Source organism: Ruegeria denitrificans (genome assembly GCF_001458295.1).
GTDB lineage: Bacteria > Pseudomonadota > Alphaproteobacteria > Rhodobacterales > Rhodobacteraceae > Ruegeria > Ruegeria denitrificans.
Map to the genome: position 1 here is coordinate 1 of NZ_CYUD01000005.1, position 354,816 is coordinate 354,816.

Sequence of the window (354,816 nt, forward strand, 5' to 3'; positions counted from 1 at the left end):
GGGGCGACCAGTAGTACCGGCGCTCGTTTTGTCTTGTCGGCGCGGGGCATCCTGTGGCATCAACTGAACTTGCTAGGGTGGCAGTTGATGTCACTGGAAAAGCCCCATCTCCGCGCTTGGAGTTGGGGTTTTTCATTAAATGACCTCCGGGCGGTTCTCTAACCATCCACGGATCAAGCTTTCGGGCCAGCCTACAGCTTTGGTGGTCAATCTGACCGGGCGAGGGAACTCTCCTCGATTCATCATGTCGTAGATTGTACTGCGGCTCAGGTCGGAGATTGCTTCAACTTCGGTGCGGCGGTAATGCTTTTCCAACATCTCGGTTGCCTCATGCATGAAATGGAACATGCCGGAAGGATGAACAAACCAGGAAAACTAAAAAAGACTGCATGAAATCTATAACTTAAGATGATATCGCGTAGGCGATATGAAGCCAAAAACTTACGAACGTCTATTTCAATAGTGATACTGCTTTATGGTGCAGGGGATATAGCAGGCTTTCATGTCACTAATTATCCGAACTCGCTTTTCTACCCGGCGCTGACAGACTTGGGTTGATTTGACTTGCGGCCCACCAATGCTTGTCAAATTCTCTTCCGCTCATGTCTGGAAACAACCGAAGTTTTATTTCGCTCTTGTTCGCGGGACTGTCTTCGAACGCCATTAAAATCTGGTCACTAGGCTGTAATTCGTCAACTTGGGATTCATGCCGAGCTTCAATCCCGAGCCATTCTAGCGCGCTTTGACAAGTTTCCTCGCGCAGCAATAAAGGGAAACCATTGTAAGGGGCTAACATCTTCAGCAAACTATTGGACTCTAAGTCAGACCAATGGTGGGGCATAGAATGGCTGTCTTCTTTGTCTGTAGCGACACCCGCAAAACCTGCCATGCGGTCAAGAACATCATCCCGAGATGAACGCAGTTCTCTGTTCAGAGACTTGTGGCGGCAGTCCGCCTCAAGGACGCTGGTATCAATACAGCCCGTTACGTAGTTGACTACCATTCTTTTTGCCAACGAAGCATGGACTAGCGAAATAGCGAGGGAGCCATTCTCACACAAAAATTCTGCCAACTGACCCTGTTTGAAAGTCTTAATGAAATCCAGCCGGGGTATTTGCTTAGAGGCGGACTCATCGGTGTAAACCAGCTTAACTGACGGCCTCAGAAACTCCGAAGGAATCTTAATGAACGGTGTCCGCTCGTTGACAACAAACTCAATATTTAGGTGAGAGTTGCTCGCGACCTTGGAGACAATTTCGTTAGACGCCACAGTAACTATGGCGGAGCCGGGGTATGCGCTATCGTTATTAGATACAGATATGGTCTTTTGGGTTCCTCACTCCGCAGGAGCGGGAAGGTATGCCAAAATTTGATTAAGGATAGCCGACCGCACAGCATTTCTGAAAAATAAAAGGGTGCTGAATCCTTCTGGAGCAATCATCAGCCAATCCTCACAATATCTGCTTGCTTTGTCGTCACGAAATCCGCCCAACGCTGCATGAGTATCCGGCGCTGGTCCAGATGATCCGTCCGTCGGTACGCGCGCTCAACGGTGCCACCAACAACATGCCCCAGACAGGTTTCAGCAACCTCATGCGGTGTGTTTGTTGTTTCTGCGACCCAATCCCGGAAACTGGACCTGAACCCATGGGGGCGAGCCTCCAACTCCCTGCGCTCCATCAAGCGGGACATAGTCGCGTCGGAGATTACGCCCTTGCGGACACTTGGAAATAGGAACCCGTCACGCGACTGCTTCTTTGCTGCTTCAATCACGTCCAGCGCAGCATCCGACAACGGAATTCGAAAATCTTCTGTCGCATCCCTGCGACCCTTTATGATTTCTGCGGGGATCGTCCACACGCCACCTTCAAACTGATCCTCGTGCGCTTTACGAACTGGCCCAGAGCGAACCGCCGTCAAAATCAACAGACGCAGCGCAAGGTGACTCGTGGTGCCTTCGTTCAGGCTGGCATAGAAGCTTGGAACATCTGGCCAAGGTAGTGCCGGGATGTTTTTGGGTTTATGGCGTTGCTTCCCGAGTAGTGCCCGAGCTTTCATTGTGGCTTGCAGGTCCACATCCAATCCCAACGCAGCTGCATGCTTCAGACAGATGCCAAGGCGATCCATTGCCTTGCTGGCGGTTTCGGCTTTCTCGTGCCAAATCGGGGCTAGGGTGTCTCTTATATCGATCTGGTCAATGTCGGCGACAGGAACCTTGCCCAGCTTTGGCAGTACGTGCAGCTCCAAGGGAGAATACCAGCGCCCTGCCTTACCATCGCCCTTTAGCTCTGCCTTACGGGATTCAAACGCATCAAGGGAAATGTCTTTGAGCAGGTTCAAATTCCGCTCTGCCTGTCTACGCTCCCGCTCTCGCTCTTTTATCGGGTCCAGGTTCCTGCGAACGACTGCGCGCCATTTCTCAGCTTCTTCGCGCGCCTCTTTCAGCGATACGCCCGGATAGGCTCCGAGGCCCATTTCTCTACGGCGCCCGTGCACGGTGACCAATAGTACCCATTTGCCTTGCCTGGCATCACGCTTGTGCAGCCAGAGCCCGCCACCATCGCCGAATTTGCCGGCATCGGCAGTTCTGACCTTGGCTCCACTTAGCTTGTTGGATTGGCGCATTGCTCGATTGATCTTCAAATTGGTCCAACTTTCAGTCCCACTTCGATATCTTGTATAAAATGGAGCGCCTCGGAACAACCCGGAATGTAAAATGTCTATATTTACAATGATTTGCCATTTTTGTTGAACACACCGGAACAGAAAAGAACGTATAGGAAAGCGTATTCAATGCCCTCCACCCGCACCACTTAGAAAACAAGTGTTTTCCCTATTTCTCAGGCAGCTTTTGCGAAGAGTTTTGTATGCGCTGACACACGTTGCGCTGCCAACAATGTCGCTTCGAAGGATTTCAGGATTGGGCGGGCAGAATGATGCCCCTGTCCCGAAGTCACATCAATCTCTGGGAACAAGGTCTGGATTTCCATGACGCTTTCTTCGTCCAGTGTGGCAATTCCTGCTTTGCCTAACAGCAGGCTTTCGGATGCGACGCCGTTGGCCCAGATAATCTGATGATCATCAAACAGCAGGTGGAAATACTCGACTTCCCCGCCTGTCCGTACTGATATCCCATGACCATCGACTAAATGCTTGGCCGCGGCAAAAACTTGCGGGCTGGCAAACTGTAACTCGACCTCGGCCCCTTGCAGCAAAAGGCGGTGTTGCGGGCTAACCTCGAATGTTTCTACTGCACCCAAAACACCCGCCTGAATTCTGATAGGTGCAAATTTTCCGATTGCGGCCATGGTACGTCGACCAATCCATCGAATCGGTTGTGCGCCGCTATCCATAGTCAGCACTTGATCCCCTACCTGCAGGGATTCAATGGGACGGGGCCCGTCCGGACAGGCAATCATCGCCCCCTGCGCAAAGCACAGAGGGTCAGAATCAGCTCTTTCCCCAAACAGAGAATATCCGGTATTGAAGCCGTTCGCGTAGATTGGCGAGACCAGCTGGAGTGATTGAATCGCACTGGCGTCAATCGCATCCTGATCCGCGTTTCCTTCGAACTCTGGCGCCCAATATGTGTTGCCGTTGCTATCCTGAAAAACAACAGCCGTGATATTGACGGTGCTACCATCGGTATAGGTAATGACGGCATTGAACTGCATTGCTGCATCAAAGGATTGTGCCGGCCCTCCGTCGATGCTGAACTGATCGTTCGAGGCATTGTTGTCCAGATCATAGGCCGTGGAATCCCCGCCACTGAACCCAGTGCCCCCCGGCCCGAATGTCTGCCTGCTGTCGAACAACGGGCTGGTTGCGGACCCATAAGTGCCAAGGCTCGAATTTACTGCGCCGGTTGAGAGGGTTTGGTTCCCTTCGACCGTGTCCCAGATTTGTTGGTTGCCGAGGGTAAAGACAGTAAACGTTGTCGCCATGGGGTGCTCGTAATAACAAAAACAATCGTACAGATGCCAAATAGCCTTTGATTTCTTAAGAATTCAAGAATTTTTTACAATCTGCACTCTGTGCGGCGCCCAGGTTTCCAGATGCAAACAACCGTCTGAACCTATCCAGGTGAATCGTTGCGCCAAGTAGTTCATGCATCAGCAAAAAAGGCATTTACCGTGGAATTGTCAGCAAACGAACTGTGACTGTGTTTCATGGTCGGATATTTGCGACGCATTTTCTTGATAGGGCGTTTTCTCATGTTAGGATCGCCGTTACGCTTAGACAGATGCGAAGCAAGTTTGCATTCGAAAGAGTAAAATAGACTGTTGATGGAAAACAGCCCGCAGGATCAAAACCCTGCAACCGTGCTGTTTTTCGATACGGTAGAAAAAAAGGCCAAAACAGCCAGTTCACCAACGGAGGTCACACAATGACATTTTCAAAGACTCTGAAGCCCGCCTTGCTGGCTTCAGCTACAATACTGTTAGGTCAAGGCACCGCCTTGGCCGATCCCATCAAGATTGCGGTCAACGAATGGACAGGCCAACATATCTCGGCCCATTTTGCGGGGGCCTTATTCGAACAATTGGGTCACGAGGTCGAATACGTGACTGCGGGAGCCGTGCCGCAGCTAGCTGCCATTGCCGAGGGAAGCCTGCACTATCAACCCGAACTGTGGACCAATAATGTCGGCGACATCTATCCCAAAGCCGTCGAGGCCGGTGATATTATCGTTGTCGGAGGTTTGGGACTTGAGCCGCAGGAAGGCTGGATTTACCCGCCCTACATGGCCGAACTATGCCCAGGCCTGCCCGCCTATGAGGCGCTGTATGATTGCGCGCAGGCTTTTGCCGCCGCTGATACATTCCCGGACGGTCGTCTGATCACCTATCCTGCGGATTGGGGTACCCGGTCGGCCGATCTGGTGGACTTGATCGACTTGCCCTTCAAACCGGTTCCGGGTGGTTCTGAGGGCGCAATGCTGGCCGAACTGAAAAGCGCCGTAGCCGCCGAACAGCCGATCCTGATGATGATGTGGCAGCCGCATTGGGTTTTCGCCGAAACCGATGTGAATTGGGTCGAATGGGACACGCCGCACGGCACCTGCGACGAAGCCAGCCAGAAACGCGGTGAGGCCTGTGGGTTCCAGCAAGCGACAGTTGACAAGATCGTCGCGAAGGATTTTGCCACAAGCTATCCTGATGCAATGAAGATGGTCGAGCTGATGAATCTGACCAACGACGTGCAGAACGTACTGATCCTTGAAGTGGACCAGAACGGGCGTGAGGTCAAAGAAGTTGTGGCCGAATGGATGGGTGCGAACGAAGACGTCTGGCAGCCCTGGGTTGCAGCGGCAAAACAGTAACTCTATCTGACGTTGGTGGAGCACCTCAGGCGTGCTCCACCCTTTTTCAAGGTTGCCGAAATGACTGCATCTTCTCCGACCAGCACCCCGAAACTGTCCTGCAAACATGTTTGGAAACTTTACGGAAAGGGGGCTGATCAACATTTGCGCAACATCGACGTCGCAGGGCAGGGCGCGGCCGAGGCCAGGGACCTAGCGCAGAGCATTCGCGATGAAGGTGGCATTGTTGCCTCGACCGATGTCAGCTTTGACGTCCTGCCCGGCGAGATCTTTGTGATCATGGGGCTTTCGGGTTCGGGCAAATCCACCATCGTGCGTTGCCTGTCCCGTCTGGTCGAACCCACGGCCGGCGAAATCCTGCTGGATGGCGAGGACCTGCTGAAGGTTTCCTCGAAGGAGCTGATCGACATTCGCCGTCACAAGATGGGAATGGTATTCCAGAGCTTTGGCCTGATGCCGCATCTGAACGTTCTGGAAAACGTGGCGTTTCCGCTGAAACTGCAGGGTCTGGGTGACAAAGAACGCCTGGAACGCGCCAAGCGTGTGATCTCATTGGTTGGTCTGGAGGGGCGCGAAAGCAGTTTCCCCAGCCAATTGTCTGGCGGTCAGCAACAGCGTGTCGGGATCGCGCGGTCTTTGGCCGTGGAGCCCGAGGTCTGGTTTCTGGACGAACCTTTCAGTGCACTGGACCCCTTGATCCGCCGCCAGATGCAGGACGAATTCCTGCGGCTGCAGCAAGAGCTGCACAAGTCCATCGTATTCATTACCCATGATTTTCTAGAGGCGCTGCGCATCGCAGACCGGATGGCAATCATGAAAGACGGCGCGGTGGTCCAGATCGGGCGACCGGTCGACTTGATCCTGAACCCGGTCGACGATTATGTGCGCGAATTCACCAAAGACGTCCCGTGGGAGCTAATCCTGACCGCAGGCGATGTAGCCTCGGGCAATGCTCCGCCGGCAGGGATCAAAGAGGTTCCAGCCTCGACCAATGTTGCGGATCTGCTGCCCTATCTGGCCTCGCATGACAGCGGAGTGGCCGTGCGAAAGGACGACACGTTGGTACATATGACCAGCCAGAACGTGATTGCCGCTTTGGCCAGCGGTGTATCCGACGCCTCTGCGGTCAAGGACTGACTTCATGGATTCATCTTCCGATAGATCGCTGGTGGTCTGGCTTGCGGTGACGGTGCTTGTGGCCATCTGCGTCGTGTTTGCCAAAAACCTTGGACCACTGGTCATCTATCCTGATGCACTGGTGTTACCGGTGACCGATCCGATGAACACCGCGATGCGGTGGTTTGTCGTGACTTTTGGGTGGTTCTTCAAAGCCATTTCCTGGCTGTTGGATTGGCCCATCCTACTGGCAAAGTCGCTTTTGCATGCAGTGCCATGGGCCGCATGGTTTGTGCTGTGGATCTATCTGGCCTTGCGTGCCGGGGGCAGAGGGTTAGCGATTTTCACCGCCATCAGTCTTATGTACATGGTCACGTTTGGGTTCTGGTCCCAGTCGATGAACTCCTTCGCCTTGGTTGTTGTGTCGATCCCGATGGCGGTTGCGCTGGGTTTCGCGTTAGGAACGTGGGGGTTTCTGTCCGACCGGGCCTATCGGATCATCATGCCGATCCTTGATCTGATGCAGACGGTGCCCGCTTTTGCCTATTTACTGCCAATCCTGTTGTTGTTTGGCTTCGGCACGACTGTCGGTTTGGTCGCCTCGATCTTGTTCGCCTTTCCGCCGATGGTGCGCAACACCATTGTGGGTTTGCGCGGAGTTCCGGACGAGGTCATCGAATCCGGCCTTATGAGTGGTGCCACCCCGTCCCAACTGTTCTGGCGCGTGCGGGTTCCCACAGCACAGCGGCAGATACTGTTGGGGGTAAACCAGACGACGATGGCGTCATTGTCTATGGTGATCATCGCTTCGATCATCGGCGGCACCAACGATATCGGTTGGGAGGTCCTTTCGACCATGCGCAAAGCGCAGTTCGGCGAAAGCCTGCTGGCCGGGATCGTGATCGCGCTGATGGCCATGGTGCTCGACCGGATCACGTGGGGGTTTGCAGTGCAATCCAGCCCAACCAAGCGCGGTGCTGCAGGCTGGATCATCTGCGCCGTACTGTTTGGCGCGGCCTGGCTGCTGGCTTTGCTCTTCCCGCCCTTCAAGGACTGGCCCGAGGCTTGGGTCCTGAACCCGGCCCCCGCAATGAACGCGGGGCTTGAGTGGATTTTTGTCGAATTCCGCACTGTGCTTGAGGCGATCAAACGGGCCGCGCTTTTCTATTTGATGCTGCCGATCAAGATCGGGCTGTCTCAGGCCGTCAGCCCATTTACCTGGGGTTTCGCCATGACTCCGGCGGTAACCACGGGCTATTCCCTGATCGTCGCAGCGGTGGCTGCGTATTTCTCCTTCAAAGGAAAGCTGCTTCCGGCCCTTTGGGTGATCCTGTTCGCGCTGGTTCTGTATTCCGGTTTGACCGGTTTGGCCTGGGTGGCGCTTAGTGCTGTCATCGTGGCTCTTGCCTGGCAGGCCGGGGGCAAAAACCTTGCCCTCTGGGCGTTGGCGGGGGTCGCCTTCTTACTGCTGACCGGGATTTGGGAGCCGTCGGTCATTTCCTTGTACCTCTGCGGCGTTGGCGTACTTCTGTCCTTTATTTTCGGTAGCGCGATCGGCACCTGGGCGTCCGAGAATGACACCGTATCGCGCATGGTTCGGCCCGTGATTGACACGCTGCAGACCATGCCCTTGTTCGTGATCCTCATCCCATTTGTGATGGTGTTCAAAATCGGCGAATTCACGGCCCTTCTGGCCATCATCGTTTACGCGATCGTTCCGGCGATCCGTTACACTGAACACGGGCTGCGCAATCTTCCGCATGACGTGATTGAGGCCGCAACGGCCATCGGCACGACGCCCCGTCAATTGCTGTGGCAGGTGAAACTGCCGCTGGCGGTGCCCTCAATCATGCTGGGTTTGAACCAGACGATTATGTTCGGTATCTCGATGCTGGTGATCACGGCACTGGTTGGAACCGACGATCTGGGTCAGCAGATTTACATCGGTCTTGGAGACGGTGATTTCGGAGTCGGTATGACGGCAGGAATTGGTATGGCCATCATTGCCATGATCGCCGACCGCATCACCCAAGGGTTCAGTCAGCAAATTCAGGCACGACTGGGGGTGAAGCTGAACGAGTCCTTGTGATCCCGTGATTATTCGCATGCAGATGACGGGGGCTAAAGCATCCGCAGATGCTTGATCTTTTCTGATGAATTTCCCCTATATAGTTGCAGAAACTAGAAACTATACCCTGCAAAATCTCAATTTTAATCAAATATAATTAGAATTAAGCTTGCGTTGAACTGGGGGAGGGCGTCACGACGACAGCGTGGTCGACAACGGGCCAAGTACTCCTCACCGGTAAGGGTGAACGACTGGCAAATCATACTTGCATACGTGATTTCTATCGGTTGCTGTAAGCTGGAGAGTTCGACAGGGTTGGGAGGAGAAAAGAATGAACGCGTTCCATACAATCAAAAACTCGGTTATTGGCGCCTTATTGGCCACAGGCATTTCGTCGTCGGCGTTGGCTGCTGAGTTCGACTTTAAGTTGCACCATTTTCTAAGCCCAAAAGCACCGGCGCATGCAAAGATGCTCGAGCCCTGGGCCGAACGGATCATGGAGGCCTCGGACGGGCGCATCATGATCGAAATCTTTCCGTCCATGACGCTGGGTGGAAAACCACCGCAATTGCCGCGTCAGGCGCGTGACGGCGTTGTCGATATGGTCTGGATGGTAAACGCCTATGCTTCGGGCGCTTTTCCCCGGACGGAGGTATTCGAACTGCCCGGAGTCCATCAAGGCGAAAGTGCCGCGGTGAACAAGGCAATGCTGGAAATGTACCCCGACGAACTGTCGAAAGATTTCAAAGGCCTCGTGGCCTTGTTCCAGCATGTTCACGGCGGCAATGCTATTCACATGGCCAGCGAACCGGTACGGTCACCGGAAGAATTCGCGGGTAAAAAAATCCGCATACCGTCACGGACTGGCGCATGGGTGTTGGAAGCGTTAGGGGCCAGCCCCGTACAAACCTCGGTCGGTGAAATTCCCGTCGCTCTTTCAAAGAAAGTCATCGACGGAGCGTTGATCCCGTTCGAGATTATTCCCCCGCTGAAAATACAGGAGCAAACAGAATACCAGATCGAAGGTCCAGGCGGGAAAAGGTTGGGAACCACGACATTTTCGCTTGTGATGAACGAGGATCGTTGGGACAGTTTGCCTGCGGATATTCAGCAGATTTTCATCGAAAATTCAGGTCCAGAATGGCACGCTGAAGTGGGTGAAATCTGGGACGGATCCGAAGCGTTCGGCATAGGCATCGCCACTAAGGCCGGGAACGAGCATATCCAGCTTAGCAGTGAAGAATGGAATGCGTTTGAAGCGGCGCTTGAACCGGTGGCGGCACGCTGGATCGCTGAGATGAATGAAAAAGGCATTGATGGGCAAGCCATATACGACCGTGCCGTCAGCCTTGTTTCTCAGAACATGAGTTCGCAGTGATCTGATGCGGCAGCAGAATGGAGGCGGCGTGACAAAGTTGGAATTTATTGCCCGCTACCTGATCACAAGCTGGGCGCTTATCGGCGGCTTTGTCCTGATTGGCGTCGTTCTGGTGAATGCCTGGTCGATCCTGGCCGGAGCCATTATCAACAAGCCTTTTCCAGGGGATTTCGAACTGACCGAGATGGGCGCGGCGATTGCCGCGTTCTGTTTCCTGCCATACTGCCAACTAGTGGGGGCCAACGTGTCGGCCGATATTTTCACCATGAAGGCCGGGCCGACTTCGGTGGCGTTGATGTCAATTCTGGCAGCGATTGTCGCTTTGTTGTTTGCTGCTTTGCTGATCTGGCGGATGAGCGTCGGCCTGCAGGATTATCGGGAATATGAAGAGTTTACGGGAATTTTGGGAATTCCAATCTGGTGGGCATTTGTTCCGGTCCTGATATCTCTTGTTCTTCTTTTCTCTGCTTCGCTGATAACGCTCACCGAGGCCGTCGGAACATTTCGGAAAAGCAGGGCCTGATCCATGGACAGCATTACGATCGGATTTCTGGGCCTCGGGGCGCTTGTTTTTCTGATCGCGATCCGAATGCCCATTGCTTACGCAATGATTACAGTAGGCGGCGTAGGTATTGCCTTGTTGAACGGTCCAATGATTGTTCTAAGCCAGCTTAAGGATTTGGCTTACGGTCAGTTTTCGATCTACGACCTGTCCGTTGTTCCGCTGTTCGTTCTGATGGGGGCGATTGCATCGCGGACGGGATTGAGCGCGGATCTGTTCCGCGCTGCCAATGCCTGGCTTGGATGGATGCGCGGTGGCGTAGCAATGTCTGCCATTGCAGCGTGCGCCGGATTCGGTGCCGTTTGCGGATCATCATTGGCCACAGCGTCGACGATGGGTCGGGTCGCGTTGCCCGAACTCAAGCGTTACAACTATTCTTCCACGCTGGGGACAGGAACCATTGCGGCAGGCGGCGTTCTGGGCATCCTTATTCCCCCCTCGGTGGTTCTGATCATCTATGCCATCATTGTTGAGGCCAATGTTGTGACCATGTTCATGGCAGCCTTGTTTCCTGGTCTGATTGCGGTCGCCTTCTTTATCTTGACTATTCTGATCTACGTACTGGTCAAACCGGATGCCGGACCTCGCGGCGAGTCCGCCTCCAGGCAAGAACTGATCAGCGCCACGTTGAATGTGCTGCCTGTTGGAGTGGTCTTTGGAGTTGTGATCGGGGGGATTTATTTTGGTCTGTTCAACCCGACGCCGGCAGCGGCAGTTGGGGTCGTTATGGTGGCCTTGTTTGGCCTGTTTCGAGGGCAAGTCACCCTGAGTGCTGGTCGCGAGGCTCTGCTGGAAACGGCACGGACAACCGGGATGATCTACTTGATTCTTTTGGGCGCCGAATTGCTAAAGATTTTCATGTCGCGGGGCGGCGTGCCGCAAGCGATGGCGGAAATGATGGCCAATTCCAGCCTGACACCCATGACCACCCTGATGGTCTTGTTGTTTGCCCTGATCCTGCTGGGCTGTCTCATGGATAGCCTTTCGATGATCTTGTTGGCGATTCCGTTCTTTTGGCCGGTGCTGGTTGAAATCAATGGCGGCGACTACGCGACCGCGGATATGTCGCCGTTCGGTATGGATACCGAAGACCTCAAGATCTGGTTTGGTATTTTGGCGCTTATTGTCGTCGAACTTGGATTGATCACGCCACCCGTCGGGATGAATGTCTTCATTATTTCGGCTCAGGCACCTGATGTTCCGATGCGGGATACGTTTCTGGGGGTTCTACCGTTTTTCGCTGCCGAAATTGTACGTGTGGGCGTTCTGATTGCTTTCCCCGCGCTTACCCTTTGGCTGCCGCGAATATTGGCCGGGTAGGGGGTATTCTTGGGGCCACTTTGTCCAATACAGAAGCTGTCTAATTTGGCAGGGGATGTAATCCTGAATTGCCAACTTTTGAGTTACTTTCCCAATCGCTCGATCTGATCCGCAAGTTCCAGCGCGACCCCGAGGGCTCTGCCGGTGGTCTGGATCATCTGCGGCAGCACCATCCATTCCAAAGACCAGGCGCTGCCGGAACGCTCTTGCTCATGAACAAGCGCGTGATTCATCGCTGAAAGCAGGGTGGCGTTATAGCGTGCCAATGTGATCAGCAATTCCGCCTTCACGGGGTTTTGTTTGTGAGGCATGGCCGATGAGCCGCCTCCGCCGGAAAGGCCGATTTCATCAATCCCCTGCTGAGCCATCAGTGCAACGTCCTGACCGACCTTGCCCAGCGAACCGGAAACCAACGATAGCCATCCCGCGAATTCAGTGATGCTGTCGCGGCGATTGTGCCAACTTCTGGGCGCAACATTCAAGCCAAGTGTCTTGGCCATTTCTGCGCCAATCTGCCCTGCATCCTTTCCCAAAGCGGCACCATTTCCGACGGCACCACCTAATTGAAGATTCAATAGACGTGGCTTGATCTGATCCAGTCGGACAAGATGGTCGTCAATCGGCAAAATCCAACTGTTCATTCGATCCGCGACTTTCATTGGCAGCGCGGCCTGCATCCGGGTGCGACCCATCAACTCGTTTTCACCAAGAGCGTCGCGATGGGCACTCAGCCGCTCTTTCAAATCAGACAGGCGTTCCGAGAACAGACAGCAAAATGTCTTCAATGAAAGGATCAATGCGGTGTCGATTATGTCCTGTGACGTCAGCCCGCTGTGGACGGCGGAGCGGTAATTGTCTGGCAAAGCCGCCTTTATGGATCGCACGAGCGCGGGCACGACGACACCGTCGATGGCGACGCCCTCACGAAGCTCGTCTACATCAATCGCGACGTCCCTGATGGCACTGGCTGCATTTTGGGCAGTCTGAGGGTCAATCCGCCCCACAGCACCTAAAGCGACAGTATACGCAGCCTCGACAGCCAGTATATGTTGCAGTTGAACATCTGTGGAAAGCGTTTGACCGACCTCATCGTCGCCAAACAATCCACCGAGCCATGGGTGATCGAAAACGTCACTCATACATCACTCGATACATACAAACCGGCTTTAATGACGACCATCTACTACTCCTCAGGCAGCGGCTAACCCAAGGATTTTACGGGCTTCACCGGGATTGGCACAAGCCTTACATTGTCTTCCAGACAGGTGCGGGTATGCCCCCCCCAGTCGCGATAGTCCATTCATGGACGACAATCAGGTTTGGCCCGATGCCGGCCGCGCACCACTCGCCACAAACGCTTCTTGCGTGCTTTTGATCTGCTCTTCAACGCTGATTGGAACCGCAGGGTTGTTCGCTTTGGTTGGTAATGAGCCGGTGATGGCGACGCAGATGTTGCATGGTTTATTCATGGCGAATATCTTTCGGAATAGCTGACCTGCCCCTAAGCAACGAAAGGGAAGGGGCAGGCCGAAAGCTCAGATATCAAAAAACACAGTCTCGTTCTCGCCCTGAAGGCGTATGTCGAACCGATAGACAGCTTGCCCATCTCGTTCGGAGCGCTGAGCAATCAAAGTTTGGCGGCGGCTTTCCCATTCAACCAGATTAATAACCGGATCAGCGGCGTTCGCCCTTTCCTCGTCGCTGAAATAGAGGCGGGTATTAAGGCCGACATTGATGCCCCGTGCCACGATCCACAGGTTGATATGAGGGGCCATCGTCATGCCTGAACGACCGGGAACTAAGCCAGGCTTTACCGTATCAAATCCCCATTCGCCGGTTTCAAAATCGGTTATCACGCGGCCCCAACCACGAAACCCAGCTTCGACCTCACCCGCATGCTCGGGGTGGGCGTATATTCCATCGGCATTGGCTTGCCATGCCTCGATCAGCACATCTTTGAGCGGGTTGCCTGTCCCGTCGATGACCAGACCTTCGATCCGGATGCGATCGCCCTTGGCATTGGGTCCGGCAATATCCCAACCCAGCTCAGTTCTATAGATATCGAATCCGGCCGCACCGGGCGCAAGGCCAATATGAACAAATGGGCCAGCGGTCTGAGACGGAGTTTCCTTAAGATAGTTCAGCTCTTGAGGCATCGGATCAGTTCCCTTCCAGCCGGTTCTCGAACAGGGTGGACCGGCGACCCCGCAAGACGATGTCGAATTTGTAAGCGATCGTATCAAGAGGGATCGTCGCGTTCATATCCAGCGTTGCAACCAACTGTTCTATTGCTTCCGGGTCAGGAATCGCCTGCACAATGGGGCATAGCCGGATCAGCGGATCCCCCTGAAAATAACATTGCGTGATCAGACGTTGCGCAAAGGCCGTCCCAAAGATGGAAAAGTGAACATGCGCGGGGCGCCAGGTGTTGACCCAGTTGCGCCAAGGGTAGGCACCGGGTTTCACGGTTCGAAAATAGTAATACCCGTTTTCATCTGTAATTGAGCGCCCGCACCCGCCAAAATTCGGATCGATTGGGGCAAGATAGGTGTCTTTCTTATGGCGATATCGCCCCCCGGCGTTGGCTTGCCAGATTTCCACAAGTGTGTTGGGCACGGGGCGACCGTTTTCATCCAGAACCCGCCCATGCAGAATGATCCGTTCGCCAATCGGGCCTTCACCGGGTTTGGCAAAGTTAGACAGCAAATCCCTATCTATCGGATCAACATCATCATGCCCAAAGACCGGACCAGTGATTTCGCTCATGGAATTCTGCAGACTTATCAGCGGATGTTTCGGCGACCGCGATGTCGACGTCTTATAGTTCTGAGCATATGCGGGGGGATGCCACTTACGATCACGCTGGTAGAATTCGCCCGGTTTCACCATGTCGACATATTCCTTTTCAATACGGAAACGTTCGCGCGTTTCTCGTGTCAATCTTGTTCCATTTCATCATAGGTTTGTTTGGCCAGCTTCAGCGCATGGTTGGCGCGCGGAACGCCCGCGTAGATAGCCACATGTTGAAAGGCCTCTAAAACATCTTGTTTGCTTGCTCCGGTATTGGCCGTGGCGCGTATATGCATCGGGATTTCCTCAAAATTCCCAAGTGCAGCCAGCAGCGCCAGTGTCAACATCGAGCGTTCCCGATCCGAAATACCGTCAGACGCCCAAACCGTGCCCCAGGCCCCTTCGGTAATCAAAGTCTGAAACGGCTCATCAAAAGAAGTTTTGCAGCCTTCGGTGTGATCGACATGGGTATCACCCAGAATCGACCGCCGCACATCCATGCCTTGTTGATAACGGTTAGCCATTCAATGTCTCCTCAATGAAATCGCCGATCAAAGTGGCAAATTTCTCCGGCGCTTCGACACATGGCAAGTGCCCCACGCCCTTTATTTCTTTGTATGTTGCGCCCGGGATCAGCGAAGCCGTGCTTCTGACCAACTCAGGGGGGCTGGCCAGATCTTCCGACCCGCCAATAGCCAGAACCGGAAGATGTAGTTCCGCGCTTGTGGCCCTCAGGTCTGTACCCGCGATGGCGGCACAACAACCAATGTATCCTTCAGATGGAGTTCGGGTCAGCATGTTGCGCCAGGCCGCCACCTCTGTGTTTTGTCGAAATGCCGCACTGAACCAGCGGTCCAGAATAGGCTCGGCCAAAGACGCAATTCCATCGGCGCGCACCGCATTGATCCGGTCCTGCCATGTCTCGGCCTCGCCCAGTTTCGCGGCTGTGTTTGACAAAACGAGCGCCCGGACAAGATCGGGGCGGTGTGTAGCCAGTGATTGTCCGATCATACCACCGATTGAAAGACCGACGAAAACACAGTTGGAAACACCAAGTTGGTCCAGCAGGTTCTCGGTGTCGCGTGCCAAATCCGCCATCGAGTATGGAGCGGGCGGGCAGGAGGACAGACCGTGCCCGCGTTTATCAAACCTGAACAGACGTAAATTTTTGGGCAAATGCGGAACGATTTTGTCCCACACCCTCAGGTCGGTGCCCAACGAGTTAGCGAAGACCACTGGATACCCGTCCGGGTCGCCATCTTCGCGCCAATGCAGGCTCGTGTTATCCAGCCGGGCTATCCGCATCAGTAGGGCAGGCCGACATAGTTTTGCGCAAAAACCGACTGAGCCTCGCGGTTATCCCGCAAGAAGTTCACGTCGGCTTGCTGCATTTTCAGATCAAACTCATTCTGTTTCGGAAAGCGATGCAACAGATTGGTCGTCGCCCAGCTGAAGCGTTCGGCTTTCCAGATCCGGGCCAGCGCTTTTTCCGAATATCGGTCGATGCCTTCGCTGTCGCCGTCCTCGAAATATTGTTCCAATCCATTGTAAAGATAGTGAATATCGCTGGCGGCTGTATTCAGACCTTTGGCTCCGGTCGGCGGTACGATGTGGGCAGCGTCTCCGCACAGGAATAATCGTCCCCAGCGCATCGGCTCGGTCACGAACGACCGCAGTGGTGCAATTGATTTCTCAATCGAAGGCCCTGTCACCAGCTTATCGGCAAATTCCCTGGGAATGCGGCGTTTCAATTCCCGCCAAAACGCGTCGTCGGTCCAATCGTCGGGCGAGTCCGACAGTGAGCATTGGATATAATAACGGCTTAAACTTTCATTGCGCATCGAACACAAAGCGAACCCTCGGTCCGAGCCTGAATAGATAAGCTCGTCATGGACCGGAGGTGTTTCCGACAGAATACCTAGCCAACCAAATGGGTAGAGTTTTTCGTATTCCTTGCGGATTGTTAGCGGAATGGTTTGGCGGCTAACCCCATGGAAACCATCACATCCGGCAACAAATTCACAGTCGATCCGGTGCGTCGTACCGTCCGTCGAATAGGTCACATAAGGCGCGTCGCTGTCGGCATCGTGAATGGTGACATCTTCTGTGTTGAAGATGATATTACCGCCCATCGCCTCGCGTGCTTCGTATAGATCACGTGTAACTTCGGTCTGGCCGTAGACGACCACATGGCTGCCCGTATGTTCTTTGAAGTTTATCTCAAACTGGGTGTCGCCGTACGAGATGACTGTGCCGTCATGCACAAAACATTCTTTATCCATACGTGCGGCAACCCCAGCTTCACGCATCAGATTGACAAAGCCCGTTTCCAGAATGCCAGCCCTTATGCGACCAAGGACATATTCCTTAGTCTTTCGTTCCAGCACCACACTATTGATTCCTTTTCGGTGCAACAGCTGGCTAAGCAGCAAACCCGATGGGCCACCGCCAATAATAAGAACTTGTGATTTCATACTGGGGTCTCCTGACCGTAGATTGATGTATTGAAACTGAAATGTAAAATGAGTTATCGGCTAAATTAGTTGCCCAAAGAGATAAGAAAATGATCGACCGACGCATCAAGTTCCGCCATATTCAGTCTTTTGTGGAAATTGCGCGGGAAAAGAGCCTGAAACGCGCAGCTGAAAAGCTGTTTCTGACCCAGCCGGCGATTTCAAAGACCTTGAAAGAGCTCGAAGAAATCGTCGAGGCCCCTTTGATGACACGTAGTCGTTCAGGTGTGGCGTTGACCGAAGAAGGGCAGGTTTTTCTGCACTTTGCGCAGATGTCTCTGGCAAGTCTTCAGCAAGGCCTGGACGGAGTGGAACGCGCCGGGCGAAAGGAAAAAGAAAAGCTGACAATTGGTGCGCTTCCAAGCGTCGCCGCCTGGATAATGCCCAAGGTTGTCAGAGAGTTCGATGCGCTTGCCCCTGACGCAGCCCTCCAGATCGTCGACGGTCCACATGGGTATCTGGTGGATCGCCTGCGACATGGCCAACTGGATTTGGTCATAGGACGTCTGGGCCGCCCGGAAACGATGCAGGGAATTTCATTTACGCAACTCTACAACGAACAGGTTGAATTTGTGGTCCGTCCAGGTCACCCGTTGCTCAAAGATCCCAATCTGCACAAGATAGCTGACTGGCAGGTCATTTTCCCTCCGGAAGGATCTGCAATCCGCCCGCTGGTTGAGCGTTTTCTAATTGCATGTGGTATCGGCGAGATTCCAAATCGGGTGGAAACAGTGTCAGGCGCATTTGGGCGTGTCTATACCCGCCAAACCGATGCAATCTGGATTATTTCAGGTGGGGTGGTCGCAAACGAAATCGCGGATGGTCGATTGGTCAAGTTGCCGATCAATACTGAACTGACCCAGGGTCCAGTCGGGTTGATGACCCGCCCAGATGTTGCGCCGACACCCATTCAGCAGGTCTTTCGGTTAGCTGTTCAAAATGTGGTTTCGGGCGCATAGGAAGAGTTATGTTAAATTAAATATCTTAAGTCTTGAAGCGAAGCGCAATTCCCTTGACCTACGAAACCGACCAGTTTTCGCAAGCTATTCTAGGTTGACTGGAATTTCTCCTGCACGCTCAAAACCCAGTCGAAAGATTTTCGAAGGGACTTTTTTTGTACGATACCGTGCGGCAAACAAGAACATTGTTGAACTCTGGATCCACTTTTGGAAAGGGAAGTTTTCTTAACGCTCCAGCGGACAGAAATTCAGCATCGTAAGAGCTGCGCGTCAATGCGATTCCCATTCCCGAGATTGCAGCGCGAAGCGTAGGATCTGCATTGCTGAACACTGGTCCGTGCCGCAATGCGCTGGATGGATAGCTGATCTTTTTCAGATAACGATCCCAGGTATCCGCGGTCTCGGCATGCGGCATAACGGGATTCTAAATCTGAGAGAAGTTGCAGGTCTGCTCCAGTTCATTTTGTTCGACAGAGAATAAGGAAGGGCTGCAAACTGCAATTTGGCGATCCGAAAACATCGGGATGACCTTGAGGCCAGGCCCTGGTTGGGCGTTGGCATGGCTGTCGGGGCGCACCGCAAGATCGGAAAGTCCAGGTTGAATTTTGCGGTAGAACCGATGTCCTGCGTCGGTGATGTTGATCCCTCGCCTTGTGCGGGTGAATAGCTGACCGCTAAGCAGCGCTTCAAGTTTACCGACGCGATAGCTGACTGTTGGTTGGGTCAATCCAAGCTCTGTCGCTGCTTTGGAGAATGAACGCAGCCGGCAAACTCCTTGGAAAAATCGCATCAGTATCAATCCTGTCTGCGAGGCTTGCTGCTGCGGCAATTGCCGGTGAAACCCTGGATCGGATCGAAGGCACAATAGTGCTCAAGGTTGCCACCAACTCGGACTGGGCAGTGCAGGCCTTCCTGAACGATCAAAACGAAATGGATGGGTTCGACGTTGATGTGGCGTTCGAGTAGCCAAACGCCTTGGGGCCGAGACCGAGTTCGTGACGCCCGGTTGGGAAGCGATGACCGCTGGGCGCTGGAATATTGTCGTTGGATCGATGACGCCCACGGCAAAACGCGCCGAAGCCCTGGAATTTCCGGCAGTCTACTACTACACGCCGGCCGCATTTGCCGTTCACGAAGATTTCGATGGTGCAATTATTTCTGACCTGAAAGAAAAGGTAATCGGTGTGACTCCTTCGTCGACCTATCACTTGTAATTGCAACATGACCTCAAGATCGACGCCGCGGGCGTGCCGGAATTCGACTATCAGGTCCAACCGGCTGAGATCAAAACTATGGCACTGGTATGAGTGAGTTTGATGACCTTCGCCTGGGTAACGGCGTGCGCCTTGATGCGGTGCTGCAATCGTTGCCCACAATCCTGTCTGCAGTTGAAAACGGTCTGCCAGTCCGCCAGCTGGGCGAGCCGGTCTTTTTCGAACTGCTGTCGGTTGCAGTCGGCAAGGGGGGTACTGACTTTGTCGGAAAGGTCGCTGACATCGTGACAAAATGCGCAAAGACGGAACCCTGCGCGAGCTGTCGATGAAGTGGCATGGCGTCGACTAAACGTCGGCAAACTGATCTTCATACCCTGAAAGGACAAACCGGAAATCCTCTCGAGCTTGACCGCCTACCCCACAGTTAAACGCTCACGCCGGTTCAATGCCGAATGTTCGCTGATTGCTGGCAAGGTGGTTTTCCTGATCGGATATTGGGCGGGCTTTTCCGGGGAAACATTCCTGCGCTTTTTCTATGCACCCGAGGCAGGTGAACTGGCCTCGGGGGTATCGGAAAGGGTATCGGCGACGCTGGTTCTAGCGCTGATCGTGACCTTAAACCTGTTCCTGCTTTTGGCTGCCGACCGTAGGTTCAGCGCATCCTCGTATGGGCCGAACTTTTGCGCCTGTTCCTGTTCACCACAGGTATCGTGACAACCTTGTACGTGTCGTTGGCATCTATTGTGATCGCGTTCGGGCTTGCTCTGCTTGGGTCAGTTTCCAAACTTTCCGGTAATGGGATCGCAATGGGCGCGGTCGATTTTTTCACCTCATTTTTCGGGGTGTGCCGCTGTTGGCGCAGCTTTTTCTGATCATCTGGGCTTGCCGCAGATAGGCCTGATCGTCGACCCGATCCCAGCGGGGCTTGCTGCGCTCAGCCTGCGTTATGGCGGTTACATGACTGAAATCTACCGGGCCGGCATCCGAAGCATCGATCCCGGTCAATGGGAAGCATCGGCAGCCTTGGGTTTGAAAAAAGGCGTAGCGTTTCGCAAAGTGATCATGCCGCAGGCGTTCAAGATCATTATCCCTCCGACGGGCAACAGCTTTATTGCGATGTTGAAAGACAGCTCACTGGTTTCGGTCGTTGGCGTCTGGGACCTGATGTATGTCGCCCGCTCCGCTGTCCGCAGCAAATTCCGAATTCTCGAAATGCTGATCACCGCAGCACTGATCTATTGGGCTTTGTCTTTCCTGCTGGAACTGGGGCAGGCCCCGCTAGAAGAACGCTTTCGCCGCTCTGCCGCCAACTAGAACCGAATGCTGAATTGCCAAAACATCTCTGACAAAGGACCAAGCCGCATGTGCACAATCGGTGCGATAAATTTGGACGATGGCAACTATTATCTGTTCAAGAACAAAGATTTCGGGTTGTTAAACTTTGATGAACATCTGATTTCCGATCCATCAATGTTCGGGGTATCCGGTGTGGAAAACTTTGCCGCAACCGATGACAGCGAAGCGGTGTTCTCGGGGCTGTCAATCGGCGCCAACGAACATGGGCTGTTATGTTGTAACGCGCATGTCAGCTTCACACCTGCGAACGGTCGCAACTATGACATTCTGGTCGAGATCGCCTAGCGGCAGGGCCACGACGTCCAGTCGGCCATTTCTGCGATCAGGATGCATCTGGCAGACAACCCGACCTGGGTTGGCAGCCTGATTATGGTAGACGGTAAGACAGTTGCCTGTATCGAAGCGCGCGGACATGAAATCCGGGTTCAGGAGGCATCTTATTTTCTGGTCAAAAGCAACCATCAGGTGATGTTTGAATCCGATAACGACCCGGCTTCGTCAAACAGTCAAAGCTGCCTTACATCGGCGCGCAACAGGATGGCCAGCGTTGGTGAGCTTGACGATATTTTGACTGTCCTGTGCTCTCATGATGATGGTGATACCGGCGTGTGCAACCATTTGAAGGGGCGCAGAACTGTTTATTCATATGTTCTGAACTTTCTCGGGGACAAAATCTCGTTGCATGTATCCAAGGAACTGCCGTGCAGGGCCGAGCATTTTCGGAAATTGGACCTGCCGCTTGCGGAGATGTGGAACGCGGAAGATTTAAGCAACTCGACGCGTCGTATCCGAGATAGCGGGATAAAAGCTCGGGAACTGTCAATCACAAACAGGATCTTGCCTGTTCAAACAATTTGCGAGGTTAGTCGCTTCTGCACTGAAACCTCCTGCCCAGTTTCCCCCGGCATGGGAGTAATGCGATCAAACACATGGATGACCTGAAAACGGTCTGAGAACCGCGACGGTTGACCGACGGGGTCTGATCCATCATCCTGCGGCCTAACAGATTGGCCCGGCGCAGATATTTTGACGTTGTGGTCGACTATTTTAGCAAGGCCCGAAACATGCCCGATGGATCGCAGAAGCAATATGTGCTGGACACGCATCGGCTACGCGACCCCGAGCAAACCCTACAAATCGTCAAACCGTTTCTAAAGGGCATGGGCATCACCCGGGTTGCAAACCTGACCGGCCTTGACCGGATCGGTCTGCCCACGGTGATGGTGGCGCGACCCAACTCCCGGTCAGTCGCGGTGTCATTGGGCAAAGGGTTGTCGCTGCGTGCGGCCGAGGCCTCGGGCGTGATGGAGGCAATTGAATCCTGGCACGCTGAACGGGTGCAATTACCGCAGCGGTTGGCCAGATATGCTGAACTGACGCAAGAAGCGACGGTGGTCGACGTGACCGGATTACCTCGCGTGACGGGTGGGCGGTTTGATCCTCATTCTAACATGCTGTGGGTTCTGGGGCGTGATCTGGGCGCCAATCGCGCGTGCTGGGTTCCGCTTGAGATGGTCGATACAGACTATACCAGCGCTCCGGTCGGGGGTCAGGCCGCCTTTCCGCGCACCACCAACGGATTGGCGTCGGGTAACAACGTGGTTGAGGCCAGCTGTCACGCCATTTGCGAATTGATCGAACGGGATGCCACAACGCTGTGGCACCATCGCGCGGGCACCCCCCGCCTTGATCCGAATAGTGTGGATGACCCACGCTGCCGACAGGCCATCGAGATGATAACCGCAGCCGGGTTAGAGATAGGGCTGTGGAACACAACGTCGGACATTGGCATCGCCAGTTTCCGCTGTGTGGTTTGCGAAGGCGGCGGCCAACCCGGCCATATTGGTATCGGCGATGGCTGTCATCCGGACCGCGCGATTGCCCTGCTGCGGTCTTTGACCGAAGCAGCGCAGACACGGCTGACTTATATCTCAGGTGCTCGGGATGACCTGGATCCCGAAGAATTCACCGATCAGGCGAAAATGGATCGGGGCCGCTATGTGCGTGATCTGATCGACGATGCGGCGGCGGATCAAAGTTTTGGCGACTGCCCGTCATTTGTAACCGCATCCTTTGAAGAAGATCTGGAATTATTGTTGCAACGGCTTGCCGCCGTGGGCATCCCGCAAGTGGTTACCGTTGACCTGTCGCGCCCTGAATTGGACATCGCCGTGATCCGGGCCGTGATCCCCGGGCTGGAGGCACCGCATGACGAACCGGATTACATACCCGGTCCGCGCGCTCGACGCATAGTGGAAGGGCTGGCATGACGGCAGTTGTATTTGTGGGCCCGACCCTGACGCTCGAGACAGTTACCAAACATCTGGATGCAACCATCCTGCCGCCAGTCCGACAAGGAGATGTCTATCGTGTCGCCCGTACAAACACGTCAGCAATCGGCATCATAGACGGATTTTTCGAAGGGGTGCCCTCGGTCTGGCACAAGGAAATCCTCTGGGCGATGGAGCAAGGGATTCCGGTCTTTGGCAGTGCCAGCATGGGCGCTTTGCGCGCGGCTGAATTGGCTGATTTCGGAATGATTGGGGTTGGCCAGATCTTTCAGGATTACTACAACGATGTCCTGCAGGATGACGATGAAGTTGCTGTATTGCACAGCCCCGCCGAGCTTGGGTTCAAGCCTCTCAGCGAGCCGATGGTGTCGATCCGCGCGACCGTGGCGCAAGCGCAGACCGCAGGCGTACTGCCGGCGGACACCGCGTCCAAAATACTGCAAATCACCAAGGCCATGCATTACCGCAAGCGTATCTGGGCAGACATAATTTCTGCGATGCGGGATTTGCCTGGTATCTCTGAGTTTTCCGACTGGTTACCGACAGGCCGCATCGACGCCAAGGCAGATGATGCCCGCGCCATGCTGACCCGCATGTCCGAGCATCTGGCCGGAGCCGTTCAGCCAAAGTCCGAAGCCACGCGCACCGAACCAACCCTGATGTGGAAAGCTCTGTGTGCCCGGGTCGATGCCGGAGAGCTAACCACCGACCGCGCAGTCGTCGACGAGCTGCGGCTGGACCCTGCGCTCTACGCGCAATTGAAACATCGCGCCGCTCTTGCGTTGCTGGCGCGCGAGGATGCCTCAAGACGGGATCGTAAACCTGAGCGTGCGGACTTGATCCGGCAGATGGACGATCACAGGGCAACAACAGGTCTTTCGCGACGATCCGAATTGATGGATTGGATCGAGGCAAACGATTTGAACGCGGATAGCTATGAAACAATGTTGGCCGACGCTGCCCGGATTGATGCTGCCATTGCATCGCGCGCCGGTTCTTTGGAAGCGCAACTGTTGTCAGAGCTGCGCCGTGCGGACCAATATACCGAGCTGCGGGACAGGGCAGACAGAAAAGCACATCGTGCCATTCCGGCGGGTTCCTCCGGGGTGGATCGGTTGCGCGTGCTGATGTGGTATTTTGAATCTCGTCTTGACCAAGAGGTGCCTGATGATCTTGACTCTTACGCAGTTGCGCTTGGTCTGGACGGGCGCGACGCGTTTTATGAACTGATAGAAGCTGAATTTTTATATTGCCATAGAGGTGCCGACGCCGGAGCCGCAGAATAACAGGCCGACGGATTTGACCGGGCACGACACGGGAGGGCGTATTATGAACTACCCCGAACAGATCAAAGACGAAGAACCCGGCACCCGGTTCTTGCTGTACCCGCAGTCGCCCTTTCTGGAACCTGATGCCCCGCTGGAACTGGTCGAAATCTCTGCCCCGCAAGGCAGCGTCGGCCCGGGTCCGTCGGGGCCGCGCATGTACACAGTGAACCCGGTCGGGAAAACCACCCCATACGGCGCGATTGTGCCTGGGCCGAACGGGCCGGGCATGTATCTGCCCCCGTGGAATGGTTATATCCAACCCCCTGCCATGCCTGATGCGCTTGGCAATTTCATCCATATCGACCCAACCGACCCGGCCTTTGAAGCCGCGCATCTGTATGGCTCGGCCCATTTCACCATGGATGTCTGGCAGGGATATTTCGATCGTCCGATCCCGTGGCATTTCTCCCGCGATTTCGACCGGCTGGAGCTATCGTTGCTGCCCAGCCTGGACAACGCTCATATCGGTTGGGGATTTCTGGAAACCGGCGGTACGCATGAACATGGGGATGAATACCGTCCTTACAGTTTGAATTTCGACGTCGTCGCGCATGAGATTGGCCATGCCATCATCTATAGCGTGATCGGCATGCCCTCTGATGGGGATGCCTCGGGCGAATATTACGGGTTTCATGAATCCGCCGCCGACCTTGTGGCCTTGCTGGCGTCACTGCATTTCGGTTCGGTGGTGGACACGTTGCTCGAAAACACGCGGGGTAATCTCTATACGTTCAACCGCCTCAGCCGCTTTGCCGAACTGTCGGAAAACGCACAAATCCGGATTGCTGCCAACGACCGGTCCTTGTCGGAATTCGCCGCTGGCTGGTCCAGCGAACACGCCCTGTCTGAACCTCTGACCGGTGCGATGTTCGACGTTTTCGTCGATATCTATCACGAACGGTTGCTGCTACATGGCCTGATCTCTGCCGAAGAGGAAGAGCTTTCGGACCAGCTGGAAGGCACCCCCGAATACAGCCAAGTGATGCAGGATATCTTTGACAAGCGATATGCCGAAAACCCTGAAGGTTTCCGCATCGCGCTGCTTGAAGCACGCGACTATCTGGGCACCTATCTGGCCGACGCGTGGGAGAGGCTGGACGCGGATATGCTCAGCTATTTTGGGGTGGAAAAGGCTCTGCTGGCCGTCGATCAAGAGATTACCGGTGGTGCCTTCCGCCGTATTATCGAGGGCAATTTCCGTATGCGCGATATTGGCCTGACAACCGCCGGCCCCCGTCTGCCAGACCCGGAAGAAGACAGCCATTCACATTCAGTTCGAACGCAAGTGCCGGATTAGCGCCTAAAATCCTTTATTTTTACAAGGTTTTATGGCATGCAATCATGGGGTGATTTTTGGAACGTATTTGCTCGAATTATTTATTCGAGTTCTTTTAAGGGGGGAGATGAGGGTCCTGACTCCGTCGATCCCATAGTTGGGAGGAAATGAGATGTCTGAATCCTTGCTCAGTTTTTCAGAAGTGTTGTTGTTTGGTCGTGCAGTTGATGATCTTAAACTTAAGAAGGACACGCGTGTTCGTGTGGCAATCATCGACGAAAGCTTGACGGCAAAACCAGATATCACCAGTGGAATAATTGATGACGTGACCGTTGAAGTCGGGGACAAAGTGCTTGTTCAGATTGGCGACGACGATATTTCAGGAGTTTACAAGGTCAAGAAAACAGGCGCCAATCTTGTATTGGAAGACCGCAAAGACGAAGCAAAAGGTGACTTCGTTTTTGTAAAGAAAGGGTCAAAGCACAAACGTACGTTTTGGAAGCAAACACTTAAACCGGAAGGCACTCCGCCGAAACAGAAATTCGAATACAAAGGCAAACGTCGTCGTGGAAAAGGTGTAAACAATTTCCTTGGCGACCAGTTTCTGGATGGAGGCAAGCTGGCCAGAATCTATGGGTTCGCCTATGAGGGCGTGTATTACGAATTGCCGGAGCCGGTTATCTTCCTTGTGCACGGGGATGGCGAGTTCGTTAACAAATCGGATGGCAAAGATAATGCTCCGGGTGGGCTTGCATCCCGCGCGCCGAACAATCCCGACCTCACAGGTATTGCTTCAGCTGACTTCCAGTTCGCGGATGACATCCGGGTGTGGGATTACAACAAAGCCGATTTCACCATCCGCATGGACGTTATGACCGGTCAGTTTGAACAGGTTCTGCTGGACCTTTATTTCGGCTTTGACAGCCCGGCTGTCAGCGGCGCCCGCGTCAGCGGAGCCCGAGTGAGTGGTGCGCGGGTCAGTGGTGCCAGAGTTAGCGGAGCACGTGTTAGCGGAGCCAGAGTCAGTGGAGCAAGGGCACGGGGCTCGGACGACTGACGCAGATTAAAACCACAACTGACAATGAATTCAGGCCCTGCTCAGCAGGGCCTTTCTTTTTCAGAAACCTGCCTTTTTCAGGCCCTCAACAAAGTGTTGTGTGTCTTCTTCCAGCTTGTCCGGCTGAACGGTTTCCCACCGAGCTAGTGAAAAGTTCGGATGTGCTGCGCGATGCTTGTCTGCAATCTGACGGGCAATGTCGGTTTGGCCAAGCTGTGCATAGCTTGCCGCCAACAGACGCTGCCCTTCCGTGGGATTGTTCATCTTGTTGACGGCACCGATGGCGTCTTGATAGCGGTGGAGGTTGAAATACGCCCCACCCAAATGCCACAGATACTGGTCCGGAAAATAAGGATTCAACCGCATCGCCTGTTGAAGATGTGTGATTGCCATTTCGTTGTCGCCGTAATGAGCCAGCGCATCCGCGTAGTCTGAATGCATATCTGCATCATTCGGGTTCAACGCCAAAGCTCGTTTGTAGGACTGCAACGCAGCATCATGTTCTTTGCGGTACAGGTGTACATAACCCAACTCACCAAATCCACGCGCATCGGTCGGGTCCAGTTCAATCGCGCGTCGCGCGAAGGTCAGCGCCTGATCCAGCGCTTTTGTGGGATCTTCGGACCAGGAATAGCGCCAGTTGATATTCAGCGTCCGCGACAGGGCGGCGGCAGCGCGGGCATAGCCTCCATCCCGATCAAGCGCGTTCTGATAATAGTTTTGCGCCTTCTGGTTGTCGTTCCTGGTATATTTGAAGATGTGATGCTGGCCTTGCAGTACGGATCCATAGGCCTCTAGGTCGGACGGGGCCGATTGTATCATCCGACGCTTTTCATGCGACTCGATCATCACTGCGGTTGCCGCCACGATGCACTCTGTCACCTCATCGAGAATATCGAAAATATCGTCGATCTTGCGATCGAAACGCTCACCCCAGATGGTGCGCTCGGTGGTGGCATCAACCAGTTCCGCTGTTATCCGGATACGGCTGGCTGAACGACGTACACTGCCGCGCGCGATATAGCGCACATTCAGTTTTTGCGCCGCTTCCTTCGGAGGCATACCCTGTGCCTTGAAGAAAAAGGACGAGTTCCGCGCGATCACGAACAGATTGCGGAACTTGGACAGGTTCATGATGATGTCATCGGTCAGCCCTTCGGCAATCCAGCTGTCGGATTCATCCCCGCTCTGGCTGCTGAAAGGCAGAATGGCCACTGAAGGCGAGTCGGGACGCTCGAGGATATTACCCGGCATGTCCGGCCGCATCGTTCCGGCCATGGTAGCACCTGCAACCTCACTGCGGACGCAATAGGTCGCGATGGGTGAAAGGATGTTCTTCAGCTGCTTTGGCCCGAGAAATTCATAGCCATAACGCAGCCGATTACAGACCTGATCGTAAACGGCGGAACTGACGTAAACCCTTTCAGGTTCAGCAATTTCCTGAAGCCGCGCCGCTATATTGACATTGTCGCCGTGTATACCGCGATCGTCGATTAGAATTTCGCCCAGATGGACACCCGCGCGAAAATTGATTCGTTGATTTTCTGCGCGATCCTGGTTGTGTTGGCTGGCGATGCGATGCAGTTCAACCCCGAACTCCACTGCGCTGGTGGCGGTTTCGAACAGGGCCAGAATACCATCGCCGCGCACCTCGACCACCCGGCCCTGAAAGCGCGCGCAGGTTTCCTCAAGTTGGTAAATCAATGATTTCAACGCGTTGTAGGTGTCCAGCTCATTCTCGCTCATCAGACGAGAATATCCGACAACGTCGGCAAACAAGACGACACCCAGCTTCTGCGTTATGGAAGAGTTTGGACTTGTGGTGTTCACATTCATAACTCGTCTAAGGGGCTGCGTTCGAACCCTATTGTCACTTTATAGCAAAATGGGCTTTTGCGCTTGGACAGTGTTAGCACACCCCGTTAGTCACACTTATCAACCTGTGGTGGCCAAGACCAGCTTGGGCAGCCTTTTGACCCAAAAGTTACAATAGTTTCAGGGCTTACCTCTTTCGCAAGGATCAGCCTTCTATTCACCCAATCCTGGCTTAGAAGGCCCACCACGATCATATCGCGAAAGGTCCCGTCAGCGAACCAGGCTTGCCGCATGGTTCCTTCGACCTGACAGCCCAGTCGTTCCACAAGATCGCGACTGATATGATTGTCCTGTCTGTAATACGAAGTGAGCCGGTTCAGACCAAGCTGACGGAAGGCGAAATCCGCAAGCAGCGCTGTTGCCCTGATCGCAAGACCCAAACGGCGCGCTGATTTTTCAACAAACATGGCGATGACCGCATCCCGGTTGACCAGAGAAATTGCTTCGAGCCCGACAATTCCCATAGCCTGTCCACTGTCGGATTCAACGACGAACCAGCAGCTCCCATTTTTGCCCGAAGGACTAAAATTTTCGCGCCAAATTTCTTCGGTCTGAATAAGGTTGAGCGGAATTCGCGACGTCCGATCAAATCGGCTAAGGTCCTCGATATCCTGAAACCAGGGTGTGATGACCTCCAGATCTGCTTTTTCCAGTGGACGTAACGTGAATACGCTGTTGGATTTGTCTGGCAATGGATCAACTACCTTTAACTAATATCAGAAAATATACGACCCAAAGACTAACACACATATGCATGAAACATGAAATGAGAAAACAGGTGGTCCGGCAGAAATGCACCGATGCTCTACCTGTAGGAAATCCGGCCCGCCATTTGCGGACGGGCCGGGTATTGCTTTTAGTCGTAGAGGACGGCAGAGATTTTCGGATCGTCGATGTTTGAGGCGTCATAGTAGTAGAAACCAGTGTCGATCAGCGCCGGCACATCCTCGCCATTCATGGCGGCGACGGCGGCTTTGACAGTTTCATAACCGATGCCAACCGGGTTTTGCGTGATGGCGCCTGCCATCAACCCGCTTTTGATCGCATCTTTCTGTGCCTTCCCGCTGTCGTAGCCAATGATCACCAGCCCTTCGGTTCCCAGTTCCTGCACCCCGTTCACCACGCCGATGGCAGACCCTTCATTGGTTCCGAAAATGCCATTCAAGTCAGGATTTGCAGTCAGGATGGCCTTGGTCACTTCTGTGGATTTCAGATGATCCCCCTGACCATATTGAACCGTGACAACCTCGATATCGGGGTATTGCTCGGCGATACGGTTCACGAACCCGTCGCGGCGGTCGATACCTGTACGGCTAGTCTGGTCATGAGCAACCACTGCAACCTTGCCCTTGCCACCGATTTTTTCAGCCATCTTATCCGCAGCCAGAGCCGCCGCCGCCAAGTTGTCGGTGGTCGCGGTCGAGACCGGGATATCGCTGTCGACGCCGCTATCAAAGGCGATGATCGGGATGCCTTTCTCATTGGCCTGTTTCAGCAGCGGAATGGCGGCCTGGCTGTCCAGCGCGGCAAAACCGATGGCCTTGGGATTGTTGGCCAGTGCCGCGGCCAGCATGTCGATCTGGCGATCCACCATGGTCTCATTGTCGGGGCCTTCAAAGGTGATGGTCACGCCATATTCATCGGCTGCCTGTTCCGCACCGGATTTCACGGCCTGCCAGAACTGATGTTGGAAGCCTTTCGAGACCAACGGGATATAGATATCCTCAGCCATAGCCATTGAGGCCGGGACCGTAAGGGTGGCGGCACTGATCGCCCCCAGAATAAACCGACGTGTAAACATGATTTCCTCCTCCATTTGATTGTATTGTCTTTGGTTTGAAGTTTCAGTCATCCCGACTTTTTGCGGCGCGCCATGTCGGCATAAACGGCCAGTATAATAATCGCGCCGGTCACGACGGTCTGCCATTCCTGCGCCACTGACAGCACCCGCAGCCCGTTGGTCAGCACTGCCATGATCAGTGCGCCGATCAGCGTGCCTAAGATCGTACCGCGCCCACCGGACAGGGACGTGCCGCCAATCACAACTGCGGCGATAGCTTCCAGCTCGTATCCCAGACCCAGCGCGGGCTGTGCCGAATTCAGACGCGAGGCGATCAGGATTCCGGCAATGCCGCAAATTGCACCGGCCAGCGCGTAAATACGCATTTTCCAAAGATCGGTGTTCACGCCCGACAAGCGCACAGCCTCTTCGTTCGATCCCAGCGCAAAAGTGTACCGCCCCAGCACCGTGCGCCCTAGAATGTAAGATGCCGCTATCGCCACCAAGAACAGGATCAGCACCCCGTTGGGGATGGGCAGGGCCGGAAACACCTCTCCGATCAGCGATCCGCGCGAGATTTGATCGAACCCCGGCGTGTCGTTGAAATAAATCGGGCGGGTACCGGAGATCACCAGTGACAGGCCCTTGAGGATCAGCATCATGCCCAGCGTGGCAATAAAAGGCGGGATTTTCATCTTGGCCACGAACGTGCCTGAACACAGGCCGCAAAGAGCGCCAGCCCCGATGGCAGCCGCCACACCCAGCAACAAGGGCATCCCCAGATAGGTCAGCACGACGCCCGCGATCACCGCGCAGAAGGTCATCATCGTGCCCAGCGACAGGTCGATCCCGCCAGTGATTATGATCAGGGTTGCCGCCACCGCGAGGACTCCATTCACCGAAGTCGCCTGCAAAATCGCGATCATGTTCGAGGTCTGCATGAAGTTCGGCGAGGCGATGGAAAACCCGATCAGCAGGGCGATCAAACTGGCGAAGGCCAACAGTTTTTGATACGCGCCGCTTTCCGACAGGCCCGCAAGGGGCTTTTTCTTGTCGATATCCGTTGCTGTGGTCATTGCGCTGTCCCTGTTACCTGCATGGCCGCCGTACGTTGGGTGGCCAGATGCATGATGTCTTCCTGAGTGGTGTCTTTTCCGCCGGGCAGAATGCCGGTCAGCCGGCCCTCGCACATCACGGCGATGCGATGGCTCAGGCGCATGATCTCGGGCAGTTCGGATGAGATCACGATGATTGTCTTGCCCTGCCCGGCCAGTTCTTCGAGCAGTTTGTAAATCTCGGATTTTGCGCCCACGTCGATGCCGCGGGTGGGTTCGTCAAAAATCAGGATGTCGCAATCACGCAGCAGCCATTTGGCGATGACTACCTTTTGCTGGTTGCCCCCCGACAGCAGCCGAACCTCTTGTACGTCCGAGGGCGTACGGATTCCAAGTTGATGTATAAAGCTCTTGGCTGCAGTGCCGATTTCACCGTCGTTCAGTATTCCACCCGATCCGGTGAACAGGTCCATCGAGGCCAAGGCAATGTTGTCCCGCACGTTCATACCCGTCGCCAGGCCGAAATGCTTGCGATCCTCGGAGAGGTAACCGATCCCCGCCCGCACCGCGTCCTTCGGGGATTTGATCGAGGTCGGTTTGCCATGCACGCGAATGTCGCCGCTGTCCTTTGGATCGGCACCGAATATGGCGCGCGCCACTTCAGTCCGCCCTGCCCCCATCAGACCGGCAAAGCCCAGAATTTCACCCTTCTGGACCGAGAAGCTGACATCGTGAATATCTTTGCTGCGGCTCAGGCCGCTGACCTGCAAGGATATCTCGGCATCCCCCAAATCCGGCACTTCCAGAGGCTCCTCGTTCACTTCCCGTCCGACCATCATAGCAATGATCTGACTGATCGGGGTATCCGCCGCATCCACGGTCCCTACATATTCACCATCCCGCATGACGGTGACGCGGTCGGCGATCTGCTTCAGCTCATCCATTTTGTGGCTGATATAAACGATGCCCACGCCCTCGTCCTTAAGGCGACGGATGATCACGAAAAGCTCGGCAATCTCGACGTCATTTAGGGCGGCCGTCGGCTCGTCCATGATCAGAACCTTGGACCGGTAAGACAACGCCTTGGCAATCTCGACCATCTGCTGCTTGGCGATAGTCAGGCTGCCGACCAGCGCCTTGGGGTCGAGGGTCAGGTTCATCGACTCGAAAATCTCGGCCGTGCGTGCATTCAGCGCCACGTCATCCAAACGGCCAAAACGCTTGCGCGGTTCGCGCCCGATAAAGATGTTTTGCGCAACCGTCAGATCATTCATCAAGCTCAATTCCTGATGGATGATGCCAATGCCTAGATCCTGCGCCTCGCGCGGGGTTTGGGGACTGGCCGTGCGTCCTTCGATCTTCAGACTGCCCCCATCACGCTGATAAATGCCCGATAGGACTTTCATCAGCGTGCTTTTCCCGGCGCCGTTCTCGCCCATTAGCGCGTGAACCTCACCCGAATACAGATCGAACTGCACGGATTTCAGCGCGTGCACACCGGGGAAATGCTTATCAATCCCCGTCATGTCGACCAGTTTTGCCATCTCTTCTCCCATAGGCCCCTCTCTCCTTGGGCCGTGCGTGGATTACATCACCGCACCGATTTGCCAGGGCACGAATTCAACGCCCCCAAAGCCAAGCTCTTCGCTTTTGGTTTTCTCGCCGGATGCGACTCGGATCAGAATTTCGAACAGTTCTTCGCCTTTGGCCTCGATACTGACCCCGTCGGTGACGATGTCGCCGCAATTCAGGTCCATGTCCTCGGCCATGCGCGTGTACATTTCCGAATTGGTGGCCAGCTTGACGCATGGTGTCGGCTGATAGCCCGAGACCGAGCCCCGCCCGGTGGTGAACACGATCAGGTTCGCACCCGCGGCCACCTGCCCAGTGACCGAGCACGGATCAAAACCCGGGCTATCCATAAAAACAAAGCCCTTTTTGTCGATCATCTCAGCAAATTTGTAGATATCGCGCAGCGGTGCGGTACCACCTTTGGCCACAGCCCCCAGTGATTTCTCCAGAATGGTAGTCAATCCGCCGCGCTTGTTGCCGGGGCTGGGATTGTTGTCCATTTCACCGCCATTGCGGGCGGTGTAATCTTCCCACCAATGAATGCGGCCGATCAGTTTCTGGCCCACTTCGGGGGTTTCCGCGCGGCGGGTCAGCAAATGCTCGGCACCGTAGATTTCCGAGGTTTCCGACAGGATCGTCGTACCACCATGGCGGACCAAAAGGTCCGATGCATATCCCAGCGCCGGGTTTGCGGTGATCCCGGAATAGCCGTCCGAGCCACCGCATTGCATCCCGACCGTAATCGCACTGACGGGCGCAGGTTGCCGGGTGGCTTGGTTGGCCAGTTCGGCAATCCCACGCAGCTCTTCCAGCCCGCGTTCAATTGTGCGGCGTGTGCCGCCCTCGTTCTGGATGGTCATATAGCGCAGTACGCCATCCTGCCGGATGGGGCGTCCGCCAACCAAATCTGCGACTTGCATGACCTCGCACCCCAACCCGATCAGCAAGATACCTGCAAAGTTCGGATGTTGTGCGTACCCGGCCAACGTTCGGAACAGGGTGGCATATCCCTCATCCTTGCCAGACATGCCGCAGCCGGTCCCGTGCACGATTGGAACCACGCCGTCGACATTTGGGAATTCGTCCAAAAGACCGGATTTCTCGGCAGCTTCAGCAATGAAACGCGCAACAGAACCCGAGCAGTTCACGGTGGTCAGAATACCAACGTAGTTGCGCGTTCCGATTTTACCGTCTGCACGGTGAAAGCCTTGAAATGTGCGGCCCTCATTAATCATCGCCAAGGGCGTGTTCGCGCTGGCATGGGCATAATCCTGTTGATGTGCACCCATCCCAAGGTTGTGAACGTGGACATGCTCACCAGGTCGGATATCCGCTTTAGCCTGCCCGATGATCTGGCCGTAGCGAATGACATTCTCACCCTCAGCAATAGCAGCAGCCGCGATCTTGTGCCCGCGAGACACCGAATTGGTCAGCGGCACTGGCACGCCAAATGGCTGCTCGTCGGCCTGCAAATCCCGCAGGGCGATCACGACATTGTCACAGGGGTTCAGTTTGACCGTGTCGCGAGTCGCCGTCCGGGGGGCCTTATTTTCATGGGTTGCTTGCATCCTCTCCCCGCTTGCTTGCCCAGATTGCTAAGGCGTGATCACGTACTTGTCAACTAACATGTTAGTATGATAGATCGAGATCATGACTAAACCACAAGACATCGACGCGCAGCTTTTGCGCGATATTTCATCTGATGACGGCTCATTGGCGCAGCGGGTCTATCAGGCCATCAAACAGGCCATCCTGTCGCTGGACTTCCCGCCTGGAGCAATCCTCAGAAAGGCCCCGATCTGCGAAAGGTTGGGCGTGTCCCGCGCCCCTGTGACCGAGGCGATTGCCAGATTGGCGGGTGAAGGGCTTGTGGATGTGGTGCCGCAATCGGGCACCCGTGTTTCCTATTTTTCGATGCCGGAAATCCGCGAGGGGATGTTTCTGCGTGAAGCGCTTGAGCTGGCAACCGTCGCCAAAGTCGCGCGCGACCTAACCGAGGATCAGCGCAAGCGGCTCAGTCGCAACATGCGCCTGCAGGAACTGCTGATCGAGGACGAAGATATTCCGGGCTTCTATCAGGCAGACGAAGAATTCCACGCTCTGTTGATGGAATTTACCGGCTTCAAGCGCTTGGGGGATGTGGCGCAGACCGTTTCCCTGCAAGTCAGCCGCGCCCGAATGCTTTTGTTACCGACGCCGGGGCGCGTCGCCGAAACACTGGCCGAACACCGTGCCATTCACACCGCCATTCTGGACCAAAACGAACTGGTAGCCCAGGCAGCCATGCGGCGCCATCTGGGACAATTGATGCCGCGGATTAAAGTTCTGATGGACGAGAGGCCGTATCTTTTCAACATCACCACACAACCGGCACGAGAGGCAGGATGACCGTTTCGCAAACCGAACTTCTGAACCATCGAACCACACGCCCCGTGCCTCTGACGCGCATGGGGTTTGGCGGTGCACCTTTGGGCAACCTTTATCGTAAAGTTTCTGATGAGGATGCGCATGCAGCTTTGCAGGCGGCTTACGATGCGGGTATCCGGTTCTTTGACACTGCCCCGCAATACGGGTTGGGCCGGTCCGAGCACCGCTTTGGCAAGGCAATCGCGCGGTTTGGGCGCGAGAATATTCAACTATCGACCAAGATCGGGCGTCTACTACTGGATTGCGAACCGCATGAGGTAACGCCCGAAGCTTTTGTAGACGTCCCGCAAAAACGCATCGTGTTCGATTACACCTATGACGGGGTGATGCGGTCCTATGAAGCCAGTCGCAACCGGATCGGTGTGGCGAATTCCGATATCCTGCTGGTGCATGACGTGTGTGTCTTCAGCCAGGGCAGTCAGGAAATGTCGGATGCCAAAGTGCGAGAGCTTTTCGACGGCGGCGGGTACAAGGCCCTGGTCGAATTACGCGATGCCGAAGAGATCGCCGCAATCGGTGCCGGTGTGAACGAATGGCAGGTCTGCGAGAGGCTGCTTGGGCTAGGTGATTTCGACGGTTTTCTGCTAGCCGGTCGGTATACGTTGCTGGAACAAGAAGCTTTGGACAGTTTTCTGCCGCTTTGCGAACGGCGCGATGTAGGGATCATTCTGGGCGGGCCCTATAACTCGGGCATCCTGGCCACTGGCGCGGTGCCAAGCGCGAAATACAACTACGCCGACGCGCCTGACGAAATTCTGGATCGCGTGCGTAAGATCGAAGCTGTCTGCGCTGCACATAACACTCCGCTGATCGCAGCTGCCTTGCAGTTTGTTCTGGGGCACCCTGCCGTCAAAACTGTTGTGCCCGGAGCTGTCAACGTGGCAGAAGTTCAGGCCAATGTGGCCTTGATGGATCGGAACATTCCAGTTGGCCTGTGGTCTGATTTGCGTAGTGAGGGATTGATCCGCCCTGACGCGCCCTTACCGACCGAGGCCGCCAATGCTGCGTGACATCGACCCGCTTCTGTCACCTGAATTGCTATATGCCCTTCGAGCAATGGGGCATGGAGATGAGATCGTGATAGCGGATGCAAATTTCCCGGGCTCCAGCCTTGGTCCCGACTGTATTCGCGCCGATGGTTCCTCGGCCAGTGAGATGCTGCAGGCAGTTCTATCTGTAACGCCGCTGGACACGTTCGTGCCCGATCCGGTGGTAACAATGCAGGTTGTCGGCGACGCTGAGGCCGTGCCCGAAGCCGTCGCCGACTTTCAGCGTATTATAGATGCGACAGCCGATAACCCAGCCCAAATTCAGGGGATTGAGCGGTTTGCCTTTTACGACCGCGCGGCCCATGCCTTTGCGGTCGTTCAGACCGGAGAACGCAGGCTCTACGGCAATATCATCCTCAAAAAAGGCGTGATTGGATGAAGATCGACGCGCATCAGCATTTCTGGTTACTGGCCCGGGGTGATTACGGTTGGCTTACACCTGATCTGCCCGCGGTCTACCGGGATTTCATGCCCGAGGATCTGGCACCCCTGCTCGCAACAGCAGGGATCGAAGGCACTATTCTGGTACAGGCCGCACCGACAGCGGCCGAAACTGAATACCTGCTATCTCTCGCCGAACAAACTTCGTTTATCAAAGGCGTAGTCGGCTGGGTGGATTTCGCAGCCACCGATGCTCCTGCGCAGATTGAGGCCTTGTCCACGCACCCGGCTTTCGTCGGATTGCGGCCCATGATTCAAGACATTTCTAACCCGCTCTGGATGACGGAGACCGCGCTCACCCCGGCATTCGAGGCGGTGCGACGGCATGACCTGACCTTTGACGCGCTGACCCTGCCAGTGCATCTTGGTCCGCTGCGCCAGCTTTTGGAACGTCATTCGCAGATGCGGGTGGTCATCGACCACGCCTCTAAACCCTTGATCCGTGATGGGGTGATCGCCGGATGGGCCGAGGACATGGCTGCACTCGCCAGTGATACCAGCGCCTGGTGCAAATTGTCCGGGCTGGTCACCGAGGCCGAAACGGATTGGACCGTCGACGATCTGCGCCCCTATGTCGATCATTTGCTGGACAAATTCGGCCCGTCGCGTCTGATCTGGGGCAGCGACTGGCCGGTCTGCACTTTGGCCAGCAGCTATCAGCGCTGGCTTGACGCCACAGACGAACTGCTGATCGCACTGTCCGAAACCGAACGCAATGCGGTGTTGGGGGGCAATGCCGCCCTAGCCTATAACCTCAGAGGTTAGGATGAAATTTCCGGAACTTGACACCAGCGGATTGTGGCTGGGGCGTGTGGAACGACCGGGCATTGGTCCGTCTGTTGTGACCCTGCGTGACGATCAGCTTTTTGATATTACGTCCAAAACAGCGCCCACCGTGCGTGATGTTCTGGAACGGGACGACGCGCTATCTTACACGCGGACTGCATCGGGTGAAGTGCTGGGACATTTGAGCGACGGACACCAGTGGCTCGCACCCTGCGATCTTCAGGCGATCAAGGCCTGCGGCGTGACCTTTGCAGGGTCCATGGTGGAACGCGTGATCGAGGAACAAGCCGCGGGCGACCCCGGCAGGGCTGACGCGATCCGAGCGCGTATCGGCGCCCGCATCGGGGACAGCCTGACTGATATCGTGCCGGGCTCTGACGCGGCCATGCATGTCAAAGAGGCTCTGATCTCTGAAGGATTATGGAGCCAGTATCTTGAGGTTGGGATCGGCCCCGATGCCGAAGTATTCTCCAAAGCGCAGGTACTGTCGTCGGTGGGTTTTGGCGCAGATGTGGGTCTGCACCCGATTTCGACCTGGAACAATCCCGAACCTGAAGTGGTTCTGGCCGTCACCTCGCAAGGTCAGATCAAGGGCGCAACGCTAGGCAATGACGTCAATCTGCGCGATGTCGAGGGACGCTCAGCCCTGTTGCTAAGCAAGGCCAAGGACAACAACGCGTCTTGTGCCATCGGGCCAATGATCCGCCTGTTCGACGAGCAGTTCACTCTGGACACTGTTCGCAGCGCCGATCTGTCCCTGACCGTGACCGGCCCGGACGGGTTTGAGCTTACGGGCCACTCCTCGATGGCGCAAATTAGCCGTGACCCACTTGACCTTGTGGCGCAAACGATCGGGCGGCATCACCAGTATCCGGATGGATTGATGTTGTTCCTGGGAACCCTCTTTGCGCCAACGCAGGATCGCGATACGCCTGGGGGTGGGTTCACCCACAAGCTGGGCGATATCGTTACGATTTCTAATGAAAAACTGGGCGCGCTGACCAACAGGGTGCGCCTGTCGACGGATTGCCCCGAATGGACGTTCGGCGCATCCCACCTGATGCGAAACCTTGCCGCGCGCGGCCTGATTTAAGTGAGACTAGAACATGTTGACCGGAAAACACCTGATTGCGGGCGAATGGGTTGGGTCCGAGGCGACCTTTGCCTCGGACCCCGCGCATGGGCCCAGCCACGAGTTTGCCGTGGGAACGCCCGCGCATGTGGATGCAGCAGCACAGGCCGCGGAAGAGGCGTTTGCCACCTTCGGCTGGTCCACCCGCGGCAAGCGCGCAGCGCTGTTGTACCGGATCGCGGATGAGATCGACGCACGGGGCGACGCCATCACTCAGATCGGCTGTCAGGAAACCGGGCTGCCCGAGGCTCGATTGCAGGGTGAGCGTGGACGTACCGTTGGCCAGCTGCGCCTGTTCGCTGATCACATCGAGGCCCGGGAATATCTGGATAAACGCCACGACCCTGCCTTACCGGATCGCGCCCCCCTGCCGCGACCGGACTTACGTATGATCCAACGCCCTCTGGGCCCCGTCGCAGTGTTTGGGGCGTCGAACTTCCCACTGGCGTTTTCAGTTGCCGGCGGGGACACGGCGGCGGCCTTGGCTGCAGGGTGTCCGGTTATTGTTAAAGGTCACCCGGCCCATCCCGGCACGGGCGAGATCGTCGCGCAGGCGATTGATGCCGCCGTGAAAGCGACCGGCAACCCAGCGGGTACGTTTTCGTTGATTCAAAGCGACGGGATTGGGGTTGGAACGGCACTGGCCCAGCACTCGCTGATCCGGGCCGTTGGATTCACAGGATCACTGCGCGCCGGGCGAGCGCTGTTCGATCTGTGCGCCCAACGCCCCGAGCCTATTCCGTTTTTTGGCGAGCTGGGCTCGGTCAATCCGATGTTCGTTCTGCCCAGAGCCGCCGCCACGCGCGGAGCAGAGATTGGAACCGGCTGGGCTGGTTCTCTGACCATGGGGGCCGGACAATTTTGCACCAACCCCGGCATCGCCATCGTGGTCGACGGGCCGGATGCTGAGGCTCTGCAATTTGCTGCACAGACAGCCCTGAATGAGACGGCAGAACAGACCATGCTCACCAACGGCATCTCGGACGCGTACCGCAAAGGCGTGGCAGACTTTGCGGCCGGGACCGGTGTTTCGCACATTGTCAGAAATGAAAGCGCTCCGCGGCAGGCAGCGCCGAACCTGTTTTCCGTCTCGGGCGAAGATTGGGTGGCCGATGACAGTCTGCATCATGAGGTTTTTGGCCCCGCCGGTATCATCGTGCGCGTGCGCGACGAAGATCAAATGCTGGACATCGCCGGCGCGATCGAAGGGCAGTTGACCTGCACCCTTCACATGGATGCGGACGATGCTGAGACCGCGCGCAAACTGGTGCCTGTTCTGGAACGCAAGGCCGGTCGATTGCTGGCAAATGGCTTTCCCACAGGAGTCGAGGTCTGTGACAGCATGGTTCATGGCGGCCCCTACCCCGCCTCGACCAATTTCGGTGCAACCTCGGTTGGCACCCTGTCGATCCGGCGCTTTCTGCGTCCGGTCTGTTACCAAAACATCCCCGCTAATCTGCTGCCGGACAAATTGTGAGGACCGAAATGACAACAATCCCCCAAACGAACCGACTATCTGGCAAAACTGCCCTGATCACTGCAGCGGGCCAGGGAATAGGCCGGGCCTCAGCCGAGTTATTTGCCGCCGAAGGCGCTCAGGTCATTGCCTGCGATATTAACGAAGCCGCTTTGGCCGAAATGGCCAAGGTTCCCGGTATCCGGACGCTGAAGCTGGACGTCACCGAGGCGAATACGGTTCAGGCGGCCGTCACCGAATTGCCGCCGCTGGACATTTTGTTCAATTGCGCAGGCTTTGTGGCCGGGGGAACGATCCTGGACTGTGAAGAGGCAGAATGGGATTTTAGTTTCGACCTCAACGTTAAGGCAATGTACCGGTTGATCCGACTGACTCTGCCCGCGATGCTGCAAAATGGTGGCGGGTCGATCATCAACATGTCCTCTGTCGCGTCGTCAATAAAAGGCGTCCCGAACCGGTTCGTCTACTGCACGTCCAAGGCGGCGGTAATCGGGTTGACCAAGTCAATTGCCGCCGACTTCGTCACCCAGGGCATCCGATGCAATGCGATTTGCCCCGGCACGGTCGACAGCCCCAGTCTGCACGACCGATTACGGGCCACCGGCGACTATGATCAGGCCATGACCGACTTCATCGCGCGCCAGCCGATGGGCCGGATCGGAACGGCCGAGGAAGTTGCAGAGCTTGCGCTTTATCTTGCCAGTGACGCCAGCAAATACACCACGGGACAGCCCCTTGCCATCGACGGCGGCTGGACCATCTGAGTTGAAAAGGAACGGAAGATGAAGCTGTTACGTTATGGACCGGTTGGTGCGGAAAAGCCCGGTATTTTGGATGAAGTCGGTAAAATCCGCGATCTGTCGGGGGTCGTCGACGATATCTCGGGCGTGGTACTTGGTGATGAGGGTCTGGCTCGGCTGCGCGATCTCGATCTAGGTGCCTTGCCTGTTGTCGATGGTGACCCGCGCATCGGGGCTTGCGTCGGAAATGTTGGTAAATTCGTCTGTATCGGCTTGAACTATGCCGATCACGCCGCCGAAAGCGGTCTGGACCTGCCCGCTGAACCGGTGGTCTTTTTCAAAGCAACCTCGGCGATCATGGGGCCGAACGACACGGTCGAAATCCCGCGCGGATCGGTCAAAACCGATTGGGAGGTTGAACTGGGCGTCGTTATTGGCAAACACACCAAATACGTCTCCGAAGCCAAGGCGCTGGACCATGTGGCTGGGTATTGTGTGGTCAACGATCTGTCCGAACGGGATTTTCAACTCCACCGCTCGGGTCAGTGGGTCAAAGGCAAGTCAGCCGACACGTTCGGCCCCATCGGGCCTTGGTTGGTGACCCGGGATGAGATCGCCGACCCACAAAACCTGCCGATGTATCTTGAGGTCAATGGGCACCGTTTCCAGAATGGCTCGACGAGCACGATGCATTTCAGTGTGGCGACGGTCATCTCACATCTGTCACAGTTCATGTCACTGCAGCCAGGGGATGTAATTTCAACCGGGACGCCGCCAGGTGTGGGTATGGGACAGAACCCGCAGGTTTATCTGAAACCCGGTGACAGGATGGAGCTGGGAATCGACGGGCTTGGGGCGCAACGTCAAAACGTTGTGCAAGGTTGAGCCCCGTTCAGGTAGCTATTCTGGCCAGGGCAAGGAATAGGTTTTGACGTTGGTGAAAAACTTCATCGCTTCGATGACCCCTTCCTTGACCCCGTTGCCGCTATCCTTGATGCCTCCAAAGGGCGACATTTCGATCCTGTATCCGGGTTGTTCCCAGATGTTGCAGGAACCGACATTCAGGCCATTGATATAGGCAATCGCGCGGTTTAGATCGTTGGTGCACACGCCCGAGGACAGACCAAACGCTGTACCGTTCGAGATTTCCATGACCTTCGCGTCATCATCTGGCACGCGGACGATGGGTATAATGGGGCCGAAGGTTTCTTCCATCACCAGCTCGCAGGTATGTGGAACCTTGTCCACAACAATCGGCGGCAAAAGCGCGCCCTGCCGACCGGGGTGATAGGGGATTTCCGCGCCCTTACCCTCGGCCATATAGACACGCTGTTCGAACAGTTCCGCAGCCTCGGCATGGATCACGCAGCCCAGTTGCGTTTCAGGGTCTTGCGGATCGCCAAAGCGAATGGCCTTGGCCTTTTCCAGAACCAGCGGCACAAATTTGTCTGCCACGCTGTCTTGCACGAGAATACGTTTGATCGCGGTGCAACGCTGTCCGGAATTGCCGGTGGCCCCGGCCACGGCGATGGCGGCGGCCTTATCCAGATCGGTGTCGCTCAGGTCGTTCAGAACGATCAGAGGATCGTTGCCTCCAAGCTCAAGCGCCTGACGTTTGAAGCCCGCTTTCTCCGCGATCATCTTGCCCACCGGAACACCGCCGGTGAAAGTGATGATGTCGATATTTTCATTGGTGATCATCTCATCGCCAATATCCTGCGGCCAGCCGGTGACAATTTGGAACATCTCGGGCGGCAATCCCGCCTCGTACAGGATGTCGGCCAGCGTCAATGCCGTCAGAGGAGTCAGTTCGGTCGGCTTGCAGACCATACAGTTGTTGGTGGCAATCGATGGGGCAATCTTGTGACTGACCATGTTCAGCGGGTGGTTGAAGGGCGTGATGGCACTGATGGCTTTGACTGGCTCGCGTTTGGTGAAAATCTTCCGCGCCTTGCCATTATGTGTCAGATCGCACGAAAAAACCTCGCCATCATCTTTCAGCGCCTCAGCAGCGGCGAACTGAAAAACATCCTGCGCCCGCTTGGTTTCATAAATCGCGTGCTGGTGGCAAATGCCCAGCTCCAGCGTTAGCCATTTCGCCAGATAGTCGCGTTTGTCACCGATCAACACGCTGGTGCGCTGTAAAATCTGGTTGCGCTCGTACCTGGTAAGGCTGGGGGTGTAATTTGCAGCGATTTCAAAAGCCTGACGCGCGTGTTTGGCCTTGCCTGCAGGAACCGTGCCAACGACTTCATTCGTATAAGGATAACGTACAGGCACCGTGGCTTCGGTGAAAACAACCTGTCCTCCGATGCGCATGCCTTCGTTGCGAATGTCGGATGTATTCATGGTCCTGTCCATCTTTCTTAAGCCGCTGTTGTTGTTTCATGGATAAATTCGTCAAAAAACCTGCATATCGTCTAGTGCTGTCAGAAAGCCATTTTCGTACCAAAGAATTCCCTGCTTAGGGTCCGTCAGAATCTGTGCGACACCTAATTGTTATCCTTATTGCAAGGGGCTTGGAAATCGGTCAGTGATTTTGTATTTTGGATACAAGTTTCCAATACCCGAGACGAAGTGAATGCCCAAAACGCGCGCGATCCCCCGACAAAGCCTGCCCGACGTTATCACCAACGACCTGCGTGAGCGGATTCTGAGCGGTGAAATGGCCGAAGGCGAAACCATTCGGCAAGAGGCTCTGGCCGAGGATTATGACGTCTCTCGCATGCCAATCCGCGAGGCATTGAAACGGTTGGATGCTGAGGGCCTCGTGCAACTAACCAACAACCGAGGCGCGTCAGTCACATCGCATTCCCTGTCTGAGATCGGAGAGATTTTCGACCTGCGCGTCCTGCTTGAGGTGGACCTGTTCAAGCGTGCCATTCAACAGATGACTGCCGTCAATTTTGACGAATGCGAGCGAATTCTGGACGAGATGGAAAAGTCGTATGACGCCTATGATGTGGGCCGGTGGGGCAGTCTGAACAATGAATATCACATGGCACTTTACGCCGCCGCCGGTCGAGGGCTGAGCAACGAAATCCTACAGCGGGTCAACGTGCAGTCCGACCGTTACGTCCGCATGCATCTAAGCGTTATGGAGCAGCGCGAACCGGCCAAAAAAGACCACCGCGAGCTGTTATCGCTGGCTCGCACGGGCCGGGTCGATGATGCCTGTTACCTACTGATCCGGCACATTCAGCGCACCAAGGAACAATTGCTGGCCATGATCACTGCGACGCGCAAAGGCGACTAGGCGCGATCAGTCCAGCGGGTGCAAGCACGCAACCTGATGGGTGTCCCCACTCAAGTCAGGTGGTGCGGTGCGGCATTCTTCGGTGGCCAGCCAGCATCGCTGCGCAAAAGCACAGCCCTTGGGGATATTCATCGGTGACGGCAATTCGCCTTCCAGCTTGATCCGATCTTTTTTCGCTTCGGGATCGGCGCGCGGGGTCGTGGACAGCAGCGCCTTGGAATAGGGATGCCGAGGAGCGGCAAACAACATCTCTTTCGGGGCTTTTTCAACGGCGCGGCCCAGATACATGACGATCACATCATCGGCGAAGTGCTTTACCACCGACAAATCGTGCGAGATGAACAGGTAGGCAAGGTTCAATCGTTCCTGCAATTCAACCAGCAGGTTCAGAATCTGCGATTGAATCGACACGTCCAGCGCCGAGACCGGCTCATCCAACACCAACACCTTAGGGTTCAACATCAGAGCTCGGGCAATGGCGATACGCTGGCGTTGACCGCCTGAGAACATGTGCGGATAGCGGTCGTAATGCTCGGGCCGTAGGCCTACTAGGTCGATCATCTCACGTGCGCGGGCCTCGCGATCGGCGGCGGACATGTCGGGGCGATTGATGATCAGTGGTTCCTGCAGAATCTGCCCAATGCGCTGGCGCGGATTGAGCGAGCCATAGGGGTCCTGAAACACGATCTGCACCGTCTCGCGCATTTGGGCCCATTTCGACGGGGTGATATCGACCCCATCAATGGTCAGGCTGCCCGAGGTCGGTTCCTCAATCATCGTTACCACCCGCGCCAGCGTGGATTTTCCGCAACCCGATTCACCGACAATGGCCAGCGTCTTGCCGGGTTGCAGGTCAAAATCCACACCGGACAGGGCCTTGACCGTTGCCGGTTTCGACAGCAATCCGCCTTTGACAGTATAGAATCTGGCCAACGCGCTGGCCTGAACGATGGGGGCGGTCATGCCAGTTCTCCGGCGATTATCTTTTCAACGTAATGGCAACGGGCCTTGCCGAATTCCGCACTGTGTGGCGTTGGTGGCAGAGATCGGCAGAGATCGTCAGCATATTGGCATCTGGGGCTAAACAGGCAGCCTTTTGGCCGGTCGAATTGCCCGGGCACCACACCCGGAATTGTCGGTAGCAGTTTCGAGGTTGCCCGTTCCGGCAAAGCGTTCAGCAAAGCCACTGTGTAAGGATGACGCGGAGTACGGAACAGGTCTTTGACCGGCTGTTCCTCGACTTTTTGGCCGGCATATTGCACCTGCACCCGTTCGGCTGTTTCTGCGACCACGCCCATGTCGTGCGTGATCAGAACCAAACCCATGCCTTGTTCATCACGCAGACGGAGCAACAGGTCCAGAATCTGCGCCTGAATGGTCACGTCCAGCGCTGTTGTCGGCTCATCCGCGATCAGAAGTTTGGGTTTGCAGGCAATGGCCATGGCAATCATGACGCGCTGGTTCATCCCCCCCGACATTTGGTGCGGAAAGGTGTTCAGGCGGCTTTCGGGGGCCGGAATGCCGACCTGATCGAATAGCTCAATGGCACGCTCGTGGCGTTCCTTGCGGTTCAAGCCCAGATGAATACGCAAGGCTTCCTTGATCTGGAAACCAACCGTGAAACAGGGATTCAGCGACGACATCGGTTCCTGAAAGATCATGGCAATGTCCTTGCCGATGATCTTGCGCCGGTCACGGGCCGAGATTTTGGTGAGGTCGATACCCTCAAAACTCAATTGATCGGCGGTGATCGTGGCGGTCCAGGGCAGCAGGCCCATCAGCGCCAGCATCGACACGGATTTGCCCGAGCCGCTTTCACCGACGATGGCCATAAGCTCACCCTTGTCGACAGACAGGTCAACACCATCCACGGCGCGGAACTTGCCCGAAGCGGTGGCGAATTCAACAGTGAGGTTTCGGATATCCAACAGGCTCATGTCGTCAGCTCCGCTTCAGTTTCGGATCCAGCGCGTCGCGCAGACCGTCACCCATCAGGTTGATCGCCAGCACGGTGACCAGAATGGCAAGGCCGGGGAAGGTCACCACCCACCAGGCGCGCAGAATGAACTCGCGCGCTTCGGCCAGCATGGTGCCCCATTCAGGAGTGGGAGGCTGCGCGCCCATGCCCAGAAAGCCAAGCGCGGCGGCGTCCAGAATGGCCGTCGAGAATGACAGCGCGGCCTGCACGATGATTGGGGCCAGACAGTTCGGCAGCACGGTCTTGAACATCAGTCGCGCTTTGCTTGCACCTGCCACGCGGGCCGAGGTGACATAGTCCTTCTGCCGTTCCGACAGCACCGAGGCACGGGTCAGCCGCACGTAATGCGGTTGAAACACGATGGCGATGGCGATCATCGCGTTTGTCAACGACGGGCCAAGGATGGCGACCAGAACCAATGCCAGCAATAACGACGGGAAGGACAGGATGATGTCCATCACCCGCATGATCATTGTATCTATCCATTTGGGTGCAAAACCGGACAACAGGCCGATGATCACACCACCGGTCACGGCCACACAGACCACGACGATACCGACAAAGAAAGAATAGCGTGACCCCATGATCAGCCGCGACAGCATATCTCGGCCCAACGGATCGGTGCCAAGCGGGAAGGCCCAGCTGCCGCCCTCTTGCCACGCGGGCGGCTGCAGGATGTGTTCGCGAAATTGTTCAGTCGGATCATACGGCGCCAACAGGGGCGCGAAGGCGGCGCAAAAGACAAAAGCGGCAAAGACCCAAAGACCCATAACCGCCCCGCGGTTTTCGCTGAAGTAATACCAAAATTCGCGCAATGCACTGGGGCGGTCTTCGGTTTTGGGTGGGATTGCGGATAGTTCAGCCATCACCGCCTCCGGATTTTGGGGTTGATGATGCCGTAAAGAACATCGACCAGCAGGTTCACCAGCATGACAATCACTGCGATCATCAGCAGACCGCCCTGAACCACCGGGTAGTCGCGGCGGAAAATGCTGTCGACCATCCACTTGCCGATGCCGGGCCAGCTAAAGATCGTCTCGGTCAGGATCGCACCGGCCAGCAGAGTGCCGACTGACAGGCCGATCACCGTTATCACCGGTATCAGTGCGTTGCGCAGCGCGTGCAGCCCGTTGATCCGTGAAGGCGAAAGGCCTTTGGCGCGGGCAGTGCGGATATAATCCTCGCCCAAAACCTCAAGCATCGCCGAGCGTGTCTGACGTGCAATGACCGCCAGCGGAATGGTACCCAGAACGATGGTTGGCAGGATCAAGTGCCGTACAGCCGACCCGAACGCCCCCGCCTGCCCTGACAACAGGCTGTCAATCAGCATGAAACCAGTGACACTGGGAAAGTAATACAACAGGTCGATCCGGCCCGAGACGGGCGTCCAGCCCAGATTGCCCGAAAACACGATGATCAGCAGCAGCGCCCACCAGAAGATTGGCATCGAATACCCGACCAGCGCCGAAGACATCAACGCCCTGTCAAAGAACTTACCACGGTTCACAGCCGCAATCACGCCAGCAGGCAGCCCCAGCGCCACAGCAAAGATCATCGCACATATGGACAATTCCAACGTGGCCGGAAACAGCGCAAAAAATTCATCCCAGACCGGCTTTTTGGTGACAAAGCTTTCACCCAGATCGCCGTGCAGCACACCCACAAGATAGTCCCAATATTGTTGCAGTACAGGTTTGTCGAAGCCCAATTTTTCGACCATCTCCTGATAGCGTTCTTCGGTCATGCCGCGTTCACCGGCCATGACGATGATGGGATCGCCCGGTAAGACCCGGATGAACATGAAGGAAATCAGCGTCACGCCCAGAAAGGTCGGGATGAACATCCCCAAACGGGTAAGAAAGTAGCCAAACATCAGCGACCTATGATTGTGAGATCTTTGGGAAAGCGGGTCAACGACCGGCAACCATTTTCGGTCACCAATACATCATCTTCGATGCGAACGCCGAAATTGTCCAGATCATAAAGGCCCGGCTCGTTGGTCCAGACCATGCCTGCGTGGATTGTCTGGTCATTTCCGCGCATGATATACGGCGCCTCGTGCACGTCCCGGCCCAACCCGTGTCCGGTCTTGGTGCGGATTCGGTCAGCATAAGGCGACGCCTCAAGCATGCTTGTCACCGCATCGTCGATATCGTGCGCCGTCACGCCCGGACGGCAGGCTTCAAATCCGGCGAGATTGGCGCGCAGAACTGTGTCATAGACCGACCTGCCCTCATCCGAGACCTCTTTGACGAAAAAGGTCCGGGTGATATCGGCGGCAAACCCGTGTTTGCGGGCACCAAAATCAAACAGCAACGCATCGCCAGCTTTGATCCGGTAATCCGCGCGCGCCTTGCCATGCGGTCGGGCGGAGTTGTCCCCTGCCGCAATAATCGGCGCAAAAGCAAGCGAAGCCGCCCCTTCGGCAAACAACGCTTGAATAAGGGCCTGTTCGATCTGAACCTCGGTCTGACCGACACGCACATCTTCGATGACACGCGCCAGCGCACGTTCCGAGATATCAATCGCAGCCTGCAACGCTGCGATGTCTTCATCGGTCTTGATGATACGCAGGCCGGAAATCTCTCGTTCGCCGTCTACAATGCGCAGGTCCGGCATCGCGCGGGTCAGGGCCTTGGACACGAAGACCCGCATTACCTGACCTTCCACTGCCAGCGACGACAAAGGCATGTGCGCGGCCAACGCTGCAAAGGCGTCGTCATAACCCGTCTGATCGCGCCAATCAAAGACAGCGCCGTCAAACCCAACCAGAGCCCATGACCCCAGTTCCAGGTTTGGTACAATCGCCGCCGGAGCGCCCTCGGCCGGGATCACGACCACAAAGGGCCGCTCGTGGCTCATGAAGGGTTTTCCCAAAGCGCGGGTGAAATTCGGGCCGGGCACCAGCGCCACGGCATCTACTGACATGTCCTTTGCCAGTTGACGGTACTCGGACAAATCCGGCATTCAGGCCGACCTCCCAAAAAAGAAAACCGGAGCCACCTTTCGGCGGCTCCGGTCAGTGAGTGGTGGTTTATTCGACGCTCACACCATAGAAGATGTGGCCGCCCAGCGGGTGCACTTTGTAGCCCTGCACCTTGTTGCTCATCGGCATGTAGACAACCGAGTGTGCGATGGTGGCCCATGGTGCCTGTTCTTTGAAGACGACTTGCGCGTCTTCATACAGCTTGGTGCGTTCGGCCTGATCAGTGGATTGCTTGGCCTGCAGGATCAGGTCTTCGAACGGCTGGTGGCACCATTGTGCGCGGTTCGACGCTTCGCGACCGTCACAGCCCAGCAGCACGGCCAGGAAGTTATCCGGATCGCCATTGTCGCCGGTCCAACCCAGCAGAACCGCGCCATCCCGGTTCAGTTCTTTCGAGCGCGACAGGTACTCACCCCATTCATAGGAGACGATTTCAACATCCACACCAACCTTAGCGAAATCCGCCTGGATCAGTTCGGCCATCCGGCGCGCGTTCGGGTTGTACGGGCGCTGTACAGGCATCGCCCAGACCTTCATCGACAGGTCGGAAACACCTTCGGCTTCCAGCATCGCCTTGGCCGCTTCGGGATCATAGGCGTCGTCGGTGATGGCGTCGTTATAGCCCCACATGGTTGGTGGGATCGGGTTCTTGGCCACCTGGCCCGAGCCCTGGAACACCACGTCGATGATGGCATTCTTGTCGATCGCCATGTTCAGCGCCTTGCGGACATTCGGATTGTCGAACGGTTCCATGGTGGTGTTGTAGGCCAGATAACCGACGTTCAGGCCTTCCTGCTCCATCATATTGATGTCGCCATCATCTTGCATCGCCTGAATATCAGCCGGGTTCGGATAGGGCATGATGTGGCATTCGCCAGCCTTCAGCTTCTGATAACGTACCGAAGCATCCGGGGTGATCGCGAAGATCAGGTTTTCGACATCTGCCGGGTCTTTCCAGTAGTCGGCATTCTGAGCATAGCGGATCACGGCGTCTTTCTGATAGGCCACGAACGAAAACGGACCAGTGCCGATAGGCGCAGTGTTCAGCTTTTCAGGTGTGCCCGCTTCCATCATCGCATCGGCGTATTCGGCCGACAGGATTGAGGCAAAATCCATCGCCATATTGGCGACAAACGGCGCTTCGGGCTTGGTCAGAGTAAACTTGACCGTATAGTCGTCGACTTTCTCGATGGACTCGACCAGATCCGGCATGCCCATACCCTGGAAATATTCCCAAGTGCCGCCAGATACCTGATTGAAGGGGTGGCCTTCATCCTTTTGACGCATGAACGAAAAGATCACGTCATCGGCGTTAAAGTCGCGGCTCGGGGTGAATTCGTCATTGGAATGGAACTTGACGCCCTGACGCAGTTTGAACGTGTATTCAAGACCGTCATCGCTGGCCTCGACGCTTTCGGCCAGACCGGGAATGACGTTGGTCGTGCCTGTCTCAAATTCCAGCAAGCGGTTGTAGATCGGGTGCGAAGACGCATCAAATGTCGTCCCGGCGGTGAACAGGGCCGGATCAAACCCTTCGGGTGATCCTTCAGAGCAATACACCAAGGTGTTTGCCTGTGCCGCGGCAGCCGACAAGGCCATCGCAGCAGTTGCGGCCATCAATTTCAGTTTCATGTGGGTCTCCCAGAAATGAATTTATTCAGACATTCGCGTTGCTCTTTGTGGTCAGAGCATTCCTAGACGACTCGTGTCATCGCGATATCTCTGCCCAATGTATCCAAAATACAAAATCCATTGTCAACTGACTTACCAGAACTAAGTCGGGTCGTGCTGACGATGCATTGAATACAGTCTCAGGGTGAGAGTTTTTGAACGTGTCGGCAAGGGTTAATATCCACGACGGATCAACCCGGCATCCTAAAATAGGACCTGCAGAAACGGTCAATCTACACTTGGCAAATCAGAACTTACTGATGAAACGTCGGGACAACGCCGATCGGTGGACTTTCCTGAATATAAGCACCGATGCGATCCAGAAGGGGCCGCCGCGGACAGCCGGGGCGCGTTGCCGCACCCAAGTTTCGAAGGTTTCCCGGACCTTCGAACGGAACAAAGCACAAGGGCCACTTATCCCGTTTGAACTGTTCTGCCGCCAACGCCGAAACGATGGTGCAATCGTCCGAATGACAGATATGGCGGCAGATCGTTTCGAACCGCAATGCGCTCAGGTCGAACCGCTTGCTGGCCCGGTTCAATGGATCAGAGTCCGGCAATCGGTATTCAAGCTCATACCCGAAACTGTGAGGAAGCCGGATAAAATCGTGCACTGGCACGTCTTCCGGCGCGATGGACGGCAACATGCACAGCGGGTGGCCTTCGCGGACAGCCAGAAACAGGGGCTCGGACCAGATTGACGTGAAATCTAGCGCTTCGCTATTGTTGACCTTTGCCACCAAGGCGACGTCCAGCGTGTGATCTTCGACCATCTGCAGCATATTATGTGGTAGGTCTTCAACCATGGTGACGCGCATGTTGGGAAACAGCGCACTGAAGAGTTCCGAAAAATACTGCGTCAGATAAGGGGCCAGTGTGGGTGTCATGCCGATGTTAAAAGGCACAGCCTCGGGATCGCGAAACTGGGTCGCGGTGTCGCGGATTTTCTGGGCATCTTTCAGGATGCGTTCGGCTATGCCGATAACCCGGTCGCCACAGGCAGTGGGGCGCACTTCGTTATTGAGGCGCAGGAACAGGTCTGTACCCAATTCCTGTTCCAGCTTTTTCACCTGATTGGACAACGCAGGCTGCGAGACATTGCAGGCCACGGCTGCCTGACTGAACTGGCCGTGTCTGGCAATGGCGAGCACATATTCCAGGTCTCTGAAGTTCATGGTCGTGGGCCCGTGATGCGTTTCCCAACCCCGCTGGGGATGCTCATTACATACGCGAACCGAGGCTTGGTTGCAGGAAATCAGCTTCACAACTACTGACAAAACCGTCAATCGGCGCCATTGAATAGGTTCGCTTGGTAGCGCAAAAATCCGTAACCATTTGAAATTAAATGCGACAGTGACTCCGGATATCACGCCATCTGTGACTATTTGCGTTGGTTATACCCCCAATTCGCAGGATGAATTTTAGCTGCCCGGCGGTGGTGACTACCCCTTTGCTACGTGGAACGCCCAGACCAACGGGCAGGCCGCATAACGCAAACCCATGATGGAGTCCCCCATGCTGTCCCAACTGATGGAAAGCTTACGCGCACGTCTTTTGACCTCGTCCACTTTGGCGCAAGAGACCAGCCGCGATGGCCAAACCCTTTTGAACAACTTTTTCCAAAGCACGGTTGTCGACGATACCCCGGCCTTTGTGCTAGCCAATGATTTCTCGCGCCTGCTGAACTTTGGCGAGATTGTCACCAACAACGCCGTCGCCGCCGTGCAGGCGCAGGGCGAAGATGTTGATATATTCAACTTTGCTTCAGGTCGGATCGAGGCAAACAATGGCCCCGAAGTTCTGGCCACTGGTGTGCAGGTCGCCGGCAGCGCCGCGGTCCGCAACTTTGGTGAGATTGCCGGAGAATTTAACGGAGTGCAGTTTGCAGGACCTGACAGCTCGGGTAGCCTGGATAACTTCAGCGGCGGTGTGATTAGCTCGGACAGTCGCGCGGTTGATATTCAGGGTCAGGGCATCGATGTGCGCAACTTTGGCGACATCATTGGCACTGGCGATCAGCGTAACGGCACGATCTATACCAACAGCACGGCCGAGGATGTTTCGATCTCGAATTTCTCAGGTGCCACAATTGATGCCGGTGACGGCAATCAGGGTGCAGGTATCTCGTTGCAAGTCGGTGATGAGGTAGGAGACCGCGTGGAAACCGACGTGTTCAACGGCTTTGGCGCTACCATTCAGGGCCGCGGTCAGGCGGCAGCAAACACAGGTCTGGCCGGAGACGGCATCCGCATCGACGACGGTGCCGAAGGTGCTATTCTTGAAACCGAGATCATTAACAGCGGCCTGATCTCGACCGAAAGCAATCAGGGCACCGCCGCCGGTATCCGCATTGCCAATGGTGCGAATGCTGAAGGAGAAATCCTGAACACCTCGACCGGTGTGATCGAAGGCCCACGCAATGGTCTGTACATCGGTGAAGGCGAGCATGATCTGGACGTGCTGAACTTTGGCACCATTCAGTCTGGCAGCCGCGCAGTGAATATCGACGGCTCGGGTGTTGATCTGGTCAATGGCGGTGACATTCTGGGCACCGGCGATCAGCGCAACGGTACAATCTACGCCGACGACACCGCGTCTGATTTCTCGATCAACAACCTGGCAACTGGCTCGATCGATGCAGGCGAAGGCAACCAAGGCGCTGGCGTTTCTCTTTCCCTGTCCGCCGAAGGCAATGGCGAGGTTGAGGTGACCAACGCTGGCTCCATTGCAGGTCGCGGCAACGCAGGTGCAGGTCTGGGCACAGCAGGGGATGGCATTCGTCTGGAAGGTGTCCGTCAAGAGGGTGGCGGCTTTGGTCCGGCCCAGTTCACCGGCACAATCAGCAACACCGGCTCGGTTACGTCCGAGGGCGCAAATGGCACGGTTGGCGCGTTCCGCGCGGTGAACAACGTCCATTTCCAGGGCCAGTTGGTCAACGAAGAAACCGGCGTCTTTGCGGGTGGTCAGAACGGCGTCTACTTCGGAACAGGCGACCATTCGGGCGGTTCTTTCGTCAACCGCGGCACTGTCACCTCGGACAGCCGAGCGCTGAATATCGACGGTGAAGGGCTCGAGGTCATCAACGAAGGCGACATTCTGGGCACCGGTAACCAGCGCAACGGTACGGTCTATGCCGATGGCACCGCCGACAACTATACCTTTACCAACACCGGTCTGGTTGACGCGGGCGAAGGCAATAACGGCTCGGCCGTGTCGCTGCAAACTGGTGATGTGTCTGGGGATGTGGTCTCGGCCGCTGTCGTGAACGAAGGCACGCTGCAAGGTCGTGGAGACGCCGCAGAGGGCAACCAGGTGGGCGACGGCTTGCGCCTGTTCACCAGCCAAGATGACGCATCCTTTGCCGGAGTTGTCGTCAACGAAGGTCTGATCGCGGGATCCGAGGACTCGGACGCTGCGGCGGGCTTGCGCGTTGATGGCGGTCTGAACCTTGTCGGTGCCGTCCTGAACGAGGGCGAAATCCGCGGCACAGTCAACGCAATCGACGCTTCGGATGCTGGTACCGTCACCATCGTCAACGACGACGAAGGCGTGATCAACGGTGATGTTCTGCTGAGCAATGGTGACGACATCTTTGTCGATCTGGGCACCACCAATGGTAACATTTTTGGCGGGGCCGGCAACGACACGTTAATTGCAGGCGACGCCGACAACATCCTGACCGGCGGGCTGGGGGATGACTTCATTGACGGTGGCGCCGGAATCAACACGGCTGACTTCTCGGATCTGGACGTCGCTGTCGAGGTCCGTCTGGACGCCAATGGTAACGGAACCGCAACCCGTGATACCGGGTTTAACATCTCGGTTACGGACGCGGTTGTGGCGGCACCGGATCAGTTCGGCTCTAACATCGCCGATGGCGCTGGGTTTGTAGATCAGGCGGTTCAGGGCAATCTGTACTACAATATCCACACCAACCAGTTTCCGGCCGGTGAAATTCGCGGTCAGCTATTGGTTGACAGCGACGTGACAGAGAATGGTGTTCGCACCGTCACCCTCAGCGGTGGTCTGGACGCGGCGCAAGAGCCGGGTCCGTTGTCAAGCAGTGAAGCCACTGGTGAGGCCACCGTTGTCATCACCCAGAACCTGAATACCGGCGAGGTCACCTATTCCAGTGAGCTGAGTGTTGTCGGCATCAGCGAGGCAGAGCTGGGCACCCCTATCCCGGGCACTGTTTCAGCGATCCATCTGCACAATGCCCCAGCGGGCGTAAATGGCCCGGTGGTACAGGACACGCTGGTCGATGCGGGTGCCACGCTGGATGTGAATGCAACCGGCGGCACCGGTGTCATCGGCCAGGACGTCATCGAAAACCAGTTCGAAACTGACGTTCTGCAATCCATCGAAAACGTCATCGGCTCGGATGACGGCGATCTGATCATCGGCAGTGACCAGTCCAACGTGATCAATGGTGGCGCAGGCGGCGATGTGATCTTGGGCGAAGGCGGCGATGACATCCTTATTGGTGGACGGGGGCGCGATACGTTCTCGTTCGGGGAAGACTTCGGCAATGACGTGATCCAGGACTTTGAGATCGGTCGTGATCAGCTGCAGTTCGGTGACCTCGGCCCAGATTTCGGAGACGCGGTGAATGTCGCGCAGGATGGCAATGACACCCTGATCACCTTTGGCAACGAAGGCTCGGTCCGTTTGGCTGGCATCAACAGCGCGGACCTGACCGAAGACGACTTTGTCGCATAAGCGATCCACAGCGGGGCGGACTTGTGCCGCCCCGTTTGCCAAACCGGAAAGGGCTAACTGATGTTCCAGAACTCCAACCCCGTCAAAACCGCCTGGGGGTCGCTGCGCAAAGGCTTTGTTGCGGTCGCGGTCTTCAGCCTGTTCCTGAACCTTCTGATGCTGGCCGGACCGCTGTACATGCTGCAGGTCTATGACCGGGTCCTGACCAGTCAGAACATAGACACACTGGTCGCCTTGTCCGTCCTGCTGGCCGGGGTATTCATAGTCATCGCCTGCCTCGACTTGATGCGGATGCGCATTCTTGGCCGCCTGGCCGCCCGGTTTGAGCTTAGCGTCGGTGCGCCTGTCCTTGGCGCCGCCATGCGCCGTCGGGTACAGGGCGAAGCTGAGGCCGGCGAAAATCTGGTCGAAGACGTGAATGGTTTCCGCGAATTCATTTCAGGCACCACCCTAACCGCCTTTTTTGACGCACCGTGGATACCAATCTATCTGTTGGTTCTTTACGTTCTGCACCCGTTTCTGGGCCTGCTGGGTCTGGCCGGAGCCCTGACCCTGACGCTGATGGCGCTGATCAACAACGCTCGGGCGCGCACTCCGATGCAGCAAGCCGCGCAGGCGCGGGGACGCACAGATGCACTGTTCAGGATCAGCGACAAGAATGCCGAACTGGTCCATGCGCTGGGTATGAAATCCGATCTGGTACGTCGCTGGACTGCTCTGCAGACGGATGCTCACCAGCATAAAACCCGTGCTGCTGATCGGGTCGCCAGCTTTTCTGTATTGTCCAAGACCATACGCATGGGCCTGCAATCAGCTGTTTTGGGGATGGGCGCGGCGCTGGCCGTGATTGGTGAGTCCACCGCGGGTGTCATGATCGCGGCCACAATTGTCCTGGCCCGCGCGCTGGCTCCGATTGATCAGTTGATCGGGCAGTGGCGCACGTTTTTGGCCGCACGTGGATCATACCGCAAGATCAAGAAGTTGACAGAAGATTTCGCCGAAGCACCGCCAAATCTGAACCTGCCGCGTGCGTTCAAATCTATGGATGTCCGTATCGCACAGGCAGGTCCTCCGCTTGCGATCAATGCCACCATCAGGGCGATTGATTTCAGCCTCAAGGCCGGGGACATTCTGGCTGTGATCGGTCAAAGCGGTTCGGGCAAGACCACGCTGGGCAAAATGCTGGCAGGTATCTGGCATCCGCAACGCGGTGAGGTCCTGCTGGACGGCAGCCCGATGTCGAAATGGAACCCCGAAGATCTGGGCAAACAGATCGGATACCTGCCGCAGGATGTCGAGCTGTTCGATGGCACGATCCGCGAAAACATTGCCCGGTTCTCAACCGCGATCGACGATGCCGAGGTCCTGCGTGTCGCGCGCGAAGCAGGGGTTCACAAACTGGTCAGTGGCCTGCCCGACGGGTACGAAACCCGCATTGGGCGCGGCTTTTTCCTGTCTGGCGGTCAGCGTCAGAGGCTCGCTTTGGCCCGTGCGCTTTATGGCGATCCGTTTGTTCTGGTTCTGGATGAACCGAACTCGGATCTGGATGCCGAGGGTGAACAGGCCCTGCGCGATGCATTGCTAGCCGTGCAGGAACGCGGCGGGATCGCCATTGTCATGACCCACCGCCCCGCCACGCTGCAGGCGGCAAACAAAGTGATGGTTCTGCGCAATGGTAACCAGACCCAATTCGGCGACAAACAGGACGTTTTGAAAGTCAATCGGCGCAACGTTCTGGACAAGCCAACGCAACCGGCCCCGCGCCAGTCAGATGAAACTCAGATCATAGGAGCGGCCCTATGACGGACCTGGTCAAATATTCAGCCTCTCGTACTGCCGTGGGATTTCACGAGGCGCAACTAAAAGAAATTTCGAATAGCTCCTCTGGCATCGCCCGCTATGTTCTGTCCGGCCTTTTCACGCTGGCAGTTTTCGTTGGCGGCAGCGCCTACTGGGCCTTCGCTTCCAAACTGGACGGGGCCGTCGTTGCGCCCGCGTCCTTCGTCGTCGAAGGCCAACGTAAAACAGTTGAACATCTAGACGGCGGCATAATCCATTCCATTCTGGTCACAGATGGCCAGTTCGTGCAGGCGGGGCAACCTCTGGTGCAGCTCGACAGCACCGAGATCGACGTGGATCTCAGCGTGCTGGGCAACCAATTGGGCGAACTTTCCGTCCGCCGCGCACGCCTGTTGGCGCAGATGAGCGGACAGGCGCAATTCGAGGAAACCACCGCATTGGCCAGTTTTCAGGAAGGGATGGACCGCCTGCAGTGGGTATCGTCCTACCTGACCCAGAAACAGCTGTTCGACGCCGAAGCACGCGCCCGCCGGACCGAAGCGCAAATCAACGTGCAACGCATCGCGGGCCTGCGCAATCAGGTCACAGGTCTGAACGAGCAGCGCCACGCGACCCGGAACCAAATTGAAATTACCCAGGTCGAGCTGTCCAACCTGGAAAAGTTGCTGGACAAGGGTCTGGTTGCGGCGACGCGCGTCAACGCGCGGCAGATCGAGTTGGAACGGTTGGGTGGCGTCGATGCCTCGTTACGCACTCAGATCGCGCAGGCTAAGGATCAGATGCAAGAACTGGAGTTGTCCTTACTCAGTCAGCAAAAACTGCGCGATGAGGTCATCGCCGGAGAACTGGCCGTTGTTGAGGCGCAGCTTGATCTGGTCCGGCCGCAATTCGCGGGCACGCTGGCGCGGCTGAAGCGAACGCAGGTTCTGGCCCCAACCAGCGGACGTGTGGTGAATCTGGAGGTGTCGACCAATGGCGGAGTGATCCGTCCAGGTGCGCCGATCATGGACATCGTCCCGGCCGATCAGGCGCTGATCGTCGAAGCTCGGGTCAAGACCGGTGATATTGACAAGTTGCGGATCGGTCAGACCACGCGCATTCGCCTGTCAGCCTTCGCGCAGGCGGACGTACCTGAGGCGCAAGGTCAGATATTCGACATTTCCGCCGACGCGCTTGAGGACGAGCGCACCGGCGAAGCCTATTACAAAGCGCGGGTCAAACTGGATACTGAACAACCGCAAGACGTGGCTGCGCTGGACCTGGTGCCCGGCATGCCTGCGGACCTGTTCGTCAATACCGGTGAACGCGCCGTCATAAGTTATTTGTCCCAACCGATCAGCGACCGGTTGGCCAAGACCTTTGTCGAGTGAGTGCAAACGCCTGCGCCTGAATATTGGGCGCAGGTAATTCACATGACCGCCTTACATCGTTGCGCAGTCTGGTCCGTCATACACCGTAGCGTGCCATGAACATATCGACCGCCTGCAGCGCGATCTCATCAATCTCGGATTGCCGGAAAACGGTCTGAATGCCCAACGCAGCCTTGGTCCACACGCGGACCTTGCACAGCTCCGAAAATTGTTCGGCCGCGATCTGAACATCCTCAATGGCAAGCTCACCTCTTTGTACGGCCTTCTCCAGATATTCGACCATGTGGCGCTTACCGTTCTGAGGTCCGGATTTGTAAAATGCCATGCCCAATTCGGGGAACCTGTCCCGCTCGGCTACACAAATCCGAAACACCTGCTGTGCAAAGTCGGATACCAGAAAAGCGGTCAGCTGCGTCGCAGTGATCGTTAGAACCTCGCGCGCAGGTTTGGAGTCATCGATCATCGAAATGACTTTTTCAGCCATAAGCTTGCATTCGGTCTGGGCGACTTCCATGAACAGCAATCGCTTGTCAGGGAAATAGCTGTAGAGCGTCGCCTTGGACACACCCGCCGCGCGCGCGATGTCATCAACGCTCGCACCTTCGAACCCATCCGCCATGAAAACTTCTCGGGCGCCACGCAATACCTGATCGAATTTGCGGCCCGTGCGAAGGATGGCGGCGGTCTGAGGCATGAACTCTCCTTGGGTAGGTGTTTCCCTCAAACTATAAACCGATCAGTTCAGATACAACGATTCGCGTAAGACCACAGACAATCGGGCATGAATTCGGATCCGTTTTTCGTCAGATAACTATGCCTGATGGTCGTGGTCGTTCGGGGCTTGCTGCGCAGCTAAACGATGCTAACACTCTGGGCATGGCCGAGATATTTCTGCGTACACTTCCATTTTTTGCGATCATCGGCCTGGGATACTGGGCCGGGCGTAGCCGCTTTTTTACCGAGGATGCGACCGCCTACCTGACAAAGTTTGTGTTCTATTTCGCACTGTCGGCGATGCTGTTCCGTTTTGCCGCCACCCTGCCCTTTGCCGAGATTTTCAACGGCCGCTTGATGGTGGGGTATCTATTGGGCACCCTTGTCGTCTATGTTCTGGCAACCGTAGTTGCCTGGATACGTGGTCTTGATATTCCCACAGCCGCGGTCGAGGCCCAATGCGCCGCCATCGGCAATGTCGGCTTTCTGGGACTTCCTATGTTGGCACTATTGTTGTCCGAGGCCGCGATCGGGCCGGTCATGCTGGTTCTGACAGTTGATCTAGTGGTGTTCTCGTCCCTGATCGTTGTTTTGATGAATGCGGGGCGAGATGGGCGGTTGACCCCGGCAACCCTGCGCCTGATCGGGTTGGGTTTGTTAAAAAATCCTATGATTATATCGATTTCCGCCGGGTTATTGTGGTCGGCATTGCAGGTGCCTGTTCCGGCGGTTCTGAATGACTTTCTTACCATTTTGGGTGGGGCCGCTACGCCGGGGGCATTGTTTGCGATCGGGGCTTCTTTGGCGTCCAAATCTGCTGAGCGCATTCAGGTGGCGGCGTGGCTGAGTTTTTGCAAGTTGATCATTCACCCGGCTTGTGTGGCTGTGGCCTTGCTATGGCTGATACCTGTCGATGTCTTCTCCGCCTCGGTCGCCATTGCGGCGGCCGCACTGCCGGTGGCGGGAAATGTCTATATGCTGGCGGCCCATTACCGCGTGGCGCCACACCGGGCGTCAGCAGCGATCCTGTTGTCCACGGTAGCCAGTATCCTGACTGTTCCGGTTGTCATCGCCTGGGTTGGAACACTCTGATCTAGAGCGTTCAAAAAGACGCGTGCCGAAGTCGCATGGCCTTTACGCCGCGCCCTTGGATCGTTAGCCATAACGCGACCTAAAATTAAGGACACTGCCAGATGGAAACCCTTTCGGAAAACGCCTGTTTTGGTGGCGTGCAGGGCGTCTACCGCCATACCTCGACCGCTTGCCAATGCGATATGACCTTCGGTCTGTTTCTACCCGCCGAGGCCAAGGACGGCCCGGTTCCAGTTCTGTGGTATCTGTCCGGCCTGACCTGCACCCATGAAAACGCCATGACCAAGGCTGGCGCGCAGGCCTGGGCGGCTGAACAAGGCATTGCCGTCGTGTTCCCCGATACCTCGCCCCGAGGGGAAGGCGTGGCCGATCACGAAGATTATGATCTGGGTCAGGGCGCCGGGTTCTATGTGAACGCGACGCAAACCCCCTGGGCACCTCATTTCAACATGTGGGACTATGTGGCCGAGGAATTACCCGCCTTCCTGGCGGAGAACTTTGCCATCGACATGGAGCGTCAGGCTATCACCGGGCATTCGATGGGTGGCCATGGGGCGCTGACGCTGGCGATGAACCTGCCGGGGCGCTACCGCTCGGTTTCGGCCTTTGCGCCGATTTCGAACCCGACCGGCGCGGATTGGGGCCGCAAACAACTGAGAGCCTATCTGGGCGATGACGAAGCCGCGTGGACCAAGCACGACGCGTCCTTGATGATGAAAGAGGTTGGCTTCGACGGTCCGATCCTGATCGACACCGGTGCCAGTGATCAGTTCATCGACCTGCTGCGCCCTGAAGCATTGGCGGCGGCCATCGCGGAACGCCGCCAGCAGGCGACCTATCGTTTGCAGCCGGGTTATGACCACTCATATTTCTTCGTTTCGACCTTCATGGAAGACCACATCACCTTCCACGCTGAAGCGCTGTATGGGGACTGACGGATGAGCAAATTTGATTATGACCTGATCATCATCGGGTCAGGCCCCTCCGGGCGTTCTGCGGCTATTCAGGCAGGCAAACTCAAACGGCGCGTTCTGGTGATTGACCGCAAAGACCGGTTCGGCGGTGTGTCGGTTCATACCGGCACCATCCCCTCGAAAACTCTGCGTGAAACAGTGCTGAACCTGTCGGGCTGGCGCGAGCGCAGCTTTTATGGCCGCTCATACAGGGTCAAGGATCAGATCCGCGCCGAGGACCTCAAGGCGCGTCTGCATATGACTCTGGACCACGAGGTCGACGTACTGGAGCATCAGTTCAACCGCAACCACGTGGAAACCCTGAACGGTCTGGCCAAGTTCGTTGGCCCGCATGAGGTCGAGGTCGCCACCGATGCCGGGGAAACCACACGCCTGACCGCGGCTAAATTCCTGATAGCCACCGGGACCAAGACCTACCGACCGGATTACGTGCCCTTCAACGGCAAGACTGTTGTCGACGGCGACGATTTTCTGGAAATGGCAGAGATTCCGCGCTCGCTTGTCGTGATCGGTGCCGGAGTGATCGGGGTGGAATACGCCACGATGTTCTCAGCGCTGGATGTGCGGGTGACCCTGATCGAGCCGCGCGAGACGTTCCTTGATTTCGTCGACAAGCGGTTGATCCATGATTTCACGCATCAGATCCGCGAAAACGGCGTCGATCTGCGGCTGGGCTCTGCCGTGGAAAAGATCGAGGACGCGGGTGATCACGTCGAGGTCACGCTAGACAATGGCCGTCATGTCCGTGGCGAGATGTTGTTGTTTGCGGCCGGGCGCATGGGCGCAACGTCAGCGTTGAATTTGGATTCCGTTGGTTTGGAGACGGATCACCGCAACCGCATCAAGGTGGATCGCAAGACCTATCAGACCTCAGTGCCGCATATCTATGCCACCGGCGATGTGATCGGGCATCCTTCGTTGGCTTCAACCTCGCTGCAACAGGGGCGCGTCGCGGCCTGTCATGCGCTGGACACCCCCACCCTGCCGGAAAGCCCTTGGTATCCCTATGGCATCTATTCGGTGCCCGAGATTTCGACCTGCGGCATGTCCGAGGAAGAGTTGCAGGAACGCGAAATTCCTTATGAGGTCGGCGTGGCGCGGTTCCGCGAAACTTCGCGTGGGCATATCATGGGGTTGGAACATGGCATGCTGAAAATGCTGTTCTCGCTTAAAACACGCCGGGTGCTGGGTGTGCAGATCGTGGGCGAAGGCGCGACCGAACTTATCCATATCGCCCAGGCCGTTCTGAACCTGAAAGGCACGGTGGATTACTTCGTACAGAACACGTTCAACTACCCGACGCTGGCCGAGGCCTACAAGATCGCCGGTTTGGACGCGTTCAACCGAATGCCGATCCCGGAAGAGTTCAAGGTGAAGAAAAAGTCTGCGGCGGCGAAGGAGGCGAAGAAAGCGTGACAACGCTCTATGTCGATGGCGACGCCTGCCCCGTGAAAGCCGAGGCCGAGCGAGTGGTCACACGCCACAAGGTGCCGATGGCGTTGGTCTCGAATGGGGGGCTGCGGCCATCGGCCAATCCTTTGGTAGAGGTCGTCATCGTGTCCGAGGGCGCTGACGAGGCGGACAAATGGATCGCCGAACGGTGCGGCTCAGGGGATGTGGTGGTGACCTCGGATATCCCTCTGGCGGCCAAATGCGTCGAGGCCGGCGCGCGGGTGTTACGCCCCAATGGCGAGGCTTTCACGGCTGCCAATATCGGCCAGCAACTGGCGATGCGCGATCTGATGGCGGATCTGCGGGCGGCCAATCCGCTGGGGGCTGGTGGCGGAGGTAAACCTTTTGGCAAAGCGGATCGATCCCGATTTTTGGATTCGTTGGAACGTGAACTGCGCGCGGCTCTGCGCAAGTAGCTCTCCCGCCCGTCAGCGACGCATTGAAAATGCGCCTTCTCCAGTTGGGTCGGGCAGCGCTGCGCGCTGCAGTTGTGTCTTGTAAAACCCGCCTGGGATTGGTTCAGTCGGGCTCACAATAGGTTTTCTTTCGAAGGGACGTCGCATGCCGATTGAAGCCGTAGTTTTCGACATTGGAAATGTTCTGATCGAATGGCAGCCTGAACGCTATTACGACAGAGTTCTCGGAGAAGAACGCCGCCGCGCCATGTTCACCGAGGTCGATCTGCACGGGATGAATGATCTGGTTGATCAGGGCCACCACTTTACCGATACGATCTATGATTGGGCCGAGAAATACCCCGAATGGCGCGATGAGATCCGCATGTGGCATGACAAGTGGATCGAATTGGCCACGCCGGCAATTTCGCATTCCGTGCGCCTGCAACGAGCTTTGCGTGCAAAGAAAATCCCAGTTTTTGCGTTGACCAATTTTGGAGTGCAGAATTTCGACTATGCCACCACGATCTATCCGTTCTTGAACGAATTTGACCGGCAATACGTGTCCGGTCGGATGAAAACGGTCAAGCCGCACGCTCCGATTTATGAGATGGTCGAGGCCGATTGCGGCCTACCGCCCAGCAGTTTGCTGTTTGCCGACGATCGGATCGAAAATATCGAAACAGCGCGCGCTCGGGGCTGGCAAACGCATCACTTTACCGACCCTCAGGGCTGGGCGGATCGGTTGGTGGAAGAAGGCTTGCTGACCCCGGATGAAGCCAAGTAGATCAGGCGGGAACTGGCCTCGTGCTGCGATTTTCGTGGATGGGCAGGTGGACAATGGCGCTGAAGGCGCCAACGGCCACGCCGATCCACCAAACCATCGTATAATCACCATAGACGTCATACATTCGCCCACCCAGCCAAACACCGAGGAAACCGCCGATCTGATGGCTTAGGAAAATAAAGCCGTACAAAGTGCCCATGTACCGCAAACCGTACAGATGCGCGACCAGTCCCGACGTCAGCGGCACCGTGGCCAGCCAGAGCGAACCCATGACAATCGAAAATACGATCACCGACATTGGTGTGATCGGCATGAGGATAAAGATTGCCGCCGCCAATGTGCGGGCGGTATAGATCGCCGCCAGCAGATATTTCTTGGGGAAGTGATTGCCGGCCCATCCGGCCAGCAACGTGCCGCCTATATTCGCCAGCCCAACCAGCGAGATCGCCACGGCCCCCAAAGCTGAGGTGGTGGTGATCCCTAGCGAATGCAACACACCTCCGGGTTGGATCGGCCCGCACATCTCGGTCACGAAGGCGGGAAAATGGGCTGTGATGAACGCCAGTTGATAGCCGCAGCTGAAAAACCCCAAAAAGATCATAGCATAAGAAGGATCGCGGAAGGCACGGCCTAATATCTGGCTCATGCTTTCTTCCAGCTCAGCTTTGCTAACCAGTTGTGGCGCGCGCATGAAAGGCAGGGTCAGCACAAGGCCCAGGATCGCGGCAGCAAAAACAAGGAAAACCTGTTGCCAAGGCAGGAAGCTCAGCAGCCATTCTGCCGTTGGTGCGCCGATTACCTGACCAAAACTGCCTGCCGCCGTGACAATAGCCAAAGACATCGAGCGGTTCTTGTCGGATGACGCACGCCCGACCACCGCCAGCACGACACCAAAGCCGGTCCCTGCGATGCCAAACCCAACCAACCACGCATACATCTGATGGCCGAACGGCGTGATGGACCAGGCCGACAGCACCATGCCCACTGCATAGGTAATTGCACCCAGGATGATGGCTTTTCTGTCACCGATCTTCTCGGCCATCGCAGCAAAGATTGGTTGCCCGATCCCCCAGGCCAGATTCTGGATCGCTATGGCCAAGGAAAAATCGGTGCGCAGCCAGCCGAATTCGCTGGCGATCGGAATCTGGAACACCCCGAACGAGGCACGCACAGCGAAGCTGACCGTGATGATGACACATCCCACGATCAGGATTGGATTCAGCAGGCGAGCAGGGTGCGGCATGGGGACCTCGAGGGTATTAGTTCGGCGGACGGTAGCGGATTTGAACAGCCGGTCAAATCAGCAGATTTGCGGTCACGGATAAGGAAATTTGATGGTTCGTGGGAAATGGCCGCTTTTCAAGGCGCAACACGGGCGCTATGGCTCGATCCCATGACGGATCTGATTTCGATTTACGACGCCCGCATTGCCGACGGCAGCCTGACCCGGGACGATGCGCAAGAGGCCGTTCTACCCCATTTCGAACGTATCCGCGCAGCGTTGTCAGCCCCGGTAAAACGAGGGTTGTTCCGCAAACCCCCTCCTCCGCCAAAGGGGTTGTACCTGTGGGGTGGCGTGGGGCGCGGCAAATCTATGTTGATGGATATGTTTGTCGACGCTCTTGAGGACATCCCTGCACGACGTGTTCACTTCCATGCCTTTATGCAGGAAATTCATGCCGGTATGCACAAGGCCCGTCAGGACGGGGTCGAGGATGCGCTGGCCCCTGTCGCACAGGAGGTTGTGAAATCGGTCAAGCTGCTGGCTTTTGACGAAATGCAGATCATCGACATCACCGATGCGATGATCGTCGGGCGGCTGTTCGATATGTTGTATGAGGGCGGTGTTGTGGTCGTGACCACCTCGAACCGGCACCCTGATGAATTGTACAAGGACGGGCTGAACAGGCAGTTGTTTCTGCCTTTTATCGCCCGCATCAAGGAGCAACTTCAGGTTTGGGAGCTGGTGTCCCCCACCGATTACCGCCAGAACCGGTTGGAGGGTGCGCCGGTTTACTTCACCCCAATAGGACCCGAAGCGCGGCAGAGCATTCGGGACGTCTGGACCGATCTGTCAGGTGGCACTGCGGAGCCGCTGATCTTGCAGGTCAAGGGCCGGTCAGTCGAGCTGCCAGCATTCCGGAACGGCGTAGCACGGGCCACATTCTACGATCTGTGCGGGCGCATGCTGGGCCCTGCAGATTACCTAGCGATTGCAGAGGAATTGAAGGTTCTGGTGCTTGAGGACATCCCGCGGCTATCGCGCAACAACTTCAACGAGGCAAAACGGTTCGTCACGCTGATCGATGCTTTGTACGAGGCCAAGGTCCGCTTGATATGCTCCGCCGCAGCCGAACCCGAGATGCTTTATGTGGAGGGCGAAGGGACGTTCGAGTTTGAACGCACCGCCTCGCGCCTGCGGGAAATGCAAGCTCAGGATTGGGGGAAATAGGGGGCTCTGCCCCCGCCCGCGCTTTGCCCGTCTCGGCCGAGGTATTATTGGCCAGATGAAGCCCTTGCGGGCGAAATTTTCAGCCGTTTTCGCGCAAAATGTTGCCAGCCAAGTACAACGAGCCACAGATCAGAATGCGCGCTTGTGGATTTTCCCCAACAATTGCTTGCAATGCGTCGGCAACGCTGTCGGCGGTTGTTGCGGGCAGGTTGACTTTGGTGGCGGCGGCAGCGGTGTCTTTGGCGCTCAACGTCGCGGCTTCGCCGGGGATCGACACGGCGGTCAGGCTTTGGGCCTGTGTCGCAAGCGGTGCAAGATAACCCGCCACGTCCTTGGTGTTGAGCATACCGCAGATCATATGCGTCGGACGGGCCGGTAATCTGGTCAGAACATCCGCCAGCGCAATTCCAGCGGCCGCATTATGACCGCCATCCAGCCATAGCTCGGCTTGCGGAGCGGCCTCGACCAAGGGGCCTGTTTTCAGACGCTGCATACGAGCGGGCCATTCGGCGCGGGTGACAGAGGCCTCATAGGCGTCGTCGCCCATATCTAGGTGCCGTAGTACAGCCAGCGCGGCGCCTGCATTCTGCAGTTGATGTGCGCCCAGCAGGTTGGGCAACGGCAAGTCGCGCAAACCGGTTTCGTCCTGATAGATCAGACGCCCGTTTTCCTCATGCACATGCCAGTGTTGACCGTGAACCAAGAGCGGCGCACCAAGACGTGCGGCGGTGTATTCGATAACCTCAAGCGCCTCGTCCTGCTGCGGGCCAACGATACAGGGCACACCGGGCTTGATGATGCCCGCCTTTTCGGCGGCAATCTTCCCCAGCGTGTCCCCAAGAAACTGTTCGTGGTCGATCGAAACTGGTGTGATCACCGTCACCGCCGGTTCATGTACGACATTGGTGGCGTCCAGACGACCGCCCAACCCGACCTCAAGCAGCGTATAGTCCGCCTGCGTACGCGCAAAGGCCAGCAGGGCCGCGCAGGTTGTAATCTCAAAATAGGTGATGTTCTCACCATCGTTGGCTGCGTAGCATTCATCCAGAACCGCCGTCAGCGCGGGTTCCGAGATCAGCTCTCCGGCCAGTCGGATACGTTCATGAAACCGAGCGAGGTGGGGCGATGTATAGGCGTGGACAGACAACCCTGCGCCCTCCAGCCCGGCGCGGATCATCGCCTGGGTCGAGCCCTTACCATTGGTTCCGGCGAGATGGATCACCGGCGGCATCTTGGTCTGTGGGTTGTCCAAAGCCGCCAACAAACGCCAGACACGATCCAAGGTCAGGTCAATGATCTTGGGGTGCAGCGCCATCATCCGGTCAAGGATGACGTCAGACGTTGGGCTGGTCATTCTTCGACCGTTTCCTCGGCCGGGGTTTCGGCCATGGCGTCGTCGGGCTCGGGCGCGGGCAAATCGCCTTTGACCGCCGGCGGCTGGTTCATCAGCATCCGCGTAATGGTGATTAGCTCATCGCGCATCTCGGTCCGCTTGGTCACACGATCCAACATGCCGTGATCCAGCAGATATTCGGCGCGCTGGAACCCTTCGGGCAGTTTTTCACGAATGGTTTGTTCGATCACGCGCGGCCCTGCAAAGCAGATCAGCGCATTGGGTTCCGAGATATGAACGTCACCCAGCATCGCATAAGACGCGGTGACACCACCGGTGGTCGGGTGTGTCAGCACGACGATATACGGCAGGTTTGCCTCTTTCAGCATTTCGACGGCCACGGTTGTACGCGGCATTTGCATCAAGCTGAGGATACCTTCTTGCATCCGTGCGCCCCCCGCAGCCGAGAACAGGATCAACGGACGCTTTAACTTCACCGCTTCTTGCGCAGCAGCGATGATGGCGTTTCCGACATACATGCCCATCGAACCACCCATGAACGAGAAGTCCTGCGCTGCAGCCACAATCGGCGTGCGTCCGATTTCGCCCTGAGCGACCAGCATCGCCTCAGACTCGCCGGTCTTTTTCTGGGCCGCTTTCATGCGGTCCGGGTATTTCTTCTGATCCCGAAACTGCAGCGGATCGGCGGTTGGCGCGGGCACTTCAACTTCGGTGAAAATCCCACCGTCAAACAGGTGCGAAAAACGCTCACGCGGGGTGATCGCCATGTGGTGATCACATTGCGTGCAGACATTCTGATTTTCCGCCAGTTCACGGTGAAACAGCATCGTGCCGCATTCATCGCACTTGTGCCAAAGGTTTTCGGGCACTTCCCGGCGCGAGAAGATCGAATTGATCCGGGGGCGGACGTAGTTTGTGATCCAGTTCATGTCGGAACCTTGTTATGCGGCGTTGACGTCAAATAAGACGCTACGGAAGGAAATGCAATCAACGCCTGAGCGCAAGGCGTGCAGTTAACCAGCTGATTATCATCACTGCGAAATCCACAATCAGCCATTGCCGCAACGCACCAGTCTCGGCCATATCAACAGGCAGTAGATATAACGCCAGTCCGCTGAGTGTTTCTGGAAGCGAAACAAAAAGAAGCGCAACCGCATTATTCAGGAAATGCAATGCGATAGCTGGACCCAATGTGCCCGACCTTGCAGTCAGATCCGCCGCCAGCAGGCCAAAAATACACGCCCATAGGGCCACCAACAATGCGTTTTCACCGGTTACACCGGGCGCATAGTGCCCCGCAGCAAACAGAACCGAAGGCAAACCCATCCAGATCACCGGTGACCGAAATCTGGCCGCCAAAGATTGCTGAATATATCCGCGAAACAGTATTTCCTCGGCGCTGGTCTGAATCAGGACGGCGATCACCGAAACCGGCAGCAAGAGGAGCCAAGTGGACAAGGCCAGGTTAGGAGTCAGATCCTCTCCAAAGCCGTAGGGCGGCAGAGCTGCCATCACCACGCCCAGAATCACCAATGCCCGCAAAACTTGCCAGAACTGGTGCAAAAACAAGTTCCGCGGACCCATAATTGCAGCCAGTGACCGGTGCTGCATCTGGCGGACGGCGATGGCGACGCCCAGCGTCAGGAACCCAAAACTCAGCAGCAATATCAGTGTCGCCATGGGTGAGGTGCCGTACAAAAGGCCCTGCGCCTGTTCCGGCTGAACCAAGTGCCCGACAATTGCAAACAAAACTGTATTCAGCGCCACATACAGGACAAGTACAATAATCAGACCCATCATAAGGCGCCACAGTTCAGGCCGGGCGCGGGCGGCACCCACAAGTTGCTCGTGGGCGGAGTATGCGTCAGGATCAAGCACTGTTGCCGGGGCTTTCGCCCGCGATGGGTTGTGTGGCGTCGGGGAAAACCTCTGACGTCTTCTGGACGGTGCTAATCCTGGTGGACAGCGTCGTCAGATACCCGGCAACCGTTTGCAGCAGCCGAACCGCAACCGACGCATCGCTTTCGATCACGGCGCGCAGTTCTTCGGCTCCGATGCGTAGGAACGTACAATCTGTGGCCGCCGTTAGATCAAGTTGGCGTGTTTCTCCGGTGATGATTGACAGATCGCCGATCAAACGGCCCGGTTCGATGATTGATATGGTGCGCGTGCCGCCGCCGTCTTCGGTCCAGTCCAGATTGGCTTGCCCCGTAATACACAGATAAGCCGCATCAGGTGCTTGCCCGCGGGAAAAGATTACTTGCCCAGCCGCTGCCTCGTACCACTGTGCTGAAAAGGCCAGCAGCCGTTGATTGCGTGCATCGAGCCCCGAGAACAGCTCGGTTGAAGATATGATTTGCAGCTTACGGCTCAGATCAGCCGAGGCACCGTCTTCGTGGTGGGCTTGCGTCCGCGAGACACCGTCAATCCGGCCATCTTTTATCTCGATGAACAGGTCATAGGCCTCGGGGTGGGCAAAATGATCCTCCATGAAGATCATGATAGAATCGGGGAGCAATTCACGTAGCCGCAGACGCGTACGCAGGCGACTTTGAGAATCATGACTGGCCAGCGCTTTGTCGAGGATCAGAATATCCGGGCGTTTGATACCGGCGCGGGAAAACGCTGCGCGCTCCTGAAACACAGTCGGCAGGTTGTTTCCGCCCAGCCCTGTCGGCAGATCGTACATGGTTGATGCGGCCCGACGGCGCAGACCGGCCTCGTTCACGGCCTGGGCGACGACATCCTCGATCTCATCGGCATGGGCACCAGCCATCAGCGACACCCGCCCATAAATTGCATTCTCCATCACGGTCAGGCGTGGGATGTAGCTGTCAGGAGACAGCGGCAAGAACATACCGTCCAGCGCCCCCCGCAGCCGTTCGGCCTGATCTTTGCGGATGGATAGAATCTTGTCTTTGTATTCCTCAGGGAAATCCGGGCCGATCTGTTCGGCAGTTAGCAGGAACGGCAGGGTCAGCAACAAGGCGCGCTCATCCTCGGTGATCCCGTTTTCGCCTTTCGACTTACGTCGATCCTTAATGTCGAGCAGACGGTGATACATGTCCTTGGCTATACCAAGTCGCAGGAATAGGGGGTGGTCGGTGCCGTCGCGCCCAAAGGCTTGATCCAGCGTATCCATCACAGCGCTGGCCAGGGACATGGCATCATCGGCAAGATCGTGTTTCCCAAGTATGTTTTTGAACCGCCGATCATCGGCCAGTGAATCGGGGGTAATATCCCGGGACGGGGTTGCAAATAGCAGGTTGCCACCCAAGGGCACGGCGGGGTTAAAGCGGTCCGGATCGAACCGATAGACATGCCGGTCCAGCCCTTTTTCCCGGAGCTTTTCAGCAATCGTACCCCGCAGTTTGACCACATCCTGCGCCAGATCGGGATGCAGATTGGGATCAAACTGCGTGCGCAAAGTTCGGCGCAGCATAAGTTCATCAGTGCCCATGGCTTCGACGAGCTGGAACCACCAGGCCCGAATATCATCGACATTGTCCAACCCGGCTAGTCCGGGGTCAATCCATTCATCCGTCAGCGAGTCTGTCGGGTTCCCTGACCGTGCGGCTTCGATCTGCCAGCGGCTTGGGGAAATGGCGACGTCCGCCTCATGCTGAGGATGCGGGCGCAGGGGCATCAGCAGGTTGTCGCCCAACGTGCCATCAAACAGATAAGGCCGCGAATAGGCATAGCCGATCCGGGCTGCGATCACGACCTGATGCAGGTCTTTCAGATTGTGACCCGCCATGATCACATCGCCCTGCACCGGCAGAACTTCGCGGGTAAGCACCTGCGCCAGCGCGTTGCGTTCTGCGGCGTGGGTCGACTGGATTGCGACCCGTGCGCCTTTGGGAATAGTCAGGTCGATATCTTCCAGGATGGTTTTGCCGTCGTTGTCGCGCACGGTGACATTACGCAATTCGATATCACCCGTAAGATGCGGAATTGTCTCGGGCTCACCCACGAACAGATTTTCAGGGATCATGTTTGAGGGCGCAAAGCGTTCAGTCACAACTTCCCACCGCAGGGACATGTCCTGCACCTGATTGTAATAGGTCAGCAGGTCCTTCCACGGACCGCTGAGATCCTTGTACGCCCCCAGCGCCGCAACCAACGCGCCAACCGTCACCTCACCCGTGATCGCCAGATAGCCGCCAACAGAATAGAACAAGAACGGCGTCATCTGCGTGATCAGGTTGTTGAGGAACTTCATAAAGAACTTTTTGTTGTAGATCTTGAACCGAATCTCGAACAAACGCCCCAACCGATGGCTGAATTGCGCCTGCCTGTACCGCCAGCCGCCATTGGTGCGCAGATCGCTGATGCCAGCCGCGCTTTCTCCAATTTCCGAGCTGAGGTTGCGCACTTCCTGAATGCGTTCCTTGTTCAGCAGGTTGATCTGGCGCTGCAGCTTTGGGATCAGCCAGGCCTGCAACGGGATCAGCGCGACGCTGGCAAGGCCAAACCAGACGCTCTGCATGAACAGAAAGGTGACGATAGTCATCATCTGGCCGAACTGAAATACCGGCTGCGCAATCGCGTCACCCATCAGCCCGCCCATCGGTTCAGCCTCGGAGGTGATCATCGACACCAGTTCGCCCTGGCTGGTCGTGGCAAAATAGGATTTCGGAAAGCGCATGGTACGGTGGATCAGGGTAAACCGCAGCCGCCGAAGCATCCGCTCTGCCAACACACCTTTCATCGTGTTGATGCGCATTTTCATCAACCCGCTGGCAATCACCGTAGCCAAAAAGGCAAAACACAGGATCAACAGGTACTGCACCTGCGTTACAGAGTAGCCCAGTACCGTCACCGTTTCACTTGGCGCGCCAATGGCCCCGTTGATGATCTGCTTGGGCAACTCAAGAGAGGCATAGAGGAACGGAAACGACAAAACCGTCAGAAACAGCAGGACAAGCTGTTGTTTCTTCGAGTGTTTCCATATGAAAGCGAACAGAGTGGGTTCCATACCCCGGCCTTGCCTCAAATCTTTTGGATGCGTTTTTCGGATGATCCACTGCAATCGGTAACAGACGGTACGCACTGACCCGTTCGATTGCAAGAAAGGTCGAGCTAGCAGGATTCGGTTGGATTGCCCATCCGCCCTGTCAGTCACAAATTCGCGAGATTTGACCCCCAGTATCGTTTATTCTCCTTTAAACCCTGCGTTGTCTTTGACTAAACAGGATCACACTCTGAATGATGGGGCCATGGGCAGACTTCTGGATCGCTATATTCACCGCCGCGCCGTCGAACGCTGGCGTCAGGTTCTGCGAGGTGCGTCGGTCACGCCTGAACCGCTTTTGCGGCAGCAGCGCGACGATGCGCGCAAGCTGCGCACGCATCTGCAAAGGCTCATTCATGAAGCTGACAGCCGCCTCGCCCGGCCCCGAATCGGATCCACCCAGTTTCCCAAACCCCTTGGCACCGATTGGTGCTGGCGTCCGGATTTGTGGCGCGGGCCGTTGGCGCGCCCGGGTGTGGCCTCGGCCCCGCGTCGGGCGCAGATGGATCAGCAGGTGACTTTGTTCCACGACTGCTCTCTGGCCGAAATAGGGATGCGGCAAACCCGAAATTCTCGCGACAAGGATCTGGCCGCATTTGGGTTGATGGTCGAGATCTTCGGGTTTTCAGGCTCTTTCCTATCCCTGTCCGTGGAGTTACCGCGCGATGCCGTTCAGGGCCTGACTAAACAGCATCTGATGCGTGTGGATACGCTGATCGAGACCGAGCATCCTCTTAAGGTTTTCGCCCGCCTCAACATCCAGCATGGACCCAATGCGGAACAGGTTCTGCGCAAGCTGGACCTGCCTGCGTCTTCAGCTTCGGTTGACTTCGATCTAGCCCATCTGCCCCTGAACGAGTCGCGGATCGAGAAAATCTGGCTGGACCTGATCTTTGAAAACCCGCGGATGAATCGCGTATCCCTGCGCGATCTGACCTTCTGTCGCCACCATCGCGCCGATTTGTAAAAAGGTCCGGCTATGACGCATCCGACATTGACACCCATCCGGTTCGAAAACGGTCTCTGGCAGGGATACCTGCAGGCCGAGACGCAAGTCGAGGTGCTGTATCTCGGCGAACCCTTGAAGGATGTGCAGGTAAAACCTTCGGATAACGGTTGGACGCTGACCGTTCCCGTGCCGGTGGTGGCTTTATCTGATGGCGTGCATAGCTTTGTCATCGTGGACACTGTCACGTCCGAAAAACTCGGGGATTTCACAATCATCGCAGGCGTTCCGGCGGCAGATGATTTGCGCGCCGAGGTCGAGCTGTTGCGAGCGGAACTGGACATGCTGAAACGCGCGTTCCGACGGGCGCAGAGCACAGACGAATAATCTGCCACGGGGCAAGTCCCTATCTTTTCACAAGAATCCCGTGCATCCTTGAGCGAACCGCAGCAACCTGGGCAAGCTCATGGACCGCAGCAGTGTCGTCAAAGTCATTGCGTTGATGGTGACGGGGTTCGGGATCGGAATCGACTTTACCGGTGCGTTGATCCTGGTTCCGGCCATCGAAAACAGTTTCGACGCCGATATCACCAGCACCCAATGGGTTCTGAACATCTATGCTCTGTTTTTTGCCATGACCATGGTTGCAGGGGGTCGGCTAGGCGACATGTATGGACATCGCAAGATGATGCTGATCGGCCTGTCGATATTTTTGTTTTCCTCGGTCATGTGCTTTGTCTCGCCCAGTCTGGATTTCCTGATCGTCTCTCGGGCATTGCAAGGGATCGGCGCAGGGTGTGTCTGGCCTTGCACACTGGCTTTTGGCGCCACCAAAGTCTCGCGTCCAGAACATCGCGCCATGATCATGGGGCTGGTCCTGGCGGGCGTCACCTGCGGTAACGTCATCGGGCCGCTGATCAGCGGCACAGTGGTCAACCTGGGAGATTGGAGACTATTCTTCCTTGCGAATGTGTTGTTTGCGACCATTTCGATGGTTACCGCCCTGTTGTTGATGGAGCGCGAAACCCATCACAAACAGGGTGAGCATATCGACTTTGCAGGTATGGCTGTCCTGTCCTTCGCGGTCCTGTTGCTGCTCTACGGATTGGATGTAGGCGCAGATTGGGGCTGGACTTCGTCACCTTTGCTTATGTTGTTCTTCGTCTGCGCTGTGCTGTTCGTTCTGTTCCCGCAGGTGGAAAAAAGGGTAAAAGAACCGCTGCTGCTGCCGCAAATGATGGTGAACAGGGAATTCCGCATCACTTTGGGGCTGAATATGTTCAACGTCTCAGCCGCGTTTGTTGGACTGATGTATTTCCCGCAATATATGCAAAAGGTTCTGGGCTGGTCGACCTTGCAGTCTGCCTTCGGGCTGGCTCCGCTGACTGTGCTACTGGCCGTGGGCTCTATCCTGTCGGGCAAGCTATACAACGATTTCGGCCCCAAACGGCTTTTGTTCTGGGGCTACCTCTGCGCCACTGTCGGGGCGGCCAGTGTCGTCGTGATGCCCGCAGGACTGGGCTATATCCAAATCCTGCCCGGCATGGCGATGATCGGGCTCGGGGCCACACTGACGGTTGGTCCATCAGGCACCGCAGCTGTCTGTGCGGTAAAACCGGAACGGGCTGGATTGGTTGGCGGACTTAGCTTCATGACCCACCTCGTCTATGGCGCCATCTCGGTGGCCTGTGCGACTGCGATCATGTATCTGGCAAGCCTGCAAAGCCTGGGTGAACGCCTGACGGCTGCCGGAATTACCATGTCGGAAGCCGATCAGCGGGCCATCAACAGCGGCACCTTGATCACCTCGTCCGCGCGAGCCGTCATGGAAAAACTGAGCACGGCCGAGGCCGAAAAGGTCAAATCCGCCATTGCGGCAGCCTTTGACACCGGCATGAACATGGCGTTCATTTTTGCCACTGTGTCAGTATCCATCGGCATCGTTTTGGCGATCCTTCTGGATGAAGAAAAGCTGCACAAAGTGGAAAGCTAACCCACCAAAGAAAAAGGGCCGCCTGTCTGGCGGCCCTTTCCGTTTACTGTGACGGCCCGTTCGGGTTGAAGGCCGACAATCCTTTAAGGATGTCGATGGCGTAGGCCATTTGATAATCCTCTTCCCGCAACTCAGCGGTTGCTTCGGCGCGGGCGCGGTCTTCTTCGATCTGACGAATCTCATCTTCACTGAGGCTGTCATTGTTCAGACTGCCACGCAGATCGGCCTCGGACCGGGTGGGACGGTTCGCATCCTCTTCCTCGGCATCCGGCACTGGTCGCGGCTGTTCGACGATGATGTCAGGGCTGACACCAAGCGCCTGGATCGAGCGACCCGACGGCGTGTAATAGCGCGATGTGGTCAAGCGCATGGCACCGTCACCGCGCAATGGCATAACTGTCTGCACCGAACCCTTACCAAAGCTCTTGGTGCCGACCACGATGGCGCGACGGTGATCCTGCAGCGCACCGGCAACAATCTCGGAGGCCGAAGCCGAACCGCCATTGATCAGAACCACGATTGGTTTACCTTCGGCCAGATCGCCGGGCGAAGCGTTGAAACGCTCACCCTCACCCGGATCGCGACCGCGGGTCGAGACGATCTCGCCTTCGTTCAGGAAGGCGTCGGAAACCTTGATGGCCTGCGTCAGCAGTCCGCCGGGATTATTGCGCAGATCCAGAACAAAGCCGTTTACTTTTTCGATGCCCCCGGCCTCTTCGATCTGTTCGCTCAGCCCTTCTTGTAGGTTGGGGAACGTCTGATCATTAAAGGTGGTTACACGCAGTACGACGCTGGTGCCTTCGGTGCGCGCCCGTACGGCGGTCAGTTTGATCGTGTCTCGGATGATGGTGACATCGAAAGGCTCGGGTTCACCTTCGCGGACCACAGTAATGATGATCTCGGACCCGACCGGACCGCGCATCAGATCAACTGCCTTGTCCAGCGTCAGGCCCAAAATGCTTTCACCATCGACATGGGTGATGAAATCTCCGGCTTCGATCCCCGCCGCATCCGCCGGGGTGTCGTCGATCGGAGAAACAACTTTCACAAAACCCTCTTCCTGCGTGACTTCAATCCCCAACCCGCCAAATTCACCACGGGTCTGTACACGCATCTGTTCGGCATCGTCAGGCGACAGATAGCTGGAATGCGGGTCCAGCGAGGTTAACATGCCGTCAATGGCTGCTTCGATCAGTTCCTCGGGCTCGACCTCTTCGACATATTGCGCGCGGATGCGTTCGAAAATGTCGCCAAACAGATCAAGTTGCTGATAAACGCTGGAGTTGTTTTCAGCCTCCTGCGCCAACAGCGGGCCAGCGATCTGAGTGGTTGCTACGACACCTGCCACGGTTCCGGCCAAAGCGGCCATCACAAATTTCTTCATACTCGTTTATCCATCCTTGCTGGTCCGAAACCACGACTCCGGGTCCACGGGGCTGTTATCTTGTCTTACCTCTATATAGAGCGTTTCTGACCGGTCAGTTCCAGTGCCATCACTGCTTGTTGACAAAATAGCGCCGATTTCCGGCGTTTCACCGGGCATCAGACCCACCGGAGTACCCTCAGGGATTACTTGACCAGGGTTGCCGTAAACCTCTTGCAGGCCGGAAAATACGAATAAAAGCCCCGGTTGCGGCTCAAGTATCACCAGATTCCCCAAATCCAGCAGCGGTCCACGATAGCGTATCGTCGCCGCCGTCGGTGAAGTCACAATTGCGCGGGGTCGCGTGCCCAGCACCACACCAGGACGCTTGACGCCTGCTGCATCGGTCTCGCCAGCACGAAGCAGCACAACACCCTGCGCAGGCAAGGCAACCTCGCCCTTGCGCTGGGAAATATCCGCATTGGTATCAGCAATCCCTCCTTCGGAGATTTCCGACAGGCCGCTGGCAAACCCTTCCAATGTCTCGGTAGACGAGATCAGAATTGCCGTTCGAATCGGGTCTTCAACAAAGCGCACCGGCAAGTCGGTCCGGTCTGCAATGGCAGTGCTCAATTGTGTGCGGGCAGTCTGAACACCAGTCAAACCCTCAGTCAGGGTATCGGCGGCGCTTTGCTGTAGCTGCCGCAAAGTCTGAACCTCTTGCAGGTCATGGGCCAGTTCCCGCGCACGAGCGTTCAGGCCCGGCGTGACTTCGGACAGCATCATACCTGCCCGGGCCGATCCCAAAGGACCCGAAGGGTGCAGCATTAGCACAGGTGGCGCTGTCGTTTCGATGGTTTGCAACACGCCCAGCAACTGCGCGATTTCGTCCTCGCGGCTGCGTAGTTCTGCGCCCAACTGGGCTTCGCGCGTGGCCGCCCGACGCAGACCCTCGCGCATGGCGGTTAAACCAGCCTCATAGGCCTGAATGGTTTCGGTCAGGGCGCGCACGCGGTCGCGGGCACTGTCCGCCTCGGTCAGGGCGACGGACGCCTCTTCCAGCATTTGCGCCGCATTCAGCGCGGATGTGGACGGGTCGGTCTGAGCATGGACCGGCGCCGCAAACAGCAGTGCCAAAAGAAACGCGCGCAACGTCATGACAACAGGCTCTTGCCGGTCATTTCAGGCGGCTGCTCAAGGCCCATCAACTGCAACAGGGTCGGGGCCAGATCGGACAGACGCCCATTGCGCAGCGTTGCACCTTTCGGCCCGCCGACCAGCGCCACGGGCACCGGGTTGAGCGTATGAGCGGTGTGTGGCCCGCCGGTTTCAGGGTCCACCATCATCTCACAATTGCCGTGGTCGGCCGTGACGATCATCGCACCGCCTGCCAATTTCAGCGCGGCCACAACTTGCGCCAGCCCCTGATCCACCGCCTCACAGGCTTTGATCGCGGCTTTCAGATCGCCCGTATGGCCAACCATGTCAGGGTTGGCGTAGTTGGTGACGATCAGGTCATACCCGGCCTCAATCGCCTCGACGAACTTGGCTGTCACTTCGGCCGAGGACATCTCGGGCTGCAAGTCATATGTCGCCACTTTCGGCGATTTTGGCATGTAACGGTCCTCGCCCACCTCGGGCGTTTCCTTACCGCCGTTGAGGAAGAACGTGACGTGCGGATATTTCTCGGTCTCGGCCAGACGGAATTGACGCCGCCCTTGTTTGGCAACCCATTCGCCCAGCGTATTTACGATATCGCGCTTGGGGAACACAGTGGTCATATAGGCACTGTGACCATCTGAATATTCCACCATTCCCAGCAGCGCAGACAGATGTGGGCGTGGACCGGTGTCGAAATCGGTGAATTCGGGCTCACCAATCGCACGCAAAATCTCACGCGCTCGATCCGCGCGGAAGTTGAGGCAAAAGACCCCGTCGCCATCTTTGACACCGTCATAGCCAGCCAAAACGGTCGGCACGACAAACTCATCGGTTTCCGACTGGTTATAGGCATGGTCAATCGCGCCATGGGCCGTGGCCGCAATCCGCCCCTGCCCCTTGATCATCGCCTCATAGGCCTCGCCGACGCGCTCCCAACGATTGTCGCGATCCATCGCAAAATAACGCCCACTGACCGTGACAACGCGTGCGGCTTCGGGCAAGCGATCTTCAAGCTCGGCGACATAGGTAAAGGCCGATTTCGGAGCCACGTCGCGCCCATCGGTGATCGCGTGCAGCGCCACAGGAACACCGGCATCAGTAATCGCCTTTGCGGCCGCAATGATGTGGTTCAGATGCCCATGCACCCCGCCATCCGACACCAGACCCATCAAATGCGCGGTCCCGCCTGATGCTTTCACCTTCGCAATGAAATCCTGCAAGGCGTCATTGTCGAAGAATGAGCCGTCTTCGATCGCCAGATCAATCTGCCCCAGATCCATAGCCACGATGCGACCAGCGCCAATATTGGTATGACCGACCTCGGAATTTCCCATCTGACCACTGGGCAGGCCAACATCGGGCCCATGCGTGACCAGAGTGGCATGTGGCCCATTGGCCATGATGGTGTCGAACGTAGGCGTATCGGCCAGATACGGCGCGTTGGCTTTGGTATCCTCGGACAGGCCCCACCCATCAAGAATGCACAGGACGACGGGTTTGGGGGCGGTCATTTTTTGGCTCTCCGGGTTTCTGCTCTTGCTCGGTCTTTTACTGCCTGAATTTCAGCGGGTGAACCGCCTTTTGGCCTGCGGTTGCAGAATTAACGCGGAGGCAGCTTTTCTTTACCTAAATACTCGGCGAATGGCCGGGCCTTGCGGCCCCGATATTTGACTGTCAATTCCAGCTGAGTGTCATTTTCGTCGTATACCCCTAAGACAACGCCCTTGCCCCTGCTTTTAGTCCGCATCTCAATCAGTTGCTGTTCCGACCGGGTGGTGCACTGCGACGGGCGGCGCGTCCAGGCAAACAGATGATCATACATCTCAGCTATAATCTCGGCGTGCTCCGGGCTGTTGCCCAGATCCGTCAACTCGTCCGGATCGTTTTCCAGATCGAACAGGATCGGCCGGTGGCCGCCTTCGCAATGGATCAACTACCACTTTTTGTCGGCAACCATGAACATTACCGCATCCCGGACCAAGGTTTTCAACACCTCGGCAATCGGCGAAGCGGAATAGTCATATTCGCAGACCACAACACCGCGTGGCGTCTCAGTCTGTTGGCCATGTAGGATCGGCAACAGCGAATGCCCTTCAAGGATTTGCGATGGCACTTCAGCCCCCACAATGTCCACAAAAGTCGGAGCCAGGTCGATGGATTCGACCAGTGCGTCACTGACCGTACCGCGCGTGGCGTCTGCTTCGGGTGATGGGTTGCAAATGATCATGGGTACCCTGGTCGAGGCATCGTGGAAGAAAGTCTTTTCCCCCATCCAGTGATCGCCCAGAAAATCACCATGATCCGAGGTCAGAACGATCATCGTATCTTCAATCCGGCCGGTTATCTCCATCCAGTCGAAAAGCCGCCCCATCTGGTCATCGGCTTGTTTGATCAAGCCCATATAGGCCGGGATCACCGCATCGCGCACCTCCTGACGTGAGAAGGTCTGGCCGATCTTCGTGTTCATGAAGGCACGCAACACCGGATGAGCGTTCTGACGTTCAGCCGCGGATCGCACCACCGGAAACACATGCTCGGGGCCATACATCGAGGCATAAGGTTCGGGCACGATATAGGGCAAGTGTGGCTTGATGAAACTCAGATGGCAGCACACGGGCCGTCATGGCTCTCCATGAAGTCTATGCCGCGCTCAGTCAGATACGGCGTTTCGTTGTCTTCTTCGGCGATATTTGCGGGCTCGGTTCAATTTTTCAGGAACCAGCCGGACAACACGTTGCCGTCCGCATCCAACCCCGAGTTGGCAAAGTCATGCCAGGGGTTGTCGCTCTCATAGCCTTTGTCGGTCAGATATTTGTTGTACTCTCTGGCACCGCCCGGATCGTAGAACCCGTCCAGACCTTCCGGGCGCATACCGTCGTCGCGCTCGAACACGTCAAAGCCGCATTCTGCCACGCGGGCACCGATCAGGCTGTCGGGTTCCAGACCCAGCCGTGCCATGCCTTCGGCATCCGCGCGCATATGGGTTTTGCCGACCAGCCAGCATTCCATCCCTGCCTTACGCAAATGGTCACCCATAGTCATCTCGCCGACCTTCAACGGAATGCCGTTCCACGATGCGCCATGCGAATGCACATAGCGCCCCGTATAGGTCGACATGCGGGAATTGCCGCAAATAGGGGATTGGATATAGGCCCGATTGAACCGCACACCGCGCGCGGCCAAACGATCAATGTTCGGAGTGTGCAGATGCGGGTGGCCGTAGCAACTCAGATAATCCCAGCGCAGCTGGTCGAACATGATGAACAGGATGTTTTTGGCTTTGGCCAACGCGGTGCCTCCCCGATAGTCAGGGACCTAGCTAGCCAATTCCCAGCCCGCAGCGAAGCGCAATTTACGCTTCGGCCTGCCGCTCCATCTGTTCCAGCATCTTCTTGGCGCGTTTGCACTGCAACTTGTCGCGCAGCGGGCTGTCGGGGTCGACGTCCTTCTGGCAAACCACACATTTATCCGCCCCCGAGATCGCATTCAGACCGCCGCAGCTGCCTTTGATAGTTTTACCCATCAGCATAACACCCAGCGACATGCCCACCATCACCAGGGCAAGCAGAATAAAGGCCAGAATAAAGGTGCTCATCGTGGTTCCCGCCAGTTAGTTGGTTCCAAGCGCGTCTTTGAACGCGGTGCTGTGCACCGTGATATAGGCTTCTTCGCCGCCTGTCACATCCCGCGAGATGAAATACACGGCAAGTTTATATTCCTCGGCCAGGTCCAGTCCCTTTTCCTGACCCAGCGCCAGCATCGCAGTTGCCCACGCATCCGCCATCATCGCGTTTTCGGCCAGAACAGTCACCGAAGTGGTCCGATGCGTGATCGGTCGCCCAGTTGTCGGGTCGATGATATGTGAATACCGCACACCGTCGTGTTCGAAAAAGTTCTTGTAGTCGCCTGAGCTGGCCATGCCCAGATCGCTGACCGACACGATCAGCTGTGGCGTCTGCGCCCCAGCCTGCGGCTTTTCGATACCGATCCGCCAATCCTCACCCTTATCGTTCTGCCCTTTGGTGACCAGATCGCCGCCAATCTCGACAAGATAATTCTCAATCCCGGCATCGTGCAGGGTCTCGGCCACTGCGTCGATGCCATACCCTTTGGCAATAGCGGACAGGTTGATCCCAACATTAGGTTGGGATTTGGCCAGCGTCCCGGCCTCTGCATCCAGTGTCAGCAATCGGCTCTGTCCGACACCATTCAATGCTTCCAGAACCTCGACATCCGAAGGCACCGGATCCTCTGGCTTGCGCGGGCCAAAGCCCCACAGTTCGATCAAGGGTCCAAGAGTAACGTCGAACGTGCCGCCAGTTTTCTCATGCACGTCATTTGCAGCCGCCATCACCAATGCGAATTCTGCTGATACCGGCATCGGATCGGTGCTGGTAGCGGCTGAAAAGGTCGAAACCTCGGAATTCGGATCCCAATTGGACATCTTGGCGTTGACCTGGGCCAGTGTCTCTTCGATCGCCGCAGCCAGTGCGTTCTCGTCCAAATCCTCTCCGATTGCGGTGATGTTGAACGTTGTTCCCATCGTTTCGCCCGACAGGCGAACCACTTCGGGCTCCTTATCGAACAGGCAGCCGGACAACAAAGTGGCAAAGGCCAGTACAGGCACAAGACGCATGGGCGATCTCCTGGAAAATCAGTGCCCGGCATATGCCAGCCACCCTTGTCAGAGTCAAATCGCCATCACAGCTTCAGCGGTAAAAAGCCTAGCACCAAAAGGCCGATTCCCGCAGGCAGACCAAACAACCAGGCCCGTTTTTGCCATCCCGGCGGCTGTTGTTTCCACGTCATGCGGAAATTATGGCCGCACACAACCACCACAAAGAAAATCAAAGCGGCCACTGGCGGAGTAAGATACAGGTCGGTCAAAGGCTTAAGCGTCCTTTTTTGACGGGGGTTTCTGCCGATCAGCGCAATTGCACCCTATACAGGTCGTTTAGCTGCGCTAAGGTAAAAGGGAAAGACTTTGCAGTACCACGAAGGAGATTGCCCATGGCCCCAACCTCTTACCAGGCCCCCAAACGCGGCGACAAAGCTGACAAGACCACATACAGCCAATCGACGGAATCGAACTTGTCGCATGCGCAGACCACCGTGGCCAAGCTGATGGATGGTAAAGGGGATGCGGTGTTTTCGGTGCGCCCGAACGATACGATCCATTCGGTGGTCAATACGCTCAAGGAAAAGCGGATTGGGGCGGTGCTGGTGACCGATCAGAACGGCGCGTTGCAGGGCATCCTGTCCGAGCGCGATATCGTGCGGCGCATGGCGGATACGCCCGGCCAGACCCTGCCTCAAGCGGTCGCGGATCTGATGACGCGCGAAGTTAAGACGTGTTCACCTGATGATCTGCTGGATGATGTTCTGAAAACTATGACCGATGGCCGTTTCCGCCACATGCCTGTCCTACGCGATGGCAACCTGTGCGGTGTGATCACCATCGGCGACGTCGTGCATTTCCGCCTGAAAGAACTGGAATATGAAGCACTTCGCATGAAGCAGATGATCGTCGGCTAACCGGTTACGATCCGGAGGGTTCGCAACCCCGCAGCTTAAAAAAAACCGGCGCTGATTGCGCCGGTTTCTTCGTCTATTATCCGCCGAAATCGTCGAGCATGATATCTTCGCGGTCCACACCCAGATCCAGCAGCATGTTGATGACCGACTGGTTCATGATTGGCGGGCCACACATGTAGAACTCGCAATCCTCAGGCGCTGGATGGTTCTTGAGGTATTCCTCGAACAGAACATTGTGGATGAAGCCGGTATAGCCTTTCCAGTCATCCTCGGGCTGCGCGTCGGATAGGGCCACGTGCCATTCGAAGTTGTCGAACTCTGCAGCCAGCGTGTCGAAATCCTCGACAAAGAACATCTCTTTCTTGGACCGCGCACCGTACCAGAAGCTGATCTTGCGGTCGCGGTTTTCAAGACGTTTGAGCTGATCAAAGATATGGCTGCGCATCGGTGCCATACCGGCACCACCGCCGATGAAGACCATCTCTTTTTGCGTGTCGCGGGCGAAGAATTCACCGAACGGACCTGAAATAGTGACTTTGTCGCCCGGTTTCAGATTGAAGATGTACGACGACATCTGACCTGCCGGGATGCCTTCGGAACCCGGAGGCGGCGACGCAACCCGGACGTTCAGCATGATCATGCCTTTCTCATCCGGATAGTTCGCCATCGAATAGGCGCGCTCGATCGGTTCGCTTACCACGGATTCGTACTGCCACAGATTGAAGCGATCCCAATCCTCGCGGTATTCCTCTTCAACGTCGAAATCGGTATATTTCAGTGCATGCGCAGGGGCTTCGATCTGGATGTAACCACCGGCACGGAAGTTCACATCCTCACCCTCAGGCAGGTTCAGCGTCAACGCCTTGATGAAAGTGGCCACGTTCTCGTTCGAACGAACGGTGCATTCCCATTTCTTGACGCCGAAGACTTCTTCGGGGACTTCGATATCCATGTCCTGCTTGACCGCAACCTGACAGGACAGACGGTCACCGCAGGCCGCCTCACGCTTGGTGATATGGCTTTCCTCGGTCGGCAGGATCGACCCGCCGCCTGCATGCACCTTAACCCGACATTGCGCGCATGTGCCGCCACCGCCGCAGGCAGACGGGACAAAGAGCTTCTCAGCCGCCAGCGTTTGCAGCAATTTGCCGCCCGCAGGCACCGAGATGGTTTTTTCGCCGTTGATGGTGATGTTCACATCACCGGTGGATACCAGTCTGGAACGTGCCGCCAGAATGATCGTCACCAGTGCGATAACAATCAGGGTGAAGAGGACGACGCCTAGGCCAAAAGTTTCCATTCGTCCCTCCTTACAGTTTCACGCCCGAGAAGGACATGAAGGCCATCGCCATCAGCCCCGCGGTGATGAAGGTGATCCCCAGACCCTGAAGGCCGTCGGGAATGTCCGAATATTTCAGCTTTTCGCGCACGCCTGCCATTGCGGTGATCGCCAGCGCCCAACCAAAGCCCGAGGACAGACCATAGGTCGTGGCCTCAGCAAAGTTATAGTCGCGTTCCACCATGAACAGCGAACCACCCAGAATGGCGCAGTTCACCGTGATCAGCGGCAGGAAGATCCCCAGCGCGTTGTAGAGCGGCGGGAAATACTTATCCAGGATCATCTCGAGGATCTGAACCATCGCCGCGATCACACCGATATACGAGATCAGGCCAAGGAAAGTCAGATCCACATCCGGGAACCCGGCCCAGGCCAGCGCGCCCGGTTTCAGCAGATAAGTCAGCAGCAGGTTGTTGGTGGGAACGGTGATCGCTTGCACCAACATCACCGAAATACCCAGACCCAGCGCGGTCGAAATCTTCTTGGATACGGCGATGAAAGTACACATCCCCAGGAAGAAGCTCAGCGCAAGGTTTTCGACAAAGATGGCCTTTACGGCCAGTGAAATCAGACCTTCCATTAGTGGGCCTCTACCTGCTGAATTTTGTATTCACGTTCTTCCACCTGGCTCGGTTTCCATGTGCGGAAGGCCCAGATGATCAGACCGATGATGAAGAACGCCGATGGCGGCAGCAGCAGCATGCCGTTGGGCACGTACCAGCCGCCATTGTTGACGGTTTGCAGGATGGTCACGCCAAACAGCGACCCCGCCCCGAACAGTTCGCGGAAGAAACCGACCAGCAGCAGAATCAGGCCATAGCCCATCCCGTTACCCATCCCATCGATGAAGGACGCGACCGGCGGGTTCTTCATCGCAAACGCTTCGGCGCGGCCCATCACGATACAGTTGGTGATGATCAGACCGACGAAAACCGACAGGGTTTTTGAGATCTGAAAGGCATAGGCCTTGAGGATCTGGTCCACCAAGATCACCAACGAGGCGATAATCACCATCTGCACGATGATCCGGATCGAGCTGGGGATCTGGTTGCGCAGGCACGAAATGAAGAAGGACGAGAACGAGGTCACGAAGATCACCGCCATCGCCATCACGATCGACACCTGTAGCGACGATGTCACCGCCAGCGCCGAACAGATACCCAAAACCTGAAGGGTAATCGGGTTGTTGTCGACAAGCGGATCGACCAGCATTTCTTTCTTGGTCTGGGACATCAAATCTCTCCTGCTTGCAGTTTGGCCAGGAACGGAGCGAAGCCCGCATCACCCATCCAGAATTTCACCAGGTTATCAACACCAACCGAAGTCAGCGTGGCACCAGCCAACGCGTCGACATAAAAGTCAGGTCCAGCAGCCGGCTGCGACTTGGCGACCGTGATTTGCAGATCACCCGCGTCATCGCGCAGTTTCTTACCACTCCACAACGCTTTCCAGCGGGGGTTGTCCACCTCGGCACCCAGACCGGGGGTTTCACCATGCTGATAGAACTGCAGACCGAAGATATCGTTGCCGTTGTTTTCCAACGCGATAAAGCCATAGAGCGTGGACCACAGACCATAGCCGTGCAGCGGCAGGATCACCTTGTCCAGATCACCCGCATCATCACGCAGCAAGTAGATCACACGATACTTGGCTTTGCGGCCGATCCCGGCCGGGTCATCGTCCAGCGCGACGCTCAATTCAGGATCGCTTGCAGCCGCAATGTCGTCAAAGGTGGCCGGATCGAACTGATCATCGACGAATTCGCCGGTGGATAGTTCCACAACATGTGGCTCGAACGCGGCGAAGGCTTCGGTCACGTTGACACCGGGTTCGTAGACACCCGCCACCTGCAGGACGTTGACCTGTTTGTCTTTCAGCTTGTTCGCCTCTTGCACGGGGCGCAAGCTGACAGCAGCCGATGACACGACCATCGAGGCGACAAGACAGACGGCGACGGCGATGAAAATCGTCTTACCAACCGAATCCGGCGAGGCCGCCAGAAACTTAGCAATCGCGCCCTTGGGAGCCTCGTTGTTGTCTGGGGATTGCGTATCAGACATGGCGACGCGCCCTCCGTTTAATGTTGGCCTGAACGACGAAATAGTCGATCAGCGGTGCAAATACGTTGCCGAACAGAATGGCCAGCATCATGCCTTCGGGGAAAGCCGGATTGACCACACGGATCATCACAACCATGACACCGATAAGCGCGCCATAGATGTAGCGACCCAGATTGGTGTGGCTGGCTGAAACCGGTTCGGTCACCATGAAGACCAGGCCAAAGGCGTAGCCACCAACGACAAGGTGCCAATACCACGGCATTGAGAACATCGGGTTGGTGTCGGAACCAATCAGGTTCAGCAGCAGGGAAAAGACAATCATGCCGCCCAGACAACCGACGATCAAACGATAGTTGGCAATTCGCGTCACCAGCAGGAAGCCCAGCCCGATCAGGCAGGCCAGTGTCGAGGTTTCGCCAAAGCTGCCCTGCATGAAGCCCATGAAGGCATTCCACCAGGTCAGACCTTCGGCTGCCAGCGCCTGATAGCCTTCGGATGCTGAAACCGACAGCGCCGTAGCACCTGAAAAACCGTCAACCGGGGTCCAGACCGTGTCACCCGACATATTCGCCGGATAGGCGAAATACAGGAAGGCACGCCCGACCAGCGCAGGGTTGAGGAAGTTCTTACCGGTGCCGCCAAATACCTCTTTACCGATGACCACGCCGAAGATGATGCCCAGAGCCACCTGCCACAACGGGGCAGACGCGGGCATAATCAGAGTGTAAAGCATTGAGGTAACAAGGAAACCTTCATTGACTTCATGCCCTCGTACGGTGGCGAAAATCACCTCGAAGATACCGCCCGCGACCAATGTGACGATGTAAATCGGTAGGAAATACATCAATCCGTGCATCACATTGGCAAAGACGCTGGACGGGTCCAGCGAGATCCCGAACGCTTGCAGGATGGCGATTCGCCATCCGGTGGCCGCATCCGGCCCAAGATCGGCGATCGCGCTGTTGGCCTGATAGCCGGTGTTCCACATTCCCCACAGGATGCAGGGGATCGTCGCGATCACGACATACGTCATGATCCGCTTCATATCTATGTAAGACCGTGCATGCGGGGCAACGGATGTAACGGTTTTCGGAGTGTAGATAAAGCTTTCCACCATCTCGTAGATGGGGAAATATTTCTCGTACTTGCCGCCCTTGGTAAAGTTCGGCTCGATCCGATCGAAGAAGCTGCGCAAACCCATTTGGATCAGCCCTCCTTTTCAATCTTGGTCAGGCAGTCGCGCAGCGCCAGCCCGTATTCATATTTCGCCGGACAGGCAAAGCCGACAAGGCCCAGATCCTCTTCGTCCAACTCCATCGCTCCCAGCGCCTGAGCGCTGTCGGTGTCCATCACCAGCAGTGCGCGCAGCAGCTGTGTCGGCAGATAATCCTGCGGCATCAAACGCTCGAACACACCTGTGGGTACCATCGCGCGGCGACCACCGTTCAGGTTACTGGTCAGCTTATACAGCTTGTGCGAGAACGCAGACCCCAAAACCGGCTGCACCGAATATTTCGACGGCATCGGACGAATCCAGCCCATCGGGATCTGGTCATGATCTTCGCGGATGATGCTGATCTGTCGCGCGAAACGCCCCAGATAAGCGGTCGGTCCTTCGGCGTGCGTTCCCGACAGGATCGAACCCGAGATGATGCGCGGAGTGCCGTCCACGTCGATCTCGTCACTGGTCAGATCATCAGTCGAAGCACCCATGACAGTACGGATCAAACGCGGCTGACGCGCACCCGGACCGCTGAGGGCAATTACTATGTTAGGGTCCAGATGACCGGACTGCACCAGGCGACCAATGGCGATCACGTCCTGATAGCCGATGGTCCAAACCTGTTTGTCCCCTGCTAGTGGCTCGAGGAAGTGAATATGCGTCCCGGCCAAACCGGCTGGGTGTGGGCCCGAGAAGGCTGCCGCTTCGACCCCCGGCACATCCGCGCCCGGAATGACATCACCTTCCTTATGGCACAGATAGGTCTTGCCTTCGGTCAGCTTAGCAATCGCGCCCAGACCAGCGGCAAAGGCCTCACCGGCATCGGCGATGATCACGGCCGCGTCTGCCGCCAGCGGCTCACTGTCCATAGCTGTGACGAAAATCGCAGCAGGCGAGGTGCCGGGCGCCGGCATTTTCGAATAGGGCCGCGTGCGGAAGGCGGTCCAAAGACCAGCGATGCACAGTTTTTCAGTCACACCTTCGGCGCTGTCCGTATTGCCCACGCCCGAGAAATCAATCCCAGTATCATTTGGGTCCGAGACCTCGATCACGACGCTTTGCAAGACACGGCGCGCGCCGCGATTGACTGCCACGATCTTGCCGCTGAGGGGGGCGACCATCATCGCCTCAGGCGCATCCTTGTGGCAGAACAGCGGTGTGCCACGCTGTACTGTGTCACCTTCCTGCACCAGCATGCGCGGTTTCAGACCCAGGTAATCCCCGCCCAATACCCCAACGGTTTTGAATTCAGGTCCCGGCTGGATTGTTTGATCCGGCGCGCCTTGCACCGGCAACTCCAACCCTTTTTTCAGTTTGAAAGTTTGCATGTTGCTACTGTCTTCCAAGCCTCTTTATCTGCGCCGGTCAGACCAACACCTTAACAGTGTCGGACAATAACGCAGGATTTTTTAACAGTCGTCGCAAAAGCGTCGAAATGCGTCCAAATTCCGCGGGCGTAATTCCGATTTCGGCTCCTTTACGCGGGGATGAGGCTAAAAGCAAACCCGTTGCCACCAAAATCACACATTGATTTTCACTTTCCCTTGAAATGTTTCCTTTTTAGCTCGCAGAAATTGCCGGTCGCACCAGATGACCTTCCAGTGTAAGCACGCCCAATGGAACAGACACGTGATCTTGAGATTTTTCTGGTGGCCACCCCGGGGCTTGAAGTGCCATTGCAGGCCGAAGCCGTCGAAAAGGGATTCGCTGGCGCGAAAATCATACCCGGCGGAGTAAGCTGCCATGGCGGCTGGTCAGAAGTTTGGCGCGCCAATCTGAGTCTGCGCGGGGCCAACAAGGTGCTGGTTCGAATGGGCAACTTTCCGGCCGTGCATCTGGCGCAGCTCGACAAACGGGCGCGCAAATTCCCCTGGTCCGACTTTCTGCGTTCGGAAATACCGGTCAAAGTGGAAGCAACAAGCCGAAAATCTCGTATCTATCACGCCGGAGCCGCCCGTCAGCGGGTCGAGCGAGCGATCACCGAAACGCTGGGGGCGCCAATCTCGTCCGACGCTGGTCTGCGTGTTCTGCTGCGCATCGAAAAGGATATCTGCACCTTCTCGGTCGATACTTCTGGCGAACCCCTGCATAAGCGTGGCCATAAACCGGCGGTGGCCAAGGCCCCGATGCGCGAGACCATGGCCGCGATGTTTCTGCGTGAATGTGGGTTTGACGGGTCTGAACCCGTTCTGGACCCGATGTGCGGTTCGGGCACATTTGTTATCGAAGCGGCCGAGATTGCAATGGGGCTGAACCCGGGCAGATCCCGAAACTTTGCCTTCGAAGACCTGCATGGTTTCGATTCTCAAGCTTGGGCCGGGATGCGTAATGACAGATCACAGGGGGGACTGAGCGCAATCTTTTACGGTTCGGACCGAAATGCTGGAGCGGTCGAGGCTGCCAGCACCAATGCAGACCGCGCAGGCGTAGCCGCATACACCCGGTTTCACAACCGATCCGTCAGTGACATCAAACCACCTTTGGGCCCAACCGGTCTTGTCATCGTCAACCCGCCCTATGGCGCAAGGATCGGGGACGAGAAACGCCTGCGCTCTCTTTATGGCAGTCTGGGCAAAGTCCTGATGTCTCGGTTCAGCGGCTGGCGGGTGGGTATCGTGACCAGCAATCAATCACTTGCCCGCGCAACGCGATTGCCACTGCTGCAAGCAGGGCCGGTGGTCGATCATGGCGGTACGAAAATCCGGCTTTACCGCACCGATCCCCTGCCCTGATCATATTGGCAGAACTGACGGAATCGTCAGATTCTGCGGTGCGATAATTCCCGCCTTCGTTTTTAGAATCCCCCTTGCACATCCAAATCCCCGGGTATAGATCACCCGCCACGGTCGGAGTGTAGCTCAGCCTGGTAGAGCACTGTCTTCGGGAGGCAGGGGTCGGAGGTTCGAATCCTCTCACTCCGACCAATAAAATCAATCAGTTAAATACGAATGAACTGCGCCGCCGCCGCAGCATACCCGGATTTTGTCCGGATTATTCTGTTTTCAGGGTCTGGTTTCCGAAGAAAAGTGAAAGAAAAACCGCTGAGGGGGCGGCCACCCACCTCAACGGTAATGCAAATTTATCTGCACGAACAGAATACCAAATTCGCAGCCGGTCCGCAATCGCGGGAGGCGCATATGTCTAGGCTCAATCGCTTTGAATGGCTCAAGGCCGTTCTGCAATGCGCTGACCTCAACTCGTCAACTAAGGTAGTTGCCTCAGCGCTTTCGGTACAGTTCGCCAACGACAGGACCGGCCAACTCAATCCCTCACTAAAAACGCTTGATGAGTTCCTGGTCGGAATGTCGCTAGCAACCATCAAACGCTGCCTCAAACAGCTTGTCGAGTTCGGTTGGCTGTTTCGAACTGAAGGGCGTGGCGCAGGCAATCACACAGAATACGACCTTCGCTCCCCAACAAAAATCATCCCGTTTCGCCGGAGGAAAAAGGATGCACCGATGAGCCTTTCAGAAGGGCGAAAGGGTTCGCCCGTGAGAGACAAAGGGCGCATGGGTGATCTTTCCTATATAAAGAAAGAACAATCCATAGAACAAAACCTCGCGCTTGAGCCGGATCTGCCGAATGGTGGGCCATCCGACTCGGCGCGCGTGGGCAGTGCGCAACCCGAATTCGTCTCGCGCCAATCTTTCGGCTGCCGCCAATGGGAGCAGTTCACCGAACGAATGTTTGGTGCTTGGATCGACCGGGTACTTCCTGAAGCCATCGAAAACAACGAGCGCGGCTACTGGCTCCCCGGCAGGTTCCCTCCAACGAACAAGAACGAGTGGCCCGTGTTGCGCAGCTGGCTCATCACCGAAGGCTGGACCCTGTTTGCACCATCGAAGCAGGAACTGTGCCATGCGGTCTGAGCAAAGAGCAAGGCGACCCATGTCATACGCTGGCGCTGCTGACACGGGACCTTGCGAGGGGTGGCAAGCCTCCCCTTCGAACCCCACCGGCGGAGGCACGCCGCCCGCCAAAGCGCCGCTCACCGAGACCTTCGTCTTTCGATGTAGCGTTGCTGAGAAGGCTGAGCTTCGCGCCAAAGCCGAAGCTGCCGGAGTGTCTGCCGCGACCCTCTTGCGCGAAGCCTTGGGTCTGACGGAAGCACGTCGTCGCAAGCCTGCGCCTCGCGTCGACCCCGCTCTGGTCCTGGCACTAGGGCGCATTGGCGGTAACCTCAACCAGGTTGCGCGGGTTGTGAATCGGGCGCTTCTGATTGGTCGGGTTGACATGGATACGCTGGCCGTCGCCCGACAACTGGTTGTGATTGAACGCCAGCTTACCAAGATCCTTGATGAGGCACGACAATGCTGATCAAGTTCTTTCCCAATGGCAAAGGCGCGGGTGCTGGTCCAGTTGGCTATCTCGTCACGCGTAAGGTCTTGGCCTATGACTCCAATCGCGATCTAATCCGCGATGCTGATGGCCAGCCCATGACGGTCATACGCGATCCTTTGCCTGAAGTGCTGCGCGGCGATTCCACCCGCACCGAGGCCCTGATCGACGCCAGTCGCAATCAGTGGACCTACCGCGCGGGCGTCATCAGCTTTGCCAGCGAGGACGCACCCACCGAAGCCCAGCAGGTCGAAGTCATGAACGCCTTCGAGGCACTGGCATTCGCTGGTATGGACAGTGAGCAATTCGACTTGCTCTGGGTCCGGCACAGCCACGAAGACCGAGTTGAGCTGCATTTCTGTACACCGCGTTTGGAGCTGACAACCGGTAAAAGCCTCAACATCGCGCCACCTGGCTATCGGACAGCCTATGACAGTCTGCGCGACTTAATGAACAAGACGCACGACTGGGCCGATCCGATGGATCTGGAACGCGCACAGGAGGTTCAAGCCACCGTTGAGGCCCCAACTAGGGCACAGGGCCGCGAAGAACTCCACGAATGGATCTTAGACCAGATCAGCATCGGCACCATCACCGACCGCGCAAGCATGGTCGATGCCCTGACCGACGCAGGTTTCGATATCCCCCGCGTAAGCAAAAATTACATCACGGCCAAAGACCCCGACACAGGCGAACGCTGGCGATTGAAAGGAGAGATTTTCCATGACGACTGGCAAGCCGACCCGGCTGAGCGAGAAATTGAACGCGGACCTGGACGAGATCCGCAAGGAACACGCCGCCTTGATGGAATCTCAATTGCAGAACTTCAGGAACGATATTCAGGAGTGTGTGACACACGTGCGGAATACAATCGAAGCAGATACCCGCATGTTTCTGGATTGGAGCGGGACGACCTGGCAGAGTCACATCGACAAGATCAAATTCCTGATTCAGATCTCACCTTGGGCGGTGATAACGGCCTGTATGGTGTTGATCGCAGCAACCTTAGGACTGACTTTTCTGTGGAGCTGGAAACTCTCAACGATAGCCGCCTCGACGCAGCTAGAGAGGTTGGGCATCCAGGCGGTACTTCACGAGGGAGCGACTTATTTGATCCTGCCGCCAGAAACATCAAGCATGCGCACCTGTTCGGTGGCGAGCCGATTGGTTTCTTGCATCATAGTGGAGCCAAACTAGATGGACCAACCCCTGACAGCCTTGGAGCGAGATTTGCTCGCGTGCGTCGAGCAGTTGGTGACGGCTTGCGAGACCTCCGCCTCGGAATTGCGCAATTTGGAAGAACGCTCGACGACCGGGATCGAGGCCAGGCTAAATGGCTTAACGCAGTGCATCGAGCTGCTGATGAAATCACATCTCAAGTCCGTAGCTACATTGGCCGACTTGCTGACCGAAGAACAGAACTACACCACGCTGGAAGAGAACTTGCAGACCAGTTTGAAGCTAGCGAGAGCCGCCGAAACTCTGCTGCAAGAGAGCTGAATCATGGGCTGCTTGAACGAGACCAAGACTACGGCTTCCATCTTTGATCTGAAGGAATGACGATGCCCACTCATCACGAACGCTTCACCATGAGCTTCCGCCAATCCTGCGCCTGCGGGATTGACTACAGAGAATTTGAAAGAGTCGACTCGCTACCGATAGGCATTCCACTAGTTGCAATTGCAGGGGTTTGGGGCGATTGCTACAACTTACGGTGTCTGTTTATGGACACTGACGGAAATCAGTATTTGCGGAATGTGTTCAGGACCAAAAACGGCTACTTGATACCAGAACTTGGGGTCGATGCGAAAATGATCAAAATAGGCCAAGTTGTTCTAGCCTAGCGCTCAACTGCGTATTCTCAGTGAATTGACGCCTGAATCCCAATAAAACTGCCGCCCAATCCCGTTAAGAACGTGCATCCAGACCGATGACCCTCGATCGCCGTGCCACAGGCTACTTGGCAGGAAGGCCACTGAGCTGCCGTTCGCCGCGTTTGCAGCACCGAGCACCACGAGCGGCAGCCATGCGCTGAAAGCGACATAGCCGTCTTTTGATCGATGGATCATGACATAGGTCATGCTGCTGGGGCTCTTCACTCAGTTTCGGTCGCCAGTAGGTGAGTTTTGATCCGTTGATAACCGTATCCGATATGGGTTCGCTGGATAAAGCCGATGGCAGTGACATCGCCTAAGTCAAGCGCAGTGTTGATCTCATTAAGTTCCGCGACCAGAGCCAGTGCCATTTCCGAGTCTCTTTGGTTGCTGACCAGGTACCACGTGCTGGCTGCCTGACAATAAGTCTGCCACCAAAATGACCTTAACGTATCATTGCCGATCAGGCCCGTGATCAGCTCATGCAGGCGATGATTGATCTCAATGTATTTCCTGGAATCGAAAGCTTTGCACAACGCTTTCGCCTCCTGCAGCAATTCCTGCCCGATCTCGCAATCTGACTTGGTGATGCTGCGGGGGGACATGGTGCCGATCAGCGGCGCAAGCTCCAGCCGCATGTCGTAGACATGACGGATTTGCGCGGCCGACAGTGCGACGACGACCGTGCCCACGCCATTCCGGGTTTCCACCAGGCCCAGATGACTGATCCGGCTGATCACATCGCGTATCGGAGTTCTACTGACGCCAAATTCAGCAGCCAATTCCGCCTCTTTCAGCTGTTCGCCTGGGGGGTAATCCAGGAAACAAATCCGCTGCAAAATTTTGGTTTGGATCGCTTCGGCCGAACTTTTGATTTCTGATGCGGTGGCTTTCTGAGGGAGGGGCATATAGATCTCCTTTACTTAAGGTGCATACATCAAGGTCAATTTCGTGACAATATTCGGTAAAAAATGAGATTTGACTCAGTACCTGTGTACAGCTTAAGCGTTTGAGATGCCTATCCAGCCCCCAATCGAGGAAATACACATGCTCGAAGAAGCCAAAACCCGAACATTCACCCTTCAGGCCCGGATGAAGGACCTGGGTATCCAGCGCGCGGTTTTTACAGATGAAAGCTCAATCGCTTATCTCTCAGGATTCTGGGGTTACTTGGGCATCGAATTTGGCCGCCCAACCATGTTGGTCGTAAATGCCGATGAGGCGCCCATCGTGATCACGCCTCTGATGGAAAGCGAATTGGTCGCTGCGATGACCTGGGTCGAAGATGTACGCACATGGGAAGACATGGGGCAGCGCACTTGGGGACGAGCCCTTGCGGGTGCCTTGGGCGACAAGCCCGGAGAGATCTGGGTGGAGCGAAGCAGCATTCCGGCAATTGTGCGCAACCACCTGGATGAAACCTATCCCGGTGTGTCGGTCAAGGACATCTCGCCGGTCCTGGGCGCTATGCGGATGATCAAAACGCCGTTTGAAATTCAAGTGATGAAAGAGGCAGGCCAAATTGCAGGCGCAATGATGAAAGCCGCGCATTCCAGCCTGCAAGAGGGGGCACAGGAATATGAAAGCGCACTTGCTGTGATCGAGGCCGGGTCGCGCAAAGCGGCGACATTTCTGACGGACAAGGGCTGGGACAGGTTCGTATCGCCAATGATTCACAACCTGCAAATTCTGCAAAGCGGCAAAGACACATCCATGGTGCACCGCCGTGCCTCGGTCCGCCAGTATCAGCGCGCTGATCCGGTTTATTTCTGCTTTTGCAACATGGCGCAATTCAAGCAATACAAACTAGGCTTTGACCGGATGTTCCATATTGGCGAAGTGCGCGACGATGCCGCCCGCGTGCAACAAGCCGCCATTGATGCCCAACAGGCAGCAATCGCCGCCATCCGACCTGGTGTCGAAGCACAGGACGTGGCCGCTGCAGCAAACGAGGTTTATGCCGAACGTGGGTATGAAACCGGCTATCGAACCGGGCGGTCGATTGGCGTGGCCTATCTTGAGGCGCCAGAGTTGAAAACCGGCGACACCACCATCCTGAAGCCTGGCATGACCTTTGCGGTTGATGGGGGTATTTCAATTGACGGGGTGACCGCAGGGCGCATCGGCGATTCTATTGTGGTGACCGAGTCAGGGTTTGACTACATTACCGAATATTCCCGAACATTACTGGTAACGGACAACTAAAGATGAGCCGCTCGTTTCGACTTGCTGTCGGGCAATCGCCAGCAGAATTGGCTACGGTGAAGGATCGTCTGGATTGGTTGTCGGGCGTGATGCCTGCGGTCGCTGCCGAAGATGCCGACCTTTTGGTCCTGCCCGAGCTATTTGCCAGTGGCTACAACATCGGTGAGCAAGTAGTCACGCGCGCCGAACCTGCTGACGGTTCCATTGCCCAAGCTGTTGCAGCACTTGCCAAAACCCACGGCGTCGCAATCCACTATGGGTTCCCCGAAATTGAAGGAGAGGTGATCTTCAATGCGGCGCAATGCATCGGGCCGGACGGCGCGCGTTTGGGCGGTCACCGCAAACTAGCAATTCCGCCGGGGTTCGAAGGGGATCATTTCACACCCGGTAGAGGGTGCGCGCTTTTCACTTATCGCGGTGTGCGAATAGCAACACTGATTTGCTATGACGCCGAATTCCCGGAAACCGCGCGGCATGTGGCCTCAATGGGGGCTGAGCTTGTCCTGGTGCCTACCGCCCTTGGCGCTCAGTGGGAATGGGTAGCACAACGCATGATCCCGACGCGCGCTTATGAAAACGGAGTCTTTCTTGCGTATGCGAACAGCGCTGGCAGCGAAACTGGCATGACCTTTCTGGGTCAAAGCTTTATCGCAACCCCCGACGGCCGGGAACTGGCGCGCGCAAATACACAGGCCCAGATAATCTACGGTACGTTGCAACTAGACAAAGTATCAGTTGCCCAAGCGCGGCTTCCCTATTTAATTGATCGTGAAGCGCTGAAAGTGGACATCCGATAGGCTGCACCAAATAGCTGCTTTGTCCGCGTCCTGCGAGTTTGCCAAGCATGCCGCGAAAGTCAGCAATGCAACCAAACCTGACTAATGCGAATGCAGCGGCCTCACAGATCGGGAAAGGCCGGTGAGGGCTCTGACCGCCAGTTGGTGCAAGCCGCAGAGAACGACCACTTCGAGCCCAGAGCCGACAATTACCAAACTGCATGAGCGAGTTCATTTAGGAAACTAATCCTTCCACGCTAGCTGCCCTTATAAGAACCGCACCAATTTACCCAAGCGGAGGAGTACTTTCGGATATTGAAGAACTAGAGTGGAGCTAAGGCGCTTAATGAACGCTGCTGTTTTGCCCCTTAGTATCTTCTTGTGCCTCGAGCGCCGCCATAAATTTTTGAAACCGTGGATGATCACGTAGGTTATCAAGATCCCCATCATTGCGTATCCAATCGAGCATCTGCAATTGATGGCCCGGCATATTTTCAAGCGTATCAAGGGCTTGATCGACTCTGCCTATTGTCGCAAACATACATGCCGCGTTGTAGACTACAATCCGGTCCCCTGGGTCCAAGTCGATGGCTCTACGTATCATCTCTTCAGCATCGTTAGACCGCCCAATGTGTGCCAAGGCATGAGCGCACTGGAAACAGGCTCTACTATTGCCGGGTTCTACCTCCAGTTTACACCTTGCGGTTTCCAAAGTTGCCCGGGCCGCCTTTAGAACATCTTCTTCGCGTCCCAACTTTCCGTAAACTGCCATCAGTAAGAATGGAGCCTGTGGGTCTCTGGGAGAAATCTTCCAAGCCTGTTCAAAATGCCGAGCCGCTTTCTCGAAGTCCGAATTTTCCCAACAGTGGCGAGCCCAGTAGTATTGGGCTTGATAAAGGTTGGAATCGAGCTCCGAAGCCTTGCGGAAAGCTGTGTTTGCCCCATTTTGATCTTTCGACTGAGCTAGAGCCAAACCTTTGGAAGCATAGGCCTCGGCCAAATTTGGGGCGAGTTCTAGCGCCCGATCAGCAGCGACCGTTGCAGAGATCAGGTGTTCCTCTTCTCCGTCGTATTGGCAATAGATCATCAAATTGCAATCGGCCAAACCGCAATAAGCTTGAGCAAATTGGGGATCGCACTCAATCGCTCTTTCAAACAAGCTGCGCGCTTCAACGAACTTACGCCGTACGTGGGAATGGAAGGCTAGTCGTCCCTGTAGGTAAAGGTCATAGGCCTGCAGGTTGGATGTGCGCGATCCGTTCGACCTTCCCATTGCATCTTCGGCCAATGCCAGTTGAAGAGCTTTGACAATTTTTTCGGTGATTTCGTCTTGGACGGCAAAGATATCAGTTAACTCGCGGTCGTATCGCTCGGCCCAGACATGGCCGCCGGACTGAGCATCGATCAACTGCGCAGTGACCCTTGCCCGGTTGCCTGCCTTTCTAACACTGCCTTCTACAATGAATTGCACGTCGAGTTCTCGGGCGATCTGTCGGACGTCCACGGACCTTCCTTTGTAAGAAAAGCTCGAATTTCTAGCAATGACGAATAACTCCCTTATCTTCGATAAATCCGTTATTATGTCCTCAGAGATGCCGTCTGAAAAATAAATCTGATCCGGATCATCCGACATGTTGTCAAAAGGAAGAACGGCGATCGAGTTTTTATTGGTTTGAGGAGCATTTCTAGGCAGATCGACGTAATCAAGATCACTGGCAAGTTCGTACACGCGCACAGGTCGCGGGAGGTTCTTGAGTTGTTGTTTCCCAAGGTCCCTAAAAGTGAGATCGAGACGGCCTGAAATTTCGTCTCGCACCCGGCCTGAAATTGCGACGCATCCCGGGCCAGCCAACTTTTCAAGCCGTGCCGCAGTATTCACCCCATCGCCAAGAATGTCTTCTCCATCGAAAACCACATCGCCCATGTGGATACCCATGCGGAAAACCAGATTTGGTTCATTTTGTGTCTCGCGATTTCTGTCAGCGCAATATTTTTGCAATTCATCAGCACAAGATACCGAGTTCACAACTGATTGGAATTCCGCGAGAAACCCGTCTCCCATAGTTTTTACGATCCGGCCGTTGTGTTTCTCTAAACGCGATCTGAGGGCTTCCAGCGTGTCTTTCAACGCGTGGAGTGTAGCCGTTTCATTTTGGCTTACCAGACCGCTATAGCCGACAACATCAGCAGCGAGAATGGCCGCCAGCCTGCGTTCCATTTGCGACTCCCTATGGGGAACACTACCATTCGTGACCTTTTTTATCCATCTTCCAGCAAACACAGTACCATCAAGTCGATGGTGCGTTTTTAGCCAAGTCTAATACAATGCCCTGCCTTGGAAGTATTCGTGAATTGCTCAGGTTGATTTGGCGTTGAATAATCAATTTTCTGCAAAGGTGATGTTCAGCGACTGCTGGAGTTCGGCTCTGCAGCGAACGGAAATTATGTCCGCAGCCCCGCCATCTGTGAAGCGCCTGGGAATGTCCGGTTTGCGCGGTTTATAACCTTCTGCACGAGCAAAACCTCAAATAGCGATCAAGGTCAGGTAAGCGGCTCTATGCGATGGTTTACGTGATGGCCACAGAGTTGCCGTTCGCCGCACCTGCAGTTTAGGCATCAATCTGCGTCCGCTTTTGTGCATCAGCGGGCTTTGTGACAAAGGGAACCTACTTGACTCTATGCTGGGTAAGAACCACAAGAGTGCATTGGTGAAATTCACTCGTCGTCGCAGTGCTGCCGACTTCGACGATCCAATGGCCTTCATAAAAACTGTAGCATGTGCCTCAGCTTAGGAACGGGTTCCGCTGGGGTGTTCGAAACGAACTCGTCACTCGCAAACGTTCGCAATTGTCTCGAGATTTTTTCAGGCGACGAACGACACATGAAAGAAGGCGATACATGAACAATATGTGGTTCATAAACTGCGTGTCTGATGCCCGGTAGGCCCGACCCCAGACACCGCTTAAACCTGACTTCAATCAAACGTACGCGCGATGTTTCGTGTTTGATCCTGACATTTTTCGTGTTGATTTCAGGAACACAGCTTTCAGCTCAGGTCGCGCCAGCAACCTCTCAATTGGCAGGAAATGCAGGCGGATCGGTTTGTGACAAAGATTACGAAAGCAGGGGCGGATCGTGCCTAAAAGAAAACACACCTGAAAACGCATATTCGACAGGCAGCTCCTATGGACAAGGCTGGAAGTGCAACCATGGTTTCCGGGATATCGGGGACATTTGTGAGGAAATAAAAGTTCCAAAAAATGCCCACCTCGTTTCTACGGGGGACCGCTGGAAGTGCAATCGGTTGTTCCGGCGTGTCGGAGAGGAATGTGAAGAAGTGAATGCGCCGGAAAACGGGTTCGTTGAAACCCGATTTGGCGTGCTGGAAACACATTGCAACTGGGGATTCCGCAAAGAGGGTCTGGATTGTGTTGCAATAGATGTCCCCCGAAACGGCCACCTGACCGATAAGAACAGCAAAGATGGCTGGGTGTGCCTCAGAGGGTTTAGATCAGTAGAGGGTCGTTGCGAGCCTGTAGCTATTCCTGATCACGCATATCTTACGTCTGACACCTATTCTGGGTGGAAATGCGAGCGTGGCTTCCGCGCAAGTCGAAACACGTGCATCGCGATCATTGTCCCATCAAATGCTCATTTGAATCGAAGAGGTGATGGGTGGGAATGCAATCAACCCTTTAAACGTCAGAACGATACATGTGCTGAAAACTATCCGCGACAATAGGCTGTTTTAATTCACCGTCGCCCTGACAGGGCAGGAAGGATCAAACTGTGACTCTAGACTCGATTGACGAAAATCTGGGCAAAAGACTCAAAGCTGAAAGGGTTCGCCGCCTAACTTACGGCATCAAATTTTTTATCGCGTCAGTAGTCTTTGTAACGGCGGTTGTATTTGTGGTGTTTTTCTGATGCGCAATCGAACCCCTCAAATCAGTCTTCAGAGCGCAAAGACATCTATTCTTGGTATAGAGCAGCGAGAATTTCAGGACCGTAGTGTTCGAAAGTCGCGGAATGCTGACGTATCCGGAGTTATTGAAGAAGAATTTGGAAAATACCTGATAAAAGCCGGCATTCTGAGCGGTAACAGCGTTGCCCGTGCATTCCCCAAGCCACCGGCCAAAACACAAACCATGATTGCCGATGCAGTTGGTGAAACACCGGCAATGGCTATCGAGGCGTTAAAGGAAATTCTTGGAGAACGTGACCGGAGACGCAGCGGCCAACGCCGTTTGGATGGAAACTCCGGTACCCATGTTCCCAGCGAAAGAGAATACACAGAAGCATTACGCCAAGTCAGGTTTACACCGGCGCAGATTACGATGCTCAGAGCGCTTTCAATCGCAGGAAAGGAAGGTCTGACTGTTGGTCAGCTCTCTCAGGCAGCAGGCCACAAATCGCGCGGGGCATCCCTCAAGGCCTTCAAAAAAGTGGGGCTGTTAATCGCTGAATACCTTGATCTCGATCTTCCTGAGACCGGATCGGAACAGAATGACGGCGCTGCTCAAATACTGGCGTTTTCTCATATAGAAAGTGACGATGAACCAGCAACTTGGATCATGCATCAGGAGCTACGCGGCGCTGTTCTTTCGGTACTTTGATGTACGTACCAGCACCCGCTGTCGAATGGGAATCCGAACCTGGCCAAACGCACGAAAGGTTGCACAGGAAGTTTATGCTAGAGAAAAGACCATACCCGCTCGAATTGATCTACGTACCTGTAAAACGTGCAAAAACACTTGATCAGAATAAAGTTCTGACGCTTGCGGAAGATATTTTGAAGAACGGCCAGACAACCCCGATCCAATTGCGCGCCGACAGTAAGAGGTTCGTGTTGATCGAAGGTCTGCACCGATTGGAGGCCATTCGCGCCCTCGGTGGTGACACAATTGAAGCCTACCTGGTGCGTGCCAGACTGCACTGACAATTCCCTTTTACTGGTAGCTTCCCGACCAAACCAGACGAGTGCGGCTGCGGCAATCAAATGGTCAGGAGCGGCGGCTAAGGGCTCATTCGACCAATTCGGGCCCGTCGCAGAGAAAGTCCGGTGCGAGCCCAAAATACGGAACGCTGCACCTTGCGCCAATGTCGGCATTGCGGTGCCCAAAGCTGACAACCGACGATGAAAAGGAGGAGCATCGAAACTTTGACACAATCGTTACATGGCCTCTCAGGCGGGATCAGCCTTGGAGATCTCCAAAAGAGATTTTTCCACCACAAATTGTCAGCGCAATGCGCGCATGGGCCAACTGGTTTTCATCAATTGAAAACAGATCCTGTTCGAGAATGGTGATGTCCGCCAGATATCCTGGCTTCAAGCGGCCCTTTCGGTCCTCGTTAAACTCCAGCCAGGCATTGTCATGCGTATAGGCAGACAGCGTGGCCAGAAGGCTTTGACGATTGTCCAGCCAAGGAGACGGCAGCTCAGTACAGTTAACGGCCCCGGCGATCGTCATCATTGTGTCGACAGGAACGACTGGCCAATCCGTCGAGAAACAAATCTTCGCGCCGCTGTCACGGATATTGTTCCATGCAAAAGCAAAGGGGATTTGCTCTGCTGTCAGAATATCTCCGGCAGAATAAGGGGAAAACAATCCTCCTGCGGGTGAGTGTAGGGGTTGAAGAGAGGCTACGACGTGAAGGGCAGCCAGCCGGGGCAAATCCGCGGGGTCGATCACCTCGATATGCTCGATGCGGTGTCGGGAATCCCGGGCGCCGTTGGTGTCGCGCGCTGCTTCGTAACCGTCCAACGTGCGCCGAACGGCACCGTCGCCAATCGCATGCGTGCTTAGTTGCAACCCCATTGCATCAGCGCGAATACAGGCTTCGTTGAAGTGTTCGGCAGTGAAAACGGCATCACCGAGGCTCTCCGGTTTTCCCGGATAGGGCGCAAGCATCAATGCTGTGTAGCTGTCCAGCACGCCGTCCATGAACATCTTAACCCGCCCTGACCAAACCATATCGGACGCAAAGCGGCGGCGCATTTCATCGGCCTCTTCCAACCGATCCAGAGGGTCGGTGTTCTTCAAATGCATGGGCACCTGAACACGGATCGGAAGGCGCCCGTCGGCCTCAAGTTCGCTGAGCAGTTCAAGTTGATAGAAGTTGCCATCCATGTTGTGCAGCCCCGTAATCCCGTGGGATGCACAGTGGTTCAGGCCACGCAGGATGACCTCTTTGTCAAAGGCGCGTTCTTTGGGCGTTGCGGGTGGCTCGGGATCCGCTCCTGTGACGTAGCCCAGCAGATCACGTCCTCCCAGTTGCGACAGGCGCAGAACCGGGCCAAAAGCACCGGTTTCATTCAGCTGACCTTGTGCGGTGCCATCCCCAGCCATCACGATTTCCGAACCGGGGGGGACGACTGCGCCGTGAAGAATGCCCGCCTTTTCCAAGGCGATTGTGTTCGCCCAAACCGTGTGGTGGTCGGCTGACATCAGCGCAACCGGACGCTCAGACAGAATGTGATCCAAATTTTGCCGAGTGGTTTTGACGCCTGGTCCAAGAATTTCGTAATCGGCCGCAACGCCCATCAGCAAAGGTTCTTCCGGGTGCTCCGCAGCAAAAGTTCGCAACGCTTTGGTCAGAGCATCAGCACCCATCGTTTCGCGCAGGTCCAGCATGCCCAACTCGGCCGCCCCGCCAAAAAGGTGCACGTGGCTGTCAATAAAGCCGGGCATGACTGTGCCACCAGCGGCATCAATGGTTTTGGTTCCAGCCCCAGCCAGTACGCGAATGTCGTCGGTGTCTCCAACAGCCACAATTGTGTCGCCCCGAATGGCCAATGCCGAAGCCTTTGGTGTGGCGTCGTCAAAAGTCAGGAGAGAGCCGTTGAGGATGATCAGATCAGGTGTTGGCGACATGCAGCCTCGTGTGTCTGGAGCGGGTTTCGAACTAACCAAGCGCGCGAATGATGGCCTCGCAAGCGCGCACGGCATCGTGGCTAAAGGACTGGATCAGATAGTCGGGCCAGCTAGACAGCTTGACGATAACGACGTCGGCAGTCAGGTCAATGAAGATCAGTTGACCAAAAACCCCGCGCGCCATGAACACGCCCCGACCGGGGTCGTGAACCCACCAGAACCTTCTGTACGCCCCTTGGGGAGACAGCACGTCATAGGGATCACCATGTTTAGAGGGGTCCGCACCCGAACAAATTCCCGAAACCCAGCTTTCCGGCAACACTTGTTGATCACCAACTTTGCCACCATCGGCCATCATCCGGCCAAACCGAGCATAATCGCGCAGAGTTGCGTTGAAACCACCGTCAGCCAGCGCAGTCTTGGCGTCGTCCACTGTGAAAAAGCCGGAATGCACGCAGCCTATTTTCTGCCAGATGCGGTTCGACAAGAGCGAAGCAAGGTCTTCTCCACTGACGCGTTCCAAAGCCCAGGCTATGACATCCGTCTCGATCGAGCGGTAAGAAAACGCCTGCCCATGGGGTCTAACTTGAGGCAATGTTAGAATGACGTCCCGAATGGTTGGCTTAATTTCACCCTTGCGAACGGGGCGCCAGCCCGACGCCACATCGACGCGAGTCATGTCGCTGTTCGGAAGGCCGTAATCCTCGGTGAAGCGCACCCCTGATTGCATATCAAGCGCCTGATCCACGGTGCATCCGGCATAGCCTGTCACGGCCAGTTCCGGCACGACGTTGTCAAGCGGTTCCGAGAGGTCGAGCTTGCCCTCTCCATGGAGCACACCCGCCAAAGAGCCAATCAGGGATTTGGAGACGGATTGCCCCAAATGCGTAGCGTCTGGAGTGAAATCGTTGGCGTAAATCTCGGTTAATATCTGGTCACCCTTCAGCACCAGGAATCCATCTGTGTAGCTTTCAGTGAGCCAGGCCGCCACGGAAAGGGGGCGGTCGTCAAAGGTTTGAAACTCGATTTCCAACAGGTTGCGGTGGGCCTGTTTCAATTCTCGGGTATCCGGTCCTGGACGCACATCTACCGTAGGAAACAGACTCCGCATGTTCTGGAAGGTCCAGCGATTGAACGGGGCAAGGTCCCAGTTCTCGAGCGAAGGACGCTTCTCAGGCGGGGGCGGGAAACCCTGCATGATGCCGATCTCACGCGCCGTCTTGGGCCTGGTGCCGGATTTGCTGTTGTTCATTTTCCACGCTCCCGCAAGGCGACCTAATAGGGGTCGCAATCAGGTTTAAGAAACTTCGGAAGATGACGGCCCGGCCAAGGACAGGCCGTCATTCAGGAGGCTTCGAGCCTTACTGCTTCAGGCGGGTCCAAACCTTGTTGTAAAGGTCAACGACATCCTGATCGCAGGGTTTCACAAAGTCCGGAACCGGCGCATCGGCGGGCATTACGATCTCAGGCGCGCTGAGCATCTCCGGGTCCATAAAGGCCTCCGACCCTTTGATACCGTTGGCATAGCGCGCAAAGTTCGAGGTCATCGCCGCGTTCTCCGGGTCCATCATGAAGTTCACAAAGAGCTTTGCGTTTTCCACGTTGGGTGCGTCGGCAAGAACGGCAACGTTGTCCATCCAGCCGGTGAAACCCTCTTTTGGATAGGCGTATTGCAACGAGGGGCGATCCGCCCGAGCGCGCATGGCGGCGCCGTTCCAGCTTTGCGACAGGTCCACGTCTTTCGAGGTCAGTTTCTCGATCACGGCATAGTCCATGGTGCGCCAGTCGCCCTTGGCCTTGGCGAGAAGCGCCATCAGCTCTTTCATCTGATCGGGGTTCGAGTTGCAGCGCGGGTATCCGAGGTAACGCAGGCCGGCGTTGATCACATCGTTCATGTCATTGAGCATGTTGATGCGACCTTTGAGTTCTTCGGGCGTATCAAAGATCAGACCAAGCGTGTTAATGTCGCCGCTGTAGACTGCGCTGTCGACTGTAAAGCTGGTAGTGCCCCACTGGTAGGGAACCGAATACTTGCGGCCCGGATCCCAATAGACATCGACCCAGTTCGGATCCATGTTCTTGAAGTTGTCCATTTCGGAAGCATTGATCTCGGCCAGCAGGCCTTCGCCAACCATGATAGCAATCATGTAGTCGCCTGGCACAACGACGTCATAGCCAGTGTTACCTTCCTTGACCTTGGCCAACATGGTTTCATTGCTGTCATAGCCATCCAGCGTGACTTCGACGCCATACTGGGCTTCGAATTTTTCGATCATCTCGGGGTTGGTGTAGTTACCCCAGTTGTAGATGTTCAGTTTACCTTCTGCGTGGGCCGAAACTGCGCTGAGCGCGAGGGCTGAGACAGCGGCGGCTTTGAGTAGTGAGTATTTCATTTTAGTCCTCCGTTGAGTGGTTAGCGTCCCGCACCGACGCGGGCTTCTTGTTATTTTCGTTTGCGTTGCAGAAAGAAGGTGAGCGTGACCATGGTCACGGTCAGCCCGATCAGGATTGTCGAGACGGCGTTCACCTCTGGCGTCACGCCGCGCCGAATCTGTCCAAGGATGTAGATGGGCAAAGTTGTTTCGCCCGGGCCGGCCACCAGAAGCGTAATGATCACGTCATCTAGCGATACGACAAAGGCCAGCATGGCTCCGGCCATGACTCCGGGCATCAAGAGCGGCAGCGTCACATGGCGGAATGTTTGCCAAGGTGTTGCGTACAAATCCGCAGCTGCGGCTTCATAGGTCACTGACATATCTGACAAACGTGCGCGGATCGGCATGTACGCGAAGGGCACACAGAAAACCGTGTGGGCGAGGATCAGCCAGCCGATCCCGGTGACGCCAGTGAGTTGGCGCAGGATCGAAAAGAAGGCCAACGTGGCAATCGCCGTAACAATCTCGGGGATCATCAGAGGTTGGTTAATGAGCGCGATAGCCGCAGAGCGGCCGCGGTAAACGCCGCCGCGCGTTGTTGCCAGTGCTGCCATGGTGGCAATGATGGTGGAAAACACGGTTGCCGAGAGCGCAACCTGAATAGAGATCATCGCCGAACGTCGGATGTCATCGTTTTCCAAGGCTGCCGCGTACCAACGCAAGCTGAACTCGGTCCACCGCACAACAGAGCGGTTGTCGTTGAACGAGAACACGACCAGTACGGCAATTGGTGCGTAGAGGAACAACAGAACCAGCCAGGACATACCGGTAAACAGGGGTTGCCTGCGTAACTCGCGAGACCCGGTCGACGGGCGGAAGATCGACAGCAGTTTATCCATGTCCACCCTCCTTCGAAGCGCCTGCCCGCAAGCTGACAAGGAGCGCGATCAAAACAACTGCCATCAGGATCAGCGCTGCAGCGGCCCCAAAGGGCCAATTGCGCCCCGACCCGAATTGCAAGGCAATCAAGTTGCCAATCATCAGTTTCTTGCCTCCGCCCAACAGTTCCGGCGTGATGTAGGCCCCAAGCGCCGGGATCAGCACCAGCACGCAGCCAGCGACGATGCCCGGGCGGGTTATCGGGATGATGATGTGGCGGAACACCTGCGTACGCGTGGCATAGAGGTCATGTCCGGCCTCAAGCAGCGAAAAATCGAACTTCTCGAGCGAGGCATAGATCGGGAGGATCATGAATGGCAGGTAGCTGTAGACCAGCCCGGCCAGTACCGCGCCGTCGGTGTACAACATCTCAAGCGGTTCGCTGATCAGGCCGAGCTTCATCAGCATCAGGTTCACAAAGCCCTCGTCCCGTACGATCAGAAGCATCGAGTAGGTACGGATCAAGAGGTTGGTCCAGAACGGCAGCGTGATGGCGAACAGCCAGAAATTGCGTTGCTCCGGAGGGCGGGCCGCAATGAAGTACGCCACGGGAAACCCAAGGATCAGGGTGCCAATCATGGTCGTGATGGCGAGACCAAAGGAGCGCCCGAAGATTTGCAGATAGGCGCTGTTGAAGCTCAGCGTATCATCAAAAATGTCTCGCTCGAACAGGAACTGCACATAGGCGTCGTAGGAGAACACCCATTCAACGCCGCCGTATGTTCCTGGCTCAAGAAACGAGTAGACCAGAGCAATCGACAGCGGGAACAGACCAAAGATGCCAATGATCCCGAGCGCCGGGGCCAGCAGGAAGAGCCGCGTTCTGCGTCTTTGGCGCGCGCGTACCTCCTGGGCCGCACGCAATCTCGTTGCGGCGTCCGGGCGCGCGATATGTGCAGCGGCACCCATCAATCTTCCAGCACGTGCAGCATGGAGGTGTCACATTCGAGACCAACCCGCGATCCGACTGGGCGCGGGGTGGAAACCTGGACGTGAACGCTGACGCCATCTTCCAGCCGCACGAGCATCTGTGACCCGGCCCCGAAGTAGGTGCTGTCCACGACCTCACCTCGCAAGAGCGCCGTCTCTGCTCTTTCATCAACCACGTGGATGGTTTCAGGGCGCAGAGCCACATGCACGGGGCCGGGTGAGAGCGAGGTGCTGGCTGCATGAACCGTGAGTGGTGTGCCCTCGCCAAATTTGATTTTTGCGGCATCCCCGTCAAAGCCAAGCAAAGTCGCATTTACGATGTTTGTGTCGCCAATAAAGTCCGCGACGAACCTGCTTTGTGGAGCTGTGTATATCTCTTCCGGTGTGCCTACCTGGCGTATCGCGCCTGCTGACATCACTGCGATCTGGTCCGACATCGCCAGCGCTTCACCTTGGTCATGGGTGACAAAGACAAAGGTAATGCCAGTCTCATGCTGCAGCCGCTTCAACTCGCTCTGCATCCCTTTGCGAAGCTTCAGGTCCAGTGCCGACAGTGGCTCATCCAAAAGAAGAACTTTAGGGCGTGGCGCCAGCGCGCGCGCCAAGGCAACGCGTTGCTGCTGCCCGCCTGACAACTGATCTACACGACGCGTTGCAAACTCTCCGAGCTGTACCAGATCCAGCATCTCGTTGATGGTGCTGTCGATTTCGGCCTTGGGCCTCTTCAGCATCTCAAGGCCAAACCCAACGTTGCGGGCCACACTCATGTGGGGAAACAGCGCATAGTTCTGGAACACTGTATTTACGGGGCGATTGTTTGGAGCCAAATGGCCGATCGACTCGCCATCCAGTGCAATCTCGCCTTCGGTTGGAAGCTCGAACCCGGCGATCAATCGCAAAAGCGTCGTCTTGCCACAACCCGACGGGCCCAAAAGCGTGAAAAAGCTTCCTTCGGGAATGGTCAGCGACACGTCTCCCAGAGCCGTTACGGCCGCTTGGCCTTCGCCAAAACGTTTTGTCACATTTTTTACGTCGATCATGGTTTGATCCAGGCACCTGCACTTGTTGGTATGCAGAATCAGCTTAGAGCCAGGAGGCCGAACCTGTGAATACCTCCAAAGGGCGGGGTGATTTGTACCCCCAAAGGGGTAGGCCTAGTCGTTGGCTGAATGCAGGAACATCGAAAACAGGGCAGATTGAGAAGATATGCCCAGCTTTCGGTAGATGTTTTTGCGATGCACTTTGATCGTCGAAGGGGAAACGTCCAGCAAAAGCGCTATCGACCGCGTCGAGTGCCCGCGCAAAAGGGATTGCACTACTTCGATCTCCCGCTGTGTCAAACCCTTGCAAACTTTGTCGATCACCCCATCGAAATCGACCTCGCTATCTTCGAACTGGCCTGATGAGGGAGTGCGATGGAAGTGCTGCTCGCAAAGCGCCGATATTATTGGATGTAGTTCCGTTAGCCTTTCGACATCCCGCCGGGTGAACCGGGTTCTTCCCTCCGAGGGACCGAGGGAAAGAAACAAGGTGCCGTTGGCTATTGTCACGAAAACCCCCATCTCATCTCTTAGAAACAGGGTCTTGTAGTAGATGCGAAAGTAGTCGGAGTTGGCAAACCTGTCTGGCGCCACGTCTCTCAGTACCATCACGGGTTCGTGGCGTTCACCGATGAAGCGAACCACAAATGGGTCCAGTAACCAGGCGCGATCAAGCCATCGGTCAACAACGACCGAGCGGCGTTCTGCACGTACATTGTCATAGACATGTTCGGGCGCTTTTCCTAGGTTCAGAAGGCTGACAAACGCGCCCTTGAACGAAGCTGCTCCGCGCATGAGGTTCAACAACTCTGGCATAAAGTTGGACGTCCCTACGGCCCGAATAGCCCCAGCTACGTCTTCCGAGTACGTTGGTTGTGCGGACTTACCCAAGTATCCCACCTAGCGATAGGGCGTTTCCAAGCTAATGTGGACAGTCGGAATTAACTTGGCAACCTTTTCACACTGAAATCTGCCTCGAAAAGCTTTTCCGCATCGGCTCGCTGGATCAATTCCGCAATCTGCTCCAACACAAGTCTTCTAAGATCAAAGAGGCCAGATAACTTTGAGTTGCCACTTGTATCGGTGCAGCACTTGAACCTCATGATTTGCCAAATCTGGGTAGCTGAGTGTTTCGACTGAAAGCGGACATTGCATCAATGGCGATGGATGGCAGCTTTGTCCGCAGCCTTGCCATCCGACACTGGAATTTGAACGTCCGGAATGTGCGGTTTTTGACCTACCGCATATGCGAAAGACCGACTCTCGCTAAACGGCAGGAACGGGCTCAACGAGCCTGTCGAGGCGCTGAATAATAGCCTGAAAAAATCTCTTATTTTCAATGATCCTAACAGGGCAAACACGCGCTGCAACCAAATGTTGAAGTACAAGTTCCAGGGAATGCAAATCCTAAGCCCGAGCGAAAGGCCGCAGCAGTCTGCAAATAAATCGATAGAACTAAAACTCATGCTTCCATCATACTTTTGAGGGAACCAGTCTATCCAGAAGCATCCGGACTTGAGTTCAAGATTAGATTTCTGTGTTCCAGATAGACTTGGAGAGAGGAGTTTTGCAGAAATTCAGTAGCATCATTGGTTGGGCGCGCAAGTCTTGCTTCTATAAACGCAAGAATACACACAACAACAAGCCCGGCTAGTATCCAAAGGTACGCGAAAAGCCCTAGTAGATCTGGGCTGGTAACTTGAACGGCTATCGGAGGGGTGAGAAGAAGAATTGTAAGCATCAAACCTTTTTTCAACTTCTTCTGCTTCTGCAAATAATCCGTAGATATTTCCTCAACCTCATGCTCCAGCCTACGCACCCATGACAAGTACTCGTCTTCTAGTTGGCCACGTAAATAATGGCCGCAACGACAAAACTCTCTAGAAAGATACTCAATCCCTCCGCAGGCCTCACATTCCGTGGCATTCGGGCAACCTCTAGTCGGCCTAACTCCGTTGGAGCTTCCAGGTTGGTACGGTGCATCAAGTTGGGTCTCTTCTAGGATGCTATCTACCTTGCCCAACACGCCCACTTTGCGCGGCCTCAATTGCTCGGCTTTTCGCAAAACTTCGTTCTCTAACATCAAGCGACTAACCTTAAGATGGTGTCAATTCTGGCTATATCGGGCACTTGGTTAAGGCCCTCAATCGTTTCGGGGCTCAGAGCTTCTTTGAAAAGAAAATCTATAGCGTCCCATTTCTTTTCGGGTGCTACAACAAGGCCGCGATTAATTATTCTGTGCTCAACTGCGATTCCAAGTTTACGATAGGCATGCGCCATTTCCGAATGTCGGCGGCTTTTGCCTTCAGCAGTGTCCCCTTCGAGCATCCAGAGCGGATCGACATCGAATTCTTCATAAACCTTCAGAAGTAGGGTGGCGGTTAGGTCGCGTTGGCCACGTTCATAGTACTGATATGCACTTCGACTGATGCTAAGTCGTTGCGCCATTTCTTCTTGTGACAGACGCGCCTCGGTTCGGACAGCCGCAAGGCGCACCCCTAGGTCAGGAACAGTCATGATGTACCTTTTTGTGGTTGCATTGACCACGATTATGGTTATCTCTATTCAATGTAACCGCCCATAGAGGCATTTAGTTCGTTTTAGGTAGCATTATCGTAGTTTTGTTTCGATCTGAACGCAAAACGAAAATTTTGCCTCGATATGTGTGCAGTCATTGAGGAGTTGAAATTGCAAAAAATTCTCGAGACACCAAGGGAATTAGCTGAACGAGTGGGCATCCCCGTTTCAAACGTTCGCTATCTAATCCGCGAAGACATGCTGGATCATATTTATACAGCCCCAGGCCGACGAAACCCCAAGATTCCCAAAGGTGCGTGGGAACGATACCTCGATCAATTTACGGTGAAAGCATGCCCCGCAAACCGACCCCGCCCCGCCTTGCACGCGACCGAAAACGCCTCGCCGATGGCAATTGGTACATCTACTGGACCGAAGGGGGACGCAGCCGTGAGCACTCGACTGGCACTGGGGATCGCGACCAGGCTGAACTCTACTTCGCAGAATGGAAGCTAAGGCGCTTCAGGCCGGATCGCGCGGTCGAGCCACACGAATTCTATGTGACTGACGCAGTTTCGCACTATCTGGCGAAGCGATTTGACGACGTTACTGACCCGGAGCGTTTGGCCAATGCAGCAAAGCCAATCATCAGGTTTTTTGATGGCTATGCCGTGGGCGATATCAACGATGTGCTCATTAAAGAATACTGCCAGAAACGCCGGAAGAGCCGTCGAGACAAGGGGCTGAAGGACGGCACCTTGCGAAGGGAGCTCAGTTTGCTCTCCACTGCTATCCGGCGTGCCGAGGAAGATCAGCTAATCACGCGCAAAATAACGGTCCGACTACCTCCGAAACCCGAGGGTCGTATCCGATTCCTGACATGTGATGAAGCGCTAAGGCTAATCCGGGTATCGCGGAGCTTCGATACGCCTCTGGAGGATGGCGTGCCGACCGAGTCAAAGACTGAGCACCTGACTCTGTTTCTTAGGATCGGATTGCTGACCGGCCAGCGAAAGGAGGCGATCCTATCCTTGCGCTGGTCTGATATCGATTTTCATAGCAACATCATCTACTGGAACCCCGTTGGACGGCGCCGCACGAAAAAGGAACGCCCGAGTTCTAGGCTGCCTGCGCGTCTGAAGAAGCACCTGCTATGCCGACGAAGGCGGTTTCCGGTAGACGAATTCGTAGTCACCCATCGCGGCAAGTCACTGCAGAACGTCAAACGCGCATTTAGGACTGCCGTTGTTGCGGCAGGCTTGGAGACCGAGGGGGACCGAAAAGTCGTTCCACACACTCTGCGGCACACCTGTGCGACCTGGCTAATGCAAAAGGGGGCGCCCAAGTGGGACGCCTGCGGCTTCCTGGGTATGACCCACGAAACGCTTGAGAAGAACTATGGGCATCATCACCCTGATCACCAGAGAGGAGCGGCGGATGCAATCTGATATCCAGATCATTTCCGGATATAGATCGGTACAAACGTGAACAAAGGAACAGTGAAATGATAGTACATTACAATAATTACAATGGGTTAAAGTCAGGCCCGTTCCTTCGGGAGGCAGGGGTCGGAGGTTCGAATCCTCTCACTCCGACCAATTAATTAAGGCGCCCAAGGGCGCCTTTGTTGTTTTCAGCTGATGAACCGCAACGATATCCGCAACGTTTCGTTCGATAGATGTGCTCTGTTCGTTCACTACGGGCATCCACCAACTGCCGAATTAGCACTTCATATCTTCCAGTCCATAATTCCCGCTGCGTTCTTAAGCGCATCTGGGCTGTAGGACCGATAGACGTTTTCCAGGGTTTCGCGCGAGGTTGCAAAATAGGCCGTGGCGTCCTCCAGTGTCATGCCGTGCATGAACGCCCAGGTAACCGCTGTGTGCTTTAGGGTGTGCGGCGTCACATCCTTTAGACCGGCCCGCTGGACGGCCGCTCGAAAGGCCTTGTCGATCCGATCTATCGGCGCCCCGTTAAACGACACTACGTGGCTCCCCTCCTGGGCCCAAGTCTTCATCTCCGCGTGGAGCGTGGCGGGCATCTTGATCATTCCCTTGCGCTTCTTGGTCTCGGCCTCGGCCTTGCCAAGGAAATGGATCACCCCGCTGTCAAGATCGACACTAATCATACGTTGGGAAACCTAGGACTTCGACATTATAGCGCTCTAGCGAACGGGCTTAAGCGAGACGCTGAGCCATTCCTCGCCCGCTTGTGTGGTTGGGCCAATTGTTTGCGAGTCAACGCCCATCAGACAGATCCAGCTGTTGCTGGTCTCCATTTTTTCAAACCCGAATTGTCCCTTCGACTCACGCTCTGGCCGACCACAACAGAGCCGATAACTATGGCTGCTCCGATAGACTGAGTGAGGCTAAGCGTTTGTCCCAAGTATACCCAGCCGAGCACGACAGCTGTAACAGGACTCATCATGCCGAGCATCGAGACTGCACTGGGCTCCAGGCGCGCTATGCCACGAAACCAAAGAACATAGGTTGCTGCAGCGCCAATCAACCCTAGCCAAATAAGGCCGGCGACATTTGTCGCGCTGAGCGCAGGTAGAGGCGGCTCAAGGAACAGTGCGACTGGCAGCAGTATCAAACCACCGGCTGTTAATTGCCATGCTGTGAAACTCAGCGCCGAGACCGGAGGCTGCCATTTCCGGCTGAGAACAGTGCCAGCAGCCATCGACGCGGCTCCCCCCAAACCCGCTGCTATACCGATCCAATCAAGTTGTGCTTCTGGTCCGATCAGCAGCAGAGACACACCTATCACGCCAGTCGCGGCGGCACCGAGTGCACCAAGTCGCATTGGGGTTCCCAGCCATCCCCACGCCATCAAAATCACGATCATTGCTTGCAACGATCCTAGGGTGGCGGCCACACCACCGGGTAACCTATACGCAGCAACGAAGAGGAGCACCCAGAACAGAGCGAAATTGAGGCTGCCTAAGACGAAAGTTCGACCGAGCCATTCGCGTGGTGGAACGCAGCGCGTCACTGCAAGCAACAACAAGCCAGCTGGCAGAGCTCGTAACGCAGCCAGGGTAATCGGGTAGCCAGCCGGGAGCGCTTCTGTAGTTACCAGATAAGTGCTTCCCCATACCGCTGGGGCGAGTGACGTGAGAAGAATATCGGTTGAGCGTGACATGGTATGTCTCCCGGCTAAGGCGTTTGAGAATTTGAGTGAAACGTCAGAGGCGCGCTGATTAAGCTGCTTCCGCTTGCAGGTTTGATCCAGCGAGACACGCTACAATCCTTGCAACATGAGCGCCCTGGAACCGCGCTCCGGCCAGGTCAGTTTCCGCAGGCGTGCGGGAACCATCAGCACCGGCGATCGTTCCGGCACCATATGGTGCGCCGCCGATGATTTCTTCTGATGTAGTCTGGCCAGCAAATGTATAGGGCATTCCGGCAATCAGCATCCCGAAGTGTTGAAGCGGGACTTGCGTTGTCAGAAGGGTGGCCTCATGCCCACCGTGTTGCGAACCTGTTGATGCAAAGACCGCCCCGACCTTACCAACCAGTGCATTCCTGGCCCAAAGCCCTCCGGCCTGGTCAAGGAAGGACTTCATTTGGCCAGCCATCATGCCAAATCGGGTCGGTGTTCCAATGATGATTGCATCATAGTTTTCCAGATCTATCGGCAAGGCGGCAGGTGTATCATCTACGACATAGCCAGCCTGCTGCCGGACCTCTTCAGGCACGGTTTCAGGCACACGCCGAACGTCAACTTCAGTGCCGGGAACACTTCTGGCGCCTTCAGCTTCGGCATCGGCCAATGTGCGGACGTGGCCATAGCTTGAATAGTAGAGAACGAGAATACGTGACATAGGATACCTCTCAGGGCTGTGACTTGTTCCCTGAGAGAATGGAATTTGTTGCGCCGCCAATTAAGGCGCGCTCTTTGACATCACTCTTTACCTGTATTGAATAATGTCAGGACCTGAGAGCCAGGCGCAGATGATCGAGAAAGGCTGTAACCTTTGCGTCCATTCCCAAGCGAGATGCTGTAACGGCGAAAACTTCCGGCGCGGGCAGCTCGTGGTCAGGAAGAACTCGCACCAAGGCCCCGCTGGCTTCGGGAGCATCAGAGACGAACTCGGGCAGAGTTCCGATACCTTGCCCCGCTATCAGCAGATCCCGCAAAACGAGGCTGTTGCCGACGCGCACGCGCGGATCAAGCTCTAATGTTGTGACACCTTCGGCGGCCGAGAGCTTCCAGCTCGTCAAATGATCAGCAAGTAAAAAGCCGATGATCGCGTGGTTTTTTAGATCCGCCGGCTGGGTCGGTGCCCCGCATCGCTCCAAATAGTCTGGAGACGCAAATATTCTTTGCCGCATCACGCCGATCCGTCGCACAACAAGGGCCGAGTCCGGCATCGCGGCTCGGATTCGTATCGACAGATCGAACCCGCCCTCGACCATATCGATCACCTTGTCGTCCATCGAAAGAGTAAATCGCAGATCTGGATAGGTTTCCAAGAACTCTGGAAGCATCGGTGCGATAACGGTTTGGCCGAAGGAACTTGACGCATTCACCCGAAGGTGCCCACGCATCGCTTTTGAACCTTCCCTAATGGTCTGTTCCGTTTTTTCGACCGCGTCCAGAATTCCAATTGCATCTTGGTAATAAAGACTGCCGGTGTCAGTCAGTGACATGGATCGGGTCGTTCTGGTGAGGAGGACGGTTCCCAGACTTTCTTCCAGAAGCTTGATTTCTCTGCTGAGAAGCGCAGGAGAAACACCAAGATCTTCCGCCGCGCGGGCAAAGCTGCCGCGTTCAACGATGCGGCGAAAAGCTTGCATGACTGACAGTTTGTCCAAGTTATGACCCTTCGAAAAAGCTGCTTTTGACGTGTTACGCGATAGATCGGGTCGAAGACATGCCCAAATTCACATTCTTTCAGTTTGAGCTAATCCAAGTCAGTTCTGTTTGGGGAGCATCCATCACACCTATGATCCAGAGCTCGGGAGTAGTTCTTGGTTTTCAGAGCTCCTCCCCACAATCTACCCATCACCAGCCTCTCTATCAGACAACCAGCTTTTAGGGCTGACCTAGCACTACTTTGCATACCTTGGCGCAGTCAGCCTCGATACGGTGCAGCTCACTATTCACGACTATTCCCCCATATTAGCAATCGTCGGCTTCTTCTCTCCGGAGTAGTTCGAAACACTGCCTGGCATAGACCTGTGCTTACGCTCTCAATGTGGTTCTCTGTCAGGAGCGCTGTGCTTTGGTCTGAGTTACGTCCGTGTTTGTTTGTGTGTCTGGTGTCGACTGGCATGTGTTTGTCGCTGTGTGCGCTTTTCTGGCCTTTTCTCGGATGTGTTGTTTTAGAGAACCTTTGTTTTTATGGGTTTCTCTGGTTCAATGGTTTACATTTTGGTCTGAAAAACCTGATTTCGGGCCAGATCTGTCAACTTAACGTAAACTTAGTGTAAACCTTTTGGCCTGAAATCGGCTGTTTTGAGAGGTATAAGGTTTACATTCCGTCGATCCCGGGAAGGCGAGTGTAAACCTTTGTCAACCTTGTGCAACCTCAGTTCAATCAGCGAGGGACCCGGCGAGGCAGGGTTCACGAGCCATTCCTCGCCGCAATTTCGAAAACCCATTCCATTTTTCTTTGTGAGGTCGACAAAGGCGCCTCAATAGCTGCACTCTCCGTAAGGTAGGCTCAGGATCACTTCCGTTGCTCACGTCACGGAGGAACCGCAACCAGGCGCGCTCATTCAATGTCAGGTCGTCTTTCTGGTCATACATGGCACCTACCTCCCGAAGATGGTCTTGATCGCCGTCTCTGACCGGCTGGTCAACCGAGGATCGGCGTTGTTGGAGGCCTTGCGAATTGCTTTCAGCCAGCCAAGTTCATTCGACGTGACAGGTTCTCCGAACACCTCGACAACTGCCTCAGCTGCAGTCAGGCCGATCGACTGCTCAATTGCGAGGCGCATAAGGTAGGCAGCGTCGCATTCCAGAGCTTTCGCCAAAGCCGGGACGCGATCCAATGCCACCTTGGAACTACCCTGCTTGATCATCGTGATCATGTTCGGGTTGACGTATCCCACCTGCGCCGCGATCTCGGCTTGGCTCTTGGTAGGTTTCAGTTCGAGCACCCTCCGTTCGACATATTTCGCCATCCGGGTGTCTCCATACGGTTTATTTGTCATCGCTATCCTCTCAGAAGTGATGCAGCACGCGCTGCATGTCTTTGATATAGCGACGGTGAGAATGGGAAATTGCGGAGGGAAAAAATCAATCAACTAAAATGTTTAGCCGATTGGCAACAACTCATTCTGAGTCGGTTTATCTATCCGGGCGGAAAAACGGCGGTCTTTTTTACTGTTCCATAGACAAAGCTAGTATCGATCGACGCTATCCCGCCTATCGGATGAATTCGGTGACGAATAAATTCCTCGTAGGCCTCGAGATCCGATACCAATACCCGCAATTGGTAGTCCATTGCCCCGGTCAGCACGTGGCATTCAAGAACTTCATCGATCATCCGAACGCGCTTTTCGAAATTCTGAACGTCCGTTTCGTTGTGTCGCTCTAACCGGATACGCACGAAGACGGTAATGGCCATCCCATACGCGGCAGCGTCAACGTCGGCGCTGTATCCCTTTATCACTCCGTTGGCTTCAAGGTTTTTGACCCGGCGCAAACACGGTGAGGGAGACAAGTTCACCTCGTCGGCAAGATCCTGGTTCGTCATGCGCCCGTTACGCTGCAGCGCTCGAATGATTTGCCTGTCCTTAGCGTCCACTTTACCCTCATCCTTAGCATAATCTGCCAACACTTACTCTCATGTTGGCATACTTCGCAATCATTGGCTCAAAGCTAAGGCGTAAACTAGCTTCAACATGATTCAGGAGCTTGTAATGACTCGTTCAACCGGATTTGCCACGCGCGCTATTCACCACGCTTATAACCCTCTGGAGAATGACGGTGCTCTGACACCACCGCTACATTTGACGTCCACGTTTACCTTTGAAACCGCAGAGGCTGGCGGAGAGATGTTCGCTGGAGAGCGTGAAGGTCATATCTACAGCCGTATTTCAAATCCCACATGCGACCTTCTTGAGCAACGCATTGCCGTGCTTGAGGGGGCCGAGGCCGGTCTAGCTCTCTCAAGCGGCATGGGGGCGATCACGGCAGTGCTTTGGACCCTGCTGTCGCCAGGTGACGAAGTCATCGTGGACAAAACGCTCTATGGCTGCACCTTCGCCTTCATGCGTCACGGTTTGGCAAAATGGGGAGTCACCATCACACATGTCGACATGACAGACCCTGAGAACCTGTCAGCTGCCGTTTCTGACAAAACCCGCGTTGTCTATTTCGAAACTCCGGCCAATCCAAACATGCGCTTGGTGGACATCGCAGCGAGCGCCGAAATTGCGCACTCGGTCGGTGCAACAGTCGTCGTCGACAACACCTATGCCAGCCCATATCTGACCCGGCCGATTGAGCACGGGGCAGATATCGTTCTGCACTCCGCCACCAAATACCTCGGCGGGCATGGCGATGTGGTTGCCGGTCTGGTTGTAGGAACCGCCGAACAAATCGCTGAGATCCGCCTTGTTGGGATGAAGGACATGACTGGCGCGGTAATGGCCCCTTTCAACGCGATGCTGATCCTGCGTGGTCTGAAAACACTGAACCTGCGTCTGGATCGTCACTGTGCGTCCGCCAAGGTCGTCGCAGGTTTCCTCGAAGCACATCCCGCCGTCGGCGAGGTTTATTTCCCTGGGCTTGAGAGTTTCGCCCAGCATGACGTCGCGCAGCGCCAGATGTCCCAACCCGGCGCCATGATAGCGTTCGAGATCAAGTCCGGCTTGTCAGGCGGGATTGAGTTCATGAACCGCCTAAGCATGATCCAGCGCGCGGTGTCTTTGGGCGATGCGGAAACCCTAATCCAACACCCAGCCTCCATGACTCATTCGACGTATACCCCGGAAGAGCGGGCTGAGCATGGGATCAGCGATGGCCTGATCCGTCTGTCTGTCGGGCTAGAGGATGTCGAAGATATCCTTGCAGACCTAGAGCAGGCTTTGCCCTACCCTGCTCGCAGCGCCGCCTGAACCCGGAGACCACCATGCACATTGATTCCACCCAACTAAAGATCGTCGAACAGCGCCTGCTGTGGTTGTCTCATTGGATGATCCACCATGCCAACCATGTCCGACCAAAGGTGGATGGGATCAAGATTGGTGGCCATCAAGCTTCGTCTGCTTCGATGGTATCGATCATGACCGCGCTCTACTTCTCAGCCCTACGCCCTGAGGACCGGGTTGCAATAAAACCGCATGCGTCGCCGGTGTTTCATGCGATGCAGTATCTCATGGGCAATCAGGCCCGCGAGAAGATGGAGAATTTCCGCGGATTTGGCGGTGTGCAAAGTTATCCCAGCCGGACCAAGGACGTTGACGATGTTGATTTCTCGACCGGGTCTGTAGGTTTAGGTGTCGCGATCACCTCGTTTGCCTCGATCATTCAGGACTACATCAAGGCCAAAAGCTGGGGTTCAGACGCCCCGATGGGGCGTATGGTGGCACTTGTTGGCGATGCCGAATTGGACGAAGGCAACGTCTATGAGGCGTTGCAGGAAGGCTGGAAAAACGACCTACGAAACACGTGGTGGATCATCGATTATAACCGACAGTCGCTGGACGGTATCGTCCGAGAAGGACTGTTCGAACGGATCGAGAAAATCTTCGATGCATTCAGTTGGGATGTCGTGCGCGTAAAATACGGAGTTCTTCAACGCGCGGCCTTTGAAGAGCCCGGCGGCGATCGCCTGCGTGATTGGATCGACGCTTGCCCCAACCAGGACTACTCGGCGTTGACTTTCATGGGTGGTGCGAATTGGCGACAGCGTCTCATGGACGATCTGGGGGATCAGGGGGATGTGACTGCCTTGATTGAAAGGCGGACGGATGCAGAGCTTGCAGCCCTTATGGAGAACCTCGGCGGCAACTGCGTCGAGACCATGGCTCAGACATTTGCCGCCATCGATCATGATCGCCCGACATGCTTCCTGGCCTACACCGTCAAAGGATGGGGAACCCCCATTGCAGGCCACAAGGACAATCACGGCGGGCTGATGAACAATAACCAGTTCGCCGCGTGGCAGTCGCATATGGGAGTGCCGAAGGGCGAAGAATGGGAACCGCTAGCGACAGTGCAGAACCCAGAAAAGCTCAAGGATTTCCTTGCAAATACGCCTTTCTTTGCCAGAGGTCCGCGCCGCTACTTTGATAATAAGTTGGATGTGCCTCCAATCGGGATCGACACCAGTCGCGAAATCTCGACACAAATGGCTTTTGGCAAGATCCTTGACGACCTGTCAAAAGGCGACAGTCCAATGGCCGAACGCATAGTGACGACCTCCCCAGATGTGACAGGCACGACAAGCCTTGGTCCTTGGGTAAACAGACGCAAGCTTTTTGCCCGATCCGAGCAATCCGACGCCTTCATAGAGCATCGGATCCCTTCGACGGCGAAATGGGAATTCACTCCGGACGGGCAGCATATCGAGCTTGGTATCGCCGAAATGAACCTCATGTTGCTTCTGGGAGCGGCGGGACTGTCGCATTCCCTGTTCGGTAAGCGGCTGATCCCAATTGGCACCGTCTATGATCCATTTGTCAGCCGCGGCCTCGATGCGCTGAATTACGCCTGCTATCAGGACGCGCGTTTCATGCTGGTTGGCACACCTTCCGGCGTCACACTCGCACCTGAAGGTGGAGCACATCAGTCCGTTGGAACACCACTCATCGGTATGAGCCAAGATGGGTTGGCCGCTTTTGAGCCCGCCTTTGCCGACGAGCTAGCGGTGATTATGGAATGGGCCTTCGACTACCTGCAGCGCGACGGCGAAGGGCAACCGGACGAGCGCACCTGGCTTCGCGATGAAACCGGAGGATCTGTCTACCTGCGCCTGACCACCAACCCTATTGAACAGCCCGGCAAACGGGTCGACGACGAGTTCCGCCAAGGTGCCATTGATGGGGCCTATTGGTTACGAAAACCCGGGCCCAATTGCGAAGTTGTAATCGCCTATCAAGGAGCAGTCGCGCCAGAGGCAATCAAAGCCGCTGGTATGATTGGTGAAGGCCGTCGCGACATAGGTGTATTGGCCGTGACATCCGCAGATCGCCTGAATGCCGGATGGACCGCCGCTCAACGAGCGCGTTCTCGCGGTAACAAAGCGGCACGCTCCCACATCGAAGCGCTGATGTCCGACCTTCCGCCACACTGCAAGCTTGTCACCGTTATCGATGGTCATCCTGCAACTCTATCCTGGCTCGGCGCAGTGCTTGGGCATCAGACTATTCCCATGGGCGTCGAGCATTTCGGTCAGACCGGAACGATCGGCGATCTATATCGCCACCACTGCATTGACGCAGACGCTATCCTGGAGAAAGTGAATGGCCTGACCCATGGCAGAACTCTTCACCGTGCATAAGTGGGCCGGGTCTGCTCGCAATGAAACCGCAACGTTATCGCAGCGCTATCCGCCACTGAAGTGCAATGGTTGGCATTCAAAGCCCTTATTTTGTTTACTTTCACCCTGGGAACTCGCCTTCGGGAGGCAGGGGTCGGAGGTTCGAATCCTCTCACTCCGACCAATTTTTCAACTACTTAACTTGCCTGCAAGAATTCTCCCCGCGGATCGAAAAGCACCATGAGGGTAATCCCCGGTCATTTTCGGTCGAATCTTGATTTGCGGCTACTTGCCCAACAACTCGGGCAAGATCGCCGTCACAGGGAACGCCTTGCCGATGCACAAAGCCAGCAGGTTATTCTCCCTTCAGGGCTTGCAATTTTCTAACGGCTTTCCTCCGAGGTAATTTCAGATATCACGATACCTTTTGCGGCGCTTGGCATCACTTCAAGGATTGCAATAGGAACAGATTCAAAAAAGGGCGCCACATGACGCCTTTTTTCATCAGATATCGAGTGTGTTGTCTTTTTCCCATCGCGAGAAATGAGAGACGAACGAGTTCCACTCCTGATGTTTCATTTTCAGGAAAGCGGAAGAGAACTCGGCGCCCATCATGGCCTTCAACTCTTTGTCCTTGTCGTATTCACGCAGTGCATCCAACATGTTCAAGGGCAGTTTTGGTGCGCCCCGCACTTTGTGGCCTTCGGCATACATGTCGATGTCCCAGCGCTTGCCAGGGTCAGCTTTGGACCGGATGCCCGACAAGCCAGCCGCGATGATGACAGCCTGCAGCAGATAGGGGTTGGTCGCACCGTCCGGCAGGCGCAGCTCGAACCGGCCCGGACCGGGGACGCGCACCATGTGCGTTCGGTTGTTGCCCGTCCATGTCACGGTGTTGGGTGCCCATGTCGCGCCCGACATCGTCCGCGGCGCATTGATGCGTTTATAGCTGTTGACCGTCGGGTTGGTGATCGCAGCCAATGCCGAGGCGTGCTTCATGATACCGCCAAGGAAGTGCTTGCCGCGCTCAGCCAAACCCAGCTCGCCCGTCGGTCCATCGCCTTCGCCCGCAAACACGTTGGTCTTGGCCGCATCGCCCGGCGCGTCCCACACCGAAATATGCGCATGACAGCCATTGCCGGTTAGCCCTTCGACCGGCTTTGGCATGAATGTTGCCCGCAGCCCGTGCTTTTCCGCCACCGATTTTGTCATGAACTTGAAGAAGGAATGCTTGTCGGCCGTGCGCAGTGCGTCGTCGAATTCCCAGTTCATTTCGAACTGGCCATTTGCATCCTCGTGGTCGTTTTGATACGGCCCCCAACCCAATTCCAGCATGTAGTCGCAGATTTCACGTACCACGTCATAGCGGCGCATCACCGCCTGTTGGTCGTAACAGGGCTTTTCCGCCGTATCGAACGGGTCCGAAATCTGCTCGCCATCGGGTGTGAGCAGGAAAAACTCGGCCTCGATACCCGTTTTAACGTGCAAACCCTCGTCAGCCGCTTCGCCAATCAGGCGGCGCAGAACGTTACGTGGGGCCTGCGCTACGTCTTCGCCTTCCATGACACAATTGCCAGCGACCCACGCCACCTCTGGCTTCCATGGCAATTGAATGACCGAGGACGGATCCGGCACCGCCAGCATATCGGGATGTGCAGGCGTCATATCCAGCCATGTGGCAAACCCGGCAAAACCTGCACCTTCTTCCTGCATGTCGGCGATGGCTTGCGCAGGCACCAGCTTGGCCCTCTGTCCACCGAACAGGTCGGTGAATGAGATCATAAAGTATTTGACGCCATTTTCTTTGGCGAAAGCTGCCAGATCTGTCGTCATGGTCGGCTTTCCTTTCCCTGTTGAAGTCATTTAATAGAAGAAAGGCGCAACCCCGTGGGGCCGCGCCTTTTGAATGTCAGATTAGAAACCTGCTTTTCCCGGGTACCAGTCAGTCCCCGCCAGCGGCACTTTGGCCATGGCCGCCGCCTCCATCGTCAGTGCACAGAGGTCTTCTGGCTCCAGATTGTGCAGGTGATTATGCCCACAGGCGCGCGCGATTGTCTGCGCCTCAAGGGTCATGACCTTGAGGTAGTTGCGTAGGCGCCGACCAGCATCAACCGGATCAACCCGCGCTGCGAGGTCGGGGTCCTGTGTCGTGATGCCCGCCGGGTCCTGACCCTCGTGCCAGTCATCATATGCCCCTGTCGTGGTGCCCAGTTTCTGATACTCGGATTCCCATTTGGGATCATTATCCCCCAACGCGATTAGTGCCGCGGTTCCAATGGCCACGGCGTCGGCGCCCAAAGCCAATGCCTTGGCCACGTCCGCACCGGTTCGAATGCCGCCTGAAATCACCAGTTGGACCTCACGGTGAACACCCAGGTCCTGCAGTGCCTGTACCGCTGGTCGGATACAGGACAAGGTCGGCAAGCCAACATGTTCAATGAACACATCCTGCGTTGCAGCGGTGCCACCTTGCATCCCGTCCATCACCACCACGTCAGCACCCGCCTTCACCGCCAGAGCCGTGTCATAATAAGGACGTGTTGCGCCGACCTTGACGTAGATCGGAACCTGCCAATTGGTGATCTCACGCAGTTCGAGGATCTTGATCTCAAGATCGTCCGGCCCCGTCCAATCAGGGTGACGACACGCCGATCGCTGGTCGATGCCTTTGGGCAGCGTCCGCATATCAGCGACCCGGTCGCTGATTTTCTGACCCAGCAGCATACCGCCGCCGCCCGGCTTGGCCCCCTGCCCCACAACGATTTCAATGGCATCCGCCTTGCGTAGATCATTGGGGTTCATGCCATAGCGGCTGGGAAGGTACTGATACACAAGCTTGGTCGAGTGGCCGCGCTCTTCCGGTGTCATGCCGCCATCGCCGGTGGTGGTCGATGTACCGGCGGCAGATGCGCCGCGACCCAAAGCTTCCTTGGCTGGGCCAGACAACGCACCAAAGCTCATCCCCGCAATGGTGATTGGGATATCCAGCTTAATCGGGTTCTTGGCAAAACGCGTGCCCAGCGTGACCGAGGTATCACAACGTTCGCGATACCCTTCCAAAGGGTAGCGGGACACTGACGCGCCAAGAAACAGAAGATCGTCGAAATGCGGAACACGACGTTTTGCTCCGCCGCCACGGATGTCATATATGCCGGTTGCAGCAGCACGGCGAATTTCCGCATTGATTTCGTTGGTGAAGGTCGCCGATTGAATTGGCATCGTGCGTGGAATTCTTGAATCCATATCTTTCATGCCCCTGATCCTTAGTACGCGGCCGAATTGTCGACGTCGAAGTTATAGAGGTTACGGGCGGAGCCATAGCGCTTGAAGTCTTCTGGCTTTGCATCAATTTCTGCGCGATCCAGAAGGTCTTTAAGAATCTCGATGTGTTCAGGCCGCATTTCCTTTTCGACGCAGTCTGCACCAAGGCTTTTCACCGAACCGCGAACAAAAAGCCGTGCTTCGTAAAGCGAGTCTCCAAGCGCATCACCGGCGTCACCGCAGACAACCAGATTGCCGGCCTGTGCCATGAAAGCACACATGTGGCCGATATTTCCCTGAACGACGATATCAATGCCCTTCATCGAAATACCACAGCGCGAGCTAGCGTTACCCTTGATGACAAGCAACCCACCATGGCCGGTCGCGCCCGCATACTGGCTGGCATCCCCTTCCACGACAACGGTTCCGGACATCATATTTTCAGCGACACCCGGGCCAACCGACCCCTCGACGCGCACGGTTGCCTGCTGGTTCATCCCTGCGCAGTAATACCCGGTTGAACCTTTCACAGTCACCTCGATCGGAGCGTCTAGTCCGACGGCAATCGCATGGCTGCCCTTGGGGTTTTTAACCTCCCAGTTGGTTTGGTTGGTATCAACGCTTTGCGCTTGCAAGGTTTGGTTCAGTTCACGCAGACCGTTCTCTGCGACATCAAAGGTCTGCATATCAGTGACTCCAGAAGTAGACGGTTGCTGGTTCTGGTTCCCAAACCTTGGCATCTTCGATCCCGGGCAAGTTCACCAGGGCACGGTATTCGCTGCCGAAAGCCACATATTGGTCGGTTTCGGCCATGACTGCCGGCTTACAGGCAATCGGGTCGCGAACGACACCGAAACCGTCCTTGGTTCCGACAACAAAGTTGAAGAACCCGTCCAGATCTTCGATGCTGTTTTCCAGCGCTTCACCGAGTGTGGCGCCTTGCTGCATCTTCCAGGTCAAGTAGGCCGCTCCAACTTCGGTATCGTTCATCGATTCAACCCGCACACCTTCGCGCTTGAGCTTGCGGCGCAACGAGTTGTGGTTGGACAGCGATCCGTTATGTACCAGACACTGATCGGCCCCGGTCGAAAACGGGTGTGCGCCTTCGGTGGTGACGGCGGATTCCGTCGCCATGCGGGTGTGTCCGATGCCGTGAGTACCGCTCATCTTGGACAGATCGAAGCGTGCTGCAACATCCTCGGGCAGCCCAACTTCTTTATAAATCTCAATAACCTCACCGTCTGACATGACGCGCAGTCCCGGGCGAAGGTCACGAACGGTTGCACGCGCTGCTTCTACCTGTGCAGCCTCAAGCTCAAGCACTGCATGTGTATCGTTTCGCTGCAGGGATACTGCAGAACCAATCTGCTCACTCAATTCATCGGCCAACGAGGCAAAATCCGCATCGGGGTCATCCGACTGGACCGTTAATTTCGACTTTCCATTGGCTTCGCTGCCATAAATCGCGATGCCCGCGCTATCCGGCCCGCGATCCGTCATCGTGATCAGCATATCTGTGAGCATGGCCCCGAGCTGGGGTTCAAGTGTTCTGTCCTTCAGAAACAGACCGACTATTCCGCACATCAGTGAGTGTCTCCTGATTAAATTCGCACCTGACGCTAACATCGTGGTTCCGGGAAATCAACAACAGGAATATAAATTTCCTATCAAGAAAATTAATATGAGTTTCCCTTATGTAACAAACAAGCGAAGACAAGCGCACAAACCATTTCAAGTCGCACAGCCCAAGACCAATGATTCTCTGACAGGTCAGTTTGATTGAGGATAAGAAATGATCGACAAATAACGGGATGGGAGCTTTTTCAGGACTTCCGGTCCGTGCGGGGCGTCAGCATCAAAGAAAAGTGCGTCTCCGGGTTTGAGTTGAAATATCCGGTCGCCGTGACGATATTCAGCTTCGCCTTCGAGCATGAACAGCAATTCGATACCATCGTGCTGGAAGGTCGGAAACCTATCCGATTCTTCGGTCAGGGTAATAAGATAGGGTTCAACAACGACGCCACTGGCATTTTGCCCAAGATGCCCAAGCAGATTGTACTGATGACCGGCCCGTGTTCCGGCGCGGTCAGTTTCGACCCCCTCGCCTGCCTTTGTGTGCACCGCATTGCGTGTCTCTTCGAACCGCCGAAAAAAGGATGTGATTGACGTACTCAACGCATCCGCCAAGGCCTGCAAAGTCGTCAGCGACGGCGATGTGTTCCCGTTTTCGATCTTGGACAACATGCCAATGGACAGGCCGGTGGACACCGACAATTCCGCGATCGTGATACCTTGCTGCAGACGTAAAGTGCGAATTTCGCGCCCGATCGCGACTTCGAGGTTCTTTTCGCCACTGTCAGTAATCTTGTGCGGATCCTGCCTGAGCACCGATGATTCCTTCGGATTCTTAGATCGCACCATGTTTCTCTCAATACATTCCAGAGTTTACTCAAATCGCATACTTACACAGTGACACATCACAGCACAGCCGCCACCATTAAGAATAAAAATTTCCTATTAGGAATACTTCTGGTATTTTATTCAAGACTGATACCGGATTTGGCCCGGCTGCACCCCACTAGAAAGTCGAATATGCGCTGCGAATTAAAAAATGAAAACGACACGTCCTCGATGGCAGAGAAACCCAAAAGGTTGGGTTTTCTCATCTTTCCCGGCTTTCCAATGTCGTGTTTGAGTTCGGCGATCGAGCCGCTCAGAGCAGCAAACGAGATTTCAGGTCAGGAGGCTTTCAAATGGACGCTGATCTCTGAATCCGGTCAAGCGATCAATTGCAGCGCCGGCTTGCCATTTCAACCGGAAATAGCACTAAAGGATGTTAGTGATGTCGACATGCTCTTTCTGCTATCCGAACCAAATGGCAGGTTCGAAAACCCAAGCCCTTCAAACGCGAAACTGCGTTATCTGGTGCGTCACGGAACACATGCGGGGGCGGTAAGCGGTGGTGTTTTCCCCCTCGCACGTGCAGGGTTGCTGACGGGTCACGTATGCTCGGTTCACTGGTGCTATAGAACTGCCTTCGAAGCAGAATTCCCCGAGATCGAAACGACTGACGATGTCATCATTCTGGATCAGCGTTGCCGAACCGCAGCAGGCGCAGCAGGCGCTTTCGATTTGTCCCTGCACCTGGTGGAATCTGCACTCGGAGAAGCGGTGATGACAGAAGTTGCCTGCTGGTTCCAACATCCGCTGATCCGAAATCAGGGTGTAAGACAAAATACACCGGCATTCCGGACACATAACACAGCAGACCGTTTGCCATCGAAAGTTTCACAGGCCGTAAAACTCTTCTCTGAGAATCTCGAATTTCCGCTGACCACCCGAGAGGTCGCCAATCAGGTTGGCATATCATCCCGGCAACTTGAACGGAGTTTCAAACAGGCAACAGGCCAAAGTCCGGGCGAGTATTATCGTCAGATCCGCATGCGAGCAGCCCGGCAGCTCGTAATTCATACCCAGAACTCTTTGGCGTCGATTGCACTTGCCGTGGGATATGCAAACCTTGCGTCCATGTCTCGCAACTATATTGAATTGTTTGGGTTTTCGCCCAATCAAGAACGCCGAGATATTGGGCAGTTCCGGATCAACCGGAATATACCGGTGCCTTAGGTTCTACTTGGCACCATTTGATTGTCAGAACTTTCGAATGGCTGAAAATACGCGTCGCGATCCTCGCATATCAACCGATGCGTTTTAATCAATGATGCGCCTGCGGTTTGTTCATAAAATCTGCCGCCAGAGATTTGTTCATCGCGTCCGTATTGAAGACCAAATTCTTCAACATCCGTTCCGACCACTTTAACGCGCCTGAGGTCAGAAGGAATGTTTCCGGCACCACCACCCATTCGCCAATCCAGACACCACCGGATCGTTCGTGTTCGTGCAAGGTTAGCTCACCTATTTGCTCGGCGCGCTGACGCCCAAGGCGGGCCACGGCTTCGCCAAACTCCGAAGCGCGCTGGTTTCGTTTATGGGCCATCGCCGAAGACGCACCTTTGCCAGATTCGTATACCTCAAGAAACTCATTGATATCCGATGACGACAACTGATTAACATTATGGGCGATTTTGCAAAGGGTTCCACAAAGCGTGCCAAGTGCAGTGATGATATCGGCCATCCCATCGCGGGCATTCTGCCAATGGGGATCAACCACATTAAGTCCAAGAGACGCGGCGATACCCAATTTGATCTGTTGACCCTCTCCATTTTTATAGCCTCGCAAATCGCCGACAGGTCCGCCAATCTGGACATTCAAACCACGTGCTGCCGCTTCGTTTAGCGCCCGCGATCGACGTTCCAGTTCCGAGCGCCAAACCGCAAGCTTCGTCGACAACTGGATTGGAACGGCATGCTGCCCGTTGGTGCGACCCATCATAATTGTGTCAGGATGAGAGGAAGCAAGATGATCAATAGCCGTGACAATGCGGTTCAGAGCGTTTTCTACAAGTTCAAGTCCCAGTTTCATCTGCAGGGCCGTCGCAGTATCCATAACGTCCTGCGTAGTTGCCTGGAAATGCACATGCACCGCGTGTTCAGGCACAAGCGCGCGCAGCTGTTTGACCAGACCGACAATCGGGCGCCCAACAAGCATCATTTCGGTCTGCAATTCGGTCTTTTTCAGATCGCAAATGGAAAGGGCATTGATCGCTCTTGCGGCTTCGGCGGGGATCAGGCCAGCCATTGCCTGATGCTCGGCCAGCACCTGTTCCACCCTCAGCCAGGCCGAAATAACCGTATGTTCTGACCAGATGGACCGCATATCGGCGCTGGAAAAACAATCCCGGTAGATACAATAGTCAAGCATCTCCTAGCTCTCCTTGCGCAATGCGGCGTTCCTTGATGATCCCGCGAATACGGAACCCCATCGCCGCAAGCCCTACAAGCAGGAAGGCCAGGGCAATTGGACGCTCTACAAAAACCAGCGCCCCACCCTCGGACATCAGCAGCGACTGGCGAAAGGTTTCTTCCGCCCCCTTCGCCAGAACAAAGGAAATGACGAAGGCTGCGACGTTGAAGTCATATTTCCGCATTAGCCAACCAGCGAAACCTGCAACGGTCATGACGGTCACATCAAACATCGACCCACGTGCGGAATAAGCGGCAACAAACGAGGTCAGAAAGATCAGCGGATAAAGAACGTTGGTCGGGATCTTCAGGATCAGCCGCGCAACCTGCGTAGCCCCGAAATAGCCGATCAAACCGTAGGCAAGAATGCCAAGCATTCCACAGGCGAACAGTTTATAGACCAGTTCCTTATCCGTCAGGAACAGGGTCGGGCCAACCTGAATGCCGTGGATCAGGAATACACCCAGCAGGATCGCACCGATGGTCGAACCCGGAATGCCAAGCGTCAGCAGAGGGGCCATCGAGGGACCAGATACCGCGTTGTTGGCGGCCTCGGGTGCAGCCACCCCTTCCAGCGCGCCCTTGCCCCACATCTCGGGGTTTTTGGCGCGACGCTTGCCTTCACCGTATGAGATGAACGCAGCGATGGCTGAACCCAGACCCGGTAGAACACCGATACCCGCGCCGATGAAGCCGCCACGTAAGGCGTGCGGCAGGCAGGGTTTGTATTCCTCCCATGTCAGGGTGCTTCCGTCTGCGGTGCTGGCGTTTTCTTCGGTCTCACCCGTGATTTTCCGACGGGTTTCAAGCTGTGCAAAGACCTCACCCAGAACGAACACGCCGATCATCAGCGGCACCAAGCCGATACCGTTGGACAGTTCGAATGACCCGAATGTATAGCGTTCTTCGCTAGAGATCGGGTCCAGCCCGACCATCGCAATCAAGATACCCATCAGGGCCGATGCCAACCCTTTGATAATGGAATTTCCGATAACCGATCCAATAACCACAAAGGCTGCGAAATAGATGGCGAAGGTTTCCGGTGGCCCCAGTTTCAGGGCAATGGCTGCGATGAACCCCACACCGATGACCAACAGGATGTCCCCCATCAGATCACCAATGATGGATGAGATCGTGGCGACCCTCATCGCTTTGCCCGCCTTGCCAGCGCGCGCCAGCGGATAGCCGTCGATCTGGGTCGCTGCACTGGCCGCTGTTCCGGGCGTATTGAACAGGATCGCCGCAATCGAGCCGCCATATCGTCCGGACTTTCCGATCACATAAAGAAATGCGAGCGCGAATAACGGCGACATGTAAAAGGTAATGGGCAACAGCATGGCAATCGCGGCCGAGGCTGTCAGGCCCGGTGTGGCCCCGACGATCATGCCGACAACTGCAGCAAGGACAATCGCAAACAGCAGTGTGGGGTCCGTGATAACCGAAAGAAGTGCGGGAAAGATTTCCATGGTGGATTACCCCTGTATCCAGCTGAGCAGATCGAAAACCTCGCCATAAGGCGGATAGACGCCAAGCAGGACAAAAAAGATGAGATGGAAGACCAGCGGGCAAAGGATGACAGACACGGCCAGCCCGATCCGGCTGCGTACCCCGAAAAAGTAAAGGACAAGCGGTGCGACAAGGGCCGTTGGCAACAAATATCCAAACCAGCGGAAGGATTGTTGATAGATCACGGCGATGATGAACAGGCCAATAATCTGCAAGGTCGCGCCATTATCTTGTGCGTGGCTCGCACCACTCGCCGTCTGACGTGCTGCGCCCGCCAGCATCAGGCCAGAGAGAAACAGCAACGCGACCGAAGCTGAGAACGGCACAATCCCGGCCCATGTATCCCCCAGGGATGCTGCGGGCACTTGCCAGGCGCCCCAGATGGCAAAAATCGAAATGGCGGCAAGCACCAAACCTTCAGCATAGGCACGCATGACGATCCTCCCTGTTTACTGTCGATAGAATTGGGCCGGGGGACAATCCGCCCGGCCCCGCGGGCATTAGTTGGTCAGACTTTGAACCAAGGGGGTGGCGTCTTCTTTCATCGCCGAAAGCGCCGCCTTGGCATCCGCACCGTTCTGATAGACCGGGCCAGTCCCGCGTGAGGCGAGAAGTTCGGCAAATTCAGGCTTAGCAGCGATCTGCTCAAGCGCAGCCTCCATCGCGGCGACAACGTCAGCAGGGGTCCCTTTCGGAGCGAACACGATTACCGGCGAGGATACTGCGGCAAACGGAACACCCAATTCACCAAACGCAGGCACTTCGCTCATGATACCATCACGATCCTGACTGTTGACGGCCAGAGCGCGCAGTTGTTCCTCAAAACCTGCCAATTGCTGAACGCCCAGGAAGCCGAAATCGGCTTGCTCACCGATCAGGGCTGCACGGGTCGGCCCGCCTCCTTTGAACGGCACATCCTGTGCTTCGATATCGTTATTGGCCAAGAAACCCATGCCGCCGACGTGATGGAAGCCCCCGCGACCCGAATGGGCCCACCGCAATTGGCCGGGATTGGCCTTGGCGGCATCAATCACGTCTTGAACGGATTGGAACGGACTGTTGACCGGAACCATTAGCGAGGTCTGCAATTGGCCAACCTGCGCAACGAAGTCAAAGCTTTCCAACGCGTCGATGTCGGTGTCGCGTGTCATGGTCGACAGCAGAAAAGACCCGCCCGAGGTCATCATCATAGTGTATCCGTCAGGGCGCGCACCAACGACTGCATTGGCACCGTTCAAGCCACCGGAACCGGGTTTGTTCACGACAACCACAGGCACGTCCAAAATACCTTCCGCAGCAGCCGAGATAGCACGCGCATAAGCATCGGTGCCGCCGCCCGCCTTGTATGGAACAACAAGGTTGATCGGACGTTTCGGCCAATCCGCGGCAATGCTTGCAGTGGCCATAGCGGTGACGGCAACTGCCGCGATTGCAACACTCAATAGAGTTCTGCGTTTCATGAGTAACCTCCCAATTTCACTTGGGATCAAATTACGCGATATCTTCAATTGTAAAAAATGCAAATGTGTTATCTAGTCTTGCAAAAAATGAAAGCGTGGAAAGATGAACATCAAGGCCCTGCGCGCGTTTCGCGCTACATTGTCCGAAGGGTCCCTTGTAGCTGCCTCAGAGATACTTCATCGCAGCCAACCGGCAGTCAGCCGATTGATCACGGGGCTTGAAGCCGAACTGAAGCTAACGCTTTTTGATCGAAGCGGCCGCAACCTGACGCCAACGCCTGAAGGGCTAGCTTTTTATAAAGAGGCTGGCAGGATTCTGGACAATCTCGATGAAGTTCCGCGCATAGCCGCCGAAATCAAGGCGGGGCGCACCGAAACGCTCCGCATTGTGACGATGCCCCGAATTGCACAATCCCTGTCAGCTCCTGCAGTGGCGCGGTTCATGACTGAAAACCCTGACACCAATGTAAGCCTGGATGTCCGGGCAAGACGCGAGGCGGGAAAATGGCTGGCCGGAAGGGAATACGACATCGGCATTGGCGCATTACCCGTGGATCATCCTGGCATCGTCACCAAACCCCTTCTCCGAGTGCGGGCGCAAGCGGTTCTACCCGCAAACCATCCGCTTTCATCCCGGGATCATCTGACCGCCGACGAACTTGCCACAGAGCCCGTCATACGCCTGATGCACGGGTTGTTGCTGCGGGATCAGTTGGACGACATCTTTCGCTCGGCCGGTGTGACGCCAACACAGACCTGCGAAGTCGCCGCCTCGCAGCTTGCATGCGCATTGGTTGCAGAGGGCGCGGGCGTAACGATCGCGGATGAATTGGTTGCAGCACAAACCACGACGGGGAATCTTGCTCTGGTTCCCATGATACCTGAACGGTGGATGACCTTTGGCCTGTTATACCCGATTTCCGAGACGAAATCGAAAGCTTTGCCATTGTTCGAAGAAGCGTTGTTTAGTGCTGTCAGTGAACTGGCACTGCAAAGTAAAACGCTTGAAAATATTGCTTAGAACGAACCTCATCGACGGTAAGGGGGATCATGAACCGGCTAATCCACAAGCTTGCTTGCACGTATGAAAGAAAAAGCCGAACCCCACACCGTGTTCCAACCAGCAGAAGAACCCGATTTTGCCTTGCATCGGATATTTGAGTTCATTTGGCTAGGCGCTTTATCGCTGACCGCAACCAAACAAGTGATGGCCGGACGCATCCCACGTTTCCTGGCGCCGATAGCAGCGGAAATCCTTGTATTGCCTCAACCATCTGATTGACCGCGCGGAATTCCCACTGGTACAGTCCTTTTGCAACACGGCTATCGGAACCGGCAATGCAAGGGTATGAGCGTATGAATACCCAATCAGCGGTCCTTCGCCGTGACTGCAAGTAGCTTTTCGCCGATCCGACAAATCATGCATTTTAACCGTTGCGCCATAGTTTAAGATACGGCCCACCGCAAATACTCTGATCCCGCAGAGAAACAGTTACCAAAGGCCCTTTACGTGAATACTGAAAACCGCATGACGATGCCGCCCCGCCATGAACTGCGGAATGTGCGCAATCAAGGCATCACTTTTCTGGCCCTGGCGTTTCTGTTCAGCATTTTTGTCAACTTGCTGATGTTGACCGGGCCTTTGTTCATGCTGCAGGTCTATGACCGGGTACTGGGTTCGCGGGCAGTGGAAACCCTGACCGCGTTGTTTCTGCTGGTGGCGCTTCTGTATGCCCTTATGGCGATGCTGGATTATGCCCGTGGCCGTATCGTGGCGCGGTTCGGTGCCCGGTTTCAGTCACAACTTGATGAACGGGTATTCGATGCCACCCTCCGCAGATCTCTGAACCCGCAGGCGCGGTCTGCTCCGGCCATGGCGCTGCGCGATCTTGAGTCGATTCAGAACCTTTGCTCCTCGCCTGTTCTTCTGGCCGTAATGGATATTCCGTGGACCCCGGTTTTTCTGGCAGCGATCTTCCTGTTCCACCCGCTGTTGGGTTGGCTAGCAGTGGCGGGCGGTAGTCTACTGATCCTGATCGCCCTGCTGAACCAGGGGCTGACCCATCGCAAAGTGGCAGAGGCGCAAAGAGCCTCGGCGCAGGCAAACGCGTTTTCTGAACAAGCAAGACAAGCCGCCGAAGTGGTTCGCTCACAGGGGATGCAAGAGGACATTACCCGTCGCTGGCAGCGGCAGCGAACCAACGCCCTGCAACAGACCATCGCCGCCAGCGACTGGACGGGCAGCTTTACCTCGCTGACCAAATCGCTGCGATTGTTCCTGCAATCAGCGATGCTGGCGCTTGGTGCATGGCTGGTGCTTCGCAACGAACTTACGCCGGGGGCGATGATCGCCGGATCCATCTTGTTGGGGCGGGCACTGGCGCCAGTAGAACAGGCGGTTGGTCAATGGGGCATGGTCCAACGAGCCCGCACGGCTTGGAGTTCACTAAACCTGTTTCTGGACGCGACTCCACCGGAAGCTCCACGTACAAAACTGCCCGTGCCCAAGGCACAGCTGACCGCCAAAAGCCTGACGGTCATTCCCCCGGGGGCGAGCAAACCAACCCTGCGCAACGTTGCGATGCGGCTTGAACCGGGAAAGGCGTTGGGTGTCATCGGCAAAAGCGGATCAGGGAAATCGACACTCGCCAAGGCGCTTTTGGGTTTGTGGCAGCCGGCAGCAGGCGAGATCCGTCTGGGCGGCGCAACGCTGGATCAATACGATCCCGACGATCTGGGCCGGCATATCGGTTATCTGCCTCAGGAAGTCACACTGTTCAACGGATCGGTGGCAGAAAATATTGCCCGTATGTCGGAAACACCGGACCCTAACGCGGTCGTTGCCGCCGCGAAAATGGCCAACGCGCACGAGTTGATTCTGTCTCTGAGCAAAGGGTATGACACCTTTCTGGAAGGCAATGACAGTCAGTTGTCGGGCGGACAAAAACAGCGTATCGCACTGGCTCGGGCCCTGTACGGAGATCCGGTTTTGTTAATTCTGGATGAACCTAACTCGGCACTGGATGCTGATGGGACCGAGGCGCTGAACGCTGCTGTGCGAGGTCTGAAAAAAGCAGGCAAATCTACCATCATCATGACCCACCGCCCCCAGGCGATTTCGGAATGTGATGATCTGGCGGTTGTCGAAAACGGGCAGGTGGTTAAAACCGGCACCCGGGACGAGGTCCTGGCCGCAATGGTGCAGAACGCGGGAGCTATCAAACGGGGCCTCCGACAGGTGAATAAAGATGCAGGATAAGACAGCTCAGGACACACGTCCGGTATGGCACATCACGGTACCGGCTCTGGTCGGTTGTGCAGCCCTGCTGATTTTGGTTGGCGGACTTGGTATCTGGTCAGTGCAGACCCGGCTGGCTGGGGCCATCATCTCGCAAGGGGTTATCGAGGTTCAGAGCAACCGACAGGTGGTCGAGCATCCCGACGGCGGTGTAGTTGGTGAGATCTTTGTTCGCGATGGCGATGCGGTTGCAGATGGTGACTTGCTGGTCCGACTGGACGACACGTTCCTGTCGTCGGAAAAGACAATTGTCGAAGCGCAACTGTTCGAATTGCTGGCGCGCAGGGCGCGGTTGGAAACAGAACGCGACGGTGCTGATAGTGAAACCCTCGCCGCTCGGCTTGCTGACATTCAGAATCTAGAGAATTTTGACCTTGAATTGATCGAAGGCCAGCAGCGTCTGTTCGAAGCGCGTTTGGACACTATGGGCCAGCAAACCGAACAATTGGGTAAACAGCTGGTTCAAATCGAAAGCGAAATCAACGGCACTGAAGCGCAGCTTGTATCTCTGCGGACGCAGGTTGACTTGATACAGAACGAGTTGAAAGATCAGCAGAGCCTGTTTGACCGTGGCCTCACCCCGGCAAGCCGTGTATCAGCCTTGCAACGCGAAGAAGCCAGTCTGACTGGTGAGATCGGTCGTCTGGAAGCTGCAATTGCACGGCTGGCCGGCCAAATTGCCGCGACGGAGATCGAGATTGTCGAACTAAGTGCCACTCGGCGCGAAGAGGCAATCACCGCATTACGCGACGTGCAAACTCAAATTTCGGAACTGGCTGAGCGGCGGTTATCTCTGGATGTACGCTTGTCACGGCTGGATATCCGTGCACCGGTGGGCGGCACGGTTTATGGCAGTCAGGTTTTTGCGCTGCAATCGGTCATCCAACCTGCGGAGCCGATGATGTATGTGGTTCCGCAAGACACTCCGCTGCTTGTGGCCGCCCGCGTAGATGCGATTCATGTAGATCAGCTGCATATCGGCCAGCCCGTTTCCTTGCGCTTTCCTGCCTTCAACCAACGTGACACGCCCGAGATTGACGGGCGTGTAATCACGGTGTCAGCAGATACGTTCACCGATGATGCCACTGGCCAAACATTCTATCGCGCCGAAGTTGCACCTGAAGACAATCAGATCGAACGGCTCAATGGCCAGGATCTGCTTCCAGGTATGCCTGTGGAAACCATGATAAAGACAGATGAAAGAACACCGTTGTCTTATCTGGTCAAACCCCTTGCGGACTATTTCAACCGGGCCTTCCGCGAATAACCCGTTGCGGTTTCAGATCTGTTCGAGATTTCCCAAAAGGATCGACGTCATATCGGCGGAAAACGCATTGTCTATCACGGTGACATCCATGCCGGATTCATAGTTTACATTGTTTGACGTTATCCCAGACAGGTCTGCATCGTCGTCTAGAAATACCCATTCCGCCTCATGCGCAGTGGGCAGTCCGACGGCCGTCTGTAAGATAACAAGGGCATCCAAAGCATTGACCGTGCCATCCTGCGTAATGTCGGCCGCGATCAGGTTCTCCGGCGTAGCCGGACCCCAGGTCGGATCCAGCCCGACCGAGATACGCAAAACCTGCAGAGCATCGAACGCTGTGATCTCGTTGCTGGCCGTCGAATAAGTTTTGACGATGTCCAACTCACCCTCGAACGTCCCTGTCGGTAGGTCCAGGTCAAACCGACCCTCTTCATCCGCCCTTACGCTGATAGTCCCACCGCCGTCTGGCGTGAAGCGGATCTCGGCATCAGACAGGGCAGGGTTCGCCGTTTCCGAGTTGATGGTCCCATCACCCAGGACCCCGTCCGAACTGCCTGGGTCCAACCCGCCGAAATCCCCGAAATCGACCGGGATATGATCCGGACCACCAAAACCCGCTCCAAAAACCTCGGCGCTGGTCAGGGAGCCACCGGTCGAAGAATTGATCACGATGACCTCATCGATGTATTCGATCTGCGCGCCTTGCGCAGTAGATGTAAATGTCAGCTGTCCCGGCGTGCGTAGCAACGGATAGTCGAACAGATCCAGCCGATCCGTCCCGGCCTGAAAGCCGTTGATCGTTGTCGGGTCGCTGCCATATTGCATGACAAAGATATCCGCCCCAGCTCCGCCATGCATGGTGGTGGCCCCAACGCCCGCAATCAGAATGTCATCGCCGGCACCGCCTAAAAGGGTTGTTTCAAGAATACTACCGCTGAGCATGTCATTCTGCGCCGTCCCGCTGATCGTGCCGAATCCGTCTCGAACAATGCCCAGATCCGCAATCGAAACGCTGAGTTGTGTCAAACCTGCATCCTGCTGCGAACCGACAAGAATCTGCAGTTCATCCCCGACATGGGCGACGCTCAGCGTTTCGACATTCTGCAACCCGCTGTGAATGGTGTCGGCAAAGCTGTCCAGGTGCACCAATTGTCCGTCTGGCGTCATCGTGAACAAGCTCACGCCGTCATCACCTCCGCCCGCGACAACAAACACATGCCCGTCGGCTTCGATCACTGCAAGATCCTGAACTGTTTCGAAACGCGTATGCAACGAGTCCAAAACATGGTCGGTGGCGACCAAACTCCCGTCACCCGCCAGTTCCATCACGCTGAGCGAGTTACTCTCGGCGCCTGCGACAACGACCCAAGATTGGCCATAAGCCTGCACCACTTCAACCGCAGTTGGTGTTGCAATCCCAAGCGTCTCCAGCGCTTCGCTGTTGTCGACAACAAACATTGCACCTGTGTTCTGATCAATATTGTAAGTATTGATCAAGCCGCTGTTCGCATCAGCGGCAATCACGAAATGATCCGCCCCGGCTTGCAGAACCTGCATCGAATCAGCCTGCCCCGCGATAGACGCAGCCAGGCTCAATGTGCCATCGCTGTTCACGACATAAGTAGCGATCTGCCCTGACGATTCGTGGGCAATGGTCACGACATCGCCGAATTGCACCAAGGTCGATATATTTCCACCACCGGTCAGCGTATCTGTTTCCTGCAAGGCACCGACGGTGCCGTTTGGATTCAAATCATACCCAACCAATCCGGTTGCCGAATGCACGTCCAGTATAAGCTGATCGCCCCCGGCCAGTTTTACGGGCACACCAATATCACCAACCTGAAACGTAATCGTTCCACCAAAAAATTCGGTGTCCTGTAACTGTGGCAGTGCGCCCTCGACCAGCTTCCAAACGGCAATTCCGCCACCCGGACCGGTCACGCTGTACACATACGTGACGCCATTAAACGTTTTTAAAGCCGTATCACCGATACCTAAATCGAGCGCTGCGCTTCCCGTTGCAACCACTCCTTCAAACTGAAGCATCATACCATATCACCCCACGCCACACCTGGCACTGACAACAGGATGATCCGATGCCCGGTTCGAAACCAAAGCTGGAATGTGGAGAAAACGAGGAGTTCAGCGTCAGTTTAACTCAATTTTTTCTGGTCCGACCGCATGAGTCACCGAAGGGAAAGACAGATGAACAAAACCTGGCCCCGTCGGGCAGATGCGGAAACCACATGTGAGGGCAAGATGACCAAAGAACCTGAATCCAAGATCAATCCGGCCGATACACAGCCTGATTTCGAACGTAAGCGAAACCTCCGTCAATGGATCGATGGCAAGATGCGTCGTTGGGCGGGGCGTGGCATTGTCGGCGGGCTCGGATCGACGATTTTGGCACTGCCCGCACTGGCACAGGCCACAATCGAAGAGCTTTATGCGTTCCAGTTCGCAGAAACAATTCCCGGGGTACGCTCGGTCAAGCTGCTGGACAATGGCGATGTTCTTCTGAAGATGGCCGATGGCCGCAAGATGATCGTCGCTGCCGAAAATGTTCAGGTACTGGATAGCGGCGCCGTCATGATAGCCGAAGGCGCGATTGCCGAGATCGCGCAGTTCAGTCTCGCCGAAGCAGGGGGCGCCGCTGCTGCCGGGGGCCTGAGCGGGGCGACCGCAGCTTTGGGCGGTCTTGGTCTGGCTGGAGCAGCAGCCGCCGCAGGGGGGGGCGGCGGAGGCGGGGACGACGATGCAACGCCTGCCCCTCCTCCACCTCCTCCTAGCCATCCGATTCTCAATCTTTCGGGCTCGCAAAGTAATATGCTGAGCAGCACCAGCACCGGCTTTACTGCCCCAGAGGGCACCGAAACTGTCGAAGTGACGATCGGTTCACTCACCAAAACTGTTACGCCCGCAGACGATGGGACCTGGAGCGTCTCACTGACCTCTGCCGAGGCCGAAGCCTTACCTCAGGGCGTGCAAACCGTGACAATCCGAAATCTCGACGCCGAGGGTGCCGAACTCACCACCGAAACTGTCACATTTGCTGTGGACACTATTCCCCCGACTCTGACAATCACAGGGTTTTCGGACGGCGCAGTGATGAATGCCCCTGAACAAGCCACCGATCTGCAAGTAACCGGCAGCACAAACGCCGAAGACGGGCAGACTGTAGTTGTTGCACTTAACGGGCAAACCTATTCGGGCACAGTAACGGGCGGGCAATGGAGCGTGACCGTCCCTGCTGCGGACCTGTCAGCCTTGCCGGACGGCGCTACAATTGCAGTCACCGCTGATGTCATAGATCAGGCCGGAAATACTGCAACGCAGGCGGGCGCTAGCTTTGAAACAGACTTTACCGCTCCGACGATTACATTGGATCCGATCTCAGGTGGATCGATCGAGTTGATTGATATCGGCAGCGATCTGACCCTGACGGGATCAACCACCGCAGTCGACGGACAATCGGTTACCGTCACATTTAATGGCCAAACCTATTCGGCTACGGCCACAGGCGGCACATGGAGCGCAACCGTGCCAAGTGCTGATCTGGCCAGTCTGACGAACGGTGTTCCAGCTGTAGTCAACGTCACAGTCAGCGATGCAGCAGGCAACATCTCGGTTCCCGCTTCAGCCTCTGTTCCGGTGGACCTGACGGGCCCGTCTGTCGCCATTTCTCCGCTATCCGTAGGAGGGGCATTGAATGCTGCAGAAATAGGGGCCGATCTGACAGTCTCGGGCACGACCGCCAATGTGGAAGACGGGCAGCAGGTCACCGTTACTCTGAATGGACAGACCTACACCGACACGGTCTCGGGTGGCAGTTGGAGTGTAACTGTGCCAGCCGTCGATCTGGCGGCTCTGGCCGACGGAGGAAGCTTTACGGTAACAGCCGATGTTTCGGACACCGATGGGTTGGCGGCACCGCAAGCCAGCGCGTCGCTTGCCAAAGATGTCACCGCCCCTGCCTTGTCGATTGACAGCTTTTCGGACGGGACTGTCCTGAACGCAACCGAGCAGGGAACAGACCTAACGATCACTGGATCTACCACCGCTGAGGACGGACAGCTTGTTACCGTTTCGATGAACGGCCAGACCTATACTGGCACTGCTTCGGGCGGCGCGTGGTCCGTCACCGTTCCTGCGGCGGATCTTGCCGCATTGTCCGACGGGGTTACCGTACCGGTTACCGCAGATGTATCTGACGCCGCAGGAAATCCGGCTGCCCAGGCCAGCAACAGCTTTGATACGGATTTTACCGCCCCATCTGTCACCATAGCGGGCCTGTCGGATGGTGCCGTCATGAATGCCGCCGAACAAGGTACAGACCTGACAGTCAGCGGCACTTCAGATACGGCAGACGGTACGATTGTTACGGTCGAAATTGTCCAGCCGGATGGAACGGTAGATGTGACCGGCACCGCTACAGTCAACGGTGGCACCTGGACCTACACTGCCGCAGCTTCGGATCTGGGCGCGTTGCAGGGCGGCATAACATATGATGTGGAGGCAACAGTTTCGGACACTGCGGGGAACAGCACGCAGGGCACGGGCAGCTTTGTCACTGATTTCACCGCGCCGACAGTGACGCTTGATCCCTTGCCGGTCGGAGCCGAACTGGACGTGACCGAGCAAACCAGCGACCTCACTATCACAGGGACAACCAGCGCCGAAGATGGCCAAACTGTTTCCGTAGCCCTGAATGGTCAGACATACACTGGCACCGCTTCTGGCGGCACCTGGTCCACAACTGTGCCTGCCGGTGATCTGGCCACCCTTTCGGACAGTACGGGCTTTCCAATCTCGGCCAGCGTGACCGATCAAGCCGGGAACCCTGCCACCCCGGCGACGACGACTCTGACCACCGATTTCCGACCGGTATTGACCGTGAACCCTGTTGGCTCAAACAACGCTGTTTCCGTGGTCGATGCCCAGGCGTCCGGCGTTACCGTATCGGGCACATCCGTCGGGTTAAGTGCGGGTCAGGCCGTGGATATTACCCTCAATGGAGGCTCCGTTGGGTCCGCAACGGTTGGTGCAGATGGCAGTTGGTCTCTGGCCGTGCCGGCTTCGGCATTCTCTGGCATCAATGCGGGTGACGATCTTGATTTCGCAGCCGATGCAACGGTTTCCGGCGGCCCGGATCCCTTGACGGCAACTGACGAAAACACGGCCCATGAATCCACCGCCTATGTTGTCACACAGGCCGGCGTCACCGGAAACACCGTGACCTTCGAGATCTACGCGGATCCGGATCGGGATATCTCAAGCGGTCTTGCCATGACGGCAGATCTGGGCTTCGACCCATCCGTCGTAACCTTCGATACAGGGTCGGATCTGGGCAATGGAGCGTTTGATTTCTTCGTGTCCAACCCGATCGGAGGCGACGTAATCCGCTTTGCCGGCGCGGCGACCACTTTCACGGATCTAAGCCAACCCCTGGTCACATTCGAGATGACAGTTGTAGATCCAAGCCAGCCCATTGAGCTGACGATCACAACACCGGATGGCGGTCCAAGTGTCTACCAAATTGGGACAAATGGTGATGACACGCTGATTGCGACTGACGTTGACAATGTCATTCACGGGCAGGATGGCGACGATGCGATTGACGTCTCGGACGTCGGTCGTGATGTCATCGTCTTCGAAGCTGACCCGGCGGCAAATGGTGTGGATACGGTTACAGGCTTCACAATTGGTCCTGCCACTGATGCAACCGATGCCGTGATGTTCAGTGGCCTGAACATCGGAACACTTCGAGGGGACGGAACGGATGTCGAAACTCTGGCCGTTGGCGATGCGATAGGTGCAGATACCGGGATCGTCGGCCTGACGACGACACTGGGTAATCTGTCTGAAAACACGATCGAAACCGCCGTCGAAAGCCTTACCGGCGTTCAAGCGGGTGACGAGATCTACGTGATGGCGACCGATGGGACGGACAGTGTTCTCGTCAAGGTTGACTATTCCGCTCCGAACTCTGCAGCGGTGGAAACCGTGGCACACTTCACTGGATTGGATGATCTCAGCAGTCTCAGCGCAGACAACATCCTGCACACCGATCCTACCGGGGCAACAGCCTGATCCGCATATTGGCTGCCGCTCTTTTCAAGCGGCAGCTTTTTCATTTCACGGGGCAAGTATGGCACAGAATGGCCAGGTTCCAGTCACCTTCTCCCGACATGGGCACAAGTACTGGACACGTTTCACATCTTACAAATTTGCGGCCAATCACACTGAATGCACAATAGTTCAGCCAGAAGTTCGGCAAGCCGCCGCTAGTTTTCCGATACTGTTCAAGCAATCAGCTTGGGGCTTTGAGCCCGTGGTTTTGTTTTCTGTTTTCCCTTATGCGCCCAACCCTTTCGTATCGCTGGATGGGCGATGGTTGGCGGGGTATGTGCCATCTGAACTGCGCTGTTTCCCTTTTCTGGCAGAACCCGTCAAACAGAACTCAGCAGATCAAACCCCCTTGTATCAATTGAAAGTGGACGAAACATCTGGGCGGTTGAGCAACGATCCAAACCACGAAGCATTTTTCGACGGCACAGACACCCTTTCACCCGCCTTGCGCGAGGTTCAAGCTTTCCTTCAAGCGCGTGCTTCGGCGCAGGAGAAAACAGTAGCACTGTGCAGCATAATCAATGGCCTTGGGTTATTTGAACCCATCGCAACGCATGATGGGGTTGATCTGCCATCCAATATGTTTGGAATATCAGCTCAACGTCTCAAATCTATTTCGGCAGTTGACAAGTTAAAGCTGGTCGAATTCGACGCATTCTTGTTGATCCACGCCCATCAGATTTCCCTTTCGCACTGCGAGTGGTTGGTACGAGCTCAACAACAGCTTGTGCAGCAAAAAACACCAGAAAAATACACGGAAAGTTCAGACATTTCCGGTTTTCTTCACGCAGTGGTCAACGCTCAGAATGACGATTTCCTCGGAACCAGTGAGGTGTGAAACACCTATGCCAATACGTGAACGCAGAATTAAGTTTGCATCCTGTTTCTTGCTTGCTGCACTATCGTCAGCATGCACACAAGCACCCGATCTAGTGGGCGTCGAGACATCACTTTCCCGTGGCTCGGTAGGCGTCGGTGCCAATGTTTCTTCTCCCCAACTGGTACAAAGTGCATTTGGCCAGAAAATTCGCATCGCGATCGAAACCAACCCCGAGCTTGCACAAAGCGCGACACGGCTTGATCTTGCCGCTGCCAATAAGGACGCAGCCGAAGGGGCTTTTTTACCGCAATTGTCCGTCGGCATAAACGCACGGTCCGAACGCATCGACTCGGATATAGCCGACGTCACACCCTATCTGCGAATCTCGCAGCTTGTTTATGATGGTGGTGCCGCATCAAATGACTTGGCCGCCGCAAAAGCCCGCGTGCTTGAGGGCAGAGGTGATCAGCTACAAACGGCCGCCGCCCTCGCGCTTTCGGCAATTGAAGCATATGTAGTCGTTCTCGACAGGCGGGAAATACTGGAAATTTCGGCCCGGAACGTCGGGGTTCACGAACACTTGGTTCGCCAAATCACAGATCGAACCGAACAAGGTGTGGGGTCGAACGCCGACGTTTTGACGGCCCGCTCGCGCATGGCTGATGCGCAAACGCGGTTGGCTGATGCTCGAGCCCGGTTGGATCGTGCGAATGCTCAATTCCGCGAATTCTTCGGCACAGCTCCGAGGGCCTTGCCCCCTCCTGTTGAGGCCCCCAAATTGCCCCGCACCGATACTCAGATTATTATGGACAGCCCTCAGGTTCGGCGGGCGGATGCCGCATTGCTCTCGGCAAAAGCCGAACAAGCCGCTGCTCAAGCACGGCGCCAGCCTGATGTTCACATCGCAGCCTTTGCGGATCGGGATGACAGCAATGATGCAAATTACGGCGTTGACCTGTCTTTCAACTACGAGATCGACAGTACGGGGCAGCGCCGCGCGTCAATCGCCGCCGCTGAGGCGCAAGTCAAAGAAGCTGAATTCACGCGGGAATCTGTGATCCGCGATATCCGTCGAGAGTTGGAGTTTGTCCGCTCGGATCAACAAGCTGGTGCTGTGCGTCTCCAAGCTGCTCGGATTGCGGTACAGGCCAACGCCGAAAGTGTTGCCGCAGCACGAGAGCAGTTCACCATAGGGCGACGCAGCTTGATCGAAATCCTGGACGCTCAAAGAGATTACGTGAACGCGCAGGAAAGGTTGATCCTGGCGGAGCAAAGTTTCTTCTTGACCAACTATGCCGCGCTGAGCCTCACGGGCGACATTCTGGATCTGCTGGGGGTGTCATTGGTCAACTGGAATGAGGGTCTATGACAAAACTATTGCCAATTCCCGGAGATCCAATGCTTACGCCGTTGGAAACATGCCTTTTACATGTCGCGGCCCAACTGGATCGGCCGATGACAGTTGCTACCCTGCATGCCGCTCAATCGGGTCCTTCCGGGGAACTTACGCTTCGCAACGCAATCGAGGTTGTGCAAAGAGCTGGACTGCAAGCCGGATATGGCAAACGCAAATTACGAGACTTCGACGCCAATCTGACACCCGCCCTTTTGCTTTTGGAAAATGACAAAGCCGTTGTTTATCACGGTCGCTCGCCCGACGGACAGCTTTTGGTCTTCGATCCCGACCTCGGTAATGGAATCGGCGAAGTTTCCGAGGGCAAGTTGCGGCGCAATTACACCGGTTACGCCATTTTGTTCCGCCGCGACCATCGCGAAGAGGTTTCAACCGGCGCCCCATCGTATTCCGGACATTGGTTCTGGTCTGCAATGGCTGCGAATCGGTGGTCCTATATTCAGGTGATCCTGGCGGCGGCGCTCGCCAATTTACTTGGTCTGTCGACCTCTATCTTTATTATGGTGGTCTATGATCGGGTTCTGCCGAACGAAGCAACAGAATCCCTGATTGCCCTGACCGTAGGTGTTGGACTCGCGCTGGGGTTCGATTTCATCTTAAAACTCTTGCGCGCCGGGTTCATCGATCACGCAGGTCAAAAGGCTGACATGTTGATGGGTCGGCGCGTGTTTGATCAAGTTCTGACCATCCGGATGAAATCTCGTACCGGCTCGACCGGGGCCATGGCCAGCACTATTCGCGAGTTCGAAACCCTGCGCGAATTCTTTACCTCGGCCACATTGGTTGCGCTGGTAGATCTGCCTTTTATCGCCCTGTTCGTTTTTGTCATCCATCTGGTCGGTGGTCCGTTGGCGCTGATCCCAGCTCTTGCGGTTCCAATCGTTTTGTTGACCGGACTTGCGGTGCAACCGATATTGGCACGCCTTGCAGAAAAAAGCTTCTCGGACGGGCAATCCAAGCAGTCTGTTCTGGTGGAAACGGTTTCTGGCCTTGAGACCATCAAAACAACTGCAGCGGGCCGGCAAATGCGTACCCGCTGGGAAAATGCGATTGAACGGCAATCATCTCATGGGGCACGAAGCCGCACGGTAACACAATTTGCTCTTAATCTGACAGGATTCACCCAACAGGCTGCACAGGTTTTGATCGTCTTTTATGGTGTTTTCCTGATCACGGACGGCCAGGCCAGCATGGGCGCGCTGGTTGCTTCGGTCATGCTGACAGGGCGTGCTTTGGCCCCGTTGGGACAACTCGCCCAGACATTGACACGCGTCAATCAGGCGCGAAGCGCCTACCGAAGTCTAAATGCCCTGATGCAGGCCGAAAGCGAACGGCCACAAGGGCGTAGCTGGGTCAGCCGCAACGGATTCGAAGGCCGCATTCAGTTCAAAGATGTACATTTTTCCTATCCCGACCAAACCCAAGACACTTTGGCTGGCGTGTCATTTACAATTGAACCGGGCGAGAAAGTTGCGATCTTGGGGCCAATTGGCTCTGGTAAAAGTACGGTGGCCCGCCTGTTGCTTGGGCTGTACGAGCCGCGCTCGGGGGCGGTTCTGTTAGATGGGGCTGATATCCGTCAGATTGATCCTGGCGATTTACGTAGAAATGTCGGGTCGGTGCTGCAAGATATTTGGCTGTTTTCGGGAACCGTGCGTGAAAACATAAACAGCGGTGCTATCAGACCGCGGGATCAGGATTTAATCCATGCAGGTAAAGTAGCCGGAGTCGAAGATTTTATTGCACATTCCCCCAACGGATATGACCTGCAACTGGCCGAGCGGGGTGAAGGCCTGTCCGGTGGTCAGCGACAAGCCATTGCATTGGCAAGAGCGCTGATTGGTCGACCTCCGGTTTTGTTGCTGGATGAACCCACCAGCGCGATGGATGTCAAAACCGAGGCCGAAGTAATCCGTCGTCTCAAGCAGGGGACGCAGGACACAACAATGGTGATAGTCACGCATCGCACAAGCCTGTTGGAATTGGTCGATCGGGTCATCGTGATCGAGGACGGGCGCATCGGCACGGACGGGCCGAAAAGCCTGCTTACCGAACATGCCCGCAAAGCACGGAGGCATCTGAATGTCGCGGCATCCTGAACTTGCCACATTGGCGCGTGAAATGCGCGGGCGTTCGCCAATACGCGGATCTCTGTTGTTACTGGTGATCGCGTCCTGCCTGATTGCACTGGGTCTGTGGGCGCATTTGGCGGAATTGGATGATGTGACGCGCGTTGATGGCCGGATTGTACCTTCGGCCGACATTCAGGTGATTGAGGCCACCGAGCCTGGTGTTTTGCAATCATTGAAAATACGCGAAGGACAAGTGGTGGAAAAAGGCGCGCTGCTGATGGAGTTCGAAACCACCCAAATCGACAGTCAGCTAGGTCAGGAACAACAGCGCGCATTCGGCCTAATGGCGCGCACCCAGCGATTGCAGGCGGAAATAGACGGGACTGAGCTGCAGTTTTCGCCGAATCTGATCAAAGGCGCCCCCGAGGTCGTACGTTCGGAAACTGCGTTGTATCAAGGGCGCCAATCCGAGTTGTTGGCTGAAATCGCAATTCTCGAACGGCAGCGACAGCAACGGCAGCAGGAATATGAGGAAGGCCTAGTTGACCGTGTCACCGCCGATCAGACGCTCAGATTGCTGGCAGAAGAGCGCGCAATGATGCAGCCGTTGGTCGAAAAGCAAATGGAACCTGCAACAACGCTTTTGACGCTCCGCCGAGGTGAGGCAGAATGGGAGGGTCGTCGGACGCGGGCCGTGGCCGCGACCAACCGGTTGAAAACAGGGTTGGATGAAATAGACGACCGAATTCGTGCAACCCACAGCCGGTTTCGCAGCGCTGCCCTGACCGATCTGGCATTGGCAACCACGGAACTGGCGGCATTGAAGCCTGTCTTGCCTGCGCTGCGCAATCGGGCTGACCGGGCGCAGGTTAGGTCTCCAGTTCGGGGAATTGTGAACCGGGTGCATCGCAGCACCATCGGGGGATTGGCGCGCAGCGGCGAAGAACTGCTAGAGATCGTTCCTTTGAACGACACCTTGCTTGTCGAAGCGTATGTCCGACCGGAAGACATTGCTTTTCTACATTCCGGTCAAACCGTCAAGGTCAAGATCACAGCTTATGACTTCGCCCGCTACGGGGCCTTGAGTGGCCAGATTACACGCATCGGCGCAGACACAATCACGCGGTCCGAACGCAATGACGAAGAGGTTTTCGTCGTTGAGATTGAAACCAGCAACTCAATGCTGGACGCCGATGGTTTGGCCGTAGAAATCATCCCCGGTATGATCGCCGAGGTCGACATTCTGTCTGGACGAAAAACAGTTTTGGAATACCTGCTGCAACCTGTTGTCAAAGTCAAAGACAGGGCGCTAAGGGAATAAAAGCTGGTTAGGCGACACCCGATCAACAGACTCAGTTTTAGACCGGATCTTGTGAAACGGACCGCCCTTCCGACACGGGTTGTTTAAACTGCTGATCAAACAATTGCCGAAACATACCGTCCTTTTCGATCAGCGTATCCAGGTTGCCTTCTTCAATAACCTGGCCTTCCTGAATGACGATGATCTTATCCGCTTCGAGCACGGTCGACAGCCTATGGGCAATAACAATTGTCGTGACATTCTCGGTAAGCTTGTCCAATGCCGTTTTCACAAGAGTCTCAGATTCTGAATCAAGCGCACTGGTGGCTTCATCCAGCAACAGGATTTCAGATTTGCGCAAAATCGCGCGGGCGATGGCCAATCTTTGCTTTTGTCCGCCAGACAAAAATGCACCATTCTCACCTACCGGCGTGTCGTACCCACGCGTCGTTTTACTGATAAATTCATGTGCATGGGCAGCACGCGCAGCCTCTTTCACATCTTCATCAGTGGCATCGGGACGCGCAAACCTGAGGTTATCCATGATTGAAGCTGAAAACAGAAACGTTTCCTGACCAACATAAGATATCTTTTGGCGCAGCGAGGCAAAACTGGCACTTTGCAAGTCCTGCCCATCAATTTCGACTGTTCCACTATCCGGATCATAAAACCGCATGATCAAACCGAAGATCGTAGACTTACCGCCACCGGATTGGCCGACCAATGCTGTTGTTTTTCCCGCCTCAAACGTCACATTCATATCTGATATGACATTTGCATTTCCCTTATAGCCAAAACTCAGATCCTTAAGGCGGATTTCACCTGGACCAGCAACCAACGGTTTCGCATCAGGGCTTTCCCGCATCGGTTCTTCTTCGTCGAGCAATTCAAACATCATGCCGATCGGCACCAATGCCGTTTCGATGACCACACGCATCTTCGACAAACGTTTTGCAGGCTCATAAGCCATCAACAACGCAGTAATAAAGGACATCAACTGGCCTGCGGTAGTCGGAGCGCTTCCTGCGATCCCTATGGTGCTGATCACCAAAACGCCGGCGATAGCCAGCCCCGCCAGAAATTCCATCAGGGGGCTGGCGACGGCTTGCAGTTTCGAAATCGAATTCGCCCGTTTTTCAACTGATTTGATCGCCCCGTTCATACGGCCAGCCATGTGATCTTCAAGGGCAAAGACCTTGATGATCGTAATCCCGCCGGACGTTTCCTGCAGTACTTTGATGATTTCGGACAGCGCCGCCATCTCGGATCGCATGATCGAGCGAACACGTTTGAGCAGGAAACGCACGCTCACCAATGCAACCGGACCAACGACAAAGAACAGCACCGAAAGCAAGGGTTGCTGGTAGACCATTACGAAAACCAGGCCGATCAACGTCAGCAAGTCGCGCACAAAGCTGGTTACAACAACATTGACCAACCGCTTTGCTGCCTGAGCCCCTTGCGTGACGCGCAGCAACAGGCTCGAGGATTCGTTTCTTGAAAAAAATCCGACACCACGCTTGATCAGCTTGGCATAAAGGCGCTCTTGCTGAATAGCGATGATACGGTTCCCGGCCCGTGCCAGGAACACCGCCTGTACATATGACGCGGCCGCCTTGCCGAAAAACAGAGCAATCACAGCGCCAGCAACCAAATATACCTGGGATCGCATCTCAGGTTCGGTCATCGTGTTGACAATGTTCTCCATCATCCAGGCAGTACCGGCTGTGGTCGCGGCGACCACAACCATGGCAATCATCGAAATTCCATACAGCCAACCTTGACTGCGCAGGCTTTCGCCCAGCAAACGGCCTATGTGACCAGATTGCCATTTCGCCCAGGTTTTTTTGATCATTCTACTCTCCAAAACCTTTGGCTGTTCCGATACCCGGCAGCCTCATGGTCTCATCCCGCATTGAACTGGCAACCGCAGAACGGGATGATGTTAGTTATTCGCGACCACATCAAGAATCCATAGCCCACGTGCAGATATAAAAGCGATGTTTCTCGACCGACATCAGGCCCAGAATTTTCCCTTAACCTTTGTCTAGCGATATGGTTTTGCTAAATTATTCACAACCATGAACATTAAATTTTCCTATCTTTAGGCTATTGATAGGCGTTTTATCGCCACTCAACATCCCCCAAAAAAATATAACCTGCCCCATAGATGGTCTTGATCAGCCGCGGGTTCTTGGGATCTTCGCCCAGTTTTGTTCGCAGACGCGAGATGCGAACATCCATCGCTCGGTCAAAACTGTCGCCTGCGGCACCGCCCAGTGCCTCTTGCATCTGGGACCGGCTGATCAGCCGTTTTGGACTGTCCAAAAACAACCGCAAAACCTCACCCTCTGCGTGGCTGAAAGGGGTTTCGGCACCGCTGCCGTCGACCAGCACGTAACGGTCGAAATGCGCGGTCCATCCGTTGAAACCGGCCACGTCCGACTGCGAGGTCTGTTGTCGTGGGGACCGCAACCTGGCCCGGATACGGGCCACAACCTCGGCCGGGTCAAAAGGCTTGGTGATATAGTCATCCGCACCAAGCTCAAGCCCTGTCACTCGGTCCTGCACTTGCGCACGGCCCGAGATGATGATCACCGCCGCCCCCTGTTCCAGTGCCAGTCGGTGCACAAGCGCCAATCCGTCTGTATCTGGCAGAGACAGGTCAACCAAACACACGTCCGGCGTCACGCGCTTCAGTGCTGCCTCGAACTCCCGCGCGCGGGCAAAACTTTGGGTGCGGAACCCAGCCTCTTCCAGCGCGTCGGTCAGAACACGCCGGATTTCGGGCTCATCGTCAACAATGGTGACCAGCGGTTGCGTCATCAGGCGGCCTCGGTTCGGATCAGGGCGGACAGTTGCGCCCGCGTAAACGGTTTTCTCAGGACCGGCGCCAGAGTCAGCGCCTGGCGGTGCAGCGGATCGGAATAAGGTAATGAAGTCATCAGAATACACGTCAGTCCTGGTTTCAACTGCGCCAGAAGATCAAGCCCCGTCCCCTGCCCTTCCAGGCGAATGTCTGACAGCACCATTGCGATGTCGTCAATATCCGCCGTCAAGGCCAACGCTTCGGCGACCGATGTCGCCTCGATCACCGAACAGCCAAGATCTACCAGCATATCCCGGAACTGTCCGCGCAGATCATCATTGTCTTCGACAAGCAGAACAAGACCATCCTGTACCGGCGGAGCAGGACGACAAGGCAGACGCATAGCCACCGCAGCGCCTGACGGTGTATTGCGCAGGTTCAGGTCCCCTCCTGCTAGCTTCACCGTATCATAAACCATCGGCAGGCCCAGCCCCGACCCTTTGCTGCCCTTGGTCGTAAAGAAAGGATTCAGAGCCTTTTCCAAACCTTCCTCGGAAAAACCCGGCCCGGTGTCCGTGACCGCAATCTCAATCCAAATCTCACCTATCTTATGCGCACTGATCGTCACCTGACCAAACCCGCCACAGGCATCCCGCGCGTTCAGAACAAGGTTCAACAGCGCGTCCTGCACCATCCCCGGGTCCAGCATCAACGCCTCGTCCGGCAAAGTGTTGACCACCGACAATCCCACGCCACGCGGCAAGGATGGAGAGGCGAGGACCCGCAAGTCTTCTATCAGACCGCGCATATCCGTTGCCTTGGGTTGGAACGTTCGGTTACCGGTCATATCCGCGATCCGGTTCAACAATTGCCCGCCCCGACGTGCAGTTTGCTGCGTGGCAGCCACCAACTCGCGCGCATCTGCGGGCAAATCCATCTTATCTAGCCGAGACTGCATGCCTAGAATAATCGTCAGCAGGTTCGAAAAATCATGCGCCAGCCCGCTGGTCATCTGTGCAGCCATGGCCCGGCGCCGTGTCTGTTGTAGGGCCACACGTGCCTGAGTTTCCTCGGTGATATCGACAGACATCACATAGACACCACCCTCGCCATCTGGCGAGAATGACACTCGGATACGGCGGGAATCCTGATCTTCGGTAAACTCGAACACCGAAGTGTTACCGCCATAGGCTTTAAGCAAGAAAGGTTCCACACGAGTAAAGGCCGTAGCACCCAACGCGTCTGAGATATGCATATCCAGAATTTCAGACGGACGGCCCGGCATGACCGAGCTGAGCCTCCGGTTGGAGTAGTCATACCTCCCGTCCGGGCCAAGATGGGCGATATGAGCTGGCATCATCTCAGTCGTCATGCGCGTGCGGGCTTCGATTTCGGTCAGCTGGCGCTTGGCTTCTTCCAGTGCGGCGTTGGTCGCGGCGAGTTTACGGTTGGTGGCCGAAAGCTCTTCGGCCCGGTCCAGCAATTGACCCGACAGCTCTTCGGAGCGGGCGCGCAGTAATGCCTCGGCCTGTTTGGTGTCGGTGATATCGGTATAGACAGACACCCAACCGCCTTTGGGCAAGGGCGCGCCTTCGACCGAAATCACACGCCCGTTGGCGCGGACGCGCTCCATATAATGGGGCTCAAACGTCAGGGCCTGCTGCACCCGCTGATCAACCGCGTCATCAACATCATCGACAGCGCCATATTCACCCTGTGTAACCAGAAAGCGGATCGTATCGGCGAACAGGGCACCGGGCTGCACCAGTTCATCCGGCAGATCGAACATGTCCTGAAAACGCCGGTTACTGACCACCAGCCGCAACTGGCTGTCATAGATCGACAGGGCCTGACCGATCAGGTTCAGACCCGCGCTGGTCATCGACTTTATCTGTTGCTCGTTTATGTCCAAATTCATCCTCTCCGCGAACCATGCGTAGCATCGGTTTCGTCACAGGTGTAGAGGACAGATTGGATCAGTACCGAGGTTTGGATTTTGCCCCATCCGAGGTGATGGAATGCAACGACAGCGTGTGGTCCATGTTTCGCATCCGATGCCGCAGCATCTGCCGCCCCAGGCGCGCAAGATCCGCCGCGTAATCGGGATTGCTAGCAACGTCCTCTAACTCGCCCTTACCGTCGTGATCAAACAACAGTGGTGGCAGGTCTGCCGCGAATTCGACCAGAGTAAACCTGTCGTCACGTAGAACACCCAGGCACGAGTCGCTGTTGCCCGTCCCCAGTTGTCGCTGCCACAGCGTAGGGCTTTCCGGTTCCGAGAAATCCAGTTCACTGCAGGAGTACTTACGCCAGTCCTCGGGCACACCACCACGCAGCAGCGGCAACAGGGACCGACCATCCATCGCATTCGGAACCGGCTGACCAACCCATTCAAGGATCGTTGGGGTGATATCGATGGACTCGGTCGGCGCGGACACCACCTTGCCAGCCTGCGCTTCATTCCCCGGCAGCCGGATCATCAGCGGCGTATGATAGGCCGCGTCATAGACCGTCATCTTGCCCCAGCTGTGACGATCACCCAGCATTTCGCCGTGATCGGCGGTGATTATCAGCAGCGTATCGTCGTATTGACCGCTGTCTTTCAGGAACTGAACAACACGGCCAATATGGTGATCCACTTCTGTTGCCAGCCCCAGATAGACCGAGCGCAGCGTCTGAATATTCTCGACCGTGGGGTCAACATGATCGAACCCCAGTACGAAATCCGCCGCCGTCTGCTTATCCATCGTCGGGCCAAAGAAAGGATGCATCGCCCGTTCTTCGGAGGCATCTTCAAGACCCTCAGGCGGGGGCAATGACGCTGGATCGTACATCCTGTTATACGGCTCCGGCGCTACCAGCGGTGGGTGTGGCCGGATGTAAGTCAGGTGGGCAAACCAGTTCTGATCCTGGAGTGGGGCGAGACTGTTCAGGAATGTGTCAGTCAGAAACGCGGTATCGCTGTCCTCGGCCCGGTACAGGGCCGGGTCATTCAGACGCGGCGCGCCTCCGGTCGGTGATACCGGCTTGTGGACGTCCCAATAGTCGTCAAAGCAGTACCCCTTCTGCATCAGGTGGGATCGCCACGGGTAGGATTCCTCTAACCGCATCTCGACGATTTCATCAAACCCGGCCATCGGATTTTCATAAGATTTGAGAACCGGGTCACCAGCATCATGCACGCGCGGATCGGCTGAGGTGTCGGTGTAGCCAAACAACATAGGCAGATAGCCGGCCTTACGCATCTCGGTCGCGATATTTGGCGTATCATGCCTTAGCGGAGTACCGTTGCGGACCGAACGATGATTCATCGCATACTGCCCGGTCAGGATCGAGGCCCTTGAGGGCCCACAGGGATTGGTCACCGAGAAGTGGCGGTCGAACGTCACGGCCTCATCCATGAACGCCCGCAAATTCGGTAGATCGACGTGGCCCGCAAGGGCACCGTTCAGGCAATCCGCCCGCAACTGATCAATGATGATGAACAGGACATTTCCCGCGTGCTTCATGACACTTACCTTGATTCCAACGAGGCGTTTCCGCTGCGGACTTTGACTTGGTTCTGTGGTCTCGGCAAGCCGATGATCATACCGATATTGTACAGGCTTGTTGACGGCTGACACGCTTGGCTGTCATCTGTCGGACCTAAATTGTCACACCCCTGCTATGGTGCGGCGGCAAATCTACCTACCGCACAAAAATCCGTTGCAGAACAACATGGTTTCACATCACATACGCCCATGACGCAGCCCATGATACATTCGGACAAGGACGCCAACGGCGTCTGTCTGCGTATTTCAGGTGAATTGCTGACCAAATCTTTGGCCTCTGTTGAACAGGCTTTTGCTGCCGTGCAACCACAGGGCGGTGACATCACATTTGACCTGTCTCAGGTCGAAGCGCTGGACACCGGCGGTGCATGGCTGATTGCCGACCTGGCCCGGCGAAACCGGGCCGTGGGCGCCCAGGTCCGGTTCGAAGGACTAAGCCCGGCCCAGTCCGCCCTGCTCGATACTGTCGCCAAAAATATACCTGACGATCCGGGCATCGAAGCCGTGCACCGCAGTTTTATCGACTGGGTCGCCAGCGTTGGTCAGCGTACCGCAGGGGCCTGGAAAGATACCCTTTCGGTTCTAGGATTTCTGGGCCTGACTCTGCATCGGCTGGCCCGCACCATCGTCAAGCCGTGGCGGCTGCGCCAAGCAGCACTAGTGTCCCAGATGGAGGAAACGGGTTTCAGGGCCATTCCGATTGTTGCCCTGATGGGTTTTTTGATCGGCGTTGTGCTGGCCTTTCAGGGTGCCACCCAGCTGAAACAATTCGGGGCCGAGATCTTCGTGGTCGAACTGATCTCGATCTCGGTGCTCCGCGAGTTGGGAATCCTGCTGACGGCCATCATTGTTGCGGGCCGATCAGGATCGGCATTCACCGCGTCTATCGGCTCGATGAAAGTACAGGAAGAGATCGACGCCATGCGCACTCTGGGTCTGGACCCGATCGAGGTGCTGGTGATCCCGCGCGTCGTGGCGTTGCTGATCATGTTGCCGATCCTGGGTTTCATTGCGGATATGGCCGCCTTGATCGGTGGTGGGCTGATGAGCTGGATTGATCTTGGCATCAGCCCCGGCATGTTCGTAACCCGGTTGAAGGAAAGCACGGGTATTTGGCACTTTGCCATCGGCATGATCAAAGCCCCGTTCTTTGCGGTGGTCATCGGCGTCATCGCCTGCTGGCAAGCAATGCAGGTCAAAGGATCAGCCCAAAGCGTCGGCCAAAGAACAACGGCCTCGGTGGTGCAGTCGATCTTTATGGTGATTGCACTGGATGCGCTGTTCTCGATCTTCTTCTCGGTGCTGGAGGTCTGACATGGACGGTTCCGTGCTTGAGAAGACCTCAGAAACCGGCGCTCAGCGCGAGGCGGTGATCCGCGTGCGCAACCTGACCAACCAGTTCGGGTCGCAGGTGGTGCATCAGAACCTCAATCTGGATGTCTGGCGCGGCGAGGTGTTGGGCATCGTTGGCGGGTCGGGTACCGGCAAGTCAGTCTTGCTGCGCACGATTGTGGGGCTGAACACGCCGGCCGCGGGCAGTATCGAGGTTCTGGGCGTCGATGTCTTGAACGGCCCCGAGCAGGAACGCCGACGCATTGAACGGCATTGGGGCGTGGCCTTTCAGGATGGCGCTTTGTTTTCATCGCTGACCGTTTTGCAGAACGTGATGGCCCCGCTACGCGAGCATACCGGCCTAAGCGAAAAGCTGATGTGCGCCCTTGGAAACCTGAAAATCAGTCTGGTCGGGCTTCCGGCGCTAAGCTGCGGCAAGTTTCCATCTGAATTGTCCGGTGGGATGCGCAAGCGCGCAGCCTTGGCCCGCGCATTGTCACTGGACCCCGAAATCGTGTTCCTGGACGAACCCACCGCCGGATTGGACCCGATCGGGGCCGCCGCCTATGACGAATTGATCGGCGAATTGCAACACGCACTGGGGTTAACCGTCTTCATGGTCACGCATGATCTCGATAGCCTGTACGCCATTTGCGATCGTGTCGCAGTTCTGGCCGAAAAACGCGTTCTGGTTGAAGGACCGATTGAAGAAATGACCAAAGTCGACCATCCTTGGGTGCAGGAATACTTCACCGGCCCCCGGGCGCGCGCGGCGCAAGAGAAGGGGTAGGACAGGTAGAGACCATGGAAACCCGAGCGAACTATATCCTGATTGGCGCCTTCACCCTTGCGGGTATCCTTGGCGCATTCGGCTTTTTCCTTTGGCTGGCGAAATTCGAGGTGTCACGGCAATACGCCTATTACGATGTGCTGTTCGATAATGTGTCGGGGTTGTCCGCCGCCGGCGGCGTCAGTTACAACGGTCTACCTGTCGGTCAGGTCATTTCACTAAATTTGGACGAGAACGATCCGTCCAAGGTACGAGTCCGGTTAGAGGTCGACGCAGACATTCCCGTCACCGAGGATACAATTGCCCAGTTGCAATCTCTTGGTGTTACAGGTGTCAGTTACGTGGAACTGACCGGAGGATCCGCCAGCGGCAAACGGTTGCCACAGGACAGCGTAATCAAAAGCAAACGCAGCGCCATCCAATCGCTGTTTGAAGGTGCCCCAAAGGTGCTGGATGAGGCCGTCACCCTGCTGGAAAACCTCAATGCCGTAGTCGATGACAAGAACCGCAAATACGTCAGCGACATTCTCGACAATCTTGCATCCGCTTCGGGCAAGTTAGAAAAAACGCTTTCGGATTTCGAAAATCTGTCGACGGATCTTGGCGGTGCCGCCAAAAAGCTGGGCGACTTTACGGATCGACTGGATCAGTTGGCCGATACGGCCCAAACGACCCTGACGACCGGAACAGATACGCTGAAAAGCGTGAAAACCGCATCTGAATCCGCGACGGCGACTTTGGACGGCGCCAAGGTCACAATCGAAACAGCGGATCGCTTAATTCAGGAAGATATCAGGCCCTTCATCGAACGCGCTACGAACCTGGCCGAGAATCTGAACGGTCTGACAAGCGAGGCCGAAGTCTCGTTGGCGACCATCACCGAGACATTTTTGAACGCAAATAAAACGCTGGGGTCAATCACGGGAGCCATGGACACGGCAAAAGGCACGCTGACCTCGGCAGAACGTGCCTTTGACTCGGCCAACAAAGTCATTACAGAAGACGTCGGCACGGTTATGAACGACATCCGCACAGCCGCAAATGAGGTGTCCGCGACAGTGAAGAACGTCACCCAACGTCTGGACGACATATCGGCCGATATCCTCAGCGCATCGCAATCCGCCTCGGAACTGCTGGGAACCATCGACGGTATTGTCCAGGACAACCGCCGTCAGCTGTCCGATTTCCTGCGGGTCGGTCTGCCGCAATTCACCCGCTTTATCGAGGAATCGCAACGACTGGTCATCAGCCTGGATCGTCTGGTGGACAAGGTCGAACGGGATCCCGCGCGTTTCCTTCTTGGAACCCAAGCATCGGAGTTTCGCCAATGATCAGGCATTTTCTTGTGGTTCTCGCCCTGATGTCGCTTGGGGGATGCGCGGGGCTGGGAACGCTCAGGCAGGCGTCCAAGCCTAATGATTTGTACTTGTTGACCCCGAAAAGCACGTTTTCGTCCTCGTTACCGCGCATTCAAAAACAGGTCGTGGTGCAGGAACCGACCGCCACCGCAGCCGTCAACACTGATCAGATTGCGATTCAACCTACACCGCTGCAGGTTCAGTATCTGCCACGGGCGCGCTGGGTGGACCGCGCCCCGCTGATCGTTCAGGCGTTGTTGGTGGAAAGTTATGAAAACAGCGGCAAGGTGGCTGCCGTTGGTCGATCGACTGTGGGGCTGCGCGCGGACTATGTCATCGTTCCGGACTTGCGGGAATTTCAAGGCCTTGTGATCGCCGAGGATGACGGATCGTCAACCGTACGGGTCGAAGTCCGCATGAACATCAAGATCATCGACGAATTCGAAGACAAGATCATCGCGTCAGATTCCTTCCGGGAATATGTGGTCGCCGCCAGCGATAAAACCCCTGATCTGGTCCGAGCGTTTGATGATGCGCTAGGCAAGACCATGCGGGATGCGGTGGAATGGAGTGTGCGCAGGATCAACACCCACGCCGCGAACAATTCTGATCGGTTTTAGGGTAGGAAAACGGGCGCCTTCAATATTCAGCGCCCGCATACAAGTGTCATTGGGAAAGTGTCTGGGCCAAACGCATCAAAGTGATGGCTTCGGCGCGGTATCCGAACGGATCTTCGCCCTTTGCCCCATTGGCAAGTGCAATTGCATCCGCATAGGACCACGAGCTCAGGTATTCTCCGCCTCGCAGCAATTGCCCAAGTCCCGCGATGGCGTATGAGAATTGTACATCTTCGGTCACGCGCCCCTGTCCCTGCAGGATCGGCTGCTCGATCAGCTGGCTTTCTACAGCGCCCGGAGTTTTGTACCGCAGTTTGAAATACCCGATCTCGTCTGAATCATCTGACACGGTCTGTTCCGCATAGCGCAAAGGGCCATTACGAATGGCATCCGATCCCACAGGCGTCACTTCGTAAATCGCTGTCACAGTGTGACCCGCACCGATATCGCCCGCGTCTACCTTATCGTTGGAGAAATCCTCGCGCCGCAAAGCGCGGGTTTCATACCCGATCAGGCGGTATTCCGCGATCTGCACAGGGTTGAATTCGACCTGTATCTTGACGTCATTTGCAATCGGAAACAGCGCGCCGGTCAGCTGATCGACCAGAACTTTGCGCGCCTCGCTCAGAGTGTCGATATAAGCTGCCTGTCCGTTTCCATTCTGCGCCAGCGCCTGCATCGTCGCGTCATCCAGATTGCCCCTGCCAAATCCCAGAACACTTAGGAACGTGCCACTGTCCCGTTTTCGGGCGATGAAATCCTTCAGGGCGTTGGGATCAGACAGCCCAACGTTGAAGTCACCATCGGTGGCCAGGATGACCCGAGTAACCTCTCCGTCCGCTGCCATCCCTTCGGCCACTTGATAAGCCTGTTGCAACCCGGCCTGCCCGGCGGTCGAGCCACCGGCCTCCAACTGGTCCAGAGCATTCAGAATCTTGGTCCGTTCGGACGCCGTCGTCGGCTCCAACACCTGACCGGCGCTGCCCGCATAAGTGACGATCGACACCTGATCCTCGGGCCGCAGCTCCGACAGCATCAGGCGAAAGGACTGTTTCAGCAAGGGCAACTTATCGGCATTCTGCATCGAACCTGACGTGTCGATCAGAAAGACAAGGTTCAGCGGCGGGCGATCCTCGATCTGGGGCAACGCACCCTGAATGCCAATATGAACCAGCTGCGTACCCTCGTTCCAAGGTGTCGGGGTCACCGCAATCGTTGGGCGGAACGGCAAATCGCCTTCGGGCGCGGGATAGCTGTAAGGGAAGTAATTCACCATCTCTTCCACACGAACCGCGTCTTTTGGCGGCAACTGACCGCGCATCAGTGAGGACCGGACAATCGAATACGATGCTGTGTCGACATCAATTGAAAATGTCGACACGGGGTCTTCGGCCGTAACCTTCAGCGGGTTGGTATCGGAATTAGCATAAGCTTCGGTATTCTGCTCAGGGGCAAAACCCACCTGGCCCTGAATATCAACGGGGGCTACGGATTCGGCGGCACCATAGAGCGCGCCGCTGGTGGTCGCAGTGCGCTTACTGTTCTGGGCATCCAAGCCACCGGACCTTACAGTCGGTTGAAGCACCGGGGCGGGTGCGATTTCTTCTTCGACCACAACCGGGGCTTCGACAACTGGCTCTTCAAGGGTTCCATCAAACAAACCTGCCGACAAATTGGCACCGTCATCGGCTTCCGTCGTGTCGATCTGTGGTAAGTTCGCCCGGCTTTCTGTCCACGAGGTCGGGTTCACCACATACTCCCGTGTCTGCGGTACGATCATGACCAGTGCCACAGCGGCAATTGCGGTTGTCGCGGTCAGGGCACCACGGGTTGAGAGGGCATTCAACATGGATTTCGCTCCTTCTGTCAGGCGGGCTGCTGAGCCGCGCTTAACAGTCGGACGCATGGCGGGGCGCGATCCTTGGACGTGAGCAAAATTTTTCTGCGCCTGTTCCAGATTTTCCGTCCGACGCTGCGCATCCGGCGCGGGCGTGGCGGCGTTCATCAAGGTTTTGAAATCATCAAGATCGTCTGTCATTAAGCCAGCTCCTCTTGCCGCAAGGCACGCAGGCGTTTGCGGATGTCCGACATGCGCCAGGACACTGTGCCTTCGGACACACCGAGAACTTCAGCCGCCTGGGCATGGGTCATCTCGTCCTCAAGCGTCAGGGCCAAGGTGTCCTGCAATTCTTGCGGCAACGCGCACATGGCCCGCTGTAGCCAATCAACGGCTTCGGCTGTCTCCGCAGCTTCGGCCCGGCGCATTTGCTCGACATCGCCCCACCCCACCGCAGCACGGCTATGGCTGGCCTGACGTCGGCGCGCATCTTCGGCAGCGTTGACGACAACCCGGTAAAGCCAGGTGGTGAATTTGGCCTGCGCTCTAAATCCAGAAATCTTGGCCGGCATGGCGGCACAGATATCCTGCGTCAGATCCTCGGCCTGATCACCGCGCCCGCACAACCGAAAGGCCAAACGGAAAATCCGATCGTAATGCCGCGCCAAAAGGGCCGCGAACGCATCCGCGTCCCCTTTTGCGGCAGCTTTGGCCAGATCCTCGTCCGATGTTGTCATACGCATCACGATGAGTAAGACGGACCGGAAAGGTCAATCCTTGGCGACGGATCGAAAAAATTAAAAATGATTAGCCGAGGCCATTTTCCAATCCGCTGCAAAAACTTCGGGGGGCGTATCGGCCAGCAAGGCACCTTCATCAATCAGAGTGTACATTTCGGCATAAGATCTTTCATGTTCATCTGCGTTGCGGCAGCGGATATCGCTTGGGTGCAGCTCAGATACTTTTTCCTTGCCCATAGCACCCAAAAGCTCGCGAAAGCTTTCCAGCGTCGCGTCATGAAAGCGGTGCACGCGAACCCGCTTTTGCGGTACGTTCACCGCGCGACCCCGGATCGGATCCTGTGTGGCCACACCTGACGGGCAACGGTTCGTATTGCAATGCAACGCCTGGATGCAGCCCACTGCAAACATCATCGCCCGCGCGGCGTTGCACATATCGGCACCCAGTGCAAATTTCTCGACCATATCATAGCCCGTGGCTACCTTGCCCGAGCAGATGATCCGTATCTTGTCACGCAGACCTGCACCACGCAGGCAATTATTGACGAAGATCAACGCCTCGTTCAGTGGCATGCCAAGACGGTTGGTGAATTCGACCGGGGCGGCGCCTGTGCCGCCTTCGGCACCATCAATGGTGATAAAGTCGGGCAGTATGCCTGTTTCCAACATTGCTTTGCAGAGCGCCATAAACTCGGAGGGGCGGCCAATGCAAAGCTTGAACCCGACAGGTTTACCACCAGACATTTCACGCAGGTGTTGCACGAAATGCATCAGACCTGTTGGGCCGTCAAAGGCCGAGTGGGTAGGCGGGGATATGACGTCCTGATGCTCGGGTACATGGCGGATTTCGGCAATTTCCTTATCCACCTTGGCCGCAGGCAGCACCCCACCATGGGACGGTTTTGCGCCCTGTGACAGTTTGATTTCAATCGCTTTAACCACATCCTTTTGGGCTTTTTCAGCAAATTTATCCTTGTCGAAGGTACCTTCCATCGTGCGGCATCCAAAGTAACCGGTGCCGATCTGCCAGATGATATCGCCCCCTTCGGCCAGATGGTGCGGAGAAAGACCACCCTCGCCCGTATTATGTGCAAAGCCACCATCCTTAGCACCGCCGTTCAATGCCCGGATCGCATTGGCGCTAAGCGCGCCGAAACTCATGGCGGATACGTTCAGGCGTGACGCATTATACGGCTTGGTGCATTGCGGTCCGCCCAGCATCACACGTCCTTCACTTTCGTCCACCTCTTTGGGCGCAAGCGAATGATTGGCACGATGATAGCCAACCTTCATGACGTCATACTGCGTCCCAAAGGCCTGCGTATCCAGCTGCCCCTTGGCGCGAGCATAGACCAGGCTGCGAATGATGCGGTTATAGGGACGCCCGCTTTCGTTGGTCTCGACGAAATACTGACGGATTTCCGGGCTGACGAATTCCAGCATGTAGCGGAAATGCCCCAGAACTGGATAATTGTTCAGCACATTATGCTTTGTAGTCAGCATGTCATACAGGCCAACCAAAGCGTATGGGATCAGGATGATCAGCAACCAATGCGCCGGTGCCCAAAAAAACCCTAACAGCAAAGACAGCGGCAAACACACATAGCTGAGGAAGTAATAGAGTCTGCGTACAATCATTTCGTGCTCTCCCAAGGTGTTGCCAAACCGACTGGTGGCAACCGTGGATCAAATCGACGTTTGATTGCAAGTATTTGTACCCAAACTCACGAGATCGAGCAGGTTTGTGACGAGCGCTGTGTCCTTGGTTACAGTTGATCCCCTCAGCGCCAGTAGGTATGCCAAAAACAAAGATCCAACTGGGCAGGAAAACAGGCTGTGACACAAACCCGACCCACCGTCCGGACCACGGCCATTATGTTCGTTGCCGTATTCGTAGGGGGTGCCGCGGGCTCGTTACTGCGCGAGGTGTTCTCGGCCCAGATCCCCGGTATTCCGATTGTGACTGCCACGTTCGGAATCAATGTTGTGGCCTGTTTTATACTCGGCTGGCTCTATTCGGTACGACATCGTGTACATGCCCATGTGTTGCATCTGGGTGCGGTTGGATTCTGCGGAGGGCTGTCCACGTTTTCCTCATTTGTAGCTGAACTGGAGCGCATGGCTGCAGCTCATTTTTGGGGCGCGATCTCGGCCGCGGCTTTGGAGATCGCCGTCGGTCTTGCAGCCGCCATTCTGGGCGAAGCCATCGGACGGCAGCTTCACAAACAAAAGTCGATGAAATGACCGAGCTGTACCTGCATGCCATGTTTGGACTGGGTGGTGGCCTGGGTGCTGTATTGCGTCATTGGATCGCCTTGCAGGTCCGTCACGACTTACCGCTGGCAACACTGATTGTGAATGTGGTAGGCAGCCTGCTTCTGGGCCTGTGGATTGGTTATTTGGGCGGCCCAATCGATTTGGGCGAGGAAGAAAGACGGCTGGTTTTTGGATTCTGCGGCGGGTTCACCACCTTCTCAAGTTTTGCCTATCAGTCACTGGAACTGCGGCGACAACGCACAATTGCGCTGGCCGCCGGGAACATCCTGCTTAGCCTGATACTATGCTGGCTGGCTCTGTTGTTGGGGCTTTTTCTAACACGCTAAGGCGCAGGATACGCGGCTCAGGTAACGTTTTCCCAGAATTGGCAAACCAGAATGGCCAGGAACAAGATCAGCTCAACCCGATGTAAGTTCCTACATTGGATAAGTATGCATTCGTACCGCCAGATTGCCCATGATCCAGACCGTTCCAAGGATGATGATCAGCAGGACTAGCGTGGAAAACAGGATCAGATCCAGGTCTTCACGGCTGCTGCGGCGGCGGTCGATATGCAGAAAATAGACCAGTTGCACAATCAGTTGTGCCAGCCCGAGCAGCGCAATTGAAAGATAAACCCCTTTGGTTTCGATGCCGTATTTATAGGCTATCGTGAAAACTGCCCCGGTCAGCAAAAGCGAACCGCCATAACCGATGACGTAACGCCGACGCTCGCGCCTGTGCATCTCGCTGCGCTTATCCATAGGTCAGCCCTCCGAAATAAACGATGGTGATGATTCCGATCCAGATCAGATCGAGGAAATGCCAGAATAATGCCAACCGCACCACGCGCGACATCAGCAGATCGGTTAGGCCAAACATCCGAAGTTGAATGCCCAGTACGATCAACCAAACGCAGCCGGCCGCAACGTGTAACCCGTGCAACGGCACCAACCCATAAAAAGCTGAAAGGAATCCGCTGCGTTGGGGAATCCCGCCCTGTTCAGCCATGGCCATGAAATCACGGATTTCCAGAACCAGAAAACAGAGCCCTAGTACCAGCGTCACGCAGAACCAGAACACAATCCTCCAACGGGGCAAGTTGTACTTCAAGGCCAACATCGCCAGCCCTACGGTCAGGCTGCTGGTCAGTAGGATCAAAGTCTGTGCGAAGATGCTGTACAGGTCGAACAACTCATGCGGGCCGGGTCCTCCGGCCTGCGCGTCGATCATGGTGATGTAGATGGCGAACATCAGGCCGAAATAGACCAGATCGCTCATCAAAAAGACCCAGAATCCGAATGTGACAACTTCGGCAGCCTGGTCCGCACTGGCATGTCGTCGCCCGAGGTTTAGCCCCGGATAGCTATGTGTCGGCGCACGCTTCATGTCACCGCCTCTAGATCTGGGCGGGCAAGTCCGCGGTTTTCCGGAGCAATTTCATGATCACGATCCACCGGCGTTGCGCTGCGTACCAGATCCAACCAGGCTTCGTGCTGTTTGCGAACCTCTTCGGCGGGGATGACCTGTTCTGTATCCAGCCGGAAGGTCCACAGGATAAAGGACAGCAACATCAACGCAGTTACCAATACGGCCAGCCACCAGATCCACCAGACCAGTGCGAACATCCAGACCCCGCTGAGCACGCATAGAGTGAACCCGATCCCGGTGTTGCGCGGCATCGAAATATCCTCGTATTCCTCCGGCGTCGGATAGGCCTCACCCCGTTCTTTGGCGGCAGCAAAGTTATCCCGATCCGTCACCCGTGGGATGACAGCAAAATTGTAGGGAGGCGGTGGCGACGGGATCGACCATTCCAGCGTGCGCGCATCCCATGGATCGCCGACCGGGACGCGGGTTTTTTCGCGGTCGCGGATACTGACCCACAATTGGACGATCACTGACAAAAGCGCCGACAGGATCACCAACGCACCGATAACAGCGACGATCATATAAGGGTGAAAACTGGGGTCCTCCCAACTGAACGACCGGCGCGGCATCCCCATCAGCCCAACAAAATAAAGCGGCAGGAAGGTCAGCATGAACCCGACCGTCCACAGCGCCACCGTGATACGGCCCCAATATTCGTTCAGCCGGAACCCAAATGCTTTAGGGAACCAGTAATTATATCCGGCCAGCAGACCGAACAGCACACCCGGCAGCAGAACATTGTGGAAATGGGCCACGAGGAACAGGGTGTTATGCACCTGATAGTCGACCGTCGGATTCGCTAGGATCACACCCGACAACCCGCCAATCACGAACAGCATCAAGAAGGACAGGCCGTACAGCATCGGCACCGAAAACCGGATACGGCCCCGGTACAAGGTTGCCATCCAGTCATAGGCCTTAACCCCGGTTGGAATGGCAATCAGCATAGTAGCGATACCGAACACCGCATTGATCAACGCGCTTTGGCCCATGGTAAAGAAATGGTGTAGCCAGACGGTGAAGGACAACACCGCGATGCACATCGTGGCAATCACCAATGAGTTGTAGCCATAAAGCCGCTTGGCCGAGAAGGTAGCAAAAACCTCGGAATAGATGCCATAGGCGGGCAGCACCAGCAGATAGACCTCGGGGTGGCCGAACAGCCAGAACAGGTTGGCATAGTTCATCATGTTGCCGCCAAGGTCGTTGGTGAAAAAGTGGAAATCCAGATACCGATCCGCCGCCAGCATCAGCGCGGCCACACCTAGCGGCGGCATGGCGAAGATGATCAGGATCGAGCTGCTGATGATCGTCCAGCAATACATCGGCAGCCGCATGAATTTCATCCCTGGCGCGCGCAGCTTATAGATCGTGACGGCAAAGTTGATCCCCGTTAGCGTGGTTCCGATACCCGATACAACAATGGCCCAGATCCAGTAATCCGGCCCCACGCCGGGGTTAAATGCGGCACCGGTATAGGGTGGATAGGCGGTCCACCCCCCAGTCGAGAAATTGCCCACCACCAGCGACACCATCAGCATCATTCCCGCCGAGACGGTCAGGCCCAAGCTAATCTGGTTCATCACCGGAAAGGCCACATCCCGCGCACCGATCATCAGCGGGATCAGGTAATTCGCGATCCCGAAGACAAAGGGCACGGCGACAAAGAACACCATGATCGTGCCGTGGGTACTGAACAGTTCGGCGAAATGTTCGGCTGCAAGAAACCCGTCACCCGGCCCGACAGCCTGTTGAGCGCGCATGACCACGCCCTCAAGCACGCCTCGCGCCAACATGACGATGGCAAAGACGATATACATGATGCCGATTTTCTTGTGATCGGCACTGGTTAGCCAGTCGCGCCACAATGGGCCCCACAGACGAAACCATGTCAGCGATCCGACCACAACGATGACGCCAATGATCACTATGGCTGCCGCTGAGTTGGCCACGATCTCATTCGCGTTAGGATTTTGGATCAAACCCGTGATCGGGAAAGCATCCCAATTGAGGCGGCCAAAGAATCCAGTGTCGGTCATTGCACGCCCTCTTGCCCGAATTCAGCGGTTCCCGGTTGTTGATCAGGTGGCAGCGGTTGCCCGCCATGATAACGATGCAGAATAGACTGGAACAGATCGCCCTCCCCCAGCGTGAAATACAACGCATTGAGCGGCATCAGCGGCGTGCCCAATGTCGCCTGCACCTCATCACGATCCGTGCGCATGGCCAATGTTCGGTAGGTGTCATCAGTCAGTGGGATGCCGTTGGTGCGGACGCTTTCAACCCAAGCCTCAAAATCTTTGGATTGCATCGCCTGGGTCAGAAATTTTTGCTTAGTAAATCCCCGCCCATTATACTGCGTGTTTTCGCCCTGCATCGTTTCGGGCGTGTCAGCCACCAGATGCAGCTGGGTCGTCATACCGGGCATAGCATAAATCTGCCCCGCTAATGCCGGGATCATAAAGGACTGCATCACCGTATCCGTCGTCAGCGTCATCGCCACTTGCTGTTTGACCGGAATACCCAGCTCTCCAACAGTTGCGATACCAAGGTCTGGGTAGATGAACAGCCATTTCCAGTCGAGGCCAACGACCTGCACGTTCAGCGCAGGCGTCTCGCCGAACGGGGCCGCATAAGGGTCAAGCCAGTGAGTGGCTTTCCACAGGTAAAAGGACAGCAGCGCCACGATCACGACCGGCACGCCCCACATGGCAAATTCCAGCTTGGCCGAGAAATCCCATTTTGGCCGATACTCAGCGGCGCTGCCCTTGCGCCGCCGGTACCGCAAGGCAATCAGCGGCACCAATACCAAAACAGGCAACACGGCTATCATGATCAGAACGGTTGCCCGCAACAAATGGGTTTTCTGAACTGCAGCAATAGGGCCTTGTGGGTCCATGAAACTGTTGCTTGCCCATGTCATCTGTGCCGAGGCCGCCACAACCGCGATCACCAGTGCCATTGCTGAAGGTTTGAGTAAGGCCACGCCAGATCGTCCTCTTGAGCCTTCGTTTCGGCCAACTATCGGCAGAGTCACAGATTTTCTCAAGGTTTTTTCCAAAACCGCCGTTTGCTTCACACCCTGCGTGAACAACCACAGCATTAGGATTGCACAAATCAAGCCTGAGGATGCGGTTGACTTAACATCGCGGGCGGGTGAGACATTTTGGTGATGCGTTGGATTATTCTCGCCCTTAGCCTTTGGTGTCTTTCAACAAGCGCAAACGCGCAGGACCGCGCGGCGGTTGAACGCCAGTTTCAGGCGTGGCTGCAGAATACGGTCTGGCCTCGGGCCAAAGCCAAAGGTGTTTCTCGCACGACCATGCGACAGGCATTTGACGGAGTCACACTCAACTGGAAGTTACCTGATCTGGTACCCCCGGGTGAGTCTGCACAGACACTCAAACAGCAAAAACAGGCTGAATTCGGATCGCCCGGTCGATATTTCAATGCAAGATCCGTTCAGGGCGCAGCCGCCACAGGGCGCCAAATGGCTAAGCGCCACGCAGAGACTTTGGCAAGAGTCGAGGCGGAAACCGGGGTTCCCGGACGAATCATTCTGGCCATTTGGGGCCGTGAGAGCGGATATGGTCAGGTACCAATCCGCCACGATGCCTTTCAGGTATTGGGGACCAAGGGGTTCATGAGCACACGGTCCGCCTATTTCACCGATGAACTGATCGCCGCGCTGAAAATTGCCGAAGCCAGACATCCACCGCTGGGCACGTTGAAAAGCAGTTGGGCAGGTGCTTTGGGTCAACCGCAATTCATGCCCTCGAACTTTCTGACCTACGCAGCGGATGGCAATGGCGACGGGCGGGCAGATATCTGGGGCTCGGCCGAAGATACAATCGCATCTATCGGGCATTTCCTGTCACAACATGGCTGGGTCACCGGGCGGGATTGGGGGTTCGAGGTCACGGTTCCCACCCAGATAAGCTGTGCGTTGGAGGGGCCGGATCAGGGTCGGCCCATTCAGGACTGGGCCGAGATGGGGATCTCACGGGTGTCAGGCAGACCTTTTCCAGCGCACGAACTGCCCGGCGAGGGGTTTTTGATGATGCCCGCAGGACGCAATGGGCCAGCCTTTATCGTCACGCCGAATTTCTATGTGCTCAAGGATTACAACAAAAGTGATCTCTACGCCCTGTTTGTGGGCCATGTCGGGGATCGCATTCAATATGGTGTCGGAGATTTCAAAGCCCGTTGGGGCAAGGTTGACGCCCTGTACCGGTCAGACATCGCCGCCATGCAGCGAACGCTGGAAAGTCAGGGTCATGACGTCGGAGGCGCGGATGGATTGCCGGGGTTCAAGACCCGACGCTCGATCGGGCGCTGGCAAAAGGCTACAGGGCGCAGCCCGACCTGCTTTCCCAATGCCGCTATGAAATCCACTTTGGCACAGTAACGATTCGTTCGTTGCCCGTGCAAAATTTGCTGCTTCCGGCCCTTCCTTGGCGTCAAGTTTGCGAGACAGGCTTCACAAAAATGTCAAGAATGGGTGAAGTTTCATTATTAAATTTCCGAACCTACGCCCATTTCGCTTACGATCCACCTGTAGTTGCTTAAATTGTGTGCAGCATCTTTATCCCGATTTGAAATAATGCCACCTTCGGCGGCAGTGAAAGGCGACTTTCGCAATCAAGTTCCCGACTGCAAACCGAAAGACTGCGACGCGGTGTTCCTTGCGATCAGAAGAGCAAAAACCCGAATACGTCCCGGTCTTGTTCTGGGTCGGACAAACAAGGTGGCCAGCAGCCATCCTGAATGGATGCGCATGCGGGATCACCAAAAACGGGAGTAGAAAAACATGAACAAGTATATTCGTACATCTCTGGCGGGGTTGTTGACCACGACCATGATCACCGGGGCCGCCTTTGCTGCTGGCACCCATCCTGACACCGGCGAAGCGCTGGCGGATGATCAGACCTTTATCTATCGTCTTGGTGATGAACACAGCTCGGTCGACCCGCAGGTTGTCGAAGATACCTATGGTGCCGAAATCACCCGCGACCTGTTCGAAGGTCTGATGAACCAAGACGAAGACGGCAATCTGGTTCCGGGTGTTGCCACCGAGTACACCACCAACGACACCAAAGATGTTTACACCTTCACCCTGCGTGATAACGCCAAATGGTCCAACGGCGACCCGGTGACAGCAGGTGATTTTGTCTATGCCTGGAAACGCGCTGTCGATCCTGAACTGTCCTCGCCCTATGCCTGGTTCATGGAACTGATGTCGATCGAGAATGCCGCTGAAATTATCGCCGGGAACAAGCCAATTGATGAGTTGGGTGTCAAAGCCATCGACGACCACACCCTGGAAGTTACCCTGAGCGCGCCCCTGCCCTATTTCCCGCAGATGACCACGCACTCCACCACCTTCCCGGCCCCGCAGAAAGTGATCGAGGAACACGGCGACGCCTGGACCCGGCCTGAAAACATCGTCTCGAACGGTGCCTATATCTGGACCGAACATTTGCCGCAGGAACGCTCGGTTCGTGAGCGTAACGAGATGTACTGGGACAATGAAAACACGATCCTGGACAAAGTAGTGACGCTGGTCATTAACGACGAAAACGTCGCTTTGACCCGCTATCTGGCTGGCGAACTGGACCGCACCGAAGTACCCGCAGGGCAATTTCCCCGCATGAGCCAGGAACACCCAGATCAGGCCATCAGCTTTCCGCGCCTGTGTAACTACTATTATACATTCAACCTGACAGAAGACGGCCCCGAAGCGTTCAAGGACCCCAATGTCCGTCAGGCGCTGTCACTGGCCGTTGATCGCGAGATCATCACCGAAAAAGTAATGGCTGGTGGCCAGCCACAGGCTTACACTTTTGCACCCGAAGCGACTGCTGGATTCACGGTCCCAGAGGTCGAGATGGCCTCGATGACTCAGCCCGAGCGGGATGAACTGGCCAAGGAATTGCTGGCCGGTGCCGGTTACGGCCCAGACAATCCGCTGAGCTTCGAGATGGTCTACAACACCAACGAAGACCATAAAAAGGTCGCCGTTGCGCTGAGCCAGATGTGGAAGCAGAAGCTGGGTGTGAGTGTTGAGCTGGCCAACATGGAATGGAAAGTCTTCCTGGAAGAGCGTGGCAACCAGAACTTCGATCTAGCCCGTGGCGCATGGTGCGGCGACTATAACGAAGCTTCCACTTTCCTGGATCTGCTGCAATCGCAATCGGGCTACAACGACGGCAAGTACAACAATGCCCGCGTTGACGAGTTGCTGGCCGAAGCTAAAACCTCGGACAACCCGGCACCGCTGTATACAGAGGTTGAGCGGATCATTGCGCAGGAAACTCCTGTGATCCCGATCTACCACTATGCTGGCGTCTACATGATGGACACCGACGTCGGGAACTGGCCGATCAACAATGTTGAGCAGAACTGGTACTCGAAGAACCTCTATAAACGCGCCGAGTAATCGTCTTTGAACCACGCCCTGTCCCGGATGCAACCGGGGCAGGGCCAATAATCATGGGGGCATGAAATGCTTGCCTATAGTCTACGGCGACTACTGGTCGCCATACCGACGATCCTGTTGCTAATCGTCGCCTGTTTCTTTCTGATGCACTTCGCACCCGGTGGGCCCTTTACCTCGGAGCGGCCTCTGCCACCGGCAGTTCTGGCTAATATCGAGGCCCGCTATGGGCTGGATCAACCGCTGTGGAAGCAGTTGTGGGATTACCTCTACAACATCGTCGTGCATTTCGATTTCGGCCCGTCCTTCAAGTTCAAGGACCGCGATGTGAACGACATCATCGCGCAGGGTTTTCCGATCTCGCTGACCTATGGGTCGCTTTCGTTTCTGGCCGCCACAACTGTTGGTGTGAGTCTGGGGATCGCCGCCGCAATCAAGCACAACAGCTGGATCGACTATTTCGCCGTGGGTCTGGGCATTGCCGCACAGGCGCTGCCGAACTTCATCATGGGCCCGATCCTGATCCTGACTTTCACTCTGTGGCTTGGGTTGCTACCCGGTGGCGGCTGGAATGGTGGTCAGTGGCAATATCTGATCATGCCAGTCATTGCGCTGGCGACCTCATACATGGGGTCGATTGCGCGGATCACGCGGTCGTCCATGCTTGAGGTTCTGAACTCGAACTTCATCCGCACCGCGCGCGCCAAGGGCCTGCCGACCAGAACCGTGATCTGGCGCCATGCGTTGAAGCCAACTTTGCTGCCCGTGGTGTCTTATCTGGGGCCGGTTTTTGTCTATGTGCTGACCGGTTCGGTCTTTGTCGACATCTATTTCTCGACCGGGGGTTTGGGTCAGGCCTATGTCGGCTCGGCCCTGTCGCGGGACTATGCGGTGCTGTTGGGGGTCACGATCCTCTACGGGGCGCTGACCGTTGTTGTGAACCTGCTGACCGACCTGGCCTATGCCTGGTTCGATCCGAAAATCCGGTACTGAGGGGCTGGCAATGCTTGGAAAATCACAAAAAGCCGCCCAGCTGGCCGGAGACGTTACCGACCACACGGTTATTCAGGGGCGTTCACTATGGCAGGACGCACGAATGCGGTTCGTCCGCAACAAGGCCGCGATGGCCAGCGTATTCATATTGGGACTGATCGTCCTGTTCACGATCATCGGCCCGTATTTCGCCGTGTGGAGCAACGAGGAAATTGACTGGAACGTCATGGGCGACGTAGCCGGCATGGGAATGCCTTCAATCGAAACCGGGCACTATTTCGGCGTCGACGACCTAGGACGCGATCTTTACAGCCGCGTCATTCAGGCCACCACAACATCGCTGCTGGTAGGATTGATCGGGGCGGCGACTGCACTGATCGTCGGCACCTGCTATGGTATTGCCGCCGGATATATCGGCGGGCGCACCGATGGCGTCATGATGCGTTTCGTCGACATCCTGCTGGCAATCCCGGCTACTTTGATCGTCATTTTGCTTCTGGTCGTGGCGGGGCGATCGTTCTTTATGCTGTTCATCGCGCTTGGCGCGGTAGGCTGGCTGACCATGGCGCGGATCGTGCGAGGCCAAACCCTGACCCTAAAGAACCGCGAGTTCATTGAGGCCGCCCGCGCCGCCGGTGTCAGTGAGTTAACCATCATGTATCGCCATATCCTGCCCAACCTGTTGGGTGTGGTGATTGTCTATGCCTCGCTGTTGGTGCCGGAAATGATCCTGATGGAAAGCTTCATCTCGTTCCTTGGGCTTGGTATCTCGGAGCCCTACACGTCTCTGGGTCGTCTGATCGCCGAAGGCGCAGGAACGATGGCTTACGGGACGCTGTGGCAGTTGATGTACCCGCTGACAATCTATGTCGCCATCATCATCTCGATGTTCTTCATCGGCGATGGTTTGCGTGACGCTCTGGACCCGAAGGATCGCTGATATGAGTCTGTTCTCTGTTAAGGACCTTCGCGTCCAGTTCAACACCGCTGACGGCGTGGTCGAGGCCGTCAAAGGCATCAGTTTCGACATTAATCCGGGCGAATGCCTTGGCATCGTGGGTGAAAGCGGGTCGGGCAAAAGCCAGACCTTTATGGCCGCGATGGGGCTGTTGCCGCCTGCCGGGCAGGCCTTGGGATCTGCCACGCTGAATGGCCAGGAAATCCTGAACCTGCCCATCAACAAGCTGAACAAGATCCGTGGCGACGATGTCGGCATGATCTTTCAGGACCCGCTGACAGCGCTGACTCCGCATCTGCGGATCGGCCAGCAGATGCGAGAGGTTCTGCAAGTGCATGAAGGGCTGCAAGGGTCCGCCGCACGGGCCCGTTGCCTGGAATGGCTGGATCGTGTTCGCATTCCCGAGGCAAAACGCCGACTGGACCAATACCCGCACGAATTGTCGGGCGGCATGCGCCAGCGCGTGATGATTGCCATGTCGATGCTTTGCAATCCCAAGCTGTTGATCGCGGATGAGCCGACCACAGCGCTGGACGTCACCGTGCAGGCTGACATTCTGGACCTGATGGTGCGCCTGCAAAAGGATGAAGGCACCGCGATTGCCCTGATCACCCATGACATGGGTGTTGTTGCACGGATGTGCGATCGCATTCAGGTCATGCGTCTGGGACAATTTGTCGAAGCCGGGGACACCCGCGAGATCTTCCGCGCACCGCAGCACGAATACACCCGTACTCTGCTTGATGCGATGCCACGGATCGACGCTGGCGACGCGCCCAAGGCTTTGGACAAGATCGAAGATCCACTGCTGAAAGTCGATGACGTCAAGGTTCACTTCCCTATCCATGTTTCGGGCGGGTTGTTCGGGCGCAAGGTGCCGCTAAAGGCCGTGGATGGCGTCAGCTTTGACATCCGCAAAGGTGAAACGCTGGGTGTTGTGGGTGAATCCGGTTGTGGCAAATCCACGCTGGCCCGCGCTGTTCTGCAACTGATCGAACCCAGCGGTGGCAATGTCAGCTGGCTAGGGCATCCTATTGTCGGATTGAAACGGGCCGAGCTGAACAAGTACCGAAAGGATTTGCAGATCGTGTTTCAGGACCCGTTGGCCAGCCTTGATCCGCGGATGACGATCTCGGCCTCGATCGCGGAACCGCTCAAGACCTATCGCCCCGACCTGACAGATCGGGAGCGCAAGGAAATGGTCGCGCAGATGATGGAGCGGGTTGGTCTGAAGGCCAACATGATCAACCGCTATCCGCATGAACTGTCCGGTGGACAGAACCAGCGAGTCGGCATTGCACGGGCGATGATCAACAAGCCCAAACTGATCATCTGTGACGAGGCGGTGTCGGCACTGGATGTGTCCATTCAGGCGCAAATCGTGGAATTGTTGCGCGAATTGCAACAAGAATTTGGCCTGTCGATGATCTTCATTAGCCACGACCTGTCTGTGGTACGGGCGGTCTCTAACCGGATTATGGTTCTGTATCTGGGTCGGATTGTCGAATTGGGCGACGGAGAGGAGATCTGTTCTGGTCCAATCCATCCCTACACGAAATCCCTGATCTCGGCGGTGCCGATTCCAGACCCGGATGTCGAACGCAGCCGTCAGCGGTTGAAGCTGCCGGGTGAGCTGCCTTCACCCATGGACCCTAAGGCCGCATTGCGGTTTCTTCCCAGCCGGTTGGCCGCAGGTCAAACCGATTATGTACCGCAATTGAGTGAGGTGAAGCCGGATCATTTCGTGGCAGAACATGACTCGCTGGACACAATTATGAACGGAGCCTGACCCCAACCCCGAGGCCGGTCATCCGGCTTCGGGATATGCCGAAGGTGGCAAAACCGCCGCAACCATCCTCACAGGCAGATCAATTTCAAACCAAATGTCTGTTGCCGCTGTGGATCGGGGCAGAAATCCGCAATGTGGCGACTGAAACAACGCGATCGTTTTGACTCTTACCTCACCGGGTGGCACCATCTTTGGGAAAGACGTGCTGGTTGTTTGTGAGCGTTGATTGTTCGGTCCGCAGCGCCTAAGTGGTCCACGTAGTACAAAGATTGGCAGACATAGTTTAAGTTAGTTGAGAGGTCATATGGCACGTAAGGTCACAAAGGCGATCTTCCCCGTTGCAGGGCTTGGCACCCGATTCCTGCCTGCGACAAAGTCGGTCCCAAAAGAGATCATGACGTTGGTTGACCGCCCGCTGGTACAATATGCCATTGATGAGGCACGTGCCGCCGGCATCACCGAATTCATTTTTGTCACGTCACGCGGCAAGTCCGCACTTGAAGATTATTTCGACCACAATCTGGTTCTTGAGCAGGAGCTGAAGTCCAAAGGCAAAGATGAGTTGCTGGAAACCTTGAGCGCCACCAATATGGAAAGTGGTGCGATTGCCTATATTCGTCAGCACAAAGCGCTGGGGCTTGGCCATGCAGTCTGGTGCGCCCGTCGATTGATTGGTGATGAGCCGTTTGCGGTGATGTTGCCCGACGACGTGATTGCTGCCGACAAGCCATGCCTGCAGCAGATGATCGAGGCTTATGAAGAAACCGGCGGTAACATGGTCGCGGCCATGGAGGTTCCCGCCAACAAGACCAGTTCATACGGCGTGCTGGATGTGGGCGAAAACATTGGCTCGGTCGTACGAGCACGCGGTATGGTTGAGAAACCTAAACCTGAAGAGGCACCATCGAATCTGGCGGTAATTGGTCGCTATGTTCTGGGACCCTCGGTACTGTACAATCTGAACCAGAAGAAAAAAGGCAGTGGGGGTGAGATTCAGCTGACCGATGCCATCGCCGAAGACATTTGCAATGGCGTGCCCGTCTTTGGGTATAAGTTCGATGGGCAGCGGTTCGACTGTGGCTCAAAATCCGGGTTCCTGCAGGCCACGGTTGCCTTTGCACTGGCCCGCCAGGATTTGCGCGACGATCTGAGCCAGTATTTGCGCGACATCGTGGCAACCGATCAGGCCGCGCAGTAGCTGCTTCCGAAAACTTTCTATCAGGGTTTCCCTTGATACGGCATCTCGAGACAGCCGGGGCGTTCTGCGTCCCGGTTTTTTTGATGCTTCTGAAAGGTTAGCAATTGGTTTTGCGGGCGTCCGGCATGGTCAGGCTGCATTCAGTCGCGCAAAGGCAATGTGGCGCGCAATGCAATTGTCGGATCGACAGCCACAGGAGGACGCCCGTGTCACAGAATTCACCTCGATTGAACCTGCCATTTTTGCAACCCTCGCAGGCCCAGAAACATGTTACCCATAACGAGGCGCTGCGACGGTTGGATATCGTTGCCCAGCTGAGCGTGGCCTCGACAAACGCGTCGACACCTCCTGCCGTTCCAAATGAGGGTGAAGTACATGCATTGGGTGTCGCGCCGACGGGAGACTGGACAGGTCAAGCTGGGATGTTGGCTGCCTGGCTGGACAATACCTGGCATTTCGTGGCGCCTGGCACGGGCTGGCGTGCGTGGGATGAAACCTCTGGGCAACTGCAAATCTGGGACGGAGAAGCCTGGGTCGAACCTCCGGTCGCCACACAGAACTTGGACGGCGCTGGGATCGGCACCAGTTATGACAACACGAACCGCTTGTCAGTTCAGTCTCCGGCTACTTTGTTAAGCCACGAAGGCGCCGGACATCAGTTAAAAATCAACAAAGCCAATGCGGGCGAAACCGCGTCCTTGTTGTTCCAGTCCAACTGGACCGGCCATGCCGAGATGGGTCTGACGGGGGATACTGTCTTTGCGATCAAGGTCTCGCCTGATGGCAGCACCTGGACCGACGCGCTGAGCCTTGATTCCACTACAGGCACCGCCAGTGGTTCCGCTGTCCAGGCTAGCGCTGATGATGTCACGCCTGGACGCCTGATGCGGGCGGACTACGGCTTTGGGCCCGGCAATCTGTTGGGATCCGTTGCTGAAAATGGTGGCACACCAACCGGAGCGGTAATCGAGCGTGGTTCGACAGAAAATGGCGACTACGTGCGTTTTGCCGATGGTACACAGATTTGCACAGCTTTTCTAACACCCTCTCCCTGCACTGTCACCAAAGGTGCCTTGTTTACAAGTACGCCGATTCCTTGGAACTTCCCGGCTCCTTTCGCAGCTGGATCCATACCTGCGATTTCGGGAAATGGCGGCGCAGCCAACCGGTTTTTGGGGTCGAATACGCCGTCAGAGACGACGGTCACCGTAAAAGTGCTGTCAATGCTGTTCGATGAAACGCCCGTTGCGCCGTCGATCACGGCAATTGGTCGCTGGTTCTAAGCTGGCAAACTGCCCGGGCTTCGGCCCGGGCAATCACTTCGCCCGCAAGTCCGCTTCTGCCTGATCCAGAAACCACGAATAAGTTTCCCGAATACCGTCTTCCAACCCAATGCGCGCACGCCAGCCCATATCGGCCAGACGAGACACATTCATCAGCTTGCGCATGGTGCCATCCGGTTTACTGGTGTCCTGCGTAACCCGCCCGGTGAAACCGGTTGTTTCAGCCACCAACCCAGCCAGTTCAGCAATCGAAACATCATCGCCGCGGCCAACATTGATGTGGCTCAGCATGGGCTCGGTATTTGCCTCATATATATCACGTGGCAGGTCCAGCACGAACAGCGACGCCTCAGCCATGTCGTCCACATGCAGAAATTCGCGGCGAGGTTTGCCCGAGCCCCAAATCACCACTTCGTCCAGACCATCGCGCTTCGCCTCATGAAAGCGTCGGATCAGGGCGGGAAGAACATGGCTGTTTTCGGGATGGAAGTTATCGCCAGGACCATACAGGTTCGTTGGCATGACCGAGCGATAGTCGACCCCGTGCTGCCGGTTATAGCTTTCACACAGCTTGATCCCGGCGATCTTGGCCACGGCGTAAGGTTCATTTGTGGGTTCCAGCACACCGGTCAGCAGCGCATCTTCGCGCATCGGCTGCGGTGCGGCGCGCGGGTAGATGCAGGAACTTCCCAATTGCAGCAGGTGTTTTACTCCGGCGGCAAAGGCCTGATGGATCACGTTACATTCGATCATCAGGTTGTCGTAGATGAAATCAGCCGGATAGGTGTTATTGGCGTGAATCCCCCCTACCTTGGCAGCAGCCAAAATCACCACATCCGGGCGTTCGGATCGCATGAAATCGCGCACTTCGGCCTGATCGGTTAGGTCGAGTTCAGAATGGGTGCGGGTGATCAACTCAAGCGCTTCACCAGCTGTCTGCCGATCCTGCAAGCGGCGTAAAATTGCGCCACCCACCATGCCGCGGTGACCTGCTATGTAGATCTTGCGCATGTCTTGCTCCTCAGCCGTTTTCCAGACTTACCGGCAATTCATAGCCATGCTCTTTCAACAAAGCATGTCGCTTTGCAGTTTTCAGGTCCTCGACAACCATTTCGGCGCACATTTCCTGCACGGTCAGCTCAGGCACCCAACCCAGCTTGGTTTTCGCATTCGACGGATCGCCCAACAGGGTTTCCACCTCGGCCGGGCGGAAATATTGCGGGTCGATACGCATGATCACATCGCCGGGTTTCAGCGCTGGTGCTTTGTCACCTTCGATCGACGATACCGTCGCGATTTCATCCACACCTTGGCCCGAGAATTCCAGCGCAATGCCCAGTTCGGCCGCGGACCATTCGATGAACTGGCGGACCGAATATTGGACACCGGTCGCAATCACAAAATCTTCAGGATTGTCCTGTTGGAGCATTAGCCACTGCATCCGGACATAATCCTTTGCGTGACCCCAATCACGCAAACTGTCAATATTGCCCATGTAAAGGCACTCTTCTAGACCTTGCGCGATATTGGCCAGACCGCGTGTGATTTTGCGGGTCACAAAGGTTTCCCCGCGACGCGGGCTTTCGTGGTTAAACAGGATGCCGTTACAGGCATACATGCCATAAGCTTCGCGGTAATTGACCGTGATCCAGTAGGAATACAGCTTGGCAACCGCGTAAGGCGAACGCGGATGGAATGGTGTCGTTTCGCGCTGCGGTGTTTCCTGGACCAGACCATACAGTTCAGACGTGGACGCCTGATAAAACCGTGTTTTCTTTTCCAGTCCCAGAAAGCGGATCGCTTCCAACAGACGCAGGGTCCCAATGGCATCAACATCGGCCGTGTACTCGGGTGATTCAAAGCTGACCGCAACGTGCGACTGCGCCCCAAGGTTGTACACCTCGTCCGGCTGCACCTCTTGAATGATTCTGGTCAAGTTCGACGTGTCGCTCAGATCACCGTAATGCAGGTGCAGTTTTGGATTGGGTTCGTGCGGATCCTGATAAATATGGTCGATCCGCTGCGTGTTGAAAGAGGACGCCCGGCGCTTAATTCCGTGAACTTCATACCCTTTTTCCAGCAGAAATTCTGCCAGGTAGGACCCGTCTTGGCCCGTAATACCTGTAATCAACGCCTTTTTAGTCATCATATTTTCCCGCGAAATTCTGAATGCATCTTTTCCAACTCAAAAACAGCAAGAATTCACGAAATGCAACCCAACGCAAAAAATGAATGATTGTACCGACGGCTGATTCCTGCCGGTCCATCAGTCGGGGAAACTGAACGATAACAGTGGTTTTGTGAGAAGTGCCGCGAACAGGCCGGTCTGGCCTGCCCTCGGATCTGGATTGAAGGTCAGGCCAAACCGTAAAGCGGCACGTCACTTTTGGCCCCATCCGCCAGTGCTTTGCTCTGATCCCGACGCACTTGTTCATATAAGGCAAGCGAGTTCTCCGAGAAGGGGGCGCTTGGAGCCTCGACATGCACAAAATTTGATTGTTCATCCTGACCACGGGCCAACATGGCATAGTCGCGATCCGCGACCAACTGCCGGGCATTGGGGTTGAGATAGCGGATAGCCAAACCAATCCTGCGATCCTCGGATCGGTTCGGACCCGAGCCATGAATAGTCAGCCCGTGGTGCAGCGACATTTGCCCCGGTGCGAGTTCGATATTGGTTTTGTCTTCGTCTGCTACGTCGACGGCAACTTCCTGTCCGCGCGACAAAAGGTTGGTATCGGAATAGGTGTCATTGTGCGGCAGGATCGGGTTCTTATGACTGCCTTGCACGAAATCCATGCAGCCGCTTTCAACCGTAGCCGGGGACAGCGCAATCCAGGCGGTGACCTGATCCGGCGTCTCGCCCATACCCCAATAAGTCAGGTCCTGATGCATGCCCACCGTTTGATTGGTATTGGGTTCTTTGACAAAAAATTCTGCGGACCAGACCATGATGTCCGGACCCAAAACGCCTTCGACCACATCCAGAACCCGCGGATCGCGCGCAACCTTTGCGGCCAATGGAATGACCAGATGTGCGTTCACACGCTTATATGTGTTCAATGGCAGCGGTAGATCGGCGGAAAGCCAGTCCTGTTCAAGCTGTTCAAATTCAGCACGAATTTCGGCGACCTCGTCTTGCGAGAAGATCGTCAGTGGAAAAAGAAATCCGTCCTCCCAGTATTTTGCGGTCTGGTCTGATGTCAGGGCGTGGGATGGTTGCGGCATGAAGCACCTCTGGAAAGCTGGTGCACACAGATTAGACCGGAACACCACAGGGTCAGCGCGCGACCTCTTGCCTGTAAGGATAAGTTCAGCTTAGCCTGCCTTCATGTCGTCCCGTATCCCCTCACTCAACTGGTTACGCGTATTCGAAGCAGCGGCCCGCACGGAAAGCTTTGCGCGTGCGGCTGAACAGCTGAACATGTCGGCAGCAGCCGTCAGCCAACAGGTGAAGGCGCTGGAGACAAGGTTGGGCACACCGTTGTTTCACCGCCATGCCCATGCCGTGACTCTGACCGAGGCTGGGCGGGCTTATCTGCCATCGGTTCAGCAATCTCTGCTGATGTTGGAAACTGCCACCACGGGGTTGTTCGGCGAAACCCCCGAACAGCGGCTGTTTGTGCAGTCCATTCTGCTTTATGCGCATGGAGTTCTGGCCACAGGGCTACCAGAATTTCAGGTCGCCCATCCGCAGATCAGCCTGTCTTTGACCACCGGCAATCTGGTGTCGGATTTTGCCAATCAGTTCACTGATGTGCAGATCATTTTCGGCAATCCGACCCTATATGGCACTGAAAGCGATCCGTTGTTGCAGGAACGCCTATACCCCGTGGCCCCGCCGGATATCGCCGAACAGATTCAGTGCCCTCAGGATCTGTTCCGATTCCCCTTGATCGAAGTCTCGACCCACCGCGCCAGCTGGCTACACCTGTTCGATACCCTGCGTCTGCCAACAGGTCAGGCGCGGTATTTCTTTGCCGACAATTCGCTGATGGCGGCCGAGATATCGGCCAGCGGCGGCGGCATTGCACTGGCCCGCGCGCCCGCATCTGATCGGATCATGGAAATATCAGGTCTTGTCCCTTGTCTGCCTGACATTCAGGTGGCAGGTCAGGAAGCCTACCACTTGGTCTATCCGGCCCGCCCGGCATTGCGCCCGCCAGCGCGTGCATTTCGCGAATGGCTGCTGGATCACAACGCCGCAGTCCAGACCCGGTAGCGCCCCTGCCCTGTCACCTCACGGATCAGACCGCGCCGGGTGAACCGGTCGATGTTGCGCTGTACGGCTGCGCGTGACGCCTTCGTCAGTTCTTCGGCCAACGGGGCCGAGACCATCGGCCAGGCGGTCAGAACGTCGATCAGCAAAGGTGGTGTCCGCCCGCTCAGCCCGCTGGTGGCTTCGCGCGCGCGCTGTTCCCAGGCACTGACTCGATCAAGATGCATCAGCGCCGCCAATGTCGCCTGCCCTGCCCCCCTGATCCAGGCCGAAAGCTTTTCGTCCACCTCCCCTACCCCGCGCAACGCGCCTGGACCGGACAAAGCCAAAGGCATGAACATCGCCCCACCTCGCCCCATCGTCGCCGCGTGACGGGCCGCAATAATCGCGGCTTCGGTATCCTGCCCAATTCCTTGCGACAGGGCGCGCCACGCATGAAACCCCATTGCCGCCTGCGTCACCGGATGCAGGCCTTCGGCATTGCGCATCACCTCGGCCAGATCGGCCACCGTTTCGGGGATGTCTTCGATCCCTTGCGCCATACGATCCAAAAAGGCGGTCAACCCAATCTCCCACCCGTCCTCGGACGGGCCCGATCCGGCGGTCAAACGGCGCACGGCCCAACCCGCCCGAAACAGGGCCTGCACATCATCGCCGGTCGCGCCGATCCGCAGACCGGTCCATAGAGCCAGCCGGTCAACACTGATCCGATCCCCGGTCCACCAGCCCAAATCGGACACATCCATCAGCGCCAGCCGATGCGTCCACCCATCCGGCCCAGCCCGCAGACGTTCATCCAAAGCACCAAAGATCGTGGCCAGATCGGCCAGTTCAAATGCAAGCTCGTTCTGTGCCGCGCGCCAATCCCGCGGGTCGAACAGCAGACGGCGATCCACTTTCGGACCCGGGGGCAGAAAATCCTCGACCGCTTCTTCATCCTCGGGCGGCAGGAACCACAAATCATCGTCTTCGGGAGGATCAACGTCATAGATACTGGCAGGACCAACCACATCGGCGTCCTCATCCGGATCAGGAATGACGGGCTTCTTTTTCATACCCGCCATATTTCGAGGATTCACCACGCTTCACAAGGCGTTTTTGCGCATTACGCGTTTAACTAGCGAAACTTGTGGCCAGAAAATCCAGCTGCCCACTCAGATCAGTTTGCTCGTCGCTACCGATCAACATGTAACCATACCCATCCTGCGCCCAGGTTGCTGTGGCCAGACCGCTGAGCACCGCCTGTGTCACATCCTTGTTCGGCGCACCCTCACCCTGTCGGATGACACAAAAGGCAAAGGGTTGGCCCTGCGCATCGGCAAAAACCACCTGAATCAGCGGCTTACCCTTGAACGACAGAACCTGTGCACGTTTCAGCTCCATTCCCGGCAAGGCTTCGAGTTCTTCGCGGTTCAATGACCGGCCCAGCTGAGCCTCGGCCTGCGCGAATTGCGCGTCCAATGTCTGAGCGGAATTATCCAGCGACGCAATTGTATCCGGCACATAAAGCGATTGATAAATCGCCGCCTGTTGGGCCCAGCCCAACGGCTCGGGCCGCGTGGCCCAAAAGGTCGCTGACACCGCCACAACAGCGACCGCAGCCGCGACGGCCAGCAAACGCAGACCACCACCGGCAGGCGTAGCTGGGGCCATCGGCTGCGGCAGATCAACCTGCGGTGCTTCCGCAGGTACGTGTTCAAAAACCGCCTGCACCACAGGTGCGAACGGGTCCAGCGCCATCAGACGCTGTTCCAATGCAGGGTCCGCCTCTACCGCGCTTTCGATCGCACGGATTTCGGCCTCATCCAGCTTGCCTTCCAGATACGCCATCAGCGTCTCATCGGAAAACTTCATTTGCCACTCCGTCGAACGGCGTCTGCCGCCTCATGCTGCATCACGGTTTTCAATTTCTGCCGGGCATTGGACAGCCGGCTCATGATAGTTCCTATCGGCACCTCCAGCAACGCGGCAGCTTCGCGGTAGCTATAGCCCTCAACAAACACAAGCATAACCGTTTCCCGCTGCGCCTCTGGCAGCTGCATCACTTGTGTAAACACTTCAGTAGCAAAAATATTCGTTTCTGAATCGTTTCCGGGTGCAATTAAGTCTGCTTCGGGTGTCACGGACAGCGCTTGCGCCTTGCGAACCGAACGCGCTCGCACCTCATTCAGCCAGATCGAACGGCAGATCGTCATCAGCCAGCTGTCCAGCCGGTCATGCGACGTGACCTGGTGGTGCCGTTCCAACGCGCGCAGACATGTGGATTGCAACAGGTCGTCGGCTACGTCCGATGCGCCGGACAGTGCCAGCCCAAAACGCCAGACGCGTTTTGAATGCATCTGGATCGCGCCGCGCACGGCCTGTTCCGAACTAATCTCACCACCCATCGAATAAATCGCGACCTGTGTGTGTTTGCTTTCCACGGACCGGGCCCGCGTGGTCAGGACTGACATAACCCGAGGAGGAAAGAAATGAAACTTCTGTTGAAGGCAGTCACGATTGCGTCGGCAATTGTTGCAACCCCGGCGCTGGCGGACGGCTGGACCCTCGTCCCCGAAGGATCGCATCTGGCCTATGGGACAATCAAGAAAGACACCGTGGGCGAGGTCAATTCCTTCACCAACCTCAGCGGACACGTCAGCCCGGACGGCAAAGCCGAGATTCAGATCGACCTGTCCTCGGTCGAGACTAATATCGACATCCGCAACGAACGCATGATCGAATACGTGTTCCGCAAAGCAGGCACTGCTGAGCTGACGGCCACGTTTGACATGGCCGAAGTCTCGGGCCTTGGGGTCGGTGAAACCACCACTGTTGATACCGAGGCCGCGTTGTCGCTAGCCGGAACGGATGTGGCGTTTGAAGCCGAGATGTTTGTTGTGCGCCTCTCTGAATCTTCAGTGATGGTGTCGACCAACGACATGGTGTTCATCAGTACCGAAGACGCAGGTGTAAATGCGGGTGTCGACAAGCTATTGGAACTGGCCAGCTTACCGGGCATCACCCGCACGGTTCCGGTGACGGCCCGGCTGATATTCAACATGGATGGCGAACAGGCCGCCGTGTCTTCTACCGCCCCGGTTGCCGTTGCCGCAGTAGAAGGAGACATCAAGGCGGGCAAGAAAGTGTTCCGCAAGTGCAGCGCATGCCACAAGCTGGAACAAGACCGCCACACCGTCGGGCCATCGCTGCACGGGATCATTGGCGCCACGGCCGGGCAAGCAGACGGGTTCCGGTATTCGGCCCAATTGCAAGAGTCGGGCATTGTCTGGACCGCTGACACCCTGACCGCGTTCCTGTCCGACCCGCGTGGCACGATCCCTGGTAATAAGATGCAGTTTCCAGGTTTGAAAAAGGACGAAGATATCACCAACCTGATCGCCTATCTGCAGGCTGAAACACAGGGTTGATACCGAACCCAGCTAAAACCGGGTTTCCTTTGCCCGCTCTGCCACGCTATCCCTTGTCTCAACCACGATGAGGGAGACGCAGGGCATGAGCGAAACGGTCAAACTGTCATTGGACGAAATCCGAGACCTCAGCCTTTCTATTTTGACCAAATCTGGTTTCGGGCCAGATCATGCCGTGGCGATCGCCGATACGCTAACCACCTGTCAAATCGACGATTGCCAGTCACATGGATTGTTCCGCCTGTTCATGTGCGCCGACACGATAAAAGCGGGGCAGATCGACGGGCATGTAGAGCCAGTCCTTGAACCGTCGGATAACGCAGTCGTTCGGGTTAATGCGCAGGGCGGGATGTCCCTGCTGGCGTTCGAAAAAGCACTGCCGGTTTTGATCGAGAAAACCCGCACCCACGGCATCGCCGCCATGGCGATCAACCGGTGTTTCCATTTCTCGGCGCTTTGGCCTGAGGTCGAGCGGCTATCCTCAGCTGGTTTGGCGGCGATGGCGATGGTGCCCAGCCATTCCTGGGTTGCCCCTGCCGGCGGCACGCGTGGCAGCCTTGGCACCAACCCGCTGGCTTTCAGCTGGCCGCGTCGGGGCAAAGACCCGTTCACTTTTGATTTCGCCACCAGCGCTTTTGCCCGGGGAGAAATCGAACTGTACCGCCGAGCAGGCAAACCCTTGCCCGAGGGTGTGGCCATCGATAAGTACGGCAACCCAACCACTGATCCGCAGGCCGCGATGGACGGAGCCATGCTGACCTTCGGCAGCTACAAAGGCTCGGCCCTGTCAATCATGATCGAACTTCTGGCTGGCCCGCTGATCGACGATCTGACCAGCCTGGAAAGCATGGAATATGCCGACGGTGCAGGCGGAGCGCCTTATCACGGGGAAATCCTGCTGGCATTTGATCCCGCGCAGTTCAGCGGTGGCCGGGTTGACGAGAATGACGCGCGGGCCGAGCGTCTGTTCACAGATATAACCGACCAGGGCGCACGCCTGCCCTCGCAACGGCGCTTTGCCGCGCGGGCGCGCAACACCGAACGCGGCTATGTCGAGATTGCCAAAACCCTGCACGGCGATCTGCAGGCATTGGCCGAACAGGCGCAGGCGCGCTAAAGCCTCTTTCCCTTGGCGATGTGGCTGGCTAAGAAGTCCCTCCAGATATATTCAGGAGGCCCCCTTGGACCGCATCGCCCGCACCATCGCCACCGAAATCAATGCCCGCCCCGAACAGGTGGGGGCCGCGGTGAAACTGCTGGACGAAGGGGCCACTGTGCCTTTTGTCGCCCGCTACCGCAAAGAGGTGACGGGCGGCCTTGATGATACCCAACTGCGCACCCTGTCCGATCGCCTGACCTATCTGCGCGAACTGGAAGCACGGCGCGAGACGATCCTGGGCTCGATCAAGGATCAGGGCAAGCTGACCGACGATCTGGTCAAATCCATCGCACAGGCCGATACCAAGGCGCAGCTGGAAGATATCTACCTGCCCTACAAACCCAAACGTCGCACCAAAGCGATGATCGCCCGCGAAAACGGGCTGGAACCATTGGCCAATTCCATTCTGGCGGATCGGTCTGCCGACCCTGAGGTTTTGGCGCAAGGGTATCTCATCGAAGCGGTCCCAACCCCCAAGGACGCGCTAAACGGTGCGCGGGACATCATCACTGAACGGTTGACCGAAAACGCCGCCCTGCTGGGTGAATTGCGTAATTTCATGCAGCGCGAGGCCGTGCTGACCTCAAAGATAATAGACGGCAAGGAACAGGAGGGCGCGAAGTTCAGTGACTATTTCAGCCATTCGGAGCTATGGGCCAAAACCCCTTCTCACCGCGCACTGGCAATGCTGCGGGCCTCGAAAGAAGGGATCGTAACGCTGGATATCGCGCCCGAACCCGAAACCGGGGCCGCCCGGGCCGAAGCCATGGTCGCCGCCCACCTGCACACACGTGGGGACGGCCCCGGAGACAAGTGGCTGCGCAAAGTGGCTGGCTGGACATGGCGCGTAAAGCTGTCGCTATCGATGATGGTAGAACTGATGGCAGATCTGCGTGGCCGGGCTCAGGACGAGGCCATTAATGTTTTTTCTCGTAATCTTAAAGACTTACTATTTGCCGCACCGGCAGGGGCGAAGACAACACTGGGTCTGGACCCCGGCATTCGAACCGGCGTCAAGGCTGCGGTGGTTGATGCCACGGGCAAGGTGGTCGCGACTGACACACTCTATCCCTTTCAGCCTAAGAATGATGTGCGTGGCGCACAGGCGGCAATCCTGAACCTGATCGCCAGCCACAGGATCGAACTGATTGCTATCGGCAATGGCACAGCCAGCCGTGAGACCGAGAAACTGGTGGGTGATACGCTGAAACTGCTGCCCAAAACGGTTTCGGCCCCGACCAAGGTTGTTGTGTCCGAGGCTGGCGCGTCGGTCTATTCAGCCTCGGAACTGGCGGCACGCGAATTTCCCGATCTTGATGTGTCGCTGCGCGGCGCAGTTTCTATCGCCCGTCGCCTTCAGGATCCTTTGGCCGAGTTGGTGAAGATCGAACCCAAGTCCATCGGCGTCGGCCAATACCAGCATGACGTGGACCAGCACCGGTTGTCGCAATCTCTGGCCTCGGTGATCGAAGATGTGGTGAATGCGGTAGGGGTTGATCTGAACACGGCCTCGGCCCCCCTGCTCTCTCATGTCTCTGGGTTGGGACCTGGACTGGCCGACGCGATTGTAGTGCACCGCGACCTGAATGGCGCATTTAAGTCGCGTAAAGAGTTGCTAAAAGTCGCCCGCCTCGGCCCACGCGCTTATGAGCAGTGTGCGGGCTTTTTGCGCATTCGGGATGGCTTGGAACCGCTGGACGCATCCTCGGTTCACCCCGAAGCCTATGATGTGGCCCGTCGAGTTGTCTCGGCCTGTGGGCGCGACATCCGTCAGATTATGGGTCACGACGGAGCACTGAAAGGATTGCGCGCCGAACAATTTGTCAATGACACCTTCGGCTTGCCGACAGTGCAAGACATCTTTACCGAACTTGAAAAGCCCGGTCGCGATCCCCGCCCCAGTTTTGTCACCGCCTCGTTCACCGATGGTGTCGAGGAGATCACTGACCTGAAACCAGGCATGGTGCTGGAAGGAACGGTGACCAATGTCGCCGCCTTCGGTGCTTTTGTGGATGTTGGGGTGCATCAGGATGGGCTGGTGCATGTCAGCCAACTGGCAGACCGCTTCGTCAAGGACCCGCATGAAGTTGTCAAAACAGGCCAAGTTGTCAGAGTCACGGTAGTCGAAGTGGATGTGCCCCGCAAACGGATTGGACTAACCATGCGAAAGGATGGAGGAACGTCGGCCCGCGAGGGTCGAGCTGGCCGAGGTCCGAAAAAGAATGCCGGCACCTCGAAACCCAAAGGATCCCAACGCGCAAAATCTGAAGGTAGTGCACACAACAATGCGTTTACGGATGCGCTAAAATCAGCAATGAAAAACCGGGAACTGTCGCAAACTCTGATCCCGGTCAAGAAGGACCGACACTCGGATTGATTAACCTACCAATTGAACAAACTGCTGGTAGGGAGAGATTTCTGGCGTGAGTTGACCCTTTCGGATCATGGTGATCGTTTCGGTTCCCGCCAATGTGAATTCCGCTGAAGTGACAGCGTTGAAGCCCAACTTTGGGCGGATCCGGCGTTGTATGAACGGCGGGCCCGTTCCGCGACCAGAGGCGCGAATTTGATGATCCAACGGTTCAAGGTCGCGTGGCCGACCGATACGCAGCGCTCGGCCATGATCTCTTCAAGATCGCGGTATGACACGCCGTATCGCAGATAGAAAAACACCGCGTGCAAGATCACATCCTTTGGAAAAGGCGCGCCCTTAAATGAAATTGCCACGATCTACCGCCCTCTGTTTTGGATGTTCCCTTAACAGACCATCGATCAGATCGGCAGACAGACTACAGAGTTTGCGACAAGGCCCTTTGTCCTGCCCCTTCAGCCTTCAACAAGTTTGTCAAAGCCTTGGCAGAAGGGCTGGGCGAAAATGCAGATGCACCCGATGGTCTTCAGAAGGTGACGGAGACGATTTGAAATGCTAGTCGCATCAATGGCTACAACGTTCAGGCAAGTATTAACGTGATTTGTTTCGGTCAAACGTATTTCTGGCGAAAGCAGCCGTCGGCTCGAATGCAGCGAAAGTTAACTTCGTCCGCATAGCATATCTCGAGGTCGTCGAAACTGGCTCAATGTCCTATTGAAAACTTCAGTTGATCGCGCTCCACGGCAAGAATTGAAGGCCGTGCGAACGGCACTGATTGCAAATCGCTCGAGTCTTGGCCATCCTTTTCGGCATGGAGTTTCTGACCGTCGACCATAGCAGTTTTCTGATCGCAATGTCCTGCGTCGTGGCACTTGTCGCAGGGTTCACCGGTCTTTCGCTCACCCGCGACCTGTCAGAAAAGCCGATGTTCCAGAAAAAAGCGTCCATCGCGCTTGCGTCCATCGCCTTGGGCGGCGGCATCTGGGCAATGCATTTCGTAGCCATGCTTGGTTTGAAGCTGCCGATCCTGTTCTATTATGACGCAGCCATCACGCTGGTGTCGGCTCTGTCAGCGATCCTGCTTGTTGGCGCGGCCTTGATCCTGTTGCATTTCGCCGGCCGCACACCATTCATCATTTCACTGTCGGGTTGCATTGTCGGGACCGGCATCCTGGTCATGCACTATATCGGCATGGCCGGTCTGGAACTGTGCCGCGCGGTCTATACAACATCGGGCGTCGTCTTTTCTTCCATCGTGGCCATCGGGCTGTGTATTCTTGCTTTCTGGATCGCCTATGGCAAGCGCACAAATCGCAACATCGTGGTTGGGACGATATGCTTTGCGTTTGCCGTTTGCTCGGCACATTTTCTGGCGATTGCGGAAACCAATTTTGTGCAGACGTCCACCGCAGCTGAGTTTGGCCCCAGCATGAGCAATGAAACGCTGGCGCTTGGTGTAATCTTCGTCAGTTTCGTGATCTTCGGGGCGTGCCTCTGGGTAAGCGTGACATATCTGGTCACACCCGGATCGGAAGAGGATCGTCTGCAAGCGGAACCCGCGCCGGAACTGAAGGCCGATCTCCAGATCCCCTGCGAAGCGGATGGCAACAAGGTCTTTGTCAGGGCCAAGGACTTGGTGTTCGTGCGCGCCGATGGGCATTACACACAGATTTATACCGAGACCGAACGGCTGTTCTGTGTCTGGCCGATCACCATGGCCTCCAAACGGCTCTTGCCGTTGGGGTTCCTGCAAACCCATCGCAGCTACCTGGTCAACCCGGCGCGTGTCTCGCGCTTCGAAAAAACCAAGGATAAGGGACGCTGCCTTTTCGACGGGGGCGATCTGCCGCCCGCACCCGTCAGCCGTTCCAAACTGAAGGCCGTTCAAGACGTGCTTGCGTCGCAAGGCGGCGCAATTGGTGCGTGAACAGGCGCATTTCGTGCAAAAGACCTGTATTTTATTGATTTTCCGGTGATGTGGCATGCGGACGCATGCAATCTCGCTCCGACACTGAACATTCGCTTTAGGGAGGAGAGCCGATGATTCCAGCGGCATTTGAATATCACCGTCCTCAGGACATGGCCGGCGTGCTGGCCGTTCTGGAAGAACACGGAGACGATGCGCGCGTCATGGCGGGTGGGCACAGTTTGATCCCGATGATGAAACTTCGGATGGCCGAAGTCCCGCACCTGATCGACCTCCAAGATGTCGGCGGCATGTCGGATATCGACGTCAGGGCTGACAGCATTGTGATCGGCGCGATGGTCACGCAGGCAGAAATCATCGACCATGCCGAGCTTGCGGATGCAGCTCCGATCCTGCGCGAGGCTGCCTTGCAGATTGCTGATCCCCAAGTCCGCTACATGGGCACCGTCGGTGGCAACGTCGCAAACGGCGACCCGGGCAATGACATGCCGGGGCTGATGCAATGCTTGAATGCGGTATTCACCGTGGTCGGCCCGGATGGCGAGCGTGATATCCCCGCACGGGAGTTTTACGAGGCCGCCTACATGACCGCACGCGAGGATGAGGAAGTACTGACCGCCGTCACTATCCCCGCGCCCAAGGGTGGCTACGCCTACGAAAAGCAAAAGCGCAAGATTGGCGACTACGCGACAGCCGCCGCCGCGGTGCAGATCGTCAGGGACGGCAGCAATTGCGTCAGCGCCTCCATCGCGATGACGAACCTCAGCGACACGCCGGTTTATTCCGAGAACGCAGGCGCCGCGCTGGTGGGAACATCTGTCGATGCCGCTGCCCTCGGCGCGGCAGTGGCTGCGATGCTGGACGATATCGACCCGACCGAGGACAACCGCGGGCCCGTCGCGTTCAAGAACCACGTGGCGGGCGTCATATTGCGCCGTGCCATCGAGCGCGCCTGGTCGCGGGCGTAGGAGGAACACATCATGTCAAAGAAAATGCACATCAAGCTGAACGTAAACGGTAAAGACGAAGAATTCCTGGCCGAACCACGTGAACTGCTTATCTACACCCTGCGCGAACGGTTGAACATCACCGGGCCGCATATTGGCTGCGAAACGTCCCATTGCGGGGCCTGCACCGTCACCATCAACGGCAAATCGGTGAAATCCTGCACCATGTTCGTTGCACAGGCCGATGGCGCCGAGGTGACCACTATCGAAGGCATCGGCGGGCCGGACGACCTGCATCCGCTGCAAGAGGCGTTCAAGGAACACCACGGGTTGCAGTGCGGTTACTGCACGCCGGGTATGATCACCCGGGCGACCAAGCTGCTGGAAGAAAACCCCAACCCGACCGAAGAAGAAATCCGCTTTGGCATGGCCGGCAACATCTGCCGCTGCACGGGTTATCAGAACATTGTGAAATCCATTCAGGCCGCCGCAGCCGAAATGAATGCAGCCAAGGAGGCCGCAGAATGAAGGACGATATTTCCCGCGAAGAACGTGTCGACAATCTCAAAGGCATGGGCTGCTCGCGCAAGCGGGTCGAGGATGCGCGCTTTACCCAAGGCAAGGGCAACTATGTCGATGACATCAAGCTGGACGGCATGTTGTTTGGCGACTTTGTCCGCTCTCCCTACGCCCATGCGCGCATCAAGAACATTGATACCGCCGCTGCGCTGGAAGTGCCCGGTGTGCTGGCTGTCCTGACCGCGGCTGATCTGGAGCCGCTGGGCTTGCACTGGATGCCGACGCTGGCTGGCGACAAGCAGATGGTGCTGGCCGATGGCAAGGTGCTGTTTCAGGGGCAAGAGGTCGCATATGTCGTCGCCGAAGATCGCTATGCCACCGCAGATGGGATCGAGGCGGTCGAGGTCGAGTACGAAGAACTGCCCGTCATCGTGAACCCGTTCGAGGCATTGAAGTCCGATGTGGTCCTGCGCGAGGACCTGGTTGGCGAAGACGGTTCCATCCCCGATGGCGCGCACGGGCCTCGCAAGCACCCCAACCATATATTTACCTGGGACGCGGGCGACAAAGGCACAACGGAAGAGGTCATCGCCAACGCCGAGGTCGTCGCTTCCGAAAGCATGTATTACCACCGCACCCACCCCTGCCCGTTGGAAACCTGCGGCTGTGTGGCGTCGATGGACAAGGTCAACGGCAAGCTGACCCTGTGGGGCACGTTCCAGGCGCCGCACGCGATCCGGACGGTCGTGTCTCTGATCTCGGGCATTGAAGAGCACAACATCCGCGTGATCAGCCCCGATATCGGCGGCGGCTTTGGCAACAAGGTTGGTGCCTATCCGGGCTATGTCTGCTCGGTCGTGGCGTCGATCGTCACGGGCAAGCCCGTGAAGTGGATCGAAGACCGGATGGACAATCTGATGACCACCGCCTTTGCCCGCGACTATCATATGACCGGCAAGATCTCTGCCACCAAGGACGGCAAGATCACCGGGCTGCATTGCCATGTTACAGCCGACCACGGCGGCTTTGATGCCTGCGCTGATCCCACCAAGTTCCCGGCGGGCTTCATGAACATCTGCACCGGCTCCTACGACATCCCGACGGCCTATCTGGAGGTCGACGGCGTCTACACCAACAAGGCCCCGGGTGGCGTCAGCTATCGATGCTCATTCCGGGTGACCGAGGCAGTCTACTTCATCGAACGGATGATCGAGGTCCTGGCCATCGAGTTGAACATGGACGCAGCTGAGCTGCGCCGGATCAACTTCATCAAGAAAGAGCAGTTCCCCTACACTGCTGCCCTTGGCTGGGAATACGACAGCGGCGACTATCACACCGCTTGGGACAAGGCGCTCAAGACCGTCGACTACGACGGGCTGCGGGCCGAACAGGCCCAGCGGGTCGAGGACTTCAAGGCTGGCAAGACGCGCAAGCTGATGGGCATTGGCCTCAGTTTCTTTACCGAGATTGTCGGCGCCGGCCCAGTCAAGAACTGTGACATCCTTGGGCTTGGCATGTTCGACAGCTGCGAAATCCGCATCCACCCGACCGGCTCTGCGATCGCACGTCTGGGAACGATCAGTCAGGGGCAAGGTCACGCGACTACCTTCGCGCAAATCCTCGCCTCTGAGATCGGCTTGCCTGCCGACAGCATCACCATTGAGGAAGGCGACACCGATACAGCACCCTATGGCCTTGGCACATACGGGTCACGCTCTACCCCGGTGGCAGGCGCCGCCACGGCCATGGCCGGCCGCAAGATCCGCGCCAAGGCGCAGATGATCGCGGCCTATCTGCTCGAGGTCCACGACAATGACGTGGAATTCGATGTCGACCGGTTTGTCGTGAAAGGCGCGCCTGAAAAGTTCAAGACAATGAAGGAAATTGCCTTTGCAGCCTACAACCAAGCCATTCCGGGGATTGAGCCGGGGCTTGAGGCCGTCAGCTACTACGATCCGCCGAACATGACCTATCCGTTCGGCGCCTATGTCTGTGTAATGGACATCGACGTCGACACGGGTGTGCCGGAAATCCGCCGCTTCTATGCGCTGGACGACTGCGGCACACGGATCAACCCGATGATCATCGAAGGCCAGGTGCATGGTGGATTGACAGAAGCACTCGCCGTCGCACTGGGGCAAGAGATTGCTTATGATGACATGGGCAACGTGAAGACGGGCACGCTGATGGACTTCTTCCTGCCAACGGCTTGGGAAGTGCCAAATTACGAAACCGACTACACCGTCACACCAAGCCCACACCATCCCATCGGCGCCAAAGGCGTGGGTGAAAGCCCGCATGTTGGCGGCGTGCCCTGCTTCTCGAACGCGGTGCAGGACGCGTTCCGCCCCTTCGGCAACCGGCACACCAACATGCCGCATGATCACTGGCGGATTTGGCGCACGGCCAACGAGCTTGGCCTGCACGACTGACCCTTTTGGTGGGGCGGGGTGACGCCCGCCCTACGGAGACACGCATGACCTGGACTGACTTGAAAACCGCGCTGGCCGTCGAAGGCTATGTGGCCTCGGACGATCTGGCCGTTGCGTTGCAACTGGCTCTGTCGCTGTGCCGCCCGCTGTTGCTGGAAGGTGCAGCAGGTGTCGGCAAGACCGAGATCGCCCGCACGCTGTCTGCGGTGATGGACACGCGCCTTATCCGGCTGCAATGCTACGAGGGCCTGGACGCGGCGCAGGCCATTTACGAATGGAACTACCAGCGACAGCTGCTTACCATACGGGCGGCCTCCGAGGCTGGCGAAACCGGCAAGGCGGTCGAAGATCGCATCTTCTCCAGCGACTTTCTGCTGGAGCGCCCGTTGCTGGCGGCCATCACCCAAGAAACACCCCCGGTCCTCTTGATCGACGAAATCGACCGGGCGGATGAAGAGTTCGAAGCCTACCTGCTGGAAGTCCTCTCGGACTATCAGGTGTCGATCCCCGAGCTTGGCACGATCACCGCGACGAGCCGCCCCGTCGTGATCCTGACCTCGAATGGGACCCGTGACCTTTCAGACGCCCTGCGCCGTCGCTGCCTTTATACCTACGTGGAATACCCCGATCGCGAGACCGAATTGGCGATCCTCAAGGCCCGCTGCCCGGATGTCGAGGCGCGGCTGGGCGAACAGATCGTCGGCTTCGTGCAAAAGTTGCGCCAGGAAGAGCTGGAGAAAACCCCCGGCGTCGCCGAAATGCTGGATTTCGCCTCGGCGTTGATGGGCCTCGGCATCGCCGATCTGACGGACAATCTCGCGATCCTGCAATCGACACTGACGACCTTGCTGAAAACCCAAAGCGATCAGGCCCAGATCACGCCTGAGGTGGCAGGGCGCATTGCGGGCAAGGCCGCATGAGCCGGGTGACAAAATTCGCCGGCCGCGACCCCGGTCCGGCCGCCCGGGTCGCGGGCTTCATCGCTCACCTGCGCGACAACGGCTTGCGGCTTGGCGTTGCAGAAGCAGACCTTGCCATGACGGCTCTGGCCGAGGTGGACGCCATGCGTCCGGACGACAGCCGCCGTGCCTTACGTGCGGTCTGCACGGGCTGCAAGGAAGAGTATGAGAGGTTCGACGACCTGTTCGACAGCTACTGGATGGACATGGGCCGTGTGAGACAGAAGGTCGTTCCCACCCCGTCATCCACTGTAAGCGACGACGTTCATTCCTCACGGGATGCCAAGGGTGAAGACGCTGGCGCATCCGGAACCTCTACTGCCCCTGACGACACGGGCGGGGCGGCGGACAGCGATGGGACCGGCAAGTTGATCGCCACCGAACAACGCAACCTCAACCGGCGTGACCTGCGCGATCTTATCCGACCGGAAGAAATCACAGAGGCCGAAGGCGTCGCGCGCCGCCTCGGGGCCGCCTTGCGCGACACGCGATCCCGCCGTCGAATTGCCGCGCGCAAAGGGGACCGATTGCATTTTCGCAAGATTATTCGCCACAGTCTGGCCTCCGGCGGCGAGCCGCTGAACCTGTTGCGCAAGAGGCGCCCGGATCGCACGCGCAAGATCGTCGCACTTTGCGATGTTTCCGGCTCCATGTCCGTCTATGCACAGATATTTCTGGCGTTTCTCGCCGGCCTGATGCGGGCCGACACGGCCGCCGACGCCTATCTCTTTCACACTCGCCTTGTGCGGATCACCGAAGCTCTGCGTGACAAGGACGCGATGCGCGCGATTGGACGGATGTCATTGATGGCCGATGGGTGCGGCGGGGGGTCCAAAATCGGTCCGTCGCTGATGCGCTTTGCCGACACCTATGCCAAACGCTTCGTCGATGGGCGCAGCGTCGTGCTGATCTTGTCCGACGGGTATGACACCGAAGCGCCGGATATCATAGCTGCCGCTCTGAAAAAACTGCGCAAACGCGGTTGCAAGGTGGTTTGGCTTAATCCCCTGAAAGGCTGGGCTGATTACGCACCGGTGGCCGAAGGGATGGCGGCGGCCCTGCCTTACCTCGACGCCTTCAAGGCGGCCAACACGCTGGGGGATCTGGCCGCGCTGGAACAGGAGTTGGCACGCCTATGACCCCGGCTGAATTCCTTTCGACAGACCTAGCCCAGGCCGCGCAGGAACTGCGCGACAAGGACGAACCTTTTGCCTTCGCCACCATCGTGCGCACGGCCGGGTCCACCGCGGCCAAGCCGGGGGCGAAGGCGCTACTCAGCGCGGATGGGACGATCCTCCAAGGCTGGCTTGGCGGCGGCTGCACCCGAGGCGCCGTCAAACGCGCCGCGCTGCAGGCCCTGCAGGATGGGACGCCACAGCTTGTATCCGTCGCACCAGAAGACCTTCTGGCTGAAAAAGGAGTGGCCGCTGGCGATGAGGTGGACGGCACGCGATTTGCCGGCAACGGGTGTCCCTCGCGCGGCACGATCGACATCTTCATCGAACCCTGCCTGCCGTCACCGCAACTCGTGGTCTTGGGCGCATCGCCCGTGGCGCAGGTGATGAGCAATCTCGCCCCACAGTTTCACTGGTCCGTGTCTTCGACCCCGCAACGCGGCCAACCGCATCAGCGGTCCTTCGTCGTGATCGCGACCCAGGGACAAGGTGACCTTGACGCGTTAAAGGCGGCGTTGAACGCACAAGCGACGTATGTGGCCTTCGTCGGAAGCCGCAAGAAATACGCGTTTCTGGCCAAAAAGCTAGCCGCGGCCGGGATTGAACAATCCGCCATTGACCGCGTGAAAGCTCCGGCGGGTTTGGATCTGGGCGCGGTGACGCCCGAAGAAATCGCGTTGTCGATTCTGGCGCAATTGGTCCAGGACCGGCGCGCTGCAATGAGGCCGACCGATGGCTGAAGTGACGGCAATCATACTGGCGGCCGGACTGTCACGCCGGATGGGTGCACGCAACAAGCTGCTTTTGCCTGTTGCCGGGGTCCCGATGATCCGGCACATGGTCAATGTCTATCGCACGGCAACGTGCGGACATGTCTTTGTGGTGACCGGGCATCAGGCCGGACAGATCGGCAACGCCCTTTCGGGCAGCGGTGCCGAAACCGTTTTCAACGCGAATTTTGGGCAGGGTCAGCCCACGTCGGTGGCCTGCGGGCTGCAAGCGGCAGGTGAGGCAACCACTGTGCTGATCGGTTTGGGGGATCAGCCGCTTCTGACCGCTGGCGATATCCGGTCATTGCTGGCGGCGCATGCGGCGGCTGACAGCGCTCGCATCTCCATTCCGGCGGTGGATCAACGCCGCGGCAACCCGATCGTGGTTCCCGCAGCCTTGCGCGCACGGCTCCTGGCGGACCCCAGGTCCCCGGGTTGCAAAGAGTTCACCCGCACCCATCCTGAACATGTCCAGTTTCACCCAATGGCCTCTCCCGGGTTTTACACGGACGTGGACACACCCGGGGCGTACACCGCGCTCAGGGCAGACATGCTGGAGGACATCACTTGAAGATCATTCGATACGTCGCAGCCCATCTGCGCCACAAGCTCGCGCTTACGCCCGAACAGGCCGACCATATGGCCACCATCAAGTTTCCCTGTTGCTAAAAGGACATCCCATGGAACTGGCAGACGAAATCGTCATCAACGCACCAAAAGAGCAAGTCTACGCAGCGCTGAACGACCCCGAGGTTCTCAAGCTGTGCATTCCCGGCTGTGAAGAGTTGATCAAGCACTCGGACACTGAACTGGAGGCAAAGGTCGTCCTCAAGGTCGGGCCGGTGAAGGCACGGTTCAGCGGTGACGTCCAACTCGACACCGCAGGCGCGCCGGATGCCTTTTCGCTGGCCGGGCAGGGCAATGGCGGCCCAGCAGGGCACGCAAAGGGCGGCGCAGATGTCACGCTAACAGCCGACGGGCCCAACACGACGATCCTGCGTTACCAGGCGAAGGCCGATATCGGCGGAAAGCTGGCCCAACTGGGCAGCCGGCTGATCCAAAGCACTGCCAAGAAGCTTGCGGCCAAATTCTTCAAATCCTTCGCTGATGTGGTCAATGAAGACGCAGCCGCTTAGCAATCTCATCTAGGCAGAGCACGCGTCAGACATCATTTCAGAGGAGGCGGGGCTTGCTCCTCGGCCAGCTACAAGTCCCCTTTCGCCAACTGAGCATCCTTGACGGTCAAACCCTTGATTTCATGCTTTCCGAGAAGCGAGACACCAAGTCTGCAAAGAAATTCTTCGCCAATGCTTTGTGCGTCAATGGAATACCGAAGCGGATCACCATCGATAAAAGCAGCAGCGACACTTGTGGGGATCGAGACCGCCAACTTGATACGGAAGGGCCAGCTTGAACCTTCGACAAGCAGATTCCGTCAATTTGCAGAGCTCGCTGGATAATTCCAGCCACTCAAAGCAATAGCTCTAAAACACACCAAAGTTTGCGACACAACCGTCCAACTCAATCGCATGCCGCCGTTACTATCATCTCGACCTTTAATACATCGCGCGCCAGTTTGGCTTCACCACACGCACGGGCCGGGGCATGTCCTTCAGGCACCCAGGCATCCCAAACTTCATTCACCTCGGCGAAATCCGACATGTCGGCCAGCCAGATCACACATTGCAGTATCCGGGTTTTATCGCTGCCCGCCTTGGCCAGAAGGTCTTCGACCTTGGCCAAAATGTCTCGCGTCTGGTCAGCTACCGCGGCTGCATCCGAAGTTTGCCCACACAGATAGGCAGTGCTGTTGTGCTTGACGATCCGACTCATGCGCTGGCCGGTTTCGATTCGAGTAATCGTCATGATAGAAGTCTCCTGTTAGAGGACCTTGCGGTCAAAGCGATCGATACGGAAACGCGAAAGATTGAAACGGCTTTGCCCGCCAGTTACCAAATCGGCCATGACCTGCCCGACTACCGGAGCCATCTGAAAACCGTGCGCCGAAAACCCGAAGGCGTGGAAAGCACTGGCAGCATTCACCGCCGGGCCTATGACAGGGAGATTGTCTGGCATGTACGCCTCAAGCCCTGCCCACATCCTGTTGATGCTGGCCTTGCGCATGATAGGAAAGAACTCGGCCGTGGTCCGGCATGCAGCGGCAAGTTTCGAATAGTCCAACCGGGTATGATTGTTGTCACGATCTGCAAAACCTTTTGCGCCGCCACCGATCAGGACGGTGCCGTTCTCGAATTGTTTGAAACTGAGCTGACGACTGACCGCACCAACCACCGGCTTGGCAAAATGCGGCATCCGGGCCGTTATCATCAGCATTGGCGCCGCGTGGCTGAGCGGCACATTGTCCCCGATCAATAACGCGATCCGGTCCGCCCAGGCACCCGCACAATTGACGACGGTTTCGGCCTCGTAGCGGTGTTGCCGGCCTTGCACCAGCCATGCATTTCCAATCCGTCTGAGCCCTAGAGCCTCTTCGCCTTCAATTACTTGTGCGCCCAAGGCTTCAGCCGCTCTGCGAAAGGCCGCCGTGGCCTTGTAAGGGATCGCATAACCATCCAAATCCGAGATCACACCGCCCACACAATCGGGATTTACATGTGGCAGACGATCCATCAATTCGGACCGGTCAATAATACGCTCGTGCGTGTATCCCGCCGCGCGCATCTTGTCTTCTCGCACCCGTAGCGCGCCCAGATCCGCATCATCCACAGCAATGTTGATCAGGGAATGACGACGAAAACCCGTGTCGTACCCTAAATCATCATCCAAAGTCTGCCACATCTCCATTGATGTCTTAGACAGTGGAACTTCGGCCATATCGCGCCCTAAGAGACGCACGCCGCCAGCGTTGACACCCGAAGCATGACGCCCGGCATAGTCTTTCTCGACCACGATCACAGATACTCCCTGACGCGCCAGATGGTATGCCGTGGCGCAGCCCTGTATCCCGCCTCCGATGACCAGAACATCCGCCTTCATTCCGCAGCTTCCGCCGGCACCGTGCTATATCGGCCAAGCTCGTCCAGGGTCAGCAGACGCAGAGGGCTGCGCAACCGATAGTAACCAACCGTATCGGGGTGCTCACCGCGCCACTGCGCCAACAGTCCGGCTACCACATGGCCGCATTGCCGACCCTGACATGGACCCATACCGCAACGGGTCAGGGCCTTCAGGGCGTTCGGGTCCTGCGCACCCTGATCGAACCCCTTTCGCAGGTCGTCCAGAGACTGCTCTTCGCAGCGGCAGACTAGCGTTTCCGGGTAGCTGGGCAGGCGCAGCGCCTCGGTCGGACGATAAAGGTTATCAATGAAACGCCGAAACGGCTTTAGGGAAGATAAATGGGACAAATCTTTGGTCGCTTTTTGATCACGTTCGGTTCGCGTCAGACGGCCAAGACGGTGCAGGATATTCAAGGCAGCCAAACGACCTGCGGCCTGCGCGCCGTCGGCACCGACAATGCCCGCACCATCGCCAGCCACTGACACGTGTTCAATCGAGCTCTGCCCAAAATCATCCACTGATACCTGCCAACACTTCTGTTCAGAATTCCAGTGGTGATCCAGCTCCATCGCCCGCGTCATATTCAAATTGGGCTGCACGCCATGATGCAGAAATACAGTGTCGGCGGTAATTTCGTGTTGTCTGCCTGCCGCAACAAACCTGAGCCCTTCGGCCTTCTTGTCACCGACCACCGTCAACCGCTCTGCGAAGGAGTGGATCGTAACACCTGAAGTGCGGATCTCTCGCAACAAAGACATACCTTTCCGCAGCTGTCCGGCATGCCGTAACGTCCGAAACAGGTGTGGCGCAGCCTCAATATAGTGCTGCCGAGGCGTCGTATCGACCAATGCTTTAACCGGCACTCCAAGTCGAAGGTACTGTGCCACGATCAGATACAACAGCGGACCAGAGCCCGCAAAGGTGGCACCATCGGCCACGACGGCATCCGATTTCAGCATCACCTGTGCCGCACCTGCTGTCATGACTCCGGGTAATGTCCACCCGGGGATCGGCATGGGCCGCTCCATAGCACCGGGACACAACAGCATCTCTCGACAGCGTAGTTCTCGTGTGATGTCCTCGTGAGAAAACAGGATGCGCCCGTCATCACCCAAATGCCACGCATCCGCGCCGGTGATATGCGTCAGGTTGGCCTGTTCGAACTCGGAAATTAGGGCCGCTCCGGCGGCATAATCCGCACCAAGGACGGCGACATCCGGAACCGGGCTGTTTGCAGCCGAGCGGTATATCTGTCCGCCTGCCCTTGATGCTTGGTCCAGAACAGCCACCTGAACGCCTGCACGCGTCAGTTCTATAGCGGCGCACATACCTGCTGGTCCTGCGCCGACAATAGCACAGTCAAAGGCCTGCATCGTCCGCCTCTGACTCTTCTGTAATTCGCTGAGTGGTGACGTTCATGCCGTCCAACACCCGCCTCAAGCAAGCCTGTTGGTTCGGAAGACCGTCGATCTCTACCATGCATTCGAAACAGACGCCCATCGCGCAATACGCGCTGCGCGCATCGCCTGACAGTGCTGCTTTCCGGGTCTCGAACTGACCACTCACAGCCATGGCTGACCATACCGATTGACCCTCTCGCGCAGCAACTTGCTGCCCATTAATGGTCAGTGTCACCCGGTCGCGATCGTGATCTTGCAAGGATCTGAACATTAGAGATTCTCCGTCGAAAAACAGGGCAAGGCGCAGGGAGGAGCACGCCTTGCCCAGGCTCAGGTTTATTCGCCGATCTGATCGAGAATGCCCTGACCCCAATCCTGACCGACGTCCTGCAGGACCTGCGGCCAGACCTGCGCGCGCACATGGGCGGCGGTGGCGGCAAGTTCTTCGTTCGTCAGCGAAACGATCGTGGCCCCGTTGTCGGCCAGCTTTTGTTCAAACGCACCTTGATCGGCTTCGGCTGTTTCCCAGCGCTTGGCTTCGAACTCCAATGCCGCCGTTTCCAGCGCTGCGCGATCTTCGTCGCTCATTTCAGCCAACGTGCCCGAGTTGATGATCATGTACCAAACCTCGAAATGCGTGTTAACAGGCACATAAGCCGTGGTCACATCGCGGAACGAGGCATAGTACCCCTCGGCACCCGATCCGACGACGCCGTCAACGACGCCGGTTTGTACCGCAGTGAACGCTTCTGAGAAGGGGATTGGCGACGAGATGTAACCCAATGCGTCGGCGGTCAACTGAAAGCTCTTGATGCCGGGTACACGAACCTTGATGCCTTTTGCAGCGGTTGGATCGCCTGGGTTCACAGCGTCGGTATTCAGGGCCACACCGCCGAAGTAAACCGGATATGCGGCAAGCATGGTGATATCCTGCTTGGCATAGAGATCTTTCATCGCACTGTGGATTGCGCCGCCCGGGCCGTAGATCTTTTTCGCCTCGGCCCAGTTAGCAGCCACATAGGGGAAGGCCGAGATTTGCATGCGGCGATCAACTGCAGTGGCGGCGGGTTGAACGGCCATGTCGATGGCACCAACCGAGATACGTTCCTGCACCGAAGTATAGTCCCCCAGCGCCGAAGCCGGGAACAGGTTAAGCTCTACCGAGCCATCTGTTGCGGTTGTCAGCTCTTCTGCAAGGGCACGCAGCTCGTTGTCGATAGTGGCACCTTGCGGCCGGATATGGCTGATCTTCAGCGTGTCGGCGGCTGCGATGCCCGCAGTTGCAACCACAGCGGCAGTCAGGCAAGTGGATTTCAGAAAGTTCATCATGGATAAGTCTCCTCCGTGAGTGATGAAATGGGTGGCTTAGTAGCCAAAGAAGCGAGGCAGCCACATCGAAAGGTCCGGCCAGAAACTGGTCAGAAATACGACTGGCAGATAGCCCAGCAAAATCAGGGTCATGGCGGGGCGGATCACCTTGGTGACCGGCACCTGGCCTATGCGTGCACCCAGATACAGGATCGAGGCATAAGGTGGGGTCACTCCGCCCATAGCGGTGTTGACGCCCATGATCGCGGCAAACTGTATTGGGCTGACACCAATCGCCTGCATCAGCGGCAACAGAAGCGGCGCAATCAATATTATGGCGGTTACGTCATTGACCACCATGCCGACCAGGAACAGCAGGATGTTGATCAGAACCAGCAGCAGGGCCTTGTTTTCGGTCACTGAAAAGATCGCCTGCACGATGGCTTGCGGAATGCTTTCCAACACGAACATCTGAGACAGGATCATCGAGAACAGGATCATCAGCATGATCGCCCCCACCGATGTGGCGGCCTCTCTACCCGCACCGAAGAAGGTGCGAACGTCCAGTCCTTTGTAGATCAGGAACCCAACCGGGATCGCATAGATCACCGCCACGGCGGCGGCCTCAGTCGGGGTCATGATGCCACCGTAAATGCCGCCCAGAATGATCACCGGCATCAGCAGGGCGGGCGTGGCCTTGAAACCGCGCTGGGTTGCTTCAGACATGAAGGCCGCGCCTTTGAGGGGTTCGTTCAGTTTCAAGGGGAACCTGCGGGCCATACGGATGTTGACCGCAGAAAAGCTGGCCATGATCAACAGGCCGGGGCCCAGTGTTGCCAGAAAGCAGGCCAGGATCGACGTATCCGTCACCCAGCCATAGACGATCATAGTGACCGAGGGTGGGATCAATAGACCCAGAAGCGAAGCATTTGCGATCAGCGCCGTTGCGTATTCGCGGGGATAGCCCTGTTTTTCCATTTCAGGGATCAGCAGCGGCCCAATCGCGGCAACACCGGTCAGACCCGAGCCCGAGATCGCTCCGATAAGCGCGCAGGACACAGTGGCGACAACGCCCAGCCCACCCTTAAGGTGACCGATGAAGATGTTGACGAAGTTGAGAAGGCTGGCCGCAATACCTGATACCGACATGATCGTACCGGCCAGAACGAACAGTGGAATGGCCAGCAGCACCGGGTTTCCAAGCTGTTGGAACCCCCACAGCATGTTTCCCTTCATGACCACGTCACCTGCGAAGTACATCACCATCAGACCGGCACCGAAACAATAAGGCAGTGGAACGCCAAGCGTCAGCAGGATGACCAGCACCAGTACGGCAAAAAGCGCGATCTCGATCATTTCAGACCTCCTTCAATCGCGGGTTCAGCAATCGGGGAGAACAGAGCGCGCAGATGCATTAGCAGATGGCAGGCCGTGAAGATCATCATCAGGACTAACCCGACAAACAAAGCGACATCGACATAGAAAGTCGGCAGGTACAGCGTCGGACTTTCGCGCCAGACACGCATTGAGTACTTAGTGAATTCCCAGGCCCAGGTTGTCAGCCAGATACCAACGATCAAGCTGATGACCTCACCTATGACCGCAAGAACCTGATGCTGGCGTTCGGTAGACAGAAAGATCTCAAGCACATTGGCCCGGATATGTGTGTTCTCGCGCGAGGCGTTGACAGCCCCCAGCATGTATAGCCACAAAGTGGGGTAGAGCAGGCTTTCCTCCAGCCCCATGACCGGAATTTCCAGCACATAGCGCGTGATCACCTGCACGAATTGACCCAGAGCAACCAGGCAGATCAGGACTGTCAGCAGGACACTTGCAAAGCGTGTCATTTCCCCCTCCGTCATTGCGAATACATGCAGAGTATTCGTGGCGGGAAGATCACGAGCCCGAGGCATTAAGTCAAAACGATTAAATTGATTGCTGAATAAAGTTTCTTTATGGGTTGTTGAAAAAATAAGGATTAACAACAGCGCATGAATCTCAGTTTTCGCCAATTGCAGGCTTTTCGCGAAGTCATGCGGACAGGTTCTGTGTCTGAAGCCGCCCGAATCCTCGGACGAACCCAACCTGCTGTCAGCGCGCTGATCGCCAATCTCGAAGCTGAATTGGACATCGCCCTGTTCCGCCGACAACGCGGTAAAATGGCCCCTACCCCCGAAGCCCAGTACTTCATCACCGAGGCCGAGGCGATCCTGGATCGGTTGTCGCTTTCAACCCGGACAATGCGCGAGATTGCCGCTCTGACAAAGGGGCGCCTGAACATAGCATGCATGCCGGCGGCTAGCAGCCTTTTGATGCCGCAGCTCTTGGGTGAGTTCTTGTTGGATAAACCAGATGTAAAAGCTTCGCTGATGATGCGTGCATCACCGGTAATCGAGGAGTGGGTTGCTTCTCAGCAATATGACATCGGATTGGGTGAAACCCCAAAATCCACAGCGGCAATTGATACCGTCGATTTCGACATGAGATGCGTGTGCGCGATCCCAAGGGGCGATCCGCTGGCCGAGTTGGACGCAGTCGAAGCCCGTCATCTGTCGGGCCTCCCAATGGCCGGACTGCAAGACGGACATCCAAACCTGGTCGCGACCCAGAGGGCATTCGAAAGTCAAAAAGCCCGTTTTGAACAACGGTTCGAACTCAGGACCTTCAACCCGGCATTGACCCTTGTGGAAAAAGGGCTTTGCTACTGTATCTGCGACCCGATTACTGCTGCTGGATACGTCAATATGCAACCCGAGCCGAGGCCTGTCGTCTTTCGAGCGTTCCGGCCCCATGTCGTTCTAAACGTCTCAATCATGCGACCGGCGCATCGCCCTCCGTCAGCGCTGGCAAATGAGTTCGCCCAGATCCTGGGGTCGGCCCTTGAACAGATCAACACGAAATTCTGAGGGCTCTAGATCTCGAAAAGCGAAAACTCAAACGCTCTTTTTAGGCATAAGAACACAGTTTCGATGTCGTCAGCTTCGCTTTTACCAAGGCTTCAGAAAACGCGACGGCACATGCTACCCCGTCGACCACGGGTAAACCGAACTCCTCTGAAAGCTGCGACATCAAATCTGTCATACCCGCGCAACCCAATACAATAGCTTCGGCCCTATCTTCATTAATCGCAGCGCGAATTTCGGACCGTATTTTGTCGACGGTCTTTGGGTCGTTTTCCTCAAGCTTCAAAACTGGCACATCTGACGCGCGAACCCGGACACATCGGCGGTCTAGACCATAGCGCAACAGGTTCGCCTCCAACCCCGCAAGCGACCGGGACAATGTCGTAATAACGCTGAATTTTGGGCTAATCATGGACGCGGCGTGATAGGCCGCTTCACCAACACCGATCACGGGGGCAGATGTGACGCAACGCACCGCATCAACGCCAGTATCGTCGAAACAGGCAACGACAATCGCGTCCGCGTCCGGGTATTGCGAAACAACTTCCAGCAGGCCCGGCACGCAGGTCGAAACATCGAGGTATCCCTGAATACTGGCAGGGCCCTTTTGCGCGTTCGTAGCAATAATTTCAGTTTCGGGATGCGCTGCGGCGCGGGCCGCCGCCTCAATCTTGCGTGTCATGGAAACTGTCGTGTTGGGATTAACAACCAGTAGTTTCACACCATCCTCACACTTCTCCGCCTAAATAGGCAGCTTTGATCCGCGGATCGGTCAGAAGTTCCTTGGAATTCCCCGAAATCACCACGTTCCCGGTCGTCAACGCATAGGCGCGATGCGAAATTGACAGGGCCATACGCGAATTCTGTTCGACCAACAGAACCGAAACCCCTTCGTCGCGGTTGATGGCGACGATGGAACGGGCAATGTCCTGCACCAGTTTGGGCGCGATGCCCAGCGACGGTTCATCCAGCAGCAACAGACGTGGTTTCGCCATCAATGCCCGGCCGATTACCATCATTTGCTGCTCACCCCCTGAAAGGGTCCCGGCGGATTGGGAAAACCGTTCCTTCAGGCGCGGAAACCGTTCCAATACAGACTCCAACGTCTGCTGAATTCCGGCCTTGTCCGACCGGGTGAAAGCCCCCATCAGCAGGTTGTCTCTAACCGTCATGTAGGGAAAAACCCGGCGCCCTTCTGGTACCATAGCAATACCTCTGGACACAATTTCGGCAGGATTAGTGCCGGCGATCTGTTCACCTTCAAACGCGACCGAACCGGACTTTACTTTGGCCAGCCCGGTGATTGCCCGCAGGATCGAACTTTTACCCGCCCCGTTGGCACCGATCAGAGCAACGGTTTCACCCTGCTCCAGATCAATCGATACGCCTTTCAGCGCATAAACGTGATCGTAGTAGAGCTCGACATCCTTGAATTCCAACATTTTTGTCATGGCTCAGATCCCGATCTCGTCATCTGCGCTGCCCAGGTAGGCTTCGATGACCCTTTCGTTGTTCTGAATTTCCGCCGGCACGCCTTCGGCAATCATTTCGCCAAAATTCAGCACCACAATCCGGTCGGAAATATTCATCACCGCTGGCATGTCGTGCTCCACCAGCAGCACTGTAACACCCCGGTCATCGCGGACCTTGCGCACCAGATTGACCATTTTCATGGTCTCGTCGTGGTTCATGCCCGCAAAGGGCTCATCCAACAGCAAGACCTTGGGGTCAGTGGCCAATCCGATAGCGATTCCCAACGCCCTCAGGTTACCCTGTGGCAGGTTCGAGGCCTGTTCATTCCCGATCTCGGTCATGCCGAGGAATTCAATCAGGTCGTCGGCATATTGCCCGAAACTGTCGACGTCCTCATGTGCCGTCCTTGTGCCCCAGAAATATCCCGCCAGGGAGGCCCGGGCGCGCAGGTGCTGGGCAACAATAATGCTTTCCCGCACGGTCATCGACTTGAAAATCGTCGTTTCCTGAAAGGTGCGAACAACACCCTTGCGCGCCACCACATGTGGCTTCAGATTCGAAATCCTTTCACCCTTGAACAGTACCTCACCCGTCGTCGTGGGCAGAAAAGACGAGATCATCTTGAACAGGGTGCTTTTGCCGGCCCCGTTTGGCCCGATCACCGAAAGGATTTCGTTCTCATTGACGTTGAATGAGATATCGCTGTTGGCAATCAGACCACCAAATTTCTTGGTGACATGGCGGACTTCCAGAATATGGCTCATTTGTCCGCTCCTTTTTTGCCCGGCAGACGCAGACTAAGTAGGCCGTTCGGCAGAAACAGCATGAGGATGATCAGCAAACTGGAATAGGCCAAAAGCTGGAAGCGACCGAGTTCGAACAAAAGGTCCCAACCGAAATACAGCACCAAGGTGCCAAGCATCGGACCAAAGACATAGCCCAACCCGCCTAGGAAACAGTTCAGCATGAAGTTCACACTGTCGGCGACCTGAAAGCTGGAGGGATAGACCGACTGCGCGATTGAGCCGAACATGGCCCCGCCAATACCGCCCAGAAAGGATGAGATCGCAAACACAATGACCCGGATATACGAGATGTTGACGCCGATGGAGCTTGCCAGTTCCTCATTTTGCTGCATCGACCGGCACAGGTGACCAAGCCGCGAATTCACCAGGCGGTACATTGCGCCGAAGGTCAGCACCATCAACACGCAAGCCGCGTAGTAGAAAGCCAGCCTTGGGTTTTCAAGCGTGGCGAAATCGGGGATCAGAGTCAGACCCAGGATTGACACACCACCGGGCAACGGGATCGAGGTGATGCCCTTTGCCCCATTGGTGACAGGCAAGGCCAACGCGGTCAGCGTAACCACCTGCGTCAGAACCAGCGAGATCATCGCAAAATAGACACCGCGCAACCGCAAGATCGGAACCCCGATCACGATCGCTACACCGGCGGCAAACAACCCAGAAAGTGGCAGGGACAACCAGAAAGACATGCCCACCTTCGTCACCAAGATAGCCGAGACATAAGCCCCAATAAGGGCAAAGGCGCCCTGACCGATATTGATACGACCGATATAGAAGGTCAGCCAGACACCCGCACTGGCGATAGACAACAACGCCACCGCGGTCAGGGTATAGTACAGGTCTGATCGCCCAGCGGCCGCGATAAAGCTGGGCACTGCGATAAAGATCGCCAACAAGAACACAGCCAATCCTATCCATTGGATCATTTTGAGTTTTGGCACTGCGTTATCCCCACGGTTTGCCCATCAGCCCTTGGGGGCGGATGGCCAGGAAAATCATCAGCGATACGAAAATCAGCAGATAGGTGATGTCGCCATATTGCGAGAGAACGGCCAGACCGATGGCTTCGAGAAAGCCAAGAATGATACCGCCGGCAATCGCGCCTGATATTACGCCCGCGCCGCCGATCATCACCATCATGAAGGCCTTGATCGAGGTTGGTCCGCCCATCCCCAGATTGACGCCCGTGATGGTCACCAGCAATCCGCCGACCAGTCCAGCCAGCATCGCGCCCAGGGCAAATCCGATCATGGAATAGCGGGCTACGTTAACACCCATCAGCTGCGCTGCGGTACGATCCTGTGCCAAGGCTCGCAGGGCGCGTCCGGTCTTGGAATACTGCATGAACAGGATGAAAGAGACGATCGACAGGATGGCCAGAATGCAGATCAGAATACGGTCGTATGGCATGATCAGCCGGAAGTCCCAGTTGAAAACTCCGTCTACAATTTTAGGAACACCGCGCTGTTTCTCGCCAAAGACCAGCAGGATTATCGCATCAAACAGAAACGCCAGACCGGCCGCCAACAACATGGTGCTTTCCTCGCGGGAAGATCGTCGTATGACCGGCGCAAAAAGAAAGCGCTCGATCAACGCACCAAGCACGGCCAGCGTTATGCAGGACGCCAACAGCGCCAGCACAAACGGCCAGCCCAGTTGCCCGTAAAAGGTATAGGTGACAAAGCCGCCAAGAACATACATCTGCCCATGGGCAAAATTCAGTACGTTCATCAATGCGAATATCAACGTCAGTCCAAGGGCGATCATCGCATATTGCGCGCCCAGATAGATGCCATTTGCTAGTATCTGTTCCATGAGTGTCCCGCGTAAGGTTCGGGTGTCCCGGGCCGATTATCGGCCCGGGAGAGTGAGTAGCTCGTTAGGTTTCTGTCTTGATTGGGAGTATTGCCTCAGTCGACTTCGGCGACAAACAGCGTCTCAAACGCGCCGTCCTGATAGACATTCACCACCAAGGGAACGGCAATCTGGCGCTTTTGCCCAAATGACGTCGAACCCACATACCGCATTTTGGCGTTGCCCTTCATAAAGGGGTTTGGTGCTTCGAAGGTGTCCATGGTTGTCTGGAACGCAGTAACGTCCTCGATACCCGCAGGATTGGCGTTCAGCGTCGCGAGAATGTATTCCAGCGCATAAACCTTGGTGTTGGACTCGTCGTTATATTCACCGAACATATCGGTATAACGTTTGACGAACTCCTTCATGTCATCCGAAGCGATTTCGGGCGTCGAAGCACCACCGACGGAAATAAATCCATTGGCCAGGTCCCCTGCCCCTTCCCGCAGAACCGTCGCATCCTGCGCGGTTTCGGTCGAAATGAGACCCTGGAACCCAAGTTCACGCGCCGAGCGGATCAACTGAGGCGCATTGGCCGGAGAAACACCGGACAGAACCAGCAAATCAGGCTGCGTGCGCATGACCGGTGTCAACACCGGCGTGAAATCAGTGGTATCCACCTGGTAGGTCACGTTATCAGAAACAACCTCAAGACCTAACGACTTGGCAGCCTCGACACCACCATCCCGTTGGCTCAGCGGGTCGGACTCGTTCGCGGCAACGAAAGCAACGGACGTTACGCCCTTTTCGTCCTTCAGGTATTTATAGATCGCCGGGCCGGACTGATAATTTGCGACCATGCCCAAAACCGCATTCGATGCCGGGGCGGTGTACAGCTCTTTTGGGAAGGCATAGGGGAAATACATGATCCCCTGCGCTTCGGCGACGGGGCGTACCGCTGCGGCACCGTCATCCACGTTTGGCCCCACTACATAGTGGATGCCCTCTTGCGCCATCTTCTCCATACCGGCGATTGCGCGCTTGGGATCTTTCTGATCATCAAAGGAAACGATTTCGATATCGTAAGTGGTGTCGCCGATCTTGTATCCACCGGCCTCATTTATCCAATCTGCCCGCGCTTCCATTGAGCGCTGATTAGAGATCCCCCAGGCCGCAGCTGGACCAGAGGTTACTCCGACAAAGCCTATCTTTAGCACCGGATTTTCAGCCCAGGCTGCCGATCCGAGGACGGATGCGGCCAAAGCCAAAGCAGCCGATGATTTCATCAGATTTCTGCGTTTCATTATTTCCTCCCTTTTGAGGTCTCGGCGCCTCTTTCGGGCGCTTAAGAAATAAACCGTGTCACAGGTCGAATCCCGGTGAACAGGGCAATTTCTGCATTGTTAACAATCTATGTCAACATTTTTTGTTTGCAGTAAGATTGATATTGTCGACACAAACCCGATATATTGTCAGGAGAAAGCCTTACAGCTATTAACAATTTTCAAACCAATTCCGCCGGTATGGAACCAGATGACAAACGAAGCTGAAGACAAGCTTGACACCTTGCGAACAGATCCCGACGAGCAAATGATCGTCGACCGGATTTACTCGGCCGTTATGGAGCAAAAGCTTGCGCCCAGAACCAAGCTGAGCGAACTGGCATTGTGTGAGACCTTTGGTGTTGGCCGGATGCGCGTGCGCCGCGCGTTGCTTTTGCTCAGCAGTCAGGGAATCGTCGATCTCCAATCTAATCGAGGCGCCTATGTTGCCTGCCCCAGTGCTGACGAAGCCCGCGAGGTTTTTGTTGCCCGCCTGATGATTGAAACCGGGATCGTGCGGGAACTGGCACGCTGCATTGGCGAAAATGACGTTCAAGCCCTGCGCGCCCATGTCGAGAAGGAAGAGCTCGCCCGCAAAAGCGATGACCGAACCGAAGTCATCCGCCTTTCGGGGGCCTTTCATGTCGAACTAGCCGAGCGCCATGAAAACCCGGTTCTGACCCGCGTTGTACGCGAATTGGTAACCCGAACTTCTCTGATCGTCGCGCTTTTCGGAACAAACCAGGCCTCAACGTGCCCGGATGATGAGCACGCATCAATTATCGACGCCATCGTCAGCGGAAACCCACATTCCGCTGAAGAAGCCATTCGCCATCACCTCTTGCACGTTCAAAACAGTTTGGATTTAGAGCAGACGCAAAAGGCGGAACCCGACTTGGTTAAGATTCTTACCGGACGTATTTAATTTGCTTTTGGTTTAAAAGCTTCCGCATTTTTAACTTCATTTTTTCATCTTTTTGCACACAACATTATCCAAGCTGAATTTGCTTTATCAATCCTAATAAGTATCGCTAATCAAATGTGATTAATTTTGCCTAGACAGCCACGCAGAATGACCACATGAAGCCCCCCTATCCCATATCTCCCGACCGTCTCCCCTGCCCTGTCGCGGGCAGATCAGGACGCGCTCAACGATCTTTATGTCCACGGCACGCCACCCAACACGCTGCGCCTATGAGCGCGATTTGCTCTATGTCACCGCCTGGAAGACAACCCGGTTCTATCTGGCGCTGCGCTAGCCGGAGAGCGAAGCCACGGCACTGGCCTCCATTTTCGATCTCGCCCGCGATCACAGTGACGCGCCAGAGGAAGGTGTTGCGCGTGAGACGGCCGAGACGCTTATCGCACAAGGACTGCGCAAATCCCTCGCCTGCCCGGCCCCGTCGACGCTGGAATGGCGCATTTCCTCCTCGCTGACCTACCACCGGATGAAGAACCTCTCCTCCCTGTTTGACAGCCCGCAAGTGAAACAGACCCGGTCCAATGCCCGCCGCCCGGCCCCCGGCCCAAAAATCCGCCCAGCCGATCACCCGCGACTTTCTGGAAAGGTTTCTGGCCACCTGCCGCGGTTCCCGCCGGGATTGCCGCAACCGGGCGCTGCTGATGTTGGGCTGGACCTCCTGGGGCCGGCGGCGGTCCGAGATCACCGGGCTGCGGCGGGAAGATGTCAACCTGAAGGAGTCCGACGAGGAAAGCCTGGTCGGGATCTCACTGCTGGAGACCAAGACCACCCAAACAGGAAGACGCCGCGGCTGGTGCTGAAGGGTCGCACGAGACAGGCGTTGGTGCATTGGATCGAGGTGGGGCAAATAGTCAACGGGCGGCTGTTCCGGCCTACCTCCAAAGCCGACCGGGCACTCAAACGCCGCCTCAGCCCGGATGCGATCTATCAGCTCGTCAAACACCGGCTGGCACTGACCGGGTTGCCTGAAGGCTTTGCCTCGCCGCAGGGGTTGCGTTCTGGGTTCATGACCCAGGCTGCGCTGGATGGTGCACCGATCCAGGCCGCCATGCGCCTCTCCCAGCACCGCTCCATGGCCCAGGAGCAGAAATATTACGATAACGTCGATATCGCCGAAAATCCGGCGTCGGATTTGTCGGGGTGAGTGCTACCCGCCCTGCCCCGTCAGCATACTTATCAACATCTGTCGCGAAAACTCGCCAGTTCAGTGTTTAAGCCGCGTGAAGTATAGCATTCGCTTGGCTACTTTTTTGAAACTTAAGAAAGGTGTGAGCGCATTGCTGTGCACGTATATTGGCCTTGCTGAGTTCAAAGAAGCAACAATGCGATCGAGGTCAGGCATCCGTCAAAATACAGGTTCCGAGACTGAATTCATATTAGTACAATGCAACCTCCAAGCGCTTCTCAAGTGCTCAGTAGGGACGTGAGTTAACAGCTGTTAACTTCAGAACGCTTGTGCGGACTTCATAACAACCCACAAGTTATTGATTTTTCTCTTGACATGAATCGGAATACGAGTGCCTAAATGTACTCAAGTTGCGCAACCATACAAAAATGAGCAGGAAAACTGCAACTATGCTACAGACCACACCAATTGCTGCGACGACGCAGTCTCACGTTACACGTGAAATATCCGATCGTCTACAAGTTGCACTGACGACCCACTTAACTCAGGCGTATTCTCCTGAGCTGTCAAAGACCCTCCGCCTCTTCAGTGCGACAGAGGTCGCCGACCTGTTTGGCACAACCGGGCAATTCTTGCGAAAAGGCCATGCTGAGGGCTCCCTTCCAGAGCCGGAAGTCAACAAAAACGGCCGACGTTTTTATTCCGGCACCGAAATCAAAACGATGCGCCAGATTCTTGAGGGCAGCTCGAGAAAGCCCGGCAAGTACCTCCCCGGCCGTCGGGACAACGACCGGCTTCAAGTCATTCAACTCATGAACTTCAAGGGTGGTAGTGCAAAGTCCACCTCAGCCATTCACCTATGTCACTATCTTGCGCTTCAAGGTTATCGCGTTCTGGCTATCGACCTGGATCCACAAGGTAGCTTGACCGGATTTTGCGGAATTCAGCCCGAGATAGAGTTTGAAGGAAATTCTATCTATGATGCTTTGCGCTACGAGGATCCGGCCCCAATGCCCGAGTGCATTCGGGCCACTTACTTCCCCGGCCTGGATCTTTCCCCCGCTCAGTTGATCCTGTCTGAGTTTGAAACGGAAACTGCTGTCTACGCCCGAAAAGGTGTCCCCTTCTATAATCGGCTCGCCAACGCAATCGAGACGGTGGAAGCAGACTATGATGTAATCATTATCGATAGCCCGCCTTCTTTGGGTTTCCTGACGCTGGCGGGGTTATTCGCGGCAACGTCTGTCATCGTGCCGCTGACACCGAGCATGTTGGACGTAGCCTCTACGCAGCAGTTTCTTGAAATGACTTCGGCATATCTGGAAGAGTTTGAGAACTCGGGGATTCCGATCGTCCATGACAATTTCCGGTTCCTCATAACCCGGGACGACCCCTCAGACACTCCATCTCAACAAATTGTTAGCTTAATGCGGGCGTTGTTTCAGGATCGAGTAATCGGTGCAACCGCTCTGCGAAGCACTGCCATTGCTGATGCCGCGATGCTGAAAATGACAATGTACGAAGTCGTTCGATCGGAAATGACGAGATCGACCTATGACCGCGCCCGGTCAAGTATGGATGCCGTTGGGCACGAAGTATCAAACATGATTCAAACCGCATGGGGCCGCTGAAATGGCACTTAAACAAAACAAAACCAGCATGGCTGCAGCGATTGCAGCGGCAGCCGGAAACCCGCCAATTCCACCCACGAAAACGGAACGCGCCAACGCGGCGCTTCCTCGCGGCACCATAGCTTCGGTCCGTGTTGGAGCCGGCGGCATCCAAGACATCGATACCTCACTCATTTTGCCGTGGGGTCCAAAAGATAGACTTGGGATCGAGTTAACACCTGTTAACTCCGAGGCTGAACCAACAGTCGATTCAGCTGTTCTTGAACTTGCTGAAAGCATCAAGGACGCAGGAGGCCAACAGGTTCCCGTCCTGTTGCGTCCTTCTGAGGACGTCGACGGTCACTTCGAGGTCATCTACGGTCGCCGTCGCATCTTAGCTTGTCAGCATCTGAACCAACCTGTTCGCGCGCTGGTAAGGACACTTGATGATAAGGAAGCGCTTCAGGCAAAGGGTCTGGAGAACTCTTCCCGGGTCGACCTCAGCTATTACGAGAGAGCCCGGTTCGCACGCGAAATTTTAAACCAGGGATATGACCGCTCGGAAGCGATCACAGCTCTAGCGATTTCCAAGAACACGCTGTCACAGTTGGAGCGAGTTACAAACGATATTCCGGATGATCTCGGGGATATGATTGGCCCAGCACCGAAATCTGGGCGGCCCAAGTGGACAGCACTCGCCGATGCGTTGCGGAAAGGAGTCATAACGGCGGAAAAGGCTAAGAAGCTTTTGCAGACGCTCAACGTTGCTAATTCAGACGATCGGTTAACCAGGCTCCTAAGCAGTTTGACTCTCAAGAAAAAAGCACAAGAAGTCCGACCAGCGCCCGACGTCGTTATCAAGACCAGCAATTCGGCGGTGAACATGACGATCAAAAGGGCAGGGGACAATGAAGCCTACACGAGTTGGCTTTCGGACAACCTTGGACAAATCATTCAAGATTCCTACGAGCGCTTCAAAGAAAGTGCCGAGGAGTAAGCGAGTTAACATCTGTTAACTCTATATGAGGCAACGAGCAAAAAGGAGAATAGCAAAAAGAAACCCCCGAAACCTGAGGCTCCGAGGGCTGAAAACCAACTAGTGGTTATAGATTAGACACCTAAACCCTAACAGCCCACGAATCACGACACAATAAAAAACGCCTCTGGGTGAACAGGTTTTCTTTGTCTGCTGACAAAATCTCATGAAAACACTAACTGCATTGGCTCCAAATGGAGCGACCTTGTCGAGAACGGCAGGGCAGGGGACTATTGTGCCCAAAAAATGGAACCTTCTGCGCGCCGTTGAAGAGGCCAGAGAACCACTTGGGTTAAAATCCACAACTCTCAATGTCTTGAGAGCGATGATTTCCTTTGTTGGCGGTGATCAGATTGCCGCGGACCAGGATGATCATCACATTTGCTTCGCTTCCAACGCGGCGATCGCCCAACGAACTCATGTCAGCGTGCAGACAGTTGAGCGTCATATCTCGACTCTGGTTGAGCTTGGACTTATCCGCCGCGTAATGAGCGCAAACGGCAAGCGATGGGCGCGCCGGGATCGACAGGGCAGGGTGGTCACCGCAACTGGGCTCTCGTTGATGCCTTTGTCTGAACGGCACGCTGAGTTCATCCAGGAAGCCCAGAGGCATGCCGATCGAGTTCTGGAGTTCACTATACTCCGCGACAAGGTTTCCGCCGCTCTGGCGCGCCTTAGGGACCTCGTAGCAAATGACACCGCGATCTCTGATTTGATGACCACCGTACGCAATGCTCTGCGTCGCAAACCAGATGCGAATGTACTCAGCGAGCTGCTGGCAGAAATCTCTGTGGAAATCTCTGAGGTAACACAGACAGATACAGAAAATTTGAGGGCCAGTGACAGTGAAATTGAGGGGCACAAAGAAGACTCTTTGAATCCGGAAGTTAAGAAAGAAAATCTTTCTCAGATTCAGGTTTCTCCAGACCAAATGGAGCGCAGTTTTCCACGGCTATGCTCAGAACTACGCTTTGCAAAAGATCAGCAACACTGTGAACGGCTTATGGATGATATCGCCGAGTATCTAAGGCTTGGCAAAACCTGGTATGCAATGAAATCAACGTTTGGCCCTGCTATTCGCTTTATCGTTCTCGGATACATCTTTCAACGTGCTGAAAACATACAATCTCCAGGTGCTTATCTGATTTCGTTGCTGGCCAAGATCGAAAAGGGAGAGCTGTCCCCAATGGCAATGCTGTCGCGGACTTCCAATGCCACATAAATTTGGGGAAACAGGATGAGTTTTCCCGTTTTCAGATTACACGTCCAATCATTGATCGGATTGAAGGGTTTAAAAAAGGTGAGCAATATGATTGACCTCTATAAATCACACAGCGACAAATAGTGAGCTATAGAAAGGAAACTTATACGTCACGATGTGGAACTGGCAGTACCCTGATTGGCCGGCTTTTCGCTACGATGCCGCAAGACTCGAGCCCTACGAGCGACAATTCCTGTTGTCTTCAGGGGAAGTTATTGGAGCGGTTCGTCATGTGAGTGCATCGGATCGAGATCAATTACGTATTGATCTGCTGAGTGAAGAAGTGATGAAAACCAGTGCGATCGGAGGTAAGATGCTGGATGTTTATTCCACCTATTCGGAACCACTGTCACACGACACCCTATTTTGGTGGCATGACATACTTCTGTCTCATGACAGGCATCTGGAAACAATTGGAGCGTACCGGAGCCATGAGGATGCGATGCAAATCGTCTCAGGCAGGCTCGACCGCCCAATGGTGCATTTCGAAGCGCCATCATCTCATCAAGTTCCGGCTGAAATGGACCAGTTCGTAACCTGGTTCAACCGAACCGCACCAAATGGTCCCGAACCATTGCGCGCACTGATCCGGGCCGGATTGTGCCATCTATATTTCGAGAGCATTCACCCTTTTGAAGACGGCAATGGCCTGCTGGGTAGGGTGCTGGCTGAAAAGTCCTTGGCGCAAAACATCGGTCAGCCAAGCCTGATTGCTCTTGCTTTCACAATCGAGCGAGAGCGGAAGGCTTACTATGATCAGCTCGAACGCCACCAAAAGACTCTAGACGTGACTCCATGGCTTGTCTGGTTTGCCGAGACAGTCTTTACGGCGCAGCAAGTGACGCTAGAGCGCGTAGGCTTCTTTATTGCAAAAACGCATTTCTATGAACGTCACCGTGATCAGTTCAACGCCCGCCAAGACAAGGTAATCACCCGTTTGTTCAAAGCTGGGCCGGATGGATTCAACGGCGGACTGAGCGCCGAGAACTATTTATCGATCACGGGAACATCGCGCGCCACGGCAACGCGGGACCTCCAGGATCTAGTAGAGAAGGGCGCTTTGATACGAACGGGTGAACTCCGGTACACACGCTATTGGCTAAAGTTGGTCCGGGACGAGTAGGGAGCTGAAAGGTATACAGCGGACATTCCGACCTTTCGGGCTGGCGTTTGCAAACTATGCCGAGGGGCCATTTGGTAGTAAGGGAACTGTCGCAAACTCTGATCCCGGTCGAGACGGACCGACACTCGGATTGATTAACCTACCAATTGAACAAACTGCTGGTAGGGAGAGATTCCTGGCGTGCGTTGACCCCTCCGGATCATGGTGATCGTTTCGATCCCCGCCAATGTGGATTCCGCTGAAGTGACGGCGTTGAAGCCCAACTTTGGGCGGATTCGGCGTTGTATGCACGGCGGGCCCGTTCCGCGACCAGAGGCGCGAATTTGATGATCCAACGGTTCAAGGTCGCGTGGCCGACCGATACGCAGCGCTCGGCCATGATCTCTTCAAGATCGCGGTATGACACGCCGTATCGCAGATAGAAAAACACCGCGTGCAAGATCACATCCTTTGGAAAAGGCGCGCCCTTAAATGAAATTGCCACGATCTACCGCCCTCTGTTTTGGATGTTCCCTTAACAGACCATCGATCAGATCGGCAGACAGACTACAGAGTTTGCGACAAGGCCGTAAGCGCAGTTGATTTTTGTCACATAATCTGTCTGCTAATGTGGTGTGCAAAATATGAAAATTATGCGCACCGCAATGGTTGCGCTCAAGAATTTGCTTCAAGTGAAGTCGAGTGAATTGTGTCGCAAAACTTTGATGAGGTGAAAGTCGGGGTTCTGTCGCAAACTTATCAGATGGCAGAGCATCAGTGGAATTGGTGAGCAGTTTATCCTGCCAGTTGGATGAACTGCTGAAACGGACAGAGTCCGGTCGTGAATTGACCTTTGCGGATCATGTTGACCAATTCTATGCCTGCCAGGGCAGATGAGGCTGCAGCGAAAGATTTGAACCCCAGCATGAGCCTGATCCTTCGTTTGATGAAGCGGTGATCCTGTTCAATGATGTTATTGAGGTATTTCCGCCTCACCATCTCAATCGGGATTGGACAACCGAAGCTCTTGAGCATCTTATTGTTTGCCTTGATGCCGGCCGTGTTGGCACCACTTTTGTCAATGACGATCTTGCGCGGTAGACCGTTCACCTCAAGCGCGCGAGCGAAGAACTTCGTCGCAGCGGCTTTATTCCGACGCTCGGACAACGTGAAATCCAGGGTCTTGCCGTGTTTGTCGATCGCTCGGTAAAGATAAACCCATTCGCCTTTCACTTTCACGTATGTTTCATCCATGCGCCACGAACGGTCTGCGGGACGCTTTCTATAGCGTGCTGCTTCCGCAATGAGACCAGCATATCGACTGACCCAGCGGTTCAGCGTCGCATGATCCAGATCAACGCCGCGTTCCGCCATGATTTCTTCCAGATCCCGGTATGAAACACCGTAGCGTAGGTAGAAGAAAACCGCGTGCAAAATCACGTCTTTCGGAAAATGCGCGCCCTTAAATGAGATCGTCACGGTTTGCTCCTGTCATATTCCAGCCCGCGTTATCAGAACTGCGTTCGATCTGACAGGTGAGGACGGAGTTTGCGACAGAACCGTTCGGCCATGATTTCTTCTAAGTCACGATAGAAAACTGTGTGCCGTAGATAGAAATACGCAGCATACAAAACTGCTGCTCTGGGCAAATGGCAACCCTTCAATGAAATCATACTGAAACCTGTTCGAAAACTACGCAACAGGAAGAAACGTCAATTTCCACTCGCCAATCAATCAGGCGCCGAAGTTTGCGACACATTCCTTTGGAGTAAATTCACGCGCCCATATGATTCTCGAGCATCGCGATGACCTCGATCTCGATCACCATGTCTTCGTAGACCAGGTTGGGCACCGGGATGCCTGTCGTGGCTGGGCCGGGGGCGGTGTATGAATTGGATCGGATCAGCAGGTTTTCGTGTAGCGCTTCGGCTGAGGCGCTGCCTTGATAGAAGGTGGTGACTTTGATCACGTCGTTCAGAGTAGCGCCAAACTCATCCAACACGCGAACCACATTCTCCATTGCGATGCGGGTTTGGGTGACCATGTTGCCGGGTTCCAGCACTTTTGCCTGTGTATCCAGTGCCACCTGACCGCCCACATGGATGAGCTGGCCGGAACAGACTCCGTGTTTGTAAGGCAGTGCCGTGGTCCAATTCCAATGCCCGTCAGGCCAGGCATGGCGAATGCGGCGCGCTCGGGGGACGCAAGCGGTCGCGGCGATGCGTGTGGTCAGCCCGTCATGGGGAAAGGACGGCACGGGAATGCCGGTGGGCGCCGGACCGGGCTCAGGGAAGTAATCGGCACGGATGCGGGCTGAAACTTCCCAATCTTCTGCTGTGCCGTCGCCAAGGTAGAACGTGTTGACCTTGACTACATCCTGCATCCCCGCACCTGCGGTCTGAAGCGCGTGGGAGAGACGCTCCATCATCAATCGGGTTTGCGCCACGATATCGCCGGGATGGATGACCGATCCGTCGGAGGAGCGGGCGGTCATGTCACCGGTAAAGATCATGTCGTTGCACTTCACGACATGCGAGAAGGCCCTAGGCAGAGGCGACTGGGCATCGATGTGGTAATTCTGGCGGGGTAGAGCGCTGCCATTAGGCGCGCGCATGGCGACGCCTTCGATTTCGCACAGCATGTCAGGGTAGCAGAGTTCAGGCAGGTTGATCAGGTTGACCACCGGTTTGACCTCATGTCCGATGATGTCGGCCAGCAGGTTCAGCAACCGGACTTCATCACCCGCGTCACCGACGTAATAGACAACCAGTCGCACCAGATCGGTGAAACCTACGCCAAGGTCGGTCAGAAGATCCTGCATATAGGCCATCGAATTGCGTACCTGGGCATCCAAATCGCCGGTGTTGCGTACGGTTCCTTGGGAATCCAAATCCACCTGCCCGCCAGTAAAGACCATGTCGCCCGCACGCACTGCGTGGTGGTGCGTCAGCTTTACAGGCCAATCCCAGTGTTCCTCGGGAAAGCTGTATCGCCTGCTCATCGAGTGCCTCCTGATTGTTCGATGCCTGTAAAAGCGCAAGTATTCACAACGCCGAAGATCTGGCCAGTGGTTTCTGAAACACTCATGTGCCAGCAGCACATGCTTGCGAATTTGAGCCCTTTCCTACCATTTGTCACGCAACCACCTTTCGCTTTTGCAATACAATGCGAATTGCGGGAAGCGGACATTGGAACTTCCACTCTTAAACGGCAGAGGAGCGGGACAAAGCCGTCATCTGAGCCAAGCTCTACAATGACTAAAATAGGTTGAAATCGGATATTGTGACTGGACTTTGCAGGTTCGCAGACGCGACAAACTCGACTTTTGGTCGTGTCCGTCCGGTTAATCTGACCTGACGCGCTTGATAGAGGGTGTCTAAGTATCCACCATCGTTAGCGGACACCACGGGGCACTCTATGAATAAGCGGAAGAGAGCGATAGATTTGAGTGCAGTGAAAAGGGCTCAGATTTCAAAGGGCGCCTCAGTCTCGGGCGGTATAGAGATATGAAAGAGAACAATGTGAATTCAGATAGTCAATCTTGGAGTGTTCCAGGTTTTGGAGTGCATCACGTTGCCAAGCTTCTTGAGAACCGTGGTTCAGATATTATAGCGCTGCTGAGATCGGCAAACCTGCCCGTGGATATTCACGAAACCCCGCCGAATTTGGTCGATGTTCGGAATGAGCTTCGCCTCCTGGAGCTCGCCATTGAAGAGACCGGAGACCCCTTGTTTGCGGTCTCTGCGGGAAAGACGTTCAACCCCAGAAAGACGACACTTCTCAGCTATGTCGTGCTGAACTCTCCGACCGTTGGCGAGGCGATTGAGAAGGCTGTGACCTACGCTCGTTTGGCACGAGGCTTTGCCAAAATGTCTTTCTACGAAGAAGAGCGCGGTATGTTCCTCGAGATAGATTACGTTGCTCAACTGATGCGTGCTGATGGGGCGCATAATGAGTTTCGGGTTTCTGCCTTTTTAACCAGCCTGCAAATTGCGGCTGAATCGCGCTTGCCAGTCATTGAGATACGTTTTCCGCATGAATTGACCGAAGAAGGACAGTCCCAGATTTCCGACGCTTTTTCGATCAATGCCAAGCATAGTCAAAGAGTCCCAGGTATCCTGTTTGATAAGGCCGTCATGGATATTCCGGTAAAGGACACGGATCCCGCTTTACTGCTGCATCTTGAAACACATGTGCAAAATCTGATGAAGGAGTTGTCCCCAACCATCGGTGAAACGAGTTCCTTGGTGCAGGGTGAAATAACGTCGCGACTGTCATTTAGTGCACCGACACAAGATGAAATCGCGAATACTCTCGGGATGAGTGTTAGTACACTTGGACGCAAGCTTGCGAAAGAAGACACGACCTACAAACAACTGTTAAAGGACACGCGACACAGGCTGGCCGAGCAGTATCTGGATGACCCTAAGCTCAGCCTTTCCGAGATTGCATTTGCGCTCGGGTACTCTGATCAGGCTGCGTTTACCAATGCTTACAAGACTTGTACAGGCCAATCCCCGGGCAGTGTTCGAACTGGTTAAGGTAGTCTCGGGAAATGCACGTCGGCTAAATAAACGAGCTGGGGCAAGCAAGTTGACCAAAAGTTTATCCTGCGAATGGCAGAAACTTTTGGTCAACTTGGCCGATTTTTTGGCTCAGATCGGAAAGTCTCAAGCCGCAGCACCTATTTACGAGAGGGGTCGCAGCCAAATGGATTGTCGCCGGTGCAGTCATAGCAAAAAATGGTCTGCTGCAATTCGGTGTTAACTTTGGGCGTAAATTCAGTACTAGCAGCTGCTGGCGAAGATGTTGACGGAGTATTTCGATTGCCAAATTCGCAACTGTGATCGTCCCGCGAGTCAGCTAGGGACATTCCAGCACTCAGAACAACGGCGAATGCGGCGATAGATGTGATCAGTGTCTTTTTCATTTCTTGGTCCCTTTTGGTTGAGCGTTGTTGATACGCTGTGTGTGAGACCAATCTGGCAATCTGTGGGTCAGATTTATTGCGCTGGCACGTCAAGGTTTTGCGAAAAGACATCAAGTTGACGACCATTCGCGGCGGCTTAACAAGGAAGCGGATAGTTAGATTGCCCAAAACACATGAAAATAGACAAACTGAAGTATTTTGACGCATATCCGCCGGGAACAAGCGATCAATCGCAGTATCCATATGCTCTAGTGAGGCCTGCACGTCGGGCAACAATGCTTCTCTCAATGCCGTTAGCCGAGCCGCATCGAAATCCATAGGAATGGTCAATGCGCAGAAATTCAGTGGTCAAGGAATGTGCAAGACTTTCTTAAATGGCCCAAAATAGGGCGTTTGCGGCTCCTACAAACCCCAATACTGCTATTGCCCCTGCTGTAAGTATGCAAAAAACTTCCAATGCACTGAGTTTCATATTCGCCCCCCTCAGAACGTTTCGCTGGGGATAGAGCAACTCTGACTGTCTGCATAGAAGCTGTATGTCTACGTAGCGAAAACCTGCTTTTTTTGCGGCGCATGTTCGCTCAGGTTTCAATTTGATGGCCACTGTTAAAGGCTGTTTGGTAGCTTTGGTGCTTGACCTGTCGCTTCTTTGCATCACCAGATGTTGTCGTCAAATACGTTTAGGCCATTCCGGCAGTTCCAAGCTGCAAACTGTCAGTTGCCGGTTTCACGACCTAACAAATGTACTTTTCCTGTTGCCATTGTTGGCGCGGAGCGGGGTCGAGCGCGGCCGAACGGCCAGTGGCGCACCGACAGCGTCGCGATTTCGATCCGCAAGAGCTCATCCCTTGACCCGGACAGAAGAACACTTTAGGCGCTGTTCCCCTTTGCTCAGACATCTAGGAGATATGCGCCATGGCCCTTAACAGCCCGTGGATTGGCGTTGATTTTGGTACGTCGAACTCGGCCGTGGCCTATCTGGACGCAGGCACACCGCGTCTTGTGCGGTTCGATGATACAGCCGTGACCTTGCCTACCACTTTCTTCTTTGATTTCGACGCGCGCGAAACTCTGATCGGCGAACAAGCCAACCATGCGTTACTGGATGGGTTGGAGGGGCGGTTTATGCGGGCGCTCAAGCGGGTTCTGGGTACCCCGCTAATGCATGAAAAACGCCAGATACTGAATGAACGGCTGACCTTTGTGGACATTATCGGATCATTTTTGCGCAGGCTGCGGGAAGAAGCCGAGGTCGAGCGGGGTGTCCCTTGTACACGCGTCGTTTCGGGACGCCCGGTGGTGTTTCATGGCGCAGACGATCCGCGTGAAGCGCAGGCCGAGGCTGATCTGCGCGCTTGCTATCTGGCTGCTGGGTTTACCGACATTCGGTTCTGCTTTGAACCGGCGGCCGCGGCTCTGGCCACCAAGGCTGCAGCGCAAAGCGATTTTATCGGGCTGGTCGTGGATATCGGCGGTGGGACATCGGACTTTTCGGTATTTCAAACCCAGGCGTCAAAGGTCGAGATACTGGCAAATCATGGTGTACGCATCGGCGGCACCGATTTTGATCGCGCAATCAGTATAGACCGGGTGATGCCGTTGCTGGGCAAAGGTTCGATGATCCGAAATGTATTTGGGGGCGGGGTGTCGCAGGCACCTAATGCGATCTTCAATGAGCTTGCGACCTGGGAAATGATCCCTTTTCTCTACACTGCAAGGAACCGTCGCATGGTGGAAGATATGCTTAGGCTTGCAGACTCTCCCGAGAGATTGGCGCGGCTTGCTGCGGTGTTGGAACACGAATTGGGTCACGAAATGGCCTTTGCGGTTGAGCGCGGGAAAATTGCCGTGAATTCGGGGGTAAGCGACCCTGTGGTCTTGTTGGATATGCTTGAAAAGGGATTGGCCGCACGGTTAAGCGATGCCGTAGTGGCAGAATGTCTGGCCTCTCATGCCTTGCGAATTGATGCCGGGGCCCACGAGGTGCTGCGTCAGGCCGGTTTAACCGCAGGTCAGATCGACCGTGTGATCTATGTCGGAGGGTCCAGCCTGATGGCTATCGTGCCGAACACAATGCGCAGCGTGTTTCCTGCGGCCGAGCATTCCTTTGCATCCGTCTTTACCGCAGTGGCCGAAGGTTTGGCGGTTGTGGCAGCGCGCGCGGATGAATAGCAATCTGTTTGTGGAAAACCGTGTAACGACGCAGGTAACAGGCCAGGCAAATAACTTGCGTTGCCAGCGCTGCAACTGAAAGTGAGAGCATGAGCAACGACATTTCCACCGAGGAAAATCAGACTGAAATAGACCGGCGCAGGGCACGAGGCGAATTCGTTCGTGGCGTCAGCGGCTTTCGTCATGCAATCGGGACACCCGAATTTCCCGCTGAGCCGGGTCGTTACCATCTGTTTGTGGCGTTGAATTGCCCGTGGTGCCATCGCGTAACACTGGCGCGATCCATATTGGGGCTGGGTGACAGCATCTCAATGGATGTCGCCTTCCCCAACCGCACCGGCGACGATGACCCGGTTGGTCCGAACCTTTGGGAGTTCACACCTGATCGGGTCGCCTCGTTGACGGGCGCACCTTTACCAGAATGTACGGTAGACACCGGAACCGGCGCCGGGCTCAGATTGGCAAAAGAAATCTATCAACGCGAAGGCTCGGATGAGCAGTCTCTGCCGATCCTGTATGACAAAATCACAGGTCGTATCGTCAACAACGAAAGCGCAGAAATTGTCCGCCAGCTTGATGCCCATGCGGGTACTTTGGGGGGGTCTGACGACAGGCCGACCATTTTTCCCAAGAACCAAAAGGTTCAAGAAGTCATCGCTGCCCTGAACGAACGCATATTTGTCACGATCAACAATGGCGCCTACAAAGCGGGCTTTTCTTCGGATCAGGCGATTTATGAGCAAGCTTTCACTGCTTATTTTGAAACGCTTACCTATCTTGACGATTTGCTGTCTGATGGTCGTTCATTTCTGACCGGTGATACCTTTACCGAAGCTGACCTGCGCCTGTTTCCCACCCTGTTTCGCCACGACCCTGTTTACTACCTTCGTATGAAGCTGAATGGTGCCCGCATTCTCGACTACGTCTACCTTTGGCGTTGGCTTTGCCGTGTCTATGCGTTCAACAGTGTTGCCAGCGCGGGTTCTATGACCCATTGCCGTCAGGGGTATTTCGGGCGCTCATGGAATGGTGTGGTTCCCTTGGGGCCCAATTTTCCGATGCGCTATCCCGATGCCTATCAGCATCCTGAGTTAGCCGTGTAGCGGAGGAAACTTTTGAACAGTTTGAATGGAAGCGTTGGGCCCGCGCGCTTTATTCCGCGCTGTCACGACACTTGATGCGAATGCAGACTGCCGAGTTTGCATCGCCTGGACGTCAGGACCCTTAGAACTGGGTCTCTACGTTTCATCGCATTAACGGGTACCAGACTATTTCACTGACTAGGTGTTGATTGGTGTTACCGCGCGTTATCCCCCATTATGGTGCGCGTCATGGGCATGATACGGACACGGACGGGTGAACGAAGGTGAATGTGTGACAGTGTTCAGAGTTTCAGTTTTACGAACCTTGTTGGTTGCTATTTCGACTTTCATTGCTCCTCCGGTTTTGGCACAGCCGGACATATTGATTTTGGGTGACAGCCAGATTTCATTCGGTGCAGGCAAGGAATACTTGCGATTTTTCGATCAACTGTCTGATCGCTGCAAGATAACGCCCAAACGCAAAAAGATTTTGAGCAAGCTTGGCGATCGGGAGACTGCCGCTATCGGTGTCCGCTCGACCTCGCTGCAGTCGTGGACAACGCCGGATGGTGCCACAAAAGGAGCGATCTGCGATGTCGACAAGAAATTCGGAGTCAATGCCGGAGCTTATGGCATAGACGGAAACCCCGACCGTGTTTTCATTCAAATCGGAAAAGGGGACGCTTATCAGTTTTGCAAGCCGAAACAATCTGCGTTCGTGGCGATGTTTGAAGGCGGGTATTACGATCCGGAGTTGCTGGTTTTGACTTTTCTGGGCAATTCCGCCGATCGGTGGGCGAATTCTCCTGAGCTTGCGCTACAGGATGCCTACCGAACTTTGGAACAGATACCGGATAACATTCCATGTGTGTTTATCTCCAGCGTGCCTGTCTATCTTAAAAAAACTAATGACAAACGAATGAAGGCGCAGACAGAAATCGCCCGTGCCTTTCGGAAATCGGGGACGCAATGCGCCGTCGTCGAAGGGTTTAACCGCAAGACCCGCAAAAAGATTGAAGGAAAGCCCGTCTATTTCAGGCGCAACGATGCGGGTCAGGTTACGGATCCTCACCATCCAAGCCCGGCTGCGATCCGGGCATTTCTTGACATCAATTCGGTCGACATCTGCGATGCCGTATTCTCGACCTTGGAATAGCAGCAAAAATTTAGGGGGATAAGCGGTTGCTCAAACAGACGGTCGCAATTGTTTTTGCCATGGCTTTCGGCACTCAGGAGCTGAGAGCGGAAAAATTCACGTCACCCGAGATTCTGATTATCGGAGACAGCCAGATATCCTTTGGTTCAGGCCCCGCGTTTTTGGAATTCTTTAGTGATATCAAAGATCACTGCCACCCTGACGACCAACAGAAAAAGCACCTTGAACGCCTTGGGCAAATGCGTGTTGGGGTGATTGGTGTCAGGTCCAGTTCAATTGACTCGTGGACCGCCCGATCAGGACCTGCAAAGGGCACGATTTGCAAAGTGGACCCGAAATGGAAGGTGAACGCGGGCACTTATGGGTTTGTGAACAAGACTGGCAATAAATATGTCCAGATAGGTCAGGGGAAAGAATACCAGTTTTGCGCCGCCAAAACCTCACCGCTCGAAGAGATGCTGAGCGATGGCTATTATGATCCTGAACTTATTCTGATGTCGTTTTTGGGCAATTCTGCCAAACGGTGGGCCAACGACCCTAACGCTGCCGTCAGGGATGTAGAGCGCCTTCAAGCTCAACTACCACCCGATCTGCCTTGTATCTTTATGACCACAGCGCCAGCCTACAAGAAAAAGATCGTTGAATTGCGACTGCGCGCCCAGAAGAACCTTATGGACGCGTTCAAAGTTACGGGATTGCGATGTTCTTTTTTACCTGGTGCAACACCGGAAACGGTTGCTGCCAACCAGGGCAACAAACACTATTTTCGTCTGAATAAGAAAGGTATGGTCAAGGATCCCTATCATCCGAACGAAGCAGCCGCCAAAAATTTCTTTGCGCTGGAAATGGACCAGATATGTTCGGCTATATTCGATCAGATCGAACCGACTAAAGAACCAAGCTAGACCGCGTTGGCAAATAATACCGGTCAGCGCCTGTGGATTTACGTGTGCCATCTCTGAAAAGTGATGCTTTCTGGCTGTTCCAGACGGTTACGTAGAATCGAGGATGACTACATCGCTTGCACAAATGGAGTGATGACGGTCAAAGCGAATGATCATTGGCTTGCCGCAACTCTTCCGCCCGTATTGGCATTGCTTGAATCGGCCCAAGAATAGCCCTTTGGCGGCAATTCCGTACTAAAGTGAGTTAGGTTTGGACGACGAAATGCGTTGCTGAACCGACCTATTCGGTTTGAAACAGGTTTCCAGTTTGGGCAAGCATGCATGGGTCTTTACATTAAAGCTGTTGCGATATTGGTCGGAATGGCCACCCGACATTTCAATCCCCCAAGCGAGTCCGACGTACCCAATTCCAAGTGAGCCCCGTAGGCCGCCAATAAATCGACGGCAATTGCCAATCCTAATCCGCTGCCTCTGACAGAAGTGTCAAGGCGACCACCGGATCTAAGAGCCTCTCGTTGTGCTTCTTTCGGAATTCCGGGACCGTTATCTTCTATACAAATTTCTATGCAGCCCTGCTGGCGCATTGCGGTGAAACGAACTGTGCTGCGAGACCACTTGACCGCGTTGTCCAGCAGGTTTCCAAGAACTTCTTCAACGTCCTGCGTGTCCATGCGCACCCAGAGGTCAGGATCGCGTTTGACCTCCAGTGTCTTGTTGTCTCTTTTGGCAATCGTCGAAAACAACCGTGTCAACCTGTCTACAGAATGGGAAATGTCAGTCCGTGAATGCGAAAGTTCTGCGGTGTTCATTGCCCGTAGCCGGGCCAGCGACCGACCCAGTTGAGCATCAACCCGGTCCAGTGCTTCTTGGGCGATGTTGGTTTCGATGCCGCTTTCGGACATGCTCTGTAATTCATTACGAAGAATGGCGGTCGGGGTCTTTAGTGCATGGGCCAAATCGGCCGCGTGCCTGCGTGAACCCGACACAATATCTCTGTTGCGTCGCAGGAGCTGGTTCAAGTCCTCTACCAACGGGGATACCTCATTTGGATAGTCCGTCGGTTTCAGATCATCATCCGAGTCCCAGCGATGGGTCACATCGGTCCGCAGTTTTCGAAGTGGCCCCATGATAATCGACATAAGCAATAGCGAGCTTGCGACACCGATCAGACCCACAAGTCCGAACACGGGCAACAGATTGCGCTGTGCTGACAGCCTTTCATTGATCAACAGAGTTTGGTTCTCGGCAACACTGACGCCCCAAACAGTCCCGTCTTCGTAGGTTATCTTTTGATAGGCGCTGCGCAATGCCTCATCTTCCGGACCCGGCGTATTCCATAGCGTCACGGTCTGTGGGGACGCGGGCGGTTCGGCTATTGTTTCATCAAACAGAGACGTTGATGTGAAAATCTGGCCGTCACTGCTGGTGACCTGCCAGTATCGGCCTGAATAGGGTGCGCTATATGATGGATCGAACATGAGATCGCGCAGGGCCTCAGGGTTTTGAGTCGTAACGCTTAGCCCTACTACAAGCTGCGTGTGACGATCCCTCAGTGCCGAGTCAATCCGATTGGAAACCCGTGAATCGATGTAGGACAATACCGCCAATGTGCCCACGATCACCGACAGGGCCCCGGATGCCAGCCCCCCAACCAATGCCCGTTGACGCAGTGATAACATTAGCCCGGATCGATCATATACCCACGACCTCGAACCGTGGTGATCAGGTCAGGCCCTAGTTTTTTGCGCAATCTGTTGATGAAAACCGCGATGGTGTTCGAGTCCCGATCGCCATCATATTCGTAGATATGTTCTGAAAGCTCTGTCCTGGGGATCATACGTCCGGCGTTATGGGCCAGATAGGTCAGCACAGCGATTTCCTGAGCTGTCAAATCAACCGGAACGTCGTCCACAGTCACCCGTCCGTTGCGCGTGTCGAGCATGACGTTCCCCATTTCGATAACAGGGTTCAGTTGCCCGCTTTGGCGACGCAGAATTGCACGTACACGCGCGGCCAATTCAGGTAAATGGAAGGGCTTGGTCATGTAATCATCAGCGCCGGCATCCAATCCGTCGACCCTTTCGCTCCAACCGTCGCGGGCGGTCAGGATCAAAACCGGAGTTTTGATGCCGGCATTGCGCCATTCACGCAATACAGAGATGCCATCCCTTTCGGGCAGCCCAAGATCCAGGATTATCATGTCGTAGGGTTCAGTCGTGCCCAGATATTGCGCGTCGGTGCCGTTGTTCGCAATATCAACAACCCGTCCTTCAGCGTTCAGCAATTTTTTAACTTGGTCGCAAAGGTGCGGTTCATCTTCAGCGAGGAGTATTCTCATATCTTATGTCTATAGATGTGTAAAAATTTTGTAACCACTATTTATTGCCGTTCCCGTTGCCCCCGGAGTTTCCATTTCCACCTGAGTTTCCGTTCCCGTTGCCCCCGGAGTTTCCATTTCCACCTGAATTTCCGTTCCCGTTGCCCCCGGAGTTTCCGTTTCCACCTGAATTTCCGTTCCCGCTGCCACCAGAGTTGCCACCGGCGTTGCCGCCGGAATTCCCTCCACCATTGCCGCCCGAATTTCCGCCCCCGTTGCCCCCGGAGTTGCCATTGCCCCCAGAATTTCCACCTCCGCCACCGCTGGCGTTTCCATTGTTGTTTCCACCCGAGTTGGCGTTCGAATTTCCACGGGCATTTGCCGAATTGCCGAGATTACCCTGATTGCTGGCTGTACTTTGGGCCGCTGATCTGGCCGCGGCTCCAGATGTAGCTTGCGCAGCTCTGGATATTTGCCGCCCGATGTTTGAGCGGTTGGGTACAACTACGCCTGTTTGCGCATTGACAATGACGCTGAGGATGTTCCCGTTGGGTTTTTTAACCAGAATTCGGTAATAGACCTGATCTGTTTGAAAGGCGCGTGCATCAACCGGGGTGCCGCCAAATACCCGCTCGACACCTTTGATGACTCTCTTCAGCCTGATAGCATCACCGGATGAAGTCGCTCTGCGCAACTCAGATTGCTTCAATTCGCGCGGGGCAGCATTCCCGTCTCCGGTCTGGAGAAAGGTTGCCAGGCAAACGATGAGTATAAGCTTTTTCATCTTAACTAATCACTAACGCGCAAATACAGCAAAATTCTACCATTTTTAATGTGAACTGGTGATGAATGGTCGGTTCGTCGCAGGTTCAAGGGCAATGGGGCTAAATTGAGTTGTTTATTTCTGATTCCAATACAGCCGCTGGCCCCGCCAGATCCTTTGGACAGGCGCTGATATTGAAACAACGTTCTCAACTAATGAGGTCCGCTATGACCACTAAGTCAACCGTATTTTTGAAGGCTGCCGCCATCGCAATTGGCCTGATGGGATGCACCGCGATTGTTGGAGCTTTCTCGGTTCCGGACGCCGCATACGCCAAAGAGGGCAAAGGAAACGGCGGAGGAAACGGGAATGGAGAAGGCGGCAAAGGAAAAGGAAATGGTGGCGACAGAGGAAATGGAAAAGGTGGAGGAGGGAAGGGCAAGAGTAAAGCTGACGCCTCGGGAGCGTCGAAGAGCCATGGAAAAAACTCCGCCGGACGAGCTGCTGGGAAATCGCATTTGAAACAGGGCTCGGGACAGTCCAAGACTGGCAAATTTTCTTTAAAGGGCCTGTTTGGCGGCAAGAAGAATGGCACCTCGAAAGTGACGCAAAAAAACAGTCGAGTTAATCGCGTGTCTGTGGAGCCAACTCATGTGGTCAAATCTGTCCGTCCGAAGGTTCGGACAAAAAGATATAAGATGGCCGATCTGTTGGGCGTGCATCCATCGGCACTGGGCGCGCTAAACGCCGCGAACGCGAGCGAAACAGCGTTGAACAATGCAGCGCCCCATTCGCGTGTCGGTCGAATTGCCCATTACAGGGATACTGTCTTGGCGGGTGAAGAGCTTCGGGAGGAGCTGGAGGAAAAGCAGAATGAACTGAGTGACCTGACCCCACCCGAACGTCCGATTTCGGACATCGAGGAAGATCTCGAAGCGGCTGTTGAAGATGTTCAGGAAAACAAGGACCGCGTAGATGAACTCGAAAAGGAACTTCAAGAAGCGGGTGGATCCGACCCGGATATTGAAAAAGAGCTCGAAGAAGCCAATGCCGCTTTGTCTGAATCGATCGAAGAGGCTCAGAATCTGAGCGACGAACAGCAGTCTGCTATTGAGTACGAAGAAACGGCGACAGCGGTTGAGGATCTGACACATGCCGTCGAAGACCAGGCGATAACCGAACGCGAAGCGCTTGAAAATGCCGCGAATAAACCCGTTACAGATGAAGTTGAAGCTACAGTGAAATCAATACTCGGACTTTAAAGGTTGTCAGATTCTGTCGCTGAAAGAGCCGGTATTGGTCCGGCAAACAGCGCGCCGCAAATAATGTGGCCTCTGATTATTGAGTGTAATGCGATTTTTACTGAAAAGCCCGCTCCGATCGGAGCGGGCCGCCGCCTTTTATTTTTCGGGTAGGACGTGGCCCGAAAAAAACCGCCGAAATCATGCCCGGCGGTCAGGCGTTCCTTTTCGTCGCATCAAGTCGCTTGTTGCTCACGATTTTCAGCAGAGCCTTTTCGACAGGAGGAAAACGACGGTCATTCGATTTCTTGGCCTTTGGTACGTCTTTTCCCAAAGTTGGACGAGTTGATTTTATTCCAGCGATCACGTTGTTAAGAGCGTTTTCTGTGGCAGTCTTTCTCATGCTTGTCCCTTTCCCGGGATAGAGCGCGTTATGCAGACTCAGATCGATCAGATTAGTATGCGTGATGTTGGTTGAACCCTCCGAAAATACCGTATTCACATTCCGTTAATATTGTTGTCGAATTGTGAACAATAGAATTGATCGCAAATGAAGCATTCTACCGCAACCTGTTTCAATTGCGATGGTTTCACCGTTGTGTAGTCAGGAGGCTTCGCTGACCTTCTTCAACAAAGATGCGGATCAACGTGATAGGATTGTGCCAGCCCGTCGGAACGCCGCCGGAATCAGCTTATGCTCACTATTTCCGAGGGCATGAATGTATCTGCGGTATCGGCATTGCGATTCAACAGATGCAACAATTCAACCTGGTTTGACGCGCCGGTTTTTGAAAAAATCGAACTCAGGTGTGATCGAACCGTTGCCGGGCAGACTGACAGGATCTGCGAAATCTTTTTGACAGTCATCCCTTCCTTCATCATGGCGCATACACGAAACTCACTTCTGCTGAGTTGCGTGGGGTTCTGCGGATCCAGAATCGGAACGAACTTGGTGTCCTTGACGATTTTGGGAAGGTAGCCGCGAATTTGTTCGGAACGTGTTGTGACCGAACCCGGCACGCGCCTGCTCCAACCGGAAGCAAGAGTTGGAGCCAAGGCAGTTAACAAGCCCATCTCGTTGCGCCTGGGACTGTGACTGTAGTGCAATTCAAGGTGGTCGACATTTCCGCCCTTTGTTTCCAGCGGAATGACAAGAACTTCAACTAGCCCTGTTGGAACCTGATCCCTGCCATTGATTGCCCTTGTCCGGTCAGTGGGCAGCGCTTCAGTCAATTTCCAAACGGTTCCGGCTTTAGCGGTGGAAATATTATCTCCTAAAACCAAATCAATTTGGGTGCGAGGTTGAACCGGCCAAACCTTCCCTTCATTGATACTGCAACGTGCAATATAATTTACTTTATGTTCCGGTTTATTAATTCGTGTAATTAATGCCGCGTCTGCATTTGTTATTTCCACTAGAAGTTGCAGAATATTTGAAACGGTATTGTCACCGTTCAATGCATGGACCCATTCCATGACAAAATTCAGACTCTGCTGCGCAAAAGCACCATTTGAAAAACTAACACTCATTACTCTACCAACTCACCCAACTAAACCGATTCGTTGGGGTCCCCAAAGTGGCCACAACTCAGTTATAAATTTGTTCGGATTCCGCGACGCCGACAACCGAATTAAGAGCTTTTACAGGAAGCTTTTCCAGTGGCCGACAGAATCTTTCAACTTATAACGTCATGTTTTTTATGTAGAAATACCCCCCATCCGTTTAGCCGGATACGCTTTTTGTGCGCCTTCCAAGCTAAGTTTTCTGATCGAGGATATCCTTTCACTTCTGCCACAATCAAGTCAAATTTTGCGACATTGTTTCCAATTAATCTGATTCGCATTTAAATTAATGGGCTGTTAACATAGAGTTAAAGAAAATCAATCAAAGGTTGAGTACTTCGATAAAAAAAATATATTAAGGCGAATTGTTCCTATTATTAACGGATGGCGGGCGCATTGGGCGTCATTACCGTAATTGGTGAGCTGACGCGAAAGATGCATAGCTTGCGCTGTAATAATGCAGCGTTGATTTCAATTTAACCTTTCGAGGGAAACATGACCAAATTTATGAAGAAGTTTACCAAAGAAGAAAGCGGTGCGGCGATTGTTGAATATGGCCTCGCGCTTTTGGTCGTAGCCTCAATTGCTGTTGGCGCGTTCAGTTTCTTGGGTACGACAACAGCGGCCAACGTGCAAGGCGCTTGCGGCGCTGTGATGGCAGCGGGCGCCACCAACCCCTGCTGAGCCATCAGCAATCTGCAATTTGCAAACCACAACAGAATTCTGCGCCGCCGCATTGATGTATCGGCGCAGAATACACCGCCGGGATTTTCGAAGACAAAATTACCGATGTTTCGAATTTTTTGAGCGTAACTTTTGGAGACAGAGATGCGTATCAGACCAATCATTACCACGTTTTTCGGAATCGCGATTGCTGCTGGTTCTGTGTTCCTGGCCAAAGACCACATTCAATTGAAGACTACTGCGGTCGAAACGACAACTCAGGCTGATCTGGTTGAGATTTACATCGCCAGCTCTGAAATTGCTTTTGGTCAGCCGATTGAAAGGCATCATGTTTCAACTCATCTGTGGCCGCGCGAAGCTATGCCGCCTGGGGTTTTCACCGATATCAGTGTCCTTGTTCCTGACAACCGGCGTCAATTGCGCCGCGCCAAAGGACGGTTTTATCCCGGCGAAGTAATGATTCTTTCGAAGGTTTCAAATTTTGGTGAAAAGGTCACACTAGTCCAAAAGCTTGGCGAAAACACGCGCGCAATGGCGATCAAAGTTGATGCGGTCACTGCGGTTGGTGGCTTTGTTACCCCGGGTGATTGGGTGGATATTGTTTTGACCCAAGGCGCGAGTTTGGAATTAAGCGCCGTGACGATTTTGCAGAAAATTCGTGTGATTGGCGTCGATCAACAGTCTGAGGAATTGACAGATCAACCCGAGGTGGCGCGTACGATTACGGTGGAGGTGACGCCGGAACAAGGCCAACGCCTTGCCCTGGCTCAAAGAGCTGGAACGCTGAGCCTGACGCTCAGAACACTGGACGGTGTCGAGGATGCACCGATGGAAATGGTCCGCTTGCGCGATTTGCTACAGGAAGAGGGTCCGGTGGAAAACGTCGAAGCCCAACCCACTGTCCGTCTGAACCGTGGCACAGAGTCCGAAGTTGTGACTTTTGAAAGAAAACGCAGAAAGGCCAATGAAGGCACAGATGCTGCACCAACTCCAGAGGTGGAATCAGGTAACCAGACAGGCGCTGAACTTGCCCCTGCGGTGGTATCTCCTGACGCGAAGCCTGGGGTTCAGCCGATCGAAATTAGCCAAAGCGCCGGACAGTGAGTCAGAGCCATGCGTTTGGAATCCGTCATATCTCACTTTGCGAAGGATGAACGCGGCACCGTCGCGATCCTCTGGGGCACTGCTCTAATAGCGTTTCTTGGCTTCTTTGCGATCACGCTGGATGTTGGGCGACTGAATTCGACCCATGCTGAACTTCAATCTTTTGCCGACAACGTTGCCCTTGCCGCTGCCGGAGAATTGGACGGGCAGCCCGATGCGATCACCCGGGCGGCGAATGCCGCGGCCAATCTGATCAGCGACAGCCAGACATTTGCCAATGGACCCACCGCGCTTTCGGGTGTGTCGGATTATACTCTTACTTTTCATTCTGCTCTTCCAGTGTCGGATCTTACTCCTTTGGGTGCGGACCTAACCACTGATCCCCGCGAGGCTAAGTTTGCGCATGTTGTGTTGACACCAAAATCAGTCAGTATGAACCTGGCGTCAGCTCTTGACAAAATGCTTGGTGGAAGCGGTTTTGCAGGGGTCAACATTTCTCCCGAGGCGGTTGCCGGATACTCGAAAGCGGCCTGTGACATTTCACCCTTGATGTTCTGCTTGCCGCCAAACTGGGAAACGACGTTGAACGTTGGCGATCAGATGCTGTTGCGTAGCGGTGGCAATGGCACCGCCTGGGGGCCCGGTAACTTTGGCTTCATTGATCTGGACCATTTCCATGATACGTCAGGTGTCTGTGCGGACGAGGGCGGCAACAAACTGGCCTGTCTGATTGCGGCGCAGGATCAGATTACCCAATGCGCCCTGACCAACGGTTTGGACACCGAGCCGGGGCAGAAGGTTGGTATCACCAACGCAGCGTTCAACGTGCGTTTTGACATCTACCGCAGCGTGCTCAACGGCGAGAAAAACAACGTTGATTTTGCGCCCGCACCTAACGTTATCAAGGGAATTCAGAAAAAGGGTGGCGGATCTTGTATCCAGGGCAACGAAGAGGCCACAATTGATACGGCGGCTCTTGGCCGTGACCTGTGTCTGACGGCGGGAACATGCGGCGGCAACAACCGGTTTGGCGATGGCGTTTGGGATCGCCAGGGCTATCTGGATCAGAATCATGACCTGGCCGATAATGTCGCGGACGGAGTTGGCAGCGCCGACCATCTGCCTATTTTAACCGGGTCGGATACTGTTTTCGCGAACACACGGTACGGCATGTACCTGCGTGAGATCGCGTACGGAAACTCCGGTGCTACTACCAATCCCGATACGCCGAATATTCTGGATTCGAGTCTTTCCGAAACCGGTCGCCCAATGTGTTCAAGCCACATGTCGACTGATCCGGCGCGGCGCGTTGTGATCGCGGCGGGTGTCGATTGTGTGCAAAACCCTGTTTCTGGCAGAACCTCGGGCGTGCCGGTCACAAAATTCGTCGCGGTATTCCTGACCGAACCCGTGGGTGACGATGGTGGCTCGCCGCCCAGCTTTGACATCCATGGTGAGATTGTCGGCTTCCCTGATGTCTCGGGCGTTGGCAGCGGCGGTAACGGGTTCGGCGGTATCTTCCGCGACATCGTGCAGCTGTATCGGTGAGGGGGCGTAGGGTGATGAAAAAACATCTGGCTTCGCCACTCAAACGTTTTGCTCGGGATGACGAAGGCGCAATCTTGGTGGAATTTGGCCTTGTCATGCCCGTCATGCTGTTGCTTTTGGCCGTGACCCTGGAATCTGCGCGTCTGATGTGGTCATACCAGTCCGTCATAGCAGGTGTTCGGGATGCCAGCCGCTATATGTCCCGCGTCACGCCATCGGATATCTGTTCCTCTGGCGGGACGGTCACCGGACTTACGACAACGCTGAAGGGCATTGTCGAAGAAGATAAGAATACCAACAGCTTGTTCCCGCCCAGCATTACCATCAATTCGGTGACACCCAGCCTGTCCTGTGTGACGGGAACCTATCGGCTCAGCCCGGCACCCGTTGGAACGGTCAGTGCAAATATTACCATTCAGTTTCCGATGGGTGGGCTGCTGGCGCTGTTCGGCAATGGCATATCCTCTGTGACAACCAACGTTTCAGATACATCGCGGATATTTGGGCAATGAATATCCTGATGCATATCCGCGCGCAACTGACCCGTAAGGGGAGGGGTTTCCTGTGCGATCAAACTGGCGGCGTTCTTGTCGAGTTCGCCGTGGTTGTTTCCCTGTTTTTGTTTTTGTTCCTGTCATTGTTGGATTTTGGACGGCTGTCTTACAGTGTTGTAAGCGCACAAAAAGCGGCACAGCTCGCGGCGCGCATCGCTGTCGTCCGCCCACCTGCATGTAACTATGGAGCAGGTGTATTTCCCGATACCCACAATCGCGGCCCATCATCTTTGGCTCCTCGATTTGGCACGTCCTGCAGCGCAGGGACAGGAGTTTGCATAGACCCGAATTTGACCCCCTGTTCGGGTGCGGCGACCAATACGACGGCAGCCGAAATCTGGGGCCGCGTCAGCCCGCTTTTGCCGCCGGACGCAACAATAGACAACCTGCGGTTTCACTATGATTTCAACGACAACTTAGGTTTCTTGGGCGGCCCCTTCACCCCCATGGTCACCGTCGAATTGGATTTGGCAGATTTTAATTTTGTTTCACCGCTGGCCGCGCTGGCAAACGCCGCGGGCGCGACGAACAGCACACTTCCCCAGGCGGTTGGTTACTCGAATTTCAGCGTTTCGTTGCCTGCCGAGGACCTAGCATTAGGAGAGTCAGGATAATGAACAAGAGCGTTTCGAATTTTAAGTCGCACGCAGTGATGCTTGTTTCCGATAACGAAGCTATCACGCAGATGGTCAGCGAGGTATTCCCGGCTGAAAGGAACAACACGGTCACTGAGAATGGGACTTCGTTCCAGGCATTGAACGGCACCGCTCTGGAACTTGCTTTCAAGCATGATCTGGTGATTTTTGAGATTGATCCGGATGACGCGAGTGAAGTGCAGGCGATCAAAGAGGTTCTGGGCCACCGCAAAGACGACACCGTGTTTGTGGCGTTGACCCAGAATGATGTCTCAATCACCAAGGCGCGCGCGCTTTTGAAGATTGGTGTCGACGAAGTTCTACCGCTGTCGATTGATCAAGAAAGCTTGCAAGCCGCAGTCAGCGAGAAAATCACTGCCCGCGCAGTCCCGCAGACTCAGTTTCACGAAGGCGGGCGGGCACTAGGCAAAGTGATCCCGGTTGCAAAAACGCGCGGTGGGGCGGGCGCGTCTACTGTCGCGGTCAATCTTGCCTGTGCACTTGTTGGCGGAAAGGGATCCATGTTCCGCAAAGTTGCAAAGAGCCGAGTCGCCCTTTTGGATCTGGATATTCAATTCGGAAACTCGAACGTTTTTCTTGATATCGAGGACAACGGCGGCTTCCTGCAACTGATTGAGAACGCAGAATTACCTGATGATCATTTTTTGTCGTCAATCCTGCAGCAGCACGACCTGGGCTTGGATGTTCTGTGCGCGCCTTCACCGATGGTTCCGTTACAGTCGCTACGTTCGGATTTGATCGAGGGAATGCTGGACCTGCTGCAACGGCGTTATGATTACATCGTGATTGATCTTCCCTGTGCCATTGTTGATTGGGTCGAACCCATATTCAAGCGTGCAGCTCAGCTTGCTTTGGTCACGGATACTACCGTGCCCTGCGTGCGCCAAGCTAGGCGACTGATCGATTTTTACCGCGAGGCAAACGTTGGCTTGCCGGTTGAGGTTATCGTCAACCGCGAGCGCAACTCATTAATCCGGCCACCGCATGTTCGTGAAGCCGAGAAGGTTTTGGATACAAAGTTTAAACATTGGATTCCGGACAACCCGAAAGTCGCCCGGAACGCAGTGGATCTGGGGCGTCCGGTCACGGACATGAAACCGCAATCTGATCTTGGAAAAGCCTTGAAGAAGTTGGCTGCTGATTTGTCGGCCGAAGAACAGACTGCGGCAACAAAGAATATATAAAGGGAGATTACCGTGTTCAACGAATTCAGATCACGCAAAGCTGCTTCTAAATCGAATGTGCTGACGCTGGAACGGCCAATCGAAACGCCTCCGAAGGCTCAAGTATCTCCTGAACCTATTGATACCGACCTGCAAGCGCATCTTGAGCTGAAAAGCCGCCTGCACGGTGAGCTTCTGGACCGGCTGAACCTGTCTGTTATCGACAAGGTCGAACGTTCAGAGCTCAAGCGCCAGATTGCGGCTTTGGTTACCAGTCTGATCGAAGCGGAACGTCTGCATATGCGATCAGAAGCCTTTTCAGCGCTGATTGACGAATTGATCCACGAAGTGATGGGGTTGGGACCGTTAGAGCCGCTGCTGGAAGACCCAACAATCAACGATATTCTGGTGAACTCTTATGACCAGGTATACGTCGAACGTTTTGGCCTGCTTGAGGAATCGACTGTACGTTTCCGCGACGAACGCCATCTGCTGCGGATCATCGACAAGATCGTCAGCAAGGTTGGCCGTCGTATCGACGAATCCCAACCATGGGTCGACGCCCGCCTTGAAGATGGCAGCCGTGTGAATGCAATCATCCGGCCATGCTCGGTCGATGGGCCGGCCCTGTCGATCCGGAAGTTTTCCCGGAACCCGCTGACAATCAAAAAGTTAGTCGATCAGCAAAGTATGAATGATCAGGCTGCCAAGCTTCTTGAAGCGCTGGTTGAGGCGCGGTTGAACATCCTGATCTCGGGCGGTACCGGGTCAGGAAAAACAACCATGCTGAATGCGGTGTCGTCTTATATCGATGGCAGACAGCGCATTGTGACAATCGAAGATGCGGCCGAACTGCAACTGCAGCAAAGCCATGTTGTTCGTTTGGAAACCCGTCCACCGAACGCCGAAGGTCATGGAGTCATCACGCAACGTGATCTGGTCCGCAATGCTCTGAGGATGCGCCCCGACCGCATTATCGTGGGTGAGGTCCGAGGGTCAGAGTGTTTTGACATGCTTCAGGCGATGAACACTGGGCACGATGGGTCGATGACAACCGTTCACGCGAACTCGAGCCGCGATGCGCTGAGCCGGGTTGAACAGATGGTCACGATGCTGGGCTCGGATCTGCCCGTCAGAACCATACGGTCGCAAATCGCGTCAGCCATTCAGATTGTGCTCCAGCTTAGCCGTCTCAGCGATGGCACCCGCCGGGTCGTCAGCATCTCGGAAGTGACCGGCATGGAAGACGACACAATCACCATGCAGGACATTTTTGTCTTCAAGCGTCGCGGCAAGTCTGAGACCGGCGAAGTTCTGGGAGAGTTCCTGCCCACCGGCATTCGGCCGAAATGCTTCGACCAACTGGTCGCTGCCGGAGTGGATGTAGATAACAGAATGTTTATTCATGGGGCGACGTCGTCATGATTGATCTGCAGCCAAACACGATCAGCATACTGATCTACGTATCCATCTTCCTTGGCATATTGCTGATGTATGAAGGCGTGCAGCAGCTTCTTGCGCGCAAAGAAACCCACAGCGAGGCCAGAAACCGGCGGATGAAGATGATCCAGGGTGGAGCATCGACCGATCAGGTTCTGCAATTGCTGCGGGACCCGTCGATGTTGGCAATAGGTGAAAACCCTGGAATGGTCGCCCGATTTCGTCGTCTGTGTGTGCATGCCGGGGTGACGATCAATCCGATCTGGATTGTTTTACTTGCAATGATGCTGGGCGTTGCGCTGTTTACTATTGTCTCGGCTTACCTGCCCCCCGAACTTGCTTGGATATGTAGCATCGCCGTAGCCGCCGCACTGCCATTCATAGTTTTGGTTGCAATGAAAGAAGCCAGAGCCAAAAAACTGACAAAGCAGCTGCCGGAAGCATTGGACCTGATGGCACGAGGTCTGAAAGTCGGCCATCCGGTGGCGGTAACGGTCGGCAATGTGGCGACCGATCTGCCAGACCCAATCGGCACAGAATTTGGCCTTATTCAGGATCAGATCAACTATGGCGATGACGTCGCAACGGCCTTTCAGGATTTTTCTAAGCGGGTAGGAACCGAGGATGCGAACTACCTTGCCGTAAGTATCGGTATTCAGCATGGGACCGGTGGCAACCTAGCGCGGATTCTGAACATTCTATCTCAGGTCATCAGAGATCGTCAGACGATGAAGAAGAAAATTAAGGCTATTTCTGCCGAAGGCCGTCTAAGCGGCCTTATTCTGACGTTTCTGCCGTTGTTAATATACGGCTCAATCGAATTGTCGACACCAACATTCTACGGCGACGTCCGGAGTGACCCTCTGTACCCCTATTTTGTGGGCGTGATCATTAGCTTGATAATCGCCCAGGGGGTGATTTTGCAACGGTTGGTCAAGTTCAAGTTCTAAGCAGGAGCGGTAACATGGATTTCATTCAAGAATTTCTGGACGGCCAAGATCTGCCCCTGCAATATCTGCTGCTGGCTGGTATTGCTGTTAGCGTTTTCTTTGTGGTTCTGGGCGTCTCGGGCATGGCAGCAAGTGACGACACGGCGGTACGCCGAATGCGTGTTGGAACGATTTCTTCTGGCCATGGTGCGGATTTCGACCTCATCCAAGGGGACAATAGCGATCCGCATGGACTTCTTAAGGCGTTTGTTCCTTCATCTCAGCGTGAGCGCTCCAAAGTTGGGAGGTTATTGAAACAGGCAGGTATTCAGCGCAAGAACGCCATCCGGAGTTTCTATCTATTCCGCGTTGTTATGGGGTTCGTGTTGCCGGCTGCATTTGTGCTGGCTTTGGCATTGCCGAGTGAAACGCAGGATCAGTTACGTATTGCCGGTTTTTTGCAGAATATCACATGGCTGAATGCCTTGCAGATTGTGACCGCGCTGATGGTGGTTGGGTTTTACGGCCCGTCACTCTGGCTACGGTATCGGATCAAGAAACGCCGCCAGGCTATTGAACACAGCCTTCCGAATGCATTGGACTTGCTGCAGGTTGCGATTGAGGCCGGGTTAGGTTTCGATGCGGCCATGGTGCGTGTTTCCCATGAAATGGCACGTGCGGCGCCGGAAATCTCGCAAGAGTTCACAATCCTCCAGTTGGAGCTGCAAGCGGGCAAGGAACGTCAGGCAGCCTTTATGGATATGGCCGCCCGTGTCGGAATTGACGAAGTGAATTCGTTTGCGAATGCGTTTTTGCAATCCAATCAATACGGGACAAGTATCTCGACGTCTTTGCGCCGCTTTGCGACTGACATGCGTATAGATCGTGAATTGCGTGCGCAGGAAAAGGCCAACCGCCTTCCGGTTCAGATGTCCGCCGTGATGGCCATGTTCATGATGCCCGTTCTGTTGATGATCTGCTTGGCTCCGATGGTGATCCGTTGGATCAACATGTTTGGGTAAGTTCCAAACACAGTCAGCCTTGGGTCCAAACACTCGAAATCCATAGCAGCCATGCATGGCGGCGATTACACCAAGGGATGCCGGCCTACTGAGATATGGACGGCGGATCAGAGCGTCTCTGGCTATGGAGACCGGCTTGCATTCCATGTGAATATCTTTGATCACCTTGTCCTAAAGAACTGTTGACTGGTTCTCAGCAACTCACTTGCGCATATATGGCGGATGATTTTCCTTGGTCGCGTGGGTCATTCAACTGACCTTGCAAAGTGAGGTATGGATGAACCTTGTTCAATCTGTCGATGAATTTGTTCAAAGACACGTCTGGTTCGCGATCATTGCTATTGTACTCTTTGCGCTCTGGGTTGTTTGGCGCCCTCAGCGGCCAATTGCAATGTCTCGGCCAGTTACCGGAGTTCATCAGGTTCTTAACCTGATTGGAGGGGTTCTGACTGTCTCAACGGTTATGTCATTGTATGCGCTGGCGAGTTTGAGGTTCGATGCCGCTCAGCACGCTGATCTGGCCGCAAAGTTTGAGTTTTCTGCGTTTTTGATCGTGTACGTCACGGTAAGTGTTGTGATCGCAAGATCCATCGAACTGTTTTGGATATCACGCTCCAGTTTCATAGACGAAGGCCATATTCCCGGTTTGCCGCGTGTTTTGCTGTTCGGAGCTGCTATCATTCTTGGTTTGACGACCTTCGGCGTAAGTCACGGGCTTTCAATAAACGGGCTGTATTTGTCCACTGGCGCGATGGCGGCAATTATTGCGTTTGCGATGCAGCGCACGTTAGGGGATTTGTTCTCGGGTATTTCTCTGAGTGTCGAACACCCATTCAAAATCGGGGATTGGATCGAGCTTGAGGACGGTACCAAAGGTGAGGTTCGGGACCTGAACTGGAGGGCTACACGGTTGCGGGGCTGGGACAACACGACATTGATTGTTCCAAACAGTAAACTTGCTGCTCAGACATTTCGAAATCTGCACGGCCCGGACCACCGTTATTCTCCGATGTATACTGTGACGTTGCCACCGGAGATCGACCCTCGGTTTGCCAAGTCGCTTTTGCTTGAGGTCGCACTCAAATGCAAACGGCTGGCCAAGACTCCACTGCCCAGTGTGCGTTTGGTAGACTCGGGAACTGTCCCCTATCGCTATATCGTGTGGCTGCACTTTCCTAGCTATCCGTCAATGTTTGCAGGGCGGGAAGAGTTTTTTCGGGAACTTCACTATTCACTTAAGCAAGCCGGTATTCAGGCCGCCCCGTCTATGCAGGATGTCAGGTTTCAGGCAGCCGAGAAGGTTGTGGCCACGCCACCGACCACACTTCATGCTTTACGAAGTCTGGATTTTGCCTCTTTGTTTGATGAAGCCGAACTGGAAAGCCTGAATTCGCGTAGCTACTCGGCGATTTTTGACGCAGGAACAGTGATTTTACCCGAAGGCGAGGTTTCACCGTCTGTCTACATTGTTTTGAACGGCGTGGTTGAAACCAGCGTAACCGATGCTTCTGGGAAGACGCGCGTGCTTAATCCACTGGTCTCTGGCGAGTATTTTGGTCTGGCGTCTATGCTGACAGACGCGCCGTCGTTTCAGACCTTCACCGCGTCCAGTGATGTTGTTTTGGTGCAGATTGATCGAAAGTGCTTCAAGGACATCGCGTCGCAGCGCGAGGACCTTTTACAGGGGTTTGCAGAAATTGTTGAAAGTCGGATGGCCATTGCGGCAAGCATGAAAAACGATCCTGGCTCAAGACGTGCAGGGCCGCTGATGGATGTTTTGCAACGGATTGAGAAAATTCTGGGTAGCTGATTTCGCCAGGAAAAATCGCAAATTCCAGAGGCTGTCGTGGGGATCATCTGTCGCGGCCTCGTTAGCTTGTTGTTGTGGGACCTCAGGCCTCTACTCCGTTTTGAACCAGGTGCCATGTACTTGACTGGCGGGATGTCAAATCAACTTTGCTTGTCTTGAAGCAAGATTAAATTGGACAGAAAACTATACCAATTGGTAAAACCCGTGATAGACGTACCAAGTGACTGACGGCGTGGCACAGCTATACGCTCGGTCATGGAAACCCGGATGGAGATACACAATGCCTCAAAAATTCACGACAAGACGCGGCGCGTTGCGGGCGATTGCTGGTGCGAGTGCAGCCACTCTGGCGGCACCTCATATCGCCAAGGCGGCAGAAGGTACGACCTGGAAAATTCAAACAAGCTGGCCCGGCGGTGCTGGGTTGCAAGTGTTCAAAGACTGGTGTGGCACGATTGCCGAAAAAACCGGTGGGGAGCTGGCATTTCAAGCGTTTGGTGCGAACGATGTTGTTGGTGACTTTCAGCTCTATGATGCCGTGAAAAACGGTGTTCTGGATGCGGTAAACCCGTTCACCATTTATGCTCAGGGCATCATTCCGGCCGCGACGTTCCTGACGTCGATCCCGCTGGGTCTGCGCAATCCGCATGAATACGACGTCTTCTACTATGGTCTTGGCGGGCTCGATATTGCTCGCGAGCTGTATGCGGCTCAGGGGCTGCATTTCGTGGGCCCGGTCCATCATGGTCCGAACATCATCCATTCCAAGGTTCCGATTCGGTCTATTGATGACTTTGCAGGCCGCAAGATGCGTTTGCCTGGTGGAATGGTGGCTGAAGTGTTTACCGCCATAGGTGCTGAGACCACGGTTCTGCCGGGATCAGAGATCTTCCCTGCGTTGGAAAAAGGCACCATTGATGTGGCCGATTATGTTGGCCCGGCTGTGAATTACGCGCTTGGGTTCAGTCAGGTTACCGACTACATTGTCATGGGTCCTCCTGGCTTTATGTCGCTTTATCAGCCGGTTGACATCATGGACATCACCGTAGGCAAGGCGGCGTGGGATAAGCTGTCACCACAGATGCAGCAATTTGTCGAGATGGAGACTCACGTTTATTCCGACATGCATCATGCCGCGATTCAGGCCGCCGACCAGGAAGCATGGCAAAAATTCGAGACCGATGGGACTGAGGTAACACGCCTCACCCAGGACGACGTCGATCTGATGACCGAAGTCGCCGTTCCAATCTGGTTCGACTACGCCAATCGCGATCCGCAGGCAGCGCGCGTGTTCAAGATTCAGCTGGATTACATGCAGTCAGGATCTTTGGGATATGTCGATCCGGCACTGACCCAGGGTCTGGAACTCAAGCTTTAATCTGGTCAATAAAATTTACCGCTACCCGGGGTGAAGGCCCCGGGTAGCTGTTTATCCCAGCAAGAAACGAGGACTATTATGCCGGGGCTTGGCTTTACGCTACCGCATTGGCTTTATTGGGTGGGGTTGGTCGTCTTCCCCCTTGTGGCGATGGTGCTGTCGCGCCGCCCACAGCCGACAGAGAAACGCTATACGTTACCGCTGGCATATATGATTGCGGTGACGGGCGGTATAATCGGACTGCATCGCTTTTATCTGAAAAGCATGCTGGGATTGGTTTATCTGCCGATCTTCTTGTTTGTCCTGTACGCCAATGGCCAAACTCAGGACGCTCGAAATGTCCTGTCAGATTATGTGAACCAGACCCGCAGCGCAGATCGCACAATCACGCGTGAAGAAGATCGGGTGGCGGACGCCCGGGCGAACCTGAGTGATCTTCAGGCGACTGTCGATGCGGCGGAAGAGGGATCCTTCTCGCAAAAAAGTGCAGAGCGTCGTTTGAAGCGTGCCGAAGATACGATCGAAAAGGGTGAAGCCCGTCTGCAGGAAGCGCGCGCCGTGGTGGAAGAGGTCACTCCTCTGCAGGATGAGGCTGAACGTACATTCGCGTTCTGGGGCAATGCTGCAGGCTACGCTTTCTATGCAATTCTGGCCCTGATCCTTATCGACATGCTTTTGTTGCCGGGGATGATCAAGCGTGCCAACGCCGGCCTGCCTGCGCACGTGGAAAAGTCGGATGCAGAAAAGGCTTTGGAAGAAGCCGAAGCAGAAGAGGGGCCGAAACACGACAGCGAATACGCGACCAACTGGATCGACCGTCTGTCGTTGTTCTGCGGTGAATTTGTTGCTTACTGGGCTGTGATCGCCGTCTTCGTCTACTATTACGAAGTCATCGCCCGTTATGTCTTTGGCTCGCCCACCAACTGGGCGCATGAGGCGATGTATCTGATGTTCGGGATGCAGTACCTGATCGCCGGTGCCTATGCGATGTTGACGGAAAGCCACGTGCGCGTTGACATTTTCTATGCCCCGCTGTCGCGCCCAAAAAAGGCGTGGGTCGATCTTCTGACCTCGATCTTCTTCTTCATCTTTGCCGGAACCCTGCTGGTGACCTCGTGGATTTTCGCCATGGATGCTCTGGCTGTGCCTGCTGGTAACTCAGTCGTGTCTGACTGGGCACGCGGCCAGATTGGACTGGGCGAAATGCTGACAAGCCTGAACGCGGCCCAATGGACCGATACCAATATCCGCTGGGGCGAAATCAGCTTTAACGAATGGGAAGTCCCACTGTGGCCGATGAAGTGGGTCATGGTCATGGGCGGGCTGCTGCTGGTTCTGCAGGGTATCTCGAAGATGTCCAAGGACATCCGTGAAATCGCGCGAGGAAACTAAGAGACATGGGTATCGAAATCGGAATTGAGTGGCTGACACTCATTATGTTCGGGAGCCTTCTGGCCCTGCTCATGGCGGGTTTGCCCCTGGCGTTCGTAACGGGTGGTCTGGCTTGCGTGTTCCTTTTCGTCCTTGGCGACGCCAGGGCGTTGAACATTGTGCCATCGCGCATCTTTCCGCTGATGACTAACTATCAGTTGTCGGCGATTCCGCTGTTTATCTTCATGGCGGCGATGCTCGAGAGGGCCGGGATCATCAACGATATGTTTGATGTGATCTACAAGGTTCTTGGCGGTGTCAAAGGTGGTCTGGCTTCGGCGACCATCATAGCCTCAACGATCCTTGCGGCGATGGTGGGTGTGATTGGCGCTGCAGTTGTGACCATGGGTATTATCGCACTGCCTGCGATGTTGAAGCGGAACTATGATCCAAAGATCGCGATGGGGTCGATTATGGCTGGCGGCACGCTGGGTATCCTGATCCCGCCCTCGATCCTTGCCATCATCTATGCCGTTGTGGCCGAACAATCCGTTGGTGAACTGTTCATCGGAGCGGTGATACCGGGCTTACTGCTGTCAGGGATGTATATCTTTTATGTATCCGTCCGGTGTTTCCTCAACCCGGCGCTTGGACCTGCCATTCCGGTGGAAGAACGGGTTTCCAACCCGGAAAAGCTGCGGTTGGTCGGTAAAATGGCGGCACCGATCACTCTGGTCGTTGTTGTTCTGGGCATCATCTTTTCCGGTGTCGCCACGCCAGTTGAGGCCGCCGGTATAGGCACCTTCGGCGCGTTCATCGTGGCCGCGATACACCGCAAGTTGGATTGGCCCACCATACGCGAGGCCTGCACCACGACGCTGAAAGCATCGGCAATGGTGATCTGGATCATGTTCGGTGCCACGATCTTTGTGGGCCTGTATGTTCTGGAAGGTGGTCAGCAATTTGTACAAGAGGCATTGGCCGCGACCGGTCTGGGGCCGTGGGGCATCCTTATCTTGATGCAGGTCCTGCTGGTCGTTCTGGGCATGTTCCTGGATTGGGTTGGAATTCTGCTGCTTTGCGTGCCGATTTTTGTGCCCATTATCAAGGCGCTAGGTGCACAGGCCTTTGGTCTGGAAAGCCCCGAAGATCTGGTCCTGTGGTTTGGAGTACTTTATCTGGTGAACATGCAGATGAGCTTTCTGTCACCGCCATTCGGCTACGCGCTGTTCTACCTTCGCGGTGTGGCGCCTGACCACATTCCGATGACTGACATCTTCAAATCGGCCCTGCCATTTCTGGCCTTGCAGGTGGTCGGGTTGCTTTTGTGCATGTTCTTCCCGCAAATCATAACCTGGTTGCCCAGATTGATTTACGGTTGAGCGCGGCTATCTGAAAGAACCAACACCCTGATCTATTGTCAGGGCGTTTTTCGTCCCGACACCGATACTCAGGGGCTTAAATAGAACGAAGCGGTATGGCGGATTGCCGTTCCATCAACCGCCCTTCAAGTCGTTCGGCACTGGGCCTTTCCTGATCTGAAATCCAGCGCGCGAGGGCGTCGGCGGCTTTTTCGCCCATTTGGGACACAGGCAAATGCACCGTGGTAATGGCGGGAACAGCAACAGCCGAGCTGGGCAGGTCGTCGATCCCGACCAAAGAGACATCGTCTGGCACAGTGATACCTTCGGCCTGAAGACCAAACAGAACCCCCAATGCAACCACGTCAGACAGGCACAAAATAGCATCCGGTTTTTGAGGCTGACTGCAGATGCGTCTGGCCCCTTCCGCGCCGCCGCGATGGCTGATTTCGGTCTCGTAGGTGGTCAATTCTCCGGTCCAGGGCAAAGCGCGCAACCCGGACAGGCGCGTGCGAGTTCGGTCATTGTCGTGAACGGGGCCGTGCACAACGGCAATGCGCCGATGCCCAAGATCTGCAAGGTGCTGCAGGGCAAGCTGGGCCACCGCTGCGTTGTCATATCCGATCGTTGGCAGCGGATTCTCCGCATCATAAAAGGACGTGACGATCGCCGGCAGCATCGTCCGGTTTAGCAGATCGTGCAGCGCGTCGCTATGGGCAGCGCCGGTGATGATCAGACCTTCGGCCCCGATATCAACAAGGCTTTGCGCTTTTTCGGCTTCGATTTCGAGGTCCGAGTCCGTTGTAGCCACGATAAGGGACAACTGACGTTCAGACAGCGTACGCTCAAGGGCGGCGAGGAACCGGGCAAAGATCGCGTTGTCCAGCGTTGGCACCAAAGCCCCCACAAATCGGGTGCGACCGGAATTGATTGCCCGTGCAGCAGCGCTGGGTACGAATTTCAACGCGTCAATGGCGGCCTGAACTTTCTCGAGCGTGTCTTTCTTCACCACGCCCGGTTCATTCAGAACCCGCGAGACCGTCGCCACCGATACACCCGCAACTTTCGCTACGTCTCTGAGATTTGCGCGTTTTTTGGGCTCGGGGGTTTTTTGCGTCAACGTATTCGAGGTCCGTTTTATCTGTTCGTTTAAGAAAGTGTTGACATATGTAACTAGTTTCATCAACCTCTGTAACTAGTTACATTACAGGATTCTGACAGTTCGATGCACGGATCTTCAGTCTTACATACTTTCACGAATACGGGGTTTGACAGCACTGGTCGCCGTTTCCCAGGCTTTCCCAAAACCTCTGATACGCGCACGCATATTCTGGCGGCGCGTGAGGCTTTGCAATTGATCCTGTCCACAGGAGATTTGCTTTCAATTGATGGAGTTGGGCCGAACCAATCCCTTGTTCTGGTGGCGTTTGATGAAGTCGGGCAGCCCAGGTTGGAAAACCTTGGATTAACGCCGACCGGGCAGGTGGAGATTGTCAACTTTGACAGCGCCCGGTTTTCAGGATGGGTTCGCGCGCAGGGCGGGGCAGGTCAGATTCCCTGCCACCGTTTGGACCAAACGACCGAGCCGGTGATTCTGCGTGCCGAAACACCTATCACGGTCTGGGTGATCCGTCCCCTTGAACGTTCTGAGTTGATCCAAGGGATGGAGACCGGGTGTGTTTCGATTCAGCACAAATCCGCCGCCATGAGCGACCCGTATCTGCCGCCTTTGTTGGGTGACACACGGGACGAATTCACCGTGCCGAAGGGCAGGGCAATTGCCTACGAATTAAAGGCCGGAGAATTTGCTCAGATCATCGACGTAGAAGGCCAGCAATGTTCAGATTTCATGGCGCTGCGTGCCGATGGGCTGGATCGTGGCGACGAGTGGATGATCGACTCGACCGCCACCCGCTCGATGGTGCGGCGGGCGTTTCCGGGTCCCGGGTTGCTGGACAAATTCTATGATCGTGAGATGCGACCGCTGTTGAACGTGGTGCAGGATACCTGCGGGCGGCATGACACTTTCGGGCTGGCCTGTACCGCGCGCGGATATGAGGAGCGGGGATTCCCGGGCCATCTGAACTGTTCCGACAATATGTCCAACGCCCTTGCGCCTTATGGCGTGACACGCCGCGCGGCCTGGCCGGCCATTAACTTTTTTTGGAACACCTGGGTCAACCCGGCAACGCATCACATTCAGACCGAAGAGTCCCATTCCCGCCCCGGGGATTACGTCGCGATGCGCGCAATCGAGGATCTGGTCTGTGTCTCAACCGCTTGCCCGGACGACATTGACCCGATCAATGGCTGGAACCCAACGGATGTGCATGTACGCATCTATCGCCCCGAAACACCGATCCGCCGTGCGGTGGCCTATCGTGAAAAGGAAGATGCCCCGATGTCGATCAGTCAGGAGTCCGCGTTTCACGACCGTCTTGCTCCGTTGACCCAGCATTTCGCTCCGGCGCGCGATTTGTGGGCACCGGTCAGCTATCCTGCCCATGGCACGCTGGGTGAATACTGGGCCTGTCGTCAGGCGGTGACAGTTCAGGATATGAGCGGGCTGCGCAAATTCGACATCATCGGCCCGGATGCCGAGGCGCTGTTGCAATTGGCGACCACGCGCAACGTGGCCAAGCTGCCGGTGTGGCGTGGGTCGTACACATTGATGTGTGACGAAAGCGGGGCCGTTATTGATGACGGTACATTGTTCCGCCTTGCGCCCGAGATTTTCCGCTGGTGCTGTGGCTCGGAAGAAAGCGGGCGCGCGTTGCAGACACTGGCGGACGAGCGGGGCCTGCAGGTACGCGTGCATGCCTTGCGTGGAGCCATGCCAAACCTGGCCATCCAGGGCCCGAATTCGCGCGATCTGTTGCGCAATATCGTCTTTACCCAACCCCATGTGCCCGCTCTGGATCACCTGAAATGGTTTGGTGTCACCGTCGCGCGATTGCGCGACCGTGAAGGCGCGCCGTTCATGCTGTCTCGTTCGGGCTATACCGGGGAGCTGGGGTATGAGGTCTTTTGCTCCAAATCCGATGCAGTCGCAATCTGGGACGCGGTGATGGAAGCAGGTGAGGAATTCGGGATAACGCCGATGGGCTCGGCCGCGCTGGACGTTATCCGGATCGAAGCCGGTCTGGCCGGCGCAAATGCCGAATTCGCCCCGGGCGTTGATGCGTTCGAAGCTGGTCTTGGCTTTGCGGTCGATCTGACCAAATCTGACTTTACCGGCAAGGCTGCTTTGGAGCGTAACGCGCGCGAACCGCGTCGGGCGCTTAAGGGGCTGTTGATCGGCTGCGATGACGTGCCTGCCCACGGCGCTCCCGTCTTTGCAGGCGAACGGCAGGTGGGTGTGGTCACCTCGGCCACACGCTCGCCCATGCTGGAACACGCTATTGCCATGGCGCGGCTGTCGGTCGAACACGCAGAAAATGGCAGCGAACTTGAGATCGGACAGCTTGATGGGCGGATGAAGCGTCTCGGCGCCACCGTATCAGACATTCCATTCATAGACCCGCAACGCAAGCGGGCGCGCGCCTGAGGGCGCATGCAACTCAACGCAACGGGAGAATAAACATGAAAAAACTCACATTGACGGCAACACTGGTTCTGACCTTGGGCGCGACAACGGTGATGGCGCAGGAAAAGGTCATGGTGGGTGAACCCAGCTGGCCGGGTGCAAAGATCATGAGCCGGGTGATCGGTCAGGTCATCGAAACCCGTTTGGGTGGTGAGGTCGGTTATGCCCCCGGTGCCAACGCGGTGATTTTTGCCGCGATGGACGGTGGGCGCGGTGATATCGACGTGCATCCGGATGTCTGGCTGCCGAACCAGTCCTCGTTCACCGATGAGTATGTTGATCAGAAGGGCACGGTTGCACTGTCCTCGGGCAGTTACGAAGGTCGCGCTGGCATTTGCGTGCCGAACTACATGGTCGAAGATCACAACATCAAATCCATCTACGATCTGGCCACTCCAATGGCGCAGGAACTGTTCGATTCAGACGGTGATGGGCTGGGCGAGGTCTGGGTTGGTGCGTCCGGCTGGGCGTCGACCAATACATTCAAGGTGCGGGTGCGGGATTACGGAATCGAAACTTTCCTGACGCCGACGACCGAGGATGAGACCGTGTTCTATTCGCGGCTGAAGGATCAGGTCGATCAGCAAAAAGGGGCGGCGTTTTACTGCTATGCACCGCATTATGTGCATGCCCTCTACGACGTGACCATTCTGGAAGAGCCAGAGCACGACGCGGCCACTTATAAGATGGTACAGCCGGATCAGGATGCCGACTGGTACAACAAATCCCATGTCAGCACCGGTGAGCCGGTCAAAACCGTGACCGTGGCGCATTCCAAGTCGCTGGAACAGCGCAATCCGGCGGCGGCTTCTTTCCTGGCCAGTATCGACATGGATGCGGCCCAACTGAGCGGGTTGACCTATGAGGTCGTGGTCAAGGGCCGCGAGATTGACGAGGTCGTAGCCGAATGGATCGATGGTAACGGCGATACCGTCGATGGCTGGCTTGGTCTGAAAACCAACTAACGCAGTTGCGCCTCCGGTGTGTCGGGGGCGTCACTTAACCCAATCAACAGCGGTGAGGCCAGTATGACAGCGGATATCGCAATCGACGCAAAAGGCGTGTGGAAGGTGTTCGGCGCGCGGTCGCAGGAGGCTTTGAAAGCCATCCACAGCGAAGGGCTGAGCAAGGCCGAAGTGCTAGAGCAGTTCAACTGCGTTGTTGGTGTGGCCGATGCCAGTTTCGAAATTGAGCGTGGGGAGCTGTTCTGCGTCATGGGCCTGTCGGGGTCAGGTAAATCCACCCTCGTGCGCCATGTGAACCGGCTGCTCGAACCGACGGACGGCCATATCTATCTGGATGGTGACGATGTGATGGGTCTGAATGACGAAGGTCTGCGCGACTTGCGCAATCGCCGCGTTGCCATGGTGTTTCAAAACTTCGGCCTGATGCCGCACCGCACCGTGCGTGACAACGTGGCGATGCCGCTGGAAATTCGGGGCACTGGCAAGGCCCGCCGCTGGGAAGAGGCGGACCGGGTGTTGGAACTGGTCGAGCTGAACGGCTGGGAAGACAAATACGCCCATGAACTGTCGGGCGGTATGCAGCAGCGCGTGGGCCTTGCCCGCGCCATTGCAGCCGATCCGGAAATCCTGTTGATGGATGAGCCATTCTCGGCCCTTGACCCGCTGATCCGCAAGCAGTTGCAGGATCAGTTCATGGACCTCAGCCACAAGCTGAATAAAACGACGATGTTCATCACCCACGATCTGGACGAGGCCATTCGCATCGGCCACCGCATCGCGATTATGAAAGACGGGCGTATCGTGCAGATTGGTACGCCGGAAGAGATCATCCTCAACCCCGCCGACGATTATGTTGCCGACTTTGTGGCCGGTATATCCAAGCTCAACATGATCTTCGCCCATTCGGTGATGAAACCGGTGGATGAATTCGAGGCCCATCATGGCGAGGTGCCGGAGGACGCAAAAGAAGCGCATCCCGAGATGGATCTGTCCGATCTGATGAACCTTTGTGTCGACGGCCACGGTGTCGTCGCGGTCACGCAGGACGGCAACACGGTCGGGGTGATCAACCGCGCGGGTCTGATCCGTGCCATTCAGGACAGTCAGGCATAAGGGGACCGATATGAAACATGTTGATGTGCAACAGATCCAACCGGAAACCGCAGATCGGCTGAACGGGCTGATCGCTGATTTCGTGGGGCAGGGGCAGGCTTACTATCAGAATACATTTGCCTATATGATGCAGGCGCCGGGCTATCGGTTCACGCTGAACAAGGTCGCGGCGATTTTGGGGCCGATCTGGTTTGGCGCGCGTGGGCTGTGGTCCTGGTTTCTGGGCTTTCTGGTGCTGGAAACGCTGGCCTATATCCAGATCGGGCTGGGGCTGTTCGGTGACCTTGGCCGCGAGTTCCGTGAACGCGCCGCCCAGATTGAACAAACGTTGGAACTGCGTCGTCAGCAGATCGCAGCCGCCGAACAGACAGGTTCCGCCACATTGGATTCTTTGAAGCGCGCTGCAGAGTCGCTTGAGGGCGCTTTAGTCGGCGCGCAAGATGCCGCGCGCGGCGCGGATTCGACCGGTATGACCTATCTGGCGGTGGGTATCGTCCTGTTGCTGGCGGTCAAGTTTTTGGCTGCATCAGTGGCCAATTGGACGCTTGAGGGGCAATTTGTGCGCTGGCGTTCAGACTCAAGCGTTGCGCATGGCTGGTCGACCTCTCGGATGGTCGTCGCCGCGGTGTTGACTGGCATTGTTGTCGTGCTCTCGATGATCAAATTTGCGCAGCCAGATGCCTTGGCCGTGCTGAAGACCTTCCCGACCAACCGCGACTGGCGGCTGAATGTAGGCGACGGGGTGCAGGCGGTCTTTGAATGGACCAAAACCGCCGGGCGCGGTTTCTTTGACGGGCTGACCTATGGCATGCGCACCCTGCTGGACTGGATCGAGGTGGTACTGGTCGATACGCCTTGGCCGGTTGTGGCTCTGGTGATCATCATGTTGGCCTATCTGTCTGCCGGAGCGCGTGTGGCGATCTTTACCGGTGCGGCGCTGGCCTATCTTGGGTTGTTGGATTTCTGGGAAAAGGCGATGACCACAATTGCCCTATTGGGGGCCGCGGCGCTGATCTCGATCACTCTGGGTATCCCTTTGGGCATCTACTGTGCCCGCCGCCCACGTGCCTTCGCCATCGTGCGGCCCATTCTGGATTTCATGCAGTCGATGCCATCTTTTGTCTATCTGATCCCGGTTGTGGCCTTCATCGGATCGGGCAAGCCAGCAGGCGTCGTGGCTACGATGATTTTCGGCAGCCCGCCTGTAATCCGTTTCACCGTTCTGGGCCTGCAACAGGTGCCGGAAACCGTGCGCGAGGCCGCGCTCGCCTTTGGGGCCACTCCACGTTACCTGCTGTGGCGGGTGGACCTGCCCTTGGCGCACAAGACCATCATGGCTGGCGTGAACCAGACAATCCTGATGTCGTTGGCCATGGTCGTGGTTGCCTCGTTGATTGGGGCCAAGGGTCTGGGTGAAGACGTATTGGAGGCGCTGCAATATGCGGCGGCGGGTCAGGGCATTCTGGCCGGTCTGGCGATCTTGTTCTGTGCACTTATCCTGGATCGGATCGTAGCCGGTAGGAAATAAGGATCAGCCAGCCAATAGGAAAACCGAACAGGCCAGCCGTTGAAGTTGCAGGTGTTAAACCGCCGGTGCCTGCGCAAAAGGCAAATGGCCTGTTTTCATCCAGACTTTCGCACCGCCGGGTCCGGCCAGGGCCGACAGGTCCTGACCCTCGGGCAGGCGTAGCCAGCCATCCTTGTTCAGAACGTCGCTGCCGACCGTGATGGATCCATCAATGACCAAAAGCTCGATGCCGCCTGCCGCGTCAGACCTGAGCTCGGCACCCGGATCAAGATGGCTGTAGGTGACAATCTCGCGGTCGTCTTTGTGCAGGGCTGCGGTCGCCACGCCATTCACCGGGTCCGCCAACTCATCCGCCATGGTTTTGCGGAACTGGATGCGGTCGTCCATGTCGAATTGCCAAAGCTTGACGAAAATAGTGCAGCCGGGTTTTGAACCGGGCGTATGGGCCGAGGTTGGGGGATTGCGCACATAGGTTCCGGCGGGGAAATCGCCGTGTTCGTCCTGAAAAACGCCGTCGAGGACGATGAATTCCTCACCCCCAGTATGCGTGTGGGCCGAGAATTTGCTGCCCGGCGCGTAGCGTACGATGGTGGTGGCGCGGGCAACTTCGCCGCCGATCCGGTCCAACATGCGCCGGTCTACGCCTTTCATGGGTGAGGCTTGCCACTCAAGCTGATCAGAGTGAACTACGACACGGGAAGAAAAATCCGAGTTGAGTTCCATGGAGTAGATTCCTTTCAGCTTTAGCCATAGGGCTGGGTGCACTCGGGTACGTTTGGGTCATCCCCTTAGATGGGTGTCCGTTACTCTCCGCGCAACTGCTTCACCAGATAGTCAATCAGCGCTCGTATGCGCGCGGTCAGGTGCCGGTTTTGCGGGTAGGCGGCGTAAAGTCCCAATGATATCGCCTCTTGCGCTTCAAACAGCAGTTGCAGGCGGCCCGAGTCCAGAAATGGCCGTGCCGTGTACAATGGGAAACGCCCGATCCCCAGCCCATCCGCCGCCATATGCGCCACGGCGCGCGGAGAGTTCGCGCGGAAATTGCCGGACACCGGAACCGAGTATTCTCCGTCTGACCCTTTGAACGCCCAATGGTCGATCGTGTTGCCAGTGGTCTGCAGCAGGCAATTATGGGTGGACAAAGCAGTCGGCTGTTGCGGGGTTCCGTGTTGCGCAAGATAGTCGGGCGACACACAGCAGACGATCCGCATATCCGTCAGTTTGCGCGCCACAAGGTTTGAATCCTTCAATGCCCCGAAACGAATGGCAAGGTCATACCCTTCCTCGACCATCGAGACGTGATGATCCGACAGGTGCAACTCGATCGAAACCTTCGGATGGTCGGTCTGGAACGGTCTCAGCAGGTGGATCAACTCGGCCGAGCCGAAGCCGGTTGGTGCAGTGATCCGTATACGCCCTGCCAGCTCGGTCTGTCGTTGCTGGACCAGACCTTCCAGTTCATCAAACTGCTCAAGCAGGGGCAGGCAGCGTTCGTAGTAAGACCGCCCGGTATCCGTCAGCGTGACGCTGCGTGTAGTGCGGTTGAACAGTTGCGCGTTTAGCCGATCTTCAAGTTGGCCGACATATTTGCTGGCCAGTTTGGTGCTGATGCCGATCTGTCTTGCGCCCTCGGTGAAGGACGAATGTGCCGCCACTGCCGCAAAGGCGCGCATGCCCTGAATTGTATCCATTGTCTACATATCATTCATAGTAATTTACCGAATGGGTATATTATCGCCCGATAGAAAGCAAACTAGTTTGGTGCACAGATGCTGACCCTCAGCCGATCCCCTTCAATCAGAGAAAGAGCTTTCAGATGTCCAACGCGATCCGAATTCACAGTTTCCCCCTGTCTGGCCACGCACATCGTGCCGTCCTGTTTGCCAACCTTGCCGGTATCAATCATGACGTCATCGACGTGGATCTTGCCGGCGGTGAACATAAGCGCGAGCCTTTTCTGTCTCTGAACCCAGCTGGTCAGGTGCCGGTTCTTGAAGATGGCGACGTGGTCGTCAGCGACAGTAACGCCATTCTGGTCTATCTTGCCCGCAAATACGCGCCCTCTTACCTGCCGACGGACCCGGCGCGTGAGGCCGAAGTGCAGAAATTCCTGACCCTTGCTGCGGGTGAGATTGCCTTTGGCCCTGCTGCAGCGCGCCTGATCAACGTCTTCAATGCGCCGTTGGACAAGGACTTTACCCACGCGACAGCGGCCAAAGTTTTGACCAAGCTGGATGCGCATCTCGAAGGTCGCGAGTGGCTGGTTGGCGATGCTCCGACCATCGCGGATGTTGCGATCTACAGCTATTCCGCACACGCGCCCGAAGGTGACGTTTCGCTGGAACCTTATGCAAATCTACGCCGCCTGTTGGCCAATATCGAGGCGCTGGACGGCTTTGTCCCAATGCCACGCACTGCGGCCGGCCTAAACGCGGCCTGATCCGAACACCCTTGGTCAGTTGCTTTTTTGCAGCTGGCCACAACACTCCGACGAATGAGGTCTGCCATGAACGCTCCGGTCGCATCAGATACTTCGCCCTTCCATGCAGGCGAAATGGCCATGCAGGACCGTGTTGGTAAGCGGGAGCAAATGGAGGATGTGGGCCGGAATTATATCCGCCCCTATATGCCCGATCAGCATCGAGAGTTCTTTGGCAAAATACCATTTCTGGTCGTCGGCAGCGTCGATTCCGAGGGTTGGCCCTGGGCGTCGATGGTTTCGGGCCGACCGGGTTTTATCCATTCGCCGCATGACCGTCGGCTTGATATCGATGTTCGACCTTTAGCCGACGATCCACTGAAAGATGCGCTGCAGCCCGGCGCACCGATCGGCGTTGTCGGGGTCGAACTGTCCACCCGTCGCCGCAATCGCATGAATGCGACTGTGGGTCGGGTCGAAGACGGTGGGTTCTCACTGGATGTGGTGCAATCGTTCGGGAATTGTCCGCAATACATCCAAACCCATGATGTTACCTTTGTCCGCGAGCCCGGGATCCCTATCACCCGCCGCCCCGCCGACAGGTTCCATGAGTTGGACGCACAGGCCCGGGGCACGATCGCGAAGGCGAATTCGTTCTATGTTGCCAGCCACGCCAGCACTGAGGATAGCACGGGTGTCGATGTTTCGCATCGGGGCGGTCGGTCGGGGTTTGTTCATGTGAAAGGCAACAGCCTGCTGGTGCCGGATTTCGCGGGCAATAACTTTTTCAACACGCTGGGCAATTTTCTGGTGAACCCGCAGGCGGGTCTTTTGTTCCCTGATTATCAGACCGGCGATGTGCTGATGCTGACCGGAACGGTCGAGGTGCTGTCTGAAGACCACCCTGATATTGTGGGTTTCCATGGCGCAAGCCGGGGCTGGTGGTTTCATCTGGATCGCGGACTGCGCATTCATAATGCATTGCCATTTAGGGCTGAATTTCTTGAGTTTTCGCCTAACAGCCTGATGGCGGATGACTGGAAGACAGTAGAGACCAGGCAAGAAGCCGAAGCGCTGCGCCGTCAGTGGCGATCCCTGCGCGTGGTTGCGGTTCAGGATGAAAGCGACGTGATCCGGTCTTTCACATTTGAGGCTACGGATGACTTGCCTCTGTTGCAGTTTGAGGCGGGTCAGTTTCTGACCCTGCGCGTAAGCCCTGAGGGCGCGGCTCCGATGACCCGCACCTATACAGTTTCCTCAGCGCCCGGTGATGCGGGATACCGGATATCTGTAAAACGCGAGCCGGGTGGGGTGGTGTCGAACCATTTGCACGACACGCTGTCGGTTGGCGATCTGGTCGAGGTCAAAGCTCCGAAAGGTCAGTTCTTTCTGGACGTGGCCGAGACTCGCCCGGCCGTGCTGTTCGCGGGCGGGGTTGGCATCACACCGATGATGTCAATGACCGGACATGTGATGAACGAAGGCGCGCGAACCCGACACATGCGCAACTTGACCATATTTCACGCCGCGCAAACCGTGGCGCAGCGCGCTTTTCACGCCGATCTGCGTCAAGCGTCGGCCAACAGCGGAGGCAAGATCCGTTATGTCTCGGTTGTTTCTCAGCCCGAGGAAGGTACGCACGAGGGGGTGGAGTTTGACGCCAAAGGCTACATCACGCCCGAACTGATCCGTGAAACGCTGCCGTTGAATGACTACGACTTCTATCTTTGCGGCCCGGCCACCTTTATGCAGGCAATTTATGACATGTTACGTAATCTGGGGGTGCGTGATGACCGTGTTTTTGCCGAAGCCTTTGGTCCGGCTGCATTGACGCGGCGCTCTGACGGAAAAGTGCCTACATTCCAGCCTGAACCCGAGGCTGAAGCAGCCAAAGTCAAGTTCAAATCCAGCAATCAAATGGCACAATGGGTAAAAGGCGACCCGACCTTGCTGGACGTGGCCGAGGCACAAGGTTTGACACCCACCTTTTCCTGTCGGTCAGGATCGTGCGGCAGCTGTCTGACCCGCAAGATTGCCGGTAAGGTTGCCTATCGCACAGAACCGACTGCCGAGCATTCAGAAGACGAGGTTCTGATCTGTTGCGCCGTGCCCGCCAAAGGTTCGGATACGGTGGTGCTGGACCTCTGAGGCACATAACCGCAGACAGGTTTTCGGGACATTGTCATGACTGCCGGGTAGAAAGGTCTGCAATCACCCGTGATCATGTAAGGAAACCCAATGACCGACGCCAAAATCAGAACCACATCGGGCAATGGCCGTATCTTTGACAGTGTGCTCGACACGATTGGGAACACACCCACGATCCGCGTTAACAACCTGGGGCCCGAGGGCGTCAACCTGTTCGTGAAGTTTGAGGCGTTCAACCCCGCCGGATCGGTCAAGGATCGCCTTGCCGTCAATATCATAGAGGCCGCCGAACGCAGCGGCGCCCTGAAGCCCGGCCAAACGGTTGTAGAGGCCACCAGCGGCAACACTGGTATCGGTTTGGCGTTGGTCTGTGCGCAAAAGGGCTATCCGCTGGTGGTGACCATGGCCGAAAGCTTTTCGACCGAGCGTCGCCGCCTGATGCGCATGATGGGCGCCAAGGTTGTGCTGACGCCAAAGGTGGAAAAAGGCTTTGGCATGTATCGCAAGGCCGCCGAACTGGCTGAAGAACACGGCTGGTTTTTGGCCCGTCAGTTCGAAACGCAGGCCAATGCCGAGATTCACGCTGCAACAACCGCACAGGAAATTTTGGGTGATTTTAAAGGTGATCGTCTGGATTACTTTGTGACGGGTTATGGTACTGGCGGTACGGTCACCGGGGTGTCGCGAGTTTTGCGCGCTGAGAGTCCAGATACCAAAATCATCCTCTCCGAACCTGCCAACGCCCAACTGGTGGGAAGTGGCATCGCGACCGAGCGGGGCAAGGACAGCGACCCCGTTTCCAGCCACCCGGCTTTCGAACCGCATGTGATACAGGGCTGGACACCTGATTTCATCCCTGCGGTTCTGCAGGAAACCATCGACAACAGCTATTTCGATGAGCTGATCCCCGTGGCAGGTCCGGCAGGCGTTGAATGGGCGCAGAAACTGGCCAGCCAGGAAGGTATCCTGACCGGTATTTCCGGTGGCGCGACATTTGCCGTCGCAATGCAGATTGCCGAACAGGCCGCCCCCGGCGCGTCGGTGCTTTGCATGCTGCCCGATACGGGTGAACGGTATCTGAGTACACCGCTGTTCGACGATTTCCCGGTTGAGATGACAGAAGAAGAGGCCGCGATCTCACGCTCGACACCCGGATATCACATCGGCTGACGCCAAGGCCTAGCTTGCCTAACGCCCCTCGTAACTGCAATGATATTGGCAGGTTACGGGGGAGCGCCGATGCGAAAAGGTCTATTGCCGCTGCAAGCTGTAATGGTGATGGCTGTGTCCATCACTGGCGTCTTCACCTTTGAAGCTTGGGCGCAGGAAACAGCTACCCCCGTTGCGCAGGACCAGAACTGGGCCGATGTGAAAACGATCATGGACCGCCGCTGTGTTGTTTGCCACAGCTGCTATGATGCGCCCTGTCAGTTGAAACTTACCTCGCCCGAGGGCGTTTTGCGCGGGGCCAGCAAACAGGCGGTCTACCATACTGAGCGTCTGACGGATGCCCAACCCACTCGGCTGGGGATCGATGCGCAAACTGTCCCCGAGTGGCGCGCGCTGGGGTTTCATACGGTGACCAGCGATCCGGAACAGGCCGATACTCCTGGCCTGCTTGAGCGATATCTTGAACTTGGGCGCGAAAAGCCGATGCCGGAAAACGCGCCGTTACCGGATGCGTTGGGTCTGGCGCTGGATCGCCCTCTGGTCTGTCCGACATCAGATGAATTCGACCAGTTCAGCCGCGATCATGCACTTGCGGGAATGCCCTATGGCACAGCGCCCCTTGCAGATACCGAATATCAGGCTCTCATGACCTGGTCGCGCAGCGGTGCACCGCTGCTCTCTGTTCCAATTGGCATTCCCGCAGAGGTTCAGGATCAGATCTCGCAGTGGGAGGCGTTCCTAAATTCAAATGATCCGCGCAGCCAGTTGATGAGCCGCTACCTGTATGAACACCTTTTCCTGGCCCGTCTCCACTTTCAGGGTGATGCCCCAAGGCGGTTCTTCCAGCTTGTCCGCTCGACCACCGCGCCCGGTGAGGCCGTCGACATTATCGCCTCGCGGCGGCCATTCGACGATCCGGGGGCGGACGCGTTTTACTATCGCTTGCAGCAGAGTACGGAAACGATCGTGCACAAGGAACATCTGGTCTATTCGATCGGGCCGGACCGCATGGCACGATATCGACAGCTGTTTCTGGACCCTGAATGGACGCTGGCCGAACTACCTGCCTATGGCGATGCGGAGGGCGGCAACCCCTTCAGTACTTTCATGAAAATGCCCGCCAAAAGCCGCTATCAGTTTCTGTTGGACGATGCGCTGTTCTTTGTCCGCAGTTTCATCCGTGGTCCGGTCTGCCACGGCGAGACCGCAGTTGATGTGATCGAGGATCGGTTCTGGGTCAGCTTCCTTGATCCGGATGCGGATTTGTCAATCGCGGACCCCAGCTTTCTGAAAGACGGGGCAGCCTATCTGGAACTTCCCGTGTCCGAGGCCGACGCGGGTGCTCTGGGCGCGTTGCCGGGGTTCTCGCACAGGAACCAGGTTCGGTATCTCGAGTTCCGAGATGCGCGATACAAAGACGCCCCGATATATCAGACCGGGTTTGACTACGGTTCGATCTGGGATGGCGACGGCACCAATCCCAACGCTCTGATCACCGTGTTCCGCCATTTCGACAACGCCTCGGCCATGACCGGGTTTCATGGTGACATTCCCGAAACCGCTTGGGTACTCGATTTCCCAATATTCGAACGCATCAACTATGATCTAGTAGCAGGCTACGACGTCTTTGGTCGGGTCGAGCATCAGCTGACCACACGGCTTTATATGGATGAACTGCGGATGGAGAGTGAGGATACGTTCCTGTTTTTCATGCCCAAGGATGTCCGGTCACAGATGCATAAAAGCTGGTATCAGGGCACGCTGGCGGAATGGCACACCTATTGGCACCGCCGCCACGTCGATGGAAATTTTCCCACCGGTATTACTTTTGAAACCTCATCGCCCAAGCAAGAGTTTCTTTTGACCCTGCTTGAACGCGGTAACGGGTTGTGGGCCACCAATGATCCGATTAACCGATGTACAGAAGGTGAATGTTCCAAAGATTACTCAGAAATTGCATTGCGCGAACTGGCAGATCAAACCGGTGATTGGGTGAAATACCTGCCGGACCTGTCGGTTCTTGTGGTCGAGAACAATGGTGGCACGACTGAGCTTTTTACCCTGGTTCATGACAAGGCGCATTTTAACGTTGCGTTCCTGTTTGATGAAATAGCTCGTCGAAATCCTGAGGCGGATGAGGTGACTATCCTACCGGGTCTGATTGGCAGTTACCCAAACTTCTACTTTCACGTCGGGCAGAATCAGTTGGCAGGGTTCAATACAGCGCTCAAGTCTATCCGATCACAGAGCGATTATTTGGCTGCGGTGGCCCAATACGGCGTGCGCCGGACCAGTCCTGATTTCTGGGTACTCAGCGACCTGATTTACGAAATGTTCCTGGAGCAAAAACCAATTCAGGCAGGGGTGTTCGATCTGAACAGGTACAAAGACCCTAAACCGAATGATGATCCCACCTGAACTTGTCCTGCTAGGACCCGGCCCCTAAATTTGAACTATGTGGTCTTTTGCAGAAATCCGCCCGGCCTATACCCGGGCAGAGCGTATCAGTGACGGGGTTGTGCACGTGCTAGGCGTGGCCGCAGCCCTCGTCGCCGTGCCGGTTCTGATCACAGTAACTGCCCAGCACCGATCCGAACCCCAGGCCGTTCTGGGCGTTTCGGTCTACGGAGCAACGTTGGTGTTGATGCTGACATTGTCTGCCCTCTACAACATGGTCGAAAATGACAGATGGTCTGACTTTCTGCGTCGCCTCGATCATTCGGGCATCTATGTCAAGATCGCCGGAACCTACACGCCATTCGTTTTACTGTCGGGTGGGCAGGCTTCGGGGCTTTTGATCGGGCTGTGGTCTTCCGCGACGTTGGGTTCGACATTGAAGCTGATCGACCCAAACCGATTTCGATGGTTTGGTCTGGCTCTGTATCTGATGATGGGGTGGGCCATTGTCTGGGCCGGGCAGCCCATGTTGGCCGAGCTACCACCTTCAATTGTCTGGCTGATGTTGGCAGGCGGTCTCGTCTATACTGTTGGTGTGGCATTCTATCTTTTGGATAGCCTGCCTTTTCACAACACCATCTGGCATATGTTTGTACTAGTCGGAAGTGCGCTGTTTTTTATCGCGATTTCCACACGAATTCTGTCAACGCCGAACGCGTTTTCCTGAGGTTTCCTCTCGGCATTTGGGGGGTGTACTTCGCTGCATCGCGTGCAATCGTTTGTTTGATGCAGGTGCTGAACATCTACTTTTTCCGCGGGTGCTGAGTCCGAACGTCAGGAAATACTTTTGCACAATTGTGGGTTGATTTATTGATATAATAATTGACGGAAAGAGTCGGAATTAACGAGAATCCCCTATGCTCTAAACCACTTTCTATTTCACTTCGGCTCTTGTTGCTGCCGCAGTTCTTGGCAGCGCAGTGGTTGCCGATCTGGCTTATGGCCCCTTTCCGGTAACCGTAAAAAGTTATGAGGGCGACAAGGCCGACTTGATTTCTTACTCCGGACAAAATCGCACACCACGTGCTGCATGACAGCCTGAAGAAAGCAGCGGCCAAGGGCGACAGAGGCAACAATGCAGCCGACGTCGAAGCGCTGATGTTGGCCTATTTCAATGGATCCGAAGAAGACCAAGAAATCATCGCTCCGGGTGCGAAATACGGTATTCCGGTCAAGCAATCGACCGTGAACGAAATTTCCAAAGGCAATAACATCTCAGGCAAGTTCTAAAATAGCGCCATGCCTGCGTGGACCGGCAATCAGTCGGGCGTCGACGTGGCGCTGTAGATGATCAAGATGGCTGCCGCATCCGAGCAGGGCTATAACCTGCTGCCCGGTATGGATTGGGGTCAGTTGATCTCGAAATTCACGCTGGGCGCGCTGGCTGAAAAGCTGGGTGAAACCGCCTCGGCTGAAACCGACTAAGGGTCATCTGATCCAGCGCAGGCGGCCCCTTTGGTCGCCGGGCATAGTATTGAAAGAGACCCCTTGGAATTTCTGGATCACATAAGCACGGCCCTTGCTGACTTTACCAATCCCAAGAAGCGTATCTTCGTTGGGTATTTGTTCCTCACTGTCCTGATCGCGTTTGTTTGGTTGGTCGCCGCGCGTCGATCATCCATGCGGGCGGCCTTGCGCGAAGTATTTGACCGCAAGATCCTGTTCTCGCCTTTGCGATCTGGGATTGGCTGTTTGGATCGCTGCATTTGTCGGAAAAAGACCGAAGCCTGACATTTGGGCTGAAGCCATCCGAAGCCCATGCTTCGAAATTGATCGATATCTATTTTCGTCCCTTCCGGGACATTGCCAATATCCTGCACCGACGGGTCAAAAAGCTGAGGAGCCTTCTTCGCTCTTCCCGGACTGAGCGCGACCCAATCGTCCAAGCCCACACAAAGGTGAATTTTTCGCGTTAGACCTGCGAAACAAGACGCGCAGGCCGGCGCTGACGGGAGAGATTTAAGTTGTAGTTTTTCTATTTATCGATATTAGAAATAGCAGGCATGGAGTTTTGGACAGATTATCGATAAAATGAAAAACACCTCCCCCACTTGGACCCGCGAGGCGGCGCAGGCCGTATATGATCTTCCCCTGATGGACCTGCTGTTCCGCGCGCAGACCGTGCATCGCGAGAACTTTGACCCCAACAAGATCCAGACCTCTAAGCTGCTGTCAATCAAGACAGGTGGCTGCGCCGAGGATTGCTCCTATTGCTCGCAATCGGCGCGTAACGGCTCGAAACTATCGGCGTCGAAACTGATTGAGGTTCAGCGTGTGCTGACCGAGGCCCGCAAGGCCAAGGACGGCGGTGCGACCCGGTTCTGCATGGGCGCGGCCTGGCGCGAACCGAAAGACCGCGACATGGATGCACTGGTGGCCATGGTTGAAGGGGTCCGTGAGCTAGGCATGGAGACCTGCATGACCCTGGGCATGCTGGACGACAACCAGGTGTTTCGCCTGCGCGACGCGGGATTGGATTATTACAACCACAACATCGACACGTCCGAACGCTATTACCCCGAGGTGATCACCACCCGTACTTTCGCTGACCGGATCGACACGATGAACCGCGTTCAAGACGCCGGAATCAAGGTGTGTTCCGGCGGTATCCTCGGGATGGGAGAGGAGGTCGGCGACCGCCTCGATATGCTGGTTACGCTGGCCAATATGGGCCCTGCGCCTGAATCGGTGCCGATCAACATGTTGATGCCGCAGGAAGACACACCGCTGGCCGATGCCAAGCCGATTGATCCAATCGAGTTCGTGCGTGTGATCGCCACCGCTCGCATCATGATGCCAAAATCCTATGTCCGCCTGTCCGCCGGGCGCAGTGATATGACCGATGAGCATCAGGCCATGTGTTTCTTCGCCGGGGCGAACTCGATCTTTGTGGGGGAAACGCTGCTGACGGCCGAGAACCCCGAAGAAGATACGGACTCGATCCTCTTTGCCAAACTGGGGCTGGAAGCTGAAACCGTGGCTGGGCAAAGCTGCGCGGAAGCTGCTGAATGAGAGCATTGGGTCGCCTGAACGCGATGCTTGAAACGCTGGGCGCCCGGCATCGCCGCCGGGTGCTGGCCCCGAGGCATGGGCTGGACTTTGCCTCGAATGATTATCTGGGTCTGGCGGCATCTCCGCTGGTGAAAAATGCCGCACAAGAGGCGCTGCATCGCGGCGCGCCGCTGGGATCGGGCGGATCGCGGTTACTGCGGGGCAATCACACGGAACACGAAGCGCTGGAGGCCGAAGCCGCCGCGTTTTTCGACGTCGAGGCCGCCTTGTTTATGGGCGGTGGGTTTCAGGCCAACCAGGCGATTTTTTCGACCCTTCCCGCCGCTGGCGACCTGATCCTTTATGACGAACTGGTTCATGCTAGCGCCCATGAAGGCATGCGTATGGGCCGGGCCGACACGCGGGTCTTTGCCCATAACGATGTTGCTGACGCCCGTCGTGCTATTGCTGATTGGCAAACGACGGGTGGGTCGGGTCAAATCTGGATCGCAGTGGAAAGCGTCTATTCGATGGAAGGCGATCTTGCGCCCTTAGGCGCGCTGTCCGATCTGGCCGTCGAACAGGATGCCGTGCTGGTCGTGGACGAAGCCCATGCCACCGGCGTATTCGGACCGCGTGGCAAAGGTCTGGCGCATGGGTTGAAGGCCGAGCTAATGACGCTGCACACCTGTGGCAAGGGATTGGGCGTATCGGGTGGTTTGATTTGTGGGCCGCGCGTGATGATCGACGCGCTGATCAACCGGGCGCGCCCGTTCATATTTGCAACCGCACCGTCGCCGTTTAACGCAGCTCTGGTACGGGCGGTGTTGGAACATTTGCAATCAGATACCGGTCTTACAGACGCGGCAAACGCCCGCTTGCAGCATGCCCATGCAGAGGCGCGACGTAATGGCGTGCCGCAAAGTGTGCTGAACAGCCAGATCATCCCGGTCATTCTGGGCGACGAGGCGCAAACGATGAAGATGGCAGCGACCCTGCAGACGCAAGGCTTTGACGTGCGCGGCATCCGTCCGCCCACCGTTCCACGCGGCACGTCGCGGCTGCGGGTTTCGATCACTGGCAATGTTTCCAAGACGGATATTACCGCACTATTCGAAACGCTTGCGCAGCATCAAAGCGAGGCCGCATGAGTACCGTCATCGTGGTCGGAACGGATACCGGCATCGGAAAAACCGTTTTCGCAGCGGGCCTGACCGCCGCGCTTGGCGCGCGATACTGGAAGCCCGTGCAATCGGGGCTGGAAGAGGCCACCGACTCGGAAACCGTCAAAACACTGACCGGAGCCGAAGTACTGCCCGAGGCATACCGGCTGAATATGCCCGCCTCGCCGCATCTCTCGGCTGAGGATATGGGGATTGAGATCGACCCGTCTCGCCTGACCTTACCGCAGGTCTCGGGCCATTTGGTGGTCGAAGGCGCGGGTGGCTTGATGGTGCCGTTGAATCGTCAGGTCTTTTTCCTGGATGTAATTGCTCAGTGGCAGGCCCCGGTTGTGCTGGTGGCGCGTACTGCACTGGGTACGATCAACCACACCAGCCTGTCTTTGTTGGCGCTGCGCAATGCCGGGTGTAATGTGGTTGGTGTTGCTTTTGTTGGCAATGCTGAACCAGACGTCGAGCAGACGATTTCCCAAATGTGCAATATTTGCCATTTGGGCAGGTTGCCATTTGTTGACAACCTGTCGCGCAAAACCTTGCCCGACGCTTTCACGGCCATCGACGTTGACGATATCCGAGGTGCCCTGTGACACCGCTGGAATTTGACGCCCGCCATCTGTGGCACCCCTATACCAATGTGCTGGAACCCGGACCGATGCACCTGATCACCGGGGCGGACGGGGTTTGGCTGACGGCAGAAGACGGAACACAAATGATCGACGCCATGTCATCGTGGTGGTGTGCCGTGCATGGGCATCGTCATCCGGCCATAATCGCCGCCATGCAGGCGCAGTTGGATCAGATGCCGCATGTGATGTTTGGCGGCCTTACACATTCGCCTGCGATTGAATTGGGCCGCCAGCTGATCAGGCTGTTGCCCAACGGCCTGGACCGCATTTTTTACAGCGACAGCGGGTCGGTTGCCATCGAAGTGGCGCTGAAAATGGCAGTGCAGTATCAGATGGCGCAGGGCCATAAAGGGCGTACTCAATTCGCCACTATCCGCGGTGGTTATCACGGTGACACCTGGAAAGCGATGAGCGTTTGCGACCCGGTCAACGGTATGCATGGTATGTTCGCGGGTGCTCTGTCCGTCCAGCATTTCTTGCCGCGCCCGAATATCGCCTTTGATCAGGAGTGGTCCGAGGACGGGGACCTGAACGGGTTGAATGCACTGGAACAACTGCTAGAGGCGAAAGCCGATCAAATCGCGGGTCTGATTCTAGAACCTGTCGTGCAGGGGGCAGGAGGGATGTATTTCTATCACCCGACCTGGCTGAAACGCGCCCATGAGATGTGCAAGGCGCATGATGTGCTGGTCATCTTTGATGAGATTGCCACCGGTTTTGGCCGCACGGGTAGGCTGTTTGCTCTGCACCATGCCGATGTCGTGCCGGACCTCCTGTGTCTGGGCAAAGCGCTGACGGGCGGACATATCACTCTGGCGGCCACGGTCACGACCGAACCCGTCGCGCGCCGGATCGGTGAAAGCGAAGCCGGTGTCATGATGCATGGCCCGACCTATATGGCAAACCCGCTGGCCTGCGCGGCGGGGGCGGCCAGTCTGGAACAACTCTCGGTCCGGGATTGGCGGTCGGAAGTGGCGGATATCGCCGCGCAGATGACGCAAGAACTTGCCCCGGCGCGTGACTTTCCCGGCGTGGCGGATGTGCGGGTACTGGGTGCCATCGGTGTCATTGAGATGGAGGGCTGGGTCGACCCGTCAGTGGCACATGGTTTGGCGCTGGAAACCGGTGTCTGGCTGCGCCCGTTCGCGCGCAACATCTATTGTATGCCGCCCTATATCATCTCACCTGACGAGCTGAGCCGCGTGACCTCGGCCATGGTATCGCTGGTTCGGGGGATGTCATGAAACAGCGCTGGTTGTCCCGTACAGGCACCGCTGAGGTGCAATTGGTGTTCGGAGGCTGGGCCCTTGGCCCTGGCCCATTCCAATGCCTTACGGGCAACGCGGATGTCTTGTTTGTGGATGACTATACCCGGTTGGATGAGCCGCTGAGTGACATTTCAAACTACGACCGGGTCACCCTGATCGCGTTCTCGTTTGGCGTGGCATCGGCGGCGCATTGGCTGGCGCAGACGAAGGTGCGGCCAGACCGGTTAATCGCAATCAGCGGGACTTTGCACCCGGCCGACGTCGAACGCGGCATCGCGCCAGAAATAATCCGAGCGACGGCGGATCAGCTAAGCTCGGCTAGTTTCGCCAAGTTCTTCCGCCGTGCTGGGTTGGATGGCTCACCGCCTGAGATTGATATCGACGCAGCAAGGACCGAGCTGTACGCGATAATCAAACGCGGCCCGGCACCTGATCACAAATTCAACCGGATTTGGATACCACAGCAGGACCGGATCATTCCCACCCCGGCGCAACAGGCCGCTTGGGCAGAGCATCAAGATGCGGTCCGAACTGTTCCGACGGCGCATGTGCCATTTGCCAAAGGTCAGAGCTGGCAGGAGTGGATCGCATGAATACCCAGATGACCAGCCGTGTTCAGCGCAGTTTCAGCCGCAGTTTCCGCTCGTATCACGGGTCCGCCTGCCAGCAGGCGCGGATTGCTGAGCAGCTGGCGCAGGATTTGCAACGCGGTGGGGCTCCGACACGGTTTGCCTCGGCGCTGGAGTTCGGTTGCGGCACTGGTCATCTGACCCAAAGGCTATGCACGCGGTTCGCGTTTGATGGGCTGACAGTCAACGATTTGTCGCCCGAGGCGTATGAGACCGCCACCACATTCGGTGCCGGTTTCCTGTGCGGGGATGCAGAAACTGTCGGATGGCCTGAGAAACCTGACTTGATCGCGTCAGCGTCGATGATCCAATGGCTTCCTGATCCCGCCGTATTCCTGCGCCGCGCGGCACGGGCACTCGCCCCCGGTGGCTGGCTGGCGGTCTCTGGGTTTGGCTCATTGCAATATCAGGAACTGGTGCAGGTCGGAACGGCGGCGAAAGCGCCCGGCTTGTGTGGGCCCGAGAATTTGTCAGACGCTGTCGGTGACGTTCTGGAGGTCATTTCTGTCGGAGAGACCGAACAGCAGATGCACTTTTCCTCGCCTCGAAACGTGCTGAACCATCTGCGCAGAACCGGCGTGAACGGGCGGGCTCAGAAGCAGTGGACAAAATCCAGCTTGCTTGCCTTCAGCAACGACTACGTCCGTCAGTTTGGTGGAGAATCCGGCGTTCCGCTGACCTATCATCCAACGTGGATCATCGCTCGCAAACCCGGTTAATCTGGTTTAGGCCAACCGGGTCAGGTGGCGCTGCATGACTGAATGTGCCTTTGCCGCATCGCGATCCTTGATGGCAGCCAGAATTGCCGCATGATCCGGATCAGCGCGTGGCCGCCATTTGGCGGTATACAGGTTGTTGAAATGCCACGTGTACAGCACTTGCAGGTTCCTGATCTCGTCAATCATGCGCGGCATGTTGCAGGCGGCGATGACGGCCATATGAAAACGCTGATTGGCGTCTTCCCAATCTTCAGCAGTTCGGGCGCTGTCGCAGTCTTCGTGCACCTGTTCGATCTGCGCGAACTGCTGGGCCGTCAGGTTTGGAACGGAATGCAACAAGGCCACGGGTTCCAGCGCGCGCCGCATCACGCGCAGCTCTTGAATGGCGTTCTGGTCCATTGGCGCCACGCACATACCTCGGCGCGGCACGGCGACTGCCAACCCTTTTGATGCCAGATTCAGCAGCGCCTCGCGCACGGTGACCTGGCTGACTCCGAACTCACGCGCGATCAGGTCCTGCCGCAGCTTTTCGCAGGGTTTCAATGCGCCACGGACTATCCTGGTCAACAGTTTCTGCGCAATGTCATCCGATTTTTTGATCTGCTGCTCAGACACCTGAACCCCGTAGCTTTGGTCATATGATCAGACGATTATCGCTCTGCAAGGTAATGGGCAACAGGTGATGGTTGTCGTCGCAACAGCTTGGTCGTTAACTCGGCCCCGCTTGGGGATACAAAATTTGGCAAGTCCTTTCGCAACCCAAGTGACCTTGCGGCAAAAACCGTTGGAAACCAACTGGCAGCTTTCACAAGTGCAGTGGGTGCGGATAGGGTACCCGCAGAGGCAACAAAGTGTTGCATCAGTCTGAAAAGGGACCGTCATGGACTTTGCCCCATCGCCACGCGCTGCGGAAATCCGCGATCAGCTGAAACGCTTTTTGCAGGCGCATATCTATCCGCGCATCCGTGCCCAAAAGGAAGAGATTGAAGCAGGCAAATTCCCGGTCTCATTCATGGAAGAACTCAAGGCGCTGGCCCGGGCCGAAGGGCTGTGGAACCTGTTCCTACCTTCCTTGCGCGACGATGAACCCGGCACGCGGCTGAGCAATCTGGAATACGCTCCGCTGGCCGAGTTGATGGGGCAGGTCAGCTGGTCTTCTGAAGTTTTCAATTGTAACGCGCCCGACACAGGCAACATGGAGTTGTTGCACATGTTCGCCACGCCCGAGCAGCGGGAGGATTGGCTGGTGCCGCTGCTGAATGGTGAAATCCGATCGGCCTTTGCGATGACGGAACCGGATGTGGCCAGTTCGGACGCCACGAATATCACCACCTCGATCCGGCGCGAGGGGGATGAATATGTCATCAACGGGCGCAAGTGGTTTATCACCAATGCCTGCCACCCGAACACCAGAATGTTCATCGTTATGGGCAAGACCGATCCCAATGCCGACAGGCATAAACAGCAAAGCATGGTGATCGTACCCAAGGACTCGCCGGGTCTAGAGATCGTTCGCAATCCGACGATCCTGAACATGCATGACCCCGAAGGCCATGCTGAGCTGCTGTTCAAGGATGTGCGTGTGCCTGTCGGCAACCTTCTGGGCGAAGCAGGTGGCGGGTTTGCTCTGGCGCAGGCGCGGTTGGGGCCGGGACGCATCCATCACTGCATGCGCTCGATCGGGGCTGCCGAGATGGCGCTGTCGCTGATGGTTGAACGCGCGCAAGAACGGAAAACCTTTGGCAAGCAGCTGTCGGACCAAGGCGTGATCCGGGAATGGATTGCGAAATCACGGCTTGAGATCGAGCAAGCTCGTTTGCTGACCCTGCAGGCGGCATGGAAGATTGATCAGGTGGGCGCCAAGGCGGCGCGGCGCGAGATTTCACTGATCAAGGTGGTGGCGCCCAACGTGCACGCCGCCGTGACCGACCGCGCGATGCAGGTATTCGGTGCCATGGGGATGACACCGGATACACCGCTGGCCGACAGCTATACATGGGCGCGGGCCCTGCGTTATGCGGACGGTCCTGATGAAGTTCACCTGCAGGCCATCGCGAAACAGGAGATCAAAGAATCCAATTTTGGCATGTCAGCGCAATGGCTGACACCGCCGCCGCGCTGAGCGACTATTTCCCCTTCCAGACCGGGTCGCGTTTCTCTGCGAAAGCCCGTGCGCCTTCCAGCTGGTCTTCGCTGGAATACAGCACATCCACTGAGCGCAGCTGGCGCTTGGTGATACGGTTCATGGCATCTTGGAACTTACTGTCCTCGGCGTCGCGCACAACCTCTTTGATCGCGGCGTAAACCAGCGGTGGACCCGAGGCCAGCAGTCGGGCCAGCTCCCATGCGCGGTCCATCAACTGGTCGGCGGCGATGGTCTCGTTCGCCAGACCCCAACGATTGGCCTCTTCAGCGTCGAACCAGCGTCCGGTCAGTAACAGCTCCATCGCGATATGATAGGGGATGCGCTTGGGCAGTTTGACGCTGGCTGCATCGGCAACCGTTCCCGAGCGAATTTCGGGCAGGGCGAATGTGGCGTGTTCGGCTGCAAGGATCATGTCGGCCGACAGGGCCAGTTCCAGACCGCCGCCACAGGCGATCCCATTCACCGCTGCAATCACCGGTTTGTTCATGTCGCGTAACTCTTGCAAACCGCCAAACCCGCCGACGCCGTAATCGCCGTCTACGGCATCACCTTCGGCGGCGGCCTTCAGATCCCAGCCGGGGCAAAAGAACTTTTCGCCTGCGCCGGTCAGAATGGCGACGCGCAACTCGGGGTCATCGCGAAATTCAGCAAAGACCTCTCCCATGATGCGGCTGGTGGCCAGATCAATAGCATTGGCCTTGGGCCGGTCCAGCGTCACCTCAAGGATCGCGCCATCGCGCCGGGTTTTGATAGGATCCATGTCTCAGGCCTTTCTAATCAGGGCATCCACTGCGACGGCCGTGTCGGGCGTGCAGAGAAGCGGGTTAATTTCGACCTCGCCAAGCGTGTCGGCATTTTGCATGACATAATCCTGAACGGCCTGAACTGCGGTAATAATCGCATCCATATCAGCCGCTGGTTGGCCACGATAGCCTGCAAGCAATGGGGCGATTTTCAACTTTGCCAGTGCGGCGCGGACATCGTCGGATGTGCTGGGCACCAACAGCGACGCGGTATCGCGCAGCACTTCTGTCAGAACGCCGCCCGCGCCCAAGGTCAAGACATAGCCATGCGCGGGATCACGGACCACGCCGATCAACAGTTCGGCCACGGCGCCTGTAATCATCTCTTCGACCAGAACCTCATCCGTTCCGATATCGGCCACCGCATCGGCCACATCCTCGGCCCGAAGGCCAAGGCGAACTGCGTCGTGTTCGGATTTGTGGGCCAACCCGACACCCTTGACAGCAAGGGGCGCTCGCATGCCCGTCGCTGCAGCGCGAGCTTCCCCAGCGCCCCGAACCGTGCGGTTCCGCGGGACGCGCACGCCACATTCTGCCAGCGCTGATTTCGCCTCGGCCTCAGTCAATGTACGCGTTGCCTCGGTCGTGCCGGGCAGGCAAACGGCGGCCTCGGCGGGTGCTTTGATCTGACCCGCTGCAAGGGTGGCGCTAAGCGCCTCCTGCAGGCCTATAAGAGGGGCGACGCCACCCGCCATAAGGTCTTGCGCGATGTTTTCGGGCAGAAGTTCGGGCAGCGTCGCCGCGATGGCGAACCGTGCACCGGTCTTGGCACGTACTTTCAACGCGGCTTGCGACGCACAGACCCAATCTGTCGGATCGGTGGTCGGATAGTCGACGATTGAGAAGGTCAAGTCGATGTCTTCGCCCGTCATTCCGGACCACGCCCACGCCATCGCTTCCTCGTCGCGCCAGATATAGGTGTGGTAGTCCAGCGGATTGTTCAGGGCGACCATCGGACCAAGCGCTTCCCGCAGGTGGGATTTCTTGTCGTTGGTCAATTGTGGGAAGGTTAATCCGGTGCCATGGGCCATATCGGCGATCAAGCTGGCCTCGCCCCCCGAGCAACTGATCGAGGCGATGTTGCCACCCGGCAATGGCCCGTAGCAGTGCAACAGTTTCAGCGTTTCCAGGAAATCAGGCAAGGCAGACAGGCGCGGTATGCCCAACCGCTCTAGCAGCGCCTGCGCCCCGGCGTCGCTGCCTGCCAGAGACGCGGTGTGCGACACGGTTGCCGCCTGCGCCTGTTCCGACGCGCCGACCTTGAGCGCTATCAGGGGGATGCCCTTTGCATGCGCCTTAGCGGCTAGCGCCTCCCACTGTTGGATATCCTTGAACCCTTCGATATGTAGGCCAACGGCGGTCACGCGCGGGTCGTCGATCAGGGCCGAGGCAATCTCGGCCTGACTGGTCTGCGCCATGTTCCCGCAGGCCACCATATAAGCAATCGGCAGCGCGCGTTTCTGCATCGTCAAGTTGATCGAGATGTTCGAGCTTTGCGTCAGGATCGCAACGCCCTTGTCCACCGGCGTCGCGCCGTGCTGATCTGGCCATAACAGCGCCCCGTCCAGCGCGTTGATGAAGCCATAGCAATTCGGGCCCAGAATGGGCATGTCCCCGGCGGCGGCTAGCAACTGCTCTTGCAGGTCCGCGCCGGTATCATCCTCGGCCACAGCCTCGGAAAAGCCCGAGGCGAAACATACCGCCCCACCGGCTCCCATGGCGGACAGCGCCTGCACCGCCTCAATCGTGGCGTGTCGGTTGATGCCGATGAATACGGCATCCGGGGCCTGTGGCAGGTCTTCCAGACGGGCGAAAACCGCGTGCCCGGCAATTTCGCTCGCCTTGGGGTGAACCGGCCAGATATGACCAACATATCCCATGCGCTCCGATTGCAGGATGACCTGCTGACACCACGCCCCGCCGCCAATGACGGCAATGGAGTTTGGGCGCAGAAGTCGGTTCAGATTTTTGCTCATCGTCAGGCGCCCAAGGGACGCAGCAGATCGCGGCTGATGATGTGGCGCTGAATCTCGCTGGTGCCGTCCCAGATACGTTCAACTCTTGCATCGCGCCAGAATCGTTCGATCGGGAAGTCATCCATCAGTCCCATACCGCCGAAAATTTGCAGTGTGGTATCCGTCACCCGCGCCAGCGTTTCGGAGGCATAGAGCTTGGCCGACGCAATCTCGCGGTTTGATGGCAGGTTCTGGTCCAGTCGCCAGGCGGCGGCGAGGGTCAGCCAGTCGGCGGCATCAATTTCGGTGATCATGTCGGCGATCTGAAATCCGACACCTTGAAACTTGCCGATGGGTTGGCCGAACTGCTTACGCTCGGCCGCATAGTTCAACGCATAGTCAAAGCACCGGCGCGCGCGCCCGACTGAAAAGGCCGCGACCGTCAGCCGGGTGGCGTAAAGCCATTCGTTCATCACCGCAAAGCCACCATCGACCTCGCCCAGAACCTGCGCATCGGGCAGGCGGCAATTGTCGAAATAGAGGATGTAGTTCTTGTAGCCCTTATGGCTGACCGAGTTGTACCCCTCGCGCACCTCGAACCCCGGCGTGCCGCGATCCACCAAAAAGGTGGTGATCCGTTTCTTCGGCCCTTTCGGGGTCTCGTCTACGCCTGTTGCGATGAACACGATGAAGAAATCCGCGTGTTCCGCGCCCGAGATGAAGTGTTTTGATCCGTTGACGACCCAGTCTCCACCATCGCGCACGGCTTGGCATTTCATGCCCCGCACGTCCGACCCGGCATCCGGTTCGGTCATCGCCAGCGCGTCCATCCTCTCGCCACGTATGGCGGGTAGCAGATACCGTTTGCGCTGTTCTTCGTTACAGGCCATCAGGATGTTTTGCGGGCGGCCAAAGAAATGAGTCAGCGCCATGGAACCACGGCCCAATTCACGCTCGACCAGTGTGAAGTCCAGGTGCGACAGGCCAGCGCCGCCGACCTCTTCGGGGAAGTTGCAGGCATAGAAGCCAAGGTCGATACATTTCTGTTTGATCTCTTCACCCAGTTCTGGCGGTACGGTTCCGCTGCGCTCGACCGCGTCCTCGTGGGGGTAGATCTCTTTCTCGACAAAGCTGCGGACCGTCGAAACGATCATTTCCTGTTCTTCGGACAAACCAAACTGCATGGCGCGTGTTCCCTGGATGGTGGTTGACGAATGAAACGCCACAGGTCAGTGTCGCGACATGCAGAGTTAGTCGAAAAGCATGCAGAGTTAGAAAAAATTGTCCCACCGCTATAACATTCTGCTGTTTGATGGGTTTTCGAACCATTGCCTCGCCAACATGGTCGAACCGCTGCGCGCGGCTAACTCACTGTCACAGCAGACGCTTTATGTCTGGCGATTCTGTTCGCTGGATGGAAAGCCGGTTCAAAGTTCCAGCGGGCTGGTCGTAACCCCGCATGGGGCGCTGCACGATCACAGCGGCGATGTGTTGGCTGTGATGCCATCCTACGGCTATCTGTCGCTGGACACCCGTGCCACCACACGCGCCCTGTTGGGAGCGGCGCGGGCCCATCCACAGGTGGCCGGGCTTGATACCGGCAGTTGGTTGCTTGCGCGGGCTGGGTTGCTGGACGATCACCGCGCGACAATTCACTGGGATGAACTGTCTCGGTTCGAAGAGGCTTTTCCTGCAGTTGACGTGGTACAGGAACGTTTTGTTATAGATGGCAACCGGTTGACCTGTTCCGGGGCGATGGCGGCTTTTGATCTGGCCTCGGCGCTTATACGTCGGGATCATGGCCCGTTGCTGTCGATGGAAGTGGCCCACCTACTGATGAGCCGCAATGCGGTCGATCCCTATGCCTTGCCATTGAAATCCGAAGATACACTAGTCAATCGAGCACTGGCGGTGATGCAGGGAAACGTAGAAACTCCGCTGACGATCACGGATGTCGCTCGCAAAATTGGATGCTCGCAAAAAAAGATCGAGATGCGGGTTCAGGCCGAACTACGCACAACACCACAGGCGTTGTATCGGCGCCTGCGTCTGACTATGGCCCGAAAACTGGCCGAGGAAACCGAACAATCCATTGCGGAAATCGCCAGCCGCTGCGGGTACGAAAACGCTAGCGCCATGACGCGGGCGTTCAAGGCCGAGTTCGGGCGAACCCCGACTGCTTTTCGCAACGGGGCCCCGAATTGATGCAAGGTTAGAGGAATTTAGACCGTTGTACCCTTGATGCGGATGACCGAACCCAACGTGCCTGCGCACAAGCCGATGACGACGGCAATCAACAGCTCGACCATGGCGACATTACCAAAGTTCCAATGGGCGAAGATCACCGTTTCCAGCACGCCGACCACGGCCCCCATCAGACCACCCAGCCACAGACGGCGGGTCATCATTCCAAGCGCAAGGCCCAGAATGCCCGGAAGACTGATGATGTTGGCCCCGATTGTTCCCAGAAGTTCCAGCATATCTCGCCCCTCTTTAATCCGCGCTCTTGTTCAGAAATGACCGGATCTCTTCGCTGCCATCTGCAACTTGATGCGACTGTGTACCCGAGGTTTCAACGGCCAGTTCATCGGTAACCTTTTGGTATTCCTCAAGGTAATCTGATGGCAGGCTATGCGCGATGCCCTGGTGGCAGTCGATGCAGGTCATGTTGTTGTCGATGGCGCGCTGGTGTTCGGATGCGGCGCGGGTCTCCTGAATGGTGAAGTCCATATAGTCGAAGTTGTGACAGTTGCGGCATTCGCGACTGTCCGACGCCTTCATCTTTTTCCAAACGGCAGAGGCCATGCTCAGACGGTGCGCTTCGTACTTTTCCGGCGTGCTGATAGTACCAGCCAGTTCGTGATAGACGTCCTTGACGGCCATGATTTTGGCTTTGATCTTGTGGTTCCATTCATGCGGCACGTGGCAGTCGGAACAGATCGCCCGCACGCCGGAGTGGTTGTTGTAGTGGATCGTCTCGCGATATTCGCCCAGATTGACTTCCATCGTGTGACACGAGGTACAGAATTCCTCGGTGTTGGTCAGTTCCAGCGTCCAGTGGAACCCACCCCAGAACAGGATACCGGCCAAAAAGCCCGCAAGGATCAGAAAGCCCGAGCTGAACGCCACTGCCGGTGTCCAGATCCAGTTCCAGATGCGGCCAAGCCTACCGCGTTTTTCGGGGGAGTCTGCCATCTTGGTGCTCCTTTCAGACATGCGTTGGATTAGTTGCCGGACGAGGGTTCAAACACGTTGTCGACCAACGCAGGCGCGTCTGCCTGAGGCACGTGACATTGGTTGCAGAAATAGCGGGTGCCCGCGATGTGATCCAGTTCGCGGCCTTCGCGATCCAGATAGTGGGTCATCGACAGGGTTGGCGCGTTGCGTTCACCTGCCTTGGTCCAGTCATGGCAGGACAGGCACTGATTGGTGCGCACGTCGATCTGGTATTGTTCGATTGAATGGGGAACCAACGGCGGTTGCTGACGATAGTTGCGCTGCATACGCCCTTCGACATTCTTGTGGATCTGATCGAGTGGAATAAGCTCATCCACATCCGCCCCGCGTAGGGTTTCCACATTGGCCGACTGGGCAAGGGCGAACCCGCTCAGGAGCAAAACGGGGATCAGGGCTATTCCGCCTGTCACGATTGATTTTTTCATCTTGGCACTCCCTTAGATAGGTCTGGCTGCGCGCCGGTTAGGCGCGGGAACTGGATCGGAAGGCGCGGCGACATGGTCGTCGAACCGGTGAGTAAAAGTGAAGACATCGACCGCGCATACGTCGATGCAACGGCCACAGTTGGTGCAGTCCGGAGACAGGATCAGCGGCGTAGTCTCGGGCTTGCCCTTCAAGGCAGGGGAAATGATCTGGTTTTCCGGGCAAACGGCATAGCAGTCCATACAATCGTCGCAGGCCGTGCGGTTTGCGGCGCTGACCCGCAGTAGGCTTTTGATGCCGATCAAGCCATAGAAAGCACCGACCGGGCAGATATGGCCACACCATCCGTGGCGTGCAACGAACAGGTCAAAGACAAAGATCGCAGCGACCATGGCCCAGACAAAACCCGCGCCAAAGATCAGTCCGCGATGCAGCATGGTGATCGGGTTGATCAGCTCCCACGCAATCACTCCGGTCAGGCCCGACACGACCAGAACCATTGCCAGCACCCATAGGCGTGTGCTGCGTTTTGGTTGCCAGCCTTTCGGCAGGTCCAGTCGCCGGTGCAGCCAATTGGCGGCGTCGGTTACCGGGTTGATCGGGCAGACCCACGAACAATAGACACGGCCCCCGATCAGCGCATAGGCGACCAGAACGATCAGCCCGCCGATCAGAGCGGTCAGTTCGGGCCAATGCCCGGCAACGATACTTTGCAGCGCGATAAACGGATCGGTCAGAGGCAACACGCCAAGGGTCAGCGACCCGGCCAGCGTGCCTTGCACGATCCAGATGCCAAACCAGGGACCCAGCAGGAACAGGACCAGAAACAACAGCTGGCTAGTGCGACGCAGCAGTAGATAACGATGCGCACCGATCCAGCCTTTGGTTTCGATGGCTTCGCGGCCGACGGGCATATGCGTGCGCGCACTCATTGGCCCACCCCCGGCAGGTCATAAGTTGGTGCAAAGCCGCCCGGTGTGGCCAGATTGTCTGTGCCCGGTCCCGGCAAGCGATCAGGCAGATCGATCAGGCCGTCCACAAGCGGGCCGCCATGGGCCTCTTTTTCTTCCCAGCCTTTGCGATAATGGTCGGCCGCGCTGCCCCGCGCCAACCGTTCCGGTAGAACCTTGATGGCGGCTTCCGGTAGGACGCAGCTTTTTTCGCACATTCCGCAACCGGTGCAGCGGTCGGAATGTACGGTGGGGATGAACATCGCATGATGACCCGAGCGGGCGTCATGCGAGACCTCAAGTGTGATGGCCTCGTCGATGACAGGGCAGACGCGATAACAGACGTCGCAGCGCAGGCCCTGAAAGTTCAGGCAGTTTTCCTGATCGACCAGAACTGCCACGCCCATTTTCGCATCGTCGATATTGTCCAGCCCCGGGTCCAGCGCACCTGTGGGGCAAGCGGCAACGCAGGGAATGTCGTCGCACATCTCACACGGCACATTGCGCGCCGTAAAATAGGGGGTGCCGGTGGCCACGGCATCCACCCCAAGTTCGGCCAGTTTCAACGTATCGTAAGGGCAGTCCCGCACGCACAGCCCACAGCGAATGCAGGCCGACAGGAACGCCTCCTCAGGCAGTGCGCCGGGTGGACGCAGCGCCTCGGCTGGCAACGCACGGGCATCGCGGGCCAGCCAGGCCAACAATGACCCGGCGACCGCGCAGCCGCCTGCCGCGCGCGCCGAGTCCTGCAGGAAACGGCGCCGTTGCGGCGAGAGTGGAGTACCGGCGAGAGACATGGGGACTACCTTCGCGATTCAGGCCGGTTAGGCGCGCTCGACCTTGCAGGCGCACTTTTTATAGTCGGTCTCTTTCGACAGTGGGCAGGTCGCGTCCAGCGTCAGCTTATTGGTCAGCTGATGTTCGTCGAACCATGGCATAAAGACCAATCCGCGCGGAACCTTGTTGCGCCCGCGGGTTTCGACCCGGCTGGTGACTTCGCCCCTGCGCGTGGACAATACGATCTCTTGTCCACGGCGCAGCCCGCGATCCTTGGCGTCCTGCGGATGCATGTAGACGACAGCGGACGGGAAGGCGCGGTGCAATTCCGGCACTCGGCGGGTCATCGAGCCCGAGTGCCAATGTTCAAGCACACGTCCCGTGGACAACCACAGATCAAATTCTTCATCGGGCTCTTCGGCCGCGGGTTCGTAGGGCGCAAAGATGATCTTGGCCTTGCCGTCCTTGTGGCCGTAGAATTTTACGTCTGCACCTTCGGGAACATACGGGTCAAAGCCTTCGCGGAAGCGGTACAGTGTTTCCTTGCCGTCCACGACCGGCCAACGCATGCCACGGGCCTGATGGTACATTTCGAACGGAGCCAGATCGTGCGCATGACCGCGACCGAAATCGGCGTACTCTTCGAATAGACCTTTCTGAACGTAGAAGCCGAAATGTTCGGCATCGTCATTGTGGAACCCTTCTGCCGTCTCGGACAGTGGGAACTGATCCACCTTACCGTTGGCATAAAGCACATCGAACATGGTCTTGCCGCGATGTTCTGGCATCTTGGCCAGTAGTTCTTCGCCCCAGACCTCTTCGACGGTGAAGCGTTTGGCGAATTCCATCAATTGCCACAGGTCGGACTTGGCCTCACCCGGTGCCTGCACCTGTTGGCGCCAGAACTGGGTGCGACGTTCAGCGTTGCCATAGGCGCCTTCTTTTTCGACCCACATGGCCGTGGGCAGGATCAGGTCGGCTGAAACTGCGGTCACCGTTGGATAAGGGTCAGAGACGGTGATGAAGTTTTCGGGGTTGCGATAACCGGGATAGCCTTCTTCGTTGATGTTGGGCGCGGCCTGCATGTTGTTGTTGCACTGCACCCAATATGCGTTCAACTCACCATCTTTCAGTTTGCGGTGCTGCAGAACGGCGTGGAAGCCGGGTTTGGGCGGAATGGTGCCTTCGGGGATGTTCCACGCGGTTTCGCAAATCTCGCGATGTTCATCATTCGCCACCACCATGTCGGCGGGCAGGCGGTGGGCAAAGGTGCCGACCTCACGCGCAGTTCCGCAAGCCGATGGCTGTCCAGTCAGCGAGAAAGGCGAGTTGCCCGGTTCGGAAATCTTACCCACCAGCAGATGCACGTTATACATCAGCGAGTTCACCCAAGATCCGCGGGTGTGCTGGTTGAAGCCCATGGTCCAAAGGCTCATGACCTTGCGGGTCGGGTCCGCGTATTGCTGCGCGAGTTTCTCTAGCTTGTCCGCCGGAACGCCTGACAGTTCAGAGGTATATTCCAAAGTGTAGGGCGCAACCGCTTCGGCGTATTCTTCAAAGCTGATGCTTTCGAGCTTGCCCGAGTCCGGGTTTTCGGCTTCCTGCTGCAGCGGATTGGTCTCGCGCAAGCCATAACCGATGTCTGTGGCAGTCTTGGTGATGTTGACGTGATTTCTGACGAAATACTCGTTCACCGCGTTGTTCTGGATGATGTAGTTGGCAATATAGTTCAGGATTGCCAGATCGGTCTGAGGTTCAAACACGATGCCGTTGTCGGCCAGTTCGAACGAGCGGTGTTCGAAAGTCGACAGCACGTGGACTTCGCAGCCCGGTTTGGTCAGGCGCGTATCTGTCAGGCGCGACCACAGGATCGGGTGCATCTCGGCCATGTTCGAGCCCCACAGCACGAATGTGTCTGCGTGTTCGAAATCGTCATAACAGCCCATCGGCTCATCAATGCCGAAGGTGCGCATGAATCCGACAACGGCGGATGCCATACAGTGCCGCGCGTTGGGGTCGATGTTGTTAGACCGGAATCCAGCCTTCATCAGCTTGGATGCGGCATAGCCTTCCCAGATCGTCCACTGACCCGAACCGAACATGCCAACACTGGTCGGACCCTTCTTGGCCAGGGCTTCTTTCCACTTGGCGGCCATTACGTCAAAGGCTTCGTCCCAGCTGACAGGCTCGAATTCGCCGTTCTTGTCGTATTCGCCGTTGGTCTTGCGCAGCAACGGCGTGGTCAGGCGGTCCTTGCCATACATGATTTTGGACAGGAAATAGCCCTTGATGCAGTTCAGGCCACGGTTGACCGGCGCGTCCGGGTCACCCTGCGTGGCGACCACGCGGCCATCCTTTGTGCCGACCAGCACCGAACAGCCGGTGCCGCAGAACCGGCAGGCCGCCTTGTCCCAGCGGATATCGGGGGCCCCGGCCTGCGCGTTGGCCTGACCGGTGGCCAGAGGAATGCCAGCGGCTGACGCCGTGGCAGCGGCCGCTGAGGCCTTGAGAAAAGTCCGGCGAGATTCTGAAGTAGTCATAGCGTGAGCCTCCGGCTGGTGGTTTGGCTTTGGGCATCGGGATGCGAAGGTGTCTCCGCAAGATCCTCGAAATGGTGATAGGTTAGCGTCAGTGAGACCACTCCGGGGATCTGATGCAGATCCATGATGATCTCGGACGCCAGTTGATCGGACGTGTCTTCGACGACGACGACGAAACGACCGTCTTCGGCCTGGGCATGCACCTCGACGCCCGGCGTGTCGCGCATCTTTTGCGCTGCGACCTCGGCCCGATCAGGGATGATATGTACTAGGCAACCGCAGATATTCATTGTCTCGCTTCCGTTTGAAAGGTGGGCTGACGGTCAAGCGCGATGGCGTCGACAGGGCAGGGGGTCACGCAGCCGCCACACCCGTTGCAAGCGGCGGCGTCCAGCAAAGGCTCGGCCCGACCACCCAATTGCAACCTGAAGCGGATGGCGTTCTGTTCGCAATTGTCCTGACAGACCCTGCAGCTGACCCCGTTCATGGATAGGCACGAGGCTGTTTCGATCGCTGCGCGCCATGGCCAATCCGGCAAGCGTTCGATTTGCAGGGCGTCTGTCGGGCAGGCCGTGGCGCAATCGCCACAAAACGTGCAGGGGTCTTCACCGGGTTGAAACACTGGGAAACCGTTCTGGTCGATGGCAATGACGGCTTCCTGACAGATGTCGATGCAATCGCCACATTTGGTGCAATGATCCAGAAACCCCGGCACACGTGATCCCGGAGGACGGACAACGTTGCTGTCCTCCCGAAAAATGTTGGCGCTTAGAAACGCCCGGCGGCTTGTCATCTGGCTCATGTGGCTGGACTGTACGCGCTTGATTCCCTTACTAGGTTATCCCAATAGCGATGTTGAATGTGATGAATCTTGATCCAGATCATTATTGGAGCACTTTATTTTCATCTTTTGGAAAATCGCCCGTCGGTTGAAAACGCAAATGAAATGCGAAACCGAAGGATTGATGTTGAAACCTGTACAGGTAAACAAAGGTAAATTTCATGGCTGACCATGTTCTAGCGCTGAATGCTGGGTCTTCTTCGTTGAAATTCGGGCTGTATGAGTTGGTCGAAAACAACCGCCCCAGCATGCGCTGGCACGGCCAGATCGAAAGCTTGGGGGACGCACCTCGCCTGTTGGCGGAGTCTGCAGGGGGGCGCTCGATCAATCAACCGCTAACCGATACTCACGGCCATGACGAGGCGATCCAGGCCTTTCTGGACATGGTCGACGAAAACCTGCCGGACATCCGCATCCGGGCCATCGGCCATCGGGTCGTGCATGGAGGGCCGGTCTATTCGGAGCCCGTGCGGATCGACAAAGGGGTTATGGCTACTCTGACAGGGTTCATTCCCTTTGCGCCACTGCACCAACCCTTTAGCCTTGCCGGTATCCGCGCCGCTAGCAACGCCTTTCCGGACACGATTCAGGTGGCTTGTTTCGACACGGCCTTTCACCGCACCCACCCATGGGTCAACGATACTTTTGCCCTGCCGCAGAGCTACTATGACAAGGGGGTGCGCCGGTATGGCTTTCACGGCCTGAGCTATGATTACATCACGCAAAAACTTAAAGAGATCGCACCGGGCCTATATGATGGCCGTGTGGTCATCGCGCATCTGGGCAATGGCGCGTCGATGTGTGCCGTATCAGGCGGGAGGGCCGTGGCATCCACCATGGGTTTTTCCGCGTTGGACGGCCTGCCGATGGGCACGCGCAGCGGCCAGTTGGACCCGGGGGTCGTACTGTACATGATGCAGCAAGAAGGCATGAGCGCGGAAGAAATCGCCGATATGCTCTATCGCAAATCCGGCCTGCTTGGACTGTCGGGAATGTCGTCGGATATGCGCACCTTATTGGCCGCCGAAACGCCGGAGGCGCGCAAAGCGATCGACTACTACGTGTTCCGTATCCGGCGCGAGTTGGGTGCTCTCTCTGCCGCGCTGGAGGGGTTGGATGCCGTGGTCTTTACCGGTGGTATAGGCGAGAACGCGGCGCTGATCCGCCAGCGGGTTTGCGAAGGGATGCGCTGGATCGGGATTGAGATGGACCCCAACAGAAATGCTGATAACGGCACGGTTCTATCGACAGATTTCAGCCGCGTCCGCATTCTGTTGATCCCTACGCATGAAGAGATGGTGATCGCCCGCGCCGCAGCCCGAATGGTGCCCTAGCCGTTATTCCTCGGGATTATTTTTGCGGCGCTTGGCGTAATTGAGCAGCGTGCTCAGAATGGCACTGATGATATCCGGTGTCAGAGCACCCAGCGGATCGCGCCGGATACCTGTCACGGTGTTGCGCGCGTCGGACAGAGTGTCTTTGACCTCGGTCTCGATATCCATCAATGCCATATCCCGCAGTTCGACCGCTGCCGTCGTATCTGCCTGTGCATTCTGCGTGTTAGCCAGCAACACCAGGATCACGCCCAGCACCAGGTTGGCTCCGGCCATGATAAGGGCTGCCAACGGTTTGGACAGGCTTGCTGACAGCCAGAAAAACCCGGCCACGTTCAGCATGATGACAGCCAGTCCAACGGCCAGCCCCGCCGCAGCGTAGAAACCGGTTCGACGCGCGGCCACCGCGACGTGGCGTTGGGCAATCAACCGTTCGGCGCGCAGGATGATCGAGATATTGCGGGAAATGCGGCTCATGATCAGGCTCCTACCGGGATCGGCCTAGCAGATAGCCAAGCGTGAAAATGCCAAGCGCAAACAGGATTGGCCTTTTGTGAGGAAGATCCTCTAGTTCGGTCAGCGCTTCTTCAAGCTGACCGGTCCAGTTGTCGATGTTCTCGGCGATCTTGTCGGCCACTGTATCGTGTGGTTCCGGCGTGGGTGCCTGTTCGCTGGCCGCAGTTTGCTCGGCCAGTTGGCGGCGCAGATCGGCGACCTGGGCTTCAAGCTCGGCTTTCGTGACCATGGGACCAGTCCCCTTACAGTTGTTGCGCCCATGGGTCAGGGTTAAAGCCCTCACCCGGTTTCGCGACCATGTTAATGCGCTTTTCCGGTTTAAGAAAAGGGACTTATCATTTTGCGGTCCGGGTCAGCCTGAATTTCGCGCATCAGGCATAGTAATCCGCCACCAGCAGGAAATCCGGCGCGACGTCTTCTTCGATGGTTGCAAAGCGCGGGATCGGGTCTTCGAACACGTTGTCGGTGCGGTCGTCATTGACGGTCGAAACCTCGCCAATCAGGCAATCACCCCGTTCGGCCCAGAAGGCGTGCCATATGCCGGGCATCAGGGTGACGCTTTCGCCGGGTTTCAGGCGCAGCAATTCACCGGGTTTGATTGTGACAAGACAACCGTCGCTGGGCACAACAACCGGATTGTCTCGATCAATGCCGCCCTGCGGGTCCGAGGCAAAAATCTCCATTACCAGATCACCACCACCGCGGTTTATGATGTCCTCGGCTTTGATGATGTGGCGGTGCATTGGCGACAGCTGTTTGTCCCGCGACACCAGCAGCTTTTCAGCGTAAAGCATACCTCGGCCGTTGTTCAGATCGGCCACATCGCCGTTGCGCAGGGTGAACAGGAACAGGCCGAGCTCGTCAAAACGACCCTGCCCATAATCGGTAATGTCCCAACCTAGCCCGCGTTCGCGAATGCCTGTGGCCTTTTCACTGCGCATCTGTTCGAGGGACCAGTTGGCAAAGGGGGGCAGAACCGCGCCGAAGGATCGGATAAAAGCCTCGGCCTCAGTTTTGATTGCGTTGATGTCTGAACGTTTCATGTTGGTCTCTTTGGGGTCAAAGTTCGTGCGCCCAGGGCGGGTTGGCGCCGGCGCGGGAAACCGTAAGGGCCGCGACCTCTGCGCCTTTGGCTAGAGCCGCGCGCAGAGTTTCGGCGCTCAGAGTACGCAGAGCGGTTTTGGTCAGGTGACCGCCGCGCTCCAGCTCGGCCAGAATCCCGGCGTTGAACGTGTCGCCCGCGCCGACAGTATCCACCACCTGCACCGGTTGCACGGGGACGGAGGTTTCGGATCCGTCTTTCAGATAGCCCGATGCGCCGTCACCGCCCCGGGTCACGATGACCACGGCGGGTCCGGCCTGTAGAAGTAGCGGCACTTTCTCGGCGATGCTTTCCGGTCCGGGGATGATCCAACCCAGATCCTCATCCGAGACCTTTACGATATCCGCCTGTGCGATCATCCGGTTCAGGCGGGTGCGATATCGGGTCTGATCCTTAATGAAATCCGGGCGGATATTCGGATCAATTATCACCGCCCGATCTGCGCCCTGCCGTTCCAGAAACGCGGCATAAGCGTCGGCGCAGGGTTCACAGGCAAGGCTGATCCCGCCGAAATACAGCGCTGATATCGCGGGCAACTGATCCGGCATATCCTCGGGCATCAGCATGCGATTGGCTGAGTTTTCGTCGAAAAAACTGTAAGAGGCGTGCCCATCTCTTAGCTTTACAAAGGCCAGTGTCGTGGGGCGATCCGACCGGATCACGTGGCTCGCATCCACATGACTGTCTTGAAGGGCATCAGCCAGTTGGTCTCCGAACATATCTGTTGACAGCCCGGTCAACAGACCAACCGGGGACCCCAGCCGCCCCAAAGCAATGGCGGTGTTGAAGACGGCGCCGCCGGAATGGGGCACAAAGCCGGCCTCGCCCGAAACCGTCGGGGTGGCGATCATGTCAATCAGGGCTTCACCGCAGCACAGGATCATGCGGGGTCCTTTCTGTTTTTAGGGGTCGGGCAATAAAATTAACGCGCAAGCGCATTTTTACAGAAGTTGTTGGCGCCAATAATGCCAAATTCTTTCTGCTCTGACACATACAAACTCATCGACTTCCGTAAATCGCTGAACCGTCCACCCGCGTTGAAAGCATCGCGGAACGCATCTGTGAACAGCCAGCGGTTTTTCTCGGCCACTCCACCAACCAGGAACACGCCACCCACAGGCATCAGCACGACAGCAAGATCACCCATCATTGCGCCCAGATAGGTGGTGAACATATTGGCTGTCTTTTCGGCGATCGGATCGACCTGCGCGCGGGCGGCTTCAAGAATGTCCTTGGCGCTACGTTCTGGCGTGTCAGTTTGTCCGTCAGCCATGCCGATCGCACGGTACAGGATCGGCAGACCAGTGCCGCTGAGGAACATTTCTGCCTCAAGCACCAGCGTATCATCAAAGAAACAATTCGGAGAGACATGTCGCGCGGCTTTAAATATCTCGACCTCATCCTCGTGGCGCGGCGACAGGCCGATATGGCCGCCTTCACCGGATGCGGTGTGATATCGACCTTTGGAATACAGCAACGCTCCGACACCAAGGCCGGTCCCCGGCCCCACAACCAAACGCGTTCCGGGTCGAGGGGTCGCGGCACCTTGCAAAACCTCGACATCCTCACCGGTGATTTCGGCCACTGACCACGCGGCGGCGGTAAAGTCGTTGATCACAAAGGTATGCTGAGCACCGGTGGCCTTGCCTATATTGTCTTCGGACAAGTCGAGCTTTGCATTCGTCAGGCGGATTGTACCTTCCTTGACGGGCCCGGCCCCAGCGGCAACTACAGCACGCGGATCAGTGCCGATCTCATCGCGCAAGGCATGAAAGGCATCAAGCAAATCGGGTAGGCTGCCAGTCGGGTATTTGCGCAGATCGGTCAGTTTTCCGTCTGCGATCACTCCTAAGCGCGTATTGGTGCCACCGATATCGGCCACTATATCCCAAGGATTGTGTCTGGTTCCGGCAGTTTGTGGCCGAGGCGATGATATGATCGCATTGGAAAAGGCTGACCTATACGAGCTAGACGTACCCTCCGATTGGTTTTCCCGCGTGCGGGATTTGCCAGTGACTGGGTCACTCGGTCCGTCGTATTTAGTGTCACGATCCCGCAAAGACCGGACAAAAACCCCCTTTAGAGGAACACCCATTTTCAGCGCATCCTGCAAAGCGTTCAGATGTTGCGAGAGGTCATCGCTCTGTCGTGAACCTTCCAGATTGGTCGCGCCGTTTTCGATGACAATGATCGGCAGGTCTTGCGAGTAATCCTGTTGAAAATGGCTCAATTGGCGGACCATGTTGCCTGCGGCCTGACTGTGCCCAGCAAAGCTCAGCCCACACCAATCAATTTGTGCGCCAATGATTTTGAAATCGTCCTGCCAGCCGGTGGATAGATGAGCATCCAATGTTTCAGCCACTGTCGCGGGGTAGGTTTTGTTGAACACAGCTGATGCGAAGAAGTGGTCGCAGACGTCAAAAATCGGATGAGTCTCGCCGACATCCTGTTGTTCAGCGTTTGCGTGATCGAATGAAATGCCAAGGTTGCTCATGCCCAATCCTCGCATCCTGTCGATAGCGTGGCCATGGGCCAGTAGCAGATGGTGCATGGCGCGGGCAGTAGCACGACTTTTATATATATCCTGCGTCTGGATTCTAAAGTGGCGCATGTCGCCGATGCCTGACGGCGCACTGATTGACGCGACACCATGCATACGGTCGCCGATACGTCCCATTATGACTTCGGTGAAATCAGCGAACCATCCCGCGATGTCACGGTTTCGCCATCCCCCAAGATCCGCGAGCGCTGCCGGCACTTCCTCGTGGCAAAGCGTTGCCCAGGGACGGATGCCGTGCGTCAGCAGAGTGTCGATCAGGCGATCATATTGGTCCAGACCGTCTTCGTTCAACGCTCCACGACCTTCGGGCAGAACACGAGCCCAATTGATTGAAAACTGGTAACAATCAAGACCGGTCTCACGCGCCAAATCGAATTCCTGTTCCCTCGCCTGCGCTGACGAAGCCAGACCAAAGAGGAATTCCTCGGGAAAATCAGAGCGGATGTAGTTCATGGTTAGAACCTGTTTTCGCCAGTTGAGCCGCCAGCTAACAGGTCGGCCCTTTGCATACTAGATGTTAGCGGTATCATTATCGATTTAATGCCTTTTGTCAGCACTTCCGATGAAATACCAGCCCCTAAAGGGCGAATCTTGACAAAAGGGGTGCTGCTGCTTCACCTTGATTGAAACGTTTCAATCGAGGATTCTACAACAGGTAGATGCGGATATCGGCACAGCTTTATACAGTCAGGCAGCTAGGGGATTTGGCTAAGCAGCTAAATCTGGTTCGCGCCTGCGGGTTTACAGATGTCGAAACGATTGGCTTTCATGATCTGCCCCTTCTACACCTGACGCAGCAAGTGGCGCAGTCGGGCCTGACCGTCCGATCGGCCCATTTCGATTGGGAGGAGTTCGAATCCCGGTTTGACGACATTCTGACCCTACTTGACCTTTTGAACTGCCGGATCGCTGTGATGCCATGGCTGGTACCAAAGGCACGCCCTGTCACAATCGCAGGTTGGCAGGCTGTAGCAGGCCAACTCTCTTGCTGGGCGGCGCGCTTGGCGGGGTATGGAGTTCGTCTGGCTTATCACAATCATGATTTCGATCTGGCGGGTCGGGTCGGTGAAACGCCCTTGGACCTGATCTTGGCGCATGAGGCGATGTATTGGCAGCCCGATATCGGATGGTTGGCTGTCTCAACGCCGGACCCGACAGCGTTGTTGCAGCGGTACGCAGGGCGGATCATCTCGGTACATGCTAAGGACGCCGCTCAGGGGCAGGGTGATGACCGCTGGCGCAACTTGGGGCAGGGAATTGTGGATTGGCCGCATGTTCTGCGCATTCTGGGTGAAAGCCCATGCAGCGACTTATTTGTTGAACATGACGAAACGCTAGACCACGTCGAAACCCTACGGACGGGCCGAGAATATCTGATGACCCAAATGTCGTCGGAGGTCGGGTGATGGCACGCGCAACGATCAAGTCGATCGCCAGAGAAACCGGCTATTCCGTCGGCACCGTCTCGAATGCCTTGCGCGAGGTTGACTCTGTCAGGGAAGACACGCGGCAAAAGATTCAGGCCGCTGCAGCCCGGTTGGGGTATCGCGTCAATATGGATGGGTTGAAGTTGCGCACCAACAAATCCTACCGCATCGCCGTGCTGGTCAGTGTGTCGTCAGATGCGGCAGAGGAATGGGAAGGGGTTGAGTTCACCCGCGTTCTGGCCGGTATTTCGTCGGCCCTGCAGACGTCGAGATACGAAATGTCTGTGTTCAATGTGGCCGATCTGTCGGACGCCATGACCATTTTGGTGCGGATAGTGCAGGACGGTCTGGCAGATGGTGTCATCTTCTCTGGCACATTGCATGACGATCCACGCATCGCCTTTCTGCAACAACATCGCTTTCCCTTCGTGACCATGGGTATGAGCAACAGCAAGACACCCCATGCATATGTCGATTTCGACAGTCAGGCGGCTGCTTTTGACGCCACCGCACGGTTGGTAGGGTTGGGGCACCGGCGTATTGCACTGGTGAATCCTCCGGCGAAGTTGATTTATGCCGCGCAGCGCCAAACCGGATACGAGCAAGCCTTGGCCGATGGCGGCCTAGCGCCTGACCCGACTCTGATTTTCAATGGCCCCACAACCGCCAGTACCGGGCAATTGTGTTTTGAGGCGTTGCACCAGCTTAAAGACCGCCCCACGGCTTGCATTTGCGCGAATGAGGCGATGACGCTCGGCGTGCTCTCTGCCGCCCATGAGGCCGGTGTGCAGATTGGTCGAGATATGGTTGTGATCTCGACCGATGATTTGCAGCTTAGCCGCTACTTCGTTCCACCAACCACCACCTATTATGTGCCCATCGAAGAAACCAGCCATTTGCTGGGCGAATACATGTTGAAAGCTTTGGATGGGGTCGACTCGTCCGAGACCCAGAAAAAGATCAGGGCCACGCTGATTGAGCGCCAACCTGACACCCCCGCGCCGCAAAAGGCGCCCACGACGTAAATCAACATAGGAGGACTTAAAGATGTTTAAGAATCTACTGGCCGCAGCGGCTCTGACCGCAATGGCAGCCCCCATGGCCTATGCGGCCGATCTGGACGGGCGCGTTCTGAAAATCGGAACCGACGCCACCTATCCGCCCATGGAAACCGTCGATGAGACAACGGGTCAGATCGTCGGCTTTGACGTGGATGTGATGAATGCGATCTGCGAAAAGGTCAATTGCGTCCCGAATTTCGTCAACACCGCATGGGACGGCATCTTTGCCGCACTTCAGCAGGGCGAGTTTGATCTGGTGATCTCGGGCGTGTCGATCACGCCAGAACGCGAAGAAACGATGGATTTCTCGGAACCCTATATTGTAGTCAGCCAAGCCATCCTGCTGCAGGTCGACAATGCGGACATGACTCTTGAGGATTTCAAGGCCGGTGGTCAGAAACTGGCAGCGCAGACCGGTACCACCAACGCGCAACTGGCCGAAGACCTTGTGGGGCGCGAAAATGTCAGCCTATATGACAACTTCTCAGCCGCGATCCTAGCGTTGCAAAACGCGGACGTTCAGGGTGTGATCATCGACGGCACCTCGGCCGCAGCCTATGAGCAGGAGTTCGCGGGAGCGCTAACCGTGGGCATCACCGGTCTGCAATCCGACCCTCTGGGCATCGTGTTTCAAGAAGGCGATGCCACGGTCGACGCTATCAATGAAGGGCTGGCAGCGATCAAGGCTGACGGCACGCTGGACAAGCTGGTCAGCAATTACTGGGGCACCGAATAACCTGATCTGACCCTTAAAGGCCCGGTGCCCATGGCGACCGGGCCACCTGATTGCAGTGAGGTTCCATGAAGCGTCTCAGCTCGATCCGCCCGAGCAATCTTGTTCTGCTCGCCGCGGCCCCGTTCATCATCTACCTGTTCGCAACCTCTTCGAAATATCTGCGCTCGCTGATCGCCATTCTGGGGATCGGGAATAATGCTGGTCCGATATTTGTCGGGTTTTTGCTGGTTTTGTCGGTGGCAATTCTGGGATATCTCTGCGCCCGGAATGCCCGGTTCCTAACCGCGCCGGGCTGGTTGCGGTTTTCGGCTTTGGCAGCGCTGCCTGCTGCGGTGGCCCTGGCGGTTCTGGGATTTGTCGCGCCGCAGGTGCTGATGCCATTTGCCGAATCCGTCTTCTTTCATGCGCTTAGCGAAAATACCTCGGCCCTGATCGACCGATCCTCGCAAACCTGGGTACTGTTTCCCGAAGTTGTAGATCAGGTTCAAACCGGCCTTCAGGTGCTACTGCCGATCTATGCACTTGTGGTTGCAAGTATATTGCTGTCGGGCCGGCTGCCCGTCAGGACGCGGGGATTTGCCCAGCTTGGGTTTGAAATCCTGACCGGGGCGGCGCTGTTCTACCTGATGTTCATGGCGCATTGGCAATTTGCAACCGGTGTGGCGATCACCTTTCGCGCCGCCATCTTCGCCTATATCTTTGCCGCCATTCTGGGCCTGATCTGGGTCGGGTTGCAATCGTTCAAGCCCAAGGCGCGGACGACGGTTGTCTATGGCTGTGTCAGTTTGGCTCTGCTAGGCGTATCGGCGTTTTTCTTCATACAGCCGCAGGTGAAATACGAACTTATCGGCACACTGGACGCCCGGATTGCCATCGTGCGCGGCACCCCGCAGGCGCAGGCCGACATAATCCGGTTTGGTGAATTCGAAGGCGGTAAAGACCGGCAATATCGCATCCGCAGCGCTCCGAACGCTGCCAGTGCGGTGGAACAGATCGAAACCGTCGACAGCGTGTCAGGCGCTTTTGTCCCCGTCGGCACCAACACCAAGGGTTATCCGGTGATCTGGCAGACGCAATTCCTGCCGGATAACTACCGCAACCCGGCGCTGGCCTTTGCCGTGTTTGGTTTTCTGTTGTTGACGCTGACGATAGGCGGCGCACAGCATAAACTGCACCCGCTGGCCGTGGGGGCCGAGTTCTTCGTGGACACGATCCGTGGCATTCCGATGCTGGTGATCATCCTGTATATCGGCTTGCCTTTGGCGGGGGCGGTCAAGGATGCTACGGCTGGCGGCATCGACATGACCAACATGACCCGCGGGATCATCGCAATCTCGGTCGGCTATTCCGCCTATATGGCCGAGATATTCCGATCCGGGATAGAGGCCATCCCACGCGGGCAGATCGAGGCGGGTGGCTCATTAGGCTTGTCGCGCTGGCAAACTGCGCGGCTGATTATTCTGCCGCAAGCGTTGCGCATCGTCACCCCGCCTTTGGGCAATGAATTCATTGCGATGATCAAGGATACCTCGCTGCTGTCAATCCTGTCGGTCCGCGACATGACCCAGAGGATGCGTGAGTTTCAGGCAGCCAGCTTCCTGCCCTTTGCGCCCTTCAATACGGCGGCGATCCTATATGTGGTGATCACGCTGGGCTGCGCCAGTTTCCTTAAGTGGATAGAGCGCCGTACGGCGAGGGAAGACCGATGAACAGGTTGGAACTTGGGGTCTGCTATTACCCCGAACAATGGGATCGATCGCTGTGGCGTGAAGACGCGCAGCGAATGGCCGAGATGGGGCTGGATTGGGTGCGCATAGCCGAATTCACCTGGGGCCTGATTGAACCGGAACGCGGTGTTTTCCACTGGGATTGGCTGGATGAGGTGATCGACATATTGGGAGAGGCAGGGTTGCGCGTGATGATGTCCACGCCCACCGCCGCCCCGCCAAAATGGCTGATCGACAAACACCCCGAGATTCTGCCGGTTGGCCCGGATGGGCGGGTACGCGGCTTTGGATCGCGGCGGCACTATTGTTTTTCTAGCGATGTCTATCTGGCCGAGGCCTGCCGGATCGCGACCGAATATGCCCGCCGTTATGGCCAGAACCCATACGTTCACGCCTGGCAGATCGACAATGAATACAATGACCACGATACAGTGCTCAGCTATTCAAAAACGGCGCGGGACGGATTCCGGCGTTGGTTGTCTGATTGTTACGGGTCGATCGAGGTGCTGAATGACACCTGGGGGACCGTGTTCTGGGGATCGCTTTATTCCAGCTTTGATCAGATCGAATTGCCCAATGAACTGGTGGCCAGCCCCAACCCAACCCATGCGCTGGATTTCGCACGTTTTTCCTCGGACCGGGTGCGGTTGTTCAACCGTGCGCAGGTGAATGTGCTGCGTCAGTATTCTCCGGGCCGGGACATCACTCATAATTTCATGGCGGGCAGTTTCGAGTTTGATCACCACGCCGTTGCCGCCGATCTGGATATTGTCGGTTTCGACAGTTACCCGCTGGGCAATCTGCTGGGTTCGACCCTGTCTGAGGACGAAAAGCGTCGCTATTTACGAACTGGCGCGCCGGATTATCAAGGGTTTCATTGCGATTTGTACCGTTCGCAAGGCAAAGGTCGTATGTGGGTGCTGGAACAACAGCCCGGCCCGGTAGACTGGGCCGAGAAGAACCCCTCACCGGTGGATGGGATGGTGCGCCTGTGGACTTGGGCGGCCTATGCCCATGGTGCGCAGGCGGTAATGTTCTTTCGCTGGCGGCAAGCCAGATTCGCGCAGGAACAATATCATACGGCGCTGCTGCGCTCGGATGGCAGCCCGGATCAGGCGGCTGTGGAACTGGCGCAGGTCGCCGCTGAGCGGGAAAATCTGCCAGATGCACCGCGTGAGCGGGCGCACGTGGCCATATTGCTGGATTACGAATCCATATGGGCAGCGGATATTCTTCCGCATGATGATACCTTCCCGAACGCGCGGATCATCCGCGAATGGTATGCCGGGCTTCGCACTTTTGGGGTCGATCTGGACTTTGTTGGGCCGCAGGATGACCTGAATGAGTATATCCTGATCGTTATCCCGCAAAGCATGATTGTTTCGTCTGAACTGGCCGCGAAATTGCGGGGCAGCGGGGCGAAACTACTGATCGGCGCACGCGCGGGCAGTAAGACCCCGGATATGCACACGCCACTAAACCTTGCCCCCGGAGAATTGGCTGACCTGACTGGCGTGACAGTCCGGCGCGCGGAATCGCTGCCCGAACTGGCGCAGGAAACGGTGCGCTTTCAGGACGGAGCGACATATGACTTTACCGGTTGGCGGGAAATCATCGAAACCAACGAAACGGTAGTGGCCAGTTTTTGCAGCGCGTACCGGGATGGTAGCCCGGCAATTGTGCGCTCGGATCGGGCGATCTATCTGGCGATGATCCCGCGCGGCCCGTTGCTGCATACCATCCTTTCGGACGCATTGAGCTGGGCGAACATTCCCGTCACAGATTGCGAACCGGATCTGCGGATCACCCGCCGCGGAGGATTGGGATTTGCCTTTAATTTTGGGGCAACCGGGTTGTCATTACCGTCGGACGGCACACAGGGCTATTTGGTTGGTGGTTCTGAAATTCCACCCTATGGGGTTTCGATCTGGCAAGACCGGTAGTCTTGGCGGTCCACATTCCTGTTTGCTGCAAGTAAAAGAAGCAAAACAATTCCATGGCGGGAGAATCGATTATGGCTAAACGCACATCTCTTTCCAGACGCACGCTGCTGAAAGGCGCGGGTGCGTCTGTTTTGGCCGCCCCGCTTTACAGCAAAAGAGCGTTGGCATCTTCGGGTGAGATCAACGTTGTGATGTGGTCGGATTACCTGCCGCCAGAATTTCTGGAAGGGTTCGAAGCCGAGACAGGGATCAAGGTCAATCATATCGGGATTGGCTCGAATGAAGAGATCCTCAGCATGATGATGGCCTCGGATGGTCGTGGGTTTGACCTTGTCACGCCTACAAACATGCGTTCCTTGCAATGGGCACCGCTGGACCTGCTGCAACCCTTTGATCTGGATCGAGTGAACGTCGATGCGGTGAACCCGTCCATGATCAGGATTGGCACGGAATCATGGAATCTTAACAAAAGCGGAACGCACTGGTTGCCGCATATCTGGGGCACCGAAGGGATCGCCTATCGCACAGATCTGTGGTCGCCCGAAGGTGACGCGCCATCTTTTGGGGACGTTTGGGCCGCAGAAAATGCTGGCAAGACTATGGGCCGGGCGCATTCGATGATGCTGTGCGCGGGTTTGTATTTGGAACGTATCGGTGAGATGGAGCCCGAGTCGGTTTGGGATGCCTATGACGACGAAGACACCATGCGCAAAGTCTGGGGGCAGATCACGGATTGGTGCATCGAACGTAAGGACCGGATCAAGCTGATCTGGAATGATGCGGAAGCTCAGAAATTCGGTCTGTTGGAGGACGGCGTGATTGTGGGCCAAACCTGGGACGGGCCTCCGTTGGCATTGAAAACGGCTGGGGAACCAGTGCACTACCAGGCTCCGATCGAGGGCGCGATGGCATGGGTGGATGGTCTTTCATTGCCGGTCGGGGCGGAAAACATCGAACAAGTCTACGCGTTTATCGACTATTTGTATCGACCCGAACCCGCCGGCGCTGCGGCAGCGGTGAATGGGTATAATACAGCCGTTCTCGGCGCTGAGGATTTCGCAGGCGATGAGTTCAGAATTAACTTTGCCGAGGCCTATCCGGGTGACTCGCTGGCCAACCTTAATCCGTGGCTGGCCGAAGCCCCGTGGTATGCCGATGCCCGTGCCGGGTTCGTCAACAGGTTCGAAAGTGCCTGACGCTAACTCTGGTCGTGCCTGTCTTTGCGCAGGATGGTGACGTCACACGCCGCGATTTTGTGCCCATCCCAAAGGACGGGCGCAGTCGTATAGTTCACCAGAAAGAAATGCTGCTCAGTCTCGCGTCGGCGCAGCCCATCGGGCATTGAATGCAAGGGCAGGTCGACTTTTTGCGCGGCCATTGCGACGATTCTGTCCCAAAGCGCTTCGTCCGGGAAGCCCGCAAGGTACCACAGCCCGTTTTCGCCTTTCAGGGCGGGTGTCCTGTCGCAAAAGGTCAACAGGTCTGGCGCGTCACCGGACAGGCGATCCACCCAATGCTGCGCTGCGCCGCCGCCTTCAACTTTGCGCTGCACGTTGGGGGGCAGGGATTCGACCAGATCGACCTCACAATCCAACCCGGACAGGCCCGGACGACCTGAGATCGGAATTTGGAAATCACGCGTAATTGCGCCGGTGCGCGGCCCAAGGATGGCCAGATCACACCCTTCTGTCAGGCGGTGTTCCAGATCGCCATCCAACGTGGCCAGACCGGGCGCGAGGATCAGTTTGTATCCGGACTGGAGCGCGCCCGTCGCAGAGATGAAATCCACAGACAACCCCGCCCGCCGCAACGCACGATAGGTCGAAAAGACCAGCCGGAAATAGTTGAACTCGACCCCTTGCGGCTGTGCCGCCCATGCCCAGTCCGAGGCGTAATCGAACAGAATGGCAACGTCAGCCTGTGTTTGTGTCAGCGCGCCAAGTTTCGCCAGATCATCGGCGGTCTGACGTGCCTCGGCCAGCGCCGGGGCGGGTTTGTTGTTTGGCGTTAACAGGCCGGCATGCATTTGTTCCTGTGCGAACGGAGCTTGCCGCCAGCGGAAATAGCTGACCACTTCGGCCCCGTGCGCCACCGCCTCCAACGACCACAGGCGCACCATGCCGGGCAGGGGGGCGGGGTTATACGGCGCCCAGTTCACCGGGCCGGGTTGTTGTTCCATCACCCACCAACGCCCCCGCCCGACGGCGCGGTAGAGGTCGTGGTGAAACGCCTGCATATCCGGGTCGCCCTGTTGCAGAAACGCTTTTTTATGGGCCTCGTCCGCCTCAAGCCGGTCCGAGAGAAACCCGATCGGATAACTGTCCCATGTGGCGATATCCAGATCCGCACCGACCTTGAAATGATCAAAGTCCAGAATCCTGCCCATATAGTTATGCAACAGCGGCGCGTTGGTCAGTGGTCGCAGTACGTCAACCTGCGCTTTGTTGAACGCCACCACTTGATCCGAACTAAACCGGCGAAAGGCCAGAACATGCGCGGGATTGGGTTCAGTCACGGTCAGGTTGGGCAGGTCGATCTGGTCGAAACTTGCATATTCCATCGACCAAAACACATTGCCCCAGGCCTCGTTCAGAGCATCGACCGAGCCATATTGATTGGCCAGCCACCGCTGAAAACCTCGCAAGGCAGGCTGGCTGTAGCTGACGGTCGTGTCATGGCACCCATATTCGTTGTCGATCTGCCAAGCCGCGACAAGCGGGTTTCGCCCATACCGTTCGCCCATGATCCGGACTATGCGGGTGCATTCGGCGATATATCCCTGATGGCTAAAACAATAATGTCTGCGTGAACCGAATTTGCGCAGTTGCCCCTGAGCGTCCACCGCTAGCATATCGGGGTGTTTTTCAAGCATCCAACGGGGCGGCGTTGCTGTGGGCGTGCCCAGTACTACTTTTAGGCCCGCGGTCCCCAGCACCTCAATTGCACGATCCAGCCAATCAAAGTGAAGATCGTCTGGGGTGGGCTCGATCCGACTCCAGGCAAATTCGCCGATCCGGACCCAGCTCAGGCCGGTTTCGACCATTCGCGCAGCGTCTGTGGCCCACATCTCTTCGGACCAATGCTCAGGGTAATAGCAAACGCCAAGTTCGGGATTCATAGAATGACCCTGTGTTCGGCCTGCCCAATGCCTACGCCGGGGGCCGCAAAGGTCATGCCATTGGTGGTATGTGTGACAAGCGTTTCCGCATCCAAACCTTCGCGGGCGGTGGTGCAGAACAAGGTGGTCAAATCGTTGCCGCCGAATGCGGGGCAGGATACATGTGCGGCTTCAAACGTAATGGCCGCCAGAAACTGCCCCGTTGGTGAATAGACCGCGACACGGCTTGCGCCCCATTGCGCGATCCAGATGTTTCCATTCGCGTCGACCACAGCCCCATCGGGGTTCAGGCCGTCAACGCGCAAGTCCAGAATTATTGTGCTGTCGCCCTCAGGCCAGCCGGTTTCCGAATTCAAAGGCCATTGCATGACCTGTTTCGTCACTGTGTCCGTATAGTAGGCGTAAGACCGGTCAGGCGCGAAACAGATCGCGTTTGAGATCGTGACATTTGGTACCAGTTGCCGCAGTTCCCCACGCCAATAGCGATAGATCGCGCCCGCGTCGGGTTCGGCACATTTGCCCATCGTCCCGATCCAGAACCCGCCCCACGGGTCAGCGCGCCCGTCATTTGAGCGCGTGGTCGGATTGTCTGCTTCAAGAAGGGTGATCAGGTCCTTGTGGCTGCTTTGCAGGTTGAACCGCCACAAAGCTGTCTCAGACGCTATTAACAGCGTATCCCGATCCAGCCATCCCGCCGCTGATACATGTTCATCGAACTGCCAACTGCGAGGTTCGTTGTCTTGTCGCGTCATCAGAAGTTTGCCCAGAATGTCGAACCAGAACAGTTGCTGCCGCTCTGGGTGCCACAACGGCCCTTCTCCCAGCTCACAAGGTCGGTCGTCGAAGACGAAGCTCATCCAACGGCCTCATCATAGGCAGCGACGATTTGTGCTGCCCGATTTGCGACTTCCGGGACAGTCATGTCGGGTTTGAACAGTGCCGATCCGATGCCGAACCCATCTGCACTGGCCTTGATCCACAGGTCGAAGTTTTCAGGGCCTGCGCCGCCGACAGCGTAAACCTGCGTGCCCTGGGGCAGCACCGCGCGCAAGGCCGCAAGTCCCGCTGGGCCAGCCAAGGCACCAGGGAACAGTTTCAGCCCCGTAGCCCCGGCCTTGAGCGCGGCAAAGGCTTCGGTCGGGGTGAAGATACCGGGCCAGCTTTCCAGACCCAGCTGATGCGTGTGCGAGATCACCTCGGGGTCGCAATTGGGCGACACGATCAACCTGCCGCCAACCTCTGCCACCATGTCGACTTGCTGGGTTGTCAAAACGGTACCGGCCCCGACCAGGGCACGACCGCTGAATTCTTTAGCCAGAACGGTGATCGAGGCGAGCGGATCGGGTGAATTCAGCGGGACTTCGATTTTGTCAATGCCGGCGTCGATCAGAGCCCGCCCGGTGGCCACGGCGTCCTCAGGGCTCAGTCCGCGCAGAATGGCGATGATAGGACGGCTCATGCGGTTTGCCTCGTTAAATTGCGAGCTTGCAGCAAGCCCGTCAGCGTACATTGCGTGCTGTTGGCGGTTTCCACAAACGCACCCTGTTGTTGCAGGGCTTTGGCATAGATTTCTGACAGGTTCTCGGCTCCGATGATCGCCAGTTGCTGACCCAGCCAATAGGGGCGGGTGGCCGCCAGTTCCGCGCCGATCAAAAAGCCCGAGAGCCGCGCCCGCGTAATACCGCTGTCCTGTCCCCGCAGCAAATCGGCGGCCCGCAGACCAAACAGCCGCGCCGCTAACTGTTCCGGTTTCGACAGCGCATCGGCTGTGGCCTCGGCAAAGGCGGCATCGTCCCAGCCTTCACCGACCGAGTGTTTCAGCACCGATTGCCCGCCCAGCAGATCGAACATCTCGCCCGTCATGAAGGTTCGAAAGCTGACGACCTCACCGGCGCTGACTTGCACCCATTTGGTATGGGTCCCGGGCAGGCAAATCACCCCGTCCCAGTTCTGATGGGTGGCCAGAAAGCCAGAGATCTGGGTTTCCTCGCCGCGCATGACGTCCGGCGGGGCCGTTTGTTTTAATCCGGGCACTACGAAGGCGCGAATTCGGGTGTCTGTATTCGGCACGCGGAACGGAGCCACTGGGATTGGTTCACACGGAACCGCCGAATACGGGGCCTCGACCCAGCCCTGGCGCGCGCCGACCATACCGCAGGCAACCACGTCAATCGGAGCAGTGCCCAGCCATCCTTCGATCAGCTCGAACAGGGCAGGTTGGAACTCGTCCTTGCCCACACGCACCATGCCTTTGTGCGATTGAGCGTGGTCCAGAACCTTCTGATCCTGCATGGCCCACACCCTCAGATGAGACGTTCCCCAATCGACCGCGATCCATTCTGTATTCATGGTTTTACCCCGTTACGACGACGCCGCCATCGACGGCCATGCATTGCCCGGTCATCGCCCGGCTAGCGTTCGAGGCCAGGAACAAGGTCGGTGCGATCATGTCCTCGGGCGTCAGGTGTTCTTTCAGACACTGTCGATCCAAATGGGCAGCCAGATCTTCTGGCGTGGCCCACATATCCAGTTGTTTTTGCGTCAGGACCCAACCGGGGGCTAGCGCGTTCACGCGGATGTTCTTCGGTCCAAGCTCGCGCGCCAAGGATCGCGTCATCCCGGTGATCCCGGCGTTTGATGTGGTGTAGATCGGATAACCTGAATTGCCCATCATGTAGCTGATTGAGCTGAAATTGACGATAGACCCTCCCTTATCCTTCATCTGGCGCGCAGCTTCCTGACAGGCAAAGTAATAGGCCTTGAGGTTCACTTCGATCATCCAGTCCCAGAACTCGGATGTAGTGTCCTCAAGCGCGTGACGTTTGTCGTTGGCGGCGTTGTTGATCAGCACATTCAGGGGGCCATGCGCCTCGGCCGCCTTTTGCATGGTGGCGTGCAGCAAATCGGTATCCGTCATATCGCCTTGCATGAACAATGGCGCGCGACCGTGTTTGTCACGCATCTCTTCGACGAAATCGCTGGCATCCGAGCGGCCGATGAAAGCGACGTTTGCACCTTGGGCCAGACACCCATCCGTCAGTGCGGCGCCAACGCCCGAGCCGCCGCCGGTGATATAGACGGATGCCCCGTGCAGGTCGTGGAAGGTGGCGGGTTGGTCCATCAGTGGCTCTCTCTGGTCACAAGGCGGGTGTCTTTGCCGACAAGGAAATCAAGGTCCGCGCCCTGATCGGCCTGTAACACATGGTCGATATAAAGTTTCGCGTAGCCGCGCGTATAATGCGGAGCATCCGGTTGCCATTCTGCGCGGCGCGCGTCCAGTTCTTTTTGGTCGACCAGCAATTCCAGCTCGCCCTTGCTGGCGGAAACACGGATACGGTCGCCGGTTTTTACCAGCGCCAGCGTGCCGCCCGCCTGTGCCTCGGGGCTTACGTGCAGGATGACGGTTCCGAATGCAGTGCCGGACATACGGGCGTCCGAAATACGGATCATGTCGCGCACACCTTCTTTCACCAGCCGCGCGGGGATCGGCATGTTGCCGACCTCGGGCATGCCAGGATAGCCTTTGGGGCCGCAGCCTTTCAGCACCAAAATGGTCTCAGCCGTCACTGGAAGATCATCGCGGTCAATATTGGCTTTCAGGTCTTCGATGTTTTCAAAGACATAGGCTTCGGCCTCGGTTTCCAACAGTGCGTCCGTTGCGGCCGAGGGTTTTACGATTGCGCCGTTCGGTGCCAGATTGCCACGAAGCACGCGAAGGCCCGCGGCAGGTTTCACCGGATCATCAAAGGGGCGGATGACGTCGCGGTTAAAACACTCGGCCCCTTCATAATGGGCTGAGATATCCTTGTTCAAAACCGTCTTCGCTGGCCGTAGAAATGGTTTCAGTTCGGACAAAACGACGGGAACGCCGCCTGCATAACAGAAATCCTCCATCAGGTATTTGCCCGAGGGCATGCAGTTGACCAGCAACGGGATTTCCGAGCCGATCTCGAAGCCCTTCAGGGTCAGATCAACGCCCACACGGCCCGCCAGCGCCAGCAAATGTACAACCGCATTGGTCGATCCACCCACGGCTGCGTTGAGCAGAATGGCATTTTCAAACGCTTCCTTGGTCAGAATGTCTGAGGGTTTCAGGTCTTCATCCACCATCTCGACAATGCGTTTCCCGGTCAGATGTGCCAGCGCCATACGCCGTGCATCCACGGCGGGCAGGGCGGCGTTGGTGGGCAGGCTCATGCCCATCGCCTCGACCAATGACGCCATTGTGCTGGCCGTGCCCATAGTCATGCAAACACCAGCGCTGCGCGACATGCCGGATTCCGCATTCATGAAATCCTGCAGGGTCATTTCACCTGCGCGTACGGCTTCAGAAAACTTCCAGACGTCTGTGCCCGACCCGATATCCTGCCCGCGATACTTGCCGTTCAGCATTGGGCCGGAACTGACCACAATAGACGGCAGATCAACCGAGGCCGCACCCATCAACTGCCCCGGCGTGGTCTTGTCACAACCGCCCAGCAGGACGACGCCATCAATGCCATAGGCGCGGATGGATTCCTCGACATCCATCGCCAGCAGGTTGCGGAACAGCATGGCGGTGGGTTTCATCTGCGTCTCGCCCAGCGACATCACCGGGAATTCAACGGGAAAGCCCCCGGCCTCCCACACGCCGCGTTTGACCCCTTCGGCCAGATCACGCAGGCCCGAGTTGCACGGCGTCAGCTCCGACCATGTGTTGCAGATACCGATGATGGGGCGCCCGTCAAACGCGTGATCCGGAAAGCCCTGGTTCTTCATCCACGAGCGGTGGATGAACCCATCTTTGTCCAGCTTGCCATACCAGTGCTGTGATCGGCGTTTTTTTGTCATTTTTGATTGCCTTCTAATCTTGGCGTCAGGCGGCTTTGGCGGGTATGCACCAGTCCGGCAACCAGTCGGAATGAGCGATGAGCAAGTCATCGACTAGGTTGCGGATTTGGCGCAAATCCAGTTCGGCGGCAGTGTGCGGGTCCATCATGGCGGCGTGATATATGTATTCGGGGTTCCGGTCGACCAGCGCGCGTACCGTTAGCTCCTGCACATTGATCTGACTGCGCATCAGCGCGATCAACTGCGGAGGGATGTCCGCGACCACTGAGGGCTGCACACCATTGCTGTCCACCAAACACGGGGTTTCAACGGCAGCCCCCAAGGGTAATTGCGGGACTTGGCCGGTGTTGGGCAGGTTGCCATAGGCCGCGTAAGGTGTGTTGGTGACGATGGCGTTCATCAGATCGGCAGCGAATTCGTGGCTGGGGGTGACCTTAATATTACGCCCTTCGGTCAGGGTCTTGGCCTGTTCTTTCCAACTGGCTACCTGCTCTACGCAGCGGGTCGGGTATTCGTCCAACGGGATCGAGAACTGCTCGATCAGGTCCTGCCGCCCGTCCTTGATGAACCACGGTACGTATTCCGCCAGATGCTCGGAACTTTCGGTGCAGAAATAGCCCAGATGGTTCATTACCTCATACCGAACCTTATTGGGGCAGCGCGGCATCAGCAGTGGAGCCTTGGGTATCTGGCCGCTTGCATAGCCCTGCCGCAATGCGGGGTATAGATCGTGTCCTTGATGTTCCAACCGCAGAAAGAAGGCGACGTGATTGACGCCAGCGACTTTGAAACGGATGTCACCCTTGGGCAGGTCCAGATCATGCGCTAGCTCTTCGACTGTGTTCTGGACCGAATGGCACAGACCAACATGCTTCAGCGCTGGAAATTGCTCGGCCAGTGCCCAGGTATTGATCGCCATTGGGTTGACGTATTGCAACAGGGTCGCATTGGGGCACAGCTGCATCATGTCCCGCGCCACATCCCACAGAACCGGAACCGTGCGTAGGCCGCGCATGATGCCACCAATTCCCAGTGTGTCAGCTATAGTCTGGCGCAAGCCATATTGCTTGGGAATTTCAAAATCGGTGATCGTGCAGGGGTCGTACCCGCCGATCTGGAAGGCGGTGATCACGAAATCCGCCCCGTCCAGCGCGGCGCGGCGATTGGTATGAATAGAGACGGACGCGTCCGATCCGACCGAGCGGATCATTGCCCGAGCGACCGCCTCGCTTTCAGCCAAACGCTCGGGGTCGATATCCATCAGCGCAAAGTGGCTGTCGGCCAGCGCAGGGGTCAGCAGGGCATCGCCCACGATGTTCTGCATGAAGATCGTGGAACCCGCACCAATAAAGGTGATCTTGGTCATATGGCGAACTCCGGTTCGAAGCTATTTGACGGCACCGAGGGTCAGGCCCGCGATGAAGTGTTTCTGCATCAGGAAGAACATGGCCACCGGCGGCAAGGCTGCCACGATAGAGCCGGCGCTCATCAACTGATAGGCGGCGCGGAATTGCGCGTTAAAGCTGGTGATACCCGCAGTGACTGGTTGACTTTCGGCCCCTTGGGTCAGGACAACGGCCCAGAAATAATCGTTCCAGATGAAGGTGAAGATCAGCACGCTGAGCGCGGCGATGGCTGGCTTCATCAGTGGCAAGACTACGTACCAAAAGATGCGCCATTCGCTGATGCCCTCGACTCGGGCAGCCTCGATCAGTTCAAACGGCAGCGCGCGGATAAAATTGCGCATGAACAGGGTGCAGAACCCGGTCTGGAAGGCGATGTGGAACAGAACGAGCCCGGTTTTGGTGTTGTACAGACCCAATTGCAGGGTCAAGTCGCGGACCGGAACCATCAGGATCTGGAAGGGCACGAAATTGCCCGCCACAAACATAAAGAAAATCCAGATGTTCGAACGGAACTTGTATATCCCCAGCGCAAAGCCGGTCATACAGCTTAGCGCCACGGCTCCGATCACCGTTGGGATAGTGATCAGGAACGAGTTCAGCAGATACCGTGGCATGTCTGAATTAAAGAACACCTGCCCGTAGTTGAACGCGCCTTCAAAGCTGGACGGCATGCCCCAATAGTTCGCATTAGTAAAATCGGCAGCCGGTTTGACCGAGAACAGAGCAACGGCCAGAAGCGGTCCCAGCCACAGAAGCAAAGCCAGAGGCAGCATGGCCTGATAGCTGATCTGCGCCGTGCGGGATTGTTTTTCGATGGGTTTCGGAAACATCTTAGTGCCCCTTTTCTTCGCGGTACATCGACCACAGGAAATAGGCGATGAAACACAGCATGATCAGGAACAGGATCACTGCGATGGCGGCACCATACCCCATGCGGAAGCCGTATTCGGACAAGGCGACCTCGAACATGTAGTAGGCCAGCACGCGGGATGATCCGAAAGGGCCGCCTTGCGTCATGATCGAAATCAGGTCGAATGACCGCAGCGCACCGATGATGGTCACGACAAAGGCGATGAACGTGGCGGGGCGCAGTTGCGGCAGAATGATATGCCACAGCATGCGCAGGCCCTTGGCGCCGTCCAGACGCCCGGCCTCAATCTGTTCGGGGTCCACTGCGTTCAGGCCGGTCAGGTAGAGGATCATGCAATAGGCCGTTTGCGGCCAGAGGCCGGCAAAGATGATGCCATAGGTGACAAAGCGTTCATCCCCCAGCACATTCAGCGGACCGAGGCCGAACAGACCGAGGAATTCGTTGAGCAGGCCGAATGTCGGGTCATAGAACCAAGTGAAAACAAGGCCGACAACGACCTGAGATATAACGAAGGGGAAGAAGAACAGTGATTTGTACAGGCGGATGCCCCAGACCGTCTGGTTTAGGAACAGCGCTATGAACAAACCTGCCGGGATCGCGGCCAGGTAGAGGATAAGCCAGATCAAGTTGTTTTTCAGCGAGGTATAGAAGGCATCCCGGTCGACCCATTCCCAATACAGGTCCTCGTAATTGCGGAACCCGACATATTCTGCCGCGCCAAGCCCGTCCCATTCGTATAGGGACAGGTTGAAGGATTGGAACACTGGAATGATCACATAGACCATAAAGAACAGCAGACCAGGAGCCAGAAACAGCCATGGTGCGATGCGTTGTTGGTTTTTGTGGAACCAGCTTTCCTGTTCCATATCTGCGGCAGGGGTCATGGTGTCGTTCCGGTTGAGGTGCTGGCGGGCTAGATCCCGCCTTATTTTCGAGATCGGGTAGGGCCGGGGTTTTGCCCGGCCCAAACCGCCAGTTACTGATCGTAGATACGCTGACGTGCGCGTTCCAGCTTCGCCAGAATACGATCAGCATTGTCCGGCTTGACCATGAACTCCTGGAAGCCTTCCATCGACACTTTGGCCATTTCAGCCGGAGCGTCCCGGTCCCAGAACTGGGCCACGCCGCCGGGGCTGTTCGATGACAGCATGGTAAAGCCCTGTTGCAGGAACTTGTCATCATCCACCGCCGATTGTGCGTTCACCGGCAGTTGGCCCAGATTTGCGCCGTTGTTGATTTCGGTTTGCTCATCTGCCGAGACAACGAAACGCAGGAATTCGCGCGCGGCTTCCTTGTTCGACGCGTTGGCAGGGATGTGGAACGTGTCGGTAGGTGCATCCTCGGCCAGCTCAACATCCGGGTTGATCGCGACAAACTGATAAAAGTCCAGTTGATCATCGGTCAAACCTGCCTCGCGTAGCGGAGCGACGGCGAAGTTGCCCATCAGATACGCGGCGGCTTCGCCATTGACCATGAAGGGCAGGGCTTCTTGCCAGCTATACGTCTGATGATTGTCGATAAACGCGCCCATGTCGATCAGCTGTTTCCAGTTGGCGAAGGTCTGCTTGACCCGGTCGTCTTCCCAGCTGATTTCGCCATTGGCGAGTTGGTTGTGGAAGTCGAACCCGTTGGTGCGCATATTCAGGTAGTCGAACCAGCCACCGGCAGTCCAGAGGAACTTGGTGCCGATAGTATAGCACGCGCGGCCGGAATCGACGATCTTCTGGCAGTTGACCAGCTCTTCTTCCCAAGTGGTCGGCTCGGTCAGACCCAGCTCGTCAAAGATGTCTTTGCGGTAGTAAACGCCCCATTGATAATAGGTATAGGGCACGCCCCATTGCTTGCCGTCGATGGTCATCGCGCCTTTGGTCGAGGCGAGATTATCCGCAATTGCGGGTTCAGCCCACAGGTCAGACACATCCTCGAAAAGACCGGCCTCGACATAGGGCTTCATTCGGTTGGCCGCATACCAAGTTGCAACGTCCGGCGTGTCCGCCGTCAGGAAGTTGCGGATCTGCGTCTTATACGCCTCGCGGTCGATCACCGTGGTTTCAATTGTCAGTCCCGGATGCTGCTCCGCGAACCGGTCGATCATCTCCTCCATCGTCGCGCGGGGCGCCGGGTTCGATGTATCGAGGAAGATTCTCAGTTCGCCGGACAGTTCGGCTGCAACAGGCGCAGCAAGTGCCACACTGGCCGCCAACGCCACCGCGGTGCGTTTGAACATGGAATGCATGGTTTCCTCCCTTAGCTTCCACTTTAAGTTCCAAATAATGAAACTGTGTTTTATATATTGAAAACTACACATCGACTCGGTTAGTCTTGTCAAGACCCTCGTGCAGTTGGCGATGGGTCAATGGGAGGAGAACAGACGCCCGTGGCAGGTGACGGAACAATTGGAAAAGCATGTGATGTGCTGGATCAGGTGGCGGCTTTTGCGCGTCCGGTCCGATTTGCGGAACTGTTAGAGAGCAGCGATTTCCCCAAGGCGACGCTGTACCGTTTTCTGCAGACGCTGACCAATCAAGGCATGCTGTCATACGACCCTGACCGGCAGACTTATACTCCTGGTCTGCGATTGGTCAGGTTGGCGCATGCGGCGTGGACGCAAAGCTCACTCGCGCCGATTGCGCGGCCGTTTCTGGATGCGCTAAGCGCAGAAACCGGGGAAACGGTGCATCTGGCGCAGTTGGATGCAAGCCAGGTGCTTTATGTCGACAAGCGCAACGCTGCGCAGCCGGTCGAGATGTATTCCCAGGCAGGCAAGGTCGGCCCGGCCTATTGCACCGGCGTTGGCAAAGCGATGATGGCTTATCTGGATGAGACTGCGCTGGACCGTGCCGTGTCTCAGCAGAGCTATCATAAGTTCACTGACAAAACACTAACCTCCGAGGCGGCCCTGCGCGCTGATCTCGATCTGATCCGCAGCCGGGGCTATGCCATCGACGATGAAGAGCACGAGCCCGGCATCATCTGTATAGCTTGCCCGATTCTGACGTCGGGCGGGCGGATGCTGGGTGCGATTTCGGTCACCGGATCGACCGAGCGGATGAATTTTCAACAATTGGAAACCTGGGTTCCTCGTGTTCGCCGTGTGGCTGACCAGATCGGAACCGAAGCGCAGACCTGGCGGTTCCCCGAGACCCGCCTCAACGCCGACAAAGACAGGATACAAGCGACATGACGGGTGTGACTCTGAACCAGGCAATCAAACGGTATGGTGAGACGCAGGTTATTCACGGCATTGATCTGGAAATCGAGGATGGCGAGTTCTGCGTGTTCGTTGGTCCCTCGGGGTGTGGTAAATCTACTTTGCTGCGGATGATTGCGGGGCTTGAAGATACCACCAAAGGGCAAATTCATATTGGGATGCGCGATGTGACCCATATGGATCCGGCCAAGCGGGGCGTGGCGATGGTGTTCCAGACCTATGCTTTGTATCCGCACATGACCGTGGCCGAGAATATGGGCTTTGGCCTGCGAATGAACGGTGTTCCCAAGCCCGAGATCGACCAGAAAGTGCAGCAGGCATCGAATATTCTGAAACTGGATCAGTACCTCAAGCGCAAGCCCAAAGCTCTGTCTGGCGGTCAGCGTCAGCGTGTTGCCATTGGCCGCGCCATTGTGCGGGGCCCTGAGGTGTTTCTGTTCGACGAACCTCTGTCTAACCTCGATGCGGAGTTGCGCGTCGAGATGCGGGTCGAAATCGCGCGGCTGCACAATGAGATTGGTGCGACAATGATCTACGTGACCCATGATCAGGTCGAGGCGATGACAATGGCCGACAAGATCGTAGTGCTGCGCGATGGCCGGATTGAACAGGTCGGTGCGCCAATGGACCTATATCGCGATCCGGATAATCGCTTTGTGGCGGGCTTCATCGGGTCGCCGGCGATGAATTTTCTGGAGTGCGACTTTGCGGATGGCCAAGTCTCGCACCCGGCGCTTGGGGCGCCTTTGGACGTGACGGCCACTGTGCCTGCGGGTCTGAAGAAGGTGACGCTGGGCATTCGCCCTGAACATATCGAGGTTGATCGTGCGGGTGATACCTGCACCGTGGATCTGACCGAGGCACTTGGCGGGGTAAGCTATTCCTATCTTCTGACCCCAAATGGCGACAAGCTGATTGTTGAAGAGCGTGATGACCAGCGCAGCAAGCAAAGGGAACGTATCGGCATCACCGTACGTTCAGACCGCGCCATGCTGTTTGATCCTGAAACCGGCCAACGGTTCCGGTAACTACAAAATCCTGAGTGAAGCAAAACGCGCCGATCCCTCCGATCCAGCGTGTTTTTTGCAGTGGCAATTCTTCTGGATTTTGTATCCAATATCCGTTATGGCGAGTCGAAAAGGTTTCCCGCCCGTTCCTATGCTGCATTCTGGAAGGATAGCTCCGATGTCGACCAATGTTTTCACCGGCACCATGCCTGCGCTTATGACCCCTTGTAAGGCCGATCGTACGCCTGATTTTGACGCGCTGGTGCGTAAAGGAAAACAGATGATCGACGCAGGTATGTCGGCGGTGGTCTATTGTGGCTCTATGGGGGATTGGCCGCTGCTGACCGACGCGCAGCGGATGGAAGGTGTCGAACGGCTGGTCGACGCAGGGTTGCCCGTTGTGGTCGGGACCGGAGCCATCAATACAAAATCCGCAGTGGCCCATGCCGCCCATGCGCAGAAGGTAGGCGCCGTTGGCCTGATGGTGATCCCGCGTGTGTTGTCGCGGGGTAGCTCTCCGACCGCGCAAAGGAACCATTTCAAGGCGATCTTGGCTGCTGCGCCAGATGTTCCAGCGATCATCTACAACAGCCCATATTATGGTTTTGCCACGCGCGCTGATCTGTTCTTTGCTCTGCGCGCCGAGCACCCCAACCTTATCGGCTTCAAGGAATTCGGCGGCAAAGATGATCTACGCTATGCCGCAGAAAACATCACCAGCCATGACGATCAGATTACTTTGATGGTGGGCGTCGATACCGAGGTATACCACGGCTTCGTCAATTGCGGCGCAACCGGCTCGATCACCGGGATCGGCACCGCGTTGCCGCGAGAGGCGCTGTTGCTGGCCGCGTTATCCAAAAAGGCGGCTCAGGGCCACGCCGAAGCCCGACAGCGGGGGCAGGAGCTGACCGAAGCGATCCACGTGCTGTCCAGCTTTGACGAGGGCCCAGATCTGGTGCTGTATTACAAGCACCTTCTGGTTCTGAACGGAGAGCAGGAATACCGTCTGCACTTCAACGAAACGGACGAGCTGACCGATGCACAGCGCAACTATTGCGAACAGCAATACGACCTGTTCCGCTCATGGTTCGCCGACTGGTCCAAACAGGGCGGAGTAATCGCTGAATGCATGTAATCGACAGCCACACCGGGGGTGAGCCGACACGGGTCATCCTAAGCGGCGCCCCCGATCTGGGGTCCGGTCCGTTGGCCGATCGCGCTCATCGGTTGGCGACACACCATGAGACGTTCTACCGGTCGATCATGTTGGAACCTCGTGGCCAGCCGGCCATGGTTGGCGCGTTTCTAGTTGAACCGGTTGACCCTACCTGCGTCACCGGCGTGATCTTTTTCGACGTTGATGCCGTTCTGGGAATGTGCGGCCACGGCACTATCGGGTTGACCGTCACGCTGGCGCATCTGGGGCGGATCGGAGCAGGGCAACATCGGATCGAAACACCTGCCGGGGTCGTGACGGTTGAGTTGCACGACGCCAACACTGTCACTGTCATGAATATCGAAAGCCGACGCGTTCATCATGGCGTGACGCTGGACGTACCAGGCTATGGCGCGGTGACAGGGGATGTAGCATATGGTGGCAACTGGTTCTTCATCGTCGATCCCAGTCCGATACCAGTTGTAACCGACAATATCCGTGAACTATCCGATATGACGGTCGCGATCCGAAAAGCCTCAATCACGCAGGGGATTGGCGGAGAACGGGGCGAACCGATAGACCACGTAATCTTTCAGGGTGCCTCAGCCAAACCAGACGCCTACAACCGCAACTTTGTACTGTGCCCGGATGACAACTACGACCGGTCCCCCTGCGGCACCGGTTGTTCTGCGTGGTTGGCCTGCCTGGCCGCCGATGGAGCGCTAAAACCCGGCGAAGAGATCGTGCAACACAGCGTCATCGGCAGCGCCTATCGCCTGTCCTATCAGCCCGGGGTGAACGGGGGCGTCATCCCGTCGATTACCGGGCAGGCCCATGTCATGGCCAAGGCGACGCTGATCTTTGATGAAAAGGACCCCTTTAAGACGGGTATCAACCTATGACCCGCCAGGTCGTTGTGATTGGCGCTGGAGTGATCGGCATCACAACAGCGTTGGAGTTGCAACGCCGGGGTCATTCCGTTCTGGTTCTGGACCGAGAAGGTGTCGCTGCGCAGGCCTCGGCTGGGAATGCTGGGGCATTTGCCTTTTCTGAAGTCGAGCCTCTGGCGACCCCCGGCATAATGAGGAAGGCTCCGAAATGGTTGCTGGATCCGCTGGGGCCGCTGTCCATCCCGCCCAGTTATGCCCTGAAGATCGCGCCGTGGATATTTCGGTTCTGGCGGGCAAGCCGTCCGGGGTCGTATCAAAACCATCTGGGTGCTCAAGCCAGCCTGATGGAACATGCTGCCGCCGCGTTGACCCGCCTGATTGCCGATGTTGACGGTGAACCCATGATGCAGCGCGACGGGCAGATGCAGCTATACGAAAGCCAAGCAGAGTTCCGCGCCAGCCTGCCCGCATGGGAGTTGCGGCGGCAACATGGGATCGAGTTCGAACTACTGGAAAGCCGCGCGGCTATCGCTGAAAAACAACCCGGCCTGAGCCCCCGTTTTACACATGCAGGGTTCACGCCGAACTGGATGAACACCGTCGACCCAAGGAAATGGGTCGAATATCTGGCCCAGAACTTTCGTGATCGGGGTGGGCGGGTTGAAACTCAAGACACGCTTGCACTGACGTCGGCTGAGGGCGGCGTTCAGATCACAATTGCGGACGGGGAAATCAACGCGGACAAAGTGGTTTTGTGCGCAGGTGCGTGGTCGCATCACCTTGCCCGCACCTTGGGTGATCACATCCCGTTAGAGACCGAGCGTGGTTACAACACCACCTTTCCCGCAGGCGCGTTTGATCTGCGCATGCCTCTGACATTCTCGGGCCACGGATTTGTGGCCACCCGGATCAATGGCGGCGTGCGGATCGGTGGAGCGGTCGAGTTGGGCGGCTTGTCCCTGCCGCCGAACTACAAACGGGCCGATGCGCTGCTGAAGAAAGCGGTGCAATTTCTGCCGGGATTGAACACCGAAGGGGGGACGCAGTGGATGGGGTTCCGCCCATCTTTGCCAGACAGTCTGCCTGTGATCGGCGCCTCGCCGAACGCGCCGGACGTCATCTATGCTTTTGGACATGGCCATCTGGGTCTGACGCAATCGGCTGGAACTGCTGAACTGGTTGGTGCTTTGATTGACGGGCTGCCCCCTCAGATTTCCCTTACTCCATTCTCTGCTACTCGGTTTTAAGGACAAGACATGCGCAGTATCAAAACCGTCCACGTGATCTCGGCCCACGCAGAAGGTGAGGTGGGGGATGTTATTGTCGGCGGCGTCCAACCACCGCCCGGCGAGACCCTTTGGGATCAGCGCGCATTCATCGCTCGCGATCAGACCCTGCGCAATTTCGTACTGAACGAACCCCGTGGCGGCGTATTCCGCCATGTCAATCTGCTGGTGCCGCCCAAGCATCCCGAAGCAGACGCCGCCTTTATCATCATGGAGCCTGAAGACACGCCCCCCATGTCCGGATCGAACTCAATCTGCGTGTCTACTGTTCTACTGGACGGCGGGATCATCCCGATGCAGGAACCCGAAACCCGGATGACGCTTGAGGCGCCGGGCGGTCTGGTGCGCGTCCGCGCCGAATGCCGAAATGGCAAGGCCGAGCGTATCCATGTGCAGAACCTGCCCAGCTTCGCCGATAAAATTGCGGTGCCGTTGGAGGTTCCCGGTGTCGGTACTTTGACCGTGGACACGGCCTATGGCGGCGACAGTTTTGTGGTGGCCGACGCCGCCGCGCTTGGAATCGAGATCGTTGAAACTAAAGCGCGAGACATTGCGCGCATGGGGGTGGCCATCACGAATGCTGCCAACGAACAGCTTGGCTTTGCCCATCCTCAGAACCCGAATTGGAACCACATCTCATTCTGCGCCTTTTGCGGCCCGCTTGAGGCCACCGAGACCGGTCTAACCGGTAAATCCGCCGTGGCCATCCAGCCGGGCAAGGTCGACCGGTCACCCACCGGTACCGCAGTCTCGGCGCGCATGGCGTTGATGGCGGCCAAGGGGCAGATGGCGGTCGGGCAAACTTTCGAGGCGATCTCGATCATCGGCTCTCGCTTTACCGGTCGGATCGTCGAAGAAACCCGCGTCGGCGACCGCCCGGCCATCACGCCCGAGATCAGCGGGCGTGGTTGGATGACTGGTATCCACCAGCACATGCTGGACCCAGACGACCCCTGGCCCGGCGGGTATCGGCTGAGTGACACGTGGGGCGTTTAATTCAATCATAACGATTGCGTATGTGCTTTTTATTTTTCACTTACAACTGGTTGATTGCAGGTTCCTCTTGAGAATGGATTAGGGATCACCACCTAAAGGTGAGCCCTTCCGACCCAAAGGAACTTTGATGCAGATACGCCTTTCCGCCCTGATCGTTGTGATTGCCACATTGCTGCTGTCGTTTAATTCACCGTCCAAATCGGAGGCAAAACACACAAGGCTGACTGCATAATGTCTGGGCAACAAAGGTGGAACAGCTACTGTTGTCGAGGCTTGCACGACGTTGATTGAGGGAGAGATGACCAATGTGGCTCTGAGAAATGAGATTCTGAAAGCGCGGGGATGGGCCCACTACTGTAATTGGCAGTATGAAGACGCCATATCAGACTATAATCAGGGATTGGTATTGCGCTCTGACGATGCGACCACGTTTCTGAGACGTGCTTTGGCTCTGGACATTCAGGGAAACAGCGAAGCGGCTGTTGCCGATTACGCTAAATCACAGTTGATAGACCCGAACAACACGAATGCGTTGCTTGGAAAGTCGGAAATTGATGAAAAACAGGGAAGATTTGCTGAAGCCGTTCAGGGATATGAACGAGTGCTTGATGTTAAGCCTGATAGCCGAAAAAGCGGTTATGCAATTGCCTATATGCTAAATCAAGAAAACGGAAAAATTGGGTTAAGACTTTTTTGGATCAGGCGTCAGCGCGCTGGCCAGAACAGGTTTGGATCTATGAATTACTTGTAGAATATCACCTTAGTTATACCGGTGATCGCCCTAGCGTGTTGGCAGCTGTGTCAGAAATTGATCGTTTGACGTCCGACACCGGGGTGGTGCTGTCGTTACAGGCTCGCGGGCACCTTGAGATTGGTAACGAACAGAAGGGGATAGAATACGTTCAGAAGCTTGCTGCACACCAGAATGAAGGTGATGACACAAAGAAAGGCATTTTCCTAAAGCGGTGGTTCTACAATGCCATCGAATGGTATTTGTGGAGAAACGAAGAAGAAATGATGCTCCGCGGCCATCTCTACGCAGTTATGGGACGACCGGATTTGGCGGTGCCAGAGATTGAAAATGCTCTGTCAGAATTTGGATCCAAAGGGCGAGAAGAGGTATTAGATTCCTTCAGCAAGAAAGGAATATCGGTTCCACGCCAAGCGTATGACGGATCGTCTGAGCATCTCCGTAAAGTGATTTCAAATTACATTTTAAATGCCGGAAAAATGCTGCTGCCTCTCAGGTTTCGCTCCGTGGACACAACATCGCAAGGCTGAGATGAGATTTAGCAAGGAAGAGTTTAATTGCTGAATGCTTCAGCACTCACAGACTTTCTCAACCCCGTGTCAATTTGCGCGCCTACTAGACGATTGATCCCAAGGCCAACCTGATTTAAGGGAGGGCCTGTCAAATCAGAGTCACCATTGGGGCGGTAGGATATCCGCGCCCCTTATCAAGCCACACAGATGTGGCGCTACTCTTGGATCGCACGCCCCGAAAGGCTTTAAAAAGGTAAAAGAATATGGCAGAAAAATCGAACTTCGATATATTGTATACCATTGTAGACGAAGCGCCCGAACTGGCCAGCGCGTCCTTCCTGCCCATCATTCGCAAATTCACCGCGGCAGCGGGTGTCAGTGTCGGTACCAAGGACATTTCGCTGGCAGGCCGTATTCTAGCTACTTTCCCCGAAAACCTGACCGACGAACAGCGCGTCACCGACGATCTGGCCGCGCTGGGTGAGTTGGTGAAGACGCCCGAGGCCAACGTAATCAAGCTGCCGAACATCTCGGCCTCGGTCCCGCAGTTGGTGGCGGCTATCGAAGAACTGCAATCGCAGGGCTATGATATCCCGAACTACCCCGAAGAGCCCGCGACCGACGAGGAAAAGGCGATCCGGGCGCGATATGACGCCATCAAGGGTTCGGCCGTGAACCCGGTTTTGCGCGAAGGCAACAGTGATCGTCGCGCCGCAAAGGCGGTCAAGAATTACGCTCAGAAAAATCCGCATTCGATGGGTGAATGGGCCACCGACAGTAAGACCAAAGTGTCGTCGATGTCTGGCAATGATTTCTATGCCAACGAGAAATCGGTCACCATCTCTGCGGCGCAGGCAGGCGACGCAAAGATCGAGTTCGTCGGCAAAGATGGCAACGTCACCGTTCTGAAAGACAGCTGGCCGTTGACCGAGGGCACCGTGGCAGACGCGACCTTTATGTCGGTCAAAGCTTTGTCCGCCTTTCTGGCCGAGGCCATCGAAGACACCAAGAAAGACGGCACCATGTTCTCGCTTCATATGAAAGCGACTATGATGAAAGTGTCGGACCCGATCATCTTTGGCTATGCCGTCAAAGCCTGGCTGGCCCCGGTGTTCGAGAAATATGGCGCGGAACTGGATGCGCTGGGTGTGAACCCGAACTCGGGCCTGGGTGATCTGCTGGACCGCGTCAAAGGTAACGCCGAAATCGTGGCAGCCATCGACGCCCTGAAAGGTGACCGCCCGTCTATGTATATGGTCGACAGTGACAGGGGTATCACCAACCTGCACGTTCCATCAGACGTGATCATCGACGCCTCGATGCCCGCCGTGATCCGTGCTGGTGGTAAGGGCTGGGATGAGACCGGCGCCAAAGGCGACACCAATTGTTTGATCCCTGACCGTTGTTATGCCGGCGTCTACGACGAGGCCATCAACTTCTTCAAAGCCAATGGCGCGCTGAACCCAGCCACAGCCGGTGCTGTCGCCAACGTTGGCCTGATGGCGCAAAAAGCGGAAGAGTACGGCTCGCACCCGACCACGTTCGAAGCGCCTGCTGACGGTGTGATCCGCATTGTCGCGGCCAATGGCGAGACCCTGCATTCGCATGACGTTGAAAAGGGCGATATCTGGCGCTCCTGCACCGTGAAGAAAGCTCCGATCGAGAACTGGATTCAGCTGGCTTTGGACCGTCAGCGTCTGACCGGGTCCGAGGCAATCTTCTGGCTGGACGCAAACCGCGCCCACGATGCCGAGCTGATCAAATATGTCAAACCGGCGCTTGAGGCTGCTGGCGTGGCCGGCAAGTTCCTGATCATGGCCCCGCGCGAAGCTACCCAGCAAAGTTTGCAGACGATTACCGCTGGCAAGGATTCGATTGCCATCACAGGTAACGTGCTGCGTGATTACCTGACTGACCTGTTCCCGATCCTGGAATTGGGTACTTCGGCCAAAATGCTGTCCATCGTCAAGCTGATGAATGGTGGCGGTCTGTTTGAAACAGGTGCTGGTGGCTCGGCCCCGAAACACGTGCAGCAGCTGGTTGAAGAAAGCCACCTGCGTTGGGACTCGATGGGTGAGTTCTGTGCGTTGGGTGAATCACTGAACTTCCTGGCCGACAGCAAGGGCAACTCGAAGGCCGGCGTTCTGGGTGCTGCGGCCGAGGCCGCGACGCAGGGTATTCTGGACAACAACAAATCGCCCAGCCGCAAGGTTGGCCAGCCCGACAACCGTGACAGTCACTATTGGTTTGCACGCTACTGGGCCGAGGCTCTGGCCGCTCAGTCCTACGATGCCGATTTGGCGGCTGAATTCGCGCCAATCGCCAAAGAGCTGGCCGATAAGGAAGATCAGATTCTGGGCGAACTGGCCGCAGCGCAAGGTGCGCCTGCAGATCTTGGTGGGTACTACCACACCGACCCGGCGAAGGCTGCCGCTGTGATGCGCCCCAGCGCGACCCTGAATGCGATCATCGGCTGAATATAGAAAGCCACGTCACCTGACGTGGCTTTTTCGCTTTAAAACAAAGCTATGAAAAGAAAAAAGGGCCAACCCCCAAAGTCGGCCCTTTTTTGAGTGAGTGGGGAGGCTACGCCTCACCGGTATAGTTAGTTGTAAAGTATCACCCTGAAATTATCAGGGTATTAGGGGTTTCCCGTATTTATGCCCCTTGGCGCTTTGAACTCTCAAAATTACCCTTGGAATTCAGCACAAGAAACCCGTCAAAAGGGCCGATCCTAAGACCAGCCCTAAGATTTTCATATGCCCGAAGGATCAGTTCGACGCTGCGTTCAGCTTTTCGTTCTGCTCGCGTAGGGTATCCGAGATGATCGCATACCATTCGCCGGATTCACGCATCTCGATCAGCCCTTTGTTCATCATTGCTATGTATTCGCGTGCAAACGGGTTGGTGCGGTGCGCCAGGAAGCTCATCGACGATAAGGTGGATACATATGGGTTTTCAACAATGTCAGACGAGGTCAGGCCCATGTCTTTCATCGTCGACGCGAACAGATCAACTTCGAACGCAGCAACATCCGCAGTACCGGTCAATACGGCATCAAGGCACTCACGAGCTGAATTGGGTTGGACCACGTTTGTGTTGTCGCGGTTCAATCCTTGTTCTTCCAGAACCACCATGCTCCAGCCCGCCATGCGGCAGACGGTCGAGCCTTCAAGGTCCTTGAAAGATGTCGCGCTGGCATAATCGCTTTCCGGCAGTGTGAAAAAACCTCCAACGATGTCATAGACAGGAACCGATGCGACGAACTGCGTGCAACGTGCTTCTGTTTCTTTTGACCATTCATAGGTTCGGTTTGTGCAGTCCGGAACCGTCCACGCGATTGAAATGTCGAACGCGCCAAGTGGCAGCAGGGTATCCAGATGCGAGCTCCAGTCATCGACAAAGCTGACCGAATATTCGCGTTGGTTGCCCGCGCGCTGCAGGCTGGTTGTTGCAAGACGGGTCATGATGCCACCACCATTCAGGGCTTCAGTAGTGAACGGCTCCCATCCATTGCCCGCAACCATCTTGATCGGTGGAGCATAGACATTCGAACGTTTGACGCTTGCCGCGCGCTGCTCCTCGGCGGCAATGACATCTTGAGCCGACTGACCGTTTGGCAGGCTACCGTCCTCACAAGGCAACGCAAGAACAAGACCAGGTTCCAGGGCGTTCGGGTTCGTGATCAGGTTACGGTTTGCGTTAAAGATCGGTTGATAGTTCGAGGTGCCATAGGCTGCGATGGCGATGGTTGCCATCGTGTCACCATCTTCGACAGTATAATTGGTGCAGGCTTCCTGTGCGGCGGCGGCTCCGGCGCTCAGCGCGGTGACGGCGGTGGCCGATAGCGCGACTTTCTTCAGGTTGAATTCAAACATGTCCACTTCCTCCAGACTTTTTTGTTGTTAGGCCGATTGGGCCTCAGCCATTTTCCATTTGATGACGCAGGGCGTCCGACACGATGTCACGCCATTCGCCAGATTGCTGCATGATCGCCAGACCCTGGTTGAGCGTCTCAAGGATTGCTTCCCCATCAGGATTATCTTTGTGGGTCATGACGTTAAGCGACTTGATCGCGGCCAGGTTGGGGTTTTCGAGAATGCGATGCTCATAGCCCAAGCGGCTGATGGCTCCGACGGCCAGGTGGGCCTCAATTGCGACGATATCAGCGGTGCCGTCCATAACTGCGTGAAAACAGTCATCGGGTGACACCGGGCGCAGCAGAGTGATTGCCGGTTCATACAGGCCCACCGCATCCATGTGCGACAGCGACCAGCCCTCGGGCCGGCAGATCGTGGTGCCTGCAAAATCGGCATAGGTCAGAGTCTGTTCATAGCCCGAGCCTTCGCGGGCAAAGAAGGTGTCCACAACCTCATAGAACGGGTTCGAGAAGTTGTAAGTTTCGCACCTTGCGCGGTCCTTTTCAGACAGCGCCTCGGGCGCTTCACAATTGGGGCGCGACCAGGGGAAGGTACCGTCAAAAGCCAGCGTCGGCATCAGCAGATCCAGATGCGAGGACCAGTCGTTGACAAATTGGATCTTGTAGGCCTGCTCGGGCGCGGCCCGCAGCATCGCGGTCTCCACCAAGTTGGTATAGAGGCCGCGATGGGGAAGGGCCTCATCGGTGAAAGGTGCGTAATTGCCACCGGTGATCAGCAGCAATTGGCGATCCCGGATGCCGGGGCGCTCGCCGCCATCCGCGTTTCGGATCAACGCGGCCCCTTCGGCACGGGCGGCTTCGATTTCATCACGGGCCGCAGCTTTGGCCGCAACCACCGCGTCCTCGCTTGCCTTCTTGGCTTCGGCTTCGGCAACGCGGGCCTCAGCGTCAGCAATGGCTTTGGCCGCACGTTTTTCGGCGGCTGCAACCAGTTCAGCAGCCATTTCGGCTGCCATAGCCTCGGCCTCCGTCTGAGGGACATCCGGCGCCCGCCCAATCTCTTCCAAGCAGGGTAAGGTCAGTACGTCGCCCACGCGGATGATATTCGGGTTATTGCCGATCACATCGCGGTTGGCGTCAAAGATGATACGGAAATCTTCGGTCGAATAAACTTCGATCGTCAACTCGCGCAGGCTATCGCCGCGCTGGATTTCGTAGGTCGAGCACGCCTCTTGCGCCGAGGCGGCTCCGGCCGCGGCAGCCAGTGCCAGGCTCGATATGAATAGATGAGGTTTCATGGATCCTGTCGCTTTGCCTTGGTTAGTTTCTTGTTAGTCTCACAACACCGATTGCGGCATTGTCCTGATCGGGGTCGCCCTTGGTTTGCAGGGCATGCCACAACGCATCTGCGATGTCTTGAGCCCAACCCTGTGCGTTCGCCTGCACAATGGTTTGGATTTCTGTGTCGCTGAGAAATTGTAGCCCGTCACTGCCTAAGATCAGCACATCCGCAGCAGTCAGTTGCAGCGGCTCTTCAGGGCAATCGACTTTGGGGATTGCGGCCCCCATGATGACCGATGTCAGTTGATTGCGGTCCGGATGACCCTGCGCTTCGGCCTCGGTCAGAGAACCTTGAGCCACTTGCGCGTCTATAACCGGAGCCATGGAATGATCTTCGTTGATCTGGCGCAAGACCCCGTCGCGGAACAGGTACAACGGGCTGTCACCGATCGAAATCCAGAACACGCGCTGACCCAGCAACAACACCCCCAACAAGGTCGACCCCATGTTGAAATCATCACCTTTTTCCTCGCAATGAGCGGCGATGGCGGCATTGGCCTGCATAGCAGCCATAGGCAATGCATCGATTACTGCGCGTTCGGTCGGGGGAGAACCTTCAAGTTCAGCATCCAACGCTTCGCGCCACGCGGCGATCACCAGCTCTGACGCGACCTCGCCCGCAGCGTGCCCGCCCATACCGTCAGCAACGACAACATAGCCGGCATTGGCGGCATCGAACATGCGCGCCGCAACCGCGTCTTCCTGCGAGCCGCGCTGACCCTGATCCAGAATCAGTGCAATGTCATATGCAGGTTGCGCCAGCATCAATCAGGCATCCCGCCAGTCAAAGCCGTCATCGCAGAAGGCGGCAAACCGGATTGAGGTTTCGCTAATGCGGATCAGGTCACCACTGGACAGCGCCACGGTGCTGAGCACGGGTTTGCCGTTCAAACGAACCAGATTGGCTTTGCCGCCATGACCCAGATAGCATTTGCGATCTTCGGGGTCATAGGCGATCACCGCGTGGTTGCTGCGCGAAATACCGGTGTCGCCAAAGTCCAGCTGAATGGCCTGATCGTCGTTGCGGCCAATTTGCATCAGACCTTCGGTCAGAGTGATGCACGATCCGCGTCCCGGCCCAGTGGTTACAACCAGCCAACCCACGGGGAAGGTTTCCTGCGCGGTCTCTGTTTTGGCGATCGGATCGGCGCTTTCGATCATGTCCTGAACATGCGTATCAGCGCGTTCAAAGCCAAGGAACGTGGTTTTGACGCGGCCACGGCGATCCTCGGGGGTTGGTGTTGGCACCGGTTGCACAGGTTCAGCTGAGACTTCGGGCTCGGGTGTGATTTCAGCGACCGGCTCGGGCTGAGCGGGTTCCTCCGCTTCGGGCTGAGCGGTCTCGAGCGTTTCGACAACAACCTCGATAATGGATTCTTCCTGCGGAGCCTCGGCCTGCACAGCTTCTTCCGCGGCAATCTCTTCTTCGGTGGCAATATGCAGAGTTACAACCGGCTCTTCGATTTTTGAGTGCTCTTCAGGCGTTTCAAAGATGTTGTCCTGCGTCTCTTCGACAACTTCGGGTACGGCGATGTCTTCTTCAGCAGTCTCATCCTGCTCCTCAGAAAACTCGGGCATGTCCTTTTCGGGGATCAGTTCGTCCGTGTCTTCATAGGTTTCCGACGATATATTGCCACCGGCCAGAGCATTGCGCAGTGCGTTAAAATCCGCGATCGGCTGGGGCTTTTCAGCTTCGGGCGCTGCGACTTCCTTAATTTCAACTTCTGTTTCGGCTTCGGTTTCTTTAGATTTGCCGGCACCTTCTAGAAGCCGGCTGAGAGGGCTTTTATATTTGAACATGGTGTCGAACCTTTGCTTTCTGACACAGGATTGTCATCCTGCGGGGGCTACTACTCGCCTCTGCGCGCAACGGCACAACGGCACTTACAAAACGGAAATCAAACCAACTTTTTCCTACCGCGACGGGCCGGTTCCCGTCAGGGTGGCGGATTTCCGGGCGCCACCCTCAGCTTTCACATAGCGGTAGATCACTTTCGAACCGGTCAGATTACTCCTGCGCTAGCTGCATCACGGCATCTACCTCGGTACCGTTGCGCAATACGGTCAGGCGCGCCTGAGATTGATTGTCTGAAACAAGGGTTCTCAACAGGGTATCCAGACTTTCCCGTTCATTCAGGACAGCGGTGGTCGGTGCTTCCGAAACCAGAACATCCCCTTTCCGAAGATTTCCTGCCGCGTCAGTTGGAACCGTGGTGACAACCGTCTTCCATCCCTGACCGTTTTCATTGCGCACGTTAAATCCATACCCGTTTTCCAATCCGACCATGCGAATGGCGGGTAGGGCCAGCAACCCGTTCTGAGCCAGAGTATTGCCCAGCGTGCGATAACGCGCGGTCACCCGGATATATCCATCGGGATCAACGGACAGTTCATCCAGCACCTGCGCGGCGAAGCTTGCATTCTCGCGAATAGGCTTACCGTTCAGGGTGTAGATTGCAGCGCCGCGTTGAACCCATTCACCGACCACCGACATGTCTTGCGCCGGATCGACGCCGGTCACGGCGATGATGTTGCCGGTGGATGCGCGACGCCGCGATGTCTGGAACGGAATCTCTACATCCCAGTGTGAGAAGGCAACTTGGGCCTCTGCCGGAGTTCCCGTCGCGGCGGGCGCGGGTGTGGATTCGGCTGTCTGGGCTTGCGCCTCTTCTGTTTCAGCCGAGGGGGCTTGTGTCTGCTCGACAAGCGCCTGAGTGGGTTCTGCCGTGACGGGTGCCGGGTCGATTTGTTCCGGCACGGTATCAGCCTCCGCTGCCTGATCGGCCGGGGCTTTTGTGTCAGCAACCGGCTCGACAGGGGGTTCGATTTCAGCACTCTGTTCAACAGGTGCCTTGGTTTCGGCAACTTGCTCGATAGGTGCTGCCGTTTCGTTTGTGTCTTGTGGCTCTGCCAATGCGGTTTCTACAGATGTCTCGGTCACAGCTGCGGTGCCCTGCACCGGTTCTGTTTTGTCGCCGGATGTCAGGAAATAGCCGCCAGCGGCCAGACCGGCCACAACAACGGCAATGCCCGCAACCAGTTTGCCACTGCCACCCGATCCGCTTTTGACCACGGTATCTACAGCGACGGCCGTTTCTTCCTTGGGCGTGAACTTGGCGAGCCCATCACCGTCCTTTTCTTCGTTGCCCAGGGTAAGATCCGTGTTGCCAGCAAGCAGGGCCGTGACGACAGCCTCGGCGTTTTCGCTTTCGGCTTTGATCCGGGCTTTTTCGACCTCTTCATCCTTGCGATCCATGGCAACGATGACCGAGACCGGGCGATAGTCGAACGTATCAAACATAACGCCAGGGCCGCGGAACATACGCAGCCAGTCCAAAGCGCTTTGCAGACGGTCGGTGGCGTGTACCTCCATCGCCTTGTCGATCGCTTCAAGGAACCCTTCAGGATACCCCTTAAAGCGACCGGTCAACGCAGAGTACGGATCATCCTGGCCACTGTTGAAAGCGTTTAGACGGGTCTGGCCGTCAATCGGACGCTCACCGCTGATGGCGTGGTACAGCGTGGCAGCCAGAACATAGAGATCACTGCTGGGCCCTTGATCGGCACCGCGTACATAGAATTCATGCGGCGAATACCCGTCTTTGATCACCCGTAGGGTCAACAGAGCCGCCGACTGTTGTGCCGCTTGCTCACGGGCGGCCCCAAAGTCGATCAGAACCGGATCGCCGTTCTCGTCAATCAGGATGTTGTCGGGCGAGATGTCGCGGTGCAGCATGCCGCTTTGATGGATGAAAGACACCGCTGACAGCATCTTTTCGGTCACCTGTACGATGAAATCCGGACCGGCCTTGTTGTCGGTGTTTTCGACATAATCCAGCAGATCGCATCCCTTGATGAAATCCATCGCGATATAAGCTGTGTTATTGTCCTCAAAAACCTGATGGACGTTGACAATATTGGGATGCACCAGACGAGCGTGGTTCCGGGCCTCTTGGATGAACAGGTCAATGATGGCGCGCAGATCGTCTTTGTGGTCGGGATTGGCGGGTTCGACAGTATCGCCGTTGCGGTGACACAAAGCGCTCGGATAGCATTCTTTGATCACCACGTCGCGTTCAAGGCTGTCGCGGGCCAGATAGGTGATCCCGAAGCCGCCATTGCTAAGGAAACGCAGGATTTCATACTGACCGCGCAACAATTTTGCGCCGGGTTGAAGTCCTTCAATTTTCGGTTCGTCGTGCGATGCACCGACAGCCTGGTTGTGGCTCATTTCTTTCCGCCCGTTCTGATCGTTTTGCGGCTAACTTAACTGGGGAAAATCGCCCCCGAACTCACAACCAAACACAACCGCAGGACACTTAAGACGGTTAGACGTTTCAAATTTGACTTTATTGGGGCCGCCTGATGGCTTCACTATGGATCGTTTTACCGTACAGACAACATATAGTGTTTTTGGAGATGTAACATCTATATATTGAAAAACAACCTGCACAAAATGCAGGCTGATTGGTTGTTTGTCTCCGCTTGGGCAACGGACTCAAATAGTTTTAGGTCCGATTCCAGGGCTTCCGAATCGCTATCTGGCGATTCAATTTTAACGAGAGGTTATCAAGTTCCGGTTTTTGACTGTGCGGAATCCACCCGACTGCCCGCCCAGGCTAGGTTATCGCTGAGCTGCGCAAGAATGCTGATCGCGTCTTTCAATGGGGCGTCACCGCTTTCAAATTGCAGCAACAGCAGCAGGTCGGTGGCCTTTTCGAACTCGCCTGGAATCCAGTCAGCGGCGGGATCAATCTCGCCCCCTTGCTCAAGACGCTCGGCAAAATCTTCGACGATTTCCTGACACGAATTCAGAAAGGCAGCGGGTTCGATAGCTGATGCCTCGCGGAGGTCTTCATAGATGCTGGCAATCGCGGCCAACCAATCCTCGAGAATCGGATTCTCAAGCGGCGGAAGCGCAGATTCCAAAGTGGCATGCATAGAAGCAGCTTCTGTGTGCTGCGTCTCGGCTTCAGGAATGTCCAGCGTTTCCAGGTAGGGCAGGAAATCCTGTTTCAGATCTGTCTGTGCGGCTTCAAGGTCTGCCAGACGACGGGCGGATGCGATCTCCAAAACCTGCTCGGCCAGATCCTGACCACCACAGGTTTCCCACAATGCGAAATCTGGCTCGGGCTCCTGCGCCATGGCACGAACGGCAACCGGAGTGCCAATTGGGATGACCGAGCGGAACAAATCGCCCTTTTCCTTGTTGAGTCGCGACAGAACCCGATCCAACGACCCGCTGACATGTGGCAGATCGGCATGGGTGACGGCCAACAAACTATTTTCACGCAGCTCTTTCGGGGTCTGTACCCACAGATGCCGTTCAGTCTCGCGCCAGGCATTGGTTCCGTTGGTGCACCAGATCGCGCAATCGACATATTTCAGCAGATCGAGCGTCTCTTTGTAATTATCATCCAGCGCGCCGGTTCCTGGCAGATCGAACAAAGAGATTTCCTTTAGGGCAGGGGTGTTCAGCCCAACCGAAATGAAATCAGGCTCATCCGCTGCGGCTTTTTCCAGTGCGATGCCGGAATAGATCTTAGGTTCACGATCCCACCAGCCCACAGTGGTTTCCGGAGTTTCGGAATAGGCCACGATCACCAGTGGCAATTTCAGATGCTGCGGTCCTGTTGGCAGGATATCGGCGCCGGCCAGCATGTTGGCAAGGCTGGATTTGCCGGCCCCGAATTCCCCGGCGAAACCGATATTGACCGCATTCGACAGCCGCTCGGCATGGGCCAGCGCGCGGTCGCGCATATCGCCCAGGCCTTCATCCGATGGCAGGTTTTCGGTCGCGGTCAGAAAGCGTTCAAGCTGTCTTACTTCCTGTTCGGTTCCGGGAAATTCGATCATTCCGCAGCCTCTGCTAGTAACTTGTCTACGTCATCTGCACCGAATATGGCGCTCAACTCTGCCGCTATGCGTTGTGCCTGATCAAGGGCCGTTTGCGCTTCTGCACGTTCATTGGTCTCGCCGCTTCCCATCCGGTTTTCAAGATGTCCGGCCAACAAGGCCAGATAGTGATCCAGAACGGTGTTCAGACGTTCCATCAAATCGCTGCGGGCGGTGTCGACAAGATCATCTCCGATAATCTCAAATTCCTGGACGATCATGCGTTCGGCACGCGCGACAACGCTTTTGCGCGAAATCAACCGTGACAGCCAGCTGACCCGTAGTTCAACTGTAATGCCACGGGTCAAGGCCGTGGTATCCGGGCGGAACCAACGAACGGCACTGGTGTTCATCCGATTGTCACTAGGGTCCTGCCAGCCGGGCAGGGCGCGCAGAGCGGCATTGCTTTGCATGTCGATCGAGTACAGCTCGCTCAGCATCCGCTGACGCACCACTTGTGTGGCCCCCTGAACCAGTTCGCGCATGCGGTCGCGCAACGGTGAAAAGTTCAGCTCGGTATCTCCACCCTTTGCAAGCAGGGGAGAATCCCCGTTTGGTCCACGTACTACGGCCGAGACTGCCTCGGCCACGGTGTCATCCATAACGCCGCGCAGGTTGGCCAGAACATCGTCCATATCATTGACAATTTCCGACGTCTTCTGTGTGACAAGCATGCGCAGGTCGGCCAGTGTTTTGCTGTTCTCGTCGCCACTTTCAAGGGCTGGAATGCTCTCTTCCTCGATAGCGCGTAGATGGGCCTTGCTGCGTTCAAGTTCGCCCTGGGCAAAACTGTTGAGATGCTGCCACGCCATCCGCAGCTGTTCATTGCGGGGACCCTCGGTCAGGGCGCTGGTCACGTGACGGCGCAGGTCAGGCAGGCCCGAGGCGATCATGGCAGCGAACCGCAAGACACCTTCGCGGCTGATCGGGCCCGAGCCGCGTTTGATTTCTTCGACACCGTCCAGATATTGCTTCATCTGTTCTGGATGCGCGCGCAGCCAGGCCAGGACCTCATCATGGTCAATGCCGGTTTCGTCCCCGGTCAACGCATAGTGCGCCCATTGTGCGCTGCCCATCAGCACGTCGATATCCGAGTTCCCAAGCGCCTTTTCTAGGCCATCCATCACGTCGGCGTGTACCTTGCCCGCATCTTCGGCACCGCCCCCCAGTTCATCGACACGGTTGATGAAGACAACGATCTGACCCAGTTCCAGCGCCTGCATCAGGCGGAACAGTTTTAGATCAGCACGTGACAAGGCCTGATGTGCGGACAGAACCACGACAAAGAAATCGGATTCCTTGAGATACTGACGCGAGATTTCCTCGCGGATCAAAAGCGGGTCGTTGACACCGGGTGTATCCGTCACCGTCAGCGGGTACGGGAAGTGGCCGATGTCGAAATAAACCTCGGCCTTGCGCGTGATGTCGCTGTAAAGACCGCGATCTGATCCCGGATCGTATTCACCTTCTTCGGTCGGATCATCCCCGGCACAGACATAGCGCGCCAAATCGTCCGTGTTCAGTTCATCCAGATCGTGATGCTGACCCAGCAGATGCTTATAGCTTTCACCCAGACGCAGCTTGGCGCGGGTCTTCATCGCCTCGACCTGCTCTTCGATCATTTCGCGCTTATAGCTGTCCTCGTCATCGGGGAACATGTTGCGCAGCTCTTCGCCTTCGGCGATCAGCGCTTGCCATTGGCGATTGTCGAAAAAGTGAAATTCGGCCCCTGAAGTGCGCCCCGAGGGGTGGCCGAAATGCATATCGGTAATAACCGTCGTCCACGGGTTCACGTCCGATGGCAGGTATTCGGCCTGCCCCGTGAAGCCGTTGATCAGACGGGATTTGCCGGCCTTGATCTGCCCGACAAAGGCAATCGAAGGTTTCAGATTTGTCAGGTCGCTGACAATGCGCGAAATGAATTGGCGTGTCTCTTCGTTAGAAGTGCCGTTCATATCGTCGGCAATGCGGATTAACTCACGACGGTTGGTTTCACTCATAACGTTTACCCTGGTAACTTGTAATCACAGATCGAATTAGTCGAAAAATTGAATGTTCTGGCCGAAATCATCCGCCCGGCCCCTTCAGATTTGTCCACAGATTGACGACCGCACCCAGCTTGCGTGCCTCGTGCACGGCCATTGCGAAGTTCTCGCCATTGTTCAGGATCGCCAGCCCAGCCCCTTTGCCACCCGAAGGACGCATGACAATCAACTGCGGATGGTCCATCGCGGCAGAGCTGTCGTCATTCCACCCCGCAAGATCGCGAACGAAACGGGCCAGCAGGTCGGAATTCGGGCGCATTGCACCATTTTCTGCGCAGTCTTCAGCTGCATTAATCTCTGTCCCGTCAGCGCCAGTTGCTAGAATACGCCCCTGCGTAAACCGCTCGGCGCCGTCATAGAAACGCTGGGCCAAAGTGTCTGTATTCTCACCCTCAGCGACCGGCACATTGTCTTCTGGTTCGGCATCGACTGGAACGATGGAAATAACCGGTTCCGCCGGTAATTCTATTTTTTCACAGGCGGCTTCGATTTCGCTGAAAGTGATGCCAACGTCATCTGCCTCAAGCGCTGAGTCGGGCTGCAGGGAAATCAACTCAAGAGGTGCCGGGGCGCTGGCAATATCAGTAACCAGCTGCGCCAGCTTGATTGCCAGATCCTCACGCGGTTCCGTTTCAAAATCCGGGGCGATGCCGGATTGGACGCGAAACACATCCGTCACCCGAGAGCTGTTGACCTCGATTGCAAGGCAATCGCCGTTGGCGGCGGTGAATTCCAACCGACGGGGCAGAATGGTGCCGCGTATGGTCCGCAACACTTTTTCTCGCCGCGCTTGGGCCGTTTCGCCCGGTATGGTGACCGCTGGATTAAGGCGGGCGACAGACGCGCGCCCGATATCATCAAGCAACTCAAGTATGTCTGTATCCATCATGCCGTGACCCCCTCTGGTCCCGTCTAAACTGCGGCCGCTACCGGCCCCAGGCTGAGATGCGATTTCGTCAGCGCCAATGCGACATTGGCGCTGTTGTGACAGATGTAGCAGACCGCATGATCGGGATATTCCCTGGTCCGCAAAAAGATGTGCAGTCGATCATTCGAAAAAACCGCGATTTCCCCAAATCCCGGATTGTCCGCTTCTTCAACTCCAGCGGAACGCAGCAATTCCTCAAAGCCACTAACGCCGCGTCCCTGAAACAAGTTGGCCACGGCAATGGCCAGAACGTCCAGAACGTCTGCGCTGTCTGCATCCAAAGTGTTGGCCGCCAGCAACATCCCCGTTTCCATATCGACATACCCGGCTGCAATGCAGTCGGGTATGGTGTCCATCGCGGCTTTTAATGCGGCTTCGATTGTCATCGTTTGCTACCCGCGTATTCCGTTACAACACATGGAATTCCGCTCCACCGTTTTTCGACGCTTTGGGAACCGTATGCATCGGATTCTTGGCGCGACGGGCATAATGTTCGGCTGCGATCTGGTCGAATTCCTTGAGGAATGCGTTGAATACCTCCTTCATGCCTTCAGCATCGTCGGGCAATTCCTCATCCGCGGTAATATCGCGCCACATTGAGGCTGCGCTAAGCGGCTTGCCTGCAGGGACATTCAGCAGATCTTCCAGTTTTTCATCACTTGCCTCGGCTGGCTCTGCCTGATCAGCTGCCGCGGTGTTGGTCAGAGGTACAACCTGCATGTCCACAAGACCGTTAGATTCCGGTTCGGGTTCATACTCGTCATCATTGTCCTTGGACTGTTCCGCCATCAATGCCGTGATTGACGAGACCGAAACATCTGCACGCTGTCCTTCTGCGGCTTGCTCTGAGGATTCAACCTGATCGGGCGTGTCCGCCAGCTTGTCTTCCAAAGATGAGATGAAAGGGTCTGATGTATCGGAATTTTCAACAGATTCCGTTGTATCTGTTTCCGAGAGGAGGTTGGTGTCGTCATCCTCGTCCAATTCATCCTCATCCAACAAATCGAATGAGTCTTCCTCTTCGAACGACCGAACGTGTTCGGATAAGCTTAGATTGTTATCCGGCGTGTCGCGGAAAAAGGTGCGCAGCTCGTCATCCTGAACCTCATGGATCGGTTCGTCAGGCTGCGTTTCCGTCACCATCTCGGCGCGAAGGCGATCAGCTTCTGCTGCGTCTATACGCTCTTCGCGGTTGGAATCGCGGCCGCGACGCTCGACACGAGTGGGGCGGATTGGGAAGTTTGTGACCACTTCGTTTTCTGTCGCTGAATCAGACTCGGCAACCGGGTCTACCAGTTTCAACGGTGCCGGTTCTTCAGCCTCTTCTTCTTTCCGCTTAGGACGAATTGGCTTAACGCGAATATCGCCTGACAGACCGTTGTCGATCTGATAGCGCGCCAGCATGTCGGCACGGTTATCCATAATCTGTTCCGTGATCTCGAGGAAACTGTCCACCATCTTGCCACCACCGCTGCGTGCCCACAGTTCGGTGTCACCGCTTTTGTCACGGGCAGTAATCGCATCACGGGCCGAAAACAGGATTGATCGGTTGAACAAGTGGCCTGCCTCGCGGTTTACGCGGCGTAGTACTTTCTGGCGATCTTTCTGGCTTAGAACGTCTGCGCGCGTTACCAACAGCAATGAGTTATGCTGGAGACGTTCGGGTAAAGATACCCAAGTCGCCCGCTCAGTCTCGCGCCAGGCTTGCGTGGCATGAGTACACCACAACACGCCATTGGCCTGCCCGACCGCGCGACGCCAGACGTCACTTGAGATTTTAGGGTCTGAGATGCCTGGGGTGTCGATCAAATCCACTGCTTCCAGAATGTCAGATTCCACGAAAATGCGAACGAATTGGACGTCGTTAACCCCGACAGTTCCAAGTTGATCCAAGGTGATGTTTTCGCGGCTGCCATCATGGCGCTGCACATAGGCCGATGATTTGCCCCAACTGAACCAGACAGGGGGCAATTGCGTGGCCGTGACCTGAGTTGGCAACGCATGTGAGCGCAGCAAAAAGTTCATCAGCGTCGATTTCCCGGCACTGAATTCTCCCATCAACGCAAAGATCGGTTTGCGCCGGGACCACTGCTCGATGCGTTCCCATGCCTTAGGAGAGACGAAGCGGGTTTGTGTATCTTTTGCCATGTCGCTACTTATGCTGCCTCGTTACTAAGATCTTTCAGGATGTCGCCCAGGATATCGTCGCGCGATTTCTTGGGCGTCAGACCCGCCATCAAAGCGGCCTGGCCTGGGTCTTGTTCGGCCGAGGCCGAGATATTCAGTAGGGTTTCAGCCTGCTCGCGCAGGAAATCCGACAACCCGGCCCGGACGTTTTCCAGGACGGCCGCGATCTGATTTTCCTCAAGGTCCTTGGTGATCGAATTCGCCTCGGACGCGATCAGACGGGTGTAGTCGGCGGCATATGCCTCGAACCCTTTGCGACGTTGCCACCAGCGACGCCACCATGTGCTTTGCAAGTCCAACGCGATGGTGCGCCCGATGCCCAGCGGTGGTGGCACGCGGGGTACGATTGGTGCTTCGATGCTGAATTCGCCCAGATGGTTGCCCAGCAGCTTCTGATACAGCGCCTCAACATCTGTTGCTGCGGTACTGTAAAGCGCGCTGGCTTCTTTGCGCATCGACCGGGCAAAGCTGAAATAGGCCGCTTTTTGTAATGTACGCAGACCTGCAGGGTCATATTGCCAGGTGCCGTCCTCGCCATTTTGCTCGAGATGCGCGATCAGCGAGTCTGTCGCGCGTTTTACAAAGTTCGCTTCGGACGATTTCAGACGTTCCAGAACTTTGTCGCGCAGTGTGGTCGTCAGTTCAGCTGCTTTCTTGTCATATTCTTTGGTTACCTTGGCGATGGCTTCTTCGGGTGGCACCCCGTCCAGATCCCGCACAACGCCTTGCCCGTCTGACAAATTCTTGGCCACTGCGGTTGCCCGAATTTGGCTTGCGATATTGCGAGCCCGATGCCGGACACGATCCAGCAGGCGCGTTCCTGCCCCGTCAGCAATCCGTTCATTCATCGCCAGCAACAGGTCAGGCAGGCCCGACAAAGCCCAGATTTTATCCAGCGACGGGGCCTGATCACCAAACCCTGCGGCCAGATAGAACGTGTTCAGAGCTTCCCGCGACTCTTCCGTAAGGATGTCAGGGTTGCCGGTCAGGGCGGCTTCGGCCCAAAGGGCGCTGCCGAACACAACGCTGGTGTTGGCGTCGATATTGTTCTGTTTCAGCGTGTCCTGAATGCGGTCGCGAATTTCGGGCACCTGATTGACCGGATCGGACAATTCGTCGATGCGGTTCACAAACAAAATAATCTGTCGGTTTTCGAACTGTGCGATGATCCGCATCAGAGCCATGTCCATGGTGGTCAACGCCTGGCTGGCGGCCAAAACAACGACACAGACTTCAGATCCGCGCAGGCTGCGCAGTGTGATTTGCTCGCGCACCATAAAGGTATCGTTGACACCGGGTGTGTCGCAGAGCTTCAGCGAGATCGGGTATTGCGGAATGTCCATGAACAGTTCCGCCGATTTGGTGACGTCGGCAAAGCGCCCGGTTTTCGGATTGATATCCGGATCGTCTTCATCGCCCAAACAGACATAGCGCTGGATCAGCTCATCGTCGAAATAATCATACTGGTGGCTTTGTCCCAGGATCAGGTCGAAATGCTGACCCAGACGGGATTCGGATTTGGCCTTCATCTCGCCGATCTGACGGCGGATATCTTCCATTTCGTCATCAGCCCCGGCGCGGTTGGCCAGCTCACCCAAACGGCCGCCACCGACCATCAGGCTGTCCCATTCTTCCTGTTCGAAAAAGGTGAACTTGGCCCTTTTGTCGCCTTCGGTACGGGTGTTGATGTTCAGTGTGGTCACCACCGAGGTCCACGGGTTCACATCCGATGGCAGCAGGGCAGGGCGCCCGGCCAGAATATTCACGATCGAGGATTTGCCTGCCTTGACCTGCCCGACCAGTGTCACACTGGCCGTAAAATTCTCCATCTTCGTCTTGAGCGTAGCAAGACGCGCTGAGGATCGCGCATCCGCCACCTCTGTCAATTGGTCGATCTGCGTAGACAGCGCAGTCATGGCCGAGGTCATCGGCGTCAGCGCCTCGTTTCCTACGGACAGAAGATGGTCGTTTCGGGCCATAGATCAGCCTCCGGTTCCAGTGGCAGCGATGGGGTGGTGGTCCTGACCGTCATGAGAGCTGGTCAAAATGTCGATCCGGGCAATCAGATTCAGCGCGTTGCCCAAAATTGCGGCCTCGTCACTGGGTGATATCGACTCATAGGCCTGGGAATCAGCAAGCACTTCGATCGAACTAAACTGGTCACAGTTTTCCAACAGGGCCAGACGACGTCCGGTCGGGAAGCTTTTTGATTTGGTCTTGGGCAGCGGCATGCGGGAATTGGCCAGCAGGTAGTGACCCCCGGAATGTGTGCGCAATGACACACCAAAGCCAGTGTTCGGGTGATCCCTGTTCAGGGACTTCAGTTCACCAAGAAAACTTTCGCGGGCAAGGCCAACGGCGTCTTGCTCAGTAGCAGCAGCGTTCATCATATTGGTCATGGCTAAGACCCTCGTATTCGAGTTGAGCAAAAAGAAACTCGTACTATGCCCGTGGGCAAAAAGACTCGTTAACACCCGCTGTCCATCATTGTTGGTAAGGCGGTGTTATTTTGACGCGAATAAGATTTTTTGGCGTTTGAATTGTGGCGCAAATATGGTGCTAGGCTGATAAATGGCTCAACTCCTGGTCGAGTTTCAGCGCCGACTCGATTTCAAGGCCTTGGATCAAGTGGTGTATACGCCGTCAGAAGTTGGCTTGCTTTCGTCATCTAGATAGTAAGTAACATTATGATTTTTAGAAATTTTATTATGACGTTGGAGTTTACTACCCGGTTGAATCTTTGTCTTTGTTAAAGCCCCAAGTACTCAAGGTACTTTGAAATATCTTTCCCGCACGCAATCTACTCAACGTAAGCGAGTTAAACTTTCTTGTCAGATTTGGAGTGTTCATAAATTAACAACAATTGAAAAACGATAATTCTTCGAAAGTCATCGAATCTACTCAATTCCACCAAGTTGAGAATTAACTAAATCTCAATAGGATCAGGGGCCGACGACTTGGATATTGTCTTTAGCCCCTTGTGAGCCACGATGTGGCACGGCTGGTGTGACGCAAAAATTTGTCCGGATTGTTGCGGAATCTTGGTCAATAAAACTTTGTCGCAGGCGAATTTCCCTCTCGCACTTGTCCACGGCCTTTGTTATTGAGCACGTCAATCCGGTACTTCGGTCCGGTCGTGCGGGTGTGGCGAAATTGGTAGACGCACCAGATTTAGGTTCTGGCGCCGCAAGGCGTGGGGGTTCAAGTCCCTCCACCCGCACCAAAAAATTACCAAAAATTATTCAATTACAAAGAGTTATATGATTATATCTGCTGTTAGCCCCACTAACAGGCCAACTTTGATTTTGTGATGGAATGCACGAATCTCTGGTCTACGAACTCGGAGAGCTATGGCAAACTTTCTGGCCCGGGATGACGCCAGATTTGCATCGCTCCAAGCACAGGGTGATGAAAAGGCGCCTCAAATTTAGCGCCCAAGCGTTTTGCCAGGGCAAAAGATCGGGGATTGTTATCGACGATCAAGCTGATTGCGGTCGTCCAGCCGAAAGTTGAATACGCAAATTCGCGAGCCGCAAGCGAGGCTTCGAAAGCGATGCCCTTACCCTCGCCGCCTTCGAAGACTGACCAAGCAACTTCAGGCTCAGGCCAACCTTCGGGAAACCACAACCCTACCACCCCAAAAGGCTCATCAGATAAGCGGTCTGCGACGATCCAACGACCAAATCCACGCAGAACCCAATGGCCAAACAGTTCACCGAATTGAGCATAGACCTCTGAGCGAGTGAAAGGACCGCCAACCGTCACAGCCCGTTCAGACATTCGGAACTCGGCGAATGGCTCGAAATCAGACGCCAGCGGTGCGCGAAGGCGTAGCCGCTGTGTTTCGAGAATTGGGATATCTACCAAGTGCGGTGTCATGTTTTCTCAGACGCTGATTGTCTTAATACCACTCATTATAAGCTTCAGGCTATGTCTGCTTTGGGCTCACAGCGGACATTCGTCGCAGGGTAGTCTCATGGCAGCTATGCGGACATTGCTGCCATCCGCATTTTTACTCCAAAGGACCGCAGTCAGCCCAAAGCCGGCCTTCACTCTAGGATCTTCAACAGGCTCAAAGCGGATAAACCAGCCGCACAAAAATCAACAAGTGATTCAGAAACCGTCGTTTGGAAACGTTCGCCACTCCCGCAACGAAGGGAGGTGCTTTACTGTTTGAGTAGAGCATTGGCGTCCAAAAAATCAGGTGTCTCAAAGCCTTCAGAAAACCAGCTGCAAATTGGTGCCAGTAGTGATCTTGCCCGGGACTCGCAGTTTTGGTCTCGCCACAGTAAAGCAAGACTGGTAGCTGCTCGTAACTCCAGTGATTTTGCATGTTGCGCGTGCGCTCGATCAATCGCCTTTTGAAACTGCAGTTCCGCGCTAGCAGCGTCACCAGATTCTAAGTGTAGGATGCCTTTTAACCGTTCCAGCTCAGCAAGGAAAAAGCGTTCTTGGTTTGAAGATCTAATAGCTTTGGCTTCTTCCATGGCAGCCCATGCCGAGTCAAAGTGGCATGCGTCAATGCAGCTTGCAGAAAGGAAAGCAAGCCATTGAGTATCACCAAGCCCCGCGCCCGTTTCGTGCCATTTTTTCAGCCCGGTTCTCAACTGGTCCAAACCCTCCTCATACTCTCCCAACCCACATAGAGCGCGGCCCCGGCACATTCCTCCAAAGGCAAGCCAAGCCGCCAGACCATGTTTCCGGGCGTGCGTGACGGCCGCTTCAGATGCGGACAGAGAAGCCGCGAACTCCCTGCGGTGATTGAGAATAACAGCCTTGAAGCTCAGCGCCCAACCGACACAATGGCTGACCGACAGACCTTGGCTGAAAGAGAGCCCTTCTTCTGCCATATGGATGGCACTGTCTGGGAACCCGCTCAACCACAAATTCCAGGCTGAGTACAACCTACAAATAACACCAGCGCTATCGCCATGAATCGCAACTTCTTCCCGACGTTGCCGTTCGCAAAGAGCGTCGTCTATTTCTATACCCGCTTGAAGGTGTTTCGCAGCTTCCTTGGATTGGCCTACGAAGAATAGGCTCGTGCCGAGCACTCTGTGTCCAAGTGCACGCCGCTGCGCATTGCCCTCTTGTTTAGCGAGAGAACCCAGCTTCTCTGCAAGGTTCAAAGCGTGTCGGTGTTCTCCTCTGGAGAGGCGATAGTTCCAATACCCCCTCAGAATTGGGAACAAGTCTTCCGTTCGGCCAAGGCGGTCACAAAGTTTGCGCGCTCGCTGATACGCCCTCCTCACTTCCGGCGCTGTCCAGCCCTTTGAGAATGTCAGAGGGACAGCCAATTTGGATTGTAGCTCTAACTCAACCTCCATCTTTCTGGTTGGATGATCAATGGCGGGAACCAATTTCAACCCAATGTTAAAATGCGCTATAGCCTCCACGTTTGAAGAACGAGCTATCGCTTTCTCACCGGCTTTGATCCAGAATTTAATCGAGGCATCATGCTTGCCTGCTTCCAAAAGATGGTAGGCCAATGTTTCTGGCCTTTTGTCCGCAATCTCTGGACGCATTGTTTCGATTACCTCTGCTGAAAGAGCGTGCAATCGTCGCCGTTTCGCCTTCAGCAAAGACGCATACGCAGTGTCACGGACTAGCGCATGCTTAAATTCATACTTCGCGTGAGGCGGTTTTCCCCGTTGTTGAAGCAGCCCAGCGCCCACGAGTCGAGCCAATTCTAGTTGCAATTCCTCATCTTCAATTGAAGAAACAGCAAGCAGCATTTCATAGTCGAATTCTCGACCAAGTACGGCACCAAATTGCGCTATCATTCGTAATTTGGGAGACTGGTCCAATCTTGCCATGAGGGAGTCCTGCAACGTTGCTGGGACAGCTGTATCCGACAGCTGGCCTTTTAACTCGAAACGTCCATTTCGCTTTTGTACGAAACTCGCTTCCAACATCGCTTTGGTAAGTTCTTCGACAAAAAGTGGCACTCCGTCAGTCTTGCCCACGATATGCTCGACCATTTCCTGAGGCAGTTGATCTCCTCCAGTTTGCAAATTTATCAGGTTTTCGACTTCAGTCCTCTTCAAACGATCAAGGACAATTGGGCGCATGCATCGGCGGCTTGGCCAGTGCGGTTTAAATTCCGGGCGAAAGGTGAGGATATTGAGGATTGGAGCATTTGTAGATTTTTCGAGTTGGAACGCCAACAACTCCAATGTTGACGGGTCCGCCCAATGCAAGTCTTCCCAAGCCAAAATGACCGGTCTTTTACTGGCCTCGTCCAAGAGCCAAACAACGATTGCTTTCATCGTTTGCAATTTTTGCTGCTGCGGTGCCAGTCTTGTTGGCGGATACCTGTCGTCAGGAAGCGGAATCGACAACAATGAGGCTAGCAAAGGTATCACTTCAATCAACGGTAAGTTTAGACCGCGAAGAGCTCCTTCCAGTTTTGCCAACTTGCCATTGGCTCCATCTTCGCGGGCAAATCGCAACACGTGCTCCAAGTGGACGATAAGAGGGTAAAATGGACTGGTTGTATGATGGGGTGAGCAGCTGATCGTTATCCGTGCGTAGTCCGTTCCGTCAAACTCTTCGCGCATTGCTTCTAACAATCGGGATTTCCCTATCCCAGGCTCCCCGCTTATCAAAACAACCTGACTTGTACCTTCCCGACTCAACTGCCAAGCACGATTTAACAGGTCTAATTCATGTTTGCGCCCGACAAATGGACTGAGAGTACCGGAGTGTGCTGACTTAAACCGAGTCTCGGCTGCAGGCTCACCGACCACCCGCCAAGTCGCAACGGGTTTTTCAAATCCCTTGAGTCGGCGTGCCCCAAGTGCTTCAAAATCCAGCGCACCCCCGATTAGTTTGTGGGTAAAGGCATCTGTCACTACTTGGCCTGGTAAAGCCACATTTAGCACCCGGGCAGCCAAGTTAGGAGTTTCACCGACAACAGCATCCTTTTCTGTCGTGGTTTCGCCTACTATGTCGCCGATTACGACCTTTCCGGTGGCTACTCCGACTCTGGCTGTAAGTGCTTGGCCGGAAACACTTTCTAAAGATTTCACCGCTTTTGTGACAGCCATTCCTGCGCGAACAGCACGCTCCGCTTGGTCCTCATATGCGCGCGGCCAGCCAAAGAAAGCGAGTACTCCATCGCCGAGAAACTTGGCAACATGGCCTTCGAAACGGGCAACCAAACCGGCCACTGTGTCCTGATACCGTCGCATAACTTCATGCAGGTCTTCTGGATCGAGCTGTTGTGAGAGTGCTGTTGAGTCAACCAAATCGCAAAACATTACAGTCAGTTGTCGTCGCTCGGCATCAGCCGTACGCATGGACGTTGACCTAATTCCCAAGCTCGTGGTTTCTGACGGTTCAGCTCTTTTTTCAACAAGAGCAGCGATGGCGTGCGACAACGACTTGCGATCGCCCATGGCTTCAACACCTAGTTCGATTAAATCATCTTCACCGAGGTATGGTAGGTGCTCAAATTTGATCCTGTTTTTGGCGAAGGATTCACTGTATTCGCCAAGGCCCAATTGTTCGAGCCACTCACCGACGTTATGAGACATGACTGCCTCTCGGACAGTTGAAGTGACTCCAGTCTAATAGGTTTTTGCTCTTCAAGCTATCTTGGCTAGGGGCGCGACCTTGTTGGGCAATGGAAAGTTGACCGCGCCCTCCTCCGTCAAGCCCAGCAAGGCCATGAGATTCTTGCGATTTCGTCATTTCCGTAGCAAAATTGCTGCACCGTGAACAAACGGTAAGAAAACGGAAGCTGTATCGCAGCGCTAACCATCTCGATGAAAGTCTCCTGTGGGCTGCCCGCAGGACTTTGCAAAGTCCGCTTTCTGCGCATTGTTGTCATTCGGGCATCGCGCAGCATCGGTCAGAGTGGGCTCGAAGCAGCCATTCGCTGCTCTGCGGCTGAACGGCCGTTCTGCGGACATTGCAGTCATTGACCTAAAGTTACATGATCACCACCTGAAGGGCTTAAGTGGAGACACCATGGCAGACGAGAGAGTGAGCCACTGGGAGGAGGTCTACCGCGAGAAAGACGATACCCAGCTGAGTTGGCATCAGGATGATCCCTCGATCTCGTTGGAGCTCTGCGACGTGGTCGGCGTCGATAATGCCTCCTCCGTGATAGACATAGGCGGAGGCACTTCACGCTTCGCAGAACGCCTGATCGAAAGAGGGCTGAGCGACGTTTCTGTGCTCGATTTATCCAAAGCTGCGCTTGATCGATCTCGTGGACAACTTGGCGCCGTAGGCGAGCAGATTGAATGGATCGCAGCCGATGTCACAACCTGGAGCCCGGAGAGAAGCTATGATCTATGGCACGATCGCGCCGTATTTCATTTCCTTGTCGATGCGGACGACCGTTCCGCCTACCGGGACCAGTTGTACCGCTGCCTTCTCCCAGGTAGCCATGCGATTATCGCAACGTTTGCGCTCGACGGTCCGGAGAAGTGCAGCGGTTTGCCAATCATTCGCTATGATCCAGAGGGGCTATGCGAGGTATTAGGCGATCGTATTTCTCTGGTCACGCATCGGAAGCACACACACCATACTCCCTGGGGAAGCTCTCAGTCCTTCCAATTCAGTTTGTTACGCGTGGGCCAGTAGCGCTGCTGTTGCGCTGCTAATGCGCTTTGGCACGACTGTGACATCCAATGGCCTTGCTCATGCCTTCGGTGCAACTTTACTCATCCGGCGGCCGTCTTGCGGACGAAGTCGCCCTTCGGTTTCTTTCCAAGCCTGCGCATGATAATCTTTGATAATTGCACTTTGCTCGGAGGAGGATGACCTCTGAAACGCAGGCTGACCGCCATACTAGCAGCCGATCTGGTTGGGTATTCCCGCCTTATGAACTCGGATCAAAGCGGAACGCTCAGCGCGTTGCGAGAGCTTCGATCTGGGCTTTTTGACCCTTCTGTAGTCGCGCATCGCGGCAATTTAGTGAAATGCATGGGGGATGGTTGGATAGTCGAGTTTCCATCAGTCTCTGACGCTGTGACCTGTGCTGTCGCCATTCAGAACTCTTTGGCCAGCGAGAATACGCTGAAGTTGAGAATTGGGATACACACAGGTGAAGTCGTTTTCGAGGAGGATGATGTCTTTGGTAACGGCGTTAACGTCGCCGCTCGTTTGGAAGCGCTTGCCGAAGCCGGGCAGGTTCTTATCTCCGGCTCCGCCTATGAATGCCTGGACAGCAAAACGGCTTGCGCGTTCCAAGGCGGAGAAAACCGTGAGCTTAAGAACATTGATCGACCGGTGCCAGTCTGGTGGTGGGGGAACGCCGAGTCTGTAGATCCGCTTGATGATTTTGAACCGCCTGGGTCCCCTGACGGAACTGCAATCGCCGTATTGCCATTTGACAACATTTCAGGCGACCCCGAACAGGAATATTTTTCGGACGGGTTGTCCGAAGACATAATTACTGCTCTGTCGAAACACCACTGGCTCGAGGTCGTCGCGCGCAACACGACCTTTGCCTACAAGGGAAAATCCCCGAATGTTCGGCAGCTCGCCGATGACTTGGACGCCGACTACGTTGTCGAAGGCTCGGTCAGGAAAGCGGGTGCGCGTATTCGAGTCACGGTTCAGCTGATTGACGCATCGACTGGCAACCACGTGTGGGCGGAAAAATATGACCGTCAGTTGGAAGACATCTTCGATGTTCAGGACGAGATCACGGAGACAATTGTTGGCAGACTGGAGCCCGAGGTCGGAAATGCGATCCGGCGCAAGTTAGAAGATTCGCCGCGCCGAAACCCCCATGCCTGGGACTGCTATCATCTTGGGCTTGCGCACTTTTACAAGTTTACTGCCGTAAGCAACCGTGAAGCTCAGAGGTTGTTTCTCCAAAGTCGCGAACTGGACCCCAGTTTTCCCGAGGCACATGCTTGGTGGGCCTATGCCACGATTCTCGGGATGGTGTATTGGGACACGGAACCGGATTCTGCCCTTATGGACGAAGCGCTGGCTGCCGCACGCACCGCCGTTTCAATGGATAACCAGAATGCGCTGCTCTACATGCTGATGGGCAGAGTCCAATTGGCCCGCCGGGAATACCGCAGCGCGCTGGCTGAGAATGAAACCGCAATCAAATTGAACCCGACGCTGGCCCCAGCATATTGCGGATTGGGAGACTCACTTTCCTATGAGGGACGATACGAAGAGGCGATTGCTAATTTCGAGAAAGCCGTGGAGATGAGCCCCAACCATCCGCAGCTTTGGGCTTTTCTGAGTTATGGCGCGCTGACTCTGCTTTTCGATCACCAGTTCGAGAAAGCTCTGGACTGGGCAGAGCGGGCTCGCGATGTACCAAATTGCCAATACTGGGCTACCGCGCATGCAGTCGTGGCGCTTGCCAATCTCGGCCGGGACAAAGATTTGGCGAAGATGGTGCATAACTTAATGGTGCAAGAGCCGAAATTCTCGCGGTCATTCGCAAAAAAGAAGCTGTTCTATCTGAAGCGGGACGATCAAATGGAACTTTACCTTGAAGGGCTTGCAAAGGCAGGTATCCCGGCCTGATTTTTCCTGTGATCGGCCCTAGCTTTGCCGCTTGTCTTGAATGCGTGCGTCAGGTCAAGCCGAATGACCGCAAAGGGTTCGAAGCCGTCTTTCGCCGCACGCGGTATGAATGACCACTCTGCGGACGAAACCGCCATTCGCCGCAATGCCGCAATGCAAGCTGGGACTAATGGCATCAGGTCGAGATTTTGTCGCGCTTGCAAAGCATTCTCATCAATAGCCATCAAGACCAATCGCCTAGGTTCTTACGGTATTCGGTTGGAGAAATGCCTCTCGCATTTTTAAACGCGCGGCTAAAATTATTGGCTGCGTCGTATCCCAGATCAGAAGCAATTCCGGAAATCGTATACGATGGAATGGCAAGCAATTCCGTGGCCCTGTTTATGCGCACTTCATTCACGATCTCGCGAAATCCGATACCTTCTTTCTCAAGCTTGCGCTGCATCGTCCGTACACCAAGGTCGAGGGCCCGCGCCGCCGTTTCAATGGAGATATCATTCAAGTTAAGTTTTTGCCGTGCAATCTCCGCAACTTGATCACGCAAGGTTTGGGGCGGGCCTCCGAAGCGTTCTCTAGCAATATCCTGAACGGTTATTAGTGCGTTTTTTGGTGAAAATTGTAAGGTTTCAGATTGCAGGCAGGAGTTGTCAAACTCCACACCAAGCCTTGGAGCATTCCAAATGATCGGGCACCCAAAGGTGTCTTCGACCTCGTGCGCTTTCCGAACTTTCGGGAAATCCAGCAAAACCGCTGACGGGTTCCACCCCCCTCCCAGATAGGTCCGAAAAATGCTCAAGAAAACACCGATCGCCGAGAACCCGATGTCTGCGTAAGCGCGATGCGGACGCAACCCGAATTCATAATAATAAAATGAGGTGTCACCATCCGTCTCAAGCCACGCACGGTCGGTGGAAGAGTGAAATGGCATGACTGCAGACGCGCGGGTCAAAGCATCTCTCAGTTTTGGGGCTGACAATACGTATTGCCCCCATGCTCCATAGTCGGCAACGGTCAGGAACGGTGCCCAGAGCAATCCGATGTTTTGTTGTCCCGCTGAACGTGCTGCCTCATGCATAAACGTCGCCAGCGAATACTCCGATATGTATCCATCGCGCTCGTCGACAAATTGAAGTGGTAAATCTGCAGCGTCAAAGGCCTTTGCAAGCCTCTTTTCACCGGCAACCTCCACTACGAACTGAGGCATTGCTCCGAGTGCTTTAGCAGAAATCATCGCAGGTAACGCCATAATATATTTCCCAAAAATCTGCAGTGTTGACGTGAAATGATACGCATTCCAATCGCAAATGTGCAATCAAAAGGCGAAGTATGTCTTGGGGGGGGATATTCATGTCCAATAAACGCAACGTGTTAAGCCAAAGCTTGCTGAAGCATATTCTTGCCATTGTAGTCGGCTCGATGGTCGCAACAACGTCGGTATTTGCGCAATCTTTCAATGATACGGGTGATATTCTGGCACGGTCCAGCGAAGTCGAAGACATCGAGTACCAAATCATGGTGCAGCGCGCCACTCAGACAGCAATCTGGGGCATGCCTGCCGCTGGCATGATCGACTTCCTAAAAGGTATTCGCCGGGATCTAGGCGGCGATTACAATGACATTGTTTACCTCAACAAGCCGTTTGACTCCAAACACGGGTTTCTGACCGCCAATGATGTGACCGCCTATGCCTGGGCCTCAATGACTTCAGAGCCCGGTCCCCTCGTTATCGAAGTTCCCGCCGCGACCGAAAAGGTCAATTACTTCGGCACCATAGTGAACGCTTGGGACGTGCCGATCGCCGACGTGGGGCCAGACGGATTTGATGAGGGAGCCGGTGGCAAGTATCTAATGCTTCCACCTGACTATGATGGCGAAATGTCGATCGAAGACCTGACCGAAGCAGGGTTTCTACCGTTCGAAACCGACACATACGAATACGGATTTTCATTCCGGCCAAAGCTCACCAATGGTGGAACAGATGCTGATGCGGCCGAATACGCGCAGACAATCAAAGTCTACTACCTGTCCGAAGCCGACAACCCGCCGGCGAACACTTATCATGAAGCGTCGGATGTACCCTATGACTCGCTGCCGTACTACAACGAAACCTTCTTTCAAGATCTGAACGACTACGTCCAAAACAACCCGGTCCGTCCTCAGGACAAGGTCATGGTGAGTCTTCTGAAGGATCTAGGCATCGAGAAAGGCAAGCCCTTCGAGCCAAACGAGCGGCAAGTGCAGGCAATGGAAGAGGGGTTGTTGTTGGCCTATGCTTCGATGCAGCATTACTTCGTGACACCCGGCAAGGCGATGCTACCGCTTTGGGTCGACGAAAATAATGAGCTCAGGTCCCAATGGCTGATCTGGGATTTCGCCGAGGGCCAGGCGGAGCTGGGGTTTCCATATGAAACAGACACCGAGGTTCTCGTCGATGCGCGTGCAGGCGGCAGCTACTTCTGGATCACATACCTGCCCAAGCAACTTGGCGGTGGAACATTCTACCTGACCGGTTTGCGGGACAGCGATGGCGAAATGTACGACCACAATCTGACTTACAAGCTGAACGTTCCGGCGGACACTCCGGCCGAGGATTTTTGGTCAGTCATAGTCTACTCGATGGAGACCAAGAGCTTCATCCGAAATGTTGAACCTGTGGGCCTTTCAGAGCGTGATACCGACACTATGCAAGTCAACGATGACGGTTCGTACGACATCTACTTTGGCCCAGAAGCACCAGAGGGACAGGAAAGTAACTGGATACCAACTACTGAACCGTACTTCCTTTTGTTCCGCCTCTACGGCCCGGAGGAAGGGTGGCTTGAAAGCGGCTGGCAATTGCCAGACTTGGAAAAGGTCAACTAGCTGAACGGCTTCGCAATTGAGTATGGGCGCTGATCCGTATTGGCACCAACCCATCGATCAGCAATCGGAGAGGCGTCGCATTCCTAGGAACGACGTTTCTCCAAAAGCAAAGCCAAAGTGTTGTGAAAAAAGTCAACGAAAAAAAGGGGGAGAACCAGAATGATAAGCTTAAAGACTGGTCTGACTGCGATGGTACTTGCGCTCGCAGTTACGGCGGGACCGATTAAGGCGCAACAGTTCGGCCAAGAAAGGGCGCGAGCGGTTGGTGAGCTTACGGATGCCGCCGTAGTATCCGCTCTGCGCGAAGATGGTCGCGTCTCGATGAGCGGCGGATTTTTTGAAACCGACAGCGACGCACTGAGTGGCACATCGCCAGAAGTGTTGTTCAAGGTCGCAAGTGCAATGGCGACATTGCCGGAAATGCGACTGGCGATCGTGGGGCATACAGACTCAGTGGGCGATTTCACCTACAACATCGACCTTGCTGAGCGCAGAGCTACGGCCGTACGCAATGCACTGATGGCTGAGCCCTACAACGTAGCAGCGGAACGACTGGTCGCAATGGGAGCAGGTCCAATCGCGCCGGTTGCATCAAACCTGTCGGATGAGGGACGTGCATTGAACCGTCGTGTGGAATTTGTGTTGCTCGATGAAGAACTCATGGAGCAAGGAGGCACAGTTCAAAACGAAATTGCACTGCCTTCACAATCAGACGCGGAATATGCTGCAAAAGTACCCGAGAACGTTCTGACGCCAGACCAAGTTGAAACCAATACACTCGGGACTTTGGAGTTCTTTGACGGAATGCCTTCACCAGACACGGTTCAGAAGACATTCGACAACCTCGACCTTGTGAGAGCGACCACTGCTTTCCTCGACGGAATGAAGATCGCGTCGCTTCGGGGTATGTTTCAGGGGTACGAGGATTTGGGTGCGCAACCCAATGATGTTGTGATTGCGGAAACACTTTTGGATGCGCGTTCGATCTGGCTCACACCGAATACGACAACAATATACATTGGTTCCAATGTTGATGTTTCTGAAGGCCCGATGGTCATTGAAGTACCGGCTGGTTTGCTTGGACTGTTGGACGATGCCGCCTTCGAATATGTCGCCGACATTGGGGCTCTCGGCGCTGACAAGGGTGAAGGTGGCAAATACCTTTTACTACACAACGACGATGACACAGTTGTGCCGGAAGGATACTTCGAGCTGCGTACAAAAACCTATGAACATTGGTTGCTGTTGCGTCGATCGCCTGGGCCAGACGGAGACACGGCAGGGCCGGTTGCCGAGATCAAGGCGGGGTTGAATGTCTACCCACTGAGCGAAGCTGAAAACCGGCCCGCCGAGACCTTTATCAATATGTCAGGTACACAACACAACACCGTACACGCCAACAACGAAGACTTCTTCGAAGAGATACATGTGGCGCTCGACAACAATCCGATTGGCGCATTCTCGCCCGAGATCGTCGGAACCTTCGCGTCCATTGGAATCAAAAAGGGAGAGCCCTTTGAGCCAGACGCACGTATGCAAGGAATTTACAGAGAGGCGGCAGCAATCGCGAATGCGACAGCGCGCTCAATCACGTACGCCTCTCGAGATCCCGGCGTATTCTTCTATAAAGACCGGCGGTGGAACTCTCCTTTCCAGCGGCAAAGCTACCTCTTTCTCGAAGACGGCGCACGCATACTCGATGACCGGACATATTTCTTCTACATGGCCACAGGCATCACTCCTGCGATGACCTCACCGCCAGTGGGGTCGGGCTCTGTCTATGCCATGACAGCGCGTGATATGAATGGCGAGTACTTGGATGGTTCGAAAACGTACAAGATTACGCTTCCAACACCTATTCCAGCAAAAAACTTCGTGTCGTTCATGCTCTACAGCGGCCAGACCCGTTCGATCCTTGAAACGGATCAGCAAGCTGGTGGTATCGATTCAAACCGCGAAGGCATCAAGCCTAATGAGGATGGAAGCTACACCATCTATTTCGGACCTGAAGCGCCCGAAGGTTGGGAAAACAACTGGGCAGAAACTGCGCCTGGGAGAAGCTTTAATGTAATGATGCGGCTATATGGGCCGCTCGAACCTTGGTTCGACAAATCGTGGAAGCCAGGTGATCTCGAATTGGTAGAGTAATTGATTAGGCAAAAACCTCGCCACTTTGAGTGGCGGGGCGATTACGGTATAGACAGCGCACGTTTGTTCTCGGCAGGTGCCAGCTTCCTTGCCCCGATTGCGAGCAACGAAACCGAAGAGGGCCGTGCGCTAAACCGACGCGTAGAACTCGTCAGAGCTCATTAAACAGTGAACGGGGCGCGTTGGCGCGTCCCGTTCAAATCCCTGCGTTGGTGCAACCAAGTAATTTTTAGTCTTGAGCCAAGGCATGTCTTTATTTTTCTGGCGGGCCTGTCGATCAAGTCGACTATTAGCAAAGGACGCGATTTCATTTCGGCTGGTTTGGGCTCTGAGCAGCCATTTGCTGCCTTTGGTGCAAATGTATGCTCTGCCTTCACTTTTCATTCCCTAATCAGTTGATCAATTTCTGTAGTTCCTTGTCGGCGCGGATCAGTTCGCTGATCGTTTTGCGGGTCCGCTCGGTACTTCGTGATCTTTCTCCGTGCTTCCACGACGGATGGCTTGACCCAGCAGCGTGCCCACCTCTAGCCCCATGCATGCGACAAACACTCCAGCCTCGAACGGCGGGTGCGCGGCACCGCATACCACTGGACTTCGCCGTGGCGGTGCATCTGGGCGCATCATTGAGCCGTTTAGTGGGGTCCATGAGGTTGTCGTCACTTTTTGTCATCGCCCCGCCCCCTGTTTTGGACGTTACCAACGATTGCCTGCCCACCTTCATTGACTTCAACGCGTTCGACCCGGACGGTTTGACCTGCCTTGGATCGATACCGTTTCAGGGTTTCAACCTGGCTCGTGAAGGTCCGTGCGAGTTTATTGAGTGCCCGCTCCGCTGAATCTTGCTGCGGGAGAGTTTTTACATGGTTCAGGCGCCGTGCCATCATCATCGTAGCCTGATGGATCGCACCCACTTGGATCGCAAGCATGGCTTCGATCTCGTCCTGCGGCTTAACCCCAGCAACAACCGACATCACAAAGTTCGATGCGGTCTCGGAGACAGAGCTATCCTGTTGCCCGAGTACGGCTACTTGGTCCATGACACCTTCGAAGAACCGGTAATCTACGGTGCCGAGCTCATGCATCGCCAAGGCACAGGCTGCGTTTGGGTCTTTCCCTTTGTGCCCGACGGTGAGCCGTCGCGTTTCTTCTTCGAAGTCCAACTTGATGTCCAGGGCCCGAACGCGTGATCTCTTCCGTTCCTTCAAATCCGCAATCGCATTGGTCTCCGTTTCGGTAAGCTCGGAGTTCTTTGTCTGCAGATCGCTGCCACTGTCTTTCTGTGTCTTGCTCATGTCCGCCTCGCGTAACAGGGAGTGGTTAGTATTAGTGTTCCGTTTCAGAACCGACGGACCGGCGAGAAACCGGCCTGACGGGTTCTGACTTGGAACCATTGGAAGTCTTTGGGTTCTCAAACGGAACTACAGAGGATGCTGACGGGTCCGTCTCAGAACCGCGTTTTGTTTTTTCGGGCTGCCAGAACCGCCAGTCATTGGTGGCGGCTTTATTACCGGATCGGGTCTGGGTCGCCTTGGCCGTCAACCGCCACTCGTGAGCCCGGCGATGGTACCAGTCACCTTCTTGCTCCAGCACAAGGAAACCTTTGTCCTGCAGATCCTCGAAAGCCCGCTGAACCGTGGTCTTGCCCAATCCCAGTATCTCTGCCCCTCGTTCATCGACAGAAACACCTTGCCGTTGTTGCCGCCATTGAAGCGGGTGTGAAGCTCCAGCCAGAGCTTCACTGCAGGTCCGGACAGGGCACGCCACGCCGGGGATTTGATCATTGCGTAAGACATAGGGACATATTGGCCCTCATCCGACCGTTTACCGTTGGGAGATCGACGCCTACTCATCGCGGCACCTCCGCTGGAAATGCTCGGGAAGGGCATCCAATTCCGGAGCGTCGCAGGCGATATACGCGCGGACGAGCCGGTTTAGGCCGGATTTGGACACACAGTACCCGAGTGTGTCCCACGCCGCTCCCCCGGCTGGAAACTGGGGCCTCTGGCGCTGAAACAGCCATTGGATACCGTCCCGACATTCGGCGACGCGGTAGATATCATGGCGAAAGAGCTCGCCGCTGTAGTTCTCAGCGGATTCCCGATGATCGGTTCGGGAAAGAGGGCCAGTGTCTGGCCCCATGTCGGGACTGACATCAATCAACTTGGAAAAGGACATTTCAACCATGCTCGATCCGTCCTTTCCGAATGATCACCCGTTCGACCGAATGGCTTCGGGGCGACCAGTAGTACCGGCGCTCGTTTTGTCTTGTCGGCGCGGGGCATCCTGTGGCATCAACTGAACTTGCTAGGGTGGCAGTTGATGTCACTGG

At 56.0% G+C, this 354,816-nt stretch carries 311 protein-coding genes, 2 tRNA genes and 5 pseudogenes; 156 read left to right on the plus strand and 162 right to left on the minus strand.

All coding sequences use genetic code 11. The annotated features are described in order from the left end of the window. Positions 1-135 precede the first annotated feature (135 nt). The 4 genes from RUE5091_RS08485 to RUE5091_RS08500 form a co-directional block, all read right to left on the minus strand. Entirely contained in the window at positions 136-336 is a 201-nt protein-coding gene (locus tag RUE5091_RS08485; protein ID WP_243470738.1) for a helix-turn-helix transcriptional regulator, read from the minus strand. 172 nt (positions 337-508) lie between these two features. Further along, positions 509-1,072, minus strand: coding sequence for a hypothetical protein (locus tag RUE5091_RS08490; RefSeq protein ID WP_131726288.1), 564 nt, complete (start codon positions 1,070-1,072; stop codon positions 509-511). A gap of 368 nt (positions 1,073-1,440) precedes the next feature. Then, positions 1,441-2,625, minus strand: coding sequence for a tyrosine-type recombinase/integrase (locus RUE5091_RS08495; RefSeq protein ID WP_058281488.1), 1,185 nt, complete (start codon positions 2,623-2,625; stop codon positions 1,441-1,443). A gap of 215 nt (positions 2,626-2,840) precedes the next feature. After that, positions 2,841-3,944, minus strand: coding sequence for a Hint domain-containing protein (locus RUE5091_RS08500; RefSeq protein WP_058281489.1), 1,104 nt, complete (start codon positions 3,942-3,944; stop codon positions 2,841-2,843). A 443-nt stretch (positions 3,945-4,387) separates the two neighbouring features. Here RUE5091_RS08500 and RUE5091_RS08505 point away from each other — a divergent pair, with 443 nt between their 5' ends. The 6 genes from RUE5091_RS08505 (at position 4,388) to RUE5091_RS08530 (ending at position 11,767) form a co-directional block, all read left to right on the plus strand. Next, positions 4,388-5,323, plus strand: a complete 936-nt coding sequence (locus RUE5091_RS08505; protein ID WP_058281490.1) for an ABC transporter substrate-binding protein — start codon at positions 4,388-4,390, stop codon at positions 5,321-5,323. A gap of 60 nt (positions 5,324-5,383) precedes the next feature. Further along, a complete protein-coding gene (locus tag RUE5091_RS08510) occupies positions 5,384-6,460 on the plus strand; it encodes a quaternary amine ABC transporter ATP-binding protein (protein WP_058281491.1) in 1,077 nt (358 codons plus the stop codon). A gap of 4 nt (positions 6,461-6,464) precedes the next feature. Then, on the plus strand, positions 6,465-8,528 hold the full coding sequence (locus RUE5091_RS08515) for an ABC transporter permease (protein WP_058281492.1): 2,064 nt from the start codon (positions 6,465-6,467) through the stop codon (positions 8,526-8,528). A gap of 310 nt (positions 8,529-8,838) precedes the next feature. After that, on the plus strand, positions 8,839-9,885 hold the full coding sequence (locus tag RUE5091_RS08520; RefSeq protein WP_082643587.1) for a TRAP transporter substrate-binding protein: 1,047 nt from the start codon (positions 8,839-8,841) through the stop codon (positions 9,883-9,885). 28 nt (positions 9,886-9,913) lie between these two features. Next, entirely contained in the window at positions 9,914-10,408 is a 495-nt protein-coding gene (locus tag RUE5091_RS08525) for a TRAP transporter small permease (protein ID WP_243470739.1), read from the plus strand. 3 nt (positions 10,409-10,411) lie between these two features. Beyond that, positions 10,412-11,767, plus strand: a complete 1,356-nt coding sequence (locus tag RUE5091_RS08530) for a TRAP transporter large permease (protein WP_058281494.1) — start codon at positions 10,412-10,414, stop codon at positions 11,765-11,767. 83 nt (positions 11,768-11,850) lie between these two features. On the opposite strand, the gene RUE5091_RS08535 is transcribed toward RUE5091_RS08530, so the two are convergent. From RUE5091_RS08535 to pobA, 7 genes and pseudogenes are all read right to left on the minus strand, one after another. Beyond that, positions 11,851-12,906, minus strand: a complete 1,056-nt coding sequence (locus RUE5091_RS08535; RefSeq protein WP_058281495.1) for a 3-carboxy-cis,cis-muconate cycloisomerase — start codon at positions 12,904-12,906, stop codon at positions 11,851-11,853. A 198-nt stretch (positions 12,907-13,104) separates the two neighbouring features. Then, positions 13,105-13,236, minus strand: a pseudogene (locus RUE5091_RS22890) (3-keto-5-aminohexanoate cleavage protein); the annotation flags it as partial. A gap of 66 nt (positions 13,237-13,302) precedes the next feature. After that, on the minus strand, positions 13,303-13,923 hold the full coding sequence (gene pcaG / locus RUE5091_RS08545; RefSeq protein WP_058281497.1) for a protocatechuate 3,4-dioxygenase subunit alpha: 621 nt from the start codon (positions 13,921-13,923) through the stop codon (positions 13,303-13,305). A 4-nt stretch (positions 13,924-13,927) separates the two neighbouring features. Then, on the minus strand, positions 13,928-14,656 hold the full coding sequence (gene pcaH / locus RUE5091_RS08550) for a protocatechuate 3,4-dioxygenase subunit beta (protein ID WP_058281758.1): 729 nt from the start codon (positions 14,654-14,656) through the stop codon (positions 13,928-13,930). Between the two features lie 47 nt (positions 14,657-14,703). Continuing rightward, a complete protein-coding gene (pcaC, locus tag RUE5091_RS08555) occupies positions 14,704-15,081 on the minus strand; it encodes a 4-carboxymuconolactone decarboxylase (RefSeq protein WP_058281498.1) in 378 nt (125 codons plus the stop codon). Continuing rightward, complete coding sequence (gene pcaD, locus RUE5091_RS08560; RefSeq protein ID WP_058281499.1) at positions 15,074-15,862, minus strand: 3-oxoadipate enol-lactonase; 789 nt, start codon at positions 15,860-15,862, stop codon at positions 15,074-15,076. Before pcaD ends, pcaC begins: the two co-directional genes overlap by 8 nt. Next, a complete protein-coding gene (pobA, locus tag RUE5091_RS08565; RefSeq protein WP_058281500.1) occupies positions 15,862-17,031 on the minus strand; it encodes a 4-hydroxybenzoate 3-monooxygenase in 1,170 nt (389 codons plus the stop codon). The genes pcaD and pobA overlap by 1 nt, the downstream gene beginning before the upstream one ends. Before the next feature lie 89 nt (positions 17,032-17,120). Here pobA and pcaQ point away from each other — a divergent pair, with 89 nt between their 5' ends. Next, positions 17,121-18,029 (plus strand): pca operon transcription factor PcaQ, encoded by a 909-nt coding sequence (pcaQ, locus tag RUE5091_RS08570; protein WP_058281501.1) that lies wholly within the window; start codon positions 17,121-17,123, stop codon positions 18,027-18,029. Positions 18,030-18,147: 118 nt separating this feature from the next. Here pcaQ and RUE5091_RS08575 read toward each other — a convergent pair whose 3' ends face one another. Together RUE5091_RS08575 and RUE5091_RS08580 are read right to left on the minus strand one after the other, a co-directional pair. Then, positions 18,148-18,444, minus strand: a complete 297-nt coding sequence (locus RUE5091_RS08575) for a type 2 periplasmic-binding domain-containing protein (RefSeq protein WP_058281502.1) — start codon at positions 18,442-18,444, stop codon at positions 18,148-18,150. A gap of 9 nt (positions 18,445-18,453) precedes the next feature. Further along, positions 18,454-18,819, minus strand: a complete 366-nt coding sequence (locus tag RUE5091_RS08580) for a LysR family transcriptional regulator (RefSeq protein ID WP_082643588.1) — start codon at positions 18,817-18,819, stop codon at positions 18,454-18,456. 205 nt (positions 18,820-19,024) lie between these two features. Between RUE5091_RS08580 and RUE5091_RS23550 the strand changes: the two genes are divergently transcribed. The 10 genes from RUE5091_RS23550 to RUE5091_RS08620 all read left to right on the plus strand — a co-directional run bounded on the left by RUE5091_RS23550 (position 19,025) and on the right by RUE5091_RS08620 (position 26,551). Then, a complete protein-coding gene (locus tag RUE5091_RS23550) occupies positions 19,025-19,243 on the plus strand; it encodes a type 2 periplasmic-binding domain-containing protein (RefSeq protein WP_243470740.1) in 219 nt (72 codons plus the stop codon). A gap of 89 nt (positions 19,244-19,332) precedes the next feature. Beyond that, positions 19,333-19,572: a type 2 periplasmic-binding domain-containing protein gene (locus RUE5091_RS23555; RefSeq protein ID WP_243470741.1), complete on the plus strand. Its 240-nt coding sequence runs from the start codon at positions 19,333-19,335 to the stop codon at positions 19,570-19,572. Between the two features lie 76 nt (positions 19,573-19,648). After that, positions 19,649-19,957, plus strand: a complete 309-nt coding sequence (locus RUE5091_RS22595; RefSeq protein ID WP_082643589.1) for a hypothetical protein — start codon at positions 19,649-19,651, stop codon at positions 19,955-19,957. Positions 19,958-20,011: 54 nt separating this feature from the next. Beyond that, entirely contained in the window at positions 20,012-20,557 is a 546-nt protein-coding gene (locus RUE5091_RS08590; RefSeq protein ID WP_243470742.1) for an amino acid ABC transporter permease, read from the plus strand. A 48-nt stretch (positions 20,558-20,605) separates the two neighbouring features. After that, complete coding sequence (locus RUE5091_RS08595) at positions 20,606-20,884, plus strand: hypothetical protein (protein WP_131726289.1); 279 nt, start codon at positions 20,606-20,608, stop codon at positions 20,882-20,884. A 42-nt stretch (positions 20,885-20,926) separates the two neighbouring features. After that, a complete protein-coding gene (locus RUE5091_RS08600) occupies positions 20,927-21,541 on the plus strand; it encodes a hypothetical protein (protein ID WP_058281505.1) in 615 nt (204 codons plus the stop codon). A gap of 122 nt (positions 21,542-21,663) precedes the next feature. Continuing rightward, on the plus strand, positions 21,664-22,869 hold the full coding sequence (locus tag RUE5091_RS08605; protein WP_058281759.1) for a YcaO-like family protein: 1,206 nt from the start codon (positions 21,664-21,666) through the stop codon (positions 22,867-22,869). Continuing rightward, positions 22,866-24,176, plus strand: a complete 1,311-nt coding sequence (locus RUE5091_RS08610; protein ID WP_058281506.1) for a TfuA-like protein — start codon at positions 22,866-22,868, stop codon at positions 24,174-24,176. The genes RUE5091_RS08605 and RUE5091_RS08610 overlap by 4 nt, the downstream gene beginning before the upstream one ends. A gap of 43 nt (positions 24,177-24,219) precedes the next feature. Beyond that, positions 24,220-25,515, plus strand: a complete 1,296-nt coding sequence (locus RUE5091_RS08615; protein WP_058281507.1) for a gluzincin family metallopeptidase — start codon at positions 24,220-24,222, stop codon at positions 25,513-25,515. A 151-nt stretch (positions 25,516-25,666) separates the two neighbouring features. Further along, positions 25,667-26,551, plus strand: coding sequence for a hypothetical protein (locus RUE5091_RS08620; RefSeq protein WP_058281508.1), 885 nt, complete (start codon positions 25,667-25,669; stop codon positions 26,549-26,551). 60 nt (positions 26,552-26,611) lie between these two features. On the opposite strand, the gene RUE5091_RS08625 is transcribed toward RUE5091_RS08620, so the two are convergent. The 6 genes from RUE5091_RS08625 to RUE5091_RS08650 form a co-directional block, all read right to left on the minus strand. Further along, the gene (locus tag RUE5091_RS08625; RefSeq protein ID WP_058281509.1) at positions 26,612-28,387 is read right to left on the minus strand and encodes a tetratricopeptide repeat protein; all 1,776 of its coding nucleotides are present in this window, start codon (positions 28,385-28,387) and stop codon (positions 26,612-26,614) included. A gap of 86 nt (positions 28,388-28,473) precedes the next feature. Then, positions 28,474-29,118 (minus strand): GNAT family N-acetyltransferase, encoded by a 645-nt coding sequence (locus RUE5091_RS08630; RefSeq protein WP_058281510.1) that lies wholly within the window; start codon positions 29,116-29,118, stop codon positions 28,474-28,476. A 164-nt stretch (positions 29,119-29,282) separates the two neighbouring features. Continuing rightward, the gene (locus RUE5091_RS08635; protein WP_058281760.1) at positions 29,283-30,227 is read right to left on the minus strand and encodes an ABC transporter substrate-binding protein; all 945 of its coding nucleotides are present in this window, start codon (positions 30,225-30,227) and stop codon (positions 29,283-29,285) included. 47 nt (positions 30,228-30,274) lie between these two features. Continuing rightward, on the minus strand, positions 30,275-31,282 hold the full coding sequence (locus RUE5091_RS08640) for an ABC transporter permease (RefSeq protein WP_058281511.1): 1,008 nt from the start codon (positions 31,280-31,282) through the stop codon (positions 30,275-30,277). Then, the gene (locus RUE5091_RS08645) at positions 31,279-32,805 is read right to left on the minus strand and encodes a sugar ABC transporter ATP-binding protein (protein WP_058281761.1); all 1,527 of its coding nucleotides are present in this window, start codon (positions 32,803-32,805) and stop codon (positions 31,279-31,281) included. The genes RUE5091_RS08640 and RUE5091_RS08645 overlap by 4 nt, the downstream gene beginning before the upstream one ends. 42 nt (positions 32,806-32,847) lie before the next feature. Continuing rightward, complete coding sequence (locus tag RUE5091_RS08650; RefSeq protein ID WP_058281512.1) at positions 32,848-34,401, minus strand: UxaA family hydrolase; 1,554 nt, start codon at positions 34,399-34,401, stop codon at positions 32,848-32,850. 82 nt (positions 34,402-34,483) lie between these two features. Here RUE5091_RS08650 and RUE5091_RS08655 point away from each other — a divergent pair, with 82 nt between their 5' ends. The 8 genes from RUE5091_RS08655 to RUE5091_RS08690 are packed head-to-tail and all read left to right on the plus strand — an operon-like array spanning position 34,484 to position 41,770. After that, complete coding sequence (locus tag RUE5091_RS08655; RefSeq protein WP_058281513.1) at positions 34,484-35,221, plus strand: GntR family transcriptional regulator; 738 nt, start codon at positions 34,484-34,486, stop codon at positions 35,219-35,221. Beyond that, positions 35,218-36,270, plus strand: coding sequence for an aldo/keto reductase (locus RUE5091_RS08660; protein ID WP_058281514.1), 1,053 nt, complete (start codon positions 35,218-35,220; stop codon positions 36,268-36,270). The genes RUE5091_RS08655 and RUE5091_RS08660 overlap by 4 nt, the downstream gene beginning before the upstream one ends. Continuing rightward, on the plus strand, positions 36,260-36,688 hold the full coding sequence (fucU, locus tag RUE5091_RS08665; protein WP_058281515.1) for an L-fucose mutarotase: 429 nt from the start codon (positions 36,260-36,262) through the stop codon (positions 36,686-36,688). Before RUE5091_RS08660 ends, fucU begins: the two co-directional genes overlap by 11 nt. Further along, the gene (locus RUE5091_RS08670; protein ID WP_058281516.1) at positions 36,685-37,515 is read left to right on the plus strand and encodes an amidohydrolase family protein; all 831 of its coding nucleotides are present in this window, start codon (positions 36,685-36,687) and stop codon (positions 37,513-37,515) included. Before fucU ends, RUE5091_RS08670 begins: the two co-directional genes overlap by 4 nt. 1 nt (position 37,516) lies before the next feature. Further along, entirely contained in the window at positions 37,517-38,629 is a 1,113-nt protein-coding gene (locus tag RUE5091_RS08675) for a fumarylacetoacetate hydrolase family protein (RefSeq protein ID WP_058281517.1), read from the plus strand. A 13-nt stretch (positions 38,630-38,642) separates the two neighbouring features. After that, positions 38,643-40,145 (plus strand): aldehyde dehydrogenase (NADP(+)), encoded by a 1,503-nt coding sequence (locus RUE5091_RS08680; protein ID WP_058281518.1) that lies wholly within the window; start codon positions 38,643-38,645, stop codon positions 40,143-40,145. Positions 40,146-40,153: 8 nt separating this feature from the next. Then, a complete protein-coding gene (locus tag RUE5091_RS08685) occupies positions 40,154-40,909 on the plus strand; it encodes an SDR family oxidoreductase (RefSeq protein WP_058281519.1) in 756 nt (251 codons plus the stop codon). Between the two features lie 18 nt (positions 40,910-40,927). Next, positions 40,928-41,770 carry a fumarylacetoacetate hydrolase family protein gene (locus RUE5091_RS08690; RefSeq protein WP_058281520.1) on the plus strand — a complete coding sequence of 281 codons (843 nt, stop codon included), beginning with the start codon at positions 40,928-40,930 and terminating at the stop codon, positions 41,768-41,770. Between the two features lie 15 nt (positions 41,771-41,785). Here RUE5091_RS08690 and phnY read toward each other — a convergent pair whose 3' ends face one another. Then, on the minus strand, positions 41,786-43,234 hold the full coding sequence (gene phnY / locus RUE5091_RS08695; protein WP_082643609.1) for a phosphonoacetaldehyde dehydrogenase: 1,449 nt from the start codon (positions 43,232-43,234) through the stop codon (positions 41,786-41,788). 232 nt (positions 43,235-43,466) lie between these two features. Between phnY and RUE5091_RS08700 the strand changes: the two genes are divergently transcribed. Next, complete coding sequence (locus RUE5091_RS08700; protein WP_058281522.1) at positions 43,467-44,141, plus strand: GntR family transcriptional regulator; 675 nt, start codon at positions 43,467-43,469, stop codon at positions 44,139-44,141. A gap of 6 nt (positions 44,142-44,147) precedes the next feature. Here the strand turns inward: RUE5091_RS08700 and RUE5091_RS08705 are convergent, their stop codons facing one another. The 7 genes from RUE5091_RS08705 to RUE5091_RS08735 form a co-directional block, all read right to left on the minus strand. Then, positions 44,148-45,104, minus strand: a complete 957-nt coding sequence (locus tag RUE5091_RS08705) for an ABC transporter ATP-binding protein (protein WP_058281523.1) — start codon at positions 45,102-45,104, stop codon at positions 44,148-44,150. Beyond that, positions 45,101-46,078 (minus strand): ABC transporter ATP-binding protein, encoded by a 978-nt coding sequence (locus tag RUE5091_RS08710; RefSeq protein ID WP_058281524.1) that lies wholly within the window; start codon positions 46,076-46,078, stop codon positions 45,101-45,103. The genes RUE5091_RS08705 and RUE5091_RS08710 overlap by 4 nt, the downstream gene beginning before the upstream one ends. Before the next feature lie 4 nt (positions 46,079-46,082). Then, positions 46,083-46,985: an ABC transporter permease subunit gene (locus tag RUE5091_RS08715; RefSeq protein ID WP_058281525.1), complete on the minus strand. Its 903-nt coding sequence runs from the start codon at positions 46,983-46,985 to the stop codon at positions 46,083-46,085. Further along, on the minus strand, positions 46,985-47,992 hold the full coding sequence (locus RUE5091_RS08720; RefSeq protein ID WP_058281526.1) for an ABC transporter permease subunit: 1,008 nt from the start codon (positions 47,990-47,992) through the stop codon (positions 46,985-46,987). The genes RUE5091_RS08715 and RUE5091_RS08720 overlap by 1 nt, the downstream gene beginning before the upstream one ends. Further along, complete coding sequence (locus RUE5091_RS08725) at positions 47,992-49,086, minus strand: M24 family metallopeptidase (RefSeq protein ID WP_058281527.1); 1,095 nt, start codon at positions 49,084-49,086, stop codon at positions 47,992-47,994. The genes RUE5091_RS08720 and RUE5091_RS08725 overlap by 1 nt, the downstream gene beginning before the upstream one ends. 67 nt (positions 49,087-49,153) lie before the next feature. Continuing rightward, positions 49,154-50,737, minus strand: a complete 1,584-nt coding sequence (locus tag RUE5091_RS08730) for an ABC transporter substrate-binding protein (RefSeq protein WP_058281528.1) — start codon at positions 50,735-50,737, stop codon at positions 49,154-49,156. Between the two features lie 293 nt (positions 50,738-51,030). Next, positions 51,031-51,951: a LysR family transcriptional regulator gene (locus RUE5091_RS08735; protein WP_058281529.1), complete on the minus strand. Its 921-nt coding sequence runs from the start codon at positions 51,949-51,951 to the stop codon at positions 51,031-51,033. A 340-nt stretch (positions 51,952-52,291) separates the two neighbouring features. On the opposite strand from RUE5091_RS08735, the gene RUE5091_RS08740 reads away from it, so the two are divergent. The 3 genes from RUE5091_RS08740 to RUE5091_RS08750 are packed head-to-tail and all read left to right on the plus strand — an operon-like array spanning position 52,292 to position 58,665. Beyond that, complete coding sequence (locus RUE5091_RS08740; protein ID WP_058281530.1) at positions 52,292-55,495, plus strand: beta strand repeat-containing protein; 3,204 nt, start codon at positions 52,292-52,294, stop codon at positions 55,493-55,495. Positions 55,496-55,555: 60 nt separating this feature from the next. After that, a complete protein-coding gene (locus RUE5091_RS08745) occupies positions 55,556-57,298 on the plus strand; it encodes a type I secretion system permease/ATPase (RefSeq protein ID WP_058281531.1) in 1,743 nt (580 codons plus the stop codon). After that, a complete protein-coding gene (locus RUE5091_RS08750; protein ID WP_058281532.1) occupies positions 57,295-58,665 on the plus strand; it encodes an HlyD family type I secretion periplasmic adaptor subunit in 1,371 nt (456 codons plus the stop codon). The genes RUE5091_RS08745 and RUE5091_RS08750 overlap by 4 nt, the downstream gene beginning before the upstream one ends. 76 nt (positions 58,666-58,741) lie before the next feature. Here RUE5091_RS08750 and RUE5091_RS08755 read toward each other — a convergent pair whose 3' ends face one another. Then, positions 58,742-59,359 (minus strand): TetR/AcrR family transcriptional regulator, encoded by a 618-nt coding sequence (locus RUE5091_RS08755; protein WP_058281533.1) that lies wholly within the window; start codon positions 59,357-59,359, stop codon positions 58,742-58,744. A 182-nt stretch (positions 59,360-59,541) separates the two neighbouring features. On the opposite strand from RUE5091_RS08755, the gene RUE5091_RS08760 reads away from it, so the two are divergent. The 5 genes from RUE5091_RS08760 to RUE5091_RS08780 all read left to right on the plus strand — a co-directional run bounded on the left by RUE5091_RS08760 (position 59,542) and on the right by RUE5091_RS08780 (position 64,079). After that, positions 59,542-60,471: an AEC family transporter gene (locus RUE5091_RS08760; protein ID WP_058281762.1), complete on the plus strand. Its 930-nt coding sequence runs from the start codon at positions 59,542-59,544 to the stop codon at positions 60,469-60,471. A 101-nt stretch (positions 60,472-60,572) separates the two neighbouring features. Then, on the plus strand, positions 60,573-61,406 hold the full coding sequence (gene fghA, locus RUE5091_RS08765) for an S-formylglutathione hydrolase (RefSeq protein WP_058281534.1): 834 nt from the start codon (positions 60,573-60,575) through the stop codon (positions 61,404-61,406). A gap of 3 nt (positions 61,407-61,409) precedes the next feature. Next, complete coding sequence (sthA, locus tag RUE5091_RS08770) at positions 61,410-62,861, plus strand: Si-specific NAD(P)(+) transhydrogenase (protein WP_058281535.1); 1,452 nt, start codon at positions 61,410-61,412, stop codon at positions 62,859-62,861. After that, the gene (locus RUE5091_RS08775) at positions 62,858-63,313 is read left to right on the plus strand and encodes a YaiI/YqxD family protein (protein WP_058281536.1); all 456 of its coding nucleotides are present in this window, start codon (positions 62,858-62,860) and stop codon (positions 63,311-63,313) included. The genes sthA and RUE5091_RS08775 overlap by 4 nt, the downstream gene beginning before the upstream one ends. 145 nt (positions 63,314-63,458) lie before the next feature. Continuing rightward, entirely contained in the window at positions 63,459-64,079 is a 621-nt protein-coding gene (locus tag RUE5091_RS08780) for an HAD family hydrolase (protein WP_058281537.1), read from the plus strand. 1 nt (position 64,080) lies between these two features. Here RUE5091_RS08780 and RUE5091_RS08785 read toward each other — a convergent pair whose 3' ends face one another. Next, positions 64,081-65,322 (minus strand): MFS transporter, encoded by a 1,242-nt coding sequence (locus tag RUE5091_RS08785; protein WP_058281538.1) that lies wholly within the window; start codon positions 65,320-65,322, stop codon positions 64,081-64,083. A 150-nt stretch (positions 65,323-65,472) separates the two neighbouring features. Here RUE5091_RS08785 and zapE point away from each other — a divergent pair, with 150 nt between their 5' ends. After that, positions 65,473-66,531: a cell division protein ZapE gene (gene zapE, locus RUE5091_RS08790; RefSeq protein WP_058281763.1), complete on the plus strand. Its 1,059-nt coding sequence runs from the start codon at positions 65,473-65,475 to the stop codon at positions 66,529-66,531. Positions 66,532-66,610: 79 nt separating this feature from the next. Here zapE and RUE5091_RS08795 read toward each other — a convergent pair whose 3' ends face one another. The 4 genes from RUE5091_RS08795 to RUE5091_RS08810 all read right to left on the minus strand — a co-directional run bounded on the left by RUE5091_RS08795 (position 66,611) and on the right by RUE5091_RS08810 (position 72,863). Beyond that, positions 66,611-67,885 (minus strand): bifunctional folylpolyglutamate synthase/dihydrofolate synthase, encoded by a 1,275-nt coding sequence (locus tag RUE5091_RS08795; protein ID WP_058281539.1) that lies wholly within the window; start codon positions 67,883-67,885, stop codon positions 66,611-66,613. Further along, positions 67,882-68,814, minus strand: coding sequence for an acetyl-CoA carboxylase, carboxyltransferase subunit beta (gene accD, locus RUE5091_RS08800; RefSeq protein ID WP_058281540.1), 933 nt, complete (start codon positions 68,812-68,814; stop codon positions 67,882-67,884). The genes RUE5091_RS08795 and accD overlap by 4 nt, the downstream gene beginning before the upstream one ends. Positions 68,815-68,872: 58 nt before the next feature. Further along, complete coding sequence (locus RUE5091_RS08805) at positions 68,873-69,682, minus strand: CPBP family intramembrane glutamic endopeptidase (protein WP_243470744.1); 810 nt, start codon at positions 69,680-69,682, stop codon at positions 68,873-68,875. 73 nt (positions 69,683-69,755) lie between these two features. After that, on the minus strand, positions 69,756-72,863 hold the full coding sequence (locus RUE5091_RS08810) for an ABC transporter transmembrane domain-containing protein (protein WP_058281542.1): 3,108 nt from the start codon (positions 72,861-72,863) through the stop codon (positions 69,756-69,758). A gap of 241 nt (positions 72,864-73,104) precedes the next feature. On the opposite strand from RUE5091_RS08810, the gene RUE5091_RS08815 reads away from it, so the two are divergent. From RUE5091_RS08815 to RUE5091_RS08825, 3 genes are all read left to right on the plus strand, one after another. Then, a complete protein-coding gene (locus RUE5091_RS08815; protein ID WP_058281543.1) occupies positions 73,105-73,866 on the plus strand; it encodes a DUF6478 family protein in 762 nt (253 codons plus the stop codon). A gap of 12 nt (positions 73,867-73,878) precedes the next feature. Beyond that, positions 73,879-74,232: a hypothetical protein gene (locus tag RUE5091_RS08820; protein WP_058281544.1), complete on the plus strand. Its 354-nt coding sequence runs from the start codon at positions 73,879-73,881 to the stop codon at positions 74,230-74,232. 79 nt (positions 74,233-74,311) lie between these two features. Next, positions 74,312-75,838 (plus strand): MFS transporter, encoded by a 1,527-nt coding sequence (locus RUE5091_RS08825; protein ID WP_058281545.1) that lies wholly within the window; start codon positions 74,312-74,314, stop codon positions 75,836-75,838. Positions 75,839-75,881: 43 nt separating this feature from the next. On the opposite strand, the gene RUE5091_RS08830 is transcribed toward RUE5091_RS08825, so the two are convergent. The 7 genes and pseudogenes from RUE5091_RS08830 to RUE5091_RS08860 all read right to left on the minus strand — a co-directional run bounded on the left by RUE5091_RS08830 (position 75,882) and on the right by RUE5091_RS08860 (position 83,249). Beyond that, a complete protein-coding gene (locus tag RUE5091_RS08830) occupies positions 75,882-77,222 on the minus strand; it encodes a S41 family peptidase (RefSeq protein ID WP_058281546.1) in 1,341 nt (446 codons plus the stop codon). A gap of 6 nt (positions 77,223-77,228) precedes the next feature. Then, positions 77,229-78,359 (minus strand): murein hydrolase activator EnvC family protein, encoded by a 1,131-nt coding sequence (locus RUE5091_RS08835; protein WP_058281547.1) that lies wholly within the window; start codon positions 78,357-78,359, stop codon positions 77,229-77,231. Further along, positions 78,356-79,873, minus strand: coding sequence for a 2,3-bisphosphoglycerate-independent phosphoglycerate mutase (gene gpmI, locus RUE5091_RS08840; protein ID WP_058281548.1), 1,518 nt, complete (start codon positions 79,871-79,873; stop codon positions 78,356-78,358). The genes RUE5091_RS08835 and gpmI overlap by 4 nt, the downstream gene beginning before the upstream one ends. Positions 79,874-79,962: 89 nt before the next feature. After that, positions 79,963-81,650: pseudogene (locus tag RUE5091_RS08845) on the minus strand (sulfatase-like hydrolase/transferase). Between the two features lie 64 nt (positions 81,651-81,714). Continuing rightward, positions 81,715-81,957, minus strand: a complete 243-nt coding sequence (gene nqrM / locus RUE5091_RS08850; protein WP_058281549.1) for a (Na+)-NQR maturation NqrM — start codon at positions 81,955-81,957, stop codon at positions 81,715-81,717. 15 nt (positions 81,958-81,972) lie between these two features. Then, the gene (locus RUE5091_RS08855; protein ID WP_058281550.1) at positions 81,973-82,998 is read right to left on the minus strand and encodes an FAD:protein FMN transferase; all 1,026 of its coding nucleotides are present in this window, start codon (positions 82,996-82,998) and stop codon (positions 81,973-81,975) included. Positions 82,999-83,063: 65 nt separating this feature from the next. Further along, on the minus strand, positions 83,064-83,249 hold the full coding sequence (locus RUE5091_RS08860; protein WP_058281551.1) for a hypothetical protein: 186 nt from the start codon (positions 83,247-83,249) through the stop codon (positions 83,064-83,066). A gap of 123 nt (positions 83,250-83,372) precedes the next feature. Between RUE5091_RS08860 and RUE5091_RS08865 the strand changes: the two genes are divergently transcribed. Further along, a complete protein-coding gene (locus RUE5091_RS08865) occupies positions 83,373-83,897 on the plus strand; it encodes a CBS domain-containing protein (RefSeq protein WP_058281552.1) in 525 nt (174 codons plus the stop codon). 76 nt (positions 83,898-83,973) lie between these two features. On the opposite strand, the gene nqrF is transcribed toward RUE5091_RS08865, so the two are convergent. The 6 genes from nqrF to RUE5091_RS08895 are packed head-to-tail and all read right to left on the minus strand — an operon-like array spanning position 83,974 to position 89,846. Next, positions 83,974-85,197: an NADH:ubiquinone reductase (Na(+)-transporting) subunit F gene (nqrF, locus tag RUE5091_RS08870; protein ID WP_058281553.1), complete on the minus strand. Its 1,224-nt coding sequence runs from the start codon at positions 85,195-85,197 to the stop codon at positions 83,974-83,976. 10 nt (positions 85,198-85,207) lie between these two features. Beyond that, on the minus strand, positions 85,208-85,816 hold the full coding sequence (nqrE, locus tag RUE5091_RS08875; RefSeq protein ID WP_058281554.1) for an NADH:ubiquinone reductase (Na(+)-transporting) subunit E: 609 nt from the start codon (positions 85,814-85,816) through the stop codon (positions 85,208-85,210). Further along, the gene (locus RUE5091_RS08880) at positions 85,816-86,469 is read right to left on the minus strand and encodes an NADH:ubiquinone reductase (Na(+)-transporting) subunit D (RefSeq protein WP_058281555.1); all 654 of its coding nucleotides are present in this window, start codon (positions 86,467-86,469) and stop codon (positions 85,816-85,818) included. Before RUE5091_RS08880 ends, nqrE begins: the two co-directional genes overlap by 1 nt. Continuing rightward, positions 86,469-87,296 carry a Na(+)-translocating NADH-quinone reductase subunit C gene (locus RUE5091_RS08885; RefSeq protein ID WP_058281556.1) on the minus strand — a complete coding sequence of 276 codons (828 nt, stop codon included), beginning with the start codon at positions 87,294-87,296 and terminating at the stop codon, positions 86,469-86,471. Before RUE5091_RS08885 ends, RUE5091_RS08880 begins: the two co-directional genes overlap by 1 nt. After that, positions 87,289-88,497: an NADH:ubiquinone reductase (Na(+)-transporting) subunit B gene (locus RUE5091_RS08890; RefSeq protein WP_058281557.1), complete on the minus strand. Its 1,209-nt coding sequence runs from the start codon at positions 88,495-88,497 to the stop codon at positions 87,289-87,291. Before RUE5091_RS08890 ends, RUE5091_RS08885 begins: the two co-directional genes overlap by 8 nt. A 5-nt stretch (positions 88,498-88,502) precedes the next feature. After that, positions 88,503-89,846: a Na(+)-translocating NADH-quinone reductase subunit A gene (locus tag RUE5091_RS08895; protein ID WP_058281558.1), complete on the minus strand. Its 1,344-nt coding sequence runs from the start codon at positions 89,844-89,846 to the stop codon at positions 88,503-88,505. Positions 89,847-90,134: 288 nt separating this feature from the next. Here RUE5091_RS08895 and RUE5091_RS08900 point away from each other — a divergent pair, with 288 nt between their 5' ends. The 5 genes from RUE5091_RS08900 (at position 90,135) to RUE5091_RS22605 (ending at position 94,403) form a co-directional block, all read left to right on the plus strand. Next, positions 90,135-91,250, plus strand: coding sequence for a THUMP domain-containing class I SAM-dependent RNA methyltransferase (locus RUE5091_RS08900; RefSeq protein ID WP_058281559.1), 1,116 nt, complete (start codon positions 90,135-90,137; stop codon positions 91,248-91,250). Between the two features lie 115 nt (positions 91,251-91,365). Next, positions 91,366-91,442: transfer RNA gene (locus RUE5091_RS08905), tRNA-Pro, on the plus strand. A 24-nt stretch (positions 91,443-91,466) separates the two neighbouring features. After that, complete coding sequence (locus RUE5091_RS08910) at positions 91,467-92,387, plus strand: helix-turn-helix domain-containing protein (RefSeq protein WP_058281560.1); 921 nt, start codon at positions 91,467-91,469, stop codon at positions 92,385-92,387. Positions 92,388-92,406: 19 nt separating this feature from the next. Further along, positions 92,407-92,835, plus strand: a complete 429-nt coding sequence (locus tag RUE5091_RS22600) for a plasmid mobilization protein (RefSeq protein WP_082643591.1) — start codon at positions 92,407-92,409, stop codon at positions 92,833-92,835. Then, entirely contained in the window at positions 92,829-94,403 is a 1,575-nt protein-coding gene (locus tag RUE5091_RS22605; RefSeq protein ID WP_082643592.1) for a relaxase family protein, read from the plus strand. Before RUE5091_RS22600 ends, RUE5091_RS22605 begins: the two co-directional genes overlap by 7 nt. A gap of 300 nt (positions 94,404-94,703) precedes the next feature. On the opposite strand, the gene RUE5091_RS23070 is transcribed toward RUE5091_RS22605, so the two are convergent. Beyond that, a complete protein-coding gene (locus RUE5091_RS23070) occupies positions 94,704-94,937 on the minus strand; it encodes a hypothetical protein (protein ID WP_131726290.1) in 234 nt (77 codons plus the stop codon). A gap of 14 nt (positions 94,938-94,951) precedes the next feature. After that, entirely contained in the window at positions 94,952-95,638 is a 687-nt protein-coding gene (locus tag RUE5091_RS08940) for a GntR family transcriptional regulator (protein WP_058281565.1), read from the minus strand. Between the two features lie 139 nt (positions 95,639-95,777). Here RUE5091_RS08940 and RUE5091_RS08945 point away from each other — a divergent pair, with 139 nt between their 5' ends. Beyond that, entirely contained in the window at positions 95,778-96,935 is a 1,158-nt protein-coding gene (locus RUE5091_RS08945; protein ID WP_058281765.1) for a M24 family metallopeptidase, read from the plus strand. 2 nt (positions 96,936-96,937) lie between these two features. Next, positions 96,938-97,732 carry a carbon-nitrogen hydrolase family protein gene (locus RUE5091_RS08950; RefSeq protein ID WP_058281566.1) on the plus strand — a complete coding sequence of 265 codons (795 nt, stop codon included), beginning with the start codon at positions 96,938-96,940 and terminating at the stop codon, positions 97,730-97,732. 322 nt (positions 97,733-98,054) lie between these two features. Here the strand turns inward: RUE5091_RS08950 and RUE5091_RS08955 are convergent, their stop codons facing one another. Beyond that, positions 98,055-99,929, minus strand: a complete 1,875-nt coding sequence (locus RUE5091_RS08955; RefSeq protein WP_058281567.1) for a TPR end-of-group domain-containing protein — start codon at positions 99,927-99,929, stop codon at positions 98,055-98,057. Between the two features lie 1,708 nt (positions 99,930-101,637). Here RUE5091_RS08955 and RUE5091_RS08960 point away from each other — a divergent pair. Together RUE5091_RS08960 and RUE5091_RS08965 are read left to right on the plus strand one after the other, a co-directional pair. After that, positions 101,638-102,327 carry a hypothetical protein gene (locus RUE5091_RS08960; RefSeq protein ID WP_058281568.1) on the plus strand — a complete coding sequence of 230 codons (690 nt, stop codon included), beginning with the start codon at positions 101,638-101,640 and terminating at the stop codon, positions 102,325-102,327. Next, complete coding sequence (locus RUE5091_RS08965) at positions 102,327-102,650, plus strand: ParB N-terminal domain-containing protein (RefSeq protein ID WP_243470745.1); 324 nt, start codon at positions 102,327-102,329, stop codon at positions 102,648-102,650. Before RUE5091_RS08960 ends, RUE5091_RS08965 begins: the two co-directional genes overlap by 1 nt. Before the next feature lie 256 nt (positions 102,651-102,906). Here RUE5091_RS08965 and RUE5091_RS08970 read toward each other — a convergent pair whose 3' ends face one another. The 9 genes from RUE5091_RS08970 to RUE5091_RS09010 form a co-directional block, all read right to left on the minus strand. Further along, the gene (locus RUE5091_RS08970) at positions 102,907-104,586 is read right to left on the minus strand and encodes an amidohydrolase (protein WP_058281569.1); all 1,680 of its coding nucleotides are present in this window, start codon (positions 104,584-104,586) and stop codon (positions 102,907-102,909) included. A 31-nt stretch (positions 104,587-104,617) separates the two neighbouring features. Continuing rightward, complete coding sequence (locus RUE5091_RS08975; RefSeq protein ID WP_058281570.1) at positions 104,618-105,838, minus strand: serine hydrolase domain-containing protein; 1,221 nt, start codon at positions 105,836-105,838, stop codon at positions 104,618-104,620. A gap of 109 nt (positions 105,839-105,947) precedes the next feature. Further along, positions 105,948-106,979: an ABC transporter substrate-binding protein gene (locus tag RUE5091_RS08980; RefSeq protein WP_058281571.1), complete on the minus strand. Its 1,032-nt coding sequence runs from the start codon at positions 106,977-106,979 to the stop codon at positions 105,948-105,950. A gap of 50 nt (positions 106,980-107,029) precedes the next feature. Then, positions 107,030-107,860 carry an ABC transporter permease gene (locus RUE5091_RS08985; protein WP_058281572.1) on the minus strand — a complete coding sequence of 277 codons (831 nt, stop codon included), beginning with the start codon at positions 107,858-107,860 and terminating at the stop codon, positions 107,030-107,032. Beyond that, a complete protein-coding gene (locus RUE5091_RS08990) occupies positions 107,853-108,809 on the minus strand; it encodes an ABC transporter permease (RefSeq protein WP_058281573.1) in 957 nt (318 codons plus the stop codon). Before RUE5091_RS08990 ends, RUE5091_RS08985 begins: the two co-directional genes overlap by 8 nt. Beyond that, positions 108,809-109,870 (minus strand): ABC transporter ATP-binding protein, encoded by a 1,062-nt coding sequence (locus RUE5091_RS08995; RefSeq protein WP_058281574.1) that lies wholly within the window; start codon positions 109,868-109,870, stop codon positions 108,809-108,811. Before RUE5091_RS08995 ends, RUE5091_RS08990 begins: the two co-directional genes overlap by 1 nt. 114 nt (positions 109,871-109,984) lie before the next feature. Beyond that, the gene (locus RUE5091_RS09000; protein WP_131726291.1) at positions 109,985-110,761 is read right to left on the minus strand and encodes a helix-turn-helix transcriptional regulator; all 777 of its coding nucleotides are present in this window, start codon (positions 110,759-110,761) and stop codon (positions 109,985-109,987) included. A gap of 263 nt (positions 110,762-111,024) precedes the next feature. Beyond that, positions 111,025-111,336 (minus strand): hypothetical protein, encoded by a 312-nt coding sequence (locus tag RUE5091_RS23075; RefSeq protein WP_131726292.1) that lies wholly within the window; start codon positions 111,334-111,336, stop codon positions 111,025-111,027. 616 nt (positions 111,337-111,952) lie between these two features. Next, the gene (locus tag RUE5091_RS09010) at positions 111,953-112,387 is read right to left on the minus strand and encodes a helix-turn-helix domain-containing protein (protein WP_131726293.1); all 435 of its coding nucleotides are present in this window, start codon (positions 112,385-112,387) and stop codon (positions 111,953-111,955) included. A 353-nt stretch (positions 112,388-112,740) separates the two neighbouring features. On the opposite strand from RUE5091_RS09010, the gene RUE5091_RS09015 reads away from it, so the two are divergent. Further along, positions 112,741-113,835, plus strand: a complete 1,095-nt coding sequence (locus RUE5091_RS09015) for a tyrosine-type recombinase/integrase (protein WP_058281578.1) — start codon at positions 112,741-112,743, stop codon at positions 113,833-113,835. Between the two features lie 281 nt (positions 113,836-114,116). Here the strand turns inward: RUE5091_RS09015 and RUE5091_RS09020 are convergent, their stop codons facing one another. From RUE5091_RS09020 to RUE5091_RS09045, 6 genes are all read right to left on the minus strand, one after another. Then, a complete protein-coding gene (locus RUE5091_RS09020) occupies positions 114,117-114,515 on the minus strand; it encodes a site-specific integrase (RefSeq protein WP_058281579.1) in 399 nt (132 codons plus the stop codon). Between the two features lie 119 nt (positions 114,516-114,634). Beyond that, positions 114,635-115,531 carry an EamA family transporter gene (locus RUE5091_RS09025; protein ID WP_058281580.1) on the minus strand — a complete coding sequence of 299 codons (897 nt, stop codon included), beginning with the start codon at positions 115,529-115,531 and terminating at the stop codon, positions 114,635-114,637. A 58-nt stretch (positions 115,532-115,589) separates the two neighbouring features. Further along, on the minus strand, positions 115,590-116,213 hold the full coding sequence (gene wrbA, locus RUE5091_RS09030; RefSeq protein WP_058281581.1) for an NAD(P)H:quinone oxidoreductase: 624 nt from the start codon (positions 116,211-116,213) through the stop codon (positions 115,590-115,592). Between the two features lie 106 nt (positions 116,214-116,319). Then, positions 116,320-117,207, minus strand: coding sequence for a LysR family transcriptional regulator (locus RUE5091_RS09035; RefSeq protein WP_058281582.1), 888 nt, complete (start codon positions 117,205-117,207; stop codon positions 116,320-116,322). Between the two features lie 942 nt (positions 117,208-118,149). Next, positions 118,150-118,551 (minus strand): helix-turn-helix domain-containing protein, encoded by a 402-nt coding sequence (locus tag RUE5091_RS09040; protein WP_058281583.1) that lies wholly within the window; start codon positions 118,549-118,551, stop codon positions 118,150-118,152. 140 nt (positions 118,552-118,691) lie between these two features. Further along, positions 118,692-119,147 (minus strand): Lrp/AsnC family transcriptional regulator, encoded by a 456-nt coding sequence (locus RUE5091_RS09045; RefSeq protein WP_058281767.1) that lies wholly within the window; start codon positions 119,145-119,147, stop codon positions 118,692-118,694. 115 nt (positions 119,148-119,262) lie between these two features. On the opposite strand from RUE5091_RS09045, the gene RUE5091_RS09050 reads away from it, so the two are divergent. Both RUE5091_RS09050 and RUE5091_RS09055 read left to right on the plus strand, forming a co-directional pair. Continuing rightward, positions 119,263-120,462 carry a methionine gamma-lyase gene (locus tag RUE5091_RS09050; RefSeq protein WP_058281768.1) on the plus strand — a complete coding sequence of 400 codons (1,200 nt, stop codon included), beginning with the start codon at positions 119,263-119,265 and terminating at the stop codon, positions 120,460-120,462. Between the two features lie 14 nt (positions 120,463-120,476). After that, positions 120,477-122,849, plus strand: a complete 2,373-nt coding sequence (locus RUE5091_RS09055; protein ID WP_058281584.1) for a thiamine pyrophosphate-binding protein — start codon at positions 120,477-120,479, stop codon at positions 122,847-122,849. 483 nt (positions 122,850-123,332) lie between these two features. Here RUE5091_RS09055 and glnT read toward each other — a convergent pair whose 3' ends face one another. From glnT to RUE5091_RS09080, 5 genes are all read right to left on the minus strand, one after another. Beyond that, the gene (gene glnT / locus RUE5091_RS09060; RefSeq protein ID WP_058281585.1) at positions 123,333-124,661 is read right to left on the minus strand and encodes a type III glutamate--ammonia ligase; all 1,329 of its coding nucleotides are present in this window, start codon (positions 124,659-124,661) and stop codon (positions 123,333-123,335) included. 81 nt (positions 124,662-124,742) lie between these two features. Then, a complete protein-coding gene (locus tag RUE5091_RS09065) occupies positions 124,743-126,071 on the minus strand; it encodes an FMN-binding glutamate synthase family protein (RefSeq protein ID WP_112297165.1) in 1,329 nt (442 codons plus the stop codon). A 20-nt stretch (positions 126,072-126,091) separates the two neighbouring features. Then, entirely contained in the window at positions 126,092-126,775 is a 684-nt protein-coding gene (locus tag RUE5091_RS09070; RefSeq protein ID WP_058281587.1) for a GltB/FmdC/FwdC-like GXGXG domain-containing protein, read from the minus strand. Position 126,776: 1 nt separating this feature from the next. Next, entirely contained in the window at positions 126,777-127,673 is an 897-nt protein-coding gene (locus RUE5091_RS09075) for a class II glutamine amidotransferase (RefSeq protein WP_058281588.1), read from the minus strand. Positions 127,674-127,859: 186 nt separating this feature from the next. Further along, positions 127,860-128,510 (minus strand): helix-turn-helix domain-containing protein, encoded by a 651-nt coding sequence (locus tag RUE5091_RS09080; RefSeq protein ID WP_058281589.1) that lies wholly within the window; start codon positions 128,508-128,510, stop codon positions 127,860-127,862. A gap of 210 nt (positions 128,511-128,720) precedes the next feature. Between RUE5091_RS09080 and RUE5091_RS09085 the strand changes: the two genes are divergently transcribed. Then, on the plus strand, positions 128,721-129,716 hold the full coding sequence (locus RUE5091_RS09085) for a GlxA family transcriptional regulator (RefSeq protein WP_058281769.1): 996 nt from the start codon (positions 128,721-128,723) through the stop codon (positions 129,714-129,716). A gap of 88 nt (positions 129,717-129,804) precedes the next feature. Here the strand turns inward: RUE5091_RS09085 and RUE5091_RS09090 are convergent, their stop codons facing one another. From RUE5091_RS09090 to RUE5091_RS09105, 4 genes are all read right to left on the minus strand, one after another. Further along, positions 129,805-130,911, minus strand: coding sequence for a lyase family protein (locus tag RUE5091_RS09090; protein ID WP_058281590.1), 1,107 nt, complete (start codon positions 130,909-130,911; stop codon positions 129,805-129,807). Beyond that, the gene (locus RUE5091_RS09095; protein WP_058281591.1) at positions 130,904-132,418 is read right to left on the minus strand and encodes a tripartite tricarboxylate transporter permease; all 1,515 of its coding nucleotides are present in this window, start codon (positions 132,416-132,418) and stop codon (positions 130,904-130,906) included. The genes RUE5091_RS09090 and RUE5091_RS09095 overlap by 8 nt, the downstream gene beginning before the upstream one ends. Before the next feature lie 6 nt (positions 132,419-132,424). Then, on the minus strand, positions 132,425-132,892 hold the full coding sequence (locus tag RUE5091_RS09100) for a tripartite tricarboxylate transporter TctB family protein (RefSeq protein WP_058281592.1): 468 nt from the start codon (positions 132,890-132,892) through the stop codon (positions 132,425-132,427). Positions 132,893-132,958: 66 nt separating this feature from the next. Beyond that, positions 132,959-133,918 (minus strand): tripartite tricarboxylate transporter substrate binding protein, encoded by a 960-nt coding sequence (locus RUE5091_RS09105; RefSeq protein ID WP_058281593.1) that lies wholly within the window; start codon positions 133,916-133,918, stop codon positions 132,959-132,961. 103 nt (positions 133,919-134,021) lie between these two features. Here RUE5091_RS09105 and RUE5091_RS09110 point away from each other — a divergent pair, with 103 nt between their 5' ends. From RUE5091_RS09110 to RUE5091_RS09125, 4 genes are all read left to right on the plus strand, one after another. After that, positions 134,022-134,939, plus strand: coding sequence for a LysR family transcriptional regulator (locus RUE5091_RS09110; RefSeq protein WP_058281594.1), 918 nt, complete (start codon positions 134,022-134,024; stop codon positions 134,937-134,939). Between the two features lie 63 nt (positions 134,940-135,002). Then, positions 135,003-135,200 carry a hypothetical protein gene (locus RUE5091_RS09115; RefSeq protein WP_058281595.1) on the plus strand — a complete coding sequence of 66 codons (198 nt, stop codon included), beginning with the start codon at positions 135,003-135,005 and terminating at the stop codon, positions 135,198-135,200. Positions 135,201-135,452: 252 nt separating this feature from the next. After that, positions 135,453-137,177 carry a type I secretion system permease/ATPase gene (locus RUE5091_RS09120; RefSeq protein WP_243470758.1) on the plus strand — a complete coding sequence of 575 codons (1,725 nt, stop codon included), beginning with the start codon at positions 135,453-135,455 and terminating at the stop codon, positions 137,175-137,177. After that, positions 137,167-138,483 carry an HlyD family type I secretion periplasmic adaptor subunit gene (locus RUE5091_RS09125; RefSeq protein ID WP_058281597.1) on the plus strand — a complete coding sequence of 439 codons (1,317 nt, stop codon included), beginning with the start codon at positions 137,167-137,169 and terminating at the stop codon, positions 138,481-138,483. Before RUE5091_RS09120 ends, RUE5091_RS09125 begins: the two co-directional genes overlap by 11 nt. A gap of 12 nt (positions 138,484-138,495) precedes the next feature. Here RUE5091_RS09125 and RUE5091_RS09130 read toward each other — a convergent pair whose 3' ends face one another. Then, on the minus strand, positions 138,496-140,535 hold the full coding sequence (locus RUE5091_RS09130; RefSeq protein ID WP_058281598.1) for a dockerin type I domain-containing protein: 2,040 nt from the start codon (positions 140,533-140,535) through the stop codon (positions 138,496-138,498). Positions 140,536-140,691: 156 nt separating this feature from the next. Between RUE5091_RS09130 and RUE5091_RS09135 the strand changes: the two genes are divergently transcribed. From RUE5091_RS09135 to RUE5091_RS09155, 5 genes are all read left to right on the plus strand, one after another. Then, positions 140,692-144,576: a beta strand repeat-containing protein gene (locus tag RUE5091_RS09135; protein WP_112297159.1), complete on the plus strand. Its 3,885-nt coding sequence runs from the start codon at positions 140,692-140,694 to the stop codon at positions 144,574-144,576. A gap of 58 nt (positions 144,577-144,634) precedes the next feature. Then, complete coding sequence (locus RUE5091_RS09140) at positions 144,635-145,453, plus strand: SapC family protein (RefSeq protein WP_058281599.1); 819 nt, start codon at positions 144,635-144,637, stop codon at positions 145,451-145,453. A 94-nt stretch (positions 145,454-145,547) separates the two neighbouring features. Continuing rightward, a complete protein-coding gene (locus tag RUE5091_RS09145) occupies positions 145,548-146,804 on the plus strand; it encodes a TolC family protein (RefSeq protein ID WP_058281600.1) in 1,257 nt (418 codons plus the stop codon). After that, positions 146,801-148,948 carry a type I secretion system permease/ATPase gene (locus tag RUE5091_RS09150; protein ID WP_243470746.1) on the plus strand — a complete coding sequence of 716 codons (2,148 nt, stop codon included), beginning with the start codon at positions 146,801-146,803 and terminating at the stop codon, positions 148,946-148,948. Before RUE5091_RS09145 ends, RUE5091_RS09150 begins: the two co-directional genes overlap by 4 nt. Next, positions 148,932-150,242, plus strand: coding sequence for an HlyD family type I secretion periplasmic adaptor subunit (locus RUE5091_RS09155; protein WP_058281602.1), 1,311 nt, complete (start codon positions 148,932-148,934; stop codon positions 150,240-150,242). Before RUE5091_RS09150 ends, RUE5091_RS09155 begins: the two co-directional genes overlap by 17 nt. 37 nt (positions 150,243-150,279) lie before the next feature. On the opposite strand, the gene RUE5091_RS09160 is transcribed toward RUE5091_RS09155, so the two are convergent. From RUE5091_RS09160 to RUE5091_RS09175, 4 genes are all read right to left on the minus strand, one after another. Next, a complete protein-coding gene (locus tag RUE5091_RS09160) occupies positions 150,280-152,076 on the minus strand; it encodes an ABC transporter ATP-binding protein (protein WP_058281603.1) in 1,797 nt (598 codons plus the stop codon). 269 nt (positions 152,077-152,345) lie between these two features. After that, on the minus strand, positions 152,346-153,047 hold the full coding sequence (locus RUE5091_RS09165) for a response regulator transcription factor (protein WP_058281604.1): 702 nt from the start codon (positions 153,045-153,047) through the stop codon (positions 152,346-152,348). Next, complete coding sequence (locus RUE5091_RS09170; RefSeq protein WP_058281605.1) at positions 153,047-154,948, minus strand: PAS-domain containing protein; 1,902 nt, start codon at positions 154,946-154,948, stop codon at positions 153,047-153,049. The genes RUE5091_RS09165 and RUE5091_RS09170 overlap by 1 nt, the downstream gene beginning before the upstream one ends. A 58-nt stretch (positions 154,949-155,006) precedes the next feature. Then, on the minus strand, positions 155,007-156,539 hold the full coding sequence (locus tag RUE5091_RS09175) for an alkaline phosphatase family protein (RefSeq protein ID WP_058281771.1): 1,533 nt from the start codon (positions 156,537-156,539) through the stop codon (positions 155,007-155,009). Between the two features lie 243 nt (positions 156,540-156,782). On the opposite strand from RUE5091_RS09175, the gene RUE5091_RS09180 reads away from it, so the two are divergent. The 4 genes from RUE5091_RS09180 to RUE5091_RS09195 are packed head-to-tail and all read left to right on the plus strand — an operon-like array spanning position 156,783 to position 160,681. Beyond that, positions 156,783-157,895 carry an ABC transporter permease gene (locus tag RUE5091_RS09180; protein ID WP_243470747.1) on the plus strand — a complete coding sequence of 371 codons (1,113 nt, stop codon included), beginning with the start codon at positions 156,783-156,785 and terminating at the stop codon, positions 157,893-157,895. A gap of 1 nt (position 157,896) precedes the next feature. After that, positions 157,897-158,703, plus strand: a complete 807-nt coding sequence (locus RUE5091_RS09185; protein ID WP_058281606.1) for an ABC transporter ATP-binding protein — start codon at positions 157,897-157,899, stop codon at positions 158,701-158,703. A 14-nt stretch (positions 158,704-158,717) separates the two neighbouring features. Next, positions 158,718-160,034 (plus strand): MlaD family protein, encoded by a 1,317-nt coding sequence (locus tag RUE5091_RS09190; protein WP_058281607.1) that lies wholly within the window; start codon positions 158,718-158,720, stop codon positions 160,032-160,034. Beyond that, positions 160,031-160,681 carry an ABC-type transport auxiliary lipoprotein family protein gene (locus RUE5091_RS09195; protein ID WP_058281608.1) on the plus strand — a complete coding sequence of 217 codons (651 nt, stop codon included), beginning with the start codon at positions 160,031-160,033 and terminating at the stop codon, positions 160,679-160,681. Before RUE5091_RS09190 ends, RUE5091_RS09195 begins: the two co-directional genes overlap by 4 nt. 46 nt (positions 160,682-160,727) lie before the next feature. Here RUE5091_RS09195 and RUE5091_RS09200 read toward each other — a convergent pair whose 3' ends face one another. The 3 genes from RUE5091_RS09200 to RUE5091_RS09210 are packed head-to-tail and all read right to left on the minus strand — an operon-like array spanning position 160,728 to position 164,893. Next, positions 160,728-162,716, minus strand: a complete 1,989-nt coding sequence (locus RUE5091_RS09200; protein WP_058281609.1) for a vWA domain-containing protein — start codon at positions 162,714-162,716, stop codon at positions 160,728-160,730. Beyond that, complete coding sequence (locus RUE5091_RS09205) at positions 162,716-163,252, minus strand: RNA polymerase sigma factor (RefSeq protein ID WP_058281773.1); 537 nt, start codon at positions 163,250-163,252, stop codon at positions 162,716-162,718. Before RUE5091_RS09205 ends, RUE5091_RS09200 begins: the two co-directional genes overlap by 1 nt. A 60-nt stretch (positions 163,253-163,312) precedes the next feature. Then, complete coding sequence (locus RUE5091_RS09210) at positions 163,313-164,893, minus strand: FMN-binding glutamate synthase family protein (RefSeq protein WP_058281610.1); 1,581 nt, start codon at positions 164,891-164,893, stop codon at positions 163,313-163,315. Positions 164,894-165,091: 198 nt separating this feature from the next. Here RUE5091_RS09210 and RUE5091_RS09215 point away from each other — a divergent pair, with 198 nt between their 5' ends. Beyond that, the gene (locus RUE5091_RS09215) at positions 165,092-165,499 is read left to right on the plus strand and encodes a fluoride efflux transporter FluC (RefSeq protein WP_243470748.1); all 408 of its coding nucleotides are present in this window, start codon (positions 165,092-165,094) and stop codon (positions 165,497-165,499) included. Continuing rightward, positions 165,496-165,858, plus strand: a complete 363-nt coding sequence (locus RUE5091_RS09220; protein WP_058281611.1) for a fluoride efflux transporter FluC — start codon at positions 165,496-165,498, stop codon at positions 165,856-165,858. The genes RUE5091_RS09215 and RUE5091_RS09220 overlap by 4 nt, the downstream gene beginning before the upstream one ends. Positions 165,859-165,948: 90 nt before the next feature. On the opposite strand, the gene RUE5091_RS09225 is transcribed toward RUE5091_RS09220, so the two are convergent. Genes RUE5091_RS09225 through RUE5091_RS09240 form a run of 4 tightly spaced genes read right to left on the minus strand, consistent with a single transcriptional unit; the run spans position 165,949 to position 169,928 of the window. Beyond that, positions 165,949-166,275, minus strand: a complete 327-nt coding sequence (locus RUE5091_RS09225; protein WP_058281612.1) for a cytochrome o ubiquinol oxidase subunit IV — start codon at positions 166,273-166,275, stop codon at positions 165,949-165,951. Next, positions 166,268-166,900 carry a cytochrome c oxidase subunit 3 gene (locus tag RUE5091_RS09230; protein ID WP_058281613.1) on the minus strand — a complete coding sequence of 211 codons (633 nt, stop codon included), beginning with the start codon at positions 166,898-166,900 and terminating at the stop codon, positions 166,268-166,270. Before RUE5091_RS09230 ends, RUE5091_RS09225 begins: the two co-directional genes overlap by 8 nt. Further along, positions 166,897-168,981, minus strand: coding sequence for a cbb3-type cytochrome c oxidase subunit I (locus RUE5091_RS09235; protein ID WP_082643597.1), 2,085 nt, complete (start codon positions 168,979-168,981; stop codon positions 166,897-166,899). Before RUE5091_RS09235 ends, RUE5091_RS09230 begins: the two co-directional genes overlap by 4 nt. Continuing rightward, positions 168,978-169,928 carry a cytochrome ubiquinol oxidase subunit II gene (locus tag RUE5091_RS09240; RefSeq protein ID WP_243470749.1) on the minus strand — a complete coding sequence of 317 codons (951 nt, stop codon included), beginning with the start codon at positions 169,926-169,928 and terminating at the stop codon, positions 168,978-168,980. The genes RUE5091_RS09235 and RUE5091_RS09240 overlap by 4 nt, the downstream gene beginning before the upstream one ends. Positions 169,929-170,114: 186 nt before the next feature. Here RUE5091_RS09240 and RUE5091_RS09245 point away from each other — a divergent pair, with 186 nt between their 5' ends. From RUE5091_RS09245 to RUE5091_RS09280, 7 genes are all read left to right on the plus strand, one after another. Continuing rightward, positions 170,115-171,350, plus strand: a complete 1,236-nt coding sequence (locus RUE5091_RS09245) for a lytic murein transglycosylase (protein WP_058281614.1) — start codon at positions 170,115-170,117, stop codon at positions 171,348-171,350. Positions 171,351-171,752: 402 nt separating this feature from the next. Then, on the plus strand, positions 171,753-173,381 hold the full coding sequence (locus RUE5091_RS09255; RefSeq protein ID WP_058281616.1) for a peptide ABC transporter substrate-binding protein: 1,629 nt from the start codon (positions 171,753-171,755) through the stop codon (positions 173,379-173,381). Positions 173,382-173,447: 66 nt separating this feature from the next. Further along, positions 173,448-174,371 carry an oligopeptide ABC transporter permease OppB gene (oppB, locus tag RUE5091_RS09260; RefSeq protein WP_058281617.1) on the plus strand — a complete coding sequence of 308 codons (924 nt, stop codon included), beginning with the start codon at positions 173,448-173,450 and terminating at the stop codon, positions 174,369-174,371. 10 nt (positions 174,372-174,381) lie between these two features. Further along, positions 174,382-175,311, plus strand: a complete 930-nt coding sequence (locus RUE5091_RS09265) for an ABC transporter permease subunit (protein ID WP_058281618.1) — start codon at positions 174,382-174,384, stop codon at positions 175,309-175,311. Between the two features lies 1 nt (position 175,312). Next, entirely contained in the window at positions 175,313-177,118 is a 1,806-nt protein-coding gene (locus RUE5091_RS09270) for an ABC transporter ATP-binding protein (protein ID WP_058281619.1), read from the plus strand. Between the two features lie 304 nt (positions 177,119-177,422). Beyond that, positions 177,423-178,316 (plus strand): UTP--glucose-1-phosphate uridylyltransferase GalU, encoded by an 894-nt coding sequence (gene galU / locus RUE5091_RS09275; protein ID WP_058281620.1) that lies wholly within the window; start codon positions 177,423-177,425, stop codon positions 178,314-178,316. Positions 178,317-178,522: 206 nt separating this feature from the next. Beyond that, positions 178,523-179,599, plus strand: coding sequence for a DUF2793 domain-containing protein (locus RUE5091_RS09280; protein ID WP_058281621.1), 1,077 nt, complete (start codon positions 178,523-178,525; stop codon positions 179,597-179,599). A 33-nt stretch (positions 179,600-179,632) separates the two neighbouring features. Here the strand turns inward: RUE5091_RS09280 and fcl are convergent, their stop codons facing one another. From fcl to RUE5091_RS09295, 3 genes are all read right to left on the minus strand, one after another. Beyond that, a complete protein-coding gene (fcl, locus tag RUE5091_RS09285; RefSeq protein ID WP_058281622.1) occupies positions 179,633-180,610 on the minus strand; it encodes a GDP-L-fucose synthase in 978 nt (325 codons plus the stop codon). Between the two features lie 10 nt (positions 180,611-180,620). Continuing rightward, positions 180,621-181,745, minus strand: coding sequence for a GDP-mannose 4,6-dehydratase (gmd, locus tag RUE5091_RS09290; RefSeq protein ID WP_058281623.1), 1,125 nt, complete (start codon positions 181,743-181,745; stop codon positions 180,621-180,623). 209 nt (positions 181,746-181,954) lie between these two features. Next, on the minus strand, positions 181,955-182,827 hold the full coding sequence (locus RUE5091_RS09295) for a phytanoyl-CoA dioxygenase family protein (protein ID WP_058281624.1): 873 nt from the start codon (positions 182,825-182,827) through the stop codon (positions 181,955-181,957). A gap of 103 nt (positions 182,828-182,930) precedes the next feature. Between RUE5091_RS09295 and RUE5091_RS09300 the strand changes: the two genes are divergently transcribed. Further along, entirely contained in the window at positions 182,931-183,821 is an 891-nt protein-coding gene (locus tag RUE5091_RS09300) for a LysR family transcriptional regulator (protein WP_058281625.1), read from the plus strand. On the opposite strand, the gene RUE5091_RS09305 is transcribed toward RUE5091_RS09300, so the two are convergent. From RUE5091_RS09305 to RUE5091_RS09315, 3 genes are read right to left on the minus strand one after another with little or no spacing between them, the layout of a single operon-like run. Then, a complete protein-coding gene (locus RUE5091_RS09305; RefSeq protein WP_082643612.1) occupies positions 183,794-184,873 on the minus strand; it encodes a helix-turn-helix domain-containing protein in 1,080 nt (359 codons plus the stop codon). The genes RUE5091_RS09300 and RUE5091_RS09305 overlap by 28 nt on opposite strands. A 58-nt stretch (positions 184,874-184,931) precedes the next feature. After that, positions 184,932-185,672 carry an anti-sigma factor gene (locus tag RUE5091_RS09310; RefSeq protein ID WP_058281626.1) on the minus strand — a complete coding sequence of 247 codons (741 nt, stop codon included), beginning with the start codon at positions 185,670-185,672 and terminating at the stop codon, positions 184,932-184,934. Next, positions 185,669-186,241 (minus strand): RNA polymerase sigma factor, encoded by a 573-nt coding sequence (locus RUE5091_RS09315; RefSeq protein ID WP_243470750.1) that lies wholly within the window; start codon positions 186,239-186,241, stop codon positions 185,669-185,671. The genes RUE5091_RS09310 and RUE5091_RS09315 overlap by 4 nt, the downstream gene beginning before the upstream one ends. Positions 186,242-186,289: 48 nt before the next feature. Between RUE5091_RS09315 and RUE5091_RS09320 the strand changes: the two genes are divergently transcribed. The 3 genes from RUE5091_RS09320 (at position 186,290) to RUE5091_RS09330 (ending at position 190,764) form a co-directional block, all read left to right on the plus strand. Continuing rightward, entirely contained in the window at positions 186,290-187,228 is a 939-nt protein-coding gene (locus tag RUE5091_RS09320) for a c-type cytochrome (RefSeq protein WP_112297160.1), read from the plus strand. An 85-nt stretch (positions 187,229-187,313) separates the two neighbouring features. Then, positions 187,314-188,345 (plus strand): Ldh family oxidoreductase, encoded by a 1,032-nt coding sequence (locus RUE5091_RS09325; RefSeq protein ID WP_058281627.1) that lies wholly within the window; start codon positions 187,314-187,316, stop codon positions 188,343-188,345. Between the two features lie 64 nt (positions 188,346-188,409). Further along, positions 188,410-190,764, plus strand: coding sequence for a Tex family protein (locus tag RUE5091_RS09330; RefSeq protein ID WP_058281628.1), 2,355 nt, complete (start codon positions 188,410-188,412; stop codon positions 190,762-190,764). Between the two features lie 155 nt (positions 190,765-190,919). On the opposite strand, the pseudogene RUE5091_RS23560 reads toward RUE5091_RS09330, so the two are convergent. Further along, positions 190,920-191,114, minus strand: a pseudogene (locus tag RUE5091_RS23560) (hypothetical protein); the annotation flags it as partial. Between the two features lie 455 nt (positions 191,115-191,569). On the opposite strand from RUE5091_RS23560, the gene RUE5091_RS09340 reads away from it, so the two are divergent. The 10 genes and pseudogenes from RUE5091_RS09340 to RUE5091_RS23925 all read left to right on the plus strand — a co-directional run. Beyond that, a complete protein-coding gene (locus RUE5091_RS09340) occupies positions 191,570-192,685 on the plus strand; it encodes an MHYT domain-containing protein (protein ID WP_058281630.1) in 1,116 nt (371 codons plus the stop codon). Between the two features lie 113 nt (positions 192,686-192,798). Beyond that, a complete protein-coding gene (locus RUE5091_RS09345) occupies positions 192,799-193,653 on the plus strand; it encodes an FAD binding domain-containing protein (RefSeq protein ID WP_058281631.1) in 855 nt (284 codons plus the stop codon). Between the two features lie 12 nt (positions 193,654-193,665). Further along, the gene (locus tag RUE5091_RS09350) at positions 193,666-194,160 is read left to right on the plus strand and encodes a (2Fe-2S)-binding protein (RefSeq protein ID WP_058281632.1); all 495 of its coding nucleotides are present in this window, start codon (positions 193,666-193,668) and stop codon (positions 194,158-194,160) included. Next, positions 194,157-196,583 carry an aerobic carbon-monoxide dehydrogenase large subunit gene (locus tag RUE5091_RS09355; RefSeq protein WP_058281633.1) on the plus strand — a complete coding sequence of 809 codons (2,427 nt, stop codon included), beginning with the start codon at positions 194,157-194,159 and terminating at the stop codon, positions 196,581-196,583. Before RUE5091_RS09350 ends, RUE5091_RS09355 begins: the two co-directional genes overlap by 4 nt. A gap of 44 nt (positions 196,584-196,627) precedes the next feature. Next, positions 196,628-197,503 carry an AAA family ATPase gene (locus RUE5091_RS09360; RefSeq protein WP_058281779.1) on the plus strand — a complete coding sequence of 292 codons (876 nt, stop codon included), beginning with the start codon at positions 196,628-196,630 and terminating at the stop codon, positions 197,501-197,503. After that, positions 197,500-198,681: a vWA domain-containing protein gene (locus RUE5091_RS09365; RefSeq protein ID WP_058281634.1), complete on the plus strand. Its 1,182-nt coding sequence runs from the start codon at positions 197,500-197,502 to the stop codon at positions 198,679-198,681. The genes RUE5091_RS09360 and RUE5091_RS09365 overlap by 4 nt, the downstream gene beginning before the upstream one ends. Beyond that, a complete protein-coding gene (locus RUE5091_RS09370) occupies positions 198,678-199,457 on the plus strand; it encodes an XdhC family protein (protein WP_058281635.1) in 780 nt (259 codons plus the stop codon). The genes RUE5091_RS09365 and RUE5091_RS09370 overlap by 4 nt, the downstream gene beginning before the upstream one ends. Beyond that, positions 199,450-200,058, plus strand: a complete 609-nt coding sequence (locus tag RUE5091_RS09375; RefSeq protein WP_058281636.1) for a nucleotidyltransferase family protein — start codon at positions 199,450-199,452, stop codon at positions 200,056-200,058. Before RUE5091_RS09370 ends, RUE5091_RS09375 begins: the two co-directional genes overlap by 8 nt. A gap of 109 nt (positions 200,059-200,167) precedes the next feature. After that, on the plus strand, positions 200,168-200,623 hold the full coding sequence (locus RUE5091_RS09380) for an SRPBCC family protein (protein WP_058281637.1): 456 nt from the start codon (positions 200,168-200,170) through the stop codon (positions 200,621-200,623). 104 nt (positions 200,624-200,727) lie between these two features. After that, positions 200,728-200,862, plus strand: a pseudogene (locus RUE5091_RS23925) (DDE-type integrase/transposase/recombinase); the annotation flags it as partial. Positions 200,863-201,008: 146 nt separating this feature from the next. On the opposite strand, the gene RUE5091_RS09390 reads toward RUE5091_RS23925, so the two are convergent. From RUE5091_RS09390 to RUE5091_RS09420, 7 genes are all read right to left on the minus strand, one after another. Then, the gene (locus RUE5091_RS09390; RefSeq protein WP_058281639.1) at positions 201,009-201,353 is read right to left on the minus strand and encodes a RidA family protein; all 345 of its coding nucleotides are present in this window, start codon (positions 201,351-201,353) and stop codon (positions 201,009-201,011) included. A 15-nt stretch (positions 201,354-201,368) separates the two neighbouring features. Then, positions 201,369-202,484 (minus strand): NAD(P)/FAD-dependent oxidoreductase, encoded by a 1,116-nt coding sequence (locus RUE5091_RS09395; protein WP_058281640.1) that lies wholly within the window; start codon positions 202,482-202,484, stop codon positions 201,369-201,371. Continuing rightward, entirely contained in the window at positions 202,481-203,878 is a 1,398-nt protein-coding gene (locus RUE5091_RS09400; RefSeq protein ID WP_058281641.1) for an FAD/NAD(P)-dependent oxidoreductase, read from the minus strand. Before RUE5091_RS09400 ends, RUE5091_RS09395 begins: the two co-directional genes overlap by 4 nt. Then, a complete protein-coding gene (locus RUE5091_RS09405; protein ID WP_058281642.1) occupies positions 203,865-204,176 on the minus strand; it encodes a (2Fe-2S)-binding protein in 312 nt (103 codons plus the stop codon). The genes RUE5091_RS09400 and RUE5091_RS09405 overlap by 14 nt, the downstream gene beginning before the upstream one ends. A gap of 65 nt (positions 204,177-204,241) precedes the next feature. Beyond that, positions 204,242-205,234, minus strand: coding sequence for a TRAP transporter substrate-binding protein DctP (dctP, locus tag RUE5091_RS09410; RefSeq protein WP_058281643.1), 993 nt, complete (start codon positions 205,232-205,234; stop codon positions 204,242-204,244). Between the two features lie 36 nt (positions 205,235-205,270). Then, complete coding sequence (locus RUE5091_RS09415; RefSeq protein ID WP_058281644.1) at positions 205,271-206,569, minus strand: TRAP transporter large permease; 1,299 nt, start codon at positions 206,567-206,569, stop codon at positions 205,271-205,273. Beyond that, entirely contained in the window at positions 206,566-207,060 is a 495-nt protein-coding gene (locus RUE5091_RS09420) for a TRAP transporter small permease (protein ID WP_058281780.1), read from the minus strand. The genes RUE5091_RS09415 and RUE5091_RS09420 overlap by 4 nt, the downstream gene beginning before the upstream one ends. A 144-nt stretch (positions 207,061-207,204) precedes the next feature. Between RUE5091_RS09420 and RUE5091_RS09425 the strand changes: the two genes are divergently transcribed. After that, positions 207,205-208,119 carry a LysR family transcriptional regulator gene (locus RUE5091_RS09425; protein WP_058281645.1) on the plus strand — a complete coding sequence of 305 codons (915 nt, stop codon included), beginning with the start codon at positions 207,205-207,207 and terminating at the stop codon, positions 208,117-208,119. 40 nt (positions 208,120-208,159) lie between these two features. Here the strand turns inward: RUE5091_RS09425 and RUE5091_RS09430 are convergent, their stop codons facing one another. The 6 genes from RUE5091_RS09430 to RUE5091_RS09455 form a co-directional block, all read right to left on the minus strand. Beyond that, positions 208,160-208,837 carry an aspartate/glutamate racemase family protein gene (locus RUE5091_RS09430; protein ID WP_058281646.1) on the minus strand — a complete coding sequence of 226 codons (678 nt, stop codon included), beginning with the start codon at positions 208,835-208,837 and terminating at the stop codon, positions 208,160-208,162. A gap of 7 nt (positions 208,838-208,844) precedes the next feature. Further along, positions 208,845-209,567 carry an ABC transporter ATP-binding protein gene (locus RUE5091_RS09435; protein ID WP_058281647.1) on the minus strand — a complete coding sequence of 241 codons (723 nt, stop codon included), beginning with the start codon at positions 209,565-209,567 and terminating at the stop codon, positions 208,845-208,847. A gap of 3 nt (positions 209,568-209,570) precedes the next feature. Continuing rightward, positions 209,571-210,353, minus strand: a complete 783-nt coding sequence (locus RUE5091_RS09440) for an ABC transporter ATP-binding protein (protein ID WP_058281648.1) — start codon at positions 210,351-210,353, stop codon at positions 209,571-209,573. Further along, positions 210,350-211,321: a branched-chain amino acid ABC transporter permease gene (locus tag RUE5091_RS09445; protein WP_058281649.1), complete on the minus strand. Its 972-nt coding sequence runs from the start codon at positions 211,319-211,321 to the stop codon at positions 210,350-210,352. Before RUE5091_RS09445 ends, RUE5091_RS09440 begins: the two co-directional genes overlap by 4 nt. Before the next feature lie 19 nt (positions 211,322-211,340). Beyond that, entirely contained in the window at positions 211,341-212,210 is an 870-nt protein-coding gene (locus tag RUE5091_RS09450; protein ID WP_058281650.1) for a branched-chain amino acid ABC transporter permease, read from the minus strand. A 95-nt stretch (positions 212,211-212,305) separates the two neighbouring features. Continuing rightward, a complete protein-coding gene (locus tag RUE5091_RS09455) occupies positions 212,306-213,493 on the minus strand; it encodes an ABC transporter substrate-binding protein (protein ID WP_058281651.1) in 1,188 nt (395 codons plus the stop codon). 229 nt (positions 213,494-213,722) lie between these two features. On the opposite strand from RUE5091_RS09455, the gene RUE5091_RS09460 reads away from it, so the two are divergent. The 7 genes from RUE5091_RS09460 (at position 213,723) to RUE5091_RS09485 (ending at position 220,649) form a co-directional block, all read left to right on the plus strand. Beyond that, a complete protein-coding gene (locus RUE5091_RS09460; protein ID WP_058281781.1) occupies positions 213,723-214,436 on the plus strand; it encodes a GntR family transcriptional regulator in 714 nt (237 codons plus the stop codon). Between the two features lie 578 nt (positions 214,437-215,014). Further along, entirely contained in the window at positions 215,015-215,293 is a 279-nt protein-coding gene (locus RUE5091_RS23565; RefSeq protein WP_243470751.1) for a site-specific integrase, read from the plus strand. Between the two features lie 20 nt (positions 215,294-215,313). Next, a complete protein-coding gene (locus RUE5091_RS23570) occupies positions 215,314-215,637 on the plus strand; it encodes a site-specific integrase (RefSeq protein WP_243470752.1) in 324 nt (107 codons plus the stop codon). Positions 215,638-216,068: 431 nt separating this feature from the next. Then, positions 216,069-217,250, plus strand: coding sequence for a plasmid partitioning protein RepA (repA, locus tag RUE5091_RS09470; protein ID WP_058281782.1), 1,182 nt, complete (start codon positions 216,069-216,071; stop codon positions 217,248-217,250). Between the two features lies 1 nt (position 217,251). Further along, positions 217,252-218,226, plus strand: coding sequence for a plasmid partitioning protein RepB (gene repB / locus RUE5091_RS09475; RefSeq protein ID WP_058281652.1), 975 nt, complete (start codon positions 217,252-217,254; stop codon positions 218,224-218,226). 205 nt (positions 218,227-218,431) lie between these two features. Beyond that, positions 218,432-219,487 (plus strand): plasmid replication protein RepC, encoded by a 1,056-nt coding sequence (repC, locus tag RUE5091_RS09480; protein WP_058281653.1) that lies wholly within the window; start codon positions 218,432-218,434, stop codon positions 219,485-219,487. A 154-nt stretch (positions 219,488-219,641) separates the two neighbouring features. Further along, complete coding sequence (locus RUE5091_RS09485) at positions 219,642-220,649, plus strand: Fic family protein (RefSeq protein ID WP_058281654.1); 1,008 nt, start codon at positions 219,642-219,644, stop codon at positions 220,647-220,649. A gap of 289 nt (positions 220,650-220,938) precedes the next feature. Here the strand turns inward: RUE5091_RS09485 and RUE5091_RS23575 are convergent. The 3 genes and pseudogenes from RUE5091_RS23575 to RUE5091_RS09500 all read right to left on the minus strand — a co-directional run. After that, positions 220,939-221,133 (minus strand): annotated as a pseudogene (locus RUE5091_RS23575) (hypothetical protein); the annotation flags it as partial. A gap of 290 nt (positions 221,134-221,423) precedes the next feature. Beyond that, positions 221,424-222,107: an IS6 family transposase gene (locus RUE5091_RS09495; protein ID WP_058281656.1), complete on the minus strand. Its 684-nt coding sequence runs from the start codon at positions 222,105-222,107 to the stop codon at positions 221,424-221,426. 295 nt (positions 222,108-222,402) lie between these two features. Continuing rightward, the gene (locus RUE5091_RS09500) at positions 222,403-223,629 is read right to left on the minus strand and encodes a RidA family protein (protein ID WP_082643598.1); all 1,227 of its coding nucleotides are present in this window, start codon (positions 223,627-223,629) and stop codon (positions 222,403-222,405) included. A 505-nt stretch (positions 223,630-224,134) separates the two neighbouring features. Here RUE5091_RS09500 and RUE5091_RS09505 point away from each other — a divergent pair. Then, a complete protein-coding gene (locus RUE5091_RS09505; protein ID WP_058281658.1) occupies positions 224,135-225,169 on the plus strand; it encodes a helix-turn-helix domain-containing protein in 1,035 nt (344 codons plus the stop codon). 143 nt (positions 225,170-225,312) lie between these two features. On the opposite strand, the gene RUE5091_RS09510 is transcribed toward RUE5091_RS09505, so the two are convergent. Then, positions 225,313-225,876, minus strand: coding sequence for a hypothetical protein (locus RUE5091_RS09510; protein ID WP_058281659.1), 564 nt, complete (start codon positions 225,874-225,876; stop codon positions 225,313-225,315). 597 nt (positions 225,877-226,473) lie between these two features. Here RUE5091_RS09510 and RUE5091_RS09515 point away from each other — a divergent pair. The 4 genes from RUE5091_RS09515 (at position 226,474) to RUE5091_RS09530 (ending at position 230,873) form a co-directional block, all read left to right on the plus strand. Next, a complete protein-coding gene (locus tag RUE5091_RS09515; RefSeq protein ID WP_058281660.1) occupies positions 226,474-227,730 on the plus strand; it encodes an Hsp70 family protein in 1,257 nt (418 codons plus the stop codon). 89 nt (positions 227,731-227,819) lie between these two features. Then, positions 227,820-228,833 (plus strand): glutathione S-transferase C-terminal domain-containing protein, encoded by a 1,014-nt coding sequence (locus RUE5091_RS09520; protein ID WP_058281661.1) that lies wholly within the window; start codon positions 227,820-227,822, stop codon positions 228,831-228,833. 271 nt (positions 228,834-229,104) lie between these two features. Further along, a complete protein-coding gene (locus RUE5091_RS09525; RefSeq protein ID WP_131726294.1) occupies positions 229,105-229,968 on the plus strand; it encodes an SGNH/GDSL hydrolase family protein in 864 nt (287 codons plus the stop codon). 326 nt (positions 229,969-230,294) lie between these two features. Beyond that, positions 230,295-230,873, plus strand: coding sequence for a hypothetical protein (locus RUE5091_RS09530; protein ID WP_243470753.1), 579 nt, complete (start codon positions 230,295-230,297; stop codon positions 230,871-230,873). 329 nt (positions 230,874-231,202) lie between these two features. Here RUE5091_RS09530 and RUE5091_RS09535 read toward each other — a convergent pair whose 3' ends face one another. Genes RUE5091_RS09535 through RUE5091_RS09545 form a run of 3 tightly spaced genes read right to left on the minus strand, consistent with a single transcriptional unit; the run spans position 231,203 to position 233,526 of the window. Then, on the minus strand, positions 231,203-232,552 hold the full coding sequence (locus RUE5091_RS09535; RefSeq protein WP_058281663.1) for a sensor histidine kinase: 1,350 nt from the start codon (positions 232,550-232,552) through the stop codon (positions 231,203-231,205). Next, on the minus strand, positions 232,552-233,211 hold the full coding sequence (locus RUE5091_RS09540) for a response regulator (protein ID WP_058281664.1): 660 nt from the start codon (positions 233,209-233,211) through the stop codon (positions 232,552-232,554). The genes RUE5091_RS09535 and RUE5091_RS09540 overlap by 1 nt, the downstream gene beginning before the upstream one ends. 9 nt (positions 233,212-233,220) lie before the next feature. Next, positions 233,221-233,526: a hypothetical protein gene (locus RUE5091_RS09545; protein WP_058281665.1), complete on the minus strand. Its 306-nt coding sequence runs from the start codon at positions 233,524-233,526 to the stop codon at positions 233,221-233,223. 654 nt (positions 233,527-234,180) lie between these two features. Here RUE5091_RS09545 and RUE5091_RS09550 point away from each other — a divergent pair. Beyond that, entirely contained in the window at positions 234,181-235,215 is a 1,035-nt protein-coding gene (locus RUE5091_RS09550; protein ID WP_058281666.1) for a hypothetical protein, read from the plus strand. Between the two features lie 193 nt (positions 235,216-235,408). On the opposite strand, the gene RUE5091_RS09555 is transcribed toward RUE5091_RS09550, so the two are convergent. Both RUE5091_RS09555 and RUE5091_RS09560 read right to left on the minus strand, forming a co-directional pair. Continuing rightward, positions 235,409-235,597: a hypothetical protein gene (locus RUE5091_RS09555; protein ID WP_131726295.1), complete on the minus strand. Its 189-nt coding sequence runs from the start codon at positions 235,595-235,597 to the stop codon at positions 235,409-235,411. 284 nt (positions 235,598-235,881) lie between these two features. Further along, positions 235,882-236,724, minus strand: a complete 843-nt coding sequence (locus RUE5091_RS09560) for a helix-turn-helix transcriptional regulator (RefSeq protein WP_082643599.1) — start codon at positions 236,722-236,724, stop codon at positions 235,882-235,884. A gap of 528 nt (positions 236,725-237,252) precedes the next feature. Between RUE5091_RS09560 and RUE5091_RS23415 the strand changes: the two genes are divergently transcribed. The 13 genes from RUE5091_RS23415 to RUE5091_RS09625 all read left to right on the plus strand — a co-directional run bounded on the left by RUE5091_RS23415 (position 237,253) and on the right by RUE5091_RS09625 (position 251,798). Beyond that, positions 237,253-237,441, plus strand: a complete 189-nt coding sequence (locus tag RUE5091_RS23415; protein WP_058281669.1) for a Flp family type IVb pilin — start codon at positions 237,253-237,255, stop codon at positions 237,439-237,441. Positions 237,442-237,585: 144 nt separating this feature from the next. Beyond that, positions 237,586-238,545: a Flp pilus assembly protein CpaB gene (cpaB, locus tag RUE5091_RS09570; protein ID WP_082643600.1), complete on the plus strand. Its 960-nt coding sequence runs from the start codon at positions 237,586-237,588 to the stop codon at positions 238,543-238,545. A gap of 9 nt (positions 238,546-238,554) precedes the next feature. Then, positions 238,555-240,093, plus strand: coding sequence for a pilus assembly protein TadG-related protein (locus RUE5091_RS09575; RefSeq protein ID WP_058281670.1), 1,539 nt, complete (start codon positions 238,555-238,557; stop codon positions 240,091-240,093). 14 nt (positions 240,094-240,107) lie between these two features. Continuing rightward, a complete protein-coding gene (locus RUE5091_RS09580; RefSeq protein WP_058281671.1) occupies positions 240,108-240,605 on the plus strand; it encodes a TadE/TadG family type IV pilus assembly protein in 498 nt (165 codons plus the stop codon). After that, entirely contained in the window at positions 240,602-241,261 is a 660-nt protein-coding gene (locus RUE5091_RS09585; protein WP_243470754.1) for a TadE/TadG family type IV pilus assembly protein, read from the plus strand. The genes RUE5091_RS09580 and RUE5091_RS09585 overlap by 4 nt, the downstream gene beginning before the upstream one ends. Continuing rightward, a complete protein-coding gene (locus RUE5091_RS09590) occupies positions 241,261-242,487 on the plus strand; it encodes a CpaE/TadZ family protein (RefSeq protein ID WP_082643601.1) in 1,227 nt (408 codons plus the stop codon). Before RUE5091_RS09585 ends, RUE5091_RS09590 begins: the two co-directional genes overlap by 1 nt. A 12-nt stretch (positions 242,488-242,499) precedes the next feature. Continuing rightward, complete coding sequence (locus RUE5091_RS09595; protein ID WP_112297162.1) at positions 242,500-243,891, plus strand: TadA family conjugal transfer-associated ATPase; 1,392 nt, start codon at positions 242,500-242,502, stop codon at positions 243,889-243,891. Then, the gene (locus RUE5091_RS09600) at positions 243,888-244,856 is read left to right on the plus strand and encodes a type II secretion system F family protein (protein WP_058281674.1); all 969 of its coding nucleotides are present in this window, start codon (positions 243,888-243,890) and stop codon (positions 244,854-244,856) included. The genes RUE5091_RS09595 and RUE5091_RS09600 overlap by 4 nt, the downstream gene beginning before the upstream one ends. 14 nt (positions 244,857-244,870) lie before the next feature. Further along, positions 244,871-245,857 carry a type II secretion system F family protein gene (locus RUE5091_RS09605; protein ID WP_058281675.1) on the plus strand — a complete coding sequence of 329 codons (987 nt, stop codon included), beginning with the start codon at positions 244,871-244,873 and terminating at the stop codon, positions 245,855-245,857. Between the two features lie 391 nt (positions 245,858-246,248). Next, positions 246,249-247,667, plus strand: coding sequence for a mechanosensitive ion channel family protein (locus RUE5091_RS09610; protein WP_165590761.1), 1,419 nt, complete (start codon positions 246,249-246,251; stop codon positions 247,665-247,667). Between the two features lie 280 nt (positions 247,668-247,947). Next, the gene (gene dctP, locus RUE5091_RS09615; RefSeq protein WP_058281677.1) at positions 247,948-249,045 is read left to right on the plus strand and encodes a TRAP transporter substrate-binding protein DctP; all 1,098 of its coding nucleotides are present in this window, start codon (positions 247,948-247,950) and stop codon (positions 249,043-249,045) included. Between the two features lie 78 nt (positions 249,046-249,123). Further along, the gene (locus tag RUE5091_RS09620) at positions 249,124-250,437 is read left to right on the plus strand and encodes a TRAP transporter small permease subunit (RefSeq protein WP_058281678.1); all 1,314 of its coding nucleotides are present in this window, start codon (positions 249,124-249,126) and stop codon (positions 250,435-250,437) included. Between the two features lie 5 nt (positions 250,438-250,442). Continuing rightward, positions 250,443-251,798 (plus strand): TRAP transporter large permease, encoded by a 1,356-nt coding sequence (locus tag RUE5091_RS09625; protein WP_058281679.1) that lies wholly within the window; start codon positions 250,443-250,445, stop codon positions 251,796-251,798. A gap of 76 nt (positions 251,799-251,874) precedes the next feature. Here RUE5091_RS09625 and RUE5091_RS09630 read toward each other — a convergent pair whose 3' ends face one another. Further along, positions 251,875-252,960: a LacI family DNA-binding transcriptional regulator gene (locus tag RUE5091_RS09630; RefSeq protein WP_082643602.1), complete on the minus strand. Its 1,086-nt coding sequence runs from the start codon at positions 252,958-252,960 to the stop codon at positions 251,875-251,877. A 42-nt stretch (positions 252,961-253,002) separates the two neighbouring features. Here RUE5091_RS09630 and RUE5091_RS09635 point away from each other — a divergent pair, with 42 nt between their 5' ends. The 4 genes from RUE5091_RS09635 (at position 253,003) to RUE5091_RS09650 (ending at position 258,969) form a co-directional block, all read left to right on the plus strand. Then, complete coding sequence (locus tag RUE5091_RS09635) at positions 253,003-255,324, plus strand: DUF1989 domain-containing protein (RefSeq protein ID WP_058281680.1); 2,322 nt, start codon at positions 253,003-253,005, stop codon at positions 255,322-255,324. A gap of 35 nt (positions 255,325-255,359) precedes the next feature. Beyond that, on the plus strand, positions 255,360-256,328 hold the full coding sequence (locus tag RUE5091_RS09640; RefSeq protein ID WP_058281681.1) for an ABC transporter substrate-binding protein: 969 nt from the start codon (positions 255,360-255,362) through the stop codon (positions 256,326-256,328). Positions 256,329-256,391: 63 nt separating this feature from the next. After that, positions 256,392-257,441, plus strand: a complete 1,050-nt coding sequence (locus RUE5091_RS09645) for a quaternary amine ABC transporter ATP-binding protein (RefSeq protein ID WP_058281682.1) — start codon at positions 256,392-256,394, stop codon at positions 257,439-257,441. 10 nt (positions 257,442-257,451) lie between these two features. Next, positions 257,452-258,969: an ABC transporter permease gene (locus RUE5091_RS09650; RefSeq protein WP_058281683.1), complete on the plus strand. Its 1,518-nt coding sequence runs from the start codon at positions 257,452-257,454 to the stop codon at positions 258,967-258,969. Between the two features lie 54 nt (positions 258,970-259,023). Here RUE5091_RS09650 and RUE5091_RS09655 read toward each other — a convergent pair whose 3' ends face one another. Next, on the minus strand, positions 259,024-259,692 hold the full coding sequence (locus RUE5091_RS09655) for a cupin domain-containing protein (RefSeq protein ID WP_058281684.1): 669 nt from the start codon (positions 259,690-259,692) through the stop codon (positions 259,024-259,026). Positions 259,693-259,772: 80 nt separating this feature from the next. After that, on the minus strand, positions 259,773-260,660 hold the full coding sequence (locus RUE5091_RS09660) for a LysR family transcriptional regulator (protein ID WP_058281685.1): 888 nt from the start codon (positions 260,658-260,660) through the stop codon (positions 259,773-259,775). Between the two features lie 125 nt (positions 260,661-260,785). Here RUE5091_RS09660 and RUE5091_RS09665 point away from each other — a divergent pair, with 125 nt between their 5' ends. The 14 genes from RUE5091_RS09665 to RUE5091_RS09725 all read left to right on the plus strand — a co-directional run bounded on the left by RUE5091_RS09665 (position 260,786) and on the right by RUE5091_RS09725 (position 274,577). Further along, positions 260,786-261,409, plus strand: coding sequence for a glutathione S-transferase family protein (locus RUE5091_RS09665; RefSeq protein WP_058281686.1), 624 nt, complete (start codon positions 260,786-260,788; stop codon positions 261,407-261,409). Positions 261,410-261,475: 66 nt separating this feature from the next. Next, positions 261,476-263,536: an FAD-binding oxidoreductase gene (locus RUE5091_RS09670; RefSeq protein ID WP_082643613.1), complete on the plus strand. Its 2,061-nt coding sequence runs from the start codon at positions 261,476-261,478 to the stop codon at positions 263,534-263,536. 90 nt (positions 263,537-263,626) lie between these two features. Beyond that, on the plus strand, positions 263,627-264,706 hold the full coding sequence (locus tag RUE5091_RS09675) for a PLP-dependent cysteine synthase family protein (RefSeq protein ID WP_058281688.1): 1,080 nt from the start codon (positions 263,627-263,629) through the stop codon (positions 264,704-264,706). Positions 264,707-264,775: 69 nt separating this feature from the next. Further along, the gene (locus RUE5091_RS09680) at positions 264,776-267,124 is read left to right on the plus strand and encodes a fatty acid cis/trans isomerase (protein ID WP_243470755.1); all 2,349 of its coding nucleotides are present in this window, start codon (positions 264,776-264,778) and stop codon (positions 267,122-267,124) included. Positions 267,125-267,161: 37 nt separating this feature from the next. After that, positions 267,162-267,830, plus strand: coding sequence for a PAQR family membrane homeostasis protein TrhA (gene trhA, locus RUE5091_RS09685; protein WP_058281689.1), 669 nt, complete (start codon positions 267,162-267,164; stop codon positions 267,828-267,830). A gap of 356 nt (positions 267,831-268,186) precedes the next feature. After that, positions 268,187-268,393, plus strand: a complete 207-nt coding sequence (locus RUE5091_RS23420; protein ID WP_058281690.1) for a hypothetical protein — start codon at positions 268,187-268,189, stop codon at positions 268,391-268,393. Between the two features lie 57 nt (positions 268,394-268,450). Then, positions 268,451-268,588, plus strand: coding sequence for a hypothetical protein (locus tag RUE5091_RS23425; RefSeq protein ID WP_207383726.1), 138 nt, complete (start codon positions 268,451-268,453; stop codon positions 268,586-268,588). 63 nt (positions 268,589-268,651) lie between these two features. Next, positions 268,652-268,894, plus strand: a complete 243-nt coding sequence (locus RUE5091_RS09695; RefSeq protein WP_058281691.1) for a hypothetical protein — start codon at positions 268,652-268,654, stop codon at positions 268,892-268,894. 300 nt (positions 268,895-269,194) lie between these two features. Then, on the plus strand, positions 269,195-270,175 hold the full coding sequence (gene bioB / locus RUE5091_RS09700) for a biotin synthase BioB (RefSeq protein ID WP_058281692.1): 981 nt from the start codon (positions 269,195-269,197) through the stop codon (positions 270,173-270,175). After that, entirely contained in the window at positions 270,172-271,305 is a 1,134-nt protein-coding gene (locus tag RUE5091_RS09705) for an 8-amino-7-oxononanoate synthase (RefSeq protein ID WP_058281693.1), read from the plus strand. The genes bioB and RUE5091_RS09705 overlap by 4 nt, the downstream gene beginning before the upstream one ends. After that, on the plus strand, positions 271,302-271,922 hold the full coding sequence (gene bioD / locus RUE5091_RS09710) for a dethiobiotin synthase (RefSeq protein ID WP_058281694.1): 621 nt from the start codon (positions 271,302-271,304) through the stop codon (positions 271,920-271,922). Before RUE5091_RS09705 ends, bioD begins: the two co-directional genes overlap by 4 nt. Further along, the gene (bioA, locus tag RUE5091_RS09715; RefSeq protein ID WP_058281695.1) at positions 271,919-273,205 is read left to right on the plus strand and encodes an adenosylmethionine--8-amino-7-oxononanoate transaminase; all 1,287 of its coding nucleotides are present in this window, start codon (positions 271,919-271,921) and stop codon (positions 273,203-273,205) included. Before bioD ends, bioA begins: the two co-directional genes overlap by 4 nt. Then, positions 273,202-273,822, plus strand: coding sequence for a pimeloyl-ACP methyl esterase BioG family protein (locus RUE5091_RS09720; RefSeq protein ID WP_058281696.1), 621 nt, complete (start codon positions 273,202-273,204; stop codon positions 273,820-273,822). The genes bioA and RUE5091_RS09720 overlap by 4 nt, the downstream gene beginning before the upstream one ends. Next, the gene (locus RUE5091_RS09725; RefSeq protein ID WP_058281697.1) at positions 273,819-274,577 is read left to right on the plus strand and encodes a methyltransferase domain-containing protein; all 759 of its coding nucleotides are present in this window, start codon (positions 273,819-273,821) and stop codon (positions 274,575-274,577) included. Before RUE5091_RS09720 ends, RUE5091_RS09725 begins: the two co-directional genes overlap by 4 nt. A 6-nt stretch (positions 274,578-274,583) precedes the next feature. On the opposite strand, the gene RUE5091_RS09730 is transcribed toward RUE5091_RS09725, so the two are convergent. After that, a complete protein-coding gene (locus RUE5091_RS09730) occupies positions 274,584-275,192 on the minus strand; it encodes a GntR family transcriptional regulator (protein WP_058281698.1) in 609 nt (202 codons plus the stop codon). A gap of 265 nt (positions 275,193-275,457) precedes the next feature. Between RUE5091_RS09730 and RUE5091_RS09735 the strand changes: the two genes are divergently transcribed. Further along, on the plus strand, positions 275,458-276,699 hold the full coding sequence (locus RUE5091_RS09735) for an acyl-CoA dehydrogenase family protein (RefSeq protein WP_058281699.1): 1,242 nt from the start codon (positions 275,458-275,460) through the stop codon (positions 276,697-276,699). A 4-nt stretch (positions 276,700-276,703) separates the two neighbouring features. Here RUE5091_RS09735 and RUE5091_RS09740 read toward each other — a convergent pair whose 3' ends face one another. The 3 genes from RUE5091_RS09740 to RUE5091_RS09750 are packed head-to-tail and all read right to left on the minus strand — an operon-like array spanning position 276,704 to position 280,665. After that, positions 276,704-277,483 carry a carnitinyl-CoA dehydratase gene (locus tag RUE5091_RS09740; protein WP_058281700.1) on the minus strand — a complete coding sequence of 260 codons (780 nt, stop codon included), beginning with the start codon at positions 277,481-277,483 and terminating at the stop codon, positions 276,704-276,706. A gap of 3 nt (positions 277,484-277,486) precedes the next feature. Continuing rightward, a complete protein-coding gene (locus RUE5091_RS09745) occupies positions 277,487-279,502 on the minus strand; it encodes an acetate--CoA ligase family protein (RefSeq protein WP_058281701.1) in 2,016 nt (671 codons plus the stop codon). 2 nt (positions 279,503-279,504) lie between these two features. Further along, complete coding sequence (locus tag RUE5091_RS09750) at positions 279,505-280,665, minus strand: acyl-CoA dehydrogenase family protein (RefSeq protein ID WP_058281787.1); 1,161 nt, start codon at positions 280,663-280,665, stop codon at positions 279,505-279,507. Between the two features lie 97 nt (positions 280,666-280,762). Between RUE5091_RS09750 and RUE5091_RS09755 the strand changes: the two genes are divergently transcribed. After that, positions 280,763-281,686: a GlxA family transcriptional regulator gene (locus RUE5091_RS09755; RefSeq protein WP_058281702.1), complete on the plus strand. Its 924-nt coding sequence runs from the start codon at positions 280,763-280,765 to the stop codon at positions 281,684-281,686. A gap of 17 nt (positions 281,687-281,703) precedes the next feature. Here RUE5091_RS09755 and RUE5091_RS09760 read toward each other — a convergent pair whose 3' ends face one another. Genes RUE5091_RS09760 through napF form a run of 8 tightly spaced genes read right to left on the minus strand, consistent with a single transcriptional unit; the run spans position 281,704 to position 288,210 of the window. After that, complete coding sequence (locus RUE5091_RS09760) at positions 281,704-281,961, minus strand: hypothetical protein (protein ID WP_058281703.1); 258 nt, start codon at positions 281,959-281,961, stop codon at positions 281,704-281,706. 13 nt (positions 281,962-281,974) lie between these two features. Beyond that, positions 281,975-282,676, minus strand: a complete 702-nt coding sequence (locus tag RUE5091_RS09765) for a NapC/NirT family cytochrome c (protein WP_058281788.1) — start codon at positions 282,674-282,676, stop codon at positions 281,975-281,977. A 29-nt stretch (positions 282,677-282,705) separates the two neighbouring features. Next, positions 282,706-283,143 carry a nitrate reductase cytochrome c-type subunit gene (locus RUE5091_RS09770; RefSeq protein ID WP_058281704.1) on the minus strand — a complete coding sequence of 146 codons (438 nt, stop codon included), beginning with the start codon at positions 283,141-283,143 and terminating at the stop codon, positions 282,706-282,708. Positions 283,144-283,155: 12 nt separating this feature from the next. Beyond that, positions 283,156-284,073: a quinol dehydrogenase ferredoxin subunit NapH gene (gene napH, locus RUE5091_RS09775; protein WP_082643604.1), complete on the minus strand. Its 918-nt coding sequence runs from the start codon at positions 284,071-284,073 to the stop codon at positions 283,156-283,158. Continuing rightward, the gene (gene napG / locus RUE5091_RS09780) at positions 284,070-284,888 is read right to left on the minus strand and encodes a ferredoxin-type protein NapG (RefSeq protein WP_058281705.1); all 819 of its coding nucleotides are present in this window, start codon (positions 284,886-284,888) and stop codon (positions 284,070-284,072) included. The genes napH and napG overlap by 4 nt, the downstream gene beginning before the upstream one ends. Positions 284,889-284,915: 27 nt before the next feature. Next, positions 284,916-287,408: a nitrate reductase catalytic subunit NapA gene (napA, locus tag RUE5091_RS09785; protein ID WP_058281706.1), complete on the minus strand. Its 2,493-nt coding sequence runs from the start codon at positions 287,406-287,408 to the stop codon at positions 284,916-284,918. Beyond that, the gene (locus RUE5091_RS09790; protein ID WP_058281707.1) at positions 287,405-287,698 is read right to left on the minus strand and encodes a chaperone NapD; all 294 of its coding nucleotides are present in this window, start codon (positions 287,696-287,698) and stop codon (positions 287,405-287,407) included. Before RUE5091_RS09790 ends, napA begins: the two co-directional genes overlap by 4 nt. Beyond that, the gene (gene napF, locus RUE5091_RS09795) at positions 287,695-288,210 is read right to left on the minus strand and encodes a ferredoxin-type protein NapF (protein ID WP_058281708.1); all 516 of its coding nucleotides are present in this window, start codon (positions 288,208-288,210) and stop codon (positions 287,695-287,697) included. The genes RUE5091_RS09790 and napF overlap by 4 nt, the downstream gene beginning before the upstream one ends. 200 nt (positions 288,211-288,410) lie before the next feature. Between napF and RUE5091_RS09800 the strand changes: the two genes are divergently transcribed. After that, positions 288,411-289,583 (plus strand): acetate/propionate family kinase, encoded by a 1,173-nt coding sequence (locus tag RUE5091_RS09800; protein ID WP_058281709.1) that lies wholly within the window; start codon positions 288,411-288,413, stop codon positions 289,581-289,583. Between the two features lie 3 nt (positions 289,584-289,586). On the opposite strand, the gene RUE5091_RS09805 is transcribed toward RUE5091_RS09800, so the two are convergent. The 5 genes from RUE5091_RS09805 to RUE5091_RS09825 all read right to left on the minus strand — a co-directional run bounded on the left by RUE5091_RS09805 (position 289,587) and on the right by RUE5091_RS09825 (position 294,214). Continuing rightward, the gene (locus RUE5091_RS09805) at positions 289,587-290,060 is read right to left on the minus strand and encodes a hypothetical protein (RefSeq protein WP_058281710.1); all 474 of its coding nucleotides are present in this window, start codon (positions 290,058-290,060) and stop codon (positions 289,587-289,589) included. Between the two features lie 10 nt (positions 290,061-290,070). After that, positions 290,071-290,328 (minus strand): hypothetical protein, encoded by a 258-nt coding sequence (locus RUE5091_RS09810; RefSeq protein WP_058281711.1) that lies wholly within the window; start codon positions 290,326-290,328, stop codon positions 290,071-290,073. Positions 290,329-290,470: 142 nt separating this feature from the next. After that, positions 290,471-291,142 carry a D-lyxose/D-mannose family sugar isomerase gene (locus tag RUE5091_RS09815; RefSeq protein WP_058281712.1) on the minus strand — a complete coding sequence of 224 codons (672 nt, stop codon included), beginning with the start codon at positions 291,140-291,142 and terminating at the stop codon, positions 290,471-290,473. A gap of 16 nt (positions 291,143-291,158) precedes the next feature. Further along, a complete protein-coding gene (locus RUE5091_RS09820) occupies positions 291,159-292,085 on the minus strand; it encodes a carbohydrate kinase family protein (protein ID WP_058281713.1) in 927 nt (308 codons plus the stop codon). A 38-nt stretch (positions 292,086-292,123) separates the two neighbouring features. Beyond that, positions 292,124-294,214, minus strand: coding sequence for a family 1 glycosylhydrolase (locus tag RUE5091_RS09825; protein WP_058281714.1), 2,091 nt, complete (start codon positions 294,212-294,214; stop codon positions 292,124-292,126). Between the two features lie 251 nt (positions 294,215-294,465). Between RUE5091_RS09825 and RUE5091_RS09830 the strand changes: the two genes are divergently transcribed. The 6 genes from RUE5091_RS09830 (at position 294,466) to RUE5091_RS09855 (ending at position 301,851) form a co-directional block, all read left to right on the plus strand. Next, a complete protein-coding gene (locus tag RUE5091_RS09830) occupies positions 294,466-295,167 on the plus strand; it encodes a sugar phosphate isomerase/epimerase family protein (RefSeq protein WP_165590762.1) in 702 nt (233 codons plus the stop codon). After that, the gene (locus tag RUE5091_RS09835) at positions 295,167-296,213 is read left to right on the plus strand and encodes a LacI family DNA-binding transcriptional regulator (RefSeq protein ID WP_058281716.1); all 1,047 of its coding nucleotides are present in this window, start codon (positions 295,167-295,169) and stop codon (positions 296,211-296,213) included. Before RUE5091_RS09830 ends, RUE5091_RS09835 begins: the two co-directional genes overlap by 1 nt. Positions 296,214-296,235: 22 nt before the next feature. Continuing rightward, on the plus strand, positions 296,236-296,985 hold the full coding sequence (locus tag RUE5091_RS09840) for a basic amino acid ABC transporter substrate-binding protein (protein ID WP_058281717.1): 750 nt from the start codon (positions 296,236-296,238) through the stop codon (positions 296,983-296,985). 65 nt (positions 296,986-297,050) lie between these two features. After that, on the plus strand, positions 297,051-298,694 hold the full coding sequence (locus RUE5091_RS09845; protein WP_058281718.1) for an amino acid ABC transporter permease: 1,644 nt from the start codon (positions 297,051-297,053) through the stop codon (positions 298,692-298,694). Then, positions 298,691-300,655: a beta-galactosidase gene (locus RUE5091_RS09850; protein WP_058281719.1), complete on the plus strand. Its 1,965-nt coding sequence runs from the start codon at positions 298,691-298,693 to the stop codon at positions 300,653-300,655. Before RUE5091_RS09845 ends, RUE5091_RS09850 begins: the two co-directional genes overlap by 4 nt. Positions 300,656-300,726: 71 nt before the next feature. Then, positions 300,727-301,851 (plus strand): extracellular solute-binding protein, encoded by a 1,125-nt coding sequence (locus RUE5091_RS09855; protein WP_058281790.1) that lies wholly within the window; start codon positions 300,727-300,729, stop codon positions 301,849-301,851. Between the two features lie 2 nt (positions 301,852-301,853). On the opposite strand, the gene RUE5091_RS09860 is transcribed toward RUE5091_RS09855, so the two are convergent. From RUE5091_RS09860 to RUE5091_RS09905, 10 genes are all read right to left on the minus strand, one after another. Beyond that, positions 301,854-303,773, minus strand: coding sequence for a beta-galactosidase (locus RUE5091_RS09860; RefSeq protein WP_058281720.1), 1,920 nt, complete (start codon positions 303,771-303,773; stop codon positions 301,854-301,856). Next, positions 303,770-304,630 (minus strand): SMP-30/gluconolactonase/LRE family protein, encoded by an 861-nt coding sequence (locus tag RUE5091_RS09865; RefSeq protein ID WP_058281721.1) that lies wholly within the window; start codon positions 304,628-304,630, stop codon positions 303,770-303,772. The genes RUE5091_RS09860 and RUE5091_RS09865 overlap by 4 nt, the downstream gene beginning before the upstream one ends. Then, entirely contained in the window at positions 304,627-305,232 is a 606-nt protein-coding gene (locus RUE5091_RS09870; protein ID WP_058281722.1) for a 2-dehydro-3-deoxy-6-phosphogalactonate aldolase, read from the minus strand. The genes RUE5091_RS09865 and RUE5091_RS09870 overlap by 4 nt, the downstream gene beginning before the upstream one ends. Continuing rightward, a complete protein-coding gene (locus RUE5091_RS09875; RefSeq protein WP_058281723.1) occupies positions 305,229-306,122 on the minus strand; it encodes a 2-dehydro-3-deoxygalactonokinase in 894 nt (297 codons plus the stop codon). Before RUE5091_RS09875 ends, RUE5091_RS09870 begins: the two co-directional genes overlap by 4 nt. A 4-nt stretch (positions 306,123-306,126) precedes the next feature. Continuing rightward, positions 306,127-306,894: an SDR family NAD(P)-dependent oxidoreductase gene (locus tag RUE5091_RS09880; RefSeq protein ID WP_058281724.1), complete on the minus strand. Its 768-nt coding sequence runs from the start codon at positions 306,892-306,894 to the stop codon at positions 306,127-306,129. Further along, the gene (locus RUE5091_RS09885) at positions 306,894-308,603 is read right to left on the minus strand and encodes an IlvD/Edd family dehydratase (protein WP_058281725.1); all 1,710 of its coding nucleotides are present in this window, start codon (positions 308,601-308,603) and stop codon (positions 306,894-306,896) included. Before RUE5091_RS09885 ends, RUE5091_RS09880 begins: the two co-directional genes overlap by 1 nt. 25 nt (positions 308,604-308,628) lie before the next feature. Next, positions 308,629-309,969, minus strand: coding sequence for an alpha-glucosidase/alpha-galactosidase (locus RUE5091_RS09890; RefSeq protein WP_058281726.1), 1,341 nt, complete (start codon positions 309,967-309,969; stop codon positions 308,629-308,631). A gap of 21 nt (positions 309,970-309,990) precedes the next feature. After that, the gene (locus RUE5091_RS09895; protein ID WP_058281727.1) at positions 309,991-310,839 is read right to left on the minus strand and encodes a carbohydrate ABC transporter permease; all 849 of its coding nucleotides are present in this window, start codon (positions 310,837-310,839) and stop codon (positions 309,991-309,993) included. A 1-nt stretch (position 310,840) separates the two neighbouring features. Further along, a complete protein-coding gene (locus RUE5091_RS09900; protein ID WP_058281728.1) occupies positions 310,841-311,764 on the minus strand; it encodes a carbohydrate ABC transporter permease in 924 nt (307 codons plus the stop codon). A 92-nt stretch (positions 311,765-311,856) separates the two neighbouring features. Beyond that, entirely contained in the window at positions 311,857-313,116 is a 1,260-nt protein-coding gene (locus RUE5091_RS09905; RefSeq protein WP_058281729.1) for an ABC transporter substrate-binding protein, read from the minus strand. Positions 313,117-313,257: 141 nt separating this feature from the next. Between RUE5091_RS09905 and RUE5091_RS09910 the strand changes: the two genes are divergently transcribed. From RUE5091_RS09910 to RUE5091_RS09950, 9 genes are all read left to right on the plus strand, one after another. After that, entirely contained in the window at positions 313,258-314,064 is an 807-nt protein-coding gene (locus tag RUE5091_RS09910; protein WP_058281791.1) for an IclR family transcriptional regulator, read from the plus strand. Then, the gene (locus RUE5091_RS09915; protein ID WP_058281730.1) at positions 314,061-315,119 is read left to right on the plus strand and encodes an ABC transporter ATP-binding protein; all 1,059 of its coding nucleotides are present in this window, start codon (positions 314,061-314,063) and stop codon (positions 315,117-315,119) included. Before RUE5091_RS09910 ends, RUE5091_RS09915 begins: the two co-directional genes overlap by 4 nt. 157 nt (positions 315,120-315,276) lie before the next feature. Beyond that, positions 315,277-316,236: a dihydrodipicolinate synthase family protein gene (locus tag RUE5091_RS09920; protein WP_058281731.1), complete on the plus strand. Its 960-nt coding sequence runs from the start codon at positions 315,277-315,279 to the stop codon at positions 316,234-316,236. After that, positions 316,227-317,159, plus strand: coding sequence for a 4-hydroxyproline epimerase (locus RUE5091_RS09925; RefSeq protein ID WP_058281732.1), 933 nt, complete (start codon positions 316,227-316,229; stop codon positions 317,157-317,159). The genes RUE5091_RS09920 and RUE5091_RS09925 overlap by 10 nt, the downstream gene beginning before the upstream one ends. After that, positions 317,156-318,394: an NAD(P)/FAD-dependent oxidoreductase gene (locus RUE5091_RS09930; protein ID WP_058281733.1), complete on the plus strand. Its 1,239-nt coding sequence runs from the start codon at positions 317,156-317,158 to the stop codon at positions 318,392-318,394. Before RUE5091_RS09925 ends, RUE5091_RS09930 begins: the two co-directional genes overlap by 4 nt. Positions 318,395-318,403: 9 nt before the next feature. Beyond that, positions 318,404-319,429, plus strand: a complete 1,026-nt coding sequence (locus RUE5091_RS09935; protein WP_058281734.1) for a trans-3-hydroxy-L-proline dehydratase — start codon at positions 318,404-318,406, stop codon at positions 319,427-319,429. Positions 319,430-319,727: 298 nt separating this feature from the next. Then, positions 319,728-320,180 (plus strand): tetratricopeptide repeat protein, encoded by a 453-nt coding sequence (locus RUE5091_RS09940; protein ID WP_058281735.1) that lies wholly within the window; start codon positions 319,728-319,730, stop codon positions 320,178-320,180. Then, on the plus strand, positions 320,123-320,710 hold the full coding sequence (locus RUE5091_RS09945) for a hypothetical protein (RefSeq protein ID WP_131726297.1): 588 nt from the start codon (positions 320,123-320,125) through the stop codon (positions 320,708-320,710). The genes RUE5091_RS09940 and RUE5091_RS09945 overlap by 58 nt, the downstream gene beginning before the upstream one ends. 245 nt (positions 320,711-320,955) lie before the next feature. Beyond that, positions 320,956-323,169, plus strand: a complete 2,214-nt coding sequence (locus RUE5091_RS09950; protein WP_058281737.1) for an NADP-dependent isocitrate dehydrogenase — start codon at positions 320,956-320,958, stop codon at positions 323,167-323,169. A 294-nt stretch (positions 323,170-323,463) separates the two neighbouring features. Here RUE5091_RS09950 and RUE5091_RS09955 read toward each other — a convergent pair whose 3' ends face one another. The 12 genes from RUE5091_RS09955 to RUE5091_RS10010 all read right to left on the minus strand — a co-directional run bounded on the left by RUE5091_RS09955 (position 323,464) and on the right by RUE5091_RS10010 (position 339,367). Next, positions 323,464-324,570: a transporter substrate-binding domain-containing protein gene (locus tag RUE5091_RS09955; protein ID WP_058281738.1), complete on the minus strand. Its 1,107-nt coding sequence runs from the start codon at positions 324,568-324,570 to the stop codon at positions 323,464-323,466. Positions 324,571-324,613: 43 nt separating this feature from the next. Next, positions 324,614-325,870 carry a transporter substrate-binding domain-containing protein gene (locus RUE5091_RS09960; protein WP_058281739.1) on the minus strand — a complete coding sequence of 419 codons (1,257 nt, stop codon included), beginning with the start codon at positions 325,868-325,870 and terminating at the stop codon, positions 324,614-324,616. A 22-nt stretch (positions 325,871-325,892) separates the two neighbouring features. Then, the gene (locus RUE5091_RS09965; RefSeq protein ID WP_058281740.1) at positions 325,893-326,678 is read right to left on the minus strand and encodes a PP2C family protein-serine/threonine phosphatase; all 786 of its coding nucleotides are present in this window, start codon (positions 326,676-326,678) and stop codon (positions 325,893-325,895) included. A 3-nt stretch (positions 326,679-326,681) separates the two neighbouring features. Beyond that, complete coding sequence (locus RUE5091_RS09970) at positions 326,682-327,713, minus strand: FHA domain-containing protein (protein ID WP_058281741.1); 1,032 nt, start codon at positions 327,711-327,713, stop codon at positions 326,682-326,684. Positions 327,714-327,921: 208 nt separating this feature from the next. Further along, complete coding sequence (locus RUE5091_RS09975; RefSeq protein ID WP_058281742.1) at positions 327,922-330,144, minus strand: serine/threonine protein kinase; 2,223 nt, start codon at positions 330,142-330,144, stop codon at positions 327,922-327,924. Between the two features lie 338 nt (positions 330,145-330,482). After that, a complete protein-coding gene (locus RUE5091_RS09980) occupies positions 330,483-331,769 on the minus strand; it encodes a dynamin family protein (protein ID WP_058281743.1) in 1,287 nt (428 codons plus the stop codon). Further along, positions 331,766-333,808: a dynamin family protein gene (locus RUE5091_RS09985; protein WP_058281744.1), complete on the minus strand. Its 2,043-nt coding sequence runs from the start codon at positions 333,806-333,808 to the stop codon at positions 331,766-331,768. Before RUE5091_RS09985 ends, RUE5091_RS09980 begins: the two co-directional genes overlap by 4 nt. 67 nt (positions 333,809-333,875) lie before the next feature. After that, complete coding sequence (locus RUE5091_RS09990) at positions 333,876-334,742, minus strand: hypothetical protein (RefSeq protein WP_058281745.1); 867 nt, start codon at positions 334,740-334,742, stop codon at positions 333,876-333,878. A gap of 23 nt (positions 334,743-334,765) precedes the next feature. Continuing rightward, positions 334,766-335,167, minus strand: a complete 402-nt coding sequence (locus RUE5091_RS09995; protein ID WP_058281746.1) for a hypothetical protein — start codon at positions 335,165-335,167, stop codon at positions 334,766-334,768. 22 nt (positions 335,168-335,189) lie between these two features. Further along, complete coding sequence (locus RUE5091_RS10000) at positions 335,190-336,929, minus strand: dynamin family protein (RefSeq protein WP_058281747.1); 1,740 nt, start codon at positions 336,927-336,929, stop codon at positions 335,190-335,192. A gap of 8 nt (positions 336,930-336,937) precedes the next feature. Then, a complete protein-coding gene (locus tag RUE5091_RS10005; protein ID WP_058281748.1) occupies positions 336,938-338,947 on the minus strand; it encodes a dynamin family protein in 2,010 nt (669 codons plus the stop codon). Between the two features lie 3 nt (positions 338,948-338,950). Next, complete coding sequence (locus RUE5091_RS10010) at positions 338,951-339,367, minus strand: hypothetical protein (RefSeq protein WP_058281749.1); 417 nt, start codon at positions 339,365-339,367, stop codon at positions 338,951-338,953. A gap of 739 nt (positions 339,368-340,106) precedes the next feature. Here RUE5091_RS10010 and RUE5091_RS10015 point away from each other — a divergent pair. Further along, positions 340,107-340,191 (plus strand) — tRNA-Leu (locus RUE5091_RS10015). Positions 340,192-340,316: 125 nt separating this feature from the next. Here the strand turns inward: RUE5091_RS10015 and RUE5091_RS10020 are convergent. Then, complete coding sequence (locus tag RUE5091_RS10020; protein ID WP_058281750.1) at positions 340,317-340,847, minus strand: GNAT family N-acetyltransferase; 531 nt, start codon at positions 340,845-340,847, stop codon at positions 340,317-340,319. Positions 340,848-341,134: 287 nt separating this feature from the next. After that, positions 341,135-344,506: an AAA family ATPase gene (locus RUE5091_RS10025; protein ID WP_058281751.1), complete on the minus strand. Its 3,372-nt coding sequence runs from the start codon at positions 344,504-344,506 to the stop codon at positions 341,135-341,137. A 436-nt stretch (positions 344,507-344,942) separates the two neighbouring features. Here RUE5091_RS10025 and RUE5091_RS10030 point away from each other — a divergent pair, with 436 nt between their 5' ends. Beyond that, on the plus strand, positions 344,943-345,563 hold the full coding sequence (locus tag RUE5091_RS10030; protein WP_058281792.1) for a class I SAM-dependent methyltransferase: 621 nt from the start codon (positions 344,943-344,945) through the stop codon (positions 345,561-345,563). Between the two features lie 204 nt (positions 345,564-345,767). Then, positions 345,768-347,477 carry an adenylate/guanylate cyclase domain-containing protein gene (locus RUE5091_RS10035; protein WP_279385377.1) on the plus strand — a complete coding sequence of 570 codons (1,710 nt, stop codon included), beginning with the start codon at positions 345,768-345,770 and terminating at the stop codon, positions 347,475-347,477. 223 nt (positions 347,478-347,700) lie between these two features. Here RUE5091_RS10035 and RUE5091_RS10040 read toward each other — a convergent pair whose 3' ends face one another. Beyond that, on the minus strand, positions 347,701-348,723 hold the full coding sequence (locus tag RUE5091_RS10040; protein WP_082643606.1) for an AraC family transcriptional regulator: 1,023 nt from the start codon (positions 348,721-348,723) through the stop codon (positions 347,701-347,703). Positions 348,724-348,824: 101 nt separating this feature from the next. Here RUE5091_RS10040 and RUE5091_RS10045 point away from each other — a divergent pair, with 101 nt between their 5' ends. Both RUE5091_RS10045 and RUE5091_RS10050 read left to right on the plus strand, forming a co-directional pair. Next, a complete protein-coding gene (locus tag RUE5091_RS10045) occupies positions 348,825-350,339 on the plus strand; it encodes a DUF1214 domain-containing protein (protein ID WP_112297163.1) in 1,515 nt (504 codons plus the stop codon). Positions 350,340-350,498: 159 nt separating this feature from the next. Continuing rightward, the gene (locus RUE5091_RS10050; protein WP_082643607.1) at positions 350,499-352,487 is read left to right on the plus strand and encodes a DUF1214 domain-containing protein; all 1,989 of its coding nucleotides are present in this window, start codon (positions 350,499-350,501) and stop codon (positions 352,485-352,487) included. A gap of 656 nt (positions 352,488-353,143) precedes the next feature. Here the strand turns inward: RUE5091_RS10050 and RUE5091_RS10055 are convergent. The 3 genes from RUE5091_RS10055 to RUE5091_RS10065 form a co-directional block, all read right to left on the minus strand. Continuing rightward, positions 353,144-353,779, minus strand: coding sequence for a hypothetical protein (locus RUE5091_RS10055; RefSeq protein ID WP_058281754.1), 636 nt, complete (start codon positions 353,777-353,779; stop codon positions 353,144-353,146). A 31-nt stretch (positions 353,780-353,810) separates the two neighbouring features. Then, positions 353,811-354,134 carry a hypothetical protein gene (locus RUE5091_RS23585; protein ID WP_243470756.1) on the minus strand — a complete coding sequence of 108 codons (324 nt, stop codon included), beginning with the start codon at positions 354,132-354,134 and terminating at the stop codon, positions 353,811-353,813. Between the two features lie 195 nt (positions 354,135-354,329). Beyond that, positions 354,330-354,671 carry a hypothetical protein gene (locus tag RUE5091_RS10065; RefSeq protein ID WP_058281755.1) on the minus strand — a complete coding sequence of 114 codons (342 nt, stop codon included), beginning with the start codon at positions 354,669-354,671 and terminating at the stop codon, positions 354,330-354,332. Positions 354,672-354,816: the final 145 nt, after the last annotated feature.

Coding starts and splice junctions, on each gene's coding strand:
- RUE5091_RS08485 (WP_243470738.1), bottom strand. CDS start 336: ATGCATGAGGCAACCGAGATGTTGGAAAAGCATTACCGCCGCACCGAA.
- RUE5091_RS08495 (WP_058281488.1), bottom strand. CDS start 2,625: ATGCGCCAATCCAACAAGCTAAGTGGAGCCAAGGTCAGAACTGCCGAT.
- RUE5091_RS08500 (WP_058281489.1), bottom strand. CDS start 3,944: ATGGCGACAACGTTTACTGTCTTTACCCTCGGCAACCAACAAATCTGG.
- RUE5091_RS08505 (WP_058281490.1), top strand. CDS start 4,388: ATGACATTTTCAAAGACTCTGAAGCCCGCCTTGCTGGCTTCAGCTACA.
- RUE5091_RS08510 (WP_058281491.1), top strand. CDS start 5,384: ATGACTGCATCTTCTCCGACCAGCACCCCGAAACTGTCCTGCAAACAT.
- RUE5091_RS08515 (WP_058281492.1), top strand. CDS start 6,465: ATGGATTCATCTTCCGATAGATCGCTGGTGGTCTGGCTTGCGGTGACG.
- RUE5091_RS08520 (WP_082643587.1), top strand. CDS start 8,839: ATGAACGCGTTCCATACAATCAAAAACTCGGTTATTGGCGCCTTATTG.
- RUE5091_RS08530 (WP_058281494.1), top strand. CDS start 10,412: ATGGACAGCATTACGATCGGATTTCTGGGCCTCGGGGCGCTTGTTTTT.
- RUE5091_RS08535 (WP_058281495.1), bottom strand. CDS start 12,906: ATGAGTGACGTTTTCGATCACCCATGGCTCGGTGGATTGTTTGGCGAC.
- pcaG (WP_058281497.1), bottom strand. CDS start 13,923: ATGCCTCAAGAGCTGAACTATCTTAAGGAAACTCCGTCTCAGACCGCT.
- pcaH (WP_058281758.1), bottom strand. CDS start 14,656: ATGGTGAAACCGGGCGAATTCTACCAGCGTGATCGTAAGTGGCATCCC.
- pcaC (WP_058281498.1), bottom strand. CDS start 15,081: ATGGCTAACCGTTATCAACAAGGCATGGATGTGCGGCGGTCGATTCTG.
- pcaD (WP_058281499.1), bottom strand. CDS start 15,862: ATGCGGATAGCCCGGCTGGATAACACGAGCCTGCATTGGCGCGAAGAT.
- pobA (WP_058281500.1), bottom strand. CDS start 17,031: ATGAAATCACAAGTTCTTATTATTGGCGGTGGCCCATCGGGTTTGCTG.
- pcaQ (WP_058281501.1), top strand. CDS start 17,121: ATGATCGACCGACGCATCAAGTTCCGCCATATTCAGTCTTTTGTGGAA.
- RUE5091_RS08575 (WP_058281502.1), bottom strand. CDS start 18,444: ATGCCGCATGCCGAGACCGCGGATACCTGGGATCGTTATCTGAAAAAG.
- RUE5091_RS08580 (WP_082643588.1), bottom strand. CDS start 18,819: ATGCGATTTTTCCAAGGAGTTTGCCGGCTGCGTTCATTCTCCAAAGCA.
- RUE5091_RS23555 (WP_243470741.1), top strand. CDS start 19,333: ATGAGTGAGTTTGATGACCTTCGCCTGGGTAACGGCGTGCGCCTTGAT.
- RUE5091_RS08595 (WP_131726289.1), top strand. CDS start 20,606: ATGTGCACAATCGGTGCGATAAATTTGGACGATGGCAACTATTATCTG.
- RUE5091_RS08600 (WP_058281505.1), top strand. CDS start 20,927: ATGCATCTGGCAGACAACCCGACCTGGGTTGGCAGCCTGATTATGGTA.
- RUE5091_RS08605 (WP_058281759.1), top strand. CDS start 21,664: ATGCCCGATGGATCGCAGAAGCAATATGTGCTGGACACGCATCGGCTA.
- RUE5091_RS08610 (WP_058281506.1), top strand. CDS start 22,866: ATGACGGCAGTTGTATTTGTGGGCCCGACCCTGACGCTCGAGACAGTT.
- RUE5091_RS08615 (WP_058281507.1), top strand. CDS start 24,220: ATGAACTACCCCGAACAGATCAAAGACGAAGAACCCGGCACCCGGTTC.
- RUE5091_RS08620 (WP_058281508.1), top strand. CDS start 25,667: ATGTCTGAATCCTTGCTCAGTTTTTCAGAAGTGTTGTTGTTTGGTCGT.
- RUE5091_RS08625 (WP_058281509.1), bottom strand. CDS start 28,387: ATGAATGTGAACACCACAAGTCCAAACTCTTCCATAACGCAGAAGCTG.
- RUE5091_RS08635 (WP_058281760.1), bottom strand. CDS start 30,227: ATGTTTACACGTCGGTTTATTCTGGGGGCGATCAGTGCCGCCACCCTT.
- RUE5091_RS08640 (WP_058281511.1), bottom strand. CDS start 31,282: ATGACCACAGCAACGGATATCGACAAGAAAAAGCCCCTTGCGGGCCTG.
- RUE5091_RS08645 (WP_058281761.1), bottom strand. CDS start 32,805: ATGGCAAAACTGGTCGACATGACGGGGATTGATAAGCATTTCCCCGGT.
- RUE5091_RS08650 (WP_058281512.1), bottom strand. CDS start 34,401: ATGCAAGCAACCCATGAAAATAAGGCCCCCCGGACGGCGACTCGCGAC.
- RUE5091_RS08655 (WP_058281513.1), top strand. CDS start 34,484: ATGACTAAACCACAAGACATCGACGCGCAGCTTTTGCGCGATATTTCA.
- RUE5091_RS08660 (WP_058281514.1), top strand. CDS start 35,218: ATGACCGTTTCGCAAACCGAACTTCTGAACCATCGAACCACACGCCCC.
- fucU (WP_058281515.1), top strand. CDS start 36,260: ATGCTGCGTGACATCGACCCGCTTCTGTCACCTGAATTGCTATATGCC.
- RUE5091_RS08670 (WP_058281516.1), top strand. CDS start 36,685: ATGAAGATCGACGCGCATCAGCATTTCTGGTTACTGGCCCGGGGTGAT.
- RUE5091_RS08675 (WP_058281517.1), top strand. CDS start 37,517: ATGAAATTTCCGGAACTTGACACCAGCGGATTGTGGCTGGGGCGTGTG.
- RUE5091_RS08680 (WP_058281518.1), top strand. CDS start 38,643: ATGTTGACCGGAAAACACCTGATTGCGGGCGAATGGGTTGGGTCCGAG.
- RUE5091_RS08685 (WP_058281519.1), top strand. CDS start 40,154: ATGACAACAATCCCCCAAACGAACCGACTATCTGGCAAAACTGCCCTG.
- RUE5091_RS08690 (WP_058281520.1), top strand. CDS start 40,928: ATGAAGCTGTTACGTTATGGACCGGTTGGTGCGGAAAAGCCCGGTATT.
- phnY (WP_082643609.1), bottom strand. CDS start 43,234: ATGAATACATCCGACATTCGCAACGAAGGCATGCGCATCGGAGGACAG.
- RUE5091_RS08700 (WP_058281522.1), top strand. CDS start 43,467: ATGCCCAAAACGCGCGCGATCCCCCGACAAAGCCTGCCCGACGTTATC.
- RUE5091_RS08705 (WP_058281523.1), bottom strand. CDS start 45,104: ATGACCGCCCCCATCGTTCAGGCCAGCGCGTTGGCCAGATTCTATACT.
- RUE5091_RS08710 (WP_058281524.1), bottom strand. CDS start 46,078: ATGAGCCTGTTGGATATCCGAAACCTCACTGTTGAATTCGCCACCGCT.
- RUE5091_RS08715 (WP_058281525.1), bottom strand. CDS start 46,985: ATGGCTGAACTATCCGCAATCCCACCCAAAACCGAAGACCGCCCCAGT.
- RUE5091_RS08720 (WP_058281526.1), bottom strand. CDS start 47,992: ATGTTTGGCTACTTTCTTACCCGTTTGGGGATGTTCATCCCGACCTTT.
- RUE5091_RS08725 (WP_058281527.1), bottom strand. CDS start 49,086: ATGCCGGATTTGTCCGAGTACCGTCAACTGGCAAAGGACATGTCAGTA.
- RUE5091_RS08730 (WP_058281528.1), bottom strand. CDS start 50,737: ATGAAACTGAAATTGATGGCCGCAACTGCTGCGATGGCCTTGTCGGCT.
- RUE5091_RS08735 (WP_058281529.1), bottom strand. CDS start 51,951: ATGAACTTCAGAGACCTGGAATATGTGCTCGCCATTGCCAGACACGGC.
- RUE5091_RS08740 (WP_058281530.1), top strand. CDS start 52,292: ATGCTGTCCCAACTGATGGAAAGCTTACGCGCACGTCTTTTGACCTCG.
- RUE5091_RS08745 (WP_058281531.1), top strand. CDS start 55,556: ATGTTCCAGAACTCCAACCCCGTCAAAACCGCCTGGGGGTCGCTGCGC.
- RUE5091_RS08750 (WP_058281532.1), top strand. CDS start 57,295: ATGACGGACCTGGTCAAATATTCAGCCTCTCGTACTGCCGTGGGATTT.
- RUE5091_RS08755 (WP_058281533.1), bottom strand. CDS start 59,359: ATGCCTCAGACCGCCGCCATCCTTCGCACGGGCCGCAAATTCGATCAG.
- RUE5091_RS08760 (WP_058281762.1), top strand. CDS start 59,542: ATGGCCGAGATATTTCTGCGTACACTTCCATTTTTTGCGATCATCGGC.
- fghA (WP_058281534.1), top strand. CDS start 60,573: ATGGAAACCCTTTCGGAAAACGCCTGTTTTGGTGGCGTGCAGGGCGTC.
- sthA (WP_058281535.1), top strand. CDS start 61,410: ATGAGCAAATTTGATTATGACCTGATCATCATCGGGTCAGGCCCCTCC.
- RUE5091_RS08780 (WP_058281537.1), top strand. CDS start 63,459: ATGCCGATTGAAGCCGTAGTTTTCGACATTGGAAATGTTCTGATCGAA.
- RUE5091_RS08785 (WP_058281538.1), bottom strand. CDS start 65,322: ATGCCGCACCCTGCTCGCCTGCTGAATCCAATCCTGATCGTGGGATGT.
- zapE (WP_058281763.1), top strand. CDS start 65,473: ATGACGGATCTGATTTCGATTTACGACGCCCGCATTGCCGACGGCAGC.
- RUE5091_RS08795 (WP_058281539.1), bottom strand. CDS start 67,885: ATGACCAGCCCAACGTCTGACGTCATCCTTGACCGGATGATGGCGCTG.
- accD (WP_058281540.1), bottom strand. CDS start 68,814: ATGAACTGGATCACAAACTACGTCCGCCCCCGGATCAATTCGATCTTC.
- RUE5091_RS08805 (WP_243470744.1), bottom strand. CDS start 69,682: ATGGGTCTGATTATTGTACTTGTCCTGTATGTGGCGCTGAATACAGTT.
- RUE5091_RS08810 (WP_058281542.1), bottom strand. CDS start 72,863: ATGGAACCCACTCTGTTCGCTTTCATATGGAAACACTCGAAGAAACAA.
- RUE5091_RS08815 (WP_058281543.1), top strand. CDS start 73,105: ATGGGCAGACTTCTGGATCGCTATATTCACCGCCGCGCCGTCGAACGC.
- RUE5091_RS08820 (WP_058281544.1), top strand. CDS start 73,879: ATGACGCATCCGACATTGACACCCATCCGGTTCGAAAACGGTCTCTGG.
- RUE5091_RS08825 (WP_058281545.1), top strand. CDS start 74,312: ATGGACCGCAGCAGTGTCGTCAAAGTCATTGCGTTGATGGTGACGGGG.
- RUE5091_RS08830 (WP_058281546.1), bottom strand. CDS start 77,222: ATGAAGAAATTTGTGATGGCCGCTTTGGCCGGAACCGTGGCAGGTGTC.
- RUE5091_RS08835 (WP_058281547.1), bottom strand. CDS start 78,359: ATGACGTTGCGCGCGTTTCTTTTGGCACTGCTGTTTGCGGCGCCGGTC.
- gpmI (WP_058281548.1), bottom strand. CDS start 79,873: ATGACCGCCCCCAAACCCGTCGTCCTGTGCATTCTTGATGGGTGGGGC.
- nqrM (WP_058281549.1), bottom strand. CDS start 81,957: ATGAGCACCTTTATTCTGGCCTTTATTCTGCTTGCCCTGGTGATGGTG.
- RUE5091_RS08855 (WP_058281550.1), bottom strand. CDS start 82,998: ATGCGTCTTGTGCCTGTACTGGCCTTTGCCACTTTGTTGTCCGGCTGC.
- RUE5091_RS08865 (WP_058281552.1), top strand. CDS start 83,373: ATGGCCCCAACCTCTTACCAGGCCCCCAAACGCGGCGACAAAGCTGAC.
- nqrF (WP_058281553.1), bottom strand. CDS start 85,197: ATGGAAACTTTTGGCCTAGGCGTCGTCCTCTTCACCCTGATTGTTATC.
- nqrE (WP_058281554.1), bottom strand. CDS start 85,816: ATGGAAGGTCTGATTTCACTGGCCGTAAAGGCCATCTTTGTCGAAAAC.
- RUE5091_RS08880 (WP_058281555.1), bottom strand. CDS start 86,469: ATGTCCCAGACCAAGAAAGAAATGCTGGTCGATCCGCTTGTCGACAAC.
- RUE5091_RS08885 (WP_058281556.1), bottom strand. CDS start 87,296: ATGTCTGATACGCAATCCCCAGACAACAACGAGGCTCCCAAGGGCGCG.
- RUE5091_RS08890 (WP_058281557.1), bottom strand. CDS start 88,497: ATGGGTTTGCGCAGCTTCTTCGATCGGATCGAGCCGAACTTTACCAAG.
- RUE5091_RS08895 (WP_058281558.1), bottom strand. CDS start 89,846: ATGCAAACTTTCAAACTGAAAAAAGGGTTGGAGTTGCCGGTGCAAGGC.
- RUE5091_RS08900 (WP_058281559.1), top strand. CDS start 90,135: ATGGAACAGACACGTGATCTTGAGATTTTTCTGGTGGCCACCCCGGGG.
- RUE5091_RS08910 (WP_058281560.1), top strand. CDS start 91,467: ATGAACTGCGCCGCCGCCGCAGCATACCCGGATTTTGTCCGGATTATT.
- RUE5091_RS22600 (WP_082643591.1), top strand. CDS start 92,407: ATGTCATACGCTGGCGCTGCTGACACGGGACCTTGCGAGGGGTGGCAA.
- RUE5091_RS22605 (WP_082643592.1), top strand. CDS start 92,829: ATGCTGATCAAGTTCTTTCCCAATGGCAAAGGCGCGGGTGCTGGTCCA.
- RUE5091_RS23070 (WP_131726290.1), bottom strand. CDS start 94,937: ATGACCTATGTCATGATCCATCGATCAAAAGACGGCTATGTCGCTTTC.
- RUE5091_RS08940 (WP_058281565.1), bottom strand. CDS start 95,638: ATGCCCCTCCCTCAGAAAGCCACCGCATCAGAAATCAAAAGTTCGGCC.
- RUE5091_RS08945 (WP_058281765.1), top strand. CDS start 95,778: ATGCTCGAAGAAGCCAAAACCCGAACATTCACCCTTCAGGCCCGGATG.
- RUE5091_RS08950 (WP_058281566.1), top strand. CDS start 96,938: ATGAGCCGCTCGTTTCGACTTGCTGTCGGGCAATCGCCAGCAGAATTG.
- RUE5091_RS08955 (WP_058281567.1), bottom strand. CDS start 99,929: ATGGAACGCAGGCTGGCGGCCATTCTCGCTGCTGATGTTGTCGGCTAT.
- RUE5091_RS08960 (WP_058281568.1), top strand. CDS start 101,638: ATGCGCAATCGAACCCCTCAAATCAGTCTTCAGAGCGCAAAGACATCT.
- RUE5091_RS08965 (WP_243470745.1), top strand. CDS start 102,327: ATGTACGTACCAGCACCCGCTGTCGAATGGGAATCCGAACCTGGCCAA.
- RUE5091_RS08970 (WP_058281569.1), bottom strand. CDS start 104,586: ATGTCGCCAACACCTGATCTGATCATCCTCAACGGCTCTCTCCTGACT.
- RUE5091_RS08975 (WP_058281570.1), bottom strand. CDS start 105,838: ATGAACAACAGCAAATCCGGCACCAGGCCCAAGACGGCGCGTGAGATC.
- RUE5091_RS08980 (WP_058281571.1), bottom strand. CDS start 106,979: ATGAAATACTCACTACTCAAAGCCGCCGCTGTCTCAGCCCTCGCGCTC.
- RUE5091_RS08985 (WP_058281572.1), bottom strand. CDS start 107,860: ATGGATAAACTGCTGTCGATCTTCCGCCCGTCGACCGGGTCTCGCGAG.
- RUE5091_RS08990 (WP_058281573.1), bottom strand. CDS start 108,809: ATGGGTGCCGCTGCACATATCGCGCGCCCGGACGCCGCAACGAGATTG.
- RUE5091_RS08995 (WP_058281574.1), bottom strand. CDS start 109,870: ATGATCGACGTAAAAAATGTGACAAAACGTTTTGGCGAAGGCCAAGCG.
- RUE5091_RS23075 (WP_131726292.1), bottom strand. CDS start 111,336: ATGAGTTTTAGTTCTATCGATTTATTTGCAGACTGCTGCGGCCTTTCG.
- RUE5091_RS09010 (WP_131726293.1), bottom strand. CDS start 112,387: ATGACTGTTCCTGACCTAGGGGTGCGCCTTGCGGCTGTCCGAACCGAG.
- RUE5091_RS09015 (WP_058281578.1), top strand. CDS start 112,741: ATGCCCCGCAAACCGACCCCGCCCCGCCTTGCACGCGACCGAAAACGC.
- RUE5091_RS09020 (WP_058281579.1), bottom strand. CDS start 114,515: ATGATTAGTGTCGATCTTGACAGCGGGGTGATCCATTTCCTTGGCAAG.
- RUE5091_RS09025 (WP_058281580.1), bottom strand. CDS start 115,531: ATGTCACGCTCAACCGATATTCTTCTCACGTCACTCGCCCCAGCGGTA.
- wrbA (WP_058281581.1), bottom strand. CDS start 116,213: ATGTCACGTATTCTCGTTCTCTACTATTCAAGCTATGGCCACGTCCGC.
- RUE5091_RS09040 (WP_058281583.1), bottom strand. CDS start 118,551: ATGACAAATAAACCGTATGGAGACACCCGGATGGCGAAATATGTCGAA.
- RUE5091_RS09050 (WP_058281768.1), top strand. CDS start 119,263: ATGACTCGTTCAACCGGATTTGCCACGCGCGCTATTCACCACGCTTAT.
- RUE5091_RS09055 (WP_058281584.1), top strand. CDS start 120,477: ATGCACATTGATTCCACCCAACTAAAGATCGTCGAACAGCGCCTGCTG.
- glnT (WP_058281585.1), bottom strand. CDS start 124,661: ATGACGACAGATCTGGCAGCTTTCGCCAAAGAAAATGGCGTCAAATAC.
- RUE5091_RS09065 (WP_112297165.1), bottom strand. CDS start 126,071: ATGGATTCAAGAATTCCACGCACGATGCCAATTCAATCGGCGACCTTC.
- RUE5091_RS09070 (WP_058281587.1), bottom strand. CDS start 126,775: ATGCAGACCTTTGATGTCGCAGAGAACGGTCTGCGTGAACTGAACCAA.
- RUE5091_RS09075 (WP_058281588.1), bottom strand. CDS start 127,673: ATGTGCGGAATAGTCGGTCTGTTTCTGAAGGACAGAACACTTGAACCC.
- RUE5091_RS09080 (WP_058281589.1), bottom strand. CDS start 128,510: ATGGTGCGATCTAAGAATCCGAAGGAATCATCGGTGCTCAGGCAGGAT.
- RUE5091_RS09085 (WP_058281769.1), top strand. CDS start 128,721: ATGGCAGAGAAACCCAAAAGGTTGGGTTTTCTCATCTTTCCCGGCTTT.
- RUE5091_RS09090 (WP_058281590.1), bottom strand. CDS start 130,911: ATGCTTGACTATTGTATCTACCGGGATTGTTTTTCCAGCGCCGATATG.
- RUE5091_RS09095 (WP_058281591.1), bottom strand. CDS start 132,418: ATGGAAATCTTTCCCGCACTTCTTTCGGTTATCACGGACCCCACACTG.
- RUE5091_RS09100 (WP_058281592.1), bottom strand. CDS start 132,892: ATGCGTGCCTATGCTGAAGGTTTGGTGCTTGCCGCCATTTCGATTTTT.
- RUE5091_RS09105 (WP_058281593.1), bottom strand. CDS start 133,918: ATGAAACGCAGAACTCTATTGAGTGTTGCAATCGCGGCAGTTGCCGTC.
- RUE5091_RS09110 (WP_058281594.1), top strand. CDS start 134,022: ATGAACATCAAGGCCCTGCGCGCGTTTCGCGCTACATTGTCCGAAGGG.
- RUE5091_RS09115 (WP_058281595.1), top strand. CDS start 135,003: ATGAAAGAAAAAGCCGAACCCCACACCGTGTTCCAACCAGCAGAAGAA.
- RUE5091_RS09120 (WP_243470758.1), top strand. CDS start 135,453: ATGCCGCCCCGCCATGAACTGCGGAATGTGCGCAATCAAGGCATCACT.
- RUE5091_RS09125 (WP_058281597.1), top strand. CDS start 137,167: ATGCAGGATAAGACAGCTCAGGACACACGTCCGGTATGGCACATCACG.
- RUE5091_RS09130 (WP_058281598.1), bottom strand. CDS start 140,535: ATGATGCTTCAGTTTGAAGGAGTGGTTGCAACGGGAAGCGCAGCGCTC.
- RUE5091_RS09135 (WP_112297159.1), top strand. CDS start 140,692: ATGAACAAAACCTGGCCCCGTCGGGCAGATGCGGAAACCACATGTGAG.
- RUE5091_RS09140 (WP_058281599.1), top strand. CDS start 144,635: ATGGCACAGAATGGCCAGGTTCCAGTCACCTTCTCCCGACATGGGCAC.
- RUE5091_RS09150 (WP_243470746.1), top strand. CDS start 146,801: ATGACAAAACTATTGCCAATTCCCGGAGATCCAATGCTTACGCCGTTG.
- RUE5091_RS09155 (WP_058281602.1), top strand. CDS start 148,932: ATGTCGCGGCATCCTGAACTTGCCACATTGGCGCGTGAAATGCGCGGG.
- RUE5091_RS09160 (WP_058281603.1), bottom strand. CDS start 152,076: ATGATCAAAAAAACCTGGGCGAAATGGCAATCTGGTCACATAGGCCGT.
- RUE5091_RS09165 (WP_058281604.1), bottom strand. CDS start 153,047: ATGACGCAACCGCTGGTCACCATTGTTGACGATGAGCCCGAAATCCGG.
- RUE5091_RS09170 (WP_058281605.1), bottom strand. CDS start 154,948: ATGAATTTGGACATAAACGAGCAACAGATAAAGTCGATGACCAGCGCG.
- RUE5091_RS09175 (WP_058281771.1), bottom strand. CDS start 156,539: ATGAAGCACGCGGGAAATGTCCTGTTCATCATCATTGATCAGTTGCGG.
- RUE5091_RS09180 (WP_243470747.1), top strand. CDS start 156,783: ATGATACATTCGGACAAGGACGCCAACGGCGTCTGTCTGCGTATTTCA.
- RUE5091_RS09185 (WP_058281606.1), top strand. CDS start 157,897: ATGGACGGTTCCGTGCTTGAGAAGACCTCAGAAACCGGCGCTCAGCGC.
- RUE5091_RS09190 (WP_058281607.1), top strand. CDS start 158,718: ATGGAAACCCGAGCGAACTATATCCTGATTGGCGCCTTCACCCTTGCG.
- RUE5091_RS09195 (WP_058281608.1), top strand. CDS start 160,031: ATGATCAGGCATTTTCTTGTGGTTCTCGCCCTGATGTCGCTTGGGGGA.
- RUE5091_RS09200 (WP_058281609.1), bottom strand. CDS start 162,716: ATGACAGACGATCTTGATGATTTCAAAACCTTGATGAACGCCGCCACG.
- RUE5091_RS09205 (WP_058281773.1), bottom strand. CDS start 163,252: ATGACAACATCGGACGAGGATCTGGCCAAAGCTGCCGCAAAAGGGGAC.
- RUE5091_RS09210 (WP_058281610.1), bottom strand. CDS start 164,893: ATGATTGTACGCAGACTCTATTACTTCCTCAGCTATGTGTGTTTGCCG.
- RUE5091_RS09220 (WP_058281611.1), top strand. CDS start 165,496: ATGACCGAGCTGTACCTGCATGCCATGTTTGGACTGGGTGGTGGCCTG.
- RUE5091_RS09225 (WP_058281612.1), bottom strand. CDS start 166,275: ATGGATAAGCGCAGCGAGATGCACAGGCGCGAGCGTCGGCGTTACGTC.
- RUE5091_RS09230 (WP_058281613.1), bottom strand. CDS start 166,900: ATGAAGCGTGCGCCGACACATAGCTATCCGGGGCTAAACCTCGGGCGA.
- RUE5091_RS09235 (WP_082643597.1), bottom strand. CDS start 168,981: ATGACCGACACTGGATTCTTTGGCCGCCTCAATTGGGATGCTTTCCCG.
- RUE5091_RS09245 (WP_058281614.1), top strand. CDS start 170,115: ATGCGTTGGATTATTCTCGCCCTTAGCCTTTGGTGTCTTTCAACAAGC.
- RUE5091_RS09255 (WP_058281616.1), top strand. CDS start 171,753: ATGAACAAGTATATTCGTACATCTCTGGCGGGGTTGTTGACCACGACC.
- oppB (WP_058281617.1), top strand. CDS start 173,448: ATGCTTGCCTATAGTCTACGGCGACTACTGGTCGCCATACCGACGATC.
- RUE5091_RS09265 (WP_058281618.1), top strand. CDS start 174,382: ATGCTTGGAAAATCACAAAAAGCCGCCCAGCTGGCCGGAGACGTTACC.
- RUE5091_RS09270 (WP_058281619.1), top strand. CDS start 175,313: ATGAGTCTGTTCTCTGTTAAGGACCTTCGCGTCCAGTTCAACACCGCT.
- galU (WP_058281620.1), top strand. CDS start 177,423: ATGGCACGTAAGGTCACAAAGGCGATCTTCCCCGTTGCAGGGCTTGGC.
- fcl (WP_058281622.1), bottom strand. CDS start 180,610: ATGCGCAAGATCTACATAGCAGGTCACCGCGGCATGGTGGGTGGCGCA.
- gmd (WP_058281623.1), bottom strand. CDS start 181,745: ATGACTAAAAAGGCGTTGATTACAGGTATTACGGGCCAAGACGGGTCC.
- RUE5091_RS09295 (WP_058281624.1), bottom strand. CDS start 182,827: ATGCCGCAACCATCCCACGCCCTGACATCAGACCAGACCGCAAAATAC.
- RUE5091_RS09300 (WP_058281625.1), top strand. CDS start 182,931: ATGTCGTCCCGTATCCCCTCACTCAACTGGTTACGCGTATTCGAAGCA.
- RUE5091_RS09305 (WP_082643612.1), bottom strand. CDS start 184,873: ATGAAAAAGAAGCCCGTCATTCCTGATCCGGATGAGGACGCCGATGTG.
- RUE5091_RS09310 (WP_058281626.1), bottom strand. CDS start 185,672: ATGAAGTTTTCCGATGAGACGCTGATGGCGTATCTGGAAGGCAAGCTG.
- RUE5091_RS09320 (WP_112297160.1), top strand. CDS start 186,290: ATGAAACTTCTGTTGAAGGCAGTCACGATTGCGTCGGCAATTGTTGCA.
- RUE5091_RS09325 (WP_058281627.1), top strand. CDS start 187,314: ATGAGCGAAACGGTCAAACTGTCATTGGACGAAATCCGAGACCTCAGC.
- RUE5091_RS09340 (WP_058281630.1), top strand. CDS start 191,570: ATGGAGTTTCTGACCGTCGACCATAGCAGTTTTCTGATCGCAATGTCC.
- RUE5091_RS09345 (WP_058281631.1), top strand. CDS start 192,799: ATGATTCCAGCGGCATTTGAATATCACCGTCCTCAGGACATGGCCGGC.
- RUE5091_RS09350 (WP_058281632.1), top strand. CDS start 193,666: ATGTCAAAGAAAATGCACATCAAGCTGAACGTAAACGGTAAAGACGAA.
- RUE5091_RS09355 (WP_058281633.1), top strand. CDS start 194,157: ATGAAGGACGATATTTCCCGCGAAGAACGTGTCGACAATCTCAAAGGC.
- RUE5091_RS09360 (WP_058281779.1), top strand. CDS start 196,628: ATGACCTGGACTGACTTGAAAACCGCGCTGGCCGTCGAAGGCTATGTG.
- RUE5091_RS09365 (WP_058281634.1), top strand. CDS start 197,500: ATGAGCCGGGTGACAAAATTCGCCGGCCGCGACCCCGGTCCGGCCGCC.
- RUE5091_RS09370 (WP_058281635.1), top strand. CDS start 198,678: ATGACCCCGGCTGAATTCCTTTCGACAGACCTAGCCCAGGCCGCGCAG.
- RUE5091_RS09375 (WP_058281636.1), top strand. CDS start 199,450: ATGGCTGAAGTGACGGCAATCATACTGGCGGCCGGACTGTCACGCCGG.
- RUE5091_RS09380 (WP_058281637.1), top strand. CDS start 200,168: ATGGAACTGGCAGACGAAATCGTCATCAACGCACCAAAAGAGCAAGTC.
- RUE5091_RS09390 (WP_058281639.1), bottom strand. CDS start 201,353: ATGACGATTACTCGAATCGAAACCGGCCAGCGCATGAGTCGGATCGTC.
- RUE5091_RS09395 (WP_058281640.1), bottom strand. CDS start 202,484: ATGAAGGCGGATGTTCTGGTCATCGGAGGCGGGATACAGGGCTGCGCC.
- RUE5091_RS09400 (WP_058281641.1), bottom strand. CDS start 203,878: ATGCAGGCCTTTGACTGTGCTATTGTCGGCGCAGGACCAGCAGGTATG.
- RUE5091_RS09405 (WP_058281642.1), bottom strand. CDS start 204,176: ATGTTCAGATCCTTGCAAGATCACGATCGCGACCGGGTGACACTGACC.
- dctP (WP_058281643.1), bottom strand. CDS start 205,234: ATGATGAACTTTCTGAAATCCACTTGCCTGACTGCCGCTGTGGTTGCA.
- RUE5091_RS09415 (WP_058281644.1), bottom strand. CDS start 206,569: ATGATCGAGATCGCGCTTTTTGCCGTACTGGTGCTGGTCATCCTGCTG.
- RUE5091_RS09420 (WP_058281780.1), bottom strand. CDS start 207,060: ATGACACGCTTTGCAAGTGTCCTGCTGACAGTCCTGATCTGCCTGGTT.
- RUE5091_RS09425 (WP_058281645.1), top strand. CDS start 207,205: ATGAATCTCAGTTTTCGCCAATTGCAGGCTTTTCGCGAAGTCATGCGG.
- RUE5091_RS09435 (WP_058281647.1), bottom strand. CDS start 209,567: ATGACAAAAATGTTGGAATTCAAGGATGTCGAGCTCTACTACGATCAC.
- RUE5091_RS09440 (WP_058281648.1), bottom strand. CDS start 210,353: ATGAGCCATATTCTGGAAGTCCGCCATGTCACCAAGAAATTTGGTGGT.
- RUE5091_RS09445 (WP_058281649.1), bottom strand. CDS start 211,321: ATGATCCAATGGATAGGATTGGCTGTGTTCTTGTTGGCGATCTTTATC.
- RUE5091_RS09450 (WP_058281650.1), bottom strand. CDS start 212,210: ATGGAACAGATACTAGCAAATGGCATCTATCTGGGCGCGCAATATGCG.
- RUE5091_RS09455 (WP_058281651.1), bottom strand. CDS start 213,493: ATGAAACGCAGAAATCTGATGAAATCATCGGCTGCTTTGGCTTTGGCC.
- RUE5091_RS09460 (WP_058281781.1), top strand. CDS start 213,723: ATGACAAACGAAGCTGAAGACAAGCTTGACACCTTGCGAACAGATCCC.
- RUE5091_RS23565 (WP_243470751.1), top strand. CDS start 215,015: ATGCCCGCCGCCCGGCCCCCGGCCCAAAAATCCGCCCAGCCGATCACC.
- repA (WP_058281782.1), top strand. CDS start 216,069: ATGCTACAGACCACACCAATTGCTGCGACGACGCAGTCTCACGTTACA.
- repB (WP_058281652.1), top strand. CDS start 217,252: ATGGCACTTAAACAAAACAAAACCAGCATGGCTGCAGCGATTGCAGCG.
- repC (WP_058281653.1), top strand. CDS start 218,432: ATGAAAACACTAACTGCATTGGCTCCAAATGGAGCGACCTTGTCGAGA.
- RUE5091_RS09485 (WP_058281654.1), top strand. CDS start 219,642: ATGTGGAACTGGCAGTACCCTGATTGGCCGGCTTTTCGCTACGATGCC.
- RUE5091_RS09500 (WP_082643598.1), bottom strand. CDS start 223,629: ATGAGCAGGCGATACAGCTTTCCCGAGGAACACTGGGATTGGCCTGTA.
- RUE5091_RS09505 (WP_058281658.1), top strand. CDS start 224,135: ATGAAAGAGAACAATGTGAATTCAGATAGTCAATCTTGGAGTGTTCCA.
- RUE5091_RS09510 (WP_058281659.1), bottom strand. CDS start 225,876: ATGGATTTCGATGCGGCTCGGCTAACGGCATTGAGAGAAGCATTGTTG.
- RUE5091_RS09515 (WP_058281660.1), top strand. CDS start 226,474: ATGGCCCTTAACAGCCCGTGGATTGGCGTTGATTTTGGTACGTCGAAC.
- RUE5091_RS09520 (WP_058281661.1), top strand. CDS start 227,820: ATGAGCAACGACATTTCCACCGAGGAAAATCAGACTGAAATAGACCGG.
- RUE5091_RS09535 (WP_058281663.1), bottom strand. CDS start 232,552: ATGTTATCACTGCGTCAACGGGCATTGGTTGGGGGGCTGGCATCCGGG.
- RUE5091_RS09540 (WP_058281664.1), bottom strand. CDS start 233,211: ATGAGAATACTCCTCGCTGAAGATGAACCGCACCTTTGCGACCAAGTT.
- RUE5091_RS09545 (WP_058281665.1), bottom strand. CDS start 233,526: ATGGAAACGCCAGCGGTGGCGGAGGTGGAAATTCTGGGGGCAATGGCA.
- RUE5091_RS09550 (WP_058281666.1), top strand. CDS start 234,181: ATGACCACTAAGTCAACCGTATTTTTGAAGGCTGCCGCCATCGCAATT.
- RUE5091_RS09555 (WP_131726295.1), bottom strand. CDS start 235,597: ATGAGAAAGACTGCCACAGAAAACGCTCTTAACAACGTGATCGCTGGA.
- RUE5091_RS09560 (WP_082643599.1), bottom strand. CDS start 236,724: ATGAGTGTTAGTTTTTCAAATGGTGCTTTTGCGCAGCAGAGTCTGAAT.
- RUE5091_RS23415 (WP_058281669.1), top strand. CDS start 237,253: ATGACCAAATTTATGAAGAAGTTTACCAAAGAAGAAAGCGGTGCGGCG.
- cpaB (WP_082643600.1), top strand. CDS start 237,586: ATGCGTATCAGACCAATCATTACCACGTTTTTCGGAATCGCGATTGCT.
- RUE5091_RS09575 (WP_058281670.1), top strand. CDS start 238,555: ATGCGTTTGGAATCCGTCATATCTCACTTTGCGAAGGATGAACGCGGC.
- RUE5091_RS09580 (WP_058281671.1), top strand. CDS start 240,108: ATGAAAAAACATCTGGCTTCGCCACTCAAACGTTTTGCTCGGGATGAC.
- RUE5091_RS09585 (WP_243470754.1), top strand. CDS start 240,602: ATGAATATCCTGATGCATATCCGCGCGCAACTGACCCGTAAGGGGAGG.
- RUE5091_RS09590 (WP_082643601.1), top strand. CDS start 241,261: ATGAACAAGAGCGTTTCGAATTTTAAGTCGCACGCAGTGATGCTTGTT.
- RUE5091_RS09600 (WP_058281674.1), top strand. CDS start 243,888: ATGATTGATCTGCAGCCAAACACGATCAGCATACTGATCTACGTATCC.
- RUE5091_RS09605 (WP_058281675.1), top strand. CDS start 244,871: ATGGATTTCATTCAAGAATTTCTGGACGGCCAAGATCTGCCCCTGCAA.
- RUE5091_RS09610 (WP_165590761.1), top strand. CDS start 246,249: ATGTCTCGGCCAGTTACCGGAGTTCATCAGGTTCTTAACCTGATTGGA.
- dctP (WP_058281677.1), top strand. CDS start 247,948: ATGCCTCAAAAATTCACGACAAGACGCGGCGCGTTGCGGGCGATTGCT.
- RUE5091_RS09620 (WP_058281678.1), top strand. CDS start 249,124: ATGCCGGGGCTTGGCTTTACGCTACCGCATTGGCTTTATTGGGTGGGG.
- RUE5091_RS09625 (WP_058281679.1), top strand. CDS start 250,443: ATGGGTATCGAAATCGGAATTGAGTGGCTGACACTCATTATGTTCGGG.
- RUE5091_RS09630 (WP_082643602.1), bottom strand. CDS start 252,960: ATGAAACTAGTTACATATGTCAACACTTTCTTAAACGAACAGATAAAA.
- RUE5091_RS09635 (WP_058281680.1), top strand. CDS start 253,003: ATGCACGGATCTTCAGTCTTACATACTTTCACGAATACGGGGTTTGAC.
- RUE5091_RS09640 (WP_058281681.1), top strand. CDS start 255,360: ATGAAAAAACTCACATTGACGGCAACACTGGTTCTGACCTTGGGCGCG.
- RUE5091_RS09645 (WP_058281682.1), top strand. CDS start 256,392: ATGACAGCGGATATCGCAATCGACGCAAAAGGCGTGTGGAAGGTGTTC.
- RUE5091_RS09650 (WP_058281683.1), top strand. CDS start 257,452: ATGAAACATGTTGATGTGCAACAGATCCAACCGGAAACCGCAGATCGG.
- RUE5091_RS09655 (WP_058281684.1), bottom strand. CDS start 259,692: ATGGAACTCAACTCGGATTTTTCTTCCCGTGTCGTAGTTCACTCTGAT.
- RUE5091_RS09660 (WP_058281685.1), bottom strand. CDS start 260,660: ATGGATACAATTCAGGGCATGCGCGCCTTTGCGGCAGTGGCGGCACAT.
- RUE5091_RS09665 (WP_058281686.1), top strand. CDS start 260,786: ATGTCCAACGCGATCCGAATTCACAGTTTCCCCCTGTCTGGCCACGCA.
- RUE5091_RS09670 (WP_082643613.1), top strand. CDS start 261,476: ATGAACGCTCCGGTCGCATCAGATACTTCGCCCTTCCATGCAGGCGAA.
- RUE5091_RS09675 (WP_058281688.1), top strand. CDS start 263,627: ATGACCGACGCCAAAATCAGAACCACATCGGGCAATGGCCGTATCTTT.
- RUE5091_RS09680 (WP_243470755.1), top strand. CDS start 264,776: ATGCGAAAAGGTCTATTGCCGCTGCAAGCTGTAATGGTGATGGCTGTG.
- trhA (WP_058281689.1), top strand. CDS start 267,162: ATGTGGTCTTTTGCAGAAATCCGCCCGGCCTATACCCGGGCAGAGCGT.
- RUE5091_RS23425 (WP_207383726.1), top strand. CDS start 268,451: ATGATCAAGATGGCTGCCGCATCCGAGCAGGGCTATAACCTGCTGCCC.
- bioB (WP_058281692.1), top strand. CDS start 269,195: ATGAAAAACACCTCCCCCACTTGGACCCGCGAGGCGGCGCAGGCCGTA.
- RUE5091_RS09705 (WP_058281693.1), top strand. CDS start 270,172: ATGAGAGCATTGGGTCGCCTGAACGCGATGCTTGAAACGCTGGGCGCC.
- bioD (WP_058281694.1), top strand. CDS start 271,302: ATGAGTACCGTCATCGTGGTCGGAACGGATACCGGCATCGGAAAAACC.
- RUE5091_RS09720 (WP_058281696.1), top strand. CDS start 273,202: ATGAAACAGCGCTGGTTGTCCCGTACAGGCACCGCTGAGGTGCAATTG.
- RUE5091_RS09725 (WP_058281697.1), top strand. CDS start 273,819: ATGAATACCCAGATGACCAGCCGTGTTCAGCGCAGTTTCAGCCGCAGT.
- RUE5091_RS09735 (WP_058281699.1), top strand. CDS start 275,458: ATGGACTTTGCCCCATCGCCACGCGCTGCGGAAATCCGCGATCAGCTG.
- RUE5091_RS09740 (WP_058281700.1), bottom strand. CDS start 277,483: ATGGATCCTATCAAAACCCGGCGCGATGGCGCGATCCTTGAGGTGACG.
- RUE5091_RS09745 (WP_058281701.1), bottom strand. CDS start 279,502: ATGAGCAAAAATCTGAACCGACTTCTGCGCCCAAACTCCATTGCCGTC.
- RUE5091_RS09750 (WP_058281787.1), bottom strand. CDS start 280,665: ATGCAGTTTGGTTTGTCCGAAGAACAGGAAATGATCGTTTCGACGGTC.
- RUE5091_RS09760 (WP_058281703.1), bottom strand. CDS start 281,961: ATGCTGGAACTTCTGGGAACAATCGGGGCCAACATCATCAGTCTTCCG.
- RUE5091_RS09765 (WP_058281788.1), bottom strand. CDS start 282,676: ATGGCAGACTCCCCCGAAAAACGCGGTAGGCTTGGCCGCATCTGGAAC.
- RUE5091_RS09770 (WP_058281704.1), bottom strand. CDS start 283,143: ATGAAAAAATCAATCGTGACAGGCGGAATAGCCCTGATCCCCGTTTTG.
- napH (WP_082643604.1), bottom strand. CDS start 284,073: ATGAGTGCGCGCACGCATATGCCCGTCGGCCGCGAAGCCATCGAAACC.
- napG (WP_058281705.1), bottom strand. CDS start 284,888: ATGTCTCTCGCCGGTACTCCACTCTCGCCGCAACGGCGCCGTTTCCTG.
- napA (WP_058281706.1), bottom strand. CDS start 287,408: ATGACTACTTCAGAATCTCGCCGGACTTTTCTCAAGGCCTCAGCGGCC.
- RUE5091_RS09790 (WP_058281707.1), bottom strand. CDS start 287,698: ATGAATATCTGCGGTTGCCTAGTACATATCATCCCTGATCGGGCCGAG.
- napF (WP_058281708.1), bottom strand. CDS start 288,210: ATGAGCCAGATGACAAGCCGCCGGGCGTTTCTAAGCGCCAACATTTTT.
- RUE5091_RS09800 (WP_058281709.1), top strand. CDS start 288,411: ATGGCTGACCATGTTCTAGCGCTGAATGCTGGGTCTTCTTCGTTGAAA.
- RUE5091_RS09805 (WP_058281710.1), bottom strand. CDS start 290,060: ATGAGCCGCATTTCCCGCAATATCTCGATCATCCTGCGCGCCGAACGG.
- RUE5091_RS09810 (WP_058281711.1), bottom strand. CDS start 290,328: ATGGTCACGAAAGCCGAGCTTGAAGCCCAGGTCGCCGATCTGCGCCGC.
- RUE5091_RS09815 (WP_058281712.1), bottom strand. CDS start 291,142: ATGAAACGTTCAGACATCAACGCAATCAAAACTGAGGCCGAGGCTTTT.
- RUE5091_RS09820 (WP_058281713.1), bottom strand. CDS start 292,085: ATGATCCTGTGCTGCGGTGAAGCCCTGATTGACATGATCGCCACCCCG.
- RUE5091_RS09825 (WP_058281714.1), bottom strand. CDS start 294,214: ATGAACTACATCCGCTCTGATTTTCCCGAGGAATTCCTCTTTGGTCTG.
- RUE5091_RS09835 (WP_058281716.1), top strand. CDS start 295,167: ATGGCACGCGCAACGATCAAGTCGATCGCCAGAGAAACCGGCTATTCC.
- RUE5091_RS09840 (WP_058281717.1), top strand. CDS start 296,236: ATGTTTAAGAATCTACTGGCCGCAGCGGCTCTGACCGCAATGGCAGCC.
- RUE5091_RS09845 (WP_058281718.1), top strand. CDS start 297,051: ATGAAGCGTCTCAGCTCGATCCGCCCGAGCAATCTTGTTCTGCTCGCC.
- RUE5091_RS09850 (WP_058281719.1), top strand. CDS start 298,691: ATGAACAGGTTGGAACTTGGGGTCTGCTATTACCCCGAACAATGGGAT.
- RUE5091_RS09855 (WP_058281790.1), top strand. CDS start 300,727: ATGGCTAAACGCACATCTCTTTCCAGACGCACGCTGCTGAAAGGCGCG.
- RUE5091_RS09860 (WP_058281720.1), bottom strand. CDS start 303,773: ATGAATCCCGAACTTGGCGTTTGCTATTACCCTGAGCATTGGTCCGAA.
- RUE5091_RS09865 (WP_058281721.1), bottom strand. CDS start 304,630: ATGAGCTTCGTCTTCGACGACCGACCTTGTGAGCTGGGAGAAGGGCCG.
- RUE5091_RS09870 (WP_058281722.1), bottom strand. CDS start 305,232: ATGAGCCGTCCTATCATCGCCATTCTGCGCGGACTGAGCCCTGAGGAC.
- RUE5091_RS09875 (WP_058281723.1), bottom strand. CDS start 306,122: ATGAATACAGAATGGATCGCGGTCGATTGGGGAACGTCTCATCTGAGG.
- RUE5091_RS09880 (WP_058281724.1), bottom strand. CDS start 306,894: ATGGACCAACCCGCCACCTTCCACGACCTGCACGGGGCATCCGTCTAT.
- RUE5091_RS09885 (WP_058281725.1), bottom strand. CDS start 308,603: ATGACAAAAAAACGCCGATCACAGCACTGGTATGGCAAGCTGGACAAA.
- RUE5091_RS09890 (WP_058281726.1), bottom strand. CDS start 309,969: ATGACCAAGATCACCTTTATTGGTGCGGGTTCCACGATCTTCATGCAG.
- RUE5091_RS09895 (WP_058281727.1), bottom strand. CDS start 310,839: ATGTTTCCGAAACCCATCGAAAAACAATCCCGCACGGCGCAGATCAGC.
- RUE5091_RS09900 (WP_058281728.1), bottom strand. CDS start 311,764: ATGACCCCTGCCGCAGATATGGAACAGGAAAGCTGGTTCCACAAAAAC.
- RUE5091_RS09905 (WP_058281729.1), bottom strand. CDS start 313,116: ATGCATTCCATGTTCAAACGCACCGCGGTGGCGTTGGCGGCCAGTGTG.
- RUE5091_RS09915 (WP_058281730.1), top strand. CDS start 314,061: ATGACGGGTGTGACTCTGAACCAGGCAATCAAACGGTATGGTGAGACG.
- RUE5091_RS09920 (WP_058281731.1), top strand. CDS start 315,277: ATGTCGACCAATGTTTTCACCGGCACCATGCCTGCGCTTATGACCCCT.
- RUE5091_RS09925 (WP_058281732.1), top strand. CDS start 316,227: ATGCATGTAATCGACAGCCACACCGGGGGTGAGCCGACACGGGTCATC.
- RUE5091_RS09930 (WP_058281733.1), top strand. CDS start 317,156: ATGACCCGCCAGGTCGTTGTGATTGGCGCTGGAGTGATCGGCATCACA.
- RUE5091_RS09935 (WP_058281734.1), top strand. CDS start 318,404: ATGCGCAGTATCAAAACCGTCCACGTGATCTCGGCCCACGCAGAAGGT.
- RUE5091_RS09940 (WP_058281735.1), top strand. CDS start 319,728: ATGACCAATGTGGCTCTGAGAAATGAGATTCTGAAAGCGCGGGGATGG.
- RUE5091_RS09950 (WP_058281737.1), top strand. CDS start 320,956: ATGGCAGAAAAATCGAACTTCGATATATTGTATACCATTGTAGACGAA.
- RUE5091_RS09955 (WP_058281738.1), bottom strand. CDS start 324,570: ATGTTTGAATTCAACCTGAAGAAAGTCGCGCTATCGGCCACCGCCGTC.
- RUE5091_RS09960 (WP_058281739.1), bottom strand. CDS start 325,870: ATGAAACCTCATCTATTCATATCGAGCCTGGCACTGGCTGCCGCGGCC.
- RUE5091_RS09965 (WP_058281740.1), bottom strand. CDS start 326,678: ATGCTGGCGCAACCTGCATATGACATTGCACTGATTCTGGATCAGGGT.
- RUE5091_RS09970 (WP_058281741.1), bottom strand. CDS start 327,713: ATGTTCAAATATAAAAGCCCTCTCAGCCGGCTTCTAGAAGGTGCCGGC.
- RUE5091_RS09975 (WP_058281742.1), bottom strand. CDS start 330,144: ATGAGCCACAACCAGGCTGTCGGTGCATCGCACGACGAACCGAAAATT.
- RUE5091_RS09980 (WP_058281743.1), bottom strand. CDS start 331,769: ATGATCGAATTTCCCGGAACCGAACAGGAAGTAAGACAGCTTGAACGC.
- RUE5091_RS09985 (WP_058281744.1), bottom strand. CDS start 333,808: ATGAGTGAAACCAACCGTCGTGAGTTAATCCGCATTGCCGACGATATG.
- RUE5091_RS09990 (WP_058281745.1), bottom strand. CDS start 334,742: ATGATGGATACAGACATACTTGAGTTGCTTGATGATATCGGGCGCGCG.
- RUE5091_RS09995 (WP_058281746.1), bottom strand. CDS start 335,167: ATGACAATCGAAGCCGCATTAAAAGCCGCGATGGACACCATACCCGAC.
- RUE5091_RS10000 (WP_058281747.1), bottom strand. CDS start 336,929: ATGGCAAAAGATACACAAACCCGCTTCGTCTCTCCTAAGGCATGGGAA.
- RUE5091_RS10005 (WP_058281748.1), bottom strand. CDS start 338,947: ATGGCCCGAAACGACCATCTTCTGTCCGTAGGAAACGAGGCGCTGACG.
- RUE5091_RS10010 (WP_058281749.1), bottom strand. CDS start 339,367: ATGACCAATATGATGAACGCTGCTGCTACTGAGCAAGACGCCGTTGGC.
- RUE5091_RS10020 (WP_058281750.1), bottom strand. CDS start 340,847: ATGACACCGCACTTGGTAGATATCCCAATTCTCGAAACACAGCGGCTA.
- RUE5091_RS10025 (WP_058281751.1), bottom strand. CDS start 344,506: ATGTCTCATAACGTCGGTGAGTGGCTCGAACAATTGGGCCTTGGCGAA.
- RUE5091_RS10030 (WP_058281792.1), top strand. CDS start 344,943: ATGGCAGACGAGAGAGTGAGCCACTGGGAGGAGGTCTACCGCGAGAAA.
- RUE5091_RS10040 (WP_082643606.1), bottom strand. CDS start 348,723: ATGGCGTTACCTGCGATGATTTCTGCTAAAGCACTCGGAGCAATGCCT.
- RUE5091_RS10045 (WP_112297163.1), top strand. CDS start 348,825: ATGTCCAATAAACGCAACGTGTTAAGCCAAAGCTTGCTGAAGCATATT.
- RUE5091_RS10050 (WP_082643607.1), top strand. CDS start 350,499: ATGATAAGCTTAAAGACTGGTCTGACTGCGATGGTACTTGCGCTCGCA.
- RUE5091_RS10055 (WP_058281754.1), bottom strand. CDS start 353,779: ATGAGCAAGACACAGAAAGACAGTGGCAGCGATCTGCAGACAAAGAAC.
- RUE5091_RS10065 (WP_058281755.1), bottom strand. CDS start 354,671: ATGGTTGAAATGTCCTTTTCCAAGTTGATTGATGTCAGTCCCGACATG.